Source organism: Corynebacterium haematomassiliense (assembly GCF_013978595.1).
GTDB classification, from domain to species: Bacteria; Actinomycetota; Actinomycetes; order Mycobacteriales; family Mycobacteriaceae; genus Corynebacterium; species Corynebacterium lehmanniae.
Map to the genome: position 1 here is coordinate 55,668 of NZ_JACDTZ010000002.1, position 415,937 is coordinate 471,604.

Annotated in this window: 402 protein-coding genes, 5 tRNA genes, 3 rRNA genes, 1 other RNA gene, 5 pseudogenes and 1 riboswitch (1 of these 417 only partly in view); of the genes and pseudogenes, 255 read left to right on the plus strand and 161 right to left on the minus strand. The window is 65.0% G+C overall.

Annotated elements, in window-relative coordinates:
- Positions 1-589: the final stretch of an MFS transporter gene (locus tag H0193_RS09565; protein ID WP_181889727.1), read on the plus strand. Its footprint begins 653 nt before the window's first position; only the last 589 of its 1,242 coding nucleotides appear in the window; its start codon lies off the left edge, out of view; it ends in the stop codon at positions 587-589.
- A 118-nt stretch (positions 590-707) separates the two neighbouring features.
- Here H0193_RS09565 and H0193_RS09570 read toward each other — a convergent pair whose 3' ends face one another.
- Entirely contained in the window at positions 708-1,610 is a 903-nt protein-coding gene (locus H0193_RS09570; protein WP_181889728.1) for an AEC family transporter, read from the minus strand.
- Between the two features lie 290 nt (positions 1,611-1,900).
- On the opposite strand from H0193_RS09570, the gene H0193_RS12595 reads away from it, so the two are divergent.
- From H0193_RS12595 to H0193_RS09585, 3 genes are read left to right on the plus strand one after another with little or no spacing between them, the layout of a single operon-like run.
- Positions 1,901-1,954, plus strand: a complete 54-nt coding sequence (locus tag H0193_RS12595) for a chloramphenicol resistance leader peptide (protein WP_011113070.1) — start codon at positions 1,901-1,903, stop codon at positions 1,952-1,954.
- 21 nt (positions 1,955-1,975) lie between these two features.
- Entirely contained in the window at positions 1,976-3,151 is a 1,176-nt protein-coding gene (gene cmx, locus H0193_RS09580; RefSeq protein WP_181889729.1) for a chloramphenicol efflux MFS transporter Cmx, read from the plus strand.
- The gene (locus H0193_RS09585; RefSeq protein WP_011113072.1) at positions 3,151-4,140 is read left to right on the plus strand and encodes an IS481-like element IS5564 family transposase; all 990 of its coding nucleotides are present in this window, start codon (positions 3,151-3,153) and stop codon (positions 4,138-4,140) included. The genes cmx and H0193_RS09585 overlap by 1 nt, the downstream gene beginning before the upstream one ends.
- Here H0193_RS09585 and H0193_RS09590 read toward each other — a convergent pair.
- Complete coding sequence (locus H0193_RS09590) at positions 4,137-5,108, minus strand: 1,4-dihydroxy-2-naphthoate polyprenyltransferase (RefSeq protein WP_181890042.1); 972 nt, start codon at positions 5,106-5,108, stop codon at positions 4,137-4,139. The genes H0193_RS09585 and H0193_RS09590 overlap by 4 nt on opposite strands.
- A gap of 39 nt (positions 5,109-5,147) precedes the next feature.
- On the opposite strand from H0193_RS09590, the gene H0193_RS09595 reads away from it, so the two are divergent.
- The 3 genes from H0193_RS09595 to H0193_RS09605 are packed head-to-tail and all read left to right on the plus strand — an operon-like array spanning position 5,148 to position 8,053.
- A complete protein-coding gene (locus H0193_RS09595) occupies positions 5,148-5,987 on the plus strand; it encodes a glycosyltransferase (protein ID WP_070844917.1) in 840 nt (279 codons plus the stop codon).
- Between the two features lie 10 nt (positions 5,988-5,997).
- On the plus strand, positions 5,998-7,374 hold the full coding sequence (locus H0193_RS09600; RefSeq protein WP_070844916.1) for a TrkH family potassium uptake protein: 1,377 nt from the start codon (positions 5,998-6,000) through the stop codon (positions 7,372-7,374).
- Positions 7,367-8,053: a potassium channel family protein gene (locus tag H0193_RS09605; protein ID WP_202032264.1), complete on the plus strand. Its 687-nt coding sequence runs from the start codon at positions 7,367-7,369 to the stop codon at positions 8,051-8,053. The genes H0193_RS09600 and H0193_RS09605 overlap by 8 nt, the downstream gene beginning before the upstream one ends.
- Before the next feature lie 61 nt (positions 8,054-8,114).
- Here the strand turns inward: H0193_RS09605 and H0193_RS09610 are convergent, their stop codons facing one another.
- A complete protein-coding gene (locus tag H0193_RS09610) occupies positions 8,115-8,462 on the minus strand; it encodes an ArsR/SmtB family transcription factor (RefSeq protein ID WP_070844914.1) in 348 nt (115 codons plus the stop codon).
- An 82-nt stretch (positions 8,463-8,544) separates the two neighbouring features.
- Between H0193_RS09610 and arsB the strand changes: the two genes are divergently transcribed.
- Together arsB and H0193_RS09620 are read left to right on the plus strand one after the other, a co-directional pair.
- Complete coding sequence (gene arsB, locus H0193_RS09615) at positions 8,545-9,633, plus strand: ACR3 family arsenite efflux transporter (RefSeq protein WP_181889730.1); 1,089 nt, start codon at positions 8,545-8,547, stop codon at positions 9,631-9,633.
- A complete protein-coding gene (locus tag H0193_RS09620) occupies positions 9,630-10,037 on the plus strand; it encodes an arsenate-mycothiol transferase ArsC (RefSeq protein ID WP_181889731.1) in 408 nt (135 codons plus the stop codon). Before arsB ends, H0193_RS09620 begins: the two co-directional genes overlap by 4 nt.
- Positions 10,038-10,041: 4 nt before the next feature.
- Here the strand turns inward: H0193_RS09620 and H0193_RS09625 are convergent, their stop codons facing one another.
- Positions 10,042-10,197 (minus strand): hypothetical protein, encoded by a 156-nt coding sequence (locus H0193_RS09625; RefSeq protein WP_181889732.1) that lies wholly within the window; start codon positions 10,195-10,197, stop codon positions 10,042-10,044.
- 84 nt (positions 10,198-10,281) lie between these two features.
- Entirely contained in the window at positions 10,282-10,740 is a 459-nt protein-coding gene (locus tag H0193_RS09630; protein ID WP_181889733.1) for a hypothetical protein, read from the minus strand.
- An 866-nt stretch (positions 10,741-11,606) separates the two neighbouring features.
- On the opposite strand from H0193_RS09630, the gene H0193_RS09635 reads away from it, so the two are divergent.
- Positions 11,607-12,845, plus strand: coding sequence for an IS256 family transposase (locus H0193_RS09635; RefSeq protein ID WP_181890044.1), 1,239 nt, complete (start codon positions 11,607-11,609; stop codon positions 12,843-12,845).
- 850 nt (positions 12,846-13,695) lie between these two features.
- On the opposite strand, the gene H0193_RS09640 is transcribed toward H0193_RS09635, so the two are convergent.
- The 10 genes and pseudogenes from H0193_RS09640 to H0193_RS09685 all read right to left on the minus strand — a co-directional run bounded on the left by H0193_RS09640 (position 13,696) and on the right by H0193_RS09685 (position 26,819).
- Positions 13,696-15,783, minus strand: a complete 2,088-nt coding sequence (locus H0193_RS09640) for a GmrSD restriction endonuclease domain-containing protein (RefSeq protein WP_181889734.1) — start codon at positions 15,781-15,783, stop codon at positions 13,696-13,698.
- A 489-nt stretch (positions 15,784-16,272) separates the two neighbouring features.
- Positions 16,273-16,788: a CPBP family glutamic-type intramembrane protease gene (locus H0193_RS09645; protein ID WP_181889735.1), complete on the minus strand. Its 516-nt coding sequence runs from the start codon at positions 16,786-16,788 to the stop codon at positions 16,273-16,275.
- A 29-nt stretch (positions 16,789-16,817) separates the two neighbouring features.
- Entirely contained in the window at positions 16,818-17,147 is a 330-nt protein-coding gene (locus H0193_RS09650; RefSeq protein ID WP_181889736.1) for a hypothetical protein, read from the minus strand.
- 114 nt (positions 17,148-17,261) lie between these two features.
- A pseudogene (locus H0193_RS09655) lies at positions 17,262-17,618 on the minus strand (transposase); the annotation flags it as partial.
- A 133-nt stretch (positions 17,619-17,751) separates the two neighbouring features.
- Positions 17,752-18,309, minus strand: a complete 558-nt coding sequence (locus H0193_RS09660) for an SLATT domain-containing protein (RefSeq protein ID WP_181889737.1) — start codon at positions 18,307-18,309, stop codon at positions 17,752-17,754.
- On the minus strand, positions 18,287-19,180 hold the full coding sequence (locus H0193_RS09665; protein WP_181889738.1) for an SMODS domain-containing nucleotidyltransferase: 894 nt from the start codon (positions 19,178-19,180) through the stop codon (positions 18,287-18,289). Before H0193_RS09665 ends, H0193_RS09660 begins: the two co-directional genes overlap by 23 nt.
- 174 nt (positions 19,181-19,354) lie before the next feature.
- On the minus strand, positions 19,355-20,773 hold the full coding sequence (locus tag H0193_RS09670; RefSeq protein ID WP_181889739.1) for a restriction endonuclease subunit S: 1,419 nt from the start codon (positions 20,771-20,773) through the stop codon (positions 19,355-19,357).
- The gene (locus tag H0193_RS09675) at positions 20,770-22,242 is read right to left on the minus strand and encodes a class I SAM-dependent DNA methyltransferase (RefSeq protein WP_181889740.1); all 1,473 of its coding nucleotides are present in this window, start codon (positions 22,240-22,242) and stop codon (positions 20,770-20,772) included. Before H0193_RS09675 ends, H0193_RS09670 begins: the two co-directional genes overlap by 4 nt.
- 16 nt (positions 22,243-22,258) lie before the next feature.
- Positions 22,259-24,661, minus strand: coding sequence for an EcoAI/FtnUII family type I restriction enzme subunit R (hsdR, locus tag H0193_RS09680; RefSeq protein WP_181889741.1), 2,403 nt, complete (start codon positions 24,659-24,661; stop codon positions 22,259-22,261).
- 136 nt (positions 24,662-24,797) lie between these two features.
- Complete coding sequence (locus H0193_RS09685; RefSeq protein WP_181889742.1) at positions 24,798-26,819, minus strand: exonuclease domain-containing protein; 2,022 nt, start codon at positions 26,817-26,819, stop codon at positions 24,798-24,800.
- 270 nt (positions 26,820-27,089) lie between these two features.
- On the opposite strand from H0193_RS09685, the gene H0193_RS09690 reads away from it, so the two are divergent.
- Genes H0193_RS09690 through H0193_RS09700 form a run of 3 tightly spaced genes read left to right on the plus strand, consistent with a single transcriptional unit; the run spans position 27,090 to position 28,161 of the window.
- A complete protein-coding gene (locus H0193_RS09690; protein ID WP_338026645.1) occupies positions 27,090-27,473 on the plus strand; it encodes a hypothetical protein in 384 nt (127 codons plus the stop codon).
- Positions 27,474-27,521: 48 nt separating this feature from the next.
- On the plus strand, positions 27,522-27,953 hold the full coding sequence (locus H0193_RS09695) for a hypothetical protein (protein WP_181889744.1): 432 nt from the start codon (positions 27,522-27,524) through the stop codon (positions 27,951-27,953).
- The gene (locus H0193_RS09700; RefSeq protein ID WP_181889745.1) at positions 27,943-28,161 is read left to right on the plus strand and encodes a hypothetical protein; all 219 of its coding nucleotides are present in this window, start codon (positions 27,943-27,945) and stop codon (positions 28,159-28,161) included. Before H0193_RS09695 ends, H0193_RS09700 begins: the two co-directional genes overlap by 11 nt.
- Here the strand turns inward: H0193_RS09700 and menE are convergent.
- Both menE and H0193_RS09710 read right to left on the minus strand, forming a co-directional pair.
- Positions 28,158-29,297, minus strand: a complete 1,140-nt coding sequence (menE, locus tag H0193_RS09705) for an o-succinylbenzoate--CoA ligase (protein WP_181889746.1) — start codon at positions 29,295-29,297, stop codon at positions 28,158-28,160. The genes H0193_RS09700 and menE overlap by 4 nt on opposite strands.
- Positions 29,294-30,103 carry a YhfC family glutamic-type intramembrane protease gene (locus H0193_RS09710; RefSeq protein WP_181889747.1) on the minus strand — a complete coding sequence of 270 codons (810 nt, stop codon included), beginning with the start codon at positions 30,101-30,103 and terminating at the stop codon, positions 29,294-29,296. Before H0193_RS09710 ends, menE begins: the two co-directional genes overlap by 4 nt.
- A gap of 275 nt (positions 30,104-30,378) precedes the next feature.
- On the opposite strand from H0193_RS09710, the gene H0193_RS09715 reads away from it, so the two are divergent.
- On the plus strand, positions 30,379-31,368 hold the full coding sequence (locus tag H0193_RS09715) for a hypothetical protein (protein ID WP_181889748.1): 990 nt from the start codon (positions 30,379-30,381) through the stop codon (positions 31,366-31,368).
- 23 nt (positions 31,369-31,391) lie between these two features.
- On the opposite strand, the gene H0193_RS09720 is transcribed toward H0193_RS09715, so the two are convergent.
- On the minus strand, positions 31,392-32,324 hold the full coding sequence (locus tag H0193_RS09720; RefSeq protein WP_181889749.1) for a 1,4-dihydroxy-2-naphthoyl-CoA synthase: 933 nt from the start codon (positions 32,322-32,324) through the stop codon (positions 31,392-31,394).
- Between the two features lie 61 nt (positions 32,325-32,385).
- Here H0193_RS09720 and H0193_RS09725 point away from each other — a divergent pair, with 61 nt between their 5' ends.
- From H0193_RS09725 to H0193_RS12395, 8 genes are all read left to right on the plus strand, one after another.
- Positions 32,386-32,622 carry a FeoA family protein gene (locus H0193_RS09725; protein ID WP_181889750.1) on the plus strand — a complete coding sequence of 79 codons (237 nt, stop codon included), beginning with the start codon at positions 32,386-32,388 and terminating at the stop codon, positions 32,620-32,622.
- Positions 32,622-34,550 carry a ferrous iron transport protein B gene (gene feoB / locus H0193_RS09730; protein ID WP_181889751.1) on the plus strand — a complete coding sequence of 643 codons (1,929 nt, stop codon included), beginning with the start codon at positions 32,622-32,624 and terminating at the stop codon, positions 34,548-34,550. The genes H0193_RS09725 and feoB overlap by 1 nt, the downstream gene beginning before the upstream one ends.
- Complete coding sequence (locus tag H0193_RS09735) at positions 34,550-34,819, plus strand: hypothetical protein (RefSeq protein WP_181889752.1); 270 nt, start codon at positions 34,550-34,552, stop codon at positions 34,817-34,819. The genes feoB and H0193_RS09735 overlap by 1 nt, the downstream gene beginning before the upstream one ends.
- Positions 34,820-34,863: 44 nt before the next feature.
- Positions 34,864-35,826, plus strand: a complete 963-nt coding sequence (locus tag H0193_RS09740; RefSeq protein ID WP_181889753.1) for an o-succinylbenzoate synthase — start codon at positions 34,864-34,866, stop codon at positions 35,824-35,826.
- A gap of 49 nt (positions 35,827-35,875) precedes the next feature.
- Positions 35,876-37,456 carry an SLC13 family permease gene (locus H0193_RS09745; protein WP_181889754.1) on the plus strand — a complete coding sequence of 527 codons (1,581 nt, stop codon included), beginning with the start codon at positions 35,876-35,878 and terminating at the stop codon, positions 37,454-37,456.
- A 68-nt stretch (positions 37,457-37,524) separates the two neighbouring features.
- Complete coding sequence (locus H0193_RS09750; protein WP_181889755.1) at positions 37,525-38,073, plus strand: hypothetical protein; 549 nt, start codon at positions 37,525-37,527, stop codon at positions 38,071-38,073.
- The gene (gene menD, locus H0193_RS09755; RefSeq protein ID WP_181889756.1) at positions 38,074-39,690 is read left to right on the plus strand and encodes a 2-succinyl-5-enolpyruvyl-6-hydroxy-3-cyclohexene-1-carboxylic-acid synthase; all 1,617 of its coding nucleotides are present in this window, start codon (positions 38,074-38,076) and stop codon (positions 39,688-39,690) included.
- Positions 39,687-40,103, plus strand: a complete 417-nt coding sequence (locus tag H0193_RS12395; RefSeq protein WP_236883578.1) for a DUF3592 domain-containing protein — start codon at positions 39,687-39,689, stop codon at positions 40,101-40,103. Before menD ends, H0193_RS12395 begins: the two co-directional genes overlap by 4 nt.
- 67 nt (positions 40,104-40,170) lie before the next feature.
- Here the strand turns inward: H0193_RS12395 and H0193_RS12480 are convergent.
- Positions 40,171-40,641 (minus strand): annotated as a pseudogene (locus tag H0193_RS12480) (sugar O-acetyltransferase); the annotation flags it as partial.
- Between the two features lie 107 nt (positions 40,642-40,748).
- On the opposite strand from H0193_RS12480, the gene H0193_RS09765 reads away from it, so the two are divergent.
- Positions 40,749-41,972, plus strand: a complete 1,224-nt coding sequence (locus tag H0193_RS09765; RefSeq protein WP_181889758.1) for a glycosyltransferase family 4 protein — start codon at positions 40,749-40,751, stop codon at positions 41,970-41,972.
- A 32-nt stretch (positions 41,973-42,004) separates the two neighbouring features.
- Positions 42,005-42,682 (plus strand): metal-dependent transcriptional regulator, encoded by a 678-nt coding sequence (locus H0193_RS09770; protein WP_038609549.1) that lies wholly within the window; start codon positions 42,005-42,007, stop codon positions 42,680-42,682.
- On the opposite strand, the gene H0193_RS09775 is transcribed toward H0193_RS09770, so the two are convergent.
- The 4 genes from H0193_RS09775 to H0193_RS09790 are packed head-to-tail and all read right to left on the minus strand — an operon-like array spanning position 42,583 to position 45,421.
- Positions 42,583-43,506: a metal ABC transporter permease gene (locus tag H0193_RS09775; RefSeq protein WP_051106251.1), complete on the minus strand. Its 924-nt coding sequence runs from the start codon at positions 43,504-43,506 to the stop codon at positions 42,583-42,585. The two genes, H0193_RS09770 and H0193_RS09775, sit on opposite strands and share 100 nt — an antisense overlap.
- Positions 43,503-44,228, minus strand: a complete 726-nt coding sequence (locus H0193_RS09780; protein WP_034997179.1) for a metal ABC transporter ATP-binding protein — start codon at positions 44,226-44,228, stop codon at positions 43,503-43,505. Before H0193_RS09780 ends, H0193_RS09775 begins: the two co-directional genes overlap by 4 nt.
- Positions 44,225-45,148 carry a metal ABC transporter substrate-binding protein gene (locus H0193_RS09785; protein WP_066529067.1) on the minus strand — a complete coding sequence of 308 codons (924 nt, stop codon included), beginning with the start codon at positions 45,146-45,148 and terminating at the stop codon, positions 44,225-44,227. Before H0193_RS09785 ends, H0193_RS09780 begins: the two co-directional genes overlap by 4 nt.
- Positions 45,149-45,184: 36 nt before the next feature.
- Complete coding sequence (locus H0193_RS09790) at positions 45,185-45,421, minus strand: hypothetical protein (protein ID WP_181889759.1); 237 nt, start codon at positions 45,419-45,421, stop codon at positions 45,185-45,187.
- 93 nt (positions 45,422-45,514) lie between these two features.
- On the opposite strand from H0193_RS09790, the gene H0193_RS09795 reads away from it, so the two are divergent.
- A complete protein-coding gene (locus tag H0193_RS09795; protein WP_181889760.1) occupies positions 45,515-46,204 on the plus strand; it encodes a demethylmenaquinone methyltransferase in 690 nt (229 codons plus the stop codon).
- On the opposite strand, the gene H0193_RS09800 is transcribed toward H0193_RS09795, so the two are convergent.
- Entirely contained in the window at positions 46,201-47,421 is a 1,221-nt protein-coding gene (locus H0193_RS09800) for a geranylgeranyl reductase family protein (RefSeq protein ID WP_181889761.1), read from the minus strand. The two genes, H0193_RS09795 and H0193_RS09800, sit on opposite strands and share 4 nt — an antisense overlap.
- A gap of 95 nt (positions 47,422-47,516) precedes the next feature.
- On the opposite strand from H0193_RS09800, the gene H0193_RS09805 reads away from it, so the two are divergent.
- The 9 genes from H0193_RS09805 to rplA all read left to right on the plus strand — a co-directional run bounded on the left by H0193_RS09805 (position 47,517) and on the right by rplA (position 51,999).
- Entirely contained in the window at positions 47,517-48,542 is a 1,026-nt protein-coding gene (locus H0193_RS09805) for a polyprenyl synthetase family protein (protein ID WP_181889762.1), read from the plus strand.
- A gap of 64 nt (positions 48,543-48,606) precedes the next feature.
- Positions 48,607-48,691 (plus strand) — tRNA-Tyr (locus H0193_RS09810).
- Between the two features lie 199 nt (positions 48,692-48,890).
- A tRNA-Thr gene (locus H0193_RS09815) sits at positions 48,891-48,963 on the plus strand.
- 39 nt (positions 48,964-49,002) lie between these two features.
- A tRNA-Met gene (locus H0193_RS09820) sits at positions 49,003-49,074 on the plus strand.
- Between the two features lie 64 nt (positions 49,075-49,138).
- Positions 49,139-49,214, plus strand: a tRNA-Trp gene (locus H0193_RS09825).
- A 21-nt stretch (positions 49,215-49,235) separates the two neighbouring features.
- Complete coding sequence (secE, locus tag H0193_RS09830; protein WP_181889763.1) at positions 49,236-49,553, plus strand: preprotein translocase subunit SecE; 318 nt, start codon at positions 49,236-49,238, stop codon at positions 49,551-49,553.
- Positions 49,554-49,668: 115 nt separating this feature from the next.
- Entirely contained in the window at positions 49,669-50,628 is a 960-nt protein-coding gene (gene nusG, locus H0193_RS09835; RefSeq protein WP_236883579.1) for a transcription termination/antitermination protein NusG, read from the plus strand.
- Between the two features lie 170 nt (positions 50,629-50,798).
- Positions 50,799-51,227: a 50S ribosomal protein L11 gene (rplK, locus tag H0193_RS09840; RefSeq protein WP_034997189.1), complete on the plus strand. Its 429-nt coding sequence runs from the start codon at positions 50,799-50,801 to the stop codon at positions 51,225-51,227.
- Positions 51,228-51,291: 64 nt separating this feature from the next.
- The gene (gene rplA, locus H0193_RS09845; protein ID WP_181889764.1) at positions 51,292-51,999 is read left to right on the plus strand and encodes a 50S ribosomal protein L1; all 708 of its coding nucleotides are present in this window, start codon (positions 51,292-51,294) and stop codon (positions 51,997-51,999) included.
- A 64-nt stretch (positions 52,000-52,063) separates the two neighbouring features.
- Here rplA and H0193_RS09850 read toward each other — a convergent pair whose 3' ends face one another.
- On the minus strand, positions 52,064-53,146 hold the full coding sequence (locus H0193_RS09850) for an HNH endonuclease signature motif containing protein (protein ID WP_181889765.1): 1,083 nt from the start codon (positions 53,144-53,146) through the stop codon (positions 52,064-52,066).
- Positions 53,147-53,320: 174 nt separating this feature from the next.
- Here H0193_RS09850 and H0193_RS09855 point away from each other — a divergent pair, with 174 nt between their 5' ends.
- The 13 genes from H0193_RS09855 to H0193_RS09915 all read left to right on the plus strand — a co-directional run bounded on the left by H0193_RS09855 (position 53,321) and on the right by H0193_RS09915 (position 71,117).
- Entirely contained in the window at positions 53,321-54,265 is a 945-nt protein-coding gene (locus tag H0193_RS09855; protein ID WP_181890046.1) for a choice-of-anchor M domain-containing protein, read from the plus strand.
- The gene (locus H0193_RS09860; protein ID WP_181889766.1) at positions 54,262-55,761 is read left to right on the plus strand and encodes an anchored repeat ABC transporter, substrate-binding protein; all 1,500 of its coding nucleotides are present in this window, start codon (positions 54,262-54,264) and stop codon (positions 55,759-55,761) included. The genes H0193_RS09855 and H0193_RS09860 overlap by 4 nt, the downstream gene beginning before the upstream one ends.
- Positions 55,758-56,612, plus strand: coding sequence for a choice-of-anchor M domain-containing protein (locus H0193_RS09865; protein WP_236883580.1), 855 nt, complete (start codon positions 55,758-55,760; stop codon positions 56,610-56,612). The genes H0193_RS09860 and H0193_RS09865 overlap by 4 nt, the downstream gene beginning before the upstream one ends.
- Complete coding sequence (locus H0193_RS09870) at positions 56,609-57,361, plus strand: anchored repeat-type ABC transporter ATP-binding subunit (RefSeq protein WP_181889768.1); 753 nt, start codon at positions 56,609-56,611, stop codon at positions 57,359-57,361. The genes H0193_RS09865 and H0193_RS09870 overlap by 4 nt, the downstream gene beginning before the upstream one ends.
- A 28-nt stretch (positions 57,362-57,389) precedes the next feature.
- Positions 57,390-58,223, plus strand: a complete 834-nt coding sequence (locus tag H0193_RS09875) for an anchored repeat-type ABC transporter permease subunit (protein WP_236883605.1) — start codon at positions 57,390-57,392, stop codon at positions 58,221-58,223.
- Positions 58,220-60,445, plus strand: a complete 2,226-nt coding sequence (locus H0193_RS09880; protein ID WP_181889770.1) for a choice-of-anchor M domain-containing protein — start codon at positions 58,220-58,222, stop codon at positions 60,443-60,445. Before H0193_RS09875 ends, H0193_RS09880 begins: the two co-directional genes overlap by 4 nt.
- 52 nt (positions 60,446-60,497) lie before the next feature.
- Complete coding sequence (locus H0193_RS12600) at positions 60,498-60,731, plus strand: colicin E3/pyocin S6 family cytotoxin (protein ID WP_181889771.1); 234 nt, start codon at positions 60,498-60,500, stop codon at positions 60,729-60,731.
- Positions 60,724-60,945: a hypothetical protein gene (locus H0193_RS09890; RefSeq protein ID WP_181889772.1), complete on the plus strand. Its 222-nt coding sequence runs from the start codon at positions 60,724-60,726 to the stop codon at positions 60,943-60,945. Before H0193_RS12600 ends, H0193_RS09890 begins: the two co-directional genes overlap by 8 nt.
- A gap of 301 nt (positions 60,946-61,246) precedes the next feature.
- A complete protein-coding gene (gene rplJ, locus H0193_RS09895; RefSeq protein ID WP_181889773.1) occupies positions 61,247-61,768 on the plus strand; it encodes a 50S ribosomal protein L10 in 522 nt (173 codons plus the stop codon).
- Positions 61,769-61,820: 52 nt separating this feature from the next.
- Positions 61,821-62,210 (plus strand): 50S ribosomal protein L7/L12, encoded by a 390-nt coding sequence (gene rplL / locus H0193_RS09900; RefSeq protein ID WP_181889774.1) that lies wholly within the window; start codon positions 61,821-61,823, stop codon positions 62,208-62,210.
- Positions 62,211-62,303: 93 nt separating this feature from the next.
- Positions 62,304-63,242 (plus strand): cell envelope lipid trafficking protein PgfA, encoded by a 939-nt coding sequence (gene pgfA, locus H0193_RS09905; RefSeq protein ID WP_181889775.1) that lies wholly within the window; start codon positions 62,304-62,306, stop codon positions 63,240-63,242.
- A gap of 294 nt (positions 63,243-63,536) precedes the next feature.
- Complete coding sequence (gene rpoB, locus H0193_RS09910; protein WP_181889776.1) at positions 63,537-67,034, plus strand: DNA-directed RNA polymerase subunit beta; 3,498 nt, start codon at positions 63,537-63,539, stop codon at positions 67,032-67,034.
- 84 nt (positions 67,035-67,118) lie between these two features.
- Positions 67,119-71,117: a DNA-directed RNA polymerase subunit beta' gene (locus H0193_RS09915; RefSeq protein ID WP_181889777.1), complete on the plus strand. Its 3,999-nt coding sequence runs from the start codon at positions 67,119-67,121 to the stop codon at positions 71,115-71,117.
- A gap of 99 nt (positions 71,118-71,216) precedes the next feature.
- On the opposite strand, the gene H0193_RS09920 is transcribed toward H0193_RS09915, so the two are convergent.
- Positions 71,217-71,837, minus strand: a complete 621-nt coding sequence (locus H0193_RS09920; RefSeq protein ID WP_181889778.1) for a DUF1707 SHOCT-like domain-containing protein — start codon at positions 71,835-71,837, stop codon at positions 71,217-71,219.
- 81 nt (positions 71,838-71,918) lie between these two features.
- Here H0193_RS09920 and H0193_RS09925 point away from each other — a divergent pair, with 81 nt between their 5' ends.
- Genes H0193_RS09925 through H0193_RS09935 form a run of 3 tightly spaced genes read left to right on the plus strand, consistent with a single transcriptional unit; the run spans position 71,919 to position 73,644 of the window.
- Positions 71,919-72,509, plus strand: a complete 591-nt coding sequence (locus H0193_RS09925) for a hypothetical protein (protein ID WP_181889779.1) — start codon at positions 71,919-71,921, stop codon at positions 72,507-72,509.
- A complete protein-coding gene (locus H0193_RS09930; RefSeq protein ID WP_181889780.1) occupies positions 72,506-73,003 on the plus strand; it encodes a hypothetical protein in 498 nt (165 codons plus the stop codon). The genes H0193_RS09925 and H0193_RS09930 overlap by 4 nt, the downstream gene beginning before the upstream one ends.
- Positions 73,000-73,644: a hypothetical protein gene (locus tag H0193_RS09935; protein WP_181889781.1), complete on the plus strand. Its 645-nt coding sequence runs from the start codon at positions 73,000-73,002 to the stop codon at positions 73,642-73,644. Before H0193_RS09930 ends, H0193_RS09935 begins: the two co-directional genes overlap by 4 nt.
- On the opposite strand, the gene H0193_RS09940 is transcribed toward H0193_RS09935, so the two are convergent.
- Positions 73,614-74,900, minus strand: coding sequence for a hypothetical protein (locus H0193_RS09940; RefSeq protein WP_181889782.1), 1,287 nt, complete (start codon positions 74,898-74,900; stop codon positions 73,614-73,616). The genes H0193_RS09935 and H0193_RS09940 overlap by 31 nt on opposite strands.
- A 224-nt stretch (positions 74,901-75,124) precedes the next feature.
- Between H0193_RS09940 and rpsL the strand changes: the two genes are divergently transcribed.
- The 5 genes from rpsL to H0193_RS09965 all read left to right on the plus strand — a co-directional run bounded on the left by rpsL (position 75,125) and on the right by H0193_RS09965 (position 80,574).
- Positions 75,125-75,496, plus strand: a complete 372-nt coding sequence (rpsL, locus tag H0193_RS09945) for a 30S ribosomal protein S12 (RefSeq protein WP_034997208.1) — start codon at positions 75,125-75,127, stop codon at positions 75,494-75,496.
- Positions 75,497-75,499: 3 nt separating this feature from the next.
- The gene (rpsG, locus tag H0193_RS09950; RefSeq protein ID WP_085956818.1) at positions 75,500-75,967 is read left to right on the plus strand and encodes a 30S ribosomal protein S7; all 468 of its coding nucleotides are present in this window, start codon (positions 75,500-75,502) and stop codon (positions 75,965-75,967) included.
- A gap of 202 nt (positions 75,968-76,169) precedes the next feature.
- Positions 76,170-78,293: an elongation factor G gene (fusA, locus tag H0193_RS09955; protein WP_181889783.1), complete on the plus strand. Its 2,124-nt coding sequence runs from the start codon at positions 76,170-76,172 to the stop codon at positions 78,291-78,293.
- A gap of 324 nt (positions 78,294-78,617) precedes the next feature.
- Entirely contained in the window at positions 78,618-79,808 is a 1,191-nt protein-coding gene (gene tuf / locus H0193_RS09960) for an elongation factor Tu (protein WP_181889784.1), read from the plus strand.
- 85 nt (positions 79,809-79,893) lie between these two features.
- Positions 79,894-80,574, plus strand: coding sequence for a hypothetical protein (locus tag H0193_RS09965; RefSeq protein WP_181889785.1), 681 nt, complete (start codon positions 79,894-79,896; stop codon positions 80,572-80,574).
- Here H0193_RS09965 and H0193_RS09970 read toward each other — a convergent pair.
- From H0193_RS09970 to H0193_RS09995, 6 genes are read right to left on the minus strand one after another with little or no spacing between them, the layout of a single operon-like run.
- Positions 80,571-81,131, minus strand: a complete 561-nt coding sequence (locus H0193_RS09970) for a hypothetical protein (RefSeq protein ID WP_181889786.1) — start codon at positions 81,129-81,131, stop codon at positions 80,571-80,573. The two genes, H0193_RS09965 and H0193_RS09970, sit on opposite strands and share 4 nt — an antisense overlap.
- Positions 81,128-81,796, minus strand: coding sequence for a hypothetical protein (locus H0193_RS09975; RefSeq protein WP_181889787.1), 669 nt, complete (start codon positions 81,794-81,796; stop codon positions 81,128-81,130). Before H0193_RS09975 ends, H0193_RS09970 begins: the two co-directional genes overlap by 4 nt.
- Entirely contained in the window at positions 81,780-82,760 is a 981-nt protein-coding gene (locus H0193_RS09980) for an Asp23/Gls24 family envelope stress response protein (protein ID WP_181889788.1), read from the minus strand. Before H0193_RS09980 ends, H0193_RS09975 begins: the two co-directional genes overlap by 17 nt.
- Positions 82,760-82,960: a hypothetical protein gene (locus H0193_RS09985; protein WP_181889789.1), complete on the minus strand. Its 201-nt coding sequence runs from the start codon at positions 82,958-82,960 to the stop codon at positions 82,760-82,762. The genes H0193_RS09980 and H0193_RS09985 overlap by 1 nt, the downstream gene beginning before the upstream one ends.
- Positions 82,961-83,002: 42 nt before the next feature.
- Positions 83,003-83,305, minus strand: a complete 303-nt coding sequence (locus H0193_RS09990; protein WP_181889790.1) for a hypothetical protein — start codon at positions 83,303-83,305, stop codon at positions 83,003-83,005.
- A 3-nt stretch (positions 83,306-83,308) separates the two neighbouring features.
- Positions 83,309-83,851, minus strand: coding sequence for an Asp23/Gls24 family envelope stress response protein (locus H0193_RS09995; protein ID WP_181889791.1), 543 nt, complete (start codon positions 83,849-83,851; stop codon positions 83,309-83,311).
- A gap of 591 nt (positions 83,852-84,442) precedes the next feature.
- On the opposite strand from H0193_RS09995, the gene rpsJ reads away from it, so the two are divergent.
- From rpsJ to glmS, 15 genes are all read left to right on the plus strand, one after another.
- Positions 84,443-84,748, plus strand: coding sequence for a 30S ribosomal protein S10 (gene rpsJ, locus H0193_RS10000; protein ID WP_034997227.1), 306 nt, complete (start codon positions 84,443-84,445; stop codon positions 84,746-84,748).
- Between the two features lie 36 nt (positions 84,749-84,784).
- On the plus strand, positions 84,785-85,441 hold the full coding sequence (gene rplC, locus H0193_RS10005) for a 50S ribosomal protein L3 (protein WP_181889792.1): 657 nt from the start codon (positions 84,785-84,787) through the stop codon (positions 85,439-85,441).
- Positions 85,438-86,103, plus strand: coding sequence for a 50S ribosomal protein L4 (rplD, locus tag H0193_RS10010; RefSeq protein WP_181889793.1), 666 nt, complete (start codon positions 85,438-85,440; stop codon positions 86,101-86,103). The genes rplC and rplD overlap by 4 nt, the downstream gene beginning before the upstream one ends.
- A complete protein-coding gene (rplW, locus tag H0193_RS10015) occupies positions 86,104-86,409 on the plus strand; it encodes a 50S ribosomal protein L23 (RefSeq protein ID WP_070475003.1) in 306 nt (101 codons plus the stop codon). It abuts the gene before it with no gap.
- A 42-nt stretch (positions 86,410-86,451) separates the two neighbouring features.
- A complete protein-coding gene (gene rplB, locus H0193_RS10020) occupies positions 86,452-87,285 on the plus strand; it encodes a 50S ribosomal protein L2 (protein WP_181889794.1) in 834 nt (277 codons plus the stop codon).
- A 16-nt stretch (positions 87,286-87,301) separates the two neighbouring features.
- Positions 87,302-87,577: a 30S ribosomal protein S19 gene (rpsS, locus tag H0193_RS10025; protein ID WP_018017481.1), complete on the plus strand. Its 276-nt coding sequence runs from the start codon at positions 87,302-87,304 to the stop codon at positions 87,575-87,577.
- Between the two features lie 3 nt (positions 87,578-87,580).
- Positions 87,581-87,940, plus strand: coding sequence for a 50S ribosomal protein L22 (gene rplV, locus H0193_RS10030; RefSeq protein ID WP_070475001.1), 360 nt, complete (start codon positions 87,581-87,583; stop codon positions 87,938-87,940).
- Entirely contained in the window at positions 87,940-88,683 is a 744-nt protein-coding gene (gene rpsC, locus H0193_RS10035; RefSeq protein WP_181889795.1) for a 30S ribosomal protein S3, read from the plus strand. The genes rplV and rpsC overlap by 1 nt, the downstream gene beginning before the upstream one ends.
- A gap of 3 nt (positions 88,684-88,686) precedes the next feature.
- Positions 88,687-89,103 (plus strand): 50S ribosomal protein L16, encoded by a 417-nt coding sequence (rplP, locus tag H0193_RS10040; RefSeq protein WP_181889796.1) that lies wholly within the window; start codon positions 88,687-88,689, stop codon positions 89,101-89,103.
- On the plus strand, positions 89,103-89,342 hold the full coding sequence (gene rpmC, locus H0193_RS10045; RefSeq protein WP_085956803.1) for a 50S ribosomal protein L29: 240 nt from the start codon (positions 89,103-89,105) through the stop codon (positions 89,340-89,342). Before rplP ends, rpmC begins: the two co-directional genes overlap by 1 nt.
- A gap of 2 nt (positions 89,343-89,344) precedes the next feature.
- Complete coding sequence (gene rpsQ / locus H0193_RS10050; RefSeq protein WP_181889797.1) at positions 89,345-89,629, plus strand: 30S ribosomal protein S17; 285 nt, start codon at positions 89,345-89,347, stop codon at positions 89,627-89,629.
- Positions 89,630-89,989: 360 nt separating this feature from the next.
- Positions 89,990-91,630, plus strand: a complete 1,641-nt coding sequence (gene istA, locus H0193_RS10055; protein WP_181889798.1) for an IS21 family transposase — start codon at positions 89,990-89,992, stop codon at positions 91,628-91,630.
- Positions 91,631-91,633: 3 nt separating this feature from the next.
- The gene (locus tag H0193_RS10060; protein ID WP_070771239.1) at positions 91,634-92,401 is read left to right on the plus strand and encodes an ATP-binding protein; all 768 of its coding nucleotides are present in this window, start codon (positions 91,634-91,636) and stop codon (positions 92,399-92,401) included.
- A 161-nt stretch (positions 92,402-92,562) separates the two neighbouring features.
- Positions 92,563-94,530, plus strand: coding sequence for a PhoX family protein (locus H0193_RS10065; RefSeq protein ID WP_181889799.1), 1,968 nt, complete (start codon positions 92,563-92,565; stop codon positions 94,528-94,530).
- Positions 94,531-94,633: 103 nt separating this feature from the next.
- Positions 94,634-96,499, plus strand: coding sequence for a glutamine--fructose-6-phosphate transaminase (isomerizing) (glmS, locus tag H0193_RS10070; RefSeq protein ID WP_181889800.1), 1,866 nt, complete (start codon positions 94,634-94,636; stop codon positions 96,497-96,499).
- 213 nt (positions 96,500-96,712) lie between these two features.
- On the opposite strand, the gene H0193_RS10075 is transcribed toward glmS, so the two are convergent.
- The 3 genes from H0193_RS10075 to H0193_RS10085 all read right to left on the minus strand — a co-directional run bounded on the left by H0193_RS10075 (position 96,713) and on the right by H0193_RS10085 (position 98,752).
- Positions 96,713-97,312, minus strand: a complete 600-nt coding sequence (locus H0193_RS10075) for a Fic/DOC family protein (RefSeq protein WP_236883581.1) — start codon at positions 97,310-97,312, stop codon at positions 96,713-96,715.
- A 101-nt stretch (positions 97,313-97,413) separates the two neighbouring features.
- The gene (locus H0193_RS10080) at positions 97,414-97,635 is read right to left on the minus strand and encodes an antitoxin VbhA family protein (RefSeq protein ID WP_181889801.1); all 222 of its coding nucleotides are present in this window, start codon (positions 97,633-97,635) and stop codon (positions 97,414-97,416) included.
- A 250-nt stretch (positions 97,636-97,885) separates the two neighbouring features.
- The gene (locus H0193_RS10085) at positions 97,886-98,752 is read right to left on the minus strand and encodes a carbohydrate kinase family protein (RefSeq protein ID WP_181889802.1); all 867 of its coding nucleotides are present in this window, start codon (positions 98,750-98,752) and stop codon (positions 97,886-97,888) included.
- Positions 98,753-98,770: 18 nt separating this feature from the next.
- On the opposite strand from H0193_RS10085, the gene H0193_RS10090 reads away from it, so the two are divergent.
- Together H0193_RS10090 and H0193_RS10095 are read left to right on the plus strand one after the other, a co-directional pair.
- Positions 98,771-100,039, plus strand: a complete 1,269-nt coding sequence (locus H0193_RS10090; protein ID WP_181889803.1) for a glycoside hydrolase family 32 protein — start codon at positions 98,771-98,773, stop codon at positions 100,037-100,039.
- Between the two features lie 12 nt (positions 100,040-100,051).
- Entirely contained in the window at positions 100,052-102,052 is a 2,001-nt protein-coding gene (locus H0193_RS10095; RefSeq protein WP_181889804.1) for a sucrose-specific PTS transporter subunit IIBC, read from the plus strand.
- Here H0193_RS10095 and thiD read toward each other — a convergent pair.
- The 4 genes and pseudogenes from thiD to H0193_RS10115 all read right to left on the minus strand — a co-directional run.
- Positions 102,040-102,849: pseudogene (thiD, locus tag H0193_RS10100) on the minus strand (bifunctional hydroxymethylpyrimidine kinase/phosphomethylpyrimidine kinase); the annotation flags it as partial. The gene H0193_RS10095 and the pseudogene thiD sit on opposite strands and share 13 nt — an antisense overlap.
- A 22-nt stretch (positions 102,850-102,871) precedes the next feature.
- The gene (locus H0193_RS10105; RefSeq protein ID WP_181889806.1) at positions 102,872-104,464 is read right to left on the minus strand and encodes a GTPase; all 1,593 of its coding nucleotides are present in this window, start codon (positions 104,462-104,464) and stop codon (positions 102,872-102,874) included.
- On the minus strand, positions 104,457-106,301 hold the full coding sequence (locus H0193_RS10110; protein WP_338026648.1) for a GTPase: 1,845 nt from the start codon (positions 106,299-106,301) through the stop codon (positions 104,457-104,459). Before H0193_RS10110 ends, H0193_RS10105 begins: the two co-directional genes overlap by 8 nt.
- A gap of 28 nt (positions 106,302-106,329) precedes the next feature.
- Positions 106,330-107,121 carry a formate/nitrite transporter family protein gene (locus tag H0193_RS10115; protein ID WP_181889808.1) on the minus strand — a complete coding sequence of 264 codons (792 nt, stop codon included), beginning with the start codon at positions 107,119-107,121 and terminating at the stop codon, positions 106,330-106,332.
- Between the two features lie 371 nt (positions 107,122-107,492).
- On the opposite strand from H0193_RS10115, the gene rplN reads away from it, so the two are divergent.
- Genes rplN through rplE form a run of 3 tightly spaced genes read left to right on the plus strand, consistent with a single transcriptional unit; the run spans position 107,493 to position 108,766 of the window.
- Entirely contained in the window at positions 107,493-107,861 is a 369-nt protein-coding gene (rplN, locus tag H0193_RS10120; protein WP_181889809.1) for a 50S ribosomal protein L14, read from the plus strand.
- Between the two features lie 3 nt (positions 107,862-107,864).
- Positions 107,865-108,179, plus strand: a complete 315-nt coding sequence (rplX, locus tag H0193_RS10125) for a 50S ribosomal protein L24 (protein WP_181889810.1) — start codon at positions 107,865-107,867, stop codon at positions 108,177-108,179.
- Positions 108,179-108,766 carry a 50S ribosomal protein L5 gene (gene rplE / locus H0193_RS10130; RefSeq protein ID WP_181889811.1) on the plus strand — a complete coding sequence of 196 codons (588 nt, stop codon included), beginning with the start codon at positions 108,179-108,181 and terminating at the stop codon, positions 108,764-108,766. The genes rplX and rplE overlap by 1 nt, the downstream gene beginning before the upstream one ends.
- Before the next feature lie 103 nt (positions 108,767-108,869).
- On the opposite strand, the gene H0193_RS10135 is transcribed toward rplE, so the two are convergent.
- Complete coding sequence (locus H0193_RS10135) at positions 108,870-110,069, minus strand: hypothetical protein (RefSeq protein ID WP_181889812.1); 1,200 nt, start codon at positions 110,067-110,069, stop codon at positions 108,870-108,872.
- Between the two features lie 95 nt (positions 110,070-110,164).
- On the opposite strand from H0193_RS10135, the gene H0193_RS10140 reads away from it, so the two are divergent.
- The gene (locus H0193_RS10140; RefSeq protein WP_236883583.1) at positions 110,165-111,709 is read left to right on the plus strand and encodes an OFA family MFS transporter; all 1,545 of its coding nucleotides are present in this window, start codon (positions 110,165-110,167) and stop codon (positions 111,707-111,709) included.
- Here the strand turns inward: H0193_RS10140 and H0193_RS10145 are convergent.
- Positions 111,706-112,461 carry a formate dehydrogenase accessory sulfurtransferase FdhD gene (locus H0193_RS10145; RefSeq protein ID WP_181889813.1) on the minus strand — a complete coding sequence of 252 codons (756 nt, stop codon included), beginning with the start codon at positions 112,459-112,461 and terminating at the stop codon, positions 111,706-111,708. The genes H0193_RS10140 and H0193_RS10145 overlap by 4 nt on opposite strands.
- Before the next feature lie 178 nt (positions 112,462-112,639).
- Between H0193_RS10145 and H0193_RS10150 the strand changes: the two genes are divergently transcribed.
- Complete coding sequence (locus tag H0193_RS10150; protein WP_181889814.1) at positions 112,640-113,353, plus strand: DUF2786 domain-containing protein; 714 nt, start codon at positions 112,640-112,642, stop codon at positions 113,351-113,353.
- 408 nt (positions 113,354-113,761) lie between these two features.
- Positions 113,762-114,895: an MFS transporter gene (locus tag H0193_RS10160; protein WP_236883609.1), complete on the plus strand. Its 1,134-nt coding sequence runs from the start codon at positions 113,762-113,764 to the stop codon at positions 114,893-114,895.
- 18 nt (positions 114,896-114,913) lie between these two features.
- Here the strand turns inward: H0193_RS10160 and H0193_RS10165 are convergent, their stop codons facing one another.
- Positions 114,914-116,137: an amidohydrolase gene (locus H0193_RS10165; RefSeq protein WP_181889817.1), complete on the minus strand. Its 1,224-nt coding sequence runs from the start codon at positions 116,135-116,137 to the stop codon at positions 114,914-114,916.
- 354 nt (positions 116,138-116,491) lie between these two features.
- Between H0193_RS10165 and rpsH the strand changes: the two genes are divergently transcribed.
- The 19 genes from rpsH (at position 116,492) to eccB (ending at position 131,352) form a co-directional block, all read left to right on the plus strand.
- Entirely contained in the window at positions 116,492-116,890 is a 399-nt protein-coding gene (rpsH, locus tag H0193_RS10170; protein WP_181889818.1) for a 30S ribosomal protein S8, read from the plus strand.
- Positions 116,891-116,908: 18 nt separating this feature from the next.
- Positions 116,909-117,445 carry a 50S ribosomal protein L6 gene (gene rplF, locus H0193_RS10175; RefSeq protein ID WP_070474977.1) on the plus strand — a complete coding sequence of 179 codons (537 nt, stop codon included), beginning with the start codon at positions 116,909-116,911 and terminating at the stop codon, positions 117,443-117,445.
- 2 nt (positions 117,446-117,447) lie between these two features.
- A complete protein-coding gene (rplR, locus tag H0193_RS10180) occupies positions 117,448-117,852 on the plus strand; it encodes a 50S ribosomal protein L18 (protein ID WP_181889819.1) in 405 nt (134 codons plus the stop codon).
- A gap of 40 nt (positions 117,853-117,892) precedes the next feature.
- On the plus strand, positions 117,893-118,546 hold the full coding sequence (gene rpsE, locus H0193_RS10185) for a 30S ribosomal protein S5 (RefSeq protein WP_181889820.1): 654 nt from the start codon (positions 117,893-117,895) through the stop codon (positions 118,544-118,546).
- Positions 118,547-118,551: 5 nt separating this feature from the next.
- On the plus strand, positions 118,552-118,737 hold the full coding sequence (gene rpmD / locus H0193_RS10190) for a 50S ribosomal protein L30 (RefSeq protein WP_181889821.1): 186 nt from the start codon (positions 118,552-118,554) through the stop codon (positions 118,735-118,737).
- A gap of 7 nt (positions 118,738-118,744) precedes the next feature.
- Complete coding sequence (rplO, locus tag H0193_RS10195) at positions 118,745-119,209, plus strand: 50S ribosomal protein L15 (RefSeq protein WP_070474973.1); 465 nt, start codon at positions 118,745-118,747, stop codon at positions 119,207-119,209.
- 592 nt (positions 119,210-119,801) lie between these two features.
- A complete protein-coding gene (secY, locus tag H0193_RS10200; protein WP_181889822.1) occupies positions 119,802-121,130 on the plus strand; it encodes a preprotein translocase subunit SecY in 1,329 nt (442 codons plus the stop codon).
- Positions 121,130-121,675, plus strand: a complete 546-nt coding sequence (locus H0193_RS10205) for an adenylate kinase (protein WP_181889823.1) — start codon at positions 121,130-121,132, stop codon at positions 121,673-121,675. Before secY ends, H0193_RS10205 begins: the two co-directional genes overlap by 1 nt.
- Before the next feature lie 79 nt (positions 121,676-121,754).
- On the plus strand, positions 121,755-122,546 hold the full coding sequence (map, locus tag H0193_RS10210; protein WP_181889824.1) for a type I methionyl aminopeptidase: 792 nt from the start codon (positions 121,755-121,757) through the stop codon (positions 122,544-122,546).
- Positions 122,547-122,597: 51 nt separating this feature from the next.
- Entirely contained in the window at positions 122,598-123,383 is a 786-nt protein-coding gene (locus H0193_RS10215) for a L,D-transpeptidase (protein ID WP_181889825.1), read from the plus strand.
- A 165-nt stretch (positions 123,384-123,548) separates the two neighbouring features.
- Positions 123,549-123,767, plus strand: coding sequence for a translation initiation factor IF-1 (gene infA, locus H0193_RS10220; RefSeq protein ID WP_019193979.1), 219 nt, complete (start codon positions 123,549-123,551; stop codon positions 123,765-123,767).
- 175 nt (positions 123,768-123,942) lie between these two features.
- Positions 123,943-124,311, plus strand: coding sequence for a 30S ribosomal protein S13 (rpsM, locus tag H0193_RS10225; RefSeq protein WP_034997293.1), 369 nt, complete (start codon positions 123,943-123,945; stop codon positions 124,309-124,311).
- A gap of 3 nt (positions 124,312-124,314) precedes the next feature.
- Positions 124,315-124,716, plus strand: coding sequence for a 30S ribosomal protein S11 (gene rpsK, locus H0193_RS10230; RefSeq protein WP_038609718.1), 402 nt, complete (start codon positions 124,315-124,317; stop codon positions 124,714-124,716).
- A gap of 27 nt (positions 124,717-124,743) precedes the next feature.
- Positions 124,744-125,349, plus strand: coding sequence for a 30S ribosomal protein S4 (gene rpsD / locus H0193_RS10235; RefSeq protein WP_181889826.1), 606 nt, complete (start codon positions 124,744-124,746; stop codon positions 125,347-125,349).
- 113 nt (positions 125,350-125,462) lie between these two features.
- Entirely contained in the window at positions 125,463-126,476 is a 1,014-nt protein-coding gene (locus H0193_RS10240; protein WP_181889827.1) for a DNA-directed RNA polymerase subunit alpha, read from the plus strand.
- A 46-nt stretch (positions 126,477-126,522) separates the two neighbouring features.
- Positions 126,523-127,017 carry a 50S ribosomal protein L17 gene (gene rplQ / locus H0193_RS10245; RefSeq protein WP_181889828.1) on the plus strand — a complete coding sequence of 165 codons (495 nt, stop codon included), beginning with the start codon at positions 126,523-126,525 and terminating at the stop codon, positions 127,015-127,017.
- A 98-nt stretch (positions 127,018-127,115) separates the two neighbouring features.
- A complete protein-coding gene (gene truA, locus H0193_RS10250; RefSeq protein ID WP_181889829.1) occupies positions 127,116-127,946 on the plus strand; it encodes a tRNA pseudouridine(38-40) synthase TruA in 831 nt (276 codons plus the stop codon).
- Positions 127,947-127,979: 33 nt separating this feature from the next.
- Positions 127,980-130,097: a DUF6541 family protein gene (locus H0193_RS10255; RefSeq protein ID WP_181889830.1), complete on the plus strand. Its 2,118-nt coding sequence runs from the start codon at positions 127,980-127,982 to the stop codon at positions 130,095-130,097.
- Between the two features lie 40 nt (positions 130,098-130,137).
- Complete coding sequence (gene eccB / locus H0193_RS10260; protein WP_181889831.1) at positions 130,138-131,352, plus strand: type VII secretion protein EccB; 1,215 nt, start codon at positions 130,138-130,140, stop codon at positions 131,350-131,352.
- Between the two features lie 9 nt (positions 131,353-131,361).
- On the opposite strand, the gene H0193_RS10265 is transcribed toward eccB, so the two are convergent.
- Positions 131,362-132,435, minus strand: coding sequence for a S8 family serine peptidase (locus H0193_RS10265; protein ID WP_202032266.1), 1,074 nt, complete (start codon positions 132,433-132,435; stop codon positions 131,362-131,364).
- Position 132,436: 1 nt separating this feature from the next.
- Positions 132,437-133,747, minus strand: a complete 1,311-nt coding sequence (gene eccD / locus H0193_RS10270) for a type VII secretion integral membrane protein EccD (RefSeq protein WP_181889832.1) — start codon at positions 133,745-133,747, stop codon at positions 132,437-132,439.
- A gap of 131 nt (positions 133,748-133,878) precedes the next feature.
- On the opposite strand from eccD, the gene eccCb reads away from it, so the two are divergent.
- From eccCb to rpsI, 7 genes are all read left to right on the plus strand, one after another.
- Entirely contained in the window at positions 133,879-137,304 is a 3,426-nt protein-coding gene (gene eccCb, locus H0193_RS10275; protein ID WP_181889833.1) for a type VII secretion protein EccCb, read from the plus strand.
- Positions 137,301-137,666 carry a hypothetical protein gene (locus H0193_RS10280; RefSeq protein WP_181889834.1) on the plus strand — a complete coding sequence of 122 codons (366 nt, stop codon included), beginning with the start codon at positions 137,301-137,303 and terminating at the stop codon, positions 137,664-137,666. The genes eccCb and H0193_RS10280 overlap by 4 nt, the downstream gene beginning before the upstream one ends.
- On the plus strand, positions 137,663-138,208 hold the full coding sequence (locus H0193_RS10285) for a type VII secretion-associated protein (RefSeq protein ID WP_181889835.1): 546 nt from the start codon (positions 137,663-137,665) through the stop codon (positions 138,206-138,208). Before H0193_RS10280 ends, H0193_RS10285 begins: the two co-directional genes overlap by 4 nt.
- A gap of 103 nt (positions 138,209-138,311) precedes the next feature.
- Positions 138,312-138,623, plus strand: a complete 312-nt coding sequence (locus H0193_RS10290; protein ID WP_181889836.1) for a WXG100 family type VII secretion target — start codon at positions 138,312-138,314, stop codon at positions 138,621-138,623.
- 10 nt (positions 138,624-138,633) lie between these two features.
- Positions 138,634-138,918 (plus strand): WXG100 family type VII secretion target, encoded by a 285-nt coding sequence (locus H0193_RS10295; protein WP_070474959.1) that lies wholly within the window; start codon positions 138,634-138,636, stop codon positions 138,916-138,918.
- Between the two features lie 296 nt (positions 138,919-139,214).
- Positions 139,215-139,658, plus strand: coding sequence for a 50S ribosomal protein L13 (gene rplM, locus H0193_RS10300; RefSeq protein WP_034997310.1), 444 nt, complete (start codon positions 139,215-139,217; stop codon positions 139,656-139,658).
- Complete coding sequence (gene rpsI / locus H0193_RS10305) at positions 139,658-140,206, plus strand: 30S ribosomal protein S9 (RefSeq protein WP_236883584.1); 549 nt, start codon at positions 139,658-139,660, stop codon at positions 140,204-140,206. The genes rplM and rpsI overlap by 1 nt, the downstream gene beginning before the upstream one ends.
- A gap of 60 nt (positions 140,207-140,266) precedes the next feature.
- Here the strand turns inward: rpsI and H0193_RS10310 are convergent, their stop codons facing one another.
- Positions 140,267-141,340, minus strand: coding sequence for an HNH endonuclease signature motif containing protein (locus tag H0193_RS10310; protein WP_181889837.1), 1,074 nt, complete (start codon positions 141,338-141,340; stop codon positions 140,267-140,269).
- A 154-nt stretch (positions 141,341-141,494) separates the two neighbouring features.
- Between H0193_RS10310 and glmM the strand changes: the two genes are divergently transcribed.
- The 4 genes from glmM (at position 141,495) to H0193_RS10330 (ending at position 144,648) form a co-directional block, all read left to right on the plus strand.
- Positions 141,495-142,838 (plus strand): phosphoglucosamine mutase, encoded by a 1,344-nt coding sequence (gene glmM, locus H0193_RS10315; RefSeq protein ID WP_181889838.1) that lies wholly within the window; start codon positions 141,495-141,497, stop codon positions 142,836-142,838.
- Positions 142,839-142,946: 108 nt separating this feature from the next.
- Positions 142,947-143,273, plus strand: a complete 327-nt coding sequence (locus H0193_RS10320) for a hypothetical protein (protein ID WP_181889839.1) — start codon at positions 142,947-142,949, stop codon at positions 143,271-143,273.
- Positions 143,274-143,281: 8 nt separating this feature from the next.
- Positions 143,282-144,376 carry a hypothetical protein gene (locus H0193_RS10325; RefSeq protein ID WP_181890074.1) on the plus strand — a complete coding sequence of 365 codons (1,095 nt, stop codon included), beginning with the start codon at positions 143,282-143,284 and terminating at the stop codon, positions 144,374-144,376.
- 2 nt (positions 144,377-144,378) lie between these two features.
- Entirely contained in the window at positions 144,379-144,648 is a 270-nt protein-coding gene (locus H0193_RS10330; RefSeq protein WP_181889840.1) for a hypothetical protein, read from the plus strand.
- Between the two features lie 18 nt (positions 144,649-144,666).
- Here H0193_RS10330 and H0193_RS10335 read toward each other — a convergent pair whose 3' ends face one another.
- Positions 144,667-145,521, minus strand: a complete 855-nt coding sequence (locus H0193_RS10335) for a poly(ethylene terephthalate) hydrolase family protein (RefSeq protein WP_181889841.1) — start codon at positions 145,519-145,521, stop codon at positions 144,667-144,669.
- A 69-nt stretch (positions 145,522-145,590) separates the two neighbouring features.
- Between H0193_RS10335 and H0193_RS10340 the strand changes: the two genes are divergently transcribed.
- The 10 genes from H0193_RS10340 (at position 145,591) to groL (ending at position 153,044) form a co-directional block, all read left to right on the plus strand.
- Positions 145,591-146,241 carry a sulfite exporter TauE/SafE family protein gene (locus H0193_RS10340; RefSeq protein ID WP_181889842.1) on the plus strand — a complete coding sequence of 217 codons (651 nt, stop codon included), beginning with the start codon at positions 145,591-145,593 and terminating at the stop codon, positions 146,239-146,241.
- 7 nt (positions 146,242-146,248) lie between these two features.
- Positions 146,249-147,316: an alanine racemase gene (gene alr, locus H0193_RS10345; protein ID WP_181889843.1), complete on the plus strand. Its 1,068-nt coding sequence runs from the start codon at positions 146,249-146,251 to the stop codon at positions 147,314-147,316.
- Complete coding sequence (gene tsaE, locus H0193_RS10350; RefSeq protein WP_181889844.1) at positions 147,317-147,784, plus strand: tRNA (adenosine(37)-N6)-threonylcarbamoyltransferase complex ATPase subunit type 1 TsaE; 468 nt, start codon at positions 147,317-147,319, stop codon at positions 147,782-147,784.
- 10 nt (positions 147,785-147,794) lie between these two features.
- Entirely contained in the window at positions 147,795-148,298 is a 504-nt protein-coding gene (locus H0193_RS10355) for a hypothetical protein (protein WP_181889845.1), read from the plus strand.
- Positions 148,298-148,930, plus strand: a complete 633-nt coding sequence (gene tsaB, locus H0193_RS10360) for a tRNA (adenosine(37)-N6)-threonylcarbamoyltransferase complex dimerization subunit type 1 TsaB (protein ID WP_181889846.1) — start codon at positions 148,298-148,300, stop codon at positions 148,928-148,930. Before H0193_RS10355 ends, tsaB begins: the two co-directional genes overlap by 1 nt.
- Positions 148,927-149,403 (plus strand): ribosomal protein S18-alanine N-acetyltransferase, encoded by a 477-nt coding sequence (rimI, locus tag H0193_RS10365; RefSeq protein ID WP_181889847.1) that lies wholly within the window; start codon positions 148,927-148,929, stop codon positions 149,401-149,403. Before tsaB ends, rimI begins: the two co-directional genes overlap by 4 nt.
- A complete protein-coding gene (gene tsaD / locus H0193_RS10370) occupies positions 149,400-150,449 on the plus strand; it encodes a tRNA (adenosine(37)-N6)-threonylcarbamoyltransferase complex transferase subunit TsaD (protein WP_181889848.1) in 1,050 nt (349 codons plus the stop codon). Before rimI ends, tsaD begins: the two co-directional genes overlap by 4 nt.
- 65 nt (positions 150,450-150,514) lie before the next feature.
- Positions 150,515-150,976 carry a hypothetical protein gene (locus tag H0193_RS10375; protein ID WP_181889849.1) on the plus strand — a complete coding sequence of 154 codons (462 nt, stop codon included), beginning with the start codon at positions 150,515-150,517 and terminating at the stop codon, positions 150,974-150,976.
- Between the two features lie 155 nt (positions 150,977-151,131).
- Entirely contained in the window at positions 151,132-151,431 is a 300-nt protein-coding gene (gene groES, locus H0193_RS10380) for a co-chaperone GroES (RefSeq protein ID WP_038609785.1), read from the plus strand.
- 5 nt (positions 151,432-151,436) lie between these two features.
- Positions 151,437-153,044: a chaperonin GroEL gene (groL, locus tag H0193_RS10385; protein ID WP_181889850.1), complete on the plus strand. Its 1,608-nt coding sequence runs from the start codon at positions 151,437-151,439 to the stop codon at positions 153,042-153,044.
- A 70-nt stretch (positions 153,045-153,114) separates the two neighbouring features.
- Here groL and H0193_RS10390 read toward each other — a convergent pair whose 3' ends face one another.
- Positions 153,115-153,426: a WhiB family transcriptional regulator gene (locus H0193_RS10390; RefSeq protein ID WP_070473359.1), complete on the minus strand. Its 312-nt coding sequence runs from the start codon at positions 153,424-153,426 to the stop codon at positions 153,115-153,117.
- Between the two features lie 276 nt (positions 153,427-153,702).
- On the opposite strand from H0193_RS10390, the gene H0193_RS10395 reads away from it, so the two are divergent.
- Positions 153,703-154,278, plus strand: coding sequence for a sigma-70 family RNA polymerase sigma factor (locus H0193_RS10395; RefSeq protein ID WP_338026649.1), 576 nt, complete (start codon positions 153,703-153,705; stop codon positions 154,276-154,278).
- Complete coding sequence (locus H0193_RS10400) at positions 154,275-155,225, plus strand: hypothetical protein (RefSeq protein WP_181889852.1); 951 nt, start codon at positions 154,275-154,277, stop codon at positions 155,223-155,225. The genes H0193_RS10395 and H0193_RS10400 overlap by 4 nt, the downstream gene beginning before the upstream one ends.
- On the opposite strand, the gene H0193_RS10405 is transcribed toward H0193_RS10400, so the two are convergent.
- The gene (locus tag H0193_RS10405; protein ID WP_181890050.1) at positions 155,222-155,578 is read right to left on the minus strand and encodes a DUF5319 domain-containing protein; all 357 of its coding nucleotides are present in this window, start codon (positions 155,576-155,578) and stop codon (positions 155,222-155,224) included. The two genes, H0193_RS10400 and H0193_RS10405, sit on opposite strands and share 4 nt — an antisense overlap.
- Before the next feature lie 150 nt (positions 155,579-155,728).
- On the opposite strand from H0193_RS10405, the gene guaB reads away from it, so the two are divergent.
- The 4 genes from guaB (at position 155,729) to guaA (ending at position 161,458) form a co-directional block, all read left to right on the plus strand.
- Positions 155,729-157,252, plus strand: coding sequence for an IMP dehydrogenase (gene guaB, locus H0193_RS10410; protein WP_181889853.1), 1,524 nt, complete (start codon positions 155,729-155,731; stop codon positions 157,250-157,252).
- A 9-nt stretch (positions 157,253-157,261) separates the two neighbouring features.
- Complete coding sequence (locus H0193_RS10415; RefSeq protein ID WP_181889854.1) at positions 157,262-158,416, plus strand: GuaB3 family IMP dehydrogenase-related protein; 1,155 nt, start codon at positions 157,262-157,264, stop codon at positions 158,414-158,416.
- A gap of 20 nt (positions 158,417-158,436) precedes the next feature.
- The gene (locus H0193_RS10420; protein ID WP_181889855.1) at positions 158,437-159,729 is read left to right on the plus strand and encodes a PAS domain-containing protein; all 1,293 of its coding nucleotides are present in this window, start codon (positions 158,437-158,439) and stop codon (positions 159,727-159,729) included.
- Between the two features lie 175 nt (positions 159,730-159,904).
- Complete coding sequence (guaA, locus tag H0193_RS10425) at positions 159,905-161,458, plus strand: glutamine-hydrolyzing GMP synthase (RefSeq protein WP_338026650.1); 1,554 nt, start codon at positions 159,905-159,907, stop codon at positions 161,456-161,458.
- 9 nt (positions 161,459-161,467) lie between these two features.
- Here the strand turns inward: guaA and H0193_RS10430 are convergent, their stop codons facing one another.
- Positions 161,468-162,520, minus strand: a complete 1,053-nt coding sequence (locus tag H0193_RS10430) for a PspC domain-containing protein (RefSeq protein WP_181889857.1) — start codon at positions 162,518-162,520, stop codon at positions 161,468-161,470.
- A gap of 112 nt (positions 162,521-162,632) precedes the next feature.
- Between H0193_RS10430 and H0193_RS10435 the strand changes: the two genes are divergently transcribed.
- Entirely contained in the window at positions 162,633-163,760 is a 1,128-nt protein-coding gene (locus H0193_RS10435; protein ID WP_236883585.1) for an ATP-binding protein, read from the plus strand.
- Positions 163,757-164,380 carry a LuxR C-terminal-related transcriptional regulator gene (locus H0193_RS10440; protein WP_181889859.1) on the plus strand — a complete coding sequence of 208 codons (624 nt, stop codon included), beginning with the start codon at positions 163,757-163,759 and terminating at the stop codon, positions 164,378-164,380. Before H0193_RS10435 ends, H0193_RS10440 begins: the two co-directional genes overlap by 4 nt.
- Here H0193_RS10440 and H0193_RS10445 read toward each other — a convergent pair.
- A complete protein-coding gene (locus tag H0193_RS10445; protein ID WP_181889860.1) occupies positions 164,377-166,248 on the minus strand; it encodes an FAD/NAD(P)-binding protein in 1,872 nt (623 codons plus the stop codon). The two genes, H0193_RS10440 and H0193_RS10445, sit on opposite strands and share 4 nt — an antisense overlap.
- 126 nt (positions 166,249-166,374) lie before the next feature.
- Between H0193_RS10445 and H0193_RS10450 the strand changes: the two genes are divergently transcribed.
- The 5 genes from H0193_RS10450 to H0193_RS10470 are packed head-to-tail and all read left to right on the plus strand — an operon-like array spanning position 166,375 to position 172,694.
- Entirely contained in the window at positions 166,375-168,006 is a 1,632-nt protein-coding gene (locus H0193_RS10450) for a TIGR04028 family ABC transporter substrate-binding protein (RefSeq protein WP_338026651.1), read from the plus strand.
- Positions 168,007-169,026: an ABC transporter permease gene (locus tag H0193_RS10455; protein WP_181889862.1), complete on the plus strand. Its 1,020-nt coding sequence runs from the start codon at positions 168,007-168,009 to the stop codon at positions 169,024-169,026.
- Positions 169,023-169,898, plus strand: coding sequence for an ABC transporter permease (locus tag H0193_RS10460; RefSeq protein WP_181889863.1), 876 nt, complete (start codon positions 169,023-169,025; stop codon positions 169,896-169,898). The genes H0193_RS10455 and H0193_RS10460 overlap by 4 nt, the downstream gene beginning before the upstream one ends.
- The gene (locus tag H0193_RS10465; RefSeq protein ID WP_181889864.1) at positions 169,895-171,499 is read left to right on the plus strand and encodes a dipeptide ABC transporter ATP-binding protein; all 1,605 of its coding nucleotides are present in this window, start codon (positions 169,895-169,897) and stop codon (positions 171,497-171,499) included. Before H0193_RS10460 ends, H0193_RS10465 begins: the two co-directional genes overlap by 4 nt.
- Positions 171,492-172,694: an alkylhydroperoxidase domain protein gene (locus H0193_RS10470; RefSeq protein ID WP_181889865.1), complete on the plus strand. Its 1,203-nt coding sequence runs from the start codon at positions 171,492-171,494 to the stop codon at positions 172,692-172,694. Before H0193_RS10465 ends, H0193_RS10470 begins: the two co-directional genes overlap by 8 nt.
- A 13-nt stretch (positions 172,695-172,707) precedes the next feature.
- Here H0193_RS10470 and H0193_RS10475 read toward each other — a convergent pair whose 3' ends face one another.
- Complete coding sequence (locus H0193_RS10475; protein ID WP_181889866.1) at positions 172,708-173,160, minus strand: PspC domain-containing protein; 453 nt, start codon at positions 173,158-173,160, stop codon at positions 172,708-172,710.
- 547 nt (positions 173,161-173,707) lie between these two features.
- Positions 173,708-174,124, minus strand: a complete 417-nt coding sequence (locus H0193_RS10480; RefSeq protein ID WP_181889867.1) for a hypothetical protein — start codon at positions 174,122-174,124, stop codon at positions 173,708-173,710.
- A gap of 176 nt (positions 174,125-174,300) precedes the next feature.
- Between H0193_RS10480 and H0193_RS10485 the strand changes: the two genes are divergently transcribed.
- On the plus strand, positions 174,301-174,990 hold the full coding sequence (locus H0193_RS10485; protein ID WP_338026652.1) for a hypothetical protein: 690 nt from the start codon (positions 174,301-174,303) through the stop codon (positions 174,988-174,990).
- The gene (locus tag H0193_RS10490; protein WP_181889868.1) at positions 174,987-176,540 is read left to right on the plus strand and encodes a Y-family DNA polymerase; all 1,554 of its coding nucleotides are present in this window, start codon (positions 174,987-174,989) and stop codon (positions 176,538-176,540) included. Before H0193_RS10485 ends, H0193_RS10490 begins: the two co-directional genes overlap by 4 nt.
- On the opposite strand, the gene H0193_RS10495 is transcribed toward H0193_RS10490, so the two are convergent.
- Positions 176,541-177,128 (minus strand): AMIN-like domain-containing (lipo)protein, encoded by a 588-nt coding sequence (locus H0193_RS10495; RefSeq protein WP_202032267.1) that lies wholly within the window; start codon positions 177,126-177,128, stop codon positions 176,541-176,543.
- A gap of 141 nt (positions 177,129-177,269) precedes the next feature.
- Here H0193_RS10495 and H0193_RS10500 point away from each other — a divergent pair, with 141 nt between their 5' ends.
- Positions 177,270-178,148: a sucrase ferredoxin gene (locus H0193_RS10500; protein WP_181889869.1), complete on the plus strand. Its 879-nt coding sequence runs from the start codon at positions 177,270-177,272 to the stop codon at positions 178,146-178,148.
- Between the two features lie 202 nt (positions 178,149-178,350).
- Here the strand turns inward: H0193_RS10500 and H0193_RS10505 are convergent, their stop codons facing one another.
- The 6 genes from H0193_RS10505 to H0193_RS10530 form a co-directional block, all read right to left on the minus strand.
- Positions 178,351-179,121, minus strand: a complete 771-nt coding sequence (locus tag H0193_RS10505) for an HAD-IIB family hydrolase (protein WP_181889870.1) — start codon at positions 179,119-179,121, stop codon at positions 178,351-178,353.
- An 11-nt stretch (positions 179,122-179,132) separates the two neighbouring features.
- Complete coding sequence (locus tag H0193_RS10510; RefSeq protein ID WP_181889871.1) at positions 179,133-179,834, minus strand: methionine ABC transporter permease; 702 nt, start codon at positions 179,832-179,834, stop codon at positions 179,133-179,135.
- Positions 179,831-180,859 carry a methionine ABC transporter ATP-binding protein gene (locus tag H0193_RS10515; protein WP_181889872.1) on the minus strand — a complete coding sequence of 343 codons (1,029 nt, stop codon included), beginning with the start codon at positions 180,857-180,859 and terminating at the stop codon, positions 179,831-179,833. Before H0193_RS10515 ends, H0193_RS10510 begins: the two co-directional genes overlap by 4 nt.
- Entirely contained in the window at positions 180,860-181,750 is an 891-nt protein-coding gene (locus tag H0193_RS10520; RefSeq protein WP_181889873.1) for a MetQ/NlpA family ABC transporter substrate-binding protein, read from the minus strand. It lies immediately after the preceding gene.
- Positions 181,751-181,790: 40 nt separating this feature from the next.
- On the minus strand, positions 181,791-182,684 hold the full coding sequence (locus H0193_RS10525) for a MetQ/NlpA family ABC transporter substrate-binding protein (RefSeq protein WP_181889874.1): 894 nt from the start codon (positions 182,682-182,684) through the stop codon (positions 181,791-181,793).
- 94 nt (positions 182,685-182,778) lie between these two features.
- On the minus strand, positions 182,779-183,759 hold the full coding sequence (locus tag H0193_RS10530; RefSeq protein ID WP_236883586.1) for a helix-turn-helix transcriptional regulator: 981 nt from the start codon (positions 183,757-183,759) through the stop codon (positions 182,779-182,781).
- 72 nt (positions 183,760-183,831) lie between these two features.
- Here H0193_RS10530 and H0193_RS10535 point away from each other — a divergent pair, with 72 nt between their 5' ends.
- From H0193_RS10535 to H0193_RS10555, 5 genes are all read left to right on the plus strand, one after another.
- A complete protein-coding gene (locus tag H0193_RS10535; RefSeq protein ID WP_181889875.1) occupies positions 183,832-184,389 on the plus strand; it encodes a DinB family protein in 558 nt (185 codons plus the stop codon).
- Between the two features lie 33 nt (positions 184,390-184,422).
- Positions 184,423-187,611 carry an error-prone DNA polymerase gene (locus tag H0193_RS10540; RefSeq protein WP_181889876.1) on the plus strand — a complete coding sequence of 1,063 codons (3,189 nt, stop codon included), beginning with the start codon at positions 184,423-184,425 and terminating at the stop codon, positions 187,609-187,611.
- A 29-nt stretch (positions 187,612-187,640) separates the two neighbouring features.
- Positions 187,641-188,342 carry a hypothetical protein gene (locus H0193_RS10545; RefSeq protein WP_181889877.1) on the plus strand — a complete coding sequence of 234 codons (702 nt, stop codon included), beginning with the start codon at positions 187,641-187,643 and terminating at the stop codon, positions 188,340-188,342.
- 461 nt (positions 188,343-188,803) lie between these two features.
- Complete coding sequence (locus tag H0193_RS10550; protein WP_236883587.1) at positions 188,804-189,298, plus strand: PH domain-containing protein; 495 nt, start codon at positions 188,804-188,806, stop codon at positions 189,296-189,298.
- Entirely contained in the window at positions 189,295-190,680 is a 1,386-nt protein-coding gene (locus H0193_RS10555) for a PH domain-containing protein (protein WP_338026653.1), read from the plus strand. The genes H0193_RS10550 and H0193_RS10555 overlap by 4 nt, the downstream gene beginning before the upstream one ends.
- Positions 190,681-191,078: 398 nt before the next feature.
- Here the strand turns inward: H0193_RS10555 and H0193_RS10560 are convergent, their stop codons facing one another.
- A complete protein-coding gene (locus H0193_RS10560; protein ID WP_181889878.1) occupies positions 191,079-191,543 on the minus strand; it encodes a tRNA (cytidine(34)-2'-O)-methyltransferase in 465 nt (154 codons plus the stop codon).
- Between the two features lie 24 nt (positions 191,544-191,567).
- On the opposite strand from H0193_RS10560, the gene H0193_RS10565 reads away from it, so the two are divergent.
- The 4 genes from H0193_RS10565 to H0193_RS10580 all read left to right on the plus strand — a co-directional run bounded on the left by H0193_RS10565 (position 191,568) and on the right by H0193_RS10580 (position 194,910).
- The gene (locus H0193_RS10565) at positions 191,568-192,440 is read left to right on the plus strand and encodes a bifunctional methylenetetrahydrofolate dehydrogenase/methenyltetrahydrofolate cyclohydrolase (protein ID WP_181889879.1); all 873 of its coding nucleotides are present in this window, start codon (positions 191,568-191,570) and stop codon (positions 192,438-192,440) included.
- 52 nt (positions 192,441-192,492) lie between these two features.
- Complete coding sequence (locus tag H0193_RS10570) at positions 192,493-192,831, plus strand: DUF3017 domain-containing protein (RefSeq protein ID WP_236883588.1); 339 nt, start codon at positions 192,493-192,495, stop codon at positions 192,829-192,831.
- A 79-nt stretch (positions 192,832-192,910) separates the two neighbouring features.
- Positions 192,911-194,206, plus strand: coding sequence for a hypothetical protein (locus tag H0193_RS10575; protein WP_181889880.1), 1,296 nt, complete (start codon positions 192,911-192,913; stop codon positions 194,204-194,206).
- Positions 194,207-194,226: 20 nt separating this feature from the next.
- Positions 194,227-194,910, plus strand: a complete 684-nt coding sequence (locus H0193_RS10580) for a metallophosphoesterase family protein (RefSeq protein ID WP_181889881.1) — start codon at positions 194,227-194,229, stop codon at positions 194,908-194,910.
- On the opposite strand, the gene metX is transcribed toward H0193_RS10580, so the two are convergent.
- From metX to H0193_RS10595, 3 genes are all read right to left on the minus strand, one after another.
- Positions 194,907-196,043, minus strand: coding sequence for a homoserine O-acetyltransferase MetX (gene metX, locus H0193_RS10585; RefSeq protein WP_181889882.1), 1,137 nt, complete (start codon positions 196,041-196,043; stop codon positions 194,907-194,909). The two genes, H0193_RS10580 and metX, sit on opposite strands and share 4 nt — an antisense overlap.
- Positions 196,044-197,378, minus strand: a complete 1,335-nt coding sequence (locus tag H0193_RS10590) for an O-acetylhomoserine/O-acetylserine sulfhydrylase (protein ID WP_181889883.1) — start codon at positions 197,376-197,378, stop codon at positions 196,044-196,046.
- A gap of 118 nt (positions 197,379-197,496) precedes the next feature.
- Positions 197,497-197,838 carry a hypothetical protein gene (locus H0193_RS10595; RefSeq protein ID WP_181889884.1) on the minus strand — a complete coding sequence of 114 codons (342 nt, stop codon included), beginning with the start codon at positions 197,836-197,838 and terminating at the stop codon, positions 197,497-197,499.
- A 154-nt stretch (positions 197,839-197,992) separates the two neighbouring features.
- Here H0193_RS10595 and H0193_RS10600 point away from each other — a divergent pair, with 154 nt between their 5' ends.
- Both H0193_RS10600 and ccmA read left to right on the plus strand, forming a co-directional pair.
- Entirely contained in the window at positions 197,993-199,981 is a 1,989-nt protein-coding gene (locus tag H0193_RS10600) for a hypothetical protein (protein ID WP_181889885.1), read from the plus strand.
- Positions 199,978-200,592, plus strand: a complete 615-nt coding sequence (gene ccmA / locus H0193_RS10605) for a heme ABC exporter ATP-binding protein CcmA (protein WP_181889886.1) — start codon at positions 199,978-199,980, stop codon at positions 200,590-200,592. Before H0193_RS10600 ends, ccmA begins: the two co-directional genes overlap by 4 nt.
- Before the next feature lie 425 nt (positions 200,593-201,017).
- Here ccmA and H0193_RS10610 read toward each other — a convergent pair whose 3' ends face one another.
- The 7 genes from H0193_RS10610 to H0193_RS10640 form a co-directional block, all read right to left on the minus strand.
- Positions 201,018-201,665 (minus strand): ATP-binding protein, encoded by a 648-nt coding sequence (locus tag H0193_RS10610; RefSeq protein WP_181889887.1) that lies wholly within the window; start codon positions 201,663-201,665, stop codon positions 201,018-201,020.
- Positions 201,666-201,784: 119 nt separating this feature from the next.
- The gene (locus tag H0193_RS10615; protein ID WP_181889888.1) at positions 201,785-202,552 is read right to left on the minus strand and encodes an ATP-binding protein; all 768 of its coding nucleotides are present in this window, start codon (positions 202,550-202,552) and stop codon (positions 201,785-201,787) included.
- Positions 202,549-203,574, minus strand: coding sequence for a Mu transposase domain-containing protein (locus H0193_RS10620; protein ID WP_236883589.1), 1,026 nt, complete (start codon positions 203,572-203,574; stop codon positions 202,549-202,551). The genes H0193_RS10615 and H0193_RS10620 overlap by 4 nt, the downstream gene beginning before the upstream one ends.
- Before the next feature lie 42 nt (positions 203,575-203,616).
- Positions 203,617-204,966 carry an IS256 family transposase gene (locus H0193_RS10625; protein WP_181888978.1) on the minus strand — a complete coding sequence of 450 codons (1,350 nt, stop codon included), beginning with the start codon at positions 204,964-204,966 and terminating at the stop codon, positions 203,617-203,619.
- Between the two features lie 30 nt (positions 204,967-204,996).
- The gene (locus H0193_RS10630) at positions 204,997-205,641 is read right to left on the minus strand and encodes a Trp family transcriptional regulator (protein WP_236883590.1); all 645 of its coding nucleotides are present in this window, start codon (positions 205,639-205,641) and stop codon (positions 204,997-204,999) included.
- Positions 205,642-205,770: 129 nt separating this feature from the next.
- Positions 205,771-206,598 carry an AlbA family DNA-binding domain-containing protein gene (locus tag H0193_RS10635; RefSeq protein ID WP_181889889.1) on the minus strand — a complete coding sequence of 276 codons (828 nt, stop codon included), beginning with the start codon at positions 206,596-206,598 and terminating at the stop codon, positions 205,771-205,773.
- A gap of 315 nt (positions 206,599-206,913) precedes the next feature.
- Positions 206,914-209,100 (minus strand): NADP-dependent isocitrate dehydrogenase, encoded by a 2,187-nt coding sequence (locus H0193_RS10640; protein ID WP_181889890.1) that lies wholly within the window; start codon positions 209,098-209,100, stop codon positions 206,914-206,916.
- Between the two features lie 60 nt (positions 209,101-209,160).
- Between H0193_RS10640 and H0193_RS10645 the strand changes: the two genes are divergently transcribed.
- The 3 genes from H0193_RS10645 (at position 209,161) to bsaP (ending at position 211,438) form a co-directional block, all read left to right on the plus strand.
- Positions 209,161-210,075, plus strand: coding sequence for an exodeoxyribonuclease III (locus tag H0193_RS10645; RefSeq protein ID WP_181889891.1), 915 nt, complete (start codon positions 209,161-209,163; stop codon positions 210,073-210,075).
- Positions 210,076-210,150: 75 nt separating this feature from the next.
- On the plus strand, positions 210,151-211,212 hold the full coding sequence (bioB, locus tag H0193_RS10650; protein WP_181889892.1) for a biotin synthase BioB: 1,062 nt from the start codon (positions 210,151-210,153) through the stop codon (positions 211,210-211,212).
- Between the two features lie 22 nt (positions 211,213-211,234).
- The gene (bsaP, locus tag H0193_RS10655; protein WP_181889893.1) at positions 211,235-211,438 is read left to right on the plus strand and encodes a biotin synthase auxiliary protein BsaP; all 204 of its coding nucleotides are present in this window, start codon (positions 211,235-211,237) and stop codon (positions 211,436-211,438) included.
- Here bsaP and H0193_RS10660 read toward each other — a convergent pair.
- The 7 genes from H0193_RS10660 to H0193_RS10690 all read right to left on the minus strand — a co-directional run bounded on the left by H0193_RS10660 (position 211,435) and on the right by H0193_RS10690 (position 225,991).
- Positions 211,435-212,118: a hypothetical protein gene (locus H0193_RS10660; RefSeq protein ID WP_181889894.1), complete on the minus strand. Its 684-nt coding sequence runs from the start codon at positions 212,116-212,118 to the stop codon at positions 211,435-211,437. The genes bsaP and H0193_RS10660 overlap by 4 nt on opposite strands.
- Positions 212,115-212,798 (minus strand): P-loop NTPase family protein, encoded by a 684-nt coding sequence (locus H0193_RS10665; RefSeq protein ID WP_181889895.1) that lies wholly within the window; start codon positions 212,796-212,798, stop codon positions 212,115-212,117. The genes H0193_RS10660 and H0193_RS10665 overlap by 4 nt, the downstream gene beginning before the upstream one ends.
- Positions 212,795-213,148 carry a GntR family transcriptional regulator gene (locus H0193_RS10670; RefSeq protein WP_070614319.1) on the minus strand — a complete coding sequence of 118 codons (354 nt, stop codon included), beginning with the start codon at positions 213,146-213,148 and terminating at the stop codon, positions 212,795-212,797. The genes H0193_RS10665 and H0193_RS10670 overlap by 4 nt, the downstream gene beginning before the upstream one ends.
- 98 nt (positions 213,149-213,246) lie before the next feature.
- On the minus strand, positions 213,247-215,049 hold the full coding sequence (locus H0193_RS10675) for an acetyl/propionyl/methylcrotonyl-CoA carboxylase subunit alpha (protein WP_181889896.1): 1,803 nt from the start codon (positions 215,047-215,049) through the stop codon (positions 213,247-213,249).
- A 14-nt stretch (positions 215,050-215,063) separates the two neighbouring features.
- Positions 215,064-215,273 (minus strand): hypothetical protein, encoded by a 210-nt coding sequence (locus H0193_RS10680; RefSeq protein WP_181889897.1) that lies wholly within the window; start codon positions 215,271-215,273, stop codon positions 215,064-215,066.
- An 11-nt stretch (positions 215,274-215,284) separates the two neighbouring features.
- Positions 215,285-224,323, minus strand: a complete 9,039-nt coding sequence (locus H0193_RS10685) for a type I polyketide synthase (RefSeq protein WP_181889898.1) — start codon at positions 224,321-224,323, stop codon at positions 215,285-215,287.
- Between the two features lie 36 nt (positions 224,324-224,359).
- A complete protein-coding gene (locus tag H0193_RS10690; RefSeq protein WP_181889899.1) occupies positions 224,360-225,991 on the minus strand; it encodes an acyl-CoA carboxylase subunit beta in 1,632 nt (543 codons plus the stop codon).
- Between the two features lie 124 nt (positions 225,992-226,115).
- Between H0193_RS10690 and acpS the strand changes: the two genes are divergently transcribed.
- Complete coding sequence (gene acpS / locus H0193_RS10695) at positions 226,116-226,523, plus strand: holo-ACP synthase AcpS (protein ID WP_181889900.1); 408 nt, start codon at positions 226,116-226,118, stop codon at positions 226,521-226,523.
- Between the two features lie 161 nt (positions 226,524-226,684).
- Here acpS and H0193_RS10700 read toward each other — a convergent pair whose 3' ends face one another.
- The 7 genes from H0193_RS10700 to H0193_RS10730 all read right to left on the minus strand — a co-directional run bounded on the left by H0193_RS10700 (position 226,685) and on the right by H0193_RS10730 (position 232,040).
- Positions 226,685-227,452 (minus strand): ATP-binding protein, encoded by a 768-nt coding sequence (locus tag H0193_RS10700; RefSeq protein WP_181889901.1) that lies wholly within the window; start codon positions 227,450-227,452, stop codon positions 226,685-226,687.
- Positions 227,449-228,138, minus strand: a complete 690-nt coding sequence (locus H0193_RS10705) for a Mu transposase domain-containing protein (RefSeq protein WP_236883592.1) — start codon at positions 228,136-228,138, stop codon at positions 227,449-227,451. The genes H0193_RS10700 and H0193_RS10705 overlap by 4 nt, the downstream gene beginning before the upstream one ends.
- A gap of 38 nt (positions 228,139-228,176) precedes the next feature.
- Entirely contained in the window at positions 228,177-229,526 is a 1,350-nt protein-coding gene (locus tag H0193_RS10710) for an IS256 family transposase (RefSeq protein ID WP_181889902.1), read from the minus strand.
- A gap of 22 nt (positions 229,527-229,548) precedes the next feature.
- Positions 229,549-230,541, minus strand: a complete 993-nt coding sequence (istA, locus tag H0193_RS10715; protein ID WP_236883593.1) for an IS21 family transposase — start codon at positions 230,539-230,541, stop codon at positions 229,549-229,551.
- Between the two features lie 241 nt (positions 230,542-230,782).
- Positions 230,783-231,466, minus strand: coding sequence for a type 1 glutamine amidotransferase (locus H0193_RS10720; RefSeq protein WP_181889903.1), 684 nt, complete (start codon positions 231,464-231,466; stop codon positions 230,783-230,785).
- A 2-nt stretch (positions 231,467-231,468) separates the two neighbouring features.
- Positions 231,469-231,630, minus strand: coding sequence for an RNA helicase (locus H0193_RS10725; protein WP_101494221.1), 162 nt, complete (start codon positions 231,628-231,630; stop codon positions 231,469-231,471).
- Entirely contained in the window at positions 231,627-232,040 is a 414-nt protein-coding gene (locus H0193_RS10730; protein ID WP_143339012.1) for a hypothetical protein, read from the minus strand. The genes H0193_RS10725 and H0193_RS10730 overlap by 4 nt, the downstream gene beginning before the upstream one ends.
- Before the next feature lie 83 nt (positions 232,041-232,123).
- On the opposite strand from H0193_RS10730, the gene trpS reads away from it, so the two are divergent.
- Together trpS and H0193_RS10740 are read left to right on the plus strand one after the other, a co-directional pair.
- Positions 232,124-233,134 (plus strand): tryptophan--tRNA ligase, encoded by a 1,011-nt coding sequence (gene trpS / locus H0193_RS10735; protein ID WP_181889904.1) that lies wholly within the window; start codon positions 232,124-232,126, stop codon positions 233,132-233,134.
- Positions 233,135-233,211: 77 nt separating this feature from the next.
- Complete coding sequence (locus H0193_RS10740) at positions 233,212-234,306, plus strand: YhjD/YihY/BrkB family envelope integrity protein (RefSeq protein ID WP_181889905.1); 1,095 nt, start codon at positions 233,212-233,214, stop codon at positions 234,304-234,306.
- Here the strand turns inward: H0193_RS10740 and H0193_RS10745 are convergent.
- The 5 genes from H0193_RS10745 to H0193_RS10765 all read right to left on the minus strand — a co-directional run bounded on the left by H0193_RS10745 (position 234,266) and on the right by H0193_RS10765 (position 239,290).
- Positions 234,266-235,519: a D-alanyl-D-alanine carboxypeptidase family protein gene (locus H0193_RS10745; RefSeq protein WP_181889906.1), complete on the minus strand. Its 1,254-nt coding sequence runs from the start codon at positions 235,517-235,519 to the stop codon at positions 234,266-234,268. The genes H0193_RS10740 and H0193_RS10745 overlap by 41 nt on opposite strands.
- On the minus strand, positions 235,520-236,650 hold the full coding sequence (locus tag H0193_RS10750; RefSeq protein ID WP_181889907.1) for a TRIC cation channel family protein: 1,131 nt from the start codon (positions 236,648-236,650) through the stop codon (positions 235,520-235,522).
- Positions 236,651-236,719: 69 nt separating this feature from the next.
- The gene (locus tag H0193_RS10755; RefSeq protein WP_181889908.1) at positions 236,720-237,958 is read right to left on the minus strand and encodes a hypothetical protein; all 1,239 of its coding nucleotides are present in this window, start codon (positions 237,956-237,958) and stop codon (positions 236,720-236,722) included.
- A 10-nt stretch (positions 237,959-237,968) separates the two neighbouring features.
- Positions 237,969-239,012 (minus strand): C40 family peptidase, encoded by a 1,044-nt coding sequence (locus H0193_RS10760; RefSeq protein ID WP_236883594.1) that lies wholly within the window; start codon positions 239,010-239,012, stop codon positions 237,969-237,971.
- Positions 239,009-239,290: a hypothetical protein gene (locus H0193_RS10765; protein WP_181889909.1), complete on the minus strand. Its 282-nt coding sequence runs from the start codon at positions 239,288-239,290 to the stop codon at positions 239,009-239,011. Before H0193_RS10765 ends, H0193_RS10760 begins: the two co-directional genes overlap by 4 nt.
- An 86-nt stretch (positions 239,291-239,376) precedes the next feature.
- Here H0193_RS10765 and upp point away from each other — a divergent pair, with 86 nt between their 5' ends.
- From upp to H0193_RS10785, 4 genes are all read left to right on the plus strand, one after another.
- Positions 239,377-240,012: a uracil phosphoribosyltransferase gene (gene upp / locus H0193_RS10770; protein WP_181889910.1), complete on the plus strand. Its 636-nt coding sequence runs from the start codon at positions 239,377-239,379 to the stop codon at positions 240,010-240,012.
- 106 nt (positions 240,013-240,118) lie between these two features.
- Positions 240,119-240,529, plus strand: a complete 411-nt coding sequence (locus tag H0193_RS10775) for a helix-turn-helix domain-containing protein (protein WP_181889911.1) — start codon at positions 240,119-240,121, stop codon at positions 240,527-240,529.
- A 199-nt stretch (positions 240,530-240,728) separates the two neighbouring features.
- Positions 240,729-241,910: an amidohydrolase gene (locus tag H0193_RS10780; protein WP_338026654.1), complete on the plus strand. Its 1,182-nt coding sequence runs from the start codon at positions 240,729-240,731 to the stop codon at positions 241,908-241,910.
- Positions 241,911-241,975: 65 nt separating this feature from the next.
- Positions 241,976-243,382: an NAD(P)H-quinone dehydrogenase gene (locus tag H0193_RS10785; RefSeq protein WP_392398609.1), complete on the plus strand. Its 1,407-nt coding sequence runs from the start codon at positions 241,976-241,978 to the stop codon at positions 243,380-243,382.
- Here the strand turns inward: H0193_RS10785 and H0193_RS10790 are convergent.
- Entirely contained in the window at positions 243,379-244,638 is a 1,260-nt protein-coding gene (locus tag H0193_RS10790; protein WP_181889914.1) for a helix-turn-helix domain-containing protein, read from the minus strand. The genes H0193_RS10785 and H0193_RS10790 overlap by 4 nt on opposite strands.
- Positions 244,639-244,806: 168 nt before the next feature.
- Here H0193_RS10790 and prpD point away from each other — a divergent pair, with 168 nt between their 5' ends.
- From prpD to H0193_RS10810, 4 genes are all read left to right on the plus strand, one after another.
- Positions 244,807-246,318, plus strand: coding sequence for a 2-methylcitrate dehydratase PrpD (prpD, locus tag H0193_RS10795; RefSeq protein WP_181889915.1), 1,512 nt, complete (start codon positions 244,807-244,809; stop codon positions 246,316-246,318).
- The gene (gene prpB / locus H0193_RS10800) at positions 246,318-247,241 is read left to right on the plus strand and encodes a methylisocitrate lyase (protein WP_181889916.1); all 924 of its coding nucleotides are present in this window, start codon (positions 246,318-246,320) and stop codon (positions 247,239-247,241) included. Before prpD ends, prpB begins: the two co-directional genes overlap by 1 nt.
- A 38-nt stretch (positions 247,242-247,279) precedes the next feature.
- Positions 247,280-248,425: a bifunctional 2-methylcitrate synthase/citrate synthase gene (locus H0193_RS10805; RefSeq protein ID WP_181889917.1), complete on the plus strand. Its 1,146-nt coding sequence runs from the start codon at positions 247,280-247,282 to the stop codon at positions 248,423-248,425.
- A gap of 156 nt (positions 248,426-248,581) precedes the next feature.
- Positions 248,582-252,010, plus strand: coding sequence for a pyruvate carboxylase (locus H0193_RS10810; RefSeq protein WP_181889918.1), 3,429 nt, complete (start codon positions 248,582-248,584; stop codon positions 252,008-252,010).
- 93 nt (positions 252,011-252,103) lie between these two features.
- On the opposite strand, the gene H0193_RS10815 is transcribed toward H0193_RS10810, so the two are convergent.
- On the minus strand, positions 252,104-252,607 hold the full coding sequence (locus tag H0193_RS10815) for a GNAT family N-acetyltransferase (protein WP_181889919.1): 504 nt from the start codon (positions 252,605-252,607) through the stop codon (positions 252,104-252,106).
- Between the two features lie 23 nt (positions 252,608-252,630).
- On the opposite strand from H0193_RS10815, the gene H0193_RS10820 reads away from it, so the two are divergent.
- Positions 252,631-253,542 carry a chymotrypsin family serine protease gene (locus H0193_RS10820; protein WP_181889920.1) on the plus strand — a complete coding sequence of 304 codons (912 nt, stop codon included), beginning with the start codon at positions 252,631-252,633 and terminating at the stop codon, positions 253,540-253,542.
- Positions 253,543-253,554: 12 nt separating this feature from the next.
- Here H0193_RS10820 and H0193_RS10825 read toward each other — a convergent pair whose 3' ends face one another.
- Positions 253,555-255,333, minus strand: a complete 1,779-nt coding sequence (locus tag H0193_RS10825) for an acetyl/propionyl/methylcrotonyl-CoA carboxylase subunit alpha (RefSeq protein ID WP_338026655.1) — start codon at positions 255,331-255,333, stop codon at positions 253,555-253,557.
- A gap of 93 nt (positions 255,334-255,426) precedes the next feature.
- Entirely contained in the window at positions 255,427-256,311 is an 885-nt protein-coding gene (locus tag H0193_RS10830) for a sulfurtransferase (RefSeq protein ID WP_181889921.1), read from the minus strand.
- Between the two features lie 285 nt (positions 256,312-256,596).
- On the opposite strand from H0193_RS10830, the gene H0193_RS10835 reads away from it, so the two are divergent.
- Positions 256,597-257,658, plus strand: a complete 1,062-nt coding sequence (locus H0193_RS10835) for a Cj0069 family protein (protein ID WP_181889922.1) — start codon at positions 256,597-256,599, stop codon at positions 257,656-257,658.
- A 179-nt stretch (positions 257,659-257,837) separates the two neighbouring features.
- On the opposite strand, the gene H0193_RS10840 is transcribed toward H0193_RS10835, so the two are convergent.
- Positions 257,838-258,593: a hypothetical protein gene (locus tag H0193_RS10840; protein WP_181889923.1), complete on the minus strand. Its 756-nt coding sequence runs from the start codon at positions 258,591-258,593 to the stop codon at positions 257,838-257,840.
- Positions 258,594-258,599: 6 nt separating this feature from the next.
- Positions 258,600-258,998, minus strand: a complete 399-nt coding sequence (locus H0193_RS10845; RefSeq protein WP_181889924.1) for a DUF3151 domain-containing protein — start codon at positions 258,996-258,998, stop codon at positions 258,600-258,602.
- A gap of 107 nt (positions 258,999-259,105) precedes the next feature.
- Between H0193_RS10845 and H0193_RS10850 the strand changes: the two genes are divergently transcribed.
- The 3 genes from H0193_RS10850 to H0193_RS10860 are packed head-to-tail and all read left to right on the plus strand — an operon-like array spanning position 259,106 to position 260,702.
- Positions 259,106-259,627 carry a hypothetical protein gene (locus tag H0193_RS10850; protein ID WP_181889925.1) on the plus strand — a complete coding sequence of 174 codons (522 nt, stop codon included), beginning with the start codon at positions 259,106-259,108 and terminating at the stop codon, positions 259,625-259,627.
- 9 nt (positions 259,628-259,636) lie between these two features.
- Entirely contained in the window at positions 259,637-260,164 is a 528-nt protein-coding gene (locus tag H0193_RS10855) for a hypothetical protein (protein ID WP_181889926.1), read from the plus strand.
- Between the two features lie 16 nt (positions 260,165-260,180).
- Complete coding sequence (locus H0193_RS10860; RefSeq protein WP_181889927.1) at positions 260,181-260,702, plus strand: ankyrin repeat domain-containing protein; 522 nt, start codon at positions 260,181-260,183, stop codon at positions 260,700-260,702.
- A gap of 125 nt (positions 260,703-260,827) precedes the next feature.
- Here the strand turns inward: H0193_RS10860 and H0193_RS10865 are convergent, their stop codons facing one another.
- From H0193_RS10865 to H0193_RS10880, 4 genes are all read right to left on the minus strand, one after another.
- Entirely contained in the window at positions 260,828-261,418 is a 591-nt protein-coding gene (locus H0193_RS10865; protein WP_181889928.1) for a Maf family protein, read from the minus strand.
- Positions 261,418-261,603 carry an acyl-CoA carboxylase epsilon subunit gene (locus H0193_RS10870; protein WP_181889929.1) on the minus strand — a complete coding sequence of 62 codons (186 nt, stop codon included), beginning with the start codon at positions 261,601-261,603 and terminating at the stop codon, positions 261,418-261,420. Before H0193_RS10870 ends, H0193_RS10865 begins: the two co-directional genes overlap by 1 nt.
- Positions 261,604-261,613: 10 nt before the next feature.
- Positions 261,614-263,128 (minus strand): acyl-CoA carboxylase subunit beta, encoded by a 1,515-nt coding sequence (locus tag H0193_RS10875; protein WP_181889930.1) that lies wholly within the window; start codon positions 263,126-263,128, stop codon positions 261,614-261,616.
- 94 nt (positions 263,129-263,222) lie between these two features.
- Positions 263,223-264,470 (minus strand): ATP-binding protein, encoded by a 1,248-nt coding sequence (locus H0193_RS10880; protein WP_181889931.1) that lies wholly within the window; start codon positions 264,468-264,470, stop codon positions 263,223-263,225.
- A gap of 88 nt (positions 264,471-264,558) precedes the next feature.
- On the opposite strand from H0193_RS10880, the gene H0193_RS10885 reads away from it, so the two are divergent.
- Together H0193_RS10885 and H0193_RS10890 are read left to right on the plus strand one after the other, a co-directional pair.
- Positions 264,559-265,287 carry a biotin--[acetyl-CoA-carboxylase] ligase gene (locus tag H0193_RS10885; protein WP_236883595.1) on the plus strand — a complete coding sequence of 243 codons (729 nt, stop codon included), beginning with the start codon at positions 264,559-264,561 and terminating at the stop codon, positions 265,285-265,287.
- Between the two features lie 22 nt (positions 265,288-265,309).
- The gene (locus H0193_RS10890) at positions 265,310-265,771 is read left to right on the plus strand and encodes a hypothetical protein (RefSeq protein WP_181889933.1); all 462 of its coding nucleotides are present in this window, start codon (positions 265,310-265,312) and stop codon (positions 265,769-265,771) included.
- 178 nt (positions 265,772-265,949) lie between these two features.
- On the opposite strand, the gene budA is transcribed toward H0193_RS10890, so the two are convergent.
- Positions 265,950-266,684: an acetolactate decarboxylase gene (budA, locus tag H0193_RS10895; RefSeq protein WP_181889934.1), complete on the minus strand. Its 735-nt coding sequence runs from the start codon at positions 266,682-266,684 to the stop codon at positions 265,950-265,952.
- A 40-nt stretch (positions 266,685-266,724) separates the two neighbouring features.
- On the opposite strand from budA, the gene H0193_RS10900 reads away from it, so the two are divergent.
- The 4 genes from H0193_RS10900 to H0193_RS10915 are packed head-to-tail and all read left to right on the plus strand — an operon-like array spanning position 266,725 to position 269,175.
- Positions 266,725-267,906: a 5-(carboxyamino)imidazole ribonucleotide synthase gene (locus H0193_RS10900; protein WP_338026658.1), complete on the plus strand. Its 1,182-nt coding sequence runs from the start codon at positions 266,725-266,727 to the stop codon at positions 267,904-267,906.
- Between the two features lie 4 nt (positions 267,907-267,910).
- The gene (gene purE / locus H0193_RS10905) at positions 267,911-268,414 is read left to right on the plus strand and encodes a 5-(carboxyamino)imidazole ribonucleotide mutase (RefSeq protein WP_070845032.1); all 504 of its coding nucleotides are present in this window, start codon (positions 267,911-267,913) and stop codon (positions 268,412-268,414) included.
- The gene (locus H0193_RS10910; protein ID WP_181889935.1) at positions 268,407-268,874 is read left to right on the plus strand and encodes an ElyC/SanA/YdcF family protein; all 468 of its coding nucleotides are present in this window, start codon (positions 268,407-268,409) and stop codon (positions 268,872-268,874) included. Before purE ends, H0193_RS10910 begins: the two co-directional genes overlap by 8 nt.
- Before the next feature lie 28 nt (positions 268,875-268,902).
- The gene (locus H0193_RS10915; RefSeq protein ID WP_181889936.1) at positions 268,903-269,175 is read left to right on the plus strand and encodes a ribbon-helix-helix domain-containing protein; all 273 of its coding nucleotides are present in this window, start codon (positions 268,903-268,905) and stop codon (positions 269,173-269,175) included.
- A gap of 113 nt (positions 269,176-269,288) precedes the next feature.
- On the opposite strand, the gene H0193_RS10920 is transcribed toward H0193_RS10915, so the two are convergent.
- The 4 genes from H0193_RS10920 to H0193_RS10935 all read right to left on the minus strand — a co-directional run bounded on the left by H0193_RS10920 (position 269,289) and on the right by H0193_RS10935 (position 273,719).
- Complete coding sequence (locus H0193_RS10920; RefSeq protein ID WP_181889937.1) at positions 269,289-269,609, minus strand: hypothetical protein; 321 nt, start codon at positions 269,607-269,609, stop codon at positions 269,289-269,291.
- Between the two features lie 87 nt (positions 269,610-269,696).
- Positions 269,697-270,356, minus strand: a complete 660-nt coding sequence (locus tag H0193_RS10925) for a TIGR03089 family protein (protein WP_181889938.1) — start codon at positions 270,354-270,356, stop codon at positions 269,697-269,699.
- Positions 270,357-270,383: 27 nt separating this feature from the next.
- Positions 270,384-272,015 (minus strand): AbgT family transporter, encoded by a 1,632-nt coding sequence (locus tag H0193_RS10930; protein WP_181889939.1) that lies wholly within the window; start codon positions 272,013-272,015, stop codon positions 270,384-270,386.
- A gap of 102 nt (positions 272,016-272,117) precedes the next feature.
- Positions 272,118-273,719 carry an LCP family glycopolymer transferase gene (locus H0193_RS10935; RefSeq protein WP_181889940.1) on the minus strand — a complete coding sequence of 534 codons (1,602 nt, stop codon included), beginning with the start codon at positions 273,717-273,719 and terminating at the stop codon, positions 272,118-272,120.
- Positions 273,720-273,800: 81 nt separating this feature from the next.
- Here H0193_RS10935 and H0193_RS10940 point away from each other — a divergent pair, with 81 nt between their 5' ends.
- From H0193_RS10940 to H0193_RS10950, 3 genes are all read left to right on the plus strand, one after another.
- A complete protein-coding gene (locus H0193_RS10940) occupies positions 273,801-274,733 on the plus strand; it encodes a glycosyltransferase family 2 protein (RefSeq protein ID WP_181889941.1) in 933 nt (310 codons plus the stop codon).
- 35 nt (positions 274,734-274,768) lie between these two features.
- On the plus strand, positions 274,769-275,887 hold the full coding sequence (gene manB, locus H0193_RS10945; RefSeq protein WP_181889942.1) for a mannose-1-phosphate guanylyltransferase: 1,119 nt from the start codon (positions 274,769-274,771) through the stop codon (positions 275,885-275,887).
- Between the two features lie 328 nt (positions 275,888-276,215).
- Positions 276,216-276,464, plus strand: a complete 249-nt coding sequence (locus H0193_RS10950; RefSeq protein ID WP_171194374.1) for a WhiB family transcriptional regulator — start codon at positions 276,216-276,218, stop codon at positions 276,462-276,464.
- Positions 276,465-276,467: 3 nt separating this feature from the next.
- Here H0193_RS10950 and H0193_RS10955 read toward each other — a convergent pair whose 3' ends face one another.
- Entirely contained in the window at positions 276,468-276,941 is a 474-nt protein-coding gene (locus H0193_RS10955) for a metallopeptidase family protein (RefSeq protein WP_181889943.1), read from the minus strand.
- A 93-nt stretch (positions 276,942-277,034) separates the two neighbouring features.
- Between H0193_RS10955 and H0193_RS10960 the strand changes: the two genes are divergently transcribed.
- From H0193_RS10960 to manA, 4 genes are read left to right on the plus strand one after another with little or no spacing between them, the layout of a single operon-like run.
- Entirely contained in the window at positions 277,035-277,502 is a 468-nt protein-coding gene (locus H0193_RS10960) for a DUF3499 family protein (protein ID WP_181889944.1), read from the plus strand.
- Between the two features lie 52 nt (positions 277,503-277,554).
- A complete protein-coding gene (locus H0193_RS10965) occupies positions 277,555-278,925 on the plus strand; it encodes a phosphomannomutase/phosphoglucomutase (RefSeq protein WP_181889945.1) in 1,371 nt (456 codons plus the stop codon).
- A gap of 25 nt (positions 278,926-278,950) precedes the next feature.
- The gene (locus H0193_RS10970; RefSeq protein ID WP_181889946.1) at positions 278,951-279,952 is read left to right on the plus strand and encodes a hypothetical protein; all 1,002 of its coding nucleotides are present in this window, start codon (positions 278,951-278,953) and stop codon (positions 279,950-279,952) included.
- Between the two features lie 10 nt (positions 279,953-279,962).
- Positions 279,963-281,144 (plus strand): mannose-6-phosphate isomerase, class I, encoded by a 1,182-nt coding sequence (gene manA, locus H0193_RS10975; RefSeq protein ID WP_181889947.1) that lies wholly within the window; start codon positions 279,963-279,965, stop codon positions 281,142-281,144.
- Here manA and H0193_RS10980 read toward each other — a convergent pair.
- On the minus strand, positions 281,141-282,178 hold the full coding sequence (locus H0193_RS10980) for a hypothetical protein (RefSeq protein ID WP_181889948.1): 1,038 nt from the start codon (positions 282,176-282,178) through the stop codon (positions 281,141-281,143). The two genes, manA and H0193_RS10980, sit on opposite strands and share 4 nt — an antisense overlap.
- 223 nt (positions 282,179-282,401) lie before the next feature.
- Here H0193_RS10980 and H0193_RS10985 point away from each other — a divergent pair, with 223 nt between their 5' ends.
- The 8 genes from H0193_RS10985 (at position 282,402) to secA (ending at position 291,969) form a co-directional block, all read left to right on the plus strand.
- A complete protein-coding gene (locus tag H0193_RS10985) occupies positions 282,402-282,752 on the plus strand; it encodes a hypothetical protein (protein WP_070476145.1) in 351 nt (116 codons plus the stop codon).
- A 4-nt stretch (positions 282,753-282,756) separates the two neighbouring features.
- Positions 282,757-283,365, plus strand: coding sequence for a dTMP kinase (locus H0193_RS10990; protein WP_181889949.1), 609 nt, complete (start codon positions 282,757-282,759; stop codon positions 283,363-283,365).
- A 35-nt stretch (positions 283,366-283,400) separates the two neighbouring features.
- Positions 283,401-284,084, plus strand: coding sequence for an MtrAB system response regulator MtrA (mtrA, locus tag H0193_RS10995; protein ID WP_070476151.1), 684 nt, complete (start codon positions 283,401-283,403; stop codon positions 284,082-284,084).
- Positions 284,085-284,117: 33 nt separating this feature from the next.
- Positions 284,118-285,773, plus strand: coding sequence for an MtrAB system histidine kinase MtrB (mtrB, locus tag H0193_RS11000; RefSeq protein WP_239306714.1), 1,656 nt, complete (start codon positions 284,118-284,120; stop codon positions 285,771-285,773).
- Positions 285,766-287,469, plus strand: coding sequence for an MtrAB system accessory lipoprotein LpqB (lpqB, locus tag H0193_RS11005; protein WP_181889950.1), 1,704 nt, complete (start codon positions 285,766-285,768; stop codon positions 287,467-287,469). Before mtrB ends, lpqB begins: the two co-directional genes overlap by 8 nt.
- A gap of 10 nt (positions 287,470-287,479) precedes the next feature.
- A complete protein-coding gene (locus H0193_RS11010; protein WP_181889951.1) occupies positions 287,480-288,448 on the plus strand; it encodes a ComF family protein in 969 nt (322 codons plus the stop codon).
- Between the two features lie 89 nt (positions 288,449-288,537).
- Positions 288,538-289,230: a ribosome hibernation-promoting factor, HPF/YfiA family gene (gene hpf, locus H0193_RS11015; protein WP_181889952.1), complete on the plus strand. Its 693-nt coding sequence runs from the start codon at positions 288,538-288,540 to the stop codon at positions 289,228-289,230.
- Between the two features lie 180 nt (positions 289,231-289,410).
- Positions 289,411-291,969, plus strand: coding sequence for a preprotein translocase subunit SecA (gene secA, locus H0193_RS11020; RefSeq protein ID WP_181889953.1), 2,559 nt, complete (start codon positions 289,411-289,413; stop codon positions 291,967-291,969).
- 27 nt (positions 291,970-291,996) lie between these two features.
- Here secA and H0193_RS11025 read toward each other — a convergent pair whose 3' ends face one another.
- The gene (locus tag H0193_RS11025) at positions 291,997-292,434 is read right to left on the minus strand and encodes a hypothetical protein (RefSeq protein WP_070476165.1); all 438 of its coding nucleotides are present in this window, start codon (positions 292,432-292,434) and stop codon (positions 291,997-291,999) included.
- 155 nt (positions 292,435-292,589) lie between these two features.
- On the opposite strand from H0193_RS11025, the gene H0193_RS11030 reads away from it, so the two are divergent.
- The gene (locus H0193_RS11030; RefSeq protein WP_181889954.1) at positions 292,590-293,003 is read left to right on the plus strand and encodes an HAD family hydrolase; all 414 of its coding nucleotides are present in this window, start codon (positions 292,590-292,592) and stop codon (positions 293,001-293,003) included.
- A complete protein-coding gene (locus tag H0193_RS11035; protein WP_181889955.1) occupies positions 293,003-293,506 on the plus strand; it encodes a DUF6912 family protein in 504 nt (167 codons plus the stop codon). The genes H0193_RS11030 and H0193_RS11035 overlap by 1 nt, the downstream gene beginning before the upstream one ends.
- Here H0193_RS11035 and rsgA read toward each other — a convergent pair.
- Both rsgA and aroA read right to left on the minus strand, forming a co-directional pair.
- Positions 293,480-294,505, minus strand: a complete 1,026-nt coding sequence (gene rsgA, locus H0193_RS11040) for a ribosome small subunit-dependent GTPase A (protein ID WP_181889956.1) — start codon at positions 294,503-294,505, stop codon at positions 293,480-293,482. The genes H0193_RS11035 and rsgA overlap by 27 nt on opposite strands.
- Positions 294,505-295,776, minus strand: coding sequence for a 3-phosphoshikimate 1-carboxyvinyltransferase (gene aroA / locus H0193_RS11045; RefSeq protein ID WP_181889957.1), 1,272 nt, complete (start codon positions 295,774-295,776; stop codon positions 294,505-294,507). Before aroA ends, rsgA begins: the two co-directional genes overlap by 1 nt.
- A 22-nt stretch (positions 295,777-295,798) precedes the next feature.
- On the opposite strand from aroA, the gene H0193_RS11050 reads away from it, so the two are divergent.
- Positions 295,799-296,461: an SOS response-associated peptidase gene (locus H0193_RS11050; RefSeq protein WP_181890061.1), complete on the plus strand. Its 663-nt coding sequence runs from the start codon at positions 295,799-295,801 to the stop codon at positions 296,459-296,461.
- 17 nt (positions 296,462-296,478) lie between these two features.
- Here H0193_RS11050 and ybaK read toward each other — a convergent pair whose 3' ends face one another.
- Positions 296,479-296,943 carry a Cys-tRNA(Pro) deacylase gene (gene ybaK / locus H0193_RS11055; RefSeq protein ID WP_181889958.1) on the minus strand — a complete coding sequence of 155 codons (465 nt, stop codon included), beginning with the start codon at positions 296,941-296,943 and terminating at the stop codon, positions 296,479-296,481.
- Between the two features lie 45 nt (positions 296,944-296,988).
- On the opposite strand from ybaK, the gene H0193_RS11060 reads away from it, so the two are divergent.
- The 3 genes from H0193_RS11060 (at position 296,989) to H0193_RS11070 (ending at position 299,779) form a co-directional block, all read left to right on the plus strand.
- Entirely contained in the window at positions 296,989-297,627 is a 639-nt protein-coding gene (locus tag H0193_RS11060; RefSeq protein WP_181889959.1) for a sigma-70 family RNA polymerase sigma factor, read from the plus strand.
- Positions 297,627-297,905, plus strand: a complete 279-nt coding sequence (locus tag H0193_RS11065) for a mycothiol system anti-sigma-R factor (RefSeq protein WP_181889960.1) — start codon at positions 297,627-297,629, stop codon at positions 297,903-297,905. The genes H0193_RS11060 and H0193_RS11065 overlap by 1 nt, the downstream gene beginning before the upstream one ends.
- A 533-nt stretch (positions 297,906-298,438) precedes the next feature.
- Complete coding sequence (locus H0193_RS11070) at positions 298,439-299,779, plus strand: zinc metalloprotease (RefSeq protein WP_181889961.1); 1,341 nt, start codon at positions 298,439-298,441, stop codon at positions 299,777-299,779.
- 87 nt (positions 299,780-299,866) lie between these two features.
- Here H0193_RS11070 and H0193_RS12605 read toward each other — a convergent pair whose 3' ends face one another.
- Positions 299,867-299,941: a 50S ribosomal protein bL37 gene (locus tag H0193_RS12605; RefSeq protein WP_095066802.1), complete on the minus strand. Its 75-nt coding sequence runs from the start codon at positions 299,939-299,941 to the stop codon at positions 299,867-299,869.
- Positions 299,942-300,025: 84 nt separating this feature from the next.
- Positions 300,026-300,289, minus strand: a complete 264-nt coding sequence (locus H0193_RS11075; RefSeq protein ID WP_034997533.1) for a WhiB family transcriptional regulator — start codon at positions 300,287-300,289, stop codon at positions 300,026-300,028.
- 507 nt (positions 300,290-300,796) lie between these two features.
- On the opposite strand from H0193_RS11075, the gene H0193_RS11080 reads away from it, so the two are divergent.
- Positions 300,797-301,219: a hypothetical protein gene (locus H0193_RS11080; protein ID WP_338026660.1), complete on the plus strand. Its 423-nt coding sequence runs from the start codon at positions 300,797-300,799 to the stop codon at positions 301,217-301,219.
- Between the two features lie 36 nt (positions 301,220-301,255).
- Here the strand turns inward: H0193_RS11080 and H0193_RS11085 are convergent, their stop codons facing one another.
- Together H0193_RS11085 and H0193_RS11090 are read right to left on the minus strand one after the other, a co-directional pair.
- Positions 301,256-302,467, minus strand: a complete 1,212-nt coding sequence (locus H0193_RS11085; RefSeq protein WP_181889962.1) for an Rv3212 family protein — start codon at positions 302,465-302,467, stop codon at positions 301,256-301,258.
- Positions 302,464-303,723: a DEAD/DEAH box helicase gene (locus H0193_RS11090; protein ID WP_202032306.1), complete on the minus strand. Its 1,260-nt coding sequence runs from the start codon at positions 303,721-303,723 to the stop codon at positions 302,464-302,466. Before H0193_RS11090 ends, H0193_RS11085 begins: the two co-directional genes overlap by 4 nt.
- A 176-nt stretch (positions 303,724-303,899) precedes the next feature.
- On the opposite strand from H0193_RS11090, the gene H0193_RS11095 reads away from it, so the two are divergent.
- From H0193_RS11095 to H0193_RS11130, 8 genes are read left to right on the plus strand one after another with little or no spacing between them, the layout of a single operon-like run.
- Positions 303,900-304,124 carry a DUF3107 domain-containing protein gene (locus H0193_RS11095; RefSeq protein ID WP_181889964.1) on the plus strand — a complete coding sequence of 75 codons (225 nt, stop codon included), beginning with the start codon at positions 303,900-303,902 and terminating at the stop codon, positions 304,122-304,124.
- An 11-nt stretch (positions 304,125-304,135) separates the two neighbouring features.
- Positions 304,136-305,272, plus strand: a complete 1,137-nt coding sequence (locus tag H0193_RS11100) for a DUF3152 domain-containing protein (RefSeq protein ID WP_181889965.1) — start codon at positions 304,136-304,138, stop codon at positions 305,270-305,272.
- A 10-nt stretch (positions 305,273-305,282) separates the two neighbouring features.
- On the plus strand, positions 305,283-306,014 hold the full coding sequence (locus H0193_RS11105; RefSeq protein ID WP_181889966.1) for a hypothetical protein: 732 nt from the start codon (positions 305,283-305,285) through the stop codon (positions 306,012-306,014).
- A 17-nt stretch (positions 306,015-306,031) separates the two neighbouring features.
- Positions 306,032-309,154 (plus strand): ATP-dependent DNA helicase, encoded by a 3,123-nt coding sequence (locus tag H0193_RS11110; protein WP_181889967.1) that lies wholly within the window; start codon positions 306,032-306,034, stop codon positions 309,152-309,154.
- On the plus strand, positions 309,147-312,458 hold the full coding sequence (locus H0193_RS11115; RefSeq protein WP_236883596.1) for an ATP-dependent helicase: 3,312 nt from the start codon (positions 309,147-309,149) through the stop codon (positions 312,456-312,458). Before H0193_RS11110 ends, H0193_RS11115 begins: the two co-directional genes overlap by 8 nt.
- Positions 312,455-313,531 (plus strand): potassium channel family protein, encoded by a 1,077-nt coding sequence (locus H0193_RS11120; RefSeq protein ID WP_181889968.1) that lies wholly within the window; start codon positions 312,455-312,457, stop codon positions 313,529-313,531. The genes H0193_RS11115 and H0193_RS11120 overlap by 4 nt, the downstream gene beginning before the upstream one ends.
- Before the next feature lie 4 nt (positions 313,532-313,535).
- Positions 313,536-314,330, plus strand: coding sequence for an NAD(+) diphosphatase (locus H0193_RS11125; RefSeq protein WP_181889969.1), 795 nt, complete (start codon positions 313,536-313,538; stop codon positions 314,328-314,330).
- A complete protein-coding gene (locus tag H0193_RS11130) occupies positions 314,321-316,369 on the plus strand; it encodes an ATP-dependent DNA helicase UvrD2 (RefSeq protein ID WP_181889970.1) in 2,049 nt (682 codons plus the stop codon). Before H0193_RS11125 ends, H0193_RS11130 begins: the two co-directional genes overlap by 10 nt.
- 18 nt (positions 316,370-316,387) lie before the next feature.
- Here H0193_RS11130 and H0193_RS11135 read toward each other — a convergent pair whose 3' ends face one another.
- Positions 316,388-317,218, minus strand: a complete 831-nt coding sequence (locus H0193_RS11135; RefSeq protein WP_181889971.1) for a hypothetical protein — start codon at positions 317,216-317,218, stop codon at positions 316,388-316,390.
- A gap of 42 nt (positions 317,219-317,260) precedes the next feature.
- Between H0193_RS11135 and H0193_RS11140 the strand changes: the two genes are divergently transcribed.
- On the plus strand, positions 317,261-317,788 hold the full coding sequence (locus H0193_RS11140; protein ID WP_181889972.1) for a M48 family metallopeptidase: 528 nt from the start codon (positions 317,261-317,263) through the stop codon (positions 317,786-317,788).
- Here H0193_RS11140 and H0193_RS11145 read toward each other — a convergent pair.
- Complete coding sequence (locus H0193_RS11145; protein WP_181889973.1) at positions 317,785-319,218, minus strand: zinc-dependent metalloprotease; 1,434 nt, start codon at positions 319,216-319,218, stop codon at positions 317,785-317,787. The two genes, H0193_RS11140 and H0193_RS11145, sit on opposite strands and share 4 nt — an antisense overlap.
- A gap of 101 nt (positions 319,219-319,319) precedes the next feature.
- Here H0193_RS11145 and H0193_RS11150 point away from each other — a divergent pair, with 101 nt between their 5' ends.
- A complete protein-coding gene (locus tag H0193_RS11150) occupies positions 319,320-320,393 on the plus strand; it encodes a YlbL family protein (protein WP_181889974.1) in 1,074 nt (357 codons plus the stop codon).
- Here the strand turns inward: H0193_RS11150 and H0193_RS11155 are convergent, their stop codons facing one another.
- Positions 320,394-321,107: a hypothetical protein gene (locus H0193_RS11155; RefSeq protein WP_181889975.1), complete on the minus strand. Its 714-nt coding sequence runs from the start codon at positions 321,105-321,107 to the stop codon at positions 320,394-320,396. It abuts the gene before it with no gap.
- A 1-nt stretch (position 321,108) separates the two neighbouring features.
- Positions 321,109-321,597 carry a PPA1309 family protein gene (locus H0193_RS11160; protein WP_181890064.1) on the minus strand — a complete coding sequence of 163 codons (489 nt, stop codon included), beginning with the start codon at positions 321,595-321,597 and terminating at the stop codon, positions 321,109-321,111.
- A gap of 115 nt (positions 321,598-321,712) precedes the next feature.
- On the opposite strand from H0193_RS11160, the gene H0193_RS11165 reads away from it, so the two are divergent.
- The 5 genes from H0193_RS11165 (at position 321,713) to H0193_RS11185 (ending at position 327,220) form a co-directional block, all read left to right on the plus strand.
- The gene (locus H0193_RS11165) at positions 321,713-324,682 is read left to right on the plus strand and encodes a UPF0182 family protein (protein WP_181889976.1); all 2,970 of its coding nucleotides are present in this window, start codon (positions 321,713-321,715) and stop codon (positions 324,680-324,682) included.
- Positions 324,683-324,831: 149 nt separating this feature from the next.
- A tRNA-Met gene (locus tag H0193_RS11170) sits at positions 324,832-324,905 on the plus strand.
- A gap of 465 nt (positions 324,906-325,370) precedes the next feature.
- Positions 325,371-326,393: a DUF4192 domain-containing protein gene (locus H0193_RS11175; RefSeq protein WP_034997552.1), complete on the plus strand. Its 1,023-nt coding sequence runs from the start codon at positions 325,371-325,373 to the stop codon at positions 326,391-326,393.
- 161 nt (positions 326,394-326,554) lie between these two features.
- Entirely contained in the window at positions 326,555-326,698 is a 144-nt protein-coding gene (locus H0193_RS11180; protein WP_016456431.1) for a hypothetical protein, read from the plus strand.
- Positions 326,699-326,788: 90 nt separating this feature from the next.
- Positions 326,789-327,220, plus strand: a complete 432-nt coding sequence (locus H0193_RS11185) for a single-stranded DNA-binding protein (protein ID WP_034997554.1) — start codon at positions 326,789-326,791, stop codon at positions 327,218-327,220.
- On the opposite strand, the gene H0193_RS11190 is transcribed toward H0193_RS11185, so the two are convergent.
- Positions 327,217-327,645 carry a recombinase family protein gene (locus tag H0193_RS11190; RefSeq protein WP_256008564.1) on the minus strand — a complete coding sequence of 143 codons (429 nt, stop codon included), beginning with the start codon at positions 327,643-327,645 and terminating at the stop codon, positions 327,217-327,219. The genes H0193_RS11185 and H0193_RS11190 overlap by 4 nt on opposite strands.
- A 196-nt stretch (positions 327,646-327,841) precedes the next feature.
- On the opposite strand from H0193_RS11190, the gene H0193_RS11195 reads away from it, so the two are divergent.
- The 4 genes from H0193_RS11195 (at position 327,842) to H0193_RS11210 (ending at position 329,489) form a co-directional block, all read left to right on the plus strand.
- Positions 327,842-328,387 (plus strand): TetR/AcrR family transcriptional regulator, encoded by a 546-nt coding sequence (locus H0193_RS11195; protein ID WP_034666346.1) that lies wholly within the window; start codon positions 327,842-327,844, stop codon positions 328,385-328,387.
- Complete coding sequence (locus tag H0193_RS11200) at positions 328,384-328,743, plus strand: DMT family transporter (RefSeq protein ID WP_038610824.1); 360 nt, start codon at positions 328,384-328,386, stop codon at positions 328,741-328,743. Before H0193_RS11195 ends, H0193_RS11200 begins: the two co-directional genes overlap by 4 nt.
- Positions 328,740-329,069, plus strand: a complete 330-nt coding sequence (locus H0193_RS11205; protein ID WP_034666342.1) for a DMT family transporter — start codon at positions 328,740-328,742, stop codon at positions 329,067-329,069. The genes H0193_RS11200 and H0193_RS11205 overlap by 4 nt, the downstream gene beginning before the upstream one ends.
- A 105-nt stretch (positions 329,070-329,174) precedes the next feature.
- A complete protein-coding gene (locus tag H0193_RS11210; RefSeq protein WP_338026663.1) occupies positions 329,175-329,489 on the plus strand; it encodes an NIPSNAP family protein in 315 nt (104 codons plus the stop codon).
- A gap of 263 nt (positions 329,490-329,752) precedes the next feature.
- On the opposite strand, the pseudogene H0193_RS12405 reads toward H0193_RS11210, so the two are convergent.
- From H0193_RS12405 to merA, 6 genes and pseudogenes are all read right to left on the minus strand, one after another.
- Positions 329,753-329,903 (minus strand): annotated as a pseudogene (locus H0193_RS12405) (IS481 family transposase); the annotation flags it as partial.
- Between the two features lie 375 nt (positions 329,904-330,278).
- Positions 330,279-331,235 (minus strand): cytochrome c biogenesis CcdA family protein, encoded by a 957-nt coding sequence (locus tag H0193_RS11215; RefSeq protein ID WP_181889977.1) that lies wholly within the window; start codon positions 331,233-331,235, stop codon positions 330,279-330,281.
- Entirely contained in the window at positions 331,232-331,714 is a 483-nt protein-coding gene (locus H0193_RS12230) for a TlpA family protein disulfide reductase (protein ID WP_081586452.1), read from the minus strand. Before H0193_RS12230 ends, H0193_RS11215 begins: the two co-directional genes overlap by 4 nt.
- 119 nt (positions 331,715-331,833) lie before the next feature.
- Positions 331,834-332,049 carry a hypothetical protein gene (locus tag H0193_RS11225; protein WP_038613943.1) on the minus strand — a complete coding sequence of 72 codons (216 nt, stop codon included), beginning with the start codon at positions 332,047-332,049 and terminating at the stop codon, positions 331,834-331,836.
- A 126-nt stretch (positions 332,050-332,175) separates the two neighbouring features.
- Positions 332,176-332,829: an organomercurial lyase MerB gene (gene merB / locus H0193_RS11230; RefSeq protein ID WP_101733959.1), complete on the minus strand. Its 654-nt coding sequence runs from the start codon at positions 332,827-332,829 to the stop codon at positions 332,176-332,178.
- 34 nt (positions 332,830-332,863) lie between these two features.
- Entirely contained in the window at positions 332,864-334,288 is a 1,425-nt protein-coding gene (gene merA / locus H0193_RS11235; protein WP_181889978.1) for a mercury(II) reductase, read from the minus strand.
- A 108-nt stretch (positions 334,289-334,396) separates the two neighbouring features.
- On the opposite strand from merA, the gene H0193_RS11240 reads away from it, so the two are divergent.
- Positions 334,397-334,786 carry a heavy metal-responsive transcriptional regulator gene (locus H0193_RS11240; RefSeq protein WP_004601215.1) on the plus strand — a complete coding sequence of 130 codons (390 nt, stop codon included), beginning with the start codon at positions 334,397-334,399 and terminating at the stop codon, positions 334,784-334,786.
- A gap of 87 nt (positions 334,787-334,873) precedes the next feature.
- A pseudogene (locus tag H0193_RS11245) lies at positions 334,874-335,583 on the plus strand (IS6 family transposase).
- A 22-nt stretch (positions 335,584-335,605) separates the two neighbouring features.
- Here H0193_RS11245 and H0193_RS11250 read toward each other — a convergent pair.
- Positions 335,606-335,803 (minus strand): hypothetical protein, encoded by a 198-nt coding sequence (locus H0193_RS11250; RefSeq protein ID WP_181890075.1) that lies wholly within the window; start codon positions 335,801-335,803, stop codon positions 335,606-335,608.
- 483 nt (positions 335,804-336,286) lie between these two features.
- Here H0193_RS11250 and H0193_RS11255 point away from each other — a divergent pair, with 483 nt between their 5' ends.
- The 4 genes from H0193_RS11255 to H0193_RS11270 all read left to right on the plus strand — a co-directional run bounded on the left by H0193_RS11255 (position 336,287) and on the right by H0193_RS11270 (position 343,765).
- Positions 336,287-337,894, plus strand: a complete 1,608-nt coding sequence (locus H0193_RS11255) for a type I restriction-modification system subunit M (protein WP_181889979.1) — start codon at positions 336,287-336,289, stop codon at positions 337,892-337,894.
- Complete coding sequence (locus H0193_RS11260) at positions 337,887-339,119, plus strand: restriction endonuclease subunit S (protein WP_181889980.1); 1,233 nt, start codon at positions 337,887-337,889, stop codon at positions 339,117-339,119. The genes H0193_RS11255 and H0193_RS11260 overlap by 8 nt, the downstream gene beginning before the upstream one ends.
- Before the next feature lie 6 nt (positions 339,120-339,125).
- Positions 339,126-342,380, plus strand: a complete 3,255-nt coding sequence (locus tag H0193_RS11265; RefSeq protein WP_181889981.1) for a type I restriction endonuclease subunit R — start codon at positions 339,126-339,128, stop codon at positions 342,378-342,380.
- Positions 342,381-342,526: 146 nt separating this feature from the next.
- Positions 342,527-343,765, plus strand: a complete 1,239-nt coding sequence (locus H0193_RS11270) for an IS256 family transposase (protein ID WP_181890067.1) — start codon at positions 342,527-342,529, stop codon at positions 343,763-343,765.
- 238 nt (positions 343,766-344,003) lie between these two features.
- On the opposite strand, the gene H0193_RS11275 is transcribed toward H0193_RS11270, so the two are convergent.
- From H0193_RS11275 to thiO, 8 genes are all read right to left on the minus strand, one after another.
- Positions 344,004-344,687, minus strand: a complete 684-nt coding sequence (locus tag H0193_RS11275; protein WP_181889982.1) for a type 1 glutamine amidotransferase domain-containing protein — start codon at positions 344,685-344,687, stop codon at positions 344,004-344,006.
- A 42-nt stretch (positions 344,688-344,729) separates the two neighbouring features.
- Positions 344,730-345,131 (minus strand): hypothetical protein, encoded by a 402-nt coding sequence (locus H0193_RS11280; RefSeq protein ID WP_181889983.1) that lies wholly within the window; start codon positions 345,129-345,131, stop codon positions 344,730-344,732.
- A 167-nt stretch (positions 345,132-345,298) separates the two neighbouring features.
- A complete protein-coding gene (locus H0193_RS11285) occupies positions 345,299-345,853 on the minus strand; it encodes a hypothetical protein (protein WP_181889984.1) in 555 nt (184 codons plus the stop codon).
- Between the two features lie 9 nt (positions 345,854-345,862).
- A complete protein-coding gene (locus tag H0193_RS11290) occupies positions 345,863-346,294 on the minus strand; it encodes a hypothetical protein (RefSeq protein ID WP_181889985.1) in 432 nt (143 codons plus the stop codon).
- A gap of 17 nt (positions 346,295-346,311) precedes the next feature.
- On the minus strand, positions 346,312-347,412 hold the full coding sequence (locus H0193_RS11295) for a ThiF family adenylyltransferase (protein WP_181889986.1): 1,101 nt from the start codon (positions 347,410-347,412) through the stop codon (positions 346,312-346,314).
- Positions 347,413-348,195: a thiazole synthase gene (locus H0193_RS11300; RefSeq protein ID WP_181889987.1), complete on the minus strand. Its 783-nt coding sequence runs from the start codon at positions 348,193-348,195 to the stop codon at positions 347,413-347,415.
- A gap of 2 nt (positions 348,196-348,197) precedes the next feature.
- On the minus strand, positions 348,198-348,392 hold the full coding sequence (gene thiS / locus H0193_RS11305) for a sulfur carrier protein ThiS (protein WP_181889988.1): 195 nt from the start codon (positions 348,390-348,392) through the stop codon (positions 348,198-348,200).
- The gene (gene thiO / locus H0193_RS11310; protein WP_181890068.1) at positions 348,389-349,456 is read right to left on the minus strand and encodes a glycine oxidase ThiO; all 1,068 of its coding nucleotides are present in this window, start codon (positions 349,454-349,456) and stop codon (positions 348,389-348,391) included. Before thiO ends, thiS begins: the two co-directional genes overlap by 4 nt.
- 85 nt (positions 349,457-349,541) lie before the next feature.
- Between thiO and H0193_RS11315 the strand changes: the two genes are divergently transcribed.
- Positions 349,542-349,916 carry an ectoine synthase gene (locus tag H0193_RS11315; RefSeq protein WP_181889989.1) on the plus strand — a complete coding sequence of 125 codons (375 nt, stop codon included), beginning with the start codon at positions 349,542-349,544 and terminating at the stop codon, positions 349,914-349,916.
- Here H0193_RS11315 and H0193_RS11320 read toward each other — a convergent pair.
- Genes H0193_RS11320 through H0193_RS11330 form a run of 3 tightly spaced genes read right to left on the minus strand, consistent with a single transcriptional unit; the run spans position 349,913 to position 351,759 of the window.
- Positions 349,913-350,578, minus strand: a complete 666-nt coding sequence (locus tag H0193_RS11320) for a thiamine phosphate synthase (protein WP_181889990.1) — start codon at positions 350,576-350,578, stop codon at positions 349,913-349,915. The two genes, H0193_RS11315 and H0193_RS11320, sit on opposite strands and share 4 nt — an antisense overlap.
- Positions 350,571-350,822 (minus strand): DUF7218 family protein, encoded by a 252-nt coding sequence (locus H0193_RS11325; RefSeq protein ID WP_181889991.1) that lies wholly within the window; start codon positions 350,820-350,822, stop codon positions 350,571-350,573. The genes H0193_RS11320 and H0193_RS11325 overlap by 8 nt, the downstream gene beginning before the upstream one ends.
- A 10-nt stretch (positions 350,823-350,832) precedes the next feature.
- A complete protein-coding gene (locus H0193_RS11330; RefSeq protein WP_181890069.1) occupies positions 350,833-351,759 on the minus strand; it encodes a cation diffusion facilitator family transporter in 927 nt (308 codons plus the stop codon).
- A gap of 100 nt (positions 351,760-351,859) precedes the next feature.
- Between H0193_RS11330 and H0193_RS11335 the strand changes: the two genes are divergently transcribed.
- Both H0193_RS11335 and H0193_RS11340 read left to right on the plus strand, forming a co-directional pair.
- Entirely contained in the window at positions 351,860-352,027 is a 168-nt protein-coding gene (locus tag H0193_RS11335) for a glycerol dehydrogenase (protein WP_070473261.1), read from the plus strand.
- A gap of 42 nt (positions 352,028-352,069) precedes the next feature.
- Positions 352,070-353,812, plus strand: a complete 1,743-nt coding sequence (locus H0193_RS11340; RefSeq protein ID WP_181889992.1) for a BCCT family transporter — start codon at positions 352,070-352,072, stop codon at positions 353,810-353,812.
- Between the two features lie 6 nt (positions 353,813-353,818).
- On the opposite strand, the gene H0193_RS11345 is transcribed toward H0193_RS11340, so the two are convergent.
- Both H0193_RS11345 and H0193_RS11350 read right to left on the minus strand, forming a co-directional pair.
- Positions 353,819-354,250 carry a GNAT family N-acetyltransferase gene (locus tag H0193_RS11345; protein WP_181889993.1) on the minus strand — a complete coding sequence of 144 codons (432 nt, stop codon included), beginning with the start codon at positions 354,248-354,250 and terminating at the stop codon, positions 353,819-353,821.
- The gene (locus H0193_RS11350) at positions 354,225-355,490 is read right to left on the minus strand and encodes a DUF418 domain-containing protein (RefSeq protein ID WP_181889994.1); all 1,266 of its coding nucleotides are present in this window, start codon (positions 355,488-355,490) and stop codon (positions 354,225-354,227) included. Before H0193_RS11350 ends, H0193_RS11345 begins: the two co-directional genes overlap by 26 nt.
- A gap of 121 nt (positions 355,491-355,611) precedes the next feature.
- Between H0193_RS11350 and H0193_RS11355 the strand changes: the two genes are divergently transcribed.
- Positions 355,612-356,469, plus strand: a complete 858-nt coding sequence (locus H0193_RS11355) for a chymotrypsin family serine protease (RefSeq protein WP_181889995.1) — start codon at positions 355,612-355,614, stop codon at positions 356,467-356,469.
- Between the two features lie 15 nt (positions 356,470-356,484).
- Here H0193_RS11355 and H0193_RS11360 read toward each other — a convergent pair whose 3' ends face one another.
- Positions 356,485-357,285, minus strand: a complete 801-nt coding sequence (locus tag H0193_RS11360) for an inositol monophosphatase family protein (protein WP_338026665.1) — start codon at positions 357,283-357,285, stop codon at positions 356,485-356,487.
- A gap of 7 nt (positions 357,286-357,292) precedes the next feature.
- Positions 357,293-359,092 (minus strand): phosphomethylpyrimidine synthase ThiC, encoded by a 1,800-nt coding sequence (gene thiC, locus H0193_RS11365; protein ID WP_181889996.1) that lies wholly within the window; start codon positions 359,090-359,092, stop codon positions 357,293-357,295.
- A riboswitch (TPP riboswitch) is annotated at positions 359,086-359,198 on the minus strand. It overlaps the preceding gene by 7 nt.
- Before the next feature lie 57 nt (positions 359,199-359,255).
- Here thiC and prfB point away from each other — a divergent pair.
- Positions 359,256-360,356 (plus strand): peptide chain release factor 2, encoded by a 1,101-nt coding sequence (gene prfB / locus H0193_RS11370; RefSeq protein WP_181889997.1) that lies wholly within the window; start codon positions 359,256-359,258, stop codon positions 360,354-360,356.
- Positions 360,357-360,477: 121 nt separating this feature from the next.
- Here the strand turns inward: prfB and H0193_RS11375 are convergent, their stop codons facing one another.
- The 3 genes from H0193_RS11375 to H0193_RS11385 all read right to left on the minus strand — a co-directional run bounded on the left by H0193_RS11375 (position 360,478) and on the right by H0193_RS11385 (position 363,853).
- The gene (locus H0193_RS11375; protein ID WP_236883627.1) at positions 360,478-361,497 is read right to left on the minus strand and encodes an IS3 family transposase; all 1,020 of its coding nucleotides are present in this window, start codon (positions 361,495-361,497) and stop codon (positions 360,478-360,480) included.
- Positions 361,494-362,411, minus strand: coding sequence for a hypothetical protein (locus tag H0193_RS11380; protein ID WP_181889998.1), 918 nt, complete (start codon positions 362,409-362,411; stop codon positions 361,494-361,496). The genes H0193_RS11375 and H0193_RS11380 overlap by 4 nt, the downstream gene beginning before the upstream one ends.
- 137 nt (positions 362,412-362,548) lie before the next feature.
- A complete protein-coding gene (locus H0193_RS11385; RefSeq protein WP_181890071.1) occupies positions 362,549-363,853 on the minus strand; it encodes an MFS transporter in 1,305 nt (434 codons plus the stop codon).
- Positions 363,854-364,244: 391 nt separating this feature from the next.
- Between H0193_RS11385 and H0193_RS11390 the strand changes: the two genes are divergently transcribed.
- The 4 genes from H0193_RS11390 to H0193_RS11405 are packed head-to-tail and all read left to right on the plus strand — an operon-like array spanning position 364,245 to position 368,660.
- A complete protein-coding gene (locus tag H0193_RS11390) occupies positions 364,245-365,801 on the plus strand; it encodes a pyruvate carboxylase subunit B (RefSeq protein ID WP_181889999.1) in 1,557 nt (518 codons plus the stop codon).
- A 3-nt stretch (positions 365,802-365,804) separates the two neighbouring features.
- Positions 365,805-366,341 (plus strand): acetyl-CoA carboxylase biotin carboxyl carrier protein, encoded by a 537-nt coding sequence (gene accB / locus H0193_RS11395; protein WP_181890000.1) that lies wholly within the window; start codon positions 365,805-365,807, stop codon positions 366,339-366,341.
- Positions 366,342-366,348: 7 nt separating this feature from the next.
- The gene (gene accC, locus H0193_RS11400; RefSeq protein WP_181890001.1) at positions 366,349-367,734 is read left to right on the plus strand and encodes an acetyl-CoA carboxylase biotin carboxylase subunit; all 1,386 of its coding nucleotides are present in this window, start codon (positions 366,349-366,351) and stop codon (positions 367,732-367,734) included.
- Positions 367,734-368,660: a DMT family transporter gene (locus tag H0193_RS11405; protein WP_181890002.1), complete on the plus strand. Its 927-nt coding sequence runs from the start codon at positions 367,734-367,736 to the stop codon at positions 368,658-368,660. The genes accC and H0193_RS11405 overlap by 1 nt, the downstream gene beginning before the upstream one ends.
- A 21-nt stretch (positions 368,661-368,681) precedes the next feature.
- On the opposite strand, the gene H0193_RS11410 is transcribed toward H0193_RS11405, so the two are convergent.
- Positions 368,682-369,806 carry a PDR/VanB family oxidoreductase gene (locus tag H0193_RS11410; protein ID WP_181890003.1) on the minus strand — a complete coding sequence of 375 codons (1,125 nt, stop codon included), beginning with the start codon at positions 369,804-369,806 and terminating at the stop codon, positions 368,682-368,684.
- A gap of 248 nt (positions 369,807-370,054) precedes the next feature.
- Here H0193_RS11410 and H0193_RS11415 point away from each other — a divergent pair, with 248 nt between their 5' ends.
- The 8 genes from H0193_RS11415 (at position 370,055) to ssrA (ending at position 377,579) form a co-directional block, all read left to right on the plus strand.
- On the plus strand, positions 370,055-371,434 hold the full coding sequence (locus H0193_RS11415; RefSeq protein ID WP_236883599.1) for an oxygenase MpaB family protein: 1,380 nt from the start codon (positions 370,055-370,057) through the stop codon (positions 371,432-371,434).
- A 38-nt stretch (positions 371,435-371,472) separates the two neighbouring features.
- Positions 371,473-372,699, plus strand: a complete 1,227-nt coding sequence (locus H0193_RS11420) for an oxygenase MpaB family protein (protein WP_181890004.1) — start codon at positions 371,473-371,475, stop codon at positions 372,697-372,699.
- Between the two features lie 46 nt (positions 372,700-372,745).
- Positions 372,746-374,119 carry an NAD-dependent succinate-semialdehyde dehydrogenase gene (locus H0193_RS11425; RefSeq protein WP_181890005.1) on the plus strand — a complete coding sequence of 458 codons (1,374 nt, stop codon included), beginning with the start codon at positions 372,746-372,748 and terminating at the stop codon, positions 374,117-374,119.
- A 221-nt stretch (positions 374,120-374,340) separates the two neighbouring features.
- Positions 374,341-375,033, plus strand: coding sequence for a cell division ATP-binding protein FtsE (ftsE, locus tag H0193_RS11430; RefSeq protein ID WP_181890006.1), 693 nt, complete (start codon positions 374,341-374,343; stop codon positions 375,031-375,033).
- A gap of 2 nt (positions 375,034-375,035) precedes the next feature.
- Positions 375,036-375,938, plus strand: coding sequence for a permease-like cell division protein FtsX (gene ftsX, locus H0193_RS11435; RefSeq protein WP_181890007.1), 903 nt, complete (start codon positions 375,036-375,038; stop codon positions 375,936-375,938).
- 16 nt (positions 375,939-375,954) lie between these two features.
- Positions 375,955-376,452 carry an SsrA-binding protein SmpB gene (gene smpB / locus H0193_RS11440; RefSeq protein ID WP_063937186.1) on the plus strand — a complete coding sequence of 166 codons (498 nt, stop codon included), beginning with the start codon at positions 375,955-375,957 and terminating at the stop codon, positions 376,450-376,452.
- Between the two features lie 20 nt (positions 376,453-376,472).
- A complete protein-coding gene (locus H0193_RS11445) occupies positions 376,473-377,123 on the plus strand; it encodes an SDR family oxidoreductase (RefSeq protein WP_181890008.1) in 651 nt (216 codons plus the stop codon).
- A gap of 64 nt (positions 377,124-377,187) precedes the next feature.
- Positions 377,188-377,579: a transfer-messenger RNA gene (gene ssrA, locus H0193_RS11450) on the plus strand.
- Positions 377,580-377,628: 49 nt separating this feature from the next.
- On the opposite strand, the gene rhuM is transcribed toward ssrA, so the two are convergent.
- Both rhuM and H0193_RS11460 read right to left on the minus strand, forming a co-directional pair.
- Positions 377,629-378,696: a RhuM family protein gene (rhuM, locus tag H0193_RS11455; RefSeq protein WP_181890009.1), complete on the minus strand. Its 1,068-nt coding sequence runs from the start codon at positions 378,694-378,696 to the stop codon at positions 377,629-377,631.
- Between the two features lie 114 nt (positions 378,697-378,810).
- Positions 378,811-379,878 carry an LLM class flavin-dependent oxidoreductase gene (locus H0193_RS11460; RefSeq protein WP_181890010.1) on the minus strand — a complete coding sequence of 356 codons (1,068 nt, stop codon included), beginning with the start codon at positions 379,876-379,878 and terminating at the stop codon, positions 378,811-378,813.
- Positions 379,879-380,109: 231 nt separating this feature from the next.
- Here H0193_RS11460 and H0193_RS11465 point away from each other — a divergent pair, with 231 nt between their 5' ends.
- The 4 genes from H0193_RS11465 to H0193_RS11480 all read left to right on the plus strand — a co-directional run bounded on the left by H0193_RS11465 (position 380,110) and on the right by H0193_RS11480 (position 382,216).
- Positions 380,110-380,403, plus strand: a complete 294-nt coding sequence (locus H0193_RS11465) for a hypothetical protein (protein ID WP_181890011.1) — start codon at positions 380,110-380,112, stop codon at positions 380,401-380,403.
- A gap of 4 nt (positions 380,404-380,407) precedes the next feature.
- Complete coding sequence (locus H0193_RS11470) at positions 380,408-380,776, plus strand: hypothetical protein (RefSeq protein ID WP_181890012.1); 369 nt, start codon at positions 380,408-380,410, stop codon at positions 380,774-380,776.
- Positions 380,777-380,881: 105 nt separating this feature from the next.
- Entirely contained in the window at positions 380,882-381,439 is a 558-nt protein-coding gene (locus H0193_RS11475; RefSeq protein WP_181890013.1) for an META domain-containing protein, read from the plus strand.
- A gap of 171 nt (positions 381,440-381,610) precedes the next feature.
- Positions 381,611-382,216, plus strand: a complete 606-nt coding sequence (locus H0193_RS11480; protein ID WP_181890014.1) for an META domain-containing protein — start codon at positions 381,611-381,613, stop codon at positions 382,214-382,216.
- A 75-nt stretch (positions 382,217-382,291) separates the two neighbouring features.
- Here the strand turns inward: H0193_RS11480 and H0193_RS11485 are convergent, their stop codons facing one another.
- Positions 382,292-382,930 (minus strand): CoA transferase subunit B, encoded by a 639-nt coding sequence (locus H0193_RS11485; RefSeq protein WP_181890015.1) that lies wholly within the window; start codon positions 382,928-382,930, stop codon positions 382,292-382,294.
- The gene (locus H0193_RS11490; RefSeq protein ID WP_181890016.1) at positions 382,930-383,673 is read right to left on the minus strand and encodes a CoA transferase subunit A; all 744 of its coding nucleotides are present in this window, start codon (positions 383,671-383,673) and stop codon (positions 382,930-382,932) included. The genes H0193_RS11485 and H0193_RS11490 overlap by 1 nt, the downstream gene beginning before the upstream one ends.
- A gap of 75 nt (positions 383,674-383,748) precedes the next feature.
- Here H0193_RS11490 and H0193_RS11495 point away from each other — a divergent pair, with 75 nt between their 5' ends.
- The 9 genes from H0193_RS11495 to rrf all read left to right on the plus strand — a co-directional run bounded on the left by H0193_RS11495 (position 383,749) and on the right by rrf (position 395,490).
- On the plus strand, positions 383,749-384,534 hold the full coding sequence (locus tag H0193_RS11495; RefSeq protein WP_181890017.1) for an IclR family transcriptional regulator domain-containing protein: 786 nt from the start codon (positions 383,749-383,751) through the stop codon (positions 384,532-384,534).
- A complete protein-coding gene (locus H0193_RS11500) occupies positions 384,531-385,751 on the plus strand; it encodes an acetyl-CoA C-acetyltransferase (RefSeq protein ID WP_181890018.1) in 1,221 nt (406 codons plus the stop codon). The genes H0193_RS11495 and H0193_RS11500 overlap by 4 nt, the downstream gene beginning before the upstream one ends.
- 85 nt (positions 385,752-385,836) lie before the next feature.
- A complete protein-coding gene (locus H0193_RS11505; protein ID WP_181890019.1) occupies positions 385,837-386,874 on the plus strand; it encodes an ABC transporter substrate-binding protein in 1,038 nt (345 codons plus the stop codon).
- 10 nt (positions 386,875-386,884) lie between these two features.
- Entirely contained in the window at positions 386,885-387,859 is a 975-nt protein-coding gene (locus H0193_RS11510; protein ID WP_181890020.1) for an ABC transporter permease, read from the plus strand.
- Positions 387,852-388,865, plus strand: coding sequence for an iron chelate uptake ABC transporter family permease subunit (locus H0193_RS11515; RefSeq protein ID WP_181890021.1), 1,014 nt, complete (start codon positions 387,852-387,854; stop codon positions 388,863-388,865). The genes H0193_RS11510 and H0193_RS11515 overlap by 8 nt, the downstream gene beginning before the upstream one ends.
- Complete coding sequence (locus H0193_RS11520; RefSeq protein WP_181890022.1) at positions 388,862-389,617, plus strand: ATP-binding cassette domain-containing protein; 756 nt, start codon at positions 388,862-388,864, stop codon at positions 389,615-389,617. The genes H0193_RS11515 and H0193_RS11520 overlap by 4 nt, the downstream gene beginning before the upstream one ends.
- Positions 389,618-390,200: 583 nt before the next feature.
- Positions 390,201-391,717, plus strand: a 16S ribosomal RNA gene (locus H0193_RS11525).
- Positions 391,718-392,117: 400 nt separating this feature from the next.
- Positions 392,118-395,204 (plus strand): 23S ribosomal RNA (locus H0193_RS11530).
- Positions 395,205-395,372: 168 nt separating this feature from the next.
- Positions 395,373-395,490 (plus strand): 5S ribosomal RNA (rrf, locus tag H0193_RS11535).
- Together the 16S, 23S and 5S rRNA genes form the textbook arrangement of a ribosomal RNA operon.
- Before the next feature lie 773 nt (positions 395,491-396,263).
- Here rrf and H0193_RS11540 read toward each other — a convergent pair.
- The gene (locus H0193_RS11540) at positions 396,264-396,917 is read right to left on the minus strand and encodes a DUF3239 domain-containing protein (RefSeq protein WP_338026666.1); all 654 of its coding nucleotides are present in this window, start codon (positions 396,915-396,917) and stop codon (positions 396,264-396,266) included.
- A gap of 11 nt (positions 396,918-396,928) precedes the next feature.
- Complete coding sequence (locus tag H0193_RS11545; RefSeq protein ID WP_181890023.1) at positions 396,929-398,569, minus strand: DNA repair helicase XPB; 1,641 nt, start codon at positions 398,567-398,569, stop codon at positions 396,929-396,931.
- Positions 398,570-398,614: 45 nt separating this feature from the next.
- Here H0193_RS11545 and H0193_RS11550 point away from each other — a divergent pair, with 45 nt between their 5' ends.
- Both H0193_RS11550 and H0193_RS11555 read left to right on the plus strand, forming a co-directional pair.
- Positions 398,615-398,869: a type II toxin-antitoxin system ParD family antitoxin gene (locus H0193_RS11550; RefSeq protein ID WP_181890024.1), complete on the plus strand. Its 255-nt coding sequence runs from the start codon at positions 398,615-398,617 to the stop codon at positions 398,867-398,869.
- Positions 398,853-399,146, plus strand: coding sequence for a type II toxin-antitoxin system RelE/ParE family toxin (locus H0193_RS11555; RefSeq protein WP_181890025.1), 294 nt, complete (start codon positions 398,853-398,855; stop codon positions 399,144-399,146). Before H0193_RS11550 ends, H0193_RS11555 begins: the two co-directional genes overlap by 17 nt.
- On the opposite strand, the gene H0193_RS11560 is transcribed toward H0193_RS11555, so the two are convergent.
- Both H0193_RS11560 and H0193_RS11565 read right to left on the minus strand, forming a co-directional pair.
- Positions 399,143-400,345 carry an ABC transporter permease gene (locus tag H0193_RS11560; RefSeq protein ID WP_181890026.1) on the minus strand — a complete coding sequence of 401 codons (1,203 nt, stop codon included), beginning with the start codon at positions 400,343-400,345 and terminating at the stop codon, positions 399,143-399,145. The two genes, H0193_RS11555 and H0193_RS11560, sit on opposite strands and share 4 nt — an antisense overlap.
- Positions 400,345-401,223 carry an ATP-binding cassette domain-containing protein gene (locus tag H0193_RS11565; RefSeq protein WP_181890027.1) on the minus strand — a complete coding sequence of 293 codons (879 nt, stop codon included), beginning with the start codon at positions 401,221-401,223 and terminating at the stop codon, positions 400,345-400,347. The genes H0193_RS11560 and H0193_RS11565 overlap by 1 nt, the downstream gene beginning before the upstream one ends.
- 54 nt (positions 401,224-401,277) lie before the next feature.
- Here H0193_RS11565 and H0193_RS11570 point away from each other — a divergent pair, with 54 nt between their 5' ends.
- Positions 401,278-404,094: an FAD-binding and (Fe-S)-binding domain-containing protein gene (locus H0193_RS11570; protein ID WP_181890028.1), complete on the plus strand. Its 2,817-nt coding sequence runs from the start codon at positions 401,278-401,280 to the stop codon at positions 404,092-404,094.
- On the opposite strand, the gene H0193_RS11575 is transcribed toward H0193_RS11570, so the two are convergent.
- The gene (locus tag H0193_RS11575) at positions 404,091-406,148 is read right to left on the minus strand and encodes a helicase-associated domain-containing protein (protein WP_181890029.1); all 2,058 of its coding nucleotides are present in this window, start codon (positions 406,146-406,148) and stop codon (positions 404,091-404,093) included. The genes H0193_RS11570 and H0193_RS11575 overlap by 4 nt on opposite strands.
- 53 nt (positions 406,149-406,201) lie before the next feature.
- Between H0193_RS11575 and H0193_RS11580 the strand changes: the two genes are divergently transcribed.
- On the plus strand, positions 406,202-406,396 hold the full coding sequence (locus tag H0193_RS11580; RefSeq protein ID WP_034999421.1) for a hypothetical protein: 195 nt from the start codon (positions 406,202-406,204) through the stop codon (positions 406,394-406,396).
- A gap of 220 nt (positions 406,397-406,616) precedes the next feature.
- Here H0193_RS11580 and H0193_RS11585 read toward each other — a convergent pair whose 3' ends face one another.
- Complete coding sequence (locus tag H0193_RS11585) at positions 406,617-408,086, minus strand: integrase core domain-containing protein (RefSeq protein WP_181888439.1); 1,470 nt, start codon at positions 408,084-408,086, stop codon at positions 406,617-406,619.
- 293 nt (positions 408,087-408,379) lie between these two features.
- A complete protein-coding gene (locus tag H0193_RS11590; protein WP_181890030.1) occupies positions 408,380-409,093 on the minus strand; it encodes a resuscitation-promoting factor Rpf1 domain-containing protein in 714 nt (237 codons plus the stop codon).
- Positions 409,094-409,345: 252 nt separating this feature from the next.
- Between H0193_RS11590 and H0193_RS11595 the strand changes: the two genes are divergently transcribed.
- The gene (locus H0193_RS11595) at positions 409,346-409,729 is read left to right on the plus strand and encodes a cold-shock protein (RefSeq protein ID WP_181890031.1); all 384 of its coding nucleotides are present in this window, start codon (positions 409,346-409,348) and stop codon (positions 409,727-409,729) included.
- Here H0193_RS11595 and H0193_RS11600 read toward each other — a convergent pair.
- Together H0193_RS11600 and H0193_RS11605 are read right to left on the minus strand one after the other, a co-directional pair.
- The gene (locus H0193_RS11600; RefSeq protein WP_181890032.1) at positions 409,726-410,229 is read right to left on the minus strand and encodes a DUF2771 family protein; all 504 of its coding nucleotides are present in this window, start codon (positions 410,227-410,229) and stop codon (positions 409,726-409,728) included. The two genes, H0193_RS11595 and H0193_RS11600, sit on opposite strands and share 4 nt — an antisense overlap.
- Positions 410,230-410,240: 11 nt before the next feature.
- Positions 410,241-411,035, minus strand: coding sequence for a glutaminyl-peptide cyclotransferase (locus H0193_RS11605; RefSeq protein ID WP_181890033.1), 795 nt, complete (start codon positions 411,033-411,035; stop codon positions 410,241-410,243).
- 39 nt (positions 411,036-411,074) lie between these two features.
- Between H0193_RS11605 and H0193_RS11610 the strand changes: the two genes are divergently transcribed.
- The 3 genes from H0193_RS11610 to H0193_RS11620 are packed head-to-tail and all read left to right on the plus strand — an operon-like array spanning position 411,075 to position 414,084.
- Complete coding sequence (locus tag H0193_RS11610; protein WP_181890034.1) at positions 411,075-411,755, plus strand: DUF3027 domain-containing protein; 681 nt, start codon at positions 411,075-411,077, stop codon at positions 411,753-411,755.
- A 58-nt stretch (positions 411,756-411,813) separates the two neighbouring features.
- Positions 411,814-413,283 (plus strand): NCS2 family permease, encoded by a 1,470-nt coding sequence (locus tag H0193_RS11615; RefSeq protein ID WP_181890035.1) that lies wholly within the window; start codon positions 411,814-411,816, stop codon positions 413,281-413,283.
- A complete protein-coding gene (locus tag H0193_RS11620) occupies positions 413,284-414,084 on the plus strand; it encodes a TrmH family RNA methyltransferase (protein ID WP_181890036.1) in 801 nt (266 codons plus the stop codon). It begins immediately after the preceding gene.
- On the opposite strand, the gene H0193_RS11625 is transcribed toward H0193_RS11620, so the two are convergent.
- Positions 414,081-414,926, minus strand: a complete 846-nt coding sequence (locus H0193_RS11625; protein WP_181890037.1) for a DUF6928 family protein — start codon at positions 414,924-414,926, stop codon at positions 414,081-414,083. The genes H0193_RS11620 and H0193_RS11625 overlap by 4 nt on opposite strands.
- Before the next feature lie 18 nt (positions 414,927-414,944).
- The gene (gene sepH, locus H0193_RS11630) at positions 414,945-415,793 is read right to left on the minus strand and encodes a septation protein SepH (protein WP_181890038.1); all 849 of its coding nucleotides are present in this window, start codon (positions 415,791-415,793) and stop codon (positions 414,945-414,947) included.
- Positions 415,794-415,937: the final 144 nt, after the last annotated feature.

Here is a 415,937-nt window from a genome sequence, read left to right on the forward strand (position 1 = left end):
CTACGTTTCCCGCACACGCTGGGTTCGCTCCAGTGTCCTGTTCGCGGCCGTCATGGGACTGGTCGTGACCGGACCACTCGAAGTCCTCCTACCCGCTCTTATGCGCTCCTCGCATGACAATGGACCTGCCCTCTACGGGGCCGTCCTGGCTGCCCTCGGCGCGGGCGGGTTGGTGGGCTCCCTGCTGGCGGGGTCGTGGCGCACACCGGAACGCTTCCTGCCCGCAATGGTCGGCGTCTGGGCGCTCGGATGTCTGCCCTTGTCCATCCCGGCGCTCACCAGCAATCCGTGGGCCATCGGTGCAGGACTCGCGTTCTACGGGGCGCTGATCGGGATCGGGATGGTCATCTGGGGAACAGTGCTTCAAGAGCACGTCCCCTTGGAGATGCTCGGCAGGGTCGCCAGCCTCGACTTCTTCATTTCCATCGCCTTCATGCCTCTGTCCATCGCCCTCACCGGACTCTTCAGCCGCTTCATCGACTCCAGAACTCTGTTCATCACCGCCGGCCTGGTGCCACTGGCCACGGCAGCACTGCTCCTAGCCCTGGGTCAACTCAAGATGCCACAGAAGACGCTGGCCGAGGCATGAGAGACCTAAGACACGCCAACATCATCCTCACACCTCTCCACCGCTTTGCTACCGCGGCGAGCTCGACGGCTGGTTGCACTGGGTTTTCACGATTGACCAACGTTTGAGGTCAGTACAGCTAGAACACTCCGGCGATCAGCAGCATGGCCGGCAGGGCCAGGAAGGTAGTCAGGAACACGGTGTCGCGGCAGATCACTTCACCCGAGCGGTACGTCGCCGCGTAGTTGTACACGTTCTGCGCCGTGGGCAGCGCGCAGAGGATCAGCGCGGCGTACATCTCTTCCGGCCCCAGGTGCAGAAGCTTTGCGACGATCCACGCCACCGCCGGCATACCCACCAGCTTCAACGCGGTGGCGGTGAGGGTGGGGCCACGGTGGCTTGTCAGTACCTTCTCGCCGGTGAGTGAGGCGCCGAAGCTCATAAGGATCAGCGGGATGGACGCCCCGCCCAAGATCTCCAGCGGCGCCAGCACCGGCTCTGGCACGGTCCAGGATGCCGCGGAGACGGCGAAGCCCGCGAACGCCGCGACCACCACGGGCGCGGTCAGCCCGGACAGCACGGACTTGGCAACGCCGGAGGAGCTGCGGTTCAGCCCGGCGATGACGATGGGGGAGAGCACCGCCATTTGGAGGACGAGGGCGGGCACGACGAAGGTGGCGTCGCCAAGCACATAAGTTGCAATGGGCAGGCCGATGTTGACGGAGTTGTAGTAGCTCGACGACGCCGCACCCGCCATCGTTTCCGTCGCGTCCTGGCGGAAGAAGAGCGCGCTGATCGCCCAGTAGATGAGCATGGTCACCACCGTGGCGACGGCGATGACCAGGATGACCGGGGAGAAAAACGCGTCCGTGTCCGAGACCGCCACCGAGGAGAAAATCAGCGACGGGGTGGCTACGTGGAACGCGATGCGGTTGAGCTGCAGGCGCTGCTCGCCCGGCCCGATGACGCCCTTGTGGGCCAGCCACCACCCCGCCGCGATGACGGTGAAGATGATGGCGAAACCGGTGAGGACGTCAAGCATGCCCGTGAGTGTATCGCCGGGGCTGGGGGTGGTCGCGTTTGGCAATGTGGCAAATTTTTGCCACATTGCGAAAACGCGACACCTAGCTGTGATGTCCAGGGACGTTGTTCTGGCCCCCGCCCGTAATGACACCGTGCCGATTCAAGAAGTATCTGTCCAGACCGCTTGCCATTGAAGGCATGTTAGAGTTTGGGGCATGTCGAGTCCCGAATCAGACAGGTCAGGGGTTGTCGGTCACACCGCCAGCCCCTTGAACCACTAGTTACGACGCCCACGATCTGTGTGGGCGTATGTCTGGCGTACCCGGGGCGCTGGCCGTGGTGACAAGAAGAACCATTTCTTGATCTCACACCTCGGAGTACTCGATGCCTTTTGCCCTCTACATGCTTGCCCTGGCGGTCTTCGTCATGGGCACTTCAGAATTCATGCTCGCGGGATTGCTCCCCGCGATCGCGACCGAACTTGACGTCTCGGTCGGCACTGCGGGCCTGCTGACCTCCGCATTCGCAGTCGGTATGGTCGTCGGCGCGCCAGTGATGGCGGCATTCGCTCGCCGTTGGCCACCGCGGCTCACATTGATCGTTTGCCTTCTCGTGTTCGCGGGAAGCCACGTCATCGGAGCGATGACACCAGTGTTCTCTCTCCTGCTCATCACCCGGGTGCTCAGCGCTCTCGCAAACGCAGGATTCCTCGCCGTAGCACTGAGCACGGCCACTACCCTCGTGCCAGCGAACCAGAAGGGGCGTGCACTGTCGATCCTGCTCTCCGGCACGACGATCGCAACCGTCGTGGGCGTCCCCGCCGGGGCACTGCTCGGCACAGCGCTGGGCTGGCGAACGACGTTCTGGGCGATCGCCATCCTCTGTATTCCCGCGGCCGTTGGAGTCATTCGTGGCGTCACGAACAATGTTGGTCGGAGCGAGACTAGCGCGACCTCACCAAGGCTCCGTGTCGAGCTCAGCCAGTTGGCGACGCCGCGGCTCATCCTGGCCATGGCACTCGGAGCGCTGATCAACGGAGGGACCTTTGCGGCATTCACCTTCCTGGCACCCATCGTGACCGAGACCGCGGGCTTGGCCGAAGCGTGGGTGTCCGTCGCGCTGGTGATGTTCGGCATCGGATCGTTCCTTGGCGTCACGATCGCAGGACGACTATCAGATCAACGACCTGGCCTCGTGCTCGCAGTCGGCGGACCGCTATTGCTGTCAGGCTGGATCGTGTTGGCAGTGGTCGCATCTCATCCCGTTGCGCTTATCGTCCTCGTCCTCGTTCAGGGATTCCTGTCGTTCGGCGTCGGCAGTACTCTGATCACGCGTGTGCTGTATGCAGCATCGGGTGCGCCAACGATGGGCGGTTCGTACGCAACCGCAGCATTGAATATCGGAGCTGCAGCGGGGCCCGTGCTTGGTGCGCTCGGGCTCGCGACCGGGCTGGGGCTGCTCGCGCCGGTTTGGGTCGCTTCGGTGCTGACAGCGATCGCTCTCGTCATCATGCTTCTCACCAGACGCGCGCTTACGAAGACCGCGGCGGAGGCCAATTGATGACCCATCCGAACGCTCTTCTCACTCCTCGTGCCCGTCTCCGGTTAGCTCGGCTGATTGTCGAAGACGGCTATCCGGCCACGATCGCCGCAAAGATGTTCATGGTCTCCCCGATCACTGCCCGGAAATGGGCAGGCCGCTACCGGGAAGAGGGTGAGTTTGGGATGCAGGATCGCTCCAGCAAGCCGCACCGGATCCCAGGCAGGACGCCCGAGCATGTCAAGAAGAAGATCATCAACCTGCGCTGGCGGCTTCGACTGGGGCCAGCCCAGATCGCTGCGCGACTTGGTCTCTCGACGTCGACTGTTCACGCGGTCCTCGTCCGTTGCCGCGTGAACCGCCTCTCGCATATCGATCGTGTCACTGGCGAGCCATTGCGGCGATATGAGCATCCTCATCCGGGATCGTTGATTCATGTCGATGTCACGAAGTTCGGCAACATCCCCGACGGCGGTGGACATCGTTACGTAGGTCGGCAGCAAGGCGCACGGAACAAGCTCGCGACTCCGGGATTACCACGAGGAAAAGATCACAAGCCGCGCACCGGGACGGCGTTCGTTCACACAGTCATCGACGACCACTCCCGCGTCGCATACGCAGAAATCTGGTCGGATGAGCAGGCGAGCACAGCGGTGGGAGTTCTCGAACGCGCCGTGGCCTGGTTCGCCGAACGAGGCGTGACCGTCGAGCGAGTCCTATCCGACAACGGGTCGGCATACAGATCCCACGCATGGAGGGACTTCTGCGCTCGGCTCGGCATCCGACACAAGCGGACACGCCCCTACCGGCCGCAGACGAACGGGAAGATCGAGCGATTCCACCGCACGCTCGGGGACGGCTGGGCCTATGCCAGGTTTTACGGTTCAGAGGCCGAACGACGCCTGGCGCTGCCCGGCTGGCTCCACTTCTACAACCACCACCGACACCACTCTGCGATTGGCGGCGTACCCTTCGACCGACTCAACAACGTCCCTGGACATCACACCTAGCGCGACGCCAACGGCGCGTACGGCACGGCCTCGCCGATACCGGCGAACTGACCCCAGAACGACCAGCCGAACCACGCGAACGCCACCGCGGTGACCACGGCCCAGGCCAGCATGGTCTTACCGTTCAGCCCCAGCACCGGGATGAGCTCTTTGCCCGAAGCCCCGCCGCGAACCTTCAAAACGCTCGCCACCGCCAGCGGCAGCGCCACCAGAGCCGCTAGCGCAGACACGGTGGTCATCGACAGCACCACTGAGATGAAGAACGGGAACAAGGTCAGGACGGTGAAGAGGGTGCGCGCGTTGTCGTCGCCAAGCCTCACCGCAAGTGTGCGCTTGCCGGCGGCCGCATCGGTTGGGATGTCGCGGATGTTGTTGGCCAGGTTCACCGACGCGGAGATCGCGCCAATGGCCAGCGCGCACAGGAAGCCTTCCCACGACACCATTCCGGACTGGGTGTATTCGGTGCCCATCACGGCGACCAGCCCGAAGAACACAAACACCGAGAGTTCGCCGAAGCCGGAGTAGCCGTAGGGGCTGTCGCCGCCGGTGTAGAACCACGCCGCGGCGATGCACAGCGCGCCCACCAGCACGAGCCACATCGCGCCGGCCACCGCGGACAGGATCACGCCGAACACCGCGGCGGCGCCGAACGCGATAAACGCCGCAAGCTTCACCTGTTCCGGCGCGGCCAGCCCGGAACCGGTTAGGCGCGTCGGGCCGGTGCGGTCGTCGTCGGTGCCGCGGATGCCGTCGGAGTAGTCGTTGGCGTAGTTCACGCCGATGATCAGCGCCCACGCCACTGAAAGCGCGAGCACGGCGCGGCCGGGGTGGGCCTGCAAGGTCAGGGCCGCCACGCCGGTGCCGGCGATGACGGGGGCGAATGCGTTGGGCCAGGTGTGGGGGCGGGCGGCTTCCCACCAGTCGCGGGGTGTGGCGGTGTGAGTCCCAGTGTCAGTCATGCCCTCCATCATGCACCCTCCCTCGCCGGTCGGCTAGGGTAATGCGCCATGTGGATTGACTACGCCGTGCGCCAAGGGTTCGTGGCCACCGGCGCATTCGTTCGTCTCCCGTTGCTGCTCAACGCGGCGCACAACTCGGACAAGCGCTTCCCGGCAGACGGCGAGACCGTCATTTCCTTAACCACCCACGGCACCCGTTTGCGCTCGGCTGCCGCGGCGATTGCGTCGCTGCTGGTGGGCACGGTGCGCCTGCCGGTGCACCTGTGGCTGGACCCGGTGGATTTCCACGCCCGGTGGCCGGACGCGCTGCAGTCGCTTGCGAATCGCGGCCTGCAGGTGCACGAATCCACCGGCGGCTTGGGCCCGCACACCAAGTACTACGGCACGTTCCAGCAGTACCCGGACCGCAACGTCATCACCGTCGACGACGATGTGCTCTACCCGCGCACGTTTGCGCAGAAGCTCATCGACGCTCCTTCGGCCTCCACCATCACCGCCTACCGCGCCCACAGAGTCGTGCTGGACGAAGAAGGCATCGCCCCGTACAAGAAGTGGCGGCCGGTAAGGAGCACAGAGCCGTCGATTTTGCACTTCGCCACCGGCGTGGACGGCGTGCGCTACCCGAAGGAGATGGTGCGCTACGTCGCCGAGCGCGGCACGGAGTTTTTGGACCTCGCACCACGCGCCGACGATGTGTGGCTGAACCACTGCGCCCTGAGCGCCGGGTTCCCGGTGAAGCAGGTTTCGGAGCGCTCGGCGAACTTTCCGCTGGTCCCGGGCTCGCAGCGTGTGCGCCTGTCGCGGGTGAACCTCTCCGGCGGCAACGACGTCCAAATCGCGGCGACGTATTCAGCAGAAGACGTAGCCAAGCTGCGCGCCGCGGAGTAGCGTTTGGCCGGTGAATGACACAGCCTCCAAGAGGTGGCTCGGCCCCGCGCAACTAACTGCGCTGGGCTTTCTAGCTCTGATCCTCACCGGCACAGCGCTGCTTTCCATGCCGTTCGCCTCCGCTGACGGCGCGCCTACAGCGCTGATGAGCGCGCTGTTTACCGCCACGTCCGCGACCACTTTGACCGGCCTGGTCACCGAGGACACCGGCAGCCACTGGAGCCTGGCCGGACAGTTCATTGTGCTGGCGCTGATCCAGGCCGGCGGCCTGGGCATCATGAGCATTACCTCGCTTACCGGCATGCTGCTCACCGGCCGGGTGAAGCTGCGTTCGCGGTATGCCACGGCAGCTGAGGGGCGGCCAATTTTGGAAGGTGGGGTGAGGCGGACGCTCGTGGCAACGCTGCTGCTCACCTTCTTTTTTGAGGGGGTGGTAGCGGTGATCTTGGGCATTCGCTTCGCCACCGTCTACGGCATGGCGCCGGGGCGCGCCGCATACGAGGGCGTGTTCCACGCGATTTCCGGGTTCAACAACGCCGGCTTCGGACTGCGTCCGGACAGTCTGGTCTCCTACAACACGGACGGGTGGATCCTCATCCCGTTGGCGGGTGCGTTGATGATTGGCGGGCTGGGCTACCCGGTGCTTTCCGAGCTGGTGCGCCGCGGCCGCGAGCAGATGCGCGGGCTGGTCCACGGCGCGCCGGTGAGCTCGCGGCGGCTGTCCATCACCACCCGCATGACGCTGCAGGCGACCGCGTTTCTGGTGGTCAGCGCCACGCTTATCATCGCACTACTGGAGTGGCGCGGCTTCCTCGCCGGCATGCCAACCAGTGTCAAGTGCCTCAACGCGTTCTTTTCCGGGGTGACGCCGCGCACCGCGGGGTTCAACTCTGTCGATTACGCCGAGGCGCACCCGATCACGCTGATGGTCACGGACATTTACATGTTCATCGGCGGTGGGTCCGCGGGCACAGCCGGCGGCATCAAGATCACCACCGCGACCGTGCTGCTAGCGGCCATGCTGGCGGAATTCAAAGGCCGCGACGCCACCACCGTGGGCCACCGCACCGTGCCAAAAAGTGTGGTGCGCCAGGCCATGACGGTGGCCGCGGCGGGACTGGTAGCGGTGACCGCAGGCGTAGCTACGCTGCGTATTTGCGACCCCCAGTTCACCGCCGACCAGGTCAACTTCGAGGTCATCTCGGCGTTTGCCACCACGGGGCTTTCCACCGGCATCACCGCGGATTTGTCCACCCCGTCCCAGCTCGCGCTGTGCCTGCTGATGTACCTCGGGCGCATCGGCCCGTTCACACTCGTCGCAGCGCTGGCGCTGCGCACCGTTTCCCGCAGGTTCGACTACCCCACAGAAAGGCCGTTCATTGGTTAACTTCCCCCGTTTCACGTCCACGCAGCGTTTGAATATCCCGCCCGTGGTGGTCATTGGCCTGGGCCGTTTCGGCGGTGCGATCGCCCAGGAGCTCACCCGCTACGGCGTGGAGGTCCTAGGCGTCGACGCGGATGAGCGGCTGGTACGCGAGCATGCGCCTTTGCTTACCGACGCCACCGTCGCCGACACCACCGACCCCGAAGCCTTACGCCAGCTCGGTGTTCACGACGTCAAACGCGCTGTACTCGGCATCGGCTCCGCGCTGGAGGCGTCCATCCTGACCGCCTCCAACCTGGTGGATCTAGGGGTGCCCGACATTTGGGCGAAGGCTGATTCGGAGTCCCACGCCCGCATTTTGCAACGCCTCGGCGTGCACCACGTGGTGCGCCCGGAGCACGACACCGGCCGCCGGGTGGCGCATCTGCTCGGCGGGAGGTTCCAGGATTTCGCAGAGTTGGCGGAGAACTACGGCGTGATCAAGATGGCCCCGCCGCGTGCGCTGCTGTCCGGCCCCTGCGACGCGGAAAAGCTGTGGGACAAGCACCGCGTGCAGGTGGTCTCCGTGCGCAACAGCAACGGCGAGTGGCAGCCGTTTGTGCCGGGCCAGGAGCTCTCCCCGTCGAACCTGATTGTGATGGCGGGTGCGCCGGACGACTTAGAGCGTTTCTCCCAGCAGTAGGGGCATGTGGCAGTCTTTGGACCAGTTCTGCTGGGAGTGGTTCTGTCTCAGCTGGTAAGTCTCAGTCCATCTGCAGCACGGTGCGAAGTTCCGCGAACAGCTCCGGGCGCAGCCGGTGGAGGACCGACCTGCCCAGGCGGCTCTTTTCTAGGAGGCCAGCCTCGGTAAGTTTTTTGAGGTGGTGGGAAACCGTCGGTTGGCTTAGCCCAGAGCGTTGCGTCAGTTCGCTCACGCTCATCGGCTCGCAGCCCTCTTCGGCGAGCCAGGAGAGTAGTTGCAGCCGGCCGGGGTCCGCCAAAACTTTGAACAGGGCCGCGTAACGCGTCGCGTCGTCTGCGGAGAGCAAGCCGGAGCCCAGCGAGCAGCAGTCGAGGCCAGTGTCTGCTGTCGTGGCGACAGAATCTTTCATGCTTCCTACCTTTTCATATTGACAGCGATAAATGTGCCTTTTAGTGTTCGTATTGATAATCGTCAATAGATAAGGATTCCAGATGGAAGACACAACCTCTCAGCCAGTAGAGCGCATGTCATTTCTTGACCGCTTCCTACCGGTGTGGATCATGCTCGCCATGGCGGCGGGCCTCGCCCTCGGCCGCGCAGTGCCGGGGCTTTCGGGCGCACTCGAGTGCCTTGAAGTCGGCGGGATCTCGCTGCCGATCGCGCTCGGCCTGCTTGTGATGATGTACCCGCCGCTGGCCAAGGTGCGCTACGACAAAACCCGCGAGATCGCCACCGACAAACGGCTCATGACCGTATCCATCATTTTGAACTGGATTCTTGGCCCCGCGTTCATGTTCGCGCTCGCGTGGATGTTCCTGCCTAACGAGCCGGAGCTGCGCACCGGCCTGATCATCGTCGGGTTGGCGCGCTGCATCGCCATGGTGCTGGTGTGGTCCGACCTCGCCTGCGCAGACCGGGAAGCCACCGCCGTGCTGGTGGCCATCAACTCGGTGTTCCAGGTGCTCATGTTCGGCGTGCTTGGCTGGTTCTACCTGCAGGTCCTGCCGTCCTGGCTGGGCCTGGAGACCACCTCGGTGGATTTCTCCTTCTGGGCGATCGTCTCCTCCGTGCTCGTCTTTTTGGGCATCCCGCTGCTGGCCGGGCTGCTGTCTCGCATCATCGGTGAGCGCACCAAGGGCCGCGACTGGTACGAAAACACCTTCCTGCCCCGGATCTCCCCGCTGGCGCTGGTCGGCCTGCTGTACACGATCGTGCTGCTGTTTTCCCTGCAGGGCGACCAGATCCTGTCCAGGCCGTTGACTGTGGCCACGGTGGCGCTGCCGCTGCTGTGCTACTTCGTGGGCATGTTCGCCGTGGCACTTGTGGTGGCCAAACTCTCCGGCATGGACTACGCCCAATCCGCCTCGGTGGCGTTTACCGCCGCCGGCAACAACTTCGAGCTCGCCATCGCGGTGGCGATCGGCACCTTCGGCGCCACCTCCGCCCAGGCGCTGGCGGGTACGATTGGCCCGCTCATCGAGATCCCGGTGCTCGTCGGCTTGGTCTACCTCATGCGGGGGATCGGCCCGAAACTGTTCCCCGGTGACCCAACCCTGCCTAACCAAAGGAGCCTTACATGAAGCCCTCAGTCCTGTTCGTCTGCGTCGGCAACGGCGGCAAGTCCCAGATGGCGGCGGCGCTCGCCGAGAAGCACGCGGGTAGCCAGCTCGGCATCCACTCCGCAGGCACCAAACCCGGCACGAAGCTGAACCAAGAATCGGTCGAGGCGATTGCAGAGACTGGCGCCGACATGTCGCACGGCACGCCCAAACCCATCGATCCGGAACTGCTGCGCAGCGTTGATCGCGTCGTGGTGCTCGGCGAAGACGCGCAGGTGGAAATGCCTGACGGCGCCCGCGGCACGCTGGAGCGCTGGCGCACCGACGAACCCTCGCACCGCGGCATCGAGGGCATGGAGCGCATGCGCCTCGTGCGCGACGACATTGACGCCCGTGTGCGTTCGCTTATCGACGAACTCCTGTAGCGCCTTAATACGCCGGGATCATCGGGATTCGCTGCTTGTTGCGGAACCTCGACGCCTGCATGCGCGCCGGCGAGGTGCCGCGGTAGTGGGTGGTGGAGGGGGAGGTTGCGTACTTCGGATTCGTGGACGGTTTGCGGGAGCGTAGCTTCTCGTGCCTCACACCACCGCATTGTGGCACGAATTACACGGTTGTGCTTTGCGAGTGGTTGCTTTCGAAACGCACGGGCCCCAGTCAACGCGTTTGCTACTGCGGCGCATTGACTTTGTATCCCGCATCCGCAAGCAAAAGCACTGCGCGAGGCAAATTGTCCTGGATTACTCGGTCCACTTCTGCGTCGTAGTAACGGTTGCGGTGGGCGCTAAGAGATTCGTACCATCCATCCTCCGTTGCAGCGCCGAATTCTCGGACAAGCAATTCAATTACATCCGTCAGATGCAGCCGGAACTGCGAACCACCCATGGGGAAGTGGATATCTTGTTGCTGTGCTGCGATTTCATATTTTCCTGCTCGGGCCAATAGCAGCCCGAGTGGTACCGAATCGGCATGGAACTGAAAATGTGAAGCGGGTTTGTTTCGAGCGTGCGATTCATACTCGAATCGCACAACCGGCACGGGTTTCTTTCTTGCGCGAACTTCTATTGAACATACTTTTCTCAACTTCGAGCTCGCCTGAGGCTGCCTCATGCCGGAGTAGGTAGTCATAGCGTAGGACAAGGCGGTCACTACCCGAGTGAGCAATTGTTACAGGATATGTTCCCTCGACAATGGCTCGTTCACCATCGGCCAGAACTTCTGCGTTAATCGGGGACGATCCCTCCAAGGTCGTCTCCAGCAATTGGACGGTCATGAGCATTAAATCTCGTACCGCATCTTCGATCCCCCGCGGTGAAGTCACGCTACTCCATACCGGAGCCACATGCAGGCATCGTATCTGTCGAGCAAACGCTCTTCGTCGTACTCGATCGCACCAGCGTCTCGCAGACGGCGAAGGTGATCAACGGTCAGAGGGGCCATCTGTGCCTTCAAATCGGCAAGTTCGCGGTCTAATTCTTCAGTGGTCCTTCGAATCGGCGGTGATACCTCGTTCATGGCACCTCCATTCTTGTTTTGCAGTTTTGGCGTAATAGTTTGGAAAGTAGCACGGCTTTGATTGGTTTAGCAGCGCTTCGATTCGTTATCGCCCCTGGTGAGGACGGATGAGTGATTCGCGCGTCATGGAAGAACGCTCCAGGAAGATTTCGTCGCTCCCGATGCGGAAGTGGCTTATACAGTCAGCATGCGGTAGTGGGTGGTGGAGGGGGAGGTTGCGTACTTCGGATTCGTGGACGGTTTGCGGGAGCGTAGCTTCTCGTGCCTCACACCACCGCATTGTGGCACGAATTACACGGTTGTGCTTTGCGACGATCCTCCGGTAGCCCGCCGCCAGGTGCCCTGCTGAGAGCGGCTTGTGGTTGCGTCCCTTAGTGTGGTGTAACGCTTGCTGATGGTGGGCCCTGGCAGATATAGGGGCGGCCATCGTCAGTAACCTTTCGACTCAACTACCACATCTCACCGAAAGGCACATGACGATGACCGCTGCTCCGCATTCTATCGACCCTGCAACCTATCTGGACGATCTGCTGGCACAGGCCTCCCCGGATCTGATGCGGCAGATGCTGCAAGGGTTTATCAACCAGATCCTCTCCGCCCAAGCTGACACCGTTTGCGGGGCTGAGTATGGTGTCGCTTCTGCCGAGCGGGTCAACCACCGCAACGGGTACCGTCACCGCGACCTTGATACCCGTGTGGGCACGATCGATGTGGCGGTGCCGAAACTGCGCCACGGCGCGTTCTTCCCGGACTGGCTGTTAGAGCGCCGCTCACGGGCCGAACGCGCCTTATCGACTGTGATCGCGACCTGCTACCTCAAAGGGGGTTCCACCCGCAGGATGAATGACCTGGTGGCAACACTTGGGATTGCCAATATGTCGAAATCTCAAGTCTCGCGCATGTCGGAAGAACTCGACGAGATGGTTACAGATTTCAAAAACCGCCCACTCGATCCCGGCGGGTACGCCTACCTGTCGTGCGACGCGCTCACGATCAAAGTCCGTGAAGGCGGCCGGGTGGTCAAATGCTCCGTACTGCTTGCCACTGGGGTCAACGCCGACGGCTACCGCGAAATGCTCGGCATGCATGTCGCCACCGCGGAATCCAACGCATCGTGGAAAGGCTTCTTCCAAGATCTAAAAGCCCGCGGGCTGCGTGGTGTCTATTTGGTCACCAGTGACGCCCACGAAGGCATCCAGCACGCTATCTCCGAAGTGCTGCCTGATGCATCCTGGCAGCGGTGCCGCACCCACTTTGCGAAAAACCTCTACGAGAAAGTCCCGAAAACACAATGGCCGATGGTCTCGGCGATGTTCCAGACAATCTTCCAGCAACCCGATGCCGCATCCACCTGGGGACAAGCCCGCGAGGTAGTTGACCTGTTGGAACCGAAATTCCCGCAGGTTGCGGCGTATCTAGAGGAATCCCTCGATGAGGTGTTGGCGTTTACCGCAGCCCCGAAACCAGTCTGGACGAAAGTCTGGTCAAACAACCCCACCGAAAGGTTAAACCGGGAGATCCGCCGGCGCACCGACGTCATCGGCATCTTCCCGAACCGCGAATCCATCATCCGGCTCGTCGGCGCTGTCCTAGCCGAACAGCACGACGACTGGATCCAGCAAAAACGCTACATGTCACTGTCCGCACTCGAACACACCAAACAACTCATGCACCACTCAGGAGATGATCATGGCGACCATCACCAGCTAACCGCCTAACCACAACCCCGAACTACATACCGAGCCGAAAGCTAGACGGCTACACCACTACACGGGACTTGACCCGGCTTGTTGGTAGGGGTGTTGTGGAACGGTGGTAGGGCTGGATTCCGACTAGGTGGTAGGGCCGGGCGGCTGACCTTGTCGGGGCCAGCGGCCGGGCCTCTCATCCGGTCGACTACGACATGCGTCAAAACCTCGCGCACGCTCAGACAACCGTAGACAGCTAACCTTCACTGACCGGCGAAACCCGACTTCGCTTCTGGGCTCTCGTCGGTCAACCCCCGGCTGCGGTACCAACTAACCGGAAACAGGCAGTACCCCGGATCCGCAACCGCGGTACCAACTACCCGCGCTCAGCAGCGCCAGCACAAGTTGTGCCAACGCCACCTACACAATGACCGAAATCAGGGAGCCCTACCACCTATCCGGAAAACCCCGACCAACTACGCGGATTGCCCCTACCAACTACGCCGAAACGGCACGCCCCACCGAGGCAGCCGGGGCAAACACCGATCGACGCGAGCGGGTAGAGGTTCGTAAAGGTTGACGAGCTGAAAATCTGACCTGGGGCAACTACGGAATCCTTCGCGGGGCTTAACAGGATGCCGGCACCTTATGCGATCCGAAACAGCGCGAGCACCCAACTCCAGGCAATACCTTCGGACTTGGTAGCTACACTGCTGACCCATGCCGACCCGGCAGCACTATCGCCGGTGTCATCTGCGTGGGGATTGGAAGTAGTTATCAACGCTGCTTTCTAAGACTTCACTCCGTCGAGGGAAACGAATCAGATCGGAAAGACGCCGTGCCATGGTCGCATCGCCCCGGCAAAAAGGAAGACAATCGCCTATGAACTAGCAGACAATCTGGAAAGCGGCACCAAGTCATCGCCATCTTGCAAGGCCCAGAACTCTTCGCCCTTGAGGTTCGTTACGCCGAGGAAGTGCGCGGCTTCATCCAGCGAGTCAAAAACGTTGATGCCATCGATGACAAGGTGGCCGTCCTCATTAATGACGGCATCGACAATCCAATCTGGATCAACCGGATCGAGAAGGTCGCCGGATTTCAATAGTTCGGCCTCAAAGAACTCTTGCAGGGTCCTAGACCCGGCACGTTCTTCAACGTCAGACGTAGAAATCACCGGTGCGGAGTCAGCTGTGATGTGTGCGAAAGCACCACGGATAACCTGGGCAATGAGCCTGCGGCGGTTGGAGAGGAACTCGTCGTAGGCCATGTTTTCCCAACCTTCTGGAATGGCGTGCCAGTACATCTGTTGTTTCAGCCATTCCTCGCCCTGCGAGCGCTTCTCGACGAGTTCTTGCCAATAGTCCTTTGGGGCGCGATCTGAAATATGGATGTTGGTAGCCCAATCAGTTGGTGCGAAGTTCGCTACCTGGTTGATACGCTTGAAGTCCGTAATCCCCAAAACCTTTTCCTGGTATTTGCGGGGGAATAGATGGTGTCCCTCTGTGCCTTTAGCCGCGGGTTGGTTGGGATCCATCCAATCACGGACGCGTTCGTTAAGCATGAACAACTTTGCATCCAGGATGTTCAGCGCAGCGAGGTAGCACTGGTAATGTGGCGATAGGGAAGCGCCTGATGTGACTAGGTTCTGCGGTAGATTGAAGCGCCAGTAGTCTTCGGTGAGCTGAGTGTCAATCGTACGGTTAAGCAGCTCTTCGAAGCCCTCCGCGTCGCCTTTGTTCAGCGCAGCAATCTGGTCGAGATCCTTCTGGATTTGGGATTCCGATGAGCCCGTGTAGCGGGCGGTGAGTTGCGACATGAAGAGCCAGCGGGCAACCAGCGCGCGAAGGCGAGCGAGCTCGACACCGAAATCGTTGCGTCCTAGCAAAAAGATGACGTAGGAGTAGATGATATTCATGTGCGAGGTGACGTTCCGGTTCGTTCGGAATCCAGCTGCCTGAATCGACCGGATGAACTCCGTCCAATTGGTGGGATTTACCACGACCGGAAGAGCCTCCTTGAGGAGTCCTAGTTCGCGTTCTTGGCGCTCAGGGTTCACGCGACCGGTGTGTCGTTCCTTTGCCTGAAGGGCGGCGTACGCATCTTGCAGACGGCCTCGCCGCTGCCCGACAGCGACCATCGCGCGCACGATGTGTCCGTTCTCAACGTCAATATACGGGTTGTGAGCCGTCCACCGGATTTCCTTCCCCAATGCGGAGCTCGCATGGGCTGGGGACATACGGGAGTTGCGTGAAAATTCCTCGATTTGCTCACGGCCTTCTGGCCAAAAGACGCTGAGCCACGTCAGAATGTAGTCGTATGCCTTTAGACGAACTCCTTCTGAGTTGATGCGCACGAAGACGTCAGCAACGAGGCGCTTGTCAGCCTCGCTCTGAAGGTGAACGACGTTAAACTGATATTTCTCCAGCCCAGACAGTTTGCTAAAAACCTCATGAACTGCCTCTTTTTCTTCATCGCTGAGAGTTTCGCCAGACTCTTCATACCTCTCGAAAAATGTCTTTGTTGCCTTGTAGGAGCTGGCGAAATAGGTCGAAATGTCTTCGATCCACTCCGGGGATTTAGCAATAGGTGGTGTCCGCACCTCAAACTTCTCACTAAATGGATTGAACGCAATACGGATCTGCTTCTCGTTATAGTTAACGTCCCGGACAGGAAAGCCTTTTATCGCGGCATAAAGACTGGTCAAGCGCTGCTGGCCATCGATAATCTGGTGCTGGCCGATGAAATTCGCGTCACCTGAAATTGATCGAGACTCACCATCGGCAGCAACGTCCCAAAACATAAGCTCGCCTACTGGGTAGCCGCGGTACATCGAATCAAAAAGGTCACGGACCTTCGATGTGGGCCAGACAAATGGCCTCTGGAGATCTGGAAGTTGAATTTTTCCAGAGTGAACGTCATTGACTAGTTGCTGCACTTCCCACGAGACAGTGCGGAAGATGGAGGCCATGGAGAGAGACCTTTCTAAAAAAGAAGAGAAGGAATCGATACGTTTTTAGAGTAGCGTGCACTTCCGAAACCTCAGCGAGTGAGGACGCTGATCTGTTCGAGCGGCAAAACTTGAAGTGCCCCGGGTTTTGTTCCTAAGCATTTGCTTTGATTTCTATTACTTCTTGACCGGGGTGGTGTCAGAAGTTCTTCGATGTAGGCAGTCGGGTCGATATGATTGGGATCAGCGGCGATCGTGGGTTTCTTCCTTTCGAGCAGATGTAGGAGTTGATTCGAAAGGTACCCGCGATGGTCGCTGTATGCGCACCTGCACGAGGCTCACCGCGGGCTACAGATACACCACACTAAAGGACACAACCCTTGGGGCTACCGTAATTCGCAAGTAGGTGGAGGATCCACTTTCGGTGCGTCGTCTGTCGAGCAGGGCATCGGGAGTTAAGGTCGGCATGGCGAAGGAACATAATCATAGCCCGCTTAAGCGGGGGTAAAGCTACCTTGGGCGAGATTTCGAAGCAATACCGCCCGCCCTAGCGATTAACCACCAAATCGCAGCGGTGGCGAGCACAGTCGCGCTTATCGACGCCACCGCATCCACCACCGTCGCCTCTGCCAACCCCGCGACCTTCACATGGAATGGATCGGTTACGAACGAGAGAGTATTCGCCACCGCGTGCACCGCGAGCGCCGCCTCCAATCCGCCCGTTGACCACGTTAAGAAGGCGCCGCAGAGCGCGAAAGCCAGCACGTCGAGCTGGCCGCCCCAACCGTAGTTGTGTACAGACACAAACAGCAGCGCCGGGACCACGTATGCCACCCACGGCGAGCGGGTCCACTGGCCAACCACCTGCACAAGCGAGCCGCGGAATACGAGTTCCTCCGACAGCGCCTGCAGCGGGATGAGTGCAATGAGGATGCACAATGCACCGAACCTCGCCAGGGTAAACCCGCCGTCAGACCCTGCGGTCGCGTTCTCGGGAGCGCGGGCCACCGAGAATGCAAGCTGCACACCAAAGACCACCAGCGCAGGTATCAACGCTATTCCGAAGATGCGCCACCGAAAGCGATGCTCCGTCGACCACAGAGCGGTTGGCGTCGACCGCGTACACGCGCGGCGAGGAACGCAGCTGGGATGGTTGCCGCATACATAGATCCGGCCGCCAGAGCGAGCCAGGGCGTATCTACGAACTCGAAGTCGCCCATGGCTTTTAGTGCAGGGTTGAAGACCTGGTCGGCGGCGTCGAAAAGCGCGAGCATCGCGGCAAAGATTCCGAAAAAGAGCACGAACACAACGACGAACTCCAACAGCGGGCGCCACCACGCGACGTGCCTTGCGCCTTCACGCCCGAGGAGATGATAGGCGGTCATACCTTCAATGTACGCCGGTCAAGTCTTGGGAAGTGGTGTATCTGGCTTTCGAGTATGTGGTTAGTTTCGGGGGTGGGTGCTTGGAGCCGTCTCGGAGGCGGGGTTGAGTAAGTATTAGGCGGCGATTGCCTTGCTGTCGGTGGCAGTGGCGCCGACGAGGTTGGCAGCGATGATCTCCTTGATGTGGGACAGTCTGGCCAGCAACAAGTAGCGTGTTTGCTGAATCCACTCATCGTGTTGTTCCGCAAGGACGGTCCCTACCAGCCGGATGACGGCCTCACGGTTTGGGAAGACCCCGACGACGTCGGTGCGACGTCGGATTTCTCGGTTGAGCCGTTCGGTGGGGTTATTGGACCAGATCTTGGTTCATACCGGTTTCGGTGCAGTAGTAAAAGCTAACAGCTCATCGAATGATTCCTCCAGGTAGTCGGCCACTTGAGGAAACTTCTGCCCGCAGAACCCTACAACCTCACCGGATAAGCGAATGCATATCCGATGCGTCAGCGTTGAGTAGTCCGCCGTCAAGGTATCGCCTGCACCAACGAAGCCAGTGTCAACGGGCATTCCGCCAAAAGGCGTTCGTCACGCCAAATGGTTCCGGAGGTCACTGTCTCAGCCCTTCGGGCAGTAATAGGTTTAGTTCGTCTCGACTGAACTCCCTCAGTCCTTGCTTCTGAAGTCGATCACGCGCAATGTTAAAGCTCTTGTTATCTGTCCTGGGAACGGATGTATAGACCGATTTGGTTTGTTCTACAAGCCTGTCTCTTTCCTTGCGGACTTCCTCATCACTCATCGAGTTGAAGTCAGCCAAACAAGCCAAGTACTGCCGCTGGAGATACCAAAGTTGATCGGCAGCCTTCTGATGGTTTGCTATTTGCGTTCCCAGTTCGAACCGAAAGCTATACGAGTTAAGCGCAAGGAGCGCGAAAGTGAGTAGTCCCGTAGCTACCGTCGCCCATTGCTGCTGCGTCACAAAGATACCAACGATGCCAGCAGTTGAAGCCGCAGAAAGAAAGATTTGGGAAGTTTTGATTCTCCGCTCCGAGCGCGCAAGCCTCGTACGCTGTTCTTCCTGCGCGGCGTGAGAGTAGACCACATTCCCATACTCGTTCTCGAGCTGGGAATACAGCCTGTCGCGTTCAGGACTTCGGGAATCGGTCATCGAAGATCAGCCTCCAAAACTCTGTTGCTTGGCATGCGTCCGTCGCATCAATCGCAGTCTTGGCATTGTCCGCGTAAAGCGCTAGAAGATCCACCATAGGAGGTGGAGCAAATGCGTCAATTCGTCGACGTGTACCCGGAGCTACAACAACGCCACCACGGGCAAACTCGTTCTTCCAGTATTCGAAGAAGTCTCTGGTGTGCCAGTCGAAATATAGGTATGGCAAGTTATCAGCCCACTGGCTCTGTTCCCAGTATTCGAACGCCATTGCGTCCAGTGCCTGCCCGCTGAAGTACCGCCCCTGTTTGTTCCACGCCCTGAGCATCCGGCAAAACTTCTTCAGCCCACCTGGGTGATTCTTGCTCAGGTCATTGAACACTTCCAGCTCACGGCGCGGGTTCATTGTTGACCAAGAGCCGCCGTCATGCGTGTCTGGGTAACGGTACGTGCCGGGCGTTTCCGCCCGAAACACGGGGACTATTTCGAATCGAACTCCATCTGTGAACTCGGCGACGACGACTTGTCCGTCCCCACGCAGCTTGGTTTGGGGATAGGTCGCACTGAGACTTCGTTTCACTTTTTGGAGTAGCTCGGATGGCCCGTTCCCACCAAACAGGGATCGCGTCCAAGCGTTGTTGTATTCACCGGGCGGTAGCTCCACGAGAATATCGATATCACTCGTTGAGATCGCTGTACCGCGACCATATGACCCGGCGTACCAGGAGTGATCTGTGTCTGAGGAAGTTCCCCAAAAGTCCACATTGATGCGCCGTGTGATGGCATGGTATCGATTGCGCACCGCGCTGACTGTCGCCGGAGTCATCCGGAGATTCGCTTCGAATTGTCGAAACAATCGGTTTTCGTCACTCATCGCCTTCTCGCCTCCTGCCAATAGTCGCTGGCGAGCAGAGTATCTGCCCAACGCCCACCCATACCGCTGCAGGCAGTGCAGTCTGATCTTCGAAACCCGAACTTCGCGTCATCTTAGCTGGTGTGAGGACAAGCTCCTTGAAACAACGAAAGCCTCGAATGTGAACCTTGGTGATCACGACACCAGCTCCCCAAGGCCTCGCGCCAGGGGTAGCGCTCGGTCGAGCTTGGCAGCAATGCGCTCCTGCTCATCCACAGGCGGAACTGGAACGGGTACTACTTTCAGCTTCTCGACTGAGAGTCCAGGTTGTGCTGTTGCGGTGGCGTACTGATTCAAGTTCAGTTGCTCTAATGCTATAGCCGCCCAAGTGGAAGATGTATGCCCAAATGTCTCGACTACTACCGCATGCTCAGTCGCGAAAAAGCGCCCCGAAGCCACATTGATATTGCCACAAAGAGCGCCTTGACGACCGATGAGCGGGTAGGTTCCGTCTCTGTTGTAGTCGGCCACGTAACCCCTGATCCCGTTACCTCCGTAGCACGGGTACTCGCCAACTTCAGATATGTTGCCAACGGCGACGTTCTTGCCCGCCTGCATGTTGAACACGCGGCCTAGACGCGACCAAACCCAACTATCTGGAAGGTCAAAGGGCTCGTCCATTTTGTCCACTGGTGGCAGTGGTTTCTGCTTTCTGATTTTGCCCTCCTTTTCGAGTTGCCGGCGTTCGGTTCTGATGGTTTCGAGGAGTTCTTCTGCGGTGCCGTCGTCTGGGCGTTGGTCGGTGAGCTTGCCGCTGGTGGCGGCTTGAAGGATCGCGCGTTCGATTGCTTTGGCGAACTCGCGGTCTAGATGCTCTCTCTCTCTCTCGAGTTCAGCAAGTTGATCGATGAGCGGCAGAACCTCATCAAGTTTAGCGATGATGCGCTCCTGCTCCATTGGCGGAGGCAACGGGATCGGAAGATTCGCAATACTCTCGGAATTGAGCGTGTTGCCTTTGATTGCCGCTTTGGAATCACCCAATTGCGAAAGCAGAGGAAGCGCATGTGACAGATAGGTGCTGAACGACTCACCTGCTGACATAGCAGGGAATATCGAGACGATAGCTTCGTTATGAACGGCATCTCGACCCAGGAAACTGCAACGTCCGATGGTCAGTTTGAAGCTCATGATGAGAGTACCCGCTGGAGAGGGCTGTCCACCAAAGCACTCGGCAATGGCAGCGGCACTGACACCTTCCTTCGTTGACGCAATTGATCCACCCTGCGTCATATCTGAAATCGATACCCACGGAACTTCCGAAGGCGACCAGAACTTGGGTTCGGCTCTCTTTGGGGTCTTCCCAATCCGAAATTGATTGACATCTTGGAAACGCACCCACTCCCAGCTAGTCGGAATTGCAAACGGCTGGCTTTGCTCGGTCACGGGCCGGAGAGCCTTCTGCTTCTGGAGTTTCTTCGCTTTGACCAGTGCGGCGCGTTCTGTCTTAATCTGTTCAAGGAGTTCTGTGGCGGTGCCATCTTCTGTTCGTTGGTCGGTGAGTTTGCCGCTGATGGCGGCTTGGAGGATGGCGGCACGGAGGCGGTCGGCGATCATTCGGTCACCGCCAGGAGCGCTTCGATTTGGGCGATCTTGGCGTCGATTTGCGCGTCGAGTTCGGCTCGTTTGGTCTTGTAATCAGCGATTGTTTCTTCTGGGCTGAGCACGACGGTTGTTCGTTGCGGGAAGCCGCAGAGGTCAAGGTTGTAGCCGCCCGCGGTGAGTTGTTCGACGGTGAAACGTTGGGCCTTGGGGTTGCCGTCTGCGTCTTCGATCTCTCGGCGATCCATCCACCACTCAGCGGCGTCGGCCAGGTGTTCCCTCAGCATTGGTCTGGTCTTGGAAAACGCTTTGTATCCTTCGGGGAGGTCTACTCGGTAGTACCAGGTCTCCTTGGTTGTACCTGTGTTGTCGAAGAACAGGAGGTTGGTGGCGATTGAGGTGTAGGGCGAGAACACAGAGCCCGGCAGGCGAATGATGGTGTGGAGGTTGAACTCCTTGAGGAGCCGTTCCTTCAGTGCGAGTTTTGCGCCGTCGTTGCCGAAGAGGAACCCGTCGGGCAGTACGACCCCGGCTCTTCCGTGTCGTTTGAGCCGGTAGGTGATGAGCGCGATGAATAGGTCTGCGGTTTCAGAGGAACGGAAGGCTTGCGGGAAGTTCGCTTTGACCGATTCTTGCTCGGTGCCGCCGTAGGGCGGGTTCATGGTGACGACGTCGAACTTCTCGCTGTCTTTGAAGTCGCGCACGTTGCGTTCGAGTGAGTTGCCGTGAATGAACTGGGGCTGGTCGACGTCGTGTAACAGTAGGTTTGTCACGCCAAGTAGGTACGGCATTGGCTTCTTCTCAATGCCGTAAACGCTGGAGCGGTATGCCTCGCGGTCTTCGACGCTTTCGACCTGTTCGTTGAGGTGTTTGAGCGTTGAGGTGAGAAACCCGGCTGTTCCGGCTGCGAAGTCCGCGACGGTCTCTCCGAGCCTGGGGTTGATCATTTCGATCATGAAGTCGGTGACCGCGCGCGGCGTGTAGTACTCACCTGAGCTGCCCGCGCTTTGGAGTTCTTTCAGCAAGGTCTCGTAGATCTCACCAAAAGCATGCCGTTCTGTATAGTCCTCGAAGTCAATCTCGTCGATCAGGTTAACGAGTTGACGGATGAGGATGCCGTCCTTCATGTACTGGTTCGAATCCTCGAACACTGCTCGAACCACGGATTGACTGAGCGGCGTCGATGCGGTGATCGGCAGCGATTTGAGGACTGGGAAGAGTTCAGTGTTGAGGAACGTCAGCAGTTCCTCACCGGTCTTGGAGCGTCCGTCTTTTCGGTCGGGTGCCCAAGATCGCCAGCGGAGATGTTTGGGGATGATCGACTGGTAGGCGGGGTTGTGGAACTCCCAGTCGGCTTCTTTCGCGTCGTAGACCTTAAGGAACAACAGCCAGGTGAGTTGGGCGATGCGTTGGGCGTCGCCGTCGACCCCGGCGTCTCCGCGCATGATCTTGCGGGAGGTTGAAATGAACGAGTTCAGGCTCATTGGCTACTTGTGCTCCTTATGCAGCTTCGTAGAGGGCGTCTTCGAGTTCACGAATGGCCTGGAGGTAGGCGTCGCGTCCTCCGAAGAGGCGAGCAATTTTCTGCGGTGACCCGTACTGGGTGAATGGGTCAACGCTGAGGATTCTGGTTGTTTCGATTTCAGATATACCGATATCTGCGTACTTATCCAAGAGCGCTTCCAAGACTTCGCGGCACGTGTCTGAGTATTTGTGGAGGTAACCGCGCTTCTTGACGTGATCGATACGCTCTTGTTTGGTCAGTGGAGGCTTGTCGAAGGCAACGTGGAGGATTAGGTCGAAATCGTCAACGTCGAAGAACCTACCATCAGCTTCTTCGCGTATCGCCTCAAGGAAGACGCCACGGCTGCTGAGCTGGCCGATGAGTTCGTCCTTTCGCTCGGCCTGCGACCAAGCGGTAAGGAACGAGTCGAGGCTGGAGTACGTGTTCAGCAATGACCGCTTCGAGAAGTCGCGGATCGATTCGGTCACGAGCTTGCCGGTGACGGGATCGACGTACTGGACGCGCTCGTTGAGCAGTTTGACTTCGACACCGCGAACTCGCACCTTGCCTTGCTTTTCAGGGTCTGTGTCGTCGATCCAAGGCGGATCGCAGATGATCACATCATCTGGGCCGAAGTCCTCGATGTCATCTTCAGACCCGGGGTTTTCCACGGTTTCGTCGTCTTCTGGCCATTCGGGTTCGGGGATCTCGTCGTCATCTCCAGGCTCGGGCAAAGGCATGTCTATGCTGCCTGCTGGGTTGCCGTCGAAATCCGGGTCGGCGAAGAGTCGGGTCGATCCACGGAAGTCCATGATCGTGAAGAACTCTTTGCCATGCTCAGGATCGAGCCGGGTGCCGCGTCCGACGATCTGTTTGAACTCCGTCATTGACCCAATGTTGGACTCCAAGACGATGAGCTTGATCGTTTTGACGTTGACGCCTGTGGTGAGCAGTTTCGATGTAGTCACCAGTGTCGGGTACTGCTCGTTGACGTCAGCGAAGTTGTCGAGCTGACCCTTGCCTTCTTTATCATCCCCGGTGATCTTCATGACGTACCGGTAGTCCTCGATGACCCGTTCAAGGTTCTCGTTCGCTAGAGCTTGGCGCATTCGTTCAGCATGCTCAATATCGACGCAGAAGACGATGGTCTTCGAATCGGTGCCGTACCTCTCGAGCCAGGACGTCACGTACTTGGCAACCATCTGGGTGCGCTCATCAATGATGAGGTTACGGTCGTAGTCCTTGACGTTGTACTCGCGATCCTCAACTTCGTTGCCATCAACGTCGACTTGCCCCTCGAACGGTCGCCAGTTTTCCAAGTCGACGTCCAAGCCAACACGGATCACCTTGTACGGAGCGAGGAAGCCATCCTCGATTCCCTGTTTCAAACTGTAGGTGTAGACAGGCTCACCGAAGTAGTCGATGTTCGACACTTCCTTGGTTTCTTTCGGTGTTGCCGTCATACCAATGTGGATGGCGCTAGAGAAATAGTCGAGGACACGTCGCCACAGCGATTCTTCGCGTGCCGATCCACGGTGACACTCGTCAATGATGACGAGGTCGAAGAACTCTGGTTTGAACTGCCGGAATGGTTCTTCACCCTCCTCACCAGTGAGCTGTTGATACAGGCTCATGTAAACCTCGTAAGAGGAATCCAAGTGCTTGCCTTTGACCTTGGTGATGCGGCCAGAGAGTGGCTCGAAGTCGCCGGTGATGGTCTGATCGATCAGCACGTTGCGATCGGCAAGGTACAGTACCCGTTTCACTGTTCTAGCTTTGAGGAGCCGCCAAATAATCTGAAAGGCCGTGAATGTCTTGCCGGTGCCGGTGGCCATCACCAGGAGTAGACGGCGGTCGCCGTGTGCGATGGCTTCCAGCGTGCGGTCTACCGCTACCTGCTGGTAATAGCGAGCTTCTTGCGGTTTGAACGGGTCAACATGGTATGGCTCAGCGATCAGTGCCGCACCCTGAGCGTCAAGTCCTTTGCCAACCAGATAGCGTTGCCACAACTCATCCTCGGTAGGGAACTCATCCAAGCCGATCTCTCGCTCAACGCCGGTGAAGAAGTCGTGCTCGATGAAGCCCTTGCCGTTTGACGAGTAGGCGAACGGGGCGTCAAGCTTCGCGGCATAACCTAGTGCCTGCTGCAGACCTGCACGGACAGTATGCTCCATGACCTTGGCTTCAACAACCGCAAGCGGCTTACGCGACTTCGAACCAAGCAGCACGTAATCCGCTTTGCTGATCTCGCCCCGTTTGGTCTTGGTACCTTGAACAATGACCTGGCCAGGAGCGATGACAAGCTCCATACGAAGTTGCTCTTTACGCCAACCAGCCGTCTCTGTGATCGCAGGTGTAATGAACCTGATTTTGACGTCCTCTTCAGTGAGCTTTTGCATCGTCATCTCCCTTCTCAAAGGCGATTCCGTACTTGCCCTGGGGCTGGTTCTCACGGAGCTGATCGAGGACTTCGCTGAAGGAGGACATGGGCATCATTTTGCCCGTAAACCTCAGCTGTTTTGGCTTAAGGGGTGTCTATTTCCCCCTGATGAGGTTGATCAGCGCCATCACACCCGAGATCGCCGCGGTGAGGCCGGCTAGCAAGAACCCGAGTGCGAACACTCCGGCGATGAACGACTTCGCGTCGGGGTCGAAAGTCTCGATGCAAAGCCCGAACAGGAAAAAGCACAGCACACCGAGGCCCGCAGACCACTTAAACACCTTGGAAGCCTTTGGGCGTTTGACTGGCGTGGGCGCCGGGTCCATCAGAGCAGGGGTGTTCCAAGACGACTGCAACGGCGCCGGGGTGTAGCGCGGGGCGTTCGCGGCGGTAAGGAGTTCTTCCGGGGTGGGGTCGACGGGGCTGCTTGCGGTTTGGCGGGGCTGCGCTTGCGTAGGGGCGGACGGTTCGGGGATTGGCCTCGGGGTGATTGCGGTGCTGCCAGCTGTGCGCTCGGGGGCGGGCTCGGGAGTGGCATTCTCGGTGGAGTCGTCCACAATGCCGTCGGCTGCGAGGCCCACCACCATCTCCACCAGTTGGCTGCGGCGCTTCGGGCCTACGCCGGGGAGTTGGAGCAGGTCGTCTGCGCTGACTTGCAGCATCTCGGGGTGCTCCAGGCTCCACACCGCGAGGTAACGGTCGATGCCCCTGCCGGTGGCTTCCGGGACGTGGTGGGGTTGGAGGTTGTCCGCCATCTCGTGCAGCGGGCGGTTCGGGTGCAGCGCGATCCACGCTGCTGCGATGCGGGATGTGGACGTGCCTGTCGTTTGAACTTGCTGCGGGGAGAGCCAGGAGAACTGTGCTGTGGACTGCTCCAACGCTGCGGGTTGCTCCGACACCGCTGGTTGCACTGAAACGGCTTCGTGATCGATCGTGCTCAGTAGCTGTGCGAACTTCGTCTCGCCGACGATTGGAATGCCGTACTTTCGCGCCTTTTGAGCCTTGCCGCTCATGGAGTCGGGGTTGGCGGCGACCAGCAGGGCACACTTCTTTGTCACTTGGCCTATGTGCAGGCCGGCGGCGGTGGCGCGGCGCACCCACTCTTCCTGCGGAATGTCCATCGCGCCAGTGAGCGCGATGTGATCGCCCAGCTGGAGGGTGAATTGGGCGGGGGCGGTGCCGGCCTGTGGTTCGTCGAGGAGCGACTGCACAAAAGCGAAGTCCACGCTGAGCGCGTCGGCAATGGCGAGCAGCTCGGCGCGCTCGCCATCGGTGATGACGCCGTCGGACCAGGCATCGACGGCGAGCTGGCGCGTGAATTCCTCATTGATCGCATCCACATCGTCCGCGTCCAGACCAGAGGCGATCGCGGTTTGTTCCAGTTGGCGCATTTCGGTGCGGGAAATGTGGCGGTCTACAAGCGCACGGGTTAGCTCATCGCGGTACGCGTCCTCATCCCTTGCACCGCTTGCGGGCAGGGCGTGAGAGAGCTGGCCGGACCAGGAGGATTCGGCACCGCGTGGTAGGACGCGGCATTCCGCGGTCGGGGCGGGGAACGTTGCCGTCGGGTAGCCCGACACATCGGCGCCGCAGTGGAAGTGGAGGTGATGGAGCAACTCCGCGGTTGCCTGCGCGTCGGCGAGGGCCGAGTGCGCTTGGGGGTTGTGGATGCGGGTGGCCGTGAGGGCGTCGCTGAGCTTCGCGCAGCCCAAGTGCTGTTTGGCCAGCGCCATCGTGTCCAGCCAGGGTTGGCAGAGACCGTTGTGCGCATGCGCGCGGTTGAACTCGTTGGTGAGGAAACGGTGCTCGAACGGCGCATTGTGCGCCACCAGGACGCGGCCGTCGAGCAAGGAGCCGAGGTACGCGGCGACGTCGCGGAACGTGGGCGCGTCCACAACATCGGTCGCGGTGATCTTGTGGATGTGGCTGTTGGGAATATCGCGACTGGGCTGGATCAGTGTCTCCCACGTGCGCTCCACGGTGAGGTCGGGCCGAAGCAGGACCACGCCGATTTCCACGATGCGGCAGGCGTTGCTGACCCCTGTGGTCTCGAGATCCACCACCGCGAACCCGGTGTCGTGGGTGGTGAGGTTTGGGTGCCCGGTCTGCGGGTCCATCGTGGCTCCTTGTTCTGTGCGGCTTTGCGCTGCTTGTTGGTGACTGCCTAGCAGAGTAGGACACGGGCCGACACGCGGTGAGGGTTGTCGGACGGGTGTTCGGCTGGGGTCGGTGCGTCTAAAAGGCGAAGGGTGGAATTGGTTGTCAACATGAGGATGACAGACGAGTGCCGGAGGGGGTTGAACAATGAAGCGTTATGCAGTAATCAAGAAGCTGCGAACGGAAGCGTGTGACTTAGGAAAAGGGTGGTGGCGATGAAGGCGTTCACGGTGACCGCAGAGCGTGGGCGCAGCGGCGCATGGGTGCTGGAATGCGACGAACTTGGGGTGGTTTCGCAGGCCCGGAGGCTCGACCGCGCGGAGGGTGAGGTCGCTGAGGCGATCGCATTTCAATCTGGGTTGCAACCGGGCGAGTTTAAGATCGAGGTCGTGCCGATCCTCCCCGCTGAAGTCGAGACGCTGCGCCAGCGTGCCGACGACCTCGGCGTGAAGGCGAAAGCCGCGTCGGAAGAAGCTGCGGCTGCGAGGGCTGCGTTGGCGCGAAAGTTGAAAGACGAGGGCTTCACACTCCGCGAGATGGGGCAGGTGCTCGGGGTGTCGTACCAGCGGGCGTCGGAGTTGGCGGCGGGGGAGGGGACCGGAGGGCGTCGATAGGTAAAAGCTCCACGGAACCGGCGGCGGGTTCGCTGCGTCTAAAGAAACATGAAGAACTCGGGAGTGATCGCTTGGCTGTTCACTGGACTGGCGGCGACTGTGGCGGTCGCGTATGCGGTGGTGCTGGCCTTGGGGCCGCCGAACATGACCGCAACGGTGCTGGACTTTTCCGCGAAAGTGATTGGGCCACTGGGAGCTGCGCTGATCGCGTGGGCGGGTGTCTCACACACGGTGGCGAACTCGCGACTGCAGGACACGGCGAAGGAATGGCATCAAGATCTGCGGTGGGCGACGGAGCTGTGTTTAACGGGCGAGCCGAAACGGATCGGTATAGGTATTGCGCTGCTTGATGAGCTGGACGATCGTCGATTTCTGGACCATGAGCAGGTTAGAATGGTCAGCAGAATAACGGACGAAGTGCTTCAAAACATCCTCGCGGAAGGGCCTGATGGAGAATGGAGCGGCGAAGATGCGGTATAGCTACAAGGAAATCAAGTCTCTAGACGGACTGCGCCTCAAGCGTCCGCCGCACCAGGGGGAGATCGCGGCTGCGCACTTAGTGATCAAGCAGATTAACGAAGGGAAGCGCCCGGGCGAAGAGATCACGCCGTTTCTCCGGTGGGTGGCTGACTACGGCTCGCCGGGCTTCCAGGTCGCGCCCGTGGTCATTGAGAACCCGAACAGCTAAAACAGCTCCTTGACGGCCGCGCGGTCCACCTTGCCCGGGCCGAGCTGCGGCAACGCCGCCACCGACTTGAGCTCCTTGGGGAGCTGCCAGTGCGCGATGCGGCCGGAGTCCTCGGCGTCGGCGAGCGCGTCGAGGATATCGGGCACTGTCGCGGAGCCGGTGTAGGCGGCGCAGATGCGCTGGCCGAAGCGGTCGTCGTCTTTGCCGATGACGGTGGCGGCGGTGACGCCGTCGATACGCAAAAGCTCTTCTTCTAGCACCTCGGGGTGGAGCTTGAGGCCGCCGGAGGAGATGACGTTGTCGGTGCGGCCGAGGACCGTGAGCACGCCGCTGTTGAGCTCGCCGGCGTCGGAGGTGCGGAACCAGCCGCCGGCGAGATCGGGGGAGTCGAAGTTGTGGTAGCCGCGGGCGACCATGGGACCGCCGAGGTGGATGCGCCCGTCCTGGATTTTCACGCGGGCTCCGGCGATGGGGCGGCCGTCGTAGACGCAGCCGCCGGAGGTTTCGCTGGAGCCGTAGGTGGTGACCACGTTGATGCGCAGCTTCTTAGCGGAGTCGAGCAGGCGCGGGTTGGTGGCTGCGCCGCCGACGAGGACCGCGCTGAAGGTTCGCAGCGCGTCGATGCCCTTGAGCGTGGAGGTGGCCTTGGCCAGCTGCATCGGGGTCAGGGCAGTGTAGGTGCGCTCGCCGGTTTGGGCGAGCTCGTGGGCGCGGGCGGCAAACTCCGCGACGTTGAAGCCGCGGGTCAGGTCAATGAACGCGGGCTCGACGCCGGCGACCATGCTGCGGACGAGGACTTGCAGGCCGGCGATGTAGGCGGTGGGCATGGCCAGTAGCCATTGGCCTTCGCCGCCGAGCGCCTGGTGGGTCGCGTCCGCGCTGGAGATCAAGTTCGCCGGGGTGAGCATCGCGCCCTTCGGCTTGCCAGTGGAGCCGGAGGTGGACACGACCAGGGCGATGTCGTCGTCGATGGGCGCGCCGGGTTTCAGCGTGTTGCGCAGCAGGTTCGTGCGCGCCGGGTCGTTCGCAGGCACAGGCAGCAGCGTGCGCTGGCCGGTCAGGGCCTCTTCCAGCGCGGGGATAATCGCCAGCGGGTTGGCGGGGTCGACGGGGAGAAGTTCCAGCAGGTGGGTCACTTGGCGGGCGTTTCGTTGTCGAGGGGGTTGGTGGGAGTGGTGCGGGCGAAGGTCTTGCGCGACAGCGGGCCGTCGATAGTTGCCCACAGCCCCGCGGCTGTGATTGCGGTGAGCAGCGCGTACATCACCGGCGCGCTGTGGGGCGCGATGAGCACGGCAACGGCGTTGAACCCAATGTGGCACACAACCGCCAGCGCCCAGAGCTGCCAGCGGCGCTCGCGCACCGCGCGCAGCACGATCAGGGTAAACACCACGTGTGCGGCGATCGCGAGCGCTCGTTCGTACCAGCTTGCGGCGATCATTCCCAAGCCGATGTTCTGCAGCGCCTCAATCTGGTCTGCAATGGCCTGCGCGGTGGCGGGGTCGTCGTTTCCGGTGGCCTGCGCCTTGATTGCGTCGCCGGTGGTCAGCAGCATGAGGTTGCCGACGAACAGGTTGGCAAAGAGCAGCAGCGCCTCTATGCCGCCGTGGCCCAGGCCGAAGCCGACGCCGTCGTTCCACTCGCGGGTGTTCGTGTCCCAGAAACGCAGCACGATCCAGCGGGCGGTCTCCTCGAACAAACCGGAGGTGACCAGGAACAGTGCCGTGGTCAGGGCAGTGGCCGTTGCTGGATCGAATGTCTTGCTGAACAGGAACTGCAGCGGGATCACCAACGCAAACCTGGCCACCTGGGACAAAGGGAACGCCAGTGTGCCCCAGCCCAGCGACGCCCACCTGAAGCCGAGCCTGCGTTTTGCCACAAACCACGCGGCCAGCACGAGAGCGGCCAAGCCGACGAATTGCAGAATGAGAAGGCCCATCGTCATGGCAGAAACGATACCGCTGCAGTCGTGGCGGGTCGCGGTGGGCGGTGCGACGGGGCGGATCGGCGGGGCGGATAAACGGGCGTTTGCGGCGAGGTCGATACCTTGATGTCGATAGTTGCTGGTCACAGCGTTTCGCCGATTTTGAGCCGAAAACACTCCCGACGCGCTGACCTGGAACTATCGACCTGGAAGTATCGACATCGAGCTATCGACCTGGCTAGGCCCGCTCCTGGTCACCTGTAACGCAGATCTCACTTGCCACCGATAAAACAGACATGAGGAAGATCATCGCACCGGCCGTCGCTGCGGCGACCGCCCTAACACTCACCGTCCCTGTCACTGCTACCGCCGCCACCTTGACCCCGTTTACCAAGGACGGCACCAACTACTGCCGCGTCACGCTCAACGACGTCGAGCGCGGCCCCGCCAACCAAGCCGAACGCGCCGCGAAAACGCTCACGCACGGCATGTACGCCACCTCGGTCGTCGAGGCATTCGAGGCAACATTCCCGGAGCTGAAGAAGCTTGGCGACGATTACGTGGCCGAGCCGGACGTCGTCAAGCATTTGCGCCTGCTGCGGGACGACAAAACACCCGAGGACGACATCCGTGCCGACGCCCGCGCCGCCGCGAAGGAAAAGCTGGCGCCGCTGGGTCTGCACGGCACCGACGCCGACTTCTACCTGGATATGAAGGAAGGCTCCCAGATCCCGCTCGGTCCGGCCGGCCGCGCGCTGAAGGGCAACGCCGACTGGTTCGTGGGCATCGACGGCGGGGTGCCGAAGGTGCAGCCGCTCGGCGACGACTACGCGTTCGGCCGCACCGGCCAGAACACCGCGCAGTGGCTGCGCCACGTGGAAGGCTGGCAGCGCGACGCGTTCGCCGCGAACATGAAAAAGACCTACTTCGGCCAGGTGCAGGACACGTTGGAAAGCTCGTACTACTACGCGCTCGAGGAGGCCAAGACCTGCCACGACGGCACCAGCCACGTCATCTTCCCCATGCAGGATCTGAAGCTGCCGAAGGCGCCGGAACTGGCCAACGCCGACTTGGGCGATACCGCGCCTGAGCCGGTTCCAGCCCCGAAGGACCCGGAGGAGAAGCCGGACACCAACGCCCCGGAGACCTTCGACGCCAAGTTGGCCAAGATCTTGGGCATCGTCGCCGCGGTGTTGACGGCACTGGGCGCGCTGTTCGGCCTGCTGCAGAACATGGGCGTCAAGGGCCTGCCCGCCATTCCGCAGATTCCGGGGTTGACCAAGTAACTAGCCGGCGCAGCCTCGCAGCGCTAGTAGTAGAACGGGAACTCGTCCCAGCGCGGCGGGCGCTTTTCCAAAAACGAGTCGCGGCCCTCGACGGCCTCGTCGGTCATGTACGCCAGGCGGGTGGCCTCGCCGGCGAAGACTTGCTGGCCCATCAGGCCGTCGTCGACAAGGTTGAACGCGAATTTCAGCATGCGCTGCGCGGTGGGGGACTTGCCGTTGATTTCGCGGGCGACCTGGATCGCCTCGTCCTCAAGCGAGGCGTGCGGCGCGACGATGTTCACCGCGCCCATGCGCTGCATCTCCTCCGCGGTGTAGGTGCGGCCGAGGAAGAAGATCTCGCGCGCGAACTTCTGGCCCACCATCTTGGCCAAATACGCCGAGCCGTAGCCGGCGTCGAAGGACCCCACGTCCGCGTCGGTCTGCTTGAAGCGGGCTTCCTCGCGCGAGGCGATGGTCATGTCGCACACCACGTGCAGCGAGTGCCCGCCGCCGGCCGCCCAGCCGTTCACCACGGCGATGACCACCTTCGGCATCGTGCGGATCAAACGCTGGACCTCCAGGATGTGCAGGCGCCCGCCCTCGGCCTTCACGCGCGCTTCATCGACGGTCTCCGCAGTCTCGCCGCCTGCGTACTGGTAGCCGGAGCGGCCCCGGATGCGCTGGTCGCCGCCGGAGCAAAACGCCCAGCCGCCGTCCTTTTCCGATGGCCCGTTGCCGGTCAGCAGCACCACGCCTACCGACGGATCGCGCCGGGCGTGATCCAACGCCTGGTAGAGCTCGTCAACGGTGTGGGGGCGAAACGCGTTGCGCACCTCGGGCCGGTCGAACGCGATGCGCACGGTGCCGTCGGCACGCGTGTCGCCCACGTGGCGGTGGTAGGTGATGTCCGTGAAATCAAAGCCCTCGACCTCGCGCCACTGGCTGGGGTCGAAGGGCTGGGCGGTGGAGTACTGCATGGGGGTAATCGTACCCATACACCCCTTTTAGTTAGGGCAGCCTTGCTTTAGTATCAGTGTCATGCAAGAACATGTGCTTATCGACGTTCCAGTCGGCCACAACGCCACCATCACGCACGTCAGCTGCCCGACGGCGCGTCGGCTGCGCGAGCTGGGCCTCCGCGCCGGTGCGGAGGTGACCGTCATGCAGAAAACCGCTGGCGGCGGCCGCGTGATCAAGGTCCGAGGCTCCCACTACGCACTGGGTAAGGACACTCTTCGCCGCATCACCATCGCTCCGACCGAGCAGGCCGCGTAATGGCCGACTGTCACGGCGCGCCGGTTTCAGAGTTCGCGCCGGTGGGCACGCCCACCATCGCGCTGGTCGGCGCGCCGAACGCGGGCAAGTCCACGCTGTTCAACGCGTTGACGGGCGCGAGCGCGACCATGGGCAACTACCCGGGCACCCCCGTCGAGGTTGCCCGCGGCGTGTGGCGCCCCGCCGGCGCCACCTACAACATCGTCGACTTCCCAGGCGCGTACTCGCTGGACCCAGTCAGCCCCGACGAGGCACTCACGCGCGAGCTGCTTATCGACGACACACGTGACCGCCCCGACCTCATCCTGGCGACGGTGGACACCTCGAACCTGGCGCGCGGCCTGTACTTGGTGGCGCAACTGGCGGAGCACCCGTACCGGCTCGTGGTGGTGCTGACCAAGAGCGACGTGGCGGCCAAGCAGGGACTGGAGGTGGACCCAGTGGCGCTCGAGCGGGAACTGGGCGTGCCGGTTGTAGTGCTGGATCCGCGGCGGAGGGACGTTGGTGGGGTGGCGGAGCTCGTCGCTAAGCAACTGCACGTACCTGCCGCAGCGGCGCGTGGGACCGCGGCCGGCGACGAGTTCGCGCAGGCCGATGAGCGTTTCGAGTGGATCGACAACGCGGTGGCCGCCGCGACCGTGCGCAACGAGCACCGCGACACCGTGACCGAGGCCGTGGACCGTGTCGTGCTGCACCCTGTGGCCGGCCCTCTGATCTTTTTGGCCGCCATGTTCGCGGTCTTCCAGATCACCACCACCGTCGCGGCACCTCTGCAAGATGGCCTGGATGCCTTCTTCGCCGGGCCGCTGTCGGACTGGGCCACCGCCGGTTTGGCGCGCATCGGTCTGGGTTACCCCGTCGTGCAGGGGCTGATTGTCAACGGACTGATCGGCGGCGTGGGCATGGTGCTCACGTTCGTGCCGCTGATGGCGCTGATGTTTCTGTGCCTAGCAGTGCTGGAGGACTCCGGGTACATGGCCCGTGCCGCCGTGGTCGCGGATCGGCTGATGCGCGCGATCGGGCTGCCCGGCAAGGCGTTCATCCCGCTGATCGTGGGATTCGGGTGCAACGTGCCGGCGATCGCCGCCACGCGCGTGCTGGCCACCCCGGAGCAGCGGCGGCTGACGGCACTGCTGGTGCCGTTCACCTCATGCTCCGCGCGCTTGACGGTGTACGTAATGCTGGCGCAGACGTTCTTCCCGGACCACGCTGGCACGGTGGTGTTTGCCATGTACGTGGTCTCCATTGCGCTGGTGGTGCTGGCCGGGCTTCTGCTGCGCGGCACTCTGTGGCGGACGATGGGCTCGGACCCGTTGGTGATCGACCTGCCCACCTACCAGCTACCCACCGCGCGGCTGAGCCTGTCCGTGATGTGGTCGCGCCTGAAGGGCTTTCTCAACACCGCAGGCGGCATCATCGTCGCCACCGTGGTGGTCATCTGGGCGCTCCAATCCACACCCGCGGTGGGCGGGTACAGCTGGGGCGACGAGGACCTGGCGCCGGCGGACTCCGCCTACGGTGTGGCTTCCGGCGCGGTTGCCCCAGTGTTTGAACCGGCGGGTTTCGGCTCCTGGTCGCTCACCGGCCCGCTGGTCACCGGCTTTCTGGCCAAAGAGGCGGTGATTTCCACCTGGGCGCAGACCTACGCGCTGGAGGACCCGTCGGGCCTCGAGCCTAAGGAGCAGGGCACCTCCGACCTGGCCGCCGCAGTGCGCGCGGACTTCGACGAAGCTTCCGGCGGGCACAGGATCGCCGCGGTGTGGGCCTACATGATCTTCCTCATGGCGTACACCCCGTGCGTGGCTACGCTCGCCGCGCAGCGCCGCGAGATCGGCTGGAAGTGGACCCTGCTCGGGCTTGTGGGCCAACTCGCGCTCGCGTGGGCGCTGGCCGTGGGCACCTTCCAGCTGCTGAAGGTGTTCTTCTGATGCGCCCCATGCAGGCCGTTGTGGCGGCTATCAAAGACGGTGCACGCTCCCGCACCGACATCCGCCGCGTGACGGGGCTGACGGATTCCACCGTGGATGCCGTGGTCCACCACCTTGAGCGCACCGGCCACCTCACGCTGGAAGAGCTCGGCTCGTCTTGCGCGGGCGGGAACTGCAGTTCGTGCATCGCCGCCGCGGCCAACGGCATGACGTGCGCGGACAGACCGAAGGGGCCGGTCGCTCTCGTGCTGACCAAGCGGCCGCAGTAGCCTCTATGCAACTACCTCGGCCGGTAAAGAGGTATAAAGCACCCATGCTGCCTTCCGCCGACGAGATCCTCGAGCGCGCCCACGTTGTCGCGCTGCCCATGGCCGTGAAATTCCGCGGCGTGACCACCCGCGAGGCCCTGCTCATCGACGGCCCCGCCGGCTGGGGCGAATTCTCCCCCTTCGTCGAGTACGGCCCGCAGGAGTCCGCCGCGTGGCTGGCCGCCGGCATCGAGGCGGCGTTTACCGGCCTGCCTGAAGCGCACGGCGAAGTCGAGGTCAACGGCACCATCCCGGCGGTCGCCGACGTCGAGCCGGTGCTCGCGCGCTACCCCGGCGTCACCACCTTCAAAATCAAGGTGGCCGAGAAGGGGCAATCGCTTGACGACGACTTCCGGCGTGTCGCCGCCGTCCGCAAGCTTCGCCCCGACGCGACACTTCGCGTGGACGCCAACCGCGGCTGGAGCGTCGATGAGGCCGTCGAGGCCGCCGAGAAACTGGGGGAGCTGGAGTACATCGAGCAGCCCTGCGCCACTGTGGAGGAACTCGCGGAGGTTCGGCGACGCACCCAGACCCCGATCGCTGCGGACGAGTCCATCCGCCGCGCCGCGGACCCGTACCGCGTGGCCGAGCTCGGGGCGGCGGATGTGGCGGTGTGCAAGGTGGCGCCGTTAGGTGGCGTCGATAAGCTTCTGCGAATTGCCCGCGACTTGGACCTCGATGTGACCGTGGCCAGCGCGTTGGATACCGCCGTCGGGATGGACGCGGGGCTGGTGGTCGCGAAACTTGCCGGCTCGCGCGCGGCTGGGCTGGCCACGCAGCGGCTGTTTGTTGAAGACGTCGCGGAGCCCCGGGAGATCACAAACGGACGCATGGCTGTCACCCGCACCACCCCCGATCCGGACAGACTGCACGCGCTGCGGGCGCCAGCGACGCGCCGCGACTGGTGGTTCGACCGCGTCCGCGCCTGCGTAGAGGTGCTAAATCAGTGCCCCCGAATCCGGGTGTAATTCCGGAAACGGGTGTGGGAATCAGGGGGTGTCCGCTAACCTTTCGCCCATGTCGACTCCCGTGATCCACGATTCCGCCGCCCTTTCCGACGGCGACCTCGCCAAAGCACCCGAACCCGGCGAGTGGCGCCGCCAACTCATCGGCCTGATCACCGGCGTGATCCTCGCCGCGCTCGTCTACTTCTTTTTCCCCTCCGGCGCGGCGGACACCGTCGCTCAGTCCTCCGGCGCGAAGGAAGGCGTGGAGTACTCCGCCGACACCATGCGCATCGTCGCCGCCACCACCGTCCTCATGGGCGCGTGGTGGATGACCGAGGCGATCCCGCTGGCCGCCACCGCACTGCTTCCCATCGCCGTGTTCCCGCTGGCGGGCGTGGCGCCGTTTAAAGACGTCTCTTCGCCCTACGCGTCCGCGACAATCTTCCTCTTCATGGGCGGCTTCCTCATGGCGCTGGGCCTGCAGCGCTGGAACCTGCACCGCCGCCTGGCGCTGATGGTGGTCAAGGTGGTGGGCACCAGCCCGAAGCGCATCATTTTGGGCTTCATGCTCGCCACCGGATTCATGTCCATGTGGGTGTCCAACACCGCAACCGCCGTGGTGATGCTGCCCATCGGCACCTCCGTGCTCATGCTCACCGCGGACACCGTCGGCGGGATGAAAAACCAGAAGAAGTTCGCCACCGCGCTCATGCTGGCGATCGCGTACTCGGCGTCCATCGGCTCGCTGGCAACGCTCATCGGCACCCCGCCGAACGCGCTGCTGAAGGGCTACATGGAAGAAGCCCACGGCATCGTCATCGGCTTCGGCGAGTGGATGCTGGTGGGCCTGCCGGTGGCCGTGGTGTTCACCTTCATCGCGTGGTGGGTGCTCATCACCGTGTTCAAGCCTGAAGTGGACACCATCCCGGGCGGGCGCGAGCTCATCGACGCCGAGCTGAAAAAGCTCGGCCCCTGGACCTTCCCCCAGGTCGCCGTCGGTGTGATCTTCCTGGTGGCCGCACTGGCGTGGATCTTCATCCCGCTGGGCCGCAACCAGTTCGGCTGGGACTTCCCGTACGACGACGCGATTGTGGGCATCATCGCCGGCCTGCTCATGTTCATCGTGCCCGGCACCGCCAACGGCAAGCGCCTTCTGGACTGGGAGACGGCCAACGAGATGCCGTGGGACGTGCTGCTGCTGTTCGGCGGCGGGCTTTCCCTGTCCGCCATGTTCACCGCTACCGGCCTGTCCCTGTGGATCGGCGAGAAGGCCAAGGGGCTGGCGTCGCTGCCGATGATCCTGCTTATCTTCGCAGTCGCCGCGCTCGTGCTGATCTTGACGGAGCTGACCTCCAACACCGCCACGGCCGCGACGTTCCTGCCCATCATGGGCGGCGTTGCAGTGGGCATCGGGCTTACCGACGCCACGGAGATGAACGTCATGCTCCTTGCCATCCCGGTAGCACTCGCCGCCACCTGTGCGTTCATGCTGCCGGTGGCGACCCCGCCGAACGCGATCGCGTACTCCTCCGGCTACGTCACCATGGGCGAGATGATCAAGGGCGGCGTCTGGCTCAACGTGATCGCCATGGTGCTGATCACGCTGGCGACCTACTTCATCGCGGTGCCTGTGTTCGGGCTCGTGCTCTAAAGCCTCTAAAGCCCGACACCTTCGCGCCCCGTCAATTGCATTTGGCGGGGCGCGCTAGTGTATTTCGCATGGATAACGAGACGAGACAGTACGGCCCCCAGGGTGGCGAGCCGCGCCGCGAGCGGCCCCGGCAGTACTTCCCGGACCAGTCCCAAAACCAGTACCAGCAGCAGGCGCAGCCGCGCTACGAGGAGCACTACGCCCAGCCCGCCTACCAGCCGCAGTACGAGTACGAACAGCCGTACTACGACAACGGCTACGAGCCGGAGCCGGAGAAGGACACGTCGGCAGGCGCGATTGCGCTCGGCGTGTTCGCGGCGCTGAGCTTCATCGCCGCGGTGGTGCTGGCCGTGCTGTGGCGCGGCGCGGCGGCGGAGGCGGACAAGCCGCCGGTGACGGAGACCAGCACGGTTACCCAGACCACCACGGAAACGAAGACGGAGACCACCACCAAGTTCCCGTCCATTTTCCGGGACCGGGACAACCCCACCGCCACGCTGGAGCCGATGGAGCCTGCGCCGGATCCGAACGAGATCGAGCGCGAGATCCGCGACGGCGCCCGCGACATTCTGGACCAGCTGCGCGGCGGCGCGGACGAGTACCTACAGGAGCAGTAGATGGCAGCTATGGAGATTGCGGCGGCGGTGGCGGAGCTCGTCGCGAAGCATTGCACCGATGTGGTCATGAGCCCGGGCTCGCGCAACTCGCCGCTGGCCTACGCGCTTTTGGCGCGCCGCGACGTGACGGTGCACATGCGTATCGACGAGCGCTCCGCCGCCTTCACCGCCCTCGGCCTCGCACGGGTGCAGCGCCGGCACGTCGGCGTGGTGATGACCTCCGGCACCGCCGTGGCCAACGCGTACCCGGCGGTGATTGAGGCGCACATGTCGCACACCCCGCTCGCGGTGATCAGCGCGGACCGCCCGGAGCGCCTCGTCGGCACAGGCGCGTCGCAGACCATCTGGCAGCAGGGCATCTTCGGCCGTTACGCCGAAACGCAGCAGGTGCAATCGCTTGACGACGTCCACGCGGCCTCCTTTGCCACCCCCCAGGTCCACATCAACGTGGCCCTCGACGCCCCGCTCGTGCCGGAAGCGCTGCCGGAGCCGGTGGGGCAGCCGCGCCGGGTTGGGCCGGGTGCGCTCGAGGGGTCGCGCGACTGGGTCGATCACGGCGCTGTGGACGTGGACCTGACCCGCAACTCCCTGGTCATCGCCGGCGACGAGGCCTGGGAGGTGCCGGGACTCGAGCACGTGCCCACCATCGCCGAGCCCACCGCGCCCACACCCTTCCACCAGGTGCACCCGCTGGCCGCGCGCTTTTTCGCCCAGTCCGAGGTGGCCATCTCCCACGACGGTGGCGACTTCGCCGCCGACACCAAACCGGAGCAGGTCATCGTGGTCGGCCACCCGACGCTGCACCGCGACGTGATGGCCCTTTTGGCCGACCCGGACATCGAGGTCATCGGCATCTCGCGCACCGAGACGTTCACCGGCCAGCCCGACAAGCGCGGCTCGCGCGTCAACGCCACCGGCCAGCCCACGGACACGTGGCTGAAAATCTGCGAGGCCGCCGGCGACGTCGGCGCCGACACCGTGCGCCAGGCGCTCACCGAAGACGAGTTCGGGTTCACCGGCCTGCACGTCGCCGCCGCGGTGTGCGACACCCTCGGCGTGGGCGACACGCTGGTGCTCGGCTCGTCCAACCCGGTGCGCGACGCGTCGTTCGTGGGCATGCCCTTCGACGGGGTATCCACGTATGCCGCGCGCGGTGCCGCGGGCATCGACGGCACCGTCTCCCAGGCCGTCGGCGTGGCGTTGGCCACCCAGGCGCTGCGCCCGGACGAGATCCGCGCCCCGCGCGCGCTCGCCCTGATGGGGGATTTGACCTTCCTCCACGACGCCAACGGCCTGCTCATCGGGCCCGACGAGCCACGCCCGGGCAACCTCACCATCGTGGTGGCCAACGACGACGGCGGCGGCATCTTCGAGTCCCTCGAGCCGGGCGCGGACAACCTCCGCGGCGCGTTTGAGCGGGTGTTTGGCACGCCCCACGGCACGGACGTGGAGAAGCTGGCGGAAGCGTACGGGGCCGACTACCGCCGCGCCGACACCCTCGCCGAGCTCAACGAGGTGCTGCTGGAGCTCGAGGCCCAGCCAAACCCGATCAGCGTCGTGGAGACCGCCACCACCCGCAGCACCCGTCGAGCGCTGGCGGCGCGCCTGAACCGATGAGGTGGCGCCGCCGCGCGCACCAGGTGGTGCTCGCGCTCTACGCGTTTGCCACCCTCGGCAGCGTTGCCATGGTCGCAGGCCCCGCGCTCAACGACGCTCGCATCCAGGCCAACCCCGGCCGCGGCACCGCCATCGTCACCGAAGCCGGGCGCATGCGCACGTTTGTGGAGTACCAGACGGAAGACGGCCAGCTGGTATCCCCGCCGCGCGGGCTTCTGTACCCGACCGGCCTGGGGGAAGGGCAGCAGGTGTGGGTGACCTACGACAAAACCGACCCCGACCTGGTCAAGGTGGAAGGCCGCGGCTGGGCGCTGGCGCTTCTGCCCGCCCTGTCGACGTGGGCGGTGGCCACGCTCGTCGCGGCCGGGGCGTGGTTTGCTGTTGGGCGTTGGGGGCCGGAGGAACGTCGATAAGCTCTCGCTTCCGCGCCGCCGGCACCCCCGCGACCAAGGTGTCGCTGGGGACGTCGCGCGTGACCACCGACCCCGCGGCCACCACCACACGGTCGCCGATGCTCACACCCGGCATCACCATCGCGCCCGCGCCGAACCAGCAATCCTCGCCGATAGTGATCGGGCGGGCGCGCTCCCACCCCTGCGCCCGGCGGGCGTGATCCGTCACCGGGTGCTCCACGGTGATGAGCTGGCAGCCGGGACCGAACAGCGTCCTCGCGCCGATGTTTATGTCTGCCAGGTCCAGGATGACGCAGTTGAAGTTGAGGAAACATCCCGGGCCGAATTCGGTGTTGGCGCCGAGCTCCACGTACAGCGGGGCGAACACCTCGGGCAGCTCGCCCTGCGGGAAAATCTCCCGCAGCAGCTCGGCCGAGCGTTGTGGATCCGTCAGGGCAGGGCCGTTGAGCTCGCGCAGCGCGCGGCACACCTCGGCGCTGCAGGCGCTTGGCTCCTCGCCGCCCGGCAAGTACCAGCGGCCGGACCGGATATGGGCCATGTCATAGGTTGTGCTCCATGGGCCCCAACGTAGCGTTTGCGAAAATTCACGCGCCGTTTAACTGCGGTTGGGCGGTGGTTCGCCTGGGTGTGCAAAAGTATGTGGCTATGCGAGTGGGAATCGTGGCGGAGTCTTTCCTCCCCAACGTCAACGGAGTGACCAATTCGGTGCTGCGCGTGCTCGAGCACCTCAAGCGCGAAGGCCACGAGGCGATGGTCGTCGCACCCGGCGCGCGCGACTTTCAGGACGAGATCCCGGACTACCTCGGTTTCGAGATCGTCCGCGTGCCTACCGTCATGGTCCCGCTGGTGGATTCGCTGCCGATCGGCGTGCCCACCTCCACCGTCGCCGCGGCGCTGTCCGGGTTCAAGCCGGACATCATCCACCTGGCTAGCCCGTTCGTCCTCGGCGGGGCGGGCGCGTTCGCGGCGCGCCAGCTCGGCGTGCCGGCGGTGGCGCTGTACCAGACGGACGTCGCCGGCTTCGCCACCAAGTACCACCTGCCCATGGTGGCGAATTTGGCGTGGGACTGGACGCGCACGATTCACAATATGAGCGAGATGACGCTGGCGCCGTCGTCGAGCTACATCCGCATGCTCGAGTCCCACGGCATCAAAAACGTGCGCCACTGGGGCCGCGGCGTGGACACCGAGCTGTTCAATCCGGCAAAGCGCTCCGACGTGCTGCGCCGCATGTGGGATCCCACGGGCGAGAAGAAGATCGTCGGCTTCGTGGGCAGGTTGGCCGCGGAGAAGTCGGTGCACCGCCTCGCCCCGCTTGTCGACGACCCTGCGGTCCAACTCGTCATCGTCGGCGACGGCCCGGAGCGGGATTGCCTTGCCGAGACCCTGCCTTCCGCCGTGTTCACCGGCGCGCTGTCCGGCGAGGAGCTCGCCCGCGCCTACGCGTCGCTGGACCTGTTCGTGCACACCGGCGAGTTTGAGACGTTCTGCCAGGCCATCCAGGAGGCGCAGGCCTCGGGCGTGCCGACGATCGGCCCGCGCGCCGGCGGCCCCATCGACCTGATTAAGCACGGAGACAACGGCCTGCTGCTTGAGGTGGACACCTTCGAAGACGAGCTGCCGGACGCCGCGCGCTGGATCCTCGACGACGTCCGCCACGCCACCCTGCAGGCCGCCGCCCGCGAGTCCGTGGCCGACAAGACCTGGGCCGCACTCGGCGACCAGCTGCTGGGTTACTACACCGAGGTGCTGGACTCCTACGAGCGCAAGGTGGTCAGCCTGTTCGGCCGCGACGTGGCCCTGCCGCGCTGGGCACCGGCACGCCTAGGCCAATCCCGCAGGCAAGCGCGGCGCGGCGACACCGCGTAGGCGCATGCGCGCCGCCAAGTAGAGTGGCGAGCATGTCCGTCGGCGACCTGTCCACCAGCACCCAGAACTACCTCAAAGGCATCTGGGCGCTTTCGGAGTGGTCAGATACGCCGGTGACGCCGTCGTCAGTGGCCAAGCACCTTGGACTGCGCAAATCCACCGTCTCCGACGGGGTGCGCAAACTCGGCGAGCAGGGCCTGGTGGAGCACAAGCCCTACGGCGCCGTCGAGCTGACCGACACTGGCCGCACGTACGCGGTGGCGATGATCCGCCGCCACCGCCTGATTGAAACGTTTTTGGTGGAGGCGTTGGGCTACACCTGGGACCAGGTGCACGACGAGGCCGAAAACCTCGAGCACTCGGTGAGCGACTTTATGGTCGACCGCATCGACGCGTTTTTGGACTACCCCAGCCGCGACCCCCACGGTGACCCCATCCCCTCAGCCAGCGGGCGTGTTGATGCCCCCGAGGCCGTCCCACTGACCGGCGTGCAGCCGGGGCAGAAGGCCACGATTGAACGCATTGCCGACGACGACCCGAAACTGCTGCAATTCTTCGACAGTCACGGGCTCGTCGTCGGCGCAACCCTCGAGGTGGGAGAGGGTGCCCCTTACTCCGGCGCGGTCGCGGTCCGGCTTGCCGGCGCGGCGGAGGCGGTGCCGCTCGGCGAGGAAGCCACGGATTCCGTCTTCGTGCGCGTGGATGCGTAACGACGACCCCGCAGCACCCCATGCGGGCCGAACAGGTACACCACACCAAACACCACACCTTGGGCGAGCACAATCATGCCGCCAGAGGCTGTGTCCAGGTAGTAGGAGCAGTACAACCCCACGATTGCACACGCTGCCGACATGGTCGGGGCGATGACCAGCATCGTGCCGAACTTGTTGGTGAGCAGGTAGGCGGTCGCACCCGGGATGATCAGCATCGCCACCACCAGGATCACGCCAACGGCCTGGAGTGCCACCACTGACGTCAGCGCCAGCAGTGCCAGCAGGGCCGCACCGAGCAGGCGCGGATTCAACCCAATCGCGTGTGCATGGGTGGGATCGAACGCGTAGAGGGTGAAGTCGCGCCGCTTGAGCACCAGCACGCTCAACACGATCGCTCCCAGGATGGCCACCTGCAGCAGGTCCCCACGGGACACACCAAGCAGATTGCCGAAGATGATGTGGTTCAGATCCGTGTGCGAAGGGGTTACCGAAATGAGCACGAGCCCCAGCGCGAACATGGTGGTGAACACAATGCCAATGGCCGCATCCTCCTTCACCCGGGACGTATCGCGCACCAGCCCGATCAGTGCCACCGCAAGGAACCCGAACACCACCGCGCCGACGGCAAACGGCACGCCCAGAATGTAGGCCAGCACCACGCCGGGCAGGACAGCGTGGCTTACCGCATCGCCCATCAGCGACCAGCCAACCAACACCAGCCAGCACGACAACAGCGCGCAGACAATCGACGCCACCAGCGAGGTCGCAAGCGCACGCATCATGAACTCGTACCCAAACGGCTCCGTAAGCAGCGCAATCATGCTGACACCCCCATACCGAAGCCCTGTACCAAATTGTCCGGCTCTAACACCACTTCAGTCGGGGCGTGCATCAACACCCGGCGGTTCAACAGCACTGTCTCCGGCGCGAGCTGGGGCAAGGCAACCAGGTCGTGCGTCACCACAAAAATAGTGGTGCCTTCTGCCGCGAGGTCACGCAGCAGCTCAGTGATGGTGGCCTCGGAATGTTTGTCCACGCCGGCGAAGGGTTCGTCGAGAAGCATGATGCTCGCACCCTGAGCGATACCGCGGGCGATGAAGGCACGCTTCTTCTGGCCACCCGAAAGCTGACCGATCTGGCGGTCTGCGAACGACTCAAGGTGGGTGCGCTCAAGCGCGCGATCCACAGCCGCAATGTCCTCCGCACGCGCGTGGCGGGTAAAGCCCATGTGGCCGTAGCGGCCCATCATGACCACATCACGCACTGTGACCGGGAACTGCCAGTCCACGTCCTCGCTCTGCGGGACGTAGCCCAGCACCTGCGTCTTGCGGGCGCGCATGGGGTCGATGCCGTTGATACGAACCGTGCCGCGATCCGGCTTGACCAACCCCATGATCGCCTTGAGTAGCGTGGATTTGCCCGCGCCGTTCATCCCGATCAGCCCACAGATACGGCCTGGTTGGACGCTCAAAGTTGCGCCGTCGAGCGCGACGACGTCGCCGTAGCGCACCGCAACATCGTCAACCGCGATTGCGGGGATCACTGCTTGCCCCCGTTCAAACCGTCGATGATCACCTTCGTGTCGTGGCGAATCAGATCCAGGTAGGTCGGCACCGGACCGTTTTCCTCAGAAAGCGAATCGACGTAGAGGGTGCCGCCGTACTCCGCGCCGGTGGCCTTCACGACCTGCATCATCGGCGCGTTAGAGACCGTGGATTCACAGAACACAGACGGGACGTTGTTTTCCTTCACAAACTCGATCGCGCCGGCGATCTGCTGCGGGGTGGCTTCCTGCTCAGCGTTGACCGGCCAGATGTAGCGCTCGGTCAACTTCGCGTCGCGAGCCAGATAGGAGAACGCACCTTCGCAGGTGACCAAGGCGCGCTGCTTGTCGGGGACAGCGGCGAGCTTGGTTTCCAGCTCGTCTTGCACAGCCTGCAGTTCCTGCTTGTATGTTTCGCCGTTGGCCTTGAAATCATCGGCGTGCTCCGGGTCGAGTTCGCTGAACGCGTCGACGATGTTGTCCACGTACTTCTGCACGTTCACCGGACTCATCCAGGCGTGCGGGTTGGGCTTGCCGGCGTAGGCGTCCTCCGCGATGTCGATCGGGTCGACACCTTCGCTGACCACGGCGTGGGGCACGTCCAGGTCGGCGACGAACTGGGAGAACCAGTTTTCCAGGTTCATGCCGTTGTCCAGGATCAGGTCGGCGTCGGAGGCGCGCGAGATGTCGCCCGGGGTGGGCTCGTAGCCGTGGATTTCCGCGCCGGGTTTGGTGATGGACTCCACCCGCAGGTGGTCGCCGGCGACGTTCGAAGCGATGTCCTGGATCACCGTGAACGTGGTGAGTACCACGGGGGTGTCTTTGCCGCCTGCGGCGTCGGCGCTGTCCTGCGAACAGCCTGCGAGGCCGGCAGTTAGCGCAGCCGTGGCGGCGAGCGCGAGCACCTTGGATTTCAGCATGTTGGTCCTTTTCTTTCTGTGTACTTTTCCGTGCGGTTAGAGAAGCGGCGGCGGGCCGACGCGGTGGGACGTGGCAATGAATCGGTCGAGCTTTTCCGGGGATTCGTCGTGCAGGTAGACGGCGAGCAGCCGCATCAGGTTGAGCGTGACGTCTTCCGGGTTGGCGCTGGAGCGCACGAGCCGCGCGGACGCGAGGTGGTCGCCTTCGCGTGCGGTCTCGAACAATGCGATGGCTTCGAGCCATGCGCCCATGTTGGAGTCATCAAGTCCCATACCGGCGAATAATAAAGTTCGGTGCGCCGAACTTGCAAGTGTTGTGTTGTCGTATGGCCTCCGTTTGTGGGTGGCAAAGTAGACTTGCGCATCATGGCCAAGGCGGATCTGGACAAAAAGCCCTTCGACGTTGCCGGCATGTTCGACGACGTGGGCAAAAATTACGACAAAACAAACACTGTGCTGTCGTTCGGCCTGGACAAGTACTGGCGACGCCGCACGCGCGAGCGCCTCAACCTGCAGCCCGGCGAGCTCGTGCTGGATCTCGCCGCCGGCACCGCCGTGTCCACCGTGGAGCTGGGCAAGTCCGGCGCGTGGGTGGTTGCCTGCGACTTTTCCCAGGGCATGCTCGCCGCCGGCAAGGACCGCGACGTGCCCAAGGTCGTCGGCGACGCGATGCACCTGCCGTTTGCGGATGACACCTTCGACGCGGTGACCATCTCCTACGGGCTGCGCAACGTCCACGACTTCGAGGCGGGCCTGCGCGAGATGGCGCGCGTGACCAAGCCGGGCGGGCGTCTGGCCGTCAACGAGTTCTCCACCCCCGTGGTGCCGGGTTTCCGCACCCTGTACAAGGAGTACCTGCCGCTGGCGGTGCCAGCGCTGGCGAAGCTGTTTTCCTCCAACGCGGAGGCCTACGAGTACCTCGCCGAATCCATCCGCGCCTGGCCGGGCCAGGAGGAGCTCGCCGCGGCGATCAACGCCAACGGTTGGGCCGATGCTGGCTGGCAGAACCTCACCGGCGGTATTGTCGCGCTGCACAGCGCGGTCAAGCCTGCCTAGCGCACGTCCCAAAGCGGCTGGTCGCCCGACACCGCCCGCGCGCCCTTACCGGCCATACGCCACAGCCTTGCGACGAGGTCCGTGTCCTCCTCAGCCACGAGGTTGCCCATCAGCCGCGCCGCCACCGGCATGAGGTAACGCCCGCCCAGCCCGCGCAGCGCCACCGGTCCCGCCAGCGGCAAAAACTGCGGGTAGGTGAGCAGACGCGCCAGGGTGCGGGCCAGGGTGAACGCCTCGCCGTAGTGCTCGCGCAGAAGCGCCGGCCACGCGAGCGTCAGGTCGCCGCCGCCTGCGATCAGCTCGACGGCGGCGACCGCCGTTTCCAGTCCGTAGTCGATGCCCTCGCCGTTGAGCGGGTTCACGCACGCCGCCGCGTCGCCGATCAGCGCCCAGTTCGGGCCCGCCACGTTGGACACCGCCCCACCCATGGGCAGCAGCGCCGAGGCCACGGCCTGTTCTGGGCCGAGCTGCCACTCCTCGCGCTGCTGCGAGGCGTACAGGGCGAGCAGCTTCTTCGTGTTCACTTTCGCCGGGCGCGCATCCGTCGACAGTGCGCCGCAGCCGAGGTTCACGGTGCCGTCGCCAAGCGGGAAGATCCAGCCGTAGCCGGGCTGGATTACCCCGTCGGCGTCGCGAAGTTCCACGTGCGAGTGCATCCACGGCTCGTCCGAAAACGGCGAGGCGCAGTAGGATCGCGCCGCAATCCCGTAGACCTGCCCGCGGTGCCACGTACGCCCCAGCAGCTTGCCGAAGGGGGAGCGCACCCCGTCCGCCACGATCACCCAGCGGGCGCGGACCACCCCCTGCTCGGTCTCCACCGCGCTGATCGCGGAACCGCTGAAACGCACCCCCGTCGCGGCGCAGTTGTGGCGGACGGTGGCGCCGGCGAGCGAAGCTTCGGCGACCAGCATCGCGTCGAATCTCGCGCGCGGGGACGCGGACCCCTCGCCGCGCGGCCACGGCGCGACCACATCGCCGCCGAAGCCGTGCAGCTTCAGCCCGAAGTTGCGGTACGCGGGCACCTCAAGCCCCAGGCGCGCAAGCGTATCGACGGCCCGCGGCGTGAGCCCGTCCCCGCAGGTTTTGTCGCGGCGGGGGGGTTGCGCGGCGAGAAGCAGGGGGCTCATGCCGGCGCGCTGCGCCGCGATCGCGGCGGCGGAACCCGCAGGGCCTGCGCCCACAACGACGAGGTCGAACAACTCACTCACGCGCCACATTCTGCCAGCGCCACCCGCAAGTGCACCCGGCGGGGTTATTGGGCTACGGTTAGTGCGTTACACATGGGCCCATCCAACCTGCAAGGACGTTATCTATGACGTACGGCACCACTCCGTCACCGCGCCACGGATTCAACCTGGACCTGGGCGACGACGCGCTCAACACCCGGCTCAACACCGGGCTCGAAGCGGTGGAGGAGCTGCTGATTACGGAACTTTCCCGCGGGGAGAGCTTCCTCACCGACAAAGTCACCCACCTGGCCAAAGCCGGCGGCAAACGCTTCCGCCCCATGATGGCGCTGCTGTGCAGCGAGTTCGGGCCGAACCCCGGCACCGAAAACGTCATCCGCGGCGCCGCGGCGACCGAGATGGTGCACCTAGCCACGCTCTACCACGACGACGTCATGGACGAAGCCGAGCGCCGCCGCGGCGTGGAATCCGCCAACACCCGTTGGACCAACACCGTGGCCATCCTCGCCGGCGACATCCTGTTCGCCCACGCGTCGCGGCAGATGAGCCTGATGGACCTGGACACCGTGGCCCACTTCGCCGACACGTTCTCCGAGCTGGTCACCGGCCAGATGCGCGAAACCGTCGGCGCGGACGGCGCGGGCGCCGCAGACCCGGTGGAGCACTACCTGAAGGTCATCGAGGAAAAGACCGGTGTGCTCATCTCCTCGGCCGCCTACCTGGGCGCACGCCACGCCGGCGCCTCCGACGAGGTGGTGGCGCGCTGCTCCCGCATCGGCGACGCGGTGGGCATGGTCTTCCAGATCGTCGACGACATCATCGACATCTTCTCCGACCCCGAGCAGTCCGGGAAGACCCCCGGCACCGACCTGCGCGAGGGTGTGTTCACCCTGCCGGTGCTCTACGCGCTGGAGGGGGATTCGCCCGCCGGCGAGGAGCTGCGCGGGCTGCTCACCGGCCCGCTCACCGACGACGCCGACGTCGCCCGGGCGCTCGAACTCCTCGGCCAAACCCGCGGGCGCGAGCGCGCCCTGGAGACCGTGCACGGCTACGTGGAGACAGTGGAGCGCGAACTCGACGCCCTGCCGGAAGGACCCGCCCGCGAAGCGCTTCGCACCATGACCCGCATGACCGTCGAACGGGTCGGTTAACCTGCCGATTTGCACCGATCGCGGGAGCGTGTTGTAGAGTAAATCCCGCACTTTGAACGTGCTCGCCAGGTTGCCCGAGCGGCCAAAGGGAGCGGACTGTAAATCCGCCGGCATTGCCTTCAGAAGTTCGAATCTTCTACCTGGCACCACACACAAACCCCGTCGGTTTCACCGGCGGGGTTTCGTCGTTAAGCAATTGCTTCACGACGCCTAAAGTGCGCACCGTAACCGTCTAAAAACCCGCAACTGCCTGGCGATTTGTGTTTGAAAACAACATCAGGTTAATCTTTCCAAGGCTTCAACGGAGCGGGTCAGAGCGAAAGCGAAGATTCACAACACAGAGGCTGTGCCCCCTTAGCTCAGTCGGCAGAGCGTTTCCATGGTAAGGAAAAGGTCGACAGTTCGATTCTGTCAGGGGGCTCTGTTGTTTGCTAGGGCCTTTTGGCCCGGCGAACACCAGGGCGGTGTAGCTCAGTGGTAGAGCAAGCGACTCATAATCGCTGTGTCGAGAGTTCAATTCTCTCCATCGCTACTCACCTCAAACGGGAGCCGAAAGGTGACCGTGGTAGGGTTAGGCGCACTTGAACGAGTGCCCTAGGGGCGTGGCGCAATTGGTAGCGCAACGGTCTCCAAAACCGTAGGTTGCAGGTTCGAGTCCTGTCGCCCCTGCCAAAACAACCTGGAGGAGTTTTAGTGACTAACCCCAACGGTCAAAACCCCGCACAGCCGACCGGCAAGCGTCAGCTGCGTGGGGCTTCTCCCGTTTCCTCCGAGGGCTACGAAGCGAAGCGTGCCCCCGTCGCCGACGACGCGGACGAGAAGGACGGCTCCAGCGTCGCCGCCTTCCCGGGTGAAGTCGTCTCCGAGATGAACAAAGTCATCTGGCCGACCGGCAAGCAGATGCTCAACTACACCCTCATCGTGTTCGCGTTCCTGATCGTGCTGACCATCTTCGTGTGGGGCACCGACGCGCTGGCATCCTGGCTGATTCGCTGGATCTTCATCCGCTAGGTACAATTCAACGCGCACAAGCTTTTCCCGCCGCCTCGGACGCCGAGGAGGGCGGGATAATTTTTGCCCCGGTACCCTGGGGCGCACACGTTTCGACGGATGAGGAGACACACCCATGACTGAGGCAAACAAAGACGTTGAAGGCGCAATCGAGAACAACGAGCAGGAAATGATCGACGAGGGCGCGCCCGTGCAGCCGTCCACCGACCCGGTCCTGAACGGCGGCGACGACGACCCGGCCGGCACCGAGGGCGGTGACTCCTCCGACGAGGAGAGCGACAGTAGCGGCGAGGGCGCAGCCGGCGCCGACGCTGAGGCTGAGGCTGGGGCCGCCGCCGGCGAAGCGGTGGAGGAGCCGGTCCAGGAGACCGACCTGAACACCATCGAGGCCGCCGAGGGCGACACCGGCGCCGAGGCAGACGCCGATTCCGACAGCGAGTACAAGCGCCGCCTGCGCGAGTACACCCGCGAGCTGAAGAAGCAGCCGGGCGACTGGTACATCATCCAGTCCTACTCCGGCTACGAAAACAAGGTAAAGACCAACCTGGAGATGCGCTCCCAGACCCTCGAGGTCGAGGACTCCATCTACGAGGTTGTCGTGCCCATCGAGCAGGCCATCGAGAACAAGGACGGCAAGAAGAAGCTGGTCAAGCGCAAGCTTCTGCCGGGCTACGTGCTCGTGCGCATGGACATGAACGACGCTGCCTGGTCCGTGGTCCGTGAGACCCCGGGTGTGACCTCGTTCGTGGGCAACGAGGGTAATGCGACGCCGGTGAAGCACCGGGACGTCGCAAAGTTCTTGCTTCCCAAGTCCGCCGCAACCGGCGCGAAGCCGGAGGTCAACGCCGACGGCGAGACCGTCGTGGCGATGCCGGAGGAAGAGGCACCGAAGAAGCTCGCGCACGACTACAAGGTCGGCGAGGCCGTCACAATCCTCTCCGGCGCGCTGGCGAGCGTGTCCGCCACCATCAACGCAATCGACCCGGAGACCGGCAAGATCGAGGCGCTGGTGTCCATCTTCGGCCGCGAGACCCCGGTGGAGCTGACCGCCGACCAGATCGAGCGCATCATGTAGGAGCGTTTTGCTTCTCGACGTCCTCACGGCGTATCCTGATTCGTCGCGCGTGCACGCACGCGCGACGTTTTCAATTCTTGTAAATCCCCGGTGGCTGGGTCTATCCCGGCATCCGGAAGCCCCGCGGCAGCTCATCGTGGCTGCGGGCGCTGTAACTAGGAGGTACTACGATGGCAAAGAAGAAGGTCACCGGCCTGATCAAGCTGCAGATCGAAGCAGGCATGGCCAACCCGGCCCCGCCGGTCGGTCCGGCTCTCGGTGCGCACGGCGTGAACATCGTCGAGTTCACCAAGGCCTACAACGCCGCAACCGAGTCCATGCGCGGCAACATCGTGCCGGTGGAGATCACGGTCTACGAGGACCGCTCCTTCGACTTCATCCTGAAGTCCCCGCCGGCAGCGTCGCTGCTGCTGAAGGCTGCAGGCCTGAAGAAGGGCTCCGGCGTCCCGCACACTGACAAGGTTGGCAAGGTCACCTGGGAGCAGTGCAAGGAGATCGCCGAGACCAAGAAGAACGACCTCAACGCCCGCGATATCGAGGCAGGCGCTGCGATCATCGCTGGTACTGCCCGTTCCATGGGTATTGACGTCGAGAAGTAAAGAGCTTCACGTGGAAGGGCCGTAAGCCAGGCCCGCAAACCACAACTCCTGAAAGGAACCCAACATGGCTAAGAAGTCCAAGCACTACATCGAGCAGCTGGCGAAGGTCGACCGCGACAGCTTCTACCACCCGCTCGACGCCGTCACGCTTGCGAAGGAGACCTCCTCCGACAAGTACGACGCAACCATCGACGTTGCAATGCGCCTGTCCGTCGACCCGCGCAAGGCCGACCAGCTGGTTCGCGGCACCGTCAACCTGCCGCACGGCACCGGTAAGACCGTCCGCGTCGCTGTCTTCGCCGAGGGCGAGAACGCAACCAAGGCGCAGGAGGCTGGCGCGGACATCGTCGGCACCGACGAGCTGATCGAGCAGATCAACGCAGGCACCATCGACTTCGACGTGGCTATCGCTACGCCGGACCAGATGGCCAAGGTCGGCCGCGTCGCCCGCGTGCTGGGCCCGCGTGGTCTGATGCCGAACCCGAAGACCGGCACCGTCACCCCGGACGTGGCTAAGGCTGTCGCCGACTCCAAGGGCGGCAAGATCGCCTTCCGCGTGGACAAGGCGTCCAACCTGCACGCCATCATCGGCAAGGCGTCGTTTACCCCGGAGCAGCTCGCTGAGAACTACGGCGCGCTGCTCGACGAGGTCATCCGCCTGAAGCCGGCGTCCGCCAAGGGCATCTACCTGAAGAAGATCACCGTCTCCGCTACCCAGGGCCCGGGTGTTCCGGTGGACACCTCCGTGGAGAAGAACTACGCCACCAAGTAGTTCGTCTTCTTTCGCGCGCGCCGAATCGCCGTCGTCCGTTGTTGGGCGGCGGCGTTTCGCGTTGTTAGGGCAGGGGTGTGCTTCGGGGTCCGAAGAGTTGGTCGAGTGCTCCGCGGTCGGTGTTTCTCAGGTGGTATCCCCGCGGTGAGATCCACCAGGGTGCGCCTCTGATCATGGTGATGCGGCCGCGGCTCTTGCGCCAGGGGTCGTCGTCGTTGACCCGGTTGTGGTAGCGGCACAGCGGCACGAGGTTGTTCATGTTGGTGTAGCCGCCGTGTTTCCACGCATCCACGTGGTGGATCTCGGAGCCCAACGCCCCGTGCCTGCAGCCTGGGAAGGCGCACACGGGTGAGACCATGTAGGCGAGGTCGCGTTGTTTCTGGTTGGCGAAGCGCTCGGTGTCGTAGAGGTTCACCGCGCCTTCCTCCGGGTGGAAGGCGGCAACCTCCAAAGCTTCGCCGAATTCTTGCTGGAGGTACTCCGCCCCGGTCATGATGGTGCCGTCAGTCAAGGTGAGGATCACGTCGTCGCCGTCACCCGCCATAATCCGTGCGTGTTCGGTGATCGGCACCATCACGATCGGGCGTGGTGCCGCGGCGACGACCCCGCCGGTTTTGCCTTCGACGATGCGCCAAAACGCCTCCTCCATCTGGGCTGCGGCCGGCTGTGTGGCGTCGATGTCTTGGCGCAGGCGGTGCTCGAGGTCTGCGGCTTTGCGGTCGGTGGTGTCGATGGTGATGCGCGCCCGCCCGTTTTTCGGTGCGGAGAACGCGACCTGTTGCTTTTTCGGGGTGTCATCGTCGCGGGGCACCAGCTCTCGTGCGGCGCGTTCGATCGCGCGGTATCCGCCGGTGACGTCCAGCAAGGCGAGGCGCAGCCGCCACCGCTCACCAAGATCTTTCACGCCCCCGACGCGGCGTTCGATCAGCGCGAGCTCGTCCAGGGAGAACCCGCGGGCCTTCTGTGCTGCCACAGCTTGTTTGCGGGTGAACTTGGTCGGCCCGTAGTACACCTTCTGCATTGCGTCCCACGCCCGTGCCCGATCCGGCGCCATCCCGGCGCCCAGCGCAACAGACAGGTCGAAGTGCCGCAGCGTCTCCATGGATGCTGCGGCCATCGCCTGAATGAATGCGTCGAACTGGTTCATAGCCACAGAGACTAAACACGACGCAACCCCGCACAACCCCCGAACCGAAATCTGTGGACAACTCGCCACACCAGCCCCAAAGTTGTCCACAGCCGGGGAAGACCCTTGCGTTTTCCCCGTGATGGGGGTAGCGTTCCCGCGCCAAACGCTATTGAAACTAATCTCCATTAAGTGTTGAAAAAAGTTTTCATTAGCTTGGCGGTGTTTCTACTCGCGTTGCTTGGCGTCACCCCAGCAAGCGCACAGGTTGAACGCCTGGATCGCGGCCACATCGACGCGTTCAACGTCACCGCGGACGGCGGCGAGCTCACCCTGGACCTGAAGGAGGACGCCACCGGCACCCACGTGCGGAGGGCACCGGAAGACGTGGAGTTAGTCGTCGGCAAGGATGCGTACACCGATCGCACCGCCGAGGTCCCGGAGATCGGCAAGGCCGGATACCTGCTGCCGCAGACGCAGCGCTCGGATCTGATTTGGCCGGGTTGGGACACGCAGGGCGCGCGCGATGTCGGCGCGATTGACCTGGAGTTCGTCGAGGTCACCGGCCCCGGCGAGGTGTACCTGTTCCAGACGGGCAGCTTCGGCTCGCTGGATGCGGTGCTTGAGGGCGGTGCGACGCGTTTGGAATCCGGTGCGGTCATCGCCCAGGAAGAGCCGGCGCACGTGCACGCGAACTGGCTGTTCACCGCGCCCGGCACCTACCAGATGCGCGTTGTGGCGGAGGGCGGCGGCTCGAGCTCGAACGAGGCCACATACACCTGGGTTGTCGGCGACGGTGAAGCGGCGCCCGCAGCACCGGCGCAGGCGACAACTTCTGAGGCGAGCGCAACGTCAGCCGCACCCGCAGCACCTGCGGCGCCGGCGAGCAAGGCGTCGACAAGCTCGGCCCCGAAGCAGGCTCCAAAGCAAGCCCCGAAGCAAGAAGCCAAGCCGGCCCCGGCCGAAGCTCAGCCCCAACCGGAGCCCGAGCAGCGCCCTGACGCTCTCGCGGAGACCGGTACGACGGTGATGACTGTCCCGTTCGCGGTCCTCGGCCTCGGCGTGGCGGTGTTTGGCGCGGCGATGTGCTGTCTGGACACGGCGTTGCGCCGCAAGCTGCTCGCGGGGGCGAAGCGGTGACGCGTGCGCGGGCGCTTGCCGCGTGCGCGCTCGCTGCCGGGCTCGCGGGGTGCGCGCAGGCTCCGGCGGAGGAGGGGCTGAACGTGGTGGCGTCGACAAGCATTCTTGCGGACGTTGTGCGCAACGTCGCCGGCGATAACGCCGAGGTTAAGACGCTGATGCGCCGCGGTGCCGACCCGCACTCGTACGAGCCGACGCTGCACAACACGCGCGATATCGCGTACGCGGACGCGGTGTTTACCAACGGGTTGTTGTTGGAGCCGCAGGCGCTGACCCGCACGATTGATGCGACGGCGCGCCCGCAGGCTCGGGTGGTGGCGCTGGCGGAGCAGACGCAGCGCTTCGGCTACGCGCCGATTCCGCTGGTGGAGGACGCGAGCCTGGACACGGTGTGGCTGGGGTTGCGGTTTGCGGCGGATCTGCCGCGCACGGCGGTGGCGGAGCTTGAGCTTGTCGACGCCTCCGGCCCCGGCACCGCCTCCGCCTTCATCCTCGGCACCTTTGGCACCCCGGAGCTGCTGTTTGACTCCACGGGTGGCGCCACCACGCTGCCAGTGGACGCGCACACCCACGTCAGCTGGGCTTTTTCCGCCCCCGGCGTGTACGAACTGAAGCTTCGCGCCTCAGTGCGCGACGCGGTGGACGCGCCGGTGCGCAGTCAGACGGAGCAGACGGTCACCCTCGTGGTGGGGCAGGACCCGGCCCAGGCCGCCCCGGGCAAGCATGCGGTGGAGCGCGGGCACGTGGACATCGCCACGGTCGCCGACAACGGCAACACGCAGCTGACCCTGCGCACGGACGACGAGGGCGACCTGGACCCCGCGGGCACGGTGGTCGTGGTGCCGTCGAAGACGCTGCAGCCGATCCCGCCGCAGCGCGAATTCCGCTTCCTGGGCGACCCGGGCGAGGAGACGTACCTGCTGCCGCAGGCGGTGCTGGGCCGCCACGTCCACGGCGAGCTGGATCCGCACATCTGGCACGACCCGGCCGCGATGGATGCGGTGGTGCAGGTGGTGCGCGACGAGCTGTCCGCGGCCGACCCGCGCCACGCCAGCACGTACGCCGACAACGCGGAGCGCTATCGCGCCCAGCTCAAGCAGGTGGCGCAGGAGGTGCGCGAGCAGATCGAGCAGGTCCCGGAGACCAACCGCAACCTGGTCACCACCCACCACGGCTACGCGTATCTGGCGCGCGCGTACGGGCTGCGTGTGGCCGGGTTTGTCACTCCGAATCCGCGCGTGGAGCCGAGCCCGCGCGACCTGATGGCGTTGTCGCGCACGCTGGAGAACTTGGGCGTGCCAGCGGTGTTCGTCGAACACGGCCAGGAAGACGAAACGCCCGTTTTGAACGAAACCGCTGCCTCGCACGGGGGTGAGGTGTGCCCGATCTGGGGCGACACCTTGGACCCGCCGGGGGAGGGGCCTGCGCAGACGTATGTGGATCTGGTGCGGGCCAATGGGGCGTCGATAAGCAAATGTTTGAAAGGACAACCATGAAGATTCCCGCCATTATCACCGCCGCAATGATCGCGGCCGCACCCGTCGCTGCCGCCCAGGTGCCGGACAACGACCCGGCGTTGCAGCAGGTCGTCGGCGCCGACGAGCAGGTCGCCCCGCTGGGCGAGCGCGCCGTTATCGACGCCGGCCACGCGGACCTGGGCCCCGTCTTCGCTGACGGCAAAATGCAGTTCCTGGTGCGCGACGACACGCAGGACACGCCCGTGTGGCGCCACCTCGAGGACGTGGTCTTCGCCGTCGGCGACGGCGCGAAGCAGACCCTGCCGGAGACCGACCAGTTCGCGTTCACCGGCGCGAAGCCGGGGGCCGAGGTGTGGGTGATCCCGCAGACCGAGGTCGCCGGCGTGCCGTGGCTGGGGTGGAACTCGCAGGCGCCATCGCTTCTGGAACGCTCCGCCAACGGGATGAGCCTGGAGTTCGGCGGACACGAGGGCCCGGGCCAGTTCTCCCTGTTTGTCCAGCCCGGCGGGTTCCACGAGCCGCAGCAGCTGTGGAACGAGCAGGAGCCCGGCACGCAGTCGATGTGGGTGGAGCCGAACACGCACACCCACGCCAACTGGGTGTTCACCGAGCCGGGCGCCCACCTGGTGGGTGTGCGCGCGACGGTGGAGGACCAAGACGGCACCGTGCACACCGACGAGCAGGTCGTGCGCATCGCCGTGGGTGTTGACCCGGCGGAGGCGGCGGATGCGACGTTCGGCGAATTCCGGGCTGAGGGGCAGGCCGGCGCGGAGCAGCAGAACAACGGCCTAAAAACCGGGCTGTTGGCGGGCGCGGGCGTGCTGCTTCTCGCCTTGATTGCGCTGTTTGTTGTGCGGGGCCGCCGATGAGAAGGATTGAGGTGCGCGACCTGGCGGTGTCGTATCCGGGCCGCGACGTGTTCCACGGGGTGGACCTCACGCTGCGCGGCGGCGAGTTCGTCGGCCTGCTCGGGCCCAACGGCGCGGGCAAGACCACCCTCATGCGTGCGGTGCTAGGCCTTATCCCCGCGGACGCCGGGACGGTCTCCGCTGGCAGGCGTCCGGTGCGCAAGGTGGTGGGGTACGTGCCGCAGGCGCACAACGTGGCCTGGGATTTCCCCATCGACGTCTATGACGCCACGCTCAACGCCACCCTGGGCCAGCGCCCGTGGTGGCAACGCGCTGGCGAGCGCGAGCACCGCGCCGCCGAGCGAGCTTTGGCGATGGTCAATCTGACCGACCTGGCCGCGCGCCCAATCCACGACCTGTCCGGCGGCCAGCGCCAGCGTGTGCTCATCGCGCGCGCCCTGGTGCGGCGACCGGGCATGCTGCTTCTCGACGAACCGTTTACCGGCCTGGACATCCCCACCACCGAGCATCTGCTGCGGCTGTTCCGCCGCCTGGTGGACCGGGGGCTCGGCGTTGTCATGTCCACCCACAACATCGCCGAGGCCATCGATTCCTGCGACCGCTTGGTGCTGTTCAACCGCGGCGTTGTCGCTGATGCCGCGACGCATGAACTTAACGACGACGCCCCGTGGACCCGCACCTTCTCTGTCGACGAGGATTCACCGTGGCTGCGCGGCGTGCGAGCGCATTTGGAGGCTGCCCGTGCCTGAGATTTCGTTTGTGCAATTCCTGGCCGACATGGCCAACCCCCAGCTGGCGTTTCTGCCGCGCGCGCTGGCGGCCGCGGTGATCGCGGCGGTGCTGTGCGCGGTGGTGGGCTGTTTTGTGGTGCTGCGCGGCATGGCCTTTATCGGCGACGCGGTGGCGCACGCCGTATTCCCCGGCATCGCGGTGGCGTTTGCCTGGCAGGTCTCCGTGCTGCTGGGTGGGGCGGTGGCCGGCGCGATCGTCGCGGTGCTGATCGCCGTGATGTCTCAGCGGCGCACCATTAAAGAGGACTCCGTGATCGGCATCGTGTTCACCGCCGCGTTCGCCTTCGGCCTGGTGGTGATCTCCCGGGCGGAGGGCTACACCGCCTCCGTCAGCTCGTTCCTGTTCGGCTCGCTGACGGGCGTCAGCTCCGCCACACTAGCCATCCACGCCGCCGCCGGCGCGCTGATCGTGGCCGTGGTGGTGGCGCTTCGCCCGTGGCTCACAGCGGTGGCACTGGACCGGGAGACCGCCCGCGCGATGAACCTGCCGGTCGCCGCGCTGGATCTGGCGCTGTACCTGTGCGTGACTTTTGCAGTGGTGCTGGCGGTGCAGACGGTGGGCAACATCCTGGTGGTGGCGCTGCTGATCACCCCGGCCGCCGCGGCGCGCCTGTTCACGGACAAGCTGGGCGCGATGATGTGCATCGCCGCCGCGTTCGGCGTGGCCGGCAGCGTGATGGGGGTGTGGCTGGCGTGGTCCTACGACTCGCCTACGGGCGCGACCATCGTTTTGGCCGTGACCGCCATCTTCGCGCTGAGCTGGCTGTTCGCCCCGAAGCGTGGTGCGCTGGCCGGCTGGCTGCAGGGGGTGAAACGGTGAAGCGATTCGTTGCAGCAGCAGCCGTAGCGGTACTCACGTTCGCGGCCGCGCCGCTTGCGCAGGCCGCGGAGCACAACCCCGGCGACCCGGGACACAGCGTGGAACTGGGGAAGATCGACCACCCGTGCGCCGGGCGCAAACTGCTCTACCACTCCCACAACGACGCGCTCTACGGCACCTACAAAAACGACAAGCTCACCGTGATGGCGGTGGACGGCCAGCAGGTCACCGACCAAGAAAAGGTTTGCTTCCGCCTCGCCCCGGACGCGGATGCCGACGGCAACGACGTGTCCACCTTGACCGTGCCTGAGGACGGCTCCTTGGACTTCCTCGGCGAGCCCGGCAGCACCGTGTGGGCCGCGCCGCAGTCCGCGGACTGGACCGACAGCTGGCGGCCCATCTGGTCTGGCCTGGGCGCCTTCGACCCCGCGCACGAGGCGGGCGAGATCCCGGACAACTTCGTCGACGACGTCATGCACTTCGACCTGGTGGAGATGGACGGCCCCGGCGACGTCAACGTGTTTTTCTCCTCGCGCGTGGGTGACCCGGAGCGGCTGTTTAGCTCCGCAGACGAGGACATGCGCACCATCACCTACGACGTCGGCGGCCACGGCCACTTCACCTGGACATTTTCCGAACCAGGCATCTACGAGATGACCTGGCAGGGCCGCGCCGAGCTCAAAGGCGGCGGGGTGGAGCGCTCCGAGCCGGTGACCCAGTACTGGCTCGTCGGCGACGACGCCACCGTCGGCCTCCCCGAGGGCACCACCACCGACTTGCGCACCCCCAACACCACGGAGGAAACCACCGCCGCCAGCCCGACGACGAGCGCGAAGCCGTCGCCGAAGCCCGCGCCGCGCCCCACGTCGTCGACCACGTCGCAGTCCACGTCGCGGCCCACGTCCACGACCGCGCCAACGCCGACGAGCACCGGTTCCGCCGCGGCCGAGGACCGGCGCAAGCTCATCGAGGCCGGGCATATGGATATGGCGTTGGCGGCCGAAGGGTCGTCGATAGGCGCAATGCTTATCGACGACTCCGACCCCCACAACCAGGCCAAACGCGAATCCGGCAGCTTCATTTTCGCCGTGCCAGACGCGGCCCGAAAGACGCTGCCGGAAGGTGCGCGCGAGAGCTTCCCGGAGCCGCCTGAGGAGATGTGGATCCTGCCGCAGGCGCAGGAGAAGAACCTGCCTTGGCTGGGCTTTTCCACCACCCGGGTGGGTGCCGACGCGCTGTCGCAAGGTTCGAAGGTCACAGTGTCCATGCGCGACGTGTCCGGGCCCGGTCGCATCTACACCTGGCACGAGGACCTGCGGGGTTTGCGCGTGGAGCTGGACTCCGGCGACGCCTCCAAGCAACTTGAGTACCCGGTCAACGCGCACGACCACCAAGGCTTCGGGTTCACCGAACCCGGCGTGTACACCGCCACGTTCACCTTCGCCGGCACGTCCGCCTCCGGCGAGGACTTCTCCGAGGACCTGGTGGCCACCTTCGCCGTGGGCGACGAGGCCGTCGCCGCCGCACGCGACGGCCGCCTCGGCGACGCAGGCGCTTCCGGGGCCGGTGCCGGCAAGGGCAAGCTCACGCTGCCGGGCGCGCTCGCGGAAGGCATCCGCTCGCTGGAAAAGGAGATTAAGAAGGCGGGCGACACGCTCGCGCCGCTCGCGCGCAAGACCAACGACGGTGGCAAAGGCGGTTCAGGGGCTGTTTCGACGCTGGCAACCCCGGCGGCGCTGGCCCAGGCCGCTCACGCCCAGCAACCGGCACCCGCCCAGGCTGCGCCCGCGCGTGCAGCGGAGCCAGCCTCCGCGAAACCGGCGGCACAGGTGCAGCGCACGCCGGAACGCAGCCGAGCCAGCAACTCCTCAGGCAAGCCCAGCAACCAGCAGACCAGTAAAAGCAAGACCAGCGCCGACTCCCGGGAAGACTCCAAGCCCGCGAAGGCCACCAGCAGCCCCGCGACGTCTGAGGCCCCAGCCTCGCCGGACGATTACGCCCCGTCGCGCAACCCCGCCGGCGGAAGCGGCACCGGGATCCACTCGTCGCTCGACGCAGCCGGCGCGCAGCCAGACGGCCAGGCGGCGGACACGTCGCCGACCGCGGGAGGATTCTGGGCGGGCCTCGCCATCGGCGTGGGCGTTATGGCGCTGATCGGCGGTTGCGTCCTGTTCGTCGCGGCGGCGAGATTGCTGCGGAAGGTGGAGCGGAGCACGTCGTAAAGCAAGGGAACCGGAACTCTCTCCACAACGTCTAACGGGTGGGGAGGGAACTATGGCGAGCTATATTCCGCGGCCGAGGCCGGGATTCTTGGACAAACTGGAGCGGCTGAGTAGAAGCGGTCCGCCCAGGTGGCGTGATCTCAAAGAAAAGCGTCTCTTTGAGTATGACCCTTTACACGGCCACATTGAGGGCTATAACCTGCGGGGGATACATCTCGGCGTATTTGACGCGATCACCGGAGAAAAAATTGGAGAAGCCAAACGAGGGAGGAGGATCGATGTTTAAGACGTTTGTGGAACGCTGCCTGGAAGGCACCGCGCAGCCGGGCGACATCGACGACTGGGTGACGGCCTGGCACGAATCCGCCCCCGGAAGTGAGGATCTCACCCTCGACGAGTACCTCGGTTTCACTCCGGAAGAGGGCGCGATTTGGGCGCGCTACGGCTCTAGGCTCGGCGAGATCCTGGAGAACCGCCGCCAAAACCGTCAGCCCGCGTAACCGCGATTTGGTCAAACCCGCGCCCACCCGCTAGCATTCCCTACCGAAGTTTGAACGGCCGCAAAGGTCGAGCTCAAGTTTCACCGAAGACCGTCGGTCACTCTCGTGAGGGAGTCGAAGGCGCTCCACTTACGGGGCCGACCCACGCAGGAGAAACGCGGCACACGCCAACGTATGCCTCGTGCTTCTGCACGGGGCATTTTTGCTTGATACGCGTCAGCTTCGCGCGAAGCGAACGTCGATAGGCAAGATGCTCCGGGCGGATTGAACAACATGAAGTTATCGGAAGGAGGCGTGTGTCATGGCAAACCCGAAGAACACTGCGGAACTTGCAGTTCTGAAGGAGAAGTTCGCTGAGGCGGATTCCCTCGTGCTGACTGAGTACCGTGGCCTGACCGTCGGCCAGCTGCAGCAGCTGCGCGGCGATATGGGCTTCGATGTCGAGTACCACGTCGCCAAGAACACCCTCATCAAGATCGCTGCAAACGAGCAGGGTATTGAGGGTCTCGATGATCTTCTCACCGGCCCGACCGCCGTCGCGTTCATCAAGGGCGACGCTGCTGTCGACGCTGCGAAGGTGATGAAGAAGTTCAACAAGGACCACGACGCGTTCGTGATCAAGGGCGGCTACATGGACGGCAACGTCCTGGACGCTTCCCAGGTCGACGCTCTGGCCGAGATGGACAACCGCGAGACCACCCTTGCCAAGCTTGCTGGCGCATTCGAGGGCTCTCTGGCAAAGGCAGCCGGCCTGTTCCAGGCTCCGGCATCCAAGACGGCCCGCCTTGTCGCTGCACTGCAGGACAAGCAGGAAGCCGCATAAACACTCTTTTACATCCGGGCTGTAAACGCCCAACAACAGAAAGGAAGCCACAATGGCTAAGCTCACCAAGGACGAGCTCATCGAGCAGTTCAAGGAAATGACCCTCATCGAGCTCTCCGAGTTCCTGAAGGAGTTCGAGGAGGTCTTCGACGTGACCGCAGCCGCTCCGGTTGCTGTTGCAGCTGCAGGCGCTCCGGCCGCTGGCGGCGAGGCTGCCGCTGAGGAGAAGGACGAGTTCGACGTCGTTCTCGAGGACGCTGGCGACAAGAAGATCGGCGTGATCAAGGTTGTCCGCGAGCTGGTTCCGGGCCTGGGCCTGAAGGACGCCAAGGAAATGGTCGAGGGTGCTCCGAAGGCAATCCTCGAGGGCGCCAACAAGGACGACGCCGAGGCTGCCAAGACCAAGCTCGAAGAGGCTGGCGCAAAGGTCACCCTTAAGTAAGAGCTTTTTGCTTGACGACGACACCCCCGTCGCCGGTATCCACTCCGGCGGGCGGGGGTTTCGCGTGTTTGAGGTGCGGTAGAGTAACCCACCATGCTGCCCACTTCCCGCATTCTTTCCGTGTTGCTCGCCGGCGTCGGTGCTGCGCTGGTGGTGGCGGGGCTGTTGGCGCCGAACGTGCTGCTTTCCGGCAATCGCCTGCCGTTGGCGCTGGGGGAGGCCACGTGGACCATCACGGACCCGAACGGCACCCGCGACGGCGAGGCGGCGCCGGTGACGCGCCAGCTGCACATGGAAATCCAGGAGCCGTCCGATTCCGACACGGCGAGCGTGCGCGTGGGCGACACGCTGCGGGCGGGGGAGTCGGGCTCGGACTTCAACGACCTGCTCACGGCATCGACGTGGTCGTACGCCGTGGATCGCGTCACGGGTGCGGCGACCGGGCCGGCGGAAACGCAACTCGTCATGGGTATGCCCGCAACGCAATTGCCTATCGACGGCGCGTGGTTGACCTTCCCCGCCCCCGCGACACAGGACACCGTGGAGGTCTTCGACCCGGTGCTGCGTGGCTCGGCGCCGGCGGAGTTTGACGGCGAGGAAGAGATCGCCGGGCGCACGGTGTACCGCTACGCCCAGCACATCGCGCCGACGAACGTGGCCATGCGCTACGCGGACCCGCGAAACACGCTCACGCTCGAGGGCGAAAACGGCGAGCCGCAGCGCACTTTCCTGCACCACGCCGCCGACCGCGAGATCCTGGTGGACCAGGAGACTGGTGTGGTCGTGGGCATTGACGAGAAGGTGGACGACTTCTACGCAGACGCCGAGGGCCGCGGGGTGCAGAATGTGGTCACCTATGACGGGGTGATGGACCGGCACGACGTCGAGAAGCTTGTGCAGAAGGTTGCTGACGCGCAGACCGTCGCGGCGGACCGCGGGCTGTGGCGCGTGCTGGCTTGGGTTGGTGCAGCGCTGACCCTTGCGGGCCTGGCGGGCGCGCTGCGGCCGGGGCGTGCGGCGCGTCGCGATTGACCGCGCGCGGTTGGCGGGTGGTAGGCTTCCGGCAGCAACCGCACGAGGCGCCCAGACGGCATCGGGCAGCCTTTACAAACGGGGGAGATTACTCTATGGTTGTTCTTTGCGCTGGAAGCCGTCTCCAGTACGCATAGAGAGCCTTGTGCAACGGGAATGGAAAAACCCGATTTGACAAGGTGATTTTGTTGTCTCTGGGGGCGGGTCTTCCGAAGCAGACCGAATGCTAACTTATCCTGCGGAAACGCCACTGGGCCGCGAAGCCAGACGCGGTGCGGTGAGCCTCCGCCAGAGGTGCTGGAAGGACCCAACTTGGCAGTCTCAGACCAGACCATGAACATGGCTGATATCCCCGGGGCTCCCGAACGTTACTCGTTCGCGAAGATTAATGAGCCGATCACCGTCCCGGGACTTCTTGATGTGCAGCTCGAATCCTTTGCGTGGCTCGTCGGCACGCAAGAGTGGCGCGAGCGCGAGCAGGCCAACCGCGGCGACGATGCACGCATCACGTCCGGCCTGGAGGACATCCTCGACGAGATCTCCCCGATCGAGGACTACTCCGGCAACATGAGCCTGACGCTGTCCGAGCCGCGCTTCGAAGACGTGAAGTACACGATCGACGAGTGCAAGGACAAGGACATCAACTACTCCGCGCCGCTGTACGTGACCGCGGAGTTCATTAACAACGACACGCAGGAGATCAAGTCCCAGACCGTGTTCATCGGCGACTTCCCGCTGATGACGGACAAGGGCACCTTCATCGTCAACGGCACCGAGCGTGTCGTCGTCTCGCAGCTGGTGCGCTCCCCGGGCGTGTACTTCGACGAGACCATCGACAAGTCCACGGAGCGCCCGCTGCACTCCGTGAAGGTCATCCCGTCGCGCGGTGCGTGGCTGGAGTTCGACGTGGACAAGCGCGACACCGTCGGCGTGCGCATCGACCGCAAGCGCCGCCAGCCGGTCACCGTGCTGCTGAAGGCCCTGGGCTGGACCACCGAGCAGATCACGGAGCGCTTCGGCTTCTCCGAGATCATGATGTCCACCCTGGAAAACGACGGTGTGTCCAACACCGACGAGGCGCTGCTGGAGATCTACCGCAAGCAGCGCCCGGGTGAGCAGCCGACGCGCGACCTGGCGCAGTCCCTGCTGGAGAACTCCTTCTTCAAGGCCAAGCGCTACGACCTCGCGCGCGTGGGCCGCTACAAGGTCAACCGCAAGCTCGGCCTCGGCGGCGACCACGACGGTCTGATGACGCTGACCGAAGAGGACATCGCCACCACGCTCGAGTACCTCGTGCGCCTGCACGCCGGCGAGACCGAGATGACCTCCCCGGCCGGCGAGATCATCCCGATCAACACCGACGACATCGACCACTTTGGCAACCGTCGCCTGCGCACCGTGGGCGAGCTGATCCAGAACCAGGTCCGCGTCGGCCTGTCCCGCATGGAGCGCGTCGTTCGCGAGCGCATGACCACCCAGGACGCGGAGTCCATCACCCCGACGTCCCTGATTAACGTGCGCCCGGTCTCCGCCGCGATCCGCGAGTTCTTCGGCACCTCCCAGCTGTCGCAGTTCATGGACCAGAACAACTCCCTGTCCGGCCTGACCCACAAGCGCCGCCTGTCCGCGCTTGGCCCGGGCGGTCTGTCGCGTGAGCGCGCCGGCATCGAAGTGCGAGACGTCCACCCGTCCCACTACGGCCGCATGTGCCCGATTGAGACGCCGGAAGGCCCGAACATCGGCCTGATCGGCGCGCTGGCGTCCTACGCCCGCGTCAACCCGTTCGGCTTCATTGAGACGCCGTACCAGAAGGTCAACGACGGCAAGCTGACCGACCAGATCGACTACCTCACCGCCGACGAGGAGGACCGCTACGCCATCGCGCAGGCGGCCACCCCGATGGACAAGGACGGCAACCTCACCGGTGAGCGCATCGAGGTCCGCCTCAAGGAAGGCGACATCGGCGTCGTCGGCCCGCAGGGCGTGGACTACCTGGACATCTCCCCGCGCCAGATGGTCTCCGTCGCAACCGCGATGATTCCGTTCCTGGAGCACGACGACGCGAACCGCGCGCTGATGGGCGCCAACATGCAGAAGCAGGCCGTGCCGCTGCTGCGCGCCGAGTCCGCCTACGTGGCCACCGGCATGGAGCAGCGCGCCGCCTACGACGCTGGCGACACCGTCATCTCCAAGAAGGCCGGCGTGATTGAGAACGTCACCGGCGACTTCATCACCGTCATGGACGATGAGGGCGGCCGCGACACCTACATGCTGCGCACCTTCGAGCGCACCAACCAGGGCACCTGCTACAACCAGACCCCGATCGTCTCCGCGGGCGACCGCGTCGAGGCCGGCCAGGTCATCGCAGACGGCCCGGGCACCAAGAACGGCGAGATGGCGCTCGGCCGCAACCTGCTGGTCGCGTTCATGCCGTGGGAAGGCCACAACTACGAGGACGCCATCATCCTCAACCAGCGCGTGGTGGAGGAGGACATCCTCACCTCCGTGCACATTGAGGAGCACGAGATCGACGCCCGCGACACCAAGCTGGGCGCCGAGGAGATCACCCGCGAGATCCCGAACGTCTCCGAGGACGTGCTCAAGGACCTCGACGAGCGTGGCATCATCCGCATCGGCGCGGACGTGCGCGACGGCGACATCCTCGTTGGCAAGGTCACCCCGAAGGGCGAGACCGAGCTGACCCCGGAGGAGCGCCTGCTGCGCGCCATCTTCGGCGAGAAGGCCCGCGAGGTTCGCGACACCTCCCTGAAGGTGCCGCACGGCGAGCAGGGCAAGGTCATTGCTGTGCGCCGCTTCTCCCGCGAGGACGACGACGATCTGTCCCCGGGTGTCAACGAGATGATCCGCGTGTACGTGGCTCAGAAGCGCAAGATCCAGGACGGCGACAAGATGGCCGGCCGCCACGGCAACAAGGGTGTCGTGGGCAAGATCCTGCCGCAGGAAGACATGCCGTTCATGGCTGACGGCACCCCGGTGGACATCATCCTGAACACCCACGGTGTGCCGCGCCGTATGAACATCGGCCAGGTCCTGGAGATCCACCTGGGCTGGCTGGCCAAGGCCGGCTGGACCGTCAACCCGGACGACCCGGCGAACGCCAAGCTGCTCGAGACCCTGCCGGAGCACCTCTACGACGTGCCGGCTGACTCGCTCACCGCAACCCCGGTGTTCGACGGCGCCACCAACGACGAGATCGCAGGCCTTTTGGCAAACTCCAAGCCGAACCGCGACGGCGACGTCATGGTCGACGGCGAGGGCAAGACCACCCTGTTCGACGGCCGTTCCGGCGAGCCGTACAAGTACCCGGTTTCCGTCGGCTACATGTACATGCTCAAGCTGCACCACCTGGTGGACGAAAAGATCCACGCCCGTTCCACCGGCCCGTACTCCATGATTACGCAGCAGCCGCTGGGCGGTAAGGCCCAGTTCGGCGGCCAGCGCTTCGGCGAGATGGAGGTGTGGGCGATGCAGGCATACGGCGCCGCCTACACCCTGCAGGAGCTTCTGACCATCAAGTCGGATGACGTGGTGGGCCGCGTGAAGGTCTACGAGGCGATTGTCAAGGGCGACAACATCCCAGATCCGGGCATCCCGGAGTCCTTCAAGGTGCTGCTCAAGGAGCTGCAGTCCCTGTGCCTGAACGTGGAGGTCCTCTCCACCGACGGCACCCCGATGGAGCTCGACGGCGACGACGACGAGTTCGATCAGGCCGGCTCCTCGCTTGGCATCAACCTTTCCCGTGACGAGGGTGCAGCGGCGGACACCGCCTAAGCGCCAGGTAGCCGTCGTAAAGCTTTTGCTTTTCGACGGCACGACGAACGAACAGCACACATCTAGAAGAAAAGGAATTTTTACGTGTTTGACGTAAACCTCTTCGACGAGCTTCGCATCGGCCTGGCCACCGCCGACGACATCCGCCGTTGGTCCCACGGCGAGGTGAAGAAGCCCGAAACCATTAACTACCGCACGCTCAAGCCGGAGAAGGACGGTCTGTTCTGCGAGCGCATCTTCGGCCCGACCCGCGACTGGGAGTGCGCCTGCGGCAAGTACAAGCGCGTCCGCTACAAGGGCATCATCTGCGAGCGCTGCGGCGTCGAGGTGACCAAGTCCAAGGTGCGCCGCGAGCGCATGGGCCACATCGAGCTGGCCGCTCCGGTGACCCACATCTGGTACTTCAAGGGCGTTCCGTCCCGCTTGGGCTACCTGCTGGACCTGGCGCCGAAGGACCTCGAGCGCATCATCTACTTCGCGGCGAACATCATCACCTCCGTTGACGAGGAGGCGCGCCACAACGACATGTCCACCCTCGAGGCGGAGATGTTGATGGAGAAGAAGGATGTCGAGGACGACACCAACTCCGAGATCGCGGACCGCGCGCAGAAGCTGGAGGAAGACCTCGCAGAGCTCGAGGCTTCCGGCGCGACCGCCGCTGCCCGCAAGAAGGTGCAGAACGCTGCCGACAAGGAGATGCAGCACCTGCGCGAGGCCGGTGAGCGCGAGGTTGAGCGCCTCGACGAGATCTGGACCACCTTCCAGAAGCTCGCGCCGAAGCAGATGATCATCGACGAGAATCTCTACGAGGAGCTCGTTGACCGCTACGAGGACTACTTCACCGGCGGCATGGGCGCCGAGGCGATCCAGACCCTGATCCGCAACTTCGACCTCGACGCCGAGGCCGAGGAGCTGCGCGGCATCATCGCCGAGGGCAAGGGCCAGAAGAAAGTCCGTGCCCTGAAGCGCCTGCGTGTCGTCGCCGCGTTCCAGCGCTCCGGCAACGACCCGGCCGGCATGATCCTGGACGCGATCCCGGTGATCCCGCCGGAGCTGCGCCCGATGGTCCAGCTCGACGGTGGCCGCTTCGCCACCTCCGACCTGAACGACCTGTACCGCCGCGTGATCAACCGCAACAACCGTTTGAAGCGCATGATCGACCTGGGTGCGCCCGAGATCATCGTGAATAACGAGAAGCGCATGCTGCAGGAGTCCGTTGACGCACTGTTCGACAACGGCCGCCGCGGCCGCCCGGTCACCGGCCCGGGCACCCGCCCGCTGAAGTCCCTGTCCGACCTGCTCAAGGGCAAGCAGGGCCGCTTCCGCCAGAACCTGCTGGGCAAGCGCGTGGACTACTCCGGCCGTTCCGTGATTATCGTCGGCCCGCAGCTGAAGCTGCACGAGTGCGGTCTGCCGAAGCGTATGGCGCTCGAGCTGTTTAAGCCGTTCGTGATGAAGCGCCTGGTGGACAACGACTACGCGCAGAACATCAAGTCCGCCAAGCGCATGGTGGAGCGCCAGCGCCCCGAGGTGTGGGACGTGCTGGAAGAGGCGATTTCAGAGCACCCGGTGCTGCTCAACCGCGCACCGACGCTGCACCGCCTGGGCATCCAGGCCTTCGAGCCGAAGCTGGTCGAGGGTAAGGCCATCCAGCTGCACCCGCTGGCCTGTGAGGCGTTCAACGCCGACTTCGACGGCGACCAGATGGCAGTCCACCTGCCGCTGTCCGCTGAGGCGCAGGCTGAGGCCCGCGTGCTCATGCTGTCGTCGAACAACATCCTGTCCCCGGCGTCCGGCAAGCCGCTGGCGATGCCGCGCCTGGACATGGTCACCGGCCTGTACTTCCTGACCATGCTCAAGGGCCCGCAGGAGATCGGCGGCGAGGGTGCGTACGCACCTGCCGACGAAAACGGTCCGGCCCGCGGCGTCTACTCGTCTTACCGCGAGGCCATCATGGCCTACGACCTGGGCGTGCTGGGCCTGCAGGCCCCGATCAAGGTCCGCATCGACCACCTGCGTCCGACCCCGGAGATCGAGGCGGAGCAGTTCCCGGACGGCTGGGAAAAGGGTCAGGCTTGGATGACGGACACCACCCTGGGTCGCATCATGTTCAACGAGCTCTTGCCGTTCAACTTCCCGTACCAGGAAGGTGCCATGGTCCGTAAGGGCGGTGGCGGCGGCAAGGTGCTGCTGGGCGACATCATCCAGTCCATGGTTGAGAAGTACCCGATGATCACCGTCGCGCAGGTGCTGGACAAGATGAAGGACGCCGGCTTCTACTGGGCGACGCGTTCCGGCGTGACCATCTCCATGGCCGACGTGCTCATCCTCCCGAACAAGACCGAGGTACTCGAGCAGTACGAGAAGGAAGCCGAGGCCATCGAGCGCAAGTTCTGGGAGAAGGGTGCGCTGACCGAGGAGAACCGCTACGACCGCCTGGTCGAGCTGTGGCAGGACGCCACCAACAAGGTGGGCCAGGCCGTGGAGGACCTGTACCCGGACGACAACCCGATTCCGATGATCGTGAAGTCCGGTGCTGCCGGTAACATGCGCCAGATCTGGACCCTGGCTGGCATGAAGGGCATGGTCGTGAACTCGCGTGGTGAGTACATCACCCGCCCGATCAAGACCTCCTTCCGCGAGGGCCTGTCCGTGATGGAGTACTTCAACAACTCCCACGGTTCCCGTAAGGGCCTGGCCGATACCGCGCTTCGTACCGCGGACTCCGGCTACCTCACCCGTCGTCTGGTGGACGTGGCGCAGGACGTCATCGTCCGCGAGGAGGACTGCGGCACCCGCCAGGGCGTCAAGGTTCCGGTTGCGGTCGAGTCCGGCGGTTCGTTCGCGCGCCACGACCTGGTCGAGACCTCCGTGTCCGGCCGCGTCCTGGCTGCCGACGTCAAGGGTGCCGACGACAAGGTCATCGCCGAGGCCGGCACCGAGCTGACTGAAGAGCGTATCGACGAGCTCGTGGCCGCCGGTGTCACCGAGATCAAGGTCCGTTCCGTGCTGACCTGCCAGACCCCGACCGGTGTCTGCGCCAAGTGCTACGGCAAGTCCATGGCGTCCGGCCAGCTCGTGGACATCGGCGAGGCTGTCGGCATCGTGGCTGCGCAGTCCATTGGTGAGCCGGGTACGCAGCTGACCATGCGTACCTTCCACCAGGGCGGCGTCGGCGGCGACATCACCGGCGGTCTGCCGCGTGTGCAGGAGCTGTTCGAGGCCCGTGTGCCGAAGAACCGTGCCCCGATCGCATCCGTGGCGGGCACCATCTCGCTCGAGGACGAGGGCAACTTCTGGACCCTGACCATCCACCCGGACGACGGCTCCGACGTGGTGGTCTACGAGAAGCTGTCCAAGCGCCAGGGCCTGGCCCAGGTGCGCCGCCCGATGGAGTCCAACCCGGAGGCCATGATCGAGCGCGGCCTGCGCGAGGGCGACCACGTCGAGGTGGGCGAGCGTCTGCTCCGCGGCGCTGCCGACCCGCACGACGTGCTCGAGGTCCTCGGCCGCCGCGGTGTGGAAAAGCACCTGATCGACGAGGTCCAGGCTGTGTACCGCACCCAGGGTGTGTCCATCCACGACAAGCACATCGAGATCATCATCCGCCAGATGCTGCGCCGCGGCACCGTCATCGACTCGGGTTCCACCGAGTTCCTGCCGGGCACCCTGGTGGATCTGTCCGAGGCACGCCAGGTCAACGCCGCAGCTGTGGCGGACGGCGGCGAGCCGGCGGAGATGCGCTCCGAGATCATGGGCATCACCAAGGCATCGCTGGCCACGGAGTCCTGGCTGTCGGCGGCCTCCTTCCAGGAGACCACCCGCGTGCTCACGGACGCCGCGATCAACAAGCGTTCCGACAAGCTGATCGGCCTGAAGGAGAACGTGATCATCGGCAAGCTGATCCCGGCCGGTACGGGTATTTCGCGCTACCGCAACATCCAGGTCAAGCCGACCGAGGCGGCACGCTCCGCGGCGTACTCGATCCCGACGTTCGGCGACTCCATCTACGGCGACGAGGGCTACGGCGAGTTCACCGGCGCCTCCGTCCCGATGGACGAGTTCGGCTTCGAGGAGCTGTAACACCAGGCCCAGCATTCTGGCTTAGCTAGGTCTGCGTGAAAAACGCCCGGCTTCCCCGCGAAAGGGGAGGCCGGGCGTTTTGCTTTTCGACGCCCCGCCCTACCGCACCCGTGCGCCGCGGGCCGCGCGCGTGATGCCCACGCCGCCCATCAGGGCGAGGCCGCGGACGCGGATCACGGGCGCGTCGGCAGACAGCTGCGCGACGGGGACGGTGCAGGACGGGTGGTCCTCCAACCCGAAGCCACCCATGACGCCGATGCCGTCGTCGATCACGCGGACGTCGTCGGGCACGATGATGTCGACGCCGCCCATGATCGCCACGGCGTTGACCGTGGTTTCGTGCGCGGCGAACCGGGCTTCGCGCAGGTCGAGTGCGTTGCCGCCCATCAGGGTGAGGGAGGTGTGCGTCGGCGCCATGAGCCACTGGCCGGTGCGTTCGGACCCGCCCATGACTGACAGCGTGAATGCGGAACCGCCGCTTTCGCCTGTGACCAGCGCGTGGGATGGGGCAACTTCCCGGTCCGGGCGTTTGGCGGGCGAGAGGTCCTCCACCAGGCCGGGAAGTTCGTCGGCGTAGGTGGCGGCGTAGAGGGCGCGGGAGCGTTCGTCGAACTCGGCCATGGAGATCTGTCCGTCGGCGAAAGCGTCTTGGAGGTGTTTGGCGGCGGTGTCGCGCTCAGCGTCGGAGGCGCGTTTGCGGGGCGGGGTGGGGTTGTCCATAACTTGGACAGTAGTTGCCGAAGACGGCGTCGGCAGGCGAAAGGCACGCGAATATTGCCGCATTCTGCTTAGATTCCACGTGTGAGCGAAAAGTCGGCGAAGCACCAGCCCGTGCGGGGGTTGGCGAAGTCGGTCGCGGCGGACATCGGGACGAGGACGAACGCGACCGTCGCGGGCTTGCTTGCGCTCGCCGGCGTGACAGGGCTGGCCGGCGGGTTCGAGGAGGCGGCGCCCGAGCAAGTCGTCACCGCCACCGAGACGGCGGAGCCGCAGGAGCTGGACGTTTCGCCGTTGACCGTCCAGGTGCAACGCACCTACGTCCTCGACGGCGCGCGGGTGGTGCACATGCGGCTGACCAACACCGCTGAGCGGCCCATCTACGCGGTGCAGTGGCACCAGGCGTTTGATCTGGAGGATTCAGCGTCGGAGGAGCAGCCGAAGTTCCAAAAGATCGACGCGCGCCTCACCAGCGACGAGGACTTCGAGAGCGTCCCGCTGCCGGACAACCAGCTGCTAAACCCCGGCGTGCCGCAGGACATCGCCCTCGTGTTCAGCGGCGAAGACGCCGGCGACACGCTGGTGGTGTGGTCGATGGAGTACCGCAAGTCCTTCCTGGACGGCGACAAAACCTGGTTTGCCAAAGAGCGCGTGGCGGAGGTGGAGCTGCGATGAATTTCCGCAGGGTGTGGACCACCGCCGCGGCACTCGCGTTGCTTGTGCTGGGCATGCAGCTTCGCGACGTGCTGCCCAACGCCGCCGACCGCGCCGCCGCAAGCTTCGACTACGCCAACTCGGCCCCGATCATCGGCGACGTGGAGGACGTGCAGGTCACCGTGGCGGAGACCTTCAACGGCACTGCCTCCAACGCCAGGTGGGTGGTGGTGGACTACCAGTTCACCCAGGACCAGGAGGTGTTGCTTGGCGCGGAGATTGAGGCGGCCGGCGGGAACCTCTACGCGCCGGAGAACACCCCGGGCAACGCGTGCGAGCTGACCTACCCGGGGCTGCGCAGCCCCTGCACGCTGGTGTTTGAGATGCCGGAGGATGAGGTCGAAGCCGCCACGCTGTATTTCTACGTGGGCAACCGGATGGGCCCGCGCGTGGTGGTGCAGCTGCCGGAGACGCAGCGGCAATCCCGGGTGACCCGTGAGGCGGTGTGGTTGTGAGGAAGCTCTGGTGGGCAAGCGCGCCCGTGGCTGCCGGTCTGATGCTCGCGGCGTCGTCCCAGCCGTACTTCAGCCTGGTCAGGCCGTGGACGTGGTCGCAGGAGCAGGTGATCGCCGCGGGCGCTGCGGGCAGCTTCGACCTGCCGGTCGCGGATTTCGACGGCGCACGGCACCAAGCGGACGTCGAGGTGCTCGGCTTCCAGGCAGTGGAGGACGAAAGCCAGATCGGCCTGCACTCCCCGGAGGGATTCACCATCTGGGCGGTGTTGACGCAGTGGCACGCGCCGGCGGAGTCGGTGCTGGAGAACTGCCGCATGTGGGTGACCGGCTCGGACGGCAAGGAGTATCTGCGCAAGGACGGGCTGTTCGGCACGCCCATCGACGACTTCAGCGCCCTGCACGCCTGCACCCCGCCGGGGGAGGCCGGCCCCGTGGTCCGGGTGGACGAGATCGGTTCCACCGGACAGCACCTCGAGCCGGGTGATCCGCGCCCGGACGAGTGGCGCAAGGTCACCCCGCTGGCGCTGCCGGACGGCGTGCAACCGGTCAAGCTGCATATCGGGTGGGACTTTCCCCACTACGCCACGGTGGTGCTGCCGGAGCCGAAGGTCTACGTGGATTCCCCTTCTTTCGGCGAGTAGCTGTGCCGCAGGAAGAAGTCCAGGCCTGAGGCGATTAGGCACACCACCACCAGCAGGTACACCGCCCGCGCGACCACCAGCAGGTAGTTGAGGACCTGTTCCGCGGCCATCTTGCTGTCCACCGGGCCGATGAGGGTGCGCCCAAGCTCGACCACGCCAAGCTCGACGCTGGTGGCCAGCATGAACACGATGCAGAAGATGGTCATGGGCACCAGCCCCGCCCGCGCAAGGGTGCGCAGCCCTTTGAGCGTCGCCTTGATGGGCCCGACCACGGGCTGCAGCGCCTCGTCGACCGCATGCTTGGCCTCGTTGTGGGCGGCGGCCTGCATGCGTTTGCGGATGCTTACCGACGCCCCCTCCGGCGCCTCCTCGACCTTCGCATCTTCCGCCTTCTTGGCGGCGAGCGTGGTGCCGAAGACCACGGCGCCGAGCGTCAGCCACGCAATCGGAACGGTCACTAGTTGGTTCAGCGCCGGTAGTTGGTCGGCGAGCCAGCCCCACGCGTCGCCAAGCACGCCGGTGTGCTCAGCGACGTCGGTTTTCAGCTCTTCATAGCGTTGGTGGGCCGGGGCCAGGCTGCGGCGGGAAAGCGCCCAGTCCTGCACGGCGCTGAGCCGGTTGGTCAAGAACACCGACACTGTGGTCATCCACAGCACTTCCAGGTAAGCGGCGAGGTAGGTGAATCCGAGGCCCTTCTCCGCCAGGGCGAAGTAGCCGATGACTTTGCGCAGCACTATGGTGCCGGCGATTAGGCCGATCAGGGCGGCGGTGTCGTCGATAAATGCGCGCCTGAAGTCCGCTTCAAAGCCTCGGTTGAAGTGCTCGTCGTAGGTGGTGGCGCGGCGGAACGCGGCGAGGTCCTCTTTGAGCAGGCCGTGGGTGGAGTACACCGTGAGGAAACTGATCAGCATGCCCCCGGCAGAAAGCAGGCGCACCCGGGAAGAACCGTCCTTGCGGTCCGGAAACGTCGCCGCGAGAAACGGCAGCGAGGGGCGCAAAAGCCACAGCGAGAAGATGATGGACAACATCACCATCAGCGGCGCCAGCGGCATGACAAGGCTGGCGGCGAGGCTGCTGAATGTGGAGAGCCACACCGCCAGCCAAATCACGGCCTGGCGCCCGGCAAGGCCGAGGCATACCACTGTGACCAGCTGCGACAGGTGGCGAAACAGCAGACCCGCCGCGCGTGCCGGAATCACCGCGGACTCAACAGCAACGTCGCGCAGCGACTGGGAGACACCCGTCCAAGGAGCCATGGCAGCAGTGTAACCGGGCGACCGCGGACACGCAGTTTGCTTTGCGACGTTCCTTCGGTGTACCTTTAGCGAGGTTTCGCCCGTATCTTGCGGCGCGAAGTACTCGAACTCCATGCGACTCGTTCACACGGTAGTTCATGCAATCGGCAGGGCCCCGAAGAAGAGCCCCCATTTTTGCATGTATGGCCGGGTGTGGGCGGGACGCGCTAACAGAAAGAGCGTGAATGCCTACTATTCAGCAGCTGGTCCGCAAGGGCCGCCACGATAAGTCCACCAAGGTGGCGACCGCTGCGCTGAAGGGTTCCCCGCAGCGCCGCGGCGTGTGCACCCGCGTGTACACCACCACTCCGAAGAAGCCGAACTCTGCTCTGCGTAAGGTCGCCCGTGTGCGCCTGACCTCCGGCATCGAGGTTTCCGCATACATCCCGGGCGAGGGCCACAACCTGCAGGAGCACTCCATGGTGCTCGTGCGCGGCGGTCGTGTGAAGGACCTGCCGGGTGTGCGCTACAAGATCGTCCGCGGCGCTCTGGATACCCAGGGTGTGAAGGACCGCAAGCAGGCTCGCTCCCGTTACGGCGCGAAGAAGGGACAGTAAACAATGCGTAAGCAGCAAGCACCGAAGCGTCCCGTAGTCAAGGATCCGGTTTACAACTCCGAGCTGGTCACCATGCTGGTGAACAAGATCCTGCAGGACGGCAAGAAGTCCACCGCAGAGCGCATCGTTTACGGCGCGCTCGAGCAGTGCCGTGAGAAGACCGGCACCGACCCGGTGGGCACCCTGGAAAAGGCCATCGGCAACATCCGTCCGGACCTCGAGGTTCGCTCCCGCCGTGTCGGTGGCGCGACCTACCAGGTCCCGGTCGACGTCAAGCCGGCCCGCTCCACCACCCTCGCACTGCGTTGGCTGGTCACCTTCACCCGTCAGCGCCGCGAGAACTCCATGATGGAGCGCCTCGCCAACGAGATCCTGGATGCTTCCAACGGTCTCGGCGCCTCCGTGAAGCGCCGCGAGGACACCCACAAGATGGCCGAGGCCAACCGCGCCTTCGCCCACTACCGCTGGTAGTCGCTGGAGCAAGGCGAAGCATGGAAACCCGGAAACTGCATACCCGCTTCCTAGGGAAGCGAGCTGGTGCGTTTCCGGGTTTTTCCAGCTGAGTCGGACCTCACGCTGCCACTTCCGCGATGTAGTGGCAGAATTGACAAAGGACAACTGACCGACATAGGCGCCGACAGGCGTCGACGACTTCAAAGTTGGGGTATTTAACGTGGCACAAGAAGTGCTTAAGGACCTGAACAAGGTCCGCAACATCGGCATCATGGCCCACATTGACGCCGGTAAGACCACCACGACCGAGCGCATCCTCTTCTACACGGGCATCAACCGCAAGGTTGGCGAGACCCACGATGGCGGCGCCACCACTGACTGGATGGAGCAGGAGAAGGAGCGCGGTATCACCATTACGTCCGCTGCTGTGACCTGCTTCTGGAACAACAACCAGATCAACATCATCGACACCCCGGGTCACGTGGACTTCACCATTGAGGTGGAGCGCTCCCTGCGCGTGCTCGACGGCGCTGTTGCCGTGTTCGACGGCAAGGAGGGCGTGGAGCCCCAGTCCGAGCAGGTGTGGCGTCAGGCTGCCAAGTACGACGTCCCGCGCATCTGCTTCGTCAACAAGATGGACAAGCTGGGCGCTGACTTCTACTACACCGTCGGTACCATCGTCGACCGCCTCGGCGCGAAGCCGTTGGTCATGCAGCTTCCGATCGGCGCTGAGGACGACTTCGACGGCGTTGTCGACCTCATCGACATGAAGGCCCTCATGTGGCCGGGCAAGGTCGAGACCGGCACCCCGCCGCAGATCCAGGAGATCCCGGAGGATCTCAAGGAGAAGGCTGAGGAGTACCGCGAGAAGCTGCTCGAGACCGTCGCTGAGTCCGACGAGGAGCTCATGGAGAAGTACTTCGGCGGCGAGGAGCTGACGAAGGAAGAGATCCAGGCGGCCATCCGCAAGTTGACCATTGCTTCCGAGGTCTACCCGGTGTTCTGCGGTACCGCATACCGCAACAAGGGCATCGAGCCGATTCTCGACGCTGTTGTCGCATACCTGCCGAGCCCGATCGACATCGGCGACGTCCACGGCACCTCCGTCGACGGTGAAGAGGACCTGACCCGCAAGCCGTCTGTCGAGGAGCCGTTCTCCGCTCTGGCGTTCAAGATCGCCGTCCACCCGTTCTTCGGCAAGCTCACCTACGTGCGCGTCTACTCCGGCCAGGCAATCCCGGGCGAGCAGATGCTCAACTCCACGAAGTCCAAGAAGGAGCGCGTGGGCAAGCTCTTCCAGATGCACGCGAACAAGGAGAACCCGGTCGAGCACGCCGACGCCGGCAACATCTACGCGTTCATCGGTCTGAAGGAAGCCACCACGGGCGACACCCTGTGCAACCCGGACCACCCGATCATCCTCGAGTCCATGGACTACCCGGATCCGGTGATCCAGGTGGCTATTGAGCCGAAGACCAAGGCTGACCAGGAGAAGCTGGGCACCGCTATTCAGAAGCTTGCCGAGGAGGACCCGACCTTCACCGTCCAGCTGGACGAGGAGACCGGCCAGACCGTCATCGGCGGCATGGGCGAGCTGCACCTCGACGTGATGGTGGACCGCATGAAGCGCGAGTTCAAGGTCGAGGCGAACATCGGTTCCCCGCAGGTTGCGTACCGCGAGACCATCCGCAAGAAGGTCGAGTCCCTGGACTACACCCACAAGAAGCAGACGGGTGGTTCCGGCCAGTTCGCGAAGGTCATCGTCACCATCGAGCCGTACAGCCCGGATCCGGAAGAGCTGGAAGAGGGCGAGTCCGCTTCCTACAAGTTCGAGAACGCCGTCACCGGCGGCCGCGTGCCGAAGGAGTACATCCCGTCCGTGGACGCTGGTATCCAGGACGCGATGCAGTACGGCTTCCTCGCCGGCTTCCCGCTGGTGAACATCAAGGCCACCCTCGAGGACGGCGCGTACCACGACGTCGACTCCTCGGAGATGGCGTTCAAGCTCGCTGGTTCCCAGGTGCTGAAGGAAGCTGTCGCGAAGGCGAAGCCGGTCCTGCTCGAGCCGGTCATGGCCGTCGAGGTTGTGACCCCGGAGGAGTACATGGGCACCGTCAACGGTGACATCAGCTCCCGCCGTGGCCAGGTCTTCGCAATGGAGGACCGCTCCGGTGCGAAGGTTGTCAAGGCAAAGGTGCCGCTGTCCGAGATGTTCGGCTACATCGGCGACCTGCGTTCCTCCACCGCTGGCCGCGCGAACTTCACCATGGTGTTCGACTCCTACGCTGAGGTTCCGCAGTCCGTCGCTCAGGAGATCATCGACGAGCGCAACGGCAACAAGTAGTTGCCGCCCGCCCCTCCTCACGGGTCCGCACCGCGTGCCAGCGGTGCGGCGCGGATTCCGCGGAGGCGGGGCGAGAGGGCAGCGGCCGCGCTGAGGTACCGCCCAGGAACAGGACGGTGTCTGAGCCGGCCGTTACCCTCTAGGTCGATCCGGGGGAAACGGCGAGGCCGGTTTGAAAAACGGCCGCTGGAAACCTAGGATCTTGTAACTGGCACATTGTGAAATGGCTCCCGTATCCGTGCCCTGCGCTGGGCGCGGGCCGGGGCGTATGTAAACCACGTGGCTGCGAAGGTCGTAGTCACCATGAAGTCCAGGAGGACAACAGTGGCAAAGGAAAAGTTCGAGCGCACTAAGCCGCACGTGAACATCGGCACCATCGGTCACGTCGACCACGGCAAGACCACCACCACCGCCGCTATCACCAAGGTGCTGGCAGATGCTTACCCGGAGGAGAACAAGGCCTTCGCCTTCGACGCAATCGATAAGGCTCCGGAGGAGCGCGAGCGCGGCATCACCATCAACATCTCCCACGTGGAGTACAACACCCCGAAGCGCCACTACGCTCACGTGGACGCCCCGGGCCACGCCGACTACATCAAGAACATGATTACCGGCGCTGCTCAGATGGACGGCGCAATCCTCGTGGTTGCTGCTACCGACGGCCCGATGCCGCAGACCCGCGAGCACGTGCTGCTCGCTCGCCAGGTCGGCGTTCCGTACATCCTCGTCGCTCTGAACAAGTGCGACATGGTCGACGATGAGGAAATCATCGAGCTCGTCGAGATGGAGGTCCGCGAGCTGCTGGCCGAGCAGGAGTACGACGAAGATGCTCCGATCGTCCACATCTCCGCTCTGAAGGCTCTCGAGGGCGACGAGAAGTGGGTTCAGTCCGTCATCGACCTCATGCAGGCTTGCGACGACTCCATCCCGGATCCGGAGCGCGAGACCGACAAGCCGTTCCTGATGCCGATCGAGGACATCTTCACCATTTCCGGCCGCGGCACCGTGGTTACCGGTCGTGTGGAGCGTGGCGTGCTCAACCTCAACGACGAGGTCGAGATCATCGGTATCCGCGAGAAGTCCCAGAAGACCACCGTCACCTCCATCGAGATGTTCAACAAGCTTCTTGACACCGCTGAGGCTGGCGACAACGCAGCTCTGCTGCTCCGTGGCCTGAAGCGCGAGGACGTCGAGCGTGGCCAGGTTGTCATCCACCCGGGCGCTTACACCCCGCACTCCAAGTTCGAGGGTTCCGTCTACGTCCTGTCCAAGGACGAGGGCGGCCGCCACACCCCGTTCTTCGACAACTACCGTCCGCAGTTCTACTTCCGCACCACCGACGTCACCGGCGTTGTGAAGCTGCCGGAGGGCACCGAGATGGTCATGCCGGGCGACAACGTCGAGATGTCCGTCGAGCTGATCCAGTCGGTCGCTATGGACGAGGGCCTGCGCTTCGCTATCCGCGAGGGCTCCCGCACCGTCGGTGCTGGCCGCGTCACCAAGATCCTGGACTAATTCCAGACCTGGTGTAACCAGCTGACGTAGAAGCCGTCTTCCCCGCCGGGGAAGGCGGCTTTTCGCATGCGCTAGGCTCTCATGCGTGCACGACCCCACCCGAATCCCACGCCTGACCCAGGCGCTGCAGCGTGCCTGGGAGGGCCAGCCGGACCTGAACTTCGCCCAGCTCATCGGCGTGCTGCAAAACCGCGGCCTAGGGTGGGGCACAACCGACGACGAGACCATGGAGCTCTTTGCGGCGATGGAGCGCGAGCATCCTTCGCTTATCGACGCCACCGCCGGCCCCCACACCATCACCACCCTCAACCCGCCGCACCTGGTGACCATCACGGGCGGCTACGTGGTGGTGCGCAGCGGCACCGATCCCGAACGTATGCCATCTGTGTGGCGGATGGGCGGGATGCGCAAGACCGGCCCCGGTCTTCCGTTAGTCGTCTCCGACGAGGAAGGCGTGGAGCACCGCCTGGGGATAGTGTCGTTGGTGGAGCGGATTGCGGGGGAAGCGGAGGCGTCGATAAGCATCGCGCAATCGGCGGTGGGCAGTAGGCGCTGGCTGGTCCAATTCAGCGACGGCGCGCGAGCCGTGGTGGGGCAGCGCATCCGCCTCTGGCGGGTAGACGGGCGGGCAGTGGACACCAAACGTATCGCCTGGAGCGAGATTCTGCGCTGCGAACCTGGTGCGGAGATGGAAATAGCCCCAGCGGGCGGCGGGATGCCGGTCTCGCTGGGGCTGGTGCAGCTCGTGCTGGAGTTGGAACGCTAGGCGGTAATCCGATCCAGCTGGAGCTTCCACACCGAGTCAATGTCCATGGTGTGATTAGCCATGCGGAAGTCCTGATCCGCGGCCTCGATGATGCGCACGGCATCATCGAGCGGGTACTCCGGGTTGGCAAAGACGGTGAACGTCGCGGTCGGACGCTGGCCCACCATCGCCACCTTGCTGGACGCGCGGCGGATCTCGTTGGCGTCCTCCAGGGAGGAGCACGCTGCCTCGGCAACCCGCTGGACGTTGATGACAGTCTCGCCGTGCTCCGGATCCGCAGGCAGGATGCCACGGTTCGAAAACGCGCGGGACCGGATGTTCGCCAGCAGGATCCACAGGCCCAGGATTGCCGCCACGACAGCGCCGATGATCAGCGCGGTGACGTAGTGGTCCTGGTAAGCCAGGTCGATCAGGCGGGTGCGGTCGAGGTAGTCGGCCGCGTCGACGAGGTAGGGGATCTGCCAGTACTCGGCGACCGGGAAAAGGCCAGCGGCGATCAACAGCAAACTGAGCAGGAAGAGCACTAGTCGGTTGAAGAAGCTGAGTGTCTTCGTCATCGCGTCACCTCCGGGGTCGTCGTGGTGGCGGGCGCGGACTCCGTAGTGGTCTGAGGCGCGCCTGAACGCTGGGCAGTCGATTGCTGCGTAGCAGGGCTGGGCAGCAACTTCACCGACACAGCCGGCGGGGTTTGCAGGGCATGGAACTCACCGTTCAAGGATTGGGTGATGCGCTCCTGCATGGCGGCGCCGGATCCGTCGTCGACTACTTGCACCTTCACATTCTTGCGGTTCGCCTTCGTGCTCACCTGTTCACCGCCGAGGTCCCCGCGGGTGGTGAACGTGGCCTTGCGGGCGATGTCCACCGGGCGGGTCCAAATGGAGGCGGGGGAGTTCACCCGCACGTAGCCGTGCGGGCGCGGCTTGAACGTGAAGAACAACAGGATCAGGCCGAGCAGCACCAGAATGATGCCCACGACAACTGCCGTCACATCGGCCTCAAAGGAACCGAGGAAGTCCCAGGTGCGGCCCAGCCAGGAGTCCGACGGGGCCTCGTCGCCGTAGAAGTGGTACCACAGGTCGCGCGCCGCGACGCCAGCCAGCGCGAGCAGCAGCAGGCTAATCAGCACCGCGAACCAGCGCGAGGCCGGGTTGCCCAGCGGCTCGTCGCCCGGGTGCGGGCCCACTGCTTGAGCTGGGGGTGCAGTGTTAGCGGGAGCGGTCATAGTACTTCACCACCGGTTCAATCGTGATCTGCTTAAGCGGCTTCGGCGCGGGCGCCGTGGGCACCACTACCGGCTGCGGCCCAGGTGCGGAGGAAATCGGGGCGCGCGCCACCGGCTCCACCACGATGGGCTTGAGCGGCGGGCGGTTGACCGTGATCTCCTTCAGCGGAGCGCGGCGCGGCAGCGGCACCTCGCGGGGCTGGGCGAAACGCTGGACGTCCACAGGCTTGAGCGCCTGCAGTGGGGGCAGCTGCGGATGGCGGGCGACAAGCTCGTTCGCCTGCGGCGACCACGGCTGCACCGGTTCCGGCGGGAACGGGACCCGCGCCTCCGTCGGAGAGGTGTGGATGGCAACGAGGCGCTGCGGCTCCGGCACCTCGGGGGAGAACGTGCGCACTGGCTCCGGGGTCTCCGGAGTAAACGTGCGCACCGGCTCCGGCTGGTCCGGGTGCTCCACCTCGATTGGGGCGGGGACGACCACATCCCGCATGTCTTCGACGAGCGAGCGCGCCTCGATCGGCATGAGCTGCTCGAGTGGCTTGGTCACGGGGTGCTCCACGCGGGTCGGGGAGACCTCGATGGGGGTCGGGATCACGAAGGCTTCGTGCTCCGCCACCTGGTCCCAGGTCACGCGGCCGGTGTCGGGGAGGGTTTCCACATTGGCCACTGTGACCTTCACGCGCGAGACGTCCAGGCCCACCAACGTGCGGATGTGCGCGATGATGGTTGCGCGCACAGCGTCGGTGATGGCAGCTACCGGGGCGGGGTAGGAGGTGGCAATCTCGGTGTCCACCGCCACTGTGCCCGTCGCCTGGTCCAGCCGGGCGTGGATGCGCGGGAAGCTGCGTCCCGCGAGCCCGGCCAGCTTTGCGTCGATGGTCCGGCATCCCGGCACCGCCGCAGCTGCCACCTCAGCGACGCGCTCGATGGTGCGCTCACTGACGTGGTAGAAGGAATTATCCATTAGCTTCGGCCTCTGCCGGTGCCGTTACTCAGGGCCGCGGACAGGTCCAGACGGCCGTCGAGCTGGGCCCCGACAACCCCGCCGATGATGGTGAACAGCAGCAGCCAGAGCAGGCCCGGCCAACCGCCGAAGGTGACAAAGAAGGCGATTACAACACCGATGAGGATGCCGGTCAGCGCCTTGTTAGCAAAAAGATTCATAATAAAACCACGTTTCGGGTTATGAGGTTGGGGCGGGCAGCGCTACTGCGCGTCGCCTGCGACAACGTCCACGAACTCCGCATCGGATGCGCCGAGAACAGCCGCCCGGACATCCTCGGCCACGTCCTGCACCTTGCGGCCGGATGCGACGTCGAAGACGAAGTGGACTTCAAATCCGGTTCGGCCGTCCCGCGAGATGGCCTTCAGGCCTTCAATGCGGGTGTTGGGCAGGTAGGTCGCAATCTCGCCGACGCGGCCGCCGTGCAATGCGGCGACCCCGTCGACAGCGACGGCGGCATCGCGGACGCCCTCCGCAACCTCGCGGCTAACGGGGGTGTACGCCATGGCTTACTGGTTGATCGGCTGGTTGACAGCCTGGTAGTTCGCGTTGGTGTCCTCGAGCTGCTCGGCGCCCTCCTGCTCCGGCAGGTGCACGTCGTGCACGGTGACGTCCACGCGGTCCACGATCAGGCCGGTCATGCGGGTGATGGCGACGGTGACGTTCTCGCGGATAGCGTTAGCCAGCTCGTGGATGGCCACGCCGTACTCGGCGATGATGGCGACGGCGACGGAAGCGTGGCCGTCCTCGACCGCCACGTTGACGCCCTGCTGGACGTTGGTGGAGGAGGTCAGGGACTCGCGCACAGCGCCCCACATGCGGGCAGCGCCGCCGCCCAGGTTGTTGACGCCGGAGACCTCACGGGCAGCGATGCCTGCGATCTTGCCCACAACGTTGTCGTCGATGACGGTGGAGCCGTGCTCGGTCTCCAGGTTCTCGTTGCGCGGGCGGACCTGCTCCGGCTCCACTGCGGTGGAGGAGGACGCCGGGGTGTTAGCGCCGGTGGTCTTTGCGGTGTTTGCAGAGGTCTCGTTAACGTTCTTGTCGGCCATGACGGTCCTTTCAATCTGTAAATACTGTGCATCCGTGACCTCCGGATGTGAGGCGCACGGTCTGGAAATAAAGGGTACACAGATCTAATCGCTCGGGCTGGGGTGAGGAGAAGGTGATACCAAGTTGCAATATTTGTGGGCTCGCCGGAGGTTCGTCGTGAAGCGGGGCTTGTGCTTCCTGCAACCTTGTGTTTTAATACCCAGGTTGCCTTGACATGGGCCGGGTGAAACCGGCCGGTGGCCAGGCAAACATGACACCTTCCAACCGGAAGAAACCGGAGAAGGGCCATGGCAAATTCACAGCGGCAGTACGCAAGGGTCACGCGCCCTTCCGAGTCTGACACCCAGGCATGTGCTTATAGACGGGCACGCCTTGGCGGAAGCACTGAAACAGCATGAATTTGCTCGGTCACCTTCCGGACGTGTCATGGCAGTCAGAAACGACACTGGCGTTGAGCCAAGGGCCCAGCCCGGACAACGTTATAGAGAAACTAGAAGCTACAAACCCCACCGCTTCGCCCGTTTCTCACTCCGTTCGAAATGAGCGGGAGAGAATAAGGACGAACGTGGGGATGCGAGGAAGAGGTAAGCGTGGCGGGACAGAAGATCCGCATCAGGCTCAAGGCTTACGACCACGAGGCGATCGACGCATCCGCGAAGAAGATCGTCGAGACGGTCACCCGCACGGGTGCCCGCGTCGTGGGCCCGGTGCCGTTGCCCACCCAGAAGAACGTGTACGCCGTTATTCGTTCTCCCCACAAGTACAAGGATTCTCGCGAGCACTTCGAGATGCGCACTCACAAGCGCCTCATCGACATTCTCGACCCGACGCCCAAGACGGTGGACGCGCTCATGCGCATCGACCTGCCGGCAAGCGTCGACGTGAACATCCAGTAGAGCAATCCCCAACGTAAGTAGTGGAGAACTAACAACATGTCTGAGAACCAGATCAAGGGCATTCTGGGCAAGAAGCTCGGCATGACCCAGATCTTCGACGAGGACAACCGTGTTATCCCGGTTACCGTCGTCGAAGCTGGGCCGTGCGTGGTCACCCAGATCCGTACCCCTGAGACCGATGGCTACTCCGCCATCCAGATCGCCTACGGCGACATCGATCCCCGTAAGGCAAAGAAGCCACAGGCCGGCCACTTCAAGAAGGCCGGCGTGAACCCGCGCCGTTTCGTCGCCGAGATCCGCATGGAGGACACCTCGGGCTACGAGCTCGGCCAGGAATTCAACGCAACCATCTTCGAGGGCGACACCTACGTGGACGTCGCCGGCACCACCAAGGGCCACGGCTACGCCGGCGCCATGAAGCGCCACGGCTTCGCCGGCCAGGGTGCCGCACACGGTAACCAGGCTGCGCACCGCCGCGTGGGCTCCATCGGCGCCTGCGCAACCCCGGGCCGCGTGTTCAAGGGCACGCGCATGGCAGGCCGCATGGGCGGTAACCGCGTTACCACCCAGAACCTGAAGATCCAACGCATCGACGGCGACAACAACCTCATCCTGATCAAGGGCGCCATCCCGGGCGCAAAGGGTTCCGTTGTCACCGTCAAGACCGCAGTGAAGGGCGGTGCTCACGCATGACGAACCTGACGCTTGACGTCCACACCGCTGACGGAGCCACCAAGGGCTCTGTCGATCTCCCGGCCGAGTTCTTCGACCGCGAGGCTTCCGTGGCGCTGATGCACCAGGTTGTGAACGCACAGCTTGCTGCAGCTCGCCAGGGCACCCACGCGACGAAGACCCGCGGCATGGTTTCCGGCGGCGGCAAGAAGCCGTTCCGCCAGAAGGGCACCGGCCGCGCACGCCAGGGTTCCACCCGTGCGCCGCACTTCACCGGCGGTGGCACCGTGCACGGTCCGCAGCCGCGTTCCTACGCGCAGCGCACCCCGAAGAAGATGATCAAGGCTGCCCTCGCAGGCGCTTTGACCAACCGCGCACAGAACGAGCGCATCCACATCGTGGAGGACCTGGTTCCGGGCCAGACCCCGTCGACCAAGTCCGCCCGCGCTTTCATCGAGCGCCTCACGGACCGCAAGTCGGTTCTGCTGGTGATCGGCCGTGATGACGTGAACTCCCGCCTTTCCGCAAGGAATCTGCCGGGCGTCCACATCATTGAGCCGACCCAGCTGAACGCATACGACGTACTCAACGCTGACGATGTCGTGTTCTCGGTCGAGGCGCTGCACACCTTCGTCAACCGCGGCAAGGAGCTCGCTACCGCCGCTGCGGAGGAGGAGAAGTAAATGGCTAAGATCGCGAACCCGCGCGACATCATCATCGCGCCCGTGCTCTCCGAGAAGAGCTACGGCCTGATGGAGCAGAACACCTACACGTTCTTCGTCGCTCCGTCGGCCAACAAGACCCAGATCAAGATTGCCGTGGAGCAGATCTTCGGCGTCGACGTCGCATCGGTGAACACCGCTAACCGCGAGGGCAAGCGCAAGCGCTCCCGCACCGGCTACGGCCAGCGCAAGGACACCAAGCGCGCCTACGTCACGCTCCGCGAGGGCAGCGACTCCATCGACATCTTCGGAGGTGCGACGGCCTAACGGCTATCGCACAGCGAAGAGGACGATAGAAAAGGAACCATTATGGCTATTCGCAAGTACAAGCCGACAACTCCGGGTCGCCGTGCCAGCTCCGTTTCCGCGTTCGAGGAGATCACTCGCTCGACCCCGGAAAAGTCGCTGCTGCGCCCGCTCCCGAAGAAGGGTGGCCGTAACTCTCACGGCCACATCACCACCCGTCACCGCGGCGGCGGCCACAAGCGCCGTTACCGCGTGATCGACTTCCGCCGCTCCGACAAGGACGGCGTGCTGGCAAAGGTCGCTCACATCGAGTACGACCCGAACCGCACCGCAAACATTGCGCTGCTGCACTACTACGACGGCGAGAAGCGCTACATCATCGCGCCGAAGGGCCTGACCCAGGGCACCGTCGTCGAGGCTGGTCCGAACGCCGACATCAAGGTCGGCAACAACCTGCCGCTGCGCAACATCCCGACCGGTACGACCATCCACGCTGTGGAGCTCAAGCCGGGTGCTGGTGCCAAGCTCGCCCGCTCCGCCGGTGCGTCCATCCAGCTGCTGGGTAAGGAAGGCAACTACGCAGTCCTGCGTATGCCGTCTTCCGAGATCCGTCGCGTGGACATCCGCTGCCGCGCCACCATCGGTGAGGTCGGCAACGCCGACCAGATCAACATCCGCTGGGGCAAGGCCGGCCGCATGCGCTGGAAGGGCTGGCGCCCGACCGTGCGTGGTGTGGTCATGAACCCGGTCGACCACCCGCACGGTGGTGGCGAGGGCAAGACCTCGGGTGGCCGCCACCCGGTGTCGCCGTGGGGCCAGAAGGAAGGCCGCACCCGCAACCCGAACCGTTATTCCAACAACATGATCGTGCGGCGCCGCCGCTCGAAGAAGCGCTAAGAGGAGGTAAACAGACATGCCACGTAGCCTGAAGAAAGGCCCGTTCGTCGACGAGCACCTCCTCAACAAGGTGGACGCTCAGAACGAGGCTGGCACCAAGCAGGTCATCAAGACCTGGTCGCGCCGTTCGACCATTCTCCCCGATTTCATCGGTCACACCTTCGCCGTCCACGACGGCCGCAAGCACGTGCCGGTGTTCGTCGACGAGTCCATGGTCGGCCACAAGCTCGGCGAGTTTGCACCGACCAAGACCTTCAAGGGTCACGTCAAGGAACAGAAGGGACGTCGATAAGCAATGGCTGACACCATCACCACTGCATCCGCGACGGCCAAGTTTGTCCGCGTCTCGCCGATGAAGGCCCGCCGCGTGCTGGCACTCGTCCGCGGCAAGGACGTTGCCGAGGCCCTCGCGATCCTGAAGTACGCACCGCAGGGTGCTGCCAAGGACGTTGCGAAGGTTGTCGCCTCCGCAGCGGCCAACGCTGAGAACAACTTCGGCCTGGACCCGCGCACGCTCGTCATCTCCGAGTGCTACGCAAACGAGGGCCCGACCATGCGCCGCTACCAGCCGCGCGCCCAGGGCCGCGCCTTCCAGATCCGGAAGCGCACCTCCCACATCACCGTTGTTGTCGAGTCCAAGGAAGGGGCCAAGTAATGGGCCAGAAGATTCACCCGCACGGCCTGCGCCTGGGTATCACTTCCGACTGGAAGTCCCACTGGTACGCCGACAAGAACTACGCTGACTACGTTGCGGAGGACATCAAGGTCCGCGAGTACCTCGAGAAGAACCTCGAGCGCGCCGGCATCTCCGACATCGTCATCGAGCGCACCCGCGACCGCGTGCGTGTGGACATCCACACCGCTCGTCCGGGCATCGTCATCGGCCGCCGCGGCGCTGAGGCAGACCGCATCCGTCGCGAGCTGGAGAAGCTCACCGGCAAGATGGTCGCGCTGAACATCATCGAGGTCAAGAACATCGATGCCGACGCAACCCTGGTTGCACAGTCCATCGCTGAGCAGCTGGTAAACCGTGTCGCGTTCCGTCGCGCCATGCGTAAGGCCATCCAGTCCGCGATGCGCAACCCGCAGGTCAAGGGCATCAAGGTTATGACGTCCGGCCGTCTCGGCGGCGCGGAAATGTCCCGTGTCGAGCGCTACCACGAGGGTCGCGTTCCGCTGCACACCCTGCGTGCAGAGATCGATTACGGCACGGCAGAAGCACACACCACCTTTGGCGTCATCGGCGTCAAGGTGTGGATCTACAAGGGCGACGTCGTGGGCGGTGTCCGCGAGTCCGAGCTCAACGCTCCGAAGAACGAGCGCGGTGGCCGTGGCGACCGTCGCCCGCGCCGCGGCGGCCAGCGTCGCCAGCGTGCAGAGCAGAAGAAGGAGGGCTAATTCATGCTCATCCCTAAGCGCGTGAAGTACCGCCGTCAGCACCGTCCGCACCGCACGGGCGTGTCCAAGGGCGGCAACAAGATCACCTTCGGCGACTACGGCCTGCAGGCGCTCGAGCCGGCGTACATCACCAACCGCCAGATCGAGTCCGCACGTATCGCCATCAACCGCCACGTCAAGCGTGGTGGCAAGGTGTGGATCAACATCTTCCCGGATCGTCCGTTGACCCAGAAGCCGCTCGGCGTGCGTATGGGTTCCGGTAAGGGCCCGGTGGAGAAGTGGGTGGCCAACGTCAAGCCTGGCCGCATTCTTTTCGAAATGTCCTACCCGAACGAGGAGACTGCAATCGAGGCTCTGCGCCGCGCTGGCGCGAAGCTGCCGTGCAAGGTCCGCGTGATTAAGAAGGAGGACCAGTTCTAATGGCAACCGGTACCCCCGCATCTGAGTTCCGCGAGCTCAACGACGATGAGCTGCGCACCCGTCTGACCGAGGCGAAGGAAGAGCTGTTCAACCTGCGCTTCCAGCTCGCGACCGGCCAGCTCACCAACAACCGCCGCATCTCCACCGTGAAGCGCGACATCGCTCGCATCTACACGGTGCTGCGCGAGCGCGAGCTCGGCCTGTCCGTTGTCCCGGAGTCCACGGGAGCTGAGGCATAACCATGAGTGAGGCAAACGTGACTGAGAACACCAAGGTCAAGGCAGTGCAGAAGCGTCGTCGTGGCTACGTTGTGTCCGACAAGATGGACAAGACGATCGTCGTCGAGGTTGAGGACCGCAAGTCCCACGCCCTGTACGGCAAGATCGTGCGTACCACCACCCGCGTGAAGGCACACGACGAGGAGAACACCGCCGGCATCGGCGACCTCGTCCTCATCGAGGAGACGCGTCCGCTGTCCAAGGACAAGCACTTCCGTCTCGTCGACATCATCGAGAAGGCTCGCTAAGAGCACCTAGCTTTTCGACGTCGTACCCGTCCAACCTCGTGTTGGGCGGGTATTTTCGTGTGTTTGACAACTGTTCACCCGGATTTCGGCGCTCATTTACTCGTGTTGAGTAACTTCTTCCAGGCCAAACTCTGTATACGTTTCCTGGGAGAACTCATGCCTATCAAGGGTATTAACCTGCTGTTCCAGTCCAAGCGCTCGTCTTTGACCTGTACCTACAAGTGTTGTTACGCGGTCGTATCTAGTAACACCGTGGTGAGTATCGAGTAACGCATTGGTGAGCATCCAGTAACAGTCCGGGGGAGGATTCTGGTGACCGCGTGACTTCAGGGCACGCGGCGTTACCAGAGGAGTCTGATTGTGACTGACTACCGGGCGGTAATGGATCAAGTGCTCAAAGGCTGGTCTGTCCGCCAAATCTGTTCGAGTCTGCGGTGCTCGCACACCACGGTGCAAAAAGCACGCGATGCGCTGGTGGAACACAACATCACAACCCGTGAGCAACTTCGTGGGGTTGCGGATCATGAGCTGGTGGACTGGTTCGTCGACGGGCGCAGCCATGCTCAGGGCGATTTCGTCCCGATCGATTTCGACGCTGTCGCCAAGGCACGCACCGGGCGCAACAAGGTGACCCTGCAGGTACTGTGGGGCCGCTACACCGCACAGCCTGCGGACCCAGGCCAGCGGTATTACAGCTACGAGCGGTTTCGCCAGCTTGTGGCCCAACACGTTGATGCAGCTGGGCTGACCGCCAGGATCACCCATGCCCCAGGCCATACGATGCAGGTGGACTGGGCAGGCACAAAGATGCGGCTGTGTGACCCCACCGGCGGGCAAGGATCGAAGGTCAGTATCTTTGTCGCCTCGCTGCCGTATTCAGGCATGGTGTTCGCCTGCGCGTGCGCGGATGAGCGCCAGGACGCATGGCTTGCAGCTCATATCCGCGCGTTTGAGTACTTCGGCGGGGTTGCCGAGGTCATCGTGCCAGATAACGCCTCGACAGCCTCGAACGCGATTAGTGCCGCGGACAAAAATCGTCGGGTCAACTCCACCTACGAGGAGTTTTTGGAGCACTACAACACCGCCGCATTGCCGGCTCGGGCGAAACGACCCAAAGACAAGGCCAGCGTCGAAGCCGCAGTCAAGATCGTCACCCAAAACGTCATCCACGCACTCGATGGCCACCAGTGCGTTGGGATAGACGAGCTCAACGCGAAAATCACCGCCCTGGTCGATGGGATCAACGCTGCCACGCCGTTTCGCGGCAATGCGACGAGCAGACGCGCATTGTTTGATCAGTTCGAACGCGACGTGCTCACCGCGCTGCCTGCAACACCGTGGCAGCGCACCGAATGGAAACGCGCCAAAGTCGCACCCAATTTCCACATCAGAGTGCACAACGCGCATTACTCGGTACCGCACCAGCTGGTGGGCCGCACCGTGGATGTGCGCATCACCGGTGACAGTCTCGCCGTCTTCGACGCCGGGCAGCGTGTGGCCAGACACCAACTCGCGCGTGCCCGCGGGGTGTATGTCACCGACACCGACCACATACCGGCGAACCTGGGTGATACCCGTGGGTTGTGGACAAGTGAGTACTTCCTGCGCGAAGCCTCCAAGATCGGGCCGGCCACACGCCAGGTGATTGCCGAGCTCATCGAAGCTAAAGCGATCCCTGCCCAGGCGTACCAAGCGTGCCGCAACGTGCTCAACATGGGCAAACACGCCAACAAGCCAATCCTCGAAGATGCCTGCAGGCGGTTGGTGTCCACCGACGGCGCCAGGCGTGCTGTGTCGTATACCGCGGTGAAAAACATGATGGCCGCCGTGCGCAAAGACACCTCCACACGACCTACAGGTGCTGACCTGCCAATCGATCAATTAACCGGCAGACCCGCTGACGGTGCGCCTGCCCCGTCAGCGCGTGACACCCGCGGCGCCTACCTCGGTGGTGCTGCCCAGTTCAGCCTCGAAAACCTCACCAAGAAAGGATCTGCATAACCCATGCCCCACCCGCAACCAGCATCATCATCCGCCCGCTTCCTCGACGAATCAGTCCTGCCGATCTTTACCGATCTACGCATGACCGCCTTCGGACAAAGCGTCATCGACATCGCCGCCGATCCCGCATTCGACGACTGGAGCTTCTCCGACAAAGTGCTCTACGCACTCGATAAAGAGGTAGCGGCCAAGCGTGAGAGGCGAGTCAACAAACTGCTCAAAGCATCCCGATCGCCAAATCCCGATGCTTGTATCGAAGACATCACCTACACGCCCGGCCGCACCATTAACAAAGAGCAAATCACCCGACTCGCTCACTGCCAATGGTGCCAAAGCGCACAAAACATTGTCATCCTGGGCAAATCCTCCGTCGGCAAAACCTACCTCGCCCAAGCACTACTCACCGCGGCGTGCAGAAATGACTACTCCGCACGCTTCTTCCGCACCGACACACTCGCCAACCACCTCGCCGTGCTCAAACACGACGACCCAGCCCGCATCACGTTCCTCGAAGACCTACACAACACAGACGTGTTAGTCCTCGACGACTTCCTCACCACCCCAATCGATGCCGCCACCGCACACCAACTGCTCAATATCCTCGCAGAACGCGAACCCCGCGGATCGACCATCGTGACATCCCAGTTCACACCCGACGAGTGGTACAAATCCATCCCCGACGCCGTCATCGCCGAGTCAATACTCAACCGACTCGTCGCCGGCGCCGAAATCATCACACTCGAAGGCACCAACATGCGACTGACCCAATAACCCCCGCTACCAACCTAAACGCCCGGGTGTTACTCGATACTCACCCGGGCGTTACCCGAAACTCACCACACCGTTACTAAACACGTGGTCTAAACAAGTGCGGCAACGCGTGTGCTGGCGATTGCACCAACGAGTCCGACAACCCGTACTTCGGCGACCTGATGTCCCGCCGCGGCGTGCTGAAGGCATTCGGTGCTGGCACCGTGACCCTCGGCGGCGGCGCACTGCTCGCCGCCTGCGGCGTCGACGAGGATGTGGCGGAAACCACCGAATCCGCGACGGCCACCTCCACCAGCACCGAGGTCGCGAAGGCTGAGATCAAGCCGGCTGCTGGCATGCGTTTCGACGGCGTGCAGCCGAACGAGAAGGACGAGGTTGTCGTCCCGGCGGGCTACGACACCTCTGTGCTGATCGCCTGGGGCGACCCGGTGTACGAGGACGCGCCTGAGTTCGACCCGAACAACCAGACCGCCGCAGCTGCAGCCCGCCAGTTCGGCTTCAACAACGACTTCGCCGGCCTGATGGAGCACCCGACCGACAAGAACCGCATGCTCTACGTCTGCTCCCACGAGTACTCCACTGAACCGCAGATGCTGCCGAACTACGATCCGGAGAACCCGACGGACGAGCAGATCAATATCGGCATTGCCAGCCACGGCCACACCGTCCTCGAGGTGTCCAAGGACCCCAAGACCGGTGAGCTCAAGCGCGAGTTCGGCCCGCTGAACCGCCGCATCACTGGCGAGACCGAGTTCAAGATCGTCGGGCCGGCTGCCGGCCACGACCTGCTCAAGACCTCCGCCGATCCGACCGGCACCACGGTCTTCGGCACCTTCAACAACTGCTCCGGCGGTGTGACCCCGTGGGGCACCTTCCTTTCTGGCGAGGAGAACATCGACCAGTACTGGGCCAACGCCGCCGCCGTCACCGGTGAGCGCCCGGCCGCGGACGTGAAGCGCTTCGGCGTGTCCGAGAACGCGTCGCAGCGCAAGTGGGAGCGCCTGCACGACCGCTTCGACCTGGCGAAGGAGCCGAACGAGTTTAACCGCTTCGGCTACCTGGTTGAGATCAACCCGTACGATCCGGAGTCCGTCCCGGTCAAGCACACCGCCCTGGGCCGTTTCAAGCACGAGGCCGGCAACGTCCACGTCACCGAGGACGGCACCGTGGTGTGCTACTCCGGCGACGACGCGCGCTTCGAGTACATCTACAAGTTCGTCTCCTCCAAGAAGGTCAAGGAGGGCGACATCGCCCACAACATGGCAATCCTCGACGAGGGCACCCTCTACGTCGCCAACCTCGAAGGTAACTCCGAGGCCGGCGAGATCACCGGCGACGGCGACCTGCCCAAGGACGGCGACTTTGACGGCACCGGCAAGTGGATCCCGCTGCTGACCGCCCATGCCGACGGCACCGCCGAGTCCCACGTGGACGGCTTCACCGGCGAAGAGGTGGCCATCTACCCCCGCCTCGCCGCAGACGAGGTCGGCGCCACGAAGATGGACCGCCCGGAGGACTTCGAGGTCAACCCGGTCAACGGCAAGCTCTACGTCGCGCTGACCAACAACAGCTACCGCGGCGCCACCGGCGAGAACGCCAAGAAGAGCAAGGAAGACGTCACCGAGTACGCGCCGATCCGCGAGAACAAGAACGGCCTGGTCATGGAGATCGAGGACGACTACGCAGGCACCGAGTTCAAGTGGAACCTGCTGCTCGTCTGCGGCGACCCGAACGCCGCGTCGACCTACTTCGGCGGCTTCCCCAAGGAGCAAGTGTCCCCGATTTCCTGCCCGGACAACGTCGCGTTCGACTCCCACGGCAACCTGTGGATCTCCACCGACGGCAACGCGCTCGGCACTAACGACGGCCTGTACGCCGTCGGCCTCGAGGGTGAGAACCGCGGCCAGGTGCTGTGCTTCCTCACCGTGCCGTACGCCGCTGAGACCTGCGGCCCGATCGTCACCGACGAGCTGGTCCTGGTCAACGTCCAGCACCCGGGCGAGGAGGACGATGCCACCTTTGAAAAGCCCGCGTCCCACTGGCCCGACGGTGGCAACTCCGTTCCGCGCCCGGCCGTTGCTCAGGTGTTCCGCACCGACGGCCAGAAGATCGGCATGGAGAAGGCTTAAACGCTAGGTGTCTTTTGCTCGAACCCGCCGCTGTCCACACTCGTGGCCCGTGGCGGGTTTTCCACTTTCTACAGACAACTAAACTGGAGTAAAATTTTTCCCCATGTGTGGAATCGTTGGATACGTAGGCGCCGGCACCGCTGAGCGCGACGCGAAAAATGTCATTGTCGAGGGACTGCGCCGCCTCGAATACCGCGGATACGACTCCGCCGGTGTCGCGGTTGCCAACAACGGCGTCATCGAGTGCCGCAAGAAGGCCGGCAAAGTTGCAGACCTGGAAGCCGAAATCTCGGACAACCCAATTGCGGCTTCCAAGCTCGGCATCGGGCACACCCGCTGGGCAACCCACGGCGGACCGACCGATGCAAACGCCCACCCGCACGTCGTCGGCGACGGCCGCATGGCTGTGGTCCACAACGGCATCATCGAGAACTTTTCGGCGTTGAAGGCGGAGCTCGTCGATAAGGGCTACCGCTTCGTCTCCGAGACCGACACCGAGGTCGCTGGCACCCTGCTGCTGGACATCTACGACAAGGAAGCAGACGGCGACCTCACCCGCGCGATGCAGCTGACCGCGCAGCGCCTCGAAGGCGCCTTCACCCTGCTGGCGATCCACGCAGACCACCCGGACCGCATCGTCGCAGCGCGCTGGAACTCCCCGCTGGTCATCGGCGTCGGCGAGAACGAAAACTTCCTCAGCTCCGACGTCGCCGGCTTCATCGAATTCACCCGCGACGCCGTGGAGATGGACAACGGCCAGATTGTCACCCTGACCGCCGAGGGCTACGAGGTCTGCGACTTCGACGGCAACCCCGCCGAAGCCAAGCCGTTCACCGTTGAATGGGACGTCACCGCCGCGGAAAAGGGCGGCTTCAACTCCTTCATGGAAAAGGAGATCCACGACCAGCCCACCGCCGTCCGCGACACCCTCTACGGACGCTTCGACGAACAGGGCAAGCTCATCCTCGACGAGCTGCGCATCGACGAATCCGTGCTGCGCTCCATCAACAAAATCATCATCGTGGCCTGCGGCACCGCCTCCTACGCGGGCCAGGTGGCGCGCTACGCCATCGAACACTGGTGCCGCATCCCGACGGAGGTGGAGCTCGCCCACGAGTTCCGCTACCGCGACCCGATCGTCAACGAGCGCACCCTCGTGGTCGCCGTGTCCCAGTCTGGCGAAACCATGGACACGCTCATGGCCGTGCGCCACGCCCGCGAGCAGGGCGCGAAGGTGATCGCCATCTGCAACACCGTCGGTTCCTCCATCCCGCGCGAGGCAGACGCGTCGCTGTACACCTACGCCGGTCCGGAGATCGCCGTGGCGTCGACGAAGGCGTTCATCTCCCAGATCGTGGCCGCATACCTGCTCGCCCTGTACCTGGCTCAGGTGCGCGGCAACAAGTACGCCGACGAGATCCGCCAGATCGTGGACGAGCTGCAGGAAATGCCGGACAAGATCCAGCAGGTGCTGGACAACGAAGGCCAGGTCAAGCAGCTGGGCCAGGACATGTCGGACGCGAAGTCCGTGCTGTTCCTAGGCCGCCACGTCGGCTTCCCAGTCGCCCTCGAAGGCGCGCTGAAGCTCAAGGAGGTGGCCTACCTGCACTCCGAGGGCTTCGCCGCCGGCGAGCTCAAGCACGGCCCGATCGCGCTCGTGGAGGAAGGCCAACCGGTGTTCATCATCGTGCCGTCCAAGCGCTCCCGCAATAACCTGCACGCCAAGGTCGTCTCCAACATCCAGGAGGTCCGCGCCCGCGGTGCGGTGACCATCGTGATCGCGGAAGACGGCGACACGGACGTGGAGGCCTACGCCGACCACATCATCCGCATCCCGCAGTCCGCCGGCCTGATGCAGCCGCTGTTGTCCACCATCCCGCTGCAGATCTTCGCCTCCTCCGTGGCGGAGGCCCGCGGCCTGAACGTGGACCAGCCGCGCAACCTGGCTAAGTCCGTGACGGTGGAGTAGGGTTTGCCGCGCTTTCCTGGCGTCGGGCTCGGGCGGTTTCGTCTGGGCCCGGCGCCGTTCTTGTGCCGGTTTCGCGGATCGTCTAGCAGCGCATAGAGGAGTGCTAGACGATCATTTGTTGGGCGCGGCGTTTGCCCAGGTGATGTTGGAAATAGTTGTCGTTAGCAGCGTGATCGTATAGCAGCGGTAGCGAGCCGCTAGACGATCCGGGCCTCAGTGGGATTCGGGAGACCACGCCGCGCCGGGGTGCGCGCGGCGGAACTCCATCATCCGGTGGAAGACCTCAGCTGCGCCTGCTCTTTGGCCCTGCGTCTCGCTGAGCGCGCCACTGCCGTCGGGGAGATCTGTCGGGGCGAACACGCCAGGGCGCAGTACTTGAGCGAGAAAAGAGGGATCGGCAGTTGCAGCGCCGACGTATCGGGCAGCGTGTGCCTGGGTGGCGTCGATACGCGTCCAGTCCACCGCCCAACCTGCAGCGCGCAGCATCTGATCGAAGAAGTACCGCTGTGTGCGGGAGTTGCCGTCGCGGAACGGGTGCACGATTGTGAGCTCGCTCCAGTGATCTGTGACGGTCCGCACCGCAGACTCGATTTCTGACGACGAAGGCGGCAACTTCGCGATGCGGCTCATGACCCGGTCAAGCTCAGTGTCGACGTACTGCGCCCGGCACATGGCCATTCCCATTGCGCCGACCTCCTCGGTGCGGATCTCGCCGGCCCACGGGTAGATGTCTTGCATCAGGTAGTGGTGGGTGCGCAGGAGTGATTCGCGGGTGAACTCGGTGAGGGGAGGGCCGAGCTCGAGCTCACCCAACCGTTGCGTAGCAAGGCTCCCAGCGATGCGTTCTAGCTGCGCGGGATCTGAAATCCCAAACAGGTTATCGGGTGCTTCCCGGCTCTGTCGGGCCACGATGCTTAGGCCACGCCGGCGATACGTCGGCGCAGTTCGTGTGCGCGTGGCGAATCGCCCAGCCCCTCGCGCTCCAAGACAAGCAATACTGCCTCGTCGGCGGAGACCTCGCTACGGAATTGCCGTCTTAGCAGCGCTTCGTCCTCGGCTGATAGGGGTTGCCCCGCCATGACCATGGAGGCGTTCACGGCGGCAACCTTTTGGTCTTCACTGCGCGGGTCGGTCATGGTGCAGCATTTTACCTGTTCAGGAGTAGAAGCGGAACCCTGCGGATCTGCTAGCTCCGCTTTGGACGGCACTAGCAGATCAACTGTCCAAGTTTTTGTTTGTGCAGGTGATGTTGAAAGGCGTTGTCGGTAAGAGCGTGATCTGCTAGTTACCTGGAAGAGGGCGGGGCGGGGAACTAGCAGATCCGCGCGCCGGGGGGTGAGAAGACGGTGCCAGACCGGAACCCCACAGACCCGCGCAGATCCGCGCCTACACCAGCTCGTGCAGATACGGCGTGTCGGCGCCGGTGCGGGAAACGGTGATGGCGGCGGCGCGGGCGGCGAAGTCCAGGATCTCGCGCCACTCGTCCGCGCCCAGCGCCAACAGCGCGGAACGGTCGAGGCCGCGGGCGTCGAACTGGTGCACCAGCGCGGCCATGATGGTGTCGCCGGCGCCGATGGTGTCCGCGACCTCCACGGTGGGGGCCTGCACTTCGCAAACGCCGAACGGTGCACGGACACGGATGCCTTCGCCGCCGAGGGTGGTCACCACGACGGGCACGTGTGAGGTGTCGCCGAGGAATTCGACTTCCTCGTCGGAAAGCTTCAACACCGTGACCGATTCCAAGAGACCGCGCAGGAACAGGCGGTGTTTCTCCGAGGAAAACGCGGGCCGTAGGTTGGGATCCAGGCACACGATCGCGCCGTTGTCGGCGCTGACTCGCGCGGCCTCTGCGTAGCGCAGCGAGCCGGGTTCCAGGGCCAGGGACAACGTGCCGAACACTGCGTAGCCGCTCTCCACCGGCACCGGTTGGGCGAGCCGGTCCGCGGTGCCGTTGACGTAGAAGGTGTAGGAGGCGGAGCCGTCGTCACGCAATGCGGTCCCTGCGAGGGTGGTGGGCTCGCTGCCGCTGGGGCATTTCGAGAGGTCGACGCCTTCGTCGATGAGTGATTGCCGCAGCGCCGCGCCGTACGCGTCGGATGAGAGGCGCGACTGGAACGCCACAGGAGAGCCGAAGCGCCCGAGCGCGCGGGCCACGTTGAACGGGCCGCCGCCGAGCGCCGGGGTGAGCGGCGCGAGCGGGCCGGGGGCGGACGGCACGAGGTCGACCAGGGCTTCGCCGTACACGGTGATCATGCGTCATAGAATAAACACATGTCGTACCGGCCGAAACACCACCTCACCGCGCCTCAGGGCAGGCTCAACGACCCTAACGGGATGATGTTGCTCGGCGATGAGCTGCATGTGTTCTACCAGCACGACCCGTCCTTTCCCGCCCAGCCCAAACGCACCGGCTGGGGGCATGCCGTGACCACGTTGGGCTCAGGCGTGTGGCGGCACTTCCCGGACGCGCTCTACCCGGGCGTGTCGTACGACGAGAACGGCTGCTACTCCGGCTCTGGCGTGGTGCACGACGGCCAGATTCGCCTGTTTTACACCGGCAACGTCAAACGCGACGGAAAGCGGCTGACCAGCCAGAACATCGTGGACGTGGGCGGCATCGAGGGCCCGATGGGCGGAACCTACCGCCGCCGCGGCACCAATCCCGCGATCGATGGCCCCGCGGACGGCTACACCGCGCACTACCGCGACCCGCACGTCACCCAGGCGCCGGACGGCACGTGGCGGATGGTGCTTGGCGCCCAGCGCGAAAACGGCACCGGCGCCGCTGTGCTCTACACCTCCGACGACCTGGACAGGTGGCAATTCGCCGGCGAGATCGAGTTCGCGGGCCTGAACTACAACGTCGCCTCGGCCTACATGTGGGAGTGTCCAAACCTGCTGCGGATGCACGATCAGGCCACGGGCGAGATGCGCGACGTTTTCGTGTTTTGCCCGCAGTTTCCGGATTCGGACGAGTGCGGGTACGTCGTCGGCAAACTTGAAGGCCTGCGGTTCGAGGTCGAGCGGGATTTCACGCCGCTGGATTTCGGCTCTGAGTTCTACGCGCCACAGCTCATCAGCGACAACAACGGCGGCGCGCTCATGCTCGGCTGGATGGGGCTGCCCGCGCGCGACGACACCCCCAGCTTCCCCGCGGAGGGGTGGGTGCATCAGCTCACGCTGGTCAGGGAGCTTTCGCTTATCGACGGCCACCTAGCCACCGCCCTGCAGATCCCGGACGCCCACGACATGCTGGTCGAGCGGGTAGCGCTGGGGGACGCCCCCTGGGCGGCGGATCTCGTCGCGGAGGGGGATCACGTGTGCGCCACGGTGACCTGGCAGCCGGACGGCGCAGGGCGCGGCACAGTGTTCGTCGACGTGGCAGGCCGCATCCGGTGGGCCGAGTGCGCCGCGGGTGAGCTGGTGCTTACCGCGGACGGCGCGGCGGTGGAGTGCACCGCGGGCGACGGGGAAGTCGCGTTTTCTTTTGCCGTCTTTGCTCCCGGTGGGGCGCAGTGGTCGGCGCTGACACCTCAATAGGAAGGAACAACCGTGCAACATAAGGACGTGGCCAGCCGGGTGCTGGCCGCCGTGGGCGGCGAGGACAACATCGTCGGCGCGGCGCACTGCGCCACGCGCCTGCGGATGGTGCTGAAGGATTCTTCGCTGGCGGACACCGCCGCGCTGGAAAACGACCCAGACCTCAAGGGCGTGTTCGAAACCGGCGGGATGTACCAGATCATCGTCGGCCCTGGCGACGTGGACAGGGTGTTTGCGGCGATGGACGCGATGACGTCGAGAAGCATTGCGGTTTCCACCGAGGAGCTGAAAAGCGTGGCGGCGAACCAGGGCAGCTGGTTCACCCGCTTTATCAAGGTGTTTTCGGACATCTTCGTGCCGCTGATTCCGATCCTGGTCGGCGGCGGCCTGCTCATGGCGCTGAACAACGTGCTTACCGCAGAGGGGCTGTTCGGCGACGAATCCCTGGTGGGGATGTTCCCGCAGATCCAGGGGCTGACGGAGATCATCAACGTCCTGTCGTCCGCGCCGTTCGCCTTCCTGCCGGTGCTGGTGGGCTTCTCCGCGACGAAGCGCTTCGGCGGCAACGAGTACTTGGGCGCCGGCATGGGCATGGCGATGGTGCACCCGGCGCTGGTCAACGGTTACGACGTGGTCACCTCCATGGCGGAGGGCACCATGCCGTACTGGGACCTGTTCGGCTTCCCGGTGGCGCAGGGCGGCTACCAGGGCGCGGTGCTTCCGGTGCTGGTGGTCGCGTGGATTTTGGCCACGATTGAGAAGTGGTTCCACCGCCGCCTCAAGGGCACCGCAGACTTCCTGATTACCCCGCTGGCCACGCTGCTGATCACCGGGTTCATCACGTTCATCGCGGTCGGCCCGTTCGTGCGCTGGCTGGGCGACCTGCTCATTCACGGCCTGGCCAGCCTGTACGACCTCGGCGGCCCGGTGGGCGGGTTCCTGTTCGGCCTGGTGTACTCGCCGATCGTGATCACGGGCCTGCACCAGTCCTTCCCGCCGATTGAGCTGGAGCTGTTTAACCAGGGCGGCTCGTTTATCTTCCCCACGGCGTCCATGGCCAACATCGCGCAGGGCGCGGTGGCGCTGGCCGTGTACTTCCTGGCGCGCAACGCCAAGCTCAAGGGCCTGGCGGGGTCCTCGGGCATCTCGGCGGTCTTCGGCATCACCGAGCCGGCGATCTTCGGCGTGAACCTGCGTCTGCGCTGGCCGTTCTACATCGGCATGGGCGCGGCGGCCATTGGTGCGATGCTCATTGCGCTTTTCGACGTCAAGGCCACCGCCCTCGGCGCCGCCGGCTTCATCGGAGTTGTGTCCATGCGCCCCGGCGATATGCCCACGTTCCTGGCGCTGGCAGCCGTCACGTTCGTCATCGCGTTCGCGGCCGCGTACGGTTACGGCCTCTACCTGGTGCGCAAGCAGGGAACCATCGACCCGGACGCCCCGGAGGATTCGCGGGCCGACGCGGCCGCGGCGGCGACGCTGCGCGAGGCATCGGCGGACGCGCTGCCGGTCGCGGCCCCGCTCACCGGCGAGGCGCTGCCGCTGGCGGACGTGTCCGACCCGATGTTCGCCCAGGCCAAACTCGGCGAGGGCGTGGCAATCCGCCCGACGGTGGGGGAGCTGCGCTCGCCCCTCGACGGCAAAGTGGTGGTCACCTTCCCGTCCGCCCACGCTTACGCGGTGCGCGGCACCGGCTCCGACGGCAAGCCTGTGGACGTGCTGATGCACATCGGCTTCGACACCGTGAACCTCAAGGGCGAGCACTTCACCCCGCAGGTGAAGAAGGGCGATGAGGTGCGCGCGGGCGATCTGCTAGCCACCTTCGACATCGAGGGCATCGAGGCCGCTGGCTACGAGGTAACCACCCCGGTAGTGGTGTCCAACATGAAGAAGGTCGGCGAGGTCCTGCCGGGCCTGCTGCTGCCCGGCAGCGTCAGCGCCGGCGACAAGCTGTTCTCCGTGGAGCCGAAGCCGGCTGCGGCCGAGGCTCACACCCCGCCCGCCAGCCGGTAGAGGCGGTGGAAGTGGTGCACGGGGCCGTTCCCGCGGCCGACGTTGAGCTCGTCGGCGTGGGCGATGGCCTCGTGGAGCCAGTCGGAGGCCCAGGTGGCCGCGGCGTTGGCGTCGCTGAGCACCATGCGCGTGGCCAGCGCCGCCGAGAGCGAACACCCGGTGCCGTGGGTGTTGTTGGTCTCCACGCGCGGCACCTCGGCGACGTGGGCCTCGCCGCCGGGGGTGACTAGGGCGTTGGAGGCGCGGTCGCCTTTGAGGTGGCCGCCTTTGACCAGCACGCTGACGCCCGCGTCGTTGGCGTAGGTGCGGCCCAAGGCCACCGCCGCCTCAAACGATTCCGGCTCGGGCTGGCCGGTGAGCACGGCCAGCTCCGGCAGGTTCGGGGTGACCACCGTGGCGTGGTCGCGGACCAGCTGGCGCAGGGCCTCCTCCGCGTCGGCAGAAAGCAGGCGGTCGCCGGAGGTGGCCACCATCACCGGGTCCACCACCACGACCGGCACCGGGTGGGCGGCGAGGTAGTCGGCCACAGTGCGGGTGGTTTCAACGTCGCCGAGCATGCCGATCTTCACGGCGTCCACTTCGACGTCGTCGAACACCGCGTCGAGCTGCGCGCGCAGAAACGACTGCGGGGGAGTGTGGATCTCGCGCACACCCTGGGTGTTTTGGGCCACCAGCGCGGTGGTCACGCACATGCCGTAGCCGCCGGCGGCTGCGATGGATTTCAGGTCGGCCTGGATGCCGGCGCCGCCGGTGGGGTCGGTGCCGGCGATGGACAAGACTCTGGGAATTCGTGCCATATTCGCCGACCGTACCGGGAAACTAGCCCGCGGCCACGGCGATGCGCTCGGCGAAGCGGGAGTAGTCTTCCCGGATGGCCAGCAGCGGCTCCACCACCGCGGTCTGGGAGACCTCGGCGACCTGTTTCTGCACCGCCGAGCGGGTGCGCCGCTTCACCCCGGAGCCGAGCATCCCGCCGAACACCGCGGAGATCAGGCCGATGACCAGGCCGGTGAGCAGCCCTGCCATGATCAGCAGCGTCGGGATTGGCCAGCCTTCCACGTCGGGCACGAGGTCGCCGCCGAGCAGGGGAGTGAGCACGCCCGGCACGAACGCGACCAGCAGGTACCACAGCACGCCCACCAGGGCGGCCAGCAGCGCCAGCCACTGGATCACGGTGAGCAGCGACCAGCCCTTGGACGGCTCCGCGGGCAGCGTGGTGCGGGCGACGGCGCGGTCCAGCTCCGCGGGCAGGCCGGCGGAGACCTCCTCGGCGCGGTCGGCCACGGCGGCGGACCACTCGTGCGGCAGCCCGTCGGCGACGGCGCCCGCGTAGTCGCGCACGCCCCGGTTTGCCACGGCCTTCGACGCGGCGTCGAGCTCCGGCATTGAGCTGCGGTGCACCCCGATCTCGTCGGATGCTTCGCGCAGTCCCAGCCGGCGCAGCGGGTCGGGTTTGAAGCGGGTGATCCAGGAGGTCAGCAGCCACCCGGTGCGTTCGCGCAGCCGCTTGCGGTACGCCGCGGCGGTGGTCTCCGCGATGCGGTCCGCGCCGGCGGCCTGCGCCAGCACGGCGTCCATGTCGCGCTTCGCATTCTTTGCGACGCCTCCGGCACCCCTCACCCCGGAATACCCCTCGGCGACAGAGCGGATGTCCGCCTCGATGCGCGCGGTCTGCGCCGTGTGCGCCTTGGCCACCTTCGCGATCGCGGCGCGCAGGTTCTCGATTCCGGCGCCCGTCAGGGTGGAGGTGGGGACGACCTGGACGTTGGTGAGGCCGTCGTCACGCAAAAGCCCCGCGTACGAGTCCGCGACGGTGCCGACATCTCCCGCGGCGAGCAGGTCGGACTTGTTCAGCACCGCCAACGTCACGGCGGAGTGGTTGGCGTGCGGGCGGATGAACTGGTCGTGGATGACGGAATCCGCGTATTTCTCCGGGTCGGAGACCCACACCAGCACGTCCACCTGGCCGGCAAGGCGTTCCGCGATGGCGCGGTTGGACGCCTCCACCGAGTCGAAATCGGGCAGGTCTAACAGGATCAGCGGGCCAGCGCCGCGGGCGAACTCGCCCTGGCGGGCGCGGCGGTCCTCCACGCCCAGCCAGTCCAGCAGCTCCTCGGAGCCGTCCGGCTCCCAGATGGCGGCCAGCGGCGAGGAGGTGGTGGGGCGGCGCGCGGCGGCCTTGCCCAGGTCCTCGCCAACAACAGCGTTGAACAGCGAGGTCTTGCCGGAGCCGGTGGCGCCGAAAAAGCCCACCACGGTGTGGTCGCCGGACAGCGCGCGGCGTTCCGCGCCGGCTTTCGCCACGCGCTCGAGGCCCTCGCGGTTGCCCGGCGAGAGGTACGGTGCGCCGATCTGCGCGGCCTGATCCAGCGCCTCCAGCCGCTCGGTCAGGCCAGCTTTCTTCCTAAACATTGCCGTCCCCCTTGCCAAAGCTGCCGCGCAGCTGGTCAAACAGCCCGCGCAGCGTGCCGCGCTCGAAGCTTTCCTCCACATCCTCCTGCTTCGCGGGAAGCTGCGGGGCTTCTTGCCTATCGACGAGCCCAAGGAGCCTCACGTCCACAGCGCGCTTCGCCTCCGCGGAAGCTTCCCGCATCTGCTCGGCGGTCGCGCCCTCGAGCAGCGGATCCGTCAAGACGTGGTAGCGGTCGCGCTCCGCGGCGAACAGCTCGCCCAGGCGCTGGTTTAAGTCCTCCCGGGCCTGGACGACCATGCGGCGCACGGTGTCCTCGCCGAATATCGTCTCAAGCAGTTTCTGGCCCACCACGGCGGATCCGCCCGCGATGGCCACCTCGCCGCCGGTAATGCCCGCCGTGGAGGCGAAGACCACCAGCATCAGCGCCACGGTGGCCACGTTCAGACCGAACGACATGAGGCGGGCGCGCTGGCGCTTGTCGCCGGCGGTGTCCTGGATGTGCTGCACCATGTCCTTTTGCCAGTCGCGCACCAGCTGCGCGGCCTTGTCGGAGATGTCCGCGCTGGCGCGGGCGAGCGCCGGATCCGCGTCCGCGCGCAGCTCCGGGGCCACCGAACCGGTGTGGGACCACGCGCGCGACGCGGCGGTCTCGGCCGCGTCTACGATCACGGCATGCAGGCCGGACTCGATCTCGGTCTCCACCTCGCGCAGCGGCGCGGGCTGGCCGGTGAAGAAGCTGCCCACCTTGTCCACGGCGCTGGAGAACCAACGCTCGACACCGCGGAACACATCTGAGGTGCCGACGACGTCCTGCCAACGGTCCATCACCTCGGAGCGCAGCAGCTTACCGTCGGAGGTGGCGTCGATGACATGACGGTTCGCGGCGGTGTAGAACTCGTGGATCGACTCGTCGAGCTGGTTGGCAAAGTTTTCCTGGCGTTCGCGGCGGCCCACCAGGGCATCCACGCGGGTAAGCGCCGATTCCACCGCACCCGCAACGGTCTTGCCGGCCACGTCGCGCCGGGCGGCGGTGTCGTCCGCGAGCGTGGTCAGGTACTCGCGAAGTGGTGCGACCAGCTCCTCGCCCAGGAATTCGCCGGACTGCTCGCCACCAAGGTCCGCCACAAACGGGACGGTAAATACGGTGGCCTTGGAAAGTCCCGCGTCGTTCATCATGCGGCGCAAGTCGTCTGGCACCGTCTCCGCGGCCTTGTCGTCGAGGCGGTTGAGCACCACCACGACCTCGATGCCGCGGCCGGCGGCGTCGTTGAGGAAGTTCCACACCAGCTGGTCCGCGTAGCGCGCCGGGGTGGTGACGAAGATCCACAGGTCCGCGGCGGCGAGGAGCTGGGACGCCAGGGCCCGGTTCTGGTCGTCGATGGAGTCGAAATCGGGGGCGTCGAGAAGCGCCAAGCCCTCCGGGATGCGGGGCGTGTCCACGACACGCAGGGTGGTGGAGCGCTCGTCGCCCGCGCCGTGCGAGCGGGCCAGGCCGGGCAGCACCTGCGGGGAGTTGAACCAGTCCGCGTCGCCCGGGTTGGCCACCAGCACCGGCTGACGGGTGGTGGGGCGGATCACGCCCGGGTTAGACACCCGCTCGCGCAGCAGCGCGTTGACAATGGTGGACTTGCCGGAGCCGGTGGAGCCGCCGATGACGGCGAGCAGGGGCGCGTCGAGGTTGGCCAGGCGCGGCAGCACATAGTCGTCGAGCTGATTGACTATGGCGCGGGCTTCGGAAGCGACGTCGACAGGCAGTGCCGTGTACGCCACCGCATCGCGCACGCCGCGCACGGCCTGAAGGACATCTGGAGCCGAGTGGGAAACAGGTGTATTCACCCGTCCCATTCTGGCAGACGGCGCGGAACTAGTCCTTGTAGTCCGTCTTGGTCAGGTTGAGCCAGCCGTAGAGCCCGCCCATCATGAAGCCGCCGCCGACGAAGTTGCCCAGCCACACGACGACCCAGTTGCGGATCACGTTCCAGTTGGTGAAGCCCTCGATCACATCCGGGCCGAGCGTGAAGCCGCCCAGGCTGGTGAGGATGAAGTTCGCGATGGAGTGCTCGTAGCTCATGGTCGCAAACGACGGGATGATCAGGATGACGCCCCACAGCTTCGCGCTGTAGTCTTTGCCCGCCTGGGTTGCCAGCATGAAGGCGATGTTGACCACGACGTTGGCCAGGATTGCTTCGACAAAAAGTGTTGAACTGGACTTTTGCAGCTTGGCCACCAGCAAGTCGTGGAGGAACCCGTCCACTTCCACAAGCTGGCCCATGGTGGTGCGGGAAATCAGCCATGCGATCACCACTGCACCGATGAGATTGAAGATGGTGACGAACAGGACCAGCAACAGACCCCTGACCACAGTGTTCTTTTTGTGGATCGCGCCATAGGTCATGAACATCATGTCGCCTGTGGCGAGTTCGCCTTGCAGCACGATGATGATGTACAGCGTGGAGGCGAAGATGCCGCCGAACGCGTACTTGCCCCACCCCGGGGCGTACGTGTCCGTCAGCTGGGCAGTGGAGGCGGCGAACGCCGTCATGATCCCCAGATACACGCCCGCCAGTACTGCACGGGTGGCAAACCGGGCGGGCTCTTCGGAAAAGAGGTCAACCTTGTTCTTAATCGCCGTAGGGGCGGCTTCGTAAAAACTCACGGGATTTAACGTACAAGAGGTCATACCTTATGGCGAAACTTCGCGATACCGCCGGGAAGCCGCTGACCTGCCGTGTTGGTGCTTGTTGCGTTTCGTGTGTCTAGATTCACAGGCAGAAGTAAGACTCCCGGACAGCGACGCGAGCGGCGCAGGAAGCTGCCCGCGCGCGGATTTGGGGAATCGGCCCAGCTCGTGGTTGAATACTCCAGTTGTCTACTGCTGGTCGGGTGCAACGCGCGTTTCCGAGCTGCGCATCCGAGACCCTTCGACCACGTGGTGGTTCGTCGATAAGCAATGGGCACCGCAAACATTGACCACGTGCGTGCAGGACGGAAATCTGGCGCACATTGATCCAGGTCAGGAGACCAACTGTGATTCAGCAAGAATCGCGTCTGAAGGTCGCCGACAACACTGGTGCACGCGAGATTCTGTGCATCAACGTTCTCGGCGGTTCTGTTCGACGCTTCGCCGGCATCCGCGACACGATTGTCGCCACCGTGAAGGAAGCTGCCCCCGGCGGCAACGTCAAGGAGGGGGAGGTCGTCAAGGCTGTCATCGTCCGCGCGAAGAAGGAAACCCGTCGTCCGGACGGCTCCTACATCTCCTTCGACGAGAACGCTGCCGTCATCATCAAGAACGACACCGAGCCGCGCGGCACCCGCATCTTCGGCCCGGTCGCTCGTGAGCTGCGCGACAAGCGCTTCATGAAGATCGTGTCTCTCGCACCGGAGGTGATCTAACTTATGAAGATCAAGAAGGGCGATATGGTCCAGGTCATCGCCGGCAAGGACAAGGGTGCTCAGGGCCGCGTCATCGAGGCGTACCCGCAGCGTGACAAGGTCCTGGTCGAGGGCGTGAACCGCATCAAGAAGCACGTCGCAAACTCCTACACCGAGCGCGGCGCCGAGTCCGGCGGCATTGTCACCCAGGAAGCCCCGATCCACGTGTCCAACGTGATGATCCTGGACTCCGACGGCAAGCCGACCCGCGTCGGCTACCGCTTCGACGAGGACGGCAAGAAGATCCGCGTAGCCAAGTCGAACGGGAAGGACATCTAATGACTGAGAGCATTCAGAACTACACCCCCCGCCTGAAGACGCGTTACCAGGACGAGATCCGCACCAAGCTGAACGACCAGTTCTCTTACGACAACGTCATGCAGATCCCGGGCCTGACCAAGATCGTCGTGAACATGGGTGTCGGCGACGCCGCCCGCGACTCCAAGGTCATCAACGGCGCGCTCGAGGACCTCACCGCGATCACCGGCCAGAAGCCGCAGCTGCGTCGCGCGAAGAAGTCCATCGCTAACTTCAAGCTCCGCGAAGGCATGCCGATCGGCGCGAAGGTCACCCTCCGCGGCGACCGCATGTGGGAGTTCCTGGACCGCCTGCTGACCGTGGCCCTGCCGCGTATTCGCGACTTCCGCGGCCTGAACGACAAGCAGTTCGACGGCAACGGCAACTACACCTTCGGCCTGTCCGAGCAGACCATGTTCTACGAGATCGACATCGACAAGATCGATCGCGTCCGCGGCATGGACATCACGCTCGTCACCACCGCCACGAACGACGACGAGGGTCGCGCCCTGCTGACGCACCTCGGCTTCCCGTTCGCCGACAAGGACGGCAAGATGAAGCGCGCATAAGCGTTCGCTTGCTTGGCTGCTTTGCGCCCCCGGTTCTTTCTGGACCGGGGGCGTTTTGCGTGTGTTGGGGTGGGCTGGGCGCCGGGCGCCGCCTGAGGTGCGACTAACGAGGTTCACGAGTGGGGTCGGGCGGGAACGCCAAATCGAGCAGTTCTACTTCGGTGAGGGTTTCCGGGTTGTGCCACAGGATTGCTTCGATCCGCCCGTCGTGGTTGTAGAGCGTGACCCAGTGCTCGTAGAGGACAATTCCTGCACGCCCGTCGTCGGCCCAGGGGACGCCGAGGGCATCGAGCTTCTCCGTGAACCTCGAGGTTGGGATGTGGAACGGGATGCCCAGGAAACTGGCGTTGTACTGCGGACTGATTTCGAGCTCGGTCACCACACCGTCCTTTTCGGTGGCCCTGGCAGCAAACGCTTGCCCATTCAGTGACAGCGTCGCCTGGTACCCGTTTCCGAGGAACTCGTTCCAATTCATGCGGTCGATGATGGGGGTCGGCTCGGGATCGCCCATTGCGTCCAGCACGTCCTCGAACTTCAACGGGCAGTCCGTGGTGAAGTCGACGAGCGGCTCGTACCCAGCGCGGTCCTCGGCCGGCTGGGCAGGGGAAGTGGTGCGTGCGGCTGACGCGGCGGCTTCGGCTTGCACGTTTGCCTCGTAGATCTTCCGCACTGTCTCAACCGGTCCAACAATCGACACCACTCCAGGTTCGTTGGCGACGGTGACGCTGTGCGTATCGACGCCCGCGCGTTCGGTTATGCGCGCGCCTATCGCCGCTCCGCATTCTCTTGCCTCAGCCTCCGCGAGCACCGGGGGAAGGAAGTCTTCGAAGACGAACACGTTGCCCACGTCGTCGATCTCGACGAAGTGGAGCGTTTCGCCGGTGACCCGGCTGCGTGCCGCGGCGAGCGAGCGGATGAATCGGAGGTAGTCGTCCTTGTTGGGCGACAGTGCGACGCCCAACTGCTCCCAGTACTTCACCCTGTTCGACGTGAGGTCCGCGACGGCATCCAACACATTCATGGCGATGGTGTCGGCCGGGTCCGGGTCTTCGGGCCATGCACCATTAAACGCGTTGTCGAGTTGGTCGTAGCAGGTGTCCATTCGGGCACGTGCGTCGTCGCTAAGCGAAAAGTCCCTCGTTGATGCATCGAACTCGATGCTGTTGATGATGGCGGTGACCTCCGGCCACCTCGCAGTGCAAGAGCGGGCGTAACCGTGGAGGAATGCCTTCGCGGTTTGTAGGGCGCCGAGCGCTGAGGCAGTTGTGGATCCGGCGTGTTGGAGTGCTTCGTCGTAGAACATCGGCCGTCGACCTCCTCGTGCTGTGCGGCCCACCTTAGATGAATGGAAGCTCTCTGATTCTGCCCACCTGCGAGTTATTATGCGCTTCGTAATTTATGCAGACGAGACGGCAGGAAGCGTCCATGTCATTCTTCTCCCGAGGTGCGATCATCGCGCCCAAGGAATTCAACCGCTGGCTCATTGTCCCGGCAGCCTTGGCGATCCACCTCTCCATCGGGCAGGTGTACGGGTTCTCCGTGTTTAAGAAGCCGATGATGGAGCACTTCGGGGTGGGGGAAGTTGCCGTGGGGTGGATCTTCTCGCTGGCGATCGGCATGCTGGGCACCTCGTCTGCGCTGTTTGGCTCGTGGGTGGAAAAGGTCGGACCGCGTGCCTCCATGTCCGTCGCTGGGGTGCTGTGGGTGACCGGATTCCTGGTGGCAACGCTGGGCATCAGCACCGGCAACCTGTGGCTGGTGTACTTCGGCTACGGGTTCATCGGCGGCATTGGCCTGGGCATCGGCTACATCTCGCCCGTGTCTACGCTGATGAAGTGGTTCCCGGACCGGCCGGGCCTGGCTACCGGGCTGGCGATCATGGGCTTCGGTGGTGGTGCGCTCATCGCGTCGCCGGCCTCGAACCGGCTGATGGAAGCATTCGGCGGCGGGGCTGAACTCGCGGACCGCGCCGCGGGGCTTGAACCGACGTTTATCACCCTCGCGGTGGTGTACTTGCTGGTCATCGCGATGGGTGCGTACTGCATCCGGCTGCCGCACCCGGACTGGACCCCGTCAGGCGCGCCGAAGATCAAGGCGAAGCCGGCGAAAGTCGCCATCGTCGGCGCGAATGTCAGCGCGAACAACGCGATCCGCACGCCGCAGTTCTGGTGCCTGTGGGTGATCCTGTTCTGCAACATCACCGCCGGCATCGGCATCCTGGAAAACGCCGCGCCGATGGTGCAGGACTACTACCCGGCGCTGAGCGCCGCGGCCGCCGCCGGCTTTGTCGGCCTGCTGTCGCTGGCCAACATGGGCGGGCGTTTTATCTGGTCGTCCGCCTCCGACGTGATCGGCCGCAAGAACATCTACATGGTCTACCTGGGCGTCGGCCTGATCTTCTACTTCGTGGTGGCATCCGCCGGCCACACCAGCCTGGCGTTGTTCGTGGTAAGTACCCTGATCCTGCTCACCTTCTACGGCGGCGGGTTCGCCACCATCCCGGCGTACCTGCGCGACCTGTTCGGCGTGTACCAGGTCGGCGCGATCCACGGCCGGTTGCTCACCGCCTGGTCCGCGGCGGGTGTGGCGGGCCCGCTGATCATCAACATGGTGGTGGAGCGCCAAGCCAGCCGCGGCAACTCGGGCCCGGAGCTGTACCAGCTCTCGCTCTACATCATGTGCGTGCTGTTGGCGGTGGGGCTCGTGGCCAACGTGCTGGTCCGGCCTGTTGCGGAGAAGTGGTTCGAGGATCCGGAGACGGTGGCCGCGAAGGTTGAGGCGGATCGTGCGTCGGCGAGAGAGTCCGCAACGACGGCGACCGGTGGCGGTGCTGGATCCATCCACGCGCTGGTGGCTGCGGTGCTCGCGCTCGTGATCACGGCGCTGCTCGTCTACGGGCTGTGGGAGACCGCGGCGAAGGCCTCACAGATGTTCGCTGGCTAACCCCCGGCGTAGACGCTGAAACGTTCGGCGCCCACCTCGCCAACGAGCACCGTGTTGCTGGCCCGGGCGAGCTCCACGGCCATCGACGTCACGCCGGCAGTGGTGGCCACCACGCCGAACCCGGCGGCCGCGGCGGCGCGCACGATTTCGAAGCCCACCTGCGCATCGGTTGCGAGGGTGAGGGTGGGGGACGGGAGGGCGTCGAGAAGCATGTGCCCCGCAATCTTGTGCACGGCGTTTAACGGATCGAGGTCCTGGCGCCCCGCATCGCCCGCGACCGCCGTGGGCAGGTCGCGCGTGCGGTGCTGCGACAACACCCCGGGCAGCGCGAATATTGCAGACGGCTCGAGCTCCATGAACTCGTCGCGCACGTCGAGGTTGGCGGCGAGCTCGCGCACTCGCTGCTCGGCGGAGATGCCGCACGCGTCGCCGGGGATCGGGTCGATAAATTGCGGGGACGCGGGGCGCGCGAGCTGGACATCCAGCAGGTTGTAGGTATTTTCGCCGCCGATCGCGCCCTCGCAGTAGCGGGCGGTGACCACGTCCTCGACACGCGTGATCATCCCGCGCGCCAGCAGCAGGCCGTGGGCGAGCTCGATGTCGTGGCCCGGGGTGCGCATCAGCGTTGCGACGCTCACGCCACCGGCCCGGATCTCCAACGGCTCTTCAACCGCGACCTGGCCCGCGCGGGTGTCGCGGGTGCCGTCGGCGGAAATCTTGGTGACTGCGAAGCTGCGTTTGGTCCTGCTCACGGGAACCGATGGTATCGCCGGATGCTTAACTCGCGAACTTGCGGCGAATCTGCGTGCGAAAACGCGGGTTATCCACAGGGGTGCGAACGCGAATTCCACAAGCCCGAAAACATCCGCCTTGACGCCCCGCTACAACTGCACCCACACATCCGAACTCAGAAAGGGGTGGGTGCGTCCGATGCGTACCGAAGACAAGATCAAACAACGACTGCAGAAACTGCTCAACCAGGCCCGCGACCGTGAGGGCACGCCGGAGGGCGACGCGTTCTACGCCAGGGCGTTCGAGCTCATGGCGGAGTACGGCTACGAACAACGCGACCTGGACACCGAGGACGGCGACGAGGTGGGCCAGCGCACCTACGAGTTCGCCGGTTCCTACACGGAGATGCAGGCGAACCTGCTGCTGACCATCGCATTCGCCCTGCACTGCACCGGATTTTCGCAGCGCGTGTACAACTCCACGCGCATGAAAGACGCCGTCATCTTCGGCTGCGCGCGCCACCTGGAACGGGTGGACATGCTCTACGCGCTGCTTCTGCCCGTCATGCTCGCGGACGCGCAGAAGGTGCGCGCCACCCACTGGGGAGAATCGGCGGTGGTGCGCCGCCGCAGCTTCATGTCCGGCTTCGCTGCGAGCATCGGCGCGCGCCTCGCCGAAGCCGAAAAGACCGTGGAGGAATCAGACGGGGAGTATGGGCTCGTGCTTGTCGACGACTTCCAGAAGGCCACCGAAGCCCGCGACAACTTCGCCGCAGAAATGGGCTTCTTTTTAGGCAGCTTCTCGTCCAAGCGTTCCTTCGACGCGGATGCGTTTGACCAGGGGCACGAGGCGGGGCAGCGCTCCGACATCGGGCAGACGCGGGTGCGCTCACGGCCGGCGCTGCCGTTCTAGCGGTTTCGGGGATCTTCGTGATCGTGCAGCTTTTCTTGTACGGTGTTGGTGCAAGAAAAGTTGCACGATCACGGGAGGTTCGATGACACCACGCGAATACGACCATCCAACAACCGACGAAATCACCCTGACCAGGGTGCTTGGTGCTTTGAGTGACCCCACCCGACTCGAGATGATCCGTCGGCTCGCCGACGGGTTGGACCATGACAGTCTCGAGCTTGCAGACGATTTGCCCCGGTCGACGCTCACGTACCACACGCGCATGCTGCGAGAGGCGGGGGTGACGTGGACCCGGGGGGAGGGACGCGCATGCTTGATCCGATTGCGGCGGGACGATCTAGATCGTCTATTTCCCGGTGTGCTTGCGGCAGTGATCGCCAACGCGAACACCGAGGGGGAACAGGGATGATGCGTCGGCTATGGCCTTTCGTGCTGGGGAGCGTGGCACTCGGCCTAGACGCATACGTGGTGGCGGGACTTCTGCCGGCCATCGCAGCCGCACTTGGAACGCCAGAAGCCACGGTTGGGCTGGGGGTTGCGGCGTTTACAGGTTCGTATGCCGTCGTGGGGCCGTTACTGGCGGGAAAGGCAGGGCGGCAATCGCGGCGCAGCCTGATCATCGCCTTGCTTGTGTTCACTTTGGCGAACTCGGCCACGGCGCTGTCGCCGACAATCTGGGTCTTCCTGGCTTCTCGCGTGGTGGCCGGCGCGGCAGCCGGTGTGTATTCGCCGCTGTCTTCGGCGGTCGCCGCTGAAATCGTGGGGCCGGAACGCCGAGGGCGCGCATTGGCGTTAGTCCTTGCTGGCTTAGCGGTCGGCACTGTATTCGGCGTGCCGATCGGTCTGATGCTGGCACAGTATTGGGATTGGCGTGCCGCGATACTGCTTATCGTGGTCGTCGGAGGTACAGCACTCGCGGGTATTGCACTTCGAGGAGGGGACCTGCCAGCGATTCCAGCGTCTAGTCCCGCCGACCGGCTGCGGTCTATTACACGGCCTAAGAATCTCCTCACGGTCATTGTGACGCTGTTGACCGGCGTCGCTTCTCTGGGGCTTTACACCTACCTCACAGTCGTGCTGTCTGGGGGAGCCCTTGCGGCGCATCAAAACATAGCGATTTGGGTGTGGGGGCTGGGCGGTGCTGTCGGAGCACTGGGGATTGGGTTGCTCGCGGACAGGCATGACCCGCTGCGGCTCAGTGCTGTGATCCTTGGGGGCCTCACCTGTGCGTTGCTCGGCATGACCCAAGGCCAGGTTCCAGTGTTGGTGGTAGTCAGTCTGTTTGTCTGGGGATTATGCGGATGGGCTTCTCTCGCGCCCCAGCAACAAGTATTAATTCAAGCGAATCCTGCTGATGGCGCGACGGCTGTTGCTGCAAACGCTTCGGCCAACTACCTGGGGTCGGCGCTGGGCGCGGCCGCCGGGTCGCTATTGGTCGCTGCACATGCGACACCGGCCGTACTTAGTGGCTCAGCAGCGGCCGTAGCAGCGCTTGCGTTGTGCTGCCAGCTCGTTCGGCAGCGCATGGATACCAACGGCTGAGAGAAACTTTTGTTGTTCTCAGTCCACCAGCCACGCGGCAGCAGCCACGATCATGGCCTCGGCCGCGCGGTCGAGCGTGGGCTGCAGGTCGGGCGCGAAGGCCGGGGAGTGGTTGCCGGGGGCGTTTTCCCAGTCCTTGAAGCCGCCCAAGCCCCAGTACGTGTACGGCACGTCGAGCGCGTCCGGGATGATGGAGAAATCCTCAGAGGCGGGGATCTGGTCCAAGTCCGCGGCGTCGCTGCCGAAGTGGGCGTCGAACGCGCCGCGAACGCGGGAGGTGGTCTCCGGGTCGTTGTCCGTGAGCGGGTACTCGTCGTAGAACGTGATTTCCGGCTCCCGCGGGCTGCCGGCGGCGGCGCACTCGCCCTCAACAATGCGGGTGATTGCGCTGCGCAGCGTGTCGCTGACCTCCCGGGTGTAGGCGCGGGTATTCACCAGAAGCTCGGCGGTTTCCGGGATCACGTTCGCCTTCACACCGGAGTGGATCGCGCCGACGGTGAGCACCGCGGTGTCTTTCGCTTGCACTTCGCGGGAGACCACCGTGTGTAGGCGGGTGACGATGTTGGAGGCGAGCAGGACCGGGTCAACGCCCTTTTCCGGCATGGAGCCGTGGGTGCCCTTGCCCCACACGGTGATCTGGGCGGAAAACGCCTGGGACATGAACGGCCCCGGGTGGGTGCCCACAACACCTGCGGGCAGCATCGGCAGCACGTGCTGACCCAAATACACGTCGGGTTTCGGCATCGCCTCGCGGATGCCGTTGGCCAGCATCACCCGCGATCCGGCGTACGCCTCCTCCGCGGGCTGGAACACGGCGACCAGGGTGCCGCGCCAGCAGTCGCGGTTGACGGCGAAAGCCTCCAGCGCTCCGAGCACGCCCATAATGTGGAAGTCGTGCCCGCAGGCGTGGGCGACGTGCTCCTCGCGGCCGCTGACAGCATCCACCTGCGTGGCGGTGGAGGCGTACGGCTTGCCGGAACGCTCCTGCACCGGCAGCCCGTCGATGTCCGCGCGGATGGCCACCACCGGGCCGGGCCCGTTGTCCAGCACGCACACCGTGCCCGTTTCGCCCACCTGCGTGTGCGGCAGCTGCAGCGCATCCAGCCGGGAGCGGATCTTCGAGGCCGTCTGCAGCTCCTGCAGCGACAACTCGGGATGCTGGTGGAACCAGACGTAAAGATCCTTGCGGGCCTCGCGCGTGGCGGTCAGCGATCCGACGAGCTGTGCAAGGGCGGTATCCATGCAGGGCAGTCTATGGGGTCTTGAATCTCTGGCGGGTTGGTGGGGCGCTGAACGTGCCCGTCGATAAGCGATTTGCTCATTGGTGCAGGAAAGCGGTAAGTTACCCCCTCGGACTTGCGCGCCGACGCTTCGGCGTGCGCAAGCCGAAGTACATTTGAACATCCAACTTTGTTGCAGGCCCCCCGCCATGATGCGGACCGCGTGCAAGGGAGGCGGCGAGCGGCCCGCGCTATTGAGTGCGGGCAGCGTGAGTAGCCCCCGACAGACCATGCGGAAAACGCGACCCGAAACGCCTCAGCGTTACAGGTCACCCGGTGGATGGGAACCGCAACGAGAAAGGTAACGGTCACCACAATGACCATGACTGATCCGATCGCGGACATGCTGTCGCGCGTGCGCAACGCAGCAAATGCGCAGCACGACGCCGTGTCTATGCCTTCGTCCAAGATCAAGGTGAACATCGCCGAGATCTTGAAGCAGGAAGGCTACATCGAAGATTACAAAGTTGAGGACGAGAAGGTCGGCAAGTCGCTGACGCTCAACCTCAAGTACGGCCCGACCCGCGAGTCTTCCATCGCTGGTCTGCGCCGCGTGTCCAAGCCGGGCCTGCGCGTGTACGCGAAGTCCAACGACCTGCCTCAGGTGCTCGGTGGCCTGGGCGTGGCAATCATCTCCACGTCCCACGGTCTGCTCACCGACCGCCAGGCTCAAGAGAAGGGTGTAGGCGGGGAAGTCCTCGCTTACGTCTGGTAAAGGGAGGTTGAAAGACTTATGTCTCGTGTAGGTAATGCACCCATCGCAATCCCGAACAACGTCGAGGTGAAGATCGACGGCCAGCACGTCGAGGTCAAGGGCCCGAAGGGCACCAAGGATCTGGATATGCCGGCACCGATCACCGCTTCCGTCGAGGACAACCAGATCCTGGTGGCTCGTCCGGACGACCACCGTGACAACCGTTCGCTGCATGGCCTGACCCGCTCCCTGATCAACAACATGGTCGTGGGCGTGACCGAGGGCTACAAGATCAACATGGAGATCTTCGGCGTCGGCTACCGCGTGCAGCAGAAGGGCAAGGACCTCGAGTTCTCCCTCGGCTACTCGCACCCGATCCTGATCGAGGCGCCGGAAGGCATCACGTTCTCCGTCGACGGCAACACCAAGTTGGCCATCGAAGGTTCCGATAAGCAGCAGGTTGGCCAGATTGCGGCAAACATCCGCCGTCTGCGTAAGGATGACCCGTACAAGGGTAAGGGCATCCGTTACGCCGGCGAGCAGGTCCGCCGCAAGGTCGGAAAGACGGGTAAGTAATCATGAGCAATACTGCAGAGAACACCAAGCGCACCCCGGTTGGCAAGGACATCTCGTCCCGCCGCCGCGAGGCACGCGCACGTCGCCACAACCGCATCCGCAAGACGCTGCGCGGCACCCCGGAGACCCCGCGTCTCGTTGTGCACCGCTCCTCGCGTCACATCCACGTCCAGGTCATCGACGACCTCGCAGGCCACACCCTGGTCTCCGCGTCGTCCATCGAGCCGGACGTGCGCAACCTGGAGGGCGACAAGAAGGAAAAGGCTGCCAAGGTTGGCCAGCTCGTCGCTGAGCGCGCCAAGGCTGCAGGCATCGAGGCAATCGTCTTCGACCGCGGCGGCTACAAGTACCACGGCCGTGTCGCGGCCCTGGCCGAAGCAGCTCGTGAAGGTGGTCTGAAGTTCTAATGATCACCGCAAACATCACCATCAACGGAAGGATCGCGTAATGGCCGAACGTGAACGGCGTGACGGCGGGCGCTCCGCCGACAACCAGAACAACAACGACCGCAACGACCGCAACGATCGTGGCAACCGTGGTGGCCGCGGCCGCCGCGATGACCGTCGCAACAACCAGAACGACGAGCGCGACAAGTACATCGAGCGCGTCATCACCATCAACCGCGTTGCCAAGACCGTCAAGGGCGGCCGCAACATGTCCTTCACCGCACTCGTCGTCGTCGGCGACGGTGAGGGCATGGTCGGCGTCGGCTACGGCAAGGCAAAGGAAGTTCCCGCCGCAATCCAGAAGGGTGCAGAGGAAGCTCGCAAGAACTTCTTCCGCGTCCCGATGATCGGCGGCACCATTCCTCACCCGGTCCAGGCAGAAGAGGCTGCGGGCATCGTCATGCTCCGCCCGGCTGCTCCGGGTACCGGTGTCATCGCCGGCGGCGCTGTCCGTCCGGTGCTCGAGTGCGCTGGTATTCAGGACATCCTGGCCAAGTCCCTTGGCTCGGACAACGCCCTGAACGTGGTCCAGGCAACCGTCGCAGGCCTGAAGCAGCTTGTCCGCCCCGAAGAGGTGGCTGCCAAGCGCGGCAAGTCCGTCGAGGAAGTTGCACCGGCTCGTATGCTGCGCGCACGCGCAGGACAGGAGGCCTAAGCACCATGGCACTGAAGATTACGCTGCACCACGGCAAGGTTGGCGAGAAGCCGACCACCCGTAAGAACCTCGAGGCTCTCGGCCTGCGCAAGATCGGCCAGTCCGTCGTGAAGAAGGACAACGCGGCTACCCGCGGCCAGATCCTCAAGGTGCGCCACCTCGTCACCGTTGAAGAAGTTGCAGGGGAGTAGATACAACATGGCTGACATCATCAAGCTCCATGATCTGCGCCCGGCAGAGGGCGCAAACAAGGCCAAGACCCGCGTCGGTCGCGGTGAGGCCTCCAAGGGCAAGACCGCCGGCCGCGGTACCAAGGGCACCAAGGCTCGCAAGCAGGTTTCCGCTGCTTTCGAGGGTGGCCAGATGCCGCTGCACATGCGTCTGCCGAAGCTGAAGGGCTTCAAGAACCCGAACCGCGTCGAGTACCAGGTGGTCAACGTCGCGGATCTGGCTGAGGCCTTCCCGCAGGGCGGCGACATCGCCATCGCCGACATCGTTGCCAAGGGCCTCGTTCGCCCGAAGCAGCCGGTGAAGGTGCTGGCAGAGGGCGACATCAACGTCGCGCTCAACGTCACCGCGAACAAGTTCTCCAAGTCCGCTGAGGAGAAGATCAAGGCCGCTGGCGGTTCCGCCAACGTCGTTGAGTTCTCCAAGCGTGCGTAAGAGCACTTAGCTTTACGACGAGCCCCCGCCCCGGACATTCCCGTCCAGGGCGGGGGTTTCGCCGTTTTTGTGGGGAGGGCGTCCTGACACATCGCGGCGGCCGTTTGCGCCGACCTGTGTTTTTGGGGGCGCTCTGACGGATTCCGCCGCGAAGTGTCGGGGGAGCGTGGGGGATTTGTCCACTCGCGCAGTCGGTCCGAGTGAGCAAGTACCTAGTTGGGTGGACAATGTGTTCATTTTGCGCAGGTCGGTGAAATCGACGGGCGGATCTGTTCATCGGCCGGTGAATCAATTTAGGCGGGGGATCCGTCCCCGCCCGCCACCTCTGACACATCACGGCAGCCGGTTGTACCGACCTGGGCCGATAGGTCCCGCCTGACGGATTCCGCCACCATGCGTCAGTCCGAGCGCCTGGGAGGAGACTGGGAGTCGCGCCGTAACCGAACCTGAAATATCAACTTTCCATCGGGTGCTGTTAGTGTAGTGGGGTCAAAAGACGGCCCCGCCGGTTTTCGCGTGCCCGCGAAACCTGGGCGAGGAGTCGAATGTCCACTACCTCCCGCCCGTGGCGCGGCGGGGGCCAGGAGGCTTTGTGTCCGCTATTGCTCAGGCGTTCAAGGATCCGGATCTACGCAAGAAGATCCTGATCACCCTTGCGCTGATGTTTCTGTACCGCGTCGGCTGCCAGATCCCCACTCCGGGCGTGGATTACGGGCTGATTAACTCGCGCCTGGAGGAAATCTCCCAGGGCGACCAGGCGACGATGTTCTCCATCATCGGATTGTTCTCCGGTGGCGCGCTGCTGCAGCTTTCCATCTTCGCCATCGGCATCATGCCGTACATTACGGCCTCGATTATCGTGCAGCTGCTCACCGTGGTGATCCCGAAGTTTGAGGAGCTGAAGAAGGAAGGCCAGTCCGGCCAGGCGAAGATGACGCAGTACACCCGCTACCTCACGGTGGCGCTGGCGCTGCTGCAGTCCGCCGGCATTGTGGCGCTGGCGGACCGCGAACAGCTGCTCGGTCAGGGCATGCCGGTGCTGGTGGAGGACCGCAACATCTGGACGCTTCTGATGATGATCATCGTCATGACCTCCGGTGCGGTGCTCATCATGTGGCTCGGCGAGATCATCACGGAAAAGGGCGTCGGTAACGGCATGTCCCTGCTCATCTTCGCGGGCATCGCCACCCAGATCCCGTCCGAGGGCGCGTTCATTCTCCAGCAGTCGGGCGCGGTCACCCTGACCCTGGTTGTCCTGGCGCTGATTGCGCTCGTCGTCGGCATCGTGTTCATCGAGCAGGGCCAGCGCCGCATTCCGGTGCAGTACGCCAAGCGCATGGTGGGCCGCCGCCAGTACGGCGGTTCCTCCACCTACCTGCCGCTGAAGGTGAACCAGGCGGGCGTGATCCCGGTGATCTTCGCCTCCTCGCTGATGTACGTGCCGGTGCTGATCACCCAGATCGTCACCATGAACAACCAGACCCCGCCGGACAACTGGTGGATGAACCACGTGATGGCGTGGCTGCAGAACCCGGGTTCCTGGCAGTACATCCTCACCTACGTGGTGCTGATCATCTTCTTCTCCTACTTCTACGTCTCCATCCAGTACGACCCGGTGGACCAGGCGGAGAACATGAAGAAGTATGGCGGCTTCATCCCCGGTATCCGTCCGGGTCGCCCGACCGCGGAGTACCTGGCGTTTGTGATGAACCGTTTGCTGTTCGTCGGCGCCATCTACCTCGCCGCGATCGCTGTTCTGCCGAACCTGGCTATGGACGCCGGCATCACCGGCTCCGGCCGTATGGGCATGAGCGCGTTCGGCGGCACCGCGATCCTGATTATGGTGTCCGTGGCCCTGACCACGGTCAAACAAATTGAATCTCAGCTCCTGCAATCCAACTACGAAGGACTTTTGCGATAATGCGTCTCGTTCTCCTTGGCCCTCCCGGTGCCGGCAAGGGCACCCAAGCCGCGATTCTCTCCGAGAAGCTCGGTGTGCCGCACATCTCCACGGGCGATTTGTTCCGCGCCAACATCGGCGAGGGCACCCCGCTCGGCGTTGAGGCGAAAAGCTACATCGACGCCGGCAAGCTCGTGCCCACCGACGTCACCGCGCGCATGGTGGAAGACCGCCTGAATCAGGACGACGCGAAGGACGGCTTCCTGCTGGACGGCTTCCCGCGCACTGTGGAGCAGGCTGAGATCCTCACCGAGCTGCTGAGCAAGAAGGGCGAGAAGCTCGACGGCGTGCTCAACTTTGTCGTCGACGAGGACGTTGTGGTCGAGCGCATGCTCGCCCGCGGCCGCGCGGACGACAACGAGGAGACCATCCGCACCCGCCTCGGCGTCTACCGCGACGAGACCGCCCCGCTGATCCAGCACTACGGCGACCAGATCATCTCCATCGACGCCGTGGGCGACGTCGACGAGATCAACCAGCGCGCCATGGAGGCGCTGGGCAAGTAGCCCACGTAGCGTGAAGGCCGGTGTGTTTGCACCGGCCTTTCGCATTTCGCTTATCGACGAACCAAAGGACCACCACGCAATGGTTTTCAGGAAACGCAAGATCGCGGCCAAGACGCCGGAGGAGCTCGACGCCATGGAGGCCGCCGGGCGCATCGTCGGCACCGCCCTGCAGGAAGTGCGCGCGGCAGCGAAACCCGGAGCGAGCACGCTCGACCTGGACAAGGTCGCCGAGACGGTCATCCGCGACCATGGCGCCATCCCGACGTTTTTGGGCTACCAGGGCTTCACCGGCTCTATCTGCGCGTCGGTGAATGAGGTGGTCGTGCACGGGATTCCGTCGAAAAGCATTGTGCTCGAAGAAGGCGACTTGGTCTCCATCGACTGCGGCGCCACCCTCGACGGCTGGGTGGGCGACAGTGCCTGGTCGTTCGGCATCGGCGAGTTGGCTCCGGAGGTGGACGCCCTCAACTGCGCGACCGAGTGGGTGCTGGCGGAAGGCCTCAAGGCGATGGTGCCGGGTAACAAGCTCACCGACGTCTCCCACGCGCTCGAGCTGGCCACCCACGCGGCTGAGGAGCGTTTCGGGGTGGAGCTGGGCATCGTCGACGGCTACGGAGGCCACGGCATCGGCCACACCATGCACGAAGAGCCGTACCTGGCCAACGAGGGCAAGCCGAACCGCGGTCCCGTCATCCAGGACGGATCCGTGCTGGCCATCGAGCCGATGCTGATCCTCGGCGGGGAAGTGGACACCGAGGTGCTGGAGGACGAATGGACCGTGGTGTCCGTAGACCGCGCACCCGCCGCGCACTGGGAGCACACCGTCGCGGCGACCGCAGGCGGCCCGAGAATTCTTACGCCGCGCGTGTAGTTTTCTGGCGCGTTGTGGTGCGTTTGATGACAGGGAGGTTATACTTCCGCCATGTCTTACCGTCCCCGCCACGCAAAGCAGTCGCCGCTGAAGCGACGCGCAACCACGTTCGCTGCCGGCCTCGGTGTCGTCGCCTCCCTGGCAGCACCGGTTTCCGCCCAGGCCGCGCCCGCGCAGAACCCGGTTGCCATGTCCAGCTTGGACTCGCTGTCCAACCAGGCGACCACCTCCTTCAGCAATCTGGATAAGTCCGCGCGCGACGCCGCGTGGAACATCCGCAACGGCCTGCGCCAGCAGGCTGACGCTCTGGCCGCCATCGACCCGCAGCTGCCGGCGAAGGCGAAGCAGCGCATCGACGAGATCCTCGAGATGTTCTTCCCGGGCCTGATCGCCGAGAAGACCCCGAAGCCGAAGCCGGCACCGGCCCCCGCACCGAAGCCCGAGCCGGCGCCAGCTCCGGCACCGGCCCCGGCACCTGCGCCGCGTACCTCCCCGTGCCCGGCGGACGCGAAGGCCTGCGTGGACCTGACCAACCAGAAGTCCTGGCTGCAGAACAACGGCGAGATCTACTACGGCCCGGTGCAGATCAGCTCCGGCCGCCCGGGTCAGGACACCCCGAAGGGCACGCACTACGTCAACCGGAAGGTCAAGGACGAGATCTCCTACGAGTTCAACAACGCTCCGATGCCGTACTCCGTGTACTTCACCAACAACGGCATCGCGTTCCACCAGGATGATCCGTACGTGCCGTCTGCGGGCTGCATCCACCTTTACCGCGCGGACGCGCAGCGGTACTTCAACGACCTGCAGATCGGCGACAAGGTCTACGTGTTCTAGCACGTGCCCGCGATGAGCCCCGGCTAGCGCTGGGGCTTTTTGCGTTTTCGCAGGTAAATGGCTAATGTAGTCCAGCGGTGTTTGTGCAACCTTGCGCAGGCCCCGCATGTAACCGGTAAATACGTCTGCTGCCTGCACTTTCAGGCGGCGTAGGAAGTGGAGTGTATGGCGAAAGAAGGCGCAATCGAGGTTGAGGGCCGCATTGTCGAGCCCCTGAAGAACGCGATGTTCCGGGTCGAACTGGACAACGGGCACGAGGTTCTCGCCCACATCAGTGGCAAGATGCGCCAGCACTACATCCGCATCCTCCCGGAGGACCGTGTCGTGGTGGAACTTTCCCCCTACGACCTGGACCGCGGGCGTATCACTTACCGCTACAAGTAAGCATTTCAGCCTTCTCACCCAGATCCGTCCCGGTGGCGGATCGTGCACCTCTGGCCACGGTGGCTGGAGCCGCGCGTAACCACAACCCACTCTCCGGCACGGCCCGGACAAAGCGTTGTTTGGCGTGGACGGGTGGGGAGAAAACCACCGTAACAACCCGAAAGGCACGTACCTCATGGCACGTCTAGCTGGTGTGGATCTCCCGCGCAACAAGCGCATGGAGATCGCACTCACCTACATCTATGGCATCGGTGCAACCCGAGCCAAGGAACTGCTCGAGAAGACCGGCATTTCTCCGGACCTGCGTACGGACAATCTGTCCGACGATCAGCTCGCCGCTCTGCGCGACGCGATCGAGTCCTCCTACACCGTAGAGGGCGATCTGCGCCGCGAGGTGCAGGCAGATATCCGCCGCAAGATTGAAATCGGCTCCTACCAGGGCATGCGCCACCGTCGTGGCCTGCCCGTCCGCGGCCAGCGCACCAAGACCAACGCGCGCACCCGCAAGGGCCCGAAGAAGACCATCGCAGGAAAGAAGAAGTAACCTATGGCTCCTCAGACTCGTTCCGGTGCGCGTCGCGGACGCCGCACCGTCAAGAAGAACGTGGCCGCTGGCCACGCGTACATCAAGTCCACCTTCAACAACACCATCGTGTCCATCACGGACCCGCAGGGCAACGTGATCTCCTGGGCATCCTCCGGCCACGTCGGCTTCAAGGGCTCCCGCAAGTCCACGCCGTTCGCCGCGCAGATGGCTGCCGAGAACGCTGCCCGCAAGGCGATGGACCACGGCATGAAGAAGGTCGACGTCTTTGTCAAGGGTCCGGGCTCCGGCCGCGAGACCGCAATCCGTTCGCTCCAGGCTGCCGGCCTGGAGGTGTCCTCGATCTCCGACGTGACGCCGCAGCCGTTCAACGGCTGCCGTCCGCCGAAGCGTCGTCGCGTTTAAGGCTGAAAGGAAAAGAGGTAAAGAAACATGGCTCGTTACACCGGCCCTGCTACCCGTAAGTCCCGTCGCCTCCGCGTCGACCTCGTCGGCGGCGACATGTCCTTCGAGCGTCGCCCGTACCCCCCGGGGCAGGCAGGCCGCGCCCGCATCAAGGAGTCCGAGTACCTGCTCCAGCTGCAGGAGAAGCAGAAGGCTCGCTTCACCTACGGCGTGATGGAGAAGCAGTTCCGCCGCTACTACGAAGAGGCGAACCGTCGTCAGGGCAAGACCGGCGACAACCTGCTGATCCTGCTGGAGTCCCGTCTGGACAACGTGATCTACCGCGCTGGTCTGGCTAAGACCCGCCGTCAGGCACGTCAGCTGGTCTCCCACGGCCACTTCACCGTCAACGGCAAGCACATCAACGTGCCGTCGTTTGCGGTGACGCAGTACGACATCATCGACGTCCGCGACAAGTCCCGCAGCATGCTGTGGTTCGAAGAGGCTCAGGACAACCTGCTCGAGGCCGTCGTTCCGGCGTGGCTGCAGGTCGTTCCGGACACCCTGCGCATTCTCGTGCACCAGCTGCCCGAGCGCGCTCAGATCGACGTGCCGCTGCAGGAGCAGCTCATCGTCGAGCTCTACTCGAAGTAAACTTTCGTTTGCTTCACCCCGCGCACTGTCGACGCGTTCGGCCGGTGCTCGGAATCTTCCACATATCCGTTCCTACCGGCTTCAAATAGCGGGAGCCGACAAAGGAGAAGTTCATGCTCATCTCTCAGCGTCCTGAACTGACCGAGGAGTACATCGACACCAACCGCTCGAAGTTCATCATCGAGCCGCTCGAGCCTGGTTTCGGTTACACCCTGGGCAACTCTTTGCGCCGCACGCTGCTGTCGTCCATCCCGGGCGCAGCCGTGACCTCCATCAAGATCGACGGTGTGCTCCACGAGTTCACCACGATCACCGGCGTCAAGGAGAACGTCTCTGAGATCATCCTCAACATCAAGGACATCGTCCTGTCTTCCGACTCCGACGAGCCGGTTGTCATGCAGCTTGCTGTTGAGGGCCCCGGCGACGTCACCGCAGGCGACATCGAGCCGCCGGCTGGCGTGGAGATCCACAACCCGGATCTGCACATCGCGTCGCTGAATGAGCAGGCTCGCCTCGAGATGGAGCTTGTTGTCGAGCGCGGCCGCGGCTACGTCCCGGCCATGCCCAACTCCGGCGGTGAGGCCGGCCGCATCCCGGTCGACCAGATCTACTCGCCGGTCACCCGCGTCGCCTACAAGGTTGAGGCGACCCGTGTTGAGCAGCGCACCGACTTTGACAAGCTGATCATCGACGTGGAGACCAAGAACTCCATGACCGCACGTGACGCCCTCGCGTCGGCCGGTTCCACCCTGGTGGAGCTCTTCGGCCTGGCGCGCGAGCTGAACACCGCGGCCGAGGGCATCGAGATCGGCCCGTCGGCGCAGGAGACCGAGTACATCGCCGCGTACTCCACGCCGATCGAGGAGCTGAACTTCTCCGTGCGCTCCTACAACTGCCTGAAGCGCCAGGACATCCACACCGTCGGTGAGCTCGCAGAGTGCACCGAGTCTGACCTGCTGGATATCCGCAACTTCGGCCAGAAGTCCATCAACGAGGTCAAGATCAAGCTTGCCAGCCTGGGCCTGACCCTCAAGGACGCTCCGGAAGATTTCGACCCGACCCAGATCGAAGGATACGACGCCGAGACTGGCGACTACGTCGACACCAGCGCGGACGAGACCGAGTAACACCACAGAGCACGCGCTCAATTAACCGCACACGAGGAGTACGAAAATGCCTACCCCGAAGAAGGGCGCCCGTCTCGGAGGCTCGGCCGGCCACCAGAAGCACATTCTGTCCAACCTGGCCCTGGCCCTGTTCGAGCACGGCGCAATCAAGACGACGGACGCGAAGGCACGTATGCTGCGTCCGTACGCCGAGAAGCTGATCACCAAGGCGAAGAAGGGCACCGTGGCTGACCGCCGCGCCGTGCTCGCCGAGCTTCCGAACAAGGAGGTTGTGACCTACCTGTTCAACGAGCTCGCGCCGAAGTTCGCCAACCGCGATGGCGGCTACACCCGCTCCATCAAGCTGGAGAACCGCGCCGGCGACAACGCTGCGATGACCCAGATCTCTCTGGTCCTCGAGGAGACCGTGTCTTCCGAGGCAACCCGCGCAGCACGCGCCGCCGCTTCCCGCCAGGCCGATCAGGCCAAGGCTGAGGAGGCTCCGGCAGAGGCCGCAGAGTCCACCGAGGCTCCGGCTGAGGAGACCGCAGAGGAGAAGTAGCCCACAGCTACGCCCCGCACGAGCGCCCGCCCACCTGCACTGCAGCGTGGACGGGCGCTTTGCTGTGCGCGCCAATTCCGGCGATACAATGCCTCACCATGGACGACACGCTGCGCCTGCGCCTGGACATCGCCTACGACGGCACCGACTTCCACGGCTGGGCCCGCCAAAAAGGGGACCTGCGCACCGTCCAGCAGACCATCGAAGACGCGCTGTCGCTCGTGCTGCGCACCGACGTGGCGCTGACCGTCGCCGGGCGCACCGACGCGGGCGTGCACGCCTCCGGCCAGGTCGCGCACGCCGACATTCCCAAAGACTCGCTCAACCAGCGCTCGATTGAGGGGGATCCGGGGCGGTTGGTGCGTCGATTAGCAAAATTGCTCCCTGAGGACGTCCGCGTGTTCGGCGTCACCCAAGCCCCCGCGGGCTTCGACGCGCGCTTTTCCGCCCTGACCCGCACCTACTGCTACCGGGTGACCACCCACCCCGCGGGTGCGGTACCCACCCGCGCGCGGGACACCGCCGTGTGGCCGAAACCCGTGGACCTCGACGCGGTGCAGGCCTGCGCCGACGCGCTGGTGGGCCTGAACAACTTCGCGGCGTTTTGCCGCCCGAAGGAGCACGCCACCACCATCCGCGACGTGCACTCCTTCACCTGGCGCGAAGTCGAACCGCAGCTTTTCGAGGCGCGCATCACCGCCGACGCGTTCTGCTGGAACATGGTCCGCGCGCTCGTGGCCACCTGCCTCACCGTCGGCGAAGGCCGCCGCGCGCCCGAGTGGCCGGAGGAGCTTTTGCTTCTCGACGCCCGCGAGCCCGACGTCCCCCTCGCCCCCGCCCGCGGCCTCACACTGGTGGGGGTGGACTACCCGGCAGATAGCGACCTGGCGGCGCGAGCCGAAACGACGAGAGCTATGCGCGAGATGTAGCATGCTTGGGTTACATCAGAACCGGGAGGTGCCATGACAACAGTCGCTGCCGCGTGGTTTGCCGTGGTGTTCTTCACCCTCCCCGGATTCGTGTTCTCCTGGGTCGCCGGCATGAAAGCCCCGGCGGCAGGCGTGGCCGCGCTGCCGGTGACCTTCGGCCTGTTTGGCGTGACCTCCTGGTTCTGGGGGCTGACCAGCGCGCCCTACAACCTGTGGACGTTCGGCGTGAGCATGGTCGTGGCACTCATGGCGGCCGCAGCGTGGCGGTACATGTTCGTGCGCCGGGCGCGCCGCGGGGGAGCGGTGAGCTGGCGCCGGGCGCTGTTTCCCGGCGACGTGCGCAAGGGAAGCATCGCCGACCCGTACTGGGTGCTGCCCGCCGTAGGCGTCGGCGTGGGCGCGTTCATGGCGGCCTCGGAGAGGCTGCACTGGCTGGAACGGATGCCCAACGGCGTCTACAACATCGTCCAGGGGTGGGACGTGCAGTGGCACGCCAACCTGGTCCGCTTCATCATGGACGAGGGCGTCGCCTCCGCCACCCGCATGGGCGAGCTGCAGAACGTGGAAACCCAGCTGAAGCTGTTTTACCCGTCCGCCTACCACGCAGGCATCGCCCTGTTCGGCGAGACGGCGGGCCTGGACCCCATCCCGGCGCTGAACATCGCCTCCGCCGTGCTGCCCGCGCTTGCGCTGCCGGCGACGCTGGCGTGCCTGGTGTTCGCGTTCTTGCGCTCCACGGGTGTCACGGCGCAGATCGCCGCCGCGCTCGCCGCGATCATGGGCTATGCCGCCCCGCAGCTGTTCTGGATCCCGGACTACGTGGGCATGTGGCCCTACCTGTTCGCCGTGGCGCTGACCGGCACCGTGACGTGGCTGCTTGTCCCCGTGCCGCGCGGGCGCGCCAGCGCCCTGCCCGCCGCACTCGCGTTCGTGGCGGTGCTGTGCGTGCACCCCTCCGCGGTCACCATCGTCGTGCTCGCCGTCGGGTTCTACTGGCTGACCTCCCCCCTGACCTCCCCGGAGCGCACGCGGCTAACGGACACGCTGTGGATCGCCGTGCCCGCCGTCGCCGGCGTGGCCATGTTCGTCCCGCAGGTGCTCGCCGGCTCCGCCCAGGCGGGCGAGGTGGCCTCCTGGCGGCCAGAGGAAACCCTGGGCGTCGGCGGGGCGTGGGGCACAGCGCTGCGGATGGAGACGCGCCACGTGCTGCAGTTCTTCCCGGCGTACGACCCCACCGTGCTGCTCTGGCTCGCCGCCGCGGGTGCGGTGGTGTGCCTGCTGTGGCGCCGCCAGATCTGGCCGGTGCTCTTCTACGCGGTGTCTTTGGCCATTACCGCCAACGCCTTGGCGCCCTTCGGCAACACGCTCGGCCACCTGCTCGACTACGTGGGCAACCTGCACTACAGCACCGGCCACCGCCTGATCATGCCGGTGGTCATGGCTGTCACGGCCTCGGCCGCTATTGCCGTGGCGGCGGGGATTCGCGTGGTCACGGCAGCGCCCGTCGCTAAGCGGTACGCGAAAGGCGAGCGAGCCTCCGCAATCGCGGGCATCGTCGTCGCCTGCATCGTCGCCTCCGCCGCGGTCCCGATGATCCGCGAGCACACCGACCACGGCGCCGAAAAAACCTACGCCGCCGCCCGCGTCGCCGACCGCATGGTCGACGCCGAGGACCTCGAAGCCTTCGACTGGCTGGCCACCCAACCCGCCGCCTGGGAGGGCCTGACCGCGGGCGACCCCGCCGACGGCTACTCCTGGATGTACGCCTACAACGGCGTGCCCACCTTGAACCGCCACTACCTGTGGCCCAACGGCGGGCGCGGCACCAACGGCGACATCATGTACTGGAACGCCGACTTCATCGGGGAGGGAGAACACAACCTCGTCGACGAGACCGTGGAGAACCTCAACGTGAAGTTCTTCCTGCTCAGCCCCGGCGCGTTCTGGAACTACCAGTACCCGCCGTACGAGATGCTGCGCGACTTCTGGGTCTCCGAGGGTGTGACACCCGTCTACCGCAAGGGGAAAACGGCGATCTTCGCGGTGAACAGCCAGTTCAGCGAGGCGGAGCTGGAGGAGATGATCGCAGACGGTAAGGAGCACGGCTCGGACGAGCTGTTTGCGCTCGCGGAGGTGGGCGCGACGCAGTAAGCTTTTTGCCAGGTGTTTTTCTCGGGGGAGGGGAATTGTCATGGCGAAGCTTCTGCCAACCACGCGTGCCCAGGTGTCGGGGCACAAGTTCATGCGCCGTCGTATGGAACACGGCCTGGTCTTCGGGGATATCCGCATGATCCACGATCCGTTGGCCTCGAGGCGTCGCGCGACCATTTTCGGCACCGCGGCGGTGGCGATGATCGCGGGTGTGATGGGGCTGTTCGCGTGGATGCGGCCGAACGCGGACCCGGGTGATGCGCCGATTGTGCGCGCCGCGGACGGCACGCTGTACGTGCGCGTGGGGGATGCGGCGCACCCGGTGACGAACTTGGCGTCGGCGCGCCTGATTGCAGGGCAGGCGGCTGATCCCGCCCGCATCGGCGACGAGAAGCTCGCCGAGTTGCCGCGCGGTGTGCCGGTGGGCATCGTCGCCGCGCCGGGCATGTTCGCGCCCGAGGACGCGCAATCGGCCAGCTGGTCAGTGTGCGGCGCGGACACGATCACGGTGGTCGCGGGCAAGGCTCCGGAGCCGTTGCCTATCGACGCCGCCGTCCTCGCCGCCGACACCACCCGCGAGTGGGTGGTTACTGCTGAGGGGCGGCGCCTGCTGCCGGAGGCACACACCCCGCAGGGCCGCGTGATCCGCCGGGCGCTGGGGATTACCCCGGACACGCCGCGGTGGACGCCGCCGACGCAGGTCATCTCCGCGTTGCGGGAGCTGCCGCCGGCGGCGTTGCCGGATCCGCTGCCGCAGATCATCGACGCGGACGACCAAGCCTGGGCGCTCGCGGACGGGCGCATCCAGCCGATCACCGGCACCCAACGGACCATGCTTTTGGACGCCGGGGCGAAGGCCGCTGTCGCGAGCCGTGAAACCCTGGCGTCGTACCCGGACGCGGAGGAGGAACTGCGTTTGCCGGGGCAGCGGCCGCGGTGGGTCGAGCCGCACCTGGCGTGCGTGGACCAAAACCGCGGCGGGGCCACCGTGGACGAGGTGCCGGAGGGCATCGAGCTGTCCGGCACGTCCGTGGCCACGCACTTCGCGGGGTTGGACGGCGGCTCCGTCGGGGTGGACTCGGGCCACGGGTTCCACGTCGTTTCCGCCAACGGGCTGCGCCACCGCGCCCCCGACGCCGAGACGCTGGCGACCGTGGGTGCGGCGCACGTGGAGGACGTGCCGTGGGAGATCGTCGCGCTTTTGCCGGAGGGCGCGGAGCTTTCGCGCGACGCGGCGATGACGGCGACGTACTAGGCCCAGTTGCTAGAGCTGCCGGGCGCGCAGCGCGACCACCAGCGCGGCCAGCGCGAGCGCCGCGCCGGCGAGCGCGCCGAGCCTGCCCACGGCCGGGTTGGGCCGCGGGTCCACGGGTCTCACCTGCGCGGTCGGGCGGTCCGCCAGCTCGTGCGGCGTCAGTTGGGTCAGCGCTGCTAGCGGGTCGATGGCGCCGCCGCCGGGTTGGGCGGAGGCGTCGAGAAGCGAGCGTACATGCTCCGGGGCGATGCCGGGGTAGCGCGACTGCAACAGCGCCACCGTGCCGCTGACCACCGGGGTGGCGAAGCTCGTGCCCGCGTACGGGTGCACGCCGTCTTTGACCAACGTGCCTTCCGCCCACCCGCCCGGGGCGAGCGCGGCCGGCGCATGCCCCGGCGCGGAGAGTGCGGCGGGCAGGGAGTAGTCGGCGATGGCGTGGTCGTCGGCGCGCGCGGCGACCGCCAGCACGGTGGGGAAGCGGGCGGGGAAGACCTCGAAGCCGGGCTCGCAGTCCGGACCGGCGTTGCCCGCGGCGGCCACGACCACCGCGCCTTGCGCCTCCGCGCGGTGGAGGGCGGCGGCGATGCCGGAGGTGTCGATGCGCGAAGCGAACCCGGGCTCCAGGCAGGACACGACGGAGATGTTGAGCACGCTCGCGCCTTCGTCGAGGGCGTTGTGGATCGCGTCGGTGAGCGTTTGCAGGTTGCCGGCGTCGACGTCGCGGTAGTGCGCCGAGGTCTGGCGGATCGAGATGATTTCCGCGTCCGGGGCGATGCCGAGGGTGTGCCCGGCGATGATCCCGGCGACTGCGGTGCCGTGGTTGTCGCAGTCGTGCAGCGCGTCCGCGGCCACGAAGTCGCGGCCCGGTCGCAGGTGGGTGATCTCGGGGTGCGGGGCGACACCGGTGTCGATCACCGCCACGCGCACCCCGGCGCCGGTGGCGAACTCCCGCAGCGCTTCGGTCGCGGGTGAAGCAGCAGGTGTATCGACGATCGCCGGCACCGCGCACGCCACATCCTGGGCTTGGGCAGGCGCAGGCGTGAGGCTGAGCGCGAGCAGGGCAGAGGCGACGAACTTGCGCATCTTAGAGCCCCCGGATCATGTCGAACAGCCCGGTCAAGTGCACCGCCAGCGGGATCACGGCGATGGTGGCGGCGACCTCGGCGCGCTCGAACCACACGATGGTGGTCGGCTCCACGTCCGGCACCCGCGGCGCCCACGCGACCGTCGCCGCGGCAGCCAATGCCGCGAGCGCCGCGACGGCGATGCACGCCGGGTGCCCGGTCTTTGCCGCGGCGACCACGGCGGCGACCACGGCGGAAAGCGCCACCGCGGTCAGGCACGCCCGCGGCACGGACCAGTGCTGGCGCGAGGCGTAGACCACCAGCGCGCCAGCCACGCACAGGCAGAACACGAACACCCACGCCCCGCCGGCCCGGCCCAGCCAGAAAAGCGCCGGCACGCAGCACGCGGCGATCGCCGCCGAGATGGCGGAGGCGATGGTGGACGCGGCGGCGCTGCGGGCGTCCACGTCGTGCTGGTAGTCGTCGGAGCGGTCGAACTCCTCGCCGGCGGTTGGCACCCGCGGCACCGTCAGCCCCGCCGCGCGCGTGGACGCGCCGGGCGTGGCCATCACCCCGAGCACCCCGGTGAGCACCGTCAGCGCCGGTGGGGCGAGCGGGCCGGGCAGCCACACGCCGGCCGCCCCGGCGCCGCCGAGCACGCAGACCGCGGCGGTGAACGCCACCTGCGCCGCCCCGGCCAAGCCCAGCGCCACACCGACACCGACGGCCACCGCCGCCGCGAGCAAGCCCGCCAACGCTCCGAGGCCGAGCGAGGCCGCATCAGCACCGCCGCCGCCACCGGCGACCCACGCACCCGCGGCGAGCCCCGCCAGCAGCGGCACGGCGGCGAACGCCGGGCGCGACCTGCCTATCGACGTCACCGCCAACGCCAGCAGCGCCACTGCCCCCAGCGCGACCGGCCACGGGGCGAACACCCGCGCCAGAAGCAGCACCGCCGCAAGACCGGCGAACGTCGCCGCCGCGTCCAGCCCGCGCACCTGCCGCGCCGACTCGGCCGCCCCGGCCAGGGCGTCGGCCGCGTCGCGCACGACCGGCGGGGGCGTGGGCTCTTGGGGATGGAGGGCGACGGTGGCGCCGTCGTGAAGCTTTAGTGCGTACAGCGGCGTGTGCATATCCAGCACCGCCCCGCCTGCGGTGGTGGCTTGCCACGGGCGGTGCACCTCCGGCAGCTCCACTAAGCGCGCGAGCTCCGGCAGCACCTCCGAAAGCGTCGACGACGTCGGCAGCGTGACGTCGATGTCGCGGTGGAACGCGACAACCGAAATGCGGACAGTGACGCGCACGACGTGGTGCGCAGACGTTGCAACCAACTTGAAAAACCCCCGAAATATCAGGCGCGGCCCCCATTCGCCGCGCGACGGGAAACAGTATGGCTTACAATCCACAGCGCGTCCACAGTTCGGGGGAACTGTGAGAAACCACAAGGGGGGGAAAATCCACGATGCTTGGCCTCGACTACGACCAAGTCCTCGCACCAACAACCGGCACTCAAGCGGCGATCGACGCCGCGCCGCCGCCGACCGGCAACTTGCGCGCCGAGCCCGTGCCCGCGGCGCAGAAACCGCAGTCGCCGCCGGTGATAAAGATCCTGCTGCCGGTGGTGATGGTCGTCGCGATCGGCGCAGTGATGGTGCTCATGGCCATGTCCGGCCGCGCCGTGAGCCCCATGATGCTGATCTTCCCGCTGATGATGCTCTTCGGGCTCGCCGGCATGGTCAACCCGCAGGAAAAGCAGGGCGACATCGACGAGACCCGCCGCGTCTACCTGCGCCACCTCGATGCACTGGCGAACAAGGCGCGCGCGAACGCCGCGACCCAGCGCACGCACGCCACTACGTTGCACCCCGCGCCGGGCGAGCTGGTGGCCGCGGTGCCGGTCGAGCGCGTCTGGGAGCGCGCCGGCGCCCCGACGGTGCGCCTGGGCACCGGCGCGGGCGCGCTGTGCACCCCGGTGGACGTGGACGATCCGGGCAGCCCCGAGGACTTGGACCCGGTGTGCGCGGTGAGCCTGCGCCGCACCGTCGCGGCGGTGAGCACGGTGCCGGGCATGCCGATCATGGTGCAGCTCGACGCGTTTCCCGCGATCACGCTCGCAGGTCCTACGGCGGACGACGTGGCGCGCTCCATCGTGTGCCAGCTGGCGTTTTTCTACGGCCCGGAAAAAGTCCGCATCGACGCGCCGTTCGCCTGGGCGAAGTGGGTGCCGCACGCGCGCTCCGAGGGGGCGTTTCGCATTGCGCTTATCGACGGCCACGCCTCGCCCGCACCCACCGACGCCGACCTGGTGGTGACCATCCACGACGACCCGGACTTCTTCGTCGACCCGGACGCGTTCCACCTGATCTGCACCGACGTGCTCGAGGCCGCCACGGCCCAGGGAATTGAGCAGCTTGGCGTGCCGGATCGGTTCACGGACGCGGAGGCGGAGTTCGTCGCAAGGCACTTAGGCTTCTACCGCCGCCCCGACGGCGCGGTGGAGGCCGGCGGGGATTTCCTGTCCATGCTGGGCGTGCCGGACGTCGACGCGCTGGACGCGCACACGATGTGGCCGGGGGTGCGCAACAAGCTCACCGTGCCGATTGGAGCGACCCCCGACGGCCAGCCGGTGTACCTGGACTTGAAAGAGGCGGCGCTCGGCGGGATGGGCCCACACGGGCTGTGCATCGGGGCGACCGGGTCCGGCAAGTCGGAGCTTTTGCGGACCCTGGTGGTGGCGCTGGCGGCGACGCACTCGCCCGACGAGCTGAACTTCGTGCTGGTGGACTTCAAAGGCGGCGCGACGTTTTTGGGCTGCGAGTCGCTGCCGCACACCGCGGCGGTGATCACCAACCTCGAGGACGAGGCGGTGCTGGTGGAGCGCATGTATGATGCCATCTCCGGCGAGATGCACCGCCGCCAGGAACTGCTGCGGGCCGCCGGCAACTTCGCAAACATCACGGACTACACCAAGGCGGGCAACACGTTGCCGTCGCTGGTCATCGTGGTCGACGAGTTCACCGAGCTGCTCACCCAGCACCCGCACTTCGCGGACCTGTTCGTGGCGGTGGGCAGGCTCGGCCGCTCCCTCGGCGTGCACCTGCTGCTCGCCTCGCAGCGGCTGGAGGAGGGCAAGCTGCGTGGGCTGGATTCGCACCTGTCCTACCGCATCGGCCTCAAGACGTTTTCCGCCGGCGAGTCCCGCCAAGTCCTCGGCGTGCCGGACGCCTACGAGCTGCCCGGCGAGCCCGGCTCCGGCTACCTCAAAGCCGGCATGGACCTGACCCGCTTCCGGGCGGCGTACGTCTCCGGCCCGCTGACCCGCACCGTGGTGGAGCACCCCGGCGAGCAGCACGTGCGGCTGTTCACCGGCGACGAGATCGAGCTCGCGCCCACCGCCTACGTGGAGGAGGACCGCTCCACCACGCTTTTGGACGCGGTGGTGGCCAAGGCCCGCGACGTCGCCGACGCCCGCGGCATGCGCGCCCACCAGGTGTGGCTTCCGCCGCTGCCGGATCGCATCCCGCTGGCGCAGCTGGCGCACATGGACGGGGCGCTCGGGCTTATCGACGAGCCCTACAAGCAACGCCAAACCCCATTCCACCTGGACCTGAATGCTGCCGGCGGGCACGTCGCCATCGCGGGCGGGCCGCAGACGGGCAAGACGATGGCGGTGCGCAGCATCGTCGCCACGCAAATGCGCGCAGGATTGGCCGTCTACATCATCGGCGACCTGCCGGAGCTCGAGGCGCTGCCGCACGTCGCCGGCGTGGCCAGCATGAAAGACACCGAGCGCACCCGCCGCGTGATCGACGAGGTCACCGGGTTCTTGGACCACCCGCGGCCCGTGATGCTCGTCGTCGACGGCTGGCACGCCCTCGACGAGGACCTGCGCGAACCGCTCGCCCGCATCGCTTCCGAAGGCCCCGACGCCGGCATCCACCTCGTGGCGACCACCCAGCGCTGGAGCGCGATCCGCCCGAACGTGCGCGACCTCATCGGCACCCGCCTCGAGCTGAGGCTGACCGAACCGATGGACTCCGTGATCAACCGCAAACACCAAGAAAAACTGCCCGCCACACCCGGCCGCGGCCTGACCCCGGACGGCAAAACCGTCCAGCTCGCCTTCACCAGCGGCGAGGACATCGCCCACCTCGCCACCTCCGACCAGGCGCCGGTGGAGAGGCTGCGGGTGCTGCCGGAGCGCGTGGATACGCACTCGCTTCTCGACGGCCAAAGGATCCCCCTCGGCATCGGCGGCCCCACCCTCGAGCCCGTGTACTCGTCCGGGCACGTCCTGGTCATCGGCGCCGGCGGCTGTGGCAAATCCACCTTCATCGCCAGCACCATCACCGCGGTGGAGCACATGGGCCGCGAAGCCGCTCGCATGGTGGTGCTCGACCCCAGGCGCGCGCACCTGGGCCGGGCCAGCGAGGAGATGGTCGCCGCCTACGCCGCCTCCACCAGCGCGATCACGCAGGCCGCTAAATCGCTCGCCGTCACGCTCACCGAGCGCCTGCCCGGGGCCGATGTGACACCCGAGCAGCTGCGCGAGCGCTCCTGGTGGACCGGGCCCGAGCTGTACCTGATCATCGACGACTACGAACTCGTCGGCGAAGAACCCTTACGCCCAATCGCGGAACTGTTGCCGCACGCGCGTGACATCGGCCTGCACGTCGTGGCCGCCCGCAAATTCGGCGGCGTTTCGCGCGCGCTGTTCGGGCCGTTCCTCACCGCCGTAAAAGACCTGCACCCCGACGTGCTGCTCATGGACGGCACCCGCGACGAAGGCGCCATCTTCGGCGTGCGACCCAGCCCGCAACAACCCGGCCGCGCCACCTGGATCAACGGGGAAGCGCGCGGCACCGTCCAACTCCCGGAGGCACAATGACCGAGCTGCGCATCACCGCCACCGACGCATCCACCGTGATCACCGGTGCGGCCAACATCCACCGCTTCGACGCACCCACCAGCCGCGAAATCGCCGGCACCGTCCGCAGCGTGTTAGGCCCCGAGCCGCACGGCGCGCCGGTGCACATCGCCGCCGACCCGCAACGCCTACGCGAACTGACCCACGCGCTCGCCGACTACGACATCGACCTGACCACCGAACCCTCGAACCCGCCCCGCCCCCGCCCGACGACGCGCCCGAAGCCTTCCACCGGCCACCGCCGCCCGAGCAGGAGCCGCGCTCCGGCACGTGGATCATCGCCGGCGTCGTCGCCGCGGTCGCGCTCGCCTGCGCCGCCGTGATCTGGGGTTTAACCAGCGGGGGAGCGCAGTCGCAGGCTCCTGCGCAGGAGGAAACGGAGCAGTCACAACCACCGTCACCGCCGCAGGCTGCGCAGTCTCCGTCTCCTGTGCAGGAGGAGGAACGGGCGGAGCAGACGTCGATAAGCATTGAGCGCGAGGGCCTCACCGTCCAACTTCCCGCAGGCTTCACCCTCGAAGCCGACGACGGCATGTGGCGCGCCACGGGCGACGACCCCAACTTCCGCCTGCAGATGGCCGTCGAGCACCTCTACCAGTTGCCCGCGCGCACCATGGCCGAACAACTGCTCGCCGACATTGAGGCCGACCCGGAAGTCGAACTCGTCGACACCGACGGTATCGCCGTGACCTACCTCGAGCGCGCCGGCGACGGCTCGCAATCACTGTGGAAGACCTGGCCCAACGGGACGGTGCAGCTGTTCGTGGGCTGCCACACACGCGCCGAACCCACCGTCGTGCAACGCGCCACCTGCCGCATGGCCATGGAAACCGCTGAATATAAGGGGGCTGACGTGGGGCCATAAAAAAGTTTTGCGACCGATGGAACCGAAAGGGCCAAACGTCAGTCAGATATACGGACAGCACAGACGTTGTCCGTCCCAACACACAACGAGGGGGAAAGAAACCATGGAGCAGTTCGCAACCGAAGCCGAGGTCATGCGCGCCGCTGCAGACCGCACCGACGACACCAACGCCGACGTCAACCGCGAAATCGACCGCGTCCAGCAAGTCGCCGAAGCCACCCGCGGCTACTGGGTGGGCAACGCACAGCGCAGCTTCGACGACCTGATGATCAGGTACGACGACGCCCAAAGGCGATTGTCTGAAGCGCTGAGCGCGATCGCCGTGAACATCCGCGACAACGCCAAGAACTACGAAACCACCGACGCCACCAACACCGACAGCCTCCGCCAGATCGCCGGCGGACTCGCACTGTAAAGGGGAAACCATGCAGATCAAGTACGACTTCGCGCAGATCGCCGGCGCCGCAGAGGACATGCGCGCCTCCGCCTCCCGCATCAACGGCGACCTGGCCGAACTCAAGCAGATGCTCCAGCCCATGGCCCAGACCTGGGAAGGCACCGCAGCCGCGGCCTACCAGGCGCACCAGGCCAAGTGGGACCAGGCGGCAGCGGATCTCAACCAGATCCTCAACCAGATCGCCAACACTGTTGAAGACGGCAACACCACCATGCTCGCCGTCAACAACGCAGCCGCAAACAGCTGGGGCTAAACAACAAGACTTGCGTCGCGGGCCGTGACGGGGCCGTTTTCATCGGGGGACGGGCTCGGCTTCGGACCGGCCCGCGGCGCAACCACACGGGGGATACGGGGGACGTGCCGCCGCAGGTGATGGGGGAATCACCTGCGGCGGCGCTTTTTTGTTTTCGGGGGCGCGTGCCGTAGGGTGTTATCCCTGTGTGTCCCGCCGGATGCGCTTTTCGGGTCTCCACCGGCCGCCGTAAAGCACAAAGGGGCAGACGAAGTTTTTGGCCGGCAGCCATCTAGACAGACTTTAAGGAGTCATGCATGTCTACTTACCACCCGAAGAGCGGTGACATCACCCGTAAGTGGTACGTCATCGACGCAACCGACGTGGTGCTGGGCAAGCTTGCTTCCACCGTCGCAGACATCCTGCGCGGTAAGCACAAGCCGCAGTACGCACCGAACGTCGACACCGGCGACCACGTCATCGTGATCAACGCCGACAAGATCCACATCTCCTCCAACAAGCGCGAGCGCGAGATGCGTTACCGCCACTCCGGCTACCCGGGTGGTCTGAAGTCCATGACCCTGGGCCGCGCGCTGGACGAGCGTCCGGATCGCGTGATCGAGGAAGCTGTCAAGGGCATGATGCCGCACAACAAGCTTTCCCGTCAGTCCATCAAGAAGCTGCACGTCTTCGTCGGTGCCGAGCACCCGTACGCTGGCCAGCAGCCGGAAACCTACGAGTTTAAGCAGGTGGCACAGTAATGACCGAGCCGAACAACTTCGAAAACACCGCCGCTGAGGACCTGGGCACCGACGTCGATGCCGCAACCGCCGCGACCGAGGAGTTCAACTACACCATCGGCGACGCCATCGCCCCCGAGGCTGAGGCAACCGAGGAGACCGTCGAGGTCGCTCCGCTGCACGAGGGTCCGATCCAGACCGTTGGCCGCCGTAAGCGCGCCATCGCCCGCGTGACCGTCGTCGAGGGCGAGGGCAAGATCACCGTCAACGGCCGCGAGTTCGAGGACTACTTCCCGAACAAGTTGCACCAGCAGGACATTCTCACCCCGCTGACCCTGCTCGAGCGCGAGGGCCAGTTCGACATCAAGGCCAACATCTCCGGTGGCGGCCCGACCGGCCAGTCCGGTGCTCTGCGTCTGGCTATCGCCCGTGCGCTGAACATCTACAACCCGGCTGAGCGCCCGACCCTGAAGAAGGCCGGCCTGCTCACCCGTGACGCCCGTGCCGTGGAGCGCAAGAAGGCAGGTCTGCACAAGGCCCGTCGCGCACCGCAGTACTCCAAGCGTTAATCGCTTTTCGCGCGCGCCGAATCGCCGTCGTCCGTTTTTGGGCGGCGGCGTTTCGCGTTGCTAGGTGCTTTGTGGTCCGAAGAGTTGGTCGAGTGCTCCACGGTCGGTGTTTCTCAGGTGGTATCCGCGGGGTGAGACCCACCAGGGCGCGCCTCTGATCATCGCGATGCGGCCGCGGGATTTGCGCCAGGGGTCGTCGTCGTTGACCCGGTTGTGGTACTTACACAGCGGCACCAGGTTGTTCATATTGGTGTAACCGCCGTGTTTCCACGCATCCACGTGGTGGATCTCGGAGCCCAACGCCCCGTGCCGGCAGCCTGGGAACGCGCACACGGGTGAGACCATGCAGGCGAGGTCGCGTTGTTTCTGGTTGGCGAAACGCTCGGTGTCGTACAGGTTCACCGCCCCTTCTTCCGGGTGGAACGCTGCGACCTCCAACACCTCGCCGAACTCTTGCTGCATGTACTCCGCCCCGGTCATGGTGGTGCCGTCAGTCAAGGTGAGGATGACGTCGTCGCCCTCGCCGGCCATAATCCGTGCGTGCTCCGAAATCGGCACCATCACAATGGGCCTGGGTGCCGCGGCGACGACCCCGCCGGTTTTGCCTTCGACGATGCGCCAGAACGCCTCCTCCATCTGGGGTGCTGCCGGCAGTGTGGCGTCGATGCCTTGTTTCAGGCGGTGCTCGAGGTCTGCGGCTTTGCGGTCGGTGGTGTCGATGGTGATGCGTGCTCGGCCGTTCTTCGGCGCGGAGAAGGCGACCTGCTTTTTCTTCGGGGCATTGTCCTCGCGTGGCACCAGCTCTCGTGCGGCGCGTTCGATCGCGCGGTACCCGCCGGTGACATCCAGCAAGGCGAGGCGCAGCCGCCACCGCTCGCCGGTGTCTTTCACGCCCCCGACGCGGCGTTCGATCAGTGCGAGCTCGTCCAGGGAGAACCCGCGGGCCTTCTGTACTGCCAAGGCCTGCTTGCGGGTGAATTTTGTGGGCCCGTAGTACACCTTCTGCATTGCGTCCCACGCACGTGCCCGATCCGGCGCCATGCCAGCCGAAAGCGCAACAGGCAGGTCGAAGTGCCGCAGCGTCTCCATGGATGCTGCGGCCATCGCCTGAATGAATGCGTCGAACGGGTTCATGCCACGAACACTAAAACAATCGCAACCCCGCCCCGCCCGGCCCTGTGGAATTTGTGTCATCACCCCTGTGGATAACTACCAAACCCGCAGGTAAAATCGCGCGAAAGTTGGGGTGGCGGAGCGATCGTCGATAGGCAAGTGCATAATTGTGCGCATGACTCGATTGTTCGGAACTGACGGTGTCCGCGGCCTGGCTAACGAGGCCCTCACCGCATCGCTTGCCCTCAAGCTCGGCGCCGCGGCCGCGACCGTGCTGACCAAGGACCGCGGCTCTGAGAAGCGCCGCCCGATCGCGCTGATCGGCCGGGACCCGCGCGTCTCCGGCGAGATGCTGGCTGCCGCGATGGCGGCCGGTATGGCGTCGAAAGGCGTGGACGTGCTGCGCGTCGGCGTCATCCCCACCCCGGGCCTGGCGTTTCTCACCGACGACTACGGTGCCGACATCGGTGTGATGATCTCCGCGTCCCACAACCCGATGCCGGACAACGGCATCAAGTTCTTCGCCGCCGGCGGCAAGAAGCTGCCGGACGACATCGAGGACGAGATCGAGCGCGCCATGGCCGTGCTGGAGGAAACGGGCCCGACCGGCACCGCCATCGGGCGCGTGATCGAGGAGGCGCCGGACGCCCAGGAGCGCTACCTCGCCCACCTCAAGGAGGCTGTTACCGAGCCGCTGAGCGGCATCAAGGTCGTGGTGGACTGCGCCAACGGCGCCGCCTCCGAGGTCGCCCCGAAGGCCTACGCGGCCGCCGGCGCCGAGGTCACCGCCATCCACAACACGCCGAACGCCTACAACATCAACGACGGTTCCGGCTCCACCCACATGGACCAGATCCAGGCGGCCGTGGTGGAGCACGGCGCGGACCTGGGCCTGGCGCACGACGGCGACGCCGACCGTTGCCTGGCCGTGGATGCGCAGGGCAACGTGGTCGACGGCGACCAGATCATGGCCATCCTCGCCACCGGCATGAAGGAGTCCAACAGCCTGAAGGACAACACGCTGGTCGCCACGGTGATGAGCAACCTGGGCCTGAAGCTGGCCATGCAGCGCGAGGGCATCGAAGTGCGCGAAACGAAGGTGGGCGACCGCTACGTGCTCGAGGAGCTCGGACGCGGCGATTTCTCGCTGGGCGGCGAGCAGTCTGGCCACATCGTGGTCCCGGCGCATGCCACGACTGGTGACGGCGTCCTGTCCGGCCTCATGCTCATGCAGCGCATGGCGGAGACCGGCAAGACGCTCGCCGAGCTGGCGGAGGTGATGACGGTACTGCCGCAGACGCTGATCAACGTGCCGGTGTCCAACAAGGCGCTGATCTTGGAGGACCAGTCCGTCAAGGACGCCATCGCCGAAGCGGAGGCTGAGCTGGGCGAAGCCGGCCGCGTGCTGCTGCGCCCGTCAGGTACCGAGGAGCTGTTCCGCGTCATGGTCGAGGCCGCTGAGGAGGAGCAGGCGCGCAAGGTTGCCGGTCGCCTCGCGGCGGTCGTCGCCGCGGTGTAGGTTTAATCGCGGAAAAAGTTTTTTGCCCCGGCAGGGAACCGCCGGGGCGTTGGGGGAGTCTAACTAAAGGTAAGACAGTTCAACTGCGAGCCTTTCGGGGGTGGGCATATGACACATGTTGGGGCACTCGACATCGATATCGATGCGGTGCGCACGAAGTACACAGAGGCTATCGACGCGTACCGCGACGCCGCGTGCGAGCTCGACGCCGGGCGGCCGGTGGTTGCCGCGTCAGCGTTCGGCGCGGGTTTCGCGGAGGAGGGCCAGCGCATCGTGGATGCGCTGGAGGCGTTGCATGCCACGTCGCAACGCTTCCTTGCGGCGCGCGGGGAGAATTGGGGGCAGGTGCTTTCGCTTAGCGACGCCACCGTCGCCGCCGACCAGCTCTCTTCCGAGTATTTGGCATCGATCGCGGGCGGGGTGGATAACGCATGATGGCCGCGGTGAAAGACGACGTCCAGTCGCTGGTGCGCGCGGTCGATGTCGCGCCGGAGGTGGGGCCGGCGCAGCGCGCCGTGGTCCACGGCTTGGCCGGCGAATTGTTGGAGCAGGTCGCGCAGACCGACGGGCTCGACTTGAGCGCGTTTCTCGCCGCGGGCCTGAAGTTGTCCGCGGGCGGGAAGCGCCCGGACACGCCGGCGCGGACGTGTTCGTGCGACGAGAGCGCCTGGTTCGACGAGGTGGGCATCCGCGAGCGCGAGCGTTGCGACGAAGCACGCGAAACCGAGCATTTCGACCGCGCGAAAGCCGCAGGCGAGTCGATCGGGCAGTGCGGGGAGGCGATCAAGACGATCGTGGACACCGCGGAATCGGCGGTGCGCGCCCTGCTGGAGCCGGCGCGGCGCATGCTGGACATCGTGCTGAACTGCGGGATTGGGCAGCTGATCCAGCCGGCGGGGGAGATGGTCATCGAGGCGCTGCGCAGCGCGCGCGAGACCGCCAGCGACCGCAACGGCGTGATCAAGGAGTGCCTGGGGGAGGTTGCCACGCGCGTCGACACCGCGGCCGTCGAGCAGCCTGCCCCGCCGGTGCAGTTCGGAGAGAAGGGGCATTCGCCTTGCGACGTCACGACGCGCCCCGCCGCCGCCACCAGCGCTTCCGACGTATCTGCCGATTCAGGCGCCCGCTTGGGGCTGGATCTGAAGTTGGATCTGACGTTGGACGCGAAACTGGAGGCGACGCTCGGCATCGAGGAGACGGCGCTCGAGGACTGCCCGACGGAGCCTGCGGCGACGCCGGAGTGCGAACCGGAACCGGAACCAGAACCAGAACCGGAGTGCGAACCGGAACCCGAGCCGGAGCCGGAATGTGAACCGGAACCGGAGCCGCCGCCACCGCCGCCTCCCGCACCTGCGGATGACGGGGTGATTGCCCCGCCGCCGGAGCTGTCGCAGGTGGAGGAGCCGGCGCCGCCGCCGAAGAAGCTGGAGAATCTGGAAACGCAGCCGGCACAGGCGGGAGATGGCGGCGGCAATGACACCGATGCCGGTGGGGTGGAAGCTGATCCGTGGGCAATGAAGAAGGCAGGGGAGTGGTAGCGATGGATTTCGAGCTTTTTGTGGCGCAGTACCAAAAGCGCACCGCGAAGCGCATGGCGGATTTTGAGGCGTTGATGAAGGAAACGCAGCAGAAGATGGAGATGACCGCCAAGCATCACGCGCGGGCCCGGGAGACGATGCCTAGGCAGCCGGTGACGGTGCCGCGGGGGGATTACAGCATGCCGCGGAGTCGTCGTAACGCTTCGCAAAAGCAGCAGATCCAGGCGGTGCTGCGCGCGATTGGCCCGAACGGCGAAAACCCCGTCGTGTAAGCACGACGGGGGAGGTGGCTAGAACAGGGAGAAGCGGGCGTTGTCGCGCGCCAGGCCGGCGGCCTTGGACAGCTTCTCGCCGGTCAGGGACTCCACGCCGGAGCCTTCGGCGTCCGGCTCGGAGTAGGAGGCGTAGGCCTTGTCTTCGTCGAGCTGGTGCAGCAGGTAGCCCACGAGCAGGCCGCGGATGGTTTCCTGCAGCCCGCGGTCGGACTTGCCCACACCGAGGATGCGCTTGACCAGGTTGTCCTCGGAGAAGGACTGCTGGTCGCCCTTCTTCGGCGCGCGGTAGACCACTTCGCCGGCCCAGTTGTAGGCCAGCTTGGCGGGGTTGCCGGGGTCGAACAGCGAGTCGCCGTCTTCGCCGGGGCCGACGACCATGCCGGGGACGAACAGGTTGCGCGCCGCCTCAACTGCGGACGGCGCCACGTTGGCCGGGTACACCGCCGCCACGGCCTTCGCCTTCGGGTTGTCCACCGCGGCGAGCACGGCCGCGCCGCCGCCCATGCCGTGGCCGACGATGCCGAGCTTGCCGGGCGAGATGGAGATGTTGCCGTTGCCCAGGCGCACGCCGCCGAGGATCTGCATGGCGGTCTCCAGGTCGGCGGCGAGGCCGACGTGGTCGGGCTTGAAGCCGGTTTCGGTGTCCGGCGCGGCCACGGCGATGCCCCAGCTGGCCAGGTGGCGCAGGGTGTCCTCGTAGGCGGCGACATCCTTGAGCCAGTCGTGGCCGAACGCCACGCCGGGCAGGTTCTTGCCTTCGGCGGGGGTGTAGACCTTGCCGGGCAGGCCGGTGTAGCCCAGGTCGCCTTCCAGGACGCGGTGCGGGCCGCGCTTGGACAGGTCGGAGAGTTTCTTCAGCTTCGCAGACACGCGGGCAATCCTACTGCATACCTGTCTCCGCTAGGGTGAGTCCGACAAACCCCACAGACAGGAGGTCGGATGCTCGGTGCGTTGCAGCTGGCGTTCATTGATTCGGTGAATCTGCTCCTCATCGGCGTCATCGTCGCGGTCGGCATTGCTGCACGGAGCAACTATGCCAAGACCACCGCGCTGCTGATCGCGGGCGATTGGTGCGGCGTGGCTGGCTTGGCGCTGATCATGCTGGTGATTTTCGACGGCCTGGGCCCGGTGGTGCAGCGCTTCGTCGAAGGCCCGGTGTTCGGCATTTTGCTCATCGCCACAGGCGTCCTCACCGCCGTCCTCGCGGTGCGCGGCGGCGACAACCAGGCGCTGGTGCAGAAGATCATGCGCCCGCTGCACACCCCCGGCCCCGCCACGGTGGGAACCGGCGTGGTGCTCGGCCTGATCCAGTCGGCGACCTCGTTCCCCTTCTACGGCGGGCTGGCGCTGTTGTCCGCCGCCGGCATCGACGCGCAGGTGCGCTACGCCGCAATCCCGCTGTATGCCACGGTGGCGCTGTCGCTGCCCACGTTGGCGGCGTTGGCCGTCGGCTGGGTGCGCGCGAAGCCGGGAAGCGCCGCCGCGCGCGGCTTCGACTGGGCGCGCGCCCACCCCGACCAGGTCACGGCTGCTGCGACGTGGTCGGTGGCGGTGCTGCTCATCGTTTTGGGTGTGACCCACGTGGTGTAATAGGCCCGTGCTGACAACAACGATCGATCTGGACGCTATCGCGCACAACACCCGCCGCCTGCGCGAGCAAACGACCGCGGAGCTGATGTGCGTGGTCAAGGCGGACGCCTACAACCACGGCGTTAAGCGCTGCGTGCCGGTGATGGAGGCGAACGGCGCGGACGCGTTCGGCGTGGCCACGTTCGCGGAGGCGCGCCGGGTGCGCGAGCTGACCACTAAGCCGGTGCTGGCGTGGCTGTGGGATCCGCATGAGGAGCTCCCGGATGGCGTCGATGTCGCGGCCCCGTCGATGACGCATTTGCATTCGCTTATCGACGCACCAACGGCGCCCACCGTCTACCTCAAAGTGGACACGGGCATGCACCGCTCCGGCATCGACGAGGTCCGCTGGCAGGAGGCCTTCGAGCTCGCCCTGGACGCGCAGCGCGAAGGCAAGCTCGAGGTGGCGGGGCTGATGACGCACTTCAGCTGCGCCGACGACCCGTCCGACCCGTACACGGACCAGCAAGCGGCCGGGTTTCGCCGCGCGATCGCCCAGGCCCGCCAGGTGGGCCTTGAGGTGCCGCGCAACCACGCGGCGAACTCGCCGGCGACGTGGACCCGCCCGGACCTGCACTTCGACATGGTCCGGCCGGGTTTGAGCCTGTACGGCCTGGAGCCGGTCGACGGCCTCGACCACGGACTGAAACCGGCGATGACCTGGTCGGCGCCGGTGGTGACGGTGAAACCGATGCGCAAAGGCGAGGCCACCAGCTACGCCCGGACCTGGGAAGCGCCGGCGGACGGGTTCACGGCCGTGATCCCTGCGGGCTACGCGGACGGGGTGCAGCGCTCCTGGCAAGGCGCCGTGGAGGTCGACATCGCGGGCCGGACCTACCAGCAGGTGGGCCGGGTGTCCATGGACCAGATTGTGGTCTGGCTCGGCGACAACGAAGCGGACGTCACAGCGGGCGATGAGGCCGTCATCTTCGGCGACGCCACCGCGCTGGCCAAGCGCGCCGGCACCATCAACTACGAGGTGGTCTGTGCTCCGCGCGGGCGCACCACCCGCACCTACATCGGGGAGGGCAAGTAGATGAAGACCACGTTTCCGGCGCAGGGCGAGCGGCTGTGCGACGACGCCGCGGATACTCAAGCGCTCGGCGAAGAGCTGGGGCAGACGCTCGAGGCGGGCGACCTCGTGGTGCTCGACGGCCCGCTCGGCGCGGGCAAGACCACCTTCACACAGGGCATCGCGAGGGGCATGGGGGTCAAGGGCCGGGTGACGAGCCCGACGTTCGTGATTGCGCGGGAGCACTCGTCGATAGGCGATGGCCCCTCGCTCGTGCACGTGGACGCCTACCGGCTCGGCGACGACCCGCTGGGCGAGCTCGACGCCCTCGACTTAGACAGCGCCCTCGAAGATGCCGTGGTGGTGGCCGAGTGGGGCGGCGGACTGGTGGAGCAACTCGCGCAGCGCCACGTGCGCGTCACGCTGGATCGGCGCACGCACGCCGACACAGAAGCCCGCATTATCTCCGGGCGCGTCGAAGACGGGATGTAGGCTTACACGCATGCTCAACCTCACTAGCCAGTCCCGCCGCTGGATCGTGCTCGCAGCTGTGCTGTGGCTCGTGATTTTGGCGGGGATCATCTTCATCCCGCAGTCCCGCTCCGACGAGGTCGCCCAGGTCGCACCCACGAACTCGCTGACGCGCTCGCTGCAGCAGACCCGCCCGGGCGGCGATGCCGTGTCTGCGCAGCTGGTGGACCCGGCGCGCATCTACGACGCGGAGCGCTACCTCGGCTACACCACGCTGTGCCCGGGCGAGCCGCAGGAGCTGGTGGACGCCAAGCTTGAGGCCTTCGGCATCAGCGCCGACGACCTGGACCTCGGCGGCGACCTCGGCTACGTGCTGCTCATTCCAGGCGGCGAGGGCGAGGCTCCCATGGTGGACCCGGTGGAGCTGAACAAGGTGGACATCTGCACCGTGCCGCAGTCCGAGTCCTTCCCGCTCAACACCGCGATGCCGTTCCACATGAACCAGGGCCGCTGGACCCTCGGGTTGGGCCAGTAATGCTCGTTCTCGCCCTGGACACCGCCACGACTGACCTGGTCGCAGGCATCGTGGACGGGGACCGTGTGCTCGCGGAGACGGCCGTTGCCACCCGCGCGCACAACGAGACGCTTATGCCGGAGATCACCCGGCTGCTGGATCAGACGGGGATCGAGTTCGCGGACCTGGGCGCGGTCGTGGTCGGCTGCGGCCCGGGGCCGTTTACCGGCCTGCGCGTCGGCATGTCCACCGCGTCGGCGCTGGGGCAGGCGCTTGCCATTCCGGTGCACGGGGTGTGCACGCATGACGCGGTCGCCGCGTCGCTTGGCGGTGAGGCGCTGGTGGTCACCGACGCGCGCCGCCGCGAAGTGTACTGGGCGCGCTACTCCGGCGGCAAGCGCGTCGCCGGCCCTAACGTGTGCAAGCCGGCGGACCTGACCTCACCCGCGGTGGATGTGGTCAGCGTGCCGTCGTCGCTCGCGGAGCTTTTGCCTATCGACGCCCAAAGGGTGACTTACCAACCCCCAACACCTGCCGGCCTCGTCGCAGTCGCCGACCTGGGCGCGCCGCCGGAGCCGCTGGTGCCGCTGTATCTGCGCCGGCCGGACGCGGTGCCGCCGAAGCAGGCCCCGAAGTCGCCGGCGCTGCCATGAGCGTGGCCTTCCGCGAGCTGGGCGTCGCGGACGCCCCGGCGGCCGCCGCCATCGAGGCGGTGCTCTTCGCCGGCGACAGCCCGTGGTCCGAGGCGGCGTACCGCTCCGAGATCGCCGCGCGCCACACCTTCTACCTGGGCGCCTTCGACGGCGATGAGCTGGTCGGCTTTGCCGGCCTGGCCATGCTCGGGCCGAAAGACGACCCGGAGTTTGAGATCCACACCATCGGCGTCGACCCCTCCCGGCAGGGCGAGGGCCTGGGCCGGGCGCTGATGGACCAGATGATGCACACTGTGGACCTTTTGGACGGGCCGTGCTTTTTGGAGGTGCGGGTGGACAACACGCCCGCGATCCGGCTGTACGAAAGCTTCGGGTTTTTCACCGCGGGCGTGCGCAAGAATTACTATCAGGCCTCCGGCATGGACGCGTACACCATGACGCGGCCGAAAAAGAGCGAAAGGCGAGACCAGTGATTGTGTTGGGCATCGAGTCCTCGTGCGACGAAACCGGCGTGGGCATTGTCGAGCTGCGCGAAGACGGCACGATGGACATCCTCGCCGACGTCGTCGCCTCCTCGATGGAGCAGCACGCCCGCTTCGGTGGGGTCGTGCCCGAGATCGCCTCGCGCGCGCACCTGGAGGCCATGCCGCAGGTGATGGAAAAGGCGCTGGCGGACGCGGGCATCGACAAACCCGACGCGGTGGCCGCCACTGTCGGGCCGGGCCTGGCTGGCGCGCTGCTGGTCGGCGCGTCCGCGGCCAAGGCGTACGCGGCGGCGTGGGGCGTGCCGTTTTACGGCGTGAACCACCTAGGCGGGCACGTCGCGGTAGCGAACCTGGACGGCGAGTCGCTGCCGCACGCGGTCGCGCTGCTGGTCTCCGGCGGTCACACGCAGCTGCTCGAGGTCGAGGCCGTGGGCAAGCCGATGCGGGAGTTGGGCACCACGCTCGACGACGCCGCCGGCGAGGCCTACGACAAAGTCGCCCGCCTGCTGGGCTTGGGCTACCCCGGCGGCCCGGTGGTGGACAAGCTCGCGGCCGAAGGCGACCCGGAGGCGGTGAAGTTCCCGCGGGCGCTCTCGCGCGCCGAGGACCTCCGCGGCGAGCACCGCTACAACTTCTCCTTCTCGGGCCTGAAAACCGCGGTGGCCCGCCATGTCGAGGCCGCCGAACGCGACGGGCGCGTGATCTCGCTGGAGGACGTCTGCGCGTCCTTCCAGGAGGCGGTGTGCGACGTGCTCACCGCGAAAGCCGTCATGGCCTGCGAGGACACCGGCGCGAACACGCTGCTGCTCGGCGGCGGCGTGGCCGCGAACCGCAGGCTTCGCGAACTTGCGCAGCAGCGCTGCCAGGCAGCCGGTATTGAGCTGCGCGTGCCGCGGTTCAAGCTGTGCACGGACAACGGGGTGATGATCGCGGCGTTGGCCGCGCAGCTCATCCACGAAGGCGCTGCGCCGTCTGGGCTGGGCGTGGGCACGGACACGTCGCTGGAGGTCGAGGTCCCGCTCGTGTCGTCGTAAAGCGAGAAGTGCTGGTTGCGGATACGCTTGGGGCCTGCACGTCTTGTTCGACGAAAGGAATACCCGTGTCCGCTGAAACTACCGAGCAATTCGACCAGGGCCAGGCCGACCGCGAGCGGTTCGGGTTCCTGGTCAACCCGGATCTGACCTACCGCCGCATCGTGTTCGACGAGGACACCGCGCGCGAGACCCTCGGCGGCATCACCGGCGAAGCCGTCGATGTCGCCTTCGACCAGGAAGGCAACCGCTTCCACGCGATCTTCCGCCCGGACGCGGCCCAGCTGGGCCAGGAGCCGAACCCGGTGGCGTCGCTGGCACGCAACACCGCGGAGACGGACAACCCGGAGTTCCTCACCGACCCCACCCGCGCGATCTCCGGTCCGGTGATCTTCACCGCGCGCGACGGGGAGAGCGTGGACGAGCGCACCATCGGCAAGGTGCTGCAGGCGATTCGCGCGGTGGAGAACTACCGCACGGACAACGCCGAAGAGTACGAGCTTTGGCGAAACGCGGTGCTCAACCGCTAGATCGCACTTACGCACGGCCTGTGGTTGTTGGCTGGCACTCTCGGGGGTAGAGTGCCAAAGCAGGTTGTGTGAAGCACAGTTGTTCACCCGCGACGACGGCTGCGCCTCTTCAGACCTGAACTGTTGAATCATTCACCAATGAAAGGTTGCTGATCATGGCAAACGTCAACATCAAGCCGCTGGAGGACAAGGTCCTCGTCCAGATCGCCGAGGCTGAGACCACCACCGCGTCCGGCCTGGTTATCCCGGATTCCGCCGCGGAGAAGCCGCAGGAAGCCGTCGTCATCGCTGTCGGCCCGGGCCGCCTGGACGATAACGGCAACCGTGTCGCCGTGGACGTCAAGGAGGGCGACACCGTCGTCTTCTCCAAGTACGGCGGCACCGAGCTGAAGTACGGCGGCGAGGAGTACCTGCTGCTGTCCGCCCGTGACCTGCTGGCCGTCGTCGAGAAGTAAGCGCCATGGCAAAACTCATCGCATTTGATCAGGAGGCCCGCGAGGGCATCCAGCGCGGCGTGGACACGCTCGCCGACGCGGTGAAGGTCACCCTCGGCCCCCGCGGCCGCAACGTCGTGCTGTCCAAGTCCTGGGGCGGGCCGACCGTCACCAACGACGGCGTGACCATCGCCCGCGACATCGACCTCGAGGACCCGTTTGAAAACCTCGGTGCGCAGCTGGTGAAGTCCGTCGCAGTCAAGACGAACGACATTGCCGGCGACGGCACCACCACCGCAACGCTTCTGGCTCAGGCGCTCGTCGCCGAGGGCCTGCGCAACGTCGCGGCCGGCGCGAACCCGATCGAGCTGAACAAGGGCATCAAGGCCGCCGCCGAGAAGGTCGTCGAGGAGCTCAAGGCCCGCGCGACCGAGGTGCAGTCTTCCGCCGAGATCGCGAACGTGGCCACCGTGTCCTCGCGCGACCCGGAGGTCGGCGAGATGGTCGCCGGCGCCATGGACAAGGTGGGCAAGGACGGTGTGCTCACCGTCGAGGAGTCCCAGTCCATCGACTCGTACGTGGATCTCACCGAGGGCATCTCCTTTGACAAGGGCTTCCTCTCGCCGTACTTCATGACGGACCCGGACGCCGGCCAGGCAGTGCTGGAAAACGCCCGCGTGCTGCTGGTGCGCGGCAAGATCTCCTCCCTGCCGGACTTCCTGCCGCTTTTGGAGCAGGCCGCTTCCGAGTCCGTGCCGCTGTTCGTGGTGGCAGAGGACATCGAGGGCGAGGCGCTGCAGGCGCTGGTGGTCAACTCCATCCGCAAGATCCTCAAGGTCGTCGCAGTGAAGTCGCCGTACTTCGGCGAGCGCCGCAAGGCGTTTATGGACGACCTCGCGGTGGTCACCGCCGCGACCGTGATCGACCCGGAGGTCGGCGTCAACCTCAAGGACGCCACCCTGGACCACCTCGGTTCCGCCCGCCGCGTGACGGTGACGAAGGACGACACCGTCATCGTCGACGGCGCCGGCACCGCTGAGGCAGTGGAGGACCGCCGCAACCAGATCCGCCGCGAGATCGAGTCCACCGACTCGACCTGGGACAAGGAGAAGGCGGAAGAGCGCCTGGCCAAGCTGTCCGGCGGTGTGGCCGTGCTGCGCGTCGGCGCTGCCACCGAGACCGAGCAGAACGAGCGCAAGCTGCGCGTCGAGGACGCCATCAACGCCGCCCGCGCGGCGGCGGACGAGGGCATCATCGCCGGCGGCGGCTCCGCGTTGGTGCAGATTGCCAAGCAGCTCGAGACCTTCGCCGAGGGCTTCGAGGCCGAGCAGAAGACCGGCGTGCTGGCCGTGGCCCGCGCCCTGTCCAAGCCGGCGTTTTGGATTGCCGACAACGCGGGCCTCGACGGCGCCGTTGTGGTGTCCAAGGTCGCCGAGATGCAAAACGGCGAGGGCTTCAACGCCGCCACGCTCGAGTACGGCAACCTCATCGAGCAGGGCATCATCGACCCGGTGAAGGTCACCCACAGCGCGGTGGTCAACGCCGCGTCGGTGGCGCGCATGGTGCTCACCACGGAAGCGTCTGTGGTGACTAAGCCCGCTGAGGAAGACGAGCACGAGGGCCACGCGCACTAGTCGCGCATCAGCCGAAGGTTCGTCGATAAGCAAAAACGCCCCGAAATCGGGGCGTTTTTCGTATTCCGGGCTACTTGGCGGAAGCCGCGGCGACCTTCATGCCGCCGGCGGTGCCGCGCAGGATGGCGGAGCGCTCGGATTCGCTCATGCCGCCCCAGATGCCGTACGGCTCAGCCACACGCAGCGCGTGCTCGCGGCACTGGGAGAGCACCGGGCACTCGAAGCAGATGGCCTTCGCGCGGTTTTCGCGCTGCGTGCGCGCCCGGCCGCGCTCCCCGTCGGGGTGGTAGAAGATTTCGGAGGCCTCCCCCCGGCACTTGCTGTGTAGCTGCCAATCCCAGAAGTCTGCGTTGGGTCCGGGAAGCTGATGCGGCAAAGACATAATCGGGAGTGCTCCTTTGTGGAAGTACCTCAAACGTGTAACCGGCAACGAGTGTGGACTGCTCTGGTTAACGTTTGGTTTCGTCCCGGTTACAGACTGCTGTCGCGCAGTCGAACCGCGCGAAAATACCCCTGTCTTACTGCGTTAACGCTCCTGGTTACGGGCAGGTGAATTCCTGGCAAAAGCTCGGTAGCGTAAACAAAATGGCAAGTGCGTCTATTATGTACGGGTTACGCGAGTCCGGAGCGGGCTGACAGATATAGGGAGGAGATGCGCGTGGCTGCAAGCGATGAAGACGCAGAACTCGCTGGCTTGGTCCCCGCCGCTGCGCAGGGCGACCGGCGGGCGCTGCAGCGCATCATCTCCATCATCCACCCGCGCGTGCTGCGCTACGCCAGGGCGCGCATCGGGGGAGGGCGGATGCCTACCCCCGAAGATGTGGCCCAGGAGATCTGCCTCGCGGTGGCGACGAGCATTGACCGCTACAACGACACCGGGCGGCCGTTCATGGCGTTCGTGTACGGCATCGCGTTTAACAAGGTCGCAGACGCGCACCGTGTGATGGCGCGCGACAAGCTGAGCCCGGTGGAGGAGGTGCCCGACACCGAAATGGCGACAATCACACCGGAGGACGCCGCGATGGTGTCGTCGGGGAGTAACGCTGTGCGGGCTTTGCTCGATTCATTAAACGAGAAGGCCCGCGACATCGTTATTCTGCGAGTGTTTGTGGGGCTGTCCGCGGAGGAGACGGCTGAAGTCATGGGCAGCACACCAGGTGCAGTGCGTGTTGCCCAGCACCGTGCGCTGTCCAAACTGCGGAAGCAACTGGACGGAGGGCAGGCGGAGTTATGACACGGCAGGACGATCATTTTGAGGAGTTCGCGAACAGCGACGCGTTCATTGAGGCGCTCATGCTTGGCGACGATCCTTCGGTAGGCAACGACCCCCTCGCCGCCGCCCTGCTGGAGCTGAAGGGCGATGTCGACCGGCCGATGCCGCCGGCGCCACAGCTGTACGTGGAGGATTCCCAGTCCGTCGGCAACGTCGCCTCGCTGGACGAGAAGCGCGCCGAGAAGGCGAAGCGCCGCGTCAGCCCGTGGCTGTCCGGCTTGATCGGCGCCGCCGCGGCGACCGTGGTGTGCGTCGGCACCGGCGCCGCCCTGTTCGAAGACGGCGCGCAAGGCGAAGACACCACGATGGTGGAGCTGGCCACCACCCTCGACGAGCTTGAGGCGGCCAACGAAAGCGGCGATGCCGCTGCCGCCCGCGACCTGCTGGAGCAGGCGCGCGGCCTGGTGGCCACGATGAAGGAGCGCGAGCGGCGCGCGGCCAAGGACGGCGCGGCCGCGACGGTGACAGAGACGGTCACGGAGGCGACCACGGTGCCGGCGGAGGACACCTCCACCGAGCAGCCGACTCCGGAGCAGGCCCCGGCTGTCCCGGCGCCGCCGGCGCAGCAGCAGCCGCCGCAGTCCTCGCAGGATCCGGCGCAGCGCGGGCCGGGTGCAGGCAATGGCTCAGGCTCCGGTGCGGGCGCCCGCCAGCCCTCGCAGTCCACCCAGCCGACGCCGTCGAGCACGCAGCCGAGCGCGACTTCCGGCATCACGGCGCCGACGCAGGGCACAACCGGTGGGTCCTTGGCGGAGGGCACCGCCTCGGAACAGGAGCACCCGTCGCTGCGGGTCAACGACCCGGCGACGATGGTGAATCCGCCCGCTGAGTTCGGCGCGGGCAACAGTGTCTCCGGCGGCGCAGAGGGCGGCCCGATCGTCCACCCGCCGGTGGGCAGCAGCTCCTAGCGCCCCTCTAAGCCGTCCAGGTAGCCCATGGCGTAATCCCAGGGCACGTAGGCCTCGATGTTGGGGTTCGCGCTCGGCTCATGCACCGGGGGCAGCTGGTTGTTCAGCGAGGCGATCATGTTTTGCTCCATGATCTCCCAGTCGTAGTAGTGGACTTGGTCGCAGTCCTCGCAGAGGAACGACACCCCGAGGATTCCGCGGGGTTTCAGCATGCGCTTCGCGTCGCGCACATGCGAGAGATCCTGGATGACTGCGACGCGTTCGGCGGGCGACAGCGGCTCGGCGTGCTCTTCGTCCTCGATGAAGGATGCCGGGTCGTTGGGGTCGTCCGCGAACGGGTCCAATGGCATCATGTCGTCGTAGTTCACCCGTCTAACCCTATACGGTGTGGCAAACCGGCTCGATCCCCCGCTCGCAGGAGCGCTGAACTGGGTGGCACGGTCGGGGTTTGCGGGGCGTTATATCATGGCGAAAAACATCCGCGCGGGAGAGGAGACTAAGCGATGGCGAACGAGCGTGTGTGGACTGGTGGGGACGATCCGGACAAGGTTGCGCTTCGCGGCCTGACCTTCGACGATGTGCTGCTGCTGCCGGCGGAATCCCACATCGTCCCGTCCGAGGTGAGCACCGCCTCCCAGTTCACCAAGAACATCCGGTTGGGCATGCCGATCGCCTCCGCCGCGATGGACACGGTCACCGAGTCCCGCATGGCGATCGCGATGGCGCGCCAGGGCGGCATCGGCGTGATTCACCGCAACCTGAGCGCCCAGGACCAGGCGGAGCACGTCGACATTGTGAAGCGCTCCGAGTCCGGCATGGTGTCCAACCCGGTAACCGCAACCCCGGACATGACGCTTGAGGACGTGGACGCGCTCTGCGCCCGCTTCCGCATCTCCGGCCTGCCGGTGGTTGACGACGGCGGCCGCCTTGTCGGCATCATCACCAACCGCGACATGCGCTTCGAGGCTGACTTCAAGCGCAAGGTCGCCGAGGTCATGACCCCGATGCCGCTCGTGGTCGCACCGGAGGGCGTCGATAAGCAAGAAGCGCTCGCGCTGCTGTCCGCGAACAAGGTGGAGAAGCTGCCGATCGTGGCTGCCGACGGCACCCTGGCCGGCCTGATCACCGTGAAGGACTTTGTGAAAAGCGAGCAGTACCCGAACGCGTCCAAGGACGCGGACGGCCGCCTGCTCGTCGCCGCTGGCGTGGGCACCGGCGAGGACGCCTTCGACCGCGCCGGCCTGCTGGTGGAAGCCGGCGTGGACGCGCTCGTGGTGGACTCCGCGCACGCGCACAACAACCGCGTGCTGGAGATGGTCTCGCGCGTGAAGAAGGAATTCGGCGACCGCGTCGACGTCGTCGGCGGCAACCTGGCCACCCGCAGCGCGGCGAAGGCCATGATCGACGCGGGCGCAGACGCGATCAAGGTGGGCATCGGCCCGGGCTCCATTTGCACCACCCGCGTGGTGGCCGGTGTGGGCGCGCCGCAGATCACCTCGATCCTCGAGGCATCCGTCCCGGCGAAGGCCGCAGGCGTGCCGATCATCGCTGACGGCGGCATGCAGTTCTCCGGCGACGTGGCCAAGGCGCTGGCCGCAGGTGCGTCGACAGTCATGCTCGGCTCCATGCTCGCCGGCACCGCAGAGGCCCCGGGCGAAATCGTGGTCGTGGGCGGCAAGCAGTACAAGCGCTACCGCGGCATGGGCTCCATGGGCGCGATGCAGGGCCGCGGCCTGACCGGCGAGAAGCGCTCCTTCTCCAAGGACCGCTACTTCCAGGCGGACGTGACCAGCGAGGACAAGCTAGTGCCGGAGGGCATTGAGGGCCGCGTGCCGTTCCGCGGCGAGCTGGACTCCATCACCCACCAGATCGTCGGCGGCTTGCGCGCCGCCATGGGCTACACGGGCGCGGCCTCCATTGAGGAGCTGCAGACGAAGCAGTTCGTCCAGATCACCGCCGCCGGCCTGCGCGAGTCGCACCCGCACGACATCACGCAGACCGTCGAAGCGCCGAACTACCGCCAGTAGGGGAGAGACATGCGCGACTACGTGGAAATCGGCCTCGGCCGCGAGGCCCGCAGGGCGTACGACTTGGGCGACCTTTCGATCGTGCCGAAGCGCCGCACCCGTTCTTCCAAGGACGTGGACACGAGCTGGCACATCGATGCCTACACCTTCGACATCCCGCTCGTTTCCCACCCGACCGACGCGTTGGCCAGCCCCGAGTTCATCATCGAGATGGGCAAGCAGGGTGGCCTCGGCGTGATCGACGCTGAGGGGCTGTGGGGCCGCCACGCCGACTTTGAGGCCGCGGTGAAGAAGGTCGTGGAATCCTGCGAGGACGCCTGGGGCATCGACTCGGAGGAGAAGTACCAGGAGTACCTCGACTCCGGGGAGCGCTCCGTGCGCACGCTGCAGGAACTGCACGCCGCCGAGCTCGACCGCGACCTGCTCACCGAGCGCATCGCCCAGGTGCGCGACTCCGGCGTGACTGTTGCAGTGCGCGTGAGCCCGCAGAACGCGCGCGAGCTCGCGCCGGTGGTCATCGCCGCGGGTGCGGAGATCCTGTTCATCCAGGGGTCCATCGTCTCTGCCGAGCACGTGCAGCAGGGCGGCGAGCCGCTGAACCTGAAAGAGTTCGTCGGCTCGCTCGACGTGCCGGTGATCGCGGGCGGGGTGTTCGACTACTCCACGGCAACCCACCTGATGCGCTCCGGTGTGGCCGGTGTGATTGTGGGCTCGGGCCACGCCGACACGGTGGTCAATGTCCCCATGGCTACGGCGATCGCTGACGTGGCGGCGGCACGCCGCGACTACCTGGACGAGACCGGCGGGCGCTATGTGCACGTGCTGGCGGACACCGCCCTGTGGGGACCTGGTGCCGTCGCCCTTGCTATTGCGTGTGGCGCTGATGCGGTCATGCTCGGCCGCAACTTGGCGCAGTCGTCCGAAGCTGCGGCTGGCGGCGTGTACTGGGAGGCGCAGGCGGCGCACCCGCGATTCCCGCGCGGCGACGTGAGCAAGGACGCCACCGCGGGCAGGGGCGTGCCGTTGGAGACGGTGCTCTTCGGCCCGTCCAGCGACCAGTGGGGCGGCCTGAACATCGTCGGAGGTCTGAAGAGAATCATGGCAAAGTGTGGTTATACTGATGTGAAAGCTTTTCAGAAAGCCGATCTGGCAATCCGTAGTTGAGAAATTGGATGAGTACGCCCATGTCTAGCCGTGTAACCATTCTTCGCGACGCACCAGAGGGTGCCTCGCACGAAGTCGATGTCAACGACATCTTCTTCTCGGTCACCGACGCGAAGGGTGTGATGACGCATGTCAACGACGTGTTCATCAAGTACGCCCAGTACGACGCGGACGAGATGATCGGCAAGCCGCACAACCTCATCCGCAACGATGAGATGCCGGGCGGCGCCTTCAAGCTCATGTGGGACACTATCGAGGACGGCCGCCCCTTCGCCGCGTACGTGCGCAACAGCGCCAAGAGCGGTTCGGCGTACGACGTGCTCGCCACCGTGACCCCGCTGCCCAACGGCGGCTACCTGTCTGTGCGTACCCGTCCGATGACGGAGCGCTTCGAAGCGGCAGGCAAGCTGTACCAGGAGGCGAACCTGGTCGAGCACGAGGCGAAGGCCAACGGCGTGGGCCGCCGCGAGCGCGCCGTCAAGGGCGCGGAGAAGATCGGCGAGCTGCTGCCGGACTACGACGCGTTCATCCGCGCCGCCCTGCCTGCCGAGGTGCAGGCGCTCGAGGATGCCGGATTCACCCTGCCGGAAGGCTCTGGCGACGTCTACGACGCGGCCCACGCGCTGTACAGCGAGCTGGACCAGTTCATGTCCGTCCAGACCGCCATCCAGGACGCGGCCGACGAGCTGCGAAAGGCTTCCGCCACCCTGGTGGAGGAAAACGCCGTCACCAACAACGTGAAGGCGGAGATGGAAAACGTGGTCACCGAGGGCGCTTCGCGCACCCTGCTGCTCGCTCCGCTGCAGGTGTGGGCGACCATGCGTGGCATCATCGACGAAAACGCCGCCACGCTGGAAGAGGTGGCCGAGGAGCTCTACGCCAAGACCGCGAACGCGCGCATGGCGATCGCCCTGGCCCGTCTGCACACCGCGCAGACCGCGCAGTTCTCCACCGAGGCCGGCGCGGATGAGTCCATGCGCCTGCTTGTGGACGCGCTCGAGGTTGACGTTCGCGAGATGGACGACGCGGTGTTCCTGCACTCGTCCTTCCGTCGCCGCGTGGAGCTGAAGGTCAACTCCATTTCCGAGCTGACCAAGATCCCGCTGGAGATGATCCGCCGCTGGTCCCAGAACACCAACGAGTCCACCATGGGCGCCGAAGTGATGCCGCTGGTGGAGCAGGTCAACAAGGCTATGGAGGCAGCGGATAATTCCATCGCCCAGCTGCAGCAGGCTTCCGAGAAGCTCGCGCAGGCGCCGTCCACCGACGAGGTGCGCGCCGCCCTGGAGCGCCTCAGCTCGGCTGTAAAGTAGCGCTTTTCGCGCGAGTCGCGCGGGTGGTGCCATTCCGGCGCCACCCGCACGGCTTTCCTTTGTCCTCGACCACGCCGGCGCGGGGGCACGCAAGGTCATGCTGGTCATTCTGGGGTTTTCCCGGACGCTGCACAAGCAGTTGGGTCTCGCGCGCGATCGACTACGATCTAGGCCTGTGAATACTCCGCAAGCCCGCCCAGTCCTTGTCCTCGATTTCGGCGCGCAGTACGCGCAGCTGATCGCCCGCCGTGTGCGCGAGGCGAACGTGTTCTCCGAGGTGGTTCCATCCACCATCACCGCCGCTGAAGTCCGCGAGAAAAACCCACAAGCCCTGATTCTCTCCGGCGGCCCGTCGTCGGTGTACGAAGAAGGCGCGCCGCAGCTCGACCAAGAGATCTTCGAGCTGGGTCTGCCAATCTTCGGCATCTGCTACGGCTTCCAGATCATGACCCGCGCGCTCGGCGGCGAGGTGGCCAAGACCGGTGCGCGCGAGTACGGCCGCACGCAGATGCGTGTCGACGGCGGCGTGCTCCACGCAGGCCTCGAGCCCGAGCACGCCGTGTGGATGTCCCACGGCGACTCCGTGACGCAGGCACCGGAAGGCTTCGAGGTCACCGCCTCCACTCCGGGCGCGCCCGTGGCCGCGTTCGAGGACACCTCCCGCAAGCTCGCCGGCGTGCAGTACCACCCGGAGGTCATGCACTCCCCGCACGGCCAGGAGGTGCTCACCCGCTTCCTCACCGAGATTGCTGGCCTGGAGCAGAACTGGACCGCCTCCAACATCGCCGAGCAGCTCATCGCGGACGTGCGCGAACAGGTCGGCGAGGGCCGTGCGATCTGCGCCCTGTCCGGCGGCGTGGACTCCGCCGTCGCGGGGGCACTCGTGCAGCGCGCCATCGGCGACCGGCTGACCTGCGTGTTCGTGGACCACGGCCTGCTGCGCCAGGGTGAGCGCGAGCAGGTGGAGACCGACTTCGTGGCCGCCACCGGCGCGAAGCTGGTCACCGTGGACGAGCGCAAGGCGTTTTTGGACAAGCTCGCCGGCGTGACCGAGCCGGAGGCGAAGCGCAAGGCCATCGGCGCGGAGTTCATCCGCTCCTTCGAACGCGCTGTTGCCGGTGTGCTGGAGGGTCAGCAGGTGGACTACCTGGTCCAGGGCACCCTGTACCCGGACGTGGTGGAGTCCGGCGGCGGCACCGGCACCGCCAACATCAAGAGCCACCACAACGTCGGCGGCCTGCCGGACGATGTCGAGTTCGAGCTCGTCGAGCCGCTGCGCCTGCTGTTCAAGGACGAGGTCCGCGCCGTCGGCCGCGAGCTGGGCCTGCCCGAGGAGATTGTGAACCGCCAGCCGTTCCCGGGCCCGGGCCTGGGCATCCGCATCATCGGCGAGGTCACCGAGGAGCGCCTGGAGACGCTACGCGCCGCCGACGCCATCGCCCGCGAGGAGCTGACCAAGGCCGGTATGGACGATGAGATCTGGCAGTGCCCGGTCGTGCTGCTCGCCGACGTGCGCTCCGTGGGCGTGCAGGGCGACGGCCGCACCTACGGCCACCCGATCGTGCTGCGCCCGGTCGCCTCCGAGGACGCGATGACCGCGGACTGGGTGCGCATCCCGTACGAGACCCTGGAGGTCATCTCCACCCGCATCACCAACGAGGTCGCCGACATCAACCGCGTGGTGCTGGACGTGACCTCCAAGCCGCCGGCCACCATCGAGTGGGAGTAAGTCCCGGACTCACTCCTCGTAGTACGCGGACACGGACCCGATACGCTCTGTCACGTTGATCGTGAGTAGCGCGCTGTCCTTGTCCGCGTTTTGCGTTTCTTCGGGGCAGGCGGTCTCGCCGATGGTGACTTGACAGTTCACGTCGACGGGGACGTTGTTGGGCAGGATCACTTCCACCTTGCCGATGGTGTTGCTGACTTCGACGGTTTTCGGCTCGCGCAGCGGCTCGAGCTCGGAGAGGTCAAGGTAGGTCTCGCCGACGAAGCCGTTGACGCCCGGTTGGTCTGGCAGGGTGTCGACGTCGTACACGGTGATGTGCGCGCTGCCGAAGCGCCCGTAGTCGCCGTCGCGAACGTCGCTGTAAAACGCAAGCGCCACGAGAGAGGCCGCTGAGAGACCCAAGGCGACCGGGATCCAGAACCAGTTGCGTTTTTTGGACTGCTGCGGCGCCGGTTCGCTCGGCTCCGGCAGGTGCCACAGCTCCGGCGCCGCGCCGAGCGGGTCCCAGGCGGGCGGGCGCTGGCCGGGGTGTTCGTGTCCTTCGGGCACCGTCAGGTGAGAGGTGTCCACAGCGGGGCGGTTGCTTGTCCGTGCCTCCTCCGGCTCGCCCACCAGCAACCCAGCCGGCGGCTCGGGCTGGCGCTGGTGCAGGAAGTACCAGCCGGCGGCGAAGAGGATGAACGTGACCAGCACCGCCCGCAGATCGCCTGCGACGGAAATGGACGGTAAAAACAGGAACAGCCCGAGCAGCAGCCACCAGCCGGTGTCGCGATCCTTCATCTCCGCTGCGGTCAGCTGCTCTTTCGGAGTGATGATCGCGGCCCACGGGCTGCGGGTCAGCCCGAAGCGGGGCATGTTGATCCAGCACAGCAGGTAGAGGAAGATGCCGCCGCCGAACGCGAGCGAGAGCGCGACGAAAACTACGCGGACAAACGTGGGGTCGATGTGGAAGCGGGCGCCGATGCCTTCGCAGACGCCGCCGATGACGGCCTTGCCGCCCTGGTTCTCCGGGATGCGGGGCGGGCGGGTGTCCCACATCTGTGTGAGTGTGTTGTTCTCCATAGCTCTATCCTCCCGCGGGAGCGCGGGCCGCGGTATCGGGAACGACCCTGATTTTTCGTTTCAGGGTTTTCCCCGATGTGCCCTCAGGTGCACCCGTGCAACGATGGGGGTTATGTCTGCGTTGTATCCCCGGCTGACCCGGAACCGCTCCCGCCGCGTTGTGGCTGGCGTGGCCTCCGGTGTGGCCGACCACCTGGGGGTGGAGGACAAATGGGTGCGCCTGTTCTTCGTCGCGGCCAGCTTCGCGGGCGGGTTCGGCGCGCTGCTCTACGCCGGTTTGTGGATGTGTACGCCCCTGGGCGACAGTGGGGCGCAGCGCCAGCGCCCGGGAACGATGGATCTCGCGCTAGTGGTGCTCGGGTTCGCAGGGGCTCTTGTTGCGCTGCAGCTGTCTTCGGGCGCGGGCGCCACGGTGGTGTTCGTGCTCGGCGTGCTCATCGTCGGCGCGGTGATTGCGCTGCAGGCCTACGACCGCGGTACGGGGTCGTGGGGCAACATCGCCGCGCTGACCTTGGGTGCGCTGCTGGTCATGGCCGGGGTGCTGGCAGTGGCGTTTGTGGGCGAAAGCGCCGGGGTTGGCGGCGTGGTGGTCTCTGTGCTGGTCACGGTCGTGGGCGTGGCGGTGCTGGTTGTGCCGCTGATAGCCAAGCTGGCTAATTCGCTCGTCGCGGAGCGGGAGGCGAAGGCGGTGGCGGACCAGCGCGCGGAGATTGCCTCGCGGCTGCACGATTCGGTGCTGCAGACCCTCGCGCTGATTCAGAAGCAGGCAGGCGATGCGGATGAGGTCGCCCGCCTCGCGCGCGCCCAGGAGCGCGAGCTGCGGGCCTGGCTTTTCGACGACTCCGTGCCCAACCACACCACCACCTTTGCCGCCCTGCAGAAAGCGGCCGGCGAGGTGGAGGACGCCTTCCGCGTGGTCATCCAACCGGTCACGGTGGGCGAGGATGTCGCCTTCGACGAGCGCACCGAAGCGGTCGTGCTGGCCGCGAGGGAGGCAATGGTCAACGCCGCCAAGCACGCCGGTGTGGACACCATCGACGTTTACGCGGAGCATCTCGCGGGCAGGCTCGAGGTGTTTGTGCGCGACCGCGGTTCCGGCTTCGACCCGGACGCCGTCCCGGCCGATCGGCACGGTTTGCGCGACTCCATTGTGGGCCGCGTTCGGCGGGTTGGGGGAGAGGTGCACGTGGTGTCGTCGATAGGCAATGGCTCAGAGGTGGAGATAGCGTTAGAGCTATGACGAGCGTGTTCTTGGTGGACGATCACTCCGTGTTCCGCGCCGGGGTGAAAGCTGAGCTGGCGGACGCGGTGGACATTGTGGGTGAGGCCGGCACGGTTGCTGAGGCGGTGCGTGGGATCGAGCGCACGCACCCGGACGTGGTGCTTTTAGACGTGCACATGCCCGACGGCGGCGGACTGGCCGTGCTCAAGCGGGCACCGGGTCCGGCGTACCTGGCGCTGAGTGTCTCCGATGCCGCCGAGGACGTCATCGCGCTGATCCGCGCCGGCGCGCGGGGGTACGTGACCAAGAACATCGCAGGCGCCGAGCTCGCCGAAGCGATTGCACGGGTGCGCGGCGGGGACGCGTACTTCTCGCCGCGGCTGGCTGGGTTCGTGCTCGATGCCTTCGCCTCCGGACCGGTGGTGGAAGAGGACGACCCGGCAGTCGACTCGCTGACCCGCCGCGAGCTCGACGTGCTGCGGCTGCTCGCGCGCGGCTACACGTACAAGGAGATCGCCGAGCGGCTGTTCATCTCCGTCAAGACGGTAGAGACGCACGCGTCGAACATTCTGCGCAAGACGCAGACCTCCAACCGCCACCAGCTCACCAGGTGGGCGGTGGCGCGGGATCTGGGCTAGAGCACGCCCGCCTGGGTGAGCAGCGAACGTGCCGTCTTGTCCGTCTCCTGCAGCATCAGCGGGTCGGTGCCGGGCATGGGGGAGATGGTGGTGTCCGCCCACTGCTTGCCGGTGGGGATGCCCACGATGTGCAGGCGATCGTCCAGCTCGCCGTCGGGGTGGACGGTGCGGCGGGTGTCATCGTCGGTTTCCGGGGAGGCGGTTTCCACGCCACCTGGTGCGAACGGGCGCACGCGGCCGGCCTCGCGCAGCGATGCGGTTAGCGCGTCGGGGGAGGTGCGGATGTCGGGGCCGGGCAGAAAGGCGTCGGCAAGTGCGGCGGCGTGAACCGAGCGGGCGTGGCTGGCGGCAACGTACTCGCCGTCGGTGAGCTCCACTACCGGGTCGGGGCCTAAGAAGGTGACCAGGCCGGCGTCGAAAAGTGCGAGCAGCTCGCGGGTGCGGAACAGCGGCGGGCCGGAGCCGACCATCTGGCCGAACGCCATGTACTGCGCAAGTGCCGCCTCGCGGGGGCCGCGGCCGTTTCGCGTGGCGATCGCGCTGGGCTTGCGGCCCGCGGAGACCGCCCACAGGCCCGCCTTGAGCGGGGAGTCCCAGGCGGAAACGGCCTCGGCGATGTCTACCTCCATGCCCTCGGCGACGCGGCGGTTCAGCTCCTCCAGGTCCAGCTCCTCGGTCCCGGCGAGCGGGTCCACCCAGGCGGCCATGTCGAACGGCTCGGTGCTCAAGCCTTCGAGCGCCTCAGTCAGCGCGTTCGCGACCGGCAGGATGTCGTCCGGGGAAGCGACCGCGGAAAGGTCGGTGGCGTCGATGGCCGCCAGGATCTCGTCGAGGGCCGCGCTGAGCGCTTCTGGACGCACCCGGGCAAGCACGCGGTAGTACTCGGCGTAGGCGTCGCGGGCGAGCGCGGGCCAGAGGTCGCGGCCGAAGGACACCGGCGCCTCGGAGGCGTCGATGGCGGCGCGCAGGCGCGACAGGTCGGCCTTCGGCGGCAGGGAGTGGTACTCGGATTTGGGCAGGTAGGGGTAGCCGCGCCCGGAGGTGACCACGAAGTGAGGCTCCTTGCCGGTGGCCTCGTAGCGCAGGCCGGAGCGGGCTGCAGGATCCTCGACGAAGCGGCCGCCCCGGTTGATGGTGGCCAGCGCCATGAGATCGAAAAAGCCCATTCCCATGCCGCGCACCACAACGCGCTCTCCGGCCGGAAGCAGCGAAACGTCCTGCTCCACCGGGTTGCCCGGCGGGATGTAGGTCAGGCCCGAGTCGGCGAACTCCTGCTGCGCGGGCGTGGGGGCGGGCAGCACCCAGCCGGAGGCGATGACGGTGGCGTCGGCGTGGACGACCGTGCCGTCGGCAAGCGTGATGGCGTCTTGGGCGCCCTCGGCCGCAAGCGACACCGCGCGGGAGTGGTGCTCGACCACCTCGACTGTGTCCGGCAGCTGCGCGAGCGCGACCTTCCAGGCCCAGCGCAGGTACTCGCCGTACAGCGCGCGCGAGGGGTTGGATTCCGGGCGGGTGGCGCGCAGCTCCTCGTTGTAGTGGTCGGGGAGGGAGGTACCGGAGGCGTCGATAAGCGGGTGGCTTTCTTCGCCGCGAAGCGCCTGGATCCACTCGTACATGGTGGGGCCTTCGAGCACGGGGGCGGAAACGGTCGCGCCGGGTTCGGTGAACAGGGTGACCGCGCCGGCGAGGGTGTTCATGCACAGCGTGCGGGTTTGGTCGGTTTCCCAGATGCGGCCGGCGCCGAGTTGGGCGTCGTCGATGATGTGCAGGGTGAGCGTCTCGCTGCGGTCGCCCAGGTAGGCGGCGATGCGTTCGGTGATGGAGATGCCGCGGGGTCCTGCTCCGACGATTGCGATGGATGCTGCCACGGTGAAAAACCTCCACGATTTCTGTGAACTATTGATCGTATGTAGACTGACTAGTCTATTGCTGAAGAACCAGATTGTCTAACGGTGGTAATGTGCACTGCGCAACCGAAGAAAGAGGGCGATAACGTGCCTAAAACAAAGGTAGCCGCGACGCTTGCGCTCGGCGCGGCAGCCAGCCTGCTCGCCGGATGCGCGGCGGCGGCAGGCGGCGATGACGGTGACGTGCTCACCTACCTGGAGTCCAACTGGTTTAACAGCCTGTACCCGCCGGCCGCCGGGTTCTACCCCAACGGCGGCGTAGTCAACCAGCTGACGGACCGGCTGCTCTACCAGGACCCGGAGACCCTGGAGCTTGAGCCCTGGATTGCCACGGACCTGCCGGAGATCAACGAAGATGCCACGGTGTTCACCTTCGACATCCGCACGGATGTGACCTACTCCGACGGCACGCCCATGACCGCGCAGAACATCGTGGACAACTTCGACCTGTTCGGCCTGGGCGACAAGGACCGGCTCCTCAACGTCTCGGAGCAAATCTCCAACTACGAGCGCGGCGAGGTCGTCGACGAGGACACAGTGCGCTTTTACTTCTCCGCGCCCTCGCCCGGCTTCGCGCAGGCGACGTCCACCTACAACGCGGGGCTGTTGGCCGATTCCTCGCTCAAGCTGCGCAACGAGGACTTCGGCCCCGGCAACGCGGAAAACGTCATCGGCTCCGGCCCGTTCGTGGTGGACAGCGAGACCCTGGGCACCGACCTGGTGCTCAAAGCCCGCGAGGACTACGACTGGGCGCCGCCGTCGCTTGAGCACCGGGGGCGCGCGCGTATCGACGGCATCCCCTACACCCTGGCCGCGGAAGAGGCCATGCGCGCCGGCGCGCTGCTGTCCGGCCAGGCCGCCGTCGCGCGCACGGTCTCCCCGCCGGTGGAGCGCCACCTGAAGGACCAGGGCGTGCAGGTGGTCGCCGCCACCGCCAACGGCATGAACAACCAGCTGGCGCTGCGTTTCAACCACCCGCTTTTGCAGGACATCCGCGTGCGCCAGGCGATCATCCACGGGGTCAACCGCGAGGAGATCATCCGCATCCTGCTGTCGGATTCCTACCCGCTGGCCACCTCGTCCATGACGTCGAAGGCCCTGGGCTATGCGGAGCAGCCGGACGCGTACACCTTCGACCCGGATCAATCGCGCAAGCTTCTCGACGATGCCGGCTGGACCCCCGGACCGGACGGCATCCGCGAAAAGGACGGACAACGCTTGAGCTTGTGGGTCAACCACGCCCTGCCGCAGCCGCGCTCGAAGGAGATCGTCACCATGATCCAGTCCGACCTGCGCGAGCTGGGCATCGAACTCAACATGGTCGCCGGCGACCGCGCAACGCAAAACGCGGCGCAAAAGGACATCAACCGCGTCCAGCTCATGCACACCATGGTGGGCCGCGCTGACTACGACGTGATCGAGTCCTTCCTTTCCGTGGACCGCCGCGATTCGCTTCTGAACAACGCCGGCGACGGCGAACCCATCGACACCGAGCTGCAGGCGCTTCTGGACAAGGTGGTCTCCACCCCGGACGACGCCGGCCGCGCCGCCGCCTCCAAGGCGGTGCAGGACCACCTGACCGAAAACGCGTACACCCTGCCGCTGTTTGAGGAGCCGCAGGTGTACGCGGTTGCCCCGCACGTGAAGGGCTTCGGCACCGAGGCGGTGGCGCGCCCGAGCTTCTACTCGGTGTACTTCGACCGCGAGGAGGACAAGTAGATGGGCAAGTACGTACTCAAGCGCATCGGCCAGGCGCTCATCGTGCTCCTTTTGGCCTACACCCTGGCGTTTTTCCTGCTGTCCGCGCTGCCTTCCGACGGCGTGGCCGCCCGCTACGCGGACCCGGCCCTGGGCCTGTCCCAGGCGGAAATCGAGCAGATCCGCGAGCAGATGGGCGTGGACAAGCCGCTGATCCAGCAGTACTTCGCCACCCTGGGCGGGCTGTTCACCGGCGATCTGGGCTACTCGGTGGCATCCGGCACGCCCGTGTTCGACCTGATCACGGACGCCGCGCCGCACACGTTCGCGCTTGCCGCGACGTCCGTGGGTTTAGCCATCGTGGTGGCGCTGGCCACCGCGTACGTGGCCACCCTGCCGGGAGCTGGCGCGCTGCGCAGCGCCGTGCGCGCCCTGCCGTCGTTTATGGTGTCCCTGCCGGGGTTCTGGATCGCCATCTTGCTGCTGCAGTTCTTCTCCTTCCGCCTGGGCTGGGTCAACGTGGTTGACCCGACCCCGCTGGAGGGGCTGATCCTGCCCACGCTCACCCTCGCCGTACCCATGGCCGCGCCGCTGATGCAGGTGCTGATCCGTTCCATCGACGAGGTCCGCGCCCAGCCGTTCGTGCAGGTCGTGCGCGCCCGCGGCGCGAGCGAGGCCCGCATCTTCTGGCGCGACGTGCTGCGCAACTCGCTTCTGCCTGCGATCACCATGGCCGGCCTGCTGTTCGGCGAGCTGGTCGGCGGCGCCGTGGTCACCGAGACCGTCTTCGGCCGCGCCGGGCTGGGCTCGCTGACCGTCAATGCCGTGTCCAGCCGCGACATGCCTGTGCTGCTGGGCGTGGTGCTCATCGCGGCCACCGCGTACGTGGTGATCAACCTGATTGTGGACCTGCTCTACCCGGTGCTGGACGTGCGCCTGCGCGACCAGGCCGCGGCGCAGACCGCGACCACCCCGGCGGCCCGTGATGAGCAGACCGCCGCACACACCTCGGCTACGACCGCAAAGGAGGCCGTCCGATGAGCACGACCAACCTGGTGCACAACCAGCGTGCGCCGCAGAAGGACCACCGGCCACGCAAGGCCCGCAAGCACCGCCGCTGGAGCTCGCCGGCGACCATCTTGTCGCTGATCGTGCTGGCCATCGCCGCGCTGTGGGCGATCGTGCCGGGCATCTTCGCGCCGCACGACCCGTACAACGGCGTCGACGTGGCACTGCTCGCCCCCAACGGCGAGTACATCTTCGGCACCGACGCGGTGGGCCGCGACCTGTTCTCGCGCGTGGTGTACGGCGCGCGCCAGTCGCTGCTCGGCGCCCTGATCGCCGTGGCCGTCGGCCTGGTGCTGGGCACCCTGATCGGCCTGATCGCCGGCACGCAGCGCGGCTGGGTGGACACGGTGCTGATGCGTCTGGTGGACGTGCTGCTGGCCATCCCCGGCATCCTGCTGTCGCTGTCCATCATCATCGTCACCGGCTTCGGCTCGCTGCAGGCGGCGTTCGCCGTCGGCATGACGTCGGTGGCCACGTTCGCGCGCCTGGCGCGCTCGCAGGTGATCCAGATTGCTAACGCGGGCTTCGTGGAGGCCGCCTACGGCTCCGGCGCCACCCAGACCCAGGTGCTGTTCCGCCACGTGCTGCCCAACTCGCTGACCCCGGTGCTGGCGCTGGCCGCGCTGCAGTTCGGCACCGCCATCTTGCAGCTGTCCATCCTGGGCTTTTTGGGCTACGGCGCGCCGCCGCCGACCCCGGAGTGGGGCCTGCTCATCGCGGAAGGCCGCGACTTCATGGCAACCGCCTGGTGGCTGATCCTGCTGCCCGGCCTGGCCATCGTGGCCACCGTGATGTCCGCCAACCACCTGTCCCAGGTGATCCAACAGGAAGGTGATGCGAAGTGACCACGCCTCTGCTTGAAGTCAGCGGCTTGACCGTCGCGTACGGCGACGCGGACCCGGTGGTGCGCGATATCTCGTTTTCCGTCGAGGCCGGGAACATGACCGCCATTGTGGGCGAGTCCGGCTCCGGCAAAACCACCTCCGCGATGGCGGCGCTGGACCTGCTCGGGCCCTCCGGCAACGTGCTGTCCGGCAGCATCCGGTTCAAGGGCCAGGAACTCGCCGGGCTCAGCAACGCCGAGTGGCGCACGTTGCGCGGCACGAAGATCGGGCTGGTGCCGCAGGATCCGAATAACTCGCTCAACCCGTTGAAGACCATCGGCGCGTCCGTTGAGGATGGCCTGGAGATTCATGGGGTGGGGGATGCGGCGGAGCGCCGTCGTAAAGCAATTGCCCTGCTGGAACGCGTGGGCATTGACGACCCGGAGCGCCGCTACAGCCAGTACCCGCACGAGCTGTCCGGCGGTATGAAGCAGCGCGTGCTCATTGCAGCGGCGGTGGCGCTCGAGCCCGAGGTGCTGATTGCGGACGAGCCGACGTCCGCGCTCGACGTGACGGTGCAGAAGACCATCCTGGACCTGTTGGATGAAATGCGCGCTGAGCTGGGCCTTGGCATCGTCTTCATCACCCACGACCTCGCCGTTGCGGGCGACCGGGCGGACGACGTGGTGATCATGGAGCGCGGCCGCGTGGTCGAGCACGGGCCGGTGAGCCAGGTGCTGACTAGCCCGCAGCAGGACTACTCGAAGCGCCTGCTGGCCAACGTGCCGTCGCTTGCGGTCGCAGATGCCTATCGACGTCCTCCGGTCACCCCCGAGACCCTCCTTTCTGTCAGCGGGCTGACCAAGCGCTACGGCGACTTCACGGCAGTCGAGGACATCTCCTTCGACGTGGCGCGCGGCTCCACCCACGCCCTGGTCGGCGGCTCCGGCTCCGGCAAGACCACCACCGGGCGCGCGATTTCCATGTTCAACCAGCCCACCGCGGGAAGCATCACCCTAGACGGCACGGAGCTGACGGGGCTCACGCCAAAGCAGCAGCGGGCCCTTCGCAGGCGGGTGCAGATGGTGTACCAGAACCCGTACTCCTCGCTGGACCCGAAGATGCGCGTCGGCGAGATCGTCGCCGAGCCGCTTCGCAACCTCACCGGTGCCTCGAAGCGTGAGGCGCTCACACGCGCCGACGAGTTCTTGGCGCGCGTGGCGCTGGACCCGGCGAAGTTCGCCTCCCGCACCCCGGCGCAACTGTCCGGCGGGCAGCGCCAGCGCGTGGCCATCGCCCGTGCGCTGATCGTGGAGCCGGAGTTGGTGGTGCTGGACGAGGCCGTCTCCGCCCTCGATGTGACCGTGCAGGCCCAAATCCTGGAGCTTTTGGAGGACCTGCAGCGCGAGCTCGGCCTGACCTACGTGTTCATTTCCCACGACCTGGCGGTGGTGCGCCAGATTTCGGATACCGTGAGCGTGTTCAGCCGCGGCCGCCAGGTGGAATACGGGGCGACCAACGACGTGTTTGCACACCCGCAGCACGACGTCACCCGCGAGCTCATCAACGCCATCCCCGGCACTGTGTTCCGGGCCCGACAGTTAGGAGAGTTTGTTGTCTAACCGCACCGACATTATCGACGCCCTCGCCGAGACCCCGGCGGAGCTCGCCGAGCTGCGCCGCCGCCGGCCCGAGGCCGTGGACAACGCGCAGCGCAGCTTCGAGGCGCTGTTCGAGCCCACCGACGACGCGCTGATTCAGGCGCTGCCGGTTGCCACCCGCTACGCCGTCGCCGCGTTCATCGCCGGTGTTTCCGGCGCCAAGCGCGCCGCGGCGTTCTACACCGACCTGCTTGCGGACGAGGACGAGTCGCTCGTCGCCGTGGTCGACGACGCCGTGCGCGCAGGTGTGTCCGCCGGCCCCTACGCCGGCGGCGACTTCGTGACCTTCGGCGAGGGGGCTTTGGCCGCCGCGTTCGACTTCGCCCACCTGCTCACCTTCCACCCGAAGGACGCGTCCCCCGCGGCGATCGGGCACCTGCAGGAAGCGGGCTACAACGAAAACGCGATTGTCTCGCTCGGCCAGCTCATCGCCTTTGTGGCGTTCCAGCTGCGTGTCGTGCACGGCGTGCGGGTGCTGGCGGGGAGCGGTGAGGTGCCGGAGGGCGTCGAGAAGCGAGCCGGCGTTGCGGATCCCGGTTGGGCGCCCGCCGCCGCCACCCTGCAGCCCGAGGTGGTTGCGCCCGAGACGTTTGTGGCGCACCCGCTGGGCTGGAAGCCGTGGGTGGCGCCGCTGGAAAAGGGCGAGCTGACCGACGCGCACGTCGACGCCCTGATCAAGCCCGAGCGCGCCGACATGGAGTACTTCCGCCTGCTCGCGCGCGACCCGCAGGCGCTCAAGGCCCGCACGCTGACGGACCTGGACATCTTTTACAACACCGAAGGCGGGCTGGGCCGCGCCGAGCGCGAACTCGCCGCCACCGTGGCCTCGCGCCTCAACGGCTGCGAGTACTGCGCCTCGGTGCACCAGGGTCGTTCCAAAGAGGAAGGCGGCGACGCGGAGGCCATTGACACGCTTCTCGACGAAGGCGTCACCGCCGACCTCTCATCCGATCTGTGGAATGCCATCCGCGACGCCGCAGTGGCGCTGACCCGCACCCCCTACGAGTTCGGCGTGCCACACGTGGACGCGCTGCGGGCCGCTGGCCTGGACGATCTGGCGGTGCTGGACGTGGTGAACTCGTCCGCGTTCTTCAACTGGGCGAACCGGCTCATGCTCACGCTCGGCGAGCCGGACGTGCCGAAGCGCTACCGCTAGCTGGTTTTGCTGGCTAGCGCCAGACCAGGTCGTTGTTGCTGTTGGGGCCTGCCGGCGGTTCCGGCTGGCGCGCGTAGGTGAAGAACCAGACGAAGAAGAACGCGGCGAAGCTGATCAGGGTGCCGCGCAGGTCTCCCGCTTCACCGGCCGCGGGCAGGAACACAATCAGGCCGATAAGTAGCCACCACCCGGGCTTGCGTTCCTCGATCTCGTGTGGGGTGAGCTCGCTTTTCGGCGTGATGATCGCCTTGGCCGGGGTGATGTTCATGCCCACGCGCGGCATGAACATCCAGCACAGCAGGTAGGCGAAGATGCCGCCGCCGAAGACCAGGCTGAGGATGACAAACGCGATGCGCACGGCCACCGGGTCGACCTTGTAGCGCTCGCCGATGCCGACGCAGACACCGGCGATGACGGCGCGTCCGCCCTCGTCCTTCGGGATGCGGTGCGGGCGCGTGTCCCACATGTGTTGAAGCGAGTTTGAAGATCCTTGAGCCATGTGCGCCATTATCCGTATCTCCGCCGGACTTCGCAGCCGGGGTTTTGGTGCGGCGGGGCTGGGGCGGGGCTGTCTTGCTGTGGCGATTGCGCCGTGCCACCCACAGACCCCCAGTGACAGACCCCGAGTATGCGCCGATTTCGGCTTTAATAGGGCTTTGCTACTAGGGGTCTGTGCGAAGGTGCTCCTGCGGAGCTCGAAAGCTACTAGAAAGCTACTCGAAAGGGAATGTTTCTAGGTTGAGCTGCGAAAACTCGTCTACTAGAAAGCCTTTCGAGTAGACGCGGGTATTTCGAACCCCCCTGCCCGCCGCGCGTTGAAAGCGCTGCGGGAGGAGGGCCTTATTCAATGGCGCGGTAAAGGGCCGCGGGACCCTCGGGTGGTATGGCTTTTGAAGGGGCCTTTGCAGTAGCTCGAAAGCTACTAGAAAGCTACTCGAAAGGGAATGTTTCTAGGTTGAGCTGCGAAAACTCGTCTACTAGAAAGCCTTTCGAGTAGATCCTTTCGAGTAGCTCTATGCGTACGCGAGGCGCCGCGACCCGTCCACATGCGGGTACAACACCCACGCCGCCGCGGCCGCCAGCACACCCGCAACCCACGCGCCCACCGCGGGCCAACCGGCCAGCGGCGCGAGCATGAGCAGCAGCCACCACAGCATCAGGGGGAGCACCATGCCTATCGACGGCACCCTGGCCACGTTCTTCTCCTCCGCAAACGCGCGGAGCTGTTTGCGGTAGGGGTGCAGCAGCGTGACGGCGACGGCGGCAACGACGCACAGGATCGCCACGGCCGCTTTTACCCCCAGCGGCGCCTGCGAGACCATCACGCCGACGGATGCGCCCACGCCGATAGAGCCCAGTGCTCGTACGACGGTCGGGGTGGGGATCGGCGTGACGCGGTTGCGGACCTCTGCTGCGCTGATCGGGATCATGCTGGGCAGCTTAACCGGTCAGCTTCGTGGCGCGACTCTTTGCTTGCGCGGGACAATATATACGCAAACATGTTCGACCAGGAGCGTTGCCCGTGTCGGCCCCGGGGTGCATACTGTCTGGCGTGAGTGGAACACCTATTCGAGCTGCGTCGGCAGCGGCGGCAAACCTGGCGGTTGTGGATGAACCGCCAGGTCAGCCCTCGCGCGCCGACCAGATCGCCGAGCTGCGCGCCCGTATGGCCGCTATCGGCGGGGAGGTTCCGCAACAGGTCGTTGAGGATGCGGAGACCCTTGCGGTGGCGGGCGGGCTTTCGCTCGTGCTGCCGAACGGGGGCCTGCCGCGCCGGGCGGTCACGCACGTCAGCGACACCCCGGCGCTGATCGTGGAGCTGATCAGCCAGGTGGTTCAGGCCGGCGGGCGCGCAGGTGTGGTGGGCTGGCCGGAACTGTCCTACGCCGGCATCGGTACAGGCGACGACGCAGACGCGATGGAGCGTGTGGTGGCGGTGCCGGACGCGGGCCTCGACGACTTGAGCGTCGCGGGCGTGCTCGCCGAGGGCCTCGACCTGGTGGTGCTGCGCACCCGCAGCCCGTTCCAGCTCACCCCGGTGCGCGCACGCCCGCTGTTGGCCAGGATCCGCAAAGGCCAGGCAGCGCTGGTGTGCGTGAACGTGGAAGTGCCCTCGCCGGCGCTGACCGTCACGGGCCAGCTCGCGCAGTTCCACGGCATCGGCCGGGGTACAGGCCGCATCACCGGCATCGATTTCGACGTCCGCGCGCAGGCCAAGGGCTACCGTCCGGCGAGTGCGCGGGTGACGCTGGGCACCGGAGGCGTCGAGAAGCGAAGGCTCCGGGCCGTCACATGAGGGCCGCGGCGCTGTGGTTCCCGGACTGGCCGGTGCAGGCCGCGCGGCTGGAATCGGGCGATGAGCTGGCAGAACCGATCGCGATCGCAGCGCAGCACCGGATAAAGGTGTGCTCGCACGCCGCACGCCAGCTGGGTATCCGCCGCGGGATGCGGGTGCGCAACGCCCAGGCGGTCGCGCCCGAGCTGACGGTGATAGAGGACAACCCGGACCGTGACGGGCGCATGTTCGCCTCGCTGGCCGCCAGCTTCGACGAGGTCGCCGCCAGTGTGGAGGTCTTACGCCCCGGGCTCGTGGTGGTGGATGTGGACGCCGCGGGCCGCTTTCACGGGTCCGAGGACAAAGCGCTCGAGATGCTTATCGACGCTGCCTCGCGCCGCGGCATCGACACCCAGGCAGGCGCCGCCGACGAGATCGCCACCGCGCTCATCGCCGCGCGCGTCTCCCAGGTGGTCCCACCCGGTGGCTCGGCCGAATTCCTGGCCGCGCAGCCGCTGGGCGTGCTGATGGCGGAAGAGTCGCTCGCCGCGGACATGGACACCGTCAAAGCGCTCGGCCAGCTGGGCATTTCCACCCTCGGGGAGCTGGCGAAACTGCCGCCGAACGCGGTGACCACCCGCTTCGGTACCAAAGGCATGCGCATCCACCGCATCGCCTCCGCCGCGCCGGACCGCCGCGTCGCCCCGGAGCTGCCGGTGGAGGACCTCGCTGTGGCGATCACGCCCGAGGACCCGATCGAGCGCGTGGACGCAGCCGCGTTCGCCGCCCGCGCCCTTGCCGCCAGCCTGCACGAACGGCTCAAAGACACCGGGCGAAACTGCCTGCGCCTGAAAGTTGTCGCCGAGCTCCACGACGGCACCCGCGTCGAACGCGTCTGGCGCACCCGCGAACCACTCACCGAAGCCGCCACCGCGGACCGCGTGCGCTGGCAACTCGACGGCTGGCTGACCAACGGCGGCTCCGGCGCAATCACCAGCCTCATCCTCGAGCCGCTCGAATTCGCCCCGCCGGAACCAGTGGGGGAGCTGTGGTCCGACGGCGCCTCCACCGATACCGCGCGCCGGGTGGTCGAGCGGGTCCAATCCCAACTCGGCATCGACGCCGTACTCCAACCGCGCCTTGTCGGCGGGCGCGGGGTGGCCGAGCGCGTGGCGATGGTGCCGTTCGGGGAGGAACCGGAGGACGTCGATAGGCAATCGTGGCCCGGGGCGATCCCAAAACCCCTGCCCGCGCGCCTCGGTGGCGGCATCGACCACCCGGCCTCGCGCATCATGCTTATCGACGCCTCCGGTGCCCCCGTCATCGTCACCGCCGAAGCGATGCTGAGCAGCGAACCGTACGGGCTGGCCTGGGGCGAGAAGCGCTATCTGGTCACCGGGTGGGCGGGCCCGTGGCCCGTGGACGCGGACTGGTGGACGCAAACCGAGCTGCCCGCAGGCCGCGTCGCGCGCATGCAGGTCGTGGGCCGCGAAGGCGGAGAAGAAGGTGCCGTGACCGGCTGGCTTTTGGTGTGGAGTCGGCGCAGCTGGCGCGTCGAGGCTGTGTATTAGCTACTTCTGGACGATGTCCACAACAACGCGCTTCGGGTTCTCCAGCACCTGCACCGAGTACGGCAGCTCAGAGCGCAGGCCCACCACGATCTGGCTGCGGCCCTCGTACGTGCCGGCGCTGATCACGTCGATGACGTTGCCGGTGTCGCCCGCCATGGTGACCGGGACGTTGTTGTCTTTGCCCAGCTCAAAGGGGTAGACGGTGCCGTCGACGTTGATGTTGAGGAAGAAGTTGCCCGCCACCTGCAGTGGCTGGCCGACCGTCTCCTGCATCGGGGTGGAGGTGTAGTCCACGAACCAGCCCGGGTTGCCGTCGCCCTCCAGGTCCACCACCACGCGGTCGAAGCCCTCGTGCGCGCCGACACGCACGCCGACCACGGCCAGGCGCGACGGCACCGAGGGGCGCTGCGTCTTCGGCGCCGGGTCGGCCGTGCCCAGCGGCTGCGCCTGCGTAGTGGGGGAGGAAATGCTGCCCATCAGGGTATTTCCGGCACCGTCGCTGACGGCCCCGCAGGCGCCGCACGCGGCAGCGACCGCCACGCACGCGCCCGCGAACGCCGCGCGGGAAAGACCGGAAATTTTAAACACCCAGTCACCGTAGCCAGCGGACAGGTGAGATCAAAAAGGAAAAGAGCGAAATCGCAAAAGGTTATACAACCGTTATAACTTGGTGTGGTGTCTAAGAGGTGGTCTCGGAGGCAATTTTGCTCTCTTGGCTATGGTGGGGACATGCAACAACTGCCCTGCTCTGACGTAGAGGTTGAACCGCTGCCGGGGACCGCCAAGCCCGGCTCGGTGTACGTGCTTTTCGAGTGGCCGGAAGCCTGGCCCCGCGACGTCATGGGCGACGCCGCCCTCGGCGAAGAACTCACCGCCAAGCTCAAGCCGCTGCTCGAGGCACATAACGCGACGCTGCTGCTGATCCGCCACCCAACGCGCGAGGGGCGCAATATCAGCGACCACCACCTGTACCTCGTCTTCGCCGACGAGGCAGTCACCGAGGTCAAGCACATCGATGGCCCCGACGAGCTGCTGGATCTGGACCTCTCCGGCCCGGGCCGCAACGGCGCGGAGCGCCGCGAGCGCCCGCTGCTGCTCATTTGCACCCACGCCAAGCGCGACCGCTGCTGCGCGGTAAAGGGCCGCCCCATGGTCAACGAGCTGCACGCGCGCCACCCGTTCGGCCCCGGCAACGACGTGGTGTGGGAGACCTCCCACATCAAGGGCCACCGCTTCGCGCCGACAATGCTGCTCATGCCGTGGGCCTACAGCTTCGGCCGCATGAACGTCGAGGCCACCGACGCCATGCTTACCGACGCATCCGAAGGCCTCTACTTCGTCCCAGGCAACCGCGGCCGCGGCACCCTCGGCCCCGTCGAGCAGGTCGCCGAGCTCGCCGTCGCCGCCGAGGTGCCCGGCGCACGCTACGGCCAGTTCGATGTCGCTGCGTCTGATGACGGCTCCGCTCTGGTCACCGACACCGCGTCCGGCCAGGTGTACGAGGTGCAGCTGGAGCAGCGTCCGGTGTCCGGTGTGGTCGACTCGTGCGGGAAGGCGCCGAAGGAGAGTACGGCCTGGGTCGCAGCGTCGGTGACCCTGCGGGGTTAGCTTCCTGCTTCCCGCGCCGCCACAGATCAGGTTTCGGGGGTGTCCTGGGCTGGTGCTGCGGATCGTCTAGCAGCGTCGCCACCCTGCTAGACGATCAGGCCGATACCGACAAACATGTTCATCATCACCTGGGAAAACTTGTCCGCGTTTGTCGGACCGTCTAGCAGTGTTCTCCCGGCTGCTAGACGATCTGTGAGGGGCGCTACATGTACTCGCCCAGGACCTCCGACACGGAGCCGATGACGCGGTCTGTGGCGGCGCGCACCTCGGCGGGCGAGTGGTGGAAGCTGTGGGAGGTATCTGCGATGGCGTGCATGGGCAGGTCGTTCCAGGAATCGCCGAATGTGTAGAGCTGGAGGGATTCGCGGGGGAGGCGGAGCTCGTCGAGAAGCTGCAGGATGCCTGAGCCCTTGGAACGGCCGGGGGCCATGAGATCGATGTAGTCCTGGTTCTGCGCGACTGCGACCTCGCCGAGCGCGGACGCCCAGTCGACGACCTCCGCACGCAGGTCCGCGTTACCCGGCACCCAGATGGGCACGAGAACAAAGCGGTGGTCGGGGATGTCCGTGGGAGTCATCTGCTGGAAATTTGCGGTGGCTGAGTTGGTGATGCCAGTGTTGTCGACAAACACCCCGTCGACGTGGCCCAGGGTGGTGCCGAAGATGGCCAGGCCGTCGCGGGAACCGAAGGTGTCCAGAGTCGCCCGCAGTACGTCCCTTGAGACCTCGTGGCCGAAGATGAGCTGGCGGTTCGCCCCGTCCGTGGCGGCGCCGCCGTTGGACAGCACCTGGTAGTCGAACGCGAGCCCGCTGCCGCGCATCCCGTAAGCGAGGGCGGTGCGGGAGCGGCCGGTGGCAGAAATGGCGAGATGCCCGGCTTTACGCCAGGCATCTATCGCGGAGATGTCCTCCTCGTGGAAACCGTGGGGAGGGTGGTGGAGAGTGCCATCGAAGTCGAACGCCGCAACCTTCATGGCACCCAAACTTACCGGCGCATGACCTTCTTGGACAGCCAGTTGCCCAGGAACTGCGCCAGCTGCACGATGACCACGATGACCAGCACCGCAGCCCAGGTGACCTGAGGCTCGAACGCGCGGTAGCCGTACACGATGGCGAAGTCGCCCACGCCGCCGCCGCCGATGTAGCCGGCCATGGCGGACATGTCGATCACCGCGATGAAGATGAAGGTGTAGCCCAGGATCAGCGGGCCGAGCGCCTCCGGGAGGATCACCGAGGTGATGATCTTCCAGGGTCTCGCGCCCATGGAGCGGGCAGCCTCGATGACGCCCGGATCAATGGCCACCAGGTTCTGCTCGACAATGCGGGCGACGGTGAACGTGGCGGAAAAACACATCACAAACGTCGCCGCGGCGCGGCCGATGGTGGTGCCCACCACCTGCAGGGTCAGCGGGTAGAGCATCGCGATCATGATGATGAACGGGATGGGGCGGAAGAAGTTCACCGCCACGTTGATGATGGTGTACACCGCCTTGTTCTGCAGGATGCCGCCCGGGCGGGTGGTGTACAGAAACAGGCCCAGAAGCAGGCCGAAGAATCCGCCGACGACCATGGTGATGGCCACCATCCACAGGGTGTCGCCGATGGCTTCGAGGAAGGTGGGGCCGAGGGTGTCCCAGTTCGGCTCAGCGAGGATGTACTCGGTTACGCCAGTGCTTGACGGGTTCATCGGGTGATCTCCTCAATCTCGGTGCTTTGCTGCAGGGTGGCCAAAAACTCGTTGATGGCGGCATCGTCGCCGTTGAGGCGCACGGTCATCTTGCCGAAGGAGCGCTCCTGCAAGGTGGTGATGCCGGCGTGCACCGGCTCCACCGACACGCCGCGCTCGCGGGCGGCTTCCGCCGCGCCGAAGAACCCGGAATCCTCCGTCAGATCCACGGTGAACAAGCGGCCCGGCTTGGCCAGAAGCTCGCGGGCCTCCACCTCGTCGGGGCGGTTGCGCAGGCTGGTGGCGGCGAAACGCTGCGCCACAGAAGTCTGCGGGTTGGCGAACACATCGTAGACGCTGCCGTACTCCACCACCTGGCCGTCCTCCATGACGGCGACTTTGTCGGCGATGGAGCGGATGACATCCATCTCGTGGGTGATCACCACGATGGTGATACCGAGCTCCTCGTTGACGCGGCGCAGCACCGCGAGCACCTCTTGGGTGGTTTCGGGGTCCAGGGCGGACGTGGCTTCGTCGGCAAGCAAAAGCGACGGGTTGGTCGCCAGCGCACGGGCGATGCCGACGCGCTGCTTCTGGCCGCCGGAGAGCTGCTCCGGGTAGTTCTCGCCGCGCTCGGACAGGCCGACGAAGTCGAGCAGCTCGGCGACGCGGCGCTTGCGTTCCTGCTTGTCCACACCGGCCAGCTTCAGCGGGTACTCGATGTTGCCGGCGGCGGTGCGGGAGGAAAAGAGGTTGAACTGCTGGAAGATCATGCCGACGTTGCGTCGGATCTCGCGCAGTTTGCGCTCGGGCATGCCGACGACGTCGGTGCCGTCGAGAAGCAATTGCCCCGAGGTAGGCATGTCCAGGCCGTTGATGAGGCGGACAAGCGTGGACTTGCCGGCACCCGAATAGCCGATCACGCCGAGGATCTCGCCCGGCTCGACGGTCAGGGTGACGTCGTCGACGGCTTTGACCTCGCGGTCTTTGGTTTTGAAGACCTTGGATACGTTCCGGAACTCAATCCGGGTGCCGGTGTGCGTCATCTACTTGTACTCCTCCACAAGGTGGTCGAGGATCTCGTTGAGGTCCTCCTTGGAACGCTGGACCTGCACGGCGGTGCCGTTGGAATCCTCGTTGAGCGCCGCGGTGACTTCCTCGGACTGCCAGACGTCCACGATCTTTTCGTAGGTCTCGTTGTCCAGGTCGTCGCCGGAGACGGTGAAGACGTTGATGTACGGCTCCGCCAGCTCCGAGTTCGGGTCGTCCGCGGCCACAGAGGAGGCCGGGTCGATGCCCGCGCGCGCCAGCCAGTTGTTGTTGATGACAGCCGGGCGGCCCTCGTTGTAGGCGTTCGGCGTCTGGGACGCATCCACGGCGACGACCTTGACCTTGGAGGCGTCCTTGTCAATGTCGGCCGGGGTCGGGGTCAGCTTCGGCGCGCCGTCGCGCAGGGTGACCAGGCCGGCCTGGACCAGCACGTTGATCGCGCGGCCCTGGTTGGACGGGTCGTTCGGGATCGCGACCTCGGTGTCCTCGATGCCGTCGAGGGAGTCGTGGTCCTTCCAGTACAGGCCCAGAATGTTGATCTCGCCCGAGCCGATGATGCGCAGGTCCTCGCCGGCGGTGGCGTTGTACTGGGCCTGGTAGTTGATGGTCTGGAATTTCGAGATCTCAATCTGGCCCTCGACCTGCGCCGGGTTTACCTGCGGGTACTCGGTGAACCGCATGATGTCTAGGTCGATGCCGGCCTTCTGCGCCTCGTCGGCGAAGACACTCCAGGCCTTCTGGTCGGCGTCGGTGGTGCCGATCTTCACGGTGACCTTGTCGCCATCGCCATTGCTTGTCGACGACTCCGTCTCCGACGAGCAGGCCACCAGCCCGGTGGCCGCGATGAGCGATGCCGCTGCAGCGGCGATAACGCGCTTGGTACGCATAAAGCGTGCTCCTTTTGCTTAGTTGGGTGTTTGCGGAGACTTACTTGTTCTGGAGGCGGTCCAGAATCTCGTTGAGCTCAGCCTTGTCGCGGTAGACCGGCACGGAGGTGCCCTTGGAGTCCTTCGCAGCAGCCTCGGCGACCTCCGGGGTCTGCCACAGCTCGACCAGCTTGTTCAGGGTCTCGTCGTCGATGTTGTCGGCCTGGGCGGCGAAGACGTTGATGTACGGCTCAGCCTCCTTGGACTCCGGGTCGTCCTCGAAGATAGCCAGACCCGGCTCGATGCCGGCGCGGTCCAGCCAGGTGTTGTTGATGATGGCCGGCTTGCCCTCGTTGTAAGCGGACGGGGTCTGGGACGCGTCCACCGGGGTGACGGTGACCTTGGAGGCGGCCTTGTCGATGTCCGCCGGGGTCGGGGCGAGCTCGTCTGCGACAGTGTCGCTCAGGGTGAGCAGGCCAGCCTGGACCAGCACGTTGATGGCGCGGCCCTGGTTGGACGGGTCGTTCGGGATGGCGACGGACTCGCCGTCGATGCCGTCGATGGAGTCGTGGTCCTTCCAGAACAGCGCCAGCGGCACGATCTCGGTGGAGCCGACGATGCGCAGGTCGTTGTTGGAGGCCTTGTTGTACTCGGCGAGGTACTTGATGTGCTGGAACTTGTTCACGTCCAGCTCGCCCTGCGCGAGCGCCTCGTTGACCGGGGAGTAGTCGGAGAAGGAGACGATGTCCAGGGTGATGCCGTTGTCCTTGGCCAGGTCCTTGAACACGCGCCACGCTTCCTGGTCGGCCTCGGTGGTGCCGATCTTGACGGTGACGTTGTCGCCGTCCTTGGCGGCGGTGTCAGCGGTGTCGTCGGACTCGTTGGAGCAGGCGACCAAGCCCGTGGTGGCGAGGGCAGCCGCGGCAACGGTTGCGAGGGTGCGCTTGATACGCATTGGGGTCTCCTTGGGTAGGGAATCTATGACGGGTCAGAATCTAGCACCCTATGTACCGCTTAGTCTATTTTTTAGAACGAAGCAGTTTGCGCTTCTATGCCTGGGCCAATAAAAGCGCAGCTTGTCCGATGTTGTGCAACGCCGTTCGAAGGTGGTCTGACTCTGCGCTCGCATCCAACTTCATCCTGCAGTCCAGGTCGCGGCATACCCAAAGAAGGTGCCATGCAAGATCGTCCCAATCTGGTGCGCCGGTGACGAAAGTACATCCATTTTTGGCTACCTCTAGGTCGGTGCGATAGGGAGGGGGGATCCGTTCGGCCACCAGCTCGGGTGAGCTTTCCAGCTCCACACGGATGACGCAGGGATAGCGTTTTGCGATATCGCTGCTGAAGTCCGGGGGTGGTGGAACTTTCGGGGTGAAACCCCAGCATGTTGTTTGTGCGTTGCTTATTCGGTCGAGGCGAAAAGTGCGCCAGTCGTCTCTGCTTTTGTCAAATGCTTGGAGATACCAGAGCTCGCCTTGGGTCATGAGCCGGGCTGGTTCAACTTCCCGCGTGGATGATGTGCCGTTGGGCTTGCTGTAGGTGAAACGTACGAGCGTGTGGTCCCGCTGTGAAGTGGCGAGTTGGGTGAGTAGTTGTAGTTCGACGGTCGGGCGCTCATGGGGGAGCGCCGTAGTTGCGTTATCAACCGCTGATGCTAGGGCTCGCAGGTGGGGCGGCAAGATGTGATCAATCTTGGCCAAGGCGCGAAGTGCGGCTGTTCCAGCGTTGTCGGTGCCGTTCAGGGCCATCATGCGCAGACTCGCGACGAGCGCGACGGCCTCGGTGTCGTCGAGGAGTAGGGGCGGTAAATGGCGACCAGTGCCCAATTGGTAGCCGCCCTCGATCCCGCTGCTGGAATTGACCGGGTAGCCCATATCGCGCAACCGCGCGATATCGCGGCGCACTGTGCGCTCTGTGACGCCGAGCTCAGAGGCGAGGGCGCTTGCTTGCCACGTGGTTCGCGCTTGCAATAGTCCCAAAAGCTGGAGCACGCGCTGCGTCGTATTTGCCATGCGGTCATTCTTCTCCATGCTGCGGACAAAAGCTGTCCTCAACGGGGCTTAGGGTTCCGGTTGGAAAGTGATCAACAGGAAGGAATACCGATGTATTTTCCGCGCAAAGACAATGAGCTAGACACGCTTTGTAACTATCTTGACGTGCAGTTAGATGCGCTGCGGGCTAGCGCGTTTGGGCTTGACGACGATGCTGCGAGGCGCACTCCACTCCGCAGTGCGCTGAGCATTAGCGGACTGCTCAAACACGTCACGTTTGTCATGGTGGGGTCGCTTTCCGGTGCCGGTGTTGCCGGGTATGAACACTCGCAGGCCGACTTTGCAGCCAGCTTTACGCCGACTGCCGAAGAGACGCTGGACCGCATCTTGGAACGCTTCGATAGCGTGCGAGCTGACTATATGGAGATGTGTCGCGGTGGTGACCTTGAGGCGGAACTGCCGGTGGGGCCGTTCCCGTGGTACGGCATGGATGAGCCGCAGGTAGCTAAGTTGCGCTACATCTACGTGCATGCGGTGGAGGAGTTCGCCCGCCATGCCGGGCATGCGGACATCATTCGGGAGCAGATTGACGGTGCGCAGGCTGCAGAGTTGCTCGCAGCGATCGAGGGGTGGGAACCGAACGAATACATCACCCCTTGGAGTAAGTAGCACACAGTTTCGAACAGTGGTAGCGTTCCCGCTATGAGGTTCAACGGGGGAGCGCCGCTGTCGTGGTCGCGGCTCGAACGCATCCTCTCCGGCCGCCCAGGCCCGGAGCCGGTGCCGGTCGGCCACACCGGCACGCCCGCAGGCGCCGCGTACGGCAAGGCGGAGTCGACGTCTCCATCGCGCGAGCGATGCCTATCGACGACACCGTTCGCCGAGCTGCACACCGTCAGCTCGTATAGTTTCCTCGGCGGGGCGAGCGAACCGGAGGACTTGGTGGATCGGGCTGTTGAGCTGGGGCTGAGCGCGGTGGGGCTGCTGGACCGGGACGGGTTTTACGGCGCGGTGAAGTTCGCGGAGGCGGCCGCGACGGCCGGGCTGGACACCGTCTTCGGGGCGGAGCTGACGCTCGGCGACACCGTCCTGCCCGTGATCGCCCGCGGGCCGGAGGGGTACAAGCGCCTCTCCCACCTGATGGCGGACGCGCACATGGCCACCCGCGAGAAGGACAAGGTGGCCTACCCGCCGCTGGAGCTCATCGGCGATCAGCTGGGCGGCACCTGCGTCGTGCTCGCCGGCTGGCGCTGGGCGGGAGAAATCGACCACCTGGTCGACGTGTTCGGCGCGGACAATGTGGTGCTGGAGTACGAGGTGTCCATGACGCCCGAGGACGCGGACCGGCACGCAGCGCTGGACCGGGCACGAGACGCGCACGCGGAAAAACACGCACGCGAACTCCCCGCCATCGTCACCGCGATGCCGGCCGCGGCCACACGCGACCAGGCCCGGCTGGCCCAGGCGAAGCGGGCGTTGGCTAGGCGCGAGTCGCTCGCCCAGGCGCACGGGGACCTGCACCCGATGGGGGCGAACTGGCTGCGCTCCGGCGACCAGCTCCAACGCATGTACCCGGGGTGCGAGGACAAGCTCGCCTACAGCGTCGAATTAGCCAAACGCTGCGCGTTCACCCTCGACCTGGTCGCGCCGGAGCTGCCGCGCTACCCCACGCCGGACGGCCGCAGCGAGATGGACCACCTGCGAAATCTCACGCTGGCGAGTGCGCAGTTTCGCTATGCGTCGCGGGGACCGGAGGTGCGTCGTAAAGCAATGGCCCAAATCCGCTACGAGCTGGAGGTGATTGAGGAGCTGAATTTTCCCGGCTACTTCCTCATCGTGTACAACCTGGTGGATTTCTGCGCGAGGCAGAACATCATGTGCCAGGGGCGCGGGAGTGCGGCGAACTCGGCGGTGTGCTTCGCGCTGGGCATCACTAATGTGGAGCCGATCGAGGCAGGTCTGCTGTTCGAGCGTTTCTTATCCCCGGACCGCGACGGCCCGCCGGACATCGACTTGGACATCGAGTCGGGCCGGCGCGAGGAGGTGATCCAGTACGTCTACGACACCTACGGGCGCGACAACGCGGCGCAGGTGGCCAACGTGATCACGTACCGGACCAAGGGCGCGGTGCGCGACGCCGCTCGTGCTTTGGGGTTCGCGCAGGGCGCGGCTGATAGTTGGGCGAAGGGGATGACGGAGGTACCGGAGGCCGTCGAAAAGCTTGCGGCGCAATTGAAAGGGCAGCCGCGCCATCTGGGCATCCACTCCGGCGGCATGGTGATCTGCGACCGTCCGATCGCGGACGTGGTGCCCGTGGAGTGGGCGCGCATGGAAAACCGCTCGGTGGTGCAGTGGGACAAGGACGACTGCGCCTCGGCCGGCCTGGTCAAGTTCGACCTGCTCGGCCTGGGCATGCTCGAGGCGCTGCACCACATGGTGGATCTGGTGGAGGAGACCACCGGCCGCACGGTGCACTTGTGGGAGCTTCCGCTTGACGACGCCCACGTGTACGACATGCTCTGCCGCGCCGATTCTGTCGGCGTGTTCCAGGTGGAATCGCGCGCGCAGATGGGCACCCTGCCCCGGTTGAAGCCGCGCCGGTTTTTCGACCTGGTGGTGGAGGTGGCGCTGATCCGCCCGGGACCGATCCAGGGCGGATCGGTGCACCCGTATTTGCGCCGCCGCGACGGGCTGGAGCCGGTGGAGTACGACCACCCGGTGCTCGAGCGCGCCCTGGGCAAGACGCTGGGCATCCCGTTGTTCCAGGAGCAGCTCATGCAGATCTGCGTGGATGCGGCAGGCTTTTCCGGCCGCGAGGCCGATGCGCTGCGGCGGGCCATGGGGTCGAAGCGTTCACCGGCTCGCATGGCGGCGTTGAAGTCGCGGTTTTTCGAGGGGTGCTGGCGCACCAACGAGATTGGCTCGGAGGTCGCCGAACGGCTGTGGCAGAAGATCGTGGCCTTCGCCGCCTACGGGTTCCCGGAGTCGCACTCGCAGTCGTTCGCCTCGCTGGTGTACTTCTCCGCCTGGTTTAAGCGCCACTACCCGGCGGAGTTCTGCGTGGGGCTTTTGCGCGCGCAGCCGATGGGGTTCTACTCCCCGCAGTCTTTGATCCAGGACGCGCGCCGCCACGGGGTGGAGGTGCTGCCGGTGTGCGTGAACAACTCCGGGTGCGAGGCGCGGTGCGTGGACTCCTCGACGATCCGGGTGGGGTTGGGGTTAGTGCGGGGCCTGGGTGCGGACGCGGCTTTGCGGATTGAACAGGCCGCGCCTTTCGACGGGATCGCGGACCTGGCGCGCCGGGCCGACCTGTCCGTGGAGCACGTCGAGGCGCTGGCCCGGGCGGGGGCGCTGGACTGCTTCGGGGGCACGCGCAGGCAGGCGCTGTGGCAGGCGGGCGTGGCCGCCACGGAGCGCGAGGGCATGCTGCCCGGGTTGTCGTCGGTGGTGGCGCCGTCGCTGCCCGGCATGAACCCGTTTGAGCTGATGGCCGCCGACGTTGTGGCCACCGGTGTCACGCCGGGGCTCATGCCGGTGGAGATGGTGCGCGAGGCGTTGTCGGCGCAGGGGGTGGTGCCGGCGGCGGAGTTGTTGCATGGGGTGGAGGACGGCACCCGCGTTCGCGTGGCCGGCGTGATCACGCACCGCCAGCACCCAGCCACCGCAGGCGGGGTGACCTTCTTGGGCATGGAGGACGAGACCGGGCTGATCAACGTGGTCATCTCCGTCGGGCTGTGGAACAAACAGCGGGTGTTAGCGCGCACCGCCAAGGCGCTGGTCGTGCGCGGGATCGTGCAAAACGCCTCCGGTGCGGTGTCCGTGGTGGCGGACCGGCTCGAGCCTCTGGCGATGGGGGAGCTGCTCTCCCGCGGGTCCCGGGACTTCCGGTGATGGGGTACAAGTGGAGCAGAGGGGGGAAAATGAAAATTTCGACCAATCCGGTGACAAAAACCTCGGCGGAGATCATTCTGGGCTCGCTACCTGAAGCGAGACGACAAAGGTACATGGATCTCGCCGGGCAAAAAGGGCCTTTGGTTGCTGCTCAGATTTATCTCTGGAACTCCTATGTTGCTGCAGCGATTCTCCGAACCACAGGGTTTGCAGAGGTGCAGCTGAGAACAGTCATCGACGAAAGTTTTGCGGAGTGGAATATCCAACACGGCGGAACTCGGGAGTGGATTACCGACCCAGTTGATTTGCTCGCGACAGTGGTGGCACAGCCGAAAAGGCCGCTGAGGTCATTCGCCGATTTGAAAACTGCTGGGCCGAACCCTACCCATAATGATTATGTGGCTGGATTAAGTTTTGGATCGTGGACCCAGCTGTTGCCGACGTCCCATTACCAAAACGACAGAAATCCTCGGCACGTGCTGTGGGTCGAAGCGATCCGCCCACGGTTAACTCACGCGGATGAGACGAACTTTTCTTCTCGAGCAAATAGTTTGCGGACCATCCGAAACCGAGCTTCGCATCACAGGCCGATTATTTCGGAGGAGAATGCAGTGAGACAGGCGCACCAAGACAGCGTTGAACTCTGCAAAATGATTAATCCGAAACTTGGTGAGTGGCTTCGGCGTGAACGCTGGATTTTAGAAGCGCTCAACCAGTCACCACTGAAATGAGGACAGCCCCCACAACTGAGGTGGGGGCCGTTGCCTATTCGCCGGAAAACCCGGCTCCGTGGAAGAAATCGTACAGTGCGAAACAGGAGGTCGCAACTGTTTGGCACGCGAGGCGGCCCGATGCTCTAGCGTGTCGTCGTTGCCGTAAAACTGCGCTGGGCGGATACCGAACAGTGCGTCGACGGCACCGAAGCAGCAGGAGAACTTGTCGTAGTCCACACGGGTCGCGCGTTTTCTGGTGATGGGTGTGTGACCGGGTGGCTGTGCCGGGTGTTGGCTGTGGATGCTTACCCCAGGATGCTTACTTCTAAACGCTTACTTCTCGAGAGAGCCAGGGCGATGCCAGCCGCCGTACTCGATGGGTAAGCATCCTGGAGTAAGCATCTACGCCGAGTAAGCATCCTGGGGTAAGCATCTACGCCGGAACAGCCCAACCATCCCGGGCTGGTAGCGTGAGCGCCATGTCAGACGCACCGCTGCAGCCTTTGCCCACCTCGGTGGAGACGATGCACAAGGTCTCCCCGAAGTTGATGTGGCCGAAGCTGGTCAGCAACGCCATCTGGATGTTCTTCGTCTGCGGCGGGCTCTACCTCTGTTACCACGAGTGGGGCTGGGGTTTTCTCATCCCGCTGGGCTTGTTCGGCGTCTTTTTCATCTGGCGGTTTTTCCTCATCCCGTTCCAGGTGCGCAACATGGGCTGGCTGGAAACGGACAATGAGCTGGTGTTGAGCAAGGGCAAGATGTTCCACACCATTACGGTGATCCCGTACGGGCGCATCCAGTTCGTGGATGTGGAGTCCGGCCCGATCTCCCGCTCCCTCGGCCTGAAGGAGCTGAAGGTGCACACGGCGTCGAGCTCGTCGGATTCGGATCTTCCGGGCCTGCTCGCGGAGGACGCCGACGCGCTGCGCGACCGCCTGGCCGTCAAAGCCCGCGAGCGGATGAGCGGCCTGTGAGCACTGAGCACACCACGCCCGGCATGGAGGGCTACCGCCGCATCCACCGCCTCACTCCACTGCTGCGCGTGTGGGCGTTCGTGCTGGCCCTGGCCACGATCGCGCTGTTCAACTTCACCATGCCCATCTACCACTGGGCGCAGCGCGAAAACGTCGGCGCGCGCGAGATTGCGTGGGCGGCGGCGGGTGCCGTCGCAGCGCTCGCGGTGATTTTCGCGGTCTCCCAGATCTGGTGGCGCCGCAGCGGCTTCAAAATCGGCGACGAGGAGGTGGAGGTGCGCCGCGGGGTGCTCACCAACCAGGTCCGCGCCGCGCGCTACGACCGCATCCAGGCCGTCGACGTCATCGAATCCTTCGCGCCGCGCATCTTCGGCCTCGCGTCGGTGCGCATCGAGGCTGCCGGCAACGCGCAATCCGCCATCGACATCACCTACCTGCCGCGCGATGAAGCGGAGGAGGTGCGCGCGCAATTGCTGCGCCGCATCGGGGGACCGCAGAAGCAGTTGCCTATCGACGCCTCCGGCCCGAACCTCGTGCCCCCAATCCCGATCCGCAGGTCGCTCATCGGCACCGCGTTCCAGATGTCCACGCTGTTCACCATCGCGTGGGCGTTCGTACCGATTTGGACGGACCTGACCGCCGCGGCGATCATCCCGGTGCTGGTGGGGTTCCTGCCACGGATCTGGCGCACCATCGACCAGTCCTGGCGGTTCACCTGCACCAAGGAGGGGGAGATGTTCCACCTCACGTACGGGTTGGCCAACCGCCGTCGTCAAGCGGTGCCACGCTCGCGCATCCACGCGGTGCAGCTGCGCCAGCCGATGTTCTGGCGGCTGTTCGGCTGGTGGACCGTCTCCGTTGTGGTGGCGGGCTACGGCTCGGAGCGCAACAAGCAGACCGGCACCTCGAAACTTTTGCCGGTGGGCACGTGGGAGCAGGCGAAGGCGATGGTGGACGCCATCGGGCCGATGACTGGCAGCGACCTGACGGATCTTGCTAGCGTCGACTACCGTTCGCCGCGCGGCGCCCGGTGGGTCTCGCCGATCGATTGGAAGCGCCAGACCGTCACCATCCGCGACGGCGCAGTCGCCGCGACGGCCGGCCGGCTGGGCCGCTGGTATCAGATGGTGGAAACCCCGCACATCCAGGAGCTGGCGTTCGAGCAGGGCCCGCTGCAGCGCGCCCTCGGCCTGGCCAACGTGGACCTGGACATGGTGCCCGGCCCGTTCAGTGTCTCCCTGCGCGATGTGGGGGAGGCGCAGGCGCGTGAAATCGTCGATAAGCTGCGGGCCCGCAAGCTCCCGCCGATGCAGGTCACGGACCCCTTGTCAGATGCCGCCGACGAACCCGAGCTGGCGCCACGCCTCGTAGACGGCGACTGAGCTTACGACAAGTTCAGGGTGTCACGGTGTTTCTACGCTATTTATTTGTGCGATGTTTGGCTATATGGCTTGATGCTCAAGATTCTCGCTCGCTTTATAAGAAAGGACCCCTGGTGGCGCATCGTGGAGAGGCTTTGCAGGGGGACCGTTGATGCAAAATATATATCAACAGCCAAGTAGCTAGGTAAAACTGATCACTTTTACCCCCGTATGTAGATGGGATAAGCAGCATTCACTTACTACTGTTCAGCCGGAAGCGATCAACATACACTAGGCACATGGTCGCAAGAATCGTGAGAAACGAAGAGGGATTCTTGGTCGCTGTCGGCTCATCTGAGGTCACGGACGAAGATGTCCGGATGTTGGTTGCGGATCGTCTGGAATCGGTACTCGAGGATCTAGACCCCGCCGAGGAACCCGAGCTGGCGCCACGCCTCGTAGACGGCGACTGACGCGGAGTTGGTCAGGTTCATGCTGCGCCGCGCAGGCAGCATCGGGATGCGCACCTCCCGCGTGATCCGCGGGTGGGCGAGGTGCTCTACGGGGATGCCGTTGGCCTCGTTGCCGAACAGCAGCGCGTCGCCGTCCTGGTAGGACACCTCGTGGTAATGGTGCTCGGTGTGCGCGGTGAACGCGAAGATGCGCGAGTCGGGGATGGCGTCGAAGCAGGCGTCGATGTCCGGGTGGATGATCACGTCCGCTAGGTCGTGGTAGTCCAGGCCAGCGCGTTTGAGGTGCTTGTCGTCGAAGTTGAAGCCGAGCGGCTCGACGAAGTGCAGCTGTACCCCGGTGTTGGCGGCGAGGCGGATGGCGGCGCCGGCGTTGCCGCCGATGGCCGGGTTGTCGTAGATCAGGTGGAGCACGCCTGACAGTCTAGGATTGGGGCCGTGACTGCGATCAAACTGGACGGAAAACTCTACCGCGAGGAGATTTTCGCGGATTTGAAGGAGCGCGTGGCTCGTCTCAAGGCTGAGCACGGCGTCACCCCGGGCCTGGCCACGGTGCTGGTGGGGGAGGACCCGGCGAGCCAGAACTATGTGCGCATGAAGCACAAGGACTGCGAGGAGCTGGGGATCGCGTCCATCATGAAGGAGCTGCCGGGCGATAGCACTCAGGAGGAGCTCGAGGCGCTTATCGACGAGCTGAACCACGACCCGGCCGTCACCGGCTACATCGTCCAGCTGCCGCTGCCGAAGCACCTGGACGAAAACCGCATCCTGGAGCTGATTGATCCGTCCAAGGACGCCGATGGGCTGCACCCGGTGAACCTGGGCAAGCTCGTGCTCAACGAGCCGGCGCCGCTGCCGTGCACCCCGAACGGCTCCATCAAACTGCTGGAGCGCTTCGGCGTGGATTTGAACGGCGCGATCGTCTGCGTGATCGGCCGTGGCGTGACGGTGGGCCGGCCGATCTCGCTGATGCTCACCGCCCGCGACGTCAACGCCACCACCGTGCTGTGCCACACCGGCACCAAGGACCTGGCCGCGGAGACCCGCCGCGCCGACGTGATCATCGCCGCCGCCGGAAAGCCGCACATGATCACCGCGGACATGATCAAGGAAGGCGCCGCGCTTCTCGACGTCGGCGTGTCCCGCGTCGACGGCAAAACCGTCGGCGACCTGCACCCGGACGTGTGGGAGAAGGCCGGCTGGGTCTCCCCGAACCCGGGCGGCGTGGGCCCGATGACGCGCACGTTCTTGGTGCGCAACATCGTGGAAAACGCGGAACGCCAAGCCGGCATCGGCCAGGACGCCAGCTAGGGCGTGAGCCGGTTTGGCAAGTAGCAGGATCCAGCTGCCTGGGAGCGACCGGTTGAGTACGGAGCTTCCGGACGGGCTGACGCTGGACAACCCCCACGACCGCGGCGCCGCCGCCTCGCCGTTGCCCGTTGTGGTGCAGCGGGTGATGGCCGCACTGTTCGTGGTGGGTTTCGTGCTCTCGGGGCTTTACGCGGCCACGGAGCACTGGCGCCGCGCCACGTTCACCCTCGGCGCGGCCATGCTGTGGCTCACCGTGATGCGCCTGACCTGCGATTCCAAAGTGATCGGCCTGGTGGCGGTGCGCTCGAAGCGTTTCGACGCGCTGTTTACCACCGCCCTTGGCGCGGCCATGCTGTGGCTGTCCTGGTCGGTGGACGCCCTCGGGTCGTAGCGCACACGTTCGGTAATTCGGAGCTGCGTGTCGGCGGGCTTCGTAGGGTTGAAGCTGTCGTTTCCCCAGGAGGTCCCGCATGACAGATTCCCACCCGAGTATTTTCTCGTTCACCACCGACATCCCCGGCACCGAGGTTGAGGTCACCGTGTCGGTGAAGTCGATTTACGAGGACGAACCGTCTCCCCAGCAAATTGATTTTGCCCGCAAGATGACGGCCGAGCTGTCGGCCGCTGTGTCCGAGTACACGCCAGTGCAGCCGTGGCGTACCGAGTCTTTGGATGCCTACGTCGTGCTGGCCAACACCCACCAACTGCTGGATTTGGGGCGCGATTCCGTTGACACCACCCCTTCACAGGCGCGCCGCTACTTCGCGGAAGCCGCCGACAACCTAGAGATTCTCAAAGAATGGGACCCACGCTTCACCACCGCGTACTACCAGGCCAGGAAGTGCGAACAGGCGGCCGGCAACTTCCTCATGGGTGAGCTTGAGGAGTTTCACAATTGCTTAGAGACGTGGATGCCAACGCGCCTGGGAGGCGACAGTCCCACAGAGCGAGTCGTGGTGGTGGACGATTTGCAGACGCAGGAAAGCTTCGCCGCCACGCTCACCCCGGACCACGAGGCGGTGAGCGTGAACATGCTGGACGCGGACGAGGTGGACGACTACTTCGCGGTCGGCCGTACCGTGTACCCGGTGCCGATGTACCCGGACGGGACGGTGATTTCGCGGCTTGCTACATCGGTCTACGTCGACGACATGCGCATCACCTACCTTGTGCACACCGAAGATGAGGCGTTTCCGTTGCTGAAGGAGCTCGGCGAGACCGCCGAAGAATTCTGTAGTCTCACCTGCGGTTACACGCCGGTGGAGTACTACACCGAACTCGCCTACGCGAAGCAGCTGGACAACCTGGTGTATTCCCCGCGCTTCGACGAGGACGGGGTGTACCGCCGCAACCTGCTGGACATGTACGCGTACTCGTTGTCGGTGATGAGCAACTTTGACGAGGTGTATGAAGTGCCCCGCGACTTGGCCCGCAGCGCGGCGAAGCTCAACGAGGAGATGCGTGTCGACGCATCAGTCGAGCTGGCCCGCACCATTGGGCACTGGCTGCCACGCGACATCTCGGAGCTCATCCCGCGCGGCTGGACCGACGCCAGCAACCAGGAATTCTCGCTTGCACTTGAAGATGGGCTGAACCTGCTCCCGGGCCGCCGATTCGTGGCGGTGTTCGACCACCAGTCGCCAGAAGAGTACGGGGAGACGTGCTTGCCGAACCGGGAGCAGCTATACCCGTTTGTGTACGGGCATGTGGCGGAGGCGGACATCTTCGACCTGCGTCACGCCCAGATTTTCCTGGGCGACGTGTAGCCCGCGGATATCCTGGCACCATGCCTAACCACGCAGCTGAATCCCACCACGCAGCCGACCCCGTCCTCGTTGTCGCCGACATCCACCTCGGCCGCAAGCAGCACGGCGACAAGAAGACCGGCCCCGGGATCGACTGGGCGCTGGACACCCTGCAACGCGGCGCGGAGGCGGGCGCCCGGCACCTGGTCATGCTGGGCGATGTGATCGACCGCAAGCGGTTCACTGAAGCGACGTACGGCGAGGTCACGCGGTTTTTCGCTCGCGGTCTCGAGCTGTTCGACACGGTCGTGTTCGTCGCGGGCAACCACGACGTGCACCACGACCTCACGGCAGTGATTCCGGGCGGCGTGATCGTCGCAAGGCAAGAGCCCCAGACCATCCGGGCGGGCGGGTGGGCGCTGCACACCGCCGCGGTGGAGGTGGACCGGGACCCGCGGGAGCTCGTCGCAAGGTTCCCGGCGCCAATCAAGGACGAGCCGAACCTGGGGCTGTTGCACACCTCCGTGACCGGCGAGTTCTCCAACAACCCGTGTCTGCCGTGCACCCGCGAGGAGCTCGCCGCGTTGGGGTACGGCGCGTGGCTGCTCGGGCATGTGCACGAGCGCATCACGCTTGCCGACGCCCCGTTTGCCGGCTGGGTCGGCATGGGCCGGGCCTACCTGGCCACCGCGGACGGTACCGCGGTGCAGGTCATAGACCTTTAGATGTCGTAGGCGCCGCGCTCGGCGGCGACCTCGCGCGCGGACGGGGTTTCGTGCGTCAGCGAGATGAAGTTGCGCAGGATCCGGTCCATCTGGCGGGCCTCCACGAGGAAGGCGTCGTGGCCGACCGGCGAGGACAGCTTCGCCATGGCGAGCAGGTTGCCCAGGTTGCGGGAGAGGTGTTCCTGCTGGTGGTAGGGGTACAAGATGTCGGTGTCCACGCCCACGATCATGGTCGGCACGGTCGACGAGGCCAGCGCTTTGTTCAGCCCGCCGCGGTTGCGTCCCACGTCGTGGCGGTTGAGGGCTTCGGTGAGGGTGACGTAACTGGCGGCGTCGAAACGCTGGGTGAGCTTCGTGCCCTGGTGCTCCAGGTAGGACTGCACGGCGAAGCGCTCGCCGTCGGTGCGGAAGGGGCCGAGGGGGTTTTCGCCGGGTTGGGCAGCGGTGCCGAAGCGCTCGTCGATCTCCAGCTCGCCGCGGTAGGTCAGGTGCGCGATGCGGCGCGCTGCCGCCAGACCGGCGTCCGGAGCAGAACCGGTGCGGTGGTAGTCGCCGCCGTGCCAATCCGGGTCATGGGTGATCGAGGTGATCTGCGCGGACTGGATGCCAATCTGCCAGGCGCTGGCCCGGGCGGACACCGCGAGCACCAGCGCGTAGTCCACGGCCTCGGGGTAGAGCAGGGTCCACTCCAGGGTGCGCGCGCCGCCCATGGAACCGCCGATGATCGCGTGGACCCGGCCGATGCCCAGCGCTTCCAGGAACGCGCGCTCGGCGTGCACCATGTCTCGCATGTTGATCGCCGGGAAGCGCGAGCCCCACACGCCGCCGTCCGGGTGTTCGCTTGCCGGCCCGGTGGAGCCGTAGCAGGACCCAAGCGCGTTCGTGCAGATCACGCACCACGCGTCGGTGTCCAGCGCCTTGCCGGGGCCGATGGCCTCGCACCACCAGTCGGCGGCGTCGGTGTCGCCGGTTAAGGCATGCTCCACCAGCAGGATGTTGTTCTTGCCGCCCAGGTCGCCGCGGGGGACGCCCCACCGTCGATAGGCAATGTGCGCATCCTGAATCACCGCGCCTGCCTCGGTGTGGACGTCGCCGATGGCGGCGGTGCCCAGCTCGCCTTCCGCAGCCAGCATTTACACCGCCGCGAAGCCGCGCTCGAGGTCCGCGATGATGTCCTCGACGTCCTCGATGCCCACGGACAGGCGCACCGTGGCCTGGGTGATGCCGGCGCGCGCGAGACCCTCGGCGTCGGACTGCGAGTGCGTCGTGGACGCCGGGTGGACCACAAGCGAGCGCACGTCGCCGATGTTAGCCAGATTGGAGTGCAGCTTCAGCGCGTCGATGAACTTCCAGGCCGCGGTCTTGTCGTCCTGGTCACCCGCGATGTCGAAGGACAGCACCGAACCGGTGTACTTCAGCCCCAGCTTCTCCTGCGTGGCCTTGTACGGCGAGCCCTCCAGGCCTGCGTAGTTGACCTTGGCCACCTTGTCGTGGGCTGCGAGGAACTCGGCGACCTTCTTCGCGTTCGCATTATGCTTTTCGACGCGCAACGCCAACGTATCGATCCCCTGCAACGCCACCCAGGCATTGAACGGAGAAATCGCCGCACCCGTGTCGCGCAGCAGGCCGGCGCGGGCGCGCAGCGCAAACGCTGGCGCGCCGAGGTCCGCGTACTTCAGGCCGTGGTAGGCCGGGTCCGGGGTGGTAAACAGCGGGAAGACGTCCTCGCCGTCACGCTGGACGGTCCAGTCGAAGTTGCCGCCGTCCACGATCGCGCCGCCGATGGCCGCGCCGTTGCCGGTGTAGAACTTCGTGGTGGAAAGAACCACGATGTCAGCGCCGAGCTCCAGCGGACGAACGAGCGCCGCGGTGGCCATGGTGTTGTCCACGATCAGCGGGACCTGGTTGTTGTGGGCGACCTCGGCAACCGCCGGGATGTCCAGCACGTCCGCGATCGGGTTGCCGAAGGTCTCGCCGTAGAACGCCTTCGTGTTCGGCTTGACGGCGGCCTGCCAGCTTTCCGGATCGTCCGGGTTCTCCACGAAGGTGAAGTCGATGCCCAGCTTCGGCAGCGTGTGCTGGAAGAGCGTCTCGGTGCCGCCGTAGAGGCGCGGGGAGGTGACCACGTGGTCGCCCGCCTGGGCGAGGGTGAGGATCGCGGCGGTCTCCGCGGCCATGCCGGAGGCGAACGCGGTGGCGGCCACGCCGCCCTCGAGGGAAGCGAGGCGGTCCTCCAGCGCGGACTGCGTCGGGTTGGTCAGGCGGGTGTAAATCGGGCCCGCGTCCGAGAGGTTGAAGCGGCTCTCCGCATGCTGCGCGTCGTCGAAGACGTAGCTGGTGGTCATGTAGATCGGCTGGTTGCGCGCGCCGTAATCCTGGTCCACCTGCTGGCCGGCGTGGATGGAGCGGGTGCCGAACGACCATTCGCTAGCGTTGGAGTTGTCGTACTTCTGCTTCGAGTTCGTCATGGGGTGCAATGTAGTCCGCTTTGTCTGCCATTGTGTACCAAGCGGTCTATATAGGGTTTGGGCTGTGGGTTTGGCTGAATATAAATCTGCGAGGGAGCCGTGGCGGGGTTCCCTGCGTCTAAGAGCCATGGGGATGGACTGAGAAGACACACATAAACTGGAGCGTTGGGAAGAACGGAAAGGGGAGTTGAGGGCGGAGCTCGTCGATAAGCGAAGGCTCGCGCACGACTTCTTCCCGGGGTTTCTTGTTGATGGTCTCGGCGTAGTCATGCAGGTCCTTGGCGATCGGACTGAAGATCTCGGCCAGCTCTGCGTCGTTGGTGACAGGGCCTAACGGCCCGTAGTGTGCTAAATCATAAAAAGCAGGTTTTCCTACTTGTGCAACAAAATCTCGGGTTTGATAATTGTCATACGGTGGGAGCCCCTCCGCCGCTGAATATCTGCCGATGGGAGGAATCATGAAAATTCAAAATCGGCACCGCATCGGTGGTGTAGTTTGGGCGGGAGCGTCGACCTCTGCTGGCGCGGGTGCTGCTGTGGCGACGACGGCTAACATCGACGGCCACTACTTTCACAACGGAGTTCGTCATGGCTCTACAGATGTGGGCTAGAGCATGTCTCTTCTGAAATCAGGCCTATTAGCCGTGGGGATATTCGCCACGGCCATTCTGGCGACTACCGTGGCTTTCCTCGGCGCGAGGCTTTACTCAGCGATCGATGGCCACCTGGGTGAGTACGGGGTACAGGTGGAATCAGATCGCACCGCTTCGGAGCGTGCGAGTTTCTATACCGAGCTGGCCGAGTTTGCGCGAAGCAATGACTTCGATATCGCGATTAACTACTCGTCGCTCGCTGTCTCTGGTGGTGAGCAACGAGTCTACTCATCCTCGCTTCCGCCTGACGGCGGTCGGATGGAACGGCCGCGCTTTGAACGTGGGGAAGTTGACATATTTTATCCGCTGGAAGACTTTCCATACTCTGATCCAAGGCAACCTCTCCATATCAAAGGGTCTGCGACGGACGAGCAACACTTGCTGCGGTGGTTAGCCGAACAGGGGCTCGACGCGGAGCCTCTTACCAGTTACTTCTCCGAAATCTTTGCATCTTCGGCAATTCCCATTCTGCTGATCCTATCTGTGCTCCTGTGTCTGGTGCTAGGCGCGGGCCATGTCCTTGCCCGCTCGCGGGAGGTCGGTGTTCATCGACTGCTTGGACTCAGCGTCGCAGAAACGACCCGTATTGAAATTCAGCGCCAAAGCGTTGCGCTTACGATCGCCTACCTCGGAAGCCCCCTGATTGTTGCTGGCCTTCTTTATGTCTACAACGGGTGGGCGGAGAGCTGGGTATTTTGGAGAATGTATTTCACGATCAGCGTGATTCTGTCTGTGTGTTTGCTCGTTGGCTACCTAGGTGGGCAGTTTCTGGTTCGCAGGACATCGATACCGCAATCCATCAAGGGCAAGATCCACGCGCGGCCAATGCTATATGCCCTGACTGCAGTCCGCGGAGTGACCCTGGTTGCTGCGCTCAGTGTGGTCGCAACCTTGGTTGGGTTTTCTGCGGAACTCGAGGCGCGTCACCGCTTGCAGGGGATGTGGGATGCGCACCGTGGGCCGCAAGAGTTGGCGTTGAACGTCAACACGGCCTTCGAAGACTGGTCAGATACAGAGACCGCAGCGCCATTCCGGGTTGCCGACGAGGCGGGAGACGTACTCCTCGTTGATCCTTATTGGATTACATGGCCCGTGGAACTAGAGGCACCAGTTCTATTAGCGAACCAGGAATTCGCGCGACAGGCGGGAGTGTCGATGCTGGATGGTGCTGTAGTGACGGTCTGCTCGCCGGGAGAGTTGTCTGTGCACTCGAGAAACGTGATCGAGGATTCGCTCGAGTTCGAGGCCGGCTATGCCAATGAACCAGCGCCCGACATAGAGTGGCGGGACGGTTGCAGCTTAGGCTCGGTATTCACCTATGACGTTAACTACCGTCCGCAACTCGATAACCCGATTCTCGTCATACTCCCGCGTGGCCTCGCTCCGTTGGGCGACCACAACTTGATGTCAAAGGTATCCCAGCAAGTCCTTCTAACTGTCTCCCCTGACGTGCCTTCGCAAATGTTGAAGGGTGCTACCGGGAACTCACTTGCTTTCTTTAGACCGCGTGAAGACTCATGGCAGGCGAGCATTCGCACCGCCGAGCAGAATGTGGCTCTGTGGGGGCTGAATGGTTTTGCATCAGTCCTGCTTGTGACGGTCTTGGTCGGAGCCACGGTCCTTACTTTTCGCGTCACCTACCGGCGCAAAATCCACGTTGCCTATGTTTGTGGGCGAAGCCCTTGGTGGGTTGCAAAAGAAGCAGTAGCTATCGAAGTTGCATTCTTCCTAGCCACGATTGGTTGGCTGCTTTATAAGGTTCGCGATCATTGGATTCAAGCCGAGAGCCGCGTGCCGTCAACCTGGAGTATCGGGTTTGAAAATCAATGGTCGCCATCCACCATCGTCGCAGTAGTAGGTTTCGGCGCAGTATGGTTCATGGTTTCTGTGGGGTTGATGCTCAAAGCTGCTTCGCGGTGGGATGCAAGAGGAGGTAGGGAACCGCAATGACAATTCAGGTAAGCAACGTATCCTGCGCATTTGGCGAGCGGACGGTTTTGCAAGCTTTCACAGCCACGTTTAGGGCAGGTCGAATCACGGCGCTCACAGGGCCCTCCGGCAGCGGCAAGACAACCTTGCTCAATATGTTAGGTGGGCTGACCACGCCGGATTCGGGGACGATCGAGTTCGAGGGGCTCGACATCGCATCTATGAATTCGCGCGCACGTCGCAAATTTCGGCGATCAAACGTCGGATATCTGTTTCAGGACTACGGTTTGGTCTCCGATCTCTCTGTGATGGAGAACATCAAGATCGCTGTCCCCCGCGTCTCCCGCGAAACAATGGAGTCGGCGCTGAATGAAGTCGGACTTGGCGGATCCGAGAAGCGAACGGTGAGCGAACTTTCTGGTGGTGAACAACAACGCATCGCTTTGGCACGACTCATTCTCGCGCAGCCGAAAATAGTGTTAGCAGATGAGCCAACCGGAGCCCTCGATAAAGCAAATGCGCAACTCGTTCTCAAACATCTACGCCATTTTGCTCAGAAAGGCGCAGTAGTCGTCGTAGCCACCCATTCTGCGTTTATTTCCAATAATTCAGATGAGGTAGTGGAGCTCTGATGTAGCGGAAAAATATAGCTGGGATCGAGCGTCACCCCTGTACTTGTCGGATGCGCAGTCGTTTGGTGACGCGTAGGCAGCACCCAGAGACTACGGGAGGGGTGGCGTTTGGGGATGGAAGGCGAGACTGGGCTGATCAACGCGGTTGTCTCGGTCGGGCACAGCGCTTCCCAGCCGGCTAACGCCGGTGGCGAGACCTTCCTCGTACCCAAGACGATCCAGGTCACCATGAACGGGCTCGCCATCGCCTGCGCAACGCCGGGGAGGTTGTCGGCTTCGACGCCTCGGAGCCGGAGAGGCGGATCCAACCTAAAACGCGCCCGAGAAGCAAGAAACAGGCAATAAAACATTTCCGCAGGTAGGGGAGTTTGTAAAGGGGTTCTAAGCCTGTGCTGGCGCCCTTTTTCGGTTACGGAGCAAGAAAACTACTCAGCCCAGAAAGGGACATAACGGCGGTTGCGTGGTCCGGCATCCGGGTCGTAGAGCCGGATGAGGCCTTTGTCTACCGTGGCGTTAATAAGTCGGGTCGCCTGGGAGGCCTGCGAATCCCTGAGTCCGAAGCGATGCCGTATTGATGCGTTAGTAATAGCGCGATTATCCAGAAACCCGAGGCACGCATGCTGGTAGACGGCTTCGATCTTTTCATCCGTAGTCATTAGGTTGAAGGGGCGGTAGGCGCTCAGTGTGACGGTGGTTGTGCCGTTTGCGCGAATGAGTGCCGGTGGAAAGTGCTCTTTTTCCAGCGACGCAACGATCTTGTCCCAGCCGCTTCCGCGTTGCTCTACGAAGTGTGCGAGGCGAAGTGCTTCGCCGAGGTGTGCATTACGAGTGGTAGAAGCCGAGTCAATAAAACGTTGAGGATCGACCAACGGTGTACCAGGATTGGTTACTTCCACGCGGTCGCTGAAAATCTCAACGGTCAAGTACTGACCGCGCTGTTCCAGATCCTGGTGCATGAGCGCATTCGCAAATACTTCGCGAAATGCCACAGTGGGCAGCAGCGGGGTTTCAATTCGGCGTCCGCTTGGATCGATAGTCTCTCCACCGGGTTTTAACGTGTTCACCAAGGTCACGATCTCGCTAAACGAGGCGGCGTATTGTTTAGAAGATCGAAATGGAAGCGGTGTGGTGAGTTTGTGGTAGCGCTTGAGTGGGGATCCGGTAGCGGGTCCCTGCTCAGGCGCTTTGTGTGTTACTGGTTAGCTTCCAGTCTCATGTTTGGTCCTTCGAGGGTGATGATTTCGGCGCCGGCGATGAGTCGGTTGAGGATGGACTCGGCGATGACGGCGTCCGGGATGGATCTGTACCAGTCTTGCGGGGTGAACTGTGAGGTCACGATTGTTGATCGGTTGCCTTCTCGTTCGGAGAGAATGTTGAAGAGCAGGTGCGCGGTGGCGGCGTCGACTGGGGTGGTGAGGAAGTCGTCGAGGACTAGCACGTCGACGTTGATCAACTCGCGGGTGAGTTTGAGCCGGGCTGGGTCGTCGAGTGGCATTACTGCGAAGTGCGCGGCGAGCATGTCGGTGCGGTAGAACCTGGCGGAGTAGTCGTTGCGGCATGCTGCGGTGATCAGTGCTTGGGCGAGGTAGGTCTTGCCGACTGAGGATTTGCCCAAGATGACAATGTTTTGGCCCAGGTGGCACCATTGTCCGTGAGCGAGTTGGTTGACTTGTTCTGGGTTGATGGTGCGGTCAGGTGCGTAGGCGACGTCTTCGAGGCAGGCATCGGGGTTTGGCGATCGTGATGCCTTGAGCAGTTTGTTGATGCGGCGTTCGCGGCTGGCCGCGACTTCGTTGTCGAGTGCGTAGAGCACCTTTTGTGAGAAGGTCCACGTGTCGGAGGCTGGGTCGTTGGCGATGTCGATGACGCTTTTGCCGAAGGCTGTCATGCGAATCGCTGTGAAGTCCGCGAGGACGGATTCGTCGAGGAAGCGCTCTTGCGGCGGGGTCGGTGGGGTCATGGCGTTGTGGTTCCTTTCTTGATGAGGTTGTCCAGGCTGAACTGTGCTGCGCCACCGAGGTAGGCGCCGCTGGTGTCGCGTGTGGCAGCGGCGGGTGCGTGGGCCCGATGCCCAGGTGTGGCCGGTGCCGGTTGGTCGAAGCCGTGTGGTCGGGTTGCGGCTTCTTTGCGTACGGCGGCCATCATGTTTTTGACCGCGGTGTAGGACACCGCCCGGCGGGTCCCGTCGGAGGAGACCAAGCGCTTACATGCTTCTTCCAACACGAGCTTGTTGGCGTGTTTGCCCATTGACAGCACGTTCCTGCACGATTGGTACGCCTGGGCCGGGATTGCTTTCGCCGTGATCATTTCCTCGATGACGGTGCGTGTCGCCGGCCCGATCTTTTGGGCTTCGCGCAGGAAGTAATCGCTCGTCCACAGTCCCTGGGTGTGATCCATGTTCGCCGGTATGTGGTCGGCATCGGTGACATACGCCCCGCGGGTGTGGGCAAGCGTGTGGGTTGTAACGGCACGGCCACCATCGAAGACCGTGAGCACTTGCCCGGTGATGCGCACATCGACAGTGCGGCCAACGAGCTGGTGCGGCACGGAGTACCGCACGCTAGCTACGGTGATGTGGAAATCTGGGGCGACCTTGGCGCGTTTCCACTCGGTGCGCTGCCACGGGGTATCGGGAAGCGCTGTCAACAGGTGCCTTTCATGCGCATCGAAAATGTCTTTGCGGCTTGACTGCTGGTGACGAAACGGTACCGCCTGGTTGATCTGGTCAACCAGCTGCTGAATTCGCGAGTTGAGTTCGTCAAGGTCGACGCACTGGTGGCCATCGAGTGCGTGGATGACCTTGTGGGTGACGATCTTGACTGCGGCTTCGACATTCGCTTTGTCTTTCGGCCGTTTCGCCCTCGTGGGCAGTGCTGCGGTGTTGTAATGCTCCAAAAACTGCTCGTAGGTGTCGTTGACCTTGCGGTTTCGATCCGCCGCGCTGATCGCGTTCGACGCAGTCGAGGCATTATCCGGCACCACAACCTCAGAGGGTGTCCGATTCTTTGTGTGCGGGGGTTTGGTTTACAAGTAGTCCGCGAATCGGTCGGGGTAAGCCACGGCTAGTTGGTTGATGGCTTGTTTCCACCCGGTGGCTTTCGCTCCTTCAATATAGCCGTTGCACTCAACGTCGCGCTTCGCTTTCTTGGCTCGCTGCGCAGCGCGCTTGTCTTCGATGTTGCAGATCATCAACCAAAGCGTCTTCAGCGCCGCGGTATCGTTCGGGAATTGCCCGCGGTTACGGGTAGCTTTCCGCAGTTCAGCATTCAGCGACTCGATCGAATTCGTGGTGTAGAGCACCCGGCGTGCCGCCGGCGGAAACTGTAAAAACGGCACGAACCGCTCCCAAGCGTCGCGCCAAACTTTGACCGACTGCGGGTATTTCCGGCCCAGTTCACTGGCCTCGAACGCATCCAAGCTGGCACGGGCGGTGTCCTCGTTTGTGGCCGTGTAGACCTCACGCAGCGCCCGGGAGACACCTTTGCGGTCCTGATACGACACCCACCGGTTCGCAGCCCGAATCAGGTGCACGATACAGGTCTGCACCATGGAATTCGGCCAGGTGGCTTCCACGGCTTCCGGCAAGCCTTTGAGCCCGTCGCAGCAGACAATGAACACGTCCTGGACACCGCGGTTGGCCAGATCCGCGCACACCGATGCCCAGAATGCGGCACCTTCATTTTCAGCGATCCACAATCCCAGGATGTGCTTGATGCCGTCCATGTCGACACCAACCGCCATATAGCAGGACTTGTTGACCACGCGGTGCCCGTCACGGATCTTGACGCGTAGCGCGTCGAGGAAGATCACCGGGTAAAACTCGTCGAGCTGACGGTTTTGCCAGATCATGACCTCGTCTAACACCGCATCGGTAATGGTGCTGATCGTATCCGGACTCATATCCACCCCGAGCGTGGTCACGAGGTGATGCTGGATATCGCGCACTGTCATCCCGCCGGCGTATAGCGAGACGATCATGTCGTCGAGTTCTGTGAGCCGGCGTGCACCCTTGGGCACCATCCGGGGAGTAAACGTGCCGGCACGATCCCTGGGCACGGTCACGTCCAACGCGCCGTAGCCAGAATTGACGGTCTTGGTGTACGACCCATTGCGGTGATTGTTGCCCTGTGCGGATTCGACTTGGGCTTTCGTCTTGCGGTCAGAATGGCTATAGCCCAAATGCGCATCCATCTCCGCCTGCAGACCAGCGTTGATCGATGCCTGCAGCAGGCCTTTGACCAGCTCGCTTGCATCATCAGCGGAAGCCGACAGCTCGCTGATCAAGCTGGCGAGCTCAGGATTTTCCATCAGCTTCTCGCTGATCTCATTGACCTTTGCCGGGTCATGGTTTTTCTTCGGTGACACCGTAGTCATTATCGGTGAAACTCCTTCTAGATCAGAGCCTCACACACAAACTTCCTGACACCCTCCAACCTCAGGCACGCCCCCGAAGTAGGCGAACGCGTGGTGGTGGGCATCAAGCCAGGAATGCTGGCGCTCATCCGGACATGCGAGGGCAAAAATCATCCCTGAATACGGCATTGAGGCGACAAACACGCTGACCTTCACCCCCGGTGCGCCATAAGGGTCGAACAGGCGCATCTTGGTGCCTGCCCAATCCACCTGCATGGTGTGCCCCGGTGTGTGGGTGATGCGTGCGGTCAAACCGGCCGCATCGACATGAGACGCCACCAACTGGCGAAACCGGTCGTAGCTGTAATGGAGCTGGCCGGGTAAAGCAGGTGTGGTGGTGTAGCGCGCCCACAGCACTTGCAGTGTCTGCTTGTTACGCCCCGTGCGGGCTTTGACCACCGCATCAAAATCGATAGGGACGAACTCGCCCTGGCCGGTACTGCGCCCATCTACGAATAACTCGTCGAGCTCATCATCCGTCAACGCCAAAACCTGGTCGACGGTGCGAATCCCAAGGGATCGAAGCACCTGATTCGACCGGGAAATCGTGCGGTGCGAGCACCCGAGCTGTTGTTCAATCTGGCGGTACGAACGCTGCTGCACAAGCAGCTTCATCACCGCCCGGTAATCCGTCATCAGCGGACTCCTTCCGGTAACCGGCTACACCCCTGTGGCGCAACCACCCGAAAGCATCACCCGCCACCGCCAACCCCGCTACCGGAAACCCACTGAACCGCTACCCGAAAGTCACCACACCGCTACCAACTAGCCGGTCGCAACAGCGTATCCCTCGTCAAACTCCCATTCTCGTTGGAGTTGCGTCCGCGATGTGTCACCGAAGTGCATCACGCGAGGGGCTAAGCCGGCGAGGTGTGGGAAGGATTTGAGTGAGCGCGCGTACATCAGAGCAGACCAAGCAGGAATACACCAGCCCAATTCGTGGGAGTATGTAATCGCCTCCGCTGCTCGCATTGTGTCGATGAGGGCGCCACCAACATTGCGTGGCAGTTCGGGCCGGTTGATAAAGAAAGCGTCGGAGGAGAGAAGGGAGGTGATCTCTTCGGGTTCGAGGCCTTCCGCGGCGTTGCTGGTTTCAAACTCGAACTGGTTGAGTTTCCTCCACAACTCGCGTTCACGATCTGGAAAGTCCATTAAGTTTTTTGTGTAGCTGCCCTGTCGGAAGTAACGGGTCCCATCGTAGGCATAAGGGGCCGAAAGGGCAGCCGGAATCCGGAGGAGTACGACGGTTCTATTTTCGATTGTGACCGATTCGAAGGAGATCGTCGGCGTGGGGGAGACTACACGCTGCAACCAAGGGAATAGGTCTTCGTTGCCTTTGCCTTTCGTTATCTCCCATTGGAACGAAGTGCCTACGATTTCATGCGTATCACTTACACCCCAGATCAGGTAACCTGCTGGTTCATCATGAAGACGAGCTGAGTTGCCTAAAGCGCACACATACCTGGCAATTTCCGGGCCGGTCGTGGTGCTGTTTTCCTTAAACTCCAGCCAAGGGAGCTCCGCAGGCAAATCGAGGAATCGCTGGATTTTAGCGATGAGTTGAGGCTCCGGGGTGGAATTAAGTGGTGACATGCCTCAAGTATCCCCCAGAAGCAAGAAACAGGCAAGAAAACGATTCCGCAGGTAAGGGAGTTTTTAAAGGGGTTCTAGGCCTGTGCTGGCGCCCTTTTTCGGTTACGGAGCAAGAAAGAGTGTGAATGTACGGGGCCAGAAAGAATCGTGCTTCTGATCTGATGTAGGTGGTCTAGTTCCTCGGGTAAGCGTTTGCGGTAAATGGGGCGGAGGTACTGGGCTGGGCACAGCGCTGCCCAGCCTGACCAAACAAAAAACGGCCGGTGCCGGGGCGCGAAACCCCGACACTGGCCGGCCGTTTTTTAGATCAGCGAGCTACTTCTCCAGTTCGTCGATGATCTTGTTGAAGGTTGCGGACGGGCGCATGACCGCCGAGGTCTTCTCCTCGTCCGGCCAGTAGTAACCGCCGAGGTCGGCAGCGTTGCCCTGGGCGTCCAGGAGCTCCTTGTCAATCACATCGGCGTTGTCGCGCAGGTCCTTCGCGATCGGGCCGAAGACCTCGGCCAGCTCGGCGTCGTCGGACTGGGCTGCCAGCGCCTCTGCCCAGAACAGGGAGAGCCAGAAGTGGGAGCCGCGGTCGTCGATCTCGTTCACCTTGCGCGACGGGGACTTGCCTTCGTCGAGAAGCTTCTCGGTAGCCTTGTCCAGCGCGGCGGCGAGAACGCCGGCGCGCTCGTTGCCGTTAGTGTTCTTCTCGTGGCGGAAGGACTCAGCCAGCGCGAGGTACTCGCCGAGGGAGTCCCATCGCAGGTGGTTTTCTTCCTGGACCTGCTGGACGTGCTTCGGGGCGGAGCCGCCGGCACCGGTCTCGAACAGGCCGCCGCCAGCCATCAGCGGGACCACGGAGAGCATCTTGGCGGAGGTGCCCAGCTCGAGGATCGGGAACAGGTCCGTGTTGTAGTCACGCAGGACGTTGCCGGTCACGGAGATGGTGTCCTCGCCGCGGCGGATGCGCTCCACGGAGGTCTTGGTGGCCTCGACCGGGGAGGCGATGGAGATGTCCAGGCCCTCGGTGTCGTGGTCGGCCAGGTACTTGTTCACCAGCTCGATGAGGTTGCGGTCGTGGGCGCGCTCCTCATCCAGCCAGAAGATGGTCTTCATGCCGGACAGGCGTGCGCGGTTGACGGCCAGCTTGACCCAGTCCTGGATCGGGGCGTCCTTGGTCTGGCATGCGCGCCAGATGTCGCCGGCCTCGACGTCGTGCTCGATCAGCACGTCGCCGGCAGAGTTGACCACCTGGACCTTGCCGTCGGCCGGGACCTTGAAGGTCTTGTCGTGGGAGCCGTACTCCTCAGCCTTCTTCGCCATCAGGCCGACGTTCGGGACGGTGCCCATGGTGGTCGGGTCGTAGGCGCCGTTTTCGCGGCAGTCGTCGATCACGGTCTGGTACACACCGGCGTAGGAGGAATCCGGGATGACGGCCAGGGTGTCCTGCTCCTGGTCGTCGGCGTTCCACATGTGGCCGGAGGTGCGGATCATCGCCGGCATGGAAGCGTCGATGATCACGTCCGACGGCACGTGCAGGTTGGTGATGCCCTTGGCGGAGTTCACCTGCGCCAGAGCCGGGCCGTCCTGCAGGGCCTTGTCGAAGGCGGCGCGGATCTCCTCTCCGTTTTCCAGCTCGGACAGGCCCTCGTAAATTGCGCCGAGGCCGTTCTCGCCGTCCAGGCCCGCTGCGAGGAGCTGCTCGCCGTACTTGTCGTAGACGTCCTTGAAGAAGGCGCGCACGACGTGGCCGAAGATGATCGGGTCGGAGACCTTCATCATGGTGGCCTTCAGGTGGGCGGAGAAGAGCACGCCTTCGTCCTTGGCGCGCTTCACGGCGTCCAAAAGGAACTCATCCAAAGCGCGGGCGGACATGTAGGTGCCGTCGATGACCTCGCCCTTTTCAACCTTCAGGCCGTCCTTGAGTACCTCCTCGCCGCCGTCAGCCTTGACCAGCTTGATGGTCAGGGTGTCTTCGGACGGCATGATGACGGACTTCTCGTTGTGGCGGAAGTCGCCGGCGTCCATCGTCGCCACGTTGGTCTTCGAGTCGGAGGACCACTCGCCCATGGAGTGCGGGTGCTTCTTGGTGAAGTTCTTCACGGCCTCCGGAGCGCGGCGGTCGGAGTTGCCCTCGCGCAGCACCGGGTTCACGGCAGAGCCCTTGACTGCGTCGTACTTCTCCTGCGCGTCCTCGTAATCCGGGATGTCAAAGCCTGCGGCCTGCAGCTCAGCGATGGCCTTCTTCAGCTGCACCAGGGAAGCGGAGATGTTCGGAAGCTTGATGATGTTGGCTTCCGGCGTCTTCGCCAGCTCACCGAGCTGCGCGAGCGCGTCGTCGACCTTCTTGTCGCCGAGGCGGTCCGGGAACTGCGCGAGGATGCGGCCGGCCAGCGAGATGTCGGCAGTGTCCACGTCGATGCCGGCGCGGGAAGCGAAGGCCTCCACGATCGGCTTGAGGGAGTACGTCGCCAACAGTGGCGCTTCGTCGGTGCGGGTCCAAATGATCTTCGCCATAATGCTCCTTTGATTTAACGTGTCTGACTTCAGCCAACCAGACTACTAGGGTCATCACACATGAGTCTCACAATTGCGTCGGTCAACGTCAACGGCATCCGCGCCGCCACCAAAATCCGCAACGAAAACAACCCGGGCATGCTGGCCTGGCTCGATGAAACCCCGGCGGATGTGGTGCTTATGCAGGAGGTTCGCGCCACTGCCGAGCAGGCGCGCGCGGCGTTGGCGCCCGCGCTGGAAAAGGGGTGGCACCTCGCCGTCGCCCCCGCGGAGACCCCCGGCGCGAAAGGGCGCGCGGGTGTGGGGATCCTGTCGCGCACCCCGCTTGACGACGTCACCTTCGGCATCCCCAGTTTCGAAGATGCCGGACGTTTCATCGCGGCCACACTTTCCGACGGCACCCGCGTCGGCTCGTTGTACCTGCCGTCGGGTTCCGCCGACACGCCAAAGCAGGACGAGAAGTACCGCTTCCTCGACGAGTTCGAGCCGCTGCTGGAGCAGTGGGCGGGTGAGTACCCGGGCATGGTCATCGGCGGCGATTGGAACATCTGCCACCGCCGCGAGGACCTGAAGAATTGGAAGACCAACCGCAAGAAGTCGGGCTTTTTGCCGCACGAGCGCGCGTTCATGGACGCGGTGTTCGGCTGCTTCCCGGACGAGGAGGCCCAGGACTTAGACGTCAAGGCAGACGCTGTGTGGGCGGGCGCTGTGGAGTACGTGTCCAAGGGCCGTCGAGAAGCGAATGGCTCCCCGAAGTGGTTCGACGTGGCGCGCAGGCTGCACCCGGAGGACGCGCCGTACACCTGGTGGACGTTCCGCGGGCAGGCCTTCAACAACGACGCGGGGTGGCGCATCGACGTGCAGGCTGCGACCGCGAACATGCTCGAGCGCGCCGAGCGGACCTGGGTGGACAAGGCGCCGACGGTGGAGCAGCGGTGGTCCGACCACTCGCCACTTTTGGTTGAATACCGCTAAATGCTGAACACCGTTCAAGGACGGGCTACACTGACACCTACTTGTGACGTGAACCACCAAGAACGGAGTCCAGTAATGACTGACATCCTTGACATCGCACGCGAAAAGGCCCTGGAAAACGGCGAGGGCCTGAACCAGGAGGAGCTCGTCCAGATCCTCAACATCGAAGACGAGCGCTTGCCGGAACTGCTCGACCTGGCGCACCAGGTGCGCATCAAGCACTGCGGCGTGGACGTCTCCCTCGAGGGCATCATTTCCCTGAAGACGGGCGGCTGCCCCGAGGACTGCCACTTCTGCTCACAGTCCGGCCTGTTCGAATCCCCGGTGCGCGCCGTGACCCTGGACATCAACGAGCTGGTGGAGGCCGCCAAGCAGTCCGAGAAGATGGGCGCAAGCGAGTTTTGCATCGTCGCCGCCGTCAAGGGCCCGACCCAGCAGCTGCTCGACCAAGTCGCCGAGGCCGTCACCGCCATCCAGGACGAGGTGGACATCTCCATCTCGGCCTCCCTGGGCATCCTCACCCGCGACCAGGCCCGTCAGCTGGCCAAGATGGGCGTGTCCCGCTACAACCACAACTTCGAAACCGCAGAGTCGTTCTTCCCCAACGTGGTCACCACCCACACCTGGCAGGAGCGCAAGGACACCCTGGAAAACGTGCTGGCAGAGGGCATGGAAACCTGCTGCGGCGGCATCATCGGCCTGGGCGAGACCATCGAACAGCGCGCCGAGTTCGCCGTGCAGCTCGCGGAAATCCAGCCGCACGAGGTGCCGATGAACTTCCTCGACCCGCGCCCGGGCACCCCGTTCGCGGACCGCCCGCTGGTCCCGCAGGGCGAGGCGCTGCGCGCCGTCGCCGCATTCCGCCTGGCCATGCCGTCCACCCAGCTGCGCTTCGCGGGTGGCACGGAGCTCGCGCTTGGCGACGACGGCACCGAAGCCGGCCTCATGGGCGGCGCCAACGCCATCATCGGCGGCAACTACCTGACCACCTTCGGCCGCCCGATGGAGAAGGACCGCGACGCCGTGGACCGCGTGATGGAAGGCGCGACCCCGGGCGTGAACCTGGGCATCACCCCGGTGGGCGAGAAGGTCAACTCCGGCCACGGCGTGCTCTACGACACCATCAAGTCGCTGTAATCTTCGCTAGGTTTTTCCGCGCATGAAGATTCCCGACAACACCGATCTCGCCGACGCCGTTTTGTCCGGCGAGATCGCCTGGCCGCTCGACCCGGCCCGCCCCTACGATGCCCCGCGCATCTGCCCGCTGTGTGAGCGCCGCATGGTAGTGAAAATCAGCCCGATGGCGTGGGAGGCTGCTTGCTCCCGCCATGGCCTGCTGCGGTCTGAGTGGTTGGAGCGTTAGTGCACGAAACGGCGGGTTCTAGCGAACACAATTGCGCTGGCTGCTAAAACTACTGGCCCCGCCGCCGCTACGAAGATGGCGTAGACGTAGGGATCGGAGGGGTTCACATCCGCCTTGTAGATACCCACTAGGAGCCCGGTGAAACCACCCACGAACATGCTGTCGAGCATGAACCACTGCATGCGGGTGCCCCGCGCAAGGCCGATTGCTACACCGGACAGCCCCATCGTAATGAAGATGACGAAGTGGAGTAGCACAGTTGACACGACGGATGTCAGGTCCTGCGCAGCACCTTCAACGAAATACGGTTCGCCGCTGAAGTCGATCCAGGGCATCGGTTCTCCGTTGGTAACAATGAACGGGTCGTACCGCTTGTAGTACGGGCTATGTGCTTGGTGGTACACCGCCGACGCGGCGGTAAGTGGCGTGAGTATGACCGCTGCCACGAAAGCCGTTAGCGCTGCCGAATTCATCCATCGGTTGAAGCTCGCGCCCAGCTGATTCATTGCTGGCCAGTTCGATCCTCCGATCGCGAAGAGAATCCACAGTGTGGCAGCGCCCGCCATGGTCCACAGGCCGCCGTCGCCAAACTCCAATCGTCCAAAGGGAACGGCAATGCAGAGGACAAGAAAGACGCCCAAATACATTGTTGGTTTGAAGGGGCTGAGGAAGAGCTTCATCGTGCGGGCCTTTCTGTCGCGAGGAGGTCAATGAGTTCGGCATCGTCCGGATACTCGATGGGCAAGTGGACATCGGCCTCGCCGATAGGTTCGGCGAACGTCGCGCGTGTCGTGGGCCCGAGGCTCGCTGTTTCGGCGACGGGGAAGCGGGCGATAAGGTCTTTGATCTCGGCGGTGGGGCCGGTGACCGTTGGAAAGCACAGGCGGGCGTCGTCGAGTGGGACTGGGCGCGAAACCACCCGATCAAACACTTGGATGACATGAGTGGCGAGACCCACGAAGTCCTCAGAGCGATGCGATGCCATCACCACTCTGCGCTGCGGGTTCTCCGCGATGTAGTCGATCAGTCTCTGGCGGACCTGTTTGCGGGTGGTGGTGTCGATGCCGTCAAACGGCTCGTCGAGAAGCAACAGGTCTTTGCCGATGGCTAGGGCCACCTCAATGGTGAGTAGGCGGCGTTGCCCAACGGAGAGATCTCTGATACGGGCGTTGGGAAAGCCTAGGTCTACGTGCGGGTAGATCGCTGCGACTGCGCGCAGGTGATCGTCCACGGTCGTGCCTGCAAACTTGGTATCCGCACCAGCCGGGACGAACGCGGCGTGCCGGCTCATTAGCGTGTGGAGGTAGTGGGTTTTACCGGCGGCGTTCGGGCCGACCAGCGCGTAGAAGCCGGGATTCATTGGGCGCGCTCCTTTTCGATCATTGCCGTCAGCTCCTCGGTGGTGATGCCGAGTTGGTTGGCCTCATGGACAAACGGCTGGACAAAATCGCGGGCGAATGCTTCGCGACGAGTACGTAACACCTGCTCACGCGCACTCTCCAGGACGAACATGCCGAGTCCGCGGCGTTTCTCCAGTAGACCCTCGTTGAAAAGTTCGGTGAGCGCTTTGGCGGAGGTGGTGGGGTTGACGGAGTGGTAAGCGGAGAGCTCGTTGGTAGACGGCACCCGGTCGCCGGGGGCGAGGGTGCCTGCGCCGATGAGGTCACGTAGCTCATCCGCAATCTGTAGGTATATGGGTTTACCACTCATGTGGGTAACCATAGAACTGGAAAGCCCGGCGCGTCAACCCCCAATTTTTGACGCGCCGGGTGAGATCCGGTTATGTCGATGAAACCGCAGGCCAGCGGCTACTCGGCGTCGGTGATGTCGAGGAGTGCCACGCCCTTATCTACATGGCTGCCGGCCTCCACCGCGAGGTTCTTCACAACACCGCTCTTGTGAGCCTTGACCGGGTTTTCCATCTTCATGGCCTCAAGGATGACCACGATGTCACCGGCTTCGACCCGAGCACCTTCGGTAACTTCGGACTTCACCACGGTGCCCTGCATCGGTGCGGTCAGGGTGTCTGCGCTGGCTGCGCCCTTGCCGGAACCCTTACCTCCCGATCCACCGCTACGGGAGCGGCGCTTGCGGTCGCGGCGAGTCAAAGCAGAGGCGCCGAGAAGCAACGTCTCCGGCAGAGTGATCTCGATCGATCGGCCGTTGACCCCGACAGAGACGGTGCGGCGGCGCACCTCATCCTGGTCACTGTCTTCGCCAGCGCCGTCGGACTCGTAGGGCGCGACGTCCGGGTCCCATTCCTCTTCGATCCAGCGGGTGTATACGGCGAATTGGGAGGCGTCGCCGGTGAAGGTGTCGTCGTCAAGCATGCGCTGGTGGAAGGGGATGATAGTCGGCATGCCTTCTACCCGGAATTCGGCGAGGGCGCGCTTGGCGCGGGCGATGGCCTGATCGCGTGTTTCGCCGCGAACGATGAGTTTGGCCAGCATCGAGTCGAACTGGCCGCCGATGGTGGAGCCTGCGCGGATGCCGGAGTCGACGCGCACGCCGGGGCCTGCGGGTTCGATGTAGGTGGTGGCGGTGCCGGGCATGGGCATGAAGTTGGTGCCGGCGTCTTCGGCGGTGATGCGGAACTCGAAGGCGTGGCCGGTGGGCTCCAGATCGACGTCGAAACGCAGCGGCTCGCCGGCGGCGATGCGGAACTGCTCGATGACAAGATCCACGCCGGTGGTTTCTTCGGTGACGGGGTGCTCGACCTGGAGGCGGGTGTTGACCTCAAGGAAGGAGATCATCCCGTCAGCTCCGACGAGATATTCCACGGTGCCAACGCCCACGTAGCCTGCTCGCTTCGCAATCGCTTTAGCGGACTCGTGGATGCGTTCGCGCTGCTCATCGGTGAGATATGGGGCGGGGGCTTCCTCGATGAGCTTTTGGAACCTGCGCTGCACGGAGCAGTCGCGGGTGCCAGCGACGATGACGTTGCCGTGCGTATCCGCCAGCACCTGTGCTTCAACGTGGCGGGCGCGGTCGAGGTAGCGCTCCACGAAGCACTCGCCACGGCCGAACGCTGCTTTGGCTTCGCGGGTGGCGGACTCGAACAGTTCGCGGATCTCGCCACGCGTGCGGGCGACCTTCATACCGCGGCCGCCACCACCGTACGCCGCCTTGATAGCCACCGGTAGACCGTGGTTGTCGGCGAATGCGACCACATCGTCGGCGCTGTCTACCGGGTCCTTTGTGCCCGGCACCAGTGGGGCGTCGACCTCTTCAGCGATGCGTCGGGCAGTGACCTTGTCGCCAAGCGCGTCGATGGCCCGCGGCGGCGGTCCGATCCAGGTCAGACCCTCGTCAATGACGCGCCGGGCGAACTCGGCGTTTTCCGCCAAAAAACCGTAGCCGGGGTGGACGGCGTCCGCACCGCTGTCGCGGCAAGCCTTGAGCACTTTGTCGATATCCAGATAGCTTTGCGACGATGTCTCGCCACCGATCCCAATCGCCTCATCCGCCATTTCGGTATACGGCGCGTCCTTGTCGGGGTCGGCGTAGATCGCCACGGAGGCAAGGCCTGCGTCGCGGGCTGCGCGGATGATACGGACCGCGATCTCGCCGCGGTTGGCGACGAGGACCTTACGGAACGGAAAGTCATGCATATGTGCGGTCCTTTCTAGAAGTAGGTTACGTTGCCGATGGTTGGCTGGCTGCCAAACGGCTGGCCGAATGCATCGCCGAACACGTTGTCTTCGTTGGCAGCACCGGCGCCGGCCTCAGCAGCGGAGGTGGCCTGCCAGGTTTGGGCCTCGGCGAGCACGGTGGTCAGTGCTGCCAGTTCGTCGTGGGACAGCGACGTGTCGTCGGTACGAAACAGTGGTGTCATGGTGTCTCTCCTTAAACGGTCGGGGTCGCGGTCGCGTACGTGCCGTCGGCGTTGAGACGGGCATCGGGGTTGAGCAGGAGTGCGATCTCGTCGGCGTGGTCGTCGATACCAGCGAAGCGGCGGTTCTCCACCTGGGTGAAGAGGTCGGCGCGGCCGATCATCCCGGCCTCGAGTCGGCTTGCGCCCTGGGTGAGGCGTTCGGTGGCGCGCTCACGCCAGGCGTCGGCGTCGTGGCCGTCGCGTGTCAGTGCGGCTTCGAACACACCCGGGTGGCCCAGCACGACGAGCGCGCCGACGTGGCCGAAACCGAGCGAGGTCAGGGCCGCCGCCTTCACGTTGCCGGCTCCGAGAGCGAGCGGGGAGCGCAGCCACACCAGGTTGGTTGCCTTCGGCTCGATGAGCGGGTCGACGCAGTCCAGCGAGGCGTTCGGCGGGAGGTCGCCGGTTGCCAGGACGTCGATAAGCCCGCCGGTCTGCAGCAGCGCCGCACCTGCCTTGGAGTGACCGGTGAGGGTCTTCTGCGAGATGACGTACATCGGTGCATCCGGGTCGCGGCCAACGGCCGGCCACAGCACGGAGTGCAGTTCGGACTCGTTCGGATCGTTGGCGTTGGTGGAGGTGTCGTGCTTGGACAGGACGGTGACATCATCAGGCGTGAGTCCCAGCGAGGACAGGGATCGGGCCAGGCGCGAGTCGGTACCGCCGCAGGCCGCCGCCAACACGCCGAGGCCTGGTGCCGGGATGGAGGTGTGTGCGCCGTCGCCGAAGCTGGAGGCGTACGCGACCACTGCCAGCACCGGCAGGCCGAGTTCGGCGGCGAGGGTGCCGCGGGCGAGCAGGACCGTGCCGCCGCCTTCGGCTTCGAGGAAGCCACCGCGTCGACGGTCGTTAGCGCGTGAGATGAAGCGGCCGTCGATACCTTGTGCCGTCATCTTGGCGGTTTCGGCGGTGGCGTTCATGTCGCCGAAGCCCTGGAGGGATTCGACCTGGACGTCGTCGATACCACCGGCGACGACAAATTCGGCCTTGCCCAGCGCAATCTTGTCCACCGCTTCTTCGATGCTGACTGCGGCGGTGGCGCACGCGCCGACCGGGTGGATCATGGAGCCGTAGCCGCCGACAAGCGCCTGCATGGTGTGGGCGGCTACCACGTTGGGCAGCGCTTCCTGCAGGATGTCAGTCTGGCGTTCCTCGCCGATGAAGCGGGAGACGAACACCTTGTGCAGCGATTCCATGCCGCCAATACCGGTGCCTTGGGTGGTGGCGATGAAGGATGGGTGCACCTTCTGTATGAGCTCCGCCGGGGTGAAGCCGGCGTTGATGAACGCGTCGACGGCGGTGACCAGGTTCCAGGCGGCCATGCGGTCCATGCCGTCGGCCATCTGGGCGGGGATGCCCCACTTGGTCGGGTCGAACCCGTCCGGCATCTGGCCAGCGACGGTGCGCGACAAGGTGGCCTTCTTCGGCACGTGCGCCAGGGCACCGGCGTGGCGGGTCACGCTCCATTCGCCGTCGATCTGGCGGATAGTGGTCTTCTCACCGTCGGCTTCCACGTATGCAAGTGCTTCTTCTTTCGTGGTCACGGTAAACGTGATGTCGCGGTCGAGGTAGACCTGCTCAAGGTCTATGGAGCCTTGGTCGGTGAGGAAGTACTTGTCCGTCAGCGTGCGGATGCCGCTGCGTGCGATGACGTCGTCGCGGAAGCGCTCGTAGATGTCCTCTTCGGCAACCTCCGCGCCGTCGTCGTCGTACCAGGCCGGGTTCGGGTCCTCGGACCAGGTGATCAGGCCCATCATCCACGCCAGTTCGAGGACGCCGGCTGCAGTGAGGTCGACCTCGCCGGTGCGTGTGATGCCGTATTCGGCTTCGCGGCGGGTGCGCCCGGAGCCCCAGCTGGATACTTCGCCGATGCCGACGACAACCACCATGTCGTCCAGCGAGCAGGTGACATCGCCCACGCTCGCCGGTGCGGGTTGGCGTGGGGTAGTGACGTTTGGCAGTGCGCGCACCGTTGCGCCATTGCTTGTCGACGATTCCGTGCCCGCCGCATCAACACGTGCATTTCGTGCCAGATCGGCGATGGACACGCCTGCGTTCTCGAGCCCGCCGGTGAGGTCGAGATCCAGCGGGGACTGCTTCGCCTGCTCACGGGATTCCTCGGTGACCAGGCCGAGCAGCTGTGTGGAGATCTCCTCCGGGCTCCACACGTGAATACCTGCGGCCTGTGCCGCCGGGACGAGGCCGTCGTTGCCGCCCATCAGGTGCGTGCCGGCAACCCAGCCGATGCGGGCCTGCGCCAGGGTGACACCTTCCGGCCAGCCGGTTTCCGCGGACCACTTGTTCACAATCGCGTCGAAGGCTGCCTTGACCTCCCCGTAGGCGCCGTCGCCACCGAACGTGCCGCGGTTCGGCGAGCCCGGCAGAACGATGTGAGCGCGCTCGGCAGGGAAGTTATCGCCGTGCTGCGCCAGGTCGGACAGGCCGGCAATGGTGCGTTCGACCGACCACAGCAGCAGGCGGGCCTGCGTTTCGGCGTTGCCACCGACCTCTGCAAGCGAGCCGGACACAGGAGGTGCGGCGAACGGGAAGGCAAGGGTCGGGGTGAGTGCCGGTTTGATGATCTTGACGTCCTTGCCGACGGTTTCCTTCTGTTCGGCCCCGATCCAGTCGATGAGTGCATCGATGTCGCGGTAGGACGACAGGTTCGTCGGCACCAGCCACAGGCGCGCGCCCACGGAAGCGTGCTCGGCGAAGAGGGTGCGGGCGAATTCCTTGCGCGCCTGGCTGACGTTGGATGCGGTCATGATGACCGTCGCACCGCCTGCGAGCAGGCGTTCCACCACTGCGGTGGCGATGGAACCCGGCGCGGCTCCGGTGACTAAGGCGACGTCGTCTGCGTACGGCTCGTTCGCGTCGGCGATGGCGGCTGCTGCGATCTCGCCGAGTACGTTGCGACGATCACCTTCCACGCGCTTGGCGTACCACTCGGCCTGCTTTGCCACGGTGGAGCCGGTGCCAGCGAAGCGCTGTGGTGCGAGGTCGATCTCGCCGAAGGCGACGCGTGCGAGGTCTTCGCGGGCTTGGGCCCAGCGGTCGTCGAAAAGCACTGCCTTGCGCTCGTCGAAGACTGGGGTGACCTGCTTGACCCAGCCGGAGCCGAGTTCTGCCTCGATCGTTTCCACGATCGTGGTGTCCGGTGCGGGGATTTCCGCGACCTCGTCTTCGATGCCGAGCTTGTTCAGCAGCGTGCGGGCGGTGGCCACCAGGGTGTCGGTGACTTCGTCCTTGTAGGCGTCGAGTGCAGCCGAATCCACCACTCCGCCGCCGGAGGAACCACCGCTGGTGGCCTGGGAGACTGCAACGCCGTAGCGTGCGGCGACGTTTTGTACCGCCTGGTCGATCAGTGCGGTGATCTCCGCCTTGGTCGTGGCCGACGGCAGGCTGTTGAGCGAACCGCCGCGGACCGATTCCTCAGTGCGGCTGCCCAGCAGGATCTCGGCTTCGACGTGCGCGGTCCAGGTTGTGGGCAGGCCCCACGCGGCCGCGAGGTGCTCGCCGACAAACGCCGGCTTCAGGCCTGCGCTGCCGAAGAGTTGGCGCAGGCGGGTGCCCACGGCCTCGGATAGGACAGCGCCGAACGGGGTGTAGCCCGGTGCGGCGGTGTTCACGCGCGTGTTCAGCGTAGCCACGTCGGCCTCCGCTGCGCCGTCGATGGCAGGCACGCCGAGCTCGGCGGACATGTCCATGAGCAGCTGGTTGCGTCGCGACGACACCCCGCCGGTGAGCTCCTCAATCGTGTCCGAATCGTTGATCTGCTCGGGGCGGATCTTGTTCTGCAGCGCGAACAGGACGGTGATCGCATCGGCTGCGGTGAAGGGAAGGTCGGACACGGGCGCGCCGGATGCCGGTGCAGCCGGTGCTGGCTCTGCTGGTGCTGACTCTGCTGGTGCGGCGGGGGCTGCCTCGGCTGCCGGGTGTGGGGGGGGTTCGGTCGCTGGGGTCGAGTCGGCTTCTGTGTTGGGCGGGGCGTCGTCGACAAGCACGGGCTCCGGCGCGGAAACCACGTCGTTGAGCATGACGATGTCCTGGCTTGCCTCAACGTTGAAAACCGGCACGTGAATGCCGATGACATCCATCTCGCGCTTTGCCAGGTTGGTCAGCGTCGGTGAAGAGGCAAGGCCGACCTCGATGACCTGGTCGACGCGACCAAGCAGGTAGTCCTGGGTTTCAATCCAGCGCACAGGGGAAGCGAACTGCCACGCCAACAACTCGATGAGCAGCGTGCGCGCGAGCGCGTTGCGGTCGGTGTTCTCCGGCGTCATGCCCTTAAGGCGCTCGGAGGGGACCTCGTTGGTGACCGCATCGATGAACTCTTGAGTCAGCGCAAACGGCTTGGCCACCAAGTTCGGAATGTAGCGGTCCACCAGCGTGTCCACATCGATGATTTCCGGCATGTGCTCGTCGAGCTTTTCGGCGAAGTCTGCAACACCCTCGCGCAGCACGCGTGAGTGGAAAGGAACGTCCACGCCCGGAACCGTGACGTAGGCGCGTGGATTAACCGAGTTAGCCTTGCGCTCCAGGGCGGCAAGGCCGCGCTTCGTGCCAGCCACGGAGTACTGCTGGCCCTTGATGTTGTAGTTGACAATCTCCAAGAACTCGCCGGAATCCTGCGCAACACCAGCGACGTACGCTTCGACCTCTTCCGGGCCGACACCGATCATGTTCGGGCGCAGCGCGCCCATGCCGTAGTCGGAGTTGCCCTCCGCATCGCGTGGCACCAGGGAACCCATGGCGGAGCCACGCGAGTACACGATGTCGATGACCGCTTCCAGGTCAAAGATGTTGCCCAGGGCTGCAAGCGCGGTGTATTCACCGAGCGAGTGGCCCGCAAAGTACGCACCGGAGGCCAACGTGTTGGCCTCGTTCAGTCGCTGCGTCTGCGCGTAGGCGACAACGGCCATGGCCACCTGCGTGAACTGGGTCAGGTGCAGGACGCCATCCGGGTGTTTGAACTCCAGACCGCGGATGACCAGGCGCGACGGGTTGTCCTCCACAATGCGCTGGATGGAGAACCCGTGGGTCTCACGCGTGTGGCGGTCAGCGCGGCGCCACACGTCGCGCGCGGCAGCGGAAGCAGCACGGTCACCGTTGCCCATGCCCTGGGTTTGAATGCCCTGGCCGGGGTAGACGTAGGCGGTGCGCGGCTGGGCCAGAAGCGCCTGACCACGGGAGACGACGTCGCCGGCGATGCGGCAGGTCACCTCAAGGGCCTGCTGGATGCCGACGCGGCCGACGCGCTCGACGGTGATCTCTACATCGTCGTCAAGCTGCACCATGCCGTACATGGAGTAGGTCCAGCCGATGACCTGGCCGTGGCCAGCAGCCAGGTGCTGTGCGGTGGCGGATAGCCACATGCCGTGCACCAGCGGCGCATCCAGGTTGACCAGGGCTGCTGCGTTGGTGGAGGTGTGAATCGGGTTGTAGTCGCCGGAGACCAGAGCAAACGGGGTCATGTCCGACGGTGCGCGCACCACGGTGCGGTCCACGAATGAACGCGGGGTCGGCTCAACCTGCTCGCTTGCTGCGCCACCACCATAGGCCGGTGCCGGGACTGGTGTTGCAGTACCGGTGGCGCGACCACGGATGGCAAAGCGCTGCATCTGGGTTGCCACAACCTCGTCGCCGGAGCGCAGCTCCAACTCGACGGTGACAATACGGCCAGAGGTGGACTCAGCGATCGAGGTGCACTTGGAGGTCACGTCGATGCGCCGGCCATCTGCAAGCTCGGTAAGCGGGACGCGCAGGTCGATGACGTGATCTAGGTGGACGGCGTTGAGCAGGCCCTCGATCACCGGCGTGCCGTCAGCCAACTTGCCGGAGCCCAGCGCTGCGTAGATCGCCGGCCAGCAGGGGCCAACCAGCACGTCTGGCGTGCCCACCACAGCGTTGTCGGCCACAGCGCCGCCGGTGACCGCGGAGTGCGATGCCAAAAGGGAAGCGGGCAGCGTAAACGACGAGCGCGCCACACCAAACGGCGCGTCCTCGGTCGGTGTCTCGATCTGCGGGATCTCAGTAATCGTGTCGCCGGCCTCGCTGACCGAACCGACACCAGCCAGGCCAGACAGCAGCTCGAAGACGCTGTCAGACAGGCGATCGCCGTCCACAATCGGGGAGGCACCCGTGCCCGCACCGGCAGGGATCTCGACCGGGATGTTCACCTCACGCACGTAGAACGGACGCTGGTCGTCCTGCAGGTGGTCCCACGCGGAATCAGCGTGGATTCGGATCGTCCACTCGCGCTCACCAGCCGCGTTGGTGGTTGCCTCCACGTCGAAGGCGTCCTCGTCCAGCGCGTATGCAGGGTTGGCCATCAGGTGGCCGTGCCACACCAAGGTCGGGCAGGAGCGCAGATACGCGGCCTCGTCGGCGGCGTCGCTGCGTCGAGCGAAGCGGGATTCAGCGGTGGCGCCGTCGTCGATAAGCATCTGCGTCGCGGCATCCTCAAAACGTGCCAGCAACTGCGCAACCGGCTCGTTCTTACGCGTAATACCAGCAACCGCAACCGGGCCCGGGATAATGCGCACCTGGTCAGCGGTGTAGCGCTCATCCTGTGCCTGCCACAAGGTGTCCTTGCCAAACCAGGACTTCAGATCCGCATCAAGTGCTGGCACCCACGGCATCGGCTTCGGGTAGGCATAGTGCAGACCGATCCACCACGCCGCATCGCGCGGGGAAACCATGACCTCGCGCGCCTGCGGGTAGTGCTGCAGCAAGGTGCTGAGACCATCGCGCGGGGAGATCTCGACATCGTCGGGGAAGAGGGTCGGGATCTCACCGTGGTCGGCCTCGTTCAGACGTGCCTCGATGCGCTGGAGCAACGCAACAAAGCGCGCGTTCCAGGTCTGGTCGATAAACGGATCGGCGAGCTCGACGAAGCGCTCGACCCACTCGGCGTACGTCATCGTCTCCACGTCGCCGAAGTACGGCTTCGCCGTCTTCGACAGTGCCTCGATGATCTCCTCGCGGTGCGCCGGGTACTCCTCAATATCCAACGAGGCGATGAACCGTGCCGCCTTGGCAAAGGAGTTGTCCAGGTCGTGCAAGTCCGCCAGCAGGTGCGATTGCGACGACGCCACACCCGCCACGCCGCGACCGCGACCGACCCAACCGCCGTTGTTCTCCGGCGGCAGGCCAGGTGTGTCCACGAGCAGCTGCTTGACCGAATCCGTGGCCTTCGCCTCCTTCGTGGCCATGGCCACGGTGCCGACAAACACTCCATCCACCGGCATCGCAGGCAAACCGAACTTCTCAGACCAACGGCCCGTAATCAGCTCCGCGGCACGCTCCGGCGAGTACACGCCACCGCCGACGGTGAGCACCGCGTTGTCGTGCGCGCGGATCTCGGGGTAGGTCTCCAACAGCATGTCCTCCAGATCAACCCAGGAGTGGTGGCCGCCAGCGTGGCCGTCCTCCACCATCAAGATGACCTGGTCGTCCGGGTTCGCCGCAGCGATTGCGAGCGCGTTGCGGATCTGCTGCGTTGTACCGGGCTTGAGCGCAATGTAAGGGAAGCCATCCTGGTGCAGCTGCGCGAACAGCTCTGTGGCCTCGTCGACGTCCGGAATGCCCGCGGAGATACACACGCCGTTAAACGGAGCACCAGCAGCGCGGGCCTTTGGCACCATGCGCGTTTGGCCGAATTGCAGGTTCCACAGGAAGCGGTCGAAGAACATGGTGTTGAACTGCGCGGTGCGACCAGGCTGCAAAAACGCCTTGAGGTTGGCGGTGTGCTTGCCAAACTCCTCCTCGGAGTACATGCCGCCACCGGCAAGTTCCGCCCAGTATCCGGCGTTGGCAGCGGCGGCGACAATCTCGCCGTCCGCGGACGTTGGGGTCATGCCACCCAGGATGATCGGGGACAGACCAGTTAGCGACGAGAACTTCGTCTGCGTGTACGTCTTGCCATCCGGCAGCGCGATCACTCGTGGTGCGTAGGCCGAGTAGTCCACGCCCTGCGGCAACTCAGCGCCCGGGCGTGCAAGCTCGTCGCGCTTCGCGGCGGTGGACGCGTCCAACACAGCGACGCCGGAGCCGTTGGCCAAGTTGGTCGCAATCGTCGCCGTAGCCGTATCAAACGTGAAAATGTGGCTCGCGCCCTGGGCAATCAGGTCGCGCACGGTTTCGGTGAAGTCGAACCGGTCCACCAAAATCGATTGCGCCAGTTCACGGGGAGTGGTGGTTTCAAAGGGGATGCCGCATGCGTCCGCCCACTGCTGCGCCAACTCCACACCGGGGGCGTTCGTGTCCACGTGGAAGGGGTACGCAACATCAAGCGAGTCGAACACCGGCGTGATTTCGGATCCGCCGTACTCCACTTCCAACTTGGCGTTGTAGCTGCTCGCAGCCGCTTCGATGTCTTTGCGTGCCTGCGCGAGCGCCTCCGGGCTGCCAGACAGCACCACGTGGCGGTGCCCATTGATCACGCTGATAGGAGCCGCTTGCGTATCGACGACAAACTCACCGACCTGCTCAGGCGTCAGCCCACGAACCGAAAGCATCCGGCTGCGCGAGTCGGCGCCACCGTACACGTTGGTTGCGGCAGCACCCATGATGAAGGCGAACGCAAGAGCTTTCTCCGCAGCCTGTGGGCCGTTGGCGCGATTGAGCGCGGCGGCACCCAAGATGCCCTGGGAGTGTCCAGCGAACAGTGCGTCGGTGGTGTCGAGCCCGAGCTGCTCGAGATCTTCCGCGGCAACAATCTGCGACAGCAGAATCGCCGGTGCACTGACCGCGGGCAGGGCGTCGATCGCCTCGTGCGAGGTGTCCGCATCCATCGCGTCGCGAATACGCTGCACAACTCCTGGCACGACAGAGGTCAACGGGCGGGCAACAGCGGCGGTGAGGGACTGGGCGTCGTTAAGAAGCTGCTCCATGCGGATACGTGCCACAGGAGTCGCGGCAGCATCAGCGAGCACCTGCTGCCAGGAAGAACCCTGCCCCGGGAACAGGATTGCGGGACGCTTCAGGGAAGAAAAAGAGGTGGAATTCATAACAGTGTCCTTATGGTCCTTTGCATCGGAGCGGGATTAGAGCGGGATATTGCCGTGCTTGCGCATTGGACGCGCCACGGTCTTGTCACGGAAGAAACGCAGTTGCGCTGCGATAACAGCAGGGGTTTCGCTTGGGAGGATGACCGAATCGATCAGGCCTCGCTCAGCGGCCTTGTACGGGTTGAGCATCTCGTCCTCGTAGTTGCGCTCGTACTGCGCAATCAGTTCGCGGAGCTCCTCGTCGTTCACGCCGGAATCGCGGGCGTTTGCAATGTCTTTGCGGTTGATGAAGCCGACCGCGCCAGACGCACCCATCACCGCGATCTGCGCGGTAGGCCATGCCAAGTTCACATCGGCGCCAAGGCCTTTTGAGCCCATCACGCAATACGCGCCGCCGTATGCCTTGCGCATGGTCACGGTCACCTTCGGCACGGTTGCTTCGCCGTAGGCGTACAGCAGCTTTGCACCGCGGCGCAGAATGCCGCTGTGCTCCTGGTTCGCGCCGGGTAGGAAGCCGGGTACGTCCACCAGCATGACAATCGGGATGTTGAAGCTGTCGCACGTGCGGATGAAACGCGCGGCCTTTTCCGCCGAGTCGATGTCCAAGCAACCTGCGAGCACCATGGGCTGATTAGCGACGAAGCCCACCGGCTGGTCCTCAATCCGACCAAACGCAGTGACGACGTTTTCAGCACGCTGCTCCATGACCTCCAGGAATTCGCTGTCGTCCGCGATATGCGCAATCACGTCGCGGACCTCGTAGGGGGTGTTGGGCGAGTCTGGGATCAATGAATCCAGCGCGGCAGCATCGGTGGCGTCTGCCTCTGCATCGGTTGGGGTTGCGGGACGCGGCGCCGACTTCTGGCGGTTGTTCGACGGCAAGTACTCAAGCAAGTCAGCCACCCAGTCGAGCGCATCCTCATCGGATTCCGCAACGTAGTGGCAGTTGCCGCCCTGCTGCATGTGCATCCAGGCGCCGCCGAGCTCTTCTTGTGAGATTTCCTCACCCGTGACGGTCTTGATTACGTCCGGGCCGGTGACGAACATCTTCGAGGTCTCGTCCACCATGACCACAAAGTCAGTCAGCGCGGGGGAGTAGGCGTTGCCACCGGCGCAGGCGCCCATGATCACGCTGATCTGCGGGACCACCCCGGACGCTTCGATGTTGTGGCGGAAGGTGCGCGCGATCCAGTCCAGCGACACCGCACCGTCTTGGATGCGGGCGCCTGCACCTTCGTAAAGTCCGATCAGCGGACGGCCGGTGGTCACGGCGAGGCGCTGGATCTTGGTCATCTTTTCGCCGTAGACCTCACCGAGTGCGCCGCCGAAGACGGTGCCGTCCTGGGAGAAGATGCAGACTTCACGCCCGTCGATAGTGCCGTGGCCGCACACGATGCCGTCTGTTGCCGGGCGCTTGGCCTGCATGCCGAAGTCGTGGGTGCGGTGGCGCACCAACTGGTCGGTTTCCACGAAGGAGCCCTCATCGAGCAGATAGTCCAGGCGCTCGCGTGCGGTGAGACGGCCGGCGGAACGGACCTTGTCCAGGGGTTTCGAGCCCACTGGCTCGTGTGCCTCGGCACGCCGGCGTCGAAATTCCGCTATTTTGTCGGCTGTTGACGAAAGTGGTTTTTCATCCAAAATTGTTTTGGAGTCAAAATTAAAAGCCATGCGGGCATAGTAAACCTACTGAAGCGTAAGTAAAAGGATTGGCCACAATTCACAGAAAACAGCCAGCATTTCTTATGCGATCGCAAACACAACAAAGTCGCAACCGCCGACGGAAGGAACGCGCATGCACATCGGCACCGACCTGGTCCACATTCCCGGTTTGGCTCAGCAAATGAAGTTGCCGGGATCCACCTTCATGCAGGTGTTTACCGACCGGGAGCGGCGCGAATGTGCCGCGAAGCCGGACCCGGTCGCATCGCTGGCTGGCCGCTGGGCCGTTAAAGAGGCTTACGTCAAAGCCTGGGCGTCCACCCGCTTCGGGCGGCCGCCGCAAATCGCCCCCGACGACTTCAATTTCGCGGAGGTGGAGGTAGTCCAGGATGTGTTTGGGCGCCCCGCGGTCCAGCTGCACGGCCGCGCCGGGGAGGTTGGGCCGCCGGTTTGCAGCGTGAGTATCAGCCACGACGGCGACTACGCCGTGGCCGTGGTTGCAGTGGAGGTGGCCACGGGGGCGGGCCGCGGCAGCCTCTAGATGCTTACCCCAGGATGCTTATTCCTCGAGAGCGATCGACCGTTGTGGAGTGCGCCACTTGAGAAATATGTTTAGAAGATCGGAATGGTAGCGGTGTGGTGAGTTTGTGGTAGCGCCTGAGTGGGGATCCGGTAGCGGTCCCGGCTCAGGCGTTTTGTGTGTTACTGGTTAGTTTCCAATCTCATGTTTGGTCCTTCGAGGGTGATGATTTCGGCGCCGGCGATGAGTCGGTTGAGGATGGATTCGGCGATGACTGCGTCCGGGATGGATCTGTACCAGTCTTGCGGGGTGAACTGTGAGGTCACGATTGTTGATCGGTTGCCTTCTCGTTCGGAGAGAATGTTGAAGAGCAGGTGTGCGGTGGCGGCGTCGACTGGGGTGGTGAGGAAGTCGTCGAGGACTAACACGTCGACGCTGATCAACTCGCGGGTGAGTTTGAGCCGGGCTGGGTCGTCGAGTGGCATCACTGCGAAGTGCGCGGCAAGCATGTCGGTGCGGTAGAACCTGGCGGAGTAGTCGTTGCGGCATGCTGCGGTGATCAGTGCTTGGGCGAGGTAGGTCTTGCCGACTGAGGATTTGCCCAAGATGACTATGTTTTGGCCCAGGTGGCACCATTGTCCGTGAGCGAGTCGGCTGACTTGTTCTGGGTTGATGTTGCGGTCAGGTGCGTAGACGACGTCTTCGAGGCAGGCATCGGGGTTTGGCGATCGTGATGCCTTGAGCAGTTTGTTGATGCGGCGTTCGCGTCTGGCCGCGACTTCTTTGTCGAGTGCGTAGAGCACCTTTTGGGAGAAGGTCCACGTGTCGAAGGCTGGGTCGTTGGCGATGTCGATGACGCTTTTGCCGAAGGCTGTCATGCGCATCGCTGTGAAGTCCGCGAGGACGGATTCGTCGAGGAAACGCTCTTGAGGCGGGGTCGGTGGGGTCATGGCGTTGTGGTTCCTTTCTTGATGAGGTTGTCCAGACTGAACTGTGCTGCGCCACCGAGGTAGGCGCCGCTGGTGTCGCGTGTGGCAGCGGCGGGTGCGTGGGCCGGATGCCCAGGTGTGGCCGGTGCCGGTTGGTCGAAGCCGTGTGGTCGGGTTGCGGCTTCTTTGCGTACGGCGGCCATCATGTTTTTGACCGCGGTGTAGGACACCGCCCGGCGGGTCCCGTCGCAGGAGAGCAGACGCTGGCATGCTTCTTCCAGCACGGGCTTGTTGGCGTGTTTGCCCATTGACAGCACGTTCCTGCACGATTGGTACGCCTGGGCCGGGATTGCTTTCGCCGTGATCATTTCCTCGATGACGGTGCGTGTCGCCGGGCCGATTTTTTGGGCTTCGCGCAGGAAGTAATCGCTCGTCCACAGGCCCTGGGTGTGATCCATGTTCGCCGGTATGTGGTCGGCATCGGTGACATACGCCCCGCGGGTGTGGGAAAGCGTGTGGGTTGTCACGGCACGGCCACCATCGAAGACCGTGAGCACTTGCCCGGTGATGCGCACATCGACAGTGCGGCCAACGAGCTGGTGCGGCACGGAGTACCGCACGCTGGCTACGGTGATGTGGAAATCTGGGGCGATCTTGGCGCGTTTCCACTCGGTGCGCTGCCACGGGGTGTCGGGAAGTGCTGTCAAAAGGAGAGTGTCCGATTCTTTGTGTGCGGGGGCTTGGTTTACAAGTAGTCCGCGAATCGGTCGGGGTAAGCCACGGCTAGTTGGTTGATGGCTTGTTTCCACCCGGTGGCTTTCGCTCCTTCAATATAGCCGTTGCACTCAACGTCGCGCTTCACTTTCTTCGCTCGCTGCGCAGCGCGCTTGTCTTCGATATTGCAGATCATCAACCACAGCGTCTTCAGCGCCGCCGTATCGTTCGGGAACTGGCCCCTGTTGCGGGTAGCTTTCCGCAGTTCAGCATTGAGCGACTCGATCGAATTGGTGGTGTAGAGCACCCGGCGTGCCGCCGGCGGAAACTGCAGAAACGGCACGAACCGCTCCCAAGCGTCGCGCCAGACTTTGACCGACTGCGGGTATTTCCGGCCCAGTTCACTGGCCTCGAACGCATCCAAGCTGGCACGTGCGGTGTCCTCGTTAGTGGCCGTGTAGACCTCGCGTAGCGCACGGGAGACGCCTTTGCGGTCCTGATACGACACCCACCGGTTCGCAGCTCGAATCAGGTGCACAATGCAGGTCTGCACCATGGAATTCGGCCAGGTTGCCTCCACAGCTTCCGGCAGGCCTTTGAGCCCGTCGCAGCACACAATGAACACGTCCTGGACACCGCGGTTGGCCAGGTCCGCGCACACCGATGCCCAGAATGCGGCGCCTTCATTTTCCGCGATCCACAATCCCAGGATGTGCTTGATGCCGTCCATGTCGACACCAACCGCCATGTAGCAGGACTTGTTGACCACGCGGTGCCCGTCACGGATTTTCACGCGTAGCGCGTCGAGGAATATCACCGGGTAAAACTCGTCGAGTTGGCGGTTTTGCCAGATCATGACCTCCTCTAGCACCGCATCGGTAATGGTGCTGATCGTATCCGGGCTCATATCCACCCCCAGGGTGGTCGCGAGGTGGTGCTGAATATCGCGCACTGTCATCCCGCCGGCGTAGAGCGAGACGATCATGTCATCGAGCTCTGTGAGCCGGCGTGCGCCCTTGGGCACCATCCGGGGAGTAAACGTGCCGGCACGATCCCTGGGCACGGTCACTTCCACCGCGCCGTACCCGGAGTTGACGGTTTTGGTGTACGACCCGTTGCGGTGATTGTTCGCCTGTGCGGTTGCCACTTGGGCTTTGGTCTTGCGGTCGGAATGGCTATAGCCCAAGTGCGCATCCATCTCCGCCTGCAGACCAGCGTTGATCGATGCCTGTAGCAGGCCTTTGACCAGCTCGCTTGCATCATCAGCCGAGGTCGACAGCTCGCTGATCAAGCTGGCGAGCTCAGGATTTTCCATCAGCTTCTCGCTGATCTCATTGACCCTTGCCGGGTCATGGTTTTTCTTCGGTGACACCGTAGTCATTATCGGTGAAACTCCTTCTAGATCAGAGCCTCACACACAAACTTCCTGACACCCTCGTCAAAAGGTGTCTTTCATGCGCATCGAAAATGTCTTTGCGGCTTGACTGCTGGTGACGAAACGGCACCGCCTGGTTGATCTGGTCAACCAACTGCTGAATTCGCGAGTTGAGTTCGTCAAGGTCGACGCACTGGTGACCATCGAGTGCGTGGATGACCTTGTGGGTGACGATCTTGACTGCGGCTTCGACATTGGCTTTGTCTTTCGGCCGTTTCGACCTCGTGGGCAGCGCTGCGGTGTTGTAATGCTCCAAAAACTGCTCGTAGGTGTCGTTGACCTTGCGGTTTCGATCCGCCGCGCTGATCGCGTTCGACGCAGTCGAGGCATTATCCGGCACCACAACCTCAGGCACGCCCCCGAAGTAGGCGAACGCGTGGTGGTGGGCATCAAGCCAGGAATGCTGGCGCTCATCCGGACATGCGAGGGCAAAAATCATCCCTGAATACGGCATTGAGGCGACAAACACGCTGACCTTCACCCCCGGTGCGCCATAAGGGTCGAACAGGCGCATCTTGGTGCCTGCCCAATCCACCTGCATGGTGTGCCCCGGTGTATGGGTGATGCGTGCGGTCAAACCGGCCGCATCGACATGAGACGCCACCAACTGGCGAAACCGGTCGTAGCTGTAATGGAGCTGGCCGGGTAAAGCAGGTGTGGTGGTGTAGCGAGCCCACAGCACTTGCAGTGTCTGCTTGTTACGCCCCGTGCGGGCTTTGACCACCGCATCGAAATCGATAGGGACGAACTCGCCCTGGCCTGTGCTGCGCCCATCTACGAATAACTCGTCGAGCTCATCATCCGTCAACGCCAACACCTGGTCGATAGTGCGAATCCCGAGGGATCGAAGCACCTGGTTCGACCGGGAAATCGCGCGGTGGGAGCATCCCAGCTGTTGTTCAATCTGGCGGTACGAACGCTGCTGCACAAGCAGCTTCATCACCGCCCGGTAATCCGTCATCAGCGGACTCCTTCCGGTAACCGGCTACACCCCTGTGGTGCAACCACCCGAAAGCATCACCCGCCACCGCCAACCCCGCTACCGGAAACCCACTGAACCGCTACCCGAAAGTCACCACACCGCTACCAACTAGCCGGTCGCAACAAAATAAGCATCCTGGAGTAAGCACCCTCGGAATTGGGGGAAAAATTGGGCCGGAATAGGACCGGAATGGGGGGCGGGGCAGCGGCGACCATTTCCGTCAGCGCCAGGCGCGGGCCGCGGCGACGAAGCCCTCGGCCAGCCTTTCGCCGGTGCGGGTGAGATGGTCGTCGTGGCGCAGCAGCTCCGCTTCGACCGCGGCACCGTCGTGGCCGCCGTTCGCCGCCCACTGGCCGGCAACCTCCGGCGAGCACTCCGGGTGGAACTGCACCGAGACGATCGACTCCAGCCGCATGGCCTGGATCGGGCAGCGCTCGCTGGATGCCAGGAGTGTCGCGCGGGGAGGGAGCGTGACTACCGCGTCGTGGTGGGATTGCTCGACCATCAAGGTTGCGCCGAGGGGGCCGAGCAGGGGATCGTCCACACCTGCGTCGGTCAACGTCACCTGGGTAGCGCCTTCTTCGTCCTGCGCCGCCAGGCCGACGGAAACTTCGCCGCCGAAACAGTCGGCGATGATCTGATGGCCCAAACAGATGCCGAGGACGGGCGTGCCCGATTCAAAGGCGCTGTGCAGCAGCTCGTGCACCGCCGGTAGCCACGGCGAGGCGTGCGTGTCCAGCGCATCTGCGCGTCCACCGAGGAGGATGAGGGGGTCGCCGGAGGCGTCGATAGGCAATGGCTCCCCGAGATCGACGGTGCGCAGGGTGGCGCCGGCGCGCTCGAGCCACGGGCCGAGGCGTTGCAGTGGCGCGAACGAATCGGGCTGCAGAACGGTGATGCGCATGGCTAGAGGTCGAAGGATGCTGCGCGGAGAATGTCCGGCGTAATGGGAACCTTGCCTTTTCCTTCCTTATCGCGCTTCACGATGAGCTTGGCCGCGGCGATCTGGCTCCGGGAAAACTCCGGCTTCGGAGACTGAATTTCTCTAGCTTTGGATCGGGCTGTCATCGCTGCTCCTCAAAAGGCGTGTTGGGATTTCGGAACACGGCGGTCAAGATCGCGTCGATTACCTCGTGCTGGTCGGCAGGGATTTCCGACTGCCTGTCGATGGAATCGAGAATAGCAATCCCCGCCTCAACTTCACGCTCGCTCGAGGCGTTGCACATGTCAGTCGCCCAGCGAAGCATCGTGTGCCACTCCTTAACACGGTCCAGCTTTTGCGAGTTATCGAGTGTTTGCGAAACCCCGAGCCAAGCAATGCAAGCAGCTCCAAGAGGCCCGATGATGCGAGACGCGAAGTCGAGCACCATCCAGGCTTCTTCGGCCGAACGTGTTGCATTACTGACAGCAAATCCGAGAGAAACAGCAACTGCGAGCGCTGTAAGCAACCAAGGTCTGTCTGATTTTGTAAGAGCCAACGTGTACTCCTTCTGTGGACGGCATTAAAGAGTTAGACGCGCCCGCACCGCCACCGGTTCCCTCCCCGCACCGGCCCACTACTATGAACCCCATGCAACGCGTGCTTTCCGGAATCCAGCCCACCGCCGACTCCTACCACCTGGGTAATTACCTCGGTGCGCTGAAGCAGTGGATCGACTTGCAGGACGGCTACGACGCCTTCTACTTCATCCCGGACCTGCACGCCATCACCGTGGACCAGGACCCCGAGGAGCTGCGCCACCGCACCCTCGCCGGCTGCGCCCAGCTGATCGCACTCGGCATCGACCCGGAGCGCTCGACCCTGTTCGTGCAGTCGCACGTGCCCGAGCACGCCGAGCTGACCTGGGTGCTGCAGTGCCTGACCGGCTTCGGCGAGGCCAGCCGCATGACGCAGTTCAAGGACAAGTCCGCCAAGCAGGGCCAGGACCGCACCTCCGTGGGCCTGTTCACCTACCCGGTGCTCATGGCCGCGGACATCCTCCTGTACTCCCCGCAGCTCGTGCCGGTGGGCGAGGACCAGCGCCAGCACCTGGAGCTGACCCGCACGCTGGCGGAGCGCTTCAATTCCCGCTACGGCAAGACCTTCACCGTGCCGGAGGGCATGATCGTCGAGGGCGCGGCGAAGATCTACGACCTGCAGGACCCCACCTCCAAGATGTCCAAGTCGGGCGCGAACCCGAAGGGCATTGTCAACCTGCTCGACGAGCCGAAGACCTCCGCAAAGCGCATCCGCTCCGCCGTCACCGACAACGACGGCGTGATCGCTTTCGACAAGGAGAACAAGCCGGGCGTGTCCAACCTGCTGGTCATCCAGTCCGCGCTGACCGGCAAGCCGATCGACGACATCGTCGCAGGCTACGAGGGTCAGGGCTACGGTGCGCTCAAGGTCGACACCGCAGAAGCACTCGAAAGCTTTACGACGCCACTGCGCGCACGTTTCGACGAACTCATGTCCGACCGCGCAGAACTCGAATCCATCTTGGCCCGCGGCGCCGAGCGAGCCCGCGAGGTCGCGGCCCCGCTGCTGGCGGACGTGTACGACAAGGTCGGCTTCCTCGCCCCGAAGCGTTAGGCCCGCACCTCGCGTCACCGTCGCACAGCCTCCTCTACGATGTGTTTGGTAAATGACACATAGTTGAAGGGACGTCGATGGCTACCTCGACCGCGCCGCGCAAGGCGTACACCGACGAACACGGCATTGAGCGCGCCTCGAAGCAGCAGCAGGGCGGCTTTGAGGCGAAGGTGGAGAAGAAGTCTCCCGCCGCCGGCCACGTGCTGCGCATGAATGAGCGTTTCGGCTCGCAAGGCGGAAACCAGATGGCCGCCGGCATCACCTACTTCTCGGTGCTGGCGCTGTTCCCGCTGCTGATGCTGGTCTTCGCAGGACTCGGCTTCTTCCTCAACGCCCGCCCGGATCTGATGGACGACATCCAAAACCAAATCACCAATTCCCTGGACGGGGACTTGGGCGACATGGTCAACGAGCTGGTCGAGACCGCCATCGACCAGCGCGGCGCCGTGGCCGGCATCGGTTTGCTCACCACCCTGTGGTCCGGCCTGGGCTGGATGAACAACCTGCGCGTCGGCGTGTCCGCGATGTGGAAGGTGGACGCGAATGAGGGCGGCAACTTCGTGACCAAGAAGCTCGCGGACCTGGTCGGCTTGATCGTGCTGATCGTGCTGTTCCTGGTCGCCACGTCGGTGACCGCGGTGGGCCTGTCCAGCTGGACCAGCACCGCCATGGACCGCCTGGGCATCGGCGACTTCCCGGGTTCCCGCGCGGTGGTGTGGCTCGTCGGCTTCCTGGTCAGCGTGCTGGCCAGCTTCCTGGTCATGCTGTGGGTGAACATGTACATGCCTCGCACGAAGGTGCCGGCGAAGTCCGGTTTGAAGGGCGCGCTGCTCGGCGCGGTCATCTTCGCCATCCTGCAGCAGTTCGCCGGCCTGGTCATTTCTTCGGCCACCGGTAGCCCGGCGGGTGCGATCTTCGGCCCGATCATCACGCTGATGGTCATGCTGTACTTGGTCTGGCGCGTGGTGCTCTACGTCGCGGCGTGGACCGCCACCACCGAGGAGTCCCTCGCGTTGGCCCCGGCTGAGGTGCCGGAGCCGGCCGTGATCAACGTCCGCGCGGGCGCGGTCCGCGGCAGGGAGGAGTCCAAGCCGTCCGGCAAGGCGCTGGGGGTTGGCGCGGCGCTGGGCGCTATCGGCGTCGGCGTGGTTTCTCTCCTGTCCCGAGACTAAACGCGGTGGCCAGCGCGGCGAGCGCGAGTACGGCCACCACAATCACATAGGACCACCAGCGGTTCCAGGTCGTCTCCTCCCCAGCTTGCTCAGGCGCAGGCGCGGGGGTGGGGGCGGCCGTTGTCGTTTCTGGGGTCTCCGCAGCGAGGGGCTCAAGCTTTGCGACGGAGCTTCGCACCCCATACGCCTCGTGCAAAAGCATCTGTGCCTGCTCCCAGGGGCGGTGGTCGTAGGCCGTGGTGTCCAGCACAACCGCCACGAGGCGGCGGCCTTCGTGGTTCACGGCGCCGACGAACGTGTGGTTCGCGTCGTCGGTGTAGCCGGTCTTGCCTCCGATGCCGTCCGGGTCGTTGAGGTAGAGCTGGTTGTCGTTCCACAGCTCGAACGCCGGCAGGTCGTCGAAGCCGGGGAAGGTGGTGTGCTCCGTGTCCACGATGCGGGTGAAGGTGGGGTCGGCGAACGCCGCGGTGTAGGCCAGGCCCATGTCCCAGGCGGAGGTGGACATGCCAGCGCCGTCTAGGCCGGAATACGACGTCGCGCGGGTGTCCGACATGCCGAGCTTCTTGGCCAGCGCATTGACCTTGCCCAGCGCCAGCTCGTCGCCGCCGAGGGCCTGGGCGAGCGCGTGTGCGCAGTCGTTGCCCGAGGACAGCAGCAGGCCGGTGAGCAGGTCTTCGACGGTGTAGTCGCCGCCCTCGCCGATGCCGGCGGCGGAGCCTTCCTGGCCAGCGGATTCCGCGGAGACCGGGACCTTCTGGTCCAGCGGCAGCTCGTCGATCACGGTCAGCGCGAGCAGCACCTTGATGATGGAGGCGGGCCGGTAGCGCCCGTGCGGGTCCTTCATCGCCACCACGTCGCCGGAATCTAGGTCGGCCACCAGCCAGGAGGAGGCGACCACGCCGTCGGGGACCTGGTAGCCGTCGGCTGCGGTTATGCCGCAGGGGCCGTCGAAAAGCACGGGCAGCGGGGAAGGGGAGGACGCGGCGCGCTCGGAGGTGGACACCGGCTCCGGCGGCCACGTGGCCTGCGGGCAGTTGTCGGTGTCGGGGGCGCGGCCGCGGCTGGGCGGGACCCAGTTGCCGCCCTCGTCGTAGTAGCCGACGGTCGGGCCGGCCGAGGAGGTGGCTTCGGTCGGGGTTTCGGCGTCTTGGGCGTGAGCTGCCGTCGCAAAGCAAAAGCTCAATGCTGTGGCAGCTGCGAGCGCACGCTTCATCTAGGAATCCTTCTGGTCGTAGCGGGCCGCGAGCCGCTCGATGAGCTCGTCGGTGAGGGCCTCGTCTGAGAGAATGATATCCAGCATGTCGGCGTGCATCGCCTCCGTCTCGGCCGGGTCCGGCTCCTCCGCGGCCTCGTCCTCGTAGGAATCGCCGGCCAAATCCACGCCGATGCTGTCGAAGAGGCTCTCGTCCTCTGCAGCTTCGTTGGCGCCCACGGCCTCCGCCAGCACCTCAGCGTCGATGGCGGGGAACTGGGTAGTGAACTCGGTGAGGAAATCGTCCGCGTCGCTGACCGCCTCCGCCGGGCGCTTGCCCTTGCGGATCTCCGCCTCGATGCGCCGCTGCAGCGCCTTCTCCATCTGCCGGTGGCGCCAAGAGCGCACACGGGTGGGCTCAAGCTCGCGGGCCACCGCGCGCGACTTGTTCTCCGCCTTCTTGGCCAGGTGCGCGACTTGCGTGGCCGTCATGTTCACCGTGGCGTTCACGGGCGCGAACTCGGAGTCGGTGGAAACGCGCCAGTTGCCCCAGTAGCCGGCGAGGAACAACGCGAAGCTGACCACGGGGCCGATGACCATGCCGAGCGCGAGGAAGCCGGTGGCGTTGCTCACCAACATGATCACTGCGCACGCCACCGCTGGGATGACGGTGGGTTGGTTGCCGCCGAACACGCTGGGTTCGCGGCCCGTGACTACGTCGCGGATCATGCCGCCGCCGGTGGCGGTGAACACGCCCATCATGATCGTGGGCAAAACCGGCAGGCCGTACTGGATGGCCTTGGAGGCGCCGGTGGCCGCCCACAGGGAGGACACCAGCGCGTCGCCGTGGGACTGCAAAAGCTCCCACGCTTTGCCCTTGAAGTAGGTGAACCGGGCGATCAGCGCGCCGGTGAACGCCAGGATGAGGTACTCCGGCTGGCTCATCGCAGCGACGGTGCCCTGGTTGATCAGCACGTCGCGCAACATGCCGCCGCCGAGGGCGGAGAGCATGGCGATGAAAAAGAAGCCCACGATGTCGTAGCCGAGCTGGCGGGCCAGGGTGCCGCCGATGATGCCCATCAGTAGCACGCCGGAGACGTCCATCCAGTGATAGATGGAGCTGATGAGGGGGTCGACCTGGTCCACTGCCATAGCTGGAAATTGTAAAGGTGGCACGTTTCGCCGGCATGTCGGGATGCCCAGGGGCAACGGCGAAGCGGTTTAGAACTTGGAGAAACGCTTGATCAGCTGGTTTTCCATTTCGGTCCACGCCTCCGCCTTGTCGGTGAACGGCGCGGACGGCACGTAGCCCGCGGCGCGGGTGGAGCCGAGCATGTACGCCAGGTAGTCCTGCATGCGCGGGTTGGCCAAAAGCAGGGAGTTCAGCGAGTCGTCCTGCGCCCAGTCCGCGGCATCCGCGAGCAGCTCGTAAGCCTTGGACATCTGTGCGGTGTCCACCGCGTCGGTGCCCTTGTTGATGTCGGCTGCGATGCCGTTGAAGGAGTAGGAGTTGTCCGGGTGGACCTCCACCTTCAGCTCGCCGGCGTTGGCGGTGTCGATGAGGTCCTGCCAGGTGGACACGCCAGCCAGGTCGTGGTCGTCGTTTTCCAGGATCCAGCGGCCCAGGTGCTTGGTGGACGGGAAGGTGATGATCTCGCCGTACTTGCCCAAGAACACCGGGGCGCCGCGCAGGTAGGTGCGCAGCGTGTACACGCTCTGGCCCTGGATGGAGATCTTCACCGGGTCGATGCCGGCGCGGCCCCACGCGGAGGAGTCGTACGGGTCTTCCGCGGCAGCGCGGGCCTCCTCGTCCGCGCGCGCCTGCTCGGCGGCAGCGGCGCGGGCTTCGGTGGCGGCGGCAATAGCGGTGCCGGCGGCTGCGACGCGCTGGGCATCGAGCTCCTGCGTATCGACGACACGGACAGACTCATCCAACGACTTGACCACATTCTCCCAGTTCGCCAGCACAACACGGCCGACGCCGGACCACTCGGACAGGCCGTTTTCGCCTGCGTAGTGGTCGGAGCCGCGGCTGACGTTGCCCAGGATGGAGTGGGAGGCGAAGAAAATCTGCGCCTGCTCCGCGGAGGCGACGTCCGCCAGGGAGCGGGAGATCTGGAACACGCGCGACAGGCGCGAGACGTTTTCGTGGCTCGGGCGGCCGGCCAGGAACTCGGGTGCGCCGATGATGTCGAAGTACTGCTTGTCGTTGGGCACCACGCGGTCGTCGCCCTGGGCCTGGAACTCCTGCCACTTTGGGTGGTCCGCCAGGTCGTGGGCGTTGGTCGTTTCCAGGTAGGCCAGGAGCTCCTCGGGGGAGTGGAAGGCCAGCACGGCTTGGTCGTCGCCGAGGAAGGCCTGCCACTCGCTGCCCTTTTCTTTCCAGGTCGGTGCCCACAGGGTGTAAAAGTCGCCCTCGGTGAGGGAGATCTTGACGGGGAGAATCGCGCGCGTAGTCATGCGGGAAACTTTAGCCGGTCGGCCTCCAGAATCCGCGGAAGGTCATGCCCAGATTTTCTGTGCGCACCGGGTTCAGCTGCACGGGGCTGCCCGCCTCGATCATCATCCCGTCTCCCGCGTACATGGCGGCGTGGCCGGACCACAGCACCAGATCCCCCGGCTGCAGCTCCTCGTACGAGACCTGCCGGCCCACGGTTTGGTCCGCGGCGACGCGCGGGATGTCCAGCCCCGCCTGCTTGTACGCCCAGGAGGTTAGGCCGGAGCAGTCGAACCCGCCGGGTGCGGCCCCGCCCCACACGTACGGTGTGCCGATCTGGCTTTTCGCGGCTTCGACGGCGGCTGCGCCGACAGCGGATCCCGACTCTTGCGCCGGAGCAGGTTCCGGCGGCGGGGCGGCCGCTGCGGCAGGTTCCGGCGGTGGTGGCGGGGCGACGGCGGAGGCTGGCTTCACCTCCGGCGGCGCGGGCTGTGCAGCCGCCTTGGCCGGAGGCGCAACCAGGGAGGCCAGACGCTGCAGTTCCCCTCGCGCCTTCTCGGTTACAGGGCCGGGGCCGGGCATGATTCGGTTTTGAGCCGCAGCGGTCGCGGAGGAGAGCGTTTCCGCAACTTGCCGGAGGTCCTTCTCCAATGCGTTGAGCACCCGCAGTGCGTCCCTGATGGCGTCGGCGATGAGCCCGGCCACGTACGCGGCGGCGCCGAGCAGGCTCGCCGGTGAGATCGCAATGGCGGGCGTCGCAGCGGCTTTGCGGATGAGCTCCGCGCCGATGGTGGCTAACTCAAAGGCCGCGGTGCCGATCAGCACGCCTCCGCGCACGACGCCGTCGCTGATCGTTGCGCGGTAGTCCGCCAGGTCCGCCGCAGCACCCGTCCGGGAAGCGCCGGAGGCGTTCGCCACCGCAGCCAGCGGGTCGAAGTCCGTGAAATCCGGCATACGAAACCCCGGCAGCGTCGGCATGTCGAAGGGCAGCAGTTTCGCCAGCATGCTGGCTGTGCCGTGCACATCCAGGCCAGCACTGGTTAAGGGGCCAGCGAAATCGAGTTTCAGAGAGCTCATAGCGTGGCCCCCAGCTTCTGGCAGGTGCAGGCGTCAACGGCCGCGGCGGCGTCGACCGCCAGGTCCATCGCCTCGGCGATGCGGTGGGCCTCGGCGCGCAGTGCCTCTGCATCAGTGTTGGCTTTGGCGATGGACTCGCTCACCGCGGCACTGAATTCGCCGAGGGGCCAGGTGGCGGGCACAGAAACGTCGTGAAGCAATTGCAAACGTGCTGCGTCGTCGCGCAGCGACTCGGTCATGGCGGATACGGCAGCGGAATCAATGTGGAAAACAGTCATGGCCATTGGACGCGAAAAACACCGCCCCGGTTCCCTCGGGGCGCAAAAAATCTCCGCGCCCCGCGGAGTGAACTAGCATGAGCCGCATGGATATCACGGTTGTCAACCACCCCCTTGCCGCGTCCCGCCTGACCATCATGCGCGACAAGCGCTCCAACAACGCGGCGTTCCGTGCGGCGCTGGCGGACCTGGGCGCGATGCTCATCTACGAAGCGGCGCGCGGCCTCGAGGTGGAGGAGTTCGACACCGAAACCCCCGTCGCCACCGCCCGCGGCGCGCGTCTTGCCACCCCGCCGATCATCGTGCCGATCATCCGCGCGGGCCTGGGCATGGTCGACCCGGCGCTGTCGATGATCCCGGACGCGCAGGTGGGCTTCATCGGGCTTGCGCGCGACGAAACTACCCACGAGCCGGTGCCCTACCTGGAGGCCCTGCCGCAGGACCTGTCGGGCCAGCCCGTGTTCCTGGTGGATCCGATGCTGGCCACCGGCGGCTCGTTGCTGCACGCCATTGACCTGCTGGTTGAGCGCGGCGCGGACGACATCACGTGCATTTGCATGGTTTCTGCGCAGCCGGGCGTAGACAGGCTGGAGGCCCACGGCGGACCGGTGCGCCTGGTCACCGCCACCATCGACCCGTCGCTCAACGAGGACGCCTACATCGTCCCTGGTCTGGGCGACGCGGGCGATCGTCTCTACGGCCCGCGCAACATCGAGCTTTAAGCTTGTCGACGTTCCTCCGGTAGCGCCGCCGTCAATCCCGCGCTACATTGCGTGGCGTAACTGGTTGACCGCTTTGGGGAGCGCCGACGTAAACGGGGGAAAGACCATGGGGGAAGTACTGCCGCAATCGCACTGGGCGAGCTACGCACTCGGGCTGGGGGAGCGCGTGCGCGCCATCCGGCTCATGCGGGGGCTGAGCCAAACGCGCCTGGCGGAGCTGGCGGGCGTGTCGCGCTCGCTGATCTCGAATCTGGAGCGCAACGACTACAACTCCAAGGTGGCCGACCCCACCTTGAGCACGTGCTACCGGCTCGCCTCCGCGCTGCAGGTGCCGCCGGCGGCGCTGCTGCCCGGCGCGGCGGAAAACGTCGAGGGCTGTTTCCTGATGTCTGAGGCGCCTGGGATGGATGCCCCGGCGCCGATCCGGTTCCAGTGGCCGCGCAGCGCGCAGGACACCGCCCGGTTCCACGACACGTACCTGCGCCGCGGCGCGCCGCAGGGTACGCCGGCGTTCTAGCGGCCCGTGGCGGCTTCGACGTCCGCTTCGTTTACGCCTTCGTCGGCCATCTCCGTGCGGGTCTCCTGGGAGTAGTCGGTCTCATGTGAGCCACCGTAACAACACCTTCCGCACCGCTTTGTCTACTTTGCGGCAGGTGCGCGTACACTCTTGTCAGCAAAACCCGATAACCGAAGATGACAAAAAAAGGGGAGCGCACGTGGATAACGCCGGTATCGCCGCTGCGGTGGATCGCTGGTTCAGCGAAAACCAGGAACGCGTGATCGGCTGGCGCCGCCACATCCACTCCCACCCGGAGCTGTCCAACGAGGAGGTCTCCACCACCGATTTTCTGGCGGAGACGCTGGAGAGCTACGGCCTGCACCCGGTGCGCTTCCCGGGCACTGGCCTGTACGTGGACCTCGGTCCAGCAGAGGGCAAGCGCCTGGCGTTCCGGGCGGACATCGACGCGCTGCGGGTTCCGGAGCAGACGGGCTTGAGTTTCGCATCGGCCAACCCGGGCGTGTCCCACTCCTGCGGCCACGATATCCACACCAGCGTCGCCTTGGCGCTCGCCTGCGCGCTGTCCACGGTGGAGTTGGAGCATCCGGTGCGCATCATCTTCCAGCCCGCGGAGGAGGTCATGGGCGGCGGCGCCCTGGACGTGATCAAGTGGGGCGGGCTCGAGGGTGTTGCCGCGATTTACGCTGTGCACGCTGAGCCGCACATTAAGGTCGGCGAGATCGGTGTGCGCACCGGTGCGATCACCTCGGCGTCCGACGTAATCCGCATCGAGGTTCACGGCCCCGGCGGGCACACCTCGCGCCCGCAACTGACTGCGGACGTGGTCTACGCCATGGGTGCGCTGATTACCCAACTGCCGGGGCTGTTGTCGCGCCGGGTGGATCCGCGCACGGGAACGGTGCTGGTGTTCGGGCATGCGGAGGCGGGCGACGCCGCCAACGCGATTCCGAAGCGGGGCCTCATCGAGGGCACGTTGCGCACCGCGGACATCACCACCTGGCGCGAGATCGAGGACCTGCTCACAGACCTCATCGATCTGGTTGTCGCGCCGACGGGCTGCACCTACCACCTGGACTACATCCGCGGGGTGCCGCCTGTGCTTAACGACGATGCCGCGACAGCGCTGGCCGTCGAGGCAGCGCGCGCGGTGGACCCGCAGTCGGTGGTGTCCGCCCCGCAATCCAGCGGCGGGGAAGACTTCTCCTGGTACCTCGAGCACGTGCCTGGTGCAATGATGCGCCTTGGCGCCTGGAGTGGGGAAGGTGATTACCAGGATCTGCACCAGGGCAATTTGAACGTGGACGAGCGCGCGCTCGGCGTCGGCGTTCGCCTGTTCGGCTCCATCGTGGAGGAGTACTTCCGCCCGGGCGAAGAATAGAAGTTCTCTGGGTAGACTGTCTCCCAGTTTGGTTCCCTGTCACCCGACCCATGAGGAGTGCTGTTTTGTCCAAGAAGATCGTCATCATCGGTGGAGGCCCGGGCGGCTACGAGGCTGCGCTGATGGCGTCCAAGTACGGTGCGGACATCACCATCGTCGAGGACAGCGGCGCGGGCGGCTCAGCGATCCGGAAGGACGTTGTGCCGTCGAAAAGCTTCATTGCGGGCGCGAACATTAAGAACGACCTGCGCCGCGCGGACGACATGGGACTGAGCCACGCGCTAGGGGATTCGAAGCTGTCGCTGCTGGCGCTCAATGAGCGCGTGAAGTCGCTCGCCGGCAAGCAGTCGGACGACATTCGCGCGCAGCTTGAGCAGGGCGGCGTGCGCTTCATCGAGGGCCGTGCCCGCTTTGCGGACGAGCAGAAGGGCCACACCACCCACAACATCGAGGTCGAGGCCGCGGACGGGTCGACGGAGACCATCACCTGCAACATGGTGCTCGTGTGCGTCGGCGCGAGCCCGCGCGTGCTCAAGGGCGCGGAGCCGGACGGCGAGCGCATCCTCAACTGGCGCCAGATGTACGACCTGAAGGACCTGCCCACCCACCTGATCGTGGTCGGCTCCGGCGTCACCGGCGCGGAGTTCGTCTCCGCGTTCGCCGAGCTCGGCGTGAAGGTGACCATGGTGGCCTCGCGCGACCGCATTCTGCCTCACGACGACGCCGACGCCGCCGATGTGCTCGAGGACGTGCTGGCGGACCGCGGCGTGCAGCTGGAAAAGGACGCCCGCGTGGAGCGCGTGGAAAACACCGGCGACGGCGTGGTCGTGCACACCACCGACGGCCGCGCCATCGAGGGCTCGCACGTGATGATGTCCATCGGCTCTATCCCGAACACCGCCGAGCTCAACCTGGAGGCCGCTGGCGTGGAAGTCACCCCGTCCGGCCACATCCACGTCGACCGCGTCTCCCGCACCAACGTTGCCGGCATCTACGCCGCCGGCGACTGCACGGACCTGATGCCGCTGGCGTCCGTGGCCGCGCAGCAGGGCCGCATCGCCGTGGACCACGCGCTCGGCGAAGGTGTCACTCCGATCCGCCTGAAGACCGTGGGTAACGCCGTGTTTACCCGCCCCGAGATCGCCGCGGTGGGCGTGACGGAGCAGCAGATCCGCGACGGCGAGGTCGACGCCGACATCTACAAGCTGCCGCTGGCGACCAACCCGCGCGCGAAGATGCGCTCGCTGCAGTACGGCTTTGTCAAGATCTTCGCCCGCAAGGGCTCCGGCCAGGTGCTCGGCGGCGTGATCGTCGCGCCGACCGCCTCCGAGCTGATCCTGTCGCTGACCATCGCCGTGGCCAACAACCTCACCGTGCGCCAGCTCGCCGGCTCCATGGCGGTCTACCCGTCGCTGTCCGGCTCCATCACCGAGGCCGCGCGCCGCCTGGTCACCAAGACCGATCTGGACTAGTACTCCGGGAACGCCCGCTGCGGACACTCCGTCCGCGGGCAGGTGGCACACCCGGGCCCGATCGGGGTGGCGGACGCCGGGTCCACGTCCAGGCCGTCGGCGTAGACCAGCTCGTGGGCGTGCACCGCGTCGCAGCCCAGCGCCACCGCGTGTTCGCGCCTGGGCAGGCCGAACCCGACCGCCGGACCCTGCACCATCCGCGCCACCCACAGCTGCGTGCGACCGTCCGGGGTGGTGGAGACCTGCCTGGTCACCCGGTTCGGCGTTTCAAAGGCGCGGTGCACCACCCACAGCGGGCACGTCGCGCCCGAGCGCGGGAAGTGGAACCCCGCCGTGACCTGGCGCTTGGACACGTTGCCGGCGCGGTCGGTGCGGATGAACACGAACGGCACCGCCTTCGCGCCGGGCCGCTGCAGGGTGCCCAAGCGCTGGCAGGTGGATTCGAAGCCGGTGCCGAAGCGGGCGGAGACCACGTCGATGTCGTAGCGCGTCTCCCTCGCCGCGGAGAGTACCTCCGCGTAGGGCATGGTCACAGCGGCGGCGTAGTACTGCGCCAGGCCGTGGGTGGTGACGGTGCGGGCCGGAGGGTCGTCGATAGGCGATGTGAGCTCTTGGATCTCCCGGTCGTGCGCGAGCGTGCCGTAGTGGTAGGCGAGCTCGAAGCACTGTTGCGCTTCGGTCAGTCCAGCCCGCAGGCGGATTTCGCGGGGCTGCCTATCGACGGCACTTCGCCCCCGAACGTCCTGGTTGAAGCGCACCGGGTAGCCGAAGTCCCTATCCAGCGCCGCGGCCAGGCGCGTTAAGCGCATCTGGCGGCCGCCGAGGTGCTCCGCCAGCGACTCCGCGGCTGTGTCCAGTGTGTGGAAGTAATTGCCGTGGTCCTGGAAGAAGTTGCGCGTGGCCTCGTACGGGTTGGGGGAGCTGCCCTCCAGCCGAGCAGGGATGCCGCGCACCTTGTCCGCGATGGCCGGGTAGGCGCGGGCGAAGGCGGCGAGCTCGTGTTCGGGGGTGTCGGGGATGAGCTCCGCCAAGTCCGCGGCGGCGGCGCGCTCGGCCGCGCCGGAGAAGTACGCCGCGTCCACCCCGAAGGCGGCGGTCAGCTGCACGAGCACGCTGGCGGTCAGGGGGCGCTGGTTGTTTTCCAGCTGGTTGAGATAGCTGGGGGAGAGCTCGAGCGCCTTGGCCATCTCGGCTTGCGTGAGGCCGCGAGTGGTGCGCAGCGTGTGTATTTGTCCCCCCGCGTAGAGCTTCGCCATAGCCGCCTTTCCTCTCCAATTGCGCCGTTGTGCTGCTGACTTACAACACTTTGCAATATTGCTCGCTTTTGGACGCAAGAATACACACAAAAGACTATGACCCGCGACACATTTTCGGTCTTAGTATGAGGCACACCATCACGGTCGGTATTTGAAGGAGCCTCACGCATGATCAACCACGAAGTACGCACCCATAAGTCCGCCGAGGACTTTCCCATCGAAGAGCATCTGGCTTACAAGATCGCCAAGGTCGCAGTCGACCCGGTTGAGGTGCCGGAAGACACCCGCGAGATGATCATCAACCGCATCATCGACAACGCCTCCGTCGCCGTCGCCTCCTACAACCGCCGCCCCGTCGCCGTGGCCCGCGAAATGGCCAAGGCGCCCCCCGCCGACAACAACGGCGCGCTCGTCTTCGGCGAGGACGGCACCTACTCCGCCGAGTGGGTCGCCTTCGCCAACGGCACCGCCGTGCGCGAGCTGGACTACCACGACACCTTCCTCGCCGCCGAGTACTCCCACCCGGGCGACAGCATCCCGCCGATCCTCGCCGTCGCCCAGCACAAGGGCCTGGACGGCAAGGCCCTGATCCGCGGCATCGCCACCGGCTACGAAATCCAGGTCAACCTGGTCAAGGGCATCTGCCTCCACGAGTTCAAGATCGACCACGTGGCCCACCTCGGCCCGTCGGCAGCCGCAGGCATTGGCACCATGCTCGGCCTGGACGTGGACACCATCTACCAGGCCGTGGGCCAGGCGCTGCACACCACCACCGCCACCCGCCAGTCCCGCAAGGGCCTGATCTCCTCCTGGAAGGCCTCCGCGCCGGCATTCGCCGGCAAGATGGCCATCGAGGCCGTGGACCGCGCCATGCGCGGCGAGGGCGCGCCCGCCCCGATCTGGGAAGGCGAGGACGGGTTCATCGCCTGGATGCTGCACTCCCCGGAGCGCACCTACACCGTGCCCCTGCCAGCGGACGGCGAGGAAAAGCGCGCCATCTTGGACACCTACACCAAGGAGCACTCCGCCGAGTACCAGGCGCAGGCCCCGATCGACCTGGCCCGCCGCATGAAGCAGACCATCGCGGACGCCGGCAAGACCACCGCCGAGATCGAGTCCATCGTGCTGCACACCTCGCATCACACCCACTACGTCATCGGCACCGGCGCGAACGACCCGCAGAAGATGGACCCGGCCGCCTCCCGCGAGACGCTGGACCACTCGATCATGTACATGTTCGCAGTCGCGCTTGAAGACGGCGGCTGGCACCACGTGGACTCCTACACCCCGGAGCGGGCGAACCGCCCGGAGACCGTCGAACTGTGGCACAAGGTCTCCACCGTGGAGGACGAGGAGTGGACCCGCCGCTACCACTCAACCGACCCGGACGAGAAGGCCTTCGGCGCACGCGCCGTGATCACCTTCCAAGACGGCACCGTCATCGAGGACGAGATGGCTGTCGCGGACGCCCACCCATACGGCGCACGCCCGTTCGTCCGCGAGAACTACATTGCCAAGTTCCGGACGTTGGCCGAAGGCATCGTCGATAAGCAAGAGCAGGACCGCTTCCTCGCAGCGGTGCAGGACCTGGAAAACCTCACCGACCTGAGCGAGCTGAACATCCGCGTCAGCGACGCCACCCGCGCCGCCGCCGAAGAAATCCCGGGAGGCATCTTCTAATGTTCGCACCCGAAAAGACCCCGAACGAACGCCGCAAGGCACTGCGCGCGTCGCTTACCGACGCAACGATTACGACCCTGCCCGGCGCCTTCAACCCGCTGACGGCACGCCTCATCGAAGACATCGGCGCCTTTTCCGGCGTCTACGTCTCCGGCGCCGTGGTGGCCAACGATCTCGGCCTGCCGGACATCGGCCTGACCACCCTGTCCGAGGTGGCTAACCGCGGCGGCCAGATCGCCCGCGCCACCAACCTGCCCGTGCTCATCGACGCCGACACCGGCTTCGGCGAACCCATGTCCGCCGCCCGCACCGTCGCCGAGTTCGAGGCCGCGGGCCTGGCGGCGCTGCACCTGGAAGACCAGGTCAACCCGAAGCGCTGCGGCCACCTCGACGGCAAGGAAGTCGTGCCGCGCGATTTGATGGTGCGCCGCATCACCGCCGCGGTGCGCGAGCGCCACGACGACGACTTTGTCATCTGCGCGCGCACCGACGCCGCCGGCATCGAAGGCATCGACGAGGCCATCGAGCGCGCCAAGGCCTACGCGGACGCCGGCGCCGACCTCATCTTCACCGAGGCGCTGTACTCCGAGGCGGACTTTACCAAGTTCCGTGAGGCCGTCGATACGCCCCTGCTGGCGAACATGACCGAGTTCGGCAAAACCGAGCTGCTCAGCGCCAAGCAGCTCGAAGACCTCGGTTACAACGCCGTGATCTGGCCGGTGACCACCTTCCGCATCGCGATGGGCCAGACCGAGGCGATGCTGCGCGACATGGCCGAAACCGGCACCCAGGTGCCGTGGCTGGACAAGATGCAGCACCGCTCCCGGCTCTACGAGCTGGTCCGCTACGACGAGTACAACCAGTTCGACCAGTCCGTCTTCACCTACTCCAAGGACACCTACAGCTCCACCTTTGAGAAGTAGGCCCCACCCACCCCCAACCCCAAAAGGAGAGATCCATCATGACCGAGCAAGACATCCGCAAGGGCCTCAACGGCGTCGTCGCAGACTACACCGCCGTGTCCAAAGTGAACCCGGAGACCAACTCGCTGCTCTACCGCGGCTACCCGGTCCAGGAGCTGGCAGAGCACTGCACCTTCGAGGAAGTGGCCTACCTGCTGTGGAACGGCGAGCTGCCCAACGACGAGCAGCTGGCGGAGTTCCGCGGCGGCTGCATGGAAAACCGCGACATCGACGAGAAGCTGATCCAGGTGATCAACTTCATGCCCAAGGACTGCCACCCGATGGACGTGCTGCGCACCGCTGTGTCCTACCTGGGCGCGGAGGATGCCGAGAAATTCACCCCGGATTCCGACCACCTGCGCGGCATCGGCCGCAAGCTGTTAGCCAAGCTGCCCACCATCGTGGCCACGGACATCCGCCGCCGCCAGGGCAAGGACTACATCGCGCCGAGCAAGGAGAAGGGCTTTTCCGAGAACTTCCTCTGGATGGTCTTCGGCGACGAGGAGAACTCGCCGGCGAACATCCCGTCCGACATCGAGGCGTTTGAGAAGACGATGATCCTCTACGCGGAGCACTCGTTTAACGCCTCCACCTTCACCGCCCGCACCATCGCCTCGACCATGTCGGACGGCTGGTCCGCCATCACCGGCGGCATCGGCGCGCTCAAGGGCCCGCTGCACGGCGGCGCCAACGAGTTCGTCATGCACCACATGGAGGAAATCGGTGACCCGGCCAAGGCGGAGCAGTGGTGCCTGGACAAGCTGAAGAACAAGGAGCTTGTCATGGGCTTCGGCCACCGCGTGTACAAGAAGGGCGACTCGCGCGTGCCCACCATGGAAGCTGCATTTAAGAAGCTGGCCGCGGAGCACCCGGAAAAGGATGCCCAGAAGTGGGTGGAGATGTACGACATCATGGCCAAGACCATGTACGAAAACACCTCCATCAACATCCGCCCGAACCTGGACTTCCCGTCGGGCCCGGCGTACTACATCCTCGGCTTCGACATCGAGTTCTTTACCCCGCTGTTCGTGATGTCGCGCATCACCGGCTGGACCGCGCACATCATCGAGCAGTTTGAGAACAACTCGCTGATCCGCCCGCTGTCCGCCTACAACGGGCCGGAGGAGCGCCACATCGAGCGCTAAATCGCTTTTACCCCCGAAACGCGGGCAGTCGCTTGTCGACGGCCCGCGTTTTTCCACCCCCACGCCGTCCCCCAAAGTGTCCCGAAAATGATGTGATCTGTATTAAACTTGTCCTATCCGTATGACCGCAAGAACTTCCTTTGTGAAAGGAAACCGATGAACCCGGATAACCTCCCGCTTCACGACCTGCCCGCCTTCAGCAAGATCCTGGTGGCCAACCGCGGCGAAATCGCCGTCCGCGCCTTCCGTGCAGCATTCGAGACCGGCGCGAAGACCGTCGCCGTGTACCCCCGCGAGGACCGCAACTCCTTCCACCGCCCGTTCGCGGACGAGGCCGTCCAGATTGGCGAGCCGGGCCAGCCGGTGAAGTCCTACCTGGACATCGACGAGATCATCCGCGCCGCGAAGGAAACCGGCGCGGACGCGATTTACCCAGGCTACGGGTTCCTCTCCGAGCGCGCCGACCTGGCGCGAGCCTGCCGCGACAACGGCATTAAGTTCATCGGCCCCTCCCCGGAAACGCTGGATCTGACGGGCGACAAGTCCGCCGCCGTCCAGGCCGCGGAGCGCGCCGGTCTGCCGGTGCTGAAGGACTCCGAGCCTTCCGACGACCCGAAGCAGCTGGCGGAGTACGCCAAGGACTTCGAGTTCCCGGTCTTCGTCAAGGCAGTTGCAGGCGGCGGCGGACGCGGTATGCGCTTTATTGAGCGACCGGAGGACGTCGAGAAGCTTGCTGCTGAAGCCTCCCGTGAAGCAGAGGCCGCGTTCGGCGATCCGAACGTCTACATCGAGCGCGCCGTGATCCGCCCGCAGCACATCGAGGTGCAGATCATGGCGGACTCCCACGGCAACGTCGTGCACCTGTTTGAGCGCGACTGCTCCGTGCAGCGCCGCCACCAGAAGGTCGTGGAGATCGCCCCCGCGCAGCACATCACCGAGGAGCAGCGCCAGCGCATCTGCCAGGACGCGGTGAACTTCTGCAAGGAGATCAACTACGAAGGCGCCGGCACCGTCGAGTTTCTCGTGGACGAGTCCGGCAACCACGTCTTCATCGAGATGAACCCGCGCGTGCAGGTCGAGCACACCGTGACCGAGGAAGTCACCGGCATCGACATCGTGAAAAACCAGATGTACATTGCCGCCGGCGCGAAGCTGGAGCAGCTCCACCTCACCCAGGACCTCATCGAGGTCAACGGCGCCGCCCTGCAGTGCCGCATCACCACCGAGGACCCCGCCAACGGCTTTAGGCCGGACTCCGGCGTGGTCACCGGCTACCAGTCCCCGGGCGGCGCGGGCGTGCGTCTCGACGGCAACGTGGCCGTCGGCACCACCATCACCCCGAACTTCGACTCGCTGCTGGTGAAGATGACCTGCCGCGGCCGCAACTTCCAGGTCGCCGTGGACCGCGCGCTGCGCGCCTTAAACGAGTTCACCATTAACGGCCTGTCCACCAACATCGGCTTCCTGCGCGCCCTTCTGAGCGAGCCGGAGTTCCGCCACGAGCGCATCAACACCGGCTTCATCGCGGACCACCCGAACCTGCTGGAAGCGCCGGCAGCAGCCGACGACGCCGGCAAGATCCTCAACTACCTGGCGTCCGTGACGGTGAACCAGCCCAACGGTCCGCGCCCGACCAACATCCGCCCGTCCAAGAAGCTGCCGGAGGCCAACTACGGCGACCTGCCGCGCGGCTCCCGCGACGAGCTGCTCGAGCTCGGCCCGGCAAAGTGGGCGGAGAAGCTGCGCAACCAGACCGCGCTGGGTGTCACCGAGACCACCTTCCGCGACGCGCACCAGTCGCTTTTGGCCACCCGCATCCGCACCAACACCCTGGTCGCTGCGGCGAAGCACGTCGGCCACCTCACCCCGGAGCTGACCTCCGTGGAGGCTTGGGGCGGCGCCACCTACGACGTGGGCATGCGCTTCCTCCACGAGTCGCCCTGGATGCGCCTGGACGAGCTGCGCGAGGCCATGCCGAACGTGAACATCCAGATGCTGCTGCGCGGCCGCAACACCGTGGGCTACACCCCGTACCCGGACTCCGTGACCAAGGCGTTCGTGCGCGAGGCCGCCACCTCCGGCATCGACATCTTCCGCATCTTCGACGCGCTCAACGACGTCTCGCAGATGCGCCCGGCCATCGAAGCGGTGCTGGAGACCAACACCACCGTCGCCGAGGTGGCCATGGCCTACTCCGGCAACCTGATGGACCCGGCGGAAGACCTGTACACGCTGGACTACTACCTCAAGTTGGCCGAGGAGATCGTCGACGCCGGCGCCCACGTCCTGGCCATCAAGGACATGGCGGGCCTGATGCGCCCGGCAGCCGCCGCCAAGCTGGTCACCGCGCTGCGCGAGCGCTTTGACCTGCCGGTGCACGTGCACACCCACGACACCGCGGGCGGCCAGCTGGCCACCTATCTGGCAGCCGCGAACGCTGGTGCCGACGTGGTCGACGTCGCCTCTGCGCCGCTGGCGGGCACCACCTCGCAGCCGTCCATGTCCGCCCTCGTCGCCGCCTTTGCGGAGACGGAGCGCGACACCGGCATCGACCTGCAGGCCGTCTTCGACATGGAGCCCTACTGGGAGGCCGTGCGCCAGGTCTACGCCCCGTTCGAGTCCGGCATCCCGGGCCCGACCGGCCGCGTGTACAAGCACGAGATCCCGGGCGGCCAGCTGTCCAACCTGCGCACGCAGGCCAAGGCGCTGGGTCTGGAGGACCGCTTCGAGCTCATCGAGGACTACTACGCCGGCGTGAACGAAATCCTCGGCCGCCCGACCAAGGTCACCCCGTCCTCCAAGGTCGTCGGCGACCTAGCGCTGCAGCTGGTGGGCCAGGGTGTCAGCCCGCAGGAGTTCGCCGAAAACCCGCGCAAGTACGATATCCCGGAATCCGTCATCGGCTTCCTGCAGGGTGAGCTGGGCACGCCTCCGGGCGGCGGGCCGCTGCTGCGCGACAAGGCGCTGGAAAACCGCAGCGAGGTCGACCACACCGTGAAGGTGCCGGAGGAGCTCGCCGCCGACCTCCAGTCGGAGGACCACGACACCCGCCGCGCCGCCCTGGACAAGCTGCTCTTCCCGAAGCAGTACGCCGAATACCAGGAGCACTTGCGCACCTACGGCATCACCGACCAGCTCGGCGACAAGGCGTTCTTCTACGGCCTCGAAGAGGGCGAGGAGACCATGATCTGGTACGGCGAGATCGACGAGAACCGCCCGCCGCTGGTGGTCAGCCTCGAGGCCGTGGGCGAACCGGACGAGAAGGGCATGCGCCAGGTCATCCTCACCGTCAACGGCCAGGTTCGCCCGATCACCGTGCGCGACGAGTCCGCCGAGTCCTCCGTCGCCGAGGTGGAGAAGGCCGACTCCTCCAACCCGGGGCATGTGGCAGCGCCGTTCGCCGGTGCCGTCACGGTGACCGTCAAGGAAGGCGACGAGGTTAAGGCCGGCGACCCGGTGGCAACCATCGAGGCCATGAAGATGGAGGCCGCGATCTCCGCCACCAAGGACGGCAAGATCGAGCGCGTCGCGTTCACCCAGCCGACCAAGGTGGAAGGCGGCGACCTCGTGGTGGTCATCGCCTAGCAGGGGTGTTATCAGCACCGCGCGGACCGTTTCACGGCCGCGCGGTGTTTGCTTTGCTGTGCCGAGGCGCGCTCGGGCACCGGCGACACCGGCCTACGCGGTGAAGTCCTCCACGTCCACGACCATGACGTTGTCCTCGCCCTCGACATTCTTGAAGCCGAACTTCTCGTAGCGGTGGCGCGCCCGGTCGTTGTCCGGGTCCACCCACAGCGCCACCTTCGGCGCGCCCTGGCGCTTCGCCAGCTCCACCGCCGCCTGCAGCAGCCTCACCGCGAGACGGTTGCCTGCGTAGCGGTTTTCTACCGCGATGGCTATTTCGGGGATGTCGGGGGCGAGGTTCGCGTGCCCGTCGTCAGGCGACTGCCAGTACCGCAACCACACGCCACCTGCAGGTACGTGGAATTGATCGAATGCGACGATGCCGCTTTCGCGCTCCGGGTCCCACTGGCCCACATAAGTTTCGGCGCCTTCGCGCTCGCTGTGGCCGACATCGCCGGCCTCGTTGCCGAAGACGTCGGCGAGGTAATTCAGCCGACGCAGGTAGGTGCGGTCGGACTCGGTGGCCTCGCGTAGTTGGAACTCAGGTGTGTAATCCATGCGCTCCACGTTAATCTTTCCCCATGCTTCGACGCATTTGCCTATCGACGTCCACCGCCCTGGCCCTCGCCGCAACCCCCGCATTCGCCGTGGCAGCGCCCGTGGTGAACGACGCTCCACCCGCCGCCACCCCCGTGGTCAACCAGGGCGATGTGGTGGACGTGGTGGGCAAAGGGCGCTGCACCATCGCGTTTAACGACCGGGGCCAGAACGTCAGCTACACCGCCGGGCACTGCGGCGAAGAGGGCGACCGCGCCCTGGTAATGGGGGAGGGGTTCCGCGCCTCCGGCACGTTCCACCCGTCGTCGGCGATGAACGCGGACGAGGGCACCGCCAACGACTGGGGTGTGATCCGCTGGGCAGATGGCGTGAAGCTGGGCAAGAACGCCATATCCGGGGACGCGGTGGTGGCGCCGTCGCTGATGCGCTCTGGCGACCCGGTGTGCGTGTACGGCGGCACCAGCAAGAAGACGACGTGCGGCAGCTTCGCAGGCGCCATCGGCAACAACCTCTACTGGGACGGCCCGTCCGGCAAACCCGGCGATTCCGGAGGCCCGGTGTGGGTGGAGGGCAAGGGCTTTTTGTCCGTCTACACCGGCGTGAGCCTGGCGGTGGGCAGCAAGGGGGAGGAAGGCCGGCTCAACCGCAGCTCCGTGCCGGACAACGGCCCGCAGGTTAGCCCAGAAGAAGAACTGGAGCTGCTGGCGCAGGCGAAGCGCATCTCAACGCCGGTGGTGCACGAAACCGCGGTGCCGGGCGGCACACCGGAAAAGGTGAAAGACGGCGGCAGCTCGGATGTCAGCGCGGTGGGGATCACCGCGATCGTGCTCGTCGCCCTTGCCGGGGTGCTGCTCGCGCTGCCGCAGATCGTCGGCGCGCTGCCGCCGCAGTATCGCGAGCCGGCGCTGCGGATCATGCAGGGCTGGGGCTCGTAACGGGGGGAGGGGCTACTTCAGCTCCATCAGCACTGCGCCCTTGTTTACCTGGCCGCCAACCTCGACGGCCAGGCCGGTCACAGCGCCGGCCTTGTGGGCCTTGACCGGGTTTTCCATCTTCATCGCTTCCAGCACGACCAGCACGTCGCCCTCGGCGACTTCCTGGCCTTCCTCCACGTTGACCTTGATCACGGAGCCCTGCATGGGGGAGGCGACGGCGTCGCCGGAGACGGCTGCCTTGCCTGCCCGGCGCTTCTTCGGCTTGCGCTTGGCGGGACCCGTCGCGACGAGTTCCTCGGGTAGGGCGACTTCGATGCGGCGGCCGTCGATCTCCACCGCGAAGGTGCGGCGGGCAGGCGTCTCAGTGTCCGCGTCCTCGTCGGTTTCCGGGGTGGTGGGCAGCTCGCCGTCCCACTCTTCTTCGATCCAGCGGGTGTAGACGCCGAAGCCGTCCTCGTCGCCGACAAACGCCGGGTTGTCCAGGATGGCCTGGTGGAACGGGATCACGGTGGGGAAGCCGGCCACGACGTACTCGCCGAGGGCGCGGCGGGCGCGCTCGATCGCCTCCCGGCGGGTGGCGCCGGTGACGATCAGCTTGGCCAGCATCGAGTCGAACTGGCCGCCCACCACGGATCCTGCGCGCACGCCGGAATCCACGCGCACGCCCGGGCCGGCCGGCTCGGCGTAGGCGGTGACGGTGCCGGGCGCCGGCATGAAGTTCGCCGCCGCGTCCTCGCCGTTGATGCGGAATTCGATGGCGTGGCCGTGGGGGACCGGATCGGCGTCGATGAGCAGCTGCTCCCCGCGGGCGATGCGGAATTGCTCTCGCACCAGGTCGATGCCGGTGGTGGCCTCGGTGACGGGGTGCTCCACCTGCAGGCGGGTGTTGACCTCCAGGAAAGAGATCAGGCCGTCGGAGCCCACGAGGTACTCCACGGTGCCCGCGCCGAAGTAGGCGGCCTCGCGGCAGATGGCTTTAGCGGAGGCGTGGATGCGTTCGCGCTGCTCGTCGGTGAGGAACGGCGCCGGGGCCTCCTCCACAAGCTTTTGAAAACGGCGCTGCAGGGAGCAGTCGCGCGTGCCGACGACCACCACGTTGCCGTGCTGGTCCGCCAGCACCTGCGCTTCCACGTGTCGGGCCTTATCCAGGTAGCGCTCCACGAAGCACTCGCCGCGACCGAACGCGGCAGTGGCCTCGCGGGTGGCGGACTCGTACAGCTCCGGGACCTCCTCGAGCGTGTAGGCCACCTTCATGCCGCGGCCGCCGCCGCCGAACGCCGCCTTGATTGCCACGGGCAGGCCGTGTTCTTCAGCGAAGGCGACTACCTCGTCGGCGCCGGCAACCGGGTTCTTCGTGCCCGGCGCCATCGGGGCCTGCGCGGCCTCGGCGATGTGGCGGGCGGTGACCTTGTCGCCAAGCGCGGCAATGGCCTCGGGGGAGGGGCCGATCCAGGTCAGGCCTGCGTCGATGACCTTCTGCGCAAACTCCGCGTTCTCTGACAGGAAGCCGTAGCCCGGGTGGATCGCGTCCGCGCCGGACTTTTCCGCTGCGGCGATGACCTTGTCCATGTCCAGGTAGCTCTCGGCCGCGGTTTCGCCGCCAAGCGCGAAGGCCTCATCGGCCAACTGCACAAACGGCGCGTCCGCGTCCGGCTCGGCGTACACGGCGACAGACGCGATGCCCTCGTCCACACACGCGCGGATGACACGCACGGCGATCTCGCCACGGTTGGCCACCAGCACCTTGGTCACGCGGTTAGGCAAGTCAGTAGTCGCTGCAGTGGTAGGCACGAAGCAATCCCGTCCTTACATTCGGAAAACACAAACCGTTAGAAACGTCGGACAAACGTCGAACCATGTTACAGCGCTACCGCGCCGGCGCACTTAATCTGCAGCGTTGTCGGGGTTGTCGCCCTTGGCCACCGGCATGCGCACCATGTTTCCCCACTCGGCCCAGGAGCCGTCGTAGAGCGCGACGTTGCTAAAGCCCAGGATGTGCTTGAGCACGTACCAAGTATGCGAGGAACTCTCGCCGAGCTGGCAGTACACCACCGTCTCGGCGTCCTTGTCGAAGTCGGCGTAGATCGCTTCAATGTCCTCCAGCGAGCGGAAGCGGGCGTTCGGGAAAACGGAACGGCCCCACGGCACATTCACCGCGCCGGGGATGTGGCCCTGGCGCAGCGACGGCGCGGAGGAAGGCCCCGGATTCGGGTCTTCGCCCAGGTAGAACGGGGCCGGCCGGGCGTCGATAAGCTGCGCGGGCGTGCGCTCCAGCAACTCCGAAGCAAACGCGCGGAAGGGCGCATCCTGGCGCTGAACCACCGGGTAGTCCGATCGCGGGTAGTCCGGCACCACAAAGGAAGTGTCGCGCTCTTCGCCCATCCACGCGTCGCGGCCGCCGTCGAGAAGCCGCACGTCCGGGTGGCCGAACAGCTCGAACACCCACGCGGTGTAGGCCGCCCACCAGTTGGACGAGTCGCCGTAGACCACCACAGTGTCGTCGCGGTTGATGCCGCGCGAGCGCATCAGCTCCGCAAACGCCTCGCCGTCGATGAAGTCGCGCACCAGCGGGTCGTTCAAATCCCGCTTCCAGTCAATGCGCACCGCACCGGGGATGTGGCCGATGTCGTAGAGGAACGCGTCCTCGTCGCTTTCCACGACCTTCAAACCCGGCACGCCCAGGCGGGCGGACAGCCACGCCGCGGAAACGAACTTCTCCGGGTGCGCGTACTGCTGGAACTGCGGGGTGTCGTCGAGCTCGATGCCCATGGTGGCAACCTTTCTTCTCGCTCGTGTGCGGTGTGCAACACCAGTGTGCAAAACCACCGTCAACGATACAGAAACGAATGCAGCGCGCTTGACGCGTTCGGCCAGAAAACACGGTGGTGTGAACTTGCACACTATCAAATCGCTCGCCCGGTGGAACTCACTGCCGCGGGTTAAAGTCAAGTCAGGAACATACAGGTCGCGGCCAGTTTGTTCTAGCAATCTGACCTGCCCCGACGGCTCCTGTGTGAGCGTGAAGCGGGGTATGAACCATGAAAGGGACCAACCGTGCACAAGGCGATTGTTGTCTTCGAGGTCGAAGGCGGCTCCGACAAGTCCTTCGACGGCCACCGCAAGGACACCATGCCCATCGTGAACGCCATCAAGGAAAAGGGCTGGCACTCCGAGGTCGTCTACTTCCGCCCGGAGTGGGCGGACGACCTGTTCACCTACGTCTCCGAGAACTTCGACGCCTACATCTCCCGCGTGAACCCGGGCAACATCCCGGGCGGTGAGAAGGGCTACTTCGACCTGCTCACCCGCCTGTCCGAGGCCGGCCTGGTGGGCATGTCCACCCCACAGGAGATGATCTCCTACGGTGCCAAGGACGCCCTGGTCAAGCTGAACAAGACCGACCTCGTGCCGGAGGACACCGCCGCGTACTACGACGTGGAGGAGTTCCACAACACCTTCCCCAAGTCCCTGTCCTACGGCGAGCGCGTGCTCAAGCAGAACCGCGGCTCCACCGGCTCCGGCATCTGGCGCGTGCGCCTTGCCGACGAGTCCCTGGCCGAGTCCGTCGAGCCAGGCACCGCCCTGCCGCTGGACACCAAGCTCAAGTGCACCGAGGCGGTGGACAACCACACCGAAGACCGCGAGCTGGGCGAGTTCATGGACTTCTGCGACCAGTACATCGTCGGCGACAACGGCATGCTCGTGGACATGCGCTTCATGCCGCGCATCGTCGAGGGCGAAATCCGCATCCTGCTGGTCGGCCCGCACCCGGTCTTCGTCGTGCACAAGAAGCCGGCTGAGGGCGGCGACGCGTTCTCCGCAACCCTGTTCTCCGGCGCGAAGTACACCTACCAGAAGCCGGAGGAGTGGCAGGAGCTCGTCGACATGTTCGCCGAGGCCCGCCCGGTCATCGCTGAGAACCTCGGCGGCGACAACATCCCGCTGATCTGGACCGCGGACTTCATGCTCGCTGACGACGACGAGACCGGCGAGGACACCTACGTCCTCGGCGAGATCAACTGCTCCTGCGTCGGCTTCACCTCCGAGCTGGACATGGGCATCCAGGAGAAGGTGGCCGAGGAGGCCATCAAGCGCGTCGAGGAGAAGCACGCCTAAGAGCGTTTCGCTTCTCGACGAGCACTCCGCCCGTTCGCAACGGATCGTCTAGCAGACACAATGGCCTGCTAGACGATCCGTTTCTTATTGGCACCCATCTCCAACATCAGCTGGGGAAATAGATTGCCGGGTGCGGGATCGTCTAGCAACATTCGCTGCGGTGCTAGACGATCCGGCGATTAGTTGAGCAAGTAACCGGACTGGTTCCAGAACCGGTTGAACTGCTCGACGTCGCCAGCGACGGGCTGCACAGCGTCGCCTTGTGCCGTGAGGTCCACGGTGTAGTGGTCGGTAATACCTGCCGCGGTGGCTTCTCCGCGTTCACCCCAGGAGAGGCGGAGCTGGCCGTCGTTAAGCAATTCGATGCTCTCAACCTCTGTGAATAGCCGCATGTCGCCTGCGGGCTGGCCGTTGACGTAGAGCGCGAGGCCGTCGCTGATGGAGGCGCCGGTGCCTGCCGGGCGATCCCCGTCGCCGAGTGAGCCGCGGAACGTGATCCAGCTGATCGGCGCGCACGGATCGTAGTGGTTCTCGATGTTCTCGATCCAGTAGTTCATGTCCGACTGGCTGTCAGCCGCCGGCATGCGGCCCGGGGCTGTGCCGGTGGCGTACTGCTGGCGCGGATCGGTGGGCAGGCTGGCACAGTTGTCGCCCTCCGGGGCGGGGGCGGGGGCTGGCGGCAGCGGCCTCGTAACCGGTGGCTGCGCGGCCGCTTCGGTGACGGTCTTTTCTTGAGTCACCGTTTCGGGGAGGTCCGCACCTTGAGCGGCCGTGTCCGCCCCGGCACCGCCGATGGACGCGGTGACAGTGGGCGCCTTCCCGCCGGTTCCCGCAGCTGTGTCAGCTGTTGTGTCCTCCGTGGCGCTGCACGACGCAATCGCGAGCGCCGTCGGAACTGCAATGAGTAGCTTGGTCGCTTGGTTGATTCGCGTCATACCTCGTTAGGGTAAAAGCTTTTCCACGCTTTGCGGGTCGGCGTCGGAAAGCATCTGGTGGCAACGGTCGTATTCTGCCTGGTCACCGATAGCCTGTGAGGTTACTGCCAACATCGCAATGGCCTTCAACACGCCCTGGTTCGGCTCGTGGGAGGCGGGGACCGGGCCCCAGCCCTTCCAACCGTTGGCGCGCAGGCGGTCCAGGGAACGGTGGTAGCCGGTGCGGGCGTACGCGTAGGCGATGAGCTTGTCGCCGTCACTCAGTTCGCGTTCCGCGCGGGCGGCCCAGACGGCGGGGGAGTCGGGGTGGGCGAGCGCGGTGTCGTCTGCAAGCAAATCCTTGCCCGCGGCCGGATCGGCGGGCAGCTCGATGGGCTTCGGGGCGAGCATGTCGTTGATTTCCATGGCCGCCAGGCTACTAGTTTCCTGGGAGACCGTGACGGGCCAGGCATTCGCGCATATTGTGGGGCGCGTAACCCGATGTGACCTGCGTCCCACACCGAGGAGCACCAATGGCTAGCCCGCTGTATGTCGCCCAAAACGGAACCTACGAGGAGTTCCTGGAGGTCTACGACCCGGAAGCGCACGATGCCACGGAGATGCTGTGCGCCGGACTGATCAACCGCGACCCTGAGGCACGCGAAAAGATCAGCAACGACATGCTGGACCGCGGCGCGGATGCCACGGTCGTGGATTACGGGCAGAACACGTTGACGCTGCTGCTGAGCCACGACCGGCTCGCTGACGGCGACCCTGCACTGGCGCAGCGGCTTATCGACGGCGGCGCCGACGTGGACTATCGCGAAAGCGGTGGCAACGTACCCATGATGCTTGCTATTCGAATCCGCGTTGACGACGACGAACAGCGCCGCCCCCTGTACGAGGCACTGTTCGCCGCGGACGTGGATTTGGACGAGCCGACGAACCTGCGCACCCGAAAGAACTCGATCGGGAAGTGGCTGCGCATGAACGTGGACGGGCGCCCCGGAAAACTCGACGTCCTGGACGAGTTTCTCAAGGCCAGAGGCTATTAGGAGATTCCCATGGCAAGCCCGACGTACACGGCGAAGAAGGGCACCTACGAGGAGTTTCTCGAGGTGTTCGACCCAGAGGTGAATGACCCGACGGACATGTTGCTTAACGGCCTTACCAACAAGGATCCGGAAACCCGCGCCGCGATCTGCAACGACATGTTGGACCGGGGCGCGGATGCGTCGCGAGTCGAATACGGGCAGAACGCACTGACTGTCCTGCTGGGCAGGCACCGTCATCTGGGGTCCGGTGATGCAGCGCTTGCGCAGAGGCTTGTCGACGGCGGCGCCGACGTGAACTACCGCGAACGCCGGGGATCCTTGGTCCTGCAGCTGGCGATCGAGATCCGTGTGGACGACGACGAGCAGCGTCGACCGCTCTATCAGGCCCTGTTTGGAGCAGAAGAGCTGGATCTGGATCTTCCGTCCAACGCACACGAGCCAGTCATGAGCATCGGTGAGTGGCTGCGCATGAACGCCGACGACCGTCCGGAAAAGCTCTATGTCCTCGACGAGTTCTTGAAAGCAAAAGGTTATTAGCGAGGGAGAGAAAACCATGGCAAGCCCGCTGTATGTCGCCCAAAACGGTACCTACGAGGAGTTTCTGGAGGTCTACGACCCGGAAGCGAACGACGCCACGGAGATGCTGTGCGCCGGGCTGATTAACCGCGACCCGGAGGCACGCGCAAAGATCAGCAACGACATGCTGGACCGCGGCGCCGATGCGACGGTGGTGGACTATGGGCAGAACACGCTGACGCTGCTGCTGAGCCACGACGATCTCGGCGACGGCGACGCGGCTCTCGTGCAGCGGCTCGTCGCCGCCGGCGCCGATGTGAACTACCGCGAAAGCCACGGAGACACACCGATCAAGCTCGCGGTGAAGATCGGAGCGGAAAGCGACGAGCAGCGCCGCCCCATCTACGAAGCGCTGTTCGGAAAGGATGTGGACTTGGACGAGCCGTCAAGTGTCCGCAACCCTAAGAACAAGATCGGCGAGTGGCTGCGCATGTGCGTGAACCACCAGCCGGAGGGCCTCAAGGTCCTCGACGAGTTCCTCACCGCCCGCGGATTCTAGGGGCGCGTGCGGGGGGTCGTCGCAAATTTGTACGAATCAACAACGCTAAAATCCGACCTGGGGTTTTGCAGGGCAGATTCCGAAAAAATGTCGATTCGTACAAAACCGCCCGGATCTCGGCCCCCTCACTCCCAGAAGTCGGAGGCGTCCAGCCCGAAGCGGTACAGGCAGCGGCGCAGCAGTGGCATGGATAGGCCGATGACGCTGGTGGGGTCGCCGTCGATGGAGTCGATGAACCAGCTGCCCAGCGCCTCCAGCGTGAACGCGCCCGCGCACTCCAACGGTTGGCCGGAGCGGGCGTAGGCCTCGATGTCGGCGTCGGAGACGTCGCCGAAGCGAATGGTGGTGGCGACGGTGTCCACCACCCACTCGCCGCCGAACCACACGGCGTGCCCGGTGAGCAGCTGTGCTTCTTTGCCGCGCTGCGCCTTCCAGCGCTCGATGGTCGCTTCAACGGTGTGGGGTTTGCCCAGCAGTTCGCCGTCGAGGAGCAGCATGGAGTCGCAGCCGACCACCACGTCGCCGGGGAATTCGGCGATGGCAGTCTCCGCTTTGGCGCGGGCGAGGGTGGAAACGGTGGTGGCCGCATCGACGCTGTGAAGCGATGCGATCACCGCGTCCTCGTCGATGTGGGCGGGACGCAGTACGGGCCGCACCCCGCCTTGCTCGAGCAGCATGCGTCGCGACGGCGACTGCGACGCCAGCACCAGCCGCATTAGAAGTACGCCGCCGAGTCGAACGCGTGCGGGTTGTACGCGGTGGCGGGGTGGGAGATACCCCAGTAGTTCGCGTCCGGCTGCACCCCGGCGAGCTTGCGCTCGCGCTTAAGCTGCTCCAGCACCTGCGAAAGTGCCGCCAGTTCCGCCTCGGTGGGGTTGCCCTTGAGTACCTGAATGTCCACGTCAGCCTCCTTACAGCGGGATGTTGCCGTGCTTCTTCTGCGCCGGGTAGCCCACCTTGCGCTCCAGCAGGCGCAGGCCCTCGAGCACGCGGTCGCGGGTGGCGGACGGCTCGATCACGGCGTCGACTAGGCCGCGCTCGGTGGCCACGTACGGGTTGAGGTTCTCCTCGGCGTACTTGTCGGCGTCGGTGCCGATGGCTTCGGCGGCGGTGGGGGCGTCTGCAAGCGCGATCTGCGCGGTCGGCCACGCGAACACCAGGTCAGCGCCCAGGCCCTTGGAGCCCAGCAGGGCGTACGAGGGGCCGAACGCCTTGCGGGTGACCACGGTGATCGTGCCCACCTGCGCCTCGGCGAACGCGTAGGCAAGTGCCGCCGCGGCGGCGGACGAGCCGGCACGCTCCTCCTCGACGGCCGGCAGGAAGCCCGGCGAGTCCACGAACTGCACGACAGGCAGGTTGAACGCGTCGCAGGTGCGGATGAAGCGCGCGGCCTTGCGGGCGGCGTCGCGGGTCAGACAGCCCGCCAGCACGCTCGGCTGCGTGGCGACGACACCAACGGCACGCCCGCCAACATGCGCAAACCCGGTGACCACAGAGCCCGCGTAGCCGGCGGAAAGCTCGAAGAAGTCCCCGTCGGTGACGGCGTTGACCACGTCCAGCACGTCGTAGGGCTGGTTGTCGTCGTCCGGGATGAAGGTGTCCAGGTCAGCGCCGGAACCGGTAGCCTCGGCGCCCAGCGGAGAGGCGGCCTTGTTGTTCAGCGGCAGGTAGCCCACCACCGCGCGCGCCAGCTCCACGGCCTCCACGTCGGTGGCGGCGGTCAGCTGCGCCAGGCCGGTCTCCGCGGCGTGGACGGCGCTGCCGCCGAGCTGCTCGCTGGTGGTTTCGGTCTCGGTCACCTTGCTCACGATGTCGGCGGTGGTCACGTGCATCGCCGCGCCCTCGGCCATGATGGTGATGTCCGCCAGCGGCACGCTCGTCGCGGTCAGCGCCGCCGCGTCGCCGGCCACCACCGCAATCTGCGGGATCAGCCCGGACGCGCGGGTGGCGGCGCGCAGGATCTGCGCTTGCATGTGCGCGGTGACGATGCCTTCCTTCCAGCGCGGGCCGGTGGAGTCGTAGATGCCGATCAGCGGCACGCCGGTCTTGGTGGCCAGGTCGTAGATCTTGAGCATCTTCTCGGCGTAGACCTCGCCGATCTGCCCGTCGAAGACGGTTGGGTCTTGGGAGAACAGGCATACCCTTCGGCCGTCGATAAGCCCATAGCCTGTGACAACGCCGTCGGTGGAGGGCTTGGACTTGTCCATCTTGTACGCCTCGACGCGGTGCTTCGCCAGCGCGTCGGTTTCCACGAACGTGCCTTCGTCCACAAGCTTCAGCGCGCGCTCGCGGGCGGTGGCGGCCCCAGCTGCGTGCACTGCGTCGATCGCGTCCTGACCGACCGGGGCCTGCGCCTCATCCAGGCGGTTGCGCAGATCCTCGATGCGGCCCGCGGTGGTGGTCATGTCGGGTTTGGATGAACTCATAACGCCTCAGTCTAGATTCCTTATGTGCCGCCATGCTTATCGACGGCTCCGCCGCCCGCGTTTCACCCTCCACCGACGGGCAGTAGAGCGGCGCCTACGCGCCGAGAAGGGCGAGGGGCATAACGATAATTCCGTCGGGGCGGACGTACGCCTGTTTACCTGTGGTTACCACCATCAGGTTGGTTACCCGGTCCGGGATGCGCTCGCGCAGCCACAGAAGGTGCCGGACGTCGGCGTCATCAACCCGCGGCTTGAGTTTGACCTCAACACCGACGACTTCTCGTTCCGGTCCTTCGACGATGAAGTCGACTTCCCGTTCTCCGGCGTTTGATCGGAGGTGGTACACCCGCGCTCTGGATGCTTGTGCCAGCACACGGAGTGTGAGCGCAGTCAGGGATTCGAAGAGTGGCCCAAACATGTGGGCCGCGCGGTTGCTGAGGAGGCTGGATGCGCCGATGCCGAGCAGTCGTGCCGCGAGAGCGGGGTCGGCGAGGTGGTGTTTGGGGCCCTGCTGCAGCCGCTTGAACTCGTTATGTTCCGGAACCCACCCAGGCACGGGATCGAGCAGCCAAATCTTCGCTAGGTGCTCGCGGTATGCGAGCGTAGTTTTCCGATTCGGTTGCTCCACCTGGCCGCCCGTCGTGGCGTCGAGCAGCCTCGAGTAGGCGGTGGTCGTGGAAGTGGCAGCTGCGTAGGCGCGCAGCCAGCTCCGGAGCATTTCGGGGCGACGGACTTCGTAGCCTGCATCGGGGATGTCGCGATCGATGATGCGCTCGATGTACGAGTCGAGCATCAGCGTTTGGACCGTGGGGTCAGCCGCGGCAATAGCGGGAAAACCACTGCCGGTGATGAGCTTGGCGTAATCGCCGACCTCGAAATCCGAGTGTCCGGATACTTCGTTGTCTCCGGCCAAGATCCTGGCGAAGCTGCACGTGGGGTCAGAAACGCCGCGTTCATGGACGGCCATCGGGCGCATTCGCAACGAGAAGATCCGCCCGGCGCCCGAATGAGAACCTTTCGCGTCGACGGGAGTGGCCGAGCCGGTGAGCAGAAAGCGCCCGGGGGCAGTTCCCTGGTCCACCTGACGGCGAACCGAATCCCAAACCTGGGGAAGATGCTGCCACTCGTCGATGAGCAGCGTGCCGTCTGGCGCTGATGAGAGCGAAAAATCGGCCTCCGCAATGCTGCGCATGTCCGGATCATCAAGGAACCACGTGGTGGTGGCGCGGCGTTTGGCCGTGTCGGTTTTCCCGACACCTTTCGGCCCGTCAATGGCGATTGCGGACAGATGGGGCATGAGGAGGTCGAGCTCGTCGTCGAGGGTGCGTCGGAGGTAGGCCATATTGGGCATTGTACTGCACGAAAGCGTCCTACTACCCGATTTTCAGGACTCCTACTACTCGATTTTCAGAAGCGATATGCTCGAACCCATGACTGTGCGCGACATTCAGGCCATCCAGGACGCGGTGGCGGAGTACTGGCCGAACGTGCGGTGGGTGGAAACCACCGGCTCCACCAACGCTGACCTGCTCAAAGAGGGCGATCCCGGCACCGTGCTCATCGCCGACGAGCAGACCGCCGGCAAGGGGCGGCTGGGCCGTCATTGGGTCTCGCCGAAGGGCTCCCAGCTGGCGATGAGCATGGTGATTGACGTGCCCGATGAGGTGCCGCCGTTCGGGCTGCTCTCCATCGCGCCGGGCGTGGCCGTGACGGACGTGGTGCCGCAGGCGCGGCTGAAATGGCCCAACGACGTGCAGATCGGCGGCAAGAAAATCGCCGGCATCCTCTCCGCGCTGGACTTGCCGCGGGTGATTGTGGGCATCGGCATCAACGTGGCCATGCGGACCGAGGACCTGCCGGTGGAGACCGCCACCGCGCTCAACCTCGAGGGGCTGGACGTGGATTTCGACGACTTCACCGCCGACATCCTGCTCGCCATGGGCAAGCGCCTGAACCAGTGGCGCGAGGGCGACCCGCAGCTGCTCGAGGACTACCGCGCCGTGTGCTCGACCATCGGCCAGCACGTGCGCCTGGAGATGCGCGAGGGCGAGGAGACCGTCACCGGCACCGTCACCGGGATCAACGACGAGGGCGAAGTGCTTATCGACGGCTCCGCTTTCTCCGTCGGCGACGTCCACCATCTGCGGCCGACGTCCTAGGCGTGCAGTACCCTGCCTGTTTATGGCTGGCAAAGCACCGTTTCGCGTCGGCGGGGACGAAGTTGTCCTCGCCGACGTGTGCGCGCCGCTTTCCTCGCTGACCATCCCGCTGCTCGAGCTGGTGGCCGTGACCGGCGTAGCGTGGATGGCCGTCGGCTGGATGGACGTGACCCCGCACGTGGACCCGGGCCTGCGCAACATTGTGGTGCTTATCTGGGCGCTGCTCGTGCTGTGGCGGTTCATCGTCCCGCTGGTAGCGTCCAGGCGCCGGCGCTTCATCGTCACCGACAAGCGCATCCTGGCCCGCGGCCGGCGCGGCGCGGTGGATTCCATTCCGCTGCGCCAGATCCACTCCGTGCGCCGCGAGCGCGGCGGGATCAACGTGGCGGTGTACGGCTACGCTCAGCCGATCGTGTTCGAGCGGGTGGGCAAGACGCGCTCGGTGGAGAAGGTGCTGCAGCGCGCGCTCGGTCCGGTGCGCTAGGCCTGCGGCGCGCGGCCGGCGCCGGCGCCGGCCGCGCGCCTCGCCTCGGGAGCCCCTATCTCCGACACTTCGTGGCGGAATCTGTCAGAGCGCCCCTATATCCCCAGGTCGTCACAAACGGCTGCCGTAATTTGTCAGGAACCCCGTCCGGCGCACCCTTTCCGCCCGGCGCTGGGCGCTACTTGTCACCCTTGATCTCGGTGGTGTGCAGCTGCTCGTCCAAGTCCTCGGGGGAGAGCTTGCCGCCCAAGAACTCGGCGGTGACGGGCAGGTGCAGCTCCATGTCGGTGCCGGGGCACAGCTCGATCACGGCCTCGTCGACGGTGTAGTCCAGCACGTGGCCGCCGCGCGAATGCTCGTTATCGATGAAGTGCACGTGGCAGCCCGGCACGCCGATGCCTTTGGCGTACATGGGGGTGCGGAAACCGCCGATGACACCTTCGACGTCGGTGAAGACGTGCTCCGCGTCGTCGGAGACGGCCTCGGACATCGGCGGGTAGGGCTTTTCCTGCTTGGTCACGGTGCGCACCACCACTTCCTTGAAACGGCCGGTGATTTTCACGGCGGTGAAGAAGTTGTGGCTGGGCTCGGCGTCGTCGATGAACTTGGCCAGCTCGGAGCGGACCATGCCGGCGGGCGCGTCGAAGCGCATCCTCGGCACGAAGTTGGTCACCACGGTAAACGGGGTGCGCTGGTCCAAATCGGCCACGCGCGCTTTGCCGTCGGAGGTGAGCTGGTGGCACACCCCGTCGAGGATGAGCATCTCGCCGTCGAGGGCGTCGAAGGTGCCCAGGCCGAAGTTGCCTTTGCTCAGGATGTCGCTGATGGTCAGCTCGCCGTCGTAGATGCCGTCGAGAAGCGCGGTCATCAGCGAGTTTTGGAAAGTGGTGTGGCGGGCAATCGTTGCAGACATGGCTGCGATGCTAGTCGGAGGGGCGACTACAGTGTGCAGGGTGAGTAACGCCTATGGGATGCCCGTCGTCGCCGTCATCGGCGACGGCCAGTTGGCACGGATGATGCAGACGGAAGCGATCGAACTCGGCGTGGAGACCCGCGTGCTCGCCGCGAGTAAGGATGCCTCGGCGGCGCAGGTGTTCGGCGATGTGCGCCTCGGCGATTACACCAAGCTCGAGGATCTGCGCGCGGTCGTGGGTGGCGCGGATGCGGTCACCTTCGACCATGAGCATGTGCCCAACGAGTACGCGCAATTGCTTATCGACGATGGCGTGGCCGTCGAACCCCGCCCCGATGCTTTGATCTACGCGCAGGACAAACTCGAGCAGCGAAAGCGCCTGTCCGAGGCCGGGCTGCCGGTGCCCGCGTTCGCGTCGATCGAGTCGGCCGCGGACGCCGAAGCGTTCTGGGACGACACCGACGGCCAGGTGTGCCTGAAGGCCACCCGCGGCGGCTACGACGGCCACGGGGTGTGGTTCCCGTCGTCGCGCGAAGAGTGCGCCGAGCTGGTCGAGGACCTGCTGGGCCGCGACCTGCCGCTGATGGCGGAGAAGAAGGTCGCGTTCACCCGCGAACTGTCCGCGATGGTGGCGCGCAACCGCTCCGGTGACGTGCGCGCCTGGCCGGTGGTGGAGTCGCGCCAGGACGGCGGCATCTGCCGCGTGGCCATCGCGCCCGCGCCGGGCATGTCCGCGGAGCTGGCCAAGCGCTGCGAGGAGCTCGCCGTGCAGGTTGCCGAAGGCTTGGGCGTGACCGGCGTGTTGGCCGTGGAGCTGTTCGAGTACGAGGGCGACAACGGCCCGGAAGTGTCGGTCAACGAGCTGGCCATGCGTCCGCACAACACCGGCCACTGGACCCAGGACGGGTGCGTGACCTCCCAGTTCGAGCAGCATGTGCGGGCTGTGCTGGATTGGCCGTTAGGTGCCGTCGATAAGCTTTCGCCCGCAACCGTCATGGTCAACACCCTCGGCGGCGACGAGGACCCCTCCGTGCCGATGGCCGAGCGCGTCATTGCGGTGATGCGCAAGTACCCGCAGGCCAAGGTGCACCTCTACGGCAAGGACCACCGCCCCGGCCGCAAGATGGGGCACGTCAACGTGTGCGCCGACACCGTCGAGGAAGCGCTCGCCGTGGCCGAGGACGCCGCGCACTACATCATCCACGCAACCTGGAAGGACTAGACACATGGCACAGCCAGTCGTTGGCATCATCATGGGCTCCGACTCGGACTGGGACACCGTCGCCCCGGCCGCCGAGGTGCTCGCCGAATTCGGCATCCCCTTCGAAGTCGGCGTGGTCTCCGCGCACCGCACGCCGGAGAAAATGCTGGCGTACGCCAAGGAAGCGCACACGCGCGACCTGCAGGTGATCATCGCCTGCGCCGGCGGCGCGGCGCACCTTCCGGGCATGGTGGCGGCGGCGACCCCGCTGCCGGTCATCGGCATCCCGCGCGCCCTGGACACGCTGGATGGGCTGGACTCGCTGCTGTCCATCGTGCAGATGCCGGGCGGCGTGCCGGTGGCGACCGTCTCCATCGGCGGGGCGAAAAACGCCGGTCTTCTGGCCGCACGCATCCTGGGTGCCGCCGACCCGTCCGTGCAGCGCAAGATGGTGGACTACCAGGCGCGCATGGCGGCCGAGGTCGAGCGCAAGGACGAGGCGCTACGCAAGCGCCTGATGGGTGAATAACCCAATCGTCGTGCTGGGCGCCCGCATCGTGGACGGGCGCCCTTCGCGCATGCTCGAATTCCGGCTGCGCCGGGCGCTCGAGGTGTGGCGTGCGGATCCCGCGCCGCTGGTGGTTACCGGGTTTGGGGAGGCGGAGGTGATGGCCGACTGGTTGCTGGTCCGCGGGGTGCCCGAGTCGTCGATCGTGCTGGAGCCGGAGGCGCGCTCCACCAACGAAAACCTGGAACGCTCCCGGGCGCTGTTCCCGGAGGCCGCGTGCCTGACCGTGGTGACCAGCGGGTTTCACGTCTTGCGCACCCGCGTGTGGGCGTGGCACCTGGACATTCCGGTGCAGTTGGTGGCGGCGCCGACCCCGGAGACGTCGCGGGTGAAAAACTACGCGCGGGAGGTGGTGGCGCTGCCGCACTCCGTGGCGCGTGTGGCGTGGCGCCGTTTCGTGCGCCGGGTATTTGGGCGGTAGGGGTCGGATTTTCGTATACGATATCCGCATGGAAAAGATCCACGGCAAATCGATCACCGAAGAGCAAATTCAGCAGTGGGCTGATGAGGCTGAAGCGGGGTACGACCTTTCAAAGCTGCCGGCTCCGCGCCGAGGTCGTCCACCAGTAGGTAAAGGTGCAGGCACGGTCGTACCGGTGCGTCTCGACGACGAAACGATCGCCGCCCTCATGGCCCGCGCCGAAGCGGAGGGTCTGGCCACCCGGTCGGATGCGATCCGTGAGGCTATCCGGCAGTGGACTGGGGCAGACCTACAGAGCTAAACCCCGAGTAAGTGATCCAGAGTAAGGCCGATTTTGGGCCATACTCTGGATCCCTTACTCGGGGTTTGTGGAATGGGGGTCGCGCCGAGACGGGGGCCGCGCGGCCGGTAGCGCTACTTCTGCAGGCCCGGCAGGTTCAGACCCAGGTGCGGGCCGGCGAAGTAGAGGCCAGCGGCGCCGATGGTGGCCACGATGGCGAGGATGCCGGCGAGCAGGCCGGCGAAACGCTTTGCGTTGTCGATTTCGTCCTGGGTGAACTCGGAGCTGCCCGGGCCGCTGGACTGCTTGCCCTGGTCGGCCTGGTCAGAGGTCTGATCGGTGGCTGCTTCGGTGTTGGTTGCCGGGGCGGCGGTGGCCACCGGGGCGGCGCCGGCGACGAGGGCGACGGCGAGCGCGGGGGCGATGGCGCGGCGGGAGATAGAGCTGGTGAGCATGGGCGATCCCTTCATGGGCGTGAGCACGGGTGTATCCGCCACAGAATAACCGACCGGGCCAGGGTAACCAGCCACAGCCCCGCCGCGTTACTGCCCGTCGATGAAGCGGGTGACCTTCTCCGCCTCGGCGATCTCCTGCAGCCGCTCGGCGGAGACCAGCCCGGTGACCACCACGACGGAGCCGCCGGCGGCGATGGGGCCGAGCACGTTCGCGGCGAACTCTTCGGTGGTATGCCAGTCCTGCACCAGGTAGCGCTCCGCCCCCAGGCCGGGCACGGCGAACGAGCTCAGCGAAGGGGATTGGCCGAAATAGTCGTCGCCGTAGAAGCGCACGGTGGGCCCGAAGTCCACGGTGCCCACGGGCAGTTCGCCGCCGGCTTCCACCACGCCGCGGCCGAACGGGTCGTCGGAAACCACCACGCAATCGGGCACTTCGCTCCACCGCGCGGCGCCGTCCAGGGTGGTGAAGATGAGCTCTGGGGCGGGGGCACCGGAGGCGTCGATAAGCGGGGTGCGCGAGGAGTTGTACGCGCCGATGGCGATGACCGCCGCTTGCCACGACACCGGCAGGTCGATGGCGACGTTGTCGCCGGCGTCGAATTCCTCGTCGAGCATGTTGGCGACCTTGCTGGCCCAGTTGTCCAGCGTCTGCGCCGAAAAATCCATGCGCACGCCGCGCGAGTCGTCGTAGACGGTCAGGCGCGGCGTCGACGGGTCGGTCTGCATTAGCGGTGCGAGCATGCTCATGCCCGCCCATCGTAAGGGGCAATTGCTTTACGACGCCAACATGATCGACGCGCCCGGCCCCAACGGAAGATCGAACTGGTACCAGATGAACAGCAGCACCAGCCAGAACATCCAGAACACCACCGTGAACACGATCAGGCGCGACATCAGGGTGCCGATGCCGGCCTTCGGCTCGTAGCGGCGCAGCTGGGTGAGGATGACGATGATGTACGGGTTGAGCGGGGTAATGATCTGCGTTGCGGAATCGCCGACGCGGTAGGCGGCCTGGATGAACGCCGGGTCGAAGCCGAGCAGCGCGAACATGGGCACGAAGACTGCGGCCATGAGCGTCCACAGGGCGGAGCCGGAGATGATGAGCAGGTTCAGACACGACGCGAGGATGACGAAGGTGATGATCGCGCCGAAGCCGCCGATGCCCGCGGACTCGAGGGCTTCCGCGCCTTTTACGGCGGTCCAGGTGCCGATGCCGGTCCAGTTGAACAGCGCGATGAACTGGCCGAGGATGAACGCCAGCACCAAAAAGCCGGTCATTTCCTTGATTGACGAGCCCATCATGTCCGTCACGTCGGTGACGCTTTTCACGGTGCCTGCGGCCTTGCCGTAGACCAGGCCCATGACCACGAAGTAGAGCACCACGATGAACACGGTGGACTGCATCAGCGGCGAATCCGGCAGGAATGTGCCTTCCTCATTGCGCCACGGCGAGCCCGGCACGAGCACGGCGACGGTGCCGACAATGGTGAGCAGGAGCGTGACCCACAGCGTGGCGGTCAGGCCGCGCTTTTCTTCGGCGGTGAGCTCGGCGGTGATCTCGTTGCCGTCGCGGTCCAGGTCCGGGGCGTCCTCGCCTTCGGCGACCTCGGTTGGCACGCCCATTTTGTTCAGGCGAGGTTCTAGCACCTTGTCGATGATCAGGCCGGCGATGAAACCCAGGATCGAGGCGGAGGCGATGTTGAACCAGTAGTTGGACATCACCGTGACCTCGTTTGCCTCCAGGCTGGGCAGCGCCTCCATGACGGAGTTGGTGATGCCGGCAAACAGCGCGTCTAGGGAGCCGGGCAGGATCGACGTTGCGTAGCCGGCACCCACGGAGGCGAAACCACCCAGCAGGCCGGCGACGGGGTGGCGGCCCGCGGCCTTGAACACCATGGCGGCCAGCGGCGGGATGACAATGAAGGCCGGGTCCGCGATCAGGGAGGCGGACACGCCGATCAGGCCCACCGCGTAAGGCAGGACGGTCTTGTTGGCGGAGCCGAACAGGCGGCGGATCAGCGCCGAGAGCATGCCGGAGCGCTCTGCGATGCCGACTGCCAGGATGATGGGCATCACGTAGACAAGCGGCGGGAAGCCGACGTAGTTTTCGCCCAGGTTCACGGTGAACCAGGCCAGGCCCTCCTTGGTAAAGAACCCGTGGATGGGGCGGACCTCGTCGGAGCCGGGGACCTGGACTTGGGCCCCGGACCAGGCCATCACCGTGGAGATGACGGCGGTGATGAGGAACAAAAGCAAAAAGAGAGTGAACGGCTCGGGGAGCTTGTTGCCCACCTTCTCGATGGTGTTGAGGACGCGGTCTGTCGCGCCCTGCTTTTCGGGCGCGCTACTCGTTCCGGTGGTTGTTGTGGTCTCTGGCGATGGCTCGGGCCGTGATGTGCGAGTCATGCATTCTGGTTTTACCAAAGTGCGAGCAGGGTTTTCTCCGGTTTCGGGAAAATTCTGGAATTACATTCCCGGAATGTGGGACAAGGTCTGGTGGGGTGGGGGCTAGTTCACGCAGCGCGGGCTGTCGCCGTCGGCGGTGATCTCGGGGCCGATCTCGGTCGCGCCGAAATCCTCACCCGGCGTGCCCACAGGCGCCTCCTGCTGCGCTTCCTCCTCGGTCATGAGACCCGGGCCTGCGTAATCGTCGGCCACGACCGCCACCATCGTGCCCGGCTCGAGCGTGGCGTTGGCCACTACCGGCACACCGCCGAGGATCCGGGCGAGCTCCTGGGCGGCAGGGTCGTCCGCGTCGGGCGCCACAACCTGGCTCTGGTAGTACAGGCCGTCCATTGCGTTGGCCACCTCGGAAACTTGGATGCCCTGTTTGCCCAGCTCCTCGCCGACGCGGCCCGCCTGGCCCGGCACAGCCCCGGCATTGAGCACGATGACGTCCTGGGAGCTAAGCGTCGACGACGCCGCGGAGTCGGAAGAGTCTGCGGAGTCGGAGGTCTCGGTGGTGTCCTCTTCTTCCTGATCGGGCTCCACCGCGTCTTCCATGAACCGGTGCACCTGGGCCACGTCGACGGTGACGATAGATTCGCCGTAGTCGCCCACACCGTTGACGGAGGTCACCGGAATGGTGGTGAAGGTGACGTTGTCGCCGGCCAGGCCGGAAAGTTGCTGGGCGAAGCGGACCACGTCCCAGTCCTTGTCCAGCGTGACGGAGCGCTCGGCGGCGTTAGCCAGCTCGCGCAGGCGCGCCGGGTTGGTCAGGGTGCCCGCAGAGAGCATGTTGCGCACCAGCGACGCCATGAACGTCTGCTGGCGGACAATGCGGTCGAGGTCGCCGCGCGGCAGGTCGTGGCGCTGGCGCACGAACGACAACGCCTGCGTGCCGTTGAGCGTCTGCACGCCGGCGGGGAAGTGGGCGCCGGACAGCGGCTCGTCCACCGCGTTGTTCAGGCACACGGTCACGCCGCCGACGGCGTCGGTGAGCAACACGAAGCCGAGCAGGCCCACCTGCGCGAAGTGGTCCACCTCCACGCCGGTGAGGTCGGCCACCGCGTCGATCAGCCCCTCTTGGCCCGCGCGCGCGACCCGCTGCTCCAGCTCGGGGCCTTCGGACATGCCATCTTCCTCGACCAGCTCTTCGCGCTTGTCGGCAGCGTAGGCGCCGTAAACGCCGTTGATCTTGAGGTTGCCGTAGGTGGAGTCGTGGACGTAGGTGTCGCGCGGGATGGAAACGGCCGTCGCCTTCGAGCCGTCCTCCGGGATGCGGACAACCATGATGGTGTCGGTGTTGATCTCGCCGTCGGCCACACCGGCGTTGAGGCGGGCGAGCTCGTCCTCGCTTAAGGGGTTGCCCTGCGCGTCCGTGCGCGAGTCGGAGCCGACGAGCAGGATATCCACCGCGCCGTCGAGCACCGCGTCGTCCTTGTTGCCCTTGCCCTTGGATTTGCTCTGGGAGCTCACGTCCAGCTCTGAGGCGGACAGCTGCCCGCCCAGGCGGCCGACGGCGAAGTAGCCGACGCCGGACAGAGTGATGGCCAGGGCGGAGACCACCGCCAGGACCCCTTTGATCACGGGGTGGCCGGACTGGGACACGTCTCGCGTTCGCGATGGTGCCGCCTGAATGTCGCGGGCACGGCGGTTGGGGTCAGTCACGCGGGGAAGTATACGACATCCCCGCCTGAATCCCTGCCGCAGTGCCTGTGCCGTACACCAATTTCGGCCCCACTGGTGGGTATGATTCCAGCCATTGTGAACGCTGACTCTCTCCATCCGACTGACGCGCCGCTCGCGGTGATCACGGTGACGTACTCGCCGGGCGAGCATTTGTCGCACCTGATTGCGTCGCTCGACGCGGCGACGCGCGGCGAGGTGCATTTGGTCTGCGCGGACAACGGCTCCACCGACGGTGCGCCGCAGCGCGCCGCCGCTCAGCACGAGCGCGTGGAATTCCTTCCCACCGGCGGAAACATCGGCTACGGGGCGGCGATTAATGTCGCGGCCGCGGCGCTTGCGGAGCGTCGAGAAGCGAATGCGATCCGAAACGACTACTTCCTCATCGTCAACCCCGACGTGGAGTTTGGCCCGGGCAGTATCGACGAGCTGATCCGCTGCATCGACGCTGCTCCAAAGGCGGGGGCGGCGGGCCCGCGCATCGAGGAAGCGGACGGCTCCGCGTACCCGAGCGCCCGCGAGGTGCCCGGGCTTGCCACAGGCATCGGGCATGCATTGCTTTACGACGTCTGGCCACGCAACCCGTTTTCCCGCGCCTACAAGGCGGACGCGAACATGCACGTCCAGCGCACCGCAGGGTGGCTCTCGGGCGCGTGCCTGCTGGTGCGGTGGGACGCGTTCGACGCCATCGGCGGCTTCGACGAGCGCTACTTCATGTACCTCGAAGACATCGACTTCGGCGACAGGCTCTCGCGCGCAGGGTGGGACAACCTGTACTGCCCATCGTCGGTGATCCTGCACGACCAAGGCCACGTGGCGGGCAAGTTCCGCAAGGTCACGGTGCCCGCCCACCACGGCTCGGCCTACCGCTTCCAGCGCGACAGGCACCCGCACCCGTGGCAGGCACCGCTGCGGTGGGCGTTGTGGCTCGGGCTGAAGGTGCGCGGGGCGTTCCAACTTGGCCTGCGCAAACCGCGGCGGCGCACCGATACTTAGTTAGACCACAAACACCAGGAAGAAAAGGACGAGTAATGGCAACTTCGGAGCACATCGGCGCCGCACAGGCGCCCGACGGGGCAGTCACTGAGATGGACGCGGTGATCCTGGTGGGCGGGCGCGGCACGCGTCTGCGCCCGCTGACGGTGTCCACCCCGAAGCCGATGCTGCCCACCGCGGGCTACCCGTTTTTGGCGCACCTGCTCGCCCGCATTAAGGCGGCAGGCATGAACCACGTGGTGCTGGGCACGTCGTACAAGGCTGAGGTGTTCGAGGAGTACTTCGGCGACGGTTCCGAGTTCGGCTTGGAAATCGAGTACGTGGTGGAGGAAGAGGCCCTGGGCACCGGCGGCGGCATCCGCAACGTGTACGACAAGCTGCGCTACGACAACGCCATGGTGTTCAACGGCGACGTGCTCTCCGGCGCGGACCTGTCCGCCATCGCCACCACCCACGTGGACAAGGACGCCGACGTGACGCTGCACCTGGTGCGCGTGCCGGATCCGCGCGCGTTCGGCTCGGTGCCCACCGACGAGGACGGCAACGTGCTGGCGTTTTTGGAGAAGACGGAGGACCCGCCGACCGACCAGATCAACGCCGGCTGCTACGTGTTCAAGCGTTCTGTGATCGAGCAGATCCCGGCCGGGCGCGTGGTGTCGGTGGAGCGCGACACGTTCCCGGGTCTGCTGGAGGCGGGCGCGAAGGTGGTCGGCCACGTGGATTCGTCCTATTGGCGCGACATGGGCCGCCCGGACGATTTCGTCCAGGGCTCCTCGGATGTGGTGCGCGGCATCGCGTACTCGCCGTTGCTTGAGGGGTGCACGGGCGAGTCGCTTGTGGACGACTCCGCTGGCGTCGCGCACGGCGTCATCTTGATGGGCGGCACGGCTGTGGGCCGCGGCTGCGAGATCGGGGCCGGCTCGCGTGTGGACGACTCGGTGATTTTCGACGGCGTGACCATCGAGCCTGGCGCGATGGTGCGCAACTCGATTATCGCCGCTGGTGCGCGGATCGGCGCGAACGCGCGGATCACGGACTGCGTGATCGGCGAAGGGGCAACGATTGGCGCGCGTTGCGAGCTGCAGGCGGGCATGCGCGTGTGGCCGGGCGTGGAAATCCCGGATTCGGGAGTGCGTTTCTCTCCGGACGCGTAAGCGACACGCCAAAACTGAAAAATAGTTGCTCAAATCGGCGCCGCTACCATATGTAGTACCCCCGATGCGCACCCCCATCTCCTGGCGCGTGTGACTAATGTGACTCGTGTGACGAGCGACGTGGGAAATGGGGGGCGGGGGACCGAAACTGCAGAATTCTGGTTGCGGCTATTTAGTGTCCCGGTGTGTAATCACAGCAGTGTTATCCGCAGTGCCCGCCAGCCGGGAACTGCGGTCACCACTCTTATACGACCGACAAGCAACTAAGGAAGGTAATGGCGTGGAAAACCAGGCAGACGCCACCCTCCGCGGCGCGGCCGCAGGAGGGATGACCCTCGACGAGTTGTTCGGCGCCGTCGAGCAGGAGTGGCAGGATCAGGCGCTGTGCGCCCAGACCGACCCGGAGGCGTTTTTCCCGGAGAAGGGCGGCTCCACCCGCGAGGCGAAGCGGATCTGCAAAGCGTGCGCAGTGCGCGACGAGTGCTTGGAATACGCGCTCGAGCACGACGAGCGTTTTGGCATTTGGGGCGGGCTCTCCGACCGTGAGCGCCGCCGCCTGAAAAAGCAGATCGGCTAAGCCCTACCAGGGGAAGTCTGGGGAGATAGTCCTCGGATCCAAGTTGAGGTAATTGGCCACAAGAGCGGTCAGAACCCATGTGATGAGTTCTGACCGCTCTTGTGTTTGCGCTGCCCGGTGCTCGATGGGCATGCGGAACACCACGAAGCGTGCGCGGGTGGGGTTGCCCTGCTTGTCCACCCCGGCCTGCAGCACGCGCCCGAGCGGCACCGGGCCGTCGGCGATGATCTCGTCCGGAAACACCCTCATGTCGGGGCTGAGACGCATCCGGGGAATGGTGTCCACGGCAAGGTCCACGCCGGCCAGCTCGTTGAAGTACTGGTTGTGCAGCGGCGCGTAGGCATCGATGACCAGCTGGTCGAAGCTGTCTGCGCGGGTGCGGTAGCGCGGCACGCCGATCGGCAGGATGGGCCCGCGCACGCCGTGGCCGTGGCGGTTGCGGGCCGGTTGCACGTGGGAGGGGCCGGTGGAGCTCATACCTGGCAATGCTATTGCGCCGCGCGGCGAAGGTGGCGCGGGCGCGCCGCGTTGCACTGTCGAAATCTCAATGCGGGGTTTAGACTTGGCGCCGTGAATATCTACCGCCGTTGTTGCCGCCCCGGATGCGGCCGGCCCGCCGTGGCCACGCTGATCTACGCGTACGCGGATTCGACGGCAGTTATCGGACCGCTCGCGCCCGCCCCGGACCCGCATGCGTGGGACCTGTGCGAGCGTCATTCCGCGCACATCACCGCCCCGGTGGGATGGGAGCTGGTCCGTGTCGAGCATGTCGAGCTCGACGACGACGAGTTGGACGATGAGAACACCGACATCACCGCGCTCGCGGAGGCGGTGCGCGAAGCAGGAAGGGTGACCACCGGGCTGGTGGAAACCGGCCAGGACCCGATCGAGTACTCGGCGGAGAAAGACTTCAACAACCCGGACACCTCCAACCACCCGGTGCACCGCACGAAGCGGGTGGAGGAGCAGATCGCGGCTGCCAAGGCGGCGCGTCGCTCGCACTTGCGCATCGTGCCGGACCCGGAGGCAGAGCAGTAGCAACAGCGGTCTGCGCAGGCCCGTGTCGGGGGCGCGCGATAAGATACCGCGCATGGCTATTGAGCACACAGAAGCAACGCTGAAGAGCGTTATCAAGGCGTACGACGTCCGCGGCGTCGTCGGCGAGACCATCGACGAGGACTTCGTCCGCACCGCAGGCGCGGCGTTCGCGCACATCCTGCGCGGGGAAGGGGAGACCCGCATCGCTGTCGGCCACGACATGCGTCCGTCCTCGCCGGCGCTTGCAGACGCCTTCGCGCAAGGCGCCGCCAGCCAGGGGATCAACGTGACCCTGCTGGGCCTGACGTCCACCGACGAGCTCTACTTCGTCGCCGGCACCCAGCGCTGCGCGGGCGCCATGTTCACCGCCTCGCACAACCCGGCGCAGTACAACGGCATCAAGCTCTGCCGCGCGGGTGCGACCCCGGTGTCCACGGACACCGGCCTGGGCGAGATTGGCCGCATGATCCTCGAGGGCGTGCCGGGGTACGAGGGGGAAGCGGGAGTCGTCGATAAGCATGACGCCCTGGAGGAGTACGCCTCCTACCTGCGCGAACTTGTGCCGGTGCCCACGCGCCGCAAGCTTGTTATCGCGGTGGACGCGGCCAACGGCATGGCCGGCATGACGGTGCCGGCGGTGCTGGGCGATATGGACATCCGCCCGCTGTACTTCGAGCTCGACGGCACGTTCCCCAACCACGAGGCGAACCCGCTGGACCCGAAGAACCTTGTGGACCTGCAGAAGTTCACCGTGGAACAGGGCGCAGACATCGGCCTGGCCTTCGACGGCGACGCGGACCGCTGCTTCGTGGTGGACGAGCGCGGCGAGGCCGTCTCGCCGTCCGCGATCACCGCGCTGATTGCCACCCGCACGATCGAGCAGCACCCGGGCGCGACGATCATCCACAACCTGATCACCTCCCGCGCGGTGCCGGAGCTGATCGAAGAGCACGGCGGCAAGGCGGTGCGCACCCGCGTGGGCCACTCCTACATCAAGGCGCAGATGGCGGAGCACTCCGCGCTGTTCGGCGGCGAGCACTCCGCGCACTACTACTTCTCGGAATTCTTCAACGCCGACTCCGGCCTGGTGGCCGCGCTGCACGTGCTGGCCGCGCTGGCGGAGCAGGACGCGCCGCTGAGCGAGCTGATGGGCGCCTACGAGCGCTACACCGCCTCCGGCGAGATCAACTCCGAGGTCGCCGACCAGGCAGCCGCCACGCAGCGCGTGGTGGACGCGTTTGCGGACCGCGCGGAATCCGTGGACACCCTCGACGGCGTGACGGTGCAGTTGAAGGACTCCAAGGCGTGGTTCAACGTGCGCGCCTCCAACACCGAGCCGCTGCTGCGCCTGAACGCCGAGGCGCCGACGCGCGAGGAAGTGGACGCGCTGACCGAGGAAATCCTCGGCATCATCCGCGCATAAGCTTCCCCGCGTACGCTCGCGGGGTATGAGCGGATTTTCCAGGGAAGACGCCCTGTTTTTCGACATCGCCCACGAGGGCGCACAGCTCCGCGCCGTGGGCCAGGCGGCGCACCTGCTTGCGGGGCTGCGCGGGCTTGCACCCCGCAGCGTGGTCGTGCTGGCCACCGACCAAGTCGCGGCGGCCGCGGCGCGTGCGGTGGCGGCGTTTGCAGCCCCGCTCGAGGTGCCAGTTGTGGTCGCGGACGTGCTGCCGGCGTACGTCGGCGCGCTCGATGTCGTGGTGGTTGTGGGCGACAACGCCGGCCGCGAAGAGGACCTGCGCGGTTTGACCACCGCTGCCAGCCGCGGCGCCGAGACCATCCTCGCGGGCCCGAACAAGGGGCCCTTGCTTGACGACGCACCACAGGCCGCCGCCGTCATCCCCGCCTTGCCCGACACCGCTAGTGCCTCCCCGCTTCGCACCTGCGCCGTGGTCGGCGCGGTGCTGCTCGCGCTGCGCCAGCCGGCCGAGGTGGTGGCGGAGCGCTTCGAGCTCTTGGCCTCGGAGGTGGACACTGAGCTGGAGTCTGTCTCCCCAAGGCGCGACGTGGCGGTCAACGCCGCGCGAAAGCTGCGCGCGCAGGCCGAGGGTGCCCGTGTGCTGCACACCGGCGTCGGGCGGGCAGGAAGCGCGGTGGCGCAGCTGGTGGCCGCGCTGTGGTCCACGCACGGCATCCCTGCTTCCGTCGTGGGCGCGGAGGAACTTCCCTTCGCCGTCGAGCGTGCTCAGGAGGGCAATTCGACGGCTGGCGCGGACGATTTGTTCCACGACCCCTACATCGACGGTCCCGCGAAGCTGGTAGGTTTAACAACCGTTGTTTGGTCGTGCGGGACCGCCAGCCCGGTGGCCCCGGCGGGCAGCCGGGTCGAGTCCGTGGAGACGGACGTGGATGATCCGGCGGCCGGTGCGGCGCGCCTGGTTGCCAGGGCTTACGCGGCGACGGCGCTTGCAGCCGACGTCGCCGACGCCGCCGCCTCGGAGGAGTAGAAGGAGAACCATGGAGCACCTCGAAGGAGCTCTGCGCCCCTACCCCTGGGGCTCCCACACGTTGATCGCCCAGCTGCGCGGCGAGCCTTCGCCGAGCCCGCAGCCCCAGGCGGAACTCTGGTTCGGCGCCCACCCGGCCGCCCCGGCGACGGTGAACGGGCAAGGCCTGGACGACGCCATCGCCGCCGACCCGGCCGCCGCGTTGGGCAAGCGCGTGCAGGACGCGCACGGCGACCAGCTGCCGTTTCTGGTCAAGCTGCTCGCTGCGGCCGCGCCCTTGAGCATCCAGGCCCACCCCTCGCTGGAGCAGGCCAAGGAAGGCTTCGAGCGGGAAAACGCCGAGGGCATCGAGCTGAACAGCCCGAGCCGCAACTACAAGGACCCGAACCACAAACCGGAGCTCATCGTCGCGCTGACCGAGTTCCGCGCGCTCGCCGGGTTCCGCCCGGTGCCGGACACCGCGGCGTTTTTCGCCGAGCTGGGCAGCCCGGAGCTGGACCGCTACGCCACCTTGCTGCCCACGGACGGCGAAGGGGATCTGCGGGCGTTGTTCACCACGTTGATTTCGCTGCCGCACCAGCCGCGCGTGGAGCTGATTGAATCGGTGAAGCGTGCTGCAGCGGAGCTCGTCGACAAGCGAAACGCCCCTGCGTGGATGGTGGAGGCCGCGGAGGTTTACCTCGAGCTCAACCAGACCTACCCGGGCGATGTGGGCGTGCTGGCGGCGCTGCTGCTCAACGTGCTCACCCTTGCACCCGGCGAGGCGGCGTTTCTGCGCGCCGGCCAGCTGCACGCCTACCTGTCCGGCCTGGGCGTGGAGGTGATGGCGAACTCCGACAACGTGCTGCGCGGCGGGTTGACCACCAAGCACGTGGACGTGCCGGAGCTGGTGAAGGTGCTGGACTTCAGCACCCTGGAAAACCCGAGGGCGGAGGCGGCCCCGTCGCACGGCGGCGTGGAGTTCCAGCTTCCTGTGGACAGTTTCGCGGTGCGCATGCATGCGCTTGACGACGGCGACACGTTGGCCGTCGACGAAGACGGCCCCGCGATCGTGCTGTGCACCGCGGGCGAGGTGCGTGGCGCCGACGGGTTCGTCTTAACGCAGGGCAACGGCGCCTGGGTCCCGGCGAGCGAGGCGGCGACGGAAATCACCGCAGCCGGCAAATCCCAGGTGTTTGTGGCGACGGTCTAGCGGCCGGTGATCTTGTCAATCACGTCGCGGGCCGTCACGCCTTCTTTCTCGCGCGGGTAGCCTGCGACGTCTTCCTTGCCCGCGACGGGAGTCGGCGCCTCATTGCCTCCCGTGGCGGCATCCGGGGTCTGCGGCGCCTCGCTCGGCTGAGCGCTGCCCTGCGGTGCGGCGTCTGCCGCGCTTTCGGCGCCGGGAACCGATTGCGCTGCGGCTCCTGCGCCCTGCATCCGCATCTCCGGGCGCTGGTCTTCCTGCGCGGCGGGGGATCCAGGCTCGGACGGGGTGCCCTCTTGGATTCCGTCCGGCACGTGCGACGGACCAGAGCCGTGGCCCGGCTGCGCGGTTGGCTCAGACTGCTCCGGCTGCTGCGTGGTCTGCGGCTGATCCGGACGCTTCGACGGCTGCACCTCGGATCCACCCGGTGCCGGGGTGGCGGCGGTGCTCGTCTGCGCGGCGCCGCCGTTGCCCGGCTCGCGCGGCGGGGTGCTGCCCGGCGTCTGCTGGGAGGTGGTGCGGTTGTCCGCGGAGGCCGGAGTGGGCTCCGCCGCCGGGTTGGCACCCTGCGGGGCGGCCATGGGCCGGGCCGGAGACGGCACGATGTTGGACGGGCGGTACACGCGCGACGGCTGCGTGGACTCCTGCGCCGGAGCGACTACCGCGTGCGGCGGCAGGTAGGGGTCGTGCGCCGCGTTGTAGCCGGTGGGCATGGAAGCGCCTGCGCGCCCTGCGCCGGAGCCTGTCGCTCCCGCCGCGCCCGCATCCGCGCCGTGGTGCGCGGCGGGGCCGTTGTCGGGGGAGTTGGTGGAGCTGCGCACGGTGCGGGTGTGCGTGAGGTTCTCCGTCACCGTCTCCGTTGTCGGGCTCGAGGTGGTGGAAGCGGCGCTGTTGCCAGTGGTGCCCGCGGCTTCCGCGGTAAACCCGGCGCGGTTGTTCTGGCCGGGTGCGGAGGTCGCCCACACCGTGAAACCGACGACGGCAGCAAGCAGTGCACCTGCGCCGATGAACACGGCTACCCGGCGTGCTGTCCCTTCCACGGTGACTCCTCCCGCGGGCGTTTCCGGCCCGCGCATTGGTTACAACTTGGTAACGTTTGGCTTCGTAGCACTGTTTATAGCACGTCATCGTGAAATGGGGAACCCCTGCGCGGCGAGTTGTTTTGCGTTTGAGTGCCCCGGAGCGTCGTTTTGCCGTATACAAATGGGTGCGACACGTTGTGCGGGCGCCCGCTCGCGCACCATCTACGGAAGGAGCGCCGCAGTGAGTACTTGGGACGAGCAGATTTTCACGGTCGATGCCAACACGGACTTCCTGGACGAGCTAGTCGATCTTGATTTCGAGGATGTTTTTGAAGCGGTGCGTGACGCGGTGCTCCTCGCCGCGAAGCAGGATTCTTCTGAGGAAGAGCTGCTCAACGGCCAGGCCGCAGCCACCATCGCGGCGATCTGGGCGGGCGCGCCGTTTTCCGCCGGCGAGATTGCGGAGACGTACCCGTTTATCCGCCTGCGCCCGGACGAGATGGACGAGCAGTTGGTGGAGTCTGCCGCTTCCGTGCTCGAGGAGGCGGACACTGAGGAGGACTTGGAGCAGTTCCTCGAGGCGCTGGCGTAGCTGAATGATTGTTGCAGTTGAAGGCATCGACGGCGCGGGCAAGAACACGCTAGTCACTGCGGTGAAGGAGCGCTTCGGCGCTGAGACGCTGGCGTTTCCGCGCTATGAAACGTCCGTGCATGCGCAGCTGGCGCACGACGCCTTGCATGGGCGCATGGGCGACCTGACGGATTCGGCGTTCGGTATGGCCACCCTGTTCGCCCTGGACAGGCATGGGGCGAAGCAGCTTCTCGACGGCTTCGCTGGCGACCCGCACAGCGTCATCGTCCTGGATCGTTATGTCGCCTCCAACGCGGCGTACACGAGCGCGCGCACGGGCGATCCGGCCGCCGTGAAGTGGGTCCACGACCTGGAGTTTGGAAAGTTGGGGCTGCCCAAGCCCGACTTGCAGGTGCTGGTGGACACCACCCCGGACGTTGCGCGCGAGCGCGCGGAGGCGCGCGAGGAACAGGACGCGACGCGCACCCGGGACCGCTACGAGCGCGACGTGGCGCTGCAGGTGGCGACGTTTCAGGCGTACGCCGAGCTTGCGGAGCGCAACTGGGCGAGCCGGTGGCTTCGCACATCGGAACCGGCGGTTATCATGCAGGCAGTGAGCGAGCTGGCGCAGTAAGGCCAGCTCAGCGCGAAAAGGATAGAGGAGGACGCATGGCACCGAAGATCCTCGTGGTGGACGACGACCCGGCGATCAACGAGATGCTGACAATCGTGCTGGAGGCCGAGGGGTTCCAGACCAGCTCCGTGACGGACGGTGCCGAGGCGGTGCCCGCCTTCCGCTCGTTCGACCCGGATTTGATCCTTCTGGATCTGATGCTGCCGGGGATGAACGGCATCGACATTTGCCGCGAGATCCGCAAGGAGTCCGCGGTGCCGGTGGTCATGCTCACCGCCAAGACGGACACGGTGGACGTTGTGCTGGGTCTGGAGTCCGGCGCGGACGACTACATCACCAAACCCTTTAAGCCGAAGGAGCTTGTCGCCCGTATCCGCGCGCGCCTGCGCCGCACGGACGAGACTCCGGCGGACGTCTTCGAGGTCGGCGACCTGACCGTGGACGTGCCGCAGCACACCGTCACCCGCGGCGACGAGGAGATCCAGCTGACCCCGCTGGAGTTCGACCTGCTGGTGGAGATGGCACGCAAGCCGAACCAGGTGCACTCGCGCGAGGAGCTGCTGGAGTCCGTGTGGGGCTACCGCAACGCCTCCGACACACGCCTGGTCAACGTGCACGTGCAGCGCCTGCGCTCCAAGATTGAGCACGACCCGGAAAACCCGGAGATCATCCTCACCGTCCGCGGCGTGGGCTACAAGACCGGTAAGTCGGAGGTGTAGCACCTGGACGCCATACGTCGTGTCGGCGACCGGGTGCGGCACGCCTGGTCCACGAAGCTGCAGGTCCGCTTCGTGGGCACGGTGCTGCTCGTGTCCACGGTCGTGATGTCTATGCTTGGCTTCGCGCTGGCGTCCGTTGTCACCGACCGCATCACCGCAGCCAAGATCGAAACCGCCACTGTGGAAATCGAGCGCGCGCGTTCGACCGTGGAATACCAGCTGGCCAACTCCGGCTCCTCCGCCTCGTTGCAGGCGCGCCTGAATTCGGCGCGCGCCGGGTTGACGCAGCGCGCGCAGGAAAGCGGCGACTCCGCCAGCTTCTACGAGCCTGTGCTGGTGGTGGAGGCGCCGAACGGTGCTGTGACGTCGTCGCCGGAGGCCTACCAAATTCCGAAGCGGCTGGGCGACTACGTCAGGGACGGCAACGTGGCCTACCAGTTCGCCACCGTGGAGCGCCCGGACGGCTCGGCCTACGACGCGCTGATTGTGGGCACCCCGACCAACGCCGACATCCCCAACCTTCGCTTGTACCTGGTGATGAACATGGAAAGCGAAGTCTCCACCGTCGCGCTGATGCGCGGCATCTTGGCGTCCGCCGCGGTGATCGTCGTGGTGCTGCTGATGGGCATTTCCTGGCTGGCGTCGCAGCAGATTGTGGCGCCGGTGCGCTCCGCCTCCCGCACCGCGCAGCGTTTCGCGTCCGGCCACTTGCGGGAGCGAATGCCTGTCGACGGCGAGGACGAGATGGCCGTGCTGGCCATGTCCTTCAACGACATGGCGGACACCTTGAGCAAGCAGATTGCCAACCTGGAGGAATACGGCTCGCTGCAGCGCCAGTTCACCTCCGACGTCTCACACGAGCTGCGCACCCCGCTGACCACGGTGCGCATGGCGGCGGATCTGATCGCGGCGAACGAGGACTCGCTGGAACCGGCGACGAAGCGCGCCTCGCAGCTGATGATCAGCGAGCTGGACCGCTTCGAGGCGCTACTCAACGACCTGTTGGAGATTTCCCGCCACGACGCCGGCGTGGCCGAGCTGTCGTCCGCGAACGTGGATGCGCGCCAGCCGGTGGAGTCCGCCTGGCAGCAAACCCAGCACCTGGCCGAGGAGCTGGACGTGGACGTCATCTTCGACATCCCGGACGAGCCGCAGACGCTGGAAGGCGACGCCCGCCGCATCGAGCGCGTGGTGCGCAACCTCATCGCCAACGCCATCGACCACTCGGAAGGCAACCCGGTCACCGTGCGCATGCGTTCCAACGACGAGGCGGTGGCGATCACCGTCACCGACGGCGGCGTGGGCCTGAAGACAGGCGAAGAGGACCTGGTGTTCAACCGCTTCTGGCGCGCCGACAAGTCCCGCAAGCGCCACTCCGGCGGCACCGGTCTGGGCCTGGCCATCGCCCGCGAGGACGCGCAGCTGCACGGCGGCGTGCTCGATGCGATCGGCGAGTACGGGGTGGGCTCGCAGTTCCGCCTCGTGCTGCCGCGCGACGTCGAGGCCGGTTTCACAGAATCGCCGCTCCCGCTCGAGGCGCCGCGCGCTATCGCCCCCGAAGCGCTCGACGCCCCGGAAGACACCGAAGGCACCGGTGACGCGGCAGCCGGCGGCGGCGACGGGGGAGCTGATGGAGGGACACCTTTGGACGTCGATAAGCGAAGGCTCCAGGAGGACACCGATGCGTAAAACACTCGCCTGCCTCACGGTGGCGCTAACGACCCTGGCCGCCGGCTGCGCCTCGCTGCCCACGAACTCGGCGCCGCATGTGATCCGCTCCTTCGCGCCCGAGGAGACGGAAACGCAGGCCGCGGGGCCGAAGGACGGCCAGGAATCGGACCTTCTGCTGCGCGACTTCTACCATGCCTCTGCCACCCCCGACAGCGACTATGAGGCGGCGCGCGCCTACCTCACCGAGGGTGCTTCCGCCGCGTGGGACCCGAGCAGGCAGAAACTCGTGGTGGACAGCATCGGCATGACCACCCTGCCGGGGTCCTCAGTAGGGCAGCGCAGCTACTCGGTGCACGGCGAAGTCGTCGGCGTGGTGCGCTCCGGCGGCTCATACTCGCCGGAGCGCGGAGACTATGAGGCCACCATCGACATGGAAATGGTGGACGGGCAATGGCGCATCTCCTCGCTGCCGGAAGGCGTCGTGTTCGAGCGCACGGAGCTGCGCAACCAGTACCAGCCGTACAACCTGTACTTCTTCGACCAGGACGACCGGGAGCTGGTCACCGACCGCCGCTGGGTGCACTCGCGCCGCGAAACGCTGGCGAGCGACCTGATCGGGCTGCTCATGGAAGGCCCCTCGGAGCGGCTGCGGCCCGCGCTCACCGGATCGCTGCCCTCGAGCGTGTCATACACGGGAGAGCAGGACGGCGCCTACACCTTCACCGGCTTCGCCGGCGTGAGCGAGGACGAACGCGCCCGCTTCGCGGCCCAGGTGGTGTGGACGCTCGCCACCGCGGGTGTCACCGGGCCCTACGAGCTCAAGGCCGACGGGCAACCGCTTATCGACGGCACCGACAGCCTCGACACCGACGACTTCATCGCCGCGAGCCCGCTGGTGGAAACCGTCGGCGAAACCAAACTGTACGCCCTGGCCGGCGGCAAGGTCGTCCGCGTGGACGAGCGCTCCACGCAGCCGGTGGAGGGCTCACTCGGCGCCGCGAGCGACGTCATCTTCGCCGACATCGCCAAGGACGGGGAGTGGGCCGCCATCTTTGGCAAACCCGGCGATGCCGAGGACGATATCTTCCGCGTGGGCAAGTTCGACGGATCCGAGGCCGAGGTCATGCGCGCGGGCACGTTCACCCGCCCCGCCTTTGAACCGGACGCGGCGGCGGTGTGGACGGTGGCCGACGGCAAGCGGATCCTGCGCACGGTGCAGTCCGCCGCCACCGGCAGCCTGACCACCGGCGAGGTCAAGGTGGAACTGCCCGACGGCGTGGACGGCAACATTTCCGTGCTGCGGCTGTCGCGCACCGGCACCCGGGTGGTCATGGTGATCGACGGCCGCCTCTACACCGGCATCGTGCGCCGGCAACCCTCCGGCGAGCGTTCCATCGTCAACGTCTACGAGTACGCCCATGAGCTCTCAGGCAGCGTGATCTCCGCAGACTGGCGCCCGGACGGCTCCCTCTTGGTAGGCACGACCTCCACTACACCGGTGATGCGCGTGGAGCAGGACGGCTCCTCCATGACCGCGATGTCCGCCGGCAACATTTCGGCGCCGGTGGTGGCGGTGGCGGCGTCGCCGAGCACGCTATACGTCACCGACGCTAACGCGCTGCTGCAGGTGCCGGCCTCCGGTGCGGACAACCCGATCTGGCGCGAGGTGCCGGGACTGGAAGGCGTGCGCGCGCTGCCGATCACTTCGCGCTAGCCTTGCCCGCATGGGGGAGATATTCGGTCAGGTCGGCGAGCTGCTGTTGCCGCGGAAATGCGCGGGCTGTCGCGCGCCGGGGCCGCTGCTGTGCCCTGCGTGCCGCGAAGGCTTGGCGACCCCACCGCAGCGGGTATTTCCCAACACCACCCCGCACGCGCCGGTGTTCGCGCTCGGACCGTACGCCGACCCGCACCGCGGGGTGATCCTGGCCATGAAGGAGCGCAACCACCTGGCGGTGCGCCGCCACGTCGGCGCGGTGCTCGCGGCGGCGTTGGAGTACCTGGAGGCGCGCGGCGAGATCCCTGCCGGGGCGGTGCTGGTGCCGGCGCCCACGCGCACCCGCTCCGCACGGGCGCGCGGCGGGGACCCGGTGGAACAGGTCTGCCGCGCCACCGGCAGGCGGGTGGCGCCGGTTCTCACGCTGGACCCGCGGACGGCGGACCAGTCCGGCCTGGACGAAGCCGGGCGGCGGGCCAACCTTTCAGGGCGCGTGCGCATTTCCGGCGTGCCTGCCGGCCGGGTCGTGCTTGTCGACGACGTAGTCACCACCGGCGCGACGCTGCAGGCCAGTGCCGCTCTTTTGCTCTCGCGCGGGGCCGACGTCGCCGCGTGCGTGGCGCTGTGCGCGGGGGAGTGGCGTGGGCTTGGCGGCAGATTGCCGGGGATTCCTGACACATCACGGCGGTCGTTTGCGTCCACCTGGGGATTTAGGGCCAGCCTGACAGATTCCGCCGCGATGTGTCGGGGCGGGGAAATGTGTTCACTCGCTCCACCCGTCCGAGTGAACACATCACGATCCGCGGGCGAATTTGTTCACTTTGCCCAGGGCGGAAAATTCCCAAGCGGAATCTATTCACTAACCGGTGAATCAATCTGGGGCCGGCGGATTCCTGACAGATTACGGCAGCCGTTTGCGCCGACCTGGGCCTCAAGGGCCAGCCTGACAGATTCCGCCGCGATGTGTCGGGCAGGGTAGCGAGCTTTCGTCAAAACCGGCCGAATTGGTCATAACCAGTTGTATAGTGGTGGTGGACACAGTTCCTACTACCGCAAGGGAGGACGCAGATGACGTCTGCAGACCGTAACCCGATCCAAGAGACGCTGAGCCCGGATGCCCAGGTCACCATCACCGGGCGAAACGTCGAGGTCCCAGAGCATTTCCAGGAACGAGTGAACGGCAAGCTGGCCAAGATTGAAAAGCTTGACCCGACGCTGAAGTCGTTCCATGTGGAGCTGCAGCACGAGAAGAACCCGCGCCGCGAGGCGGAGGCGGAGCGCATCCAGATCACCGCCACCGGCTCCGGCCACCTGGCCCGCGCGGAAGCGAAGGAAGAGAACTTCTACGCTGCGCTCGAGGCCGCCGTGGACAAGCTGGAGCGCTCCCTGCGCAAGGTCAAGGCGCGCCGCAACATCGCCCTGTCTGGCCACCGCGCGCCGAAGGGTGCCGGGGTCCTCGCCGCGGAGATTGAGGCGGACGCCAAGGCGGAGCAGGAGCGCGCCGCCCAGGAGGCTGGCAAGTACGACGTGGACCCGTACGCGGACCAGGTCGAGGACGTCGTCCCGGGCCAGATTGTGCGCTCCAAGGTGCACTCCAACGCCCCGCGCAGCGTGGACGACGCGCTGAGTGAGATGGAGCTGGTGGGCCACGACTTCTACCTCTTCGTCAATGAGGAGACTAACCGTCCGGCAGTGGTGTACCGCCGCCACGCGTTCGATTACGGCTTGATCGAGCTCGCCCCGGAGGGGGACGCGGAGTAACCGCAGCTCAAGCTAGTAAACCCCGCCCCGGCTCAGTTCTGTTTATGGTTCTGGGCTGGGGCGGGGTTCGTCGATAGGCAATTGTGCCTATGGGGTTGTCTATACCCCGGGAGGCGTGCGTACAATGGCCGGTTGTATCACCTTGGCCCTGTCAACCCATCAGTAAAGGACTTTGCACACGTGTTTGGACTGTCGAAGCTGCTCCGTGCCGGTGAGGGGCGCACCGTAAAGCGCCTTGCCAAGATCGCCGATCAGGTCATGGCGCTCGACGACGAGTACGCCGCGCTGACCGACGAGGAGCTCAAGGCCAAGACCGCCGAGTTCAAGGAAAAGATCGCAGACGGCGCGAGCCTGGACGACATCCTGCTCGACGCGTTCGCCACCGCCCGCGAAGCCTCCTGGCGCGTGCTCGGCCAGAAGCACTTCAAGGTGCAGATCATGGGCGGCGCCGCCCTGCACTTCGGCAACGTCGCCGAGATGAAGACCGGTGAAGGCAAGACCCTGACGTCTGTGCTGCCGGCGTACCTCAACGCCCTGTCCGGCAAGGGCGTGCACGTGGTTACCGTCAACGACTACCTGGCTAAGCGCGACGCCGAGATGATGGGCCGCGTCCACCACTTCCTGGGCCTTGAGGTGGGCGTGATCCTGTCTGACATGCGCCCGGCCGAGCGCAAGAAGGCCTACGACGCCGACATCACTTACGGCACCAACAACGAGCTCGGCTTCGACTACCTGCGCGACAACATGACGCGCTCCGTCGACGACATCGTCCAGCGCGGCCACAACTACGCCATCGTGGATGAGGTGGACTCCATCCTCATCGACGAGGCGCGTACCCCGCTGATCATCTCCGGCCCGGTGGACGGCTCCAGCCAGTTCTACAACGTGTTCGCGCAGCTCGCGCCGCGCATGCGCGAGGGCATCCACTACGAAGTGGATCAGCGCAAGCGCACCGTGGGCATCTCCGAGGAGGGCGTGGAGTTCGTCGAGGACCAGCTGGGCATTGACAACCTCTACGCCCCGGAGCACTCGCAGCTGGTCAGCTACCTCAACAACGCCATCAAGGCGAAGGAGCTGTTCGAGCGCGACAAGGACTACATCATTCGCCAGGGTGAGGTCATGATCGTGGACGGGTTCACCGGCCGTGTGCTGGCGGGCCGCCGCTACAACGAGGGCATGCACCAGGCCATCGAGGCCAAGGAGCAGGTGGAGATCAAAAACGAGAACCAGACCCTGGCCACGGTGACCCTGCAGAACTACTTCCGTCTCTACGACAAGCTGTCCGGCATGACCGGTACCGCCGAAACTGAGGCGGCGGAGCTGCACCAGATTTACAAGATGGACGTTGTCCAGATCCCGCCGAACCGCCCGAACCAGCGCACGGACCGCGACGACTTGATCTACAAGACCCAGGAAGCGAAGTTCGCGGCCGTGGCGGAGGACATCGCGGAGCACGCGGCCAAGGGCCAGCCGGTGCTGGTGGGCACCACCTCGGTGGAGCGCTCCGAGTACCTGTCGCAGCTGCTCACCCGCAAGGGCGTGCAGCACAACGTGCTCAACGCGAAGTACCACGAGGAGGAGGGCCGCATCATCGCCGAGGCCGGCCTGCCGGGCAAGGTGACCGTGTCCACCAACATGGCTGGCCGCGGCACCGACATCGTGCTCGGCGGCAACCCGGAGATTCTCCTGGACGCGAAGCTGCAGGCGCAGGGCCTGGACCCGCTGGAGGATTCGGAGCGCTACCAGGAGGCGTGGGACGAGCAGCTCCCGGCTGCCAAGGAGCGCTCGCAGCAGCTTGGCGACGAGGTGCGCGAGGCCGGCGGCCTGTACGTCATCGGCACCGAGCGCCACGAGTCGCGCCGCATTGACAACCAGCTGCGCGGCCGCTCCGGCCGCCAGGGCGACCCGGGCGAGTCCCGTTTCTACCTGTCCATGCGCGACGAGCTCATGGTGCGCTTTGTGGGCCAGTCCATGGAGAACATGATGAACCGCCTCAACGTGCCGGACGATGTGCCGATTGAGGCGAAGATGGTCTCCAACGCGATTAAGGGCGCGCAGTCCCAGGTGGAGAACCAGAACTTCGAGATGCGCAAGAACGTGCTGAAGTACGACGAGGTGCTCAACGAGCAGCGCAAGGTGGTCTACCGCGAGCGCCAGGAGATCCTGGCCTCGAAGGACATTGCCGGCCAGGTGCGCCGCATGATCGATTCCACCATCGGCGCGTACGTCGACGGCGCGACCGCCGATGGCTACGTGGAGGACTGGGACCTCGACGGCCTGTGGAACGCGCTGGAGTCCCTGTACGGCCCGACGGTTAGCGCGCAGGAGCTCATCGACGGCGACGAGTACGGCCGCGCCGGCGAGCTCACCTCGGAGCAGCTGCGCCAGGCGCTTCTCGACGACGCGAACGCCCAGTACGACAAGCTGGAGGAGAACGTGGCGTCGATTGGCGGCGAGGAGCAGATGCGCAACTTGGAGCGCATGGTGATCCTGCCGATCATCGACACGAAGTGGCGCGAGCACCTCTACGAGATGGACTACCTCAAGGAGGGCATCGGCCTGCGCGCGATGGCGCAGCGCGACCCGCTGGTGGAGTACCAGAAGGAGGGCGGCGACATGTTCAACGCGATGAACGAAGCTGTCCAGGAGGAGACCGTGCGCCAGCTGTTCACCATGCGCAAGCAGTTTGAGACGCAGGAGACCGAGCAGGCTGAGGCGGGCGGCTCGACCGTCGTCTAGCAATTTGCTTATCGACGAGCTGCCGCCTCACAGCACCTTGAAGGAGACCAGCTTGCCGTCGCAGATTTTCGCGGCGTAGGCCCTCCTGGTGCCGTCTTGAGTTTCGACGGTGCCGAAGAATTCACCGCCCTCGCGGGCGTGGCAGGTAACCACCTGGAGCCTGTCCGCCGCGGGGGCGGTGCTTGTCGGTGCGTTTGTTAGCGCCGCCGCGTGCTGGCGGGCGCGGATGTGGGCGCGCACCGCAGGCGCGAAGCGCCAGGCCATCATGGACGTGGCGCGGTGTTTGCTCAGCGCGGCGTTGAGCGCTTCCGCCACGACCGGTTCGACCTCGGCGGCAGCGTTCGGCGGCGGAGCCGCGGACCCGGAGTTGCGCGCTTGGATGAGCCGGCCGAGCACGGCTGGGCTCCGGTTCAGCTGCGGCACGAGCACTTGCACGTGCCGGTGCCCTGGGGCGGTGTAGTACATGGCGGGTGTCCTCCCTCAACTGAGCGGGAATGCGTAGCGGAGGGGGACGGGCGTGGCTCGGGGTAGGTAGTATTGTCCACGTTCGCAGCCGCCCGTGTAAAGGGTGTGCTCACTACAGTAGGCATCCGCGACGCAACCAACGAAAGAGGGAACCCTTGCAGGGCTTGATCATCGATTACGCAGGAGTGCTGGACACCGGTGCAGAGGACGAGCAGCGCTGGAAGACCCTCATTGAAGCGGTGAAGGCGAAGGACATCGCCGTGGGCATCCTCTCCAACGAGGAAGGCGACGGCGAGATGGCGGAAAAGATCCGCGAGTGGGAATTCGGCGGCGTGGTCGACGCTGTTGTGCTCTCCGGCGAGATCGGGGCGGAAAAGCCGGAGCGCGCCGCGTTCCAGGCCGCGGCCGACGCGATCGGGGTGGACCTGAACGATTGCGTGATGATCGACGACGACATCATGAACGTCCGCGCCGCGGTCGAATACAACATGATCGGCATCCTGCACACCGCCATCGACCGCACCGCGGTGGAGATCCAGTCCCTGTTCGATGTCGAGGCCGAGTTCTAGTGCGCGTCTACATCCCCGCCACCTTCGGCATGCTCGCGGCGCTGGAGGACAACCGCCTGATCCACGCCCGCAACGGCTGGGCGTTCGCGGCCACCGAGGCGCTGCACGAGTTTTTCACCTCCGGCGACCAGGAGGAGATCGAGGCCGTGGCGTTCGACGACGCGGCGATGGCGTCCATCCGCCTGTTGGCCATCGGCGATGAGGAGCGCCACCCGCACCGCCGCGTGGTGGTCTCCGCGGACGTGCCGGATTCCCAGGCCACCCCGGATCCGGAAATGGGCGAGTCCGTGGTGAAGCTGTCCGCGCCGGTGAACTTCGAGGACATCGCCGCGATCCACGTGGACATCGCGGAGGCCGAGGAGGCCACCGCGAAGGCGATCGAGGTCATCGACGCCGCCGACCTGGGCGACGAGGACGCTGAGCTTGCCGTGGGCGACGCCCAGGACAACTACATGGCGTTCTACGACCCGAGCGAGCTACCGGTGCTCGTCGAGCTGCTTTAGCTCCCACTCGTTGTTGGAGTGCAGGGCAGCCAACAGGCCACGCACTGCCGCGGCTCGGCGGCCGACGGGGGAGGCCGGGTCCAGCTCGTCCCAGGCGCACTCCGGATCCGCCGGGGGACCCAGGTGCGTGCAGCCGCGGGGGCAGCGCTGCGCCGCCTCTTTCAAGTCCGGGAACACGTCCACGATTTCTTCGGGGGAGACGTGCGCCAGGCCGAAGGAGCGGATGCCGGGGGTGTCGATGATCCAGCCGCCGCCGGGCACCTCGAGGGCCACGGACTGGGTGGAGGTGTGCCGACCCTTGCCTACGCCGGAAACCTCGCCGGTTTCGCGGTCCGCGTCCGGCACGATGCGGTTGACCAAGGTGGACTTGCCCACGCCGGAGTGGCCGATAAGGGCGGAGACGTGCCCGTCGATAAGCTTTAGCAGCTGCTCCACGCCGTCCTCGACGCCGGTGCGCAGCACCTCCACGCCCATGGCCTCGAGCTCGCGCTCGAAGTCGGAGGGGTCCGCGAGATCGGTTTTGGTCACGCACACCACCGGGGTCACGCCGCCGACGAAGGCGGCGATCAGGGCGCGCTCAACAAAGCCGGTGCGCGGCGGCGGATCCGCGGCCGCGACCACGATGAGCAACAGCTGCGCGTTGGCGACGATGATGCGCTCATACGGGTCCGTGTCGTCCGCGGTGCGGCGCAGCACCGAGGTGCGCTCCTCGCGTTTGACGATGCGGGCGAGGGTGTCTTTCGCGCCCGAGGTGTCGCCGACCACGCCGACGCGGTCGCCCACCTCGATGGAGGTGCGCTTGAGCTCGCGGGCGCGGGTGCACTGCAGGCGGGTGCCGGCATCATCGAGCACCACACCCCAGCGGCCGCGGTCCTTGGCCACGACGAGGCCGAACTCGGCGTCGTCGTGCGTGGGGCGGTTCTTCGAGCGCGGGCGCGAGCCCTTGCCGGGGCGCACGCGCACATCGGACTCGTCGTAATCGGCGAAGCTGCGGCCCATTACTGCGCCACCACCTCCGCCCACATGTCGGCGAACCCGGGCAGCGTCTTGGCGGTGGTCTCGATGTTTTCCACCTCGACACCGTCCACCACCAGGCCGATGATCGCGCCGGCGGTGGCCATGCGGTGGTCGTCGTAGGTGTGCCAAGCCCCGCCGCGCATCCGGGCCGGGGTGATGCGCAGCCCGTCGCCGAGCTCCTCGCAGTTGCCGCCCAGTCCGTTGATTTCTCGTGAGAGCGCGGCCAGGCGGTCGGTTTCGTGGCCGCGCAGGTGGGCGATGCCGGTCAGCTCGCTCGGGGTGGTGGCGCAGGCGGCGATGGCGGCGACGGTGGGGGCGAGCTCGCCGATGTCGCTCATGTCGATGCGGATGCCGCGCAGGTTGCCGGCCTCCGGGCCGCGCACGCGCAGGGTGTGGCCGGCGCCGGCGGCCTCCAGCTCCACTTCGCAGCCCATGCGCTCCAGGATGGACTGCATAGTCGCGCCCGGCTGGGTAGTGGTCACCGGCCAGCTCGGGATGCGCACCTCGCCGCCCGTGACTGCCGCGGCGGCCAGAAACGGCGCGGCGTTGGACAGGTCCGGCTCGACCTCCCAGTGCGTGCCGCGGATTTCCTGCGGCTCCACGGACCAGGAGCTGGGGGTGGCCTGCACCTCAACGCCGGCGTCTTCCAACATCGCCACGGTCATCTCGATGTGCGGCATCGACGGCAGGGTGCCGCCGGTGTGGCGGATCTGCACGCCGCGCTCGAACCGGGGCGCGGCGAGCAGCAGGCCGGAGACGAACTGGGAGGAGCCGGATGCGTCGATCTCCACCGGGCCGCCTTCGGCGCGGCCGGTGCCGTGGACGGTAAACGGCAGTGCGTCGCCCGCGACGGAAACCCCCAGGGTGCGCAACGCGTCCAGGATGGTGGACATGGGGCGTTTGCGGGCGTGGGCGTCGCCGTCGAAAAGCACGGGCCCATCCGCGAACGCCGCGACGGGCGGCACGAACCGCATCACGGTGCCCGCCAGGCCGCAGTCGACCTCGGCGGAGCGCAGCTTGCCCGGGGAGACGCGGATGGTTTCGCCGTCGCGCTCGATGGCGGTGCCCATGGCGCGCAGCGCATCTTCCATCAGGTCCGTGTCGCGCGAGCGCAGCGCCCCGACGATGGTGGACGGGCCGGCCGCGAGCGCCGACAAAATGTAGGCGCGGTTGGTCATGGATTTGGACCCGGGCACCTTCTGCGTGTGGGTGATCGGGCTGGGGTGAAACGGCGCAGGCCACATTTCGGTCATGGAAGTCATGATAATGGAGGGCATGTGCGGACGATTCGTTCTTTTCACGTCAGGCGACGACCTTGTGCAGGAGGTGGCGGGCTTGCCCGGCATCGCGGAAGTTGAGGCCCCAGACGGCACCCCGCCGCCGCGCTACAACATCGCGCCCACCCAGCAGGTGCCGCTGATCAGGGTTGCGGAAAGTGCCGCGCGTATCGACGCCGCGCGGTGGGGCCTGCTGCCCACCTGGAAGAAGGACGAGACCGGCCCGCCGCTATTCAACGCCCGGGGCGAGACGGTGGCCGAGAAGCCGTCCTTCCGCAGCGCGTTCAAGGCGCGGCGCGGGCTGATGGTGCTGGACGGCTACTACGAGTGGAAGCAGACGGAAAGCGGCAAGCAGCCGTACTTCGTGCGCCCGAAAGACGGCATGCTCTACGCCGCCGCGCTGTGGGAGACGGGGCTGGACCGCCTCTCCACCACCATGGTCACCACCGAGGCCACGGAGAACATGGCGTGGCTGCACCACCGCCTGCCGCTGTTCTTGCGCGAAGACGAGATCCGCACCTGGGTCGACGGCACCCCGGAGGAAGCCCTGGAGCTGGTGCACCCCTCCCGCGTGGCGGAGTCCTTGGTGTGGAACGAGGCGGCCCAGGAGGTGGGCAACACCAGAAACGACTACGCGGAGCTGATGGGCGACGCCCGCTAAGGCCGCGGGCGCCGAAGCTACGGAGCACTGATTGGCGCGAACTCCGCCCTGGTCAGCTCCGCCAAGTCGCGCGGTGCGAGGCGGGCGGACAAGCCGCGCTGGCCGGCGGAGACGGTGACGGCGGGCAGGTCGGCCACGGAGGCGTCGATAAGCGTTGCAAGCTTGTGCATCGTGCCAAGCGGAGAGATGCCGCCGACGACGTAGCCGGTAGCGCGCTGCGCTTTGGCCGGATCTGCCATCTCCGCGCGCTTCCAGCCGAGCGCTTTCGCCGCGGCCTTTAAGGAAAGGTGCCCGGCCACCGGCACGCAGCAGATGGCAAGATCGCGCTCGTGGGCGACGACCAACGTCTTTAACACCGCGGCCGGATCCAAACCGAGCTCGGCCGCAGAATGCTCGCCGAAGTGGTCTTGGCTGGGGGAGTAGGTGAGCACCTCGTGGTCGGTGCCTTTCAGTGCCGTCAATGCGCGGGTTTTCTCGGCCATGGCCACAGGGTAGCGCGCGCAGAAGGTGGCCCTACAATGGCTCACATGCCCGAAACCGAGCCAGACGCAGGCGTGAGCGATGACCTGAAGGCGCGCTTCAACGAGGAAGCGATGCCGCTTTTGGACCAGCTGTACGGCGGCGCGCTGCGCATGACGCGCAACCCGCAGGACGCCGAGGACCTGGTGCAGGAGACCTATTTAAAGGCCTACAAAAACTTCGGCAGTTTCACCCCCGGCACCAACCTCAAGGCGTGGCTGTACCGGATTATGACGAACACGTACATCAACTCCTACCGCAAGAAGCAGCGCCGCCCGCTGGAAACCTCCGCGGACGAGGTGACGGACAACCAGCTTTACACCTCCAGCTCGCACGACTCCACCGGCCTGGAGTCCGCGGAGGTGGAGGCGCTGAAAGCCATGCCGAACTCGCGGATCTCGGAGGCGCTCAACGCGTTGAACGAGGACTACCGCATGGTGGTCTACTACGCGGATGTGGAGGGGATGGCCTACAAGGAGATCGCGGATGTGATGGACATTCCCATCGGCACCGTGATGAGCCGGCTGCACCGGGGAAGAAAACAGCTCCGCGGGATGTTGAAGGACGTGGCGAAGGAACGCGGCATCGGCCTCGACCACGCTGACATGGCGGATGCCGCCGGCAAACAGGACGCGAAGGAGAAGTAATGTCCACCGGACACACCCACACCGACGCTCACGGCTGCGACGCCACCCACCGTTTGTTGTGCGAGCTGTTCGATGCCGACACTGCGCCTGAGCGCCGCGAGGAAATCAAGAACGACCTGGCGTCCTGCCCGGAGTGCCTGGCCGTCGCCCAGTCTGAGCGCGACGTGCGCGCCATGGTGCGCGAGTGCTGCGGCCCCGCGAAGGCCCCGGAGCCGTTGCGCCAGCGCATCATCGCCTCCATTACCACGGTGAGCTACACCGAAGTTCGCTATAGATAAGGCCTCTGTTTCCCGCCCGCAGCCTGTAGGTTGCGGGCTTTTTGCTTTGCGACGGCGTCCTGCCGCCGCAGCGGGGGTAAAGAACGGGGGTAGTGGGGGTTTCCGGATTGCTGAACAATCTGCGGATCATTGAACAATCCAGGGGTTTTCGGGGGATTCTGGGGGGAAACCACCAAATCTGAGAGAGTATGAATTGTATGGTCAACCGGAACATGCAGGTAGACGCGAGATTAGTGAAATCTATGCAGAAAAACACCTTAACGTGCATAAAATGCAGTGATAGTGGATTGTTGAACCATCCGCGCGCGATTGCAGTTTGATCGTTGAACAATACTGACGAAACCCCGGAACGCGCCCCGGATTGATGAACAATCCGCAGCTAGGAACGGGTGGAAACGTTGAACAATCCGGAAAGAATGTTCAACGATTTACGGAGTTTTTCAGCCTGGCGGCGAGCGGTTTACCTGCGCATATTCGGCGCATAAACTCATGGATGTCACAAAGAGAAAAACACACACCAAGGAGTCACCGAGATGCGAGCAGCATTCCGAAACACCATCGCCGCAGCAGTTGCCGCAGCCATCGCCATCTCCGGCGCCGACGTCGCACACGCCGCCCAAGAGATCGAGCTCGCACCGGTGCGCACCAACACCGCCACCCTCGTTGACTCCGACGGCGACGGCCTGCCGGACATCTGGGAAGAGCAAGGCGTCGTCCTCGCCGACGGCACCGAGATCCCCCTGCCGGATTGGGGCGCGGACCCCGAACGCCCGGATCTGTTCATGCAGCTGAACTGGATGTCGTCGGAATACGACACCTTGAAGTGCGACACCCACGCGGCACGCGAGTGCGCCAACGCCAACCGCACCTCCTACGCCCCGTCGACGCAGAGCCTGGACGATTTAGTGGACCTGTTTGCCGACCACGGCATTAGCCTGCACATCGACGCTGGCGAGCACTACACCAACATCCCCAACTACTCCGACGCCCACGGCGGCGAGACGCTAGAGTACCGCGATTCGTACTTTGACCCGAGCAAGTTTGAGGCGTTCCAGCTCATTAACACCATCAACAACCTTGGTGACCGCGCCAACATCTTCCGCCCCGGTGTGCTGGGCGATAGGATGCGCGCCGGCTCCAACGCCACGGGCCTGTCGCTGGTGGGCGATAACTCCTTCTACGTGGCCAACCCAGGCGGCATGGCAAACGCTGAGCAGGTGCGAAACACCATCCTGCACGAGTTCGGCCACACCCTGGGTCTGCGCCACTGGGGCGCACAAGAGTTCGTCCGCGACATTGTGGAAGGTTCCCCGATGCAGGCCGGCTACCAGTCGGTGATGAACTACGACCATCAGTTTGACTACTTCAACTACTCCGAGCAGGGCTACTTCGCCGACACCCCGGCAGGCAAGGTCTTCGTTCCGGCGGACTGGGACAAGCTCCAGATGGCCAACACCCGCATCGGCGCCTACGCCGAGTCCATCGGCGCCCGCGTTGACATCGCCGACAAGGCTGAGGTCGAGGAGATCGAGCAGCCGGAGGAGGTCGTCGAGGTTGAGAAGCCGGAGCCTGTCGAGGTTGCCGACGTGCACGAGATGGTCGAGCTGGTCCCGGCCGAGGAAATCGCCGACGAGCCGGCTGCCGAGGCCGAGGCTCAGCCGGGTGTCGTCCCCGCCAAGGCGGAGCAGCCGGTGAAGGACGATCCGAAGGTCGAAGCGAAAGCCGAGGCCAAGGTCAAGGTTGAGGTCAAGCCCGCCAAGGCTGAGGCTCCCAAGCAGGCTGACAGCCAGGTCAACGTCGCGGCCATCATCGGCGGTGTCGTCGCAGCCCTAGCAGCCCTGGGCATCGGCGCAGCATTCCTCGCAATGCGCTAAGAGTAAGGCTGGCCGGTAGGTAGAAACCAACAAGCGGGCCCTTCCCGAAATGGGAAGGGCCCGCTTGCTACTTCGTTTTACCGCGCTTTAAGAGTTGGGGCGCTTACCGCGGTTCGCGCTCTTCTTACGACGGTCCTTGCGCTTGCGACCACGCTTGCTCATGGGGGCCTCCTTTGGATATGGGTACCGGTTACAGATGTTCCACTGTATAGCCCTGCACTGCTGGCAAGGTAATCCGGCGGAGTTTTACGCCGACAGGCGTGCGCGGTTGCGGGCGCGGGCCTTGTTGCGGCGCTTGAGCGCGCGGCGCTCCTCCTCGGACAGACCGCCCCAGACGCCGGCGTCCTGGCCGGTCTCCAGTGCCCACTTCAGGCACTGGGAGGTGACGGGGCAGCGGTGGCAGACCAGCTTGGCCTGCGCGATCTGGCTCAGTGCCGGGCCGGAGTTACCGACGGGGAAGAACAGTTCCGGGTCCTCGTCGCGGCAAATAGCTTCGTGGCGCCAATCCATGATGGTGACTCTCCTTTAAATGGTGTGGGTTGAATCCATGTGCAATTACGTGCGCACCACAAACACCCGCATTTGGCGGATGCGTTGCAAACGAAGTTTGATTCCTGGTGCCGGGCGGAGTGTCCCGTTGGATGCGGGACCCGTCTTCCGGTTTACCGGGCGTTAACCCTGTGGTGGCTTAGGGTTAAGGGCTGTGTAACCAGCCCGTTGTTTTTGCTACCCGGAAATAATGGCATGTTCACCTACACCGCGCTAGGGGTGCGTGCCAAATTGTGACGGGAATCATAGAATCTAACACTGCTTTCGTCGGCCGGGGTTGGGTGCGGGGTGCGTCCGGAGGGCGTCGACAAGCAATGTGACCTGCAGAAAGGCTAGCACCCTTCGAGATAGGCTACCGTCAAATCGCGCAACGCAAATGGGAGCGCAAGCCGGTGGGGCCTAGACTGCTTCGATGTGGAAACCAACAACAACCCCGCCCCGAATAGGTCCGAAGTTGCGCATGGAACCGTGCCCGCAGTGATGCGTTTCAGCGCAGTGGTGGTGCTTCTGCAGTGCGCCGCGATGTTCATCTACGCGGCCTCTTTGATCGTCTCCCAGTTCACCGAGCACACATCGACGCTGGAATCGGACTCCCCCGCAGCGAACTACGTCAACATCGGCACCGCGACGTTCCTTGCGATCATCTTCGGCTACATCGCCTACGCCGCGGTGAGCACGCTGAAAGGCAACCCCCGCGCCACCGGCGCGATCGTGCTGGTGGAAGCGATACTGGCGGGCGTGGCCGTGTACATGTTCCGCGGCGGCGTGCCGCTGCTGGGCGCGGCGACGCTGGCGTCCGCGGTGCTCGCGCTCATCGGCATCTTCCACCCGGCCACACGCGAGTACAACGAGGCGCGCTACGCGCAACGCAAAGCGCGGCGCACCCAGTAGAGCGCCGCGCTAGGGGGAGGGGGTAAGGCCGTTTGTTTAGGTGTTGGCCTTCAACACAACAACTTCGTCTCCGCGCTTTTCCACCACGGTGGCACCGGCGGAAGAGATGTGCACCGGGCCGGAGTAGTCGCCGCGGTCGACTGGGATGATCTTGTCCACGGCGTTTTTATCCCAATCCACCACGGCAATGCCGCTGTCGGAGGCGTAGAGCAGCTTTTCACCGGCGGAAAAGCCCGTGCCCAGCGCGCCCTGGAACACACCGGTGACGGCGAGCGCCGCGGGCTCCATCAGCAGCAGGGAGTTGTTCTCCCAGTACGTCATGTGGTGTGGTAGGTCAGCCACAGGCAGATTCTTCACAATGCCGTCTGGGCCAAGCTCGGGGCTGTCCATCTGCGGCACTGACGAGGAGCTGATGTTGGTGCCCTCCTTGTCGTAACCGCGGACCTCGGAGGTCGTCGGGTCGTAGACCGCAGCGGCATCCTGCGAGATGGACACCAAGTACGCGTCCGGGCTGATCTCCACGTCGGCGACAACTTCGGGCTTGCGCGAATCTTCCGGGGTGGCTTCCTGCAGGCGCAAATACGCGCCGTCGTCGCATATTTCGGTGACGGCCACAAGCTCCGTGCGGGTCAGCGCGGAGGTGATGGTGCACTCGTTGGGCTGCATGTCCGGCTCCTGCTTCGCCTCCACATAGCCGTATTCCACGGTGCGCACCAGGTCGGAGCGCCACACCTCGGCGCGCTGGGAGCTGGCGTAGCCCACCCGGTCGTTCGACGCCAAGCGCACCACGTTGTCCGGCGCGCTAGCCGAGCGGGTGCCGGCGTACTTGCCGGTCTTCGCGTCGATGGCAACCACGTCGCCGCAGCCCGCGTTGTCGCGGTAGGTGGCCACAACCTTGCCCCAGGCCTGGTCCACCAGGCACAGCTCGTTGGGACGCTCGTACGTCCACGCCGTCTCACCCTCCGGGGTAGTGGCGGTGAGCGTGTGGTCGTTGTACGTGATCACCATGCCGCTGGCCACCAGCGGCTGGTCGCGGCCGGACGTGTCCGGCAGGGAAAAGCCTTCGCTGAAAGACCTCGGCACCACGGCGAGTTGCCCGTAGTCCTGGTGTTCTTCCTGGGCAGAATCCAGGTGCGCGTCGCGCGCGGGGGCGGTGAAAAAGGCGGTGCCCAGCAGCAGCGCTGAGACACCTGCGATCACTCCGGTAGCGATCAGGTCGCCGCGGGTGCGACGCAGGGGAGAATTCATCGCCGTTTCCTTCCTGAGGCTCGTGCTGGGCGTGCCCCGAGCACTTTACGCGGGCGTCCCACTCGTGCTGTAGCTGAGTCCGGGATATCCAAGGTCTCGTGCAGCTCCGGCGAGGTGGAGAACCACTCCGGCAGCTCGCGGGCACCCAGCGACAGCTCGTCGTTAATCGCTTCCCACTTGCGCACCTCGTCGTAGCCCACCAGCGTGACAGCGGTGCCGTTCTTGCCGGCGCGGCCGGTGCGGCCGATGCGGTGCACGTACGTCATCGGGTCATCCGGAGTTTGGAAGTTGATCACGTGGGTGACGTCTTCGACGTCGATGCCGCGGGCGGCGACGTCGGTGGCGACGAGGATGTCGGCCGAGCTGCGTCGAAAAGCATCGAGCGCCGCCTCGCGCGCACGCTGGCCAAGATCGCCGTGGACCGCGGCGACGGTAAAGCCGCGCTGCGCGAGGTCTTCCGCAAGCTCCGCGGCGGAGCGCTTCGTGCGGGCGAAGATGATGGTGCGCCCGCGGCCGCGGGCCTGGAGGATGCGCGCGACCACTTCGGGCTTGTCCATGCGGTGGGACTTCAGCGCCACCTGGCGGGTGGTGTCGTGGGTGCGCGGGGCGTCGGCGGACTCGGCGCGGATGTGCACCGGAGTGTTCATCTTCGCGCGCGCAAGCGAAAGAATCGGACCCGGCATGGTGGCGGAAAACAGCATCGTCTGCGCGTCATCGCGCACCGCCGCCCAGAGCTTTTCGATGTCGGGCAAGAAGCCCATGTCCAGCATCTCGTCCGCCTCGTCGAGCACCAGAATCGCCACGGTGGATAGTGTGAGGTCGCCGCGCTCGTGCAGGTCTATCAGGCGCCCGGGCGTGCCGACGACCACGTCCACGCCCGCTTCCAGCGCCGCAATCTGGTCCTCGTACGGGCGGCCGCCGTAAATCGTGGTCACGCGCACCGGCGTCTCGGAGGCGGCGTAGGCGAGGTCGTCGCCGACCTGCACGGCGAGCTCGCGGGTGGGCACAATCACCAGCGCGCGCGGGGTGCCGTCGAGCTCGTCGATGTCGGCGTCGTCAAACACGCGGTCTAAGAGCGGGACACCGAAACCGAACGTCTTGCCCATGCCGGTGCGGGCTTGCCCGATGATGTCCCGGCCCGCCAGCGCGCGGGGCAGCGTGAGCTCCTGAATGGAAAAGGGGCGCACTATGCCGCGCTGCGCCAGCGCATCGGTGATTTCAGCGGCGACGCCCAGCTGAACAAACGTCGGCGGCAGCGATTTGTCGCCAGCCGGGGCGCCAGTTGAGGCGCGGTTGTGTTCACTCTCAGCTGAATAGGGCACGCGTTTATCTTAACTACAGGCCGTTACAATGGGCACACCGTGCGCGCGGGCCGGATAAGGCCCGCCGCCTTCGAGTAATGAACCAAGTGCGAAGGACAGTGAGCGACACTATGGATATCAAGATCGGTCTTGCAGACAGCCCCCGCGAACTGACGATCAAGCTGCCGGAGGGTCAAGACGACATCATCTCCACCGTGGAGCAGGCCATTGACGGCGGCCAGGCCACCTTAAAGGTGGAGGACGACAAGGGCCGCGTGTACCTCATCCGCACCGACCGCATCGTCTACGTGGAGCAGGGTACTGCCGCAGCCCGATCCGTCGGGTTCATGCGCTAAATTACGCATTTATGGCACAACGGCACGGCGCACATGAGCGGGACGCCCACGGCGGCTCCATCGGGGGCGGCCACGCGGCGCACCGCCGCCCCAGCGACGGCGAATACGGCGCCCGTGACGCCGCCGACGATGATTTCGGCGACTGGTTTGATAGCTGGGACCTCGAACCCGAAGGCGTCAAGTCTGCCCGCCCGCGTCGCCGCGCCGAAAAGCCCACTCCCCGCGCCGCACACGCTGAAGCAGGCGACAGTAAGCTCGCCGCGTTTGCGCAGGAGTACGGCTGGCGCGCCTACGCCATCCCCGTGCTGGCAGTGATCACCGTGTTCGTGCTGATCAACATGTTCCAAAACCCGGAGGACCTCGCAGTCGGGGCCACCGGTTCCTCCGCTGAAACGGAAGATGCTGGCGCGTCCTCGCCCGCGCAGCGCGAGGAAGACCCGGACGGTGGCGTGAAGCCGCTGGAACCGGCGAAGATCGCGGAAGGGCAGTTCGATCCGCACGATCTGCCGCCGGGCGGGCCGTACACCACCACCGGAGCCGGCACCTTCTACGAAGTGGGTGCTCCAGGCATGACCGCAGGCGAAGGTACCGAGTTGGTGGTGCGCTTCGCCGTGGAGGTCGAGCATGGCATCGACACCTCGGGCTACGGCGGGGATGAGGCGTTTGCGCACATGGTTGACGCGACGTTGAGCGATCCGCGCGGTTGGATCAACGACCCGCGCTTCCGCTTCGAGCACGTCAGCGTCAACGACGACCCGTCGCTGAAAATCCGTCTGACCTCTTTGGACACCACGGCGGAGCTGTGCGGCGTGCAGATCGGCACCGAGACCAGCTGCCGCACCCGCATCACGGGCGAGGACACGGTGCTGCTCAACGAGTCGCGCTGGGTGCGAGGCGCCGTGCCGTTCCAGGGTGATCTGGGCAGCTACCGCCAGTACCTGATCAACCACGAGGTGGGCCACGCCGTGGGCTTTGCGGAGCACGTGCCGTGCCCGGAGCCGAACGCGCTGGCGCCGATCATGATGCAGCAGACCTTAAGCCTGAACAATGCGCAGCTGCGGGAGATGAGCCCGGAGGACAATTACCCGGACAATCCGGACACCTGCCGGCCGAACCCGTGGCCCTACCCGCGCCCCGCGGCGCTGTAGGAGGCTGTAGGTGGCAGAGCAAACGGCACAGCAGATCCCCGGACATGTGTTGTCGGCGTTCCAGCTCGACGGCCGCGCGGGCATCCCTTTAGGCCCGGAGTGGGACAACGGCGTGCGCTTCGGCCGGGTGGTGGTCTCCGAGGCCAGCGACACTGCGGCCTGGTCCGGCAAGGCCCGCGATCATGCCGGCGAGTTCGGGGCGGGCATCGCGGTGTCGCGCCCGGTGCGCGCCACTGACGGCCGCTTGGTCGTCGGTGGCTTCAAGGCCAGCGAGTTTGTTGAGGGCCAGGTGCGCGCGCGTATCGACGAGGCCGTGTCCGCCGCCCTGCGCTACGACGAGGCGATGGCCGGGGTCGAGGCGCCGGCGGCGGACCGCGGCGACGCGTTCGCTACGGCAGAGCGCGCGGTGTGGCGCGACTACACGCCGCAGCCAGACGACGTTGTGGCGCACATGGATTTTGCGTCCTGCCTGCTCTTTTCCGGGGATATGGTGCCGACGTTGACGGACCTTGTGCCGTCTTCAGGCAAACGCCCCCGCGGCTTTACCGCGGCGCTGGTGATTGTGGACGGGCTGTTAGCGAAGGCCTGCGATGCTGCCGTGCTGGACCGGTGGGCGCACGTGCCGGGGCTGCGGGGGCTGGCGCGGCGCGCGCTGGAGTACCGCCTGGCCTGCGCGAGAGCTGCAGGTTCGGACATACGTTCGATGGCTGAGGGGGTTGGTCGGGCGCTCGTGTCGGAGTGAGTGACACAATCAACGGCATGACTTCCACCAGACCCTCTCCCGTGCCCCCGGCCGCACTCGAGCCGAAGGCCTACCTCGTGCCACGCACACGACCGGACACGCGGCGCGAATGGCCGGTTGAGCTGCCCCAGCAAGGCCTGTCCAAGGTCACCGGTGAGCCGGGTTCCGGGGTGTCGAGCTTCCTGCTGGACACCGCCGCGGCCGCGATGCGCAGGCACGCGGGCAGCGAGGCGGAACACGGTCCGGGCGGGGTACTGGTGCTTACCGATTCGAAGGAGACCGGCGCGAGGCTGCGCGCGGAGCTGGCGGACACGCTGGCCGCTTCCGGGTTTGTCTCCGACGAGCCGGTGGTGCGCTCCGTGCACTCGCTCGCGTTCGCGCTGGTGCGACAGCAGATGGGCGAGGAGCTGCGGTTGATCTCCGGCGCGGAGCAGGACGCGGTGATCCGCCAGCTGCTGCAGGGCCACGCCGAAGACGGCGGCGGCACCTGGCCCGCGGAGCTGCGCCCGGCGCTTCCCATGGTCGGTTTTGCGCGGCAGTTGAGGGACTTTCTGCTGCGCGCCATTGAGCGCGGCCTGGGCCCGGAGGACCTGGTGGAGCTGGGCCAGCGCCACGGCATTGGCATCTGGTCCGCCTCGGGCGACTTCTTGCGGGAGTACCAGCAGGTGATGGCGCTGTCCGGCGCGCACCGCCTCTCGGCGTCGGAGCTGATTGCGGCCGCCTTGGAGGTGGAGCTGCCGCGCACGTGGCACACCGTGATTGTGGACGACGCGCAGCACCTGGCGCCGGCATCCGCGGCGCTGGTGCAACGGCTGCTGGAGCAGGCGGACCTCGGCGTCGTCGGCGGGGATCTGGAGCAGTCCGTGTTCCACTTCCGCGGCGCCTCCCCGGCGTTTTTCAAGGACCTCGGCGGATTGGAGCACGAGGTGATCGACCTCGGCGCCACCCGCAGGACGCCTGTGCGGTCCGCCGCGATCGCAGATTCCAGCGCGGCCGAGCTGTCGCTCGTGGCGGACACGCTTCGCCGCGCCCACCTGGAGGCGGGCGTGGCCTACCGCGACATGGCGGTGGTGGTGCGCTCCACGCCGCTGCTTGAGCCGATGCGGCGCGCGCTGCTGCGCGCCGGGGTGCCGGTTTCGCTCAACCCCACCGACCTGGTGCTGGGGGAGCAGCGCATTGTGTCGGCCCTGCTGCTCGGAGTGCGCGCGCTGTACGAGGAACTTTCGGCCACCGAGTGGCGCGACCTGCTGCTCAGCCCGGTCGGCGGCGCAGACCCGGTGACGCTGCGCAGGCTGTTGCGCGGCCTGCGCCGCTGGTCGCCGGAGACCCGCGCGGAGGAAAGCCTGCGCGAGCTTTTGGCCACCCCGACCGCGCTCCCGGACTTCGGCACCGTGCTCACGGACCGCGAGCTGGACATCCTGCACCGAGTGCGCGACGTGCTCGACGCCGGGCGCAGCGCGCTTGCAGGCGGCGGCACGGTGGAGGAAGTGCTGTGGGCGCTCTGGCACGCCACGGGGCTGTCCAACCGGCTGCTGGCGTCCGCGCTGCGCGGCGGCGCCACCGGCTCGCAGGCGGACCGGGACCTCGACGCCGTGATGGCGCTGTTTGACGCCGCGGGCGACCACACGGAGCGCAGGCCCAGCGCGGGCATCGAATCCTTCGTCGCGTCCATCACCGAGCAGGAGCTGCCCACCGGCGTGCGCGACCGCCGCAACGCCACCCCGGACGCCGCAGCACTGCTCACCGCCCACGGAGCGGTTGGCCGCGAGTTCCGCCGCGTGGTCGTGGCGGGCGTGCAGGAGCTGACGTGGCCGAGCCTGGGGGAGACCGGGTCGCTGTTCCGCCAGGAAGACCTGGTGGACCTCATCGACAAGGACGTGGACCCCGGTGTGCCCGTCTCCCACATCAACGAACGGCTGGTGGAGGAGCGCCGCCTGTTCACGGTGGCGACCAGCCGCGCCACGGAGCAGCTGTTGGTCACCGCCGTAGAAAGCGACGACGGCGAGGAAGTGGAGCAGCGCTCGCGTTTCGTGGAGGAGTTCTGCCGCGACTTCAAGGTGCAGCCGCGCGAGGTGCGCATCGCGGGCACGTCTGTGGATGCCGCCCGGATCGTCGGCCAGAGTGCGGGCGCTGCCGCTGGGGCCGAGGACGGAAGCACAGTGGTGCGCGTGCTCGCGCACGACGACCTGATCGCCGAGTTCCGCCGTGTGCTGACAGACCCTGCATCCACAGAGGCGCAGCGCAGCCAGGCGTCGCGCCAACTCGCGCGCTTGGCGGCCGCCGGCGTGCTGGGCGCGGATCCGGAGCAGTGGTGGACGACCACGGAGCCGTCCACAAGCGCGCCGCTCGACGTCTCGCCGGCGCTTTCGCCGTCGCGGGTGGAGAAGCTGCTCGCATGCCCCATGCAGGCGGTGCTGGAGCGGATGTCCGGCCTGGATGAATCGCTAGACATGATCTACGGCGCCATGGCGCACGCCTACTTCGAAGCGCTGGGCAACGGCATGGATGCCACCGAGGCGCTGGATGCGACCGTGGCGGCGCGCCGGGCCGCGGATAACGCCCCGGAATGGAAGGTCGAGCGCGACATCGCGGACTTTCGGGCCATGCTCGAGCGCGCCCACGGCTGGCTTGAGGCCAGCCGTGGGGCGTTTGAGCAGGTCGCCGTGGAGGCGGATGTGAACGTCCAGGTCAGCGACAACGTGCGCATCCGCGGCAGGCTGGACCGCCTCGAGCGCGACAGCAGCGGCGCGGTGCACATCGTGGACCTGAAGACGGGCGCCTACCCGCCGACCGTGGACGCCACCGCGGACAACCCCCAGCTGGCCACCTACCAGCTGGCGCTGGCGCACGGCGAGTTCGACGGTGACAAGGTGGTCACCGCTCGCGACGGCGCAGACGCGCTTTCGGTGGGCGGGGCGGTGCTGGTGTTCCCGAACGCCGACAAGACCAAACTGAGCACCCGCGAACAGGCGGCGAAAACCAGCGAAGAGCTCGCCGCGCTCGCCGTCGCGCTCGACGGGCTGACCGAGGAAACCGCAGGACCGACGTTGCTCGCCGTGGTCGGCCCGCAGTGCGACCGCTGCGCTGTGCGAGCGCTGTGCCCGATCCAGCCGGAAGGAGCGACGATCCACCATGTCTAACCCCACCCCGATGTCTCCCGTGCTGCTGTCGCGCTACCTGGGGCAGCAATACCCGCCGACAGACCAGCAAGCCGCCGTGATCGGCGCGGAGCCCGGCCCGCTGCTGGTGGTTGCCGGCGCAGGTGCGGGCAAAACCGAAACCATGGCCGCGCGCGTGGTGGGGCTGGTGGCCAACGGCTACGCCCGGCCGGATGAGGTTTTGGGTCTGACGTTTACCCGCAAGGCCGCTCAGGAGATGGGCAAGCGCATCCGGGACCGGCTGGGCTCGCTCGCGGCCAACACCGACCTGGTGCGCCGCCTCGACCCGTCCGGCGAGCTGGCGAAAAACCTGGAGGTGATCGCGCCTTCGGTGTCCACCTACGACTCTTACGCCGGCGAGCTGATCCGAGAGTACGGCCTTTTGGTGCCGGTGGAGCCGGACGCCCGGCTGATCACGGATGCGGAGCTGCACGCCATTGCCACCGACGTGGTGGTCAACTACTCCGGTGGGCTGATCACGGAGTTGGGCTCCAACCCGTCGCTGTCCACCGTGGTGGAGGACCTGCTGGCGCTGACCACGGCGATGGGCAACGAGCTGGCCTCGCCCGAGTGGGTGCGCGAGCACGCGCACGACTTCCTCGCAGAAACCGAGTCGTACCCCATGGCTCCGCGCGCCCGCGTGGAGTTCACCAAGGTGCTCACGAAATGGCGTTCCAAGCAGGAACTGCGCGTGAACATGCTGCCGCTGGTGGAGGAGCTGGCGGCGGAGCTGCGCCGCCGCGGCGTGGTCACGTTCAACGAGCAGATGTCCGTGGCGGCGAAGTTGGCGCGCGACCACAAGACAGTGGGGGAGTCGCAGCGTTCCCGCTACCGCGTGGTCATGCTGGACGAGTACCAGGACACCTCGCACGCGCAGCGCGTGCTGTTGCGCAGCCTGTTCGGTGAGGGCGCGGACCCGTCGCTGACAGTGACCGCAGTGGGCGATCCGATGCAGGCGATCTACGGCTGGCGCGGCGCGACCGCCGCCAACCTGGCCGCGTTCGTGGAGGATTTCCCGTCGCCGGCTGGCGCGGCGCCGAAGAAGCAACTGACCACCTCCTGGCGTAACCCGCCCGAGGTGTTGGACCTGGCCAACGGCGTTTCCGACGCGGTGCTGGGCACCGCCGAGGACAGGGCGGTGGCCGCGTTGCAGGCGCGGCCGGCCGCGGATGCGGGTGATGTGACCCTGGGGTTCTTTTCGGACCAGGACGCGGAAATCGCCTACGTGGCAGACGCGCTCGCACAGGAATACCGGGCGGCGGCGCAGGAAGGACGCGCGCTTTCCGCGGCCGCGCTGGTGCGCAAGAACCGCCACTCGCCAGTGCTCGCGGCGGCGCTGGAGGAGCGTGGGGTGCCCTACGAAATCGTGGGACTTGCAGGGCTTCTCGACGTCCCGGAGGTCGCCGACACCGTCGCCATCGCCACGATGCTGGTGCGCCCAGACGACACCGCCGCCGCGCGGCGCGTCCTTGGCGGCCCCGCCGTGGGCCTGGGCCTGGCGGACCTGCAGGCGCTGGCGTCGCGCGCGAACAACCTGCACGGCTCGGGCGTTGACACCCAGCCTCAGACCGCCCCGGCGGACTCGGCGGAACACCTGCACGCCCAGTTGGAGGAGCTCGTGGCCCGCGCCGCAGAGATCTCCGCCAGCTCCGACAAGCCCGAAGGGCTCACGGACGCCCTGGCGGACCTGGGCGAGCCGGAGCGCTACAGCGAGGAAGGCCTTGCGCGCATGCGGGACACCGCGGCGAAGCTGCGCTGGCTGCGTACCCACAGCCTGGGCAAGCGGCTAAGCGACCTGTTCGCCGACATCATCCACGTCTTCGGCATCCGCACCGAAGTGCTCGCCCGCGGCTCCGCCACGGGTGCGGTGCACCTGGACCGCCTGCTTGAGGAGGTTGCCGCGTACCCGGGCGCGAGCCTGGACGGGCTGCTGCACTTCTTCGAGCTCGCCCGCAGCTTCGAGGACGGCTTGGCCCCGGGATCGGTGGCGGTGAAGGAGGACCGGGTGCAGATCCTCACCGCGCACAAGGCCAAGGGCCTGGAGTGGGACACCGTGGCGGTGCTGCACGCGGACGCGGCGACGTACAAATCCAAGACGGAAACCTTCCTCACCTTCCCGCGCTTCCTGCCGCCGGAAACGTTCGGCGACCCGGATGTCTACCCGGTCTTCGCGGACGTGGAGAACCGCTCGGACTTTGAGAAGGCCGGCAAAGCCTGGCTCAAAGAGGTCGCCGGGGATCTGGCCGAGGAAGCCGCCCGGTTGTTCTATGTGGCGGTGACCCGCTCCGGGAAGAAACTCATTGTCACCGGCTCGCGCCGCCGCGAAGGTGTGGCACGCGAGGCAGAGCCCTACGAGCACTTTGCCGCCATGCGCGAACGCGTGCCGGAGGAGTGCGTGGTGGTCTGGGACGAAGGCACCGCGCCCGAGGAAGACACGGAAGAGGCCACGCAGGAGGCGGCAGCGCCGGAGTCCGGCCGCTGGCCCCACTACGCGCCCACGCCGCGCGACATCGCGGCCGCCGAAGCGGTCCGTACCGCCATGGATACGCTGCCGGACTACGCCGAAGGCGAACTGTTCTCGCTCTGGGAGCGCGACGCCACAGCCTTGATTGAGGAGCACGGCGCCGCCCAGGCCGCGGACGTGCCGGTGGTCATGCCGGGCGAGCTCACCGCCTCCGACGTGGTGGCGCTGAAGGCAGACCCGGAGCAGTTCGCCCGCCGCGCCCGCCGCCCCGTGCCGTTCAAGCCGAACACCTACGCCAAGCGCGGCACCGCGTTCCACGAGTGGCTGGAGCAGTTCTACGGAGCGCGCCCACTGTTGACAGAAGACGAGCTGCCGGGCAACGACGAGGCAGAAGTGGACCGCGCCGTCCTGGAGCGGCTGAAGCGCAACTTTGAGGCCAGCGAGTGGGCCGGGCGCACGCCCGAGTACGTCGAGCACCCCTTCGAGCTGGCACTGGGCGATTCTGTCGTGCGCGGGCGCATGGACGCCGTGTTCGCCGACGATGACGGTTGGGTCGTGGTGGACTGGAAGACTGGCGAAAAGCCAGGCCGCGACGCGATGGAATCGGCCCAGCTGCAGCTTTCGGTCTACCGCGAGGCGTGGCGCCGGATCGCACGTGACGGCAAGCCGGTGCGGGCGGTATTTTTCTACGTGCGCACGGGCGAGACGTTCGCGCCGCGCGCCTTGCCGGATCTTGACCAGCTCGAGACAATGCTCGGAGGCGCGGGCACCGGCACGCCCGGCGAAGACATTGCACTAGAAAGCGAGGAGCGGCAGGGATGAAGCTTCGGAGCCTGTTGTCGCTGCGCGCAGACGCGACCAACCTCACCGAGATCCCGGTGCACAGCTTGCTGGACGTTGTGAACATCCCCACGGCGGCGCGCGCCACCCCGTGGTCGCTGATCGCGCGCCGCTTCTTCTACGCGTTGCTGCTCATCGTCGCCGTCGCGTTCGTGGCGTACTTGGACAGGGACGGCTACTCCGAACCTTTGACGTTCATCGACGCGCTGTATTACTCCGCGGTGACGCTGTCCACCACGGGCTACGGCGACATCACGCCGGTGACGCAGTCCGCCCGCCTGATTAACATTTTTCTGATCACCCCGGCCCGCGTGGCCTTCCTGATGCTCCTGGTCGGCACCACCTTGTCGGTGCTCACGGAGGATTCCCGCAAGACACTCCAGATCCAACAGTGGAGGAATAGCGTGCGTAACCACACTATTGTCATCGGCTACGGCACCAAGGGCCGTTCCGCAATCGACGCCCTGATCGCCGGCGGCGCGTCGCCGTCCTCGATCGTGGTCATCGACCCGGACCCGGCCGCACTCACCGTCGCCGAGAAGCGCGGGCTGATCACCGTCCACGGCAACGGCACCAAGTCGGACGTGCTGCGCGTGGCCGCCATCAGCCGCGCGCGGTCTGTGATCGTGGCGCCGTCGTCGGACGACACCGCCGTGCTGATCACTCTGTCGGTGCGCGAGATGGCGCCGAGCGCGATGATCGTGGCCAGCGTGCGCGAAGGCGAGAACCAGCACTTGCTCATGCAGTCCGGTGCGGACTCGGTGATCGTCTCCTCCGAAACCGCGGGCCGCCTGCTCGGCATCGCCACCGTGACCCCGCCGGTGGTGGAGATGATGGAAGACCTGCTCAGCCCGGACGAGGGCTTCGCGGTTGCGGAGCGCCCGATCGCTGACGACGAGGTCGGCGCGAACCCCCGCCACCTCGCCGACATCGTGCTGGGCGTGGTGCGCTCCGGCGAGCTCTACCGCATCGATTCCCCCGAGGCGGAGACGGTGGAGCCGGGCGATCGCCTGCTGTACGTGCGCATGAACGGCGCGATCACCAACCGGGATTAACCGGATGCTGTTGCTCATCGATGCTGCCGGGCGCTTCCCACTCGGTACCGACGGGGAGCCAAAGCTTTTCGACGCACCTCCGGCCGCCACCGAAATCACCTCCCGCGTGCACGTGACCCGCGAGGTCACCGCGGCGCGGGTGCACGGCGTTGACGCGGCAGACCTCGCCGGGCCAGGCGGGGCTACCGGGGACGCGCGCACTCACGCCTGCCACCCGCTGGCGGCACGTGCGGTCGGTTTAGTCAACGCCCGCGAGCGCACCCGTTTCGACCCGGCGGACGGTTCCGAGGTGCGCTGGGGCGACGGCGGCATCGTCGCCCGCGGCGCCACCGGCCGGCCAATCTTCCCGCGGCTGGACCCGTGCGTGATCGGCCTGGTGGAGGACCCGAAAGGCGAGCGGATCCTGCTGGTGGAAAACGCCCGCCGCCCCGGCTACCTCACCCTGGTGGCAGGCTACGTGGATGTCGGCGAGACCCTCGAAGCCGCGTTCGCCCGCGAGGTGTGGGAGGAAACCGGTCGGCGCGTAACCGGCGTGCGCTACCTGCGCTCCCAGCCGTGGCCACTCTCGGGCGCGCTCATGCTCGGCATGGCGGCGCGCACGGCGGACGTCAATGCGCAAGCGCCCACCGACGGCGAGCTGACACGCACCGTGTGGGCCAGCCGCGACGAACTGGACTCTCTCACGCTCGCGGTGGAGGGCACCATCGCCCGCGCGCTCATCGACGACTGGGCGGCCACACGGCCGACACGGCCGACACCGCAGACACCCAACCCGGAAGGAGCACACCCATGGCGATAGACCTCAGCGTGCTGGATGAGGACCAGCGTGTGGCGGCGGAAGCGCCGCGCGGGCCGGTGTGCATCCTCGCCGGCGCGGGCACGGGTAAAACCCGCACGATCACCTACCGCATCGCCAACCTGATCGACCGCGGCCAGGTCGCCCCGAACCGTGTGCTGGCGGTGACGTTTACCAAGCGCGCCGCCGGCGAGATGCGCGACCGCTTGACCGCGATGGGCATCGGCGGGGTGCAGGCGCGCACGTTCCACTCCGCGGCGATGCGCCAGCTGCAGTACTTCTGGCCCCAGATCGCAGGCGATCTGCCGTGGCGGGTGCTGGACAACAAGTTCCCCATCGTCGCGCGCGCCACCCGCGCCGCAGGCCTGGACACGGGCAAGGAAATGGTGCGCGACTTGCTCAGTGAGATCGAGTGGGCGAAGTCATCGGTCATCGGCCCGGAGGACTACGTGCAGCGCATCGCCGACTCCCCGCGCACCCCTCCGGCGGACGCGCAGAAGGTCGCGCAGGTCTACCGCTTCTACGAGGAGGCGAAGACCAGCCCGGAGGGCATGCTGATCGATTACGACGACCTGCTCATCCACGTCGCCGGGGCCCTGGAGAACGCGCCGGCGGTGGCGGAGGAGTTCCGCGCGCAGTACCAGTCGTTCGTTGTGGACGAGTACCAGGACGTCACCCCCTTGCAACAGCGCGTGCTGGAGGCCTGGCTGGGTACCCGCGACGACCTGACGGTGGTCGGCGACGCCAACCAGACCATTTACTCGTTTACCGGCGCGACCCCGGATTACCTGTTGAACTTTTCGCGCACGTACGAGCACGCGACCGTGGTGAAGCTGCAGCGTGACTACCGCTCGACGGTGGAGATCACGGACCTGGCCAACACCGTCATCGGCAAGGCCAGCGGCCGCATCGCCGGCACCCGTCTGGAGCTGCAGGGCATGCGCGGGCACGGTCCAGAACCGCAGTTCAACGGCTATGACGACGAGCCCGCGGAGGCCCGCGCGGTGGCGCAGAAGGTGCGCAAGCTGCTCAACGACGGCGTCCCTGCCCGCGAAATCGCCATCTTGTACCGCATCAACGCCCAGTCCGCCGCGTTTGAAGCCGCGCTGGCGGACGAGGGGATTGTCTACCAGGTCCGCGGCGGCGAGGGGTTTTTCCAGCGCGCGGAGATCCGCGAGGCGTTCGCGCAGCTGTTGCGCGCCTCCAAGCGCACGGACCTGCCGGACGATCCGGTGCGCATCGCGCGTGCCGCGCTCGCCCCGCTGGGGCTGACGCCGGAGGAACCGGAGGGCGCGAAGGCGCGCGAGCGCTGGCAGTCCCTGAGCGCGCTGGTGGATCTGATCGAGGAGATCGTGCGCACCCGCGAGGCATCCACCATGGCGGAGGTGCTGGGCTCGCTGCGCCGCCGCGCGGAGGCGAAGCAGCCCCCGGCGGTGGACGGGGTGACGCTGGCCAGCCTGCACGCCGCGAAGGGCCTGGAGTGGGACGCGGTGTTCTTGGTCGGCCTGGTGGAAAAGACGCTGCCGATCTCGCACGCGCTGAAAGCCGGCGACGAGCAGATCGAGGAGGAGCGCCGCCTGTTCTATGTCGGTGTCACGCGTGCGCGCGAGCACCTGCACATGTCGTGGTCGCTGGCGCGCCAGGAGGGCGGGCACAAAAGCCGCACCCGCTCGCGCTTCTTGGACGGGCTGGTGCCGGAGCTGGAGGTGGAAAAATCTCCGCAGCGGCTCAAGCGCGCGAAGCGCTGCCGGGTGTGCGGCAACCAGCTAGGCACGCCCGCGGAGAAATCCCTGGGTCGCCACGAGGAATGCGAGCCGAACTTCGACGAGGCCGTCTACGCCGCGCTGAAGCGCTGGCGCCTGGACGTCTCACGCGCCGCGGGCCAGCCAGCGTTCGTGGTGTTCACGGACGCGACACTGATGTCGATCGCGGAGGCCATGCCTGCAGACGAGCGCGAGCTGCTCGGTGTCTCCGGCGTGGGCCCGGTGAAGGTGGACAACTACGGCGCGGGCGTGCTCGAGGTGCTGGGGCAGTTCCGCTAAAAGCCCCCTAGAAGCACCCTAAAAACACATGGCGCAGTCCGGGTGCGGCGGCAGCGTCGCCGTGGACACCGGGTTCGGTGCGAACGGGTCCACCACGGTGAGCAGCCCGGCGTTCGGCTTCGGCGCCGAGACCCCGGGCGGGTCCGGCACGCCCGCCAAGCGCCGCAGCAACACCGCGGCAAACGCGGCGCCGGCCGCGGCTGCGATGGGCTCGCCCTGCACGCTCAGCGGCGCGCGCTGCTCCACCACGGGCCAGTTGGGGTCCCGGTCCAGAAGGTAGAGGCGCACGCACAACGGGCATGGGCCAGGCCGCGCGCACACCGGGCCCACCACCACGCGCGCGTCCACCTGTGTCACCGGTAGCACCGCGCCCTGTCGCTGTCGGGTCAGTGCGGCGAGCTCGCCGAGTAGGGCAGTGGTGTTCACCGCCGCCACCGGCACCCACGTGTCGCCGCGCAGGAGGAACTTCGACAGCGCCTCGTTGCGCGCTTGCGTGCGCACATCTAATCCGCACTCGCGCAGCCTGGCGGTCACCGCCGTGGCCAATCTGCCGTGGCCGACCAGCAGCACCTCGGGTTTTATAGCCGGCACGAGCACCCGGTAGCTGACCAGGTCGTCCACCAAGCTGCGCGCGGCCTCGGCGCCGATGAGTTCGGCGAGCTGTTCGACCACCCAGCCCAGCCGACGCGGCCGCATGAGCACACCCAACAGCGCGGCGACGTCCTTGGCGTGCTCGGTGGTCACCAACCCTGTGCGCGTGGCGTCGGTGCCGAATTGCATGACGTTGTCTGCGCGCAGAAACGGGTGCGCGCCCTGGGCGAGTTTCACCCGTGAGTTGTTGTTGATCATCCCTGCATCCACCCCCGATGCGGGATCCTACAATGCATTGCCATGGCTGGCAGGCAAACGCAGAACAATTCGACGCCGTACCGCGTGATCCGCTCGGCGCGCAGGACGCGCTCGGTGCAGGCGCGGCTGGTCGGCGGGGTGGCGGAAATCCGCATCCCCGCGCACTTCACCGACGCGCAGGAGCGCGAGGCGGTCACCGAGATGCTGGCCAAGCTCGACCGCAAGACAAAGGCGCGCCCGCTTGACGACGATTCCCTGCGCACGCGCGCCGATTCCCTCAACGCAAACGTCCTGGACGGCCAAGCACGCATCGGCTCGATTCGGTGGGTGTCCAACCAGCGCTCGCGGTGGGGCTCGTGCACGGTTGCCACCGGCGATATCCGCATCAGCGACCGGTTAAAGCAGGTGCCGGACTACGTACTGAACGCGGTGATCGTGCACGAGCTGACGCACACGTTCATCCCCAACCACAGCGCCGAGTTCTACCAGTGGGCGGACAAGGTGCCGTACGCGGAGCGCGCCCGCGGCTACCTGGAGGCCTACCAGCGCTTCGGAAGCTCAGAGGCCTAGAGCTCGGTGCCGTCCTCGCGGCCGTCGTCCTTGCCGTCGCCGTCTTCCCGCTTGAGCTCCGGGTTGTCGCGCAGCTCCTGCTCGAGCTTGGCAAATTCGTCGTCGAAGTCGGTGTCGGGCTGATCGTCGAGAAGCGTGTCAATGAACGCCGCAGGGTTGTCCAGGTGCTCCGCGGACGGCATGAAGTCCGGGTGGTTCCACACCTGGTCGCGGCGCTCGGTGCCCACGGCGGTGTCGATGCGGCGCCACAGCTCGGCGGCGTCGCGGGTGCGCGGGGCGCCCAGCTCGATGCCGACGATGTTGGCGAAGGCCTGCTCGGCGGAGCCGCCGGTGGCGCGGCGGCGCGCCCACGCCTCGGCCAGCTGCGGGGTGGACGGGATACGGTCGCCGAGTGCCTCGGCCACCACCACGTCGACCCAGCCTTCCACCAGGGCGATCAGCGTCTCCAGGCGGGAGGTGGCGCCGGCGTTGCGGGTGCCCACGCGCGGGGAGAGGTCCTCGCCCTGCAGGTTCTGCAGCGCCTCCTGGATCTGCTGCGGGTCGCCGCCCTCCAGGTTCAAGTTGCGGGCGACTTCCTCGATGTGGGAGGTGTCAATCTCAAGACCTGCGGCGTACTCCTCAACAGAGGAGACGATGCGCTCCACCAGCCACGGCACGTGGCGGAACAGGCGCTGGCGGGAGGCCTCGCGGGCGGCGATGTAAACCATCACTTCCTGCCCGGCCAGGTCCAGGCCCTTGGAAATCTCGGTGATGTTTTTCGGCAGCACCGCGGCGGTGCCGGCGGGGGCCACCGGCAGGCCGAAGTCGGTGCCGGTCAGCGCCTGCTGCGCCAGATCGCCCAGCGCGTGGCCGAGCTTCATGCCGAACTGCATGGCGTTCATCTGGTTCATCATGCCGGCCATCGGGCCCATCATCTCGCGGGCCTGCTCTGGCATGGAGTCCAGCTGGGCGCGGTTCATGTGCTCCGCAACCGGGTTGACCAGCCGCTTCCACATCGGCATGGTCTGGTTCAGCCACTGCTCGGCATTCCAGGCTTCAGCCTTGGCGCCGCTGGCGGGCAGGTCCGTGGCCTCGTCCAGCCACAGCTCCACTAAGCGCAGGGATTCCTCCGCGGCGCGGGTGTCCGCGTCGGAGACCGGGTTGGCGCCGGCGACGCGCTGGCGAGCCATGCGCGCGGCCAGCTCGAAGTTCACCGCGTCGCCCGCGCCCTGGGCGTTCATGGACGAGCCCATGCCGGAGAGCATCTGGCCCAGCTGGTTAAACACGTCGCCTAAGCCGCCCCCGCCGGGCTGGCCCCCGCCGAAGCCGAATGCGGCAAACGGGTTGTTCGCGTCGCCGCGGCCGTTTCCGTCGCCGCCCCGATTGTTGCCGTCGTTTTCGCCGTCATCGTTCGAGTCGTTAGGAAAGGAAAAGCCGAATCCGTTAGTCATGCCAGCCAGAATACAGTCAGCCCGCGAGTGCATGGGTTCGCTGAGAGCCAGCAACGGTCCAGCACCAGTACTTCACGCCTCCTGCGCTAGAATCTGCGCCCATGTCCAAAGCACGTGAAGCACGGAACCGGCGGTGGTCGACCCTGGTCTGGGGGTCCATCCCCGTCGTGCTGCTGGCAGGTGCACTGACCGCGGACCACATCCCGGGCACCGACATCCGCCTGACCGTGCCGTACGCGGCGGAAGGGCCGGGGCCGACCTTTGACACGCTCGGCGAGGTCGGCGGCGAGCCCGTCGTTGACATCGAGGGCGCGGAGACGCTGGACACCGGCGGCAAGCTGAACATGACCACCGTGTCCGTGCGCACAAACATGACGCTCGGCCAGGCCCTGGGACGCTGGATCGCCACCGACGACACGATCGTGCCGGTGGAGCAGATCATGCCGCCGGACTTGGACGAGGACCAGGTGCGCGAGGTCAACCAGCAGGCGTTTGTCGCCTCCGAAGCATCTGCGACGGTGGCGGCCATGCACTACCTGCACCGTCCCACCACGGTGGTGGTGCACGACGTGATGGAAGACAGTGCCTCCGAGGGGTTCCTGCAGCCGCAGGACCAGATCACCGCTGTCGCCGGCGAGAAGGTGGAAACACCGCAGGAGGTCCAGGACGCAGTGCGCGCGAAGACACCCGGCGAGACGATCGAGATCACCGTCGAGCGCGACGGCAACGAGCACACCGAGTCGGTGGAGCTGGGGGAGAACCCGCACGAGAAGGGCCAGCCCATGCTGGGCATACTCATGACTTCCGAACCGGCCGGCGGCATCACCGTGAACTACAACCTCAACGACATTGGCGGGCCGAGCGCCGGCATGATGTTCTCGCTGGCCGTCATCGACAAGCTCACCCCGGGCGCGCTCAACGGCGGCAAGTTCGTCGCGGGCACCGGCACGATCAACGAGGACGGCCAGGTCGGCCCCATCGGCGGCATCACCCACAAGATCCGCGCCGCCGAAGACGACGGCGCCGAGCTCTTCCTAGCGCCCGCCGGCAACTGCGACGCCGTCAAACGCGTGGAAACGGAGCACATGACGGTGGCGAAGGTGGACACCCTCGCCGACGCCGTCACAGCGATGGAGGATTTCGCCGCGGGCCGCGACGTGCCCGCCTGCGACTAGCTACTGCTTGGCCAGCCCCAGGTCGTAGATGCGCTGGCGCGGATCATCCTGGTCGGTGGAGATCAGCTGCTGCATCACCTGACCGGCCTCGTTGTCCACCACGGTGATGATCGCGGAGGTGCCGAGCGTGGACCAGCCCACCACGCGGTCGCCGTTGTCCTCCACCACGCGCGAGGAGCGCAGCTCCGTCAGAAGCTGCGTTGTCGAGGCGGCCTTGGAGTCGGAGTCGAAGAACTGGAACTGGCCGATGCCCTCGCCGGAGCAGTCGAAGGAGCCGCTCAAACCGCCCGCGGCGCAGTCGTCGAACTGGTCGAAGAATTCTTCAGGGGCCAAGGTGGCGAAGCGCTCGCGCACTTCCGCCAGCGCGTCAGTCTCATGCTTCTTGCTTGTCGACGTCGCATCCGCCGTGCCCGCAGCAGTCTTCTTCGACGGCGATTTCGTGGACGTGCCAGAGGTAGCCGACGTGGAAGCGGTCTCGCTTCGCGTCGACGTCGCCGTCGTTGATTCAGTCTCGGTGCCCGCGTCTGTCTCGGCGCTGGTTTCGGTGCCGTTCTGCTCCGGCTCGCTCGGCGGTGTTTCCGTGGAGGTGATCTCCGGCGCGCGGGTATCGGGATCGTCGGAGTCGGAATCGTTGGAGCACGCCGCAAGCGTCAGCGCTGCGGCCGTCGCGGCGGCGATGAGGGAGACGGAACGGAAAGTAGACACAACCGACATCCTAAACCAGCTCGTCCGGGTCCTGCTCAAGGCCGTAGCGCAGCGCCGCCACAACGCCCGGGGCCACGCCGGGGCCGCCGCGCAGCTCGATGTCGTCCTGGGCGAACGCGCCGCGCTCCTCAAGCTCCTGATCGGTCAGGCGCAGCTGCAACAGCGTCTGCTCGATGTCTTCTTCGCGCAGCACGCCGGAGAACAGGCGCGCCGGGCGCGGCTCGGCGTCCTCGCCGGCGGAGGCGTCCTTGAACACGATCTCCTGCGCCAGGATCACGCCTTCGACCTCGCGCGGCCAGGCGATGCGGGAGACGTACTCGCCCAGTTCCTCGGAGCCGGGCAGGATGTGCTCTGGGAGGTCCTGGACCACCAGTGTTAACGGGGAAGAGTCGTCCAGGTTGCCCAGCTCGTCGACAAGCAATTGCGTCGGCACCAGGCCGAACAAGGTTGGGGGAGCGTCCCACCCCTCCGCGTGGACGAACTCGACGGCCTCCATCATGGCCTTATTTAATGCTTGCTGTTCGCGCACGGGAACCCTCCGGGCAAGTTTGACGTTGGATTATTTAAGCTTGAAGCTTAACTGCGTTGCACACACTAATTCCTAAGGAGCAGGCTTGGCTACCCGCCTCAATCGGCCACAACCACGCGCCAAGAAACCGAATACGGGGTTGATGACCACCATCGGTGTCTTGGCCATCATTCTTTTCCTCTTGCCTATGGCAGTCGGGCTGTACACCGACTTCCTGTGGTTCGGGGAGGTGGACTTTAGAGGCGTGTTCAACCGCGTGATCCTGGTCCGCGTGGTGCTGTTTGTCATCTTCGCCCTGATCGGCGGTGCGATCACCTGGATCGCCGCGCGCCTGGCGTGGCGCGGCAGGCCCCAGGAGCAGGCCGCGCCGTTCGACCAGGCCGCCCAGTACCGCCAGCAGGTGCAGCGGGCCGTTCGCGGCATGCTGGTGTGGGGGCCGGTTGTCGTCGCCATCCTGTCCGGCCTGGCTGGCCAGCGCATGTGGCGCGTGTTCATGCTCTGGTTCAACGGCGGCGAGTTCGGCTCCACCGACGCGCAGTTTGGCAAGGACTTGGGCTTCTACGCGTTTACGCTGCCCGGCATCTCCGCGGTGGTGGACACGCTTTCCATGCTGCTGCTGGTGGCGTTTTTGGTCGCCGCGGTGGGCCACTACCTGCTGGGCGGCATCCGCATCGGCAACAAGGTCTCCGGCATCTCCGGCTTTATTAGCAAGGACGCGCGCATCCAGCTCGCCGTCACCGCTGGCCTGTGGATGCTGCTGAAGGCCGTGAGCTACTGGCTGGAGCGCTACTACCTGCTCTACGGCGAAAACGACATCTTCACCGGTGCCTCCTACACCACCGTCAACGCGATGCTGCCGGCGAAGATCATCCTCACCGTCATCGCCGTGCTGGTCGCGGCGGCGTTCTTCGCCTCCATTGTCTACCGCGACTTCCGCGTGCCGGTGCTGGCCACTGTGCTGATGCTGTTGTCCTCTTTGGTGGTGGGCAACGTGTGGCCGGCGCTGATGGAGCAGTTCTCCGTCAAGCCGAACCGCCAGGCCAAGGAGTACGAGTACATCGGCCGCAACATCGAGGCCACCCGCGAGGCGTACGGGCTTACCGACGACAACGTGACCTACCTGGAGGACTGGGGCGCAGGCAACACCTCCAACTCGGACGTCGCCTCCGACGCGGCCACGATTTCCAACCTGCGACTTCTGGACCCAGAGATCATCTCCCCGACGTTCACCCAGAACCAGCAGCTGCGTAACTTCTACGGATTCCCGGACCAGCTGGCCATGGACCGCTACGACGTGGACGGCGAGCTGCGCGACTACGTGGTCGCCGCCCGCGAGATGGACCCGAACTCGCTGAGTGAGAACCAGCGCGACTGGATTAACCGCCACACCGTGTACACCCACGGCAACGGCTTCATCGCAGCCCAGGCCAACACCGTGGACGAGGCGGCGCAGGACGCCGGCTCCACCCGCGGCGGCCTGCCCATCTTCACGGTGTCCGACCTGCAGTCCAACGCCGCAGCCAAGGCCTCCGAGGACGCAGAAGAGCTGGGCATCAAGGTCGACGAGCCGCGCATCTACTACGGCCCGGTGATCGCCTCCGCCAAGGACGGCCTGGACTACGCCATTGTGGGCGAGACCGGCCAGGGCCCGGTGGAGTACGACACGGACAACTCCACCTACCCCTACGACGGCAAGGGCGGCGTGGACATCGGCAACATGTTCAACCGCCTCGCCTACACGGTGAAGTACCAGGAGCTGAACTTCCTGCTGTCCGACCGCGTCGGCGGCGACTCCAAGGTGCTCTACGACCGCGACCCGCGCACCCGCGTGGAGAAGGTCGCCCCGTGGCTGACCACGGACTCGAAGACCTACCCGGCTGTGGTGGACGGCCGCGTGAAGTGGATCGTGGACGGCTACACCACGCTGTCGCAGATGCCGTACTCCACGCGCACCTCCCTGCAGGACACCACCCAGGACGCGCTGAACCCGGACGGCACCACCCAGCGCCTGATCACCGACAACGTCGGCTACATCCGCAACTCCGTCAAGGCCACCGTGGACGCCTACGACGGCTCCGTGGAGCTGTACGCCTTCGACGAATCCGACCCGGTGCTCAAGGCATGGCAGGGCGTGTTCCCGGACACGGTGCGCCCGGCGTCCGACATCTCGGATTCCCTGCGCGAGCACCTGCGCTACCCGGAGGACCTGTTCAAGGTCCAGCGTGACCTGTTGGCGCGTTACCACGTGGATGATCCGGGCGTGTTCTTCAACAACGACGCCTTCTGGTCCGTGCCGAACGACCCGACCGCACCGGAGGGCCGCGGCCAGCTGAACCAGCCGCCGTACTACGTGGTGGCGGCCGACCCGGAGACCGACAAGGCCTCCTTCCAGCTGATCACCCCGTTCCGCGGCCTGAACCGCGAGTTCCTCTCCGCGCACATGGCGGTGGCCTCGGACCCGGAGAACTACGGCCAGATCACGGTACGCGTGCTGCCGACGAACAAGCAGACCCAGGGCCCGAAGCAGGCGCAGGACGCCCTGATGTCCTCCGACCAGGTGGCGCGCGACCGCACCCTGTGGGAGGGCACCAACGACCTGAAGAACGGCAACCTGCTGACCCTGCCGGTTGGCGGCGGCGAGATCCTCTACATCGAGCCGATCTACTCGCAGCGCAAGGATCAGGCATCCGCCTTCCCGAAGCTTTTGCGCGTGCTGGTGTTCTACCGCGGCCAGGTGGGCTACGCGCCGACGATCTCCCAGGCGCTTGACCAGGTTGGCATCCACTCTGACGCCGCCCAGGACATCGACGTTGTGGACGAGAACGCCGGCGGCGACGCCAAGCCGGAAGGTGAGAACCAGGAGGCGAAGCCGGAAGGCGAGGCCAAGCCGGAGGGCAGCCAGGACGCTCCGCAGGTGAACAAGGACGAGGCGATGAACAACATCAACGACGCCCTGCGCAACCTCGAGAGCGCACGCGACGGCTCCTTCGAGGAGTACGGCCGCGCCCTGGACCAGCTGGACCGTGCCGTGGCCGAGTACCAGCGGGCCCAGTAAGCACGATCCGCGCCAGCGCGCCACTCGAGCATAAAAACGAAAGCGCCAAACCTCCTTTGAGCAGGAGGTTTGGTGCTATTAGTTGGTGTATGTATAGTAACTCCACGTTGCCGGTTAAGGCGACAGGCGATAATCACATAAACGCCCGACGCGGGGTGGAGCAGCTCGGTAGCTCGCTGGGCTCATAACCCAGAGGTCGTTGGTTCGAATCCAGCCCCCGCTACTAAGATAAGGCCCCTACCAGTGGAAACGCTGGTAGGGGCCTTCTTCATTTTGTGATCGGATCGCCATTTGGTGCACTAGCTGGTGCACTAGGGTCAAAATCCTGCACCAAACGGAACTGCGACGCTCCAACGACGCGGCGCAGGTTTTCGGTGCATTGCTTAGTGATTGCTAGGACGGCAGCAACGAAGGAACGCCACGGGAGTCGGCAGTTCGAGGAAAGCAACTGCGAACTGCTGTGCAAGTCTCACAACCGCGCCAAAGGTAACGCTTAACCAGCGGCGACGCGGGGATCTAACAATGCTGCGTCGCTAGCGCTCGCACCCAGCGAGCGAGCATTAGGCTGCGCTAGCGACGCCGAGCGCACAAAGGCACTGCACTGCGGGGATACGCCTGCGACCGGCAGAGCCGGACTGAATACGGGATTGACCACGTTCACCCCGTATTCGTGCAAAGGAGCACTGCCATGTCCACTCATTCCCACACGCTTGCATCTCACGGCGAGATCCTCGCGAACCTCCCCGGCATCCTCGGCTTCTACCCGAACAACTCGCTGATCCTCGCGTTCTTCGTCGACGACGAGGGCGTCGACACCGTCCGCCTCGGCCCGGTCGCGCGGTTCGATCTGGACGAGGCCGTGGAGAAGCTCACCGAGAGTCGCGAGCGGTTCGCAGCGTGGGTCCACCACCTCGAACTCGACGCTGTTATCGCGTACATGATCAGCGATGACATTGCGCAGCCGGTCTTTGACGAGACGGCCACGTATCTCACTAGTGGGGCAGTGCACCTACCGCCGCTGCTCGGGGTGGTGCAAGTGCCCGAGATCGTCACCGGGGCTGCGTGGTGGTCTGTGTACCAGCATCCGCTCATCGACGAGCCGCGCCACGGCGTTGTCGGCGAGGTCGCCGCATCGGCGGCGCTGCGGCAGATGCTAGAGCACACCGGCGAGCTGCCGGAGCCGAGCAAAGACGACATCGAGGCACGCCTGAACAGCACCGATCACGGCATCGACGCTGCCGAGCACGCCGACATCATCGAAGACGCGCTGGCGTATATCCCGCCCATGTTCTCCGACGTGCTGCAGCGTGAATACGAGCAGGCGGCGGCAGGAATAACCCAGCCGAGCACGCGCGCTGTTCGATCGGCGCTGAAATGCTTCACCACGCCGCGCTTGCGAGACGCGCTGCTCGCGGCGCTGCTCGATGACCCGCAGGCGGGCCTACGGTTCGCGGAGCAGGTTATGCGTGCTGTCCCGACCAGCTGGCCAGGGATGCGCGCGCAGCTCACCACCACGGTTGCCGTGCTTGCGCACGCCACAGGCCAGCCGGGACTAGCTGGCGTGGCCGCGCACCGAGCCACCGAGATCGGGCCAGACGAGAACTTCCCGTCGTTGGTGGCGAAGCTGACCGACATCGGCCAAGGCGAGCGGATGGTCGAACTCGTCCGCGAGGGCGCCGAGAAGACCCGCACGATCTTGTTCACCGAGTAGCACCACACACCCCGTTGCAGCGATGCAACGGGGTTTCTTTTTTTCTCGTCGGCCGTGGCTTGCGACAGCAGACACTTCAACGAGGCAGGGGAGCGACCCCTAGACAGCAGAGCTGTCTCCAACAGACGGATTGACCACCAATCCGAACAAGGAGGCACGTGATGCGCGACATCACCCACACCGACCTGGAACTGCTCTACCAGCTCGCCGACGGCATCGACGGCGAGGACGCCGATCCGGGTGCAGCACAAGAACTGCGCGACCTAGAGGCGGCAGGCACGCCGCTGCCCTGGGCAGTGCTGTAACGACAGCGCAACCCCCCGCAGCAGCAAAGCAGCTGCTTCAACACCCACATTGCACGGCAATTCACACCCACCCACATAAGGAGAACCATCATGTCCAACCCCTTCAACAACGGCACCATCGTCGGCAACGCAGCTCGCGCACCGAAGCTGTTCGAGCACGCAAACGGCGGTGCGACGGTGAAGCTCAGCGTCTATGCGCGCAACACCTTCAAGAACAAGGCCACCGGCAAGGTGGAAAGCGAGATCGTGGAGCTGACCGGCTACGTCCAGGACGCGAAGAACCCCGGCGTGTTCGGCTGCATCGGGTCCGGCGACCGTGTCGCAGTGAGCTACTCGCTGAAGACCGACGTCTACACCGACAAGGACGGTGTGAAGCACTACCCGCTGGTCGCCCGTATCGACACCGTGCAGCTGATCGACTCCAAGAAAGAGTCCGCTGCGCGCGCAGCCCGTCGCGGAGGCGAGGCGGCGAACGCCGCCCTGGCTGGCGCTGACGCCGACAACGACGAAGCACCGTTCTAACAACGACACCCCGCAGGGAAACCTGCGGGGTTATTTTTTTCAACTATTTCACGGTGTTGATCCAGCTCTTTCACGGCCTTACCCAACTGAACAAAACCCAACAGCCCTAGCATCAGCTTGGCGATCGGGGTGGAGTCTTTTGAGTAGGTCTGTCCCTCCTTGAGGAACTTCACCGACACTCCTTTGCTGACTAGCTCGTCAACAATGGCGTACAGATCCGTCAGTGAACGCGCGCACCGATCCATCGACGTGACGACAAGCTGATCTCCTGCACGGACATATCGCATTGCTTCATCAAGTCCAGGGCGCTCACGCGATCCACCACTGGCCTTATCCGTGTAATAGGTGAAGACCTTCTCTGCCTTGAGTTGTTCAATCTGACGATCAAGGTTCTGATCTTTCGAACTCACCCGGGCATAGCCCACCTTTTGTCCTGAGATCGCCCCCAACTGTTCAGTGATCTCCAGAGGCAGTGACGGTTCTGTTCCGTTAGTCTTGGAACTAACCCTAGCGAACAGGAAGTTTTTTCATTCACAAATTGTTCGCTTGGGGTGTACCCCAGGTGCCCCTACCAGCGCCCGCAGTTGAAGGCTTCACCTACCAAATGGTAAAGTTAGCTATATGCGAACCAGTCAGCGCTCCGAGATCCTGGAAGCTGCCCTCCGCGTCATGAACGCAGCGGAGGGTGGCGACATTACCCTTGACGCAGTGGCCCACGAGGCCGGGCTCACCAAACCGGGATTGCTATATCACTTCCGCAACCGCGACGTACTGCTCGCCGCGATCGTCGACCACGCTGCGGCCAACGTCGAGAACGACATGACTGCCACCCTTGGCAAGCCCCTCGAGAACGCCAACGCCACCGAGCGGCTCCTGAGCTACGTTCACGTCGCCGCCCACGGGGCCGCCAAGCGCGCCGAGTTCATCATCTGGGGCCAAGCGACGTACCGGCCCGAACTCACCGAACCGTGGACTACGCGGATGGGCCGCTGGCTCGAACTCCCGGACGATCTCGACGCCGCCACCCGAGCCAGGCTGACCACCGCCCGACTCGCCGCCGACGGACTCTGGGGCGCCCAGGCCACAGGTGTGTCCACCCTCCACGGCGCGGATCTCGAAGCCGTCGTCTCCAGCATTCGCTCCCTGATCGAAGGAACAACCCCATGAAGCAGTGGTTCCTGCTCGCTGGTGCCATCACTACCGAAGTGGCGGCGACGCTGTCTCTCAAGGCGGCGCTCAATCACCCATCCTGGTACATCGTGGTTGCTGCCGGATACATCGGCGCTTTCGTCTTCCTCACCTTCTGCCTGCGCGAAGGAATGCAGATCGGCGTCGCCTATGGCATCTGGGGAGCCAGCGGGGTCGTGCTCGCCGCTGTGCTATCCGCCGCGATTTTCGGTGAACCTCTGACTGCTGTGATGGGTCTTGGAATGGTTCTGATCATCAGCGGTGTCCTCACCGTCGAACTCGGCTCCCAGAAAGCTCAGCAAACCGCAGCCCAGGAAGCAGGAGTCAACTCATGAGATGGATCTTCCTCGCAGGCGCCATCTTGTCCGAAGTCGTCGCGACCATGTCGCTACGAGCCTCCGACGGTGGCCGGGTGAAGAAATGGTTCATCGGCGTCATCGCGGGGTATCTCGTGGCGTTCGTCGCCTTAAGTCTCGCCTTGGCCGACGGCATGGCCCTTGGCGTCGCCTACGGCATCTGGGCAGCATCCGGCGTAGCTCTCACCGCGATCCTCGCCCGGGTCATCTTCCACGAACCCCTCACCCGAACCATGGCCCTCGGCATCCTCTTCATCGCCGTCGGAGTTCTCACCGTTGAAATCGGCGCCAACTTGGCGAACTGACGCATTTCCGCAGGTAAACCAGGCAGATTGGTGTGCCCCAGGTGCACCACGAGGCGCACAGACAAAGGCTCCCCAATGAGCGCCTGTGGGCCTAGCGTTGTGGATGTGATCACCTGTGTCGTCCACTACACCATCGACCCCGACCAGATCGCGGCCTTTGAACAGTTCGCCCGCGCTTGGATGCGGCATGTCGACGAACACGGCGGCACCCACCACGGGTACTACCTACCCGCGGAAAGTGTGAGTGACCGTGCGGAATCCCTGTTCAGCTTCCCCAGCCTGGCTGCCTACGAGCAGTACCGCACCTTGTTCGGCACCCACCCGGACTTCATCGCCGCTGACCGGATTCGAGACGAGTCCGGGTGCGTCCTGCGGTACGAGCGCACCTTCATGCGGCCGCTCCTACCCCAGGGACACTGAAAGGGACTCCGGCAGCACGCTCGGCACAACCCACAACGCCGCAGGTCAGCGCGTACAGATGGGTGTACCCCAAAAGCCTCATGTCTCGATTATGCCTCACAAACCCCTACCGAGCACCACCCTGCGACAACTTAGGGCGAGACGCTTTAGTGAGACGGGGAGGAGGCCAATTGCCCCATGAAACGGTCTCACATTCCAGTTCCTGCCGGGTGTCTCATAAAACTTTAGGTTTTCAGGACGCTCCGCGACCGCTAGTGGGCCATATAAGCGAGTCGGGTGTGGTCATCGACAGCGGCATGGACGTGGTCGAACCCGATCGGGTCTTCCGGTCGCGGATCGGTCGTGGACTCGCCAACCGCCGCTGTCGGGGATGCGGCTGAGTTTCTTCACATCGATATGGATGAGCTTGCCTGGCCACCAGCAACGCTCTCGCATGCGTGGTCAAGCGGGCGTTACCGTTGGGCGTAGAGGCCTCCTGGCAGTGAAGAACTAGACAGCTCCACTAAGCCAGGAGGCCTAGCTATTTCACAAGACCGAAAGTGCCACCAACGTCACGGTCGAGTACAACTAGTGGGTGTCACTGTGGCTTTCCGAAGTCCACCACACTGACGTTCCCGTCATTGCGGGGGCGGTACAGAGGGCTCCTGACGGATTGCCCGAAGCCCTCTGCACGAATTGACTTCCGGCCTGATGCCGCTGTACCAACCTGTCCTGATAGGCGGGCGCCTCGTTTGCCAGTAGATGGGCAAGGTTCCCTCTCCCCCTTGCTTTTTGGGAGTCCTCGGCCAGCTACGGGATCGTGCCTGGCCGGTCCTCGGTCGAGTTGTTGTCCGGAGTTGGTGTGCAGCAGTCGGGTTCCCCGCTTTGCCCGGGGCCCTCGCCTGTGGGCGGCGTTCCCTGTCTGATGCGCAGTCTCCTGCGCCGGTTGAGGGCGGCCAATGCCGATGCGAGCACCACGGCTGCGGCGAGGGCTGCGATCAGGGTGCTGTTGTCGCTGATCCAGGCGCTGGCGGCGGCTGACCATACGGCGAGGCTGTTGGCCTGTGCGGTTCCGCCGGTGGCGGCGGGATACCAATACCAGCTGAGGTAGGCGCCGGTTATGGTGAGGATGAAGGCGGCGATGCGGTTGCTGTGCTTGGCCAGGCCGGTGATTCTTCGCCCGAGGGCGGCCCCGGCGATGGCCGTGCCTGCCGAAACGAGCATCAGGACAGTGGCCGAGCCTGCGGCGTAGGCGGCGAAGACCGCGAGCAGCCCGGCGTAGCTGGCGACGGCCTGGGCTTGGGCGATCACGGCCAGGAGCACCCCGAGGGTGCAGCCGAGGGATGCTGCGGCGTATCCGACCCCGAAGGCCACCATGCGCCCGGTTTTGTGACCTGCCCCTGCGGCTTCTTGTGTGCGGGGTTTCGTGGCCCAGGCCGGCAGACGGAGCCGTGGTGTGAGTCCGGTGAGCATGGCCAGGCCCAGCAGGAGAAGGATCACCCCGGTGGCCATTCCCAGCCAGGGCGCTGCGCTGATCAGGGTCCTGGCGCCCGCGCTGACGATCAGCCCGAAGGCTGCCAGGGTCCCGGCGAAGCCGAGGCTGAGCGCGAGCCCGGCCCGGAGCCCGTGGGTCAGACGCAGCGCGAGCGGGCGCGTCCGGGCGTCCCCGATGGTCTGGGCTATCCAGGCGGGCAGGAGGGCGAAACCGCAGGGATTGACCGGGGCAATCATTCCAGCGGCGAAGGCCAGGGCAAGCAGGGCTGTCATTGGGCGCCGGCCTTGGTGAGTTCTTCTTGGATCTTTTCCGCAGACGGGTCGGTGGCCCGGAAGGTAACGTCGCCCTTCGCGTCGACCACCACCAGGGTGCTTATGGAGGTGACCTTGTACCGGGTGGTCAGTGTGGCCCCGGTGTCGATGACGGCAGGGAGCTCAGGGGCCTTGATGTAATCGCGGAATCCGTTGATGGTCTCCTTCGGTTCTCGGGGGTCCACGTCCACCAGGAGGTAGTCGGCCGAGCTTCCCAGGGCCGTGGAGGCCTTGTTCAGGGAATCGGCCCCTTCCACACACTCACCGCATCCGGCAGAGAAGAAGAACAGTGCTGCGGGCTTACCGTCCGGGATGGTCCGGGTAGTGCCGTCAATGTCGGAGACCGTAACAGCAACGGCACCGGCCGCGTCGGGCGACGAACCGCCTGGCGCGGCCGACGGGCCGCTCGGTGAGCTGGCGCAGGCGGTTGTCAGTGCCATGACCGCTGTCAGAAACAGGGCGGAGGCGAGGTGCCTGGGCCGGGGAACGGACAGAGAACGGCGGGATCTCGGGTATGTCATGGTGTCTGGTGGTTCCTTCCAGGAATGGGGATGGGGACTCAGGCGGTGCCGTGGTCGGTGCGGTGGTGCTCGGGGGATGCGGGAGGGCAGCAGTCGTCGGTCCTGTGGCGTTTTCGCTGCCTGGTGACGGCGATGATCCCGGCCAGGAGCACCGTGGCGGCCGCGAGTAACACGAGGGGATTTGAGAAGAATCCGGCGATCGCGCCGAGGGCTCCGGCGGCGATGAGGATGGGTCCTGCGCAGCACAGGATCATGGCCGCTGCTATGCCGATTCCTGCGGCCAGTGTGTGGTATCGCCCGGGGCGACCGGTCTGCCGGACGGGTTGATGGCCGGTGTCTGGCTGTTCTGGGTGCTGGGTCATGTCATGTCCTTTTAAAGCTCAGCAGCAGGAGTCCTGCGCCGCGGGGGCCCGCGTGGCGGCCGCGGCGAGGAGGGCGGCGGCCATGGCGGCACCGGCCCGGTGTGCCGCCTCGATGTCCAGGACTTCGCCGTCGGGATGGGAATCCAACCACGGCTGGGCGTCCTCGCGGGAGGCGAAGTAGTGGACCTGGTTGCAGAACGATGACCGCACCGGCCCCGTGCCCGGGTGGCTGATGATGGACACGACGGCGGTGGCCGGCTGCACGGAGGTCACCGTGCCGTCCGCGCCCGTCATCACCCGGATGAGGGTCCCGCTACCCGGGGAGGTCGACTCAATGGTTGCGGCCTTCCCGATCAGGGCCGGGAAGAAGAGGGTGTCCAGGGCGCACCAGGTGTAGAGCTGTTCCCCGGCCAGGGTGAAGCGATGCGGGGTGGGCCGCATCGTCAGGGCCAGGCCGATGATGCGGCCCTCGTCGTCGTACTCGGTGTCCGGGACGGCGGCCAGTCCCTGCCGGACCGTGTCTTCGCTCCGGCCACTGGCGGTGGCCAGTTCGGCGACCGTGACGGGCTCGCCCTCGGCCAGGAGCCGCAGCAGCGGCACGAACAAGTCCGGGTCTATTCCGGAGCGCGCGGGGGACAACAGATAGGTGAGGGCCTGGTCGGTGGCGGTCATGGCATTCCTTTGCTTCGGTAGTGGGGGCTGCAGCTCAGGCGCAGCAGGAGAGCTTGGAGACGTCGGTGGTGAAGGCCTTGGCGGCGATCCTGATGCCCTCGGCCATCGTCAGGTAGGGGCTCCAGGCGGCGGCGACCTGCGCGGTGGTCATGCCCGCTTCGAGGATGTAGACGCCGGCGGCGGCGATTTCCCCGGCGTCCTTGGCCACCGCGGAGAGGCCCAGGATCCGTCCGGTGTCGCGGTCCGCGACAACCTTGATGAAGCCGCGGGTGTCGCGGTTGACCACGGCTCGCGGCACGTACTCCAGGGGGAGGACCCCGCACTCGCAGCTGATCCCGGCGGCGACAGCTTCCTTTTCCGTCATCCCGACCGCCCCGATGGCGGGACTGGTGAAGGTGACCCGGGGCAGGTGCCGGTAGTCGACCTCGGCCAGGGCATCGGTGAACGCATTGTCCACGGCCAGGGCGCCGTGGGCCGCTGCGACGTAAACGAACTCCCGATGGCCGGTCGCGTCCCCGGCGGCCCAAACCCGCGGGTTGGACGTGGCCAGGCGGGAATCGACCACGATCTCGCCGGATGCGCCGGTCTTCACCCCGACGGCGTCAAGGTCCAGTCCCTCGGTCACTGGGCGGCGGCCCAGTGCCACGAGGATGTGGGAAGCGCGGAACACCTCCTCGTCCCCGGCCACGTTTGCCGTCACCGAGACCCCGTCCGGGCCGGAGGCCACGGAGTCGGCCATGGCCCGCCGGACCACCCGGATCCCCTCGTCGGCGAACACCCCCGCCAACGCCTTGGATGCCTCCGGTTCCTCCTGCGAGGCCAACCGGGAACGGACCAGCATGGTCACCCGGGAGCCCAGCCGGGAGAAAAGCTGTGCCATCTCCAGGGCAACATAGCCTCCGCCCAGGATCAGCATTGATTCGGGCACCTCGTCCAGTTCCATCACCGTCGTCGAGGTCAGGTACCCGGCCTTGGCCAGTCCGGGAACGGGGGGCACGTAGGGTGCGGAGCCAGTGGCCACGAGGTAGTGCCCGGCCTCGATCGTTCTCACTGCACCATCCGGGGAGATCACCCGGAGCAGCGGTGCGTCCTGGGTTCCGGTGAACGACGCGTCCCCCGAGATCATCGTCCACCCGTAGTCCGCGGCCAGATCGACGTACTTCTCCGTGCGCATGCTTTCAACCAGCGCGGCCTTGCCCTGAATCAGGGCCGGCATGTCCACCGGGCCCGCCGAGGCCGCCACCCCAGGGAAGCGGGCCGAATCCAACGCCACGTGGCGGGCCTCCGCGGCAGCCAGGAGCGCCTTCGACGGGACGCAGCCCGTGTTCACGCATGTCCCGCCCACGGTGCCGCGCTCCACCATCACGACGCGCTTGCCCAGCCCGGTGGCCCGGATCGCGGCCGCAAACGCTCCGCCGCCGGAACCAATAATCGCCAGATCGAACTTTTCGTTTGTCATTCCAGATGTCTCTTCCCTGTGGTTCAAAAGTTCCTATGGAACCATTGTGAACCTTCCAGTACAATGGAAGGTCAAGTGTGGTGGCCATTGGAAGGGGAATCGGCGAACATGAGGATCGGACAGCTTGCGGAAGCAACCGGAACCACGACCAAGACCCTGCGGTTCTACGAGGAGTCGGGGCTGCTCCCTCCGGCCGAGCGATTGGCCTCCGGCTATCGGGACTACGCCGAGGATGCCGTGGGTCGGGTCGGGTTCATCCACCGGGGCCAGGCCGCCGGGCTGACCCTCGCCCAGATCCGCCAGATCCTCGACATCCGCGACGGCGGCCAGGCGCCCTGCGAGCACGTGCGCGACCTGCTTGACGTGCGCCTCGCTGAGATCGAGCAGCAGATCGCGCAGCTCTCCGTGCTGCGCGACACTATCGCGGACCTCAGACAGGACGCCGCACACCCGGACCCTGAAACGTGCAGCACCGATCAAGTGTGTAGGTACTTGTAATCCAATTGGGCACACCTCCTGGACCGCCAAAAGGGTGCTGTTGCAAAGTTCGGGCGACAGGAAGACCTGCGTGAAATAATCACAGCCATGGGCATCTTCTCCGGTCGTCATTTCCCCGTGAAATCATCCTGTGGGCGGTCCGGTGGTACTGCCGCTACGGGCTCAGCTACCGCGATCTGGAAGAAATGATGACCGAACGCGGCGTACCGGTCGATCACAGCACCATCTACCGCTGGGTCCAGAAATATGCTCCTGAGCTGGCCAAGCAGACCCGGTGGTACCGACAAGTCCCGGATTGGCAGGCCCGGTCCTGGCGGGTGGACGAGACCTATATCCGGGTCGGGGGAAAGTGGTGCTACCTCTATCGGGCCATCACCGCGGGTGGGCATACCCTGGATTTTTACCTGTCCCCAAAGCGTAATGTCGCCGCAGCGAAGCGTTTCCTGGCCAAGACCCTGAGGTCGAACACGATAACCGGGTTCCCGCGGGTGATCAACACCGATAAAGCACCCTCCCTGGCCGGGGCAATCGCCGAGTTGAAGTCAGAGGGAATCTGCCCGCAGACCGTGGAACACCGGCAGGTGAAATACCTCAATAACGTCATTGAAGGAGAACATGGGCGGCTGAAACGGATCCTCGGACCGAAGGGGGCGTTCAAAAACCGGACGTCGGCGTACCGGACGTTGAAAGGGATGGAAGCGATGCACTCATTACGGAAAGGCCAGGGCGCGATGTTTGCCTACGAGCAACCGAACCCGGATGCGGTGATCGTCAGCCGGGTGTTCGAGGCTGCCTGAGAACGCCGACCCGCAGCGAGCATCAGAGGATGAAGACTGGGTCGTCACGGCTCTCCGCCTGAAGTTTGCAACAGCACCGGGTGGATACTTTGGCGAGTTGGCCCTGGCCCCAGTCGGACTGCCTGGCGATTCGTACTGGATCGTCAGGCACGACGTTCACGCGGTAATTTTCCTCTTCACCATCGAGATGCTCATTCACCATGTAGGTGAGGAAGTCCACTCAGTACGCCTTCTCGTTTGCAATCCAGGTGGACAAGTCCACTCCAGGAGAGAGGGAGATCGTCCATGTGCGGCCTGGGTGTCGCCCACGGATGCCTCTGCGGGGAGGACTGTCCAGTCGTGTCCCTCTAGCTGCCCTCGGATTTCGGGAAGAAAGTTTGATGATGGGTACTGGCTCGGGAGCGCCAGGATTGATTCCACGATAGGCGCACTATGTCCAGTTCCCCTCGCTCGTTTCGCGCCGTTGCGTTCAAGTCTCGATGGTCGGTCAAATAATATCCCTTTCAAATAGACCAAGCGGTACAGTAGTCAGATTCCCGACCTAAATCAAGAACTTGTGTTCGACTTAGTATGGGTTGTAAAAGGGTGACCTGGGGAATCGTCTTTACATGCAAACTTCCGTGCAGTGACCACCCCGGACATGTCGCATGCTCATGAGATAATCGGCCCAGTAGAAAGCGCATCAAGGTGAAAGGACGTAGCAATGGCAGACGTAGCCAAGGAAGTCGCGGAAAACGCTCCAGTTGACGGAAGCAAGCAACGCGCAGACCTCCAGAAAACCATCTGGAGGATTGCCGAAGACTTGCGCGGTTCCGTCGATGGCTGGGACTTCAAAAGCTATGTCCTCAACATGCTGTTCTACCGTTTCATTTCGGAGAATCTGACCGCTTTCCTTAACGCGGAAGAAGAAGGACTCGACTACGCCAACCTCTCAGATGAGGACGCAGAAGTTGGACGCGACGGTGTGGTGGAAGAAAAGGGGTTCTTCATCCCTCCTTCGCGCTTGTTTGAAAACGTTTACCAAGATGCCAAGCAAAAGGTGTCACAGAAGAAGGTTCCCAACCTCAACGAGACGCTAGAACAGGTCTTTAAGGGGATTGAGTCTTCCGCCGTAGGTACGGAGTCGGAGGGCGATTTTAAAGGGCTATTCGATGACTTCCAGGTCAATTCGAACAGGCTTGGTGAGACTGTCCCGGAACGCAACGAGAAGCTCTACGAGCTTATTCACGAGATACACGAGCTGCCGTTTGGTGATTTCGGGGATAACGCTATCGACGTTTTCGGTGACGCGTACGAATTCCTCATGCAGATGTATGCTTCTCAAGCGGGTAAATCCGGTGGTGAGTACTTCACCCCGCAGGAAGTCTCTGAAGTCCTCGCCCGAATCGCAGCATCTGGCAAGACCAAGGTTCACAGCGTCTACGACCCGGCGTGTGGCTCAGGCTCTCTCTTGCTGAAGTTCGCCAAGGTTCTCGGGGAAGAAAACGTGGGTGGGTTCTACGGGCAAGAGATCAACTTGACCACGTACAACCTGGCGCGGATGAACATGATCCTGCACAACATTGGGTTCGAAAAGTTCGACATTAAACGTGCGAATACTCTCACCAACCCGCAGCATGACGATGTAGAGCCATTCCACGCCATTGTGTCTAACCCTCCGTATTCCCGGAAGTGGAAGGGCAAGGAAGACCCAGTGTTGGTTAACGATGATCGTTATTCACCAGCAGGTGTGCTGGCTCCCCAGCGTTACGCCGACTGGGCGTTTAACATGCACATGCTGTCCTACCTCGATGTAGATGGCACCGCTGCCATCGTTTCCTTCCCTGGTTCGCTGTATCGCGGTGGTACCGAAAAGACGATCCGCGAGTACATGATTAAGAACAACCTGATTCAGACGGTCATCCAGCTACCGTCTGACTTGTTCTTCGGACCGACGATTACGACCTGCATTTTGGTGATCAAGAAGTCCAAGACGGATAACCTGATCCACTTCATCGACGCGTCGAAATACTTCAAGCGTGTGGGGACCAAGAACAAGCTCTTCTCTGAGCATCAGAACACAATCGTCAAGCTCTACGAGGACCGCGATGAGATCCAGTACGAGACCGCTCTGGTGACGAACGAGGACGTTCTCAGCAACGACGCAAACCTGTCGGTGAACGCCTACATCGAGCGAGAAGACGTACGAGAGATCATCGATACATCAAGCTTGAACGAGGAGTTGCGCCAGATGGCGGCTCGCCAAGAAGCCTTGCGGGAAGCTATCGAGCAAGCCGTGACTGATCTCGAAACGGGAGTTGATGATGAATAAGTTCGATGAGTTGGTTCATGATTTGTGCCCTGATGGGGTGGAGCGTGTGGCTCTGAAAAGAGTCGCCAAAACGGTCGCTGGTCTGAGAGGGAAAACCAAGAAGGATTTCGAAGATGGCAACGCCCGTTTCGCGTCGTATAGCAACATTTTCAATAACCCGAAATTGGACCTTAAAGACCCGGAATTCGTCAAGGTTGCTGAAGGCGAAAATCAGAATGAGCTTCAGTACGGAGATGTTCTGATTACAGGGTCATCCGAAGTTCACGAAGAAGTAGGAATGTCTTCGGTGGTCACAGAGCCGCCCAAAGAAGTCATTTACCTCAATAGCTTCTGTTTTGCGTTAAGGTTTTCTGATCCAGAAACCGTATTGCCTGAATTCGCTTCGCATCTGTTTCGTTCTGAGGAAGTCCGCAAGCAGATAGTGAAGACTGCCAATGGAGTAACGCGTTTCAATATCACGAAGGCGCGATTCATGGCGATTGAGATTCCTCTTCCTCCACTAGAGATCCAGCAAGAGATCGTTAGGATTCTCGACCTGTTTGTAGACCTCGACCGGGAGCTGGAACAGGAGATCATCGGGCGGGAGCGACAAAAGATTGCGACGAGTCATGCTTTATTCGAGAAGTTAAAGCACTTCCCTCGAATAGCTCTAAAAAATGCTGGAACGTGGTTTGGCGGAGGAACCCCATCGAAGAAGAACGAGTCCTTCTGGCAAAACGGCACGATTGCGTGGGTTTCTCCGAAAGATATGCACGACCACACAGTGACGCGCACTATCGACTACATCACCAATGAAGCGGTAGAAGGTTCTTCAACCAAATTGGTTCCGGCTGGGTCCACCGCCTTGGTAGCGAGATCGAGCATCTTGGAGAAGAAGCTGCCAGTCGCGTACTTTCCCCAAGAAGTCGCCATGAATCAAGACCTAAAGGCTGTGTTTCCGAGTGATGAACTGAATGGGCGATACCTCTTTAACGCGCTTGAAGAGTTCCGAGAAAGCATTCTTCTGAGAGCGCGTAACACGGGAGGATCAGCTGCATCATTGGACACCAAGCGCCTGATGGCTTTCCAAATCCCCCTGCCACCTCTCGAAGTTCAGGAAGAGATCGCGTCCAAGCTAGACACCTTCATCGAATACATCGACAACCTCAAGCGAGAGCGGGAGCTACGCCAGAAGCAGTACGCACACTACCGCGATTTGCTGCTTGACCTCCCGGTGAAGGAGTAACTCAAAATGGCACAGCTTTCTAATCCCTCGCGCTCATTTTCCTCCCGCCCGCAGCATGACTACACCGAGCCTGTAGCAGTCACGGACACGTCCACGGTCATTGCGAAGTATCAAGCAGATGCAACAAGCGCGACCGGATACCAGTCGGAATCGGCACTAGAGAACGCGCTGATCGCCCAGCTAGAACGCCAAGCTTACGAGTACGCCGACATTCGCAGCGCCAGCGCCATGCGCGAAAACGCGCGCGCCCAGTTAGAAAAGCTCAATGCCTACCAGTTCTCGGATGCTGAGTGGGAAACCTTTTACAAGACAGAGATCGCTAACCCCGCTTCTGGAATCGTGGACAAGACCCGCACGATTCAGACCGATCACATCAAAAATCTCACTCGAGACGATGGCACGACCAAAAACATCGTCCTCATCGACAAGGACAACATTCACCGCAACTCGCTTCAGGTGATCAACCAGTACACAACCAAGGGAAGCGATAAGGGCAACAAGTCGAACAGGTACGACGTTTCCATTCTGGTGAACGGTCTACCGCTGGTTCATATCGAACTGAAACGGCGCGGAGTCGCCATTAAGGAAGCCTTCAACCAGATTGACCGTTATCAGAGGGAGAGCTTTTGGGCGGATGAGGGACTGTTCCAGTATGTCCAGTTGTTCATCATCTCCAACGGGACACAAACCAAGTACTACTCCTGCACCACGAGAGACCTCCACCTGAAAGAGACGAGCAGGAAAGCTACGGCGAAAAAATCCAAGCGGCTGACCTCCCACTCGTTCGAGTTCACGTCCTGGTGGGCGGATGCGACCAACAAGCCGATCACAGATCTCATCCCGTTCGCCAAAACCTTCTTGTCCAAGCACACGCTGCTATCCGTACTTACTAAGTACTGCGTGTTCACCGTCGATGAGATGCTGCTGGTCATGCGCCCGTACCAGATCGCAGCAGCCGAGCGCATTCTGAACAGGATCGAGCAATCTGTCCTGAACAAGAAACTTGGCTCACTCGACGCGGGCGGGTACATCTGGCACACCACCGGCTCAGGAAAGACGCTGACCAGCTTCAAGACAGCTCAACTGGCTACCCAGATGGAGAGCGTGGATAAGGTCATCTTCGTCGTGGATCGTAAAGACCTCGACTACCAAACCATCCGGGAATACGACAAGTTCGAAAAGGGCGCAGCCAACTCGAACACCTCCACCAAGATTTTGTCCCAGCAGCTCTCCACGCGGGCGGAGCTTTTAGAAGAAATCGCCCAGCTAGAACGTGAGGGGAAATCCACCAACCACATCCAGCTCCAACGCGCAGACTCCAAGATCGTGATCACGACCATCCAAAAGATGAGTCACTTTATCGCCCAGAAGGACAACCGCGAGATCTACAACCAGCATGTGGTGTTCATCTTCGATGAGTGTCACCGTTCCCAGTTCGGGAGCATGCACAAGAACCTGAAGCGCAAGTTTAAAAAGTACAACTTCTTTGGATTTACGGGCACGCCCATTTTCAAGCAAAACAAGGTGGGGTCTAACCCCAACCTGCAAACGACCGCACACGCTTTTGGCGACAAGCTGCACACATATACGATTGTGGACGCAATCCGAGACCATAACGTGCTCAAGTTTAAGGTGGAATACCACGAGCTATCCCCGGTAGCTCCTGATCCAGAATCACCTTTTGAGCTAACGGCTGCACAGCTTCTCGCGCCCGGACGAGTAGAAGCCGCCACTCGCTACATCCTGGAGCATTTTGATCAGAAGACGAAACGAGATTTAGGGCAGCTCTACGATCACAAGGTAGTCAGCAACGTCGAGCAGTCTGTTCGTAAACGGGGTGCGAAAGAAGCGATCAAATCCACGAGGAAGCTGCGCGGGTTTAACGCCCTGTTTGCTACCGACTCGATTCCAGCAGCGCGTACCTACTATGAGGAATTCGCGCGCCAACAAGCAGACTTGCCAGCCCACCAGCGCCTGAAGGTGGCAACAATTTTCTCAGCGCAAACCAGTTCTTCTGGTAGCGCGGACATGATCGAGGATGAAGACTTCGATACCTCCACACTATCGGCGGATAACCTCGATTTCCTCGAAGGCGCGGTTAACGACTACAACGAGTACTTCTCAACCAACTACGACGCGCGAGATTCGGAATCGTTCGAAAACTACTACAAGGATCTCTCACAACGGATTAAAAACCGTGAGATCGATCTTGTCATTGTGGTCAACATGCTCTTGACCGGGTTTGACGCGACCACGCTTAACACCTTGTTCGTGGATAAAAACCTGCGGATGCATGGACTCATTCAGGCGTTCTCGCGGACGAACAGAATCCTCAACTCTGTGAAGACGTACGGCAATATCGTCTGTTTCCGAGACTTGGATAAGGAAACCAACGAAGCGCTGAAATTGTTCGGGGATGCCGACAACGCGACCGAGGTAGCTGTCATGGCTCCCTTTAGCGACTTCTACCGCGATTACACGCGCAAGGTTGAGGATTTGAAGCACTTCTACCCGGTAGGGGAAGTGATCGCATCAGAAAGCGGGCAGAAAGGGTTCGTCAAGCTATACGGCGAGATCCTGAAGCTTTTGAACATCTTGACCTCGTTCGATGAGTTCGCGGGTAAGGAACTGATGAACGAGCGAGAGCAGCAAGATTACACGTCGATGTATCTGGATTTGCACGATCAGTTCAAGTCTGAACGAGATGCGGAACGTCCCCAGAAGGAAACAGAAGACGATCAAGTAGACGATCAGCTCGTTTTCGAAATTGAGCTTGTCAAGCAGGTGGAGATCACGGTCGATTACATCGTCATGCTGATTGACGATTACCGGACCAAGCAGGGACAGGGTGACTACGAGGGAGCGCAGGAGACTCGCGCGACCATTACACGTTCTGTGGAAGCTTCTCCGAGCTTGCGCGATAAGGCGGATCTGATTCATGAGTTCATGGATGCTGTTGGTGATGGGAGGGACGCGATTAGTGGTGAGCTGTCCACAGATCAGCGCTGGGTGCAGTTCATGGCGGTGCGCCGTGATGAGGAATTGAAGCGTCTTATTGAGTCCGAGAAGCTCAAACCTGAAGCGACGTATTCGTTCGTTGAGGATGCTCTTGAATCTGGTGTGGTGTCGACGTCTGGGACGGGGTTGACGAAGCTGCTACCTACTACGTCCAGGTTCGGCAAGAATGCGAACCACGACCAGGTGAGAGCAAGGGTTGGAGCGAGGTTGTCCGCGTTCGTGGAGCGCTTTTCGATGCTGTAGTTCGTGGGTGGGCGGACACTGAGTGTTGGTTGCGTCCCTTAGTGTGGTGTAACGCTTGCTGATGGTGGGCCCTGGAAAATGTAGGGGCGGCCACCGCCAGTAACCTTTCGACTCAACTACCACATCTCACCGAAAGGCACATGACGATGACCGCTGCACCGCATTCTATCGACCCGACAACCTATCTGGATGATCTGCTCGCCCAAGCCTCCCCTGATCTGATGCGCCAGATGCTGCAAGGGTTTATCAACCAGATCCTCTCCGCCCAGGCCGACACCGTCTGCGGCGCCGAATACGGCGTCGCTTCCACCGAGCGGGTCAACCACCGCAACGGGTATCGCCACCGCGACCTCGACACCCGTGTCGGCACCATCGACGTGGCAGTGCCAAAGCTGCGCCACGGCGCGTTCTTCCCAGACTGGCTGTTAGAGCGCCGCTCACGGGCTGAACGGGCACTATCGACTGTGATCGCGACGTGCTATCTCAAAGGGGTCTCCACCCGCAGGATGAACGATCTGGTGGCAACCCTTGGCATTTCCAACCTGTCGAAATCCCAAGTCTCGCGCATGTCGGAAGAACTCGACGAGATGGTCGCCGACTTCAGAAACCGCCCACTCGACCCCGGCGGGTACGCCTACCTGTCATGCGACGCGTTGACAATCAAAGTGCGCGAAGGCGGCCGGGTGGTCAAATGCTGCGTGCTGCTTGCCACCGGGGTCAACGCCGACGGGTACCGCGAAATGCTCGGCATGCACGTCGCCACCGCGGAATCCAACGCATCGTGGAAAGGCTTCTTCCAAGACCTAAAAGCCCGCGGGCTTCGCGGGGTCTTCCTGATCACCAGTGACGCCCATGAGGGCATCCAGCACGCAATTTCCGAGGTGCTGCCTGACGCGTCGTGGCAGCGGTGCCGCACCCACTTCGCGAAAAACCTCTACGAAAAAGTCCCGAAAACCCAGTGGCCGATGGTCTCTGCGATGTTCCAGACGATCTTCCAACAACCCGACGCCCAATCCACTTGGGCTCAAGCCCGCGAAGTCGTTGACCTGTTGGAGCCGAAGTTCCCCCAGGTTGCGGCCTATCTGGAGGAATCGCTCGATGAGGTGTTGGCGTTTACCGCAGCCCCGAAACCAGTCTGGACGAAGGTGTGGTCAAACAACCCCACCGAGCGGCTAAACCGGGAAATCCGCCGGCGCACCGATGTCGTGGGTATCTTCCCGAACCGCGAATCGATCATCCGGCTTGTCGGCGCGGTCCTCGCAGAGCAGCACGACGATTGGATCCAGCAAAAACGCTACATGTCACTGTCCGCACTCGAACAGACCAAACACCTCATGCACCAAACAGGAGGTGATCATGGCAACCACCACCAGCTAACCGCCTAACAAAAACCCCGAACTTCATACCGAGCCGAAAGCACAAACGGCTACACCACTACACAGGACTTGACCCTGAGTGTTTCGCACACTGAGCATGTTTGCTCGTTCTGGTGCATATTCGAGCACATCTATGATCACCCGTCGAGACATTGGCAACTACCCCCCGGTTGCTAGGACTCCGGGTGGTCCCTCTGATTGCAACCCGACCAAAGAGAAAATCTCTGGCCGGGTTTTGCATTGCGGGCTATTCGCCCAGCACTTCCAGCACCGCTTCGCCGACCCCCGCCGCCGACGTCGGGTTTTGGCCGGTGATCAGGTTGCCGTCGACGACGACGTGCTTGGTCATCGGGATCTTGGCGGTGGTGTACTCGCCGGCTTGGTCGCGGAGTTTCTCTTCCAGGCTGAAGGGGACTTCCTCGGTGCGGCGGGCCAGTTTTTCTTCGGTCCAGGAGTAGCCGGTGACGTGGCGGCCGTCGAGAAGCTTGGCGCCGTTTGCGAGGGTGACGTCGAGCAGGCCGCACGGGCCGTGGCAGACCGCGGCAACGATCTTGTCTGCGTCGGCGAAGTGGGCGACGGCATGTTTCACCTCGTCGGCCGCGAAGTCGAACATGGTGCCGTGGCCGCCGATGAGGTAGATGCCGGCGTAATCGTCGAGGTTCACATCCGTGATGGCCGGGGTGTCGTCGAGTTGGTCCATGAACTCGGGGTCCTCATAGCGCTTGTTGGTGCCGCCGAGCTGGATCACCGGGGTTTTCAGGCTCACTGGGTCGATGGGTACGGCGCCGCCGTCGACGCTGGCGAGGGTGACCTCGTGGCCGACTTCGGTGAGCACGTCGTAGAAGTGCGTGTACTCGCCGAGCCACATACCGGTGTGGATGCCGGAGTCGGTGTAGCGGTGGACACTGGTGGAAAGCGCAAGAAATTTCATGCGCCCCATTGAACCACCAGCGCTCGGGCCGGCGCAGCGGGCCTAGGTGGCCGGGTTGCGGACCAGCAGGCGGTCCACCTGGTCCGCCAGGTCCGGGGCTTGCGTGTCAAAGTCGCCGGGCAGCTCCCGGTCCGCTTCGGCGATGGCGTCCGCGTCCGGCTCACCGGTGGCCATCGCTGCCTCAGCCGCGTCGAGCAGCCGCTGCAGGCGGGGCACGTTGAGCTGGTACGCGCCGTCGTGTTCCGGGCCTTCCACCGGGGCGAGCCAGCCGGTGGCGGTGAAGATGAACATGCGGGTTTCCAGCATGTTCGCCTTCAATCCGAGCTTGTCTTTCGGATCTCCCAGGCGCCGCACGTAACCCCTGCGGGCTTCGCGCACGGTGCCGTCGCTGTCCAGGACAGGTCCTGAGTGATCGTCAGCGTTACGCGCGATGTCGGCCAACATATGCAGTTCTCGGGGGAAGAGCGACGGCGCTTTTGCGCAGTACACGGCGGCTCTCAATATCTCGCCCAAGGGCGCCTCCTTTATGCGGTTGTGGTGGAACAGGCCGACATTATAATTTTCCGTCCGATCCCGGAGGCGACGGAATCGAACGGATGTGTGGGTGAGGGTTAGATGGACGACATGGCCGGGATGGACGAGCCGCGCAGCTTTGAGTTGAACGCGATGATGCGGCCGCGGTCGGCGTAAATGTCGTTAATCTTGCCGACGCGGATGATGCGGCTGAGCTCCCGGTCGCCGACGAAAAAGTTGCCCTTGGTGTCACTGGCGACGAACGTGGTGCCGTAGCGGCGCAGCTGCAGATTGCCCATCTTCGGGGCGCCGGCGAAGGCGTTGGTGTCGGCGCAGTCCCACGCGTCCCACTTACCCAGGTTCATGGCGTTGGCTTTGCCCTGGCCGGCGCACATGTGACCCGGCATGGTGTCCACCAGGCTGAGGCAGTGGATGAAGTCCTGGCCGTCGATGGCGTAGACACCGCAGCGCACAGTGTCCTGTTGGTTGGAAAACGTGGCGTACGGCGGCTGCGCGGGCAGTGCGCCGTGGGCGGCGGGCCACTCCACGCGCCGGGGGTTGAAGCCCTCGTTGGCGGAGGCAGAGGTTGCGCCGGCGGATAGGGCGGCGGTGGCGGTGAAAGCGGCGATGACGCCGCGGAGAAGAGTGCGCATGAGATTCTTCTAGAGCTTGAACAGCACCTGGTTGGTGGCGCCGGCGCGGATGACCGCGCGGGTGGCAATGTCCGCCACGTACAGGTTGCCGGAGAAATCCGGGGCGATGTATGCGGAGCCGAGCTGCTTGACCTGCAGCGGGTTCAACTTCTGGGGCGGGTTGGTAAAGCCCTGGTTCCAGCAGTGGACAGCGGCGGATCCGTCACCGACGCTCACGGCTGGGGCGAGCTGCTCCGGCGGGTTGCACTCCGGCTGTGCCTTGCGTGCGGGGTCGGACACACAGATGGTCTTCGTCGTGCCATGGATCTGGTAGATCTCGCAGCGGACGTCGCCCGAGGTGTTGGAGTAGGTGGCGATGTTGGCGGATGCGGCCGGCGCAAGCGCTGCGGCGGCGATGAGAGTGGCGGCGGTAACAATGGGGGCGGTCTTTGTGATCTGCATGACACGAGTATTGCAGTTTATGTCCAGCGTTGCACGCCTCCGGGCAAAGATTTCAAAGAAATCCCCAGTGTTTCGGCCAGCGCGCCATGCTTTTCGACGAACCCTTCGGAGCGCACACCACCAGCGCAATACACCACAACCTCGTCGCCGGGGGAGAACTGCGCAAGCGCCCTCGACACCGCCTCCGGGTCCCGTTCTACCTCGCTGAGCGGGAGGTTTATCCCCGGCACGGGCAGATCCGCGATCGCCTTTTCGTGCGGTTCGCGTACGTCGAGGGAGGGGAGGTGGCGGGCCGTGAGGGCGTCGAAAAGCTCTTGCCCTTCGGTGTTCACGGTGCATGCCTCGGCGTAGGTGCCCAGGTGGGTGGCGAGCTCGCGCGCCGGGTCGCGGGTGACGGTGAAGCGGCGGATGGTGGCGGAAAGCGCGTCGTACATGTGCAGCCGGCCGATGCGCACCTCGCCGATGCCCGCGAGGAGCTTCACCGCCTCGGTGGACATCAGCGAGCCGACCACCGACGTGGTCACGCCGAGCACACCGGCGGTGGCGCAGTCCGGCACGGAATCCGCGTCGGGCTGGGTGGGGTAGAGGTCGCGCAGCCCCACCCCGTCCGCGGGCGCGCCGGGGCCGGAGTGCCACAGGGCGATGTCGCCGCGGTAGCGCAGCACCGAGCCCCACAACAGCGGCGTGCCGGTGATCTCGGCGGCGTCGGCGGCGAGGAACTTGGTGGCGAAGGTGTCGGAGCCGTCGATGAGCAGGTCGATGCCGTCGAGCGCCTCGATGAAGTTGTCGGGCGTCAGCCGGTCGAAGTAGGTGGTCACTTCGATGCCCGGCTGTAGGGCGCGTAGTTTTTCGGCGGCCACGTCGACCTTCCTGCGGCCCACATCGTCCGCGCCGAAGAGGATCTGGCGGTGGATGTTGGTCAGGTCCACCGTGTCGTCGTCCCACACTGTGATGTGCCCGACACCGGTAGCCGCCAGCGTCTGCATGATCGGGCAGCCCAACCCGCCCGCACCGATGACCAGCACGTGGGCGTCGTGCAGGCGCTGCTGTTGCTCCGGGCCGAAGCCGGGCAGGTTCATCTGGCGCGCGGTGCGCTTGAGTTCTTGCTCCGGCAGCATTTACAAAACCTCGTCGGCCCAGCTGGCAAGGCCGTCGAAGGTGGAGGACGCCACGGCGTGCTCGCGCTTCGGGATCCGCCCCGCGGCGCGCGCCAGGCGGCCAGCCTCCACCGCGTGCCGCATGGCCTGCGCCATCGCCACCGGGTCCTGGCAGCGGTTCACCGCGCTGGCCAACAGCACACCGGAGCAGCCCAGCTCCATGGCCAGGGAGGCGTCGGAGGCGGTGCCCACGCCGGCGTCGATAAGCACCGGCACTTCCGCGCGGGAGCAGATCAGCTCGATGTTGTGCGGGTTCAAAATGCCAAGCCCGGTGCCGATCGGCGAGCCCAGCGGCATCACCGCAGCCGCGCCCAAATCCTCTAAGCGCTTGGCGGCCACAGGGTCGTCGGAGGTGTAGGCCAGCACGGTAAAGCCCTCGTCGACGAGCATCTCGCAGGCGTCCACAGTCTCCACCACGTCGGGAAGCAGCGTGCGGTCGTCCGCGATGACCTCCAGTTTTACCCAGTCGGTGCCCAGCGCCTCGCGCGCCAGCTTCGCCGTGATCACCGCGTCGCGCGCGGTGCGGCAGCCGGCCGTGTTCGGCAGCGGCGCGATGTCCAGGCGCTTCAGCAGGTCAAACACGCTCTCCCCGCCGCCGGTGGTGGCGGAGTGGCGGCGCATCGCCACCGTGGTCAGCTCCGTGCCGGAGGCCTTCAAAGCCTGCTCCAGCATGTCGAAGGAGCTCGCCCCGCCCGTGCCCATGATCAGGTGCGAGCCGAACTGCTTTCCGGCAATCTCCAGCACGTTTAGCCTCCTTGCACTGCGGTGAGGATGTCGGCGGAGCAGCCGTCGTAAAGCTTTTGTGTCCACTGCGAACGTGGCACGACCTCGCCGTCGATGGCCACCGCGGTGCCGTCGGCGGGTGCGCCGACCTCCGCCACCAGTTCCTCCACCGTCGCGGCGGCGGTGGTGGCCGCTTCTCCGTTGAGCGTGATGTTCATGAATGCCTCCTCGGGTCGCACGCGGTCAAGTCTATTGAGAGCTCTTGCCTATCGACGAGCTCCGCCCCAACCCGCGCCCCCAACCCCGCAAGCAGAATCCCGTGCCGGAAGTACCCGGTGGACACGACCGTGCGCTCGTCGACGCGGCCCAGGTAGGGCAGGTCGTCCGGCGTGCCCGGGCGCGCGCCCGCGGTGGCCTCGACGAAGTCGCACTCCTCCAACGCCGGGACGAGCTCGATCGCGTCGCGCAACAGCTGGTGGATGCCCTGGACCTGGGGCTGATCACGGCCGTCCTCGCGGGTGGTCGCGCCGATGGTCAGTGTGCCGTCCTCGCGCGGGATGAGGTAGACGGGGCGGTCCTCAACGAACCCGCGGACCACGCGTGTGAGCAGCGGGTACTGGTGCTTGGGCACGCGCACGTGCAGCACGTCGCCGTAGACCGGGCGCAGGTCCAGGGAGGGGATGAGTTGGCTTGCGCCGAGGCCGTTGGCGACGACCACCTGGTCGGCATCTTCGAGCTGGTCGAGGCTGTCAATGCGGTTGGTGGTGAAGGTGACGTTGGCGGACCGGCAGGCGTCGATAAGCGCACGCGTAAACAGGCGGGGCTGCACCTGGTGGTCGCCATCGATGCGCACCGCGCCGTTGATGGCGGGGGAGAGCGCCGGCTCGAGCTTGCGGGCTTCGCGGGTGGTGAGCTTGTCCACCGCCATGCCGTGGCGGGACTGGTACTCGGTGAGCTCATCGAGGTGGGTCTTGTCCGCGATGTCGCGCGCGACCACGAGCGTGCCGTCGGTGCGGTAGCCGGTGGGCAGGTCCGAGTACTTGGCGGTGAGGTTGATCAGCTCGGGGTACCACTCGGCGGAGGCGCGCATCAGCGGGAAGAGCGGGTCCTGCTTGTACACCACCTCGGCGGTCGGGGCGAGCATCCCGCCCGCGTGGTGGGAGGCGCCGGAGGCCGGCTCAGGGTCGTGGACCGTGACCGTGTGGCCGCGGTCCGCGAGCGTGAGAGCCGTGGTCAAGCCGATAATTCCTGCGCCGACGACCGAGATGTTCACGCTTGACAGGGTAGCGCTTCTCCCGTGCTGTTTTGCGAATTTCGATACCGTGGCAGGTGCACGTGTGACAGACGAGATTCAAGGAGAGTGCAACATGTTCATCCGATCCCGTGAAGACGTCGACACCGTCGAATGGGGCGGCGGCACCAGCGAACGCCTGCTCACCGCCCGCGACAACATGGGGTTCGCCGTCGCCCACACCGTGGTCCGCGCTGGCACCGAATCCAAACTGGAATACCGCAACCACCTCGAGGCCTGCTACTGCATCGCCGGCTCCGGGGAGGTCGAAGACACCGACGGCAACATCTACCCCATCACCCCGGGCACCATCTACGTGCTGGACGAGCACGACCCGCACTACCTGCGCGGCGGCAAGGACGAGGACCTCGTGCTGGTGTCCGTGTTCAACCCGGCGATTACCGGTGACGAGGTGCACGAGCTCACCGGCGACGGGTTCAGCTCGTACTAGCTGGTGGCTGCGTGGTCCTGCGCGCCGCGGTCGAATTCGGCGATCACGCGCTCGCAGTACGCCTTCGCGTCGTCGGCGTGCATGATGCCGCGCACGATGGCCAGCCCGTCCACGCCCGCGCGGGCCAGGTCGTAGGCGTCGTCGGCGGTGACGTCGCCGATGGCCACCAGCGGCAGCTCGGAGGCGGCCACCAGCTCCGGGTAGCCGTCCAGCCCGATCGGAGCGCGTCCGGAATCCTTCGTCGGGGTGGCGCGGAACGGCCCGCAGCCGATGTAGTCGATCACGTCCTTGTGCTCGTTGGCGGCCTGGACCAGCTCTAACGTTCCGGTGGTCAGACCGATGATCGCGTCCGGCCCGAGCAACTCGCGCACCACTCGCACGTCCAGGTCGTCCTGGCCGACGTGGACGCCGGAAATGCCTTCGTGGCGGAGGGCGGCGGCGACGTCGGCGCGGTCGTCGATAAGCACATGTGTTTGCGGGTTGACGGAGTGGACAGCCTCGGCGACGGCGCGGGAGAGCGCGTAGAGCTCGCGCGCGGTGATCGGCTTCGAGCGCACCTGGATCACACCCGCGCCGCCGGCGGCGGCCTGGCGGGCGCGCTCCACGACGTCCGGGCCCTGGCCAGTGACGAAGTAGCAGCGCAGGTCAAGCGGCTTAGTCACGCAGCGCCTCGATCAGCTCGTCCTTGGTCATCTCGGAGCGGCCCTCGATGTCGAGCTCCTGGGCGCGTTTATACAGCTCGTCTTTGGTCCAGTCCTCGTAGGAGCCGGACTCGCCGCCGCGCTCGCCGACTTTGGAGCGGCCGTCGCGCGCCGCCGCGTTGGCGATGGCGGCCGCCTTGGACTTGGAGTTGCCCTCGCGCAGCAGGGCCTCGTAGAGCTCGGGATCCTTGATCGAATCAGCCATGGCTGCCAGCCTAGACCGTCATCGGGCCGGTGCGGGTGGGATGTCCCAGCGGCTCCACGTGCACGATGGTTTCCGCGCCGCCGAGGGCTTCGGCCACGCCGGCCTCGATCGCGTCGGCGTGGTCGTGGGCGTGGGAAACGGACCAGTCGCCGGGGACCTGCATGACCAGGTTGACCATGCGCTCGCGCCCGGCCGCGGTGGTGCGCACCGAAGTGAACTTCACGCCGTTGGCGGCGGCGTACTCGTCCAAGTAGGCGTGGACGATCTGGTTTTCTTCCTTCGGCAGCGACTCCGCCAGCAGGCCCAGGATCGCGCCCTTGAGCAGCTTGTAGCCGGTGAACATGATGTTCGCGCCCACCACCAGCGCCACGATCGGGTCAAGGGGCTGCCAGCCGGTCAGCCACACCAGCGCCATGCCGACGATGACGCCGACGGTGGTCCAGACGTCGGTGAGCAAATGGTGCCCGTCGGCATCCAGGGCGGTGGAGCGGTACTTTTTGCCCGCACGGATGAGCGCCACGCCGACCGCGCCGTTGATCGCGGTGGCCACGACGGAAAATGCCAGGCCGATGCCGAGCTGCTCCACCGGCACCGGGTGGATCAGCCTGTCCACGGCGGTGACGATGATGGCCACCGACGCAAGCAGGATCAGCGAGCCCTCCACCTGCGCTGAGAAGTACTCGGCGCGGGCGTGGCCGAAGTGGTGGTTGGCGTCCGCGGGCTTCGCCGACAGCTTCAGCGCCCACAGACCCACGGCGGCGGCGATGAGGTTGATGCCGGATTCGATGGCGTCTGAAAGAAAGCCCACCGAGCCCGTCACCCAGGCGGCGGTCGCCTTCAACACAATGGTCAGCACCGCTGCAGCGATGGAAAGCCATATGAATCGTTCGAGGAGTTTTTGCTCGTTATCTGCCACGGTATTCGCCACGGTTGTCATCCCTCTCAAGCCCGCGTTGCAGAGGCTGAGCCTAGCAAATCGGTACCGTGGTTCGAACACACCGCAAATCACTTAATAAAGCTAAGGAAGGTTTTTCACTATGGGCCGTTGGGTCGTCGCAATCGCTGGTGCCGTCATTGGCGCGCTGTTTTTCGGTTGGCTGCTGCAGATGCTGGGGGTGACCGGCATCCTCTACACCGTCGGCGTGCTGGTGGGCTCAGCTGTCACGTCTTCTCTCGCCGGCACGCTGATCAAGCCCGGCCGCTAACGCCGGACGCTAACCAGACCAAAACCCTAGATAGGACCACGCATGGCGCGCACACGCCGTTTGCAATCTGATCCCCTGATTTTCTTCTCCGCGCTGGGTTTCATCCTGGTGTTCGTCGCCGCCACCCTGGCGTTCGGCGACCAAGCCCGCGAAACCTACGCGGCCGTCTCCGGCTGGCTGATGGACCACTTCACGTGGCTCTACATCGGCGGCGTCTCCGCCACGCTGATCTTCCTCATCGTGGTGTTCGTCTCCCGCTACGGCAACCTGCGCCTGGGCGATGATGACGAAGAGCCGGAGTATTCCTACCCCGTCTGGTTCGCCATGCTCTTCGCCGCCGGCATGGGCGCGACGCTGATGTTCTGGGGCGCGGCCGAGCCGCTCAACCACGCCTACAACCCGCCGCGCGGCGGCTACGACTCCATGAGCCGCGACGCGATTATCCAGGCGTTCCAGTTCACCTACTACCACTTCGGCATCCACATGTGGGTCATCTTCACGTTGCCTGGTCTGGCCGTGGGGTACTTCGTCTATAAGCGAAAGATGCCCGCGCGCATGTCGTCGATGTTCTCGCCGCTGCTCGGCGGCAAGGTCTACGACACCCCGGGCAAGCTGCTCGACGCCCTGGGCATCATCGGCACTGTCTTCGGCCTCGCCGTGTCCGTGGGCCTGGGTGTGCTGCAGATTTCTGCGGGCATGAACATTCTTTGGGACGTCCCACTGGTCACCCCCGTACAAATCGGCATCATCTGCGCGATCACCCTCGCCGCCTCGATTTCCGTGGCCACGGGTCTGGACAAGGGGGTGAAGATCCTGTCCAACCTGAACATCGCCGGCACGGTTCTGCTGATGATCTTTGTGCTGCTCACCGGCCCCACGCTGAAGCTGCTCGGCCAGATCACCGAGTCCTTCGGCATCTACGCCCAGTCGCTGCCGGAGCTGATGTTCTGGGTGGATTCCTACAACGACAACCCGGGCTGGCACGCCACCTGGACCGCCTTCTACTGGGCGTGGACTATTTGCTGGTCGCCGTTTGTGGGCATGTTCTTCGCCCGCATCTCCCGCGGCCGCACTGTGCGCGAGTTCATCGGCGGCACGCTGCTTCTGCCCACCACCTTCGACCTGATCTGGTTTTCCATCTTCGGCCGCGCTGCCATTGACATGGAGGAGCAGGACCCGGGCGTGCTCACCACCCCGGTGGTGGAGGAGGGAGACACCCCGCAGGCGCTGTTCTCCCTGCTTGCGGAGTACCCGCTCTACGCCGTCACCGGAGCCCTGGCACTGGTGGTGATCGTGTTCTACTTTGTCACCTCCATGGACTCCGCCGCGGTGGTGATGGACATGTTCGCCTCCGGCGAGGAGAACAAGTCGCCCACCTACTACCGGGTCGGCTGGGTCGTCGCCGTCGGTTTGGTCACCGGCGCGCTGCTGTTTATCAACGATTCCGGCATTGAAGCCCTGCAGCAAGTGGTGATCATCATCGCGCTGCCGTTCTTCTTCATGTACTTCGTCATGATGTACTCGCTGACGAAGGCGATGAACGACGACTCCGCCGCCGCGCGCAAGACCCGCTCGCGCACCTGGGAGAAGACCGACACCGCGGAGAAGCTCGAGGAGGGTGAGAACAAGCCGGCCCCGGGCTATGACGCGGAGGGCAACGAGGTCGAGCGCCCCGAGCTCGAGTACGACGCGGAGGACGATTCCTGGAAGTTCCCCGAGGGCTTCAGGTTGGATCGCAGCGGCGAGAACGACACGCTTGTCGACGACCGCAGGTCCGACACGTAGCCAGCGCTAGCGGGCCAGCCGCATTGTTCTGTGCGGGATGCCGGTGTCGAGGAACTCCTCGCCCTCGGCCACGAGCCCGAACTGCTCGTAGTAGCCGACTAGGCCGGACTGCGCCTCGACGATGAGGTCGCCGGGGAAGCGCTCGGTGTAGGCGATGCCGGTGCGCACGATCTCCGGGCCGAGACCGGACCCGCGGTGGTCGGGGTGGACCACAAACCGGCCGAAGCGGGAGCCGTCCGCGGTGGGGAAGACGCGGGCGCACCCGGCCAACGTGTCGCCGTCGAAGGCGAGGATGTGGCGGGTGTCAGGGCTCGCGTCTTGGTCGTCGATCTCGTTGAAGGGGCAGTTCTGCTCTGCCACGAAGACGTCCACACGCAGCTTGTACAGCTGGTGAACCTCGAGTGGGGTCATCTCACGCAGCGATTTCAGGCTGATCATATTTCGGCTCAATCCTTCCCGTCTTTCCGTAGGAGAGGTGGCGGTGCGCCCACTCGAACGGGCCCTGCTTGCCCGCCCGGTCCAGCGCAACTGCCAGCAGCAGAGTAATCAACCACACTGCAAAGCCGATGAGCAGCTTGCCGGTGACCGAGGTGTCCAGGCCGATGCCCAAAAACGCCGGGGTGCAGATCGCAATGAAGAGGAACGACTGCGCGAGATACCCCGACATGGAGCGCTTGCCCAGCGCCACGAACGCCCGGGCCCAACCCGGGACCCGGTTGTTCAGCTCGTCTGTGGCCAGCGCGAGCAGCGCCAGAATGCCCGGGCCGGTGAGGTAGCCGAGCGCCTGGTTGAGCACGAACAGCGGCAGCTCCCACTCGTCCGGCAGCACGCCCGCGGCGGCTAAGCCCCAGGGCAGGCCGACGCAGAGGATGACCAGCCCGGTGATAATGCTCCAGGTGACGAGGGTGCGGCGGTGCGCGTGGACGTCGGTAAGCACCTGCTCTCGCGCCCACACGTAGCCGATGATGGCAAGCGATAACAGCTGCAGCACCGCAAACGGCTGCGCGACCAGCTGCCCGAGTGCCATGTCCAGGTTGGACGAGAAGTACGCCCCGAAGGTGTCGAAGGTGGCGGTGGGTTCGGACTGGTTGAAGCCGCCGGAGGCGTCAAAGTAGAACGACGCGATACCGCCGGCGACGCCGAGGGCCGTGAACAGGCCGAGGATGGTGTAGGCGATGATGCGCAGCGTCTTCGAACTCAGCGTGAGCATCGCCGCGAGGAAGATGCCCACCAGCCCGTAGGTGAGCATGATGTCGCCGTAGAACAGCAGGAACATGTGCGCCACGCCGAACAGCGCGAGCGCGCCGTAGCGGCGGTACAGCACGCGCCGGGCCTGCTTGGCGGGGTAGTGCTTGCGGTACAGGCTGGCCGCGACCAGGCCGAAGCCGAAGCCCAGCAGCGTGGAGAACATCGGCAGGCCGCGCACGTGGATGAACATCGCGGCGAACACCGCGCCGATCTGGTCGATCACGCTGTCCGGGCGCACGCCGCCGACGGACCAGCCCACGCGGGATTGGTCCTCCGACCAGTCGTTGATCACCCAAGCCTGGGCGGCGTTGGCCATCGCGATGCCCAACAGGGCGGTGCCGCGCGCCAGATCCGGGACGATCAGGCGGGGGCGTTGCTGTGTGGGTTGGTGTTCGGGTTGATGCTGTTCGGCGTTAGCGGCTTCGTGCATGCGCTCAAGGTACCGCCTCAGCCGCGCATCAGCCACGTTTGCGGTTACTGGCCCGCGAAGGTTAGGGATGTGGTTGAATGTCTCTGTTGATACTCATGTTGCCAATGTGATTGGGGTTGCTATGCGTCGCTCGTCCGCCGCCCGCCTGCTTACCGCCGCGTTTCTGATTGCCACCTCGGCGGCTATCGGCAGCCCCGCGGCGCACGCCCAACAGGCGGAGGCGCCGGTGGGTGACCTGGTCAACTACGTCTGGCGCACCGACCCGGTGTCCAAGGCCCTGGCCGGAAAGCCGATGGCGGACAAGGTCCTGCACCGCGTTCCCGGCTCCTTCTTCGACGCACCGCGCACCCCGGCCGAGTCCGATGAAGCGATGCGACGCGGCCGCGCGCTCTACGGCCCGAGCACCCCGCTGTATGTCGGCTCCGAGCCCGGCAAGGAAGTCATGTGCACCACCACGGCGGCCGGCTACAACGACCGCGGCGAGAAAATCGCCGTCACCGCCGGCCACTGCGGCAATGTCGGCGACGCCGTACGCTCCGCGGACTCCTGGCAGCTCGGCCGCACCGGCACGATCACACACGTCAACCGCGAGCTGGACTACGCGGTGATCACGCTCGCCGACAACACCGAGGTCACCCGCTCCTACAACGGCGTGACCGTCAACCACTTGGGCGGCGCACCGGTGAAGCCGGGCGGCGTGGTGTGCAAGACCGGCGTGGCCTCCGGCACCACCTGCGGTCCCACCTACACCGACTGGGAAGCGCGCAACACCAACCAGGTCTGCGCCATGCAGGGCGACTCGGGCGCGCCGCTGATGGTGGGTGACCGCGTCATCGGCATGATCAACGGCGGCATCTGGGGCCCGCCGTTCAACGTGGCCTGCCGCACCCCGCTGCAGGGCCCGCTGCACGCGCCGACGGGCGCGCTGCGCATGGACGCCGTGCTCGGCGACATCCCGGGCGGGTTCCGCCTGCCGTAGGCGGCGCGGGCCCCGCTAGCCCTGCAGGCGCTCCGCGATCTCGCCCACGATCTGCGGGTTGCCGGCAACGCACCAGGTCACGTCACCCGCGTCGACCTTGATGCAGCGCCCGCCGACGGCCTCGACCAGCGCCTTGCCCGGCAGCCAATCCCAATCCGGCACGGTGTGCTGCAGCCACGCGCCCATCTGCCCGGACGCGAGGTTCGACAGGTCCACGGAACCCGCACCCATCATGCGCATCGTCGCCGCGCCCGTGACCACGCGCAGCCACGCCTCGCGCACATCGTCGTTGGCCATAAAGGTCGGGTGCAGGTAGGTCACCACTGCGCTTTCGCCTAGCGACGACTCCGCCAAGCCCCCAAGCTCCACCCCGTCGCGCGTGGCCGCACCGTCCGCCGCGATCCACGTGGTGTCCGTGGCGGGGCGGTGCACGGCGCCGATGGCGGGGGAGTGGGCGGAGTTGTCGTCTACAAGTGCGATCGCCGAGCAGAAGTAGTCCGAGCCCTGGGAGAAGTTGTAGGTGCCGTCGACCGGGTCGATCACCCACGTGCGGCCGGTAGAAGAGGCGCGGGAGGCGCCCTCCTCGCCGATCACGCCGTCGTCGCCGCGCAGCGCCTGAAGCGCCTCGGACACGAAGCGCTCCGCGGTGCGGTCGGCTTCCGTGACCACGTCGGAGACAGAGGTTTTCACCTCCGCGTCCAGGCCCTCGCCGCGCATGCGCAGCGCCAGCTGGCCGGCGTGGCGCACGAGCGCGGCTGCGAGCTCGGCGTCGGAATCGTTGCGGTGGTCGGAAATAAACTGCTGCGTATCGGTCACGCGGCCATTATGGCGCAGTCGGGGACTCCTCGCCCTCCTTGAGGTACACGTTCGAGCCCAAGTCGCGGAATTCGCGCGCCATCTCCTGCTCGCCCTCGCGCGCGTCAGAAGAGGCGGCTGAGGAGTCGGCGTCGAAGTCGAACGACGGCATGCCCAGGTCCGCGATCTGGTCGCCGAACTCGTCGCGGATGTCTTGCGAGATGCGCATGGAACAGAACTTCGGGCCGCACATGGAACAGAAGTGCGCCGTCTTCGCCGGTTCCGCCGGCAGCGTCTCGTCGTGGTAGGACTGCGCCGTCTCCGGGTCCAGGGACAGGGCGAACTGGTCGTGCCAGCGGAACTCGAAGCGGGCCTTGCTCATCGCGTCGTCCCAGTCGCGCGCGCCTGGGTGGCCCTTGGCCACGTCGGCGGCGTGGGCGGCGACCTTGTAGGTGATCACGCCGGTTTTCACGTCGTCGCGGTTCGGCAGGCCCAGGTGCTCTTTCGGGGTGACGTAGCACAGCATCGCCGTGCCGCCGGCCGCGATGTTGGCCGCGCCGATGGCGGAGGTGATGTGGTCGTAGCCCGGCGCGATGTCGGTGACCAGGGGGCCGAGCGTGTAAAACGGCGCGCCGCCGCACCACTGCTCTTCCTTGTCGTTGTTCACCTGGATCATGTTCAGCGGCACGTGCCCCGGGCCCTCGATCATGACCTGCACGTCATAGTCCCAGGCGCGCTTGCACAGCTCGCCGATGGTTTTCAGTTCCGCGAACTGGGCGGCGTCGTTGGCGTCGGCCACGGAGCCGGGGCGGAGCCCGTCGCCAAGCGAGAATGCGACGTCGTACTGGGAGAAGATCTCACACAGCTCGTCGAAGTTCTCGTACAGGAAGGATTCCTTGTGGTGCGCGAGGCACCAGCCGGCCATAATCGAGCCGCCGCGGGAGACGATGCCGGTGACGCGCTTGGAGGTCAGCGGCACGTACGGCAGGCGCACGCCGGCGTGCACGGTCATGTAGTCCACGCCCTGCTCGCACTGCTCGATCACGGTGTCGCGGAAGACCTCCCAGGTCAGGTCCTCAGCGACGCCGTTCACCTTCTCCAGCGCCTGGTAGATGGGCACGGTGCCGATCGGCACGGGGGAGTTGCGCAGGATCCACTCGCGGGTGGCGTGGATGTCGTCGCCGGTGGACAGGTCCATCACAGTGTCCGCGCCCCAGCGGGTGGCCCAGCGCAGCTTGTCCACCTCCTCGCGGATAGAAGAGGTCACCGCGGAGTTGCCGATGTTCGCGTTGATCTTGGTCAAAAACGCGTTGCCGATGATCATCGGCTCGCTTTCCGGGTGGTTGACGTTGTTCGGGATGATCGCGCGGCCCGCGGCGACCTCGGAGCGCACCTTTTCCACGTCGCAGTGCTCGCGAAGTGCGACGAACTCCATCTCGCGGGTGATCTCCCCGCGGCGGGCGTAGGCCATCTGGGTCACGCGCTTGCCGTCTTTTGCGCGCAGCGGCGTGCGGGTTTCGCCGCGCCATTCCTCGCTGGCGGCGCCGCGTTTGACGGCCGCGCGGCCGTCGTCAAGCAAATTGCGCTCGCGACCCGCGTACTCCTGAACATCGCCGCGGGCTGCGATCCACTCGCCGCGCAGGCTGGGCAGGCCCACCTCCGGCTCCGCGTGCGGGCCGCGGGTGCGGTAGATCTTGAACGGCTCGTTCGGGCCAGTGGGGGAGTCATCCAGCTGGATCGCGGTCTCCGGAACCTCCAGCCCGTCCTTTTCAATCGGGGCGTATGAGTGCTTCGGGTGGATTTCATGTGCATAGATGTCGTGAGCCACGACCTTCTCCTTCCTTCGCTGGTGCTAACCAGACAGGTTCGAACGGTGCTCGCGCGGGCGTTAGCGCGATCTCAGCCCGGTGCCCCGGGCACCCGTGTGGGGTCGCAGGCCACTGTATCCCGTCTTGGTGGCCGTGTCAGGCGGTTCGCTAGACTTTGCCCCTATGCAGCCGGAAACTCAGACGCGGATCAAGGACTTAAGCTCCACACTTTCCACCATTGAGAAGGTGATGGACCTGGACGTCCTGCGCGAGCGCGCCCGCGAGCTGGAGGCCCAAGCCGGGGACCCGTCGCTTTGGGACGACCCCGCGCACGCGCAAAAGGTCACCACCGAGCTGTCGAACGTGCAGGCGCGGCTAAAGAAGGTCACGTCGCTGCGCTCGCGTATCGACGACCTCCCGGTGATGTACGAACTCGCCGAAGAAGAAGGCGACGCATCCATGGCCGACGAGGAGCTGGCAGACGTTGCCGCGCAGATTGACTCACTGGAGGTGCAGACCATGCTTTCCGGCGAATACGACCAGCGCGAAGCCGTGGTGCACATCCGCTCCGGCGCCGGCGGCGTGGACGCGGCGGACTGGGCCGAGATGCTCATGCGCATGTACACCCGCTGGGCCGAAAAAGCCGGCCACAAGGTGGACATCTACGACATCTCCTACGCGGAAGAAGCCGGCATCAAGTCCGCCACCTTCGTGGTGCACGGCGAGTACCTCTACGGCCAGCTGTCGGTGGAGCAGGGCGCGCACCGGCTCGTGCGCATCTCGCCCTTTGACAACCAGGCGCGTCGCCAGACCTCATTCGCCGAGGTGGAGGTGCTGCCGGTGGTGGAGCAGACCGACCACATCGACATCCCGGACTCCGACATCCGCGTCGATGTCTACCGCTCCTCCGGCCCCGGCGGGCAGAGCGTGAACACCACCGACTCCGCAGTGCGCATCACCCACATCCCCACCGGCATTGTGGTGACCTGCCAGAACGAGAAGTCCCAGATCCAGAACAAGGCCTCGGCGCTCAACGTCTTGCAGTCCAAGCTGCTGGAGAAGAAGCGCCAGGAGGAAAAGGCCGAAATGGATGCCCTCGGCGCCGGCGGCAACGCCAGCTGGGGCAACCAAATGCGCTCCTATGTCCTGCACCCGTATCAGATGGTCAAGGACCTGCGCACCGACTTTGAGGTCGGCGACCCGCAGAAGGTCCTCGACGGCGACATCGACGGGTTCTTAGAGGCCGGCATCCGCTGGCGCATGGCGCAGCAGCAGGAGGCGTAAGGCTGCCGACAAGGCGCCCCGGCTGTGACGGATGTGACATCGCGTTTTCGCGCGACCTGGGGATAGTGACAAATGTGACAGAGCGCGCTTTGTGTCAAGTGGTTGTGAACGGGTTTAGGTGTTAGATCGTGATGGGTTGTGGGGTTGGGGCGGTTTGGGTGGTGGTGCGGATGATGCTGACTTCTGCCGGGAGGCCTGTGCCAGCTTTGGTGTCCGGTAGTTGTGTGATGATGCCTTCGCTGAGTGCGTTTCGCATCCCTTCCTCTCGTTTGCGTTGCAGTTCGGTCCAGGTGCCGTCGAGGACTGCTTGTGGTGGGTAGTAGTTGATCCCGCTGTGTGGGGTGGCGTTGTAGACCGGCACCCAGGCGCTGACCCAGGTGTTTGCTTCGCCCAGCGTGGTGAAGGTTTTCGGGTAGTAGGTCCTGGTCTTTAGGGTGTGGAACACCGACTCGGTGTGCGGGTTGTCGTTGCTGGTGTGCGGCCGGTTCAATGAGCGGGCCACACCATGTTCGGCAAACAGTTTGCCGAGTCGTTTGCTGGTCATGGCAGCGCCGTTGTCGGAGTGGACAGTGTGCACATTTGGAAAACGGGTGAAGATGTCGGCGAACATCGCTGCTGCAAGCTGGCTGTTTTCTCGTTCTGCGACGACGAACCCGACGATGGCGCGCGAGTACAGATCGATCACCATGTGCAACGCGAAGGTTTGTCCGTAGTACTGGCCAGGCAAAAACGTGATGTCCCAGCACAGCACCTGCCCGGGGGCGGTGGCGTGCACATGCGGCGGTGTGGCGTCGTGGCGGCGTTTGGCTTGTCTGGCTTTGGTGTTGTGGCGTTGGTGCAGCAGTTTGCCGTGGGCTTTGGCCACCCGGTAGAAGCTGCGCAGGCTCGCCAGGTAGATCCCGTTGTTCAACGCGGCGTAAAACACCTGGTCCACCCCGCAATGCGGATTGTCGTCCAGCAGCTCCACTATGTCTGTGACTGTGGCATCAGACAGCCGGTTGATCCGGCGTTGGTGATGCGGGATCGGGTTGTCGGTGCGTGGGCGCGGATTGGTTTCGTAGAAGACCCGGCTGCGTGAGGCACCGATGATGCCCATCGCCTTCGTTTTGGAGTATCCGACGGAAACGAGCTGGTTGATCAGCGTTTCTTCCGCTTGCCGGCCTTGCTCGTAGAGGCGTTGTTGGGCGTCGGTGAGGACTTTTCCTCCGCGTTTGAGTCCACGCCAGGTGCTCCTGGCATGGTCGCTAAAGCTTTTCCCAACACATCAGTGGCCAGCTCAGCCCGCTCTGCCCTTTCCGTCGCCTTATCTAAGGCACGCTGCATTGCTTCTTCACGGCGTTTGGCATCGAGTTCGAGCTTGCGTTTGTCCTGCGTCAGCGCAGAAATTTCCTTGCGCAGCTGCTGAATTTCGGCGCATTCATCCATCGTCAACGTTCCAACCCTCCTTGGTCTTGTGCGTGTTGGCAGATCACCGTCAGCCACCATTGCGGTCCAGCGTCGCACGGTGTGATGGGCAAGTCCATGCGCCACTAACCAGGCTTCTTTCTGGCCATGCGGCACTAACCCGTACTCGACGACCACCTCACGGATGTACTCCGCACTAGGTCTGCCCAGGTAGGCAGCATCAGCCATGTGTTTGGCGCGCTCGACGCCGTCAACGCCGTCGTCCACGGTTTTCGATTTCTGCAGTGCGCGGGCCCAACGCTTGATGTTGAGATATTGAATTCCCTGCCGGGCGCACCACGGGCCTTTCGTGCCATTGGGCAACAGGTTGTAAATCGTGATCATCTGCCGCTGCTGTGCTGGATGAAACCAACTGCCAGAACCGGTCACGCGGTACGGGGAGAACACGAACGCCACAGCGTCAAGCGATGTCAACGTCTCATCATCGAGTACTTCCCCCGCCGCCAGCACACGCGGCGGCAGCGACAAGATCTCCTCGACCCCCTCGCGCGACGTCTTAGGCTTGACCTTTCGGGCAACCACCGGGGCATCAACGGACGGTGGCGACGTCAACGACGACGGCACCAACTGAGGCAACTGTGAATCGGTCATGAACAAAACCTCCTACGGTACGTCGTTCACAACCACTCTGGCACTAAGGGGCGAATGTCACATCCGTCACTGAGAAGCCCCCGCTGCCGGGGTGAAGCCGGGAGCGGGGGCTGCGGACGTGAGCCGGCAGCAAGCCGTTAGGCGTCGCGGAGATCGATGCCCTTGGTCTCCGGGAGGATCTTCATGCTGATCAGGGTGAGCACGCACAGCACCACAACGTAGATACCCGAAATGTGCGTGAGGTCGTGGGACGTGAACCACTGGAAAATGTACGGTGCGGTGCCGCCGAAGACGGCCACGGACAGGGAGTAGGCGAAGCCGATGCTGCTGGTGCGCTGGGAGGTGGGGAAGACCTCCGCCATCACCGGGGCCAGCAGCGCGCCGCCGGCTGCAACCGCCACCACCGCGACGGTGGCGGCGACGAGCATGGTCCACGGGCGGGAATCGATCATGCCCATCAGCGGGATCTGTAGCAGGCCCACCGAGATGGCGAAGGTGTACATCACGGGTTTACGGCCGATGCGGTCAGACAGCGCACCCCACAGCGGGAGGGCGATCAGGCCGCAGGTCTGCGCGAACACGGACACCCAGTACGCGCCCTGAGTGGACATGCCGGCGTGGGTGATGGCGTAGGTGGAGACGTAGGACGTCCAGGTGTAGTGCGCTGCGGTCACACCGGAGACCATGCCGATGACCAGCAGGATGTTCATCCAGTTGGAGCGGACCGGGGTCTGCGGGCGGGTGGCCGAGAGGTCGTCGTAGGACTCGGCGCCGCCTTCCTGGATCTCGTTGAAGTGCTCGGACTCCTGCATGTGGCGGCGCAGGTACAGGGCCACGAACGCGGCAGCGGCGCCCAGCCAGAACGGGATGCGCCAGCCCCACGCGCCGATCTGCTCGTCGCTAAGCACAAGCGAAATGATGCCGCCGAGGGTGTAGGCGATCACTGAGCCGCCGAAGATGGACATGTAGACCATGGAGCCCCACTTGCCGCGGCGGTCGCGCGGGGCGATCTCCGGGATGTAGCTGTTGGCCGTGGCTGATTCGCCGCCGTGGGCGAAGCCCTGGATCACGCGCACCAGCAGCAGGATGACGGAGGCCCAGATGCCGATCTGCTCGTAGGTGGGCATGACACCGATGACCACGGCGGACAGCGCCATGATGATGATCGTCATCATCAGCACGTTCTTCCGGCCCACGCGGTCTGCGATGCGGCCGAAGATGATGCCGCCCAGCGGGCGGACTAGGAAGCCGACAGCAAAGACGCCGAAGGTGGCCAACAGTGCAGAGGTGGGGTCGGATTTGTCGAAGAAGGCTGCCGCGATAAACGGGGCGAAGACGGCGTAGGAGCTCCACTCGAACCATTCGAGCAGCTGGCCGATGAGGCTGGCGCCGAGGGACTTCTTGTCGGCTGGGCGTTCGGCCGCGATATGGGTCGTGCCCATTGTGGAGCGGGGTTTTGTACTCACGGTTCCTCCTTCGGGGACTGTTGTTTGACCGAAAATGTATTGCCTAGATCACGTTGTTGGGTGCGGAATGATCCGAAGCACGTCATTTTTTAGTGCTCGATTTCTGGGGCACCGGAGAGAAACTGCAGCTCGTTGCGGGTTTCCGGGATGGGTGGCACGGGAGCGGTGTTCGGTATGCGAACGCGCGTGCTTTATGCGCACCCCAGAACGGGGGGAGTGGTTTACCGCGCATAAGTGCACTCAAGGTGCGGTTTCACAAGTTTGAACTGAAATGAGTCGCGCTTCACACTTTTTCGGGCGTACATTGTGCGCAACGGTGGCTAGCCACTCGGCAGTTGCCACGGTCTGGCGTTTCTAAGGAGGAACAATGGCACTTAGCCCAGAAGAGCTGAGCACAGAGAGCCTCGCTGAAATCTTCGCCGCGGGTGGTCGACCGGCGGACAGTGAGCGAGAAATCAAGATCATCGACACCACGCTGCGCGACGCGCACCAGTCCATCTGGGCGACCCGCATGCGCACCGAGCACATCATGGACCTGCTCGACGACGTGACCAACGCTGGCTTTGAGCATGTTGACCTGGTCGCTCCGATTCAGTTCGACGTGCCGGTGCGCTACCTCAGGGAGGACCCCTGGGAGCGCGTGCGCAAGGTGCACGAGGCCGCACCGAACACGAAGTTCCGCTCCATGGTCCGTTCCCGCAACCTCGCGTCCTTCGACTTTCTGCCTGACGACGTCATCCACGCGTGGGTTGAGCGCCTCTACGCCAACGGCTTCCGCGTCATCGGCGCTTTCGACGGCCTCAACGACATCGACAACATCGCTGACACCCTCATCCTGGCCAAGGAGCTCGGCGCCGAGACCTACGGCTGCCTGTCCTACTGCCTGTCGCCGGTGCACACCGACCAGCTCTACATCGACAAGGCCCAAGAGCTCGTCGAGCGCACCGACGTGGACCGCATCATGCTCAAGGACGCCGGCGGCCTGCTCACCCCGGACCGCATGAAGACGCTGATCCCGGCTATCCGCAGCGCCATCGGCAACGACCTTCCGCTGGAGGTCCACACCCACTCGCTGACCGGCCTGTCCCCGCTGACTTACATCTACGCTGCAGAACTCGGTGTGGACTCCATCCACACCTCCATCGCCCCGCTCGCCAACGGCCAGGGCCAGCCCGCCACCCAGGCGCTCGCCCGCGACCTGCGCGCGCTGGGCTACACCGTCAACATCGACGACGAGCGTGTGGACAACGCCAGTCAGAAGCTCCAGGAAATCGCGGACCGCGAGGACAAGCCGGTGGGCAAGCCCCGCGCGTTCGACGGCGTGCACTACATGCACCAGCTGCCGGGAGGTATGCTCACCAACTTCGAATCCCAGCTCGCCACCGCCGGCCTGTCGGACCGCTTCGAAGACCTGCTCTACGAAACCGCACGCGTGCGCGAGGAGCTGGCGTACCCGATCATGATCACCCCGTTCGCCCAGTTCGTGGGCACCCAGGCTGTGATGAACGTGATCTCCGGCGAGCGCTACTCCGTGGTGCCTAACGAGATTAAAAAGTACGCGCTCGGCCACTACGGCGAGCCGCTCGCGCCGATCGACCCGGACGCGCTGGAAAAGATCAAGGCCAACGGCTCCTCCGAAATCGAGGAGGGCCGCCCGGAGCTCGAGCCGCGCCTGCCTGGCCTGAAGGAGCAGTACCCGGACGACGACATCGACACGCTGCTGCTGCGCGCCAACATCCCGGGCAACAACGTCGACGAGATGCGCCGCTTCGTCGCCGAAGGCCGCGCGGGCCAAGGCGAAGGGGTGCCGGGCGGCGAGCTAACCAAGCTCGTGCAGAAGATCTACGAGACCACCACCTCCGGCGAATTCCGACTGAAGACCGACGACCTCGAAATCAACCTGACCAAAAAAGGAGAGCAGTAAACCATGTCTGACATCACCAACTTCAACGAACTGAAGTCCCTGCTTGAATGGGTCAACCAGTCCGGCGACATCGAAGAGCTGAGCATCAAGTACGGCGACATCGAACTCGCCCTGTCCAAGACCCCGGGTGGTCTGAGCCACCTCAAGGCAGCCCCGGCACCGGCCGCACCGGAAGCGCCGAAGGCTGAAGCACCGGCACCGGAACCGGCTCCTGCTCCGGCCGAGGCCCCGGCGCCTGCGGAGGCTCCGAAGGAAGATGCCCCGAAGCCGGAAGCTGCTGCTCCGGCAAGCTCCGGCACCGGCATCGAGGTCAAGTCCCCGATGGTGGGCACCTTCTACGCCGCCCCGAAGCCGGGCGCGGACCCGTTTGTGAAGGTCGGCGACACCGTCGAGGTCGGCCAGGTGCTCTGCATCGTCGAAGTGATGAAGCTGATGAACAACATCGAAGCGAAGACCGCCGGCACCGTCACCGAGATCCTCGTGGACAACGAGGACGCCGTCGAGCACGGCCAGCCGCTGATGGTCATCGAGCCGAAGTAGGTACCCCATGGCTAAATCTGAAAAGCTGCTGGACAGCGTCCTCATTGCCAACCGCGGCGAGATCGCGCTGCGCGTCATCCGCGCCTGCAAGGAGCTCGGCATCAAGAGCATCCTCGCGTACTCGGAGGGCGACCGCGACTCCCTGCCGGTCAAGGAAGCCGACCAGGCTGTGTGCATTGGCCCGGCCAACGCCGCCAAGAGCTACAACAGCCCCGAGCTGATCGTCTCCGCCGCGATGGCGTTCAAGGCCGACGCCATCCACCCCGGCTACGGCTTCCTCTCCGAGAAGGCCGATTTTGTCAAGATGGTCGAGGACGAAAACATCGGCTTCGTCGGCCCCTCGTCGGAGCACATCCGCCGCATGGGCGACAAAATCGAGGCGAAGAAAATCGCGCAGGCAGCCGGCGTTCCCACGGTGCCCGGCTCCGACGGTGTGGTGACTGAGTTCGGGGAAGCTTTAGACGTCGCAAAGCAAACTGGCTTCCCGCTTCTGATTAAGGCCGCCGCTGGCGGCGGTGGCCGCGGCATGCGAGTGGTGGAGTCCGAGGACACGCTGGAAAAAGACCTCAACGAGATCATGAACGAGGCGCAGTCCGCGTTCAACGACTCGTCCGTCTACATCGAGCGCTACCTCACCGACATCCGCCACATTGAGATCCAGGTGCTCGCGGACGGCGAGAACGCCATCGCCCTCGGCGAGCGCGACTGCACCTCGCAGCGCCGCAACCAGAAGCTCATCGAGGAAGCGCCCTCGCCTGCAATTGACGACGAACTGCGCGCCGGTCTCCAGGAAGCAGCCATCAACCTCTGTAAAGAGGTGGGCTACAAAAACGCCGGCACCGTCGAGTTCGTTTTCGACAACATCGAGCGCAAGTACTACTTCATCGAGATGAACACGCGCATCCAGGTGGAGCACCCGGTCACCGAGATGATCACCGGTGTGGACCTGATCCAGGAGCAGCTGCGCATCGCCTCCGGGCAGAAGCTGCGCCTGACGCAGGACGACGTCCAGATCCGTGGCCACGCCATCGAGTGCCGTATCAACGCCGAGGACCCGAACGAGAACTTCGCCCCGCGCCCCGGCAAGATCGAGCACTACCGCACCCCGGGCGGCTTCGGTGTGCGCATGGACACCCACATCGAGACCGGCTACACCATCCCGCCGTTCTACGACTCCATGGTGGGCAAGCTGATCTGCTGGGCCGAGACCCGCGACGAGGCCATCAAGCGCACCCTGCGCGCGCTCGACGAGCTCAAGGTCGACGGCGTGGTCACCACCGCGCCGTTCCAGGCCCAGCTGATCAACAGCGACAAGTTCCGCTCCGGCGAGTTCAACACCGGCTACGTGGCCAAGATGCTGGAGAACATGGACACGATCCCGACGGACGAGTAGTGCTGCTGCTCTTCGCCATGCTGGTGGGCGCGATCGTGCCCGTCCAGACCGCGATTAACACCCGGCTGCGGCAAAGCGTCGGCTCGCCGATCGGCGCGACGTTTGTGTCCTTCATCATTGCGGTGGTGGTCGCCTCCGTTATTTCTTGGGGTGCGAGTGGGGCACTGGTGCCAGACTTATCGACGGCCGCCTCGCAACCGTGGTGGGCATGGCTCGGCGGGGTCATGGGCGGGATGTTCATCGCCGGCAACATCGTCCTGTTCCCCAAACTCGGCCCCGTGCAGACCGTGATCCTGCCGATTCTGGGCCAGGTGATCATGGGGCTGTTAATCGACCGGTTCGGGCTGTTCCAGTCGCCGCAGGTGCCGGTGGGGCCACTGCGTCTTCTGGGCGCGCTGATCGTGGTCGGCGGCATCGCCATGGTGCTGGAGATCGGGCGCACGCGAACCATCATCCACGGCACCGCCGAAGGTGCCACGCTGTGGTTGTTGCGCGCCTTCGGCGTGGTCATGGGCATGGGCTCGGCCACCCAAACCGCCGTCAACGGTCACCTCGGCCGCGCGCTGGGTAGCTCGCTGCAGGCCGGCCAAATCTCGCTGGTGGTCGGTCTTGTGCTGCTGGCAGTGATGTCCGTGGTGCTGTCCGGGCCGCGCCGGGCGCTGGCCACCGGGATCGCGCCAGGGCCGTGGTGGATGTGGCTCGGCGGCATGCTCGGTGCGTTCTTCGTGTTCGGCGGCGCTGCGCTGTCGCCGATCCTGGGCACCGGCACCACCGTGATTGCGGCGCTGGTAGGCAACATCATCTGCGGCCAGGTGCTGGAATCGCTCGGCGTGGGCACCGGCGGGCGCCGCAGTGCGCCCACGCCCTACCGCCTCACCGGGCTTGCCATTGTGCTGGCGGGCGTGGTGATGGTGCGGATGCTTTAGACGTCGATAGGCAATGTGCACCTAGCCCCGAAGATTCCTCCACCGCTCCAGGGTGAGGGTGGGGGACAGCGAGCGAGAGACGCACGTGGCAAAGGCGCCGTTTTCGTGCTGCTCCTCGGTGAAGATGCTGTCGCGGTGGTCCGGGGTGCCGTCCACGACGCGCATGATGCACGTGCCGCACGTGCCCTCCGAGCACTGGGACAAAATTGGCACGTCCTCGTCCTCGAAGACTTCCAGGACGCTCTGGCCCTCCGGCACCTTGTAGGTGTCGCCGTTGAGGACGACCTCGAAGGGGCCGTCCGCGTCGTGGTTGCCGGCGAGGGTTTCCTCCGAGGCGCGGAAGGCCTCGAAGTGGATGTTGGCTTTTGGCAGGTGTTGGGATGCGACCTCCATGACGCCGTCCATGAACCCCTGCGGCCCGCACACGTACAGGTGGGTGTCCTCCGGGGCGCTGTCGGATGCGGCGAGGGCTTCCTCGATGTAGCCGGACTGCTTGTCGCGCTCGCCGGTGGCGAAGATGCTCTTGGTCTGTCCATGGAGGTAGGTGTCAATGAGGTGACGCATCAGCGCCCGCTCCTGGCTGGATGCGAAATACAGCACCGAGTAGTCCGCCTGCTGGATCTGCAGCTCGCGCGCCAGCGAGAAAATCGGCGCTATGCCCACGCCTGCGCCCACCAGGATCGAGCGCTTTGCGCCGGGGGCGAGGCCGAAGTTGTTGCGGGGTGGCAGGATGCGCACCGTGTCGCCCGGCTCGATGTTGTGGGCGGCGATGGAGCCGCCGCGCGAATCCGTCTCCAGCTTCACCTCGATGCCGTAGATGGCGCGCTGACCGGAGTCTTCGGCGCTGAGGTGGTGCATGGGAAACAGGGAGAACTGGCGCACCAGCTCCTCGCCCTCGGGGGAGTGCAGCAGGAAGTCCGCGTGGCAGCCTGGCTCGTAGCCGGGGATGGGGGAGCCGTCGCGGGTCTCAAGCGTGATCAGCGCGATGCCGTGGGCGCGTTCGACGTCGACGGCGGTCAGTTCGATGACGTTGGTGGCGTCGCTGGGTTGCTCTGCTCGGCGAGCTTGCCTGCTGGCAAACGCCTCCTCGCGGTCGAGCGCGTTCGGGTCCGTGCCTCTGCTCCTGCCGCCAAAAAGCGTGGTCAAGCTGCTCAATCCCTTGCCGTTTCTCACGTCAACCTCCGTTGCAAAATTTCGCCGCAAAACTGGTTGCCGGCCTTTTGTGTAATGGATAGTATAAGGCCACGCAAAAGTGACCGACACCACAAAATTGTTCGCATATCGCACAAACAACAATTTGTACTGGTCGACAGGGTTGTCGGCGCGTGTTTGCAACAAGGCCCAACATCAGGCGCCCTGAGCTAGGGCCTCTACGTCAAAGGGAAGTGACACGAATGACTGCCAGCACCGATGCTCGCGAGGAGCATCAATACCAACATCCGGTGCACCCGGAAATCCTCCCGATGTCGGACAATCCCTTCGAGGATTTCCGCTACTTCTACCGGGACGGCATGCCGCTTCGCCCGGCGCCAAAGCGCCGCACGCGCCGGCCGGGCTGGGCGACGCTGCGCCACAACTTGTTCGACCGCTGGCACACCGTCGCCGACGAGTGGGAGGGCTACACCAGCTTCCAGACAAAGCTTCTGGACGACCACATGTGGCAAACCGACGAAACCGGAGCCAAACTCGCCGAGGCGTTCAAGCGCGACGGGGCAGAGAAGTCCCGCGCCGACTTTGAAACAGCGCTGAACCAGGGCATTGACAAGGTCGCCGACCCGTCGCCGGAGCTGGTGGAGTTTTTCGCCGAGGTGGACAACATCCCGGACTGGATCGACCTGGAAGCCGCCGAGCGCGGCCGCATTGCCTACTACAACGTCACGCCGTCCGCGGAGCTGCTTTCCATCGGCTTCGCCTACTGGGCCACCACGATGGAGGACCGCACCTCCGCGGCCACCGGCGAGACCGCCATGTTCGAGATCGAGTCCTTCACCCGCATCATCGAGACGGTGAAGTTCTTCGTGGACCTGGGCAAAAAGGGCGTGTTCGACCGCTACAGCGACGGCCTGAAGGCCGCCGTGCGCGTGCGTCTTTTGCACGCCCAGGCCAACCGCGGCCTGGAAAAGCTGTGGGGCCCGGACCACTACAACGAGTTCGGCCGCCCCATCGGCTCGTCCTTCCTCGTCTCCGGCGAGGGCTGGTTCGCGCTCATGCCGATCGGTGTGGACGAGTTCTTCGGCCGCCCGCACACCGGCGAGGAGTGGGACGACGTGGCCATGTACTGGGCGTGGGTGCTCTACCTCATGGGTGCCGAAGAGCGCCTGATCCCGAAGACCGGCGACGAGATGCGCAAGATGACGGACTTCATCTACGCCAACGGCGGCTACTCCTCGGACTACCACGTGCGTGTGGCAACCGCCCTGATGGGCATCTTGGAGGACCTGGACCCGAAGATGCCGGCGCAGGTGCTCGGCGCACTGTCCTTGATCATCGGCGACGAGGACACCAAGTTCATGGTCAAGGGCTCCCGGTTCGAGGGCACTCCGTACCTGCACTGGAAGATCGCTTTCCTGCTCAAGGCGAAGGCCGAGGCCGTGATCTACCGCGTGCGCGACAAGCTGCCCGGCGCCCAGGCCGCGAAGGCGAAGAAGGCCGCGGACGGCAAGCCGCCGTGGTCCGACGTGTTCAAGCAGATCGAGGACTACGTCGCCGAGAAGGCCCCGCACGTCAAGGCCGAGTACAGGCTGCACGACACATCCAAAGAAGGCCTGCGCTAGCCCGCGCGAGCCGGCCCCAACACCCAAGGAGCACGATTATGACTCAGACATTCGTTGACAACCCGCTCGCGCAGGACCACTACAACCGAACTGATTGGCCGGTGGCACGTGGGAGCCGCGAAGCTTTCGTCGAGAAGTTCGGCGAGGAACGCGCGAAGCGATTCGAGCAGGCGTTTTGGGCGATGGACCCGATCGCCGACGCGCTGTACACCAGCGGCAACAAGGCCAAGGACATCATGCCGAACCTGCGCGCGGCACTTGCGCGCGGCGAGGCGGACGCCGATACGCTGCCCGAGGTCAAGGCGCTTATCGACGACATGAATGCCGCCCTCGACGGCGTGGACTGGGAGCGGCTTGAGCGCGGCCAGAAGGCTGCGCTGGCGATCCCGGTGCTGGCGCAGAACCTCTCGCTCGGCCCGGGCGCGCTGATCCACACCTACTCGGCGCCGTCCATCGCCGACATCCTGGTCAACACCGGCGAGCTCACCGAGGGAGCCGTGCACCGCCTGGCATACACCACCAACTGGATCTACTCGGTGTACCTGAAGGACGGGCTCAAGCCGGGCAACGTCAGCTACATCCACACCGGCATGGTCCGCGCGATGCACGCGCACGTGCGCCGCGTGCAGACGCAGCTCGGCCTTGACTACTCCGAGTGGGGCGCGCCGATTTCCGAGCTGGACATGTTCCGCACCTGGTTCGACTTCACCTACATCGCGTTCACCTACCTCCGGAACCTCGGCTACCGCCTTTCCCTGGAGGAGGAGCAGGACCTGTTCTACCTGTGGCGGGTCGTGGGCCTGATGCTGGGCATCCCGGGCGACCTCCTCGAGCCGGAGACGGACATCGACGCCTCCCAGGAGACCATCGACGCGATCCACTTCGTCGACGGCGAGCCGAACGACGCGTCGCACGCACTGGTGGAAGCGCTGTTCAACGGCTTCCGCACCAACGCCAAGGAGCTGCTGCCGTTCCCGGACGAGTCCATCGACGACTGGATGTACACCGCCACCCGCCTCATGCACGGCGACGAGGTGGCCGACATCTACGACGTGCCGCACGCCGTGTCCCGCCCGTTTGCCGAGCTGGACCTCCCGCTCGTGCAGCAACGCTTCGACCTGCTGCGCGCCAACCCGGAGGTGCTGGCGCAGGTTGTGGAGGAAAACCACAAGACGCTTCTCGACGCGCTGACGCAGGAAACCTCTTACATGGGCCAGGACCAAGGCATCAAAATGAGCGACGGCGCTTACAGGCCCGGCGCATAGTGATAGAGTTCACAACCGATATAAACCGAACCCCGAAAGGAACACAATGTCCAACCAGTACCGCGTGCAGAACCCCGTGACCAACGAGGTCGTGGAGACCTTCGAATTCGCCACCGACCAGGAGATCCAGGACATCCTAAACCGCTCCGAGGAAGCGTTCAAGACCTGGCGCAACACCTCCTACGAGGAGCGGGCGGAGATCGTCGGCAAGGCAGCGCAGCTGCTCAAGGAGCGCGCAAACGAGCTGGCGCAGATCGCCGCCGAAGAGATGGGCAAGCCCATTCCGGAGGGCGAGTGGGAGATGAACTTCTCCGGCGACATCCTGCAGTTCTACGCAGATAACGCCGCCGAGCACTCCGCCGACAAAAAGGTCGACGTCCCGGGCGGCAAGGCTGTCGTGCGCCGCCTGCCGCTGGGCACGCTGCTCGGCATCATGCCGTGGAACTACCCGATCTACCAGATCGCGCGTTTCGCCGGTCCGAACCTGATGAACGGCAACTGCATCATCCTCAAGCACGCCGAGATCACCCCGAAGTCCGCTGCCGCCTTCGAGCAGGTGCTCAAGGACGCCGGCCTGCCGGACGGTGTGTACATCAACGTCTACGCCACCCACGAGCAGATCGAGACCATCATCGCGGACCCGCGCGTCCAGGGCGTCTCGCTCACCGGCTCCGAGCGCGCCGGCGCCAAGGTCGCCGAGACCGCGGGCAAGAACCTGAAGAAGGTCGTGCTCGAGCTCGGCGGCACCGACCCGTACGTCATCCTCGACGCCGCCGACGTCAAGGCCGCCGCCCAGGAGGCGTGGGACAAGCGCGTGCACAACGCCGGCCAGGCCTGCACCTCCAACAAGCGCATCATCGTCATGGAGGACATCTACGACCAGTTCGTGAACGAGATGGTGGCAATCGCCGAGGGCTACAAGAAGGGCGATCCGTCCAACCCGGGCGAAAATGAGTACTACCCGATGTCCTCCCGTCGCGCGGCAGAGCTGCTGGATGACCAGGTCAAGCGCGCTGTGGAGAAGGGTGCGAAGCTGCGCACTGGCGGAGAGCTGGAGGACAACTCCGCCTACTACTCCCCGGCGGTGCTGACCGATCTGCCGGTCGGCTCCGACGTCTACTACGAGGAGTTCTTCGGCCCGGTCGCGGAGATCTACAAGGTAGCTTCCGAGGAAGAGGCCGTGGAGCTGGCCAACAACTCCTACCAGGGCCTCGGCGGCGCGGTCTTCTCCGACGACACTGAGCGCGCCATCAAGGTCGCGGACCAGATCGACACTGGCATGATCCACGTCAACCTCGGCCAGTACTTCTCTGCAGTCCTGCCGTTCGGCGGCGTGAAGCGCTCCGGCTTCGGCCGCGAGCTGTCCGTGTTCGCGCTCGACGAGTTTGTGAACAAGCAGTACCTCTACGTCAACGACTAAGACGCTGCCTTAACGGCGCCGGGCAATCCCACCTGTTTTGCAGGTGGGATTTCCCATGGGGCCGGCTCCTGACAGATTGCGGCAGCCTCTTGCATCGACCTGGGGCGATGGGGTCCGTCTGACAGATTCCGCCGCGATGTGTCTTGGGGCGCGCGTCCTCGTCTGCCGGCCCGCCGCCAACCACCACTACAGTCACATCAGTAACAGGTAAGGTGTGTCGCGTGATCCGATTCGACCATGTGACCAAGGCGTACCCGACGTCCACGCGCCCCGCGCTCGACGACGTCACGCTCGACATCCCCGACGGTGAGTTCGTGTTCCTCATCGGCGCGTCCGGCTCCGGCAAGTCCACCTTCCTGCAGCTTTTGATCCGCGAAGAAAACGTCTCTTCGGGCGACATCTTCTTCAACGACTTCCACGTCAACGCCCTGGGCGGCAAGCAGGTGAACAAGCTGCGCCAGTCCATCGGCTACGTGTTCCAGGACTTCCGTCTGCTGCCGAACTTGAGTGTCTACGACAACGTCGCGTTCGCGCTCGAGGTCATCGGCAAGCCGAAAAACCGCATCGCCAAACTCGTCCCTGACGCGCTCGAGCTCGTCGGACTCGGCGCCAAAGCCAACCGCATGCCGCGGGAGCTGTCCGGTGGTGAGCAGCAGCGCGTGGCTATTGCGAGAGCTTTCGTCGATAAGCCAAAGCTCATGCTTTGCGACGAACCGACGGGCAACCTCGACCCCGGCACCGCCGACGAAATCATGGCCTTGCTCGCACGCATTAACCGCATGGGCACCACAGTGATCATGTCCACGCACAACGCGCGAGCGGTGGACGAGATGCGCAAACGCGTGGTTGAGCTGCAGCTGGGCAAGATCGTGCGCGACGAGGAAAACGGCGTGTACGGGGACGTGAGGAGGTAGCCGTGAACTGGGAGTTTATTTTCCGTGAGGGTGTCAAGGGCCTGGGCCGCAACCTCACCATGACCATCGCGCTGATCATCACCACCGCGCTGTCGCTGGTGCTGGTGGGCACCGGCGTGCTGATTTCCAAAGCCACTACGCAGACGAAGGACCTGTACTTAGACCGCGTCGAGGTGATGGTGGAGCTGGACGAGGACATCTCCGCTAACGACCAGGACTGCTCCTCGGACCGCTGCAAGCAGGTCCGCGACACCCTGCAGGCGGACGACCGCGTGGAGCAGGTGACCTTCCGCTCCCGCGAGCAGTCCTACGAGCGATTCAAGGAACTGTTCCAGGAGTCCGAGCCGGAGCTGGTGCGCGAGACCGCCCCAGACGCCCTGCCGGCCGCGCTGCACGTGCGCCTGGCGGACCCGACCGACACCTCGCCGCTGGACAAGATCCGCGACATGGAGCAGGTGGAGGTCATCTCCGACCAGGCGGACACCGTGCGCTCGGCGGCCGGGACGCTGAACACCTTCCGCAACGTGGCGTTCGCCGTGGCTGCGGCGCAGGCGCTGGCTGCGGTGTTCCTCATCTCCAACATGGTGCAGCTGGCCGCCTACAACCGTCGCGAGCAGATCGGCATCATGCGCATGGTGGGCGCCTCGCGCTGGTTCACCCAGGCGCCGTTCGTGCTGGAGGCGGTGCTGTCCGTGCTCATCGGCGCGGTGCTAGCCACCGTCGGCGTGTGGGCCGGCAAGCAGCTCATCGTGGACCCGCTGTTGGGGGACCTCTACGCCAACCAGCTCATCGCGCGCGTGCCGGACAGCACCGTGTGGGTGGTCATGCCGCTGGTGGGCCTGGTCGCCATGGTGCTCGGCGGGCTGGCCGCGCAGGTGGCGCTTCGCTCTTACGTGCGCAAGTAGTACACTTGGCGCTCTTATGTCCAAGAAGAACAAGAAGCAGAAGCTTTCCAACACCGGTGTGCTTGCCACCAACCGGAAAGCTCGCCATGACTACCACATCTTGGACACCTGGGAGTGCGGCCTGGTGCTGCAGGGCACCGAAATCAAGGCGCTGCGCGAGGGCAAGGTGTCGCTGGTGGAGGCATTCGCCACCATCGACAACGGCGAGGTCTGGCTGCGCAACATGCACATCCCGGAGTACTCCCGCGGCCACTGGACCAACCACCCGCCGCGCCGCACCCGCAAGCTGCTTTTGCACCGCCGCGAGATCGACTCGCTGGAGGGCAAGGTCCGCGACGGCAACCGCACCCTGATCCCGCTGTCGCTCTACCTCAAGGACGGCCGCGCGAAGGTCGAGCTGGGGCTTGCGCAGGGTAAGCAGGACTACGACAAGCGCCGCGACATCAAGCGCCGCACCGAGGACCGCGAGATCACCCGCGATCTGGGCCGCAAGCTCAAGGGCATCAAGGCCTAATTTCGCTACGGTGGGTGCCTATGAAGAAGGCACTGATTACTGGAGCATCCCGCGGCATCGGCCGCGCCATCGCTGAGGACCTAGGCAAGGACCACCACGTTTACGCCGGCGCGTCGAAGGACGCCTCCGACATCGTCTCGGCCCTGCCCAGCGCGGAGCCGTTCGAGGCGGACCTCACCGACACCGACGCGATTTTGGAGGCGGCTGCCAAGATCGAGGAGCTGGACGTGCTCGTCCTCGCCGCCGGCGTGATGGATGGCGGCCCGCTCGAAGAGCTCACCGACGACAAGTGGCGCGAGATGATGGAGGTCAACCTCTTCGCCCCCGTCACGCTCACCCGCGCGTTGCTTCCCGCTTTGCGACGCTCCTCCGGCCTGATCATCACCATCAACTCCGGCGCCGGATTCCACGGCATGGCCGAAAACTCCGCCTACTGCGCGTCCAAATTCGCCCTGCGCGGCTTCACCGAATCCCTGGCGCAGGAGGAGGCCGGCAAGGTGCGCGTGACCTCCCTGCACCCGGGGCGCACCGACACCGACATGCTCGCCGGCAGCAACGACCAGCCCAAGATGGCGGCCGACGAGGTGGCCAAGGCGGCGCGCCTCGCTGTCGACGCCGGACCGGACGCCGTCGTGGAGTTCCTCCGGGTGCGTCCGGCGTTTACGTCGTAAAGCCTCTTGTGCATCTTGGGCGCGTGCGGTAAAGTTCCATCTCCTACGTTTCTTCGTAGTTGAAGGGGTCGATTCTGGTTTCGACTTCATCTACTTAGCCAGGGGAAGCGTGCCGGTGCAGGCAGGAGACCACCGTAAGCGTCGCTGTAACTAATAAACGCAGAGAAGAACTCTCAGCGTGACTACGCCCTCGCTGCCTAAATAGAAAGGTTCAGCGACCTGCGTGTCCGTCAGGCCGGGGATGTCCCCGACCCGGTACCTGGCGTCGACTCAGGGGACTTGCCTTCCGGCTCTGTCAGTGGGGCCTTGGAAGGGACACCTTTCACTGACTGGGCCCGTCATCCGGACATGTTCGCCTGATCCGGAGGGTCGATGAGAGACAACGTGCGAACTGCGCACGGAGAAGCCCTGGCGCGGTGATGAAGGACCCGGGTTCAATTCCCGGCGGCTCCACCGAAAGCGGACGTTTTACAAGGTAGAACGTCCGCTTCTTCCGTTTTGTGGCTCAGTCAGATTTTCTGCGTGGCTGGAGACGTTTTCTTTGGGAGATCAGTTTCCGATCCGCTTCTTGAAGTGCCTCGACGAGGCTGCGGTCTGCTTCGCGGAACTCGATTTCTTTGCGCCCCTGGTCATAGAGACCGTAGCGGTCCTCGGCGAGCTTGTCCGCGTCCTTTCGCGAAATGCGACCGTGGTCGTTTAGCGGTTCGTAGTCGTTGAACTCGATGAACTGGTCTGCTTTGGTCAGCCAGTCCGACATGTGGACAACCTTGCGGCGTTCGGCTTGGTCCTGGGCATAGTTCAGGAAACCAGACACGAGGTAGTTCAGCCGGCGCAGTTCATCATCAGTGAGGTAGTTCTTCGCAGTGGTCACGTCACCTTTGCGGACCACTTCGCCCTTCCAGTTGGTCAGACCGAGATTGTCAGCAGACGGGTCGCAGCGCGTCGCGATGATCTCGGCTGCCGTGTTGCCAGTGATGGCGTAGTGGAGCTTGTCCTGGATCTTCGCGAACAGGCGGTGAGTGGTTTTGCTGCTGGCGTCGTAGTCATCAGCGAGGGCAATGATGTTGCGCAGCTCGAGGTAGAGTCGCGCCTCGCTGGAGCGGATATCCCGGATGCGTGCGAGGAGCTCGTCAAAATAGTCCGCGCCGAGGGGGTCTTTCAGCTTCTCGTCGTTTAGGGCGAAGCCTTTAACAAGATATTCCTTGAGGACGGTAGTTGCCCAAGTGCGGAACTGGTTGCCGCGAGGGCCACGTACGCGGAAACCGACGGCCATGATGGTGTCGAGATTGTAATGCTCTAAGGTGCGTCCATACCCTGCGTGACCTGGCTCCTTTCGGAATTTCCGAACAACTTCATCACGGTTAAGTTCGCCAGTGTTGAAGATAGATTTAAGGTGCTCGCTAACACTGGAACGGCTGATATCGAAAAGCTCTGACATTTCGGCCTGGGTCATCCAGACTGAGCCCTCAATGAGGCGTAATTGGACTTTGGTCCGTCCGTCCTCCGTGTTGTAGATGACGAACTCGCCGGTGGAGTCGGTGTGCGTCGTGAGGGGTGCGCTTGGGTCCTTCATTACGTTTTGGGTCCTTGGAGGAGAGCTTTCGGCGGTCAGTGGTAGGGGCGTCGGTAGAAACGAGGATTGTCCTTATCGGCCGTCATGGTAGTCACTGCCGCCGAGGCCCGGGACTTAGTCGATCGAGTAGCCGGTGACCGGGCCCTCGGTGTTCGGCTGCCAGCCCAGCGCGGGGGCGACGTGGGTGGCGAAGTTTTCCAGGATCTTCACGTTGACGTCCACGCCCATGCCGGTGGGGATGGTGATCAGCAGCGTGTCGGCGGCCATGACGGCCGGGTCGGCCTTGAGCTGCTCGATGAGTTTGTCCGGCTCGGCGGCGTAGGTGCGGCCGAAGGTGGAAGCGCCCACGTCAGGCAGCATCCCAACCTGGTCGGAGCCGGAGGCCTGCATGCCGAAGCGCTGCATGTCTGCGCCGTCGACGATGGGGAAGATGGAGCGGGACACGGACACGCGCGGGGTCCAGTCGTGGCCCGCTTCCTTCCAGGCTGCGCGGTAGCGGTTGATCTGGTCCGCCTGGATCTCGCCCAGGGTCTCGGCGGTGGTCTCGGAGACCAGGGTGGACGACATCAGGTTCAGCCCGTCCTTGGCGGTTTGCTCGGCCGAAGTGTGGGTGCCGGAGCCGTAGAAGATGTGCTTGCGCAGCTCGGGCGCCATGGGAAAGACCGGCAGGGCGGAGCCGGGCTGGAACATGTTGGGGTACTGCCGCTCCAGCGGCGCTGCGATGGCGAAGCCGTTGCCGTCCACCGCGGCCATGAAGGTCTCCAGGTGTGCGCGCGCCACGTCCGCGCCGTTGGGGGTTTCGCCCTTGTAGCCGAAGGCCTCCCAGCCGCGCTCGGCAACCTCCGGGGCGCCGCGGGAGACACCCAGGGCCACGCGCCCGCCGGAGAGCTGGTACAGGGAGGCGGCCTCTTCGGCGAGGTAGAGCGGGTTTTCGTAGCGCATGTCGATCACGCCGGTGCCCACCTCGATGTGCTTGGTGGTGGCGGCGACTGCGCCCAGCAGCGGCATTGGTGCGGAGGCCTGCGGCACGAAGTGGTGGACGCGGAAGGACGCGTTGTTCACGCCGATCTCGTCGGCGGCCTGGGCGATCTCCAGGTGGATCTTGGCGATCTTCTCTGCGGACGGGCCGCGCTGGCCGCCGAAGGCGTAGTGCCCGAAGCTCAAGAAACCGAATGCCTTCATTGGTAAACACTCCTTTTGGTGACGTATCAACAATCAGGGTAGTACCTCACCCGCAGATTGTCACGGTCTCAGGCAGACCGCATCACAAACCCCGAGCGAAGGACCCCTATTACGGCCCAAAATCGCGCATACTCGGGAGGGCTTACTCGGGGTTTGCAGGATGGAGGCCGACAGGAACTTTTACGCCTGTGCAAATCGGCACCGAATAATTGGGCCTTAGCCTCCGGTGGCATGAACCGCAACGCCATCGCAGCCCTTACTGCCACGACCTTCCTGGTCGCGGGCTGCAGCGGCGCGCCGGAGCAGGTGACGGTGACCGAAACCGTGGAAGCGCCGGAGGCGACCGAGGCACCAAAAGCAGAGGAAGAGCCGACGAAGCAGGCAAAGCAGGATGCGGCGGGGGAGGCGGAGCACGTCGATAGGCAAAGCGGCATCCCCGACGCCCCGCTGGCGTACCCGGGCGCCGGCGGCCCCGTCCCAGACAACGCGCGTCCCATCCCGGACGATCAAGAGCATCGGCGATAGTCCCGTGCAGAACGCGCTGTTTGTCACCCCGTCCGGCAACATCGGCTGCATGATGAACCTAGCGGACGAGCCGATGTTCGACTGCGGCGTGAAGTCCTTCATGGAAAGCGAGCAATTCGGCATCGGTGAGCTAGGAACGCCGCGATGGATGATGGAGATCCTCGGCGGCTACCCGCGCGAGCAAACTGAGCCACCGCTTTACGACGACTCCGTGTGGCCCGCGGGCAGCGAATCCGCGGAGGTCGTGCAATACGGCGAGGTAGTCAATCACGGACCGTTCGTGTGCGCGGTGGAGGAGACCGGCGTGACCTGTTGGGACTCTGAAAGCGGCAGGGGAGCGTGGCTGGAGCGCGACGAAGTGGTGTTTTTCTAAGCCGCCCTAGCGCTCGCTGGCCGTTGAGTTAAAGCAGCGTCCAGGTTGCGTAAAAGCTTCGTAGAAGTCCTTGAGTGCCGCGAAAAGCCAGGTAGGTTGGCGCTCATGACCTCCAAGACTGTAAAGACGTTGTCCGCAGCAACTGCCCTCGCCGCCCTCGCCGGCGGCTTTTTCGGTGTAGGCACCGCCAATGCGCAGATGTCTTCCAACGGCCCGGCCGACATCGAGGGCTGGACGCAGATGGGTTGGTCTGCCTTTAGCGGTTCCGTGATTAACAAGGGTGGTACTCACATGCTGCTGAAGAACCTGCCGGAGGGTGCGAAGCCGTTGCCGGCAGAGAAGGCGAAGGCTGCTCTGCAGGGGCCGCTTCCGGTGAAGGGCGACGCTTCGATGACGGTCACTTTCGGACCGGACGGCAAGCTGTCCTTCTTCGACGGTTGCAACGCTGGCAGCGCCGGGTACTCCATCGACGGCACCGGTGCCGTGAAGGTTGGGACCATCGCCGAGACGCAGCGCCTGTGCGACCCGACCAAAATGAACAAGGCGGACGAACTGAAGTCGATTCTGCGTTCGAACCCGTCGGTGTACCGCTTCGACGACGAGACCATCGCGCTCGCGGCCCAGGGCAAGGCCATCGAATTCTCCAAGGTTGCTGCAAACTAGTCGACGCCACTTGCGCCCCCGCTGCTCCCACCTGAGCAGCGGGTTTTTGGTTTTCTTGGCGCAACCATTGGGTGTGTCAAATCTATGCGCTGGGTCAACACAAGTTTGGAGTTGCGTTGAAGTTCCTTTGAGCCCCTTGTTCGTCTGGAAGCGCTCGGTAGCGTGTGGGCCATGGTTACTTCAACCAAGACCCTAAGGAAATTGTCCACAGCGACCGCAGCCGTCGCGCTCACCGGCGGCCTCTTGGGCGTCGGAACTGCCGACGCCCAGGAGCGTCCCGAAGCCCCCAGCATCGACCAGTTCGTGCAGATGAGCTCGAACCTGTTCGGTGGCCTCGGCGGCACACCCGCACCCGCACCGGCCCCGGCGCCAGCACCGGAGAACCCGGCTGGCTCCGAGTTGATCCAGCAGATCCCGGAAGGTGCGGACCACCTCACGGATGATCGCCTCACCGCTGCGCTGGACACCACGCTGCAGGCAAAGAAGAACACCGCCATCACCCTGGACTTCCGCGAGAACGGTGTGCTCCACTTGAACGACGGCTGCAACTCCGGCACCGCCAAGTACCAGATCGACAACACCGGTGCGCTGCACCTCAGCGACTTCACTGAGACCAAGATGGCGTGCGAGCCGGGTGCGCAGAAGGACGCCGACGACCTGAAGATGGTCCTGCAGACCAACCCGCAGCTGTTCCAGCTCGACGCGTCCACCCTGTTCCTGTCGGGCCAGGGCCACGGCATTGAGCTCCAAAAGATGCACGGCCGCGACTACCAGTAACTTCTGCCCGAGCAACGCGAAAGCCCCAGGCCGCAACGGCGGTCTGGGGCTTTCGCGTTGTCTTAAGGGTGCGCCTTACACGGCAACCTCGAACGGGGCCTCGGTGGCCTCGCGGACGGACTCGACGGTCTCGCCAGGCGCGACCTCCGTCAGGGTCAGGCCCTGCTTCTCGTCCACGGTGAACACGGCCAGGTTGGTGATGATCTGGTCCACGCACTTCGCGCCAGTCAGCGGCAGGCGGCACTCCGGCAGGACCTTCGAGGCGCCCTTCTTCGTGGTGTGCTCCATGAGCAGGATGACCTTCTTGGCGCCGTGCACCAGGTCCATCGCGCCGCCCATGCCCTTGACCATCTTGCCCGGGATCATCCAGTTGGCCAGGTCGCCGTACTGGGAGACCTCCATGGCGCCGAGCACGGCGACGTCGATGGCGCGGGAGCGGATCATGCCAAACGACGTCGAGGAGCCGAAGAAGGACCCGCCCGGCGCCACCGTGATGGTTTCCTTGCCGGCGTTAATCAGCTCCGGGTCGACGGCGTCGTCGGTGGGGTAGGGGCCCACGCCGAGGATGCCGTTTTCGGAGTGGAGCACCACCTCCACGTCCTTGGGAAGGTAGCCCGGGATGAGGGTGGGCATGCCGATGCCCAGGTTGACGTACTGGCCGTTTTCCAGCTCCTGGGCTGCACGCGCGGCCATTTCTTGCCTGGTCCAAGCCATTACTCACTCACCGTCCTAAATTCGATTCCGGTCTCCTGCGGGCCTACTTCCACCACGCGGTCGACGTAGATGCCGGGCAGGTTCACCTCGGCCGCGGGGATCTCGTCCACCACTTCCTCCGCCTGCACGATCGTGATCTTGCCGGCCACGGCAGCGTCGGGGTTGAAGTTCTGCGCGGTTTTGGAGAAGACGAGGTTGCCAAAGCGGTCCGCTTTGTGCGCGTGCACGAATGCGAAATCCGGTGTCAGCGCGGTTTCCATGACGTACTGCTCGCCGTTGAACTCGCGCAGTTCCTTCGGGCGGGAGTACTCGGCGATGGTGCCATCCGGGTTGTAGCGGGTGGGGATTTCCCCGGTGGCCAGCGGGGTGCCCACGCCGGCTTTGGTGTAGAACGCGGGGATGCCTGCGCCGCCGGCGCGCAAGCGTTCTGCCAGGGTGCCCTGCGGGGTGAACTCGACGGTGAGCTCACCCTCTAAGTACTGGCGCGCGTACTCCTTGTTTGTGCCCAGGTAGGAGCCGATGGAGCGGGAGATCCGCTTGTCCGCCAGCAGCAGGCCAAGGCCGAAGCCGTCTGTGCCCAGGTTGTTGGAAATGATCGTGAGATCGCCGGCACCTTGGGCGCGCAGGGCGTCGATGAGCCGGGCGGGGATGCCCACCAGCCCGAAGCCGCCCACGGCGATGGAGGCGCCGTCCGGGATGTCGGCGACCGCCTCCTCCGCTGAAGAAACCACCTTGTTAATCATGTGCGCATAGTAACTGTTGTTCGGTTACTGCACAAGGGTTCACAAAGCGAACCTAAATCGACTAGGATCACACGCATGTCTGGTAGTGATGTGCAACTCGTACAGAGCCTCACTCGGGGTCTGGCGGTCATCCGAGCGTTTAGCGGCGCCCGCCCGCGCCAAACGCTTGCCCAGGTCGCAGAATCCACGGGCCTTCCGCGTGCGACGGTGCGCCGGTTCCTGCACACGCTCGTTGCGGAGGGGTACGCCTCCAGCGACGGCACGGTTTTCTGGCTCACCCCGAAGACTCTTGAGCTGGGCTTTTCGTACCTGTCCAGCCTGGGGCTTCCGGCGATCGCGCAGCCGCATTTGGATGGTCTGTCGCGCACGCTCAACGAATCGTGCTCGCTCACCGTCCTCGACGGCTCCGACGTCGTCTACGTCGCCCGCGCCGCCGCGAACCGCATCATGAGCGTCAACATCACCATCGGCACGCGCTTTCCTGCTTACGCGACGTCGATGGGCCGCGTGCTGCTCGCCGATCTCCCATCCGCGCAGCTCGACGTCTATCTGGCCGACACCGCACTCGAGCCCATCACGCCTGAGACGGTCACCAGCGAGGATGCGCTCAGGCAATTGCTTATCGACGCCCAAAGGCAGGGCTACTGCATCGTCGACCAAGAACTCGAGCTGGGCCTGCGCTCCGTGGCGTGCCCGGTCCGCGGCAGCGACGGCAAGGTCGTCGCTTCGGTGAACGTGTCGGCCCATGCAGGGGCCGTGGGGCGCCGGGAGGTCGTCGATAAGCTGCTGCCCCCGCTTAAGGCGACGGCGAGCGCGATCGAGCGCGACCTGCAAACAACCACTCTGAAGGAGAAATCATGAGCGACCCGAAAGATATTGTCATCTGCAACCCCAAACGCACCGCGGTGGGGCGCTACGGCGGCGCATTCGTCGGCGTGCCGGTGCAGGAGCTGGCCGAGACCGTGGTCAAGGCCGTGATCGAGGATGCCGGGATCTCCGGCGAGGTGATTGACGACATCATCCTTGGCCAGGCCTCGCCGAACGGTGCGGCACCCGCGCTGGGGCGCGTCGTCGGACTCGACGCGGAACTGGGCGTGGACGTGCCCGGCATGCAGCTGGACCGCCGCTGCGGCTCCGGGCTGCAAGCGATCGCCACCGCCGCGGCGCACGTGGCCGCCGGTGCCGCCGACCTGATTGTCGCCGGCGGCGCGGAATCCATGTCCAACACCGAGTACACCGTGGACGGCAAGATCCGCTGGGGCGCGAAGGGCGGAACCATGGAGCTGAAGGACCGCCTGCAGGAAGGCCGCGAGCAGGCGGGCGGCAAGCACCACCCGATCCCGGGCGGAATGATTGAGACCGCGGAGAACCTGCGCGAGGAGTACTCCATCGAGCGCGGACGCCAGGACAAGCTGGCGGTGGCGTCGCACGCGCGCGCGGCGGCGGCGCAGGAGGCCGGCGATTTTGACGCGGAGATCGTGCCGGTGTCGGTGCCGCAGCGCAAGGGTGACCCGGTGGTGGTGGACAAGGACGAGCACATTCGCCCCGGCACCTCCGAGGAGTCACTGGCGAAGCTGCGGCCGGTGATGGGCAAGTCCCTGGAGGGTGCCACGGTGACCGCCGGCAACGCCTCGGGACAGAACGACGGGGCCGCCGCGATGATCGTGACCACCCGCGCCAAGGCCGAGGAGCTGGGCCTGGACCCCTACGCCGTGCTGCGCGGCTGGGCCGTGGCGGGCGTGGCGCCGGAGACCATGGGCATCGGGCCTGTCGACGCCACGACAAAGGGGTTCGACCGCCTCGGCCTGACCTTCGACGACATCGACCTGATCGAGCTGAACGAGGCGTTTGCCGCCCAGGCGCTCGCGGTGCTGGACGCGTGGGGTATCTCCGAGGACGACCCGCGCGTGAACCCGGTGGGCTCCGGCATCTCGCTGGGCCACCCGGTGGGTGCGACCGGCGCGCGCATGGTCGTCACCGCCGCGCATCGGATGCGCCGTACCGACGCCCAGCGCGCGCTGGTGACCATGTGCATCGGCGGTGGTCAGGGCCTTGCCGCGGTAATTGAGAGGGCTTAGAGTGGGGCGGGTTTGGCGCCGAAGTTTGGTTAGCCTAAGGTGGGTCAGGTAACCCTTACCTTATGAACTGAACGGAAGGACGACCGTGACCCGTTTCTCGCGTACCTCTCTCATCGCCCTCGCGGCCGCCGGTGCCCTCACACTGGGCGCGTGCTCCACCCCGGAGACTGAAACCAGCACGGATGCCGCCGCTGGTTCGGAAACGGCGGCGACCGGAGGGGCGTCGACAAGCAATGATGCTTCCGACGGCACTGTGACCGTCACCGACAACTACGGCGAGAAGACCGTGCCCAGCCCGCCGAAGCGCGTGGTCGCCCTGGATAACCGCTCCTTCGAGCTGCTGGATTCCTGGGGCATTAAGCCGGTCGCCGCGGCGCGTCAGCTTGTGCCCAACTCGATTCCGGGCATCGCGGACGACGAGGACATCATCGACATCGGCAACCACCGCGAGCCGAACCTGGAGGCCATCGTCGCCGCCGATCCGGACGTAATCGTCTCCGGCCAGCGCTTCGAGCAGTTCGACCAGGACATTGAAAAGCTGGTCCCGGACGCCACGCTGCTGGACTTCGAGCCGCGCGACGGCGAGCCGTTCGACCGCGAGCTGATCCGCCAGACCCTGGAGCTGGGCGATGTCTTTGGCAAGCAGGCCGAGGCAGAGCAGGCAGTTCAGGAGTTTACCGAGGCTGTCCAGCGCGCCCGCAACGCCTACGCCCCGGAACAGAAGGTCATGGCGCTGAACGTCTCCGGCGGCGAGATCGGCTACGTCGCCCCGGGCGTGGGCCGCGTGTGGGGCCCGCTGTTCGACCTGATTGGTTTCACCCCGGCGCTCGAGGTGGCGAACGCTTCCGACGACCACCAGGGCGACGACATCTCAGTCGAGGCCATCGCCAGCGCCAACCCTGACTGGCTGCTTGTGCTGGACCGCGACGCAGGCGTGAAGTCCATCACCGACTCCCCGGAGGCGCTGTCCGTGATCAACGACTCCGCACCGCTGAAGAACGTCACCGCAGTGAAGGACGGCCACGTCTACGTCGCCCCGGCGGACACCTACACCAACGAGTCCATCTACACCTACACCGAGATTCTCAACCAGATCTCCGAGCAGCTCGAGGCCGCCAAGTAGTCTGTCTTCGATGACTGATACAACGACCACCACCCGCCCCAAGCTTCTGGACTGGAAGCTCGGGGCGGGGGTCGTCCTTGTTTTAGCCCTGCTTACCGCGTCGCTGATGGTGGGGCAGTACGACATCCTGGGCACCGAGGACGGCTGGGAAATGTTCCGCGCCACCCGCGTGCCGCGCACGATCGCGCTGGTGCTCGCGGGTGCGGCGATGGCGATGAGCGGGCTGATCATGCAGATGCTCACCCAGAACCGCTTCGTCGAACCCACCACCACCGGCACCACCGAGTGGGCCGGGCTGGGGCTGCTCGCGTCGTTTTTGCTGTTCCCGGACGGCTCCGTGATGACGCGCATGCTGCTCGCCGTCGGCGCCGCCTTCATCGGCACCATGGTGTTCTTCGCGTTCCTGCGGCGCGTGACGTTGCGCTCCAGCCTGGTGGTGCCCATCGTTGGCATCATGCTCGGCGCGGTGGTCAGCGCGGTGTCCACCTTCATCGCGCTGCAGACTGACCTGTTGCAGTCGCTCGGGGTTTGGTTCGCCGGCTCGTTCACCAGCGTGATCGCCGGCCAGTACGAGATCCTCTGGGTCGTGCTGCTCGTGGTCGTCGCCGTGTTCTTCTACGCCGACCGCCTCACCGCCGCCGGTTTGGGCGAGGACATCGCCACCAACATCGGCCTGAACTACAACCGCATCGTGCTCGTGGGCACCAGCCTCGTCGCGGTGGCCACCGGCGTGGTCACGGTTGTCGTGGGCAACCTCCCATTCCTCGGGCTCATCGTCCCCAACATCGTGAGCATGCTGCGTGGCGACGACCTCCGGTCCAACCTGCCCTGGGTCTGCCTCACCGGCATCGGGGTGGTCACACTGTGCGACCTGCTCGGACGCATCGTCATCGCGCCGTTCGAGATGCCGGTGTCCGTGATCCTCGGCGTGGTTGGCGCCGCCGTGTTTATCGCGTTGATTGTGAGGCGGGGTAAGAATGCGTGAGGTAATGCGCGAGGTCGGGGCGTTCCAAACGTCGAAAAGCAAACGGCGCTACTGGCTCGTTGTAGGCGCGCTGGTGGTGGCCGCGCTGCTGTTCACCGCAGGCCTGCTGTCGTGGGGAAACCCCATGGAGTTCGGCACCCGCGGCTACTGGCTGATCGCGGAGCGCCGCATGAACTCCGTCATTGCGATGGCGGTGGTGGCGGTCTGCCAGGCCGTGGCGACAGTGGCATTCCAGACGGTGACCAACAACCGCATCATCACCCCGTCCATCATGGGGTTCGAGTCGCTGTACGTGGCCATTCACACCTCAACCGTGTACTTCCTCGGCGCCGCGGGGCTGAATAACGCCCGCACGCTGGAGATGTTCGTGGTCCAGCTCGTGCTCATGGTGGGGCTGAGTTTGATCCTGTACACGTGGCTGCTCGCCGGTGACAACCCGAACATGCACGCCATGCTGCTCGTCGGCATCGTGCTCGGCGGGGGACTGGGCAGCGTGTCGACGTTCATGCAGCGTCTGCTCACGCCCAGCGAGTTCGACCTGCTCACCGCCCGGCTGTTCGGCTCAGTGAACAACGCGGACCCGGCCTACTACCCGCTGGCCGTGCCGCTGGTGCTGGTGGCTGCCGGGTTGATGTACGTGAACTCGCGACGTCTCAACGTGCTCAGCCTGGGCCGCGACGTGGCCGTGAACTTGGGCGTGAACCACAAGAAGCACGCGGTGTACACCCTCGTGCTGGTCTCGGTTCTGATGGCGGTGTCCACCGCGCTCGTCGGACCGATGACCTTCCTCGGGTTCCTGGTGGCCACACTTGCGTACCAGTTCGCGGACACCTACGACCACCGCTACGTGTTCCCCATGGCGGCGTTGCTCGGCTACTGCATCCTGGCGGGCGCGTACTTCATCATGAACCACATCTTCTACGCCCAGGGCGTCGTTTCCATCATCATCGAGCTGGTCGGCGGCCTGACGTTCCTCATCGTTGTCCTACGGAAGGGGAGACTGTGATCGAGCTCAACGAGGTGAGCAAGGCCTACGGCGACGACACCGCCATCGGGCCGGTCTCGCTGCAAATCCCGGCGGGCGGCATCACCGCGTTGGTGGGGCCGAACGGCGCCGGCAAGTCGACGCTTCTGACCATGATCGGCAGGCTCTTGGCGCTGGATTCCGGCTCCGTGCACATCGGGCAAATGGACGTTACCTCCTCCAACCCGAAGGACCTGGCCAAAGTGGTCTCCATCCTGCGGCAGGAAAACCACTTTGTCACGCGCCTGACCGTGCGGCAGCTCGTGGGCTTCGGCCGCTTCCCGTACTCGGGCGGACGCCTGACCGAGGCGGATGAGGAGATCATCTCCCGCTACATCGACTTCTTCGGCCTGCGCGAACTCGAGCACCGCTACCTGGACCAGCTTTCCGGCGGCCAGCGCCAGCGCGCATACGTCGCCATGGTGCTTTGCCAGGAAACGGACTACGTGCTTCTCGACGAGCCCCTGAACAACCTGGACATCTCCCACTCCGTGGAAATGATGCAGCACCTGCACTCCGCGGCCCGCGAATTCGGCCGGACCATCGTCATCGTGCTGCACGACATCAATTTCGCGGCCCGTTACGCGGACTACATCTGCGCAGCGAAGGACGGGCAGGTCTTCGCCTTCGGCACCGTGGAGGAGATCATGCGCGACGACTTGCTCACCGAGATCTTCAATACCCCGGTGCAAGTGATCGATGGCCCGCATGGGCCGATTGCTGCGTACCACTAAAAGGGCGGCTGCGCTGCTGATTTGTGTGCGTTTTGGCTTCGTGGTTATATATCCATCCGTTGCTTCCGAGCGGTTCGGCCGCTTGGAGGGAATGGTTTAAGTGAATAGGGGTTACGTTCTGGTTAACCGGGGTTTAACGTGAGTTTGACTTTTGGTTGGTTGGTTGTGTAGCTTCTGACGAAGCCGCTTTTTCCGGCTGGGATCGTTTTTGGTTCTGGTTGGTGGGTGTGCTGGTGTTGTTTGAGAACTCGATAGTGTGCCAATGTACTTTTGTTGCGTGGGTGTGTTTGCCTGCCTCGTTTTGTGCACTGTGTGGTGTGCGCCTTTTGTTTGGGTGTGTGCCGGTGGTGGCGTGGTTGAATTCCAATGATGGATCGCGTCATCTGTTTGGTTCGGTGTGCGTGGGGTGTGGTTGAACATGTTTCACGTATTTTTTTGGCCAGCCTCCTTTGTGCCCCGTCGGGTTGGGGGTTGGTTGTTGAACCTTTGTAATTTTTGGATTTTGCCAGTCCAGCACTTTGTGTTGGTTGGTTTGTTTTTGGTTGGGTTTGGGCTTTTCACGGCCTGTTTCTGCTGAAACGTTTTTGTGGAGAGTTTGATCCTGGCTCAGGATGAACGCTGGCGGCGTGCTTAACACATGCAAGTCGAACGGAAAGGCTCCTGCTTGCAGGGGTACTCGAGTGGCGAACGGGTGAGTAACACGTGGGTGATCTGCCCTGCACTTCGGGATAAGCCTGGGAAACTGGGTCTAATACCGGATAGGACGATGGTTTGGATGCCATTGTGGAAAGTTTTTCGGTGTGGGATGAGCTCGCGGCCTATCAGCTTGTTGGTGGGGTAATGGCCTACCAAGGCGTCGACGGGTAGCCGGCCTGAGAGGGTGTACGGCCACATTGGGACTGAGATACGGCCCAGACTCCTACGGGAGGCAGCAGTGGGGAATATTGCACAATGGGCGCAAGCCTGATGCAGCGACGCCGCGTGGGGGATGACGGCCTTCGGGTTGTAAACTCCTTTCGCTAGGGACGAAGCGTTATGTGACGGTACCTGGAGAAGAAGCACCGGCTAACTACGTGCCAGCAGCCGCGGTAATACGTAGGGTGCGAGCGTTGTCCGGAATTACTGGGCGTAAAGAGCTCGTAGGTGGTTTGTCGCGTCGTTTGTGTAAGCCCGCAGCTTAACTGCGGGACTGCAGGCGATACGGGCATAACTTGAGTGCTGTAGGGGAGACTGGAATTCCTGGTGTAGCGGTGGAATGCGCAGATATCAGGAGGAACACCGATGGCGAAGGCAGGTCTCTGGGCAGTAACTGACGCTGAGGAGCGAAAGCATGGGTAGCGAACAGGATTAGATACCCTGGTAGTCCATGCCGTAAACGGTGGGCGCTAGGTGTGAGTCCCTTCCACGGGGTTCGTGCCGTAGCTAACGCATTAAGCGCCCCGCCTGGGGAGTACGGCCGCAAGGCTAAAACTCAAAGGAATTGACGGGGGCCCGCACAAGCGGCGGAGCATGTGGATTAATTCGATGCAACGCGAAGAACCTTACCTGGGCTTGACATACACCAGATCGCCGTAGAGATACGGTTTCCCTTTGTGGTTGGTGTACAGGTGGTGCATGGTTGTCGTCAGCTCGTGTCGTGAGATGTTGGGTTAAGTCCCGCAACGAGCGCAACCCTTGTCTTATGTTGCCAGCACGTTATGGTGGGGACTCGTGAGAGACTGCCGGGGTTAACTCGGAGGAAGGTGGGGATGACGTCAAATCATCATGCCCCTTATGTCCAGGGCTTCACACATGCTACAATGGTCGGTACAACGCGTCTGCGAGCCTGTGAGGGTGAGCTAATCGCTGTAAAGCCGGTCGTAGTTCGGATTGGGGTCTGCAACTCGACCCCATGAAGTCGGAGTCGCTAGTAATCGCAGATCAGCAACGCTGCGGTGAATACGTTCCCGGGCCTTGTACACACCGCCCGTCACGTCATGAAAGTTGGTAACACCCGAAGCCAGTGGCCTGTCATGGGAGCTGTCGAAGGTGGGATCGGCGATTGGGACGAAGTCGTAACAAGGTAGCCGTACCGGAAGGTGCGGCTGGATCACCTCCTTTCTAAGGAGCTTTTATTTGTGTGCCCGCAGTTGTGGGTCATTGGTTGTGTGGTTGAGTCGCCGAGTGTGCGACTGCCACGGAAGTATTTTGCCGGGTGGAGACACACCTTCAAGGTCATGGTGGCATCGTCTGGATGGTGGTGCGTCTGGCCTGTGAAGGGTTGTGCTCACATGGTGTTGGTTGGTGGTCACACCGGTTTGCGTGACAAAAGATTATGCGTTGGTGCACTGTTGGGTGTCTGGGGCAGCACAAGGTTGTTCCTGTTGGGCCCTCATGTCGGCTGGCTGCTTGGTTGTGGTTGGTTGTGTGTGGGGGTTGTGTTGTGTGAGAACTGTATAGTGGACGCGAGTATCTTTCTTTTTTGTGTTTTGGTGTTTGTACCTTGATTGTTTGTGTGTCCGTGTGTTTTGTTACGGGCGTATGGTGGATGCCTTGGCATGCTGAGCCGATGAAGGACGTGTGAGGCTGCGTTATGCCTCGGGGAGTTGCCAACAAAGCGTTGATCCGAGGATGTCCGAATGGGGAAACCCAGCACCAGTTGTGTGGTGTTACCCGCAGGTGAATACATAGTCTGTGTGGGGGTTGACGCGGGGAAGTGAAACATCTCAGTACCCGTAGGAGAAGAAAACAATTGTGATTCCGTGTGTAGTGGCGAGCGATAGCGGATGAGGCTAAACCGTGTGCGTGTGATACCTGGCAGGGGTTGCGTGTGCGGTGTTGTGGGGCGCAAATGGTGCAGGCTGTCAACTGCACGCGCAATGCGCACATATCAGCGGAAGCATCTGGGATGGTGCGCCGGAGTAGGTGAAAAGTCCTGTACGTGAAGGTGTGTGTGGTTGTGTGGTTTGTGTTTTCCCCGAGTAGCAGCGGGCTCGTGGAATCTGCTGTGAATCTGCCGGGACCACCCGGTAAGCCTAAATACTCAGTGTGACCGATAGTGAATTAAGTACCGTGAGGGAATGGTGAAAAGTACCCCGGGAGGGGAGTGAAAGAGTTCCTGAAACCATGCGCTTACAATCCGTCAGAGCACTTTTTTGTGTGTGATGGCGTGCCTTTTGAAGAATGAGCCTGCGAGTCAGCGGCATGTCGCGAGGTTAACCCGTTATGTGGGGTAGTCGTAGCGAAAGCGAATCCGAATAGGGTGTTTGTAGTGGCATGTCCTGGACCCGAAGCGGGGTGATCTACCCATGGCCAGTGTGAAGCAGCTGTAAGAGGTTGTGGAGGCGCGAACCCACTTAGGTTGAAAACTGAGGGGATGAGCTGTGGGTAGGGGTGAAAGGCCAATCAAACTCCGTGATAGCTGGTTCTCCCCGAAATGCATTTAGGTGCAGCGTGATGTGAGCTTGCCGGAGGTAGAGCTACTGGTTGGTTGAGCGGGACTATCATCTTAGCGACGTCAGCCAAACTCCGAATACCGGTTTATAGTGGTGCATTGCAGTGAGACTGTGGGGGATAAGCTTCATAGTCGAGAGGGAAACAGCCCAGATCGCCGGTTAAGGCCCCTAAGGGTGTGCTAAGTGGAAAAGGATGTGGGATCGCGAAGACAGCCAGGAGGTTGGCTTAGAAGCAGCCATCCTTGAAAGAGTGCGTAATAGCTCACTGGTCGAGTGGTTCCGCGCCGACAATGTAGTGGGGCTCAAGCACACCGCCGAAGCCGCGGCAAACATTTTTGTTTGGGTAGGGGAGCGTCGTGTGTGGGGTGAAGCCGTACCGGAAGGAGCGGTGGACTGCATGCGAGTGAGAATGCAGGCATGAGTAACGAATGGCAAGTGAGAATCTTGCCCGCCGGATGACTAAGGGTTCCTGGGTCAAGTTCGTCTTCCCAGGGTGAGTCGGGTCCTAAGGCGAGGCCGACAGGCGTAGTCGATGGTTAACGGGTTGATATTCCCGTACCCGTATATGCGCGCCCAGTATCGAAGCGGTGATACTAACCACCCTGACCCGCCGACCGTTGCCATCCTTCGGGATGGTTGGTTGGTGGTGATGCGTGGGGCCTGATCCGTTGTAGGTCAGTGATGGGGTGACGCAGTGAGGTAGCCGAGCCGCTGATTGGATTGCGGTGCAAGCGTGTGGCACGACACCACGGTAAATCCTGGTGTTTTTTGTGTGAGGCGTGATGCGTAGCCCTTGCTTGGGTGATGTTGGTGATCCTGGACTGCCGAGAAAAGCCTCTAGCGATGTGCGTATACGGCCCGTACCCATAACCGACACAGGTGGTCAGGTAGAAAATACTCAGGCGAGCGGGTGAACTGTGGTTAAGGAACTCGGCAAAATGCCCCCGTAACTTCGGGAGAAGGGGGACCCGCACTAGTCAAGCACTTCACGTGCGGCAGCTGGTGTGGGTCGCAGAGAAGAGAGGGGAGCGACTGTTTATCAAAAACACAGGTCCGTGCGAAGACGGTTAAGTTGATGTATACGGACTGACGCCTGCCCGGTGCTGGAAGGTTAAGAGGACCTGTTAGGACGTCATGTCCGAAGCGGAGAATTTAAGCCCCAGTAAACGGCGGTGGTAACTATAACCATCCTAAGGTAGCGAAATTCCTTGTCGGGTAAGTTCCGACCTGCACGAATGGCGTAACGACTCCCCTGCTGTCTCAACCACAGGCCCGGTGAAATTGCAGTACGAGTAAAGATGCTCGTTTCGCGCGGCAGGACGAAAAGACCCCGGGACCTTCACTATAGCTTGGTATTGGCATTCGGTGCGGTTTGTGTAGGATAGGTGGGAGACGTTGATGCATGCACGCTAGTGTGTGTGGAGTCGTTGTTGAAATACCACTCTGACCGTAGTGGATATCTAACCTTGGCCCATGATCTGGGTTGGGGACAGTGCCTGGTGGGTAGTTTAACTGGGGCGGTTGCCTCCCAAAATGTAACGGAGGCGCCCAAAGGTTCCCTCAGCCTGGTTGGCAATCAGGTGTTCAGAGTGTAAGTGCACAAGGGAGCTTGACTGCGAGACTGACTAGTCGAGCAGGGACGAAAGTCGGGACTAGTGATCCGGCACCTACTTGTGGATGTGGTGTCGCTCAACGGATAAAAGGTACCCCGGGGATAACAGGCTGATCTTCCCCAAGAGTCCATATCGACGGGATGGTTTGGCACCTCGATGTCGGCTCGTCGCATCCTGGGGCTGGAGTAGGTCCCAAGGGTTGGGCTGTTCGCCCATTAAAGCGGCACGCGAGCTGGGTTCAGAACGTCGTGAGACAGTTCGGTCTCTATCCGCCGCGCGCGTTGAAACTTGAAGAAGGCTGTCCCTAGTACGAGAGGACCGGGACGGACGTACCTCTAGTGTGCCAGTTGTTCCGCCAGGAGCACGGCTGGTTGGCTACGTACGGAAGGGATAACCGCTGAAAGCATCTAAGCGGGAAGCCTGTTTTAAGATGAGGTTTCATTTGAGGTTCCCAGAAGACGACTGGGTTGATAGGCCGGACCTGGAAGCACAGTAATGTGTGGAGGCGACCGGTACTAATACACCAATAAACACACGCCACACGCAATCAGATGATGTGTGAACACCGCGAAACAAACACAAGCAAGAGCAACATGCTCCGCGTCCACTGTGCAGTCACTGACACAACACACCAACCCGAAGAAGTGGTTGGCCGACAATAACTGCATACACGTTGCCGAACGCAACCTGATGCGCCCCCATAGGTGTGTCGGTGGTTGATGGCGGCGGGGAAACGCCCGGTCCCATTCCGAACCCGGAAGCTAAGCCCGCCCGCGCCGATGGTCCTGCCCCCGGGGGGGAGGGGGAGAGTAGGTTCCCGCCGACCAAACAACTTCACACACAGCCCCCGCCACACAAACCCCCATGGTTTGTGCGGCGGGTGCCTTTGCTTTTGTCATGCCCGAACCCTTCCCAGGTGCCGGCTGGTGGGGTGGCCTACACAGCTGTCCGCATTGCGGACAACCTGATCTGTGCCCATCATTGGCGGGAACCCACGTATGCCCGCACCGGTCGAAACTCCGCATTGCGGACAACCAGACCACCACCAACAATGGGTGGGCACCAACGAAACGTTTTGCGGACTCCGCATTGCGGACAACCACCCCACCACCAAGGATGGGTGCACACCAACGAACCTGCCGGCCGGGAAGTAAGTGTCTCGTAAAACCTGACAACACCGTTTTGCGACCTGGGGAAACACAGAGCGAAAACCGCTCCCTCGTCAACTTCTACGAGAACACCCCAGCCGGACGCTAGCGGACTCCGCATTGCGGACAACAACCGCGTCACCCATCATTGGTGTCCCCCCGCGAATTGTACGAATCGACAAAACAATCTCTTCGCCGGAGCATCGACCTGGGGAAATGCGCTGCCGATGCCGATTCGTGCACAACCGATACGCGGATGATGCTGCCTGGGCGCATCTTGCGGGGCCAGGACCACCTTCCGGACTCCGCAATGCGGACAACAGCATCGACACCAACAATGGGTGCAGGGCAACCAGATTCCGCAGGCAGGGTTTTGGCCAAAAAGAGTTCCGCGGCCGATCCGATTCGGGATCTGACGCGGGTGGAAGGGCGAGTGTTTCGCTCGAGAACGCTAGAGCTCCAGCATCGAGTTCTTGGACTGCTCGACAAGCTCGGCCTTCTTGCGGGCGCGCTCGAGCGTGGACCACTGGTCCTGGGGGATCGACTTCCGGGCGGAAGCCACAACTGCCTCATCGGGCGTGCCCCAGGCGATGGGCATTGGGGTGATGGTCTGCCAGTGCTGTTGGTCGCGAGCCGAGCGTTGCGCGCCCACGGCTGCGACCGGCACCTTTGTGCCGACCTTGTCGGAGGTGTTGGGGAGCGGCTGCATCACTCGGGAGGTGATGGCCCAACGCGGCGGCAGGGCAGGATCCACGTTGAGGTTCACCAGCGCGGTTAGGGTCACCGTCGTGCCGGCGCGCTCGGTGATGATGGCGGGGGCGAGGGGGTTGGAGTCGTAGATCTCCTGGGTCTTGCCCACGCTGCGGGGGATCAGGAGCGCCACCACCAGCATCAAAATGCCGAACAGCACCGCGCCGAAGCTGCCGAGCCAGTGCCACGGCGAGGACGAGTCCACCAGGAACCACACGGCGACGCCGACGATCACGGAGATAACAAAGATCGCGATGCCCGAGGCGACGAGGCTGCGGGTGTCGCGCACCATTTCGTTGTGCTGCTTCGCAAAGTCCTCGTCGACGTCGAACTTGAATACCTTCATGCCACTCATGGCATACAAGTCTAAAGGTCGGCGGCGTCGACCAACCGGTACGCGTAGCCCTGTTCGGCCAGGAATCGTTGCCGATGCATGGCGTACTCGGAGTCGAGGGTGTCGCGGGCGACGACGGTGTAGAACACGGCTTCCGCGCCGTCGGATTTCGGACGCAAGAGCCGCCCCAGGCGCTGCGCTTCTTCTTGCCGGGATCCGAAGGTGCCGGAGACCTGGATCGCCACGGCGGCTTCGGGCAGGTCGATGGAGAAGTTGGCCACCTTGGACACCACCAGGGTGGAGATTTCCCCGTCGCGGAAGGCTTGGAAGGCCTCCTCGCGCTTTTTGGTGGTGGTTTTGCCGTCGACGAGGGGAGCGTCGATACGCGATGCGATCTCCTCTAACTGCTCCACATACGCGCCGATGATCAGGGTCTGCTGTCCCTTGTGCGTTGCAAGAAGCTTATCGACGACTTCCAGCTTGCCCGCCGAACAGGCCGCCAGACGGTAGCGCTCGCGGGTTTCGGCGGTGGCGTAGGTGAGGCGCTCCTCGTCGGTGAGTGTGGTGCGGACCTCGACGCATTCGGCGGTGGCGATGTGGCCGGCCATCTCGAGTTCTTTCCATGGGGCGTCGTAACGCTTTGGCCCGATGAGGGAGAAGACGTCGTCTTCGCGGCCGTCCTCGCGTACGAGGGTCGCCGTGAGCCCCAGGCGGCGGCGGGACTGGAGGTCGGCGGCCATGCGGAAGACGGGGGCGGGGAGGAGGTGGACCTCGTCGTAGATGATCAGGCCCCAGTCGCGGGAGTCGAAAAGTTCGAGCGCGCGGTATTCGCTCTTGGTCTTGCGGGTGACCACCTGGTAGGTGGCGATGGTGACGGGGCGGATTTCCTTCTTCTCGCCGGAGTACTCGCCGATCTCCTCGGGCGTGAGGGTGGTGCGGCGCAGCAGCTCGTCGCGCCACTGACGGCCGGCGACGGTGTTGGTGACCAGGATCAACGTGGTGGTCTGCGCCTGCGCCATCGATGCGGCGCCGACGATGGTTTTGCCGGCGCCGCAGGGCAGCACCACCACGCCGGAGCCGCCCTCCCAGAAGGATTCGGCGGCGTACTGCTGGTAGTCGCGCAGCTCCCAGCCGTCGTGGTTCAACGCGATCGGGTGGGACTCGCCGTCGACGTAGCCGGCCAGGTCCTCCACCGGCCAGCCGAGCTTGGTCAGCTCCTGCTTGATCTGGCCCCGGGCGGAGGGGTGGACGGGGGCGGTGGTGTCGTCGATAGGCTTCGCTATGAGCGGCTGGATTTTCTTGCTGCGGGTGACCTCGGTGAGGATCGCGGGGTCGTCCGCCTCTAGGATCAGCCCGTGGGCGGGGTGTTTGACCAGCTTGAGGCGGCCGTAGCGGGCCATGGTTTCGGCGATGTCGACGAGCAGCGCCTGCGGCACCGGGAAGCGGGAGTAGCGCTCGAGCACGTCCACGGCCTGCTCGGCGTCGAAGCCGGCGGCGCGGGCGTTCCACAGCGCCAGGGGTGTGATGCGGTAGGTGTGGATGTGCTCGGGCGCGCGCTCGAGCTCCGCGAACGGGGCGAGCGCGGCGCGGGCCTTGGGCGCGTCCGGGTGCGCGACTTCGAGCAGGACGGTCTTGTCCGATTGGACGATCAGGGGGCCGTCGCCGAGAGCCATGCGATCTACTCCTTCGTGTTAGTAGGACTTGGTAGTCTACGGTGCATGGCTGCGAAAAACACATCCGTTGTACTCGGCGAACGCTACGACAAATTCATTGCAGAGCTGCTTCACGACGGCCGCTACGCCTCCGCCAGCGAAGTCCTGCGCGAGGGCCTGCGGCTGGTGGAGGAGCGAGAGAGGAAATTCGCTCTTCTTAACGCCGCGCTTGAAAAGGGGGAAAACAGCGAAGTCGTCCAGGACTTTGACCCGGGAGCGTTTATAGAGCGAATGAAGAACGAGCATGAAATATCGGCTTAGGCGCCAGGCAGAGGTCGATCTCGAAGAAATTTGGTCCTACACGGCCACACGATGGGGGCTGGATCAAGCTGAACGATATGTTGGCGGGATTCTCCAGATGCTGGACTTCATCAGCGAAAATCCACGGCTCGGGCGATGGGCGGACGAAGTGCGCCCTGGCTACCGGAAGAAAGCGATAGGAAGCCACATCATCTTCTACCGTGAACAGGACGCTGCGATCGATGTGGTCCGTGTGCTTCACCAAAGTATGGATCTAGTGATGCACATCGACCCCTAGCCCCTGCGCAGCAGCTGCGACCACTTGGTCACGCTGCCGTTGTTCAGGATCGTGCGCTTGTAGATGCGGGCGGCGGCCCACACGGCCAGCGCCGTCGCCAAGGCCGCGAGGACAAACGAGCCGGCCAGCTGCAGCGCGGTGAAGTCTCCGGCCGCGTACGACAGCGGCGCGGCGAAGATGGAAAACGGCGGGATCCAGCTCATCACCTGCATCCACGTGGCGTCGGTGTTCATCCAGCCGAAGCCGGGGATATAGGCGGAAGCCATGATGAGCAGCAGGATCGGCATCTGGGTGGACTGCAGGTCCTCGGTGCGCTGCACCATCGCGCCGGCCGCGGCGTAGAGGGCGCCGAAGAACAGCATGGCCAGAAGCCACGCGATCAGCAGGACGGGGAGGACGGACCAGTCGAACGCGATGTCGTCCACGAGCCCGGAAACCTTCAGCCCAACGCCGCCGACGATCAGCAGCACGGCGGTGGCGAGGAAGCCCAGCACGAGCGTGCCCAGCAGCTTGCCCGCCAGGAAATCCAGCGGGCGCACGGAGGCCAGCACGAGCTCAACCACGCGGGAGGACTTCTCCTCGGTCACGCGGCTTCCCACCTGGGCGGCGAAGGTGATCACGGTGAAGATCACCACCATCAGCGCCACGAACGTGGTGAGCAGGCGGAGCAGTTGCTGCTCGAAGTCTTCGCCGCTGGCCTCGTCCACGTCCACCGGCACGATGTCGATGCTGCGGGACGCCGCCTCGTAATCCGCGGGCGAAATGCCCAGCGTGTTCAACGTTTCGGCGCGGGTGTAGCTGTCGGCGAGCGCCTCCATTCCCTCCATGAGGCCCGCCGACGGGGTGCCGTCCGAGATCACTTCCCACTGGTCGCCCTCGGCCACTAGCGCGGCCTTGACGTCGCCGTCGCGCACCAACTGCACTGCGTCGTCGCGGCTCGCAGTTTCGCGGGCGTCGTACCCGGCGCCGTCGAGCAGTTGCTTATCGACGCCTACGGTCGCCACCGCAGTCTTTGCATCGCCGCCGTCAGCGTCGTCCTTGCTCTTCTGCCAAGAGGCGAAGCCGATGAAGCCGACCATGGCCAGAAGCAGGATGACGAAGGTGATGACCACGCCCTTCTTCAGCAGCAAGATCTGGATCTCGCGCGCCGCGGTGGTGGTGATCGTGTGCATGGGTGAGTAGGCGTTTTGGGTAGCCATTACTGCACAACCTCCTTGAACAGGTCGGCCAGGTCGGGCACGACGCGGGTGAACTCGTGGACGGGGCCTGCGGCCATGGCGGCCTGCAGGATGCGCTGGTCGTCCTGGACGCTCGGGGCTTCGAGGATGACGTGGGTGGCGGAGTCGTCGATAAGCGAAATGCCCTCCGGGATCCAGCCGCGGGCTTGAGTGCCCACCCTGAAGCGGATGGGGCCGTGGGCGCGCAGCTCGTCGACGGTGCCTTCGGCGACCATGCGGCCGCGGGTGACAATGCCGATGCGGTCGCACAGCCGCTGCACCAGATCCAGCTGGTGGGAGGAGAAGATGACGGGCACGCCGGCGCGGGCGCGGTCGGTGAGCATCGTGCTCATCACGTCCACGGCGACGGGGTCGAGGCCGGAGAACGGCTCGTCCAGGATGAGGATGTCGGGGTCGTGGATGAGGCTCGCGGCGAGCTGGACGCGCTGCTGGTTGCCCAGGGAGAGGTCGTCGAGCTTGTCGTTCACGCGCTCGCCCAAACCGAGCTCCTCGAGCAGCTCGGTGCCGCGCTGCTTGGCGGCTTTGCCGTCGACGCCGTGCAGCTTGGCCAGAAAGACCAGTTGCTCCAGGATCTTTTCTTTGCCGTACAGGCCGCGCTCCTCGGGCATGTAGCCGATGCGGCGGCGGGTGTCGTCGTCAAGCGGGCGGCCGTCGAGAAGCACCTCGCCCGAGTCAGCGGCGAGCACGCCGAGGGCGATGCGCATCGTGGTGGACTTGCCGGCGCCGTTGGAGCCGACGAAGCCGTACATTTCGCCGTCGTGGACGGTGAAACTCATGCCGTCGAGTGCTTGGACGTCGCCGAAGCGCTTGTTCAGGTCGCGGATTTCGATTGTGGTCACACGTCGAAAATAACAAAAGATAGGCCAGCGGGTGCAGGGGTCTAGCATGGATTTATGACCACAACCATTTCCTCCCCCGCAGAGCATTTATCCCGCGAACTCGGCTCCGACCAGGCGCTTTCCACCCGCCCGATCGACCGGATCAAGTACGCCCACGACGCGTCCCACTTCCTCTACACCCCGGACGTGGTGGTGGAGGCCCGCACCGCCCACGACGTGGCGGCCGCTTTCCGCGCCTCGGCGGCATCCGGTGCCCCGGTGGTGCTGCGCGGCGGCGGCACCTCACTGTCCGGCCAGGCCGGCGGCGCGGGCATGCTCGTGGACGTGCGCAAGCACTTCCGCGGCGTGGAGGTCCTCGACGGCGGCAAGCGCGTGCGCGTCCAGCCTGGCTCCACGGTGCGCCAGGTCAACGCCCACCTCGCCCCGTACGGCCGCAAGATCGGCCCGGACCCGGCGTCCGAGGGCGCGGCGACGATGGGCGGCGTGATCGCCAACAACTCCTCCGGCATGGCCTGCGGCACGCAGTACAACACCTACAACACCATCGAATCGATGACGTTCGTGCTGCCCTCCGGCACCGTCATCAACACGGCGCATAAGGACGCGGAGGCGCAGTTTGCGCGGGAAGAGGCGGAGCTCGTCGCAAAGCTGGAGCGCCTCAAGCGGCGCGTGCGGGAGAACAAGGAATCCGTGGACACCATCGAGCGCCACTTCGCGCTGAAGAACACGATGGGCTACTCGTTGAATGCGTTCCTGGTCTACGAGTCGCCCCTGGACATTTTCATGCACCTGCTGGTCGCGTCCGAGGGCACGCTCGCGTTCATCGCGGAGGCCGTGCTGCGCACCATCGAGGTGCCGAAACTGAAGACCACCACCATCGCGGTGTACCCGACGCTGGACGCGGCGACGCGCTCGCTGCCAGCGCTGTTCGACTCGAAGGCCGCCACGCTTGAGCTGATGGACTCGCGCTCCATCAAGGTCGGCCGCACCTTCGACTCGGTGCCAGAACAGATCACCGGCTTCGAACTGTCCGGCCAGGCGGCGCTGCTCATCGAGTACCACGCAAACGAGGCCGACGAGCTGCGCGAATACGAAGCCGCCGGCGCGAAGCTGCTGGAAGGCTTCGACCTGCAGACCCCGGCGGCATTTACCACCGACGCCGCCGAGGCCGCCAAGGCCTGGGCCTTCCGCAAGGGCCTTTACGCTCAGGTCGCCGAGGCGCGCCCGTCCGGCACCACCGCGCTGCTCGAGGACATCGCCGTGCCCGTGGGCGACCTCGCGGACACGTGCGGCGGGTTGCAGCAGCTTTTCGACGCCTACCGCTACGACGACGCCGTCATCTTCGGCCACGCCAAAGACGGCAACATCCACTTCCTCATCACCGACCGCTTCGAAGGCGACGAGAACCTGTCCCGCTATGACGGCTTCAACGAGGAGATGGTCGACCTCGTGCTCGGCGCCGGCGGCAACCTGAAGGCCGAGCACGGCACCGGGCGTGTGATGGCGCCGTACGTGCGCCGCCAGTACGGCGAGGAACTCTACGAGGTCATGGTGGAGCTCAAGCGCGCCGCCGACCCGCGCGGGGTGATGAACCCGGGCGTGATCATCACCGACGACGAGCGCGAGCACATGAAGAACTTCAAGCTCAACCCGCAGGTGGAAGACGAGATCGACTCGTGCGTGGAGTGCGGCTACTGCGAGCCGGTGTGCCCCTCGCGCGACATCACCATGACCCCGCGCCAGCGCATCGTGGTGCGCCGTGCCCGCGCGAAGGCGATCCAGGAAGGCGACACCGAGCTGGTCAAGCACCTCGACGAGGCCTACCAGTACGACGGCATCGACACCTGCGCCGTGGACTCGATGTGCGTGACCGCCTGCCCGGTGAAGATCGATACCGGCAAGTTCATCAAATCCCTGCGTCGCGGCCAAGCGGGCGCTACGGAATCCGCCGGCTGGGCGGCCGCGGCAAAGGCGTGGGGCCCGGGCAACACGCTGGCCTCGGCGGCGTTGACCGGCGCCTACTACATGCCGACCAAACTGGTGCAGAAGGTCACCGACGTCGCCCGCGCCCTGGTGGGCGAGGACACTGTGCCGCAGTACCGCCCCGAGCTGTCCAAGGGCGGTCAGAAGCGCTCCAAGGCGTTCGGCACCCGGATCGGCGCGCCGGGAGCGGAGCCCGCCGGCGTGTTCGTCCCCGCCTGCGTGAACTCCATGTTCGGCCCGCAGGGCGACGGCGTCGGCGCCTCCGAGGCGTTCGCGAAACTGGTGGAGCGCGCCGGGCTCGCGCTCGTCGTCCCGGAGGGGATTGACGGGATGTGCTGCGGGACCCCGTGGGCGTCGAAAGGCATGAGCACCGGCAACGACATCATGCAGCGCCGGGTCAACGACCAGCTCATCGCCGCCACCGACGGCGGGCGCCTGCCGGTGGTCGTGGACGCGTCCAGCTGCACGCACGGCTTCCGCGACATGGCCGAGGGCATCGGCATCACCGTCATCGACGCCATCGAGTTCGTCGAGGACCAGGTGCTCGAGCGCCTCGAGGTCAAGCACAAGGTGGACTCTGTGACGTTGCACCCGACGTGTTCGGCGACGCACCTTGGGATCGTCGATACGCTCGCGCGCGTCGCGGGTGCCGCGGCTGAGGACGTGCGCTTGCCCGCCGAGTGGAACTGCTGCGGCTACGCGGGCGACCGCGGCATGCTGCACCCGGAGCTGACCCACGCGGCGACGAAGCGCGAGGCGGCGCAGGCCGAGGAGCTGGGCTCCGCGACGCATGCGTCGTCCAACCGCACCTGCGAGCTGGGCTTGACTGCCGCGACCGGCAAGGATTACGAGCACATTCTGGAGATTCTCGAGCGCGTCAGCCGCTAGGCCAGCACCACTTTGGTGATGCGCGGCAGCGCGATGCGCACGACGCGATCGGCGGCCTCGTCGAGCGCGTCGACCTGCCCCGCGCTCACGCTCAGTGGCAGCACGGTGAGCGTGCGGCCGCGCCCTTGCTTATCCACGAAACCTACGGCCACATGCCGCTTCGCCCGAGCCGCCGCCCGCAGCGTTTCGAAGATGTCGCCGGCCCCGGCGTCCGCGTCGGAGCCGGAATCGGCGCGCAGTTTGGACACGATCGCTTCGACCTGCTCCTCGGTCGCCTTCGGGGTGCGCGGCAGGGTAGACGGGGTGGCGGCGACCAGCGCCGGTTCGGGCGCCATGTTCAGCGTCGCGCCGGTGTTGTCCTCCGCGGTGGGCTGCATCCCCGCCGCACGCAGCTGCGCCATGAGCTTGGTCAGCGGCTGGTCCGACACCGCGACGGTGGGGGCGAGGACGCGTAAGTTGCAGCGCTCGGCGGCGGTGGCGATCAGCGCCGGGTCCGCGGAGCGGATGTAGCTCAGCGCGCTGCCTGCGCGGATGGCGCCGTGGGTGCGGGCGGTGTCGTCGATAAGAAACGCGATTGCCTGCGGCACCTCGCCCATGACGTGCCGGCCCAGCCAGGCGTGGACCTCCTCGGCGGTGAGCCCGCCGTCCAGGCCGCGGCGCACCGACGCCTCCGTGACCCGCCACACGCTGGCCAGACCCGGGGATTCGAGTTCGGCGATGCGCTCCAAAAACGACGCCATGTCCGGCTCGAGCGGGCCCGGGGCGAGCATTGTCATGTCGCCCTGGGCAATCAGCGTGTCGACGGACGCCGGCACGAGCTGCTTGGCCGCGGCGGCGACGTCCTCGCCATCGCGGCCGTCCAGCAACGCCAACAGGGGAGAGGACTGCGCCGGCTGCGGGGTGCCGGCGAGCGCGCCGACGAACTGGGCCTCATCCACCACCGCCTGGATGAGCCGCGGGGAGAAACCGCTGGCCTCTAGCGGGGCATGGAATAGCAACTGGTCGGTCCGGCCCGCGTGGCGCAGGATGGTCGTGCGAGCGTGGCGCACCGCGGGCGCGTGCATGTCCGCGGACAACAGCTTCGCGTCGGTGTCAGCGCGCCACGGGGAGGCGGCCCAACCGACCATCAGGATCGCCCACTGGTCCGAAAGCGTGGCGTCGATCCAGGTCAGCGCGTCGCGGGTGGCGGCGAGCACGTCCTCGTCGTCGACGTTGCCTCGGCCGATAAGGCCCGCCGCCTCGCCGATGGTGATCAATAGCCTCGGGTCGAAGCCGAGTTCCTTTTCCAGGTTCGCCGCGGCGCGCACGCCGACGGTGCCGTCCTTGTTCAGCGTGACCGGGCGGTCCATGAGCGCCATGACCAGCTGGCGCATTTGGCGCACGGCGTCCAAGCCCGCCGAGGTCGCGGCCTCGTCCACCGCGGACTGGTCCACCTCGTCCACTGCGGGCGGTGCCAGGGGGAACTCCCGTGGTGTGATCCCGCGCATCGCGTCGCGCACCGGCCGCGGCAGCCGAACAGTGTTCGCGTCCACCCGCACCAGCAGGCCCGCCGCAAGCAGTTTGGCCACCGGCGCTGAAGGGTCCGCGTCCGGCCCCGCCGCCGAGGTCGTGCCCACCCCACCCGAGGAGGCCAGGGTTTCCAGCACCTTGCGCTCGCGGGCGGGCAGCGCGTCCAACGCCTCGGCCGCGCCCTCCGGCAGGGTGTCGGTCACGCGCCAGCCAGGGGGCAGGGCGGTGAGCGTGCCGGGGGAGATTCGCAGCGCCTCTACCGGCCCGAAGACGAGGGCGAGCTCGCGCAGGTGCGCCACGTCGCCGAGCTCGCCCGCGTCCACCGGGTCGAGCTCCGCGCCGGCGTCGGCGAGCCGCTCCAGCACCGCCAAGTCGGCGGCAGTGAGCTGGCGCAACGCCCGCGACGCGGAGCCGGGCAGGCCTAGGCGCGTGGCCAACGACCCAGCCGAGGGAGGGGTGGGGAAGAAGGCATCCGGCCGGGTGCGGATGAGCAGGCGGAGCTGATCGTCGCTAAGCGACTGCAAGATTTCGGGGAAGGTAGACATTGCGGGGGTGAGTTTACGTGCGTTTTCTTGCCCGGCGTGAAAGAATGAGGGGCATGGCTAAAGATGTAGAGAAGATCGGTCGCGCGAACCCGGCGTGGCCCACGCACACCCCTGGTAACGGCCACCCGGTCACCGAGATTTCCTCCAAGCTCACCGGCGCCGCGAGCCCGTTCGGCGACGAGCTGATCCTGCCGCTCAAGGCGGAGGAGACCGGCTACGTCCACCCGACTACGCGCATCAACCGCTAGCTTTCGCTTAGCGACGTACCAAAGGTGGCCCCCGTGGCGGGGCCACCTTTTTCGTGTGCCTGGGGGCGCGCGTGGTCTCTGCGTTGATCGTCTAGCAGAGTCGGTGTGTTATGTCTATGGACATTTTGGACGCGGAGTCTGGTCACTTATTGGACGTGGAGTCTGGTGACTTATTGGACACGGAGTCCAATGACTTTTTGGACTCCGCCTAGTGGTGGTCTTATTGGTCGGGTTTGTGTTTTTTCGGCCGAGGTTTGGATAGGTCTGGGCGCAGTTTCGGCGGTTGCCTGTGCTTCATGCCTTCAACGAGGTTGATGTTGATCTGCCCGCCGGCCGGGCGGTGCGTCAGCCTGATCGGTAGCGGCACGCTGAACAGGAACTCACCGTCGTGGGCGGTATAGAATTCGGCGACGTTATCGGGGGTGACGACGCTGAACAGCTTGCGGCTTTTAAACCGCAGGCCGATGTAGAGGCTGTAGCCGCACACCGGGACTGTCCCGTGCCGGTTGACTTCGAGTTCTACTGGCACGTCGAAGCGGTAGTTTTCCGCGGCGTCGCGGGGATCTATGGTGGGGGCATCCGTGTGTGATGTACCTGGTGTGGTGATTGCACGAACGGTTTCGACCTTGGGCGAAGTGGCAGCTTCCCCAGGGTCGTTTTTCTTCGCTGGTGGTTGCGCCAGCGGGTTGTGTGCCAGGTTGTAGTCGACCACGCGCTGCCAGATCACATCAGGATCCAGCGGATCGGTTGGGGATTCCGCCTGCGGGAAGCTCTCCCAGGCTTGTTGCGGGGTGATGTGCATTTTGCCGACGCGCAGGCTTTGGTGATGCCGCTGGGTGTTGTAGACCTCGCGGTAGATATCAATGGCGGCTTCAAGCTCGGCGAACGTTGTGGGTGTGCGCGCATCAAGAAATTGCACCAGGGTGCGGTGCGCGCGTTCATCCTTGCCTTGGGTCGTTGGCGCAAAGCCTGCAATAGCCATTACGCCTTGTTCTGCCAGCCACACTTCTGTGGCTGATAAACGACCGCGGTGATAGGTGGCAAACGCTTCGCTGTTGTCCGACAGGATCTCTTGGGGTTTGCGGTAGCGGGCAAACGCCTCGTTGAGTGTGGTGCGTGCGTCGGAGCCGTTTTCGGGCAGCTTAAACGCTTTAGTGCCGACATCGAATCTGCTGGCGTCGTCGATGACCTGGTAGATGGTGACCTGGGTGTGAGCAACGTCGAACAGGCGGTAGACCACCGCGTCGATCTGCCACAACTCGCACACATAATCACGGGCAAAACGCTTATACGAGCTGCGGGGGCGTTTGCGAGCATTGGCGTCGACCAGCCCGGCTTTATTCAGCCACGCTGCAATCGTTGGTCGTGACGGCGTGCGATCCGGTCCGACGGTGTCGAGCAAGTGGTAGTGAATCGAGATCGGCCCGTAGTCCAACCCCTGCTGCTTGAGTGCAACGCGGGCATCGAAGACGGCCTGGCGGTCGGCATCGGTGTACTTCCGAGCTGGGTTTTTCGGGGCGGTGCTGTCCGGCAAAATACCCGCCCGGCCGTGCTTGGCGACACGATCTTTCAGGTTGTGGAACGTCTGGCGTGAGATCCCTTCTTCCTTGCAGAACTGCGTGATGGTTTTGTCGTCGCGGACAGGATCGAAATCCGCGATCTTCCTACGTAAATGCGATGAAATAGCCATCCGGCTATTCCACCGCAGTGTCCAACAAGTCATCAGACATGATGTCCAATAAGTCACCAGACTCCGCGTCCAAAAACTCACCAGACTCTGCGTCCAAAAAGTGTCAAGACATGACACTAGCAGAGTCGGTGGGCTGCTAGACGATCCGGCGCTTATTGACAATCAAGCGCAATACGACCTGGGGAAACGTATGGCGCGGATCGTGATCGTCTAGCAGGTTTGCCCTCCGTGCTAGACGGTCTGGCTGGGGCAAAAGAAAACCCGCCCGGAGGCGGGGTTTTGGCGTGTAGTTCTTAGCGCGGCAGGTAGGCCTGCTGCAGGGAAGCCAGGGTGTCGTTGACCTGGTTGCTGAAGTTGGCGCCGACGAGCTGGGCGACCTTGGCGTAGTCGCCGGCCAGGGCGGCGTCCACCAGCGGCTGGTTGGCTGTGTAGAACGCGTTGTAGTCGTTGCGGTTCGCGGCGTAGTTGTCCTGGACGGAAGCCGGGACCTGGAAGCCGAGGCCGTTGATGGCGTCGCGCAGCTTCGCGTACAGCTCATCGGTCTCGGTGCGGTTGGAGGAGGTCTGCGCGGCCGGAGCCGGAGCAGCCGGTGCGGGGGCCGGTGCCGGCTTCGGAGCCGGAGCGGCCTGCGCGTCGCGGTTGGTCGGCGCGGAGTTCAGGCCGTAGCGCGCGGAGCAGGCCGGCCATGCGCCCCAGCCCTGCTGTGCCAGGGTGCGCTCAGCGACGATGATCTGCTGCTCGCGGGTGGCCTGGTCCGCGGTCGGCGCGAACTCGCCGCCGCCGTATGCCTGCCAGGTGCCGTAGTTGAACTGCAGGCCACCGTAGTAGCCGTTGCCGGTGTTGATTGCCCAGTTGCCGCCGGACTCGCACTGTGCGAGCTTGTCCCAGTCGGAATCCGGTGCTGCGGTTGCCTGCGGGGCGACGATGCCTGCCAGTGCTGCAACAGCTGCGGTACCTGCCAGAGCCTTCTTGCCCGTGGAGGTGGTCTTCTTGGAGTGGCGTCCCATGATTTGTTTCCTCTCGTCGTTGACCGCCAATTCTCGGGACAGCCTAACCATTTGTAACGATTGTGTCACGCAACCGGCACGAAATGGTGCGTATGTGACTGTGGCGCTCCACGTTTGCGCAGGTCGCGCGCCGCGGGAGGAATTTTGGTGTTCTGGGCCACAGTCGCGATTCTCGGGGCGGAGGTGTAAGGTAAAGCCTTTATTTTGGCCTGCAATCGGCGGGCCATGTACCGGAACCTGAAGGAGGATGCCATGCCTATTGGAAAGGTGAAGTGGTACGACACCGAGAAGGGCTTCGGCTTCGCGTCCAACCCGGGCGACGACGACGTCTTCATCGGCAAGTCCGTGCTTCCCGATGGCGTGGACGAGCTGGTCGCCGGCCAGCGCATCGAGTTCGATTTCGCCGCCGGCCGCCGCGGCCCGCAGGCTCTGCGCGTTAAGGTGCTCGATGAGCCGAAGCGCCGCCCGGTGCACCGTCGCAAGCCGGAGGAGCTGGGCAGCATGCTGGCCGATGTCATGACCCTGATTGAGACGCAGGTCCAGCCCGCGCTGACCAACGGCCGCTACCCGGACCGCAAGGAGGGCCGCCAGGTCGCGGAGATCCTGCGGGCGGTGGCCAGGGAGCTGGACGCTTAGTCGAAGCCGACGGACCACGTGGCGATGACGGGAGTTTCTTCCCCGTCATCGCCTTTTTCAATGTCCAGGGTGGTGATCTCGGCGACGACGAGCTTTGCGCCGGATTCGGTCACCGCCGGGGCGGTTTCCTCGCCGGACTCGCCGGAGGTGAACACGCGCTCGGAGTTGGCGGCCGGGTCGTCGTAGATGAGCAGCAGGCGCCAACTGTTGCGCTCGATCTCGCGGGGCACGGTGAAGGTCACATCCCCCTGATCGGGCAGGCGCACGCTCGGCGGTTCGCCGCCGGGGCACTCCACGTCCAGTTCGCACACTGTATATACGGGCACCTGCTCGGTCTGCCCGCCGGCGGCCACGGCGACCTCGAGGTCGCGCACCGGGATGCCCGGCTTGTTCTGCTGGTAGCTCATGAAGGCGTAGACCGCCCCCACCAGCACCACCACGCCCACCAGGGCGATGGCCAAGACTTTCCACTGCTGAGTTGCTGCGCGTTTGCGTGCCATGGCGCAAGATCCTACTTGGCCGCGGTTTCGGGCTTAAACGTCACGCGGTACATGTCTGGCCAGCGCTTGCCGGCCAGGTAGAACTCATCGGTGCCGGGGATGCGCGCGATGCCGTTGAGCACGTTGTTCGGATCCGGATCGGCGTTGTTTTCCAGCCCGGAGGCGTCGATGACGGCGGTGACCTTCCCCGAGTCAGCGTCGATGCGCATGATGTTGGTGGTGGTGAACACGTTGGCGTAGACCTCGTCGCCCACGCACTCGAGCTCGTTGAGGCCCTCGACCGGCTGGCCGTCCATGGTCACGGTGAAGCGCTGGCGCTCCTTGAAGGTCTCCGGGTCCATGCGGCGCAGCTCGGCCGTGCCGTCGGAGAAAATCAGCTCGTCCTCGTCCGGGCGGGAGCACAGGCCCCAGCCCTCGCCGGCGAAGTCTGCCCGGCCGGTTTCTTCCAACGTCGTGGCATCCCGCTTGATTGCGGTGCCGTTTTGCCAGGTCAGTTGCCACAGGATGCCGTCGTGAAGCGTGATGCCCTCACCGAAGAACTCCGGATCCAAATCAACGGAGCGCAATTCCTCGCCCTCGGGCGTGCGCGTGTACAGACGCGATTCGCCCACCTGGCCGGTACCGACGTAGATGGTGCCGTCCTCGGCGACCTCGAGGCCCTGGGTGAAGCTGGTGTCGTCGAAGGGCAGGCGCTCCTCGACGTGCGCGGTGAGGCGCTGCGTGTCCGGCCCCGCGGTCTCTGGGGAGGAACAGCCCGACAAGACAGCGAGCGCGGAGCAGACGGCGGCAAGCGTGAATCGACCCATGGCAACCATCCTGCACCACGTGGGCAATAATGGGGAACCGTGTCACGATCCAACAACCGATCCCGCAACCCCCGAAAGCGCAGCCCCCTGCTGTCCACCGACGCAGTCGCCACTGCTCGGGAGGCGCTGGCCGAGATCGCCGACGGGGAAGTCGGCGAGCACATCGGCGTGACCGGGCTGGGCCGCAACGTGGCCACCCACCGCTTCGCCGCCGACGTGCCCGGCTACGCAGGCTGGGAGTGGAACGCCGTGGTGGCCTGCGCCGACGGGGCGGACTGGGTCACCGTCAACGAGGTCGCGCTCGTGCCGTCGCAAGGCGCGCTGGAGGCGCCGGACTGGGTGCCGTACTCCGAGCGGCTGCGCCCCGGCGACCTCGGCCCCGGCGACATCATGGAGCTTTCGCCTGACGACGAGCGCGTCACCGACGACTCCTTTTCCCGCGACGCCGTCACGTTCACCGGCCGTGACACCAAGCGCTACCTCACCACCACCGGCCTGGAGGACGCGAAGAAGCGCTGGCGCACCGGCGAGTTCGGCCCCAACAGTGAGTTCGCCGAAAAGGCCGCGCTGTCGTGCCGCTCCTGTGCCTTCTACATCCCGCTGGACCAGCCGGTGGGCGAGAACTTCGGTATCTGCGCCAACGAGTACTCCGCGGACGGGCACGTGGTGGCCTCCTCCTACGGCTGCGGGGCGCACTCGGACACCACCGTGGGGGAATAATCGTTGGTGAGCCCCAACGATTGGTCTTTTCGCAGGCAGGGTGCGACACTAATGCAACGTGAGTACCACCACCCGAGCAAAACTGCATAAGGACCAGCCGCAGCCGCGCGGCGCGCTGGATGCCTTCTTCCATATCAGCGAGCGCGGATCCACGGTCGGCACCGAGGTGCGCGCCGGGGTAGTGACGTTCTTCGCGATGGCCTACATCGTGCTGCTCAACCCGCTGATCATCGGCACCAGCCCGGACCGCGAGGGCGTGGTCCTGGGCATCCCGCAGGTCGCCGCAGCCACGGCGCTGGCTGCCGGCGTGATGAGCATCCTGTTCGGCGTGATTGCCAAGTACCCGTTCGGCATCGCCACCGGCCTGGGCATCAACACCCTGGTCGCGGTGACCATGGTGGGGCAGCAGGGCCTAACCTGGCCGGAGGCCATGGGGCTGGTAGTCATCGACGGCATCATCATCGTGCTGCTGGCCATCTCCGGTTTCCGCACCGCCGTGTTCAACGCCATCCCGGATTCTATGAAGGTGGCCATGAGCGTGGGCATCGGCATGTTCATCGCCACCATCGGGCTGGTGGACGCCGGCTTCGTCCGCCGCATCCCCGACGCCGCGATGACCACCGTGCCGGTGCAGCTGGGCACCGGCGGCTCGATTGCGTCCTGGCCCACCTTCGTGTTCATTATCGGCCTGTTCATCTGCGGCTTCATGGTTGTGCGCAACGTCCGCGGCGGTCTGTTCATCGGCATCCTGCTCACCACCGTCATCGCCATGGTGGTTGAGGCGCTGACCGGCGCCGGCTCCTCTGCCGACAACCCGGAGGGCTGGGGCATGGCGGTTCCAGGCCTGCCGGAGAGCTTCGGCGGTGTCCCGGACCTGTCCATCGTGGGCAACGTCGACCTGTTCGGCGCGTTTGTGAACATCGGCGTGATCTCCGCGTCGTTGCTCGTGTTCACGCTCGTACTGGCGAACTTCTTCGACGCCATGGGCACCATGACCGCGCTCGGCCGCCAGGCCGAGCTCACCGACGAGCACGCCGTGCTGCCGGACATGAAGCGCGCCCTGGTGGTCGAGGGCTTCGGCGCCGTCGTCGGCGGTGCGACCTCCGCGTCGTCGAACACGGTGTTCGTGGATTCGTCGGCAGGCATCGCGGACGGCGCGCGCACCGGCCTGGCCAACGTGGTCACCGGCGTGCTGTTCCTTGTCGCGATGTTTTTCACCCCGCTCTACGAGATCGTGCCGATCGAGGCCGCGGCCCCTGTGCTCGTGGTCGTCGGTGCGCTGATGATGATGCAGGTCGGCCAGATCGAGTGGTCTGAGTTCACCGTCGCCCTGCCGGCGTTTCTGACCATCGTGACCATGCCGCTGACCTACTCCATCGCCAACGGCATCGGCGTCGGCTTCATCTCGTTTACCCTGATGAGCCTGTTCGCCGGCAAGGCGAAGGACATCCACTGGATCATGTGGCTCATCTCCGCCCTGTTCGTGGTGTACTTCGCGCAGGGCCCGATCATGGCGGCGCTGAGCTAAATGCTTGTGCCTATCGACGACCCGTCGGACCCCCGCCTCGACGACATCCGCGACCTGAAACATTCGGATAAGGAAAAAGGACTCGTCTTCGCTGAGGGTCCGCTCGTGGCCGGACGGCTGGTGGAATCCCGCTTCCCGGTGCGCGCCGTGTTCGGCTTCGGCGGGCGGCTGGAATCCTTCATGGCCGACTATGGCGACGAACTCGAGCGCCGCGGCGTGCCGGTGTACCAGATCACCCGCGAAATCATGGGTGAGGTCGCCGGCTACGACATGCACCGGGGGCTGCTGGTCTCCGCCGACAAGCCGGAGCCGCTTTCCGTCGCCGAGGTGCTCGACGGCGCACGCACCCTCGTGATCTTGGAAGGCGTAGGCGACCACGAGAACATCGGGTCCATCTTCCGCAACGCCGCCGGCATGGGGGTCGACGGTGTGCTCTTCGGCGCCGCCACCGCCGACCCGCTGTACCGGCGCAGCGTGCGCGTCTCCATGGGGCACGTCCTGCGCACCCCGTTCGCGCACCTCGACGGCACACCGACGACGTGGCAGCGCTCACTGGAGCAGCTGCGCGAGGCCGGCTGGTGGCTCATCTCGCTCACCCCGGCCGACGACGCCGTCGAGCTGAAAGACGCGATCCAGGGCCACGACAAGGTTGCCTTCCTAGTCGGCGGGGAGGGCCCCGGCCTGACCCCGCACGCGATGCGCGCCACCGACGTGCGCGCCAAGATCCCCATGGCGCCGGGCACGGATTCGCTCAACGTGGCCACGTCCGCCGCGATCGCGTTCTACGAAAGGAATCGCTAGCGGTCGAAGTGGCGGATGCGCTCCGAAAGCGCCTTCCACAGCTCGGCCGCGCGTGCGCGAAGGCCCCGGCCGACGCGCTTCGCGGCGGCCACGGAGGCGTCGGCAAGCTCGGCGAACTCGTCGCCGCGCTGGTCGTCGGGGGCGTCCTCGTAGTCGTCGTACGCTTTCGACTTCTCCGCGAACTTCGCGGCCACCGCGTCCACAGATTTCACCGCGGGCGCCTTCTTTTCCTCGATCTTCGGCTCGGGGCGGCCGTCTACCGCGTAGCCGACGACGTTGATGTCGGGGCCGTCCTCGCCGATGTCCACGCCCAACCAGTGCCGCTCCGCGGACAAGGCCAAGTCGCGCGGCTCGAACGGCAGTGAGATGCCGCCGGCCGCCTCGGCGCGCTCGCCGGCCCAGTAGGGCGCCTCGAACGGCTCCGGCAGGCCGAGGTCCTCGATGACCTGGGTGCGGGTGGCGCTGAAGCTGCGCACGACGGTCTCGCCGGTGAAGTGCGCGACCCCGCCGTAGTCGGAGTCCGTGCCGGTGGCGATGACAAACACGTCAGAGGCGGGAAGGGCCGAATGCCACGGGGTGGTGGTGGACAGGGCCGAGCAATCGTCGACAAGCATCCGCACCACAGAGACCCCGGGGAAGCCCGCGATGTAGAACTCGTCGCGGCCCGGCACCGAGGAGCGGTTCAGCGGGAACGAGCCGATCGGGGTGATCGGCCACGCCGGGTTGACCTGGGAAAGCAGCTTGCGGCCGAACCCGCGGTCGGCCTTCGGCTCGCGCTCGAGCACGCCAGCCGGATCGGCGGTGTTGACAAACCAAAGCGTAAGAACCGCTGGGAAACTCATGCACACATCCTAAGGTGCTCAGCGCTTCGGGCGCTTGGTGTTCGTGCGAACCCCCAGCAGCACGTCCTCCCAGTGCGGGGTGACAGCCTTGCGGCGGCGCTTCTTCGGCTGCTCGTCCTCGTCCGGGTGGCGCAGGAAGTCGCCCTCGAGCACATCGTCTCGCGTATCGACGACCTCCGGGTTGCCCTCCACCGGCAACTCCGTGACATCAGCTTCGGGAGCGTCATCGGCCACGTCCTCGTCACTGACGTCGGCACGGTCAGCGCGCACCGCGGACAGCGAGCGCACCGGCTGCGCGAAATCCGGGTCCGTCAGGTCCGCGGCCATGGCGTTGCGCGCCTCCGTCTGGGCGGCGGAGCCCATGGAACGCTTGAAGGTCCACAGCGCCTCGTTCTCCGTCAGCCCTGCCTTCCAGGTGACGTGGACGACCCAGCTGTCGCCCTGCTCGCGGGTGGCGTCCCACTCCGCGTCGCTGATCGAGTGCCCGCGGGCCGCGAACGCGGTGGCCAGGATCTCAAACAGGGTCTGCTTGGCCGGGCCGTCCTCGCGCACCGGGTGCGACTGCTTCGCGGCCTCCGCCACCTGAGCGCGCTCGAGGCGCACCGGGTGGGCGTAGACGTCCAGGCGGCTTTCCGCCACGCCCATCTCCTCGGCCAACTCGGTGGCGGTGGCGCCGGCGCGCAGGCGCGCCTGGATCTCGTTCGGGCGCATGGACAGGGGAGTGGCGTAGAGCGGGTCCGGCTCCGGCAGGGAGCGCTCCACCGGTGCCGGCTCGGGCGCGGCGGGTTCCTCTACGTCGGCGGCCTCGGTCCCGGGCTGGCTCTTATACACATTTTCGAGCCCACGAGAAGTAGAGGAAAATCGCATGCCGGGTTCTTCTTGAAAAAAAAAAAAAATATGATTGAAAAAAAAAATTATAGTTTACTGAATCAGATAAGTCGAAAATATATTAATGATCTGCCGCTGACGTACGTACAATATAACATCAACAACTGCAGTACTTAGAAAATT

Coding starts and splice junctions, on each gene's coding strand:
- H0193_RS10160 (WP_236883609.1), top strand. CDS start 113,762: ATGCGTCGGCTATGGCCTTTCGTGCTGGGGAGCGTGGCACTCGGCCTA.
- budA (WP_181889934.1), bottom strand. CDS start 266,684: ATGTCTGCAACGATTGCCCGCCACACCACTTTCCAAAACTCGCTGATG.
- H0193_RS10820 (WP_181889920.1), top strand. CDS start 252,631: ATGCTTCGACGCATTTGCCTATCGACGTCCACCGCCCTGGCCCTCGCC.
- H0193_RS10700 (WP_181889901.1), bottom strand. CDS start 227,452: ATGACCCCACCGACCCCGCCTCAAGAGCGTTTCCTCGACGAATCCGTC.
- H0193_RS10105 (WP_181889806.1), bottom strand. CDS start 104,464: ATGTTTAGGAAGAAAGCTGGCCTGACCGAGCGGCTGGAGGCGCTGGAT.
- H0193_RS10845 (WP_181889924.1), bottom strand. CDS start 258,998: ATGGAAATCAACGACATGCTCGCCCCGAAGCCCATCGAGCTGCCCGCC.
- H0193_RS11385 (WP_181890071.1), bottom strand. CDS start 363,853: ATGGGCACGACCCATATCGCGGCCGAACGCCCAGCCGACAAGAAGTCC.
- H0193_RS10580 (WP_181889881.1), top strand. CDS start 194,227: ATGCCTAACCACGCAGCTGAATCCCACCACGCAGCCGACCCCGTCCTC.
- H0193_RS09695 (WP_181889744.1), top strand. CDS start 27,522: ATGAAGAACTCGGGAGTGATCGCTTGGCTGTTCACTGGACTGGCGGCG.
- eccCb (WP_181889833.1), top strand. CDS start 133,879: ATGCTTGGCCTCGACTACGACCAAGTCCTCGCACCAACAACCGGCACT.
- H0193_RS10310 (WP_181889837.1), bottom strand. CDS start 141,340: ATGAACCCGTTCGACGCATTCATTCAGGCGATGGCCGCAGCATCCATG.
- rpsC (WP_181889795.1), top strand. CDS start 87,940: ATGGGCCAGAAGATTCACCCGCACGGCCTGCGCCTGGGTATCACTTCC.
- H0193_RS10500 (WP_181889869.1), top strand. CDS start 177,270: ATGCAACAACTGCCCTGCTCTGACGTAGAGGTTGAACCGCTGCCGGGG.
- H0193_RS10860 (WP_181889927.1), top strand. CDS start 260,181: ATGGCAAGCCCGCTGTATGTCGCCCAAAACGGTACCTACGAGGAGTTT.
- sepH (WP_181890038.1), bottom strand. CDS start 415,793: ATGCGATTTTCCTCTACTTCTCGTGGGCTCGAAAATGTGTATAAGAGC.
- rpsG (WP_085956818.1), top strand. CDS start 75,500: ATGCGTAAGCAGCAAGCACCGAAGCGTCCCGTAGTCAAGGATCCGGTT.
- rpmD (WP_181889821.1), top strand. CDS start 118,552: ATGGCACTGAAGATTACGCTGCACCACGGCAAGGTTGGCGAGAAGCCG.
- H0193_RS10330 (WP_181889840.1), top strand. CDS start 144,379: ATGGATTTCGAGCTTTTTGTGGCGCAGTACCAAAAGCGCACCGCGAAG.
- rplC (WP_181889792.1), top strand. CDS start 84,785: ATGTCTGAGAACCAGATCAAGGGCATTCTGGGCAAGAAGCTCGGCATG.
- rplL (WP_181889774.1), top strand. CDS start 61,821: ATGGCTAAGCTCACCAAGGACGAGCTCATCGAGCAGTTCAAGGAAATG.
- H0193_RS10625 (WP_181888978.1), bottom strand. CDS start 204,966: ATGACTACGGTGTCACCGAAGAAAAACCATGACCCGGCAAAGGTCAAT.
- H0193_RS10545 (WP_181889877.1), top strand. CDS start 187,641: ATGAAAATTTCGACCAATCCGGTGACAAAAACCTCGGCGGAGATCATT.
- H0193_RS09610 (WP_070844914.1), bottom strand. CDS start 8,462: ATGAAAGATTCTGTCGCCACGACAGCAGACACTGGCCTCGACTGCTGC.
- purE (WP_070845032.1), top strand. CDS start 267,911: ATGGCACAGCCAGTCGTTGGCATCATCATGGGCTCCGACTCGGACTGG.
- H0193_RS10540 (WP_181889876.1), top strand. CDS start 184,423: ATGAGGTTCAACGGGGGAGCGCCGCTGTCGTGGTCGCGGCTCGAACGC.
- H0193_RS10805 (WP_181889917.1), top strand. CDS start 247,280: ATGACCGAGCAAGACATCCGCAAGGGCCTCAACGGCGTCGTCGCAGAC.
- H0193_RS09740 (WP_181889753.1), top strand. CDS start 34,864: ATGCTGCCTTCCGCCGACGAGATCCTCGAGCGCGCCCACGTTGTCGCG.
- H0193_RS10520 (WP_181889873.1), bottom strand. CDS start 181,750: ATGCGTACCAAGCGCGTTATCGCCGCTGCAGCGGCATCGCTCATCGCG.
- H0193_RS09675 (WP_181889740.1), bottom strand. CDS start 22,242: ATGAGCCTGAACTCGTTCATTTCAACCTCCCGCAAGATCATGCGCGGA.
- H0193_RS10755 (WP_181889908.1), bottom strand. CDS start 237,958: ATGACTACGCGCGCGATTCTCCCCGTCAAGATCTCCCTCACCGAGGGC.
- rimI (WP_181889847.1), top strand. CDS start 148,927: ATGAGCGTGGCCTTCCGCGAGCTGGGCGTCGCGGACGCCCCGGCGGCC.
- H0193_RS11595 (WP_181890031.1), top strand. CDS start 409,346: ATGCCTATTGGAAAGGTGAAGTGGTACGACACCGAGAAGGGCTTCGGC.
- H0193_RS09890 (WP_181889772.1), top strand. CDS start 60,724: ATGTTTAAGACGTTTGTGGAACGCTGCCTGGAAGGCACCGCGCAGCCG.
- mtrA (WP_070476151.1), top strand. CDS start 283,401: ATGGCACCGAAGATCCTCGTGGTGGACGACGACCCGGCGATCAACGAG.
- H0193_RS10965 (WP_181889945.1), top strand. CDS start 277,555: ATGGCTATTGAGCACACAGAAGCAACGCTGAAGAGCGTTATCAAGGCG.
- H0193_RS11295 (WP_181889986.1), bottom strand. CDS start 347,412: ATGCTGCCGGAGCAAGAACTCAAGCGCACCGCGCGCCAGATGAACCTG.
- H0193_RS10280 (WP_181889834.1), top strand. CDS start 137,301: ATGACCGAGCTGCGCATCACCGCCACCGACGCATCCACCGTGATCACC.
- prfB (WP_181889997.1), top strand. CDS start 359,256: ATGCAGCCGGAAACTCAGACGCGGATCAAGGACTTAAGCTCCACACTT.
- H0193_RS11125 (WP_181889969.1), top strand. CDS start 313,536: ATGCTGTTGCTCATCGATGCTGCCGGGCGCTTCCCACTCGGTACCGAC.
- H0193_RS10830 (WP_181889921.1), bottom strand. CDS start 256,311: ATGGGCATCGAGCTCGACGACACCCCGCAGTTCCAGCAGTACGCGCAC.
- H0193_RS10240 (WP_181889827.1), top strand. CDS start 125,463: ATGCTCATCTCTCAGCGTCCTGAACTGACCGAGGAGTACATCGACACC.
- H0193_RS11475 (WP_181890013.1), top strand. CDS start 380,882: ATGACCTCCAAGACTGTAAAGACGTTGTCCGCAGCAACTGCCCTCGCC.
- H0193_RS11050 (WP_181890061.1), top strand. CDS start 295,799: ATGTGCGGACGATTCGTTCTTTTCACGTCAGGCGACGACCTTGTGCAG.
- H0193_RS10675 (WP_181889896.1), bottom strand. CDS start 215,049: ATGCATGACTTTCCGTTCCGTAAGGTCCTCGTCGCCAACCGCGGCGAG.
- prpB (WP_181889916.1), top strand. CDS start 246,318: ATGTTCGCACCCGAAAAGACCCCGAACGAACGCCGCAAGGCACTGCGC.
- H0193_RS11415 (WP_236883599.1), top strand. CDS start 370,055: ATGACTGCCAGCACCGATGCTCGCGAGGAGCATCAATACCAACATCCG.
- H0193_RS09750 (WP_181889755.1), top strand. CDS start 37,525: ATGGATAACGAGACGAGACAGTACGGCCCCCAGGGTGGCGAGCCGCGC.
- H0193_RS09745 (WP_181889754.1), top strand. CDS start 35,876: ATGTCGACTCCCGTGATCCACGATTCCGCCGCCCTTTCCGACGGCGAC.
- H0193_RS11350 (WP_181889994.1), bottom strand. CDS start 355,490: ATGCACGAAGCCGCTAACGCCGAACAGCATCAACCCGAACACCAACCC.
- rplK (WP_034997189.1), top strand. CDS start 50,799: ATGGCAAAGAAGAAGGTCACCGGCCTGATCAAGCTGCAGATCGAAGCA.
- feoB (WP_181889751.1), top strand. CDS start 32,622: ATGGCCGACTGTCACGGCGCGCCGGTTTCAGAGTTCGCGCCGGTGGGC.
- glmS (WP_181889800.1), top strand. CDS start 94,634: ATGTGTGGAATCGTTGGATACGTAGGCGCCGGCACCGCTGAGCGCGAC.
- H0193_RS11550 (WP_181890024.1), top strand. CDS start 398,615: ATGGCTGCGAAAAACACATCCGTTGTACTCGGCGAACGCTACGACAAA.
- H0193_RS10455 (WP_181889862.1), top strand. CDS start 168,007: ATGGGCAAGTACGTACTCAAGCGCATCGGCCAGGCGCTCATCGTGCTC.
- H0193_RS10720 (WP_181889903.1), bottom strand. CDS start 231,466: ATGCGCATCACCGTTCTGCAGCCCGATTCGTTCGCGCCACTGCAACGC.
- H0193_RS10525 (WP_181889874.1), bottom strand. CDS start 182,684: ATGCGTATCAAGCGCACCCTCGCAACCGTTGCCGCGGCTGCCCTCGCC.
- H0193_RS10215 (WP_181889825.1), top strand. CDS start 122,598: ATGTCTTACCGTCCCCGCCACGCAAAGCAGTCGCCGCTGAAGCGACGC.
- H0193_RS09570 (WP_181889728.1), bottom strand. CDS start 1,610: ATGCTTGACGTCCTCACCGGTTTCGCCATCATCTTCACCGTCATCGCG.
- H0193_RS11425 (WP_181890005.1), top strand. CDS start 372,746: ATGTCCAACCAGTACCGCGTGCAGAACCCCGTGACCAACGAGGTCGTG.
- H0193_RS09765 (WP_181889758.1), top strand. CDS start 40,749: ATGCGAGTGGGAATCGTGGCGGAGTCTTTCCTCCCCAACGTCAACGGA.
- H0193_RS11140 (WP_181889972.1), top strand. CDS start 317,261: ATGGCTGGCAGGCAAACGCAGAACAATTCGACGCCGTACCGCGTGATC.
- H0193_RS10670 (WP_070614319.1), bottom strand. CDS start 213,148: ATGAGTGGTAAACCCATATACCTACAGATTGCGGATGAGCTACGTGAC.
- merB (WP_101733959.1), bottom strand. CDS start 332,829: ATGACCGCCACCGACCAGGCCCTCACCTATCTGTTGTCCCCCGCGCGC.
- H0193_RS11215 (WP_181889977.1), bottom strand. CDS start 331,235: ATGACAGCCCTGCTTGCCCTGGCCTTCGCCGCTGGAATGATTGCCCCG.
- H0193_RS10990 (WP_181889949.1), top strand. CDS start 282,757: ATGATTGTTGCAGTTGAAGGCATCGACGGCGCGGGCAAGAACACGCTA.
- H0193_RS11390 (WP_181889999.1), top strand. CDS start 364,245: ATGGCACTTAGCCCAGAAGAGCTGAGCACAGAGAGCCTCGCTGAAATC.
- H0193_RS09630 (WP_181889733.1), bottom strand. CDS start 10,740: ATGACTACCTACTCCGGCATGAGGCAGCCTCAGGCGAGCTCGAAGTTG.
- H0193_RS10660 (WP_181889894.1), bottom strand. CDS start 212,118: ATGAAGCTCTTCCTCAGCCCCTTCAAACCAACAATGTATTTGGGCGTC.
- H0193_RS11315 (WP_181889989.1), top strand. CDS start 349,542: ATGTTCATCCGATCCCGTGAAGACGTCGACACCGTCGAATGGGGCGGC.
- H0193_RS10435 (WP_236883585.1), top strand. CDS start 162,633: ATGTCTGCGTTGTATCCCCGGCTGACCCGGAACCGCTCCCGCCGCGTT.
- H0193_RS09670 (WP_181889739.1), bottom strand. CDS start 20,773: ATGATCGCCGACCGCCTCCGTGCCGCCATCCTCCAAGCCGCCATCAGC.
- rsgA (WP_181889956.1), bottom strand. CDS start 294,505: ATGGGCCGCAGCTTCGCCGATTACGACGAGTCCGATGTGCGCGTGCGC.
- rplO (WP_070474973.1), top strand. CDS start 118,745: ATGGCTGACATCATCAAGCTCCATGATCTGCGCCCGGCAGAGGGCGCA.
- H0193_RS11500 (WP_181890018.1), top strand. CDS start 384,531: ATGAGCGACCCGAAAGATATTGTCATCTGCAACCCCAAACGCACCGCG.
- H0193_RS10480 (WP_181889867.1), bottom strand. CDS start 174,124: ATGATCCCGATCAGCGCAGCAGAGGTCCGCAACCGCGTCACGCCGATC.
- menD (WP_181889756.1), top strand. CDS start 38,074: ATGGCAGCTATGGAGATTGCGGCGGCGGTGGCGGAGCTCGTCGCGAAG.
- map (WP_181889824.1), top strand. CDS start 121,755: ATGGTTTTCAGGAAACGCAAGATCGCGGCCAAGACGCCGGAGGAGCTC.
- H0193_RS11620 (WP_181890036.1), top strand. CDS start 413,284: ATGCTTGTGCCTATCGACGACCCGTCGGACCCCCGCCTCGACGACATC.
- rpsE (WP_181889820.1), top strand. CDS start 117,893: ATGGCCGAACGTGAACGGCGTGACGGCGGGCGCTCCGCCGACAACCAG.
- H0193_RS10060 (WP_070771239.1), top strand. CDS start 91,634: ATGCCCCACCCGCAACCAGCATCATCATCCGCCCGCTTCCTCGACGAA.
- bsaP (WP_181889893.1), top strand. CDS start 211,235: ATGAAGATTCCCGACAACACCGATCTCGCCGACGCCGTTTTGTCCGGC.
- H0193_RS10815 (WP_181889919.1), bottom strand. CDS start 252,607: ATGGATTACACACCTGAGTTCCAACTACGCGAGGCCACCGAGTCCGAC.
- guaB (WP_181889853.1), top strand. CDS start 155,729: ATGGCGAACGAGCGTGTGTGGACTGGTGGGGACGATCCGGACAAGGTT.
- H0193_RS10135 (WP_181889812.1), bottom strand. CDS start 110,069: ATGTTCTACGACGAAGCACTCCAACACGCCGGATCCACAACTGCCTCA.
- H0193_RS10515 (WP_181889872.1), bottom strand. CDS start 180,859: ATGACGCACACCGGCACCCGGATTGAGTTCCGGAACGTATCCAAGGTC.
- H0193_RS11175 (WP_034997552.1), top strand. CDS start 325,371: ATGTCCACTCATTCCCACACGCTTGCATCTCACGGCGAGATCCTCGCG.
- H0193_RS09710 (WP_181889747.1), bottom strand. CDS start 30,103: ATGACGATGGGCCTTCTCATTCTGCAATTCGTCGGCTTGGCCGCTCTC.
- H0193_RS09620 (WP_181889731.1), top strand. CDS start 9,630: ATGAAGCCCTCAGTCCTGTTCGTCTGCGTCGGCAACGGCGGCAAGTCC.
- H0193_RS10415 (WP_181889854.1), top strand. CDS start 157,262: ATGCGCGACTACGTGGAAATCGGCCTCGGCCGCGAGGCCCGCAGGGCG.
- H0193_RS10880 (WP_181889931.1), bottom strand. CDS start 264,470: ATGGCCTACCTCCGACGCACCCTCGACGACGAGCTCGACCTCCTCATG.
- H0193_RS11575 (WP_181890029.1), bottom strand. CDS start 406,148: ATGTCTACCTTCCCCGAAATCTTGCAGTCGCTTAGCGACGATCAGCTC.
- H0193_RS09785 (WP_066529067.1), bottom strand. CDS start 45,148: ATGCTGAAATCCAAGGTGCTCGCGCTCGCCGCCACGGCTGCGCTAACT.
- H0193_RS10320 (WP_181889839.1), top strand. CDS start 142,947: ATGACACATGTTGGGGCACTCGACATCGATATCGATGCGGTGCGCACG.
- H0193_RS10460 (WP_181889863.1), top strand. CDS start 169,023: ATGAGCACGACCAACCTGGTGCACAACCAGCGTGCGCCGCAGAAGGAC.
- H0193_RS10150 (WP_181889814.1), top strand. CDS start 112,640: ATGCGTACCGAAGACAAGATCAAACAACGACTGCAGAAACTGCTCAAC.
- H0193_RS10885 (WP_236883595.1), top strand. CDS start 264,559: ATGACTGTGCGCGACATTCAGGCCATCCAGGACGCGGTGGCGGAGTAC.
- H0193_RS09930 (WP_181889780.1), top strand. CDS start 72,506: ATGAATTTCCGCAGGGTGTGGACCACCGCCGCGGCACTCGCGTTGCTT.
- rplP (WP_181889796.1), top strand. CDS start 88,687: ATGCTCATCCCTAAGCGCGTGAAGTACCGCCGTCAGCACCGTCCGCAC.
- H0193_RS11115 (WP_236883596.1), top strand. CDS start 309,147: ATGTCTAACCCCACCCCGATGTCTCCCGTGCTGCTGTCGCGCTACCTG.
- H0193_RS11355 (WP_181889995.1), top strand. CDS start 355,612: ATGCGTCGCTCGTCCGCCGCCCGCCTGCTTACCGCCGCGTTTCTGATT.
- arsB (WP_181889730.1), top strand. CDS start 8,545: ATGGAAGACACAACCTCTCAGCCAGTAGAGCGCATGTCATTTCTTGAC.
- H0193_RS10630 (WP_236883590.1), bottom strand. CDS start 205,641: ATGACGGATTACCGGGCGGTGATGAAGCTGCTTGTGCAGCAGCGTTCG.
- H0193_RS11580 (WP_034999421.1), top strand. CDS start 406,202: ATGGCTAAAGATGTAGAGAAGATCGGTCGCGCGAACCCGGCGTGGCCC.
- H0193_RS10940 (WP_181889941.1), top strand. CDS start 273,801: ATGATTCCAGCCATTGTGAACGCTGACTCTCTCCATCCGACTGACGCG.
- H0193_RS12395 (WP_236883578.1), top strand. CDS start 39,687: ATGAGGTGGCGCCGCCGCGCGCACCAGGTGGTGCTCGCGCTCTACGCG.
- H0193_RS10890 (WP_181889933.1), top strand. CDS start 265,310: ATGGCTGGCAAAGCACCGTTTCGCGTCGGCGGGGACGAAGTTGTCCTC.
- H0193_RS10505 (WP_181889870.1), bottom strand. CDS start 179,121: ATGAAGGTTGCGGCGTTCGACTTCGATGGCACTCTCCACCACCCTCCC.
- pgfA (WP_181889775.1), top strand. CDS start 62,304: ATGCTGCCCACTTCCCGCATTCTTTCCGTGTTGCTCGCCGGCGTCGGT.
- H0193_RS11280 (WP_181889983.1), bottom strand. CDS start 345,131: ATGTTGGCCGACATCGCGCGTAACGCTGACGATCACTCAGGACCTGTC.
- H0193_RS10850 (WP_181889925.1), top strand. CDS start 259,106: ATGGCTAGCCCGCTGTATGTCGCCCAAAACGGAACCTACGAGGAGTTC.
- H0193_RS09875 (WP_236883605.1), top strand. CDS start 57,390: ATGGCCAACCCCCAGCTGGCGTTTCTGCCGCGCGCGCTGGCGGCCGCG.
- H0193_RS10405 (WP_181890050.1), bottom strand. CDS start 155,578: ATGATGCCATTGGACCCGTTCGCGGACGACCCCAACGACCCGGCATCC.
- H0193_RS09595 (WP_070844917.1), top strand. CDS start 5,148: ATGTGGATTGACTACGCCGTGCGCCAAGGGTTCGTGGCCACCGGCGCA.
- H0193_RS09920 (WP_181889778.1), bottom strand. CDS start 71,837: ATGGACAACCCCACCCCGCCCCGCAAACGCGCCTCCGACGCTGAGCGC.
- H0193_RS09685 (WP_181889742.1), bottom strand. CDS start 26,819: ATGGACCCGCAGACCGGGCACCCAAACCTCACCACCCACGACACCGGG.
- H0193_RS09940 (WP_181889782.1), bottom strand. CDS start 74,900: ATGGCTCCTTGGACGGGTGTCTCCCAGTCGCTGCGCGACGTTGCTGTT.
- H0193_RS10680 (WP_181889897.1), bottom strand. CDS start 215,273: ATGACACCACTGTTTCGTACCGACGACACGTCGCTGTCCCACGACGAA.
- H0193_RS10440 (WP_181889859.1), top strand. CDS start 163,757: ATGACGAGCGTGTTCTTGGTGGACGATCACTCCGTGTTCCGCGCCGGG.
- rplB (WP_181889794.1), top strand. CDS start 86,452: ATGGCTATTCGCAAGTACAAGCCGACAACTCCGGGTCGCCGTGCCAGC.
- H0193_RS11490 (WP_181890016.1), bottom strand. CDS start 383,673: ATGATTAACAAGGTGGTTTCTTCAGCGGAGGAGGCGGTCGCCGACATC.
- H0193_RS11510 (WP_181890020.1), top strand. CDS start 386,885: ATGACTGATACAACGACCACCACCCGCCCCAAGCTTCTGGACTGGAAG.
- H0193_RS10590 (WP_181889883.1), bottom strand. CDS start 197,378: ATGACGAACTCGAAGCAGAAGTACGACAACTCCAACGCTAGCGAATGG.
- H0193_RS10955 (WP_181889943.1), bottom strand. CDS start 276,941: ATGAGCTCCACCGGCCCCTCCCACGTGCAACCGGCCCGCAACCGCCAC.
- H0193_RS09980 (WP_181889788.1), bottom strand. CDS start 82,760: ATGGATAATTCCTTCTACCACGTCAGTGAGCGCACCATCGAGCGCGTC.
- H0193_RS10635 (WP_181889889.1), bottom strand. CDS start 206,598: ATGTCACCACTTAATTCCACCCCGGAGCCTCAACTCATCGCTAAAATC.
- H0193_RS10865 (WP_181889928.1), bottom strand. CDS start 261,418: ATGCGGCTGGTGCTGGCGTCGCAGTCGCCGTCGCGACGCATGCTGCTC.
- H0193_RS11240 (WP_004601215.1), top strand. CDS start 334,397: ATGAGGATCGGACAGCTTGCGGAAGCAACCGGAACCACGACCAAGACC.
- ccmA (WP_181889886.1), top strand. CDS start 199,978: ATGACAATTCAGGTAAGCAACGTATCCTGCGCATTTGGCGAGCGGACG.
- accC (WP_181890001.1), top strand. CDS start 366,349: ATGGCTAAATCTGAAAAGCTGCTGGACAGCGTCCTCATTGCCAACCGC.
- H0193_RS11255 (WP_181889979.1), top strand. CDS start 336,287: ATGGCAGACGTAGCCAAGGAAGTCGCGGAAAACGCTCCAGTTGACGGA.
- H0193_RS09865 (WP_236883580.1), top strand. CDS start 55,758: ATGAAGATTCCCGCCATTATCACCGCCGCAATGATCGCGGCCGCACCC.
- H0193_RS11485 (WP_181890015.1), bottom strand. CDS start 382,930: ATGGCTTGGACCAGGCAAGAAATGGCCGCGCGTGCAGCCCAGGAGCTG.
- rpsS (WP_018017481.1), top strand. CDS start 87,302: ATGCCACGTAGCCTGAAGAAAGGCCCGTTCGTCGACGAGCACCTCCTC.
- H0193_RS10920 (WP_181889937.1), bottom strand. CDS start 269,609: ATGCTCACCAGCTCTATCTCCCGCCGCGCCATCGCCCCCGCGCTCGCC.
- rplW (WP_070475003.1), top strand. CDS start 86,104: ATGGCTAAGATCGCGAACCCGCGCGACATCATCATCGCGCCCGTGCTC.
- H0193_RS10750 (WP_181889907.1), bottom strand. CDS start 236,650: ATGGCAGTGGACCAGGTCGACCCCCTCATCAGCTCCATCTATCACTGG.
- H0193_RS11465 (WP_181890011.1), top strand. CDS start 380,110: ATGAACCGCAACGCCATCGCAGCCCTTACTGCCACGACCTTCCTGGTC.
- H0193_RS11260 (WP_181889980.1), top strand. CDS start 337,887: ATGAATAAGTTCGATGAGTTGGTTCATGATTTGTGCCCTGATGGGGTG.
- H0193_RS11325 (WP_181889991.1), bottom strand. CDS start 350,822: ATGGCTGATTCGATCAAGGATCCCGAGCTCTACGAGGCCCTGCTGCGC.
- hsdR (WP_181889741.1), bottom strand. CDS start 24,661: ATGCAAAAGCTCACTGAAGAGGACGTCAAAATCAGGTTCATTACACCT.
- H0193_RS11585 (WP_181888439.1), bottom strand. CDS start 408,086: ATGGCTATTTCATCGCATTTACGTAGGAAGATCGCGGATTTCGATCCT.
- H0193_RS11075 (WP_034997533.1), bottom strand. CDS start 300,289: ATGGATTGGCGCCACGAAGCTATTTGCCGCGACGAGGACCCGGAACTG.
- H0193_RS10340 (WP_181889842.1), top strand. CDS start 145,591: ATGCTCGGTGCGTTGCAGCTGGCGTTCATTGATTCGGTGAATCTGCTC.
- manB (WP_181889942.1), top strand. CDS start 274,769: ATGGCAACTTCGGAGCACATCGGCGCCGCACAGGCGCCCGACGGGGCA.
- H0193_RS11560 (WP_181890026.1), bottom strand. CDS start 400,345: ATGGCTACCCAAAACGCCTACTCACCCATGCACACGATCACCACCACC.
- H0193_RS11065 (WP_181889960.1), top strand. CDS start 297,627: ATGTCCACCGGACACACCCACACCGACGCTCACGGCTGCGACGCCACC.
- rpsH (WP_181889818.1), top strand. CDS start 116,492: ATGACCATGACTGATCCGATCGCGGACATGCTGTCGCGCGTGCGCAAC.
- H0193_RS11515 (WP_181890021.1), top strand. CDS start 387,852: ATGCGTGAGGTAATGCGCGAGGTCGGGGCGTTCCAAACGTCGAAAAGC.
- H0193_RS11625 (WP_181890037.1), bottom strand. CDS start 414,926: ATGAGTTTCCCAGCGGTTCTTACGCTTTGGTTTGTCAACACCGCCGAT.
- rplA (WP_181889764.1), top strand. CDS start 51,292: ATGGCTAAGAAGTCCAAGCACTACATCGAGCAGCTGGCGAAGGTCGAC.
- H0193_RS11265 (WP_181889981.1), top strand. CDS start 339,126: ATGGCACAGCTTTCTAATCCCTCGCGCTCATTTTCCTCCCGCCCGCAG.
- H0193_RS12600 (WP_181889771.1), top strand. CDS start 60,498: ATGGCGAGCTATATTCCGCGGCCGAGGCCGGGATTCTTGGACAAACTG.
- H0193_RS10420 (WP_181889855.1), top strand. CDS start 158,437: ATGTCTAGCCGTGTAACCATTCTTCGCGACGCACCAGAGGGTGCCTCG.
- H0193_RS11275 (WP_181889982.1), bottom strand. CDS start 344,687: ATGAAATTTCTTGCGCTTTCCACCAGTGTCCACCGCTACACCGACTCC.
- H0193_RS10930 (WP_181889939.1), bottom strand. CDS start 272,015: ATGACTCGCACATCACGGCCCGAGCCATCGCCAGAGACCACAACAACC.
- H0193_RS10810 (WP_181889918.1), top strand. CDS start 248,582: ATGAACCCGGATAACCTCCCGCTTCACGACCTGCCCGCCTTCAGCAAG.
- H0193_RS11195 (WP_034666346.1), top strand. CDS start 327,842: ATGCGAACCAGTCAGCGCTCCGAGATCCTGGAAGCTGCCCTCCGCGTC.
- H0193_RS09805 (WP_181889762.1), top strand. CDS start 47,517: ATGACGTACGGCACCACTCCGTCACCGCGCCACGGATTCAACCTGGAC.
- istA (WP_236883593.1), bottom strand. CDS start 230,541: ATGACGGATTACCGGGCGGTGATGAAGCTGCTTGTGCAGCAGCGTTCG.
- rplR (WP_181889819.1), top strand. CDS start 117,448: ATGAGCAATACTGCAGAGAACACCAAGCGCACCCCGGTTGGCAAGGAC.
- H0193_RS10790 (WP_181889914.1), bottom strand. CDS start 244,638: ATGGCGAAGCTCTACGCGGGGGGACAAATACACACGCTGCGCACCACT.
- glmM (WP_181889838.1), top strand. CDS start 141,495: ATGACTCGATTGTTCGGAACTGACGGTGTCCGCGGCCTGGCTAACGAG.
- H0193_RS10645 (WP_181889891.1), top strand. CDS start 209,161: ATGAGTCTCACAATTGCGTCGGTCAACGTCAACGGCATCCGCGCCGCC.
- H0193_RS09585 (WP_011113072.1), top strand. CDS start 3,151: ATGACCCATCCGAACGCTCTTCTCACTCCTCGTGCCCGTCTCCGGTTA.
- hpf (WP_181889952.1), top strand. CDS start 288,538: ATGACGTCTGCAGACCGTAACCCGATCCAAGAGACGCTGAGCCCGGAT.
- H0193_RS10255 (WP_181889830.1), top strand. CDS start 127,980: ATGACAACAGTCGCTGCCGCGTGGTTTGCCGTGGTGTTCTTCACCCTC.
- rplQ (WP_181889828.1), top strand. CDS start 126,523: ATGCCTACCCCGAAGAAGGGCGCCCGTCTCGGAGGCTCGGCCGGCCAC.
- H0193_RS09770 (WP_038609549.1), top strand. CDS start 42,005: ATGTCCGTCGGCGACCTGTCCACCAGCACCCAGAACTACCTCAAAGGC.
- nusG (WP_236883579.1), top strand. CDS start 49,669: ATGACTGAGGCAAACAAAGACGTTGAAGGCGCAATCGAGAACAACGAG.
- H0193_RS09660 (WP_181889737.1), bottom strand. CDS start 18,309: ATGACCGATTCCCGAAGTCCTGAACGCGACAGGCTGTATTCCCAGCTC.
- H0193_RS10745 (WP_181889906.1), bottom strand. CDS start 235,519: ATGAAGCGTGCGCTCGCAGCTGCCACAGCATTGAGCTTTTGCTTTGCG.
- rplD (WP_181889793.1), top strand. CDS start 85,438: ATGACGAACCTGACGCTTGACGTCCACACCGCTGACGGAGCCACCAAG.
- H0193_RS11185 (WP_034997554.1), top strand. CDS start 326,789: ATGTCCAACCCCTTCAACAACGGCACCATCGTCGGCAACGCAGCTCGC.
- H0193_RS10140 (WP_236883583.1), top strand. CDS start 110,165: ATGCAGACGAGACGGCAGGAAGCGTCCATGTCATTCTTCTCCCGAGGT.
- truA (WP_181889829.1), top strand. CDS start 127,116: ATGGACGACACGCTGCGCCTGCGCCTGGACATCGCCTACGACGGCACC.
- H0193_RS10690 (WP_181889899.1), bottom strand. CDS start 225,991: ATGGCTTTTAATTTTGACTCCAAAACAATTTTGGATGAAAAACCACTT.
- H0193_RS11590 (WP_181890030.1), bottom strand. CDS start 409,093: ATGGGACGCCACTCCAAGAAGACCACCTCCACGGGCAAGAAGGCTCTG.
- H0193_RS10535 (WP_181889875.1), top strand. CDS start 183,832: ATGTATTTTCCGCGCAAAGACAATGAGCTAGACACGCTTTGTAACTAT.
- H0193_RS10970 (WP_181889946.1), top strand. CDS start 278,951: ATGAGCGGATTTTCCAGGGAAGACGCCCTGTTTTTCGACATCGCCCAC.
- H0193_RS10290 (WP_181889836.1), top strand. CDS start 138,312: ATGGAGCAGTTCGCAACCGAAGCCGAGGTCATGCGCGCCGCTGCAGAC.
- H0193_RS10840 (WP_181889923.1), bottom strand. CDS start 258,593: ATGACGCGAATCAACCAAGCGACCAAGCTACTCATTGCAGTTCCGACG.
- H0193_RS11600 (WP_181890032.1), bottom strand. CDS start 410,229: ATGGCACGCAAACGCGCAGCAACTCAGCAGTGGAAAGTCTTGGCCATC.
- H0193_RS10615 (WP_181889888.1), bottom strand. CDS start 202,552: ATGACCCCACCGACCCCGCCGCAAGAGCGCTTCCTCGACGAATCCGTC.
- H0193_RS09795 (WP_181889760.1), top strand. CDS start 45,515: ATGGCCAAGGCGGATCTGGACAAAAAGCCCTTCGACGTTGCCGGCATG.
- rplE (WP_181889811.1), top strand. CDS start 108,179: ATGACTGAGAGCATTCAGAACTACACCCCCCGCCTGAAGACGCGTTAC.
- H0193_RS11130 (WP_181889970.1), top strand. CDS start 314,321: ATGGCGATAGACCTCAGCGTGCTGGATGAGGACCAGCGTGTGGCGGCG.
- H0193_RS09870 (WP_181889768.1), top strand. CDS start 56,609: ATGAGAAGGATTGAGGTGCGCGACCTGGCGGTGTCGTATCCGGGCCGC.
- H0193_RS11570 (WP_181890028.1), top strand. CDS start 401,278: ATGACCACAACCATTTCCTCCCCCGCAGAGCATTTATCCCGCGAACTC.
- H0193_RS11380 (WP_181889998.1), bottom strand. CDS start 362,411: ATGACCGATTCACAGTTGCCTCAGTTGGTGCCGTCGTCGTTGACGTCG.
- H0193_RS09975 (WP_181889787.1), bottom strand. CDS start 81,796: ATGACCGCTCCCGCTAACACTGCACCCCCAGCTCAAGCAGTGGGCCCG.
- H0193_RS09800 (WP_181889761.1), bottom strand. CDS start 47,421: ATGTGGCGCGTGAGTGAGTTGTTCGACCTCGTCGTTGTGGGCGCAGGC.
- H0193_RS10080 (WP_181889801.1), bottom strand. CDS start 97,635: ATGACCGACCCGCGCAGTGAAGACCAAAAGGTTGCCGCCGTGAACGCC.
- H0193_RS10875 (WP_181889930.1), bottom strand. CDS start 263,128: ATGAGTTCATCCAAACCCGACATGACCACCACCGCGGGCCGCATCGAG.
- rpmC (WP_085956803.1), top strand. CDS start 89,103: ATGGCAACCGGTACCCCCGCATCTGAGTTCCGCGAGCTCAACGACGAT.
- H0193_RS09990 (WP_181889790.1), bottom strand. CDS start 83,305: ATGGCGTACACCCCCGTTAGCCGCGAGGTTGCGGAGGGCGTCCGCGAT.
- H0193_RS11145 (WP_181889973.1), bottom strand. CDS start 319,218: ATGACTAACGGATTCGGCTTTTCCTTTCCTAACGACTCGAACGATGAC.
- H0193_RS10490 (WP_181889868.1), top strand. CDS start 174,987: ATGAGGGCCGCGGCGCTGTGGTTCCCGGACTGGCCGGTGCAGGCCGCG.
- H0193_RS10355 (WP_181889845.1), top strand. CDS start 147,795: ATGCTCAACCTCACTAGCCAGTCCCGCCGCTGGATCGTGCTCGCAGCT.
- H0193_RS11285 (WP_181889984.1), bottom strand. CDS start 345,853: ATGCGCACTCTTCTCCGCGGCGTCATCGCCGCTTTCACCGCCACCGCC.
- H0193_RS10575 (WP_181889880.1), top strand. CDS start 192,911: ATGACAGATTCCCACCCGAGTATTTTCTCGTTCACCACCGACATCCCC.
- H0193_RS11070 (WP_181889961.1), top strand. CDS start 298,439: ATGCGAGCAGCATTCCGAAACACCATCGCCGCAGCAGTTGCCGCAGCC.
- H0193_RS09850 (WP_181889765.1), bottom strand. CDS start 53,146: ATGAACCAGTTCGACGCATTCATTCAGGCGATGGCCGCAGCATCCATG.
- H0193_RS09985 (WP_181889789.1), bottom strand. CDS start 82,960: ATGAATCTTTTTGCTAACAAGGCGCTGACCGGCATCCTCATCGGTGTT.
- H0193_RS11545 (WP_181890023.1), bottom strand. CDS start 398,569: ATGGCTCTCGGCGACGGCCCCCTGATCGTCCAATCGGACAAGACCGTC.
- cmx (WP_181889729.1), top strand. CDS start 1,976: ATGCCTTTTGCCCTCTACATGCTTGCCCTGGCGGTCTTCGTCATGGGC.
- H0193_RS10710 (WP_181889902.1), bottom strand. CDS start 229,526: ATGACTACGGTGTCACCGAAGAAAAACCATGACCCGGCAAGGGTCAAT.
- H0193_RS11270 (WP_181890067.1), top strand. CDS start 342,527: ATGACCGCTGCACCGCATTCTATCGACCCGACAACCTATCTGGATGAT.
- H0193_RS11330 (WP_181890069.1), bottom strand. CDS start 351,759: ATGACAACCGTGGCGAATACCGTGGCAGATAACGAGCAAAAACTCCTC.
- H0193_RS11205 (WP_034666342.1), top strand. CDS start 328,740: ATGAGATGGATCTTCCTCGCAGGCGCCATCTTGTCCGAAGTCGTCGCG.
- H0193_RS10165 (WP_181889817.1), bottom strand. CDS start 116,137: ATGGATACCGCCCTTGCACAGCTCGTCGGATCGCTGACCGCCACGCGC.
- tsaE (WP_181889844.1), top strand. CDS start 147,317: ATGAAGACCACGTTTCCGGCGCAGGGCGAGCGGCTGTGCGACGACGCC.
- smpB (WP_063937186.1), top strand. CDS start 375,955: ATGTCCAAGAAGAACAAGAAGCAGAAGCTTTCCAACACCGGTGTGCTT.
- H0193_RS11060 (WP_181889959.1), top strand. CDS start 296,989: ATGCCCGAAACCGAGCCAGACGCAGGCGTGAGCGATGACCTGAAGGCG.
- H0193_RS10595 (WP_181889884.1), bottom strand. CDS start 197,838: ATGATTCCTCCCATCGGCAGATATTCAGCGGCGGAGGGGCTCCCACCG.
- H0193_RS10295 (WP_070474959.1), top strand. CDS start 138,634: ATGCAGATCAAGTACGACTTCGCGCAGATCGCCGGCGCCGCAGAGGAC.
- H0193_RS09590 (WP_181890042.1), bottom strand. CDS start 5,108: ATGGAGGGCATGACTGACACTGGGACTCACACCGCCACACCCCGCGAC.
- eccB (WP_181889831.1), top strand. CDS start 130,138: ATGGCGAAGCTTCTGCCAACCACGCGTGCCCAGGTGTCGGGGCACAAG.
- tsaB (WP_181889846.1), top strand. CDS start 148,298: ATGCTCGTTCTCGCCCTGGACACCGCCACGACTGACCTGGTCGCAGGC.
- H0193_RS11010 (WP_181889951.1), top strand. CDS start 287,480: ATGGGGGAGATATTCGGTCAGGTCGGCGAGCTGCTGTTGCCGCGGAAA.
- rpsL (WP_034997208.1), top strand. CDS start 75,125: ATGCCTACTATTCAGCAGCTGGTCCGCAAGGGCCGCCACGATAAGTCC.
- H0193_RS10950 (WP_171194374.1), top strand. CDS start 276,216: ATGACCCTCGACGAGTTGTTCGGCGCCGTCGAGCAGGAGTGGCAGGAT.
- acpS (WP_181889900.1), top strand. CDS start 226,116: ATGCACATCGGCACCGACCTGGTCCACATTCCCGGTTTGGCTCAGCAA.
- H0193_RS09715 (WP_181889748.1), top strand. CDS start 30,379: ATGAGGAAGATCATCGCACCGGCCGTCGCTGCGGCGACCGCCCTAACA.
- H0193_RS09700 (WP_181889745.1), top strand. CDS start 27,943: ATGCGGTATAGCTACAAGGAAATCAAGTCTCTAGACGGACTGCGCCTC.
- H0193_RS10090 (WP_181889803.1), top strand. CDS start 98,771: ATGTCGTACCGGCCGAAACACCACCTCACCGCGCCTCAGGGCAGGCTC.
- rpsD (WP_181889826.1), top strand. CDS start 124,744: ATGGCTCGTTACACCGGCCCTGCTACCCGTAAGTCCCGTCGCCTCCGC.
- H0193_RS11290 (WP_181889985.1), bottom strand. CDS start 346,294: ATGCAGATCACAAAGACCGCCCCCATTGTTACCGCCGCCACTCTCATC.
- bioB (WP_181889892.1), top strand. CDS start 210,151: ATGACTGACATCCTTGACATCGCACGCGAAAAGGCCCTGGAAAACGGC.
- H0193_RS11495 (WP_181890017.1), top strand. CDS start 383,749: ATGTCTGGTAGTGATGTGCAACTCGTACAGAGCCTCACTCGGGGTCTG.
- H0193_RS10510 (WP_181889871.1), bottom strand. CDS start 179,834: ATGAACCCGTCAAGCACTGGCGTAACCGAGTACATCCTCGCTGAGCCG.
- H0193_RS10725 (WP_101494221.1), bottom strand. CDS start 231,630: ATGACAGCCCGATCCAAAGCTAGAGAAATTCAGTCTCCGAAGCCGGAG.
- H0193_RS10065 (WP_181889799.1), top strand. CDS start 92,563: ATGTCCCGCCGCGGCGTGCTGAAGGCATTCGGTGCTGGCACCGTGACC.
- H0193_RS11460 (WP_181890010.1), bottom strand. CDS start 379,878: ATGAAGGCATTCGGTTTCTTGAGCTTCGGGCACTACGCCTTCGGCGGC.
- H0193_RS11540 (WP_338026666.1), bottom strand. CDS start 396,917: ATGAGTGGCATGAAGGTATTCAAGTTCGACGTCGACGAGGACTTTGCG.
- H0193_RS11155 (WP_181889975.1), bottom strand. CDS start 321,107: ATGTCGGTTGTGTCTACTTTCCGTTCCGTCTCCCTCATCGCCGCCGCG.
- H0193_RS10600 (WP_181889885.1), top strand. CDS start 197,993: ATGTCTCTTCTGAAATCAGGCCTATTAGCCGTGGGGATATTCGCCACG.
- merA (WP_181889978.1), bottom strand. CDS start 334,288: ATGACAAACGAAAAGTTCGATCTGGCGATTATTGGTTCCGGCGGCGGA.
- H0193_RS11335 (WP_070473261.1), top strand. CDS start 351,860: ATGGGCCGTTGGGTCGTCGCAATCGCTGGTGCCGTCATTGGCGCGCTG.
- H0193_RS11605 (WP_181890033.1), bottom strand. CDS start 411,035: ATGGGTCGATTCACGCTTGCCGCCGTCTGCTCCGCGCTCGCTGTCTTG.
- H0193_RS11120 (WP_181889968.1), top strand. CDS start 312,455: ATGAAGCTTCGGAGCCTGTTGTCGCTGCGCGCAGACGCGACCAACCTC.
- H0193_RS10550 (WP_236883587.1), top strand. CDS start 188,804: ATGTCAGACGCACCGCTGCAGCCTTTGCCCACCTCGGTGGAGACGATG.
- H0193_RS11135 (WP_181889971.1), bottom strand. CDS start 317,218: ATGATCAACAACAACTCACGGGTGAAACTCGCCCAGGGCGCGCACCCG.
- H0193_RS11085 (WP_181889962.1), bottom strand. CDS start 302,467: ATGAATTCTCCCCTGCGTCGCACCCGCGGCGACCTGATCGCTACCGGA.
- rplF (WP_070474977.1), top strand. CDS start 116,909: ATGTCTCGTGTAGGTAATGCACCCATCGCAATCCCGAACAACGTCGAG.
- H0193_RS09665 (WP_181889738.1), bottom strand. CDS start 19,180: ATGAGTGACGAAAACCGATTGTTTCGACAATTCGAAGCGAATCTCCGG.
- H0193_RS11445 (WP_181890008.1), top strand. CDS start 376,473: ATGAAGAAGGCACTGATTACTGGAGCATCCCGCGGCATCGGCCGCGCC.
- H0193_RS11420 (WP_181890004.1), top strand. CDS start 371,473: ATGACTCAGACATTCGTTGACAACCCGCTCGCGCAGGACCACTACAAC.
- H0193_RS11100 (WP_181889965.1), top strand. CDS start 304,136: ATGGCACAACGGCACGGCGCACATGAGCGGGACGCCCACGGCGGCTCC.
- rplX (WP_181889810.1), top strand. CDS start 107,865: ATGAAGATCAAGAAGGGCGATATGGTCCAGGTCATCGCCGGCAAGGAC.
- H0193_RS10430 (WP_181889857.1), bottom strand. CDS start 162,520: ATGGAGAACAACACACTCACACAGATGTGGGACACCCGCCCGCCCCGC.
- H0193_RS11340 (WP_181889992.1), top strand. CDS start 352,070: ATGGCGCGCACACGCCGTTTGCAATCTGATCCCCTGATTTTCTTCTCC.
- H0193_RS10685 (WP_181889898.1), bottom strand. CDS start 224,323: ATGAATTCCACCTCTTTTTCTTCCCTGAAGCGTCCCGCAATCCTGTTC.
- H0193_RS12230 (WP_081586452.1), bottom strand. CDS start 331,714: ATGGCACTGACAACCGCCTGCGCCAGCTCACCGAGCGGCCCGTCGGCC.
- H0193_RS10760 (WP_236883594.1), bottom strand. CDS start 239,012: ATGAGCTCTCTGAAACTCGATTTCGCTGGCCCCTTAACCAGTGCTGGC.
- H0193_RS09790 (WP_181889759.1), bottom strand. CDS start 45,421: ATGGGACTTGATGACTCCAACATGGGCGCATGGCTCGAAGCCATCGCA.
- rpsK (WP_038609718.1), top strand. CDS start 124,315: ATGGCTCCTCAGACTCGTTCCGGTGCGCGTCGCGGACGCCGCACCGTC.
- H0193_RS10765 (WP_181889909.1), bottom strand. CDS start 239,290: ATGACTGTTTTCCACATTGATTCCGCTGCCGTATCCGCCATGACCGAG.
- H0193_RS10665 (WP_181889895.1), bottom strand. CDS start 212,798: ATGAATCCCGGCTTCTACGCGCTGGTCGGCCCGAACGCCGCCGGTAAA.
- H0193_RS09970 (WP_181889786.1), bottom strand. CDS start 81,131: ATGACGAAGACACTCAGCTTCTTCAACCGACTAGTGCTCTTCCTGCTC.
- metX (WP_181889882.1), bottom strand. CDS start 196,043: ATGCTGGCTGCGGAAGGCGAGCTGGGCACCGCCGCCATCGGCGACGTC.
- lpqB (WP_181889950.1), top strand. CDS start 285,766: ATGCGTAAAACACTCGCCTGCCTCACGGTGGCGCTAACGACCCTGGCC.
- H0193_RS10085 (WP_181889802.1), bottom strand. CDS start 98,752: ATGATCACCGTGTACGGCGAAGCCCTGGTCGACCTCGTGCCGTCCGCC.
- trpS (WP_181889904.1), top strand. CDS start 232,124: ATGAACCCCATGCAACGCGTGCTTTCCGGAATCCAGCCCACCGCCGAC.
- H0193_RS09720 (WP_181889749.1), bottom strand. CDS start 32,324: ATGCAGTACTCCACCGCCCAGCCCTTCGACCCCAGCCAGTGGCGCGAG.
- H0193_RS09650 (WP_181889736.1), bottom strand. CDS start 17,147: ATGACCGCCTATCATCTCCTCGGGCGTGAAGGCGCAAGGCACGTCGCG.
- H0193_RS11025 (WP_070476165.1), bottom strand. CDS start 292,434: ATGTACTACACCGCCCCAGGGCACCGGCACGTGCAAGTGCTCGTGCCG.
- H0193_RS11225 (WP_038613943.1), bottom strand. CDS start 332,049: ATGATCCTGTGCTGCGCAGGACCCATCCTCATCGCCGCCGGAGCCCTC.
- H0193_RS10925 (WP_181889938.1), bottom strand. CDS start 270,356: ATGAGCATGCTCGCACCGCTAATGCAGACCGACCCGTCGACGCCGCGC.
- H0193_RS11095 (WP_181889964.1), top strand. CDS start 303,900: ATGGATATCAAGATCGGTCTTGCAGACAGCCCCCGCGAACTGACGATC.
- H0193_RS11110 (WP_181889967.1), top strand. CDS start 306,032: ATGACTTCCACCAGACCCTCTCCCGTGCCCCCGGCCGCACTCGAGCCG.
- H0193_RS10265 (WP_202032266.1), bottom strand. CDS start 132,435: ATGCGCAAGTTCGTCGCCTCTGCCCTGCTCGCGCTCAGCCTCACGCCT.
- H0193_RS10400 (WP_181889852.1), top strand. CDS start 154,275: ATGACACGGCAGGACGATCATTTTGAGGAGTTCGCGAACAGCGACGCG.
- prpD (WP_181889915.1), top strand. CDS start 244,807: ATGATCAACCACGAAGTACGCACCCATAAGTCCGCCGAGGACTTTCCC.
- H0193_RS09640 (WP_181889734.1), bottom strand. CDS start 15,783: ATGGCCTCCATCTTCCGCACTGTCTCGTGGGAAGTGCAGCAACTAGTC.
- H0193_RS11180 (WP_016456431.1), top strand. CDS start 326,555: ATGCGCGACATCACCCACACCGACCTGGAACTGCTCTACCAGCTCGCC.
- groL (WP_181889850.1), top strand. CDS start 151,437: ATGGCAAAACTCATCGCATTTGATCAGGAGGCCCGCGAGGGCATCCAG.
- groES (WP_038609785.1), top strand. CDS start 151,132: ATGGCAAACGTCAACATCAAGCCGCTGGAGGACAAGGTCCTCGTCCAG.
- H0193_RS10640 (WP_181889890.1), bottom strand. CDS start 209,100: ATGGCGAAGATCATTTGGACCCGCACCGACGAAGCGCCACTGTTGGCG.
- H0193_RS09635 (WP_181890044.1), top strand. CDS start 11,607: ATGACCGCTGCTCCGCATTCTATCGACCCTGCAACCTATCTGGACGAT.
- rpsQ (WP_181889797.1), top strand. CDS start 89,345: ATGAGTGAGGCAAACGTGACTGAGAACACCAAGGTCAAGGCAGTGCAG.
- thiS (WP_181889988.1), bottom strand. CDS start 348,392: ATGAACATCACGCTCAACGGAGAAGCGGCCACCACCGCCGCCGCGACG.
- rpsI (WP_236883584.1), top strand. CDS start 139,658: ATGACCGAGCCGAACAACTTCGAAAACACCGCCGCTGAGGACCTGGGC.
- H0193_RS11555 (WP_181890025.1), top strand. CDS start 398,853: ATGAAATATCGGCTTAGGCGCCAGGCAGAGGTCGATCTCGAAGAAATT.
- H0193_RS10915 (WP_181889936.1), top strand. CDS start 268,903: ATGGAAAAGATCCACGGCAAATCGATCACCGAAGAGCAAATTCAGCAG.
- rpsM (WP_034997293.1), top strand. CDS start 123,943: ATGGCACGTCTAGCTGGTGTGGATCTCCCGCGCAACAAGCGCATGGAG.
- H0193_RS09995 (WP_181889791.1), bottom strand. CDS start 83,851: ATGGCCGACAAGAACGTTAACGAGACCTCTGCAAACACCGCAAAGACC.
- H0193_RS10205 (WP_181889823.1), top strand. CDS start 121,130: ATGCGTCTCGTTCTCCTTGGCCCTCCCGGTGCCGGCAAGGGCACCCAA.
- H0193_RS10530 (WP_236883586.1), bottom strand. CDS start 183,759: ATGGAGAAGAATGACCGCATGGCAAATACGACGCAGCGCGTGCTCCAG.
- infA (WP_019193979.1), top strand. CDS start 123,549: ATGGCGAAAGAAGGCGCAATCGAGGTTGAGGGCCGCATTGTCGAGCCC.
- accB (WP_181890000.1), top strand. CDS start 365,805: ATGTCTGACATCACCAACTTCAACGAACTGAAGTCCCTGCTTGAATGG.
- rplV (WP_070475001.1), top strand. CDS start 87,581: ATGGCTGACACCATCACCACTGCATCCGCGACGGCCAAGTTTGTCCGC.
- H0193_RS09775 (WP_051106251.1), bottom strand. CDS start 43,506: ATGATTGCGCTGCTTACGGAGCCGTTTGGGTACGAGTTCATGATGCGT.
- H0193_RS11200 (WP_038610824.1), top strand. CDS start 328,384: ATGAAGCAGTGGTTCCTGCTCGCTGGTGCCATCACTACCGAAGTGGCG.
- rplJ (WP_181889773.1), top strand. CDS start 61,247: ATGGCAAACCCGAAGAACACTGCGGAACTTGCAGTTCTGAAGGAGAAG.
- aroA (WP_181889957.1), bottom strand. CDS start 295,776: ATGACCGAAATGTGGCCTGCGCCGTTTCACCCCAGCCCGATCACCCAC.
- H0193_RS11160 (WP_181890064.1), bottom strand. CDS start 321,597: ATGATGGAGGCCGTCGAGTTCGTCCACGCGGAGGGGTGGGACGCTCCC.
- H0193_RS10390 (WP_070473359.1), bottom strand. CDS start 153,426: ATGTCTTTGCCGCATCAGCTTCCCGGACCCAACGCAGACTTCTGGGAT.
- H0193_RS10775 (WP_181889911.1), top strand. CDS start 240,119: ATGGGGGAAGTACTGCCGCAATCGCACTGGGCGAGCTACGCACTCGGG.
- upp (WP_181889910.1), top strand. CDS start 239,377: ATGGATATCACGGTTGTCAACCACCCCCTTGCCGCGTCCCGCCTGACC.
- rhuM (WP_181890009.1), bottom strand. CDS start 378,696: ATGAAGGACCCAAGCGCACCCCTCACGACGCACACCGACTCCACCGGC.
- H0193_RS10740 (WP_181889905.1), top strand. CDS start 233,212: ATGGCTACCTCGACCGCGCCGCGCAAGGCGTACACCGACGAACACGGC.
- manA (WP_181889947.1), top strand. CDS start 279,963: ATGGAGCACCTCGAAGGAGCTCTGCGCCCCTACCCCTGGGGCTCCCAC.
- H0193_RS11345 (WP_181889993.1), bottom strand. CDS start 354,250: ATGATCAGCCTGAAATCGCTGCGTGAGATGACCCCACTCGAGGTTCAC.
- H0193_RS11480 (WP_181890014.1), top strand. CDS start 381,611: ATGGTTACTTCAACCAAGACCCTAAGGAAATTGTCCACAGCGACCGCA.
- H0193_RS10475 (WP_181889866.1), bottom strand. CDS start 173,160: ATGTGGGACACGCGCCCGCACCGCATCCCGAAGGACGAGGGCGGACGC.
- H0193_RS09725 (WP_181889750.1), top strand. CDS start 32,386: ATGCAAGAACATGTGCTTATCGACGTTCCAGTCGGCCACAACGCCACC.
- H0193_RS11150 (WP_181889974.1), top strand. CDS start 319,320: ATGTCCAAAGCACGTGAAGCACGGAACCGGCGGTGGTCGACCCTGGTC.
- rplM (WP_034997310.1), top strand. CDS start 139,215: ATGTCTACTTACCACCCGAAGAGCGGTGACATCACCCGTAAGTGGTAC.
- ybaK (WP_181889958.1), bottom strand. CDS start 296,943: ATGGCCGAGAAAACCCGCGCATTGACGGCACTGAAAGGCACCGACCAC.
- H0193_RS09735 (WP_181889752.1), top strand. CDS start 34,550: ATGCGCCCCATGCAGGCCGTTGTGGCGGCTATCAAAGACGGTGCACGC.
- H0193_RS10855 (WP_181889926.1), top strand. CDS start 259,637: ATGGCAAGCCCGACGTACACGGCGAAGAAGGGCACCTACGAGGAGTTT.